General features: G+C 52.9%; 340 protein-coding genes, 3 tRNA genes, 3 pseudogenes and 1 riboswitch. Of the genes and pseudogenes, 177 read left to right on the forward strand and 169 right to left on the reverse strand.

Annotation, left to right across the window (positions count from 1 at the left end; all coding sequences use genetic code 11):
• The first annotated feature begins 241 nt into the window (after positions 1-241).
• The 11 genes from HNR65_RS08230 to HNR65_RS08280 all read left to right on the forward strand — a co-directional run bounded on the left by HNR65_RS08230 (position 242) and on the right by HNR65_RS08280 (position 9,077).
• Positions 242-724 carry an Rv1443c family protein gene (locus tag HNR65_RS08230; RefSeq protein WP_181551020.1) on the forward strand — a complete coding sequence of 161 codons (483 nt, stop codon included), beginning with the start codon at positions 242-244 and terminating at the stop codon, positions 722-724.
• 18 nt (positions 725-742) lie between these two features.
• Positions 743-1,306 carry a D-glycero-alpha-D-manno-heptose-1,7-bisphosphate 7-phosphatase gene (locus HNR65_RS08235; protein WP_181551021.1) on the forward strand — a complete coding sequence of 188 codons (564 nt, stop codon included), beginning with the start codon at positions 743-745 and terminating at the stop codon, positions 1,304-1,306.
• Between the two features lie 134 nt (positions 1,307-1,440).
• Positions 1,441-2,064, forward strand: coding sequence for a DUF3786 domain-containing protein (locus HNR65_RS08240; protein ID WP_181551022.1), 624 nt, complete (start codon positions 1,441-1,443; stop codon positions 2,062-2,064).
• Between the two features lie 310 nt (positions 2,065-2,374).
• Positions 2,375-3,766, forward strand: coding sequence for an acetyl-CoA hydrolase/transferase family protein (locus HNR65_RS08245; RefSeq protein ID WP_181551023.1), 1,392 nt, complete (start codon positions 2,375-2,377; stop codon positions 3,764-3,766).
• A gap of 164 nt (positions 3,767-3,930) precedes the next feature.
• A complete protein-coding gene (locus tag HNR65_RS08250) occupies positions 3,931-4,377 on the forward strand; it encodes a CGGC domain-containing protein (protein WP_181551024.1) in 447 nt (148 codons plus the stop codon).
• Positions 4,378-4,497: 120 nt separating this feature from the next.
• On the forward strand, positions 4,498-4,974 hold the full coding sequence (locus HNR65_RS08255; protein WP_181551025.1) for a YqhA family protein: 477 nt from the start codon (positions 4,498-4,500) through the stop codon (positions 4,972-4,974).
• A gap of 154 nt (positions 4,975-5,128) precedes the next feature.
• Entirely contained in the window at positions 5,129-5,443 is a 315-nt protein-coding gene (locus HNR65_RS08260; RefSeq protein ID WP_181551026.1) for a carboxymuconolactone decarboxylase family protein, read from the forward strand.
• Between the two features lie 9 nt (positions 5,444-5,452).
• Positions 5,453-5,809: an Mth938-like domain-containing protein gene (locus HNR65_RS08265; protein ID WP_181551027.1), complete on the forward strand. Its 357-nt coding sequence runs from the start codon at positions 5,453-5,455 to the stop codon at positions 5,807-5,809.
• A gap of 44 nt (positions 5,810-5,853) precedes the next feature.
• Positions 5,854-6,408 (forward strand): hypothetical protein, encoded by a 555-nt coding sequence (locus tag HNR65_RS08270; RefSeq protein WP_220128328.1) that lies wholly within the window; start codon positions 5,854-5,856, stop codon positions 6,406-6,408.
• A 43-nt stretch (positions 6,409-6,451) separates the two neighbouring features.
• A complete protein-coding gene (gene pcaD / locus HNR65_RS08275; protein ID WP_181551028.1) occupies positions 6,452-7,240 on the forward strand; it encodes a 3-oxoadipate enol-lactonase in 789 nt (262 codons plus the stop codon).
• A gap of 190 nt (positions 7,241-7,430) precedes the next feature.
• On the forward strand, positions 7,431-9,077 hold the full coding sequence (locus HNR65_RS08280) for a SidJ-related pseudokinase (protein ID WP_181551029.1): 1,647 nt from the start codon (positions 7,431-7,433) through the stop codon (positions 9,075-9,077).
• Positions 9,078-9,151: 74 nt separating this feature from the next.
• Here HNR65_RS08280 and HNR65_RS08285 read toward each other — a convergent pair whose 3' ends face one another.
• The 9 genes from HNR65_RS08285 to HNR65_RS08325 form a co-directional block, all read right to left on the reverse strand.
• Positions 9,152-10,858 (reverse strand): FAD-dependent oxidoreductase, encoded by a 1,707-nt coding sequence (locus HNR65_RS08285; protein WP_181551030.1) that lies wholly within the window; start codon positions 10,856-10,858, stop codon positions 9,152-9,154.
• A gap of 301 nt (positions 10,859-11,159) precedes the next feature.
• Complete coding sequence (locus HNR65_RS08290; protein ID WP_181551031.1) at positions 11,160-11,723, reverse strand: protein-tyrosine phosphatase family protein; 564 nt, start codon at positions 11,721-11,723, stop codon at positions 11,160-11,162.
• Positions 11,720-12,262: an acyl-CoA thioesterase gene (locus HNR65_RS08295; protein WP_181551032.1), complete on the reverse strand. Its 543-nt coding sequence runs from the start codon at positions 12,260-12,262 to the stop codon at positions 11,720-11,722. The genes HNR65_RS08290 and HNR65_RS08295 overlap by 4 nt, the downstream gene beginning before the upstream one ends.
• Positions 12,263-12,304: 42 nt before the next feature.
• The gene (locus tag HNR65_RS08300; RefSeq protein ID WP_181551033.1) at positions 12,305-12,634 is read right to left on the reverse strand and encodes a ferredoxin-thioredoxin reductase catalytic domain-containing protein; all 330 of its coding nucleotides are present in this window, start codon (positions 12,632-12,634) and stop codon (positions 12,305-12,307) included.
• On the reverse strand, positions 12,631-12,891 hold the full coding sequence (locus HNR65_RS08305; protein ID WP_181551034.1) for a glutaredoxin family protein: 261 nt from the start codon (positions 12,889-12,891) through the stop codon (positions 12,631-12,633). Before HNR65_RS08305 ends, HNR65_RS08300 begins: the two co-directional genes overlap by 4 nt.
• Before the next feature lie 89 nt (positions 12,892-12,980).
• Positions 12,981-13,613 (reverse strand): nitroreductase family protein, encoded by a 633-nt coding sequence (locus tag HNR65_RS08310; RefSeq protein WP_181551035.1) that lies wholly within the window; start codon positions 13,611-13,613, stop codon positions 12,981-12,983.
• Positions 13,614-13,634: 21 nt separating this feature from the next.
• Positions 13,635-13,838, reverse strand: a complete 204-nt coding sequence (locus HNR65_RS08315) for a hypothetical protein (RefSeq protein ID WP_181551036.1) — start codon at positions 13,836-13,838, stop codon at positions 13,635-13,637.
• 52 nt (positions 13,839-13,890) lie between these two features.
• Positions 13,891-15,846, reverse strand: coding sequence for a thioredoxin domain-containing protein (locus HNR65_RS08320; protein WP_181551037.1), 1,956 nt, complete (start codon positions 15,844-15,846; stop codon positions 13,891-13,893).
• Positions 15,847-15,999: 153 nt separating this feature from the next.
• Positions 16,000-16,362: a DVU0772 family protein gene (locus HNR65_RS08325; protein WP_232364713.1), complete on the reverse strand. Its 363-nt coding sequence runs from the start codon at positions 16,360-16,362 to the stop codon at positions 16,000-16,002.
• A 295-nt stretch (positions 16,363-16,657) separates the two neighbouring features.
• On the opposite strand from HNR65_RS08325, the gene cooS reads away from it, so the two are divergent.
• The 7 genes from cooS to HNR65_RS08360 all read left to right on the forward strand — a co-directional run bounded on the left by cooS (position 16,658) and on the right by HNR65_RS08360 (position 25,692).
• Positions 16,658-18,622, forward strand: coding sequence for an anaerobic carbon-monoxide dehydrogenase catalytic subunit (cooS, locus tag HNR65_RS08330; protein WP_181551038.1), 1,965 nt, complete (start codon positions 16,658-16,660; stop codon positions 18,620-18,622).
• Positions 18,623-18,757: 135 nt separating this feature from the next.
• Positions 18,758-19,942, forward strand: a complete 1,185-nt coding sequence (metX, locus tag HNR65_RS08335) for a homoserine O-acetyltransferase MetX (RefSeq protein WP_181551039.1) — start codon at positions 18,758-18,760, stop codon at positions 19,940-19,942.
• Positions 19,911-20,558: a methionine biosynthesis protein MetW gene (metW, locus tag HNR65_RS08340; RefSeq protein ID WP_181551040.1), complete on the forward strand. Its 648-nt coding sequence runs from the start codon at positions 19,911-19,913 to the stop codon at positions 20,556-20,558. The genes metX and metW overlap by 32 nt, the downstream gene beginning before the upstream one ends.
• Positions 20,540-21,094, forward strand: coding sequence for a type I restriction enzyme HsdR N-terminal domain-containing protein (locus HNR65_RS08345; RefSeq protein WP_181551041.1), 555 nt, complete (start codon positions 20,540-20,542; stop codon positions 21,092-21,094). The genes metW and HNR65_RS08345 overlap by 19 nt, the downstream gene beginning before the upstream one ends.
• Before the next feature lie 9 nt (positions 21,095-21,103).
• Positions 21,104-21,952, forward strand: coding sequence for a formate dehydrogenase accessory sulfurtransferase FdhD (fdhD, locus tag HNR65_RS08350; RefSeq protein ID WP_232364714.1), 849 nt, complete (start codon positions 21,104-21,106; stop codon positions 21,950-21,952).
• Positions 21,953-22,231: 279 nt separating this feature from the next.
• Complete coding sequence (locus HNR65_RS08355) at positions 22,232-24,541, forward strand: tetratricopeptide repeat protein (protein WP_181551042.1); 2,310 nt, start codon at positions 22,232-22,234, stop codon at positions 24,539-24,541.
• Positions 24,538-25,692 (forward strand): hypothetical protein, encoded by a 1,155-nt coding sequence (locus HNR65_RS08360; RefSeq protein WP_181551043.1) that lies wholly within the window; start codon positions 24,538-24,540, stop codon positions 25,690-25,692. Before HNR65_RS08355 ends, HNR65_RS08360 begins: the two co-directional genes overlap by 4 nt.
• 6 nt (positions 25,693-25,698) lie before the next feature.
• On the opposite strand, the gene topA is transcribed toward HNR65_RS08360, so the two are convergent.
• The 6 genes from topA to HNR65_RS08390 form a co-directional block, all read right to left on the reverse strand.
• Positions 25,699-27,972 carry a type I DNA topoisomerase gene (topA, locus tag HNR65_RS08365; RefSeq protein WP_181551044.1) on the reverse strand — a complete coding sequence of 758 codons (2,274 nt, stop codon included), beginning with the start codon at positions 27,970-27,972 and terminating at the stop codon, positions 25,699-25,701.
• The gene (gene dprA / locus HNR65_RS08370; RefSeq protein ID WP_181551045.1) at positions 27,969-29,108 is read right to left on the reverse strand and encodes a DNA-processing protein DprA; all 1,140 of its coding nucleotides are present in this window, start codon (positions 29,106-29,108) and stop codon (positions 27,969-27,971) included. The genes topA and dprA overlap by 4 nt, the downstream gene beginning before the upstream one ends.
• A gap of 38 nt (positions 29,109-29,146) precedes the next feature.
• Entirely contained in the window at positions 29,147-30,214 is a 1,068-nt protein-coding gene (secF, locus tag HNR65_RS08375) for a protein translocase subunit SecF (protein WP_181551046.1), read from the reverse strand.
• Between the two features lie 10 nt (positions 30,215-30,224).
• Complete coding sequence (gene secD / locus HNR65_RS08380; RefSeq protein ID WP_181551047.1) at positions 30,225-31,793, reverse strand: protein translocase subunit SecD; 1,569 nt, start codon at positions 31,791-31,793, stop codon at positions 30,225-30,227.
• 74 nt (positions 31,794-31,867) lie between these two features.
• Positions 31,868-32,191, reverse strand: coding sequence for a preprotein translocase subunit YajC (gene yajC / locus HNR65_RS08385; RefSeq protein ID WP_181551048.1), 324 nt, complete (start codon positions 32,189-32,191; stop codon positions 31,868-31,870).
• 197 nt (positions 32,192-32,388) lie between these two features.
• On the reverse strand, positions 32,389-33,849 hold the full coding sequence (locus tag HNR65_RS08390; RefSeq protein ID WP_181551049.1) for an Rne/Rng family ribonuclease: 1,461 nt from the start codon (positions 33,847-33,849) through the stop codon (positions 32,389-32,391).
• 284 nt (positions 33,850-34,133) lie between these two features.
• Here HNR65_RS08390 and leuS point away from each other — a divergent pair, with 284 nt between their 5' ends.
• Together leuS and lptE are read left to right on the forward strand one after the other, a co-directional pair.
• A complete protein-coding gene (leuS, locus tag HNR65_RS08395) occupies positions 34,134-36,740 on the forward strand; it encodes a leucine--tRNA ligase (RefSeq protein ID WP_181551050.1) in 2,607 nt (868 codons plus the stop codon).
• 70 nt (positions 36,741-36,810) lie between these two features.
• The gene (gene lptE, locus HNR65_RS08400; protein ID WP_232364730.1) at positions 36,811-37,281 is read left to right on the forward strand and encodes an LPS assembly lipoprotein LptE; all 471 of its coding nucleotides are present in this window, start codon (positions 36,811-36,813) and stop codon (positions 37,279-37,281) included.
• Between the two features lie 96 nt (positions 37,282-37,377).
• Here the strand turns inward: lptE and rpsT are convergent, their stop codons facing one another.
• The 4 genes from rpsT to HNR65_RS08420 form a co-directional block, all read right to left on the reverse strand.
• Complete coding sequence (gene rpsT, locus HNR65_RS08405; protein ID WP_181551052.1) at positions 37,378-37,638, reverse strand: 30S ribosomal protein S20; 261 nt, start codon at positions 37,636-37,638, stop codon at positions 37,378-37,380.
• Between the two features lie 170 nt (positions 37,639-37,808).
• Positions 37,809-38,714 (reverse strand): HAMP domain-containing protein, encoded by a 906-nt coding sequence (locus tag HNR65_RS08410; RefSeq protein ID WP_220128329.1) that lies wholly within the window; start codon positions 38,712-38,714, stop codon positions 37,809-37,811.
• A 281-nt stretch (positions 38,715-38,995) separates the two neighbouring features.
• Complete coding sequence (locus HNR65_RS08415; RefSeq protein ID WP_181551053.1) at positions 38,996-39,595, reverse strand: chemotaxis protein; 600 nt, start codon at positions 39,593-39,595, stop codon at positions 38,996-38,998.
• Between the two features lie 102 nt (positions 39,596-39,697).
• Entirely contained in the window at positions 39,698-40,150 is a 453-nt protein-coding gene (locus tag HNR65_RS08420; RefSeq protein ID WP_181551054.1) for a DUF8082 domain-containing protein, read from the reverse strand.
• 770 nt (positions 40,151-40,920) lie between these two features.
• Here HNR65_RS08420 and murJ point away from each other — a divergent pair.
• The 8 genes from murJ to miaA all read left to right on the forward strand — a co-directional run bounded on the left by murJ (position 40,921) and on the right by miaA (position 47,057).
• Positions 40,921-42,471, forward strand: a complete 1,551-nt coding sequence (murJ, locus tag HNR65_RS08425; RefSeq protein WP_181551055.1) for a murein biosynthesis integral membrane protein MurJ — start codon at positions 40,921-40,923, stop codon at positions 42,469-42,471.
• Positions 42,468-42,800, forward strand: a complete 333-nt coding sequence (locus HNR65_RS08430; protein WP_181551056.1) for an FtsB family cell division protein — start codon at positions 42,468-42,470, stop codon at positions 42,798-42,800. Before murJ ends, HNR65_RS08430 begins: the two co-directional genes overlap by 4 nt.
• The gene (locus HNR65_RS08435; RefSeq protein ID WP_181551057.1) at positions 42,797-43,063 is read left to right on the forward strand and encodes a hypothetical protein; all 267 of its coding nucleotides are present in this window, start codon (positions 42,797-42,799) and stop codon (positions 43,061-43,063) included. Before HNR65_RS08430 ends, HNR65_RS08435 begins: the two co-directional genes overlap by 4 nt.
• A gap of 150 nt (positions 43,064-43,213) precedes the next feature.
• The gene (gene htpX, locus HNR65_RS08440) at positions 43,214-44,143 is read left to right on the forward strand and encodes a zinc metalloprotease HtpX (protein ID WP_220128330.1); all 930 of its coding nucleotides are present in this window, start codon (positions 43,214-43,216) and stop codon (positions 44,141-44,143) included.
• Positions 44,140-44,604 (forward strand): PaaI family thioesterase, encoded by a 465-nt coding sequence (locus HNR65_RS08445; RefSeq protein WP_181551058.1) that lies wholly within the window; start codon positions 44,140-44,142, stop codon positions 44,602-44,604. The genes htpX and HNR65_RS08445 overlap by 4 nt, the downstream gene beginning before the upstream one ends.
• An 82-nt stretch (positions 44,605-44,686) precedes the next feature.
• Complete coding sequence (locus HNR65_RS08450; protein WP_181551059.1) at positions 44,687-45,337, forward strand: LuxR C-terminal-related transcriptional regulator; 651 nt, start codon at positions 44,687-44,689, stop codon at positions 45,335-45,337.
• A 78-nt stretch (positions 45,338-45,415) separates the two neighbouring features.
• The gene (locus HNR65_RS08455) at positions 45,416-46,093 is read left to right on the forward strand and encodes a response regulator (protein WP_181551060.1); all 678 of its coding nucleotides are present in this window, start codon (positions 45,416-45,418) and stop codon (positions 46,091-46,093) included.
• 22 nt (positions 46,094-46,115) lie between these two features.
• A complete protein-coding gene (gene miaA, locus HNR65_RS08460; RefSeq protein WP_232364715.1) occupies positions 46,116-47,057 on the forward strand; it encodes a tRNA (adenosine(37)-N6)-dimethylallyltransferase MiaA in 942 nt (313 codons plus the stop codon).
• Between the two features lie 67 nt (positions 47,058-47,124).
• On the opposite strand, the gene HNR65_RS08465 is transcribed toward miaA, so the two are convergent.
• The 3 genes from HNR65_RS08465 to HNR65_RS08475 all read right to left on the reverse strand — a co-directional run bounded on the left by HNR65_RS08465 (position 47,125) and on the right by HNR65_RS08475 (position 52,170).
• Positions 47,125-48,807 (reverse strand): response regulator, encoded by a 1,683-nt coding sequence (locus HNR65_RS08465; protein WP_181551061.1) that lies wholly within the window; start codon positions 48,805-48,807, stop codon positions 47,125-47,127.
• Between the two features lie 514 nt (positions 48,808-49,321).
• Positions 49,322-50,740, reverse strand: a complete 1,419-nt coding sequence (locus HNR65_RS08470) for a sigma-54-dependent transcriptional regulator (RefSeq protein ID WP_181551062.1) — start codon at positions 50,738-50,740, stop codon at positions 49,322-49,324.
• A complete protein-coding gene (locus HNR65_RS08475; protein WP_181551063.1) occupies positions 50,737-52,170 on the reverse strand; it encodes an ATP-binding protein in 1,434 nt (477 codons plus the stop codon). The genes HNR65_RS08470 and HNR65_RS08475 overlap by 4 nt, the downstream gene beginning before the upstream one ends.
• A gap of 437 nt (positions 52,171-52,607) precedes the next feature.
• Here HNR65_RS08475 and HNR65_RS08480 point away from each other — a divergent pair.
• From HNR65_RS08480 to HNR65_RS08535, 11 genes and pseudogenes are all read left to right on the forward strand, one after another.
• Positions 52,608-52,973, forward strand: a pseudogene (locus HNR65_RS08480) (FAD-dependent oxidoreductase); the annotation flags it as partial.
• Between the two features lie 71 nt (positions 52,974-53,044).
• Complete coding sequence (locus tag HNR65_RS08485) at positions 53,045-53,527, forward strand: NADH-quinone oxidoreductase subunit NuoE family protein (protein WP_181551065.1); 483 nt, start codon at positions 53,045-53,047, stop codon at positions 53,525-53,527.
• Between the two features lie 30 nt (positions 53,528-53,557).
• Entirely contained in the window at positions 53,558-55,411 is a 1,854-nt protein-coding gene (locus HNR65_RS08490) for an NADH-quinone oxidoreductase subunit NuoF (protein WP_181551066.1), read from the forward strand.
• Between the two features lie 24 nt (positions 55,412-55,435).
• Complete coding sequence (locus HNR65_RS08495) at positions 55,436-58,690, forward strand: FAD-dependent oxidoreductase (RefSeq protein WP_181551067.1); 3,255 nt, start codon at positions 55,436-55,438, stop codon at positions 58,688-58,690.
• Positions 58,691-58,757: 67 nt separating this feature from the next.
• Complete coding sequence (locus HNR65_RS17810) at positions 58,758-59,192, forward strand: hydrogenase iron-sulfur subunit (protein WP_220128331.1); 435 nt, start codon at positions 58,758-58,760, stop codon at positions 59,190-59,192.
• Positions 59,193-59,194: 2 nt separating this feature from the next.
• Complete coding sequence (locus tag HNR65_RS08510) at positions 59,195-60,154, forward strand: LutB family protein (protein WP_181551069.1); 960 nt, start codon at positions 59,195-59,197, stop codon at positions 60,152-60,154.
• A gap of 42 nt (positions 60,155-60,196) precedes the next feature.
• On the forward strand, positions 60,197-61,276 hold the full coding sequence (locus HNR65_RS08515) for a 4Fe-4S dicluster domain-containing protein (RefSeq protein WP_181551070.1): 1,080 nt from the start codon (positions 60,197-60,199) through the stop codon (positions 61,274-61,276).
• A gap of 15 nt (positions 61,277-61,291) precedes the next feature.
• On the forward strand, positions 61,292-62,137 hold the full coding sequence (locus tag HNR65_RS08520; protein ID WP_181551071.1) for an FAD/NAD(P)-binding protein: 846 nt from the start codon (positions 61,292-61,294) through the stop codon (positions 62,135-62,137).
• A 145-nt stretch (positions 62,138-62,282) separates the two neighbouring features.
• Positions 62,283-62,600, forward strand: coding sequence for a TusE/DsrC/DsvC family sulfur relay protein (locus HNR65_RS08525; RefSeq protein ID WP_181551072.1), 318 nt, complete (start codon positions 62,283-62,285; stop codon positions 62,598-62,600).
• A 130-nt stretch (positions 62,601-62,730) separates the two neighbouring features.
• On the forward strand, positions 62,731-63,192 hold the full coding sequence (gene ahbA / locus HNR65_RS08530; protein ID WP_181551073.1) for a siroheme decarboxylase subunit alpha: 462 nt from the start codon (positions 62,731-62,733) through the stop codon (positions 63,190-63,192).
• A gap of 12 nt (positions 63,193-63,204) precedes the next feature.
• A complete protein-coding gene (locus tag HNR65_RS08535) occupies positions 63,205-64,044 on the forward strand; it encodes a nitrilase-related carbon-nitrogen hydrolase (RefSeq protein ID WP_181551074.1) in 840 nt (279 codons plus the stop codon).
• A gap of 7 nt (positions 64,045-64,051) precedes the next feature.
• Here the strand turns inward: HNR65_RS08535 and HNR65_RS08540 are convergent, their stop codons facing one another.
• From HNR65_RS08540 to rsmA, 3 genes are all read right to left on the reverse strand, one after another.
• Entirely contained in the window at positions 64,052-64,681 is a 630-nt protein-coding gene (locus HNR65_RS08540; RefSeq protein ID WP_181551075.1) for a YkgJ family cysteine cluster protein, read from the reverse strand.
• A 127-nt stretch (positions 64,682-64,808) separates the two neighbouring features.
• The gene (gene nifJ / locus HNR65_RS08545) at positions 64,809-68,372 is read right to left on the reverse strand and encodes a pyruvate:ferredoxin (flavodoxin) oxidoreductase (RefSeq protein ID WP_181551076.1); all 3,564 of its coding nucleotides are present in this window, start codon (positions 68,370-68,372) and stop codon (positions 64,809-64,811) included.
• 181 nt (positions 68,373-68,553) lie between these two features.
• Entirely contained in the window at positions 68,554-69,393 is an 840-nt protein-coding gene (gene rsmA, locus HNR65_RS08550; RefSeq protein WP_181551077.1) for a 16S rRNA (adenine(1518)-N(6)/adenine(1519)-N(6))-dimethyltransferase RsmA, read from the reverse strand.
• Between the two features lie 249 nt (positions 69,394-69,642).
• On the opposite strand from rsmA, the gene can reads away from it, so the two are divergent.
• Positions 69,643-70,266, forward strand: a complete 624-nt coding sequence (gene can / locus HNR65_RS08555; protein WP_181551078.1) for a carbonate dehydratase — start codon at positions 69,643-69,645, stop codon at positions 70,264-70,266.
• A gap of 115 nt (positions 70,267-70,381) precedes the next feature.
• Positions 70,382-71,146 carry an imidazole glycerol phosphate synthase subunit HisF gene (gene hisF, locus HNR65_RS08560; protein ID WP_181551079.1) on the forward strand — a complete coding sequence of 255 codons (765 nt, stop codon included), beginning with the start codon at positions 70,382-70,384 and terminating at the stop codon, positions 71,144-71,146.
• Positions 71,147-71,185: 39 nt separating this feature from the next.
• Here the strand turns inward: hisF and HNR65_RS08565 are convergent, their stop codons facing one another.
• The 3 genes from HNR65_RS08565 to HNR65_RS08575 are packed head-to-tail and all read right to left on the reverse strand — an operon-like array spanning position 71,186 to position 73,938.
• Complete coding sequence (locus tag HNR65_RS08565) at positions 71,186-71,653, reverse strand: hypothetical protein (RefSeq protein WP_181551080.1); 468 nt, start codon at positions 71,651-71,653, stop codon at positions 71,186-71,188.
• A gap of 33 nt (positions 71,654-71,686) precedes the next feature.
• Positions 71,687-73,420: a TIGR03545 family protein gene (locus HNR65_RS08570; RefSeq protein ID WP_181551081.1), complete on the reverse strand. Its 1,734-nt coding sequence runs from the start codon at positions 73,418-73,420 to the stop codon at positions 71,687-71,689.
• On the reverse strand, positions 73,417-73,938 hold the full coding sequence (locus HNR65_RS08575) for a TIGR03546 family protein (protein ID WP_181551082.1): 522 nt from the start codon (positions 73,936-73,938) through the stop codon (positions 73,417-73,419). The genes HNR65_RS08570 and HNR65_RS08575 overlap by 4 nt, the downstream gene beginning before the upstream one ends.
• Positions 73,939-74,144: 206 nt before the next feature.
• On the opposite strand from HNR65_RS08575, the gene arfB reads away from it, so the two are divergent.
• Positions 74,145-74,570 (forward strand): alternative ribosome rescue aminoacyl-tRNA hydrolase ArfB, encoded by a 426-nt coding sequence (gene arfB / locus HNR65_RS08580; protein WP_181551083.1) that lies wholly within the window; start codon positions 74,145-74,147, stop codon positions 74,568-74,570.
• Positions 74,571-74,752: 182 nt separating this feature from the next.
• Here arfB and HNR65_RS08585 read toward each other — a convergent pair whose 3' ends face one another.
• Together HNR65_RS08585 and HNR65_RS18250 are read right to left on the reverse strand one after the other, a co-directional pair.
• A complete protein-coding gene (locus HNR65_RS08585; protein WP_181551084.1) occupies positions 74,753-75,277 on the reverse strand; it encodes a DUF2937 family protein in 525 nt (174 codons plus the stop codon).
• A 31-nt stretch (positions 75,278-75,308) separates the two neighbouring features.
• Positions 75,309-75,422 carry a dual CXXC motif small (seleno)protein gene (locus tag HNR65_RS18250; RefSeq protein WP_353740029.1) on the reverse strand — a complete coding sequence of 38 codons (114 nt, stop codon included), beginning with the start codon at positions 75,420-75,422 and terminating at the stop codon, positions 75,309-75,311.
• 281 nt (positions 75,423-75,703) lie between these two features.
• On the opposite strand from HNR65_RS18250, the gene HNR65_RS08590 reads away from it, so the two are divergent.
• The 3 genes from HNR65_RS08590 (at position 75,704) to HNR65_RS08600 (ending at position 80,014) form a co-directional block, all read left to right on the forward strand.
• A complete protein-coding gene (locus HNR65_RS08590) occupies positions 75,704-76,138 on the forward strand; it encodes a PaaI family thioesterase (RefSeq protein WP_181551085.1) in 435 nt (144 codons plus the stop codon).
• Positions 76,139-76,302: 164 nt separating this feature from the next.
• The gene (locus HNR65_RS08595; RefSeq protein WP_181551086.1) at positions 76,303-76,656 is read left to right on the forward strand and encodes a hypothetical protein; all 354 of its coding nucleotides are present in this window, start codon (positions 76,303-76,305) and stop codon (positions 76,654-76,656) included.
• A 373-nt stretch (positions 76,657-77,029) separates the two neighbouring features.
• On the forward strand, positions 77,030-80,014 hold the full coding sequence (locus HNR65_RS08600; protein ID WP_181551087.1) for an insulinase family protein: 2,985 nt from the start codon (positions 77,030-77,032) through the stop codon (positions 80,012-80,014).
• 33 nt (positions 80,015-80,047) lie between these two features.
• Here HNR65_RS08600 and HNR65_RS08605 read toward each other — a convergent pair whose 3' ends face one another.
• From HNR65_RS08605 to ffh, 11 genes are all read right to left on the reverse strand, one after another.
• Positions 80,048-80,938: a Rossmann-like and DUF2520 domain-containing protein gene (locus tag HNR65_RS08605; protein ID WP_181551088.1), complete on the reverse strand. Its 891-nt coding sequence runs from the start codon at positions 80,936-80,938 to the stop codon at positions 80,048-80,050.
• Between the two features lie 168 nt (positions 80,939-81,106).
• Positions 81,107-81,979, reverse strand: coding sequence for a 16S rRNA (cytidine(1402)-2'-O)-methyltransferase (gene rsmI / locus HNR65_RS08610; protein ID WP_181551089.1), 873 nt, complete (start codon positions 81,977-81,979; stop codon positions 81,107-81,109).
• Between the two features lie 6 nt (positions 81,980-81,985).
• Positions 81,986-82,357 (reverse strand): YraN family protein, encoded by a 372-nt coding sequence (locus HNR65_RS08615; RefSeq protein WP_181551090.1) that lies wholly within the window; start codon positions 82,355-82,357, stop codon positions 81,986-81,988.
• Positions 82,347-83,030 carry a ribonuclease HII gene (gene rnhB / locus HNR65_RS08620; RefSeq protein ID WP_181551091.1) on the reverse strand — a complete coding sequence of 228 codons (684 nt, stop codon included), beginning with the start codon at positions 83,028-83,030 and terminating at the stop codon, positions 82,347-82,349. Before rnhB ends, HNR65_RS08615 begins: the two co-directional genes overlap by 11 nt.
• 20 nt (positions 83,031-83,050) lie before the next feature.
• Entirely contained in the window at positions 83,051-83,395 is a 345-nt protein-coding gene (gene rplS / locus HNR65_RS08625) for a 50S ribosomal protein L19 (protein WP_181551092.1), read from the reverse strand.
• Positions 83,396-83,620: 225 nt separating this feature from the next.
• Positions 83,621-84,199 carry an RNA methyltransferase gene (locus HNR65_RS08630; protein WP_232364716.1) on the reverse strand — a complete coding sequence of 193 codons (579 nt, stop codon included), beginning with the start codon at positions 84,197-84,199 and terminating at the stop codon, positions 83,621-83,623.
• Positions 84,177-84,947, reverse strand: a complete 771-nt coding sequence (gene trmD, locus HNR65_RS08635; RefSeq protein ID WP_332309021.1) for a tRNA (guanosine(37)-N1)-methyltransferase TrmD — start codon at positions 84,945-84,947, stop codon at positions 84,177-84,179. The genes HNR65_RS08630 and trmD overlap by 23 nt, the downstream gene beginning before the upstream one ends.
• Positions 84,948-84,983: 36 nt before the next feature.
• Positions 84,984-85,493 carry a ribosome maturation factor RimM gene (gene rimM, locus HNR65_RS08640; RefSeq protein ID WP_181551093.1) on the reverse strand — a complete coding sequence of 170 codons (510 nt, stop codon included), beginning with the start codon at positions 85,491-85,493 and terminating at the stop codon, positions 84,984-84,986.
• 16 nt (positions 85,494-85,509) lie between these two features.
• The gene (locus tag HNR65_RS08645) at positions 85,510-85,743 is read right to left on the reverse strand and encodes a KH domain-containing protein (RefSeq protein WP_181551094.1); all 234 of its coding nucleotides are present in this window, start codon (positions 85,741-85,743) and stop codon (positions 85,510-85,512) included.
• A gap of 61 nt (positions 85,744-85,804) precedes the next feature.
• Positions 85,805-86,065, reverse strand: a complete 261-nt coding sequence (gene rpsP, locus HNR65_RS08650; protein WP_181551095.1) for a 30S ribosomal protein S16 — start codon at positions 86,063-86,065, stop codon at positions 85,805-85,807.
• A 16-nt stretch (positions 86,066-86,081) separates the two neighbouring features.
• Positions 86,082-87,413, reverse strand: coding sequence for a signal recognition particle protein (ffh, locus tag HNR65_RS08655; protein ID WP_181551096.1), 1,332 nt, complete (start codon positions 87,411-87,413; stop codon positions 86,082-86,084).
• A 139-nt stretch (positions 87,414-87,552) separates the two neighbouring features.
• Between ffh and rlmN the strand changes: the two genes are divergently transcribed.
• Complete coding sequence (gene rlmN, locus HNR65_RS08660) at positions 87,553-88,614, forward strand: dual-specificity RNA methyltransferase RlmN (RefSeq protein ID WP_181551097.1); 1,062 nt, start codon at positions 87,553-87,555, stop codon at positions 88,612-88,614.
• A 465-nt stretch (positions 88,615-89,079) separates the two neighbouring features.
• Positions 89,080-89,277 carry a cold-shock protein gene (locus HNR65_RS08665; protein WP_181551098.1) on the forward strand — a complete coding sequence of 66 codons (198 nt, stop codon included), beginning with the start codon at positions 89,080-89,082 and terminating at the stop codon, positions 89,275-89,277.
• Between the two features lie 79 nt (positions 89,278-89,356).
• Here HNR65_RS08665 and HNR65_RS08670 read toward each other — a convergent pair whose 3' ends face one another.
• Positions 89,357-90,892, reverse strand: a complete 1,536-nt coding sequence (locus HNR65_RS08670) for a S1 RNA-binding domain-containing protein (RefSeq protein ID WP_181551099.1) — start codon at positions 90,890-90,892, stop codon at positions 89,357-89,359.
• Positions 90,893-91,237: 345 nt separating this feature from the next.
• On the opposite strand from HNR65_RS08670, the gene HNR65_RS08675 reads away from it, so the two are divergent.
• Complete coding sequence (locus HNR65_RS08675) at positions 91,238-92,908, forward strand: long-chain-fatty-acid--CoA ligase (RefSeq protein WP_181551100.1); 1,671 nt, start codon at positions 91,238-91,240, stop codon at positions 92,906-92,908.
• Positions 92,909-93,081: 173 nt separating this feature from the next.
• Here HNR65_RS08675 and HNR65_RS08680 read toward each other — a convergent pair whose 3' ends face one another.
• Entirely contained in the window at positions 93,082-93,492 is a 411-nt protein-coding gene (locus tag HNR65_RS08680; RefSeq protein WP_181551101.1) for a pyridoxamine 5'-phosphate oxidase family protein, read from the reverse strand.
• Positions 93,493-93,724: 232 nt separating this feature from the next.
• Between HNR65_RS08680 and HNR65_RS08685 the strand changes: the two genes are divergently transcribed.
• The 10 genes from HNR65_RS08685 to HNR65_RS08725 all read left to right on the forward strand — a co-directional run bounded on the left by HNR65_RS08685 (position 93,725) and on the right by HNR65_RS08725 (position 106,293).
• Positions 93,725-94,060, forward strand: coding sequence for a DciA family protein (locus HNR65_RS08685; RefSeq protein ID WP_181551102.1), 336 nt, complete (start codon positions 93,725-93,727; stop codon positions 94,058-94,060).
• On the forward strand, positions 94,057-94,791 hold the full coding sequence (locus HNR65_RS08690; protein ID WP_181551103.1) for a tRNA1(Val) (adenine(37)-N6)-methyltransferase: 735 nt from the start codon (positions 94,057-94,059) through the stop codon (positions 94,789-94,791). Before HNR65_RS08685 ends, HNR65_RS08690 begins: the two co-directional genes overlap by 4 nt.
• A 119-nt stretch (positions 94,792-94,910) precedes the next feature.
• Positions 94,911-95,002, forward strand: a tRNA-Ser gene (locus HNR65_RS08695).
• Between the two features lie 501 nt (positions 95,003-95,503).
• Positions 95,504-95,779 carry a hypothetical protein gene (locus tag HNR65_RS08700; RefSeq protein ID WP_181551104.1) on the forward strand — a complete coding sequence of 92 codons (276 nt, stop codon included), beginning with the start codon at positions 95,504-95,506 and terminating at the stop codon, positions 95,777-95,779.
• Between the two features lie 54 nt (positions 95,780-95,833).
• Positions 95,834-98,260, forward strand: a complete 2,427-nt coding sequence (locus HNR65_RS08705) for a fused MFS/spermidine synthase (RefSeq protein WP_181551105.1) — start codon at positions 95,834-95,836, stop codon at positions 98,258-98,260.
• A gap of 193 nt (positions 98,261-98,453) precedes the next feature.
• Complete coding sequence (locus HNR65_RS08710) at positions 98,454-100,769, forward strand: PAS domain S-box protein (RefSeq protein WP_181551106.1); 2,316 nt, start codon at positions 98,454-98,456, stop codon at positions 100,767-100,769.
• Positions 100,770-100,825: 56 nt separating this feature from the next.
• Positions 100,826-101,626, forward strand: a complete 801-nt coding sequence (locus tag HNR65_RS17980) for an ATP-binding protein (protein ID WP_232364732.1) — start codon at positions 100,826-100,828, stop codon at positions 101,624-101,626.
• Between the two features lie 352 nt (positions 101,627-101,978).
• Positions 101,979-103,109: an ABC transporter substrate-binding protein gene (locus HNR65_RS08715; RefSeq protein WP_181551107.1), complete on the forward strand. Its 1,131-nt coding sequence runs from the start codon at positions 101,979-101,981 to the stop codon at positions 103,107-103,109.
• 7 nt (positions 103,110-103,116) lie between these two features.
• The gene (locus tag HNR65_RS08720; RefSeq protein WP_181551108.1) at positions 103,117-105,123 is read left to right on the forward strand and encodes a sensor histidine kinase; all 2,007 of its coding nucleotides are present in this window, start codon (positions 103,117-103,119) and stop codon (positions 105,121-105,123) included.
• Between the two features lie 33 nt (positions 105,124-105,156).
• Positions 105,157-106,293, forward strand: coding sequence for a PAS domain-containing sensor histidine kinase (locus HNR65_RS08725; protein WP_181551109.1), 1,137 nt, complete (start codon positions 105,157-105,159; stop codon positions 106,291-106,293).
• On the opposite strand, the gene HNR65_RS08730 is transcribed toward HNR65_RS08725, so the two are convergent.
• The 6 genes from HNR65_RS08730 to HNR65_RS08755 all read right to left on the reverse strand — a co-directional run bounded on the left by HNR65_RS08730 (position 106,239) and on the right by HNR65_RS08755 (position 114,058).
• Positions 106,239-107,690 carry a sigma-54-dependent transcriptional regulator gene (locus HNR65_RS08730; protein ID WP_181551110.1) on the reverse strand — a complete coding sequence of 484 codons (1,452 nt, stop codon included), beginning with the start codon at positions 107,688-107,690 and terminating at the stop codon, positions 106,239-106,241. The genes HNR65_RS08725 and HNR65_RS08730 overlap by 55 nt on opposite strands.
• 135 nt (positions 107,691-107,825) lie before the next feature.
• Positions 107,826-110,096, reverse strand: a complete 2,271-nt coding sequence (locus HNR65_RS08735; protein ID WP_181551111.1) for a GumC family protein — start codon at positions 110,094-110,096, stop codon at positions 107,826-107,828.
• 75 nt (positions 110,097-110,171) lie between these two features.
• Entirely contained in the window at positions 110,172-111,224 is a 1,053-nt protein-coding gene (locus HNR65_RS08740) for a polysaccharide biosynthesis/export family protein (protein WP_181551112.1), read from the reverse strand.
• A 44-nt stretch (positions 111,225-111,268) separates the two neighbouring features.
• Positions 111,269-112,510, reverse strand: a complete 1,242-nt coding sequence (locus tag HNR65_RS08745; RefSeq protein ID WP_181551113.1) for an outer membrane beta-barrel protein — start codon at positions 112,508-112,510, stop codon at positions 111,269-111,271.
• Positions 112,511-112,526: 16 nt separating this feature from the next.
• A complete protein-coding gene (locus HNR65_RS08750) occupies positions 112,527-113,252 on the reverse strand; it encodes a hypothetical protein (protein WP_181551114.1) in 726 nt (241 codons plus the stop codon).
• Between the two features lie 50 nt (positions 113,253-113,302).
• Positions 113,303-114,058 (reverse strand): hypothetical protein, encoded by a 756-nt coding sequence (locus HNR65_RS08755; RefSeq protein WP_181551115.1) that lies wholly within the window; start codon positions 114,056-114,058, stop codon positions 113,303-113,305.
• Between the two features lie 71 nt (positions 114,059-114,129).
• Between HNR65_RS08755 and HNR65_RS08760 the strand changes: the two genes are divergently transcribed.
• On the forward strand, positions 114,130-114,525 hold the full coding sequence (locus HNR65_RS08760; protein WP_181551116.1) for a BTB/POZ domain-containing protein: 396 nt from the start codon (positions 114,130-114,132) through the stop codon (positions 114,523-114,525).
• Here HNR65_RS08760 and HNR65_RS08765 read toward each other — a convergent pair.
• From HNR65_RS08765 to HNR65_RS08775, 3 genes are all read right to left on the reverse strand, one after another.
• On the reverse strand, positions 114,507-116,024 hold the full coding sequence (locus tag HNR65_RS08765; RefSeq protein ID WP_181551117.1) for an O-antigen ligase family protein: 1,518 nt from the start codon (positions 116,022-116,024) through the stop codon (positions 114,507-114,509). The two genes, HNR65_RS08760 and HNR65_RS08765, sit on opposite strands and share 19 nt — an antisense overlap.
• A 299-nt stretch (positions 116,025-116,323) precedes the next feature.
• On the reverse strand, positions 116,324-117,196 hold the full coding sequence (locus tag HNR65_RS08770) for a patatin-like phospholipase family protein (protein WP_181551118.1): 873 nt from the start codon (positions 117,194-117,196) through the stop codon (positions 116,324-116,326).
• Positions 117,174-118,634, reverse strand: coding sequence for an MraY family glycosyltransferase (locus tag HNR65_RS08775; RefSeq protein ID WP_181551119.1), 1,461 nt, complete (start codon positions 118,632-118,634; stop codon positions 117,174-117,176). Before HNR65_RS08775 ends, HNR65_RS08770 begins: the two co-directional genes overlap by 23 nt.
• A 451-nt stretch (positions 118,635-119,085) precedes the next feature.
• Here HNR65_RS08775 and relB point away from each other — a divergent pair, with 451 nt between their 5' ends.
• Both relB and HNR65_RS08785 read left to right on the forward strand, forming a co-directional pair.
• On the forward strand, positions 119,086-119,298 hold the full coding sequence (relB, locus tag HNR65_RS08780; protein WP_181551120.1) for a type II toxin-antitoxin system RelB family antitoxin: 213 nt from the start codon (positions 119,086-119,088) through the stop codon (positions 119,296-119,298).
• Positions 119,282-119,524 (forward strand): type II toxin-antitoxin system RelE family toxin, encoded by a 243-nt coding sequence (locus HNR65_RS08785; RefSeq protein WP_181551121.1) that lies wholly within the window; start codon positions 119,282-119,284, stop codon positions 119,522-119,524. Before relB ends, HNR65_RS08785 begins: the two co-directional genes overlap by 17 nt.
• 228 nt (positions 119,525-119,752) lie before the next feature.
• Here the strand turns inward: HNR65_RS08785 and HNR65_RS08790 are convergent, their stop codons facing one another.
• From HNR65_RS08790 to HNR65_RS08800, 3 genes are all read right to left on the reverse strand, one after another.
• Positions 119,753-119,941, reverse strand: coding sequence for a hypothetical protein (locus HNR65_RS08790; protein WP_181551122.1), 189 nt, complete (start codon positions 119,939-119,941; stop codon positions 119,753-119,755).
• Positions 119,895-121,271, reverse strand: coding sequence for a hypothetical protein (locus tag HNR65_RS08795; protein WP_181551123.1), 1,377 nt, complete (start codon positions 121,269-121,271; stop codon positions 119,895-119,897). Before HNR65_RS08795 ends, HNR65_RS08790 begins: the two co-directional genes overlap by 47 nt.
• Positions 121,272-121,450: 179 nt before the next feature.
• A complete protein-coding gene (locus HNR65_RS08800) occupies positions 121,451-121,780 on the reverse strand; it encodes a glycosyltransferase family protein (RefSeq protein ID WP_181551124.1) in 330 nt (109 codons plus the stop codon).
• A gap of 124 nt (positions 121,781-121,904) precedes the next feature.
• Between HNR65_RS08800 and HNR65_RS08805 the strand changes: the two genes are divergently transcribed.
• Complete coding sequence (locus HNR65_RS08805; RefSeq protein ID WP_181551125.1) at positions 121,905-122,126, forward strand: hypothetical protein; 222 nt, start codon at positions 121,905-121,907, stop codon at positions 122,124-122,126.
• A 10-nt stretch (positions 122,127-122,136) separates the two neighbouring features.
• On the opposite strand, the gene wecB is transcribed toward HNR65_RS08805, so the two are convergent.
• From wecB to HNR65_RS08905, 20 genes are all read right to left on the reverse strand, one after another.
• The gene (wecB, locus tag HNR65_RS08810) at positions 122,137-123,267 is read right to left on the reverse strand and encodes a non-hydrolyzing UDP-N-acetylglucosamine 2-epimerase (protein ID WP_181551126.1); all 1,131 of its coding nucleotides are present in this window, start codon (positions 123,265-123,267) and stop codon (positions 122,137-122,139) included.
• 19 nt (positions 123,268-123,286) lie between these two features.
• Positions 123,287-124,057: a WecB/TagA/CpsF family glycosyltransferase gene (locus HNR65_RS08815; RefSeq protein WP_492207455.1), complete on the reverse strand. Its 771-nt coding sequence runs from the start codon at positions 124,055-124,057 to the stop codon at positions 123,287-123,289.
• Positions 124,032-125,198 carry a delta-aminolevulinic acid dehydratase gene (locus HNR65_RS08820; protein WP_181551128.1) on the reverse strand — a complete coding sequence of 389 codons (1,167 nt, stop codon included), beginning with the start codon at positions 125,196-125,198 and terminating at the stop codon, positions 124,032-124,034. The genes HNR65_RS08815 and HNR65_RS08820 overlap by 26 nt, the downstream gene beginning before the upstream one ends.
• Positions 125,199-125,301: 103 nt before the next feature.
• Entirely contained in the window at positions 125,302-127,446 is a 2,145-nt protein-coding gene (locus HNR65_RS08825; RefSeq protein WP_232364717.1) for a bi-domain-containing oxidoreductase, read from the reverse strand.
• A gap of 91 nt (positions 127,447-127,537) precedes the next feature.
• Positions 127,538-128,023 carry a sulfotransferase family protein gene (locus HNR65_RS18255; protein ID WP_181551335.1) on the reverse strand — a complete coding sequence of 162 codons (486 nt, stop codon included), beginning with the start codon at positions 128,021-128,023 and terminating at the stop codon, positions 127,538-127,540.
• Positions 127,933-128,439 carry a hypothetical protein gene (locus HNR65_RS08835; protein ID WP_181551130.1) on the reverse strand — a complete coding sequence of 169 codons (507 nt, stop codon included), beginning with the start codon at positions 128,437-128,439 and terminating at the stop codon, positions 127,933-127,935. The genes HNR65_RS18255 and HNR65_RS08835 overlap by 91 nt, the downstream gene beginning before the upstream one ends.
• 71 nt (positions 128,440-128,510) lie before the next feature.
• The gene (locus HNR65_RS08840) at positions 128,511-129,725 is read right to left on the reverse strand and encodes a glycosyltransferase (protein ID WP_181551131.1); all 1,215 of its coding nucleotides are present in this window, start codon (positions 129,723-129,725) and stop codon (positions 128,511-128,513) included.
• Positions 129,726-129,762: 37 nt separating this feature from the next.
• Positions 129,763-130,584, reverse strand: coding sequence for a sulfotransferase family 2 domain-containing protein (locus HNR65_RS08845; RefSeq protein WP_181551132.1), 822 nt, complete (start codon positions 130,582-130,584; stop codon positions 129,763-129,765).
• A 33-nt stretch (positions 130,585-130,617) separates the two neighbouring features.
• A complete protein-coding gene (locus HNR65_RS08850) occupies positions 130,618-131,520 on the reverse strand; it encodes a polysaccharide deacetylase family protein (RefSeq protein WP_181551133.1) in 903 nt (300 codons plus the stop codon).
• A 1-nt stretch (position 131,521) separates the two neighbouring features.
• Positions 131,522-132,190, reverse strand: a complete 669-nt coding sequence (locus HNR65_RS08855; protein WP_181551134.1) for a GNAT family N-acetyltransferase — start codon at positions 132,188-132,190, stop codon at positions 131,522-131,524.
• 22 nt (positions 132,191-132,212) lie between these two features.
• Positions 132,213-133,358, reverse strand: a complete 1,146-nt coding sequence (locus tag HNR65_RS08860) for a GNAT family N-acetyltransferase (RefSeq protein ID WP_181551135.1) — start codon at positions 133,356-133,358, stop codon at positions 132,213-132,215.
• 1 nt (position 133,359) lies between these two features.
• Positions 133,360-134,574, reverse strand: a complete 1,215-nt coding sequence (locus HNR65_RS08865; protein WP_181551136.1) for a hypothetical protein — start codon at positions 134,572-134,574, stop codon at positions 133,360-133,362.
• 141 nt (positions 134,575-134,715) lie between these two features.
• Complete coding sequence (locus tag HNR65_RS08870; RefSeq protein ID WP_181551137.1) at positions 134,716-135,849, reverse strand: glycosyltransferase family 4 protein; 1,134 nt, start codon at positions 135,847-135,849, stop codon at positions 134,716-134,718.
• Positions 135,850-135,888: 39 nt separating this feature from the next.
• On the reverse strand, positions 135,889-137,157 hold the full coding sequence (locus HNR65_RS08875; protein ID WP_181551138.1) for a TolB-like translocation protein: 1,269 nt from the start codon (positions 137,155-137,157) through the stop codon (positions 135,889-135,891).
• Positions 137,135-138,307, reverse strand: a complete 1,173-nt coding sequence (locus tag HNR65_RS08880) for a glycosyltransferase (RefSeq protein WP_181551139.1) — start codon at positions 138,305-138,307, stop codon at positions 137,135-137,137. The genes HNR65_RS08875 and HNR65_RS08880 overlap by 23 nt, the downstream gene beginning before the upstream one ends.
• Before the next feature lie 23 nt (positions 138,308-138,330).
• The gene (locus tag HNR65_RS08885) at positions 138,331-139,395 is read right to left on the reverse strand and encodes a polysaccharide pyruvyl transferase family protein (protein ID WP_181551140.1); all 1,065 of its coding nucleotides are present in this window, start codon (positions 139,393-139,395) and stop codon (positions 138,331-138,333) included.
• Positions 139,396-139,405: 10 nt separating this feature from the next.
• Positions 139,406-141,142, reverse strand: a complete 1,737-nt coding sequence (locus tag HNR65_RS08890) for a thiamine pyrophosphate-binding protein (protein WP_181551141.1) — start codon at positions 141,140-141,142, stop codon at positions 139,406-139,408.
• Complete coding sequence (locus HNR65_RS08895; RefSeq protein ID WP_220128332.1) at positions 141,139-142,290, reverse strand: NAD-dependent epimerase/dehydratase family protein; 1,152 nt, start codon at positions 142,288-142,290, stop codon at positions 141,139-141,141. Before HNR65_RS08895 ends, HNR65_RS08890 begins: the two co-directional genes overlap by 4 nt.
• The gene (locus HNR65_RS08900) at positions 142,287-143,735 is read right to left on the reverse strand and encodes a lipopolysaccharide biosynthesis protein (RefSeq protein WP_181551142.1); all 1,449 of its coding nucleotides are present in this window, start codon (positions 143,733-143,735) and stop codon (positions 142,287-142,289) included. Before HNR65_RS08900 ends, HNR65_RS08895 begins: the two co-directional genes overlap by 4 nt.
• Before the next feature lie 346 nt (positions 143,736-144,081).
• Positions 144,082-145,386, reverse strand: coding sequence for a nucleotide sugar dehydrogenase (locus HNR65_RS08905; RefSeq protein ID WP_181551143.1), 1,305 nt, complete (start codon positions 145,384-145,386; stop codon positions 144,082-144,084).
• Between the two features lie 23 nt (positions 145,387-145,409).
• Here HNR65_RS08905 and HNR65_RS08910 point away from each other — a divergent pair, with 23 nt between their 5' ends.
• Both HNR65_RS08910 and HNR65_RS08915 read left to right on the forward strand, forming a co-directional pair.
• Complete coding sequence (locus tag HNR65_RS08910; protein ID WP_181551144.1) at positions 145,410-145,757, forward strand: hypothetical protein; 348 nt, start codon at positions 145,410-145,412, stop codon at positions 145,755-145,757.
• A 239-nt stretch (positions 145,758-145,996) separates the two neighbouring features.
• A complete protein-coding gene (locus HNR65_RS08915) occupies positions 145,997-146,371 on the forward strand; it encodes a hypothetical protein (protein WP_181551145.1) in 375 nt (124 codons plus the stop codon).
• Here the strand turns inward: HNR65_RS08915 and rfbA are convergent.
• The 5 genes and pseudogenes from rfbA to HNR65_RS08935 all read right to left on the reverse strand — a co-directional run bounded on the left by rfbA (position 146,351) and on the right by HNR65_RS08935 (position 150,077).
• Positions 146,351-147,220, reverse strand: coding sequence for a glucose-1-phosphate thymidylyltransferase RfbA (rfbA, locus tag HNR65_RS08920; RefSeq protein WP_181551146.1), 870 nt, complete (start codon positions 147,218-147,220; stop codon positions 146,351-146,353). The genes HNR65_RS08915 and rfbA overlap by 21 nt on opposite strands.
• Before the next feature lie 43 nt (positions 147,221-147,263).
• Complete coding sequence (gene rfbD, locus HNR65_RS08925; protein WP_220128333.1) at positions 147,264-148,040, reverse strand: dTDP-4-dehydrorhamnose reductase; 777 nt, start codon at positions 148,038-148,040, stop codon at positions 147,264-147,266.
• Positions 148,041-148,075: 35 nt separating this feature from the next.
• A complete protein-coding gene (locus HNR65_RS17985; RefSeq protein WP_232364718.1) occupies positions 148,076-148,717 on the reverse strand; it encodes a polysaccharide biosynthesis protein in 642 nt (213 codons plus the stop codon).
• A 97-nt stretch (positions 148,718-148,814) separates the two neighbouring features.
• Positions 148,815-149,699 (reverse strand): annotated as a pseudogene (locus HNR65_RS17990) (polysaccharide biosynthesis protein); the annotation flags it as partial.
• A gap of 60 nt (positions 149,700-149,759) precedes the next feature.
• Entirely contained in the window at positions 149,760-150,077 is a 318-nt protein-coding gene (locus HNR65_RS08935) for a transcription termination/antitermination NusG family protein (RefSeq protein ID WP_435051288.1), read from the reverse strand.
• Here HNR65_RS08935 and HNR65_RS08940 point away from each other — a divergent pair.
• Positions 149,962-150,198, forward strand: a pseudogene (locus HNR65_RS08940) (ISH6 family transposase); the annotation flags it as partial. The gene HNR65_RS08935 and the pseudogene HNR65_RS08940 overlap by 116 nt on opposite strands.
• A gap of 56 nt (positions 150,199-150,254) precedes the next feature.
• Here the strand turns inward: HNR65_RS08940 and HNR65_RS08945 are convergent.
• The 4 genes from HNR65_RS08945 to HNR65_RS08960 form a co-directional block, all read right to left on the reverse strand.
• Entirely contained in the window at positions 150,255-151,523 is a 1,269-nt protein-coding gene (locus tag HNR65_RS08945) for a PAS domain S-box protein (RefSeq protein ID WP_332309023.1), read from the reverse strand.
• A complete protein-coding gene (locus tag HNR65_RS08950) occupies positions 151,520-151,873 on the reverse strand; it encodes a PAS domain-containing protein (protein WP_181551150.1) in 354 nt (117 codons plus the stop codon). Before HNR65_RS08950 ends, HNR65_RS08945 begins: the two co-directional genes overlap by 4 nt.
• Before the next feature lie 77 nt (positions 151,874-151,950).
• Positions 151,951-152,298: a J domain-containing protein gene (locus tag HNR65_RS08955; protein WP_181551151.1), complete on the reverse strand. Its 348-nt coding sequence runs from the start codon at positions 152,296-152,298 to the stop codon at positions 151,951-151,953.
• A 223-nt stretch (positions 152,299-152,521) separates the two neighbouring features.
• On the reverse strand, positions 152,522-153,931 hold the full coding sequence (locus tag HNR65_RS08960; protein WP_220128334.1) for a sigma-54-dependent transcriptional regulator: 1,410 nt from the start codon (positions 153,929-153,931) through the stop codon (positions 152,522-152,524).
• A gap of 635 nt (positions 153,932-154,566) precedes the next feature.
• On the opposite strand from HNR65_RS08960, the gene HNR65_RS08965 reads away from it, so the two are divergent.
• The 9 genes from HNR65_RS08965 (at position 154,567) to istB (ending at position 160,643) form a co-directional block, all read left to right on the forward strand.
• Positions 154,567-155,331 carry an HD-GYP domain-containing protein gene (locus HNR65_RS08965; RefSeq protein WP_181551152.1) on the forward strand — a complete coding sequence of 255 codons (765 nt, stop codon included), beginning with the start codon at positions 154,567-154,569 and terminating at the stop codon, positions 155,329-155,331.
• A 194-nt stretch (positions 155,332-155,525) separates the two neighbouring features.
• Complete coding sequence (locus tag HNR65_RS08970) at positions 155,526-156,233, forward strand: HAMP domain-containing histidine kinase (protein WP_181551153.1); 708 nt, start codon at positions 155,526-155,528, stop codon at positions 156,231-156,233.
• A gap of 32 nt (positions 156,234-156,265) precedes the next feature.
• Positions 156,266-156,637: a response regulator transcription factor gene (locus HNR65_RS08975; protein WP_181551154.1), complete on the forward strand. Its 372-nt coding sequence runs from the start codon at positions 156,266-156,268 to the stop codon at positions 156,635-156,637.
• Positions 156,638-156,915: 278 nt separating this feature from the next.
• Complete coding sequence (locus HNR65_RS08980; protein ID WP_181551155.1) at positions 156,916-157,479, forward strand: Wzz/FepE/Etk N-terminal domain-containing protein; 564 nt, start codon at positions 156,916-156,918, stop codon at positions 157,477-157,479.
• Between the two features lie 139 nt (positions 157,480-157,618).
• Entirely contained in the window at positions 157,619-158,200 is a 582-nt protein-coding gene (locus HNR65_RS08985) for a hypothetical protein (protein ID WP_181551356.1), read from the forward strand.
• Positions 158,166-158,495, forward strand: coding sequence for a hypothetical protein (locus HNR65_RS08990; protein ID WP_220128335.1), 330 nt, complete (start codon positions 158,166-158,168; stop codon positions 158,493-158,495). Before HNR65_RS08985 ends, HNR65_RS08990 begins: the two co-directional genes overlap by 35 nt.
• Positions 158,492-159,358: an IS21 family transposase gene (istA, locus tag HNR65_RS17995; protein ID WP_232364720.1), complete on the forward strand. Its 867-nt coding sequence runs from the start codon at positions 158,492-158,494 to the stop codon at positions 159,356-159,358. The genes HNR65_RS08990 and istA overlap by 4 nt, the downstream gene beginning before the upstream one ends.
• Positions 159,359-159,402: 44 nt before the next feature.
• Positions 159,403-159,885: a Mu transposase domain-containing protein gene (locus tag HNR65_RS18000; protein WP_232364721.1), complete on the forward strand. Its 483-nt coding sequence runs from the start codon at positions 159,403-159,405 to the stop codon at positions 159,883-159,885.
• A complete protein-coding gene (istB, locus tag HNR65_RS09000; protein ID WP_181551157.1) occupies positions 159,882-160,643 on the forward strand; it encodes an IS21-like element helper ATPase IstB in 762 nt (253 codons plus the stop codon). Before HNR65_RS18000 ends, istB begins: the two co-directional genes overlap by 4 nt.
• A gap of 1,065 nt (positions 160,644-161,708) precedes the next feature.
• On the opposite strand, the gene HNR65_RS18340 is transcribed toward istB, so the two are convergent.
• Genes HNR65_RS18340 through HNR65_RS09010 form a run of 3 tightly spaced genes read right to left on the reverse strand, consistent with a single transcriptional unit; the run spans position 161,709 to position 162,791 of the window.
• A complete protein-coding gene (locus HNR65_RS18340) occupies positions 161,709-161,987 on the reverse strand; it encodes an AcrVA2 family anti-CRISPR protein (protein WP_492207456.1) in 279 nt (92 codons plus the stop codon).
• Entirely contained in the window at positions 161,933-162,127 is a 195-nt protein-coding gene (locus tag HNR65_RS09005; RefSeq protein ID WP_181551158.1) for a hypothetical protein, read from the reverse strand. Before HNR65_RS09005 ends, HNR65_RS18340 begins: the two co-directional genes overlap by 55 nt.
• A gap of 52 nt (positions 162,128-162,179) precedes the next feature.
• Positions 162,180-162,791, reverse strand: coding sequence for a hypothetical protein (locus tag HNR65_RS09010; RefSeq protein WP_181551159.1), 612 nt, complete (start codon positions 162,789-162,791; stop codon positions 162,180-162,182).
• Positions 162,792-164,534: 1,743 nt separating this feature from the next.
• Between HNR65_RS09010 and HNR65_RS09015 the strand changes: the two genes are divergently transcribed.
• The 4 genes from HNR65_RS09015 to HNR65_RS09030 all read left to right on the forward strand — a co-directional run bounded on the left by HNR65_RS09015 (position 164,535) and on the right by HNR65_RS09030 (position 168,585).
• Positions 164,535-164,885 carry a tyrosine-type recombinase/integrase gene (locus HNR65_RS09015; RefSeq protein WP_181551160.1) on the forward strand — a complete coding sequence of 117 codons (351 nt, stop codon included), beginning with the start codon at positions 164,535-164,537 and terminating at the stop codon, positions 164,883-164,885.
• An 85-nt stretch (positions 164,886-164,970) separates the two neighbouring features.
• Complete coding sequence (locus HNR65_RS09020) at positions 164,971-165,654, forward strand: tyrosine-type recombinase/integrase (protein WP_181551161.1); 684 nt, start codon at positions 164,971-164,973, stop codon at positions 165,652-165,654.
• Positions 165,655-166,065: 411 nt separating this feature from the next.
• Positions 166,066-167,661, forward strand: a complete 1,596-nt coding sequence (locus tag HNR65_RS09025; RefSeq protein WP_181551162.1) for a class I adenylate-forming enzyme family protein — start codon at positions 166,066-166,068, stop codon at positions 167,659-167,661.
• Positions 167,662-167,676: 15 nt separating this feature from the next.
• Positions 167,677-168,585: a MaoC/PaaZ C-terminal domain-containing protein gene (locus HNR65_RS09030; RefSeq protein WP_181551163.1), complete on the forward strand. Its 909-nt coding sequence runs from the start codon at positions 167,677-167,679 to the stop codon at positions 168,583-168,585.
• An 11-nt stretch (positions 168,586-168,596) separates the two neighbouring features.
• Here the strand turns inward: HNR65_RS09030 and lipB are convergent, their stop codons facing one another.
• From lipB to HNR65_RS09045, 3 genes are all read right to left on the reverse strand, one after another.
• Complete coding sequence (gene lipB, locus HNR65_RS09035; RefSeq protein WP_181551164.1) at positions 168,597-169,322, reverse strand: lipoyl(octanoyl) transferase LipB; 726 nt, start codon at positions 169,320-169,322, stop codon at positions 168,597-168,599.
• Between the two features lie 33 nt (positions 169,323-169,355).
• Positions 169,356-170,150 (reverse strand): sugar phosphate isomerase/epimerase family protein, encoded by a 795-nt coding sequence (locus HNR65_RS09040; protein ID WP_181551165.1) that lies wholly within the window; start codon positions 170,148-170,150, stop codon positions 169,356-169,358.
• A gap of 92 nt (positions 170,151-170,242) precedes the next feature.
• Entirely contained in the window at positions 170,243-171,193 is a 951-nt protein-coding gene (locus tag HNR65_RS09045; RefSeq protein ID WP_181551166.1) for a YbgA family protein, read from the reverse strand.
• A gap of 99 nt (positions 171,194-171,292) precedes the next feature.
• Here HNR65_RS09045 and HNR65_RS09050 point away from each other — a divergent pair, with 99 nt between their 5' ends.
• A complete protein-coding gene (locus tag HNR65_RS09050) occupies positions 171,293-171,712 on the forward strand; it encodes a pyridoxamine 5'-phosphate oxidase family protein (RefSeq protein ID WP_181551167.1) in 420 nt (139 codons plus the stop codon).
• A gap of 153 nt (positions 171,713-171,865) precedes the next feature.
• Positions 171,866-172,462: a peroxiredoxin-like family protein gene (locus HNR65_RS09055; RefSeq protein ID WP_272502275.1), complete on the forward strand. Its 597-nt coding sequence runs from the start codon at positions 171,866-171,868 to the stop codon at positions 172,460-172,462.
• A 32-nt stretch (positions 172,463-172,494) separates the two neighbouring features.
• Here HNR65_RS09055 and HNR65_RS09060 read toward each other — a convergent pair whose 3' ends face one another.
• Both HNR65_RS09060 and HNR65_RS09065 read right to left on the reverse strand, forming a co-directional pair.
• A complete protein-coding gene (locus tag HNR65_RS09060; protein WP_181551168.1) occupies positions 172,495-172,803 on the reverse strand; it encodes a hypothetical protein in 309 nt (102 codons plus the stop codon).
• 137 nt (positions 172,804-172,940) lie between these two features.
• The gene (locus tag HNR65_RS09065) at positions 172,941-173,381 is read right to left on the reverse strand and encodes a DUF2177 family protein (RefSeq protein ID WP_181551169.1); all 441 of its coding nucleotides are present in this window, start codon (positions 173,379-173,381) and stop codon (positions 172,941-172,943) included.
• A gap of 119 nt (positions 173,382-173,500) precedes the next feature.
• Between HNR65_RS09065 and HNR65_RS09070 the strand changes: the two genes are divergently transcribed.
• The 5 genes from HNR65_RS09070 to HNR65_RS09090 are packed head-to-tail and all read left to right on the forward strand — an operon-like array spanning position 173,501 to position 178,346.
• Positions 173,501-174,073, forward strand: a complete 573-nt coding sequence (locus HNR65_RS09070; protein ID WP_181551170.1) for a chalcone isomerase family protein — start codon at positions 173,501-173,503, stop codon at positions 174,071-174,073.
• The gene (locus HNR65_RS09075) at positions 174,070-175,482 is read left to right on the forward strand and encodes an MFS transporter (RefSeq protein WP_181551171.1); all 1,413 of its coding nucleotides are present in this window, start codon (positions 174,070-174,072) and stop codon (positions 175,480-175,482) included. Before HNR65_RS09070 ends, HNR65_RS09075 begins: the two co-directional genes overlap by 4 nt.
• Before the next feature lie 26 nt (positions 175,483-175,508).
• The gene (locus HNR65_RS09080) at positions 175,509-176,321 is read left to right on the forward strand and encodes a DUF1295 domain-containing protein (RefSeq protein WP_181551172.1); all 813 of its coding nucleotides are present in this window, start codon (positions 175,509-175,511) and stop codon (positions 176,319-176,321) included.
• Positions 176,311-177,573 carry an NAD(P)/FAD-dependent oxidoreductase gene (locus HNR65_RS09085; protein WP_181551173.1) on the forward strand — a complete coding sequence of 421 codons (1,263 nt, stop codon included), beginning with the start codon at positions 176,311-176,313 and terminating at the stop codon, positions 177,571-177,573. The genes HNR65_RS09080 and HNR65_RS09085 overlap by 11 nt, the downstream gene beginning before the upstream one ends.
• Entirely contained in the window at positions 177,570-178,346 is a 777-nt protein-coding gene (locus HNR65_RS09090; protein ID WP_181551174.1) for a DUF1365 domain-containing protein, read from the forward strand. Before HNR65_RS09085 ends, HNR65_RS09090 begins: the two co-directional genes overlap by 4 nt.
• 21 nt (positions 178,347-178,367) lie before the next feature.
• Here HNR65_RS09090 and HNR65_RS09095 read toward each other — a convergent pair whose 3' ends face one another.
• Positions 178,368-179,597: an SAM-dependent methyltransferase gene (locus HNR65_RS09095; protein ID WP_181551175.1), complete on the reverse strand. Its 1,230-nt coding sequence runs from the start codon at positions 179,595-179,597 to the stop codon at positions 178,368-178,370.
• Positions 179,598-179,879: 282 nt separating this feature from the next.
• On the opposite strand from HNR65_RS09095, the gene siaA reads away from it, so the two are divergent.
• The 11 genes from siaA (at position 179,880) to murI (ending at position 190,347) form a co-directional block, all read left to right on the forward strand.
• Entirely contained in the window at positions 179,880-181,928 is a 2,049-nt protein-coding gene (siaA, locus tag HNR65_RS09100) for a biofilm regulation protein phosphatase SiaA (protein WP_181551176.1), read from the forward strand.
• Positions 181,929-181,989: 61 nt separating this feature from the next.
• Complete coding sequence (locus HNR65_RS09105; RefSeq protein WP_181551177.1) at positions 181,990-182,754, forward strand: diguanylate cyclase; 765 nt, start codon at positions 181,990-181,992, stop codon at positions 182,752-182,754.
• Positions 182,738-183,283, forward strand: coding sequence for a SiaB family protein kinase (locus HNR65_RS09110; RefSeq protein WP_181551178.1), 546 nt, complete (start codon positions 182,738-182,740; stop codon positions 183,281-183,283). Before HNR65_RS09105 ends, HNR65_RS09110 begins: the two co-directional genes overlap by 17 nt.
• A 43-nt stretch (positions 183,284-183,326) precedes the next feature.
• Positions 183,327-183,707, forward strand: coding sequence for a DUF1987 domain-containing protein (locus tag HNR65_RS09115; RefSeq protein WP_181551179.1), 381 nt, complete (start codon positions 183,327-183,329; stop codon positions 183,705-183,707).
• A 25-nt stretch (positions 183,708-183,732) separates the two neighbouring features.
• The gene (locus tag HNR65_RS09120; RefSeq protein WP_181551180.1) at positions 183,733-185,982 is read left to right on the forward strand and encodes a response regulator; all 2,250 of its coding nucleotides are present in this window, start codon (positions 183,733-183,735) and stop codon (positions 185,980-185,982) included.
• A gap of 180 nt (positions 185,983-186,162) precedes the next feature.
• A tRNA-Ser gene (locus HNR65_RS09125) sits at positions 186,163-186,252 on the forward strand.
• A 150-nt stretch (positions 186,253-186,402) separates the two neighbouring features.
• On the forward strand, positions 186,403-188,184 hold the full coding sequence (gene dnaX / locus HNR65_RS09130) for a DNA polymerase III subunit gamma/tau (protein WP_181551181.1): 1,782 nt from the start codon (positions 186,403-186,405) through the stop codon (positions 188,182-188,184).
• Positions 188,181-188,492 carry a YbaB/EbfC family nucleoid-associated protein gene (locus tag HNR65_RS09135; RefSeq protein ID WP_181551182.1) on the forward strand — a complete coding sequence of 104 codons (312 nt, stop codon included), beginning with the start codon at positions 188,181-188,183 and terminating at the stop codon, positions 188,490-188,492. The genes dnaX and HNR65_RS09135 overlap by 4 nt, the downstream gene beginning before the upstream one ends.
• Positions 188,493-188,520: 28 nt before the next feature.
• Entirely contained in the window at positions 188,521-189,120 is a 600-nt protein-coding gene (gene recR / locus HNR65_RS09140; protein ID WP_181551183.1) for a recombination mediator RecR, read from the forward strand.
• Complete coding sequence (locus tag HNR65_RS09145; protein WP_181551184.1) at positions 189,110-189,559, forward strand: YkgJ family cysteine cluster protein; 450 nt, start codon at positions 189,110-189,112, stop codon at positions 189,557-189,559. The genes recR and HNR65_RS09145 overlap by 11 nt, the downstream gene beginning before the upstream one ends.
• Complete coding sequence (gene murI / locus HNR65_RS09150) at positions 189,556-190,347, forward strand: glutamate racemase (protein ID WP_181551185.1); 792 nt, start codon at positions 189,556-189,558, stop codon at positions 190,345-190,347. Before HNR65_RS09145 ends, murI begins: the two co-directional genes overlap by 4 nt.
• 38 nt (positions 190,348-190,385) lie before the next feature.
• Here the strand turns inward: murI and HNR65_RS09155 are convergent, their stop codons facing one another.
• The 5 genes from HNR65_RS09155 to HNR65_RS09175 all read right to left on the reverse strand — a co-directional run bounded on the left by HNR65_RS09155 (position 190,386) and on the right by HNR65_RS09175 (position 195,717).
• Positions 190,386-191,216, reverse strand: a complete 831-nt coding sequence (locus tag HNR65_RS09155; RefSeq protein WP_181551186.1) for a universal stress protein — start codon at positions 191,214-191,216, stop codon at positions 190,386-190,388.
• A 62-nt stretch (positions 191,217-191,278) separates the two neighbouring features.
• Positions 191,279-192,952 (reverse strand): chloride channel protein, encoded by a 1,674-nt coding sequence (locus HNR65_RS09160; protein ID WP_181551187.1) that lies wholly within the window; start codon positions 192,950-192,952, stop codon positions 191,279-191,281.
• A 106-nt stretch (positions 192,953-193,058) separates the two neighbouring features.
• Complete coding sequence (locus tag HNR65_RS09165) at positions 193,059-193,745, reverse strand: PTS sugar transporter subunit IIA (RefSeq protein ID WP_181551188.1); 687 nt, start codon at positions 193,743-193,745, stop codon at positions 193,059-193,061.
• A 154-nt stretch (positions 193,746-193,899) separates the two neighbouring features.
• Positions 193,900-194,451, reverse strand: a complete 552-nt coding sequence (locus tag HNR65_RS09170) for an HD domain-containing protein (RefSeq protein WP_181551189.1) — start codon at positions 194,449-194,451, stop codon at positions 193,900-193,902.
• A 396-nt stretch (positions 194,452-194,847) separates the two neighbouring features.
• Positions 194,848-195,717, reverse strand: coding sequence for a rhomboid family intramembrane serine protease (locus HNR65_RS09175; protein WP_181551190.1), 870 nt, complete (start codon positions 195,715-195,717; stop codon positions 194,848-194,850).
• 151 nt (positions 195,718-195,868) lie between these two features.
• Here HNR65_RS09175 and htpG point away from each other — a divergent pair, with 151 nt between their 5' ends.
• On the forward strand, positions 195,869-197,794 hold the full coding sequence (gene htpG, locus HNR65_RS09180) for a molecular chaperone HtpG (RefSeq protein WP_181551191.1): 1,926 nt from the start codon (positions 195,869-195,871) through the stop codon (positions 197,792-197,794).
• A gap of 47 nt (positions 197,795-197,841) precedes the next feature.
• Here the strand turns inward: htpG and HNR65_RS09185 are convergent, their stop codons facing one another.
• The 3 genes from HNR65_RS09185 to HNR65_RS09195 form a co-directional block, all read right to left on the reverse strand.
• Positions 197,842-198,522 carry a hypothetical protein gene (locus tag HNR65_RS09185; protein ID WP_181551192.1) on the reverse strand — a complete coding sequence of 227 codons (681 nt, stop codon included), beginning with the start codon at positions 198,520-198,522 and terminating at the stop codon, positions 197,842-197,844.
• Complete coding sequence (locus HNR65_RS09190) at positions 198,519-199,886, reverse strand: HD domain-containing phosphohydrolase (RefSeq protein WP_181551193.1); 1,368 nt, start codon at positions 199,884-199,886, stop codon at positions 198,519-198,521. Before HNR65_RS09190 ends, HNR65_RS09185 begins: the two co-directional genes overlap by 4 nt.
• Before the next feature lie 100 nt (positions 199,887-199,986).
• Entirely contained in the window at positions 199,987-200,763 is a 777-nt protein-coding gene (locus HNR65_RS09195; protein ID WP_181551194.1) for an amidohydrolase family protein, read from the reverse strand.
• A 546-nt stretch (positions 200,764-201,309) separates the two neighbouring features.
• Between HNR65_RS09195 and HNR65_RS09200 the strand changes: the two genes are divergently transcribed.
• From HNR65_RS09200 to HNR65_RS09295, 20 genes are all read left to right on the forward strand, one after another.
• Positions 201,310-203,154: a PAS domain-containing sensor histidine kinase gene (locus HNR65_RS09200; RefSeq protein ID WP_181551195.1), complete on the forward strand. Its 1,845-nt coding sequence runs from the start codon at positions 201,310-201,312 to the stop codon at positions 203,152-203,154.
• Between the two features lie 30 nt (positions 203,155-203,184).
• Positions 203,185-203,375: riboswitch (cobalamin riboswitch) on the forward strand.
• Positions 203,359-203,502 (forward strand): hypothetical protein, encoded by a 144-nt coding sequence (locus HNR65_RS09205; protein ID WP_181551196.1) that lies wholly within the window; start codon positions 203,359-203,361, stop codon positions 203,500-203,502. (Overlaps the previous riboswitch by 17 nt.)
• A gap of 1 nt (position 203,503) precedes the next feature.
• Positions 203,504-204,382 carry a sirohydrochlorin cobaltochelatase gene (locus HNR65_RS09210; protein WP_181551197.1) on the forward strand — a complete coding sequence of 293 codons (879 nt, stop codon included), beginning with the start codon at positions 203,504-203,506 and terminating at the stop codon, positions 204,380-204,382.
• Positions 204,383-204,478: 96 nt separating this feature from the next.
• Positions 204,479-205,519, forward strand: coding sequence for a FecCD family ABC transporter permease (locus HNR65_RS09215; protein ID WP_181551198.1), 1,041 nt, complete (start codon positions 204,479-204,481; stop codon positions 205,517-205,519).
• On the forward strand, positions 205,509-206,282 hold the full coding sequence (locus HNR65_RS09220; protein ID WP_181551199.1) for an ABC transporter ATP-binding protein: 774 nt from the start codon (positions 205,509-205,511) through the stop codon (positions 206,280-206,282). Before HNR65_RS09215 ends, HNR65_RS09220 begins: the two co-directional genes overlap by 11 nt.
• Entirely contained in the window at positions 206,275-207,282 is a 1,008-nt protein-coding gene (locus HNR65_RS09225) for an ABC transporter substrate-binding protein (protein WP_232364722.1), read from the forward strand. Before HNR65_RS09220 ends, HNR65_RS09225 begins: the two co-directional genes overlap by 8 nt.
• A gap of 457 nt (positions 207,283-207,739) precedes the next feature.
• Positions 207,740-209,149 (forward strand): cobyrinic acid a,c-diamide synthase CobB, encoded by a 1,410-nt coding sequence (locus HNR65_RS09230; RefSeq protein ID WP_220128336.1) that lies wholly within the window; start codon positions 207,740-207,742, stop codon positions 209,147-209,149.
• Positions 209,136-209,756, forward strand: a complete 621-nt coding sequence (locus HNR65_RS09235; RefSeq protein WP_181551200.1) for a precorrin-8X methylmutase — start codon at positions 209,136-209,138, stop codon at positions 209,754-209,756. The genes HNR65_RS09230 and HNR65_RS09235 overlap by 14 nt, the downstream gene beginning before the upstream one ends.
• The gene (gene cobI / locus HNR65_RS09240; protein ID WP_332309022.1) at positions 209,756-210,484 is read left to right on the forward strand and encodes a precorrin-2 C(20)-methyltransferase; all 729 of its coding nucleotides are present in this window, start codon (positions 209,756-209,758) and stop codon (positions 210,482-210,484) included. The genes HNR65_RS09235 and cobI overlap by 1 nt, the downstream gene beginning before the upstream one ends.
• Positions 210,477-211,526 (forward strand): nucleoside recognition protein, encoded by a 1,050-nt coding sequence (locus tag HNR65_RS09245; RefSeq protein ID WP_181551201.1) that lies wholly within the window; start codon positions 210,477-210,479, stop codon positions 211,524-211,526. The genes cobI and HNR65_RS09245 overlap by 8 nt, the downstream gene beginning before the upstream one ends.
• A gap of 32 nt (positions 211,527-211,558) precedes the next feature.
• A complete protein-coding gene (cbiD, locus tag HNR65_RS09250) occupies positions 211,559-212,668 on the forward strand; it encodes a cobalt-precorrin-5B (C(1))-methyltransferase CbiD (protein WP_181551202.1) in 1,110 nt (369 codons plus the stop codon).
• The gene (gene cbiE, locus HNR65_RS09255) at positions 212,665-213,882 is read left to right on the forward strand and encodes a precorrin-6y C5,15-methyltransferase (decarboxylating) subunit CbiE (protein ID WP_181551203.1); all 1,218 of its coding nucleotides are present in this window, start codon (positions 212,665-212,667) and stop codon (positions 213,880-213,882) included. Before cbiD ends, cbiE begins: the two co-directional genes overlap by 4 nt.
• Before the next feature lie 248 nt (positions 213,883-214,130).
• Positions 214,131-214,913: a precorrin-4 C(11)-methyltransferase gene (cobM, locus tag HNR65_RS09260; protein WP_181551204.1), complete on the forward strand. Its 783-nt coding sequence runs from the start codon at positions 214,131-214,133 to the stop codon at positions 214,911-214,913.
• Positions 214,900-215,949, forward strand: a complete 1,050-nt coding sequence (locus HNR65_RS09265) for a cobalt-precorrin 5A hydrolase (RefSeq protein WP_181551205.1) — start codon at positions 214,900-214,902, stop codon at positions 215,947-215,949. The genes cobM and HNR65_RS09265 overlap by 14 nt, the downstream gene beginning before the upstream one ends.
• 26 nt (positions 215,950-215,975) lie before the next feature.
• Positions 215,976-216,710 (forward strand): precorrin-3B C(17)-methyltransferase, encoded by a 735-nt coding sequence (gene cobJ / locus HNR65_RS09270; protein WP_232364723.1) that lies wholly within the window; start codon positions 215,976-215,978, stop codon positions 216,708-216,710.
• A 2-nt stretch (positions 216,711-216,712) separates the two neighbouring features.
• A complete protein-coding gene (locus tag HNR65_RS09275) occupies positions 216,713-218,233 on the forward strand; it encodes a cobyric acid synthase (RefSeq protein WP_181551207.1) in 1,521 nt (506 codons plus the stop codon).
• Positions 218,230-219,339, forward strand: a complete 1,110-nt coding sequence (locus HNR65_RS09280) for an aminotransferase class I/II-fold pyridoxal phosphate-dependent enzyme (RefSeq protein WP_181551208.1) — start codon at positions 218,230-218,232, stop codon at positions 219,337-219,339. Before HNR65_RS09275 ends, HNR65_RS09280 begins: the two co-directional genes overlap by 4 nt.
• The gene (cbiB, locus tag HNR65_RS09285; protein ID WP_181551209.1) at positions 219,339-220,292 is read left to right on the forward strand and encodes an adenosylcobinamide-phosphate synthase CbiB; all 954 of its coding nucleotides are present in this window, start codon (positions 219,339-219,341) and stop codon (positions 220,290-220,292) included. Before HNR65_RS09280 ends, cbiB begins: the two co-directional genes overlap by 1 nt.
• Before the next feature lie 140 nt (positions 220,293-220,432).
• The gene (locus tag HNR65_RS09290) at positions 220,433-220,618 is read left to right on the forward strand and encodes a hypothetical protein (protein ID WP_181551210.1); all 186 of its coding nucleotides are present in this window, start codon (positions 220,433-220,435) and stop codon (positions 220,616-220,618) included.
• 12 nt (positions 220,619-220,630) lie between these two features.
• Positions 220,631-221,545, forward strand: coding sequence for an ADP-ribosylglycohydrolase family protein (locus HNR65_RS09295; protein ID WP_181551211.1), 915 nt, complete (start codon positions 220,631-220,633; stop codon positions 221,543-221,545).
• On the opposite strand, the gene HNR65_RS09300 is transcribed toward HNR65_RS09295, so the two are convergent.
• The 19 genes from HNR65_RS09300 to HNR65_RS09390 form a co-directional block, all read right to left on the reverse strand.
• Positions 221,540-221,641 carry a MetS family NSS transporter small subunit gene (locus HNR65_RS09300; protein ID WP_181551212.1) on the reverse strand — a complete coding sequence of 34 codons (102 nt, stop codon included), beginning with the start codon at positions 221,639-221,641 and terminating at the stop codon, positions 221,540-221,542. The genes HNR65_RS09295 and HNR65_RS09300 overlap by 6 nt on opposite strands.
• Positions 221,642-221,667: 26 nt before the next feature.
• Complete coding sequence (locus tag HNR65_RS09305; protein ID WP_181551213.1) at positions 221,668-223,149, reverse strand: sodium-dependent transporter; 1,482 nt, start codon at positions 223,147-223,149, stop codon at positions 221,668-221,670.
• A 199-nt stretch (positions 223,150-223,348) separates the two neighbouring features.
• On the reverse strand, positions 223,349-223,987 hold the full coding sequence (locus HNR65_RS09310) for an MBL fold metallo-hydrolase (protein ID WP_220128337.1): 639 nt from the start codon (positions 223,985-223,987) through the stop codon (positions 223,349-223,351).
• Positions 223,988-224,001: 14 nt separating this feature from the next.
• Positions 224,002-224,232 carry a hypothetical protein gene (locus tag HNR65_RS09315; RefSeq protein ID WP_181551214.1) on the reverse strand — a complete coding sequence of 77 codons (231 nt, stop codon included), beginning with the start codon at positions 224,230-224,232 and terminating at the stop codon, positions 224,002-224,004.
• Positions 224,233-224,623: 391 nt separating this feature from the next.
• On the reverse strand, positions 224,624-227,656 hold the full coding sequence (locus HNR65_RS09320; protein ID WP_181551215.1) for an FAD-dependent oxidoreductase: 3,033 nt from the start codon (positions 227,654-227,656) through the stop codon (positions 224,624-224,626).
• Between the two features lie 3 nt (positions 227,657-227,659).
• Positions 227,660-228,544 carry a CoB--CoM heterodisulfide reductase iron-sulfur subunit B family protein gene (locus HNR65_RS09325; protein ID WP_232364724.1) on the reverse strand — a complete coding sequence of 295 codons (885 nt, stop codon included), beginning with the start codon at positions 228,542-228,544 and terminating at the stop codon, positions 227,660-227,662.
• 2 nt (positions 228,545-228,546) lie between these two features.
• Positions 228,547-230,172, reverse strand: coding sequence for a 4Fe-4S dicluster domain-containing protein (locus HNR65_RS09330; RefSeq protein ID WP_181551216.1), 1,626 nt, complete (start codon positions 230,170-230,172; stop codon positions 228,547-228,549).
• A gap of 380 nt (positions 230,173-230,552) precedes the next feature.
• Positions 230,553-230,906: a DVU0259 family response regulator domain-containing protein gene (divK, locus tag HNR65_RS09335; protein ID WP_181551217.1), complete on the reverse strand. Its 354-nt coding sequence runs from the start codon at positions 230,904-230,906 to the stop codon at positions 230,553-230,555.
• A gap of 44 nt (positions 230,907-230,950) precedes the next feature.
• Positions 230,951-232,477 (reverse strand): ATP-binding response regulator, encoded by a 1,527-nt coding sequence (locus tag HNR65_RS09340; RefSeq protein WP_181551218.1) that lies wholly within the window; start codon positions 232,475-232,477, stop codon positions 230,951-230,953.
• Positions 232,478-232,563: 86 nt separating this feature from the next.
• Positions 232,564-234,267, reverse strand: coding sequence for a sigma 54-interacting transcriptional regulator (locus HNR65_RS09345; RefSeq protein ID WP_181551219.1), 1,704 nt, complete (start codon positions 234,265-234,267; stop codon positions 232,564-232,566).
• Positions 234,251-235,996, reverse strand: a complete 1,746-nt coding sequence (locus HNR65_RS09350; protein WP_181551220.1) for a PAS domain-containing sensor histidine kinase — start codon at positions 235,994-235,996, stop codon at positions 234,251-234,253. Before HNR65_RS09350 ends, HNR65_RS09345 begins: the two co-directional genes overlap by 17 nt.
• Before the next feature lie 22 nt (positions 235,997-236,018).
• Positions 236,019-236,876, reverse strand: a complete 858-nt coding sequence (locus tag HNR65_RS09355) for a CoB--CoM heterodisulfide reductase iron-sulfur subunit B family protein (RefSeq protein WP_181551221.1) — start codon at positions 236,874-236,876, stop codon at positions 236,019-236,021.
• Positions 236,873-237,451 (reverse strand): 4Fe-4S dicluster domain-containing protein, encoded by a 579-nt coding sequence (locus tag HNR65_RS09360; RefSeq protein ID WP_181551222.1) that lies wholly within the window; start codon positions 237,449-237,451, stop codon positions 236,873-236,875. Before HNR65_RS09360 ends, HNR65_RS09355 begins: the two co-directional genes overlap by 4 nt.
• Positions 237,452-237,481: 30 nt before the next feature.
• Positions 237,482-240,940 carry an FAD-dependent oxidoreductase gene (locus tag HNR65_RS09365; RefSeq protein WP_181551223.1) on the reverse strand — a complete coding sequence of 1,153 codons (3,459 nt, stop codon included), beginning with the start codon at positions 240,938-240,940 and terminating at the stop codon, positions 237,482-237,484.
• A complete protein-coding gene (locus HNR65_RS09370) occupies positions 240,930-242,081 on the reverse strand; it encodes a Coenzyme F420 hydrogenase/dehydrogenase, beta subunit C-terminal domain (protein WP_181551224.1) in 1,152 nt (383 codons plus the stop codon). Before HNR65_RS09370 ends, HNR65_RS09365 begins: the two co-directional genes overlap by 11 nt.
• Positions 242,082-242,096: 15 nt before the next feature.
• Complete coding sequence (locus tag HNR65_RS09375) at positions 242,097-242,522, reverse strand: hydrogenase iron-sulfur subunit (protein ID WP_181551225.1); 426 nt, start codon at positions 242,520-242,522, stop codon at positions 242,097-242,099.
• Between the two features lie 110 nt (positions 242,523-242,632).
• On the reverse strand, positions 242,633-246,073 hold the full coding sequence (locus tag HNR65_RS09380; protein WP_181551226.1) for an FAD-dependent oxidoreductase: 3,441 nt from the start codon (positions 246,071-246,073) through the stop codon (positions 242,633-242,635).
• A gap of 23 nt (positions 246,074-246,096) precedes the next feature.
• Complete coding sequence (locus tag HNR65_RS09385) at positions 246,097-246,525, reverse strand: response regulator (RefSeq protein WP_181551227.1); 429 nt, start codon at positions 246,523-246,525, stop codon at positions 246,097-246,099.
• Between the two features lie 284 nt (positions 246,526-246,809).
• A complete protein-coding gene (locus HNR65_RS09390; protein WP_181551228.1) occupies positions 246,810-248,357 on the reverse strand; it encodes an ATP-binding response regulator in 1,548 nt (515 codons plus the stop codon).
• A gap of 451 nt (positions 248,358-248,808) precedes the next feature.
• Between HNR65_RS09390 and HNR65_RS09395 the strand changes: the two genes are divergently transcribed.
• Positions 248,809-249,279: a cyclic nucleotide-binding domain-containing protein gene (locus HNR65_RS09395; RefSeq protein ID WP_181551229.1), complete on the forward strand. Its 471-nt coding sequence runs from the start codon at positions 248,809-248,811 to the stop codon at positions 249,277-249,279.
• 34 nt (positions 249,280-249,313) lie between these two features.
• Here HNR65_RS09395 and HNR65_RS09400 read toward each other — a convergent pair whose 3' ends face one another.
• A complete protein-coding gene (locus tag HNR65_RS09400) occupies positions 249,314-249,811 on the reverse strand; it encodes a Slp family lipoprotein (protein ID WP_181551230.1) in 498 nt (165 codons plus the stop codon).
• Positions 249,812-249,978: 167 nt separating this feature from the next.
• Between HNR65_RS09400 and HNR65_RS09405 the strand changes: the two genes are divergently transcribed.
• Entirely contained in the window at positions 249,979-250,557 is a 579-nt protein-coding gene (locus tag HNR65_RS09405; RefSeq protein ID WP_181551231.1) for a Slp family lipoprotein, read from the forward strand.
• An 8-nt stretch (positions 250,558-250,565) separates the two neighbouring features.
• Here HNR65_RS09405 and HNR65_RS09410 read toward each other — a convergent pair whose 3' ends face one another.
• The gene (locus tag HNR65_RS09410) at positions 250,566-250,895 is read right to left on the reverse strand and encodes a cupin domain-containing protein (protein WP_181551232.1); all 330 of its coding nucleotides are present in this window, start codon (positions 250,893-250,895) and stop codon (positions 250,566-250,568) included.
• Positions 250,896-251,099: 204 nt separating this feature from the next.
• On the opposite strand from HNR65_RS09410, the gene HNR65_RS09415 reads away from it, so the two are divergent.
• Positions 251,100-251,894: a thioesterase family protein gene (locus HNR65_RS09415; RefSeq protein WP_181551233.1), complete on the forward strand. Its 795-nt coding sequence runs from the start codon at positions 251,100-251,102 to the stop codon at positions 251,892-251,894.
• A gap of 212 nt (positions 251,895-252,106) precedes the next feature.
• On the opposite strand, the gene HNR65_RS18210 is transcribed toward HNR65_RS09415, so the two are convergent.
• Positions 252,107-253,495, reverse strand: a complete 1,389-nt coding sequence (locus HNR65_RS18210) for a dihydrolipoyl dehydrogenase family protein (protein WP_181551234.1) — start codon at positions 253,493-253,495, stop codon at positions 252,107-252,109.
• 366 nt (positions 253,496-253,861) lie between these two features.
• Here HNR65_RS18210 and HNR65_RS09425 point away from each other — a divergent pair, with 366 nt between their 5' ends.
• The 7 genes from HNR65_RS09425 to HNR65_RS09455 all read left to right on the forward strand — a co-directional run bounded on the left by HNR65_RS09425 (position 253,862) and on the right by HNR65_RS09455 (position 263,360).
• Complete coding sequence (locus HNR65_RS09425) at positions 253,862-254,434, forward strand: response regulator (protein WP_181551235.1); 573 nt, start codon at positions 253,862-253,864, stop codon at positions 254,432-254,434.
• Positions 254,435-254,479: 45 nt separating this feature from the next.
• A complete protein-coding gene (locus HNR65_RS09430) occupies positions 254,480-255,355 on the forward strand; it encodes a methylenetetrahydrofolate reductase (protein WP_181551236.1) in 876 nt (291 codons plus the stop codon).
• Positions 255,356-255,436: 81 nt separating this feature from the next.
• Positions 255,437-258,097: a molybdopterin-dependent oxidoreductase gene (locus HNR65_RS09435; RefSeq protein WP_181551237.1), complete on the forward strand. Its 2,661-nt coding sequence runs from the start codon at positions 255,437-255,439 to the stop codon at positions 258,095-258,097.
• Positions 258,098-258,117: 20 nt separating this feature from the next.
• Complete coding sequence (gene nuoE, locus HNR65_RS09440; protein WP_181551238.1) at positions 258,118-258,603, forward strand: NADH-quinone oxidoreductase subunit NuoE; 486 nt, start codon at positions 258,118-258,120, stop codon at positions 258,601-258,603.
• Between the two features lie 5 nt (positions 258,604-258,608).
• Positions 258,609-261,734, forward strand: a complete 3,126-nt coding sequence (locus HNR65_RS09445; RefSeq protein ID WP_181551239.1) for an FAD-dependent oxidoreductase — start codon at positions 258,609-258,611, stop codon at positions 261,732-261,734.
• 5 nt (positions 261,735-261,739) lie between these two features.
• Positions 261,740-262,393: a methylenetetrahydrofolate reductase C-terminal domain-containing protein gene (locus HNR65_RS09450; RefSeq protein WP_181551240.1), complete on the forward strand. Its 654-nt coding sequence runs from the start codon at positions 261,740-261,742 to the stop codon at positions 262,391-262,393.
• Positions 262,394-262,472: 79 nt separating this feature from the next.
• Entirely contained in the window at positions 262,473-263,360 is an 888-nt protein-coding gene (locus tag HNR65_RS09455) for a methylenetetrahydrofolate reductase (RefSeq protein ID WP_181551241.1), read from the forward strand.
• A gap of 3 nt (positions 263,361-263,363) precedes the next feature.
• Here HNR65_RS09455 and HNR65_RS09460 read toward each other — a convergent pair whose 3' ends face one another.
• Positions 263,364-264,377 (reverse strand): alpha-hydroxy-acid oxidizing protein, encoded by a 1,014-nt coding sequence (locus HNR65_RS09460; protein WP_181551242.1) that lies wholly within the window; start codon positions 264,375-264,377, stop codon positions 263,364-263,366.
• 400 nt (positions 264,378-264,777) lie between these two features.
• On the opposite strand from HNR65_RS09460, the gene HNR65_RS09465 reads away from it, so the two are divergent.
• Positions 264,778-265,422, forward strand: coding sequence for a potassium transporter (locus tag HNR65_RS09465; RefSeq protein WP_181551243.1), 645 nt, complete (start codon positions 264,778-264,780; stop codon positions 265,420-265,422).
• 16 nt (positions 265,423-265,438) lie between these two features.
• Here HNR65_RS09465 and HNR65_RS09470 read toward each other — a convergent pair whose 3' ends face one another.
• The 6 genes from HNR65_RS09470 to HNR65_RS09495 form a co-directional block, all read right to left on the reverse strand.
• On the reverse strand, positions 265,439-266,035 hold the full coding sequence (locus tag HNR65_RS09470; RefSeq protein ID WP_181551244.1) for an NUDIX hydrolase: 597 nt from the start codon (positions 266,033-266,035) through the stop codon (positions 265,439-265,441).
• A gap of 135 nt (positions 266,036-266,170) precedes the next feature.
• The gene (locus HNR65_RS09475) at positions 266,171-266,590 is read right to left on the reverse strand and encodes a PilZ domain-containing protein (protein ID WP_181551245.1); all 420 of its coding nucleotides are present in this window, start codon (positions 266,588-266,590) and stop codon (positions 266,171-266,173) included.
• 137 nt (positions 266,591-266,727) lie between these two features.
• The gene (locus tag HNR65_RS09480) at positions 266,728-267,285 is read right to left on the reverse strand and encodes a 2-oxoacid:acceptor oxidoreductase family protein (RefSeq protein WP_232364726.1); all 558 of its coding nucleotides are present in this window, start codon (positions 267,283-267,285) and stop codon (positions 266,728-266,730) included.
• Positions 267,286-267,293: 8 nt separating this feature from the next.
• Positions 267,294-268,100 carry a 2-oxoacid:ferredoxin oxidoreductase subunit beta gene (locus HNR65_RS09485; RefSeq protein WP_181551246.1) on the reverse strand — a complete coding sequence of 269 codons (807 nt, stop codon included), beginning with the start codon at positions 268,098-268,100 and terminating at the stop codon, positions 267,294-267,296.
• 15 nt (positions 268,101-268,115) lie between these two features.
• Positions 268,116-269,264 carry a 2-oxoacid:acceptor oxidoreductase subunit alpha gene (locus tag HNR65_RS09490; protein ID WP_181551247.1) on the reverse strand — a complete coding sequence of 383 codons (1,149 nt, stop codon included), beginning with the start codon at positions 269,262-269,264 and terminating at the stop codon, positions 268,116-268,118.
• Between the two features lie 4 nt (positions 269,265-269,268).
• Positions 269,269-269,478 (reverse strand): 4Fe-4S dicluster domain-containing protein, encoded by a 210-nt coding sequence (locus tag HNR65_RS09495; protein WP_181551248.1) that lies wholly within the window; start codon positions 269,476-269,478, stop codon positions 269,269-269,271.
• A 252-nt stretch (positions 269,479-269,730) separates the two neighbouring features.
• Between HNR65_RS09495 and HNR65_RS09500 the strand changes: the two genes are divergently transcribed.
• Together HNR65_RS09500 and HNR65_RS09505 are read left to right on the forward strand one after the other, a co-directional pair.
• Positions 269,731-270,198: a MarR family winged helix-turn-helix transcriptional regulator gene (locus HNR65_RS09500; RefSeq protein WP_181551249.1), complete on the forward strand. Its 468-nt coding sequence runs from the start codon at positions 269,731-269,733 to the stop codon at positions 270,196-270,198.
• A gap of 50 nt (positions 270,199-270,248) precedes the next feature.
• Positions 270,249-270,686 carry a hypothetical protein gene (locus HNR65_RS09505; RefSeq protein ID WP_181551250.1) on the forward strand — a complete coding sequence of 146 codons (438 nt, stop codon included), beginning with the start codon at positions 270,249-270,251 and terminating at the stop codon, positions 270,684-270,686.
• Here HNR65_RS09505 and HNR65_RS09510 read toward each other — a convergent pair.
• The gene (locus HNR65_RS09510) at positions 270,580-272,136 is read right to left on the reverse strand and encodes a sigma 54-interacting transcriptional regulator (RefSeq protein ID WP_181551251.1); all 1,557 of its coding nucleotides are present in this window, start codon (positions 272,134-272,136) and stop codon (positions 270,580-270,582) included. The genes HNR65_RS09505 and HNR65_RS09510 overlap by 107 nt on opposite strands.
• A gap of 233 nt (positions 272,137-272,369) precedes the next feature.
• On the opposite strand from HNR65_RS09510, the gene HNR65_RS09515 reads away from it, so the two are divergent.
• Together HNR65_RS09515 and HNR65_RS09520 are read left to right on the forward strand one after the other, a co-directional pair.
• On the forward strand, positions 272,370-273,005 hold the full coding sequence (locus tag HNR65_RS09515) for a hypothetical protein (protein WP_181551252.1): 636 nt from the start codon (positions 272,370-272,372) through the stop codon (positions 273,003-273,005).
• Between the two features lie 170 nt (positions 273,006-273,175).
• Complete coding sequence (locus HNR65_RS09520; protein WP_220128338.1) at positions 273,176-273,952, forward strand: DUF1847 domain-containing protein; 777 nt, start codon at positions 273,176-273,178, stop codon at positions 273,950-273,952.
• Positions 273,953-273,998: 46 nt separating this feature from the next.
• Here HNR65_RS09520 and polX read toward each other — a convergent pair whose 3' ends face one another.
• The gene (polX, locus tag HNR65_RS09525) at positions 273,999-275,729 is read right to left on the reverse strand and encodes a DNA polymerase/3'-5' exonuclease PolX (RefSeq protein WP_181551253.1); all 1,731 of its coding nucleotides are present in this window, start codon (positions 275,727-275,729) and stop codon (positions 273,999-274,001) included.
• Between the two features lie 253 nt (positions 275,730-275,982).
• Between polX and HNR65_RS09530 the strand changes: the two genes are divergently transcribed.
• Genes HNR65_RS09530 through HNR65_RS09580 form a run of 11 tightly spaced genes read left to right on the forward strand, consistent with a single transcriptional unit; the run spans position 275,983 to position 283,940 of the window.
• On the forward strand, positions 275,983-276,156 hold the full coding sequence (locus tag HNR65_RS09530) for a Trm112 family protein (protein WP_181551254.1): 174 nt from the start codon (positions 275,983-275,985) through the stop codon (positions 276,154-276,156).
• A 45-nt stretch (positions 276,157-276,201) separates the two neighbouring features.
• On the forward strand, positions 276,202-276,747 hold the full coding sequence (locus tag HNR65_RS09535; RefSeq protein ID WP_181551255.1) for a DUF4416 family protein: 546 nt from the start codon (positions 276,202-276,204) through the stop codon (positions 276,745-276,747).
• On the forward strand, positions 276,740-277,621 hold the full coding sequence (locus HNR65_RS09540) for a YicC/YloC family endoribonuclease (protein WP_181551256.1): 882 nt from the start codon (positions 276,740-276,742) through the stop codon (positions 277,619-277,621). Before HNR65_RS09535 ends, HNR65_RS09540 begins: the two co-directional genes overlap by 8 nt.
• Positions 277,622-277,657: 36 nt before the next feature.
• On the forward strand, positions 277,658-277,936 hold the full coding sequence (locus HNR65_RS09545; protein ID WP_181551257.1) for a DUF370 domain-containing protein: 279 nt from the start codon (positions 277,658-277,660) through the stop codon (positions 277,934-277,936).
• A 7-nt stretch (positions 277,937-277,943) separates the two neighbouring features.
• Positions 277,944-278,579 (forward strand): guanylate kinase, encoded by a 636-nt coding sequence (gene gmk / locus HNR65_RS09550; protein ID WP_181551258.1) that lies wholly within the window; start codon positions 277,944-277,946, stop codon positions 278,577-278,579.
• Entirely contained in the window at positions 278,576-279,367 is a 792-nt protein-coding gene (rlmB, locus tag HNR65_RS09555) for a 23S rRNA (guanosine(2251)-2'-O)-methyltransferase RlmB (RefSeq protein WP_181551259.1), read from the forward strand. The genes gmk and rlmB overlap by 4 nt, the downstream gene beginning before the upstream one ends.
• Before the next feature lie 34 nt (positions 279,368-279,401).
• Positions 279,402-280,643: an isocitrate dehydrogenase (NADP(+)) gene (gene icd / locus HNR65_RS09560; protein WP_181551260.1), complete on the forward strand. Its 1,242-nt coding sequence runs from the start codon at positions 279,402-279,404 to the stop codon at positions 280,641-280,643.
• Positions 280,606-281,466 (forward strand): ComFC family protein, encoded by an 861-nt coding sequence (locus HNR65_RS09565; RefSeq protein WP_181551261.1) that lies wholly within the window; start codon positions 280,606-280,608, stop codon positions 281,464-281,466. Before icd ends, HNR65_RS09565 begins: the two co-directional genes overlap by 38 nt.
• A 49-nt stretch (positions 281,467-281,515) precedes the next feature.
• The gene (locus HNR65_RS09570; RefSeq protein WP_181551262.1) at positions 281,516-282,331 is read left to right on the forward strand and encodes a carbon-nitrogen family hydrolase; all 816 of its coding nucleotides are present in this window, start codon (positions 281,516-281,518) and stop codon (positions 282,329-282,331) included.
• A gap of 18 nt (positions 282,332-282,349) precedes the next feature.
• Positions 282,350-283,129 carry a peptidoglycan editing factor PgeF gene (gene pgeF, locus HNR65_RS09575; RefSeq protein ID WP_181551263.1) on the forward strand — a complete coding sequence of 260 codons (780 nt, stop codon included), beginning with the start codon at positions 282,350-282,352 and terminating at the stop codon, positions 283,127-283,129.
• The gene (locus HNR65_RS09580) at positions 283,122-283,940 is read left to right on the forward strand and encodes a dihydroorotate dehydrogenase electron transfer subunit (RefSeq protein ID WP_181551264.1); all 819 of its coding nucleotides are present in this window, start codon (positions 283,122-283,124) and stop codon (positions 283,938-283,940) included. The genes pgeF and HNR65_RS09580 overlap by 8 nt, the downstream gene beginning before the upstream one ends.
• Here the strand turns inward: HNR65_RS09580 and HNR65_RS09585 are convergent.
• Together HNR65_RS09585 and HNR65_RS09590 are read right to left on the reverse strand one after the other, a co-directional pair.
• The gene (locus HNR65_RS09585; protein WP_220128339.1) at positions 283,937-284,305 is read right to left on the reverse strand and encodes a DUF1330 domain-containing protein; all 369 of its coding nucleotides are present in this window, start codon (positions 284,303-284,305) and stop codon (positions 283,937-283,939) included. The genes HNR65_RS09580 and HNR65_RS09585 overlap by 4 nt on opposite strands.
• A 162-nt stretch (positions 284,306-284,467) precedes the next feature.
• On the reverse strand, positions 284,468-285,922 hold the full coding sequence (locus tag HNR65_RS09590) for a catalase (RefSeq protein ID WP_181551265.1): 1,455 nt from the start codon (positions 285,920-285,922) through the stop codon (positions 284,468-284,470).
• A gap of 447 nt (positions 285,923-286,369) precedes the next feature.
• On the opposite strand from HNR65_RS09590, the gene zupT reads away from it, so the two are divergent.
• The 5 genes from zupT to HNR65_RS09615 all read left to right on the forward strand — a co-directional run bounded on the left by zupT (position 286,370) and on the right by HNR65_RS09615 (position 292,033).
• Entirely contained in the window at positions 286,370-287,182 is an 813-nt protein-coding gene (zupT, locus tag HNR65_RS09595) for a zinc transporter ZupT (RefSeq protein ID WP_181551266.1), read from the forward strand.
• Positions 287,183-287,328: 146 nt separating this feature from the next.
• On the forward strand, positions 287,329-288,984 hold the full coding sequence (locus HNR65_RS09600; RefSeq protein ID WP_220128340.1) for an AMP-binding protein: 1,656 nt from the start codon (positions 287,329-287,331) through the stop codon (positions 288,982-288,984).
• 56 nt (positions 288,985-289,040) lie between these two features.
• Positions 289,041-290,687, forward strand: a complete 1,647-nt coding sequence (locus HNR65_RS09605) for an acyl-CoA synthetase (RefSeq protein WP_181551267.1) — start codon at positions 289,041-289,043, stop codon at positions 290,685-290,687.
• Positions 290,668-291,576, forward strand: a complete 909-nt coding sequence (locus HNR65_RS09610; RefSeq protein WP_181551268.1) for a hydroxymethylglutaryl-CoA lyase — start codon at positions 290,668-290,670, stop codon at positions 291,574-291,576. The genes HNR65_RS09605 and HNR65_RS09610 overlap by 20 nt, the downstream gene beginning before the upstream one ends.
• Positions 291,577-291,769: 193 nt before the next feature.
• Positions 291,770-292,033, forward strand: coding sequence for a hypothetical protein (locus HNR65_RS09615; protein ID WP_181551269.1), 264 nt, complete (start codon positions 291,770-291,772; stop codon positions 292,031-292,033).
• A gap of 14 nt (positions 292,034-292,047) precedes the next feature.
• Here the strand turns inward: HNR65_RS09615 and HNR65_RS09620 are convergent, their stop codons facing one another.
• Positions 292,048-292,302, reverse strand: coding sequence for a hypothetical protein (locus tag HNR65_RS09620; protein ID WP_181551270.1), 255 nt, complete (start codon positions 292,300-292,302; stop codon positions 292,048-292,050).
• Between the two features lie 130 nt (positions 292,303-292,432).
• Between HNR65_RS09620 and HNR65_RS09625 the strand changes: the two genes are divergently transcribed.
• The 6 genes from HNR65_RS09625 to atpE all read left to right on the forward strand — a co-directional run bounded on the left by HNR65_RS09625 (position 292,433) and on the right by atpE (position 296,352).
• Positions 292,433-292,750: a YhbY family RNA-binding protein gene (locus HNR65_RS09625; protein WP_220128341.1), complete on the forward strand. Its 318-nt coding sequence runs from the start codon at positions 292,433-292,435 to the stop codon at positions 292,748-292,750.
• A gap of 108 nt (positions 292,751-292,858) precedes the next feature.
• Entirely contained in the window at positions 292,859-294,547 is a 1,689-nt protein-coding gene (gene ettA / locus HNR65_RS09630; RefSeq protein WP_181551272.1) for an energy-dependent translational throttle protein EttA, read from the forward strand.
• A 127-nt stretch (positions 294,548-294,674) separates the two neighbouring features.
• Positions 294,675-294,893, forward strand: coding sequence for an AtpZ/AtpI family protein (locus HNR65_RS09635; RefSeq protein ID WP_181551273.1), 219 nt, complete (start codon positions 294,675-294,677; stop codon positions 294,891-294,893).
• An 8-nt stretch (positions 294,894-294,901) separates the two neighbouring features.
• Positions 294,902-295,288, forward strand: a complete 387-nt coding sequence (locus tag HNR65_RS09640; RefSeq protein ID WP_181551274.1) for an ATP synthase subunit I — start codon at positions 294,902-294,904, stop codon at positions 295,286-295,288.
• Position 295,289: 1 nt separating this feature from the next.
• Positions 295,290-295,979 carry a F0F1 ATP synthase subunit A gene (gene atpB / locus HNR65_RS09645; protein WP_181551275.1) on the forward strand — a complete coding sequence of 230 codons (690 nt, stop codon included), beginning with the start codon at positions 295,290-295,292 and terminating at the stop codon, positions 295,977-295,979.
• A gap of 91 nt (positions 295,980-296,070) precedes the next feature.
• Entirely contained in the window at positions 296,071-296,352 is a 282-nt protein-coding gene (gene atpE / locus HNR65_RS09650) for an ATP synthase F0 subunit C (RefSeq protein ID WP_181551276.1), read from the forward strand.
• Positions 296,353-296,417: 65 nt separating this feature from the next.
• Here atpE and uvrA read toward each other — a convergent pair whose 3' ends face one another.
• The 5 genes from uvrA to HNR65_RS09675 all read right to left on the reverse strand — a co-directional run bounded on the left by uvrA (position 296,418) and on the right by HNR65_RS09675 (position 304,800).
• The gene (uvrA, locus tag HNR65_RS09655; protein ID WP_181551349.1) at positions 296,418-299,276 is read right to left on the reverse strand and encodes an excinuclease ABC subunit UvrA; all 2,859 of its coding nucleotides are present in this window, start codon (positions 299,274-299,276) and stop codon (positions 296,418-296,420) included.
• A 22-nt stretch (positions 299,277-299,298) separates the two neighbouring features.
• Positions 299,299-300,315, reverse strand: coding sequence for a 4-hydroxythreonine-4-phosphate dehydrogenase PdxA (gene pdxA / locus HNR65_RS09660; protein ID WP_181551277.1), 1,017 nt, complete (start codon positions 300,313-300,315; stop codon positions 299,299-299,301).
• Between the two features lie 105 nt (positions 300,316-300,420).
• The gene (locus HNR65_RS09665) at positions 300,421-301,920 is read right to left on the reverse strand and encodes a radical SAM/SPASM domain-containing protein (RefSeq protein WP_181551278.1); all 1,500 of its coding nucleotides are present in this window, start codon (positions 301,918-301,920) and stop codon (positions 300,421-300,423) included.
• 317 nt (positions 301,921-302,237) lie between these two features.
• Positions 302,238-303,479: a NupC/NupG family nucleoside CNT transporter gene (locus HNR65_RS09670; RefSeq protein ID WP_181551279.1), complete on the reverse strand. Its 1,242-nt coding sequence runs from the start codon at positions 303,477-303,479 to the stop codon at positions 302,238-302,240.
• 19 nt (positions 303,480-303,498) lie between these two features.
• Positions 303,499-304,800, reverse strand: coding sequence for an MFS transporter (locus tag HNR65_RS09675; protein WP_181551280.1), 1,302 nt, complete (start codon positions 304,798-304,800; stop codon positions 303,499-303,501).
• A gap of 114 nt (positions 304,801-304,914) precedes the next feature.
• Between HNR65_RS09675 and HNR65_RS09680 the strand changes: the two genes are divergently transcribed.
• Positions 304,915-305,106, forward strand: coding sequence for a hypothetical protein (locus tag HNR65_RS09680; protein WP_181551281.1), 192 nt, complete (start codon positions 304,915-304,917; stop codon positions 305,104-305,106).
• Between the two features lie 55 nt (positions 305,107-305,161).
• On the opposite strand, the gene HNR65_RS09685 is transcribed toward HNR65_RS09680, so the two are convergent.
• The 4 genes from HNR65_RS09685 to asnB form a co-directional block, all read right to left on the reverse strand.
• Entirely contained in the window at positions 305,162-305,515 is a 354-nt protein-coding gene (locus HNR65_RS09685) for a PilZ domain-containing protein (protein ID WP_181551282.1), read from the reverse strand.
• Between the two features lie 99 nt (positions 305,516-305,614).
• On the reverse strand, positions 305,615-305,872 hold the full coding sequence (gene grxC, locus HNR65_RS09690) for a glutaredoxin 3 (RefSeq protein ID WP_181551283.1): 258 nt from the start codon (positions 305,870-305,872) through the stop codon (positions 305,615-305,617).
• A gap of 27 nt (positions 305,873-305,899) precedes the next feature.
• A complete protein-coding gene (locus HNR65_RS09695; RefSeq protein WP_181551284.1) occupies positions 305,900-306,832 on the reverse strand; it encodes a glutamate-cysteine ligase family protein in 933 nt (310 codons plus the stop codon).
• Positions 306,829-308,748, reverse strand: a complete 1,920-nt coding sequence (asnB, locus tag HNR65_RS09700; RefSeq protein ID WP_181551285.1) for an asparagine synthase (glutamine-hydrolyzing) — start codon at positions 308,746-308,748, stop codon at positions 306,829-306,831. The genes HNR65_RS09695 and asnB overlap by 4 nt, the downstream gene beginning before the upstream one ends.
• 172 nt (positions 308,749-308,920) lie before the next feature.
• Between asnB and HNR65_RS09705 the strand changes: the two genes are divergently transcribed.
• The 6 genes from HNR65_RS09705 to HNR65_RS09730 all read left to right on the forward strand — a co-directional run bounded on the left by HNR65_RS09705 (position 308,921) and on the right by HNR65_RS09730 (position 315,256).
• Positions 308,921-309,382: a cereblon family protein gene (locus HNR65_RS09705; RefSeq protein WP_220128344.1), complete on the forward strand. Its 462-nt coding sequence runs from the start codon at positions 308,921-308,923 to the stop codon at positions 309,380-309,382.
• 104 nt (positions 309,383-309,486) lie between these two features.
• Entirely contained in the window at positions 309,487-311,574 is a 2,088-nt protein-coding gene (gene fusA, locus HNR65_RS09710) for an elongation factor G (RefSeq protein ID WP_181551286.1), read from the forward strand.
• 93 nt (positions 311,575-311,667) lie between these two features.
• Positions 311,668-312,384, forward strand: a complete 717-nt coding sequence (locus tag HNR65_RS09715; RefSeq protein ID WP_181551287.1) for an AAA family ATPase — start codon at positions 311,668-311,670, stop codon at positions 312,382-312,384.
• Positions 312,384-313,463, forward strand: coding sequence for a tRNA 2-thiouridine(34) synthase MnmA (gene mnmA / locus HNR65_RS09720; RefSeq protein ID WP_181551288.1), 1,080 nt, complete (start codon positions 312,384-312,386; stop codon positions 313,461-313,463). Before HNR65_RS09715 ends, mnmA begins: the two co-directional genes overlap by 1 nt.
• 6 nt (positions 313,464-313,469) lie before the next feature.
• Entirely contained in the window at positions 313,470-314,843 is a 1,374-nt protein-coding gene (mtaB, locus tag HNR65_RS09725; protein ID WP_181551289.1) for a tRNA (N(6)-L-threonylcarbamoyladenosine(37)-C(2))-methylthiotransferase MtaB, read from the forward strand.
• Entirely contained in the window at positions 314,840-315,256 is a 417-nt protein-coding gene (locus tag HNR65_RS09730; protein WP_220128345.1) for a MerR family transcriptional regulator, read from the forward strand. The genes mtaB and HNR65_RS09730 overlap by 4 nt, the downstream gene beginning before the upstream one ends.
• Positions 315,257-315,265: 9 nt before the next feature.
• On the opposite strand, the gene HNR65_RS09735 is transcribed toward HNR65_RS09730, so the two are convergent.
• The 3 genes from HNR65_RS09735 to HNR65_RS09745 all read right to left on the reverse strand — a co-directional run bounded on the left by HNR65_RS09735 (position 315,266) and on the right by HNR65_RS09745 (position 317,853).
• Complete coding sequence (locus HNR65_RS09735) at positions 315,266-315,883, reverse strand: TetR/AcrR family transcriptional regulator (RefSeq protein WP_232364727.1); 618 nt, start codon at positions 315,881-315,883, stop codon at positions 315,266-315,268.
• 116 nt (positions 315,884-315,999) lie between these two features.
• Complete coding sequence (locus tag HNR65_RS09740) at positions 316,000-317,154, reverse strand: CaiB/BaiF CoA transferase family protein (protein WP_181551290.1); 1,155 nt, start codon at positions 317,152-317,154, stop codon at positions 316,000-316,002.
• 159 nt (positions 317,155-317,313) lie between these two features.
• Positions 317,314-317,853, reverse strand: a complete 540-nt coding sequence (locus HNR65_RS09745; RefSeq protein WP_181551291.1) for a hydrolase — start codon at positions 317,851-317,853, stop codon at positions 317,314-317,316.
• A gap of 33 nt (positions 317,854-317,886) precedes the next feature.
• Between HNR65_RS09745 and HNR65_RS09750 the strand changes: the two genes are divergently transcribed.
• On the forward strand, positions 317,887-318,993 hold the full coding sequence (locus HNR65_RS09750) for a GGDEF domain-containing protein (RefSeq protein ID WP_181551292.1): 1,107 nt from the start codon (positions 317,887-317,889) through the stop codon (positions 318,991-318,993).
• A gap of 26 nt (positions 318,994-319,019) precedes the next feature.
• On the opposite strand, the gene ldhH is transcribed toward HNR65_RS09750, so the two are convergent.
• The 5 genes from ldhH to HNR65_RS09775 all read right to left on the reverse strand — a co-directional run bounded on the left by ldhH (position 319,020) and on the right by HNR65_RS09775 (position 326,430).
• Entirely contained in the window at positions 319,020-321,179 is a 2,160-nt protein-coding gene (ldhH, locus tag HNR65_RS09755) for an L-lactate dehydrogenase (quinone) large subunit LdhH (RefSeq protein ID WP_181551293.1), read from the reverse strand.
• An 11-nt stretch (positions 321,180-321,190) separates the two neighbouring features.
• Positions 321,191-321,826: a LutC/YkgG family protein gene (locus HNR65_RS09760; RefSeq protein ID WP_181551294.1), complete on the reverse strand. Its 636-nt coding sequence runs from the start codon at positions 321,824-321,826 to the stop codon at positions 321,191-321,193.
• A gap of 27 nt (positions 321,827-321,853) precedes the next feature.
• Complete coding sequence (locus tag HNR65_RS09765; protein ID WP_181551295.1) at positions 321,854-323,191, reverse strand: (Fe-S)-binding protein; 1,338 nt, start codon at positions 323,189-323,191, stop codon at positions 321,854-321,856.
• Positions 323,192-323,194: 3 nt separating this feature from the next.
• A complete protein-coding gene (locus HNR65_RS09770) occupies positions 323,195-324,580 on the reverse strand; it encodes an FAD-binding oxidoreductase (RefSeq protein ID WP_181551296.1) in 1,386 nt (461 codons plus the stop codon).
• A 149-nt stretch (positions 324,581-324,729) separates the two neighbouring features.
• On the reverse strand, positions 324,730-326,430 hold the full coding sequence (locus HNR65_RS09775; RefSeq protein WP_181551297.1) for an L-lactate permease: 1,701 nt from the start codon (positions 326,428-326,430) through the stop codon (positions 324,730-324,732).
• A 362-nt stretch (positions 326,431-326,792) separates the two neighbouring features.
• Between HNR65_RS09775 and HNR65_RS09780 the strand changes: the two genes are divergently transcribed.
• The 3 genes from HNR65_RS09780 to HNR65_RS09790 all read left to right on the forward strand — a co-directional run bounded on the left by HNR65_RS09780 (position 326,793) and on the right by HNR65_RS09790 (position 332,640).
• Positions 326,793-328,907 (forward strand): SDR family oxidoreductase, encoded by a 2,115-nt coding sequence (locus tag HNR65_RS09780; protein ID WP_181551298.1) that lies wholly within the window; start codon positions 326,793-326,795, stop codon positions 328,905-328,907.
• A 51-nt stretch (positions 328,908-328,958) separates the two neighbouring features.
• Positions 328,959-331,346, forward strand: a complete 2,388-nt coding sequence (locus HNR65_RS09785) for an SDR family NAD(P)-dependent oxidoreductase (protein ID WP_181551299.1) — start codon at positions 328,959-328,961, stop codon at positions 331,344-331,346.
• 85 nt (positions 331,347-331,431) lie between these two features.
• Positions 331,432-332,640, forward strand: a complete 1,209-nt coding sequence (locus HNR65_RS09790) for an acetyl-CoA acetyltransferase (protein ID WP_181551300.1) — start codon at positions 331,432-331,434, stop codon at positions 332,638-332,640.
• Positions 332,641-332,705: 65 nt separating this feature from the next.
• Here HNR65_RS09790 and HNR65_RS09795 read toward each other — a convergent pair whose 3' ends face one another.
• Positions 332,706-332,957: a hypothetical protein gene (locus tag HNR65_RS09795; protein ID WP_181551301.1), complete on the reverse strand. Its 252-nt coding sequence runs from the start codon at positions 332,955-332,957 to the stop codon at positions 332,706-332,708.
• A 116-nt stretch (positions 332,958-333,073) separates the two neighbouring features.
• Here HNR65_RS09795 and HNR65_RS09800 point away from each other — a divergent pair, with 116 nt between their 5' ends.
• The 5 genes from HNR65_RS09800 to HNR65_RS09820 all read left to right on the forward strand — a co-directional run bounded on the left by HNR65_RS09800 (position 333,074) and on the right by HNR65_RS09820 (position 337,264).
• Entirely contained in the window at positions 333,074-333,406 is a 333-nt protein-coding gene (locus HNR65_RS09800) for a DUF4404 family protein (protein ID WP_181551302.1), read from the forward strand.
• 65 nt (positions 333,407-333,471) lie between these two features.
• Positions 333,472-334,329 (forward strand): alpha/beta hydrolase, encoded by an 858-nt coding sequence (locus HNR65_RS09805; protein ID WP_181551303.1) that lies wholly within the window; start codon positions 333,472-333,474, stop codon positions 334,327-334,329.
• Between the two features lie 10 nt (positions 334,330-334,339).
• The gene (locus tag HNR65_RS09810; protein WP_181551304.1) at positions 334,340-335,404 is read left to right on the forward strand and encodes an AI-2E family transporter; all 1,065 of its coding nucleotides are present in this window, start codon (positions 334,340-334,342) and stop codon (positions 335,402-335,404) included.
• Positions 335,405-335,434: 30 nt separating this feature from the next.
• On the forward strand, positions 335,435-336,238 hold the full coding sequence (gene thyX, locus HNR65_RS09815) for an FAD-dependent thymidylate synthase (RefSeq protein WP_181551305.1): 804 nt from the start codon (positions 335,435-335,437) through the stop codon (positions 336,236-336,238).
• Between the two features lie 12 nt (positions 336,239-336,250).
• Positions 336,251-337,264 carry an MDR/zinc-dependent alcohol dehydrogenase-like family protein gene (locus HNR65_RS09820; protein ID WP_220128346.1) on the forward strand — a complete coding sequence of 338 codons (1,014 nt, stop codon included), beginning with the start codon at positions 336,251-336,253 and terminating at the stop codon, positions 337,262-337,264.
• Here HNR65_RS09820 and HNR65_RS09825 read toward each other — a convergent pair.
• Positions 337,258-339,120 (reverse strand): AsmA family protein, encoded by a 1,863-nt coding sequence (locus tag HNR65_RS09825; RefSeq protein WP_181551306.1) that lies wholly within the window; start codon positions 339,118-339,120, stop codon positions 337,258-337,260. The genes HNR65_RS09820 and HNR65_RS09825 overlap by 7 nt on opposite strands.
• A 104-nt stretch (positions 339,121-339,224) precedes the next feature.
• On the reverse strand, positions 339,225-339,830 hold the full coding sequence (locus tag HNR65_RS09830) for a hypothetical protein (protein WP_181551307.1): 606 nt from the start codon (positions 339,828-339,830) through the stop codon (positions 339,225-339,227).
• A gap of 148 nt (positions 339,831-339,978) precedes the next feature.
• Between HNR65_RS09830 and HNR65_RS09835 the strand changes: the two genes are divergently transcribed.
• On the forward strand, positions 339,979-341,535 hold the full coding sequence (locus tag HNR65_RS09835; RefSeq protein WP_181551308.1) for a glycerol-3-phosphate dehydrogenase/oxidase: 1,557 nt from the start codon (positions 339,979-339,981) through the stop codon (positions 341,533-341,535).
• Here the strand turns inward: HNR65_RS09835 and HNR65_RS09840 are convergent.
• Complete coding sequence (locus tag HNR65_RS09840) at positions 341,523-342,479, reverse strand: bile acid:sodium symporter (protein WP_232364728.1); 957 nt, start codon at positions 342,477-342,479, stop codon at positions 341,523-341,525. The genes HNR65_RS09835 and HNR65_RS09840 overlap by 13 nt on opposite strands.
• 242 nt (positions 342,480-342,721) lie before the next feature.
• On the opposite strand from HNR65_RS09840, the gene smc reads away from it, so the two are divergent.
• The 3 genes from smc to HNR65_RS09855 all read left to right on the forward strand — a co-directional run bounded on the left by smc (position 342,722) and on the right by HNR65_RS09855 (position 348,143).
• On the forward strand, positions 342,722-346,393 hold the full coding sequence (gene smc / locus HNR65_RS09845; RefSeq protein WP_181551309.1) for a chromosome segregation protein SMC: 3,672 nt from the start codon (positions 342,722-342,724) through the stop codon (positions 346,391-346,393).
• Positions 346,374-347,600, forward strand: a complete 1,227-nt coding sequence (gene ftsY / locus HNR65_RS09850) for a signal recognition particle-docking protein FtsY (protein ID WP_181551310.1) — start codon at positions 346,374-346,376, stop codon at positions 347,598-347,600. The genes smc and ftsY overlap by 20 nt, the downstream gene beginning before the upstream one ends.
• A 270-nt stretch (positions 347,601-347,870) precedes the next feature.
• The gene (locus tag HNR65_RS09855; RefSeq protein ID WP_181551311.1) at positions 347,871-348,143 is read left to right on the forward strand and encodes an HU family DNA-binding protein; all 273 of its coding nucleotides are present in this window, start codon (positions 347,871-347,873) and stop codon (positions 348,141-348,143) included.
• An 84-nt stretch (positions 348,144-348,227) separates the two neighbouring features.
• Here the strand turns inward: HNR65_RS09855 and HNR65_RS09860 are convergent, their stop codons facing one another.
• The 11 genes from HNR65_RS09860 to mfd all read right to left on the reverse strand — a co-directional run bounded on the left by HNR65_RS09860 (position 348,228) and on the right by mfd (position 363,009).
• On the reverse strand, positions 348,228-348,515 hold the full coding sequence (locus HNR65_RS09860) for an acylphosphatase (RefSeq protein WP_181551312.1): 288 nt from the start codon (positions 348,513-348,515) through the stop codon (positions 348,228-348,230).
• A 272-nt stretch (positions 348,516-348,787) separates the two neighbouring features.
• Positions 348,788-350,827 carry an NAD-dependent DNA ligase LigA gene (ligA, locus tag HNR65_RS09865; RefSeq protein WP_181551313.1) on the reverse strand — a complete coding sequence of 680 codons (2,040 nt, stop codon included), beginning with the start codon at positions 350,825-350,827 and terminating at the stop codon, positions 348,788-348,790.
• Between the two features lie 24 nt (positions 350,828-350,851).
• The gene (locus tag HNR65_RS09870) at positions 350,852-351,112 is read right to left on the reverse strand and encodes a hypothetical protein (protein WP_181551314.1); all 261 of its coding nucleotides are present in this window, start codon (positions 351,110-351,112) and stop codon (positions 350,852-350,854) included.
• Between the two features lie 241 nt (positions 351,113-351,353).
• Complete coding sequence (gene glyS, locus HNR65_RS09875; RefSeq protein WP_181551315.1) at positions 351,354-353,435, reverse strand: glycine--tRNA ligase subunit beta; 2,082 nt, start codon at positions 353,433-353,435, stop codon at positions 351,354-351,356.
• A 17-nt stretch (positions 353,436-353,452) separates the two neighbouring features.
• Complete coding sequence (gene glyQ / locus HNR65_RS09880) at positions 353,453-354,328, reverse strand: glycine--tRNA ligase subunit alpha (RefSeq protein ID WP_181551316.1); 876 nt, start codon at positions 354,326-354,328, stop codon at positions 353,453-353,455.
• A gap of 63 nt (positions 354,329-354,391) precedes the next feature.
• Positions 354,392-355,450, reverse strand: a complete 1,059-nt coding sequence (locus HNR65_RS09885) for a GHMP family kinase ATP-binding protein (protein ID WP_181551317.1) — start codon at positions 355,448-355,450, stop codon at positions 354,392-354,394.
• Between the two features lie 28 nt (positions 355,451-355,478).
• Positions 355,479-356,249, reverse strand: a complete 771-nt coding sequence (recO, locus tag HNR65_RS09890; protein WP_181551318.1) for a DNA repair protein RecO — start codon at positions 356,247-356,249, stop codon at positions 355,479-355,481.
• 3 nt (positions 356,250-356,252) lie between these two features.
• Positions 356,253-357,608 carry a magnesium transporter gene (gene mgtE, locus HNR65_RS09895; RefSeq protein WP_181551319.1) on the reverse strand — a complete coding sequence of 452 codons (1,356 nt, stop codon included), beginning with the start codon at positions 357,606-357,608 and terminating at the stop codon, positions 356,253-356,255.
• Positions 357,608-358,408, reverse strand: a complete 801-nt coding sequence (locus HNR65_RS09900; RefSeq protein ID WP_181551320.1) for a helix-turn-helix domain-containing protein — start codon at positions 358,406-358,408, stop codon at positions 357,608-357,610. Before HNR65_RS09900 ends, mgtE begins: the two co-directional genes overlap by 1 nt.
• Positions 358,409-358,458: 50 nt before the next feature.
• Positions 358,459-359,430, reverse strand: coding sequence for a SurA N-terminal domain-containing protein (locus tag HNR65_RS09905; protein ID WP_181551321.1), 972 nt, complete (start codon positions 359,428-359,430; stop codon positions 358,459-358,461).
• Between the two features lie 33 nt (positions 359,431-359,463).
• Positions 359,464-363,009, reverse strand: coding sequence for a transcription-repair coupling factor (gene mfd, locus HNR65_RS09910; RefSeq protein ID WP_181551322.1), 3,546 nt, complete (start codon positions 363,007-363,009; stop codon positions 359,464-359,466).
• A 148-nt stretch (positions 363,010-363,157) separates the two neighbouring features.
• Here mfd and HNR65_RS09915 point away from each other — a divergent pair.
• The 3 genes from HNR65_RS09915 to HNR65_RS09925 all read left to right on the forward strand — a co-directional run bounded on the left by HNR65_RS09915 (position 363,158) and on the right by HNR65_RS09925 (position 364,119).
• Positions 363,158-363,233 (forward strand) — tRNA-Thr (locus HNR65_RS09915).
• 383 nt (positions 363,234-363,616) lie between these two features.
• On the forward strand, positions 363,617-363,835 hold the full coding sequence (locus tag HNR65_RS09920; RefSeq protein WP_181551323.1) for a hypothetical protein: 219 nt from the start codon (positions 363,617-363,619) through the stop codon (positions 363,833-363,835).
• Complete coding sequence (locus tag HNR65_RS09925; protein WP_181551324.1) at positions 363,835-364,119, forward strand: integration host factor subunit alpha; 285 nt, start codon at positions 363,835-363,837, stop codon at positions 364,117-364,119. The genes HNR65_RS09920 and HNR65_RS09925 overlap by 1 nt, the downstream gene beginning before the upstream one ends.
• Before the next feature lie 116 nt (positions 364,120-364,235).
• On the opposite strand, the gene HNR65_RS09930 is transcribed toward HNR65_RS09925, so the two are convergent.
• Together HNR65_RS09930 and HNR65_RS18215 are read right to left on the reverse strand one after the other, a co-directional pair.
• Complete coding sequence (locus tag HNR65_RS09930; protein WP_232364729.1) at positions 364,236-365,639, reverse strand: sigma-54-dependent transcriptional regulator; 1,404 nt, start codon at positions 365,637-365,639, stop codon at positions 364,236-364,238.
• Positions 365,627-367,216, reverse strand: a complete 1,590-nt coding sequence (locus HNR65_RS18215; RefSeq protein WP_181551325.1) for a sensor histidine kinase — start codon at positions 367,214-367,216, stop codon at positions 365,627-365,629. Before HNR65_RS18215 ends, HNR65_RS09930 begins: the two co-directional genes overlap by 13 nt.
• Positions 367,217-367,389: the final 173 nt, after the last annotated feature.

Below are 367,389 nucleotides of genomic sequence, written 5' to 3' on the forward strand. Positions count from 1 at the left end.
CCATTCTCGGGCCGCCGCCGGTCCGACCGATGTGCTTGAGTCTTCGATCAACTATCTGGGAATTTCAGTCTATCCCGGCATCTACCGGATGACCCAAAAAAATTATATATATTTTTATTTTTCAAGGATGGATTGATTTGGATGACGCCGGAAAAGGATTCTTCGGCGAACCTGTCGCGCCAGCCGACTTCGTAAACCCGGCAGCTGAACTTTTTGTTGGCCCATAAAGGAAAGCAAGAAAATGATCGCCCGGATTTCGACACATTTTATTTGTACGGAGAAAGATCTTTGGCAGAAAATCATTGAGCCGAAAGCCCTTCAGTTTGTGGCCTGGCCAATTCTCAGTTTTATCCCCGATGAAGCGGGCGCGCTGGATGGAGAGTGGATCGTTGGGAAAAAGTATAATCTGAGGCTTTTCTTTTTAAAGTGCATTCCTCTCGGTCGCCATATCATTCAATTGGTGAAAATTGATAAAACCGCAAATACCATTTCCAGTCAGGAAAAAGGAAAGCTTACACGGGTATGGAACCACGACATCACTTTCCATGAAGTATATCCCGGGAAGGTGCATTACATTGATAAGATCGAAATCAGCGCTGGCTTACGCTCACCGGTGATTTGGCTTTTTGCGCATATTTTTTACCGGCATCGTCAGCGACGCTGGAAATTATTGCTTGAAAGGCAAAGGGGCTTAGGGAAAGAATCGTCCGGAGATAAGGGTTAAAACAAGGCGTCTGACTCCATGGTCATTGAAAACAACATAAAGCGGCCCGCGGTTTTTCTGGACCGGGACGGTACCATTATCGAGGACCGGGGCCACCTCTCCCGCCCCTCGCAGGTGATATTTTTTACAGAAACCGTTTCTGCCCTGCGCCGATTAAACGAACTCTTTGATCTGTTTATCGTTACCAATCAGTCCGGCGTTGCCAAGGGATTGCTGACGATGGACGATGTCGGGTGCGTCAACGGACATGTGGTGTCTTACCTGGCCGAATGCGGAATCCGGATCACCGACATCTACGTCTGCCCCCATGATTCTTCGGACAACTGCGAATGCATCAAACCCAAACCGTATTTTCTCAAAAAGGCGGAAAAGGAGCACGGAATCGATCTTTCCCGGTCATTTGCGATAGGGGATCATCCCCATGATGTGGCGTTTGCGGAAAACGCCGGTGCACACGGTATTTACGTTTTGACCGGCCACGGAATGAAGCACCGGCATGAACTTTCGAAAGAGGCCCTGATCGCGGCCGGGATAGAGGCAGCCGCCGATATCATTTGCAGAAGTGCAGCAGCCGGCCGATAAGCGAAACCTTCGACTCCGCATAACAATCAACAGGGACTTTACCTCAATATGAATTTATATTTCATCAAAAAGGAATTGCTGCCCTGGGTCGGAAGAAGTCAAAGCGGCTATTAACCCATAGAGGTATAACTCAAATGGCGTCATCTCAAAAAGGATTGTTCCGGCGGGCGGACCAAATACCAGCGGCATCATGGATCGATCTGTGCAATCGTTCATCTCAACAGGCAGCGGAGGCTGTGGGTGCGGTATGGGATGGCCAATTCTTCAAAGTGCCGCTGTTGGGTGTCCAATATATCATTGATCCCGCTAATCAGCGAATCAATGTGGAAGGCAATGCCGATTATCCGGTCAGTTATCAAGCCGGCATTGTACTGCTAACCACCTTATCTATTTCCAAGGGAGTGCCGCCCAGTGGACGGATGACTGTGCCACAAGAACTTCCCGGTGGACGAATGTTTTTTACCGGAGCGCATGCTCTTGCATCCGGACCATTGGCTCAACAATTCGAAAAGGCTTCGGATCATTTGCTCCATCGTGCCCTTGAAATCGGCGGTGAATTGCTTGAGGGAGCCGACATTGCGATTCGATTGCCCGGGTTGCCATACGTACCCCTATACATTTTATATTGGCGAGGAGATCAGGAGATTGCTGCCAGAGCAATGATCGGAATAGATGACAGAGCCTATTTTCATCTTGACTTAGCTGGTGTCTTTGCTTTGACCAACATACTTGTATTCAACTTTTGCCGAGTTGACTGAAATGGAAGAAATGGAAACATAATGAACCTGTTAAACTTTTTTCTCATCTGAGACATCTGTTCATTTTACCGGTCAACCCTACCCTCCCAAAACGTACTTCAATTTTCAGATAGTTATTCATTTTCTCCAATTCAGCAAAGCCGCTTCCTGCAAAGACGGAAAAATGCCGGCTCAAGCCGCCCATAAATGGATTTTGCTTGCATAAGCAAATTCATTTCTTTTATAAGCGGTTTCTTTTGAGTCGTAACATGTTGTTCCCGGTATTTGACTGAAACTGTTTGAGGGTATTATAAAGCAAAGGAAAGACAAAATGAGTGAAAAGGACGCGTATCAGAGAAAACGGGTTTCTGCCGATGCGGCCGTGGGCTGTGTTGAATCCGGTGACGTGGTTGATTACGGTTTTTTTAACGGAAAGCCCGTGGCCTGCGATCAGGCGCTGGCCAGAAGAGCCGAAGAACTCCGGGATGTATGCATTTATTCAGCTGTCAACCTGCCGCCCGTGCCCGCGGTGACAAATTTTCCGGAAAGCTTCATTTATATTGACTGGCACTGGAGCAAGCTGACCCGGATCCTGCACCAGGAGGTCAATCCCATCTACTATTGCCCCATTCAGTATCACCGGGGGCCTTTCTACTACCGGCACCTGACCGACAGCCGCAAATACCGGACCGTGGATCACAACCGGGAGACAGACAGGCAGCACAAATGGATTTCCATCTGTCAGGCCACTCCCATGGATGAGCACGGGTTTTTCAATCTTGGACCGCAAAACTCCAGCGCCTCGGCCTGCATCGAGGCCGCAGACGTCGTTATCATCGAAGTCAACCGGAAACAGCCCGTGGCCCTGGGCGGCAGCGAGGAGTCGGTCCATATCTCCCGGGTGGACTACATCGTGGAGCAGGCTCCCGAGGATCAGGACCTCTATGATGCACCGCTGGCTGAACCGTCCGAGACCGACAGGCAAATTGCGGCCAACCTCATGCCGTTTATCCATGACGGCGCCTGCATCCAATTGGGCATCGGCGCCATGCCCAATGCCGTGGGCCGGATGATTGCGGATTCGGATCTCAAAAACCTGGGCGGTCACACGGAAATGCTGGTGGATGCTTACGTGGACATGATCGAGTCGGGCCGGATGACCGGCGCCTGTAAAAACATCGACCGCTACCGCTGCGTCTATACCTTTGCCATCGGTACAAAGCGCCTCTACGACTTTATTGACAACAATCCGGCCCTTGCCTCCTGTAACGTGGATTATACCAACGATCCGCGGGTGATCTCGCAAAACGATAACATGGTCAGCATCAACAATGCCGTTCAGGTGGATCTGTTCTCCCAGGTCAATGCGGAGAGCTCGGGCGGCAAACAAATTTCCGGAAACGGCGGCATGTGGGACTTTGTCCTGGGCGCATCCTGGTCCAAAAACGGCCGGAGCTTCATTTGCCTGGCTTCGACCTATACGGACGCCGGCGGCAATCTCCAGTCCCGCATCATCCCGGCGCTTGCCCAGGGCAGCATTACCACGATCCCCAGGCAGATGGTGGATACCATTGTTACCGAATACGGCAGTGCCCGGATGACGGCCTGCCCGACCTGGATGCGCGCGGAAAAGCTCATCAGCATCGCCCACCCCGACTTCCGCGAAGAGTTGATCCAGGAGGCTGAAAAATGGGGAATCTGGCGTCAGTCCAACAAAAAATAAGGGATTTGGGAATCAAAGAAAACAAGGCAATATTTGTTTGAAAAATTCGGCGTTTCGGTTAAACTCTTCAGTGAGCGGGTCCTATTGGGGCAACCTGTTGGCGTCAGGTCGGGCTGGTGAAGATACACAGGCGATCAATCCATCAAAAATTGAAAGGAAGGGAAATGGATTCAAAGATAAAGATTGGCATCATTATCTGTGATCGTTACCGCCGCTGTGCGGGTGGAAAGTGTTTCCGGGCCATGAGAAACAAGGAGGGGGCTTTTGATATATACCAGGACAGAGAAGTTGAGCTGGTGGGTTTTACAACCTGTGATGGCTGTCCCGGGGGCAATATCGAGTATGCGGGCGAAGAGATGGTGAAAAATGGCGCAGAAGTCATTCACCTGGCCACAGGCCTGGTGGTTGGCTATCCTCCCTGTCCCTACATTGAAACATTTAAGGCTTTTCTTGAAAAACGCTATGCGGTCAAAGTCGTTGTCGGCACTCACCCGATCCCGAAAAAGTATCTGGAAATGCATATACATCTCAAAACATGGGATGACCCTGCGTGGAAGCCGCTTATCGACCCGACCATGGGTGATGAAACCATCCGTGAAAGTTACAATTAAACGCCATTGACCGAATTGCCGCCGGCATGCATGATGGACAGCCCGGATTTTGGTTCAGCCCGATAAAACCGGCGCTTACTCGTTTTGGCACGCCTTTTGTTGACCTCAAGGGATAGCCAGATGATCGAAAAAATTTTCCAGAGCAGTCGTTATCTTGTGTTGATCGCGATTGGAGCCGCCTCGGTATCGGCGATTGTATTGTACTTTGGAAGTTTGAGTGTTTTGATCCATTTGCTAATGGACCTGCTCCAGGAAGTTCCCACGACTACCGAGAGCGGTAAAATGCTTGCTGTTAAGCTGTTAAAAATATTAGACCTGCTGCTTATCGCCATTACATTGCAAACGATTTCCGTAAGTCTCTATCGGCTTTTCATTACGCCATTGCGGGTGGAAAACAGCACTTTTCTCAATGTCTTGAATATCAAAAGCTTTCACGATCTGAAAATTACAATTATTCAGGTTTCAATCGTGATCATGGTGATCCTTTTCCTTGAGCAGTCAGTGGAGCTTGGCGCCAGGTTGGAACTATTATACTTTGGTTCTGCCGTGGCACTGGTCATATTGGCATCGGTTTATGCATCGCGGCACATGAGGTAAAGGGCAGCGCCTGAAAGAACTTTATACCCAAAAAAACCGGCTGATTTTGTTTGACACATCTCAATGACAAGGCATATTGGCAGTAGAAACCATTAAAAGGCGGGCCGGGATTGCCGGCACAACATTGTCCAAATTTTAAAAGGGAGCAGAAAAAATGGCTGAAAAAAAACTGCCCAAAAATTATCAGGTCATGGAATCTGAACATCCCAGGCTGATGAAGGCCGTCTCCGAGCTCGGCCAGGCCGCGCGCGAGGAAGGCCCCCTGGATGCAAAAACCGTTGAGCTTATTCAGATGGCCGCAGCCGCCGCCCTCAGGCTGGAAGGAGCCGTGCACAGCCATACCCGCCGGGCCCTGAAGGAGGGCGCCAGCAGGGAGGAAATCCACCACGCCCTTGTCGTGCTCACCTCCACCATGGGTTTTCCCTCTGTGGCCGCAGCCATGAGCTGGGCCCGGGATATTACCGACTGAAGGATTGTTATGACCTATCCCAGAATCGATCATTGTGCTTTTGGACAAATGACGATTAACGGAAAAACCTTTTCCTCTGACCTGATCATTGATACAAACGGAAACGTTCGGGACAATTGGCGCCGCCGCCAGGGCCACAACCTTGTGCCCGAAGACCTGGGGGCAATAATTGACGGCACCCCTGAAAAACTCATCATCGGCACAGGGGTCAGCGGACGCATGTCAGTGGCCGAATCGGTCAGGGAGGAATGCCGGGCCCTGGGCATTTCAATCGAGGCATACCCCACTGCTGAGGCGGCCCAAAAATTCAATGAAGCGGCTGAAACAGGCGCTCTGGTGGCTGCAGGCTTTCACCTGACCTGCTGAAAAACCAATTCACATCAATTTTAATAAAAAAGGAAGCACGCATCATGGACAAGCAAGACTGCATACTGTTTAGCGGCGGCACCAAAGGCGCCGAGGCGGAATTCGGGGCCAATGCCGAGCGATTTGGGATAGAGGAAGTCAATTTCTCATTTGAGGGCCATGCCATTGTCCGCAGCCGCGGAATGCGGGTGCTGACCCAGGAAGAGCTGAAAAACGGGGATGTGAGCCTGGAATATATCTCAAGGCTGATGAACCGGCGCTATGCCAAAACCCCGATGATCCGCAAGGTTCTGCAGAGCATCTGGTATCAGATCAACAGCGGAAGGGAAATCTACGTTGTCGGCGAGATCCTGGATGACAAGACGGTAAAGGGCGGCACCGGCTGGGGTGCTGAATTTGCAAAACTCTGCAACAAGCCGTTATATGTCTTTGATCAAAAACAAAACGCGTGGTTTGAATGGGACAAGACAGACTGGATCGAGTGCGAAAAAAACCCGCCGGTGATCACCCAGCCCCGTTTCACGGGAACCGGGACACGCTATCTGGCGGAAAACGGCAAAAAAGCCATAGCCGCACTGTTTGACAGAACCTTTGGATAACCGGTCAGCCTTAAACCCAGGGGCAGAAAACAAGGAGAGTGGCATGCAGGCAGAAGCAAACGGCATAAACATCCATTACCAACTCACGGGACCGGCGTCCGCACCGGTTGTCATGCTAAGCCATTGCCTGGCCGGGACCATGGGCATCTGGGACGATCAGATCAAAACCCTTGAACAGCAATACCAGGTGCTGCGCTATGACCTGCGGGGCCACGGGGCCACGTCGGCACCGGACAATGACTACAGCATGGAAATGCTGGCATCCGATGCCGCAGCCCTGCTCGATGCCCTGGAAATCCCAGGCGCGCACTTCATGGGCATCAGCCTGGGCGGCATGCTCGGCCAGAACATGGCCCTGCTGTACCCGGAAAAAGTCTCTTCCCTGATTCTTTGCGACACCGCCTGCAAAATTCCTCAAGAAACCCATCAGGACTGGGAGGAGCGCATTGCCGCGGCCCGGCGGCACGGCATGGCCGCCCTGGCAGACGGCACCATGCAGCGATGGCTCAGCCCGGAGTTTCAAAAAGCGCATCCGGATATTGCGGAAAAAATCAGAAACATGATTCTGGCCACGCCTGTGGCCGGGTTTGCCGGATGCTGCCGGGCGATCCGGAATTTTGACATCAAAAACAAAATCGGCCGGATTTCCGTACCGGTGCTAATCCTGGTAGGTGAAAACGATCCGGGAACCCCTGTTGAAATGTCACAGGAAATCCGGGATGCTATCTCCGGGGCTGAAATGGTGACCCTGCCCCAAGCCTTTCACCTCAGCAACATCGAGGCGGCAGAGCCGTTTAACCAGACCATTACCGGTTTTCTGGCAAAACAATAAAGATGGCTCCGCAAAAAGTCCAATATCTGCGTTACGCGCAATTTCTCAGAATTTCACGTACAGATAAGTACGCTGCATTCTTCGAAATTACGCAAGCCTTGATCTTGAACTTTTTTCGGCACCATCTAAAATCAGACTTTTTACGGTGCCATCAATAAGGGACTCCGGGAACAAAACATGGCAAAACCACTTGACCAATCCGGAGCGTGGCGGTAAAAAGCCGGCAGCCATGTACTCCTGGAACCTACAAAACGAACGCATTGACGCCGAAAACTATCTGGCCGGCCGCCGGAGCGATTTTACGGCCACTTACATGCAGGTGGCCAATCTCCAGTACATCATCGAAACCCAGCCCGAAATTGTCACCGCCGGCACAATCCATGCCCTTTGCTGCGTGCTTGAAGGAAACGAGCACGACAGCCAGCGCCAGGTCTTTTTTCTGTTTAAAAAAGCAGCCGACGCCATTGCAGACATCATCTGCCGGGCGCCGGAAAAAGAAATGGCCCGAACGGCGGGAAAAACCCTCTCCCGCCTGCTGGCCGCACACAACGGCCATCGGTTCAGGGCTGTGGCAGAAGCCATGGGCGCCCTTCCCGCGGCGGAAAACAGGCCAGAGCAAACCCGTTTACAACTCCCGGAGCCTGCAGTCCAACCAGTGTGCGATATTTCAGCCATAGCTGGCAGGCGGTCGGTGGATCTGCTGCACTGGATGGGAAGAAGCGCCATTGTCAAAGACCCGGAAAGGCCCGAAAGCATTCTGGTGCTCAAATTTGCCCGCACCGGCCAGAGACTCTCGGAACTGGCCGCAGAAACGTTTTGGATGCAGCAATTGTCCCGGCTGGAACTGCCTGCACCCTTTGCCTTTGACATTCCCCGGCCGGCCGCGGTCCAACACGCGTCAGTGATATTTCGTATCGAGGACAAAACCCTTGCGATCCCCGAGGGCGCAGACATTGACAAGGGCCGCCACGCCATTGCATTTCAGACCGGACCGGACTATTTTGCCTATCCCAATCACCCGGACAACGGAAAAATGCCCGGCAAGGAAGAATGCCGAACCATTCTGGAAAGAAATGCCGGCATTTTCGGGCACCTGGCATCCATTGGCATCGTCCACACCGCCCCGATCCCCCTTTTTCACAACCGAGTACAGCGACAGCGCAGAAACGATGCAGGGCTTTATCAATGGCGGCGCGCCGGCCGCCTGGACCAGTGGCTGGCATCATGCCGGTTTCCCAACATCAGCAAAAGCGGCATCCGGGACTTTGAACACTTCATCGCCTTTGACGGCCCCACCCGCCAGCTCTACGACCACATCGGCACCCATGTACTGAGCCTGGTTCTCGTGGCCGGCAGCTATTGCAGAAACCATGATGAGGCCAGAATCGGCGTGGATGATCAGGGGTGTCCGGTGGACGCCCGGGATCTGTTTGACCGGCAATGGTTCAGCCATGTACTCATTGATATTTTCAAATCCTATTACCAGGGCTTTACCCAAACGGCCTTTTGCGCGGACCTGCCTTTTGACCCGCAAAACCTGAGCCGCCGCCTGATCGAGGAGATGGGCGTTGACCGCCACATGGAAGAAATCCTGCGCGTTGCCGAGCAGGAGGCCATGAATGATGAGCAGTTCAGGCGGTTTCTGGAAAGCCGGGGTTTTAAACGACATTCCATTGAGGGCCTGAAAAAGGGCAGCCAGGACATCCATATCCTTACCGGCCCGCATTTGGGCGGGTTTAACCAGGCCATTTCCGTTCCGGAGCTTATCGAATACACGGCCGCCCTTTCGGCCCTGTGCATCATGGACCGATACTGCCGGCAGCGGTTTGCCGCTTAAGGGGAAATGAAAACAGCCGCCTGCAGATCAGCGATCCACGGGCGGCTGTCAGAAAAATCACCAGAAAATTAAAATTAAAAACGAATCCCGCACTCCTTCATGCCGGCCACGCCCGTGGCCGTATTTAAGGTATCGGTAATGCCGCAGGACGCCAGGTTAATCTGGGCCTCAAAGGAGCGCACGCCGGTATTGCATACCAGCACCAGGGTTTTATCCTTGGGCACCTCGTTGATCCGGGCCTGGAGCTGGTCATGGGGGATGCTTTTCCAGATATCCGGATATTTTTCCTCAAAAGGCTTGGCATCGGCTTCGGCCCGGCAGTCCAGGAAGAAATATTTGCCGCAGTCCCGGTTGTTCCAGCACTCTGCAAAGGCCTCTGCATCAACGGGCTTGTACCGGCCTTCCAAATAATTTTCCGCAGCATTGCCCACTGCATTGACAATGTCCATGGCAGAGGCAAAGGGCGGCGAATAGGCCAGCTCCAGGTTGCTCACATCCTCGACCGTTGGCTGGTACTGCAGGATGGCGGCCACGGCGTTGATTCGGGCATACATCCCGCTGGACTCCCCGCCGAAACCCTGGATGCCCAGCACCCGCCGGGTCTTTCGATCCACCACCAGCTCAAGGAAAATGATTTCCTTTTCCGGGTAAAAATGGGCCCGATCAAACTGGCTCACCTGGATGCCCACTGCGTCAAAGCCTTCGCTGCAGGCCCGCTCCGGGGTCAGGCCGGCACCGGCCAGTGCGCCGTCAAACAGCTTGACCACAAAAGATCCCACCGCTCCCTTGAAACAGGCGTCTCCGCCGGCCATGTTGGTTCCGATCACCCTGCCCTGGCGGTTGGCAATGGAGCCCAAAGGATAAAATCCCGGCTTTCCGGTAATCAGATTGGTGACCTGCACGCAGTCGCCGCCGGCGTATATATCCGGATCAGAGGTCTGCATCCGGTCGTTGACCACAATAAAGCCGCCGGGGGCCACCTCCAGGCCCGCCTCTTTGGCCAGTTCCCCGTTTGGCGCAATGCCTACGGCGGAAATCACAAGGTCAGCCTCCAGGGTACGGCTGCCGGTTTTCACCGCTGAAACCCGGCCGTCAGTGCCCTCGATGGCCTCAACCGATTCATTGAGGTAAAAGGTGACCCCGTTTTCCTCCATCCGGCGCTGGGCCATCTGCGAAAGGTTCCGGCTGACAAAGCCGGGCATGATCTGGCTGCAGTATTCCACCACCGAGGTCTCGATTTCCCACATGTCGGCCAGGGACTCGGCCATTTCCAGGCCAATGAACCCGGCACCGATAATCACGGCCTTTTCCACCTGACCGCCGGTGACCAGTTCCTTGATGGCCATGGCCTGGTGCAGACTGCCCACGCTGTAAACGTTTTCAAGATCCATTCCGGAAATGGGCAGATTCTTGGCCCGGGTACCGGTTGCCAGCATCAGCTTGTCATAGGAAAGATCGGTTTCCCGGCCGTCTGACTTGCGGACCCGGACGGTCTTGTTTTGCCTGTCAATGGACAGTGCCCGGGTGCCGGTCATGGCCTCGACCCCTTTATCGTTTTTGAAAAACGCCTCGTCGCGGACCATATGAAAGCTGGTGGAGCGCAGTTCCTTTTCATCGGTGACATCGCCGGAAACATAATACGGAATGCCGCAGCCGCCGTAAGAAATATAGGTATCCGCGTCAACAAGGATCACCTCTGCATCCTGACGAAGACGCTTAAACCGGCAAGCTGCCTTGGAACCTGCTGCCACCGCACCGATCACCACTACACGCTCTGTCATAACAACCCCCTTTTATTCGTGCGCTATGTTTGATGGCACCGTAAAAAGTCCAATATCTGCGTTACATGCAATTTTTCAGAATTTCCGGTGTAGATAAGCACCCTGCATTCTTCGAAATTGCGCAAGCCTTGATCTTGAACTTTTTACGGCACCATCTGAAATCAGACTGTTTACGATGCCATCATGTTTTGTCAGTCAGAAACAAATTTGAGCATAAGACTGAAACTAAATACTATAGGGAATTTCCGCCGGGCAATGCAAGGGGATTTTCCGCAAAAACATCTGAAACAGGCGAAAATGGCTATTCCCCGTAACTCCAGGAAAGAATCAGTTCCCGCTGCATAACGCTTTGAGGCGAGGCCATGGAAGCGGTGGCCGTATGGCGGCGAAGATCATCAATGGTATCAAGCAGGCTGGGATCGGCCGGATGGCCGTGCCTGACAAGGTAGGCGCCCACAACCGTGCCGGTGCGGCCGATGCCGGCCCAGCAGTGAACGTAGACCGGCTTTCCATGGGCTATGGAGACATCGATTTCATCAAGGATCTCCATAAGCTTTTTCCGGTCCGGAATATCAAAATCCCGGACCGGCATGGCGGTATAAGCCGCTTCAATTCCCTTTTGACGGGCCACAAGGCGGACCACTTCCGCATAGGGGGGATGATGCAGGCTCAAACGTCCGATTTCCTGGGGTTCGGTCAGGTCCACTATTTTGCGGATGTCTGCGGAAAAAAGCGCCTCCAGCCGCTTTCCGGATTGCTCCGGGGTGTAGGACAGCGGATATTCACCGGCCATCAGCCGGTTTTTTTCCACCCAGTAGGCATTGCGAAACGGTATCTCCCGGGGTTCTTCCTGAATATCGGTCATTTGGCGTTTTCTTGGAAAAATTTTTCTTCGGATTCTTTCTCGGAGGTTTTTTCGGCCAGCCGGGCCTTGCGCCGGGCCATGGCCTCTTTGTTGCGGCGCTTTTCTTCCGGGGTACGGACAATGACCGGGGCAATGGGCCGGGGCTTCATCTGCGCATCTAAGCCCACATAGGTAATGTAGGCCGAAGCAATGTGGCGGCGCTGGCCGGTCAGCAGGGTTTCGGCCTCCACGCGCACGCCGATTTCCATGGAAGTGCGGCCGGTCAGATTCAGGCTGGCCGAAAGGATCAAAAGATCTCCGACAAATGCGGGGTGATGAAAATCCAGGCGGTCCACGGACGCGGTGACCGCGTTGCCCCGGGAATGGCGGATGGCCACTACCCCGGCGGAATTGTCAATGAGCTTCATGATGGTGCCCCCATGCACGTTTCCGGCCGGGTTGGCATCTGCCGGCTGCATGACCTGGGAGACGATCACCATGCTGTCTTTGACCGGCTTGCCCCCGGCTTCCGGTTCAGGGCACGCGGATGTATCTGTCATGAAACATGTACTCCTTAAAAGTGAGCATTACAGTAGCCGGCATTAAAACATCTTTTCTACAGGCCGCCGCTCCGGGACAACAACATGCGGGATGGTTTCATTGTTCCAGGCCTCGCTGACATACAGGTGGCAATAGCAGCTGCCGTATTCCCGGACATCCGGCTCCCGGTAAACACACGGGCAGATAATATCTTTGTCCTTTTCAAGGTCACCGGAAGCCAGCCGGCAAGGACAGCTCATGTGGCCATAGCGTTCCTTGTTGGCCAGCAGCCCCTCGAGCAGCTCAAAAACCAGCTCGCGGTCCTTGTTGAAGTAATAACCCTTGGGCTCCTGCACCTTTTTGAGCTTTTCATACAGTTCTTGGGCATTCATGAGATTCCCAGCGCCTCCTTGATTTCATCTTCCTTGTAACCGACAATGACTTTTTCACCGATTCGGATGGTTGGAAACGAGCAGCGGGGATTTAACGCCTTGACATCCTCGAGCACTGCCTGACGCTCTTCGCTGTCGAGCAGATCCACCTCCACGGAATCATAGCTGACATTGCATTCATTGAGCAGTTCCTTTGCCCTTTTGCAGTGTCCGCAAGTACTTAATGCATATACCTTAATGTCTTGTTCATCTGTCATGTTCACAACTCCTTGGGGCATCGGCTGAACCTGGATTTTCAACAAGCGGCCTGTCAATCACACCCGGGTTGATCAATATACCGGGGTCTTCACTCAAACCGCACAACCATTTCCTCGTAAGATTTGCGCCATTTTGCCGGCAGAAGGGTTTTGTCTGACCTGAAATACCCTACGGACAAAAGCAGCGGAATCCAGTAATTTGCCGGAATATGAAATTCCCTGCGCACGCCCTCGATGTCAAAGCCATCCATGAGATGGGTATCCACTCCAAGATCCTTGGCCGCAAGCATCAAAGACATGGCGAAAAAACCGGTATTTTTGCAGGCAAAGGCCGCCTGCCGCTCAGTACTTGCACCATACAGGTTCTTGCAGGCATCATGGAACCACTCCCGCTGGGATTCTGACATCATACCGATTTTCACCAGGGAGTCAAAATTTTTCTCCACAAAGGGGTGACCGGCCTGCCAGGCATCCATATCCGCCAGCACAATCAGGGTCACCGGTGCTTCGCTGACCTTGGGCTGATCCCATGCGTGCTTCTGCAGGCGCAGTTTCTCCTCATGATCCCGCAGGACCATCAGGCTCCAGGGCTGCAGGTTGAAGCTTGACGGGGCCTTGGCCGCGGTTTCAATGATCTGGCGCAGCACATCATCGGCCACGTCCTGTTGCGGATCAAAAAAATTCACCGCCCTGCGGTTGTCCATGACCTGTTTGAAGTCCATCGCAGTTCCTTTTCCGGCCTTCTATTTCATGGCCTGGCATTCCTTGTCCCACTCCGGACAAGCGTCTTTCATGGCCACTTCGTATTTTTCCATGCACTGGGAGCATTCCAGCTTCGCATTGGGCACATTGCCGAATTTTTTCTCAATTTCCTCAGGGGTCAGATGCATCACGGCACTGCACCCGCACTGGGGACATTTTGCTTTTAAGCGGTATTGTTTGGCCATAACGAAACCTCCTTTGCTGTCATCAATCAATTACAATTGTTATCCGGGTTCATCAGGACGGGGCGTCCACTGAGTCCCCCTGTATTTCCAGAAACCGTCCAAGGGCGGAAAGCAGCCGGGGCGCAGTTTGGGGATTTTGCCGGAGCCGCTTTTCCGACGCCTGAAACGTTTTTTGGGCCGCCTCGTAAAAACGCTGTTCATCGGTGATCCGAAAAAGCCGGACACAGTTTTGGGCAGCCACGGAGTTGGCCGCGGGGATCACATTGTCTGTCAAATCCCTGGGCCGCATGATCAAATGTTTGTCCTGCTCTGCCGCTGTCATGAAAAACCCGCCCTGTTTGTCATCAAAAAACAAATCCAGCATGACAGCCCCCATCTGCCGGGCCTCCCGGAGGTATACCGGATCAAGGTTATGTTCATAAAGATCAAGCAGTGCCTGCACCAGCATGGCATAATCGCCGGCCATGGCAAAAACCGCCCGCTGCCCGTCAGCCCATCTCCGGTAGAGTCGTCCGTCTTGTGAAACCATGCGGGTTAGGATAAAGTCAACCGCCTTCCGGGCCCTGTCCAGATAAGCCTCATCCCCGAGAATCCGGGATGCCTTGACCAGGGCCGATATCATCAGCGCGTTCCATTCAACAAGAATTTTTTCATCCCGAAACGGCCGCGGGCGGCGGTTTCGGGCCGTGCGCAGCTTTTCTGCGGCCTGTCGGACAATGGATTCAACCGCTTTTTCCTCCATGCCGGTCTCCCGGGCAACCGCGTCGATGCTGCGCGCTTCATACAAGATGTTTTTGCCGGAAAACTCACCGGACGGATCGGCCTTGACATTGCCGTTTTGCCCCACGCCGTAATACCGGCAGAAAATCCCGGATTCGTCTTTGTCCAGAATGGAATCAATTTCTGATTTTTCCCAGACATAAAACGCGCCTTCGGTCTTATGGCCGCCAGGTGCCGGTGAGTCCGAGGCCGAAAGATCCAGGGGATAGCTGTCAGCATCTTCTGCAGAATAAAATCCGCCCAGCTCATGGGTCATGTCCCGGTGGATGTAGTCCAGGGTTTGCCCGGCAATGCGGGCAAAACGGATATCACCTGTGATCTCGTAAGCCTCAAGCAGCACCGGGATCATCTGAGCGTTGTCATAAAGCATTTTTTCAAAATGGGGCACGTGCCAGGCATTGTCTGTGGCATACCGGTGAAATCCACCCCCGAGATGATCGTAAACCCCGCCGCGGCTGATTTGTGAAAGGGTGTGGACAGCCATGTCCAGGAATTTTTGACCATTTTGCGCCCGATCATTGTCAAACCGCAGAAGGCGGTAATAAAACAGCAAAAACCGCAGAACCGCAGGCATTGGAAATTTGGGCGCCCGGCTGAAGCCGCCGGCTTCCGGATCATAATTTTCGGCAAACCCGGCTGCAGCCGCATCCATCAGGGTCTTGTCCGGGCGGTTTTGCCCGGCGCCGGCTTCCATCTCCTGGAGATGGGCCTTTACCGCAGCTGTGATGTTTTCCGCAGAGGTCAGCAGTTTCTGCCGCTGTTCAGGGTCCTGCCAGGCCCGGCCAACGGATTCCACCACCTGTTTCCAGGAGGCCATGCCGAAGCGCTGACGGGTCGGAAAATACGTGCCCCCGAAAAAAGGTTTGGCCTCCGGGGTTAAGAACACGTTCAAAGGCCAGCCCGCCGACCCGGTCAGCGCTGAGACGGCCGTGATATAGATCTGATCCAGATCCGGCCGCTCTTCTCTGTCGATTTTGATATTGACCAGATTTTCGTTCATGATCCGGGCGGTTTCCGGGTCGGAAAAGGATTCATCTGCCATCACGTGACACCAGTGGCAGGTGGCATACCCGATGGAAACCAGCACCGGCTTGTTTTCTGTTTTTGCCTTTTCAAAGGCCGCATCTCCCCACGCAAACCAATCCACTGGATTGTCTGCATGCTGGAGCAGATAAGGGCTTTTTTCATGTTTCAGCCGGTTTGCATTTGCGCTTTGCGATACTGTCATATTTCATCCTTATTCTTCCAAACATAATATGCTGAAAAAAATTTGCCACCCGATTTCCTTCAGTAAGCCGGCCGGCCAAGGGCATTAACTGTATCCTGACACAAAAATGTATCACGTTCTTATACCCGTGAAACAAACAATGCTGTCATCTGCTCAAATCCCGGCCAGTTGTCCTTCCAGCCACTGGCGCACCTCTCCCTCAATGGCATAAACCCCCTTTTGGTAACCTGTATCATGGCGAAAACGCCGGACCAGCCAGTCCGGCATGGCAATTTTGGCCAGTTCCTCTGCCTGCTCGGAATTGCGTCGAATCAGGTAAATCACCGGCGGTTCATCCCATGCGTAAACCACGAAATAATGGGAAACATCGGACTTGGAGCGAATCACGTACTTTCCGTAAACCCAGTTGTTGCCCCATTCCAGATAGAGGCGCACGGCTTCTTCCGGGGTCATCTCCCAATCAATTTCATTGATAATTTCAGGCTGTCGGCGCAGCTGCTCAATGTCTGTCATCATTGGTTTTTCTCCTTTTTTCGGTAAAAACAGAACTTCAAAATCCAATCCTGGCATTTTTCCTGCTCTTATTTAGATGCACGAACCATGCCTTTTCCCTCTTTTTTGCTGAAATCATTATCAAAACGCCCCTGTCATCAAAATATGGTCTTTTCCGCGCAATCGACAAAAATTCATGGCATGTTTCTTGAAATATGTTTCTCAAGGATTATTATTTGAAACATACACGCTCAAAGCGCCGGACGAACCGGCGGCAACAGGCTTATTGAAAAGCCCAATCCATTTAAACGGAGGTTGTATGGATACGAAAAAAACCAAGGAAAAAACCCTTCCTGACATCCAAGACATCACCATTTGCGACTCAACCGGCCAAATGATTGAAAAGGCCCGAAAAGACGGAGTGGAGCTTTGCTTTGACCGGTCCGCGACCATGAAGGCCTGCCCCATCGGCGCGGATTCGGCATGCTGCAAGCACTGCGCCATGGGTCCCTGCCGGTTAAATGCCAAGGATCCCTACGCAAAAGTTGGGGTTTGCGGGGCCACCATTGACACCATCCAGGCAAGAAACTTCGGCCGGATGATCGCAGCCGGAGCAGCGGCCCACACCGACCACGGCATGGCCATGCTGGATCTGTTCCGGGAAGTGGTCAACGGCAAAATCACGGACTACACCATCAAGGACCCCATCAAGCTCAATGAAGTCGCCGCGTCCATCGGCATTGAAACAGAGGAGAAAACCACCGAGGAAGTGGCCCACGCACTCTACGAGGAACTGGAAAGAACCTATACCCAGGTGGAAGGCGAAGTTCCCTTTGCCAAGCGGGTTCCGCCCAAGACCCTGGAAACCTGGCGAAAGCTGGACATCGTGCCCCGGGGCGCCATGCGCGAAATCATGGAAATGATGCACCGCACCCACATGGGCGTGGATCAGCATTATGAAAACATCATGAAACAGGGGAACCGAACGGCTCTGTCCGACGGCTGGGGCGGCTCCATGGTGGCAACAGAGATCTCTGATATCCTGTTCGGCACCCCTGTACCGGTGGCCGCGGAAGTCAATATGGGCGTTCTCAAGGAAAACCAGGTCAATATCATCATCCACGGACATGAACCCAACCTGTTTGAGTCCATGATGGCCTCTGTCAATTCCCCGGCCCTGACCCAGGCGGCAAAGGACGCCGGCGCCGAAGGCCTGAATCTGGTGGGCATGTGCTGTTCCGGTGCAGAAATGCTGTCGCGCCACGGCATTCCACACGCCGGCAACTTCACCTCCACAGAAGCGATCATGGTCACCGGTGCAGTCGATGCCATGGCCGTGGACGTCCAATGCATCCAGCAGGGCCTGTCCAAGGTTGCGGACTGCTACGGCACCTATCTGTTTACCACCAACCCCAGGTGCCATATCGAAAACACAGAACACATCGAATTCCACGAAGACGACCCGTCCTCGTGCACAGATGAAGTGGTCATTAAGGCCATTTCCCGGTTCAAGTCCCGCAAATACCCGGTGCAGATTCCCAATATCCGAAACACCGGTATTCACGGGTTTTCCTACGAGTACATCAACTACATGCTCGGCGGAACCTTCCGGGGCTCCTATACACCGCTGAACGACAATATTATCAACGGCCGGATTCGCGGTGTGGCCGGAGTTGTGGGATGTACCAACCCCCGGGTCAAGCAGGACTGGGTGCACGTGGAACTGGTCAAGGAACTGATCCGAAACGACGTGCTGGTGCTTCAGACCGGATGTTCCCAGATCGCCCTGGCCAAGGAAGGCCTGTGCTCGCCTGAGGCGGCATACCTGGCCGGCCCGGGCTTAAGCGAGGTCTGCGAGGCCGTGGGCATGCCTCCGGTGCTGGGCATGGGCTCATGCGTGGACAACAGCCGGATCCTGATCGCCGCAAGCGAGATGGTCAAGGTGGGCGGCCTGGGCGAAAGCATTGCCGAACTGCCCGTGGCCGGAGCAGCCCCGGAATGGATGAGTGAAAAAGCCATTTCCATCGGCCAGTACTTTGTGGCTTCAGGGGTGTACACGGTATTCGGGGTCACCTTCCCGGTCACTCAAAACACCCGGTTTCACGATCTGCTCTTTAATGGGCTGGAAAAACAGGGCCTGGGCAAATGGGGATTTACACCCGATCCCTATGAAATGGCGCAGAAAATGATCGCCCATATCGATGCCAAGAGAAAGGCCCTGGGCATTCACAAGACCCGGGAGCGCAAACTCGTGGACATGGCCGAGCGCCGGGAACTGGCATAAACCATAAACCGCATGTTTTGTTTGAATCCGCAGGGATTCTGTAGTATCAGATAAGCACATGGCAAACCAAGGGGGGATCGCTCATTAATGAGGTCCCCCCTTGATGTATCATAAAACAATCAGAAAACCGCTGAAATGAGTGAATACATCACCCATGACCAATCCGGCCGGTCCGTGGGCATTGTGGAAAAGCAATTTTTCACCTTTGCTCACCCGCCAAACGAAATGCCCCTTGACAGCGGGGCCAGGCTCGGGCCCATTACCCTGGCCTATGAGACCTACGGCACCCTGAATCCGGACTGCAGCAACGTGGTGCTGGTCCTCCACGCCCTGACCGGAGACAGCCATGCAGCGGGCTATTATTCAAAAGATGATGACAAGCCGGGCTGGTGGGAAAACATGATCGGCCCTGGCAAAGGAATAGACACGGACCATTATTTTGTTGTCTGCTCCAACGTGCTGGGCGGATGCATGGGATCAACCGGGCCCTGTGCTGTCAACCCGCAAACCGGCATGCCCTACGGCATGGATTTTCCCTTTGTCACCATCGGAGACATGGTCCGGGCCCAGAAGGCCCTGATGGAACACCTGGGCATTGACAGGATCCTGTGTTTGATCGGCGGTTCCATGGGCGGCATGCAGGTGCTGCAATGGTGCGTGCAATATCCGGAAAACGTCTGCTCGGCCATTGCCCTGGCCACCACCATGCGCCATTCCGCCCTGTCCATTGCCTTCAACGAGGTGGCCCGCCAAGCCATTGCAGCAGATCCCAACTGGAACCAGGGCGATTATTACGGCAAAAAGCAGCCGGATGTGGGACTTTCCGTGGCGCGGATGATCGGGCACATCACTTACCTGTCAGACGAGGCCATGCGCCGGAAATTCGGACGGCGCCTGCAGGACAAGGAGGATTTTTCCTACCAGTTTGACGTGGACTTTCAGGTGGAAAGCTATCTGCGCCACCAGGGGGCCAAGTTTGTGGAGCGTTTTGATGCCAACTCATTTCTCTATATCACAAAAGCGGCTGATTATTTCGACCTGACCCGCTTTAGACGGGCGGATTCCCCGGTAACCGTCTTTTCCGCAAGCCGGGCAAAATTCATGGTTGTCTCTTTTACCTCTGACTGGCTCTATCCCACCTACCAGTCCAGGGAAATGGTCCAGGCCATGAAAAAAAGCGGGCGGGATGTGAGTTTTTGTGAAATCGAGGCGGAATGGGGCCATGATGCTTTTTTGCTGCCCAATCAACGACTGACCAATCTGGTCAGAGGGTTTATCGACAGTGTCTATGAAGATACCGGAAAACAAGCTGCGCTTTGATCTGCAGGTCATCGCCGCCTGGATCACCCCCGGCTCCCGGGTTATCGGCCTTGGCTGCGGCGAGGGCGAACTGCTGGCCTACCTCAAAAACCGCAAACAGGTCCGGGAAACCGGCATTGAACTGGTGGAGGAAAAAGTCGTCAGGTGCATTGAAAAGGGACTGAGCGTCATCCAGGGTGATATCAACCAGGAAGTCCATGATTATCCCGCAGGCGCCTTTGACTACGTGATCTTAAGCCAGACCCTGCAGCAAGTCTATGATCCGCTGACCCTGATTCATTCCATGCTGCGCATCGGCAAGCAGGCCATTGTGAGTTTTCCCAATTTCGGTCACTGGCATGTGCGCCTGCAGGGACTTTTTACCGGCCACGCCCCGGTAACCCCGCAGCTGCCCTATCAATGGTATGACACCCCCAATATCCGTATTCTGTCCATAAGGGATTTCCGGGCATTTGCCAGGGAAATGGGGTTTACGATTCAAAAAGAAGTGGCCATTAACACGGACAAACAGGACAAAAGCGGCCGGATTGTGGCGGCCCTTCCCAACCTGCGGGCCACTTATGGTATTTTTCTCATCAGCAGGAAAAAGGACCGGTTATGGGAACCCACCACCTGATTTTGGGAAAAACCACGGACTTTCTCACGGGCCAAAGCCTTTTTGATACCCATGATGAAAGACGGCGGCAGCAGCTTGCCCGGTTTCTGGTCGAAGAAAAAGGCTATGCCAAAAACGAAATACAGGCCCGGCAGCAGATGCAACTGCAACTCGACAAAAAGACCGGGCAGGTGTTTGTGGATTTTGTCGTGCATGCCGGTGACAACCCCCTGATGCTGATTTTATACCGGCCGGGCTCTATTGTATCACGCAGGCGTACAGCCGTGGCTGCAGCCCGCATTTTTTACGACAAAGCCATTGCCCGGGCAGTGGTGACCAACGCAGAGGATGCTGAGATTATTGACACGGCCACGGGGCGGGTGACCGGCACCGGCCTGGAAGCCGTTATTTCCAGAAGCGATGCGGCCCGGGTGCTGGAAAGTCAACAGCCATTGGTGCTGTCAGCGCAGCGCCGGCAAAAAGAAAAACAAATCCTTTTTGCCATGGAAGTGCTCACCCAAAAGGAGTGCGACGAATATACCTGTCAAAACATATAAGTGGACACAATGAATGAAATTGCCCAACCAACCCATGTCATGGCGACCTATGCCGAATATGCAGAAAACCGGCGCAAGGAGCGCAGCCAGGCTTTGATCACAGAAGAGCCCCTGTCCATACGCGTGGCCGGCAGTCCCTACTCGGTTGTCATGCGCACACCCGGTGATGAAAACGCCCATGTGGCCGGATTCTGCCTTGCCGAGGGGCTTGTGGATCACCCGGAGGACATTGTCACCATCAGCTTTTGTACAGAGGACCAGACCAACGTGGCCACCCTGACCCTCACAGAAGAGCGGCGCATTCAGGCGGCCGGGCTGCTGGAACGCAAGGGATTCGTCAGCCAGACCAGCTGCGGAATCTGCGGCAAAGAAGTCATAGAAGACATTGCCCGGGTTCTTGTCCCGGTCAAGGCAGCCACTGTTTTTCCCGTCAGCCGGATTATGGCCGGCGTGGAGCAGCTGCCCGACTATCAGCCCCTGTATCGCAAAAGCCGCAGCTCCCATGCGGCTGTGATTTTCAATCATTCCATGGAACCCATGGCTGCTGCCGAAGACGTGGGAAGACACAATGCCCTTGACAAGGCCATTGGCAAAGTGTTTATGCTAAACCAGATGAAAAACGCATGTCTGGCCATCATGTCTTCCAGACTCAGCTACGAACTGGTGCAAAAGGCCGGACGAGCCGGCCTTGAAATGCTTGTGGGCATATCCCGTCCCACGGCCCTGGCAGTGGACCTGGCCCGGTCGGTGAACATGACCCTTGCCTGTGCAAAAGACGGCCGGCTGATGGTGTTTTGCGGGGATCACAGAATCGGGCACGCCGAAAGCCTGGAGTTTCCGGCAGAAAACCCCAAATAAGGAATTTTATCATGCCCTTTGTCAACGTCCCCGGTTTGAAAGGCAAAGTTTACGTTCCGGACCCGGATACTGATACGCCCAAAAAAAATCCCTGCCCGGACTGCTTTTCCTGCCAGATGTGCGCCGACAACCGATGCCACGTTTGTTTACGGCAGAAAGGGCATAAACATGCATGCGCATGCAGCACTCCGGAAAAACCGCAATCATCCTGCCATCCCCTGTTGGAACAGCAAGATAAAACGACTGAGAATCATTGATTTGTCAAAGGATACGCCAATCATGTCAAAGACACGATTGCTGTTTGTCATCCTGGTTGCTTTGTGCTTTTGCCTTGCATGCCAGGATCCTGAAGAACGGCGCAAACAGACGCATTATGACCAGGCCCGCAAATGTTTTGACAACCAGGATTATGTCTGCGCCCGTGATGCCCTTCAAAAGGTAATCGAGATTGATCCCGGGTTTGCCCCGGCCTATTCCAGTCTAGGGGAAACCTATCTTCGTCTCGGCAATATGGGAAAAGCCTTTTCTATTTTTAAAAAGGCCGGTGAACTCAATCCGGGCAACAGCGATATCCAGCTCCGTCTGGCAACCCTTTATCTTCTGCAAAAGGATTTTTCCCGGGCCAAGCAATTGCTGCAGCGCGTGCTGAAGCAGGAGGAAAACAATCTGTCCGCCCTGTTTCTCATGGCCGGTATCAATACCCAGGAACATGATCTGGGAAAAGCGGTGGATATCTACGAACGGATCATCGATATTGATCCGTCAAGGGAGCGGGCCTACACATCCCTGGCCAGCATCGCCATCCAGCGACAGGATCCGCTGCGGGCCATTGAAATTCTCAAAAACGGCATAGACGAAAACCCCAAGTCCCTGCCCCTGCGCCTGGGGCTCTATGAAATCCATGCCCGGTCCAACAACATGGACCGCGCCGAAGCGATCATTAAAGAGGCCCTGGCTGTCCGCCCGGATGAACCCAAGCTGTATTTGATCCTGGCCAATCACTTTGCCAGCCGGTCCAGGTGGGAGGATGCCGAAGAAACCTTTCAAAAAGCCATTGCCGCCAATCCGGCCAATATCCGCTCCTATCTGGCAGCCGCCTCATTTTATACAAAACAGGACCGCCGGGAAAAGGCATTGGCCCTGTACCAAAAGGCCCTGTCTTTGCAGCCGGAAAACATCGGTTTGATGCTGGCTTTATCGGATTTCTACATCAGCTGCAACGAACTGGAAAAGGCCAGGCACCATATTAACAGGGCCCTGGGAAAAAAGCCGGATTATCTGCCGGCCCACCTGCTCAAAGGCCGCGTGCTAATGGCCGAACGGCAGTACAATGACGCCATTGCCCTGTATGCCGATCTGCGGAAGAATTTTGCCGAACCCGATAAAATCAACTATCTCCAGGCCATGGCCCATTTGCAGGCCGACGAGGTAAACGCCGCCAAGACAAGCCTGGCCAAAATCGGACCCAACAGTCCGGAATACCCGTCCGCCCGGCTGATGATGGCACGAATCTACTACTCGGAGCGCAACCTGGCCCAGGCCATGGAAGCCTGCAAGCAGGCCCTTGCGGTATCTCCGCAGAACCTGCAGGCCCTGGCCATGCTCGGCGACATCCATGCCAGCAAGCAGGATTACAAAACCGCTGAGGCTTTGTTCAAACGCATGATTACCATTGCCCCGGCCAATCCGGCCGGCTATTACAACCTGGGTCTCATCTACCGGCTACACAAGAACCATCAAAAAGCGGCTTCCGCATTTGAAGCCGCAGTGGCCCGGGACCCGAAACACTTGCAGGCATTTGTCAATCTCGTGGAAATGCTGATTGCCGATGACAAGGTTGACCAGGCCATTGCCCGCTGTGATCACCGCATTGAAGAATTTGCCGGAAAACCCCAAAGCCTGGCCCCGCTCCTTTATTTAAAAGGCCGGCTCATGCTGCTGCAAAACCGGCCTGCAAAAGCGGAATCCCTGTTCAAACAGTCCATTCTCCAGGATGACAATCATCTGCCGGCCTACTATTCCTTGGCCGAACTCTACATCCAGACCGGAGAAGACAGCCGGGCCGTTGAAAATTTCAAAAAAGCCGCCGGGCAAAACCCTGACCAGGTAATGCTGCCCATGATGCTTGGCATTTTACATTATATGCGCCAGGACGATGAAAAAGCCATGGCCGCCTACAGGCGCGCCCTGGAGATCAATCCGGATTTTGCCCCTGCTGCCAACAATCTGGCCTACCTGCTGGCGGAAAGGCAGGAGGATTTAAGCCATGCCCTGGACCTGGCCAAACGGGCCAGGACAAGTATGCCCGATGATCCCAGGGTGGCCGATACCCTCGGCTGGGTTTATTTTAAAATGGGCCTTTATGATGCGGCCGTACGGGAATTTTCCGCAAGCCTGGAAAAGCTGCCGGCCAATCCCACAATCCTTTATCACCTGGCCATGACCTATCACAAAAAGGGCGACTTCAGACGGGCGCAATCCACCCTGGAAAAAGCCCTGAGGTTTGAGGAGCACTTTAAGGAAGCCGAGGAAGCGCGCAGCCTGCTGGCCAATCTGAAAAGACAGAAACAGAATACCGGGGTCCAATGAAGCACCTGCCGTTTAAAATGATCATCCTGTGCATTCTGCTGCCGCCGCTTTTGTACATGGCCACGGTATCCGCACTGGAACGCTATTTTACCGGCCATTACGAGAAAGCCGTCAGCAACATCTATCTCTCTGAGATGAATGCCGTGCTGGCCGGCTCCGTGCATCTGTCTGATGCGATCAATGATTCGGTTTCATCTTACATTGACAACAACCGCCTGATCCGCATGGGTGTCAAAGTCGATGTCACGGTGGCCACAAAGCGTGGCACAATTCTGTATCCACCCGTTTTTCAGAATGAAATAGACGAATCCATGGGCGCAGATCCCACAAAGATCGCGCAGCAGAATTTTCAAATGCTGGACAAGGGACTTTCCCTGGAGGTGGAAGCCACCATTGAGCCGCTTTCCATTTTTTCCGGAGTCGTGCTCATGATTTATATCCTGCTGTTTGGCAGCGGCCTGTACCTAAATTACCGGATGGCCGCGGCCAGAATCCGGCGGGAAGACCGGGAAAAGGCCGATGAACTCGAACGCCTGCACAACCTGGAAACCGAGTATGCCCGGCAGGTGGACAAGCTCGACGCTGAACGCCGGAACCTGATGAACGAATACACGGAACTGAAACAATCCCTGGATGCCCAGCGCCGGGAAGCCGAGCAAAATGAAGAAGACATGTTCGAGGAAATCGAGGATCTGGAAAACCGGCTTTCCCAAAACCTTTCAGAGCAGCAGCAGCAGCAGGATGAAATTTTACGGCTCCAGCAGCAACTCCAAGATCTGGAAAAACTCCGGGAAAACGTGGACCGTCAAAAGGAAAAGGAAGCTGAACGGCTGGGCAAGCGCTTTAAAGCCCTTTACAAGCAGGTGGAAATGTATGACCGGGCTTTGCGCGGCATGACCGAACTCACCGAAGACATGGCCCTGAAGGCCGAAGAGGTCATCCACCAGTTAAACAATGATTCCGCCATAGTGACGGTCAAGCGCAAGGTGTTTAACAAAAAGGGCAAAGCCACGGTTTTTGAAGTGGTTTTTGCCTATAATGGCCGGCTTTATTTCAGCAAAAACGAAGCCAACCATATCCATGTGCTGGCAGTGGGCACGAAAAACACCCAGAACCGCGATCTGGCATACGTGGACCGCATGGCATCCTGAAAAACACTATCCCTTTTCCTTGTACCCGCAGCCTTTCTGTGCGCATTTGATGACCAAGCCCTCCTTTTTGGTCTCCTTTTCAACAAGATAGGGCGCACCGCATTCGGGACACTGGCGATCCACCGGCTTGTCCCACAGCGCAAAGGTGCAGTCCGGATACCGGCTGCAGCCGTAAAAAATCTTGCCCCGACGGGATTTGCGCTCCATAATCTCGCCGTTACAGCCTTCCTCCGGGCATGTCACGCCGGTGGAAGTTGCCGGGCCGCCGGAATGAAGGGATCTGGTATGCTTGCATTCCGGATAGCCGCTGCAGGCAAGAAACTCCCCGTACCGGCCCTGCTTGACCACCATGGGCCGGCTGCACTTTTCACAAACCTCGCCGTCGCTTTCGATCTCAGCAGGCTCCACCGGCTCGATGGCGCCTTTTTCCGTGCGCGTGTAATTGCGTGACCAAGTACAGTCCGGATATCCCTCGCAAGCCAGAAACGGGCCGTTTTTGCCCACCTTGATGCGCGCTTCCTTGCCGCATTCCGGACACTTAAATCCAGTGGGCAGTCCCAGGCCCTTGACGCTGAGCATATTTTCCGCAGCCGAAAGCAACCGCTGCTCAAACAACTCGTAGAACTGCCGCAAAAGGTCTCCGGCTTCCTGTTCGTCGGATTCCACCTTGTCCAGATCATTTTCCAGCTTGGCCGTGAAATCCACATTCAGAATATCCGGAAAATTTTCCACCAGCAGGTCCGTGATGATAAAGCCCAGCTCTGTGGGGTGAAAATAGCCCTTTAACAACTCCACATATCCCTTTTCCCGGATGGTACTTAAAATCGCGGCATAAGTGCTGGGCCGGCCGATGCCGTTTTCCTCAAGCTCCTTGACCAGGGTGGCCTCTGAAAACCGTGGCGGCGGCGCGGTAAAGTGCTGTTTGGGCTCAAGCTTCTGCAGGGCCAGAGTTTCTTTTTCCGTCATCTCAGGCAGCTGGCCTTTTTCCTTGTTGCTTTCAGCGGCCAAAGTGTCATCTGCGGACTGGTAAAGGGCCAGAAAACCCGGAAACTTCACAGTGGAGCCCGATGCAGTGAGCTGGTAGCCGGCCGCGGCAATGGCAATGCTTTTCTGGTCAATCAGGGCTTCGGCCATCTGGGAGGCCACAAAGCGCTGCCAGATCAACTGGTACAGGGCCATCTGATCTTTGGACAAAAACTTTGAGATCTTTTCCGGGGTGTTGAACACCGATGTGGGCCGGATGGCCTCATGGGCATCCTGGGTCCAGTTTTTGTTGGCAAAAAAGCGCGGCTTGGACAGGGCATAATCCTTGCCGTGGCGCTGTAAGATCAAATCCTTTGCCTCGCCTGCGGCTTCTGCCGATATCCGGGTGGAATCGGTTCGCATGTAAGTGATCAGCCCCACGGTCTCACCGCCCAGGTCCACGCCCTCGTAGAGCTGCTGGGCCACGGTCATGGCTTTTTTGGCGGAGAATCGCAGTTTTCGGATGGCCTCCTGCTGAAGCTTGCTGGTGGTAAACGGCGGATACGGCCGGCGGCGGACGGTCTTTTTGGTGATCTTGTCCACCACGAAATCGGCATCCGCCAGTGCATCCCGGATCTGCATGGCCGTGATTTCATCCGGAATGGTAATTTTTTTGCCCTTGTGTTTGGCCAGTTTGGCTTCAAACTCCGGAGGACTGCCGGCCTTTAGCCGGGCGGTGATCGACCAGTATTCCTCTGGCTCAAAGGCATGGATGGCCCGTTCACGCTCACATATCATGCGAACGGCCACGGACTGGACCCGGCCGGCGCTTAAGCCGTATTTGACCTTTTTCCACAAGATCGGCGAAATCTGATATCCCACCAGCCGATCCAGTATCCGGCGGGTCTGCTGGGCTTTATAGCGGTTCTCATTTAAAGCCTCGGGCCTGGAAAGCGCCTGCTTCACCGCGTTTTGGGTCAGCTCGTGGAACAACACCCGGTGAAACTGCCGCCCCTTTTTCTTGAGCACTTCGGCTGCATGCCAGGCAATGGCCTCGCCCTCCCGGTCCGGGTCAGGGGCAAGATAGATGTCCGTGGCATCTCCGGCTGCAGTTTTCAGCGCCTTGATCACCTTCTGTTTTCCGGGAATGGTTACGTATTTTGGGTTAAAGCCCTGCTCCACTTCAATGCCCAGTTCCTTTGCAGGCAGGTCCTTGATGTGGCCCACAGTGGAGGCCACATTATACTGATCACCAAGATATTTCTTTATGGTTTTCACCTTGGTCGGGGATTCGACAATCACCAGCGGTTTGCTCACGTTTCAACTCCACGGATACAATAATATTTTCCGGGCATCTGTGTGACCATGCCCTTTAATTCAAGGTTTAACAAAACAGAAAGCAATGCGCCGGCATCCATGGACAACTCCCTGGCCAGTTCATCAATATGGGCCGGATACGGATCGAGCGCATGGTATACCCGGGCTTGCTCGGCTGTCAAGTCCGCGGCCTGGATTTGGTTCTCCGGATGGCGGAGGTTCGCACCCTCGCTGTTTTTGGCCGATAGCAGCAACGGGGCGATTTCCTCTATCACATCCTGGGCCCGCTCCACGAGCTTGGCTCCCTGTTTGAGCAGATTATGGGCCCCGGAACTCTTATATGAATTGATATTTCCCGGTACAGCAAACACTTCCCTGTTCTGCTCTGCAGCCAGTCGCGCAGTGATCAGCGATCCGCTCTTTTTGGCCGCCTCCACCACCACCGTGCCCAGGCACATTCCGGAAATAATCCGGTTGCGGGCCGGGAAGTTGTAACTGTTTGGCGGATCATCCACAGGCCGTTCAGATACAATAGTGCCTTGCCTGGAAATGTCAAAATAGAGTTTCCGGTTTTCCGGCGGGTAAATAACGGAAAGGCCGCTTCCGAGCACTGCAACGGTGCTTCCCCCGGCATCCAGGGCGCCCTTGTGGGCGGCCGTATCAATGCCCCGGGCCATTCCGCTGACAATGGTCAGTCCCATGTCCGCAAGATCCGCGCTCAGCCGGCGGGCCATGGAAAAGCCGTAGCGGGTTGGATTGCGCGTGCCCACAACGGCAATGGCGGGTTCCGGATCAAGGGGGCGGCCGAAGGCGTATAAATAGGGCGGCGGATCAGTGATCCGGGCAAGGCGCCAGGGATACCGGGGGTGATCGACTGCAATGATCTCGTATCCCCGTTTTTGACAGCGGACAAACTCCTTCTGCGCCTGCTGCCGGCTGCCGCCCTGCAACACCGCCCGGGCACTTTTTGTGCCCATTCCCTCTACCTCCAGCAGGCGGGATTCGTCTGCGCAAAAAACGTTTTCCGGAGATCCAAAGCGCTCAACCAGACGCTTACAGGTCAGTGGCCCGACGCCCGGCGCCTGTCGCAGCGCGATCCATGCACAAACACGATCCTGATTGCCCCCGCCTTCCATACGTATCCAGAAATCTTTTCCCGACGCTGCCCGGGCGGCTAGGCCGCTTCCGATGCCGCCGTCCTTTGTGGCGGTGCGGCGCCGCCCGCCATAAACAGCAGCATCGGGCTGGCCACAAAAACAGAAGAATACGTGCCGATCACCACCCCGATGATCATGGCCAGGGCAAAGTCGTGGATAATATCTCCGCCCAGGAAAAACAGGCAGAGCAAAACCATCAGGGTGGTTGCGGAGGTCAGGATGGTCCGGCTCAGGGTCTCATTGATGCTGCGGTTGATATTGCCCTCCAGGCTGCTGCGGTTGTGGCGCCGGAGATTTTCACGAATCCGGTCAAACACGATAATGGTGTCATTGAGCGAATAGCCGATAATGGTCAAAAGGGCCGCCACAATAGGCAGGGAAAACTCCTTGCCCAGCAGGGTAAACACCCCCACAGTAATGGTCACGTCGTGAATAAGGGCCACGGTGGCGCCCATGGCAAAGCGCAGATGAAGCTGATAAAACAAAACCAGGCTGACAATCAGGGCCACCAGGATCAGAAACGGAATGCTGACGTTAAAAAGGGAGAACAGATACACTGCCCCGATTAAGGCCCCGGCCGTGGCCGCACTGAGCATCCACTTCATTTCAAAACGGCCGGAAATATAAATGGTAATAAACAACAGCGCATAAAAAAGGGCAAACAGGGCCTTTTCCCGCAGGGTTTCACCCACCTGCGGGCCCACCATTTCCACACGGCGGATTTCAGGAGCCGCATCAGTGGATGCGGAAAGAGCACTGCTTATATGTTCCGAAAAATCGTCTCCAGTGGACAAGGGATCATTGGTCCGGATCAAAAATTCATTATGCTCAGCCGCGCCAAACCGCTGCACCGCAGAGCCGCCCAGACCGATCTGATCCAGCCCGGTTTTGACATCGGCGATTTTCACTTTCCGGTCAAACTGTACCTGCACAATGGTGCCGCCCACAAAATCAATGCCGAAATTGGGCCCGGCATTGATCACCAGGGTGAGCAGACTTGCAATCAGCAACAGCGCCGAAATGCCGTATCCCAGGTATCGCCGGCCGATAAAATCGAAATTGATCCCGGGTTTGATGATTTCCATACAAAGATCCTTATATGCTGAGAGTTTTCATGCGCCGAACGCTGTAGAAATAATCAAATATCAGCCGGCAGGCAAACAGGGCCGTAAACAGGCTGGCCAGCACGCCCAGGCTCAGGGTCACAGCAAACCCCCTGACCGGTCCGGTACCGAACTGATAGAGCACCAAAGCTGCAATCAGGGTGGTGACATTGGCATCCAGCACAGCTACTGCCGCCCGGTCAAAACCGGCTGCCACAGCCGATGCCGGGGTTTTGCCCAGCCGCTGTTCCTCCCGGATGCGCTCGAAAATAATCACGTTGGCATCCACGGCCATGCCGATGGTCAGGATAATGCCGGCAATTCCCGGCAGGGTCAGTGTGGCGCCAAAGGCCGCAAGGCCTGCGGCAATAAACAGGATATTGACCACCAGGGCCGTGTTGGCGATCAGGCCGGCCAATTGATAATAAACCGCCATGAAAAGCAGAACCAGAATACCGCCAACAGCCATTGAGATCAGGCCCATACGAATGGAATCATGGCCCAGAGACGGACCCACTGTGCGCTCCTCGATGATTTCCACGGGTGCGGGAAGGGCGCCGGCGCGCAGGACAATGGCCAGATCATGAGCTTCCTGCATGGAGAAGTTGCCGGTTATGCGGGCGGTTCCGCCGCCTATTTTCTCCTGGATCACCGGGGCGGAATAAACATTATTATCCAGGACAATGGCCAGATGCTTTTTGACATTTTCAGCCGTGATCCGCTCAAAAATCCGCGCCCCCCTGCGGTCAAAATCAATTGTCACGTAAGGCTCGTTATACTGGGAATCAATCTTTACCCGGGCGTCCTCCAGGTATGCTCCGGTCAGCAGGGTGTCTTTTTTCACCAGGTAAGGCCGGCGGCCCTCCTGGGCCGTATCGCCGCTCTGGTAAAGAATTTCACTGCCCGGCGGCACCTGCCCCTCCAGAGCCCGCTGCAGGGAGTTGTCCTCGTCAAGAAGCTTGAATTCCAGCTGGGCGGTTCTGCCGATCAACTCCTTTGCCCTGTCCGTATCCGTAACCCCTGGCAGCTGGATTAAAATCCGGCGTTCACCCTGAACCCGGATATCGGGCTCACTGACACCGAACTGGTCGATGCGGTTACGTATGGTCTCAAGCGCCTGCTCAACAGCCTGGTCCCGGATCTGTCCGGCCCGCTCACCGATGATGGCAATTTTCACTTTCACATCGTTTTGGGTACGGGAACTGGAACGGACAGAGACCTCTTCGAATTCATTTTCAATGAGATCCTCGACTTTTTCCACATCATCGGCGTCCATGAGCCCAATGACTAGGCCGTTGTCCCCGGAAGTCTCCATACGGCTGTGCCGGATGCGCTCTTCGCGCAGCAGGGAGCGAAGCTCCCCCTGGATACGGTCCAGCGTACCGTCCACTGCTTTTTGTGTTTCCACTTCCAGGGCCAGATGCATGCCGCCCTGCAAATCCAGTCCCAGGTTAATCTGTTTGTGCGGCCAGATCCCGGGCTTGAATGTAGGCACCACATACACCACGGCAGCCAAAAGAACGCCCAGTACCACCACCACGCGCCACGTATAGCCTTTCAATACCAATACCCTTTCGTTTCTGTGTCCATCCCTGTTGCTTTTTTTTTCCGATCCTTGGTATTGTTATTCGGAAATTATTCGGACTGGGCGGACTGGCTCAGGGCGGCAATGCTGCCCCGGGTTACCTTGACGCGGACCTTGTCGGCGATCTCAACGGTTGCCGTTGACTCGTCCAGGGAAGTGATGCTGCCGTGGATGCCGCCGCTTGTAATCACACGGTCGCCTTTTTTCAGATTATTGATCATTTCCTGGTGGGCCTTGGCCTTTTTCTGCTGGGGCCGGATGAGCAGGAAATAAAAAATCACAAACATCAGGATGATGGGCAGAAACGCGGCCAACCCGCCTCCCTGGGCAGCGCCCTCGCCTGTCTGGCCCATGGCATGAGCTATTTCAATCAAAATTCAACCTCCTTTTTAAACTGTTTTCTATGTCTGGTGAGCCTGTAAAAAATCTTTTTTACAGGCCGTGTTAAGTTTTAAGTGATTAAGTGTTAAGTAAAATCAAAGAGTTTTTTTATTGTTAGCGATCCTATCAGTTTAGGACTTTTTACGATTCCACCATGTCGGATTTCATGGTTTTTTACCGATTTTTTTGGTTATTCGCACTCGATTCTGCTGTCGCCGGGCAGCATGTTGTTGTCTGTCTCAATGGAGACGGTGATTTTCCGGCGCATCTCCAGATCCAGAATTTCCCGCTTTTTGCGATTGAGCAGGTAAGTGGCCACCTCTGAAGGCAAATATCCCTTGACTGTGGTGACCCCGCTTTTAATTGTCTCCAGGCGCAGACGCCGTAAAAATCCCAGCGCCAGGGATTCCACCGACTGGATCACACCCTTTCCCTGACAATACCGGCAGGTTTCAAAGTTCAGCGACCGGATCGATGGGCGGATACGCTGGCGCGACATTTCCAGAAGGCCGAAGGCCGATATCCGGCCCACCTTGGTGCGCGCCTTGTCGGGCTTGAGTTCGTTTTTCAGGGTCTGCTCCACCCGGGCTTTGTGCTTGCGGTCCCGCATATCAATAAAATCGATGACAATCAACCCCCCGAAGTCCCGCAGGCGCAATTGACGGGCCACCTCTTCAGCGGCCTCAAGGTTGGTCTGCAGGGCTGTGGCTTCAATTGAGGCCTTCTGGGTGGCCTTGCCGGAATTAACGTCAATGGAAACCAGGGCTTCGGTCTGTTCAATCACAATAGAGCCGCCGGACTTGAGCTTGACCCGGTTGTCAAAAATCGAGGCGATCTGCTCTTCGAGCTGGTGTTTGGTAAATATCGGCTTGTCCGCGGAATAGCGCTTGACAACTTTTTTGTGCTGGGGCGAAACAATCTGGATGAACTCTCTGACCTGCTGATAAACCGTGTCATCATCAATGAGGATTTCCTTGACATCCGTGGTAAACGAATCCCTGATGGCCCGGACTGCAACGGTCTGCTCCTTATAGAGAAGCATCGGGGCCTTTTCCTCTACGGCCTTTTGCTGAATGTTTTTCCACAGCCGCATGAGATAGCGCACATCCTTGGAAATAATGGTCTTGTTGCTGCCCTGGCCGGCCGTGCGCACGATAAGGCCGTAATCTTCGGGCAACTCCAGGTTCTCGGTGATATCCTTTAAGCGCTTGCGCTCCTTCTCATCGGTAATCTTGCGCGAAACCCCGCGGTTTTTTGTACCGGGCATCAGCACGGTGTTTCGGCCCGGAAGGGATATATAGGTGGTGAGCATAGCCCCTTTTTCCATGATGGGATCATTGGTCACCTGAACAATGAGCTCCTGGCCACGCTTGACGACGTTTTTCAGGGACTGATTGCCGGAGGGATCGTCATGGAAATAATCCGGATGAATTTCCTGCTTTTGCAAAAAACCGTTTTTTTCCGCCCCGTAGTCCACAAAGACCGCCTGCAGGCTCGGCTCCACCCTGGAGACAACCGCCTTGTAAATGTTTCCCTGGGTAATTTCCCGGGCGCTGGTTTCAATGTGAAACTCTTCCAGCCGGTTGTCCGTAACCGTGGCGATACGGCATTCCTCCGGATCCACGGCGTTAATGAGAATCTTGCTTGTCATATGCGGCTTTTTCCAGAATACTTCTTTGATTTTTTGCATCCAATGCGTCTGCATCAGGCCGATCGTGACGTGAGGTGCATGTGAATGTTGTTGAATTGTTGCAGATTTCCGATTTTTCGTCGGCAACCTATCCACAATAGCCGATTCAGAAGATAAATAGGAAATTGGCGCAGACAAGTCAAACGATTTCTGGCATATTGATGGCCCGGACTTGATATTTCATTTATCCTGTGGCATGAAAGTGGGAATTATCAACAACCACAAAAAAAGGGCAGCAACCGAAAATGGATCAACGATACGACCCGCAAACCATTGAACCCAAATGGCAGCAGGTCTGGGAAAAAACCCGGGCCTTTTGCGCGGATGCCGACGCCTCCCGGGAAAAATATTATCTGCTGGAAATGTTTCCCTACCCCTCGGGGCGGATTCATATCGGACACGTTCGCAACTATACCATCGGCGACGTGGTGGCGCGGTACAAGCGGATGTGCGGCTACAACGTACTGCATCCCATGGGATGGGACGCATTCGGGATGCCCGCGGAAAACGCGGCCATTGCCAATAAAACCCACCCGGCCCAATGGACCTGGGAAAATATCGCAGCCATGCGAAAACAATTAAAACGCCTGGGCTTAAGCTACGACTGGGAAAGGGAGCTGGCCACCTGCGATCCGAAATATTACAAATGGGAGCAGTGGCTGTTTATCCGCATGTATGAAAAGGGCATGGTGTACCGCAAGGAATCGCTTGTCAACTGGTGCGAGACCTGCAGCACCGTGCTGGCCAATGAACAGGTGGAAAACGGCGAGTGCTGGCGATGTGGCCGGCCCGTTAAGCAGAAGAAGCTCTGGGGATGGTTTTTTAAAATCACCGACTATGCCGATGATCTGCTGGAGCACTGCGAAAAACTGCCCGGCTGGCCAGAAAAAGTGCTGACCATGCAGAAAAACTGGATCGGCAAAAGCACAGGCGCACAAATCCGCTTTCCTGTCAGCGGCACACATGAGGTCATCCATGTGTTTACCACCCGGCCGGATACCATCTACGGGGCCACATACATGGTGCTGGCCCCGGAGCACCCCCTGGTCCGGACGCTTTCCCGGGATACCGGGCAGCAGGAGACAGTGGATGCGTTTGTCGATCGCATGGCGGCGGAAAGCCGCACTGACCGGATGCTGGAGACAAAGGAAAAAGAAGGCGTGTTTCTGGGCGCCTGGTGCACCAACCCGGTCACCGGCACGCAAATCCCGGTTTATACCGCCAATTTCGCCCTGATGGAATACGGCACCGGCGCGGTCATGTCCGTGCCCGCCCATGACCAGCGGGATTACGAATTTGCCAAAAAATACGGCATTGACATCATCGTGGTGATCAAACCGGAGGACCTCTCTGTTGAAGAAACCGCAGCAACGCAGGCCTATACCGGCGACGGGGTCATGGTCAATTCCGGCCCCTTTGACGGCATGCACAACCGTAAAGCCTATGAAGACCTGATTGCCTATTTTGAAAAAAACGGCCTGGGCAAACGCAGCATCAGCTACCGCATCCGGGACTGGGGCATTTCCCGTCAGCGGTACTGGGGGGCGCCGGTGCCCATGATCCATTGCGACACCTGCGGCATCGTGCCGGTAAAAGACACGGATCTTCCGGTGGTGCTGCCGGAAAACGTTGATCTGCTCGAAGGCGGCGGCTCACCGCTTTCCTCTCATGAGGCCTTTGTCAATGTCGCCTGTCCGCAATGCGGGGCCGCGGCCAGGCGGGAAACCGATACCATGGATACATTTGTGGAATCGTCGTGGTATTTTGAGCGCTACTGCAGCCCGCACTGCGATACGGCCATGTTTGACAAAAAGGAAGTTGCGTACTGGATGCCCGTGGACCAGTACATCGGCGGCGTTGAACATGCGGTCATGCACCTGCTCTACTCCCGGTATTTTACCCGGGTATTAAAGGACATGGGTCTGGTGGATTTCAAGGAGCCTTTCACCCGGCTGCTCACCCAGGGAATGGTGTGCAAGGAGACCCAGCACTGCCCGGAACACGGTTTTTTATATCCCGAGGAAGCCGGGGCTCGCGGCGAGTCGGTTTTCTGCAAAAAATGCGGCCAGCCCGTGGAAGTGGGACGGGTGGAAAAGATGTCAAAGTCCAAGAAAAACATCATTGATCCCAATGAACTGGTGGCCCGCTACGGTGCCGACACGGTCCGGCTGTTCTGCCTGTTTGCCGCCCCGCCGGAGCGGGACCTGGAATGGAGTGAACAGGGGGTTGAAGGCGGTTTCCGTTTTTTAAACCGCATCTGGCGGCTGGCCTCGGCATGGATGGTCCGATTCAGACAGACCCGGGCTTTCACCAATGCTCCCGATCACCTGGATGAAAACCTCCGGCCCCTTTACATCAAAACCCATCAGACCATCAAAAAGGTCACAGACGACATCGAAGCCCGGTTCCATTTTAACACGGCCATCAGTGCAGTCATGGAACTGGTCAATGCCATGTATCAGGCCGAAACCCGGGACATCTCCCCGGAAACCGCCGATGATCAAACTGCGGCTGTAATGCGAGGGGCCATGGAAACCGCCCTGATGCTGCTGGCTCCGGTGGTCCCCCATTTTACAGAGGAACTCTGGGCCGCCATGGGATATGAGCCCGGCAGCCTGGCAAATCAATCCTGGCCCGCCTGGCGAACAGATGCACTATCCGCAGACACCCGCCTGATCGTAGTACAGGTAAACGGCAAGCTCAGGGGCAAATTTGAAATTGATGCGGATGCAGATGACGAGGCATTAAAGACCCGGGCCCTGGAGGATGAAAACGTGGCGCGCTTTATCGAAGACAGGCCGGTAAAAAAGGTGATCACGGTAAAACACAAGTTGGTGAATATCGTTGTATAATACCCAAAAGCAAACCTGCAGATGCAAATGGCGGCTGTTTTCTGTATTCGCAGTTCTCGCCGCCGTGGCGATGCTTGCCGCCGGCTGCGGGTACCGACTGGCCGGCGGCGGCAGCCTCCCCGGGGATGTGCGGCGGATCGCAGTGGAAACATTTACCAACCGCACCGGTGAAATCGGCATCGAAGCCGTGATTACCAATGACATCCTCTACGAGATCACGCGCACGGACAAAGCCACAATAAGCGACAAAAACAGGGCAGACGCGGTGCTTACCGGGATGATCCGTTCTGCACGCAGCAGCAGCATTTCCCACAGTGCAGCCCATGAAACCTCAGAAGAACGGGTAACCGTGGTGGTGGATGTCAGGCTTGTCAGCACAGGCGGCGAGACCCTGTGGTCTGCAAACGGGATTTCAGCCTCGGAGGAATACGCGGTGGCCAGCGACAACATGGGCACTGAGCAGAATAAAAAATCCGCTGTGGCCAAGCTCTCCGGCCGGCTGGCACAGCGGATTTATTATCGGATGACCGATGATTTTTGATGAGCCTGTAAAACATGTTTTTTACAGGCAGTATTAAATTTTAAGTGATTAAGCGTTAAGTAAAATCAAACGGCGCCAAAATCCGCTTTTAAAAAATCAGGAAGCAGAACGGTTGGCCCTGCGGTTGAGCCGGGAAATTCTGCGGGCGGCGGTTTTTTTGTGAATTACGCCTTTGCGGGCTGCCTTGTCGATGACAGACTGGGCTTTTTGAAGCTCTGAGCTGACATCTCCCTGACCCTTTGCCGCTGTGAGCACATTTTTGACCGAGGTCTTGACCTGAGTTTTGACCATTCGATTGCGCATGCGGCGCATGGTGTTCTGCTTGATTCGCTTCAGCGCGGACTTGTGATTTGCCAATGCTCCAATCTCCTTGTATCTTTTTTATACGTTGGCTTTTGTTTTTTGGTTGCGATTTATTTGAAAATAAAATAGCGTAATTTGTTTTTATACCCCCCAAAAAAACTTGTGTCAAGCCAAAACAGGAACGCAAAAGCACCCCCGGAAAAAAAACCGGCTCTGTTCTAACGTTATTTTCCCTTTTTCCGCTTCAGCGCTATTAATATACTCAACCTCAGTCGATTCAGGGCATCCTGAAGCTCCCCGATTTCATCCTTGCGGGTAACCGGAATTTCACTTTCCAATTCATTTCCTTTTGCAATGTTTCTGGCCACAACCGTCATTTTCCGCAATGGTGCCATGGCTTTGGTAACATAAAGAAATGTAAACAATAAGGATACAACAAGAATAAGGATCATGATCAAGCCCATTGCTTTCACCAGCTGTGTTTGCGCGGCACTGATTGAACTGAGTTCAACCCCTACACGAAACCCGCCCCAATGCTTTCCCTTGACAGTGATGGGGGAAGCAACATCCCATGCGACTTCCCCGGTGTCCCGATGATATATCTGCTGAAATCCCTCTTCTTTATTTTCAGCTGCCTTGATTCCAACCGGGTCGTTGAAGATCCCCTTTGTCCGGTTCCGGACCCGGTCCTTTTCCGGATCACCGGTGATGGACTGCTGATAACGGGTATTGTGGGTTGGTACATATCCATTGCGATCCGCTGCCACCGCGTAAATCAAATTGTCATCCTTAAGGAACTTGTCCTGTATGGAAAGAATGGCCCGGTCCAGGTATGAATCATAGGAAGTATGATATTTTGGCGGATCAAAATTGCCAAATATTTGATAATCCGTGTCAAATGCTTCGTTAACGGAAAAAACGCCGTTGTCGATTGCTTCTTCTATAATTGTGGCGACTGTTTCCGCCCCCAGAACAGACTGAATTTTGGCACGGTATAAAAGTTCATCCTCAAGCCTGCTGGTTTGCTGGCTTACCAAAAAAAAGGTACCTGCGGAAAACACAATGATGATAATTACACTGATGAACAAAGAAATTTTTACACTCATTTTTCCGGTAATAAATGAAAGCATGATCTGATCCTTTGTTTTTGGTTACAATATTAGGTTTAACGGCTTCGTAAAAGGCCGATATCTTCGTTACGCACGATTTTTCAGAATTTCACGTACAGCTAAGTATGCTGCATTCTTCAAAATCGCGCAAGCCTTGATCTTGAACTTTTTACAAAGCCGTCTAAAAACCGACTTTTACGAGTGCATCAGGTTTCACCAATATTAAAAAACGTCACAAAAGGACAACCCATTTGTTTTCTTCAGGCAAATCCATAACCAGTGGATATTAGCGGGCATTGTCGCTATTTCTCATAGCCCACACGAATTCCGCCCCAGTGTTTGCCCCGGATATAAATCGGAACAGACAAATCTGCAATCGTGTTTCCCGTATCCCGTTCGTATTGCTGAAGCAAATACGAATCGGTATTGCGTGCTGCGGCCAGGCCAGTGCGGTCATTGGCAATACGCTTTGTCCGATTATGTTTCAGGTTGTAATCCGGATCATCTGTCAATGCCTTGGAATATTTCGAGTTATGGGTAGGCACATAACCGTTTCGATCCACAGCCACAACATACAAAAACCAGGACTGCTGTCCGAGATACTTATCCAGAATAATACGTATGACCTTATCCATATGACGATCGTATTGAGTATGATATTTTGGCGGATCCGTGTCCGGAACAGGAATATAAAAAGTATCAAACAAATCAGCGAATGATACCACATTTGATTCCACGAGTTTTTCCATCTCCTGTATGACTTCATCCCGACAACTCAGAGCGGCTTGTTTAGCGATAAGGTCTCTTCCTGTCAGGTTATCGTCCTCGGCCATGGCCGGGATGAAGCCTGAAAAGAATATGAAAATCACGATGCCTGAAAACAAAAAAATGTTTTTCTGCAATGTTTTTCTCCTTATGTAACGATGTAGCGCATTGATTGAAAATTTTTCTCAATACAATGAAAATTGGTTGCGCTTTACTTGGTGCATAAAGGTTCCATGCAGTTAAAATCCTTTCATTTTATTATGCATCTTATTTTTAAAGGCTGTTTTTTCCTTATTGCCCGGAATCATTTCAGCCACACGCTCAATAAAATCCCACGCACCTGTTGTTGGAATTCCATTTAGGGAAAAACCCATCTCACTTGCTGCATCTTCGATCAGCGTCTCTCCGAGAGGCCCTAGCAAATCGACCAAATCTGATTTGACATCATTAATAAAAGCCTGATTTAAGCAAGATATATTCGCCTCCGCTTTTTCAACCAGGCGAAGATTATAAAGCCTCGAAAACGCCTGCTTGAAATCCGCAAAGGTCATATCCGCGTCAGTCATCACCTGCCGTAGTGTTTTTCGCCCATCCAATGCCGCAAGAAGCCTGAGCATGTCCCTGTCAAGAGTGATCTCATTGCTTGTATCCGCTCTGGTTCTTTTGAAATGAAAATCAAGCAAATTGGCCATTTCCTCCCCCCTTCTATGGTGGAAAAAATTATTTTCCACATGGCTGTTTACAGCAGCTACTACCCGCCAATGACACGCTGCACAAACCCATACCCTTGCCGGCCATGAATAAAATTCTCACCGCGGACTTATCCGAAAGTTTCTTCCCGAAATGCATTTATTCCGGCTTGGCAGGTGTTTAAAAACTTCGCAAAGTTCACTTTCCGTAAAGGTGAAAAGGTGAAAAAATAAAAAAATGCCTTTTCGATGACAACAAGCGAAAAAAGAAAAATTCGGGCAGCACGGAATATTACTCAAAATACCAAGAACTTTTTCCAAAGAAAGCCAATATATTCCATCCCCATTCATGCTGAAAATTATAAATTATTGCAACTTTTTACAGATATTGTGGGCCTGAACTCCGGCTTCAGTTAGAAGAAAAAGGCTAAATATTACGATGCCAATAATTCGGCTCAATAAGGTTAACTCTTTGAATTATTTTCAATAAACTTGTTATTTATATGAACGCAAAAAACATGTCAAGAAAATAAAACCTTATCTCAGTTATTCATACAACTATCATTAACTTTACATTCTTTTATTTAAATAAACAGTGTTTTTTATTTATCTGCATTCTACAATGTCACTTAAAAAAGCTATATTTTGCAGCAGTGAACGCTGATGCGCCCGTAAAAAGTCTGCCTCTCAAACAAATACAAAAGCCCGCGCAATCAAAGCATTGCCTTTTATCATTTGATCTTGCCCTACGGGTATTGTAAAAGTCCTGCATTATGGATGAGAAACAAAAAGTAACCCGGGCTGCCGGCGTAATCGGTCTGGCCACCCTACTGAGCCGGATTCTGGGCTTTATCCGGGATATGATCATTGCCTGGTTTTTCGGGGCAGGCAGGCTTTCAGACGCCTTTTTCGTGGCCTTCCGGATTCCCAACCTGCTGCGGCGCCTGTTTGCCGAAGGCACCCTGAGCATGGCATTTGTGCCGGTCTTTACCCGATACCTGACCGACTCCGGCCGGGCCGAAGCCTTTGCACTTGCCAGATCGGCCATACGCCTGCTGGCGGCAATCCTTGTGCTGGTCACCATTGCGGGCATTCTCACGGCCCCCTGGATTGTCAAGGGGGTGGCTCCAGGTTTTTCCGGCGACAAGTTTGAGCTGACAGTCACCCTCACACGGATCATGTTTCCCTACATTGTCTGTATCTGCCTTGTGGCCCTGTGCATGGGGATTTTAAACGCGCTTGGCCATTTTGCGGCCCCGGCCCTGGCACCGGTTTTTTTAAACCTTGCCATGATCGGCGCAGTGCTGTTTATTGCCCCCCTCATGCAGGAGCCTGTCATGGGACTGGCCATCGGCGTGTTAATCGGCGGAGGTCTCCAGCTGGCACTCCAGCTCCCGTTTCTGCTGCAAAAAGGAATCCGGGTCTGGGAAAAAGCCCCGCTACTCCATCCGGGTCTGGCCCGGGTCGCCAGACTCATGGGACCTGCTGTTTTCGGCGCAGCGGTTTACCAGGTCAACATTCTCATCGGCACCCTTCTGGCCTCCCTGCTGGCCGAAGGCAGCGTTTCTTACCTGTACTATGCCGACCGCGTGGTGCAGTTTCCCCTTGGTATATTCGCCATTTCCATGTCCGTGGCCCTGCTGCCGAGTCTTTCGCGCCAGGCGGCAGCAGAAGACTTCACCGCCCTGGCCGACACTTTTGCCTATGCCATGAACATGGTTTTTTTTATTACCATTCCGGCCATGGTGGGCCTGATTGTTTTGCGCGAACCCATTGTGGGGCTGCTTTTTCACCGGGGGGCATTTGAGATTGAAAGTCTGCAGGCCACAGGGTTTGCACTGTTTCATTACAGCGTCGGACTGTGGGCTTTTTCCGCAGTGCGTATTGTTGTCTCCACCTTTTACGCCCTCCAGGACACCAAAACGCCGGTTAAGATGGCCACCTATTCCATTATCGCCAACATCGGCCTGGGCGTGATCCTCATGGGTCCCCTATCCCACGGCGGACTGGCGCTGGCCACATCCCTTGCCTCCATGATCAATTTTGTACTGCTCACCGGCGTGCTCCATTACCGCCTGGGGGGGCTGCACTGGAAAAAGATCATTGTTTCCACAGGCAAAACTGTGATAATTGCCAGTGCAATGGGTGTTGTCCTGCTGGGATGGTTGGCTTTTCTGCCCCTGGATGCCGCAGGTCCCGCGCAAGTTCTGTTTGTGGAGCTGGCAGCGGCAATTTTCGCCGGTGTTCTGGTCTACGGCGCCTGCGCATGGCTGCTGCACCGCAGCGCTCTTTATGCTTTGATTTCCATGGTGAAACGCAGTTGAAATCCGTATCCGAGAACTCCGGTCTTGTGCGTTGGGGGCTCTGGGCCACCGCCCTTTTGCTCGGCGTTTACCTGCTGGCCATCATCTTTGGCGATCACGGCCTGACGGGCATGAAAGCCATGCGAAAGGAGCTGAAGCAAATCCGGCAGGAAAACGCCCGGCTTGAAAAAGAAAACATGGACCTGTACCGCACCATCAACCGGCTGAAAAACGATCCGGCCTATATCGAGCAGGTGGCAAGGGAGGAACTCAACATGGTCCGGCCCGATGAAATCGTGTTCCGTTTTGACGACGCTGCCGGTAAAAACCAACAAAAACAGAATCAATGAAAAATCACCCCTTATACGCAAGCCAGACCCTGGCCCGTTTATATGCGGCACAGGGACACACCCGACAGGCCGAAATCATCTTCGCCCACCTCCGGGAAACCGCAAAGCCAGGAGAAACCCGAATAGCAGACCTCATGACGAACTCCGGAAGGCCTGCGGCCGATAAAACCACTGTCTCTGAACTCGCCGTCCGCATGGCCCGGTGGCTTGACCTGGTGACCAGATACCGGTTTTACAAAAAAAACCGCAATCCGAAAATTTAAATCCTTCCTGGTTTTATCCTTGATTTGCGCAAAACCGGTTTTATATTTGTGGTAATCAGCTACTGAAAATAGACAAATCCGCAATAAACAGTAAATCAGGAAATCTCTGGTTGATCCGGAGAATTCACATATTAGAAGGAGAACAACCCCATGATCGGCAATCATTTCCGCACTGCATTGCTGCTGACGGTTTTAACGCTGATAATCATGTTCATCGGGCAGATGGTCGGGGGCACAGGCGGCATGCTCATCGCACTGATATTTGCCGGTGGTATGAATTTTTTTTCCTACTGGCATTCCGATAAAATCGTATTAAAAATGTACAAAGCCCGTGAAGCCGATTCCCAAAGCGCGCCCGAGCTTTACGGAATTGTCGGAGAACTGGCCCAAAAGGCCGGGTTGCCCATGCCGCGGGTCTACATTATTCCTCAACAGGCGCCAAACGCCTTTGCAACTGGCCGAAATCCCGATCATGCCGTGGTCGCTGTCACCGAAGGGCTCCTGCGCTACATGAACAACCGGGAAATCGCGGGCGTGATTGCCCATGAACTGGGGCATGTAAAAAACCGTGACATCCTCATCGGATCCATTGCCGCCACCATGGCCGGAGCCATCATGATGATCGCCAATTTCGCAAGATTTGCGGCCATCTTCGGGGGGATTTCCAGAGACGAAGGGGAAGGCGGCGGCTTTTTCGGCCTGATTGCCATGTCCATTATCGCCCCGGTGGCCGCCATGCTGGTTCAGATGGCCATATCCCGTTCCCGGGAATATATGGCTGACGCCACCTCCGCCGATATCACCCGGGACCCGGACGGGCTTGCCTCGGCTCTTGAAAAGCTTGGTTCATACGGCAAAAAAATTCCCATGGAGGCCGAACCCGCCACAGCGCACATGTTTATCGCCAATCCGCTTGGCGGACGGCGCGGATTGACCCATTTGTTTTCCACGCATCCCCCCATTGAGCAGCGTATTGCCCGGCTGCGGGGCCAAAACCCGTCGCCGGAAAACCTTTCCCGGCCCCGGTCCCCGAGCGCCGAGGGGCAGGCAAAACAATTGTGGGACCGTTTGAGCGGATGAGCAGTGCATCGCAAAACAACCAGAACTCTGACCCACCCCCTCTTGACCCCGAAATCCGGGATGCCATTTACAGGGCCGTGGCCAGTGAACCGCTGGCCTGTGAGTTGAACATGAAGCTTTTGGAACTGGAAAGGGGTTGTTCATGCGTGGAAATGCGCTATGACCCGGAAACCATGGCCAATATTTACAACCGTGCCCACGGGGGCGCTATTTTTTCCCTGATTGACGAAGCCTTTGAAACCGCCAGCCAGACAGGAGGCAAAATTGCCGTTGCCTTAAACGTCAATGTCACTTACGTGCAGAGCCCGGCCGAACCCATGCGCCTTTTGGCCCGGGCCAGTGAAACCAGCCGGACCCGGAAAACCGCCAGTTACGATATCCGGGTGACGGATGAAAACCAGCAGCTGATTGCCACCTGCCAGGCTCTGGCCTATTGCACCGGCAAACCGCTGCCGTTTTAAACTATTGCAAGAAGGTTTGGAAGCCGCTGCGGAAAAAGCCGCAGGCAAACACCTGTACATATCAACCACGAGGGAAAATGCCATGAAAATGAAACTGATGCTTGTAGACAACCAGTTGGTGGTACGGCAGGGCCTCAAAGCGCTACTGGCAAAAGAGCCGGACATGGAAGTAGTGGCCGAAGCCGCAGACACCGCAGAAAGCCTGGATTTGATCAAAAAGCACCGGCCCGACGTGGTTGTTGCTGAAACCGCTGCCGCCCGCTCCGGCAGCACGGATACCGTTCGCATGATTCAGGAATCCGGTGTGGACTGCCAGATTCTGATCCTGACAAACCAGAGCAGCAAAAGTCTGGTACGGGAAGCCCTTCAGGCAGGCGCCCGCGGCTATGTTCTGAAAACAGCATCTTATTCGGAAGTTCTGACCGCCATCCGGTCCGTACAGCAGCAGTCCTACTACCTGAGCCCTGAAATCAGCGCTGAAATCATCCATACTTTTGTCAAAAAAAAACAAAAAAATATGCAGGCAGAGCCATATGAACAGCTTTCCAAGAGGGAACGCCAGGTATTCAAGCTCATTGCCGAGGGCAAAACCACAGATGAAATCGCTGACATGCTCACCATCAGCCCCAAAACCGTGGCCAAGCACCGGATGAACATCATGGAAAAACTCCGGCTCAAAAACACGGCCACCCTGGTGCGGTATGCAGCCCGGATCGGTATTCTCGATATTTGAACCGTCGAAAACACATAATCATCCGTTTCCCCCGGCAATACCGGCCCGGGGTTGGCAAACAGCAGAAAGAGAGAAATCATGGCCAAAATCAAACTCATGCTTGCAGATCATCAGCCGATTGTCCGGGAAGGCATCAGAGCACTGCTCGAAAAGGAATCCGACATCAAGGTCTCGGCCGAGGCCGGCGAGGGAGCCCTTTGCTTCAAACGTCTCAGGGAGACCAAACCTGACGTACTGCTCATGGATATTTCCATGCCAGGGATTGACGGCATTAACAGTATCCGGGAACTCAAAAAAGCATCTGAGAAAACCGGCATTGTCATCCTGACCATGCATCAGAAGCGTTCCCATGTCCGGGAAGCGCTCCATGCAGGGGTTATGGGTTATTTGCTCAAAACCAGTCCATATGAGGAAGTGCTTGGGGCCATCCGTGCGGCTGCAGAGCAGAAATATTATCTGAGCACGGAAATCAATGCAGATATCATTGACAATTATCTGAAAAGGGAAACCACCGAACCCTTTGCGAGCAAATATGATCTGCTCACAAAACGCGAACACATGATCCTGCGATTTATGGCCGAAGGCTACACAACCAATGAGATTGCAATGATGCTGTCTGTAAGCCCCAAAACCGTGGCCAAGCACCGCACCAATCTCATGGAAAAACTCGAGATGAAAAACATGGCCACGCTGGTGCGTTATGCCATCAAAATCGGTGTGGTGGACGTGGATAGTGATTACGGTGCCGGATCATGAAAAAGACGGAAACCCTGGCGCCATGAATAGTTCTTCCATGCCCAAGCCCCGGGTTGTTGTTGTCTGCGGCCCCACGGGCATCGGAAAAACCCGGCTGTCGATGGCACTGGCAAACCGATTTAACGGCGGCATTGTCAGTGCCGATTCCATGCAGATATACCGGCACATGAACATTGGCACGGCAAAACCGGATGCAGCCAAGCAGGCCGCAGCCCCCCATTACATGATTGATGTGGCCGACCCGGACGAGGCCTATGATGCGGCCCGCTACGCCAGAGAAGCGCAAGAAGCGGTTGCAAACCTGAAACAACAGGGCCGGCTGCCCCTGATCATTGGCGGAACCGGATTGTATATCAAGGCGCTTCTCTACGGGTTGTTTGATGCAGCCCCGTCTTCCCCCCGGCTCAGGGAAAAGCTGCGCAATGAGGCCGCCCAAAAAGGAACCCGTATTCTCCATGAACGGCTGGCGGCCTGTGACGCGAAAGCCGCCGGACGGATCCATCCCAATGACGCCCACCGCATCATCCGGGCCCTTGAAGTCCACGCCCTCACCGGGCGCCCAATCTCCGAATACCAGCATGACCATGGATTTGCCAATGCCCATTACTGTTTTTTGAAAATTGGTCTGTACATGGACCGGCAGGCGCTGTATGCGCAGATCAACCAGCGGGTGGAACAAATGGTGGCAGAGGGCCTGCTCCGGGAAGTCCGGAGCCTTCAGGAAATGGGCTATGACCCTGAACTCAAATCCATGCAATCACTGGGATATCGCCACATGACAGCCTATCTGCAGGGATGTTTGGACTGGAACGAGGCCATAGACCAGATGAAAAAAGACACGCGCCGTTATGCCAAGCGCCAGTTGGTTTGGTTCAGAAAGGACCCGGATGTGTTCTGGATGGGGCCTGACAGCGTGGAAGAGGCCTGCAGACGGGTCCGGGCATTTTTGAAACAACCGGAATAACACCGGAAACAAAAAACCCCGGTATCCGGTTTCATGCCGGGATACCGGGGATGGCTTGATTCGTTTATCAGGCAGCCAGGCTGATGGCGGCTTCTGCGGTTTTGCGAAGCTCCTCGGGTGTAAAGGGCTTGTGCAGGTAATCGTAAATGCCCAGGCGCGCACTTTCCTTTGCGCTTTCAATGCTGGCATAGCCTGTGATAATGATCACCTTGGCCTGCGGCTGCTTTTGCCTGACGGATTCCAGCAGCTCCAGTCCCTTGACCCCGGGAATTTTCAGGTCAAGCAGCACCAGGTCATAGGCACCGGCCTCAAGCTGATCCAGGGCTTCATCCCGGGTGACAGCCTGTTTTACGGCATAGCCCTTTTTTGCCAGTATTTTCCTGACATTTTTGGAAATATAGGGTTCATCATCAATGACCAGGACATTTTCCCCGGCTGCCTGCCCGGGAAACGCAATCACATCAGCATCGGATGGGGCCTGGTTTTCTTTCACCATGGCCCGGACCCGCGCCTTTAACTCCTCATAAGGCGGCACTGCATACCCGTTGCGGTCCACGTTAGCGGCATATTCAGCTCCGGTCAGGGCAGCGACTTCCTCATAGTCAAAGGGCATGTCCACGCCGATCAGGGTTTTGGTTGCCGGGCTCCTGGACTTCTTTGCGGCCTTGCCCTTTTTCCCCTTCTTCTGGGGACATTCCTGGGTTTTCATGCCGGCCTTGCAGGTCTTGCCCAGCTTTTTGAAGATATCGCATGCCATCTGCCCCATTTCGCAGTAATTTTCCGACTTTTTGACTTCCACCACCGGCATATCCGAGCTGCCCAGGGTTTTGGTGTATTCTTCGCCGGTATATTTGGAAACCTCATCCATGTCAAAGGGCTGCTCCGATCCGGTCCTGGCTTCCTTGCGGGCGGTCCTGGCTTCCTTGCGGCCGGTGGTTCCAGCCATCTGCGCCTTTAACTGCTCATAGGGCATAAAGGCAATTTCACCGGTCTGCAGATTGCTGACATACTCCGGACCGGTCAGGGCCATGACCTCATCGTAGTTAAAGGGCATGTCAATGCCCACGAGCTTTTTCACGGACGGGGCATTGCCGGTTTTAGCGGATTTTGCCTTTTTCGCCCTTTTCTGGGGACATTCCTGGGTTTTCATGCCGGCCTTGCAGGTCTTGCCCAGCTTTTTGAAGATATCGCATACCATCTGCCCCATTTCGCAGTAACTTTCAGGCTTTTTGACTTCCACCACCGGTCTGTCCGAACGGCTCAGGGTATTGACATAGTCCTCTCCGGTATACTTGGCCACCTCTTCTGCGTCAAAGGGCATATCCAGGTCAATTACATTGATCTGTTGCTTTACCTCCTCGGGAGTCGGGGCTTCGGCAAGTCTTTCAGAAGCCGCCAGGTTGATTGTTTCCCGCAGCTCATCCGGGGTAAACGGCTTGGAGATGTAGTCCAGGGCCCCGAGCTGAATAGCCTTTACAGCCGTGTCCGTGGACCCGTATGCGGTCATGATCAGGGCCTTGGTCAGTGGCCATTCAGTTTTGACCTGTTTTAACAGCTCCAGGCCGTTCATTCCGGGCATGACCATGTCAGAGAGCATCAGTGCAAACGGTTCTCTGGACAGTTTCTCCAGAGCCTCCTGACCGCTCTGGGCCAGTTCCACTTCATAATTGTTTTTGGCGAGGATTTTTTTCACATTGTCGCAAATGTGTTTTTCATCGTCCACCACAAGGACTTTTTGCTTTTCGGTCATGGCAGCCTCCTTTTGCGCCGGTTTGCCGGCGGGTTATAAAGAATCAAACTCAATGCGTTATTTGTTTTCAAAATTTTGATTACAAATATGCAGGTTGCATGCCAAAAACCTAAATTCATTTTAACATACTGAATTATAAGTTAAATTTTTAAAAGCCAAATTTTTTTTCAGGAGAAGTGAAGCTGCTGTGCATACACGTAAAATCCGGCCTGATAAGCCTGTAAAAAGTCTTTCTTACAGGCAATGTTAAGTTTTAAGTTATTAAGTGTTGAGTAAAATCAGAAAGTTATTTTTTTATTGTTTAGCGGCTATAGCCGTTTTATGACTTTTTACGGTGCCATCCGGTCTGAAAAAAGAAAACAAAAAGGCGGAATACAGGTAAAGCCTTCATTGGTAAGCCTTAGCACGCGGCAAACGGCAACCGGATGCTGAAGCAAATGCGCACAAAACAAAATGTATAAAAAAATTATGCAGGTGTATAATGGCCAGCAGCAACCCGGATACCGGACAAAAGCTATCCGGAAGAAGGCCTGATGCCGTATTTCTTCATCAGATTCTGGAAATTGGGCCGTTGCATTCCCGTCTGGCGGGCTGCCCGGGAAATGTTCCAGTCATTTTGCTCCAGGGCATTGAGCAGAAAATTTTTCTCCACCTTGGCCACGGCCTTCTGGCGGATTTCCTTTTTGATCCGGATCAGTTCCGCATTGGTCTCAGGCACGCATTCCATGAGGCGCTCAATGTCATCGATATCACTGAGATGGGGCAGATCCTGAATGGTAATGGTATCGGTTTCACATAAAATCACCGCACGTTCAATGACATTGCGCAGCTGCCGGACATTTCCGGGCCAGTGGTAGTTTAAAAGGCGGCTGGCGGCTTCCGGGTCAAATCCGGAAATGGATTTTCCCCGCTGATTGTTGAGCTGACCCAGAAAATGATAAGCAATGGGCAGAATATCGCTTTTGCGCTCCCGCAATGGGGGCAGGTAAATGGGATAAACATAAATCCGGTAATAAAAATCCTCGCGAAACGATTTCTCCGCCACCATCTGGTTTAACTCCCGGTTGGTAGCAAAAATCAGCCGCACATCCACCCGGCGATGGGCGGTATCGCCCAGGGGCAGAAACTCCCGGGTATCTAAAAACCGAAGCAGCTTGCCCTGGATATCCGGTGTGGTGTTGCTGATTTCATCAAGAAACACAGTGCCGCCGTCAGCCAGCTCAAAGATGCCGGATTTGTCTTTTTGCGCGTCTGTAAAAGCGCCCTTGCGGTATCCGAAAAGTTCGCTTTCCAGAAGACTGCCGCTTAGGGTACCGCAGTCCACTCCGAAAAAAACCTTGTCATGCCGGCTGCTGTTGGCATGGATGGCCCGTGCCACAAGCTCCTTTCCAGTGCCGCTTTCCCCCGAGAGCAAAACCGTGGCATCGGTATCGGCCACCTTCTGAATCATACTGATAACCTTGCGGATCTGCGGGCTGCTGCCGATGAGCTGGTGAGAGAGCCTGGGCATGTGTTGATAGGGTTCCTGCATCAGCCGGCGGTTCTGCCGGACAATCTTTTGCTGCTCCACGGCGTCTGCCACCACCTGCCGCAGTTCATCCGGGGTAAAGGGCTTGGGCAGGTAGTCAAAAGCACCGGTTTTCATCAGTTCCACCGCTGAAGAAACGCTGGCATAACCGGTGATCACAATGACCATGGTTTCCGGATGGTTTTCCCGAAGCCACTTTAACACCTCCGTGCCTCCGATGCGGCCCATTTTCACGTCCGTGATCACCACATCATAGCTTTTCTCAGCCAGCTTTTCCAGGGCACTGCGCCCGTCTAGAACGTACTCGGTCTCATATGCCTGCTTTGACAGAATTTTCCGGCAGTTCCGGCAAATATGCACCTCATCGTCAACAATGAGTATCCGGGCCGCTTTTTGCTCGCTCATTCTTCGGAAACCCCTTTCACCGGCAGCGTGACGGTAAAGCGGGTGCCGCTGCCGGACCTGCTGGAAACCTCGATATTGCCGCCGTGCTGCTCCACAATGCTATGAGCGATGGAAAGGCCCAGTCCGGTACCAATTTCACGGGTGGTGAAAAACGGATCAAATATTTTTTCCAGATCCTGTTTTTCAATCCCCTTGCCGGTATCCGTGACATGAATGGCAATTGTATCTGCAGCCGGATCATAGCCTGTGGTAAACATGATGCGTCCCCCGGCCCCGGTTGCCTCCACCGCATTGAGCGTCAGGTTGATCAGCAACTGCTGGATCTGTTCCTTGTCCACATAAATCCGGGGCAAATCATCGGGGAGATCCGACTCAATGGTGATATCATTGAATTCCGCCTGTTTTTTGGTCAGATAGATGCTTTCCCGGATAATGGCATTGATGTCCTGGATCTTCTGCATGGGTTTGGTCTGGCGGGCGAAATCCAGCAGGCTTTGCACGATCTTCCGGCATCGCTGGGCTTCGCTGGAAATGATCCGGAGTTCTTCATGCATTTCACTCTCCGAATCCAGATCTTCCTGGAGCATCATGGCCGAAGTCATGATGGTGGTCAGCGGATTGTTGATTTCATGGGCAATACCGGCTGACAGCCGGCCGATGGACATCAGCTTTTCCTGCTGCATCTGGGCCTTCTGAACCTTGATCTCCGGGGTGATGTCGCGCAGGATTTCAATAACACCGATGATTTCCTCATCATTGTTTAAGGGATAACAGGAAATGGCATAATAGATCTCGTTGTTGTCCTGATCCAGGTGAACATGGGTGGTCATGCAGGGTTCATTTTTCTTATACACCTCTGCCAGGGGACAAGGATGATTTTTGCCGCTGCAGGGCTGATCCAGGTGATGGCCCACCTGATAGCAGAACCGGCCGATTACGTCCTGGCTGGTTCTGCCCAGCTTTTTCATCATGGCCTCATTCATGTCCACGACCCGGTAATCCTTGTCAATGACCATGGCCTCTTCCTGAATGAACTGGTTCATCAGGACTTCATAGACATTCTGTTTGTGGCCGGTCAGCAAGTCCGCCCCATTTACCTTTTTGCAGGCATCGTCGATTTCCCAGAACAGCAGTGCCGTGGTATGGGCCAGGGCGTGCACGTGCTTTTTCTTCTTACGCAAAATATCGTTATAAATCTCAAGATCGCCGGTGAGTTCAATGATCAGATCAATATCGTTGCGCTCAAAAATAGTGTTGTAATCGGCTGTTACATACAGGCCCCTTTCAGCGGCACGCAGCAGTCCCGGGGCATTTTCGTTGATATCCGCCACGGCCACGACATTGAGATCAATCATCTGAAAAGAATTTTCTTCCAGAAAATTCAGCAGATATAAACCACGAGTGCCGCCTCCCACAATGGCTACGTTCATTTTACAACTCCTTGGGAAATAGGGGTGAAAGCCAAAAGCACTGACAATCCATTGCTGATGCTCTATACATAACAGGTTTTATTGAAATTTCAAACCACACACAAAACAGATCAAGCACCTGCAGGCCGATCCGGCGGACAGGCTCTGTGATACAAAGAAAAGCCCTTGCTGATTGATCTTTTCTGAAAAAACAACAAAACCGAAATCAGCATATGTGCAAAATCCCGGGGTTTGAAAAAATGCCGAAACAGGCTTTCTGCAAGGCTGAAAAGCTGTTATTGACAGGAATCATTGCACAAAATTTCATTGACAAGATTCCAAATTACAGATATCAGAAGGACTTGATTTGCAATTTTATTTCGGAGATCGTTAAAAGATACCGGAAAATTTTTCTGTTTTTGATTCTTATCCAAACCTTATGTTTGCTGGAGAAGATTATGACACAAGAAACAATCGGATCCGTACTGGTGGTCGGCGGCGGCATCTCGGGGATGCAGACCGCCCTGGACCTGGCTGATTCCGGATATTACGTCTACCTTCTGGAAAAAAGCCCCTCCATCGGAGGGGTTATGTCCCAACTCGACAAGACCTTTCCCACAAACGACTGTGCAATGTGAATTATCTCGCCCAAACTGGTCGAGGTCGGCCGGCACCTGAATATCGAGCTAATCACATATGCAGATCTGGAAGCCGTTGAAGGCAAACCCGGAAATTTCAAAGTCAAGGTCAAAAAGCGGGCCCGGAGCATTAACCCGGATCTGTGCACCGGATGCGGCGCGTGTGTTGAAAACTGCCCGGTTTCCCAGACCATCGCTGCAAACTAAAGTTCCTGCAACCGCTCTACCATTAAACGGCAAAAAAGGATTTCCCTGCCATGGCATACAACAACGACATCGATTGGGAAAAAATAGACGACATCATTGATGAATACAGCAGCGACAAAGAATCGCTGCTCATGATTTTGCAGGACATAAACGAACTGTATAACTTTGTTCCCCCGGAAACCATACCGGTACTGGCACAAAAGCTCAATGTGCCAAAAAGCCTGATCTACAGTGTGGCCACCTTTTATAAGACCATCAGTCTTGAACCCCGGGGTAAATATATCGTCAATGTCTGTACCGGGACGGCCTGCCACGTCCGGGGAGCGGAAAAAATCATTGATGCCGTGCAGGACAATCTCCAAATCGATACCGGACAGACAACCCAGGACGGCCTGTTCACCCTGGAAACCGTTCGCTGCCTGGGCTGCTGTGCCGCCGGACCGGTTTTTACGGTAAACAAGAACATGCACGGCGGCCTGGATCGATCAAGTGCGATAAACATAATTGATGACTATAAGAAAAATGCCTCTTAACGGCATTGGTCACGGAGGTTGAACTCAGCCATGGTTAAATTTGATAATAAAGAGGCACTGGAATCCTATATTCAAGAGCTCCAGGCAAAAGCCCAGAGCCCTGACAAGGGCCTGATCTCCCTGTGCTCCGGGCCCGGATGCATCATCCACAACAGTGATAAAATCCGTGACACCCTCACGGAAGAAATGGAAAAACACGGGATTGCCGATAAATATGAAATCCGGCTGACCGGGTGCCACGGATATTGCGAGCAGGGACCCATCATGGTCATTGATCCTGGCGGCATTTTCTATCCCAAGGTGGAACTGGAAAACATCCCGCAGATTGTTGAAAACACCCTGGTCAACAATGAGCCGGCTGAAAAACTGCTTTTCAAGGACCCGGCAACCAAAAAACGGGTTGCCCGGGAAGAAGACGTTCCGTTTTACAAGCTGCAGACCCGTTCGATTTTTGGAAAGAACCGCCTGATTGATCCCAACAGCATTGACAGCTACCTGGCTGTGGGCGGCTACCAGAGCCTGGCAAAAGCCCTGTTTGAAATGAAGCCCAAGGAGATCATCGCAGAAATCAAAAGCGCCAATCTTCGGGGACGCGGCGGCGGCGGTTTTCCGGCGGCCATCAAATGGGACTCCTGCAGCAGGCATAAAGGGCCCAAATACGTGATCTGCAATGCAGATGAAGGCGATCCCGGCGCATACATGGATCGCGGGCTGCTTGAAGGAAATCCGCATCTGATCATTGAGGGAATGCTCATCGGCGCCTTTGCCATGGGTTCACATGAAGGATACGTCTATGTCCGCCACGAGTACCCCCTGGCCGTGGCCAACCTTGCCAAAGCCATTGACCATGCAAAGCAATACGGGCTGCTTGGCGAAGACATCCTGGGATCCGGATTTGATTTTGACCTTCACATCAGCAAGGGCGGGGGCGCTTTTGTCTGCGGCGAATCCACTGCTCTGATGGCATCTCTGGAAGGCAAGCCCGGACGTCCCCGGGCCAAATATATTCACACGTCCGAGAAGGGTTTCCGCGACAGTCCCTCGAACCTAAACAACGTGGAAACCTGGGCCAATGTGCCCTTAATCATTGACAAAGGCGCCCAGTGGTATGCCGCCATGGGGACAGACTACAGCAAGGGGACCAAGATTTTCTCCCTGGTGGGCAAGGTGGTCAACACCGGACTTGTGGAAGTACCCATGGGCACAACCCTGCGCGAAATCATTTTTGACATCGGCGGCGGCATTCCCAAAAAGAAACAATTCAAGGCCGTGCAGACAGGCGGTCCGTCCGGCGGCTGCATTCCGGAGCAATTTCTTGACACCCCGGTGGATTTTGATGAACTGACAAAGCTCGGCTCTATCATGGGTTCCGGCGGCATGATCGTCATGGACCAGGACACCTGCATGGTGGACGTGGCCCGCTACTTCATCGAATTTCTCATTGACGAATCCTGCGGCCAGTGCAACCCCTGCAGGGAGGGCCTCAAGCAGATGATGGCGGTATTGACCCGCATTTGCGAAGGAAACGGAAAACAGGGCGATATCGAGCTGCTTGAGGAACTCGGGACCATGATGCAAAAATTTTCCCTCTGCGGCCTGGGCACATCCGCCCCCAACCCTGTCTTGACAACGATTTTATATTTCCGGGATGAATATGAAGCCCATATTTATGACAAAAAGTGCCCGGCCGGGGTCTGCAAGCCCTTGTTTCACTATGAAATCGATGAAGAAGCCTGTACCGGATGCACCTTGTGCGCCAAAAAGTGTCCGCAGGAGGCCATTTCCGGGGAAAAAAAAGAACCCCACGAAATCGACCAGGAAAAATGCATTAAGTGCGGCATTTGCTACGACATTTGCAAATTTGACGCCGTTGCCATTCGATAACTTATGACAAGGATTTAACCAGATATGATTACTTTCAAGCTGAACGGGCAGACGGTTCAAGGCGAGGAAGGCCAATATATTATCCAGGTAGCCGAGAACCACGGGGTCTACATTCCCACGCTCTGCGCCCACAAAGCCCTTGAGCCTGCGGGCATGTGCCGGCTCTGTACGGTGGAACTCTTTGACGGCCGCAGGACCAAATTTGTTACAGCCTGCAACTATCCCATCTGGGAGGGCATGGAGGTCCAGACAGACACGGAGACCGTGCATGAAGGGCGCAAGCTTATTGTTGAAATGCTCATGGCAAGGTGCGCCGACGTCCCGGTGATCCGGGAACTGGCTGAGAAATACGGCATTGATAAGCCCAGATTCGAGCAGGAGCACGAAACCTGCATTCTTTGCGGGCTGTGTACCCGGATCTGTGAAAGAATGGGCAACAACGCTATTACCCTTACGGACAGAGGTCTGGACCTAAAGGTTGACACCCCGTTTCACGTGCAAACCGATATCTGCCAGGCATGCGGTGCCTGCGCATTTATGTGCCCCACCGGCCATATCACCCTGGATAAAATCAATGAGCTGATCACGGCAAACAAGCCGCAAATCATCAAATCCGAATATGATGTGGGACTCAGGGGCCGCAAACCCATCTACGTGCCCTATCCCCAGGCTGTGCCCAATACCCCGGTCATTGACCGGGATGTGTGCATGCATTTTAAGACCGGCGGCTGCCAGATTTGCTCGGACATCTGTCCGGTCAACGCTATTGACCATTCCATGGAGGACGAAACCATTGAGCTTGAAGTGGGCTCTGTTATACTGGCGCCCGGGTTTGAGCCGTTTGATCCGTCCACCCTGGATTTTTACAATTACGATCACCCCAACGTGATCACCTCCATGGAAATGGAGCGGATGCTGTCTGCATCCGGACCCACGGGCGGGCACCTGATCCGCCTGTCCGACCACCAGGAACCCAAAAAAATCGCCTGGCTTCAGTGCGTCGGATCCAGGGACATGAACCGCTGCAACAATGCCTATTGTTCATCGGTTTGCTGCATGTATGCCATTAAAGAAGCGGTTATCGCCAAGGAACATGCCGGCGACGCCCTGGACTGTTCGATTTTCTACATGGACATGCGCACCCCTGGAAAGGACTTTGAAAAGTTCTATGAGAGCGCCAAAAACAACAGCGGGGTCAATTTCGTGCGCAGCCGGGTGCATACCATTAATCCGGTTGCCGATTCAGACGAACTTGAACTGCGATATGTCTCGGATAACGGCGAGATCCTGACTGACCAATTTGACCTGGTGGTACTTTCCATTGGCCTGCAGATTCCGCCCGAACTCGTGGAAATGTCCAGAGACCTGGGAATCGAACTTTCGCCTGGCAATTTCTGTGAAACCAATACCTTCACCCCGGTGGCCACCTCCAGGGAGGGCATATTTGCCTGCGGCGCCTTCCAGGGACCCAAGGACATTCCCCAGTCGGTCATTGATTCCAGCGCCGCAGCCTCTGCAGCCGCTGAAATCCTGTCCGATTCCCGCAATACGCGGACCAAAGAAAAAGAAATTGTCCCGGAGCGCAACGTGGGCGGGGAACGGCCCAGAATCGGCGTGTTTGTCTGCCGGTGCGGCATCAATATCGCCGGGGTTGTGGATGTCCCGGCAGTTGTGGAATACGCCAGTACCCTGCCCTTTGTGGAATATGTGGATGACAACCTGTTTTCCTGCTCCCAGGACACCCAGGAAAACATGGCCGCGATTATCGAGGAAAAAGGGCTAAACCGAATTGTGGTGGCCGCCTGCACCCCCAAGACGCACGAGCCCCTGTTCCAGGAAACACTGACCGATGCCGGGCTCAATAAATACCTTTTTGAAATGACCAATATCCGCAACCAGGATTCCTGGGTGCACAAAAACAACCCGGCCCTGGCCACGGAAAAGGCCCGGGACCTGGTGCGCATGGCCGTGGCCAAGGTCGCCCGGATGGAGCCGTTAAAGGAATCCGAGCTATCGGTCAATCCGGCCGCAATGGTTGTGGGCGGCGGCATTTCCGGCATGGCAGCCGCCAAAAGCCTGGCTGATCAGGGAATTGAAACCCATCTGGTGGAACAGACCGACCATCTCGGGGGCCAGGCGGTAAACCTCTATCACACGGCCAAGGGAGAATCCGTTGCCGAAAACCTGGAAAACCTCATTTCCCAGGTCAAGGGCCATGACAAGATCAAACTTCACTTAAATACCCGGATTCAGAACGTGGATGGTTTTGTGGGCAATTTCAAAACCATCATGCTTGAAAACGACCAGGAAGTGGAACTCGAGCACGGGGCTGCTGTTCTTGCCACGGGTGCAGCTCCCTATGAGCCCACGGAATACGCATATGGTCAGGATCAAAGGATTCTTACCAGCCTGGAACTGGACAGAAAGTTTCAAAAAGAGGATCCGGGCCTTGAAAAAATCAACAGCGCTGCTTTTATCCAATGCGTTGGATCAAGGGAGCCGGGCCGCATGTACTGCTCCCGGGTCTGCTGCACCCATTCCATTGAAAACGCCATAGAGCTCAAAAAGCGCAACCCGGAAATGAACGTCTATATCCTGTACCGGGATATCCGCACCTACGGGGAAAAGGAATACCTCTACAAGCAGGCGCGCCAGCTGGGCGTGATTTTCATCCGCTTTTCCCTGGAGGACAAGCCGTCTGTCGAGGTCAAAGATGACAGCATTGCCATTACCGTCACTGACCACATCTTAAACCGGCCGGTTGAGCTCAACGTGGACCTGCTGACCCTGGCAACGGCCATTATCCCGTGCAAGGATGAAGAACTGGCCAACTTTTTTAAGGTGCCCATGAATGAAGACGGATTTTTCATTGAGCGCCACGCCAAGCTGGGCCCGGCAGAATTTGCCACAGACGGCGTGTTTCTCTGCGGTATGGCCCATTATCCCAAGCCGATTGACGAATCCATCGCCCAGGCAAAGGCAGCCGTGGCCAGGGCCATCACACTGCTGTCCCGGCAATACATTTACAGCAGCGGTACCATTGCCGAAGTGGATCCTGTCAATTGTGCGGCATGCGGCGTTTGCGTAGCTGTCTGCCCGTATTCAGCCCCGTCTTTTGCCGAGGAAGGCCGGTTTGCCGGCAAGGCGCAAATCAATCCGGCACTTTGCAAGGGCTGCGGGCTCTGCGTGGCATCATGCCGCTCAGGTGCCATTCATCTCAAGGGATTTGACACGGACCAAATCATGTACCAGATCTTTGAAATGGACGAAGCAATATAAATATAGTTGATATCAACCCCTCCGGCGGCCAGCGGGCCGCTGGTGCGCAATCAGGAGATCAATGCATATGGCTGACAAGGAACCGAAAATCTTAAGTTTTCTATGCAACTGGTGCAGCTATGGCGCAGCCGATCTGGCGGGCGTCAGCCGGATGGAATATCCGAGCAATATACGCGTAATCCGTATCCCCTGCACCGGCCGCATGAGTCCAAAATTCATTTTGGCCGCTCTGCGCCAGGGCGCTGATGCGGTCTGGGTATCCGGGTGACATCCGGGTGAATGCCATTACCTGGAAGGTAATTACTACGCTCGAAGAAAATTCGCCCTTATGAAAAACCTGCTGGAGCACATGGGTGTTGAGCCCGAACGGCTGCATTTTTCCTGGATTTCCTCAGCCGAATCCACCAAATTCGTGGATGTGGCCACCAAGGTCACAGAATCGGTCAAATCCCTGGAAAACAAGGAAAAGAAATTTGTTAAAACCAAACCGAAGGTTGCATAGCAATGAAATCGTATACAGATAAAATCAAAGAGATCGCAAAACGCCTTCTCAAGGAAGACAAGGTCGACATGGTCATCGGCTATCGAAAGGGCACTGTCCCCCTGATGCATCAGCCCTTTTTTGCCACCAGCGAAGGCGAAGTCGACAGCTTTGTATGGGACAGCAATTGTGGACTCAACCTGGCCAACTATATTACAGACCGCAAAGAGCGCATCGGCATTGTGGCCACCGGCTGCAACTCCCGAAACATCGCTGTCCATGTCGTTGAAGGCAAAATCCAGCGCGATCAGCTCTATATCATCGGGGTTCCCTGCCAGGGCATGGTGGATCGCCACAAACTGGCCGCCATGGCAGAAGGAAATATCGCTTCCGTGGAAGAAGATGAAGACAAGGGCACCATTACGATTTCCGGCCAGGGATTTTCAAAAAGTGTAGACAAAGCAGAGGTGCTCCAGGAAAACTGCTCCATCTGCGTGCACAGAAACCCTGTGCTCTACGATGAACTGGTGGCCGATGAAGTCACTGAGCAAACCCGGGAACAGGCCGACCCCTATGCCCGGGTCCGGGAAATCGAGGCCATGAGCCCGGACGATAAATGGGCTTATTTTGATGACCTGCTTTCAGACTGCATCCGCTGCTACGCATGCCGCAATGCATGCCCCCTGTGTTACTGCCCCCAGTGCTTTGTGGATGAGTCCAACCCCCAGTGGGTGGGCAAAAGCGTGGATCCCACCGACATTCGCACATTTCACCTTCTGCGGGCTTATCATTGTGCAGGCCGTTGCACGGATTGCGGCGCATGCGTGCGCTCCTGTCCGGTGGGTATCAATGTCCGGGATTTTACCAAAAAACTGGAAAAAGACTGTCTGGAACTCTATGGATGGGAAGCCGGGCTCAATACTGAGCAGCGGCCGCCCCTGGATACCTACAAACCCGAGGATCCCGAAGATTTCATCAAGTAAGTGCCGGACAACCAATCATAAACGTTGACAAGGGCGATTATCATGAAAGTCATCAAGATTGACAAAAACGAATGGGCAAGCGGACTGGAAAAACTCCGCAGCGCCTACGAGCTGATCGGGCCGGTCAAGGAAAAGTTTTATCATGCATTCCAGTCCCTGGAATCCGGCCAACAGCCTGATATGGATTATATCAACACACGGGTTTCTCCGAAATACGTTATATATCCACAGTCCGAACTGATCCTCGAGTGTTCCTTAAACGAAAACGACGAGGATTACAAAATCTATAAGGAACCGGAAAAAGAGTATACGCCAAAAGCCATCCTCGGCATCCGGCCCTGTGACGCGGATTCTTTCTCCCTGGTCCGACGCAATTTTGACACGGAAGAATACAAGGACCCCTACTGGCTGCGGGCCTATGCGTCCACCACCTTTGTCGGGCTTGCATGTGACCAGCCATGTCCCACCTGCTTTTGCAGCAGCGCCGGTTCAGGTCCTTACAGCGATAACAACCTTGATATTCTTTTGGCGGACAACGGGGATCACTACCTGGCCCGGGTGCTGACGGAAAAGGGCAAAAAACTGGCTTCAGCTGCCGGATGGAGCCAGGAGGCCGGAGATGAGGCGGATCAGCAGATTGAGCAAAAGAAACAGGAAGCTGAATCAGCCATCCAGTCCAGTGTGAAGACCGACAAACTGGCTTCTCAGTCCCTGCTGGATCTCTACGATGCCACGAATGCCATCTGGGAAAAAGAGGCCTTCTCGTGCATCAACTGCGGCACCTGCACCTTTGTCTGTCCCACCTGCTGGTGCTTTGATGTCCAGGACGAGGTTGCCGGGAAAAAGGGCTATCGCATCCGCAACTGGGATTCTTGCATGTATCCGCTCTTTACCATGCACGCATCCGGTCATAATCCGCGGGGCACTAAAGTGGACCGGCTTCGCCAGCGATTTATGCACAAGCTGAAATATTACGTGGACAAGTATGAAAACGGGATCCAGTGTACCGGCTGCGGCCGTTGCGTGCAGCTGTGCCCGGTCAATATTGATATACGCAGGATCTGCAACATGTTAAACAGCTATGATCCCGAATCCTGCACCTGCGAAGTAACGGCGTCTTAGCAAAGGGGGGTAGAAGTGGTCAATCCATATATTCCATACCCGGTTCGCATTGATGAAATCAAGACCGAAACCGAGGATAAAAGTTTAAAAACATTTAAATTCGTTTTTCTCAATCCCGAAGACGAGGAAAAATTCGCCTACCGGGCCGGCCAGTTTGCCGAACTCAGCATTCCCGGCCTTGGCGAAATTCCCATCGGCATTGCCTCCTCTCCGGTTGAAAAAGGATTTGTAAAATTCACAATTTTTAAAACCGGCAAGGTCACATCCTACCTCCATTCCATGAAGGAAGGCGATATCATGGGCATCCGGGGTCCTTTGGGCAACTGGTATCCCTGGGACTTACTAGAGGGCAAAAACGTGGTGATCATCGGCGGAGGATTTGCCTTTACCACCCTTCGCTCATCCATCATTTACATGCTGGATCCGGAAAACCGAAAAAAATTCAAGGATATCCATGTAATTTACGGCGCCCGCTCCCCGGGGATGCTGCTTTATAAGGAAGAACTCGAGCAATGGGCCGCCCGGGATGACCTGAACATGCACATTACCGTAGACGGCACCGATGACCCGGAATGGAAGCACCACACGGGGTTTGTGCCCACAATCACCGAACAGGAGGCCCCTGCGGGAACCGAGGACACCTATGCCATTGTCTGCGGGCCGCCTGTAATGATCAAATTCACCCAGCCGGTTCTTGACAAGCTGGGATATACAGACGACCGGATCATCATGTCTCTTGAAAACCGTATGAAATGCGGTATTGGCATGTGCGGGCGGTGCAACATCGGCAAGGAATTTGTATGTAAGGACGGCCCGGTATTTACCCTGCGACAGTTAAACCAGACGCCCAAGGAATATTGATCGGGCCTGCGCCTGGCAAAGACGTGTTTATATTTTCATATTGACAACCTGATTCATATCGCATATATTTTGGTTTTTTAATATTATGAAGAGAAGAACCGGCTAGAAATCTTTAGAATACAAACAATTAAAGGAGGGATATTACATGCCGACAGTTGAATTTGAAGGTCACAGCTTTAACGTAGATGAAGACGGGTTCATTGACAGCTTTGAAAGCTGGAACGAAACTTGGGTCAAATACGTCAAGCAGCAGGAAGGCATTGACGAGTTAAACGAGGAGCACTGGAAAGTCATCAACGTGCTGCAGGACTATTACAAGAAAAATGGTATCGCCCCCATGGTGCGCGTGCTGTCCAAGCTGACCGGCTTCAAGCTCAAGCACATCTACGAGCTGTTTCCGTCCGGCCCGGGCAAGGGCGCATGTAAGATGGCAGGCCTGCCGAAACCCACCGGCTGCGTATAAACGCAGACGTATCACGACTGCACAAGACAACGCCTTTCCCTGTTTTGTGGCGCATTTTTTTCACAAAAGCCCTGCTCCTGACGGTGCAGGGCTTTTGTTTTCGTTTGGCTGATTCTCATCAAACCAAGTCATGGACGCATCATTGGACTCTGTCGACAAGACCCTGCTAAACCGTATTCAATCGGATTTTCCCATTGATGCCCGGCCCTTTGCCCGGATTGCCGAAGAACTAGGCCTCAGCGAAGAGCAAGTCCTCAACCGGGTTCAGCGGCTTCGGCAAAATGATGTAATCCGGCGTATCGGCGGCAATTTTTCCCCTGAAAAGCTCGGATATGTCAGCACCTTGTGCGCATGCCGGGTACCGGAAAAGGATCTGGATCACTTCACGTCCATTGTCAACAGTTATCCCGGAGTCACCCACAACTATCTGCGTGACAATGCATTTAATGTCTGGTTTACCTTTATCGCGCCTTCGCGGGAAGATATTGAAGAAAATCTTGCGGAAATTTCAGAAAAAACCGGCATTTCCGAAATCCTTAACCTGCCGGCCACCCGGGTGTATAAGATCCGCGCCCATTTCAACATCAAGTAATTTCAAGATGCCATGGACCGTGATGTCCGAATAGCCCTTGTTTCCTGCAGGTCGGTAATCGGCGATACAACCGGCAATCTCTGCCGCATGGAGCAATGGATTATTGCCGCCCGAAACCAGGAAACCCATCTGGTATGTTTTCCGGAACTGAGCATCACCGGCTACCATGTTCGCCCGCCCATTGACACGGTGGCCGAATCCATAGACGGTCCCTGTTCAGCCCGCCTGGCCGATCTGGCCAAAAAATACAATATTTCGATTCTGGCGGGCATGGCTGAAAAATCCGGCAACCGGTTATATGCTGCACACCTGCTTGCACAACCGGATTCAGGACAGTGCCGTGTTTATCGCAAACTTCACCTGGGGCCCCCGGAAAAAGAGTTCTTTTCCCCGGCATCCAAAATCCCGCCATTGTTTGAAGCCTGCGGCCTGCGCATTGGCGTTCAGCTTTGCTATGATGCCCATTTCCCGCAACTTTCCACGCACATGGCGATCAACGGCGCAGATCTGCTGATCATCGCCCATGCCTCCCCCGGCAGGTCTTCCGAGGAAAAACTGGCCTCCTGGATGCGCCATCTGCCGGCTCGGGCTTTTGACAACGGGGTTTATGTGGCGGCTGTCAATGCAGCCGGAGACAATGGATTCGGGCTCAGTTTTCCGCCCGTGTGCGTGCTTATCAGCCCTGAGGGAAAACTTCTGGCGTCATATGCAGATGCGGATGAATACATGCTGATGGCCGACCTGTCTGCGCAAAAGCTACGGGCCGTGCGTGACCATCCAATGAAATACTTTCTGCCCAACCGCCGGCCGGAAATTTACCGGGCGAAACAGAAGGCCGGAAGCACGGATTAAATCCGGCTCAGCGAAGCTTGATACCGAACTGGGCAGGGATGGTTGTCTCCAGGCAGCGGCCGAAGATCAGATCCATCATCTGAGCACTCATTGCTGTTTTCTCTTCCACCACGTTTCGCATTTCAAGATCGTAACGCACGGCTTCCAAAATCGCCTGCCCGGCCTTTTTGTTGTCCCCGGTCTGGCGCTTGCGGCAAAGCTCATCCAGGTATGCATACCCGCATTTTTCCTCATGGGATTGGATTAACTCCATAATCCAGTCAACCTGTCCGAAAACAGCGGCGCGGTCGAGTCTGTCCACGTCATAAACCGCCTCTGCGGGCTGCGTGTCCCGGCAGTTCATTGCCCGGCATTCCAGGGGGCGAAAATCGTAGATGGTGCAGGCCTTTTGTTCGGGGTCATAATACATGCAGGCCGGCGCCCCATTTACGGACTTGACTTTGATGATTTCCTGGTCAGTGATCATCAGGCCGCCGTTTACATTGTCATGCACCAACTCTCCCCTGCGTAGGGTAAACAGGTTTTCCGGGGCAATCTGCTTTTGCAGCACCAGTTCCAGATCTGCTCCATGAAGTGCGGGCCCGCCCTTTTCACAGCAGGTACCGCAGCGCATGCATTGGGTTTGCGAAGTATTCATAACCTATTCAAATTTTATCCTGAAACGAAATTAAAAAAGCGCAAAGAGCACAAAGATTGCACCGTCTTGCAAAAAAAACAGTGCAATGCTTCGTGCTCCTGCGAAATGCTTAAAAAGGGGGCAGCCCTTATTGGTTTTTGCCTTCGTCCTTTTGCTCTTTGCTGCCTTCGGCATCATCACAGATGGATTTTGGATCTGCAATCAGCCTGAGAATTTCATACTTGCGGTTGGCCTCCTGTTCAATCTGCTGGCGAAGCTTCTTGGATTCCTCTGGAAAAGTTTTTTCCAGGGAAGCAAACCGGGTCTCACCCCCAAGAAATTCCTGCAGCGTGCCGTCTGGCGCCTTGGATTCAAGAACAAAGGGATTTTTGCCCTCTTTTTCCAGTTCCGGGTTAAAACGGTACAACGGCCAGTAACCGCTTTCCACAGCCCGCTTCATTTCCTCCTGGCTCTTGCCCATGCCCACGCGGATGCCCTGGTTAATACAGGGTGCATAACAGATGATCACCGAAGGGCCGTCATACTCATCTGCCTCCTTAAAGGCCCGCATCAACTGCTGCTTATTGGCGCCCATGGCCACCGAAGCCACATAAACATAGCCATAGGTCATGGCCATGCGGCCCAGGTCTTTTTTGCTCAGCTTTTTTCCGGATGCGGCAAACTTGGCCACAGCCCCGGTGGGCGTGCCCTTGGAGGACTGCCCCCCGGTGTTGGAGTAAACCTCGGTGTCCATGATCAGAAGATTAATATTTTCGCCCGAGGCAATCACATGGTCGAGTCCGCCGTAGCCGATATCATAGGCCCAGCCGTCGCCGCCAAAGGCCCAGATGGATTTTTTGGTAAACACGTCGGCAAAATCATAAATGGATTGCAGCATGGGGCTTCTGTCCATGCCGGCAAGCAATTGTTTCATCTGATCGCCATACTTGCGGGAGCCTTCAGCGTTGTTCATGTTTTCCAGCCACCCGCGCATGGCTTCTTTGAGTTCATCGGAGATGTCTGCCGCAAGGGCCTCGTTGATCATGTCGGCCAGCCATTTGCGCCGCTGGTTGACGGCCAGGCCCATGCCATAGCCGAATTCCGCTGCATCCTCAAACAGAGAGTTGCCCCAGGTGGGACCGAATCCGTCCTTGTTGGTGCAATAAGGAACAGAGGGAGCCGATGCCCCCCAGATGGAACTGCAGCCTGTGGCATTGGCAATGATCATGCGCTCGCCAAACATCTGGGTCAGCACCTTGACATACGGGGTTTCACCGCAGCCGGCGCATGCGCCAGAGAACTCCAGCAGGGGCTGGCTGAACTGGCTGCCTTTTACGGTGGTGCGGCGGGTGAGATCATCGCGGACGGGAAGCGTTTCAAAATACTGCTCAAGGGGCACCTGCTTGGTGCTCTGGGTGTGAATTGGCTTCATGACGAGAGCCTTGGTCTTGGCCGGGCAGATATCGGCGCAGTTGCCGCAGCCCTGACAATCCAGAGGATAAACCTGGATCCGAAACTTGTAGCCCTTGACATCCTTGCCCACCGCATCAATGGTCTCAAATCCCTTGGGGGCATCCTTGAGTTCCTCGTCGGTGAAAAGCCCGGGACGAATGGCGGCATGGGGACAGACAAAGGCACACTGGTTGCATTGGATACAGTTTTCTGCAATCCATTCCGGCACATTGATGGCAACGCCGCGTTTTTCGTATTTGGTTGTGCCCACCGGAAAGATTCCGTCGGGTTCAAATACTGAAACCGGCAGTTTGTCGCCCTGCTGAATGGTCATGGGGCGCATGACATTTCTGATAAAATCCGGCTCGCTGCTGGCCGCAACCGACGGCAGTCCGGCATCCTTCCAGGAATCTGGATAATCGATCTGCTCGAGATTGGCAACAGACTGGTCAACAGCATCAATGTTCATCTGAACGACCTTTTCGCCCTTTTTGCCATAGGTCTTGTGAATATCTTTCTTGAGAAAATCCACGGCTTCTTCAAAGGGCAAAACATTGGCCACCTTGAAAAAGGCCGTCTGCATAATCATGTTGATCCGGCCGCCAAGTCCGACTTTTTCGGCAATGGCAATGGCGTCAATGTTGTAGAACTTCAGCTTCTTTTCAGCAATGGTGCGCTTCATTGAAGCCGGCAGCTGCTCTTCCATTTCCTCTTTGGACCAGGGGGAGTTGAGCAGAAAGGTGCCACCGGGCTTGATGCCCTCCAGCACGTCATAAATCTGCACGTAATTGGCCTTGTGGCAGGCCACAAAGTCCGCGGAATGGACCTGGTAGGTGGATTGAATGGGCTGGGGGGCAAAGCGCAGGTGAGATACTGTCACACCGCCGGACTTCTTGGCGTCATAGGCAAAATAGCCCTGGGCAAACTTGTCGGTGTGATCGCCGATAATCTTGATGGCGCTCTTGTTTGCCCCCACGGTGCCGTCTGAGCCAAACCCCCAGAACTTGCACTGGATGGTGCCCTCGGGTGCGGTGTCAAACTGTTCCTCCACCGCAAGAGAGCTGTAGGTCACATCGTCTTTGATGCCCACGGTGAAATGATGCTTGGGCGCCAGGGCCTTCATGTTGTCAAACACCGCCTTGGCCATGCCCGGGGTAAACTCCTTGGAACCGAGCCCGTATCGGCCGGCATGAATCTCGGGGGATTCACCGTATTCCATAAATGCCGTGCACACATCCAGATAAAGGGGATCGCCGATGGCGCCGGGTTCCTTGGTGCGGTCGAGGACCGTGATCTGCTCCACGGATCCGGGGAGCGCGGCCAGAAAATGCTCAATGGAAAACGGACGGTACAGGCGCACCTTGAGCAGCCCGACCCGTTCTCCCTGATTGTTTAAATGATTGGTGACTTCCTCCAGGGTCTCGGTGCCCGATCCCATGGCCACCACAACCCGTTCGGCCTCGGGATGGCCCACATAGTCAAACAGGTGATAACTCCGCCCGGTTGCCTGGCTAACCTTTTCCATGGTGTCCATGACGATGGTGGGAATGGCCAGGTAATAGGGATTGCAGGCCTCCCGGTTTTGGAAGAAAATGTCCGGATTCTGGGCCGTGCCCCGGATGTGGGGGTGTTCCGGGTTCATGGAGCGGGCCCGGAACTCGCGTATGGCCTGGTAATTGACCAGATCCGCCATTTCCTCGTAATCAATCACCTCGATTTTCTGGATCTCGCTGGAAGTACGGAACCCATCAAAAAAGTGCAGAACCGGCACGCTGGCCTCAAGGGCGGCCAGATGCGATATCAAAGCCATGTCCATGACTTCCTGGACCGATCCGGAAGCCAGCATGGCAAACCCAGCCTGACGCACGGCCATCACGTCGCTGTGATCGCCAAAGATCGACAGGGCATGGCCGGCCACGGCCCGGGCTGTGACATGAAACACGCCCGGCAGCAGTTCCCCGGAAATCTTGTACATATTGGGGATCATCAAAAGCAGCCCCTGGGATGCGGTAAAAGTTGTGGTCAGCGATCCGGCTGCCAGGGCACCGTGGACTGCACCGGCCGCACCGGCTTCAGACTGCATTTCCCTCACATGGAGAGGCTGTCCGAAAATATTTTTTCTGCCTGCAGCCGCCCATTCATCAGCTGTTTCCCCCATTGATGTCGAGGGCGTGATCGGATAGATCGCCGCCACCTCGCTTAAGGCATAGGCCACATGCACGGCGGCCGTGTTTCCGTCGATGGTTTGCATTTTCGCCATGATTTACTTGCTCCTTGGATAAGTTGAATAAATTGAAAGGCTGGTTAAAACCATTGCTGAAAACCTGCAAAAACAGCAACGATCCTTTAAAATAATTCGAGGTTCGTCTTAAAATAACAAAATTAGTCCAAATTGCCAGAGGTGTAAAGGAAAAACTGGAAAAAAGCCGGCCAAATCGATTCTATGAATTGGCCCCCACGGCATTGGACAGCGCCACAAATTCCTCCACGGACAATGTTTCAGCCCGCCTTGCCCCGTCAATGCCTGCGGCCTGCAAAATCGGCAAAAGCCCCGGGCCGGATATCCCCAGTCCACCGCCGCTTAAAGCGTTTTTCAGGGTTTTGCGCCGCTGGCCGAAAGCCGCCTTTACCACCGCAGACAGCCCGGCCTCGTTTCTGGCCGGAAACCGCGGGGAGTGAAAGGCCATCTCAACAACCTCGGAATCCACCCGCGGCCGGGGATAAAACTGGTTGGCCCTGACCCGGGCCAGGCGGCTGACATCAGCGCAGTACTGGGTCATGACCGAAAGCCGGCCGTATTCCCGGGTGCCCGCCACTGCATACAGACGTTGGGCCATTTCCGCCTGGAGCATCAAAACCGCCCGGGAAACGATGCTGCGCTGAAATATCAGGGAGATGATCACCTGAGAGGAAATATTGTAGGGCAGATTGCCGATCACCACCAGCGGTTCCTGCTCTGTTCGAAAAATGGCGTCCAGGTCCACGTCAAAAATATTGTCATGGCGCACATCCACATTTCCAACCCCGGCCTGATCCGTGACCGACCGCAGAATGTCAATGATTTCCCGGTCCTTTTCCACGGCATAAACACACTTTGCCGCCCGGGCGGCAAACAGGGTCAGCGCCCCTACCCCGGCTCCGATTTCCACCACAACCGCGTTGTCAAGCCGGGCCCGGCGCACGATCATCTCTGCAGTGGATGGATCAGCCAGAAAATTCTGGCCCATGTGTTTTTTGGGCAAAAGCCCGCTGGCGGCCAATAAACGATGCGGTCCGGTCATGAATTTTCTCTGTCTGAATCAATTACAACCTGCCGGCAATACCAGAAAGCGGCAGGCATGGGTGCAAGGCGGCAGTTTTGAATATAACACAATTGCCGGCCGGGTCAATTGCCGCCTTTGACTTATGGTGCCGGCAAACCTGTTTTTCTGTTAAAGGCGGCCCAGGCCCACGCACTCTTTTCTTTTGCTGCCGGACATGTTATAAAAATCCGCCAAATAACCAAATTTCACGCATAAAGGGCCGGGCCTATGAAAAATTTTGACACCTTGTTTGAAAACAACCGGAAATGGGCTGAAACAATCACCTCCCGGGACCCGGATTTTTTCACCCGCCTCAGCCGGCAGCAAAAACCCGGGTACTTGTGGATCGGATGTTCAGACAGCCGGGTTCCGGCCAGCCGTATAACGGACATGATGCCCGGCGAAATTTTTGTTCACCGAAACATTGCCAACCTGGTGGTGCACTCGGATCTCAGCTGCCTTTCGGTAATCCAGTACGCCGTGGAGGCACTGGAAATCGGCCATATCATTGTCTGCGGCCATTATGGATGCGGAGGCGTTCAGGCCGCTCTGGAAAACAAAGACCACGGATTGATTGACAACTGGCTGGGCCATATCCGGGACGTGTACCGCAGACACAAAGCCGAAATTGATACGATTTCCGATCCAAAGGCAAAAGTCAACCGGCTCTGCGAATTCAATGTCCGGGCCCAGGTCATCAATGTCTGCGAAACCACCATTGTACAAAACGCCTGGAAATCCGGTCGGGAGCTTGCCATCCACGGCCTGATCTACAGCCTTGAAGACGGTCTGCTAAAGGATCTCAATCCTGGCATTTCAGGGCTGGATCAGTACCGGGCGCTTTTGCCATAAAGACTTTGGGATTTATTTTGCAGCCGTCAATTGCGCTATGCTATAAACAGGCCCTGTTTGCGGACAATTGAAAAAAACGCTGATTTACTCACCCAATACATACGGAGAAATACAAATGGATGAAACCATTTCCATCATGCCCTGCCTGGACATGCAAAACGGGCGGGTCGTCAAGGGGGTTCATTTCGTGGATATCCGGGACGCCGGCGATCCGGTGGAGTGTGCCCGTGCCTACTGCCGGGCCGGCGCAGATGAACTGGCCCTGCTCGATATCACCGCCACAGTGGAGGGCCGGGCCACCATGCTCGACGTGGTCCGCGGGGTTGCCGAAGTCACCACAGTTCCTTTTACAGTGGGCGGCGGGGTCTCTGATGTAAAATCCGCGGAACAGATCCTCAATGCCGGGGCCGACAAGGTTTCCACCAGCAGTGCAGCGTTTCGCAAACCCGAATTGATCCCGGAAATGGTCCGTGCTTTCGGGGCGGACAAGGTCACCGTGGCCATTGACGTGGACCAAAACCCGGCCATGACCTCGGGATATGAAGTGTATGTGGACGGCGGCCGTACGGCCACAGGGGCAGACGCCGTTGAGTGGGCCAGGTGCGTGGAGGGATACGGTGTGCCCGTGATCCTGCCCACCAGCAAGGCCGGTGACGGGTCCCGTACCGGATATGACCTGCCGGTGATCCGGGCCATGAAGCAGGCCGTGTCAGCAAAAATCGTGGCCTCGGGCGGAGCCGGAGAAATGCGGCATTTCCATGATGCCGTCAAAGCCGGAGCAACCGTACTGCTGGCCGCCTCGGTGTTTCATTTCGGTATCATTGACATCAGGGAGTTAAAAACCTGGCTGCAAAAGCAGGGCGTGGCCGTGCAGTTGTAAAGAAAACCGGCCCGGGTTTGGATTTCAAAAAAACACGTCCTAGAAATTGCCCTCGCCTGCCCGGTGCGGACAAAAGACAATCACCTGCTGTTTTTGCGCATCTATTTGGATGGCGGCGTTTGGATACATGGAGTACCAGATCCCGATGGAATTGCCCTCTGGATCCAAAATCCGGGCGCCGCGGCCGGAATCAAACCGGTCCCAGACCCTGGGCTCCCAGATAAAATCCACCCTATGGGCGAAATCCCTGTTGTTGGGGGTCACCTCCTGCCAGAGATGCAGGTCAAATGTGTAGGCCGGATCAAGGCCCACAATGGCATAGGGCATGTTGGGCCGGCCGCAGACATAATAGCGAAAATCCTTTGGAACGCGATTGTCCTCAAACATCTGCGTGACCCCGGTATCGGTCTCCAGGCGCCCCCACTGGCCGGCAGCGCATCCGCAGACCAGGACTGCGGACAGGACAACAGCCGCGGCAAGTTTGGCGCCGGGGCATAACCACTGCATCAGATCATCTCCCCTGTGAATGTCTGCTTGTTTTTACAGTATAGAGGCCCCCAGGTTCAAGCGTTTTTTGAGTTCCTGTTCAATGGCATCCAATGCGGAAAAACCGGATTCGGTTTCATCAATGGCGCCCCCTGTCTTTTCTGAAATGGCCTGCTTTAAGTGCTGCTGCATCTGCGCCCTGTGTTTTTCAAGGTCCCGGGACAGGGAGGCTTTTAAAACATCGCCAAGGCCTGAATCAATGCTCATCTCGGGCTGTGTCAGGGTTCCGCCAAGGCTTGCAGCCACATCAAAGGACCGGATATCGCCAAGTGCAGATGCCAGGGCCCGGACCAGGAAATGCTCTTTTCCCCCTGGATTTACGTCAAACCGGGCGTCACTGAGGTCAGCGGCAATCTCTGCATCCAGTTCTGCACCGGCAACCCGGATGCTGCCATCAACAGCATCGAGCCGGGCTTTGCTCAAAACCACCGACATACTGTCCTGATCCAGCAGCTGCAGGCTGCTGAGTGTATGCTCCCGGATTTGGAAATCCGCCCTGTCTGCGGGATGTTCCGGATTGGTGCGGTCCAGGCGGCCGTTGATTTTTACACTGCCTGCATTGTCAGCCCCGACACCGGCAAAATCAAACACCAGGGGGCGGCCCAGCACCCGGGGATCTGAGGCAATATCGCTGATCTGTCCGGAAACATCCATGCCGCCCATATCCGCAGATACCCGTGCGGTTTTGATCCAGTACTCGGGCACCGGCCGGCGAGAGGCAAATCTGAGGTCAATGCCTTCTCCCCTCCGGCGTTTTTCGGTTTCCCGGGATTTTTCCATCATGGCCGACACATGAGGGGAAAGCCGCAGATACCAGCTCAGACTGTTTTCCACCCACCCGGCATATTTGGGGCCAAGAATAAGGGCTGACATGTTGCCGATGCCCTTTGGGGAAAGGGCGTATTTATCCGTAAGCCGCCGGGCATCCCGGCCAGGGGCGGCCCGCAGATCCGCAAGCCCGGTTTGCAGTTTCTCCCGGGTGTCAGCCAGATCCTGCCGGGTTTCACGCAGGGCCCGAAGATCGGCCTGAATGTCTTTTCTTATCTCCCCGGCCTGCCCTGCCCGGCCCAGGGTCCCGAGCAGGCCGCCGGACTCGCCGGAGCCGCCCTTGAGGTCATTGATGCGCTTTTTGTAGCCGGCAAAAGTCTCCTGATCCGGCAGGTTTTCCAGCCTTTTGGAAAAGCGGTCTCTGGCATCGGCAATTTCCTGCTGCAGGGTTTGGGCCTGTTTCAGCGTTTCGAGCTGCTCGTTTGCAATGATCTGTCTGGCGCTCTCTGCGGTGGCAGAAGGCAGGCGGCCGAGCTTTTCGCGCATCTTTTCCGCCACTGAAATTTCTGATGCCCCGGAAGGTTTCTCCTTTTTGGCAATGGCGCCGGAGGTTTTTCTGGGCTTGTCAAAGCCTACGCCCGTGGCGGACAAGTCCTCCACCACCTTGTTGCCCTTGATGATCTCGCCGGTGTGAAAGTTCATCCGGATCTTTTCAACCACGACAGCATTGCGCATGGGCGAATTCGGATGGGTCACCTGCAGGCCGGTAATTTCCAGGCCCAGGGGGAAAAGGCTCAAATCCGCATCCGCTACCTCCACCCGGGCGCCCACGGCTTTTGTCCCGGTTTTCTCGATCACGTGCCGGACCGCGTAATCCACCATAAGCAGCCAGACAGAAGCCCCGAGCGCCACGATGACAAAAAACGCGGCCAGTCCGGGCCATCGGATAAAACGACTCATACGGAACTCCTCCATCCGGAAACGGTTTGATAGGCAGCAAAGATCCGCGATCCCTTGACCATCTGGGCCAGGCGGGTCTTTTGAATCCAGGCCAGAAAATACTGCCTGTAGCGGCGGATCAGAAAATTAAACAGGAAATACAGGGGAACGGCCAGCACCAGGGCGATCACAAACCCGCCCATGACAATGGTATTGTTAAACCCGGTCAAGCGCCAGAAACCCGAATCATAAAGCGTGCTCCAGAGACCCTCCAGGGCCCCGGCGGATAAAACCGCCATGCCAACAGCGTGCAGCATGGGATCAATGATAAAGGCCACTGCTGAAAAAACCATCCAGCCCAGAATAAACCCGGTGATATTGACCCGCAAAACCAGCACCAAAAAAATCAGAATCAGATGCTGCAGGGTCATCAAGGGCATGAAGGCAAAAAACATGGCCAGACACAAAGCCGCACTGATCTGGCCGGGATCGGTCTCGGCATTTAAGACTTTGAGCAGCTTTGCCAGCAGAGTTATCATAACCGGGCTCCCTCTTAAAAAAAATGTTATCATCAGGTTCAAGGCCGGGCATAAAACAAAATACCGGAAGCCAAAGAGTAAATCCGTTCAATTCCATGCCGCTGTTCCGCCTTGAAATAAACAGACTGTATGGTATTTTTAAAGGATAATGATACGTTTTTCCGCCATTGTTCAAAATCCAAAAACAGATAAACAGGCAAAGCTGAATGATCACCGTCACAGAAGAACTTGCCATTCCGGAAAATGAACTCTGGTTTACCGCCTCCGGCAGCGGTGGGCCGGGGGGACAGCATGTCAACAAGACAAGCTCCAGAATCACCCTCTGGTTTGATGTGGCCGGTTCCCCCAGCCTGGATTTGGAACAAAAAGAACGCATCCAACAGCGGTTGCCCACGCGCATCAATAAAAACGGCCTGCTCCACATCTCGGCCCAGCGTCACCGCAGCCAGACAGCCAACCGGGAACAGACCATTGAACGCTTTGCACAGCTTATCGCCGAGGCCCTTAAAGAAACGCCGGCGCGCAAAAAGACCGGAATTCCGCGAGGCGCAAAAAAACGGCGCCTGGAAAACAAAAAACACCAAGGCCGCAAAAAACAGCTGCGCACAAAAATCCCCTCTGATGAACAATGACCGGTCAATCCATTGATGGCGCCGTAAAGGTCCAATATCTGCGTTACGCGCGATTCCTCAGAATTTCACGTACGGATAAATACGCTGCATTCTTCGGCAATCGCGCAAGCCTTGATCTTGAACTTTTTCCGGCGCCATCTGAAAACTTACTTTTTACGAAACCATCAATCCATCGGAAACCTTCAAATGCAGAGAGATCCGGACCGCCTTGGTTTTACCGCAAGCCAAAATCCTCTAAAGACCCCGAGCACAATGAGTTCAAGCAGCAGGGAAACAAAAAATGCCGCGCCCAGTCCCCATGCAATGGCACGAGGGCTCAACGGGACGGTGTAGGAATACTGATCAAATGTTTCGGCCAAAATCTCATCATTGTGAAAAAACAACAGGTGAAAACCCGCCCGGTACCACGGCCCGGACATGGCCGCTTGCTGGGCCGATAGCATTTGGCAGCGCCGGTAAAGCTGTTCCACGCTTTGGGCATCCCGGGCAAAAACCGGGTCCGGGCTTTTTTTGTAATGGGAAATCAAGGCTTGGAGGCTGCCATCAAAATACCGGTCTGCTGTCTGCTGAAACCCGCTGAGGTTTATGCTGATTTCGCGGAAATGGGCATCCACCCGTTTCCGATACTGATCCATCATCGCCGGAAACTGCACCCCCACCATAAGTGTACAGGCAAATACCAGTATCCGGAAATACCCCCTTGCCACAAAACTCTCCCTGCTTTATCCTGCGATCCGCCTAAAACCGGTCACAAGGCATATTGGCCAGAATCCGCTCGACCTCCTCGTCAATGGATTCAACAATGTCCTGTAGGGCAATTTTTACGCCGCAGCCCCTGCAGCGGAAAAAAATCTGGTCTCAGGTACCGGTCAGCCGCAGCGTGGAATGGGTACACGCCGGGCACGGCAGCCTCAAAGAATTAAAAAAGCCCTGCATACTGATTTCCCCGAAAATCCGAAAGTGTAAAGTTCCCTGAAATCATTTTCTGATAAAAACCGTTGACCTGAAGCGCCCGCCCTGACAATAAAAACATAAAGTTTTTCTTGAATATATCAGTAAATGTTCAGTGGCGCAATCATCTTCGGTATCTGACGTGCCTTGTTTTTCAACCCAAAAGAAAAGGGAAACCATCCATGGCCCGGTTTGAAGAACTGGATCCGGAATTTCGGCAGGCCGTGTTTGAACGGCTTCAAAAACAGGTGCCTTACTGGAATCTGCTGGGGATGGAACTGACGGACCTGAAAAAAGGATGGGCCCGGCTCAGGCTGCCGTTTTCCGAAAAACTGGGCAATGCAGGCGGGATCGCCCACGGGGGTGCGATTTTTTCACTTGCCGATGCCGCTGTGGGAACCGCCCTGACCGGCATTGCCCGAAAAAATGCATCCATCAGCACCATTGAAATGAAAATCAATTACATCAGGCCCTTTTCCTCGGGATGCATTTATGCGGAAGCCGTGATTCTCCACAACGGGCGCAACACCGCCCTGGGAGAGGTAACCGTCACCGACGGGGCAGAAAACCTTGTGGCCAGGGCCATGGCCACTTATTCGGTAATCCGGAAAGACTGACCCGGAAAGCAGCGTTTTTCAGGAATCGGTGAAAAAAATAAGTCATTTGCCGATAACCTGTTTAAACACTTGACTTATATAACTGAATTGTCTATGCAGAAGAAAGTCAAATAATCAAAATTGTTTCAAACAAATCGCAATTGAAGAAAAACAAGGAGCGATCAATGACACAAAAAAAACGCAATCCCAGTTTTGATGCCATGATCAAATTCTTTCTCAGGCAATACAACATCGCCACAAAAACCGAGATCAACCGGCTGACCGCAAAAATCGAAGAACTTGAAAAAACCATTCGCAAACTCGCCGGCCCCCAAAGCCCCAAGACCCGCCGCAGCAGCGGCAAGACCGCATCCGACCAGGTGCTAAATGTCATCAGCGATATGCCGGACGGCGCCCGTCTGACCGATATCAAGTCCAGAACGGATTTTGACGAAAAAAAGCTCAGAAACATCATTTACCGGCTGGGCAAGCAGGGCAAAATCAAGCGCAAACGCCGCGGAATTTATGTGGCCACATAACCGGCTGGTTGCCCGGATCCGGTCCGTTTCCTCCCGGCATCCCCTTGATGCACCCGTAAAAAGGCAGATTCCAGATGGCGCCGTAAAAAGTTCAAGATCAAGGCTTGCGCAATTTCGAAGAATGGAGGGGACTTATCCCTACGTGAAATTCTGAGAAATCGCGCGCAACGCAGATATCAGACTTTTTACGGTGCCACTATCCCCTTAACCGATAGAATATCTGCACACAGTATCTTTACGCCGGCGCCGCAGATATGCTATCGGTTTTTTTCGTGCCTGAACAATTGATAAGCCTGTAAAAAGTCTTTTTTAGAGGCAGTGTTAAAGTTTGAAGTGATTCAGTGTTATTAAAATCAACCGGAGAAACATATCCATGGAACTTACAGAAGATCCCCGAAACCCGGATCTGAAGCCCGGAGATCAAAAGGGTGGCTTTCGCATTGAAAAGGTGATGGAACTGCCCGAGATCAACGGATTTTACTACGAGCTCAAGCATCTGCCCACGGGTGCGGCCCACATTCATATCAGCCGGGAAGACCCGGAAAACGCCTTTTCCGTGGTTTTTAAAACTGTGCCCGCCGATTCCACTGGCGTGGCCCACATCCTGGAGCACACTGTGCTTTGCGGCTCACGCAATTATCCGGTGCGCGATCCGTTTTTCTCCATGATGAAGCGAAGCTTAAGCACCTTCATGAACGCGCTGACCGCTTCCGACTGGACCATGTACCCCTTTGCCACCCAGAATGAAAAAGACTTCTACAATCTCATGTCCGTTTATCTGGATGCCGCCTTTTTTCCACGAATTGACGAACTGAGCTTCAAGCAGGAAGGCCACCGGCTTGAATTTGAAACCGATCCGGCAGACGGCCGGCAGCACCTGGTTTACAAGGGAGTGGTTTTCAACGAGATGAAAGGGGCCATGTCCTCTCCCGACCAGGTAATGGGCCGGTCCCTGTTAAACGCCCTGTACCCGGATACCACTTACAGTAACAATTCCGGCGGTGATCCGGAACAGATCCCCCAGCTGACCCATGAGCAGTTAAAGGCGTTTCACGCGCGGCATTATCATCCGAGCAACGCCTATTTCTACACCTACGGCAATCTACCCCTGGCCCGGCACCTGGAATTTATCGAAGACACCGTGCTTTGTCAGTTCTCTCCCATTGATCCGGCAACCGGGGTGCCGTCCCAGCCCCGGTGGACCGATCCGAAAACCGCCGTGTATTACTACCCAATGGACCCGGAGGAAACCACGGAAAAAAAGGCCCAGGCATGCGTGGCCTGGCTGACCGCAGACATCCGGGAGGCTTACGAGGTGCTGGTGCTCTCGGTGCTCGAACAGGTGCTGCTTGGAAATCCGGGCGCTCCCCTGCGAAAGGCGCTCATGGATTCCCAGCTGGGTTCGACATTGAGCGACGGCAGCGGCCTGGATGCCGACAACAAGGACACCCTGTTTGCCTGCGGACTCAAGGATGTCAATGCTGAAGATGCAGAGAAAATCGAAAAAATCATCTTTGAGGTGTTCTCTGATCTGGCTGAAAACGGAGTCGAGCGGCGGCTGGTGGAATCGGCCATCCACCAGATCGAATTTCACCGAAAAGAGGTCACCAACACACCGTTTCCCTACGGTCTCAAACTGCTTCTTCGCTTCTGCGGCGACTGGCTCCACCAGGGACAGCCGGATGTGGCGCTCCAGTTTGACAGCCTGGTCAGGCGGTTTTTCCAGGAACTGGAAACCACGGATCTTCTGGAAAACCGGATCCGGAAATATTTTATCAACAACCCACACCGGGTGCACATGACCCTGGAACCTGACCCGGAGCTTTATGAAAAAAGACGGGCCCGGGAAGAACAACGTCTGGCAGCCATTGAAAAAGACCTCACAGAAGACGACCGCGAAAAGATCCAACAGGATGCGCAAAAGCTGGTGCAGCTCCAGGAAAGCCTGGAGGATCTGTCATGTCTGCCCATGCTTTCCAAAACCGATATTGCCCCGGATATCCGGGTCGTGCATCCCTCCGGGGTGGTTGAGAACCCTCCGGTGGAACTCTATGAACAGCCCAGTTCCGGGATACTGTACTGCAAGTCCGTATTCGGCATCCAGAACCTGGAGCCGGATTTGATTGACCTTCTGCCGCTTTTCTGCCACGCCATGACCCAGACCGGCACAGCGGACTACGACTATGTGGAGCTTGCGCGCAGAATTGACCAATACACCGGCGGGCTGGGTTTTTCCGTGAGCGCCTCTCGCATGTTTTCCCAAAGCAGTGCAGTCTGCCTGCCTGTGCTCCATTTTTCAGGCAAATGCCTGTCAAGAAACATTTCCAGCATGTTTGACCTGATCCGGGACCTGGTGAGCCGATACGCCTTTTCTGACACCGACCGGCTCCGGGATCTGCTTCTGGAAGTTCGCGCGGAAATGGAATCCAGCGTGGTGCATAACGGCCACCGGCTGGCCATGTCCCTTGCCGCAAGAAATTTTTCCACAGCCAGTGCCTTAAATGAAACCTGGCACGGGATCCATCAGATCAAAACCATCAAAAACCTCACAGCCGATCTGAACCCGGAGAAGTTAAAAACCCTGGCCGCCAACCTGGAGCGGATGGCCGGGACGGTTTTTCATGAAAACAACATGCGCACGGCCTTAATCGGTGAGCCCGCAGACCTTGAAACCGCACTCCCCCTGGCAAAAGACATCTGCCAAAAAATGCCGACGGCAGCCGGATGCGGTTTTGAGCCCCCGGATTTTACCGCAGATCCGGAAATTCCCCGGGAGGGCTGGGCCACGGCCACGGCCGTGTCCTTTGTGGCCAAGGTGATTGAAACCCGTCCCATGGATCACCCGGATGCGCCGGTGCTGGCGGTGATCAGCAAACTGCTCAAATCCATGTTCCTGCACCGGGAGATTCGTGAAAAAGGGGGGGCCTACGGCGGCTTTAGCCTCTACCAAATGGAAAACGGGCAGTTTTACTTCGGCTCCTACCGGGATCCCCACATTGTCCGGACCCTGGAGGTCTATGACGCAGCCCTGGAATTTATCACCTCAGGCGACTATGACCGGGAAAACATCGAGGAGGCTGTGCTGCAGGTCTGTGCCGATCTGGACCGGCCCGACCCCCCGGGCCCGGCAGCGTTTAAAGCTTTTTACCGAAGGCTCATCGGCCTGTCAGATGAGTTGCGCAGAAAGTTCAAGCAGGGGGTGCTCGAAGTGGACCTGGAGCAGGTCAGAAATGCCGCAGACAAGTATTTCAGCACGTCCGGGACCAATGCTGCAGTGGCGGTGATCTCGAGCCAGGATCTTATCGAGGAGGCAAACCGGCAGCTGGGGGACCGGGCCCTGATCCCTTACCGGATATAGGCGGCCCATACAAAAGATGCGACCGCCTGCGGCTCAGTCAGTGCTGCCGGTGGGGGCAAGGATTTCTTTTAACCGTTCTGCGGCCTGCTCTGATAACCCCCCGCCGGCCTGGGCGATTTCAATGGTGTGACGGCCCAACAGCCGGTAAAGCTCCAGCCGTGTGGGGGCTTTTTGTCCGATTTCGGCCAGATGCCCTTCCACGGTTTCCATATCGCCACGGGCAATGGGTCCGGTCAGCGCCCTGGGAATGCCGTTTTTTTCAATGTTGCCCAAAGTCCCGGTCACAAGGGGTTTTAACACTTTCCAGGAATCCGCAGGGGCCACCCCGGAAACCATGATCAGCTGCAGGGAAAGATTCATAAGGGTGACCAGGTAATTGGAAGCGGCCACAGCAGATGCGTGATAAAGGCGTTTGCAGTCGGTCCGGATTTCAAACGGGGCAGCGCCAAGGCTTTCGGCAATCTGCCGGGCTGCGGCAACAGCCTGTTCCTGGCCCTCAACAGCCATCATGATCCCGGCAAAGGGGTTTTGCTCGATGTTTTCATCAGCAAAGCTTTGGAGCGGATGCATGCTGCCGATTTTTGCACCGCAGTCGGCAAGCGCGGCCAGTTCCGTCGACGGCAGGGCCCCGCTGCAGTGAAGCACCACTGTGTCCTTGCCAACGCCCTTGTATTCTGCGATTTTTACCGCTGTTTCCCGTATGGCGCCATCAGGAGTCGTGATCAGGACGATATCCGCCCCGGGTGTGACATCCCAGGGCTGAACCGAAGCCGGCGCACTGGATCCGGCGGCTTCGGAAGCCCGTTTTGCTGAAGAAAGGCTGCGACTGGCAAATCCAGCAGGCTGGTAGCCTGCTGTTGCGAGATACCGGGCCATGGCGCCTCCAACCCTTCCGCAGCCCACCGTGGTAAAACTTTTTTTCATATCCCGGCCTCTCCTTTTATCAGGGTTTCTGTTGAACCGTGAACCCAATAAAAATCAAAATATTCATTCTCAAGTGCATTTCAAACCACTTTCAAAATTGATGGTACCGTAAAAAGTCTGATTTCAGATGGTGCCGTAAAAATTGCGGGCCGGCAGCGCAACAGCAACCTATCGGTTCTTTTGAATCTCCACGATCATTTTATAAACCCGGCCTTTTGGCAGGCGGTATTTGCGGGCAAGCTCTGCTGCAAGCTGTGAGGGAGAAACCGTTTGCGCGGCCAGGACGGTTTCAATTTCATATTGGATCTCCCGGTCCACTTGCCCGGTATCCCGGCTGTCCTCAGTAAAACCGGAAACCAGCACGGTGATCTCGCCCTTGATGGATTCGCGCTGGTTGATCTCATCGCGCAATTCGGAAAGGCTGCCGCGTAAAAACTCCTCGTAGCGCTTGGTGATCTCCCGTGCCACCACTGCCGGGCGGTTTCCCAGATAATCGAACAAATCCTGCAAAAGCGCCTCCACCCGCCTCGGAGATTCATAGAAAATCAGAGTCTGCCGGGCACCGGCCAGACGAGTGAGCAGTTCCTGTCGCTGCTTTTTCTTTTTGGGAACAAACCCGGCAAAGCAGAAGCTGTCCACGGCCAACCCGGATACGGACAGGGCGGCAACTGCGGCACACGCCCCGGGAATGGGCACCACTTTGATGCCCGCCTCCAGGGCCGCGGCCACAAGCCGGTAGCCGGGATCCGAAACCATGGGTGTGCCGGCATCCGATACCAGGGCAAGCTGGCGGCCGGATTCCAGTTTTTGCAGCAAAAGCGGAATTCTTTGGGATTCGTTGTGTTCGTGACAGGAAATCAGGGGGGTTTCAACGGCGTAACGGGCAAGCAGCCTTGCGGTGTTACGGGTGTCTTCGGCGGCGATCAAATCCGCATTTTGCAGCACATCCACAGCCCGGTAAGTGATATCGCCCATGTTGCCGATGGGTGTGGCCACCACGTAAAGTATGCCGCCTGCCGGGTTTGGCCGGGTTGGATTCATGAAGACCTATCCATAGGCCAGGGCAAAGGCATTGACAATGATTTCAACCTGGCAGTGTTTTTGCCCGGCATCCACACACACCACGTCAAAACGCGCCTTTTGGCCGGCCTGGCGCTTTTGCTTGAGATAGCCCAGGGCCACCCTGGAAATCTTCTGCTGCTTTATCCGGTCCACAGCCGCCTTGGAAGGCCCGAAGCGATCCGAGGATCGGGACTTTACCTCCACAAATACGATGGTCTCACCCTGACGGGCAATCACGTCGATTTCGCCAAAGCAGTTGCGGTAGTTTCGGTCCAGAATCTGATACCCGTTTTTTTTCAAATGGGCAATGGCCAGGGATTCGCCCAGACGCCCGAACTTTTGAGATTCAGTTGTCATCGCAGGCGTTTCCTGAAAAACCGGTAAAGCAGGCGGTTTTTTTTGGATTGGGACGGAAATACCGGTGATTGTGACAGCTCACCCCTTTAAAGCTGCGGCGGTGAATGGGGCACCACCCGTGCTCTTCCAGTGCCAGGGCATGGGCCCGGGTGGGATAGCCCTTGTGGCCGGAAAACCCATACTCCGGATAATCTTCGCTGTATCTTTCCATGATCCGGTCACGGGTGACCTTGGCCACAATCGAGGCCGCGGAAACGGAAATGCTGCGCAGGTCCCCCTTGACAATGGTCTGCTGGTAAATTTCTGCGCCAATGGGCCACTGGCCGTCGATCAGCAGGCAATCCGGTTCAGGCCGGAGATTGTCCACGGCCATGGACATGGCCTGAAGCGAGGCCTGCAAAATGTTGATCCGGTCGATTTCAACAGGGTCCACAATGCCGATGCCAACGGCCCTTGCATTTGCGTAAATCTCGTCGTGAAGCCGCAGCCGGACCCTGGGAGAAAGCCGCTTGGAATCGGTAATGCCGGTAACCGCAAAATCGTCTGAAAGCATCACCGCTGCCGCAACCACCGGGCCGGCCAGGGGGCCGCGGCCCACCTCGTCGATTCCGGCAATACGACAATATCCCTGACGTTGCGCCTGGTGCTCGAATTGCCGGATGGATTCGGCCATGGACAGTTTCCTGGAAGTATTTACTTGCGGCGCAGCTTCATTCGTGCCGCCTTTTCCTTCAGCCCCCGCAGGTAATAAATCTTGGATCGGCGCACCCGTCCTTTTTCCACCACTTCCACCCGCTCAAGGGCCGGGGAATGCAAGGGAAAAATGCGTTCCACGCCAATGCCGTAAGACACTTTTCGTACCGTGAAACTCGCGTTGGTCGTACCCTTTTTCATGGCAATGACCACGCCCTGGAAGACCTGGATCCGCTCTTTTTCCCCTTCCCGGATCCGCACGTGCACCTTTACCGTATCCCCGGGCTCAAACCCGGTGATATCCATTCTGAGCTGTTCTCTTTCAATCTGTTTGATCGCGTCCATAATCGCCTCACAAATAGGGTTTATCAGGCCAGCCCAAAAAAGGCCGGGACCTGAAACGGTTAAATTCTGATATTTAACACACTCGTAAAAAGTCGGTTTTCAGATGGCGCCGTAAAAAGTTCAAGATCAAGGCTTGCGCGATTTCGAAGAATGCAGCGTACTTAGCCGTACGTGAAATTCTGAGAAATCGCGCATAACGCAGATATTGAACTTTTTACGGCGCCATCAAAATTCGCGGCCCAGAAGCCGGTCAAGCATTATGGCGGCTGCCGAACGCACCGAAAGATGATTATACCCCGATCCGGTTGAAATCGGCGCCAGCCGGAAATCCGCCTCATCCATGAATTCAGCCGTCAGCCCCCAGGCCGTACCCAGGGCCAGGACCCAGACGGCATCTTGTTTTGCCAGGGCCTGGCTGAGTTCCGGATATCCGGTCTGGTTCGGGCTGTCTGCTGCACTGGTGGCCACCACCCTTACGGGTAGATCCTCCTGCCGGCCGATCTCTGTTGTCACCTGGTTTAAACTTTCCCGGATCCGGATCAAAGCCAGGGCCCGGCTGCGATCCGGGTTGTACACGGCACCAGCGCCGTCTGTCCAGTGGCCGATAATCTTTTGGGCAAAAGCCTGCTGATCCGCCAGGGGGGTGACCACGTAAAATCCGCTCACCCCGTATGTTCGGGCGGCCCTGGCGATGTCATGGAGATCAATGCTGGTAATCGCCGAGGCAATGGTGCTGCCGTCCTTGCTCCTGACCGGATGATGCAGCAGGGCCAGGTAAAGCTTAATCCCATGCAAGGGTTTCAAGTCTGCGGCACCATTTTTGAACAATCTTTTTTTCCGGCTCTGTCAGCCCTGTCTGCTCCAGTAAATCCGGACGCCTTAAAATCGTTCGCAGCAGCGCCGATTCCCTGCGCCAGTCCTCTATGGCCCGGTGATTGCCCGAAAGCAAAACCCCGGGCACCTGCTTTTGCTCAAAAACCCCGGGCCTGGTGTAATGGGCGTGCTCCAGACGGCCGGCCGAGAAGGAATCGCACTCTGCGGCATCCGCTGCTCCCAGCACGCCGGGGATATGCCGGATCACCGCATCCATGACCACCATTGCCGGCAGTTCCCCGCCTGTTAATACATAATCGCCAATGGAGATCTCGTCATCGACATATCCCTCGCAAATCCGTTCATCCAGTCCTTCATACCGGCCGCAGATAAAAATCATCTCTTTGCAGGCCGCATACTGCCGGGCCGTGTCCTGATCAAAGCGCCGCCCCTGGGGGGTGAGCAAAACCACCGGCGCCTCGGGCAATTCGGTTTTGGCTGTTTCAATGGCGGCAGCCAGGGGTTCGGGCTTCATGACCATGCCTGAACCACCGCCATAGGGCCGGTCGTCTGTTACCCTGTGCCGTCCTTCTGCAAAATCACGGATATTGACGGGTTCCAGGCGGATTTTACCGCTTTCCACTGCCCTGCGCATGATCCCGTGGCCGGCAAATGCATCAAACATTTCGGGAAAGATCGTCAATACGCAAAACCTCATCTTTCCCGCAATCCTTTCCATCACTATCTTCGGCACCACGGATTTTGCGCTTCCCGGTTAAAGCCCCTCGGGAAGATCCACGATCATTTTGCCGTGTTCCAGGTCAATTTCCCGCACTACTTGTTCAATGGCCGGAATCAGCCGCTCGTTTTCCCCTTGCCTGACCACGAAAACATCATTGCTGCCGGTTTCAATCATGGATTCCACCCGGCCCAGAAATCCGCCGTTGGTTTCGTAAACCGCCAGTCCGATCAGATCACACCAGTACCATGTATCCGGCTCTGCAGGCGGCAGGGCGGATCGGGGCATAAAAAGGGATGCGCCGGAAACGGCCTCTGCGCTGCTTCGATCGCCAACCTCTGTAAATCCAATGAGCAGGCCGTTTTTATGGGAACGGGCCGTCTCTATGCGGTATTCAACAGGCTGCCGATCCGGGGCGTCAACAATTACCCGGGAGCCGGGCTGCAGATGGAGTTGCTGGTCCACATATGCAGAAACCCGGACCTCCCCGCGAATACCGTGAGGTCGGGTAATTTTTCCGATCAAAAGAAGCTTGTCCGGGTCCATGTGCAGACGGCTTTGATTATTCCTCGATAATCTCAAGAACAGTACGCTTCTTGACCTTTGCCGAAGCGGCATTCAATATTGTCCGCATGGCCCGGGCAGTCCGCCCCTGCTTTCCGATCACTTTTCCCAGATCCTCCTTGGCCACTTTGAGCTCGAGGACCGCTGTCTGGCCGCCTTCCACCTCGGTCACGGTCACTTCATCAGGATTGTCCACAAGCGCCTTTGCGATGTACGTGATCAGCTCTTTCATTTGGCCCCTCTCCTTCATAGAATGGCTGCTGGAATGTTGGGATTCGCGGACAAGCTATCTTTTATGCTGATTTTACTACTTCATAAAAACCCTTTTGCTTTAAAAGGCTGTTGACGGTGTCGGTGGGGATGGCACCGTTATCCATCCAATGGGCAATTCTGTCGTTGTTCAGCGTTACTTCGTGGGGATCCACCATGGGGTTGTAGGTGCCCACAGTTTCCAGAAACCGGCCATCTCTGGGATAACGGCCGTCTGCCACGACAATGCGGTAAAACGGTTTCTTTTTCGCACCATGCCTGGACAATCTGATTTTTACTGACATTTTTCTGCCTTCCTTGTTAAAACGGCATCATGTTCCGGGTCATTGCCCGCATGCCGCCCTTGTTGAATTTCTTCATCATCTTGAGCACCTGGGAGTAATTTTTCAGGAGCTTGTTGACATCCTGAACCTTCGTCCCGCTTCCCTTGGCAATCCGTTTTCTTCTGCTTCCGTTGACAATATTGTGGTTGCGCCGCTCGGCCGGTGTCATGGAGTTGATGATCGCCTCGATGCGCACCAGTTCCCGTTCGTCAACGTCTAACTTGTTTAACTGCTTGCTCTTGTTTGCACCCGGGATCATCTTGATCAGGTCATTGAGCGAGCCCATCTTTCTGACCTGGGTCATCTGGTCCCGGAAATCTTCCAGGGTGAACTGGTTTTTCCGGAGTTTCTTTTCCAGGTCAGCGGCTTTTTTCTCATCCACCGCATCCTGGGCCTTTTCAATAAAAGAGAGCATATCGCCCATGCCCAGAATCCGCGATGCCATCCGGTCAGGGTGAAACTCTTCCAATGCATTGGTTTTCTCCCCGACACCGATAAACTTCACCGGCTTGCCGGTAACCGCCTTAATGGACAAGGCCGCCCCGCCCCTGGCGTCGCCGTCCATCTTGGTGAGCACAATGCCGCCGAGATCCAGGGCCTGGTCAAATGACTCGGCCATGTTGACCGCATCCTGGCCGGTCATGGCATCGGCAATCAGCAGGACATCCGAGGGCTCGATGGCTTTCTGGATCCGGGAAAGCTCGTTCATCAATTCCGAATCCACGTGCAGCCGGCCCGCGGTGTCCAGGACCAGCGTATCACAGCCTTCAGACGGCGCCTTTTGCCGGGCTTTCTGCGCGATTTCCACCGGATCCATTTCCGGGCTGGAGTCAAATACCGGCACTGACAGCTGTTCGCCGAGCTTTTTGAGCTGATCAATGGCCGCCGGGCGATAGACGTCCAAAGGCACCAGATACGGTTTTTTGCCGTTTTTGCGCAGGTGAACCGCAAGCTTTCCGGCCGTGGTGGTCTTGCCCGAGCCCTGGAGCCCGACGAGCATCACGGCCTGGGGCATGGCCCCGGAAAGATTGAGCGCCTCTTTTTCCGATCCCATCAGGGCGGTCAATTCTTCATTGACGATCTTGATGACCTGCTGGGCCGGAGTCAGACTTTCAAGCACTTCCTGGCCGATGGCCCGCGCCCGGATATCTGCGATCAACTGCTTGACCACCCGGTAATGCGCATCCGCCTCCAGCAAAGCCATGCGCACTTCCCGCAGGCCCTCGTCAATGTTTTTCTCCGAGAGCTTGCCGTGACCTTTGAGTTTTTTAAAAACCGAATTGAGCTTGTCGCTTAAATTGTCAAACATAGAGCTGATTCTCGTATCGCCGCAAAAATGAATCCGTTGAAATTAATATTTACATCCTGGAATGTCAAGTATAATAATATGTTTTCCAATGCCCGGAAAAACCGGATTTCTTTTAATTCATAATACATCCGAACCCGTTATGATTCAACCCCGAAAACCCGATAAAAAACCCGATATCCGCAATATCTCCCGAAACGAGCTGATTGCATTTTTTGCCGGCCACGGCATGCGCAGCTTTCGGGCGGACCAGGCCCTGCAGTGGCTTTATGCCCGGCGGGTGCATAGTTTTGAGGAGATGACCAACCTGGCAAAAGAGGCCCGGGGCCTTCTGGCGGATCATTTCACCATATCCCGCCCCGAGGTGCGCGAGGTGCAGGTTGCCGAAGACGGCACATGCAAATTCCTGTTTGGCCTGGATGACGGCCATTGCGTGGAATCTGTGCTGATTCCGGAAAAAGACCATTACACCCTCTGCATTTCCACCCAGGTGGGATGCGCCATGGGTTGCGCCTTTTGCATGACCGGAAAAACCGGTTTGATCCGAAACCTGAGCCGGTCCGAGATTATCGGCCAGGTTATTTCATGCCAGGACGAAGCCGCGGCCCGGGGGGGTATGCGTCTGTCCAACCTCGTGCTCATGGGCATGGGAGAGCCCCTGGCCAATTATGACAATGTTATTGCGGCCCTGGGCGTCATCACCGACGGCAATTGGGGCCTGAAATTTTCCACCCGGCGGGTGACCCTGTCCACGGCCGGCCTGGCAGAGCGGTTTGATGACCTTGCCGGAGATACCCGGGTGCGGCTGGCCGTGTCTTTGAACGCGGCAGACAATACCACCCGGGACCGGCTGATGCCGATTAACAAAAAGATTCCTATAGAACGGCTCATTGCGGCCTGCACCCGATACCCCCTGCCCCCGCGGGACAAAATCACGTTTGAATATATCCTGATAAAAGGCATCAATGACTCGGAAAAACACGCAAAGCAGCTTGCAAAACTGCTCCGGCCCGTTCGGGCCAAAGTCAATCTCATCCCTTTTAACCCGCATCCGGGCACAACGTTTCAGCGCCCGGAAAATGCGGCCATAGAGGCCTTTCAGTCCGTTCTCATAAAAAACAACTACACCGCCATTATCCGCTGGAGCAAGGGGTCAGACATTGACGCGGCCTGCGGTCAGCTCCGGGGAGCCCGCGACACATAAAAAGGAAAAATTGCCCCGCTCAAATGTTGATAAGCCTGTAAAAAGCTGTTTACCGCGTCCGATATTTGTCAGGAAAAAAGCCCTGCGCCCGGGACCGAACACTGCAGACAACTTTTTGCCGCATGCTTAAAAGCGCTAAAGTTTCCGGATTTTTAGATGGCGCCGCAAAAAATTCAAGATCAAGGCTTGCGCGCTTGCCGAAGAATGCAGCGTACTTATCCGTACGTGAAATTCTGAGGAATCGCGCGTAACGCAAATATTTGACTTTTTATGGTGCTATATAATGTTTTTATTGACAAACGCGTTTTTGGCATTTAATTTAACATAACATATTCGATTTGTATTCGAATATGGTACAAAGTTGGGTCCAGCAATTCGGGGTACGCGATTTCGTTTAAGCAAAGCCTTCCGAAGCAGCGCCTGAAAGTTTGTACGGATAAATCATGAAAGGAGGTGGCTAGTTTAATGGAAGGTCGAGTAAAGTGGTTTAACGAAAAAAAAGGCTATGGCTTTATTGAAACCGACGAACACGGCGATGTATTTGTGCATTATTCAAATATCGACGGTACCGGTTTCCGCACTCTGAATGAACTGGATCGCGTAACCCTGGAAGTACAGGACTCCCCCAAAGGGCCTCAGGCGATTAATGTAAAGCGCATCTAAGCAGCTTCACATAAATCAATAGCCCGAAAATTTGATTTTTCAAGCCGGGACCGGCAATGGTCCCGGCTTTTTTTTTTGCTTATTTGGAATCCGGATCCGGATCCGTATGGGCCTGATCCTCGAAACGCTGCTTGAGAAGGCGGCCCAGATCTGTTTCGGAAGACTCTGTGCCGGTCTGGGTGTTTTTTTTACCCTCCCTGCCCGCATGCGATTTTTTTTCATCCCGCAATGTCAGCCGGATTTTGCGATCCGACGGCAACACTTCAATGACTCTGGCCTCCACATCCTGACCCGCCCGGAAGCTCTCCAGGGGATTTTCCCCCTGACCGTGGGGCAGCTCCGAGAGATGGACAAGACCCTGGATGCCTTCCTCGATTTCCACAAAAAGTCCGAATTCGGCGATATTGACAACTTTTCCGCTCACGTGTGTGCCGGGTGCGTATTTTTGGGGAAGCTCCTGCCACGGATCCGGGGTCAGCTGCTTGATCCCGAGGTTGACGCGCTGATTAGCCCGGTCAATGCCGAGGATCTTGGCCTGCACGGTCTGACCCTTGCGAAAATGCTCGGCCGGCTTGACCGGCTGGGTCCATGAAATATCCGAGGCATGGACCAGGCCGTTGATGCCTTCCACGATCCCTACAAACAAGCCAAAATCCGTAACTTTTTTAATCCTGCCTTCTATCACCGTGCCAATGGGATAATTCTGCTCCAGGGTATCCCATGGATTGGGGCTCAGCTGCTTGACCCCGAGCGAAACTTTTCGGCCCTCGGCATCCACATCCAGCACTTTCACCGTAATGGCGTCGCCTGTTTCATATAGCTTTGACGGATGCTGGCGAACAGGGGTCCAGGACAAATTGCTTACGTGGACAAGCCCGGTGATGCCGCCGAGATCCACAAACAAACCGTAATCGGTGATATTGGTGATGGTTCCCGCCACCACGTCGCCGATATGGAGTCGCTGTATGGCCTCTTCCTGATCTTTGCGGCGCTGGGCCTCCACCAGTACCCTCCGGGAAATCACAACATTTCTCTCCGACTTGTCAAACTGAAGGATCTTAAACTCGTGGTCCGTACCGATCCATTCATCCGGATTTTTGGCCGGCTTGATGTCAAGCTGAGATGCCGGCAGAAAAGCCCGAATGCCGATATCCACAAAAAATCCGCCTTTGACCCGGGATATAATGCGTCCCTTCACGGTTCCGTCTGCTTCAAAAATTGCGCCCAGTTGCTCAAGGAGCTTTTCAGTGCGCACTTCCTCCCGGGACAGGATGGGATATCCGTCTTCATCCTTGCCGGCAAAATACACTTCCACCCGGTCGCCCACCTGCAAGTGGACTTTGCCGTCTGCATCGGCAAATTCCCTGGCCGCAACCTCGCCCTCATACTTGTAGCCGATATCCAGCAGAACCTTGTCGCGCTCCAGACCAACGACCTCGCCTTCCACAACCTGGCCGCTTTCCACCGGCCTGAAACTCTCCTCGTACATGGCCATCATTTCGGCCATGCCCGGACCTTCTTCATCCGATGTTTCGGAAGTATTGTCAGTATTCATATCTTTATCTTCATGGTTGAAATCTTCAATGTCATGATCATCCATTTTTTTGCCCGCCATGGATATATCCACCTCCAGAAAAAAATAATCCGATAAGCCCGGCCAATACCGGACCATGCCTTCAGACAATGTCCGCCCTGCTTAAAGCAGAAAATACAGCAGACACAACGGATAATAATTTTAAAGTAAACATGGGGTGTAAAAATGCAAGGCAATCCGCAAAGCTCTTTTGGATGCCCTTCAAAGTGTTCGAAATAACCAAACGGTATTCGGAGTTGATTTTCTTTTTAAAATATTATACGAAATATACGTACATAAAATCGGATGCCGCCATTGGTTAAAACGGCCTGGACAGCGTTTAACCCCGAATCAACATGGACAAAAACAGGAGGCAATGGAAGCGCAATGGAAACAAAGTTCTGGCACAAAAATTATGACTACAACGTTCCGACCTCGGTCCGGTATCCCCAGATTCCGGTTCATGAACTGGTCCATCTTGCCGCAAGCATCGTTCCCGACAAGCCAGCCACAAACCTCTACGGCTCGGAAATCACCTTTAGCGAACTGCGAAAGCAGATTGTGCGCATGGCCAATGCCCTTGCCGGGCTTGGGGTCAAAAAGGGCGACCGGGTCGGCGTCCATCTGCCAAACTGTCCCCAGTACATCATTGCTTATTATGGGGCCATGTCTCTTGGCGCAATCGTTGTCAACCTCAATCCCATGTATACGGCGGAAGAACTCAAGGGGCTTTCGGAAAATACCGGCCTGAAAACCCTGTTCACCTTTGACATGGTGCTGCCCAATATCCGGGCCCTTTGTCAGTCCGTGGAAATAGACAACATTATTGTCACCCGCGTCACCGATTATATTGACGGTTTTGGGGTGAGCACACCCCGGGAACTGGAACTGGAACAAGGCTGGTATCACTTTTCCCAACTGCTTGACAGCTGCACCAATACCGTGCCGCCGCGGATATCGGTCACCCCTCAGGATCCGGCGCTGATCCAGTTCACCGGCGGCACCACGGGGCTTCCCAAGGGCGCGGTGCTTACCCATCGAAACATTCTGGCCGCAACCATGTGCGCCAATCTGTGGGGTGCCCACCTGAATGACAACACCCCGGTGGAAAAGCGCAATGTACTGGCCTTGCTTCCGTTTTTCCACGTATACGGCGATATTGTGGTGTTAAACTGGGCCATGTTTGCCTGCGCCACCATGATCCTTGTGCCGCGCTTTGATATCGAGGAAATCATGGGAATGCTCGAAAACATTCCCAGAATCCAGTTTTTCCCTGCCGTCCCCACCATGATCGGCGCGATTTTAAATCACCCCAAAGCCGAGTCCATGGAACTGGACAGGAAATTCAGCCTGTTAAACAGCGGCGGCGCCCCCTGCCCGGTCAGCCTCATTGAGCGGGCCAGGGATTTAAACATTTCTTTCAGCGAAGGCTGGGGCATGAGCGAGACCAGCGCAATGGGCGTTGCCAATCCCAACCTTGGACTGAAAAAACCCGGCAGCATCGGCATTCCCATCCCGGACAATGATATCAAACTCGTGGATCCCGCCGACGGGGTCACCGAGGTCAGGCCGAGTGAACGGGGAGAACTGCTGATCAAAGGCCCCCAGGTCATGTCCGGCTACTGGAACAACCCGGAGGAAACCGCCAACCAGCTGAAAGACGGCTGGCTGTATACAGGCGATGTGGCCATCCAGGATGAAGACGGCTATATCTTCCTTGTGGACCGGACAAAAGACATGATCATTGCCAGCGGCTACAACATTTATCCAAGGGAAATCGACGAGGTGCTCTACCGGCATCCCAAAGTGGCCGAGGCGGCGGCCGTGGGCGTACCCGACGAATACCGCGGCGAGACCATCAAAGCATTTATCAGCCTGAAATCCGGAGAGACGGCAACTGAAGAGGAAATCATGGAATTCTGCAAAGACAAGCTTGCGGCCTACAAGCGGCCCAGAATGGTAGAATTTCGTGACAGCATCCCCAAGTCCGCCGTGGGCAAGGTCCTGCGCAAAAACCTGCGGGCGGAAGAAGAAGCCAAGGCCGGCAAGAAAAAATAATATCCCGCATCTGAGACAAAAAATGACTTTCAAAGCTGTTTGCTGAATTCAACAGAACAAGACGGAAACAGATCCCGATCCCTTTTCTGTTCCAAACAAAATTGCGCCTCCTGCCGAACTTGCCGCAGGGGGCGCAATTGATCTTTTTGCAGAAAAATTTACTCCGGGAAAATTTACGCCAGTTTCTTGCCCGCACCCGGACCCGGGGCCAGGGCGTAAATCTCATCAATTTGGATGATCACCGCGCCCTTGGATTTCAGCGGCGAACCCACCTTGTTGCCCAGTTCCTCGATCCATTTGGCGGTTTCTTCGAAGCGCTGGCCGGAGGTTTCAATGGTCGCCGATCCCTTGATCTGGTAGCCCTCATGACCTTCCCAGAAAGACACAGCCACCTTTGGATTGGCCTTGAGATTGGCCAGGGTCTTGTTGAAAAACTGGTCAGAGATCAAAATGGTTTCATCATCAATGATTTTTTTGGCCCCTACGGGTACGGCATTGGGAGCGCCGTCTGCGGTAGCGGTTGCCAGTACAGCGGTAGGCACCTTGTTAAACAATTCCTGCATCCGCTCTGTCATTTTTGCCATGATTGGTTTCCTCCTTTTTCTGGTTTCCTGTGACCCTCGTGATTGCGATACCCCATGAAAAAAATAAAAAGCATTTACTCAAAATAATATGGTCAATGATCCGGGATCTGTCAAGGTATGGATTGCGTTGCAATCCGAATTTAACCGTGATACAGGCAAAATCATACAGTAAGTCAAAAAAAATGCAGCCCGCGTTCCGCCAGGGCGCCCATATGAGGTACAGACAAACACCATGAGCCGGCCCAGATACCGAAATGAGCAATTCAGCCATATCAGCGATGTGCTCTCCGCACTGGTCGGACAGCTCCGCCGGGAATCGCATTCGGATTTGTCCCGGATTCAGCAGATCTGGCAAAGCATACTCGATCCCGTCCTCGCGGAAAACAGCCGCCCGGCCGCCCTGAAAAACGATGTTTTGCTGGTGCATGTGGCCAGCTCTACTGTCACCCAGCAGATGCGCTTTCTTACTCCCGGGGTCATCGAACAGATCAACCGGGTCATGGGGGAAGGCCGCATCCGCCGGATCCATTATAAAATCGGCACTGTGTCATCTTCGGCCGACTCATGAACCAGCCCGCTGATCTCACATCTGACACATTTTTCAACGGATCCATCTCGGTAAAACAGCCGCCCGACGGATACCGGTTTTCCATTGACGCGGTGATCCTGGGCAACCTGGCGGCAGTACAGGCAGACGACCGTGTCCTGGACCTGGGCTGCGGGTGCGGGGTCATCCCCTTGATCCTGGGCTACAGGAATCCCGGCATCGGGGAGGTGTTCGGCGTTGAAATCCAGGCGGAGCTGGCCGGCATCGCCCGATTAAATGCATCAGAGAATCACATGGAGAACCAAATCCACATCCTGCATAAGGACATGAAAGCCGTTGTTCCTGAAGACACCGGCGGCACGATGGATGCGGTTGTCTGCAATCCACCCCATTTTGCAAGGCATTCAGGCCGCATCAACCCGGATTCCCAGCGCGCCATGGCCAGGCACGAAATCGCGGTCGCCCTGGCTGACGTCACTGCCGCCGCCGCCCGGATGCTGGCCCCTGCAGGCCTGTTTACGGTGATATACCCTTGTGAACGCCTGGTGGATCTGGTTTCCGCCATGCGCGCTGCGGGCATTGAACCCAAGCGCCTGCGCATGATCCATCCCAGGCCCGGAATTGAGGCCAAGCGTGTTCTGGCAGTGGGCATCAAGGGCAAATATCCGGGCCTGAAAATTGATCCGCCGCTTTTTATCCGAAACGACGCGGATCATTATTCCCCGGAACTCCAAACCATGTTCGGGCCCTGAGCCGGTTTGCCAAAACCCCGCCAACTTTCCATTTGACAAAATAAGCAAATCCGGATAGTTTTCCGCATTAATCATTCCAGCGGCTTTTCCTGTCAAAGCCGTTATGCACAGCAGTTCGCGGAGAGGTGGCCGAGTGGCTGAAGGCGTCGGTCTCGAAAACCGGTGTCCCGTTTGCGCGGGACCGTGGGTTCGAATCCCACCCTCTCCGCCAAATATCCTACCGAAATTATTACATAAAACCATATCAACTGTAAATCCGGAACAATTTAAAATAATATATTGATATTTCAATAAATTTATACAAAGAATTTGTGCAAACGATTTGCAAACAAGCATGCAAACAAATATAGATGCCCGCAGAGGGGCTGTTTCCGACCTATAACCGTTGAATCTCTCTGAAATCATTTATAAAATTAAGAAAATGGATACTGGATGGATCCAAGTGTGAAGTGCCGGGACTGCGAATGGAACGACAAGGTCAAGCTTTGCAGCGCGGAGCATGGCTTATAGCAGGCGGCAGGGTATAACAAGGACAAGCCCTTCAACAAATTTGCGATTCAAATGGTTTTGTGGCAAAAACCTTAACTTTTGCTTCCGTCCTTATTCAATGTTAGTCCGCTACAAAACAGAGGAAAATCAAGAGTTGACCGAAACCATCTACCGACTCAGACAACCGGGCTTAAAATAGCAGGAAATTGCCAACCAGACCGGCGTGACCTATCAGATCGCCCGCCAGATCTACCAGCGGGAGTGCATCCACAGAGAGCAGGCTTTTTATTATCCCTTTATCGAATACCTCTCAACCCGCACTGAAAATGCTATCCGTAAAAGCTTGGGAGAAGACCTGCTGGCCGCCCCGGAAGGTTTCTCCCAGCCTGAAAATCTCAAAAAAATGATCTGCTGGCCCGGTGTGGGTTCCGTCGTCCTCCAAAACCTTGCCGACGGCCTTGACCAAGCCGGGTATGAATCATTTGACCCCAAAAAATAAAGAAACCCTGTTCAGAAAGCGTATCTGTCAGATGTAATCGGATTCAGTACTCAATTGCTGGGCGCTTCAAGCTATGCCGTAACCATTATTCTCTCCACTTTCATGGCCGGGCTCGGCCTCGGGGCGTGGCTGATCGGCAAAAAAGCGGATCAGTTCGCTGCAAAAAAACTGATACGTGCCTACATTGTTCTCGAAGTGGGCATCGGCGTTTATTCAATGCTGCTTCCTGTCCTTCTGGAATGGTCTGAATCGATTTACGTGGCATTCCAGCAATCTTATGAGCCCAGCCTGCTTGTTTTCAACGGATTCAAGCTGATGCTGGCCGCATTACTGCTGATTGTACCCACAACCTTGATTGGCGCTACGCTACCGGTCATCAGTCGTTATATCATTCGCCGTCAAGATCATATTTCCATTCCCGTAGCCCGCCTTTATGCCATGAATACACTGGGAGGCTTTCTGGGAACCGTATTGGCCGGTTATTATCTTCTGCCGGCCTTGGGAATTGTTCAAACGACCGGCATTGCAATCTCTATTAACTTTGCGGTTGCGGCAGCGTTTTGGCTTGTGAACATATTGATGCATCCTGATTCTTCCGCTCCTGCAGTACAGGGCGATTTGTCCGCGGCCCAGCCCGAAACCTGCATAAGTTCTCTGCAAAAAGCTGTACTTGGAGGCTTCTTTTTGTCCGGAATGGCCGCCATGTTCTATGAAGTTGCCTGGACACGCACCCTATCAATGATTCTCGGGACCACTACGTTTGCCTTTACCACCATGCTGGCGACTTTTCTGGTGGGCATTGCACTGGGCAGTTCGCTCTACGGTATCATCAAGCATTTTCTGTCAGGAATAAAACTCGTTGTCGCCCTTCAGTTTATTGTAGCCTGCTCGGTTTTGTTGTCAATTCCTCTGTTCGAATCACTTCCATTGATCTTTGTCATTCTTCATGACCGTTTTGTACAGGGATGGACAGAGATGCAGATGGTGCGTTTTTTTCTGGCCGGTTCCGTGATGCTGATTCCCACCGTTGCAATGGGTCTGCTTTTCCCGGCTGTCAGCGCGGTTTTTATTGACAATACCGGCCACCTGGGTCGCCGGCTGGGCCAGTCCTATGGCCTGAACACGCTTGGAAACGTTCTTGGCAGTGTGTTGTGCGGGCTTATTCTAATCCCGGCAATCGGGATGCAGAAAGCTATTATAGCGGGGGCTGTGCTGAACCTGGTTGCCGGCTGTATGATCCAGATGTCCCGGAAAGACATTTCGATCCCGAGACGGATGCCGGCCATGGCAGCGGCTGGGATAATCCTGTTTCTGGCTTTCTCGATGGTCAAACCCTGGTCTCCGTGGATTATGAACAGCGGGGTCTATGTGTATGCCCCCAGGTACGAAAAAATGCTCGAAAACTATCAGCGGTTGGCAAAAAGAAATGATAAGCTCCCCGAAGCTTCTGCTTGGGAAATTCTCAAATCATCCATGCATCAATACGAACTGCTGCATTACGATACAGGCCCCGCTGCCACGGTAGCTGTTATGGAAGACCGGGAGGGTACACGGTTTCTCAGTGTGGACGGCAAAACAGACGCGAGTACCGGGCAGAAGAGCGACATGGAAACCCAGGTGATGATTGGACAACTCCCTTTGCTATTTCATGAAAATCCCGACAAAGTCCTTGTGGTGGGTCTGGGCAGCGGGGTCACCGTGGGTTCGGCCTTGACCCACGATGTCCGTGTGGTTGATTGTGCTGAAATTTCGACTGCTGTTGCCGGGGCGGCTGAGCTGTTCTCACAGGCCAATCACAATGCCCTGGAAGATCCGCGCCTGAGGATTGTTCCCCGGGATGCCAGAAACATGCTCTTAACCTCGGAAGAACGCTATGATGTAATAATCTCCCAGCCGTCCAATCCCTGGATCAGCGGGCAGTCAAATCTGTTTTCTTTGGAGTTTTACCAGCTCGTGAGCAAGCATCTTAAGCCGGGCGGCCTGTTTTTACAGTGGACGCCGTCGTATCTCACTTCCTCGCGGTCTCTGAAGATCATCGTGCACACGATGCGAAGCGTGTTTCCCCATTTGACAGCCTGGACCAGCGGCTCTGCGGGAGATATGATCTTTATGGCCAGAAAAGGAGAGAAACTCCAGATTGATTACTCGGAATTTGTGAGCCGGGTCAGCCGCAAACCGGTAAAACAGGATATTGAGAGAGTCGGACTCAATCCGGAACTGCTGCCTTTTGAATTATTTGTTATGAATGAAGATGAGCTTCCCGTTTACATTTACGCAGACCTTCAGGCCCCGCTGCCACAAAATACCGACGATCGCCTGATTACCGAATTTTCAGCGCCCAGGCAGCTGCTCACGCGCAACCGGATTTCCAGGTTCGTGCAGCCCGATCGCCTGCACGGGAATCTTTCTTCACTGCTCCAAATACTGAAAAACGTACAGATCGAAGAGGTTAAAAGCGACATACTTTCAGAAAATACATAAATTCAGGTTTCCACATTCAATATAACGCAATAGCAAAGCATATTAGTCAAGCAAGCGGGGTAATTTCTTCCTGCCTGATGTCCTTTAGCGGGATCTCTCGGAAAACGTTTGAGGCGTTATAAAAAAATAAGTATTATAATATCCTGATTGTCGGCATTCCATTGAAAAAAATCACAGGAAGGATGTCTTTTGTATGGATCTTTCGGGCATCATTGGTATTGTGAACAATGCGGCACTTTTGCTTGCTCTGGCCCTCCTCTATGACACGCTCAGCCTAAGCCCACGGTACGATAAATCTCCACTTCGGCAGATAGCCGCTGGCATTGTGCTGGGTGCCGTTGGTATCGCAATCATGCTCAATCCATGGAATTTTGGCCATGGGATCATGTTTGATACCCGCTCGGTTTTGCTTTGTATTGCCGGTTTCTTCTTTGGAACCGTCCCCGTAGCTCTGGCAGCTTTGATGACCGCTGCGATGCGCATTTTTATTGGAGGAGCCGGGGTATGGACCGGCGTTGCCATTATTGTAGGTTCCGGCGCCATTGGTCTGGCATGGCGGCATTTGCGCCGCGATCGGCAAAAAGACCCTTCGATAGTCGAACTGTATCTGCTTGGCCTTGTCGTCCATGTTGTCATGCTCGTTTGCATGCTGTCTCTGCCCTGGGAGATCGCTGATGAAGTGCTCTGGCAAATCACCCTGCCGGTTATGCTGATTTATCCCTTAACCACGGCTGTGCTGGGTAATCTGATGGTGCACCGGGGCAGGCGAAATCAGATGGAGGCGGCTTTAAGAAAGAGCGAAGAGAAATTCAGGAACCTTTTTCAGCATCATGCTGCGGCCAAATTGCTCATTGATGCCGAGACAGGAAAAATCGCGGAGGCCAATTACGCCGTGGAAAAATTTTACGGATGGTCCGCTAAGGAGTTAAGAAAACGAAAGATTCACGATATCAACACGCTTCCACCAGATCGGATCGCTTCAGAAATGGACAGTGCCCGAACGCAGAAGCGGACCCACTTTGAGTTCCGTCATCGCATAGCTGACGGTTCGATAAAAAATGTTGATGTCTACAGCAGCAGTATTGACATAGACGGAAAAGAATATCTTCATTCCATCATCAACGACGCGACCGACCGCAAACAGGCAGAGGACACCCTTCGGGAGCGGGAAAAATTTCTCCAGTCAATCTTAGAAACCACGCCGGATGGATTTTGGGCTGTGGATCGCAAAGGGGTGCTAACAGAGGTGAATGATGCCTATTGCATCATGTCTGGCTACGGCAGGGACGAAATTGTCGGGATGAGCATTAGTGAACTGGATGCCTTGGAGTCGCCTGAGGAGACCGCAGACCATCTCCAGCAAATCATGTCCAATGGCTCGGAGGTTTTTGAAACCAGACACCGCCGCAAGGACGGCAGCATCTTTCCCGTGGAAATATCCGCCACCTACTTGGATGAACACGGGGGTAAATTTGTCTGCTTTAGCCGGGATCTCACGCTGCGCAAACAGCAGGAGGAACAGGTTGTCCTGCTGGGCCACATGTTGGATGCGGCGCCGGCGGCGATCATGATCCATGATCTGAAAGGCCATCTGTTTTATGCAAACGAAGTTGCGTTTGCGCTCCACGGCTATGAGAGCAAGGCGGAATTTTTGGCGCTGAACCTCTATGAGTTGATTTTCTCCGAAAGTGAAAAGCCGGTTGCCGCGTATTTCGACGGCGTTGCAAAGAAGGGTGAGAACAGGTTGGAAACGTTTCATTACCGCAAGGACGGTTCGACCTTCCCCTTAGAAATCATGGCAAAATCCATCGAATGGGATGGAAAGCCTGCGATCCTAAACATCGGCAGTGACATTACAGAGCGCAAAAAAGCGCAGGAAGCAATTGCGCATTCTTATGACCTGATGCAATATATCATTGAGCATGCCAACAGTGCGGTTGCTGTGCATGACAGGGACTTGAAATATATTTACGTAAGCAAGCGCTACCTGGATGAATACAAGCTCAAGGAAAGAGATATTATTGGGAAACACCACTACGAAGTGTTCCCTGACCTGCCCCAGAAATGGCGGGATGTCCATCAGAAAGCATTAAAAGGAGAGATTTTAAGGGCAGAGCGCGATCCCTACCCCCGGGAAGACGGCACAGTGGAATGGACCCGTTGGGAATGCCGGCCTTGGCATGAGTCCGACGGATCGATTGGCGGATTTATTGTTTATACAGAAGTCATCACGGATCGGGTTCTGACCGAAGAGGCCCTTCGGGAGAGCGAGGAATACCAGCGGGCCATTATCGAGGCCTCGCCTGTAGCGATCATCAGCCTTACACCCGATGGTTTTGTTCGAAGCTGGAATACTGCTGCAGAGCAGAGGAGGTTTTGTCAGCAGATAGACGATCCACAGAGATCACCCGCCAGTTGCTGGCATTTTCCCGCCAGCAGACGATCGTCCCCGAGTCACTGGATGTCAACGAAACCGTTGAGAGCATGCTCAAGATGCTGCGCCGCCTGATCGGAGAAGACATTGATCTTTCCTGGCAGCCGCGGGCGCGCAAATGGAAAGTATACATGGACCCGAGCCAAATCGATCAGATTCTGGTCAATTTGTGTGTAAATGCCCGGCATGCTATTGCCGATGTGGGCAGAATAATAATTGAAACCGAAACAAGGACTTTTGATGAAGACTATTGCGCCACAAACATCGGCTTTACTCCGGGGGATTTCGTTATGCTCTCCGTGAATGACAACGGCTGCGGTATGGACAAGAAAACCCAAAACCGGATTTTTGAGCCGTTTTTCACCACAAAAAAAACAGGGGAAGGCACGGGTCTGGGATTGGCTACGGTTTACGGCATCGTCAAGCAAAATGAAGGCTTTATCAATGTTTACAGTGAGCCTGGAAACGGGACCACATTCAAAATCTATCTCCCAAAGCATGAGACAATGCCAGAAGAGACAAAAAGTCAAGCCGCTCTTGAGCCTGAAATTAAGGGAACTGAAACAGTCCTATTGGTGGAGGACGAACAGCAGATCCTGCACATGACAACAATGATGCTCGAAAAGCTTGGCTATACCGTGCTGGCCGCCCAAACGCCCGCAGAAGCAATGGATACGGTCAAGGCGCATACAAGCAAAATTGACCTGCTTATGACCGATGCTGTCATGCCGGAGATGAACGGCCGGGAGCTTTCAGAGAATATCAAATCCCTCCATCAGGGTCTTAAGGTCATGTTTATGTCAGGCTATACCGCCGACCTGATTGCACACCGCGGAGTGCTGGACGAAGGTGTTAATTTTATTCAAAAACCTTTTCCAAGAAGGGATCTTGCTCTCAAGCTAAGAGAAATCCTGGATGAAGCAGACCAGTGAATAGGTATTTCAGCATAGCGCTATCACTTCCGATTTTTTCATATTTTTGTGCAAAAATCACAATATTTTTTTAGCATTTTCCTGTTAGCCGCTTTTATTACTTTGGCAGCCCCCCGTTTAAATCCGCATGTACAGGCTTTTTCCTGAAACATGGAAACGCATATGCCTCTCTGTTTTTTTTGGCACTAAAATTGCATTATACTGCCAATAAAAGTGGGCATGGCATTTTGAATACAGCTTTTAAATCACAGGGAGGCTGCAGGATTATATTCGTATGAAAATATCGTTTAAAATTTGCTTGTTATTTTTTTGGTTCTTCTTTCAGGCCGGGAATGCAGGGGCTTATGAATCCTTGCGTCTGTATCTGGACGCGGACATGTCCATCAACCACAAAGCCGGGGCTTCCATTGAAATGGGCATTCGCACGGCTTTAGACAAGCTGGGCTGGAAACTGGGAGGATATCCGGTAAGCCTTGAAGTGCTCGACAACCGCGGCAACTCTTTGAGAAGCCGCGAGCATCTGCATCAGTTTCTGGAAGATAAGGCTGCGCTGGCTGTCTTTTGTGGATTGCATTCACCGCCGGTGCTTGAAAACCAGAACCTCATCAACGAACACCACATTCTCATGCTCAATCCCTGGGCTGCCGCCGGACCGATCACCCGGCCCGAATCAACGGAAAACTGGATTTTCAGGCTGTCGATAGACGATTCAAAAGCAGGCGAGATCATCATCGATCACCTGCACCGCGTGCATGGACTCAAAAAACCGGTCCTGCTCCTGGAAGCCACCGGTTGGGGTGCAAGCAACGAAAAAACCATGAGACAGGCCCTGAAAAAAAGAAACCTCCGGGCAACCGGGGTGTTCCGATTCCCCTGGGGCACTACGCCTTACACCGCAACCGAAATTTTGCAGGAGGCGATGGCCGGTGATCCCGACAGCATCGTCCTGGTGGCCAATACGCCCGAGGGAAAAAGTTTTGCCAAAGCAATGAGCGATATCCGACCTGAATCCAGGCTCCCGGTGTTCAGTCACTGGGGCATTACCGGCGGTAATTTTTTCGAGGCTTTAAGCCCGGACATACAATGGGAATTTATTCAAACCGGCTTTCCGTTTGTGACACGGAATGGCGACCTGATTGTGAAGGAAACCGGCCTTCTATCAAAAAAATTGTTTTCTGACCTGGAGACCATGGCTGATCTTGGTGCGCCAGCCGGGTTTGTGCATGGATTTGATATCACACTGATTCTGGGTGCCGCAGCCGATCAGGCCGGGCTTACCGGCGATATCCAGGCCGATCGCCTGGCCGTGCACCAGGCCCTGGAAAATCTGGCAAAACCGGTTCCAGGCCTTTTAAAAACGTACAACCGGCCCTTTTCGGCCTACAATCGCCAAACCCCGGATGCCCATGAAGCCCTCGGCCCTGAGGATTACAAAATGGGCAGGTTCAACAGCCGTGGGCATATCGTACCCTTCAAATGGTAAAAGATACATGCCAACGAACAAAACATACAGTTCCGTAGGGAAATCCTTTATCAGTTTGGCCCTGGCCTTGTTTTCCGCTTTCTGCTTGCTGGCCTCATGGGTCTTTCTTGGCCCCCTGCAGTCCAATATAGAGCAAAACGTCAGTAAAAGCGTGGAAAAATACGTGCATACGCTTAGGTTATACGGGCACAACAACCTGCAGTCATTGGTGAACGTCATTGAAGATCACGCCCGGCTGCCCCATATTGTCCACAGCGTCATGCGCACCCACGTCCCGATGTGGAAACTGCAGCACCAGTTGCTCACCATGAAACTCATGGGCCGGGATGTCAATTACACTCTGCTGGACTACCAGGGCAACCCGATTGCATCGGAAACTGATACCTCCGCTGATTTTTCCGGCCAGACTCCCTGGGTACGTTCCATACTCGATGGCCGGCGGACCACCTGGATCGATGCCGGTTATCACGATACGCAGCCTTTCTGGCGTATTGCCGTTCCGATCCGCTACAATCAATACGTGGAGGGGGTGCTTGTCGCCGAATGCCCCGTGGAATCGCTCCTGGATATCATTATATCCGATGATGTGCTCCATCCCCACGTGGGCATCGAGCTTGTGCGCGGAACCACGGTGCTGGAGGAAAAAGGCGTGATTCCAAGTGACTACACAATGTTCCAAAGCTCATTATCCCACTCCGGCATTCAATGGAACCTGCTATGGGACCACGACGCTATCCGGAAAAAAATGACCATGATCTATATTCGCTGGCTGTTTTTTTTCTGTTTGACAGCTCTTGTCATCGTCTTTTTTTTCTATCTATACGGGAGTAAAAAAATTGTATATCCCCAGGAAGCGTTAAACAGGATCAATCAGCAGCTGTTTGCCCAAAAAAAAGAAATTGAAGGGCAATATCAGCAATTAAAAGCCGCCCAGCTCGACCTTGAAAAAAAAAACCGGGAACTGGCCGCGGAAAAAAACCAAATGGAAGCCATTATTCATTCGGTTCAGGACGGCATTATCACAACCGACGCCCATGGCACCATCCAGACAATCAATCCGGCGGCCCGAAAGCTTTACGGCCTTGCTGAATCAAAGCTGCTTGGCAAAACACTGGCCATCAATGCGGGGTTTTCTGAATTAAAAGATGCCTTGGAAAAAATGATTCTGGAAAAAACGGCTTACCGAAATCTGGAATTTTTCCTGAAAAATAAAAAAACAGACAGACAGCATTATCTCCGAGCCTCCCTTGCCCGTGTATCGACAGGGGCAATGGCTGAGAAAGAGGAGTATTTAGAATTTGTTGTGGTATTAATTGATCTGACCCGTGAAAAAGAACTGGAACACATGAAAACCGCCTTTATTAATACTGCCGCCCATGAGCTTAGAACTCCTCTGACCTCGATCCAGGGTTTTTCGGAATTGCTGGTAATACGCAAAACAGTGCCTCCTGAAAAAATTCATTTCTATGCCAAAAAGATTCATTCTCAAACCAAGGTGTTAAGCGCCATTGTGTCCCGGCTGGAAGATGTCAGCACCATAGAATCCGGGCGCACCATCAGCATTTTCCCGACCCTCCGGGATCTTCCGGATTTGATCCGGAAAACCATCGATCTGGCCGGTACCAGCTATGGTTCAGAAAGGCTGGAAATGCAGTGCCAGCCATGCGACCCGTTTTATTTTGACATCAACCGGATCCGCCAGGTCATCTGGGACCTGATCGCAAACGCCCTGATTTATTCCTCCACCAACGCCCGGGTCCGGGTCGAGGGCTGGATGGACATTGCCAGATATTTCGTGGTAATCCGGGACGAAGGTATGGGCATAGACACAGCTTTTGCCGCCCGCGTATTTGACGGTTTTCTGCGCGCTGACACCTCCAGCAGGGCACCGGGCGGCTTCGGGCTGAGCATTTACCTGGCAAAACACATCATCGATGCCCACCATGGCCAAATATTTATGGAAAGCGAACCCGGCAGGGGTACTGAATTTACAATCTGCCTTCCCAGAAATTGATATGAAATCCAATCAAAAAAAAGGTGTTTAAAAATGTGTGACGATTTTAATCAATCCCGATCAACTTCTAAATACCCGGCGGATTCAGGTCATTTAAAAAAGACCCAGCTACCCCCCCATGTATTGCTGGACTGTATACAGACCCAGATCTGGTTTTTAACAGACGAGGTGCATTATGGATTTGTAAACAAGGCGCATTCCCGATTTATCGGGCTTGAAAAGTCCAGGATTGAAGGCAGGAGTCTTTATAATTTTTTTTCACCAGAGGAAGCCGAGACCTGCATAAAAAGCAACAGGGTTGTTTTCGAAAACCAGAGCTTCGTTATTTCAGAAGAATGGATGAAAGACCGCACCGGCCAGAACCGGCTGCTAAAGATCTGCAAAACTCCGGTGCATGACCCGGAAACCGGAAAAACCTGTGTGGTCTGCTCTGCGGAAGACATCACCGAGCAGCGGCAGCTCGATGAGATGAGAGGCGAATTTCTCTCCACAGCGGCGCATGAACTGCGCAGCCCACTGACATCGATCATGGGGTTTGCCGAACTGGTCATGGCCCGTCCCGATTTGTCCGGTGAAAAACGAAACCGCTATAATGCCCACATTCTGGCCCAGTCCAAAATCCTTGAATCCATTATTGCCAACTATTTAAATGTCAGCCAGATCGAATCCGGGCGGGACCTGCCGTTTAACCCAGGGCCGGTTTGCATCAAAACCCTGATCACGGAAGTGGTCCAGCAATTCACAGACCAGAAAACAGACAGGGAGTTTGTCTGCAGCATCGGCAATGCACCGGAACTTCAACTGGATCGGGTAAAAATGATTCAGGTGATGTACAATCTGCTGTCCAATGCAGTCAAATATTCAAAACAAGGCTCAAGAGTAATGGTACATGGGCAGTGCCAAAAAAGCGGCCAGTATCATATCACCGTATCGGACAACGGCTGCGGAATGACAAAGCAGGAACAGGAACATGTGTTTAACAAATATTTCAGGGGCACCCGGGCCCGACATCAGTGCAAGGGCTTAGGCCTTGGCATGGCTGTTGTCAAATACATGGTTGACCTGCATCAGGGCCAAACCTGGCTGGAGTCCGAGCCCGGCAAAGGAACCACTGTTCATGTGCTTCTGCCATGTGGCAACTCAAGCTCATGCTTCCTGAGCAGCGCATAAAAATGAGACACGGAAACGCCGGCCTTTTCGCACAAATCCTTGACGGTTTTTTCTTTGGATGAAAAAATAAGCTGCTTTAAATAGATTTTCTCGGCAGCCCTGGAGCCTTCCGCCCTTGCTTCTTTGAGCGTTCCAGCTGGTTTTCCAAATGCGCACGGCGTCTGATTTTCAGATATGACCTTGTCTTCAGAACAGGTGGAAACAGGGCGCCTTTGGTGCTCCAGCTCACCGGCAGCTATCTTAACCCGCAGGTAATTGGGCAGTTGCTGGGGGTATAAAATAGGCTCGGGATCTGCAGAAACAACGGAGTGCTCCAGGCAATGGCGCAGCTCCCGGATATTACCCGGCCAATCATAACTTCTGAGTGTGGGCAGAAAGTCAGAAGAAATGCCCTTGACAGGCAGGTTATACTGTTGGCAGATGTTTTGCAGAAAAAAAGCCGTAAGGTGATCCAGATCTTCAAGCCGATCGCGCAGCGGCGGCACAAAAATTTCCTGCCCCATGATCCGGTACAGCAAGTCCTGGCGGAAGGCGTTTTTCTCAACCATGGCCGCCAGGTTTCGATGGGTTGCGGAAATCAGGCGAAAATTGCTTCTTTTTTCCTCCAGCGCCCCAACCGGCCGGAAAGTTTGTTCCTGGAGCACCCGAAGAAGGTTTTTCTGGACATCCATGGGCAGCTCCCCGATTTCATCAAGAAACAAGATTCCCTTGTCAGCGCTTTGAATCAGGCCGACTTTATCTGCATGAGCGCCGGTAAAGGCGCCTTTCCTATGACCGAACAAAATACTGTCAACCAGGCTTTCAGACAAGGCCGCACAGTCAACCACCACAAAGGGTCCGCCGGATCTGGGGCTGTTTGCATGAATAATCCGGGCGATTAACTCCTTGCCAACTCCGGTCTCCCCCCGAATCAGGCATGGCGCACCTGATGTTGACGCCTGGGCTGCCTGCTGCAGGCAACGGTGCAGGGTTGGACTTCCGCCAATTAGTCCCTGCCGGTTAAGGGCAACCACCTTTTCTTTTCCGGATTTGTCCTTTCGGTAGCGCAGGGCCTGGCGAACAAGGTGGGTCATGGAGCGGATGGAAAAGGGTTTTTGAACAAAATCCCAGGCGCCGCGGTAAATGGCCGTTTCAATACTTTGTTCTGAACCACCAGCGGTAATTACAATTACTTCCGGATTGGAGGGAATTTCAAGGAATGCTTCCAGCCATTCCAGGCCGTTTCCATCCGGCAGGGAAAGATCCAGAAAAACAATATCCGGCAGGACCTGCCGGGCGACATCAAAGCCCTGGCCCAGCATCTGAGCGGTATGAAACTCATGATCCTCCCGGTCCAGTGCTTCGCAAATCAACCGGTTGATTGTCGGATCATCGTCGATGACAACAAACAAAGCCATATAATCAGAAACATTTCATTTAAAATCAACCTTTTATTAAAATTCATATTATAGTCCTTATTCTCCACCCCGTCAAGAAGCAATTGCTGAGAGCCTATCGTGCCAATTTGCAAGAACACACGGCCTGAAACCAGGTTAAACTGATCTTGTTGTTTTTTTTCTGTTCCCGCCTTCATGATACTGATAATAATACTGGTAATAATAACGTGAGTCCCGGGTGCGCTTTACGGCATTTAGTACTGCGCCCAGAATTTTCTGGTGGACCGGTGTTAAAATTTCAAGGGTGTTTTTAACTTCATGCCGCCCGGTCTGCCCTTCCCTTAGCACGACCACGATGCCACCGCTAAGCCGGGCCAGAAGCAAGGGATCTGTTACCGCGGTAACAGGCGGTGAGTCCATTATGATAAAATCATAATGATCTGAAAGACTGTCAATGAGTTTCACCATGCGCGTGGAACTTAACAGAACCCAAGGATTCGAGGGAACAGGGCCGGCTGTGGCCAGATCCAGTTGCGGAATATGGGTTTCTCTTATGACTTTTGACAACTCAGCCTTATGGGCAAGAAAACCGCTCAGGCCGGGCTCACTTTCAGCATTGAACATCTTGTGAAGATTGGGGTTGCGAAGATCACAGTCGAGCAGCAATGTTTTTGATCCGTGCTGGGCCAGGGTAACAGCCAGGTTGACGCAGGTGATGCTTTTGCCTTCGGCAGGCCCCGGGCTGGTGACAAGAAGCGTTTTTGCCTCCCTGACCTTTTGGGAAAACATCACCGAAGTTCGAAGAGACCGGTAGGCCTCGCTGTAAAACGACATGGGCGAATACACTGTCACCAGTTCTTTTGGTTCGCCCTCAGGCGCGTAAATTCCGGAAAAATCATGGATGCCGGTCAAAAAGGGTATACCAAGATGCTTGACATCATCCGGGGTTTTAATCGCATTGTCCAGATGTTCCAGTAAAAAAGCCAGGCCAAGCCCTGCCATAAGGCCCAGGGAAAGCCCGAAAATCAAATTCCTTTTCGGCCTGGGCCGAACCGGACTGTCCGGTATCTCAGCGCCTTCCACCAGCCGAATATTTCCGCTTTCAATGTCTTTTCCAAGGGATGCCTTCTCGTAACGCTGCAGCAGTGTTTTATACATATTGCGGGCGCTTTGGGCCTTGCGCTTGAGCACGCTGTATTCCACGGCCTCGCGGTTTATGGACTGGGCGCCCTCCTTGATCTGATTTAAAGACATTTCAAGGGAGCGCTCTCCGGCAAGGGCCACCCGGTATTCACTTTCCAGAGAGCTGACAATGCGTTTCATTTCAGCCTCTTTTGCTTTGTTCAGTTCATCGAGCTGGGATTGGATGCCGACCATCTTTGGATGGTTGGCCCCATAAGTATGGGCAAGCTCGACCATTCTGCATTGAAGCAGCACCTCTTCCTGGTGGATCCGGGAAACGGTGTCGTTGCTGGCAAGTTCCGTGACACTGCTCATATCCGAAGTGTTGTCCAGCAGAGTTCTGGCCTGCTTGTACCGTGCTTCTGCTCCCACACGACGGGCTTTTGCCTGGGTCAGCTGCTGATTTAACTCGGAAAGGGTCTGTGCTGTAAGCTTTTCGCTCTCCTCGGAAAAAGTGGTTACAATGCCATGCTTCTCCTTGAACTGTTGGAGTTGCCGTTCGGCTTTCTCCACACTTACCTGGGCTTCATCAAGGCGTTTTTGAAGCCATTGGGCCGCATCCTGGGCTGCTTCGATCCGATTTTCCAGGTTAAATTCAATGTAGTTGGTCACAACAGAATCCGCTGCCTGCCGGGCCAGCACAGGATCTCTGGCATGAAAGCTGACCTGCACCAGGCGGGAATCGGAAACCGGCTCCACATCAACCCGTCCCAAAAAGGCGCTGGTCAGTTTTTTCATCCTACGTTGCTCTTCGGTTTCCGCTTGGACCCGGCCGGTTTCGATCGCCTCTGCTTCACGATCACTGCCGGTATCTAAAAGGGATACAACGGATTTAACCCACCCACTGAAAGTGGTTGAAATCGCATGCCGGACTTGCGTGATAAATCCATCCGGAGCTTTGGGAAAAAACTCCCGGCTGTCGAGTAAATCCAGCTTCCGAATCACTTTTTCGGCAACCTGACGACTTTTTATTATCTGGTACTGGCTGTTATAGTACTCCCTGCTGGAATTGTCAGTTGCCAGCATTTCCTCGATGGAATAAATTTTGGGCGCTTTAGGCTCAATCATCAATGTGGCGGTGCTTTTGTACACCGATGTCTCGGTAAGGGCCAGCAGGAACGAAGAAACTCCTGCCAGCAGCACACAGGCCAGAATTGTCCAGCCGTGACGCTTCATAACAATCCAGTAATGGCGGAGATCAACAATGTCCCCGGAAGCCTGCGAATCTTCCCAATTTCTATCCATGACACTCCTCTGAAAATAATGCATCCGTCAAAACACGCATTTAGACGGTGCAGATATTGGACTTTTACGGCAACATCAAAAATAGCTTTCCGGTACAACAATTAAATCATTTGGTTGCACGGTCACATCTAAATGATCTGGTCCATCATTAATCATCTTTTTCACGTTGACCCGGATGACCTTTTTTTGGTTTTGGGCCATTCGGGTGATATGGACCCGGTTTGGCGCGGCAATGGAGGTAAAACCCCCAGCCATACTGATGGCTTCAGCAACACTGGTGCTATTTTTAAGGATGTATCCGCCGGGCTTCTGGACCTGCCCTATCACGAAAAATTTCGATGCGCTGGGAATATACACGGTGTCATCGGCCTGCACCCTAAGGTTGGCCGGCTGATCCGTGCTGCCAAGAAGGTCTGAAAGCGGTATCTGAACCGCTATTTTCGGCTTTCCCTCCAGCTCATCTTCCTGGCGGATGAGAATAAGGTGCTGGCCGGCCTCCTGCTCCCGGATTCCGCCGGCGTTTGACAACATGCCCAGAAGCGTTTCCTCTTTTTTCAGCGCGTAGCTGCCCGGGCGATGCACAGCACCCAGAAGAACGACCTGTTGGCTGTTGTAATCAGTAATCTTAACGCTGACATGAGGGTTGACCAGAAAATCCATTTCCTTTAATTTTCCGGAGATCATATTTTGAATTTCGGAAACGGTTTTTCCGGCAACCTCCAGGGTGCCGAGAAGCGGATACTGAATAACGCCTTCGGCGCTGATCCGGGCACTGTCGAGACTTAAAGCCTTGTCCTCGTAGACAGTTATCCGCAATACATCGCCAGGGCCTGTCCTGTATTCTCCCGGGCTGTTTTTTTCCTCAAGCAGCTCCAGATACTCCTGGACGCTCATGCGTTTTGCTTTCCCAACCGTTTCTTTAAACCGGGTATCGACTTTATCCCCGAATTCCGTTTTCGCCGGATCTTCCACCTTTCTGAGCAGTTCCTGCTCAGAAAGCATCCCGGAACGGCTCTCCTGGTTGTCCATATAGACCATTTTCTGGCCTGAAGCGCATCCCGGCCCTCCTGCCAAAAGCAGGACCATAAAAACAACATAGATCAGCATCCTGTCCCTGAAATTTCCCATTGGCTCCACTGCCTTAAAATAAATTGATTTCTCAGATCCCATACCTAGAACCGAAGCTCTGCGGACACACCCAATCTGTTGTTTGAAAAGCTGTTATCGTCTATATTGCTGTCTTCTTCCACGTAGAGATAAGAAGCATTTACAAAGCACCATTGTTTCACAGCCAGCTGCAGCCTCAGGCCTGCACCGTATTCCTTGTCCTTGCGGTCCTGCTCATAATCGTCGTGTTCGTAATAAAGATTGCCGAAAAATTTCAGGCGGCGGGTAATTCCCTGTTCAACTCCGAGCCCTACCCTTGTGCGGGTATATGCTGTGGTCTCCATATCTGCTGAATCCATATCCCCCCGCATCAGGGAAAAAGACCATTTTGTACGGGCAAGCATCTGGTAATACAAAAATGTTTCGGCAATCCAGGTGCTGGAATCATCATAAGAAAGAGGGTTTCCTGAAGCGTCCGTGCGAAAGCTTAAATCATTTTCAAAATCCCTGCGCCCCCAGCCGATTTTCATCTCACCGTTTACCTTGGCGCTCGGATCAAAATTAAGGCCGATAAAAAACCTGTGATAATCAAAATCCTGGCTGCTGCGCCGGTCTGCCCCATAGGAGTTGTCAGAGGCCCTTTGCTGTTCGTCATAGCTCCTGGTCTCCCACCTGTATTCAAATAAAGCCGAGGTCTTGGGCAAAATCCGGTAAAATATTTTCAGGCCCGGCTCATGGACGGTATAGTTCTGCCAGTGGTCAATGAACCGGTCGTAATCCTGGATATAGTTTCTGTAGTGCAGTTCCGCGCTGAGCTTGTTTGGAAAATTATAGCCAAAAATTCCAACAGCCGTGTTATGCCAGCGCTTCGTCTGGGGCACTCCCCGTTTGTACTCATTTAATGAACCATAGGGATCGCTTGTATCAACAAACTTATCCGATCCTTTAACATAAAAACCTGTCGGGGATGCGTATTCAAACTCGAGATCGGCCTGGTGGGTTTCATAATCAATCGGACTGTAACTGTCATAGCGGACAATATCTGCCTGATATCCCAGCCGGACCGAGTTGTTAGTGTCCTTGCGCCAGTCAAGGGTCAGGGACGGAGACAGGGTGTGGATATAGTCGTCCTGCTTATTTTTGTCTTCAAGAAAAATATTATCGTTTTTTTCCAGTTTATATGAGATTTCTGGAAGCACCCGCATGCTGCCCACCCGAATGTTTCCCTGGCCCAGCGCCGTGCCTGAAATAAAGCAGAAAATGGCCAGCATCAGAAACGCCATTGATTTATAGTGCCGAATGAACATGACTGCTCCTGTTGATTTATTGGCTCGGGCTTGTCTGGCGCTCTCTTCTGTAATCCTCTCCCGGCCTTGTATCGATGCCCTGCTCTGTGTAGACGCTGTCTCTGGTATCTGCCTTTTCAACAACAACTTTATCTTTCCTTTCACCAATGGCATCATTTATTCCGTCATCAGCTGCAAGCTGGATAACTGCAAGATCCTGGCCCGTATTCAGGCCGCATTTGCTTACCCCTTCTTTTACTCCTGCAATGGCGGCCTGGTTGATTTCATCGGAATCAACCTCGTTTCCGGCTTTTATCAGAAAATCTTCAACTCCCGCCAAAAGCCCCCCGCTGGTTTCACGCACAAGGCTGCTTAATCCCTCTGTTCCCATCAGAAGCGATGATGCAGCAAGAACCGATCCGCACGATGCCCCCCTGCCAGCTACCAGGGCCAGGTTTTTAAGCTCCCCGGAATCAAGGCCCCGGCCTGCACCTGCGGCCAGGATGGAATGGATAAGCCCCCTTGACATGGCCCTGGCATAGGCCGGCATATCCTCATCTGATTTGGATGCTTGCACCAGTGCAACATGGGTTACACTGCAGGTGAGGTCTTCGGCGTTTTCGGGTTTGGCAAAAATTTGTTTTATAAGGGCTTCTATTTTGATGCTGTTGTCCTCATTTAGATAGGCGGCTCCGTCTTCTTCGGTCAGGCCGGGGGCTGCACCCGGCAAAATCAGAAGTACCGCAAGGCCTATCAATAACATCGCCAATATCTTTGCAGACGTTTTAACCGGCATTTGAAATGTTTTAAGACTCATTTGCTTCCCCCTTTTTTTTTGATCTTCAACCATCTTTGCAACGCCTTTTTTATTCCTGGATCACCCTCCGCAGCAAGCTCTGAAACCGCTTCCGGGCTGGGATCATGATACCATAGAAGCTCTGCAGCCCGGTGCAGAAAGCCCCGGTCCAGCAAAACAGCTTTTCTCAGTAAGCCAAGTCCCTTTTCACGGGCCCCTGGAATCGAGCCCGGAATTTTGGATCGCCATAGCCAATAGCCGCCCAGGCTGTAAAGCAGCCCGGGCCCATAAGGCTTAAGATCATATGCAGCCGCCATTGCGTGGTCGGCCTGCTGGAGCCGCTTCTGGTAGGACCATTTTTTTTCCCACGTGACAAACATCCCGTATTGGTACCAGTATTGGGCATTGACCGGGTTGGACAGCAAGGCTTTCTGCCATCCCAGCCGGATTTTTTTGTGTTCAGCCGCATTGTCACCGCTTCCTGGCCCCTGGGTTTTGAGGTTTATCAGTTCCATCATCACGCTTTGGGACAATTTTGCGTGATACGCCCCGTTTGCCGGATCCAAAAATATAGCCCCCTGGATGTTGCGGATCGGCGGCTGAACATTTCGCCGCAGGGTTGCATTCACCCGGGTGGCGCAGGCGGCTTCGGCCAGAAAATGCCGCACGGTTGCACAGCCCGCCCAAAACAAAATAACCAGGCACACCAAGGCGGCCCCCGCAGATACATAGCTTCCGGGACAAAGCCGTTGCAGGCTACTAAACTTTTTCACAGTTCCTCCGAAAAGAAGACCAAACCCGAAGCCAAAATATGAAACCTGAACATTATGCCGGAGGCCCTGCAATGCGCCTGTATCCTGTAGAAAAAAACCTTTTTAAACGATCGGCCATGCTTATTGTTATGCTATCTGCGCTCTGCGCATTTGCCGGTTGTGCCTCGGATCTGGCCCTTAGCCCCTCATGCCGGCACAAGGCCGTTTATTGCGCCATCACCGCACGGGAATATATGCCCGTGCGCATTGCCCGGGGCACCTTCAAAGATGTGCCCCATGCCCAGGCCCAGGGGTATTTCAACGACCAATGGCAGAACATGGAAATTGCAGGTGACTGGATTGTCTTTATTGAATTGCCCGGATTTAAAGCCAGTAAATTCAATACCATCACTGATTACCTGCACTATCTTTATACCATTGACCATCCGAGCAAACGCATGCGAATGGCTCAAAAGGATTTATCCTGACAAAGAGCGTTCCACCCCACTGCGGCAACGGTGACAAGGGTTAAGGCATTTGCCGGCATGCGCAGGGCAAACTCCCCGAATGAATGAAGGCCTATGGCCAGCATGCCGGCAATGGCGCCTCCGCCCAGGCCTATGGAAAAATGGTTTCCCCGGCCCATCCAGGCCCGGATATATTGAAAAATCAACGTGACAAACCCGATTGCTGCCGCCCCTAGCCCAATCAGGCCGGTTTCCACGCCAAGTTCCATCCAGTCGTTGTGAAGATGTATCAACGCCATGCCGCCGGCATGGTGGGCCACGGGATAGGAATGGTAAGCCTCCCCAAAAGTGCCCATGCCCGTGCCAGAAACGGGATAATCCCGGATCATAGAAGCAGCCGAAAGGGTATAATCCAGCCGGCTGCTGTGCAGGCCCGTCTTCTGAAATTTCTCCAGGGCGGGTTTAATGCCAATAAAGCAGCTGCAAGCCAGAATGACCAGCAGCAAAATAAAGGCAACTTGTCCAAACCCGCGAAAACGCGGCCGGGCCATAAACATAGAAATCATAAACAGAGACCCTGCTGCAAAAGCCACAATTCCTCCCCTGGAACCTGTCGAAATCAGACCAAATCCAAGCAATGCTGCAAGGCCCGCAAAACATATCCGGAGATTTCTGTTTATCCCTGTCACCAGCCATTTTTTGATCACGTCCGGCTTAAATGGCCGTATCTTCGGCAATCCAGGGCGCCCGGGCCAATAAGCAAAAACCATACCCACGCACAACGGGCAGACCATTGCCAGGAAACCGGCCAGATGATTGAAGTTAATATATGTCCCATTTATCAGTGAGGAGTGTTTTGACACCGCATACCACCAGATCCGATGTGTGTGGCTATAGGCCTGGGCCGCACCGTAAATCACCTGAAAAACGCCCATGCCTGCAAGGACCCCGATAGCCTGCAGCATCTGTGCCCTGTGCCTGGTCAGCCAGGCCATTAGAGCAAACATGCAGAAATAGCTTAAAATACGAATAAGAGCCAGGCGTGTTTCAAACGGAATCAGGCTCAGCTGCATCCAGCCGGGCGGATCAGCCCCTGTTGCCTTGGCTGCTGCAATTTTAAGATCAAATGCCCTTGGGGAAATCAATTCCACCAACCAGAATGGCATGGGAAGAATTTGTAATCCGGTGATCAATAAAAAAAGCCCAAGCCACAACAGGGCCGGATTCAGTAACCGGATGTCAAATGCCTTTGTATCCCCGGGCCAGTTCACGCCCCGGGCCAACCAGAGCAAAACCGCTACACCAGAAAGAGTGAAAACCAATAGTTCCATCAGACAATAGGCCCAGGCATGGACCCCGCCAAAAGCCAGCTGGGTAAAAACCAAAACCCCCATTAGGGCCCGGAAAATAAATTTTTCACCTCCATTTTCCCCGGCCAGATCTGTCCGGTCCCCTGCCCCGGACAAAAACAATCCCCTGTCCCGATAATGCTGACCTGTATTGTGTGGAGCCAGTTCCATGGAGCCGATGCCTTATATATGGAATGTTTTCCATGTTATTTTAATCATCAGCCAGACTTACACTGCCTGGCACTGCCGAGCTTTACCCCCTTGCAGCAACCTGCTGACAAACGGCCTTCTGCCCCACTGCCAACCCGGGACACAGACCTTATTTTGCAACAGCCATGCCGAATTCCGTGAATTTTGAATTCCGGGGACTGAATTCCGGGGACACAATACCTTTGAGTTCCGGGTAGAGTAGAGGGCAGGATAGCCTGTCCTCTACTCTACCCGGAATCCCGGAATCCGCGCAATCCGCATCAATGATAATGCGGTTGCAGGGCCTTCAGATCAGAATCGCTGTTTAAGCCGCCTGAATCAAGCCACTCCGACACTTTCTGTTCGGCCCGGGAAATCAGCTCCGCTGTCCTTGAAAAGTTGAACATGGAGGCGTCGAGGGGGCAAAGCGTCGGCAACGAACGGATCTCCACTTCCTGCCTGAATTTTTCAATATCCATGGCCAAACGATGGGAAATGGCAATGCTCATGGCCTGTAGAATCATTTCCACAAGGCCCTTGGGCGGAGCCTTGCGGGCACAACAGATACCGGTGGGGAAAACAAAGATGCGGCTTGCCCCGTTCATGATAGCAGTGGAAATCGGCGTATTGTTGGTTACGCTGCCGTCTATCAGATAAAGCTCTTCAAACTTTACCTGTGGTAAAATGCCCGGAATGGCAGTCGAAGCCAAAAGGGCATCAAGCACGCTGCCCTTTGTGAGCGTTACCTCGTGGCCGTGGAACAGGCTAGTGGCAATCACCATGCAGGGCAGTGCGCAATCCTCCAGGTACTCACCAGGAAGGCTTGTCCGGATCAGTTGAGTCAAGGGCTTGGGGCTGCAGATGTGCTTTTGGGATTGGACCAGTCCGAAAAATTTCCGGATTGGCGGCAGGGGGAAAACATCTTTTCGCTTTATTCCGAGCCAGATTTTTTCAAGCCGGGAAACGCCATCCGGTGTGGGGTCAAAGGCGAAAAAAACAGCATTTAACGCCCCCACCAAAGCGCCCACAAGAAAATCAGGGATTATGCCGGTGCGGATAATGGCCTTGAGCATGCCAACCTGGATGGCACCCAGGCTGCCGCCACCGGCAAAAACAAATGCTGTTTTTCCATTATTTATTTTTTCCGTTTTCATTCCATAACTCCTCACAATTCTGCAATTCGTATAATTCGGGGGACAATAATTCGGGGGACACAATACTTAATTCGCATGAATTAAGTATTGTGTCCCCCGAATTGAGGAGAACTTTCTGGTGGGCATCTAAGTCCGCCAGTTTGTTTGTTACCGTCCATCTGAGCTGCTCCAGGCGGCGGAGCAGAAATAGCGGCATTTCACGTTTTCCGGCATTTTGCAGAATCTTTAAATAGCCGTATCTGTCTCCGTTATTAGCCAGGGGCAGCCGCAGATGTATGACCAAGCTGTTGTCTTCAAAACTCTTGCCGGTCCCGGGGTTTTCATACCGGCGCACCGGCGGCCAGGGCTGATTTTGTGCTGGTGTGGTAAACCTTAGCTCCAGAAAATCAATGCCCAGAAATTCGGCCGCATCTGTAAGCCTGTGCCACATTTCGTTAATATCACCGGCGCGGGAAATCTCAATCTGATGATCAAAAAACCGCCTTCGCTCAAGGCTGATTCCGGATTCATCACCCAGACAACGAAGCCAGGTCCTGAATCTCTCACTGCTGAGGTATTCAAAATAGCCCAGTCTTCTGACCATGAAAATGGCACCTGCAGCTATCGCTATAATTATAAGCCCTGCCCTTATATCGCGCAAATTTACTGTTATCAGAGCCGCAGCACACAAAAACACAGTGATGCCATATAAGGTTGAAACTGCCCGAACCGTGGAAAAGCCCATATTTTTCAACCGGTGATGAATATGGCTGCTGTCGGGCTGAAAAATTCTCCTTCCCCGCACGAACCTGCGAACCGGTGACAAGATGGTATCAAAAATAGGAACTCCCATGGCCAACAGAGGAATCAGCAAAGCCGGGGCTACATGGCTTTTCACTGATCCGATGATGCTGATGCCCGCAATGGCATAACCCAGAAAATAGCTCCCCGAGTCGCCCATAAATATGGTGGCCGGGTTGAAATTATAGCGCAAAAATCCCAGAACACTGCCTGCAAGCGCTGTAAACAAAACAGCAGTAAACATATCGTTGTTTAAATAAGACAAAATCACCATGGTAATGCCTGCAGACGAAACAATGCCCCCTGCCAGCCCGTCGAGCCCGTCAACAAGGTTGACTGCATTCATAAACAAAACAAACCAGAAAATGGTAACCGGCGCTGTGAGGAGACCAAATTCAATGATAAATCCGCCCATCTCAAACTGGGAAATTTCAATGCCCCCTAAAAACGCCAGCAGCCCGCCGGCAACCTGAAAAAGCAGTTTCACCATTGCCCTGGAGCCTTTCAGATCATCAAAAAGCCCGATACCAAAACACACCACCCCACCGGCCAGAAAAAAAACAAGGCTTTTATCCAGAGCCATCACTTCTGATTCATGGATCACCGGCAGCAGCCGGCTGATGGCCAGTACCGCCAAAAACGCGGTAAAGATTGCCACCCCGCCGGCCCTTGGGATCGGATGCCTGTGAACCTTCCGTTGATCCGGCACATCAACAATGCCCCACCTGAGGCAAAGCCTCCGGATCAATGGCGTCAGCACCAAGGACAGGCCCATGGAGCAGGCAAAAATGAAAATCAGTGTTTTAATGGCTTATCTCCGCAAAAGGTTTATCAGCTATGATTAGGATATGGACATAAGCAAAAAACAAGCCAAGTCCCTAATTCCAGGGAGGCATTCCCGGGGCCCCTCAATTCCGGGGACCAATTCCGGGGACATGAACCTTAATTCGATAGAATTAAGTTCGTGTCCCCGGAATTACGGAATTACGGAATTAATACCCGGGAAGCAATCCCGTGGTCAATTCGTGTCTCCCGAATTGAATTTGACAAACCAAATAAAACGCAATACAATGTCATACACTCAAAAAAGCTTAAAAGGATATCAAGCCGTGATTACTGTCCGTTTAAATAAAACCATTGAAGAACAGCTCAAACACCTTGCTAAAATCCGTGGCAGCAACAAAAGTGAATTGATCCGCGAGGCAATTGTCCGGTTCCTTGAGGATAATGAGGACCTTGAACTCGCACAAGAAGCAAAGGCGCAAATGCAAAGCAGTAAACCGCTTAAGGAGTTAAAAAAAGAACTTGGCCTGGATAGTTGAAATCAGTGATGTTGCAGAACGCCAACTTAAAAAACTTGATCGGCCGGTTCAAAAAAGGATTCTTGGCTGGCTGTCGGATCGCATAGATGGATGCAAGAACCCAAGACATTTCGGGGAGCCATTAAAGGGCAGCCATTCCGGATTCTGGCGATACCGGGTCGGCAGTTACCGGATAATCTGTGAAATCAAGGATGATACGCGTCAATTCCGGGGACATGAACCTTAATTCGATAGAATTAAGGTTCATGTCCCCGGAATTAGATTACGGAATTAAACTGATGATTTTGATGCCTGAAATATTAAAAGGATTTGCAACAAGCAAAAGGAGGGACCCGGAGGCAAGCCTGCATCTTAAATCTTCGGGCATGAAATGGTTAGACGGTTTAAAACTTAAGAAGCAAGCATAGTAAGTGTAAGGCGGATAAGCGCCGGCTCATCCGCCAAAAATTCTGTTTCAGCCGAGGAAATACTGCCTGCTGATTTCAAGGGTTCTCTGTTCCCGCAAACGGTCCTTCTCAACGTTTTCCTGAATGTTTTCTTTCAGCTTGCGATCGATGCGATCGAGCTTTGCTTGAACACCTTGATCCTTTTTCATTTCAAGACTTCTGTTGCTGGCTTCCATCATTTTCTTCATCCATTCCATGATAGGCCTCCGCTAAATTGTGCCTGTAAATTGGATCCCGCACATCATCAAGCTCCACCGACTCTCCTTCGCAAATGAACAAGCTGCCAATTCTGGCCGAAATCATCATGTCAATCCCAGCATATTCCATTGCCGTAGCATCGAAGATAAATCTTGACTGTACATAATCAGGGTATTCCGATTCGGCAATATATTCGGCAACCCATATAAATTTGGGCATTTGCTGCAAAAGCAAATGATATTTATAATAATCATCGACAGCATTGTCAAATATAAATTGTTTAAACGATTTGGATGAGGCCATGAAAACCCGGCGGTACATGTTTTGCTGTGGCAGAAAAGAATCTTCTATTTCAGGTAGTATCCGGCTCAGGAGGGTTAACACATCAAGATACATCTTCTCATATAAAGGAACAATGATTGAGTCAATGTCGCAAACTGAATGCATGCCACCGTTTCCGACCACAGAATATGGCAGACAATTGTCATCGACGGAAAAATAACCTTCTATGAGATCTGAAATCGGAGTTATTCCGCTTTTAACATCATTTTCAGGCTCTATTTTCAAATGCCCTATTATGGCGATGGCATGCCTTTTACCTCTTAATCCTGCCACAAAAGGAATTCCGGATTCAACAAATATATATATGATTTCATTAAAAATTTTTCTGTTATTAACAATTTCACTGAAATAAATTTCCGGGTAGAACCCAATCAGGCTGAAAATGCTTGATATGTTTTCTATTGTCAGCCCTTTTGATGGGATCTTGCGAGTGTGCGAAGACGCCAGATCAAATATTTGTTGAATTGTATACTCTGAGTAAATACTATATTTTTCACTGTAATATCTGGTAATAGCCCAAATCGAAACCTGTGCGCAACGGGAAATGTTTGCATCCTGCTGCATCCACGGAAAAGCCTTAACAGTGAGCGTTTTACCTAAAAAATGGCATTCAAACCCGGCAAGCAGCAAATGGCCTTTCTGCCTGGCAAAGGCATCTGGGGCGATATAGGCCCGCCCCAGATTAAATGGGGCAGTGTTTCTTAACGTAAAAAACCCAAAGTACTCTTCTTTGCCGAACAAATGAACTCGATACGAATTCCGGTCAATTTTTTTATGTCTTTTGGAGAAGTCACTATAGTAGGTACTCCTGAAATCTTTGTCCACATAGGGATACTCCAGAAGCATATACTGAACATTGTCAGACAGGCTTTGCTCCAGCAAACACAGCGAATGATCGGACAAATAGCTGTTGCCGACTTTTTCACGAAGTTCGGATAAGTCTGTACATACTGAAATCGCTATTTGATTTTTCTCTGCTTCACACATGATCTATTTTGTACATCAAAAATCATATTTTTCAAGTTGTTTCTTTCTTGTCTTTCTGTCGTATATCTTCATCCATGCCATTATCCGGCTATACCAATATACCACCCCGTAGGGCGCGCAATTCCGGGGACATGAATCTTAATTCGATAGAATTAAGTTCGTGTCCCCGGAATTGGGAATTACGTGTCCCCGGAATTGGGAATTACGGCCTTACTATCTGCCAGCTTCACCATAGCATCGCTTAAATCTTTTATTCGCCCTGCCCGGGCAGCCAGCCCGAATGGTCTGGAAAATTTCCCGGTGACTTCTGTATTTGCAACAATCACCGGTTTGCCCCAGGCCATGTCTTTGATAATTGCCAGCTGTATTTCTGAAGGCATCATCGCAAAAGTCTTCACAAAGGCAAAACAGTGGCTTAAAAAGGCATTCAATGTTGTTTCATCCACCAGTTCCAGCACCGGCCAGACTCTTTTTTGATGTTTCATCCTGTCAATTTTTTTTACGATCAAATCATTATCAAGACGGCTGTCAGGACGAAACAGGCAAACCAGGCAAATATCCGGATGCTTTTCAGCCGCCCGGTCAAATGCATCAAGTATTTCAAGCACCCCCCGGATCATGGACGGCGGCCCCATGAACAAAAAACACGGCCGGTCCTGGAGCCATGGGTCAAAAGTTTCCGGCAGTCCGTTGTTTTCAAAACAATCTTTATTGTTTTTACCCGGCTGGCTAAAATGCACCCTCGCTTTTTTACAGCCGGCGGGCAGCGCCCGCCGGCCTGCAACATCTGTCATGGCAATAATACCGGAAAATTCTGCTATTTTAATTTTGGCAATTCCGGGGACACGAACTTAATTCTATCGAATTAAGTTCGTGTCCCCGGAATTGCGGAATTGAAATGGTCAAACAGCACTTGAACAATCCGTTCTGCGGCTTTACCATCCCATTTTTCAGGGATACGTCCCTTTTTCACGTGCCCTGCCAGAATTTTTCCGGCTGCATCTATAATTTGAGCCTTCTGGTTTCCCACCAGCACATTTGTGCCTTGGGTGCAGGTAATGGGCCGTTCGGTATTATTTCGCAAGGTCAGGCAGGGAACCCCCAGCACTGTGGTTTCTTCCTGAAGCCCGCCGCTGTCTGTAATCACCATTTTGGCAAACATGGTCAGGTGTAAAAATTCCAGATACCCCAAGGGATTGACTGCAAAAATACCGTTTTTCCCTGGCTCTTTGCTTAAAAAACAATCCAGGCCAAACCGGGAGATCATTTTTTTGGTCCTGGGATGAACCGGAAATATAATGGGTGTGTTTGAAGCTATTTCTGACAACGCCTCCAGGATCTGTTTAAGGGTCTGCCGGTCATCCACGTTTGAAGGCCTGTGCAGGGTCAATGCAGCATAGCGTCCTGGCAAAATCCCCAACCTGCTGACCAGATCAATTCTTTTTGCTATGCTCCTGTGCTTTAAAAGGGTGTCGATCATCACATTTCCCACAAAAAAAATTTTTCCCGGGTCCCTGCCTTCTTTTTCCAGATTTCTGTTTGCCAGAAGGTCTGTAGTAAACAGAAAATCGCAGAGCACATCTGTGCACAAACGATTGATTTCTTCCGGCATTGACATATCACCGGAGCGCAGACCGGCTTCCACATGAGCTACCTTGATACCAAGCTTTTTGGCAGTAATTGTACACGCCATGGTGGAGTTCACATCCCCTACCACGATCACCAGTTCCGGCGCCTCTTCCAGACAGATTTTTTCAAACGCCATCATGACGTTACCGGTTTGTTCGGCATGACTGCCGCTGCCGATACCCAGGTCAATATCGGGTTTCGGCAGGCCCAAATCGTCAAAAAAAGACTTGCTCATGTGCGCATCATAGTGCTGTCCGGTATGGATCAGCAAATGATTGATCTGCTCCGGGTAATTATCCATGGCTTTTATAATCGGCGCCATTTTCATAAAGTTCGGTCGGGCGCCGACAACATTTAAAATCTTCATCCTTTAAACAAGCCTGCGTTTATAATGTTTTATGAAAAACCGGCTTTTGGCATGGCCTGCCATTTAACAAGATTTTTAACATAAAAACCGGAAGGGCGGCTTGCCGGCGAGCACGTCTGGGCTCGGCAACAAGCCGGTAAAACCATTCAAGCCCAAGCCTCTGAAACAAAGCCGGGGCCCTTTTCATCTCACCGGTTATGGTATCCAGAGTCCCGCCAATGCCCTGGCAGATTTTAACATTAAGGTTTTCTATATGCGTGTCTATCCATTGCTCCTGCCTGGGACTGCCAAGCGCAACAAATAAAATATCGGCCCCGGAGTCATTGATTGCCTTAACAAGATTTCCCATCTCATCTTCCCCGAGATAGCCATGGCTGCGGCCAACAATCTGAATACCAGTATAACGCGATTTTAAAATCTCCACGGCTTTTTTGTTAACCTCTTCCTTAGAGCCGTATATATAAATCTTATAGCTCTTTTCAGCAGCAACGTGGCATATCTGCTGCATCAAATCTGCACCGGCCACCCGCTGCGACCAAACACCATAAACCTTTCGAACCCCCAGCACCACGCCAATGCCGTCGGGTATCAGCAGGCCTGCGTGTTCGAACATATTTTTTAAAAAAGGTGCTTTTTGTGCCGCCATAATTTTTTCCGGATTTACAGCCATGATATAACTGCCGCACCTTGTGCTTCTTATCCGCTCATCGATATATTCCAGCGCGGATTTCATTGTTATGCAATCCACCGGAATACCCAAAAGCCTAACCCGCTTCATTTTTATCCTCATTTTCTGTGTTGATCCTGTATTCTGTTAATGCATGCATCGCCCATGCCTGGCCCCAGCGCATATACGGGATACGATTGGTCATCCAGCGACTTTTCCGGAAATTGAAATACCCTTTGGGGTTGCACAAATGATTGCTCATCCAGCCCAGCACCTTGTCAGTCAGCGCCTTATATTTTTTCCCTTCACCGGAAAAAAAATACACTGCCTGTGCCGGGCAATGGATGTCTATAGGATAGGTCTGGTTATGATAATATTTGGGCATACCGTCTGGGCCGAAAAAGTTTTCCGCGTAGAACCGCACGCCTTTTTCATATTGCGCCCGGTATTCTTCGGCCACACCGGCCTTTAAAAAACAGCGTATGGCCTGAAGGTTAAATCCCGTGTGAAAAGAATCAATCCAGCCTTGAAAACCGGTTTCCGCATATTTCCAGGATCCGTCTTCATGCTGGTGATCCATGGAATATTTCAGGCTTAAAAGCGCCAATGCCTTAAGATCTTCCTGGCAGGTGCGTTCATAGATCCGGATTAAAAGAGACGCCCCCAGCAAATTGGCATTGTGGACAAAATTAAAATCCTCTGGTGTATAACTGAAACAGATACCACCGTTTTTCTTTTTTTGATTCAGGTCCCGGCATATAAAATTTCCAATGGGAACAGCAAGCTGCAGAGCATCCTGATTGCCTGTGATATCAGCAGCATCCAGCAGGGAATGTCCTATAAAGGCGGAATTGACAACCGTGGGCGTATAAGCCGGCACAAAAGCAGCCCGGGACTGCCAGTCAAAATCATAGCCCCAGCACGGCCCGGCATACCCGCCACTCATGTTCTGCCTGAGCAGATCCAGCAAACGGTCAATTTTTTGTAAATATTCTTCACGATTTTCCAGGGCGTACAGCCGGGCATAACTCCCCAGAAAAAGCCCAAGCGCCTTGGGATTGTGCCCCTTGGGCACGCCCAAAAGCGGCCGAAGATTGATGGGCAAATGGCGAAACGCCTGGGTCCAGGCAATGCGGCCGTATTTTGCCCCAAATGTCAATCCCCGTACAACCGGGCTTTTCAAGGCGTCATAGGGGTCGTAGCCGGCAAAATCGCAGACTTCCACATATTTTCGCAATGCATCAATATATGTTGCAGCATTCATAGAAGGAAAACTTACGAATTTCGGGGACACAATACCTAATTAATTTAATTAGGTATTGTGTCCCCGAAATTACGGAGGTATTGTGTCCCCGGAATTACGGAATTCAGGAATTCACAATTGTCTGACCGGTTCGAATGGATTCAAGGATTGAAAAACAGACACGGGAAGCGCTGAAAATCTGGTGAATGGGAATCGGCGAGGGTTTGCCGTTTTTTACAGCATCAATAAATTGGCTCACCTCCGCCTTCTGCCCCTTGTCCTGGGAGAGGTATTTTTTCGTCTTTTTTTTGCCGCCCGCATAAATGTCCAGGCGTTTAAAATCATCTAAAACCGCCGTACACCCATTGGCAAAGACTTCCACCCGTTCTTTGCAAAGGGCCTTATCGCCGTTTGCAAAATAGCAAATTGTGCCGATGGAGCCGTTTTCATATTTCAGGGAAACAACCAAAACGTCATTTAAATGATTGACATCCTCCATTGCCTGGGCACTTACGGAAACCGGCAGGGAACCGTTTAAAAAGGTTAAAAAATCCACAAAATGGCAGACTTCGCCGATTATGCGCCCCCCGCCGATCTCTATATCCTGTATCCAGGAGTCTTTGGGAATATGGCCGGCATTTACCCGATACACCATGGCCAAAGGGCCGCCAGGAAAATTATTTTTTATCTCGCGGCCAAGGGGAGAAAACCTGCGGTTATAGCCCACCATCAAAAGCGGTGTTTGCCCGCCGGCGGCCTTGTCAGCTTGCTTTTTTGACAATGCTTTATACAAATTTTCAATTTCATTTAGCTCACCTTCATGGAGGCACAAAGGCTTTTCCACAAAAACATTTTTGCCTGCCTTCAGGCTTTTTTGCACAAAATCGGCATGCGTATTATGCCGCGTGGCAATAAAAACCGTGTTAATGGCATCGTTTTCAATGATTTCACTTTCAAGATCAGTGCAAAAATCAAACCCAAAGCGTTCAGCCACTGATCGCGCACCTGTTCCGGTGGCGGTTAAAATCCCCTTTAGTGAAACGCCGGCGTTTTTGGGGATATTGGGAAGCAGTTGGCTCTGGGCATAGCTGCCGGCCCCGATAAATCCGATATTAACAGATGAAACCGGTCCGCGGTCATGCCCTTTAATTTCAATCCTGCCTCTTTTAATGGTTTTACCAATATCATAGGCAATAAGGATGCCCATAAATGGCTCAGAGCGTTCCATCATCATGTCATAGGCCCTGGGCGCATCCGCAAACTTGAAAACATGGGTGGTCAAATAACTTAAATCAATCCTGCCCCCGGCGATCAAATCCTGGAACGCCTCCATATTCCGGTTCTCGGTCCAGCGCACATAGGCCGGCGGATAATCAAGCCCATGTTCTTCATACAGGGGATCGTAACGGCCCGGCCCGTATGAGCAGGACATGCGCAAATCAAGCTCTTTTTTGTAATAATGGGGCTCCCGGTCAAACCCTGTGGGCACATCTCCCACGATCACGACTTTCCCTTTTTTCCGCGCAACCGCACCGGCCAGGTTAATTGGATCATGGCTTGACGAGGCTGCGGTTATAATCACCGCGTCAACGCCCATGCCCCGGGTAAGCCGGTGTATTTCTTCCTCTACGGCATGCCCGGTTCTTAGAAATGCCGCATCACAACAATGCTTTCTTGCCGTTTCTGCCGCTGCACGGTCAATATCTATCCCGAAAACCCTTACCCCGCTTGCCTTCAGCATAAGGCAAGCCAACTGCCCGATGAGCCCCAGGCCGATAACCGCACAAGTTTCTCCCAGCCGCAGATCAGCCTGCCGGATCCCCTGCAGTGCAATTGCCCCCAATGTGTTGTAACAGGCAAGTTGTAAATCTGAATCCTGGCGCAATCTCACACACAGGTTTTCCGGCACGGAAATAATTTCCGCATGATTGGCATAACCCGCGCCGGCACAGGCGACTTTATCCCCCACGGAAATATTTTTTACGCCTTTTCCGACATCAATGACAACACCGGCGCTGCTGTATCCCAGCGGTGAATAGGCGTCCAGCTTTTTCATCACCGCCCGGTAGGTTTGGGCCGGCCCCTGCTGTTTTAAAACGTCAAAAACCTGCTTGACCTGCTGAGGTCTTTCCCTGGCCTTGCCAATTAAGCCTTTTCGGGCAGCCTTGACCGTTGAGCCCTCTGTGCCGGCACTGATAAGGGAATAGTGGTTTTGTACAAGCACCGTGCCGGCAGAAACAGCCGGCAGCGGCACTTCCTGAATCGTCATTTCACCGGTTTTTAATTTTTGAGTTAGTTGTTTCATATTTTCAAGTATTTGTTAACAGTCCTTAATTATTAAGGTTGAGGAACTAATTGGTTTACCCGTAGCCTAATAGCCGCATTTCACGCCCCAAGAGCTTTCTTATGATTCGATCGGTGTAAGGTGAAATGACATTGCGCCATCTTTCTAATGTACACACATCAAAACCATAAGTTATTTCCCGTTTACGAAAAGATGAATCTTCCATCCGTGGCAGTAGCATCCTTTTATCGAAGGGTACTGCAAGGAAATTACAAAGCTTCTTCATCTGATCCTCTGGTGCTTGGATCGTGTCCTCGAAGCGAAACAAGTGATACTTTTCGTTATGAGCCATCATGGCATGGACACGAGCGGCCCAATGGTATTGATGGACAAGATATGTCAAGCGTTTTGCCGCCAAAACGCACTGCCGCCATCTTGGCAAACTTTCACAAGTTCGAATATCCATTAATTTCATAGATGCATAAATGGCTCTGGGATCTCTCGTAATATGAATATAGCGTGAGTCAGGAAACCATTGATGGAATTTCGGAGTGCATGCAATGTTGACTGGAAATTTTGCCCCCCCCTTCTTTTTTTCTTAATTTCAGCATGCATGCATAACAAAGTCTCAAGAATTGTTTTGAAGGCAAAATTCGTCTCACCCAGTCGACTTGCAAGCACATCACGATCTAATTCTTGGATGGAATTCTCATTGCCCTCAATCTCATCCAGACTCATCTGCCAAAATGTCCCATTAAATTGTTTCTGAAACATTAAATTGATCAAAGCCTCAAGGTGCTCTCCACGAAGAGGTTTTCCAATAGTCTTTGAAACCGACATGCAAAAGTCTTTTCGTAACCAGCGTGGCGATAGATAATGCATTTCATTTAGAATATCTATATCCGTATAGCTGTTTATGCTATTCTTGTATATCTTCGACCCGGTTCTGGCTACTCCAATAATAAAAACAAATTCCACAGTCAGGCATTCCCTTTAATATACCCGGCAACAGGACTTTAAAATCCGTTTTTCCGTTTCCAGACGGCTGTTCAGTCGGAGAAAACTGGCCACACAGCACGGAGATCCTGGGCCAGGGTTGCTAACGAATATTTTTCTGCAATCTGAAGGCTATAGGTTGCAGCATCCTTTATATTCAGTGCGCTGTTGATTGCTTTGGCAAACACCTCAGGATTGCGTGTATCCACCACATAACCGTTAAATCCATTACAGATCAAGTCCCTGGCTCCGCTGACATTGGTTGAAACTATTGGCAGGCCGCATGAGATGGCTTCAACCATTGCGACGGACCAACCTTCCTGAAACGAACCAACAACGAGCGCATCAGCTGCATTCATGTACAACGCTACCTCTCCAGATGGCACTATACCTGCAAATATGATATCTTCAATAATACCAAGATGGTAAGCCATGTTTTTTAATTTTTCCCGATCTTCGCCATCACCTACCAATACTAATTGCAAATGGAGTCTTTCGGTTTTAAGTCTTTTAAAAGACTCTAAAATAAGCTGCCAGCCTTTAATGTACATAAGTTTGCCGCAAAATAGCAGGATTTTTGCCTCTTGATTTAATCCCAAAGAGGCACGTGCTGTTTTCCTATCCTTCGGATAAAACACTCTGGTATCCGCACGTGTAGGACACGGGACAATTCTTGACCGGTTCACCATACCATTGCTTCTTTCCACCATGGCTTCAATTGCTGTCGTGTCTGCTGCGGCCAGAATCAGGTTTGCTCTTCTTAAGGCTTTGAACAGTATCCGCTCATACGGACGCTTTAATAAACGTGCCCAGCCATAGCGCGAGTGTTCAACTTCATTTTTTACGCTTGGGAAGCAATAGCAGATGCTGTTCCAGTCGTACTGATGTATCGCCAGCATAACCTGAGCACACTGGGTAAATACATTGCTGACCCCTAAACTTCTAATTTCTTGCATATACTTTCGCACGGCAAGATAATGGCGGATACGCAAAGGAATAAGCGGCCGGCCTGTTTTAGTCTTATCCACTCTGCGCACCCCAAAAAAATGATATGTTGTACCGTCTATTTTACGAGTAACCCAACGGCCTACAGGGGTTTCATCCGTGGAAACACCGACTAAAGCGAAACGATTGCCGAAACTCTGGAGAAGCTGCCGAGCAAACGCAAGCTGGCCCCCGGCAGGATGACTTTCAAAATCGCATCCTTCGATCAACAATACATCAGGTATCGTTATTTGGCATTCTTCCTTGTACTTTAACCTTTTCATCTGCTGTCTTTTTTTCAGATAATTTGATTCCCTGCAATCAGCCAAAAAATTTTAAAAAAGGCCGATAAAACAAATATTTTCCAACCCGAAAAGCAATATTATTTAATGTAGAAAAACGGTAAGTCTGACATGCCTTATCCAGACTTTCTGCTTCATTTAACAAACGGCTGGTGCCGTATTGCGCCCTGTGCCTGTTAAAAATTTCCTGTTCAGCAAAGTGGTAAAGCTGAATATCAATCTGATTTGCCTGCCGCACTGCAGCGTCATCTTTTTCAGACAAGCTCAAGGTTTTTGCTGCTGAATCCGGTTTTACATTTTTGGGCTGGTAGCGTATCTCAAAATTCGGCAGGCCAAGTGCATGGCGCATTAATAAAAGGCTTTCATTAAAGCGTTCAACTACACCGACAAATTGAAATTCTGTTTGCAGTATTTTTTTTGCCCTTTCAAGCTCTGCCGCCCCTGCGGCAAAACTTCTTTCCTCAAGTGACTTGCATCCCAGAAGAAATTTGGTCTGATAATCGTGTTCGCCCACTATGGAGCAGCGCTTTTCAAGGCTATCATCATGGCTGCCTGCTTTTAGCCCATGGTTATAATGGGAGATAAACCTGGCAACAGGATTTCTGATAAATGTCAAAAAGAAGATATCATTGGCAACTGCCCGCAGCCCATCATCAGGCCTTAGCCCGTGGCCCCCTATTGCCTTGACCCCCCCCCCCCCCCCCGCAAATTTCAAAACACGCAAATCCCGTTGATTAAAAGATGGTTTGTTGATTTCAGCATAGCCAAAACCATAATTGTTCCGGAATATATAATGCAGGGTTGTGCCTGCGGTTTTAATCATATGGCAAAAACAAATCATGTCGCTCCCCCAAGTCTTGCCGGATGCAAAAAATCAATTTTGGTCAACGGCCGCTGGCTTCTTCCTGAATACTTTTTTCAGCATCTCCCATAAGCCGCATGCCTGAATGGCGGCCTTGTGCGGGCCGGCCTTGTCATCTATGCCGAAATTGGGAAGTGAAAACGGGTCACTTGCCTGCGTCACCCAGCCCGGCGCAATGGTCCGGCAGGTCCGGTAGCCGGCTTGTTTTACCCATTGCCGGCAGACCCGGGCGCCCCTGCCACCTGGCAGGGCAAAATGCTCCACAGGGATTTCCAGAATTTTTTCCAGGCGCTTTCTGGCTTCAACGCATTCCCGCTTTCCGGTTTTTTCATCGCATTTATCCAGCATGGGATGAAATAAGGTATGCGAGCCAATGTTTGCACCGGCGTCCGCCAATTGTTTTAATTCATCAATTGACAGGCAGTGACGTATCTCATACTCCCTGGTGTCTGTATGGCCCGTTTTCTTTTGGAGCAGCGCCCGCCGTTTTTGATCCGGCACCTGCTTGAGTCTTTCGAGCAGTGCGGGATCATTTCGTACCATTTCAAACCAAAAAACCCTTTTGGTGCCTGCAGTGCCGGCAACTATATAAAACATGGCCGGCACATGGTATTTTCTTATCGCACCGACAAGATGGGCGTTTCCGGCATATCCATCGTCAAAGGTGATCAGCATGGGCTTTGGGGGCAGGTCTGAAAAATCCTGCCAGTCTAATGCCCGGGCAACTGCATGAGCAGACACAAACGAATAGTGACGGGAAAAGTATTTTAAATGTTGCAAAAAAATATCCGGAGACGGGTTGTGGTAGTTGATGATGGTAATTTTACGCCTTGCATAAACTTCGCGCAGATACCAGGGAATCCCGGTAAACCGGAGTGCCAGACAGAAAAATTCCTCAAATCGGCCGCCGGCCATATCACAAAGCTCCGGGATGATGCAGCAGGGCTTTTCTAACAGGTTCTGCTGCAAAACTATCAGAAAAAGAGGCGACCCGCACCCGCCAGGGCTGCCCGGCCCACTGCCACTGCTTTAAAAAAAGCATTTTTTGAAAACCAAGTCTTTCCCAGTTTCGGATGGCATATCGGTTCTCCGGGAGGATAAAAACAGCCGGAATAAGGCCGGCCGGAATGATGGAAAGGCGTGCCAGGTTTAATTGCTGCCCGATTTTTTGCCCCCTGAAAGCAGGCCGCACGTAAAGGTTTTTCACAACAGCATATTCTGGCGGAATCGGCATTCTGACATGCGGGCCCACCTGATATATCCCCGCATACTGCACCCAGGCATATCCGGCAACCCGGCCCTTGATTTCAGCAAAAATCCCCCTGCTGCCTTCAGTCAGAAATTCCTGAAATAGAGAGTTTTCTGCACGGGTTAACTCACCGGCTTTTGTCAAATGGCTGATCCGCTCCTTTGTCAGTTCTTTGATGCATGGATTGTCATATTGGCACCCGCAAAACACCGGCATTAAAAAAAGGATGTCATGCTGGACCCGGTAGATTTTGCGGACTGCTGCCCGCATGGCCTGCAGGATTGAAGCCTTAAACCCGTATTGTTTTAAACGTTCTGAAATTTTTTGGCCCGGCATATGGAAAAATCTTATTGAAATGCTATGAGTGATTGGAAATCTTTCGCCAGACCAGAATCGCGTTTCGCGAAACGGTCCGCAATGCCTTATATTCCATGGCCTGGTGATAATAGTTTTTTATTTTGTCCCGGATCTTATGGTGATAGGCATTTAGAATAGTGGATGCGATGCCCCGGGACGGGGATGTAAACATATAATTGTCTGTTTTTCGCTTATCCCATGACCAGTCATACTTCCAGTTGTAATCTCCGGCCATAAAATTGATGGTATGGATGCCCGTAGCCATAAAATGACGAATCATATAGGCTAAAATCATAATGCCCGGATAGTACCTTTTAAAAGCCGGGTTAAAACTGGTGTGCCAGGCATAATAAACCCCCTGATGCACAAACCCCAGGCGGTATGCGGCCGGTTTGCCATCAAACAAAAGCTGATAATAGACAATTTTTCCCTTATTAAACTGCTCTTTTATGGCCTCCTGCCAGCAGGCCAGTTCCTGATCGCTTTTGGCAGGCGATCGATCGTCCTGCCAGCGCGCCCGGTATATGCTGACCATCTCAGTGAATTTTTTTTCATAATCCGCCCATTGATTTGTAGCCCTCAACGCTGCATCATGGTCTGAAGCAATTTTTTTCATGCGTCTTCGGATTTCTGCCCGAAAATTTTTTTTCAGTTTTGCTAAATAGCCATCCCAGTCCAAACCCGAAAAATCAGCTATCACACAAGCCGTCATATGCTTGGCAAGAAAAGCGTGTTCAGCAAAAACCCGTGCCAAGACACTGTTTTCAGGCACCTGTTCCAGGCGTGCCCATCTCCATTGCTGATTTGACCGGATATATGTAATTATCGCTTCAATGACCGGTTTCTCATGCGCCCCGTTTTCCAGGATAAACGTATAAAAATCCCCGAAATGAACAGGAAATGATCTTAACACACTGACGCCTAAATGGCGTTCAATGCACAGGGGCGCTATCCCCAGGGCTTTGCCCTCCTCTCCCAGCACCATCACCACATGCAGTTTTCTGTGGCCGGCCAGGTGTTTCCACCATGTGGCGCACCAGTGATAGGTGCTCTGGGGAAAAACATCGGCCGCCTGCTCCAGGCGCTCCCATTCGGATTTAAGAAAAGGATCATCTATATTTTGAAATATGCGGATGTTAAAATGCATTTTATGTTTGCGCTTTTTCGTTCTTTGCATGCAAAAACCCCAGGGCCAGGATAAAGTAGACCAGAAATGTGCCCAAATCCCCCATAACCAGGCCTGCATTATAAAAACCGGAGATAAACAAAACCACCATCATATGGCAGGCAACCCCTAGACTGATCGCCTGCCAGAACGGATCATTTTGCAAGGCGGCTGCCCTCTTGAAGGTTCTGAACATGAAAAATAAAAATGTAAACCACAGAAGGGTACCGGGATAACCGACCTGCAAAAGAAGCCATGCAAAGCCGGTCATTCCATACACTATACCGGTGCGCGGATCCACACCTCTCCAGGCGTGTCGCCCACTCTGTTTCCTTTCCATCCCAACCCCGAATCTGGATTTCATCATGGAACCCGGGCCAAACCCGAAAAGAGCCTTGTGAAATGTTTCTGAAGACAGGCTTAAGGCCCGGATGGTGGTAGACATCCGCCCTGTTGTTGCCCCCTCCTGGCTTTGGCCGAAACTGTATTCAAAAGCATGGTCTGCGGCATAGCTGATATCAACCCTGCCTTGAACCCGGTTTTCCGGGTTAAGGCTTGGCAAAAATTTCATTGCTGTAAAAGATATAAGCCCGAGAATCACAAGGGCGAAAATCTTGTTGCGCACGGAACCGGTTTCAATACTGCCGATGCTGTGTACAACATATAATGCAAAAACGCCGGCCAGCGGGACCGTTAAAAAAGTGGCCCGTTTGCCCCCGATAATGCCGAATGCGGCAAAGGCCACAATGCCGATAAGATATGGCAGCCATCTGCGATAGGCGGTATAAAACACCAGCAGATAACCGGTCATGAACATGGGAATGGCCGTTGACAGGCCGCCGCCCCCATAGGTGTAGGTCCCCACTGCCTGTTCACCCTGGCCCTCCCAGATCATCCGCACGGCTGCCACCGGCACCTGAAGAAACAGGAGAGCCGCCAGCACGGCAATCCATATTTTTATTTCCCGATCGCTCATTTCAAGGTTAATAATGGCCAGAAACAGCACATAGAAACGCAAAACAACCCGTAAAAAAAGAACAACCGTAATTGTTGACTGGCCCGTGGCTATTCCGGCCAAAACAGTCCAGCCAATAAAGAGCACTATAAGGCGGAACCCGGCCACCCTTATTGTGCCCGGCTCCCGGTCCGGCCGCAGAAGTGCGCAGCTGAAAAGAAATAAGATCAATATTTCAGGCACAAAATTGACCGCATCCGGCAAAAGTCCGTAATGAATCAGCAGGCCTGAAAAAAAGAAAATAAAAACCAAAACAGCAATTGTGAAATGAACCAGCTTCATGTGATGTTAGATTGGACTTGCCTTTGACCGGTTATTTGAAATTCAAAGATAAGATCGTAAAAAATTGGAAAGCCTGACTGCCTGGCTGTTCCAGGTATGTTCTTCAAGCACCTGGGCCCTTGCTTGATTCCCCAGCTCTTCAAACCGTTTTTTTTGGGAATACGCCTGCCGGATTGCCGCGGCAAGGGCCTGGGGGGAGGCGTCTTTGGCAAAAAAAGCAAAGGGCTTGCCGTTTAAAACATTTCTGTGCGCAGGAATTTGAGTTGCGATCACCGGCAGGCCGCAGGCCATGTATTCAAACAATTTGATGGGAGAGCTTGTATTCCACATGTCACAGTCCGGAAACGGCAGAATGCCCGCATGATGGGCCTGAATCTGTGCGGGGATCTGGGCATGGGGGATCGTATCCACCAAAGTGACCCGGTCCTGGAGTTTTAACCGCTCAATCCAGCAGATGGCTTCCGGCTCCCGCAGGGAACTGATCAATGTCAGGTGAATATCAAGGTCCTTTACATAATCCATGGCCTGGATCAACCGGTCCAGGCCCCGGGCGGCGGAAATAATGCCCCCATGATAGATCAGGCGAAAAGGCGTGTCTGCAGGCTTTAAATCAGCCGGCCTGAACGTGTCCGCATCAACCCCGGAGGTCCAGACCGCACTTTTGTGATCCGGCAGACCAAAGCGCTTTATACAGTATCTGCGCATTTCTTCCGTAATGTAGGTCACCCCGGAAAAGTGCCGGCTGGCAAACAAAAGCCGGCTGCTGAAAAGTTTGAAAGACCTGGAATTATTTTTCGGCCCTGGAAGGGTCCGGACGTCAAACACCACTTTTGCACCATATTTCCGGGCATTTTTTAAAATAAACCGCAGCATCCGGTTTGAAGGCCCATGGGTGACAAATATGATTGCCGGTGGCTCGCTGCGGATCAACCGCTTAATGACGCTTGGTTGACTGATATATGCCCTGAGCCACTTAAGGGGGATGCGGCCATGTCTGTCATAGTATTCCACAGGGCGGCCGCCTGCTTGTAATTCAAGCGCTTCCTTGCTGTAACCGGCGATCAGGCGGACATCAAAATGTTGATTCAAGCGTTCAATCATCTGAAGAAGAACGACCCGGTTTTCTGATTTGTCGATGAGCTTGAAGGCTATCCAGAGAAGACGCGGTTTTTGCATATTAATATCTATCCGTTACAAAAATGTGAGTCTGCAAAATCAAGATTTGATAAAATATAAGAGACGGTTCTTGGCTTTTTGGTTTATTGTACTTAATTCATATAGTTTTCTGTTACTATTATGAGCTGATTCAAAAAAAACAGATTTGCCATTTTTTGACCATTTCGGGTGGAGGTCAACTCTCATTAATTTTTTGTATTTAAGAGGCTGATAAAATCTTCCAAGGTGTATAATATCATCAGTAAACATATTATAGAGATATAAATGCGACATTCTGCTCTTGTCCGGGTAGGTATCTGTCACAAGCCACTGGCCATTCGGAGAAACAGAAGGGTGCCCGTCAGTCTTTGGCATTTTGGCAGACAAAAACCTGACCGCCTTTGATTTATCATTAAATTTGAAATATCCTCTCTTTTCATTGTATTGGCAAAACGCTATAATTTCATTATTATCAGCCCAGCAGCAATGTGACGTCATTTTATCACCATTGAGGATACAAAGATTGCTGCCATCCGGATCAGCGGTAACCAGCCGCATAAAGCGCCCCTGTGGCCCGACCCATCGATGAAGGAACATAAAACGGGTGCCGTCCGGATTGATATCAATGTGATTGACCTTGTGGCCCGCTCCATCCATTGTTGGGACGTAAGCCAGGTTTTTCAGTGACTCCAGGGAAAGTATCAGCTTGTAAGCGCCGGTTTTCAGATCCAGATACCAGATGCCGTCCTGATCATCCGGCGGCAATGTCTGATCTTTTTTATTGAAATACCCGTAATCAGGCCTCATTTTTGCCAGGCGGTCGTAATTAAGACTTAAAGCAAAATTTCCGCACTTGCTGACGTTGTTTACCGGGATATCGTAGCGGGCTACAGGGTTCCCGAATTTATCAATCACTTTGGCGATGTATCGGTCTGTTTCAGGATCATAATCATTGAACAAAATTCGTCCGTCAGCGCCGGGGGCCCATTGAAGCATGCACCCCTGCTGCCAGTTCCAGGCTTTTGTTTCTGAAATTTTAGAGGTGCTTCCGTCTGGATTTTTCAACATGATGCTTGCTGATTCAAAAAGGCTGCCCCTGGTTTCTTCCTGATTAACTTTCAAATACAGAATCTCACCTTTCTTGTTTTCAGGTAACATATTGTAATATCCGAAGAAATTTATTCCTGGATCAACAGGTTTTAAGTCAAATCCTTTTGCTAATTTATCTGAGGTTAAAACCCTTTTGATGGCGTATCGGTTAGCCCAATATCTCAGATAAACCAAAAGAGGGAATAAGGTGCTGTTTTTAAGTCTGTTTTTTATGCTCATTGATTGCGTCTTTTATTTTTTCTACCATATTTCCGTAAACCAAATTGATATCGTATTTTGAAGCTTCTTTAAAAGCGTTATTGCACATTGTTTGGTGCATTTTCTCATTGTCTTTTAATAGCTTAATGGATTTACTCGCCTGGAGGGGGTCCATGTCTAACAAAAACCCTGTTTTGCCATCTTCAACAAACATGCTGTGGGTCTGTACTTTATTGCAAATAACAGGTTTGCCGGCAGCAAAATATTCAAATAGTTTTTGGGGTGGAGACACCTGAAAAGCCGGTACATCTGAATCCAATAAACTTAGACAAACATCAGAATAGTATAAAATACCCGGAATTAAAGCGGAATCAATAACTCCGTAATTAATAATATTATCCTCGAGGTTATTGTTTTTCTGAAAGTCAGCAATGCATTGACTAAATTTCGCATCGGCACCGGCTATTACTAGGACAATCTTATCATCTTGGATTGCGGCTTTTTTGATTGAGTCCATCATTAATTGATAACCCCGATTTTCGGTTACCCAACCGGTATAACTGACAATAAAATATCCTTCGTCCTTTAATTCCTTCAGTTTTTGATGCTCTTTTTTAAACAGAGGCTTTTGAAACTTGTCAATATCCATAGCATGGGGTGTATATGCCATATTGGTTAGCCCCTCTTGTTTGAAGAGGTCGATTAAAAAGGTGGACACAACAAAATTAATTCTGGATTTTTTTAATCCCCTAAGTGTTTGGCGGTGATTTACTTTTGAAATGATTTTTTTGATATATTCTTTCGGAGATCTAGTTTTATTATTTCCTCTGTTACCATATTGGTGAATGTATTGGAATACAGGTGATTCAATCCAAATAGCAGCCGGTGAGTCTTCATGAAACAAAAAAACCCCATCGCTTGAAATCTTATTAATCTTCCTTGCCAATTTCTTTTGATATTTATAATGTTTTACTATTGAAAGCTTGCTTTTTTCATTGGAATTAAAGGGTATCACCAATTCATTTGGAAATCTGTTTTTAATAAATTCCGGTTGGTTTGTAATAATGGTTACTTCAAAATATTTAGTTAAAAATTCAACCATATCCAGGCGGCAGGCATTGCCGAGTGTATCAGCATGGTTTGTTGTAAATATTATTGTAAGTTTTTTCATTTGCTGTATATATTTCCTACTGACTAAAGTAAAGCGTTAGTTAAAAAATTGAACGACTCTTTTCTTAAAAGGTTAAGATTTGAATAAACCTCACTATAATTAATTGGGCTATTTAAGTAGAATTTAATATCAAAATTTTCAGATTCACAAAACCTATCTTCCAGCCTGAGCATTTGCAATAAATTCTCAATCCGTGAGACTCCACCTCTTTGATTCGGAATACAGACAAACTGCTTTTTGAAAATTATTGAAAATATAACACAATGAAAAGAATCTGTAATTATTAAGGAAGCGTTTTGAATTCCATCTAACCAGGTGCCAATTGAGTTATATTTTAAAAAAGAGTGGCCTAATATTTTTTTGTTTTGTCCAAACAAATTGATGACTTTCTTTTTTGTTTGCTGAAATACCATTGACGGAATTGCACCTTTTGCAGGCCTGTCTTGTATAATATGATATGCAATATAGTTTTGTAGGTTAAACTTTTCATTTTTTTGAATAATTTTTTGATAATCACCCTCGTCAAGTAGTAAGGTGGGATCTAATACTTTTACAGCATTAACATTAAAAACATTTTTACATATATCAACCCCATCCTGTTCTCTTACACCAATAGCCGAAAATCTCTTGATTAACGGGGTTACTTGTTTTGTTTTTTCAGTATCGCCTTCCCACGATGAGATGCCAAAACTGGCAGCATAGGCTATTTTTAATTTTTCATTATCTGCAAAATCAAGAAAATAGTGGATAAGTCTTTCTTTTGACATGGATGCACGCCAAACTTGGTCGCTGCCAACGTAATAGGCATAAAAAATGGTATCCAGCTCATGCAAATTATCATCAGAATAATAAGGGGCGCTTAACTTTATATGTTTCTTTTTAAATCTTTCAAATTCGATTTTGTTGTATAAGAATAATTTTAATTTAGCTTTTAAATTCTTTTTAAAGCTTAGTTTTTTACCGGGTAACAGATTAATCACTTCCGGAGTGTGTCCGAGCTTTTTTAATACTCGATATGAGGCATAAGTTTGCAGGACAGCACCAAAATTTTGGGTTGAGAATTGATATGTAAGAATACCGATTTTCATAAACATAGTTTTAGGATCTGATTACTTTTTTTAAGGCACTTATGCCTTTAGGTCCTAAGACTTTTTTGGTCCATTTTTTTGCATCTTCTTTTAAGTCTTTTTCAATATTCAAAATTTTTTTCAAGGCTCCGCTTTCCCTTTCACTGTCTGTGAAAACCTCAAATAATATTGGTTGGTTTGTAACTTCAGGGGTCAGGAAGTGCATATACACCTTTTTAAATTCTTCTTTGTTTGAGGCACTTAAATATTCAAACCCAAGATCCTGGGCATAATTCTTCACCAGTGTCTGGGATTTGTTGCCAAAATGACCAGCAGCTGCAATGAACTCATCGACTTTGTCACCATGTTGATATGCTTTGTGATTGAAGTGCCTGAATTCAGTTCCTTTGCCATTGTTGACCAGCAGAAGGCGGATGTTTTTCCCAATGTCCCGATTCCCCAAAACATTCATGTCGTAGAAAAACGCCAGATCACCTACTACGCCATAGTAAAGTTTGTCTCTATTATAAAAAGAGGCACCGATTAGGGCCGAAACGCCCCCATCTATTCCAAACCCACCTACATTCGCTGAGGAAGTAACTGAATCCGGCAATTCAAAAAAGTTCCATGAGCGAAGGCTGTTCAAAATACCGAAGTGAATGGTTGATCCATCGGGGATTAGATGTGCTATTTGGGAAGCCAGCCAAACATTTGAAAAAGGGAGATCAGATATTTTTTTTTTAAGTTCATTTAAGAGTTTTTTGCAGTCATCTAAATATTCTGTTTTTTCTGGATCCTTGTTTGTATAATGTTCAAAAAACTGCTGTTCGGTCATTTCAAATACATAACTAAGTTTTCTGAATGTATCTCGAATTTCTCCATCTTCGCTGACACGCCAAACCTGTTTGTTTGCCATTTTAATGCTATAGTAATCTCCGGTAATTTCACCGATATGGATAAGTAAATCCGGGAGGGTGGCGGTATCTAACACTGGTTGCCCTGCGGCAAGTGCATATTGCACCCGGTACCTTCCCTTGTAGCCACTTGTATGATCGCAAAACACAACAGCATTATTTGATGCGCAAAACTTGTTAAGAACATCAGTTTGTTCTTTTGACATTGGTGCATGAGCGCCTACAAATACAGCAATTTTACCTTTTGGCAGTTCAGGGAAATCATTTAACGAAGTTATTCGTTTGATGACACGGGTCTTGGGAAGTTCTTTTGTGTCAAAGTTTCTGCTGTATGTTGTTGGAAGATTGATGTGAACTGGTCCTCCACCATGTCGTTTTAATTCAAGAATGGCTTTGTTTGCTTTAATTTCACAGTCCCATAAATCATCATCGTCTTTTACAATCGGAATTGAAACGGTTAGTTTAACAGCATCATTTGGGAAAACACTTCTATCTGTAACTTGGGCAATATGGTGGCCAACCTTCATTACCGGCTGCGTAGAAGTAATTGCAAGTATAGGTAACTTCCTGTAATAAGCTTCAATAAGTCCCGAAAAATAATTTTGAGAAGCAGTTGCACCAGTGCAGCTTAAAACTACAGGTTCGCCACTTTCGCTTGATAAACCACAAGCCAAGTATGCAGCAGATCTTTCATCGACGGAAGAGTACATCTCAAAATATGGATCATTATGCACGCTGGCAACAAAGGCTACATTTGTAGTTCCTGGAGATGCTATTATTTTTTTAATGCCATGCTCTTTTAATAGTGACAGGATAACCTGGACATTCTTTTCATCGGAGTAGTATTTTGTCATGTTTTTAACTTTTTAAGTATTTTAATGTGTTTTGCGGATAAATGTCTGTAAATAAGGTATATTGCTTTTTGTCTTAAGCCTGAAATTTCTTTTAAAGGGGTTGTTTCTTTGGCTTGCTTGTCCTGTAATGCTTCTGTTACCCAGTTGATTCTCCTAAAATCCGGCTTTTTAATAAAAGCCGTTAAACTTTTTTCTATTCCATTTTCCATTTGGGTAAAGCTTTCCACATCTATAAATTCACCAATTTTTGAATTATCAAATTGTCTATTATATAATCTGTCATATTTAATTTGATATTTTGCCGGGTGCAATTCAAATACTTGATTTATGCTTTGCAACAAGACCTTTGGTTTGAAGTCTAATTGGTTATCAATAATTGTCAGGTAGTGGGCCATGATCTCTGCCCAGGTACGCGTTTCGTTTGTTGTAATATTGTAAATGTTTCCATATGCCCTTGGGTCACCAATCAGCGATGAAATACTTTTTGACACGTCGCGGCCGTAAGTCATTGCTGTTCTTTTCGAAGCAATGTCTTTTGAAAAAACAATTGTTCTTCCTTTAAGAGCACGATAAAGCCATTGTTCTTTTTCTAAATTCCCAAGCTGTAGGCGGTTTTCACTGTATGTGATGTATGGTCGAACAATTGTCCAGTTTTTCCGGCCGGAATTTATCAGCATATCTTCCTGTCGTGCTTTTGAGAGGGCATACTCATCAGTTAAAAGATATTCTTTGTCTTCTGAAACATCCAGCAAACGAGCTGAGTCTTCTGTTAAGTGTTGTAGAGAATTGGCGTAGACTCTAGCCGAACTTATAAAAAAATATTGAACTGTTGCATCCAGAATCAGATTTATCCGCTTTTTGAAATCTTCTGTGGAATACACCATAAAATCAACAATAATATCCCATTTCGCACCAACAAGCTCTTTGAAAAAAACAAAATCTTTGGCATTACCTTGCAGATAGCTAACACTACTTTTTGATTTTTGTGGACTTCTGGAGGTCACAAATAATTCTGACCCATTTTGGGAGAGGATATCTACTAAGTGGGCTCCCATTGCACCAGTTCCACCTAATACTAATATTCTCATAATTACTTGAAAATCAGATAAAAAAATTTTGTTTTGAACTGGAACACAAATCTGGATCATTTCCTAATATATTGTTTTATTCCCATTTGTAATATCTCCCTGTACTCTCTCTTGCTTAAATACATTGCGCCAAAGGTCAGCCCGGATATAACTACTTTCAAGGCTAAGCCAAGAAACATATTCTCGCTCACATATTTTGAATATATCCAAAGAGGGACTATCATTATTAAACTAATAAACAGCGGAAATAATAGTGTTTTTATAAACTGCAAGAAAGATTTACCTAGTGCTACGTGTATAAGCATATAATACACAATAAAAAAACTGATCGTAAATGCAATAGCAATACCACATCCGACAGCCAAAATGCTTTTTCCCAGAAATATTCCTAAAGAAATACCACTCAATAAGATACATGCACTTATTAAACCGTAATAGAAAAGCAATTCTGTTCGATTGATTGCTAGAAAAACAGAACCAGCGCTTGAATAAATCATTTGTACACCAATTATTAAAGCAAGAATTTTAAACACGGGTATGGTTTGATCCCATTGTGGTCCATAAATAATTGTAACAATTTCGTTTGCTGAAAAAAATAGGAAAACTGATAATGGGAACCCAATTGTAGCCAAGACCTTGACTACCTTTAAATACGTATTAAAAATTACATTATAATCATTTTGGTATTTTGAAAGAACTGGCATCATCACAGGTGTAATAACATGCGTTAAATTTTGCACAGGCAACATCATAAGTCTATAAGCTTTATTGTAAAAACCTAATGAAGATGGACCTAAAAACTTTCCTACTAGCAAATTATCACCATTCCTGGAGAAGTAATTAATGATATTAAACATAAAGTTAAAAACGGAAAATCTAATTATTTTATTAATAGCATTTGGGTCTATTCTAAAAACAATTTTTATAGGTGAAATCAAATAAAAAAAAGAGAAAAGCAAAAAACCGGTTAATATGGCCCTGATTACAAGCGCATAATAACTGAAGCCCTTATAAGCTAATATTATCGCAAAGATCCCCATACTTAGTTGGGTACTAACAGTTATTATTCCAATTTTCTTAAATTCTAAATTTTTTTCAAGCAGAGCTCTGGGGATACCCTGTAAGGCATGGAATAATACAGCAAGCGCCAATAATCTGGATATTTTAATAAGCTCAGGTTCATCATAAAACCTGGAAATCAAAGGTGCAGCGAGGAAAAATAAAGCACCTAAAGCAAGGGCAAATAATATTGAAAATACAAATATGGACTGTATGTCATTTTTTGTTAAATTTTGGTTTTGAACAACTGCTTTACTTATTCCAAAATCACCTAATAAATTGAAGAATGTTACAAATACTGTAACCAAGGCAACAATCCCAAAATCTTCAGGAGTTAGGAGTCTCGCTAATATAGCTCCAATTAAAATTGAAAAGAACACATTGCTGTATTTCGCAAATGCAGTGTAGAAGACTCCTGAAATAAGTGACTTACGAATAGATGGCATGAATGTGTCTCGTTACTCCTGCAGCACTTCAAAACTGACAGATTTGTTCAGATTAAACTGTCTTTAATCCGTTTCACATGCCCTCTTCCCAGGCCTTTTACTTTAAGTTTTAAGTTTTAAGGGTTAAGGGATTAAGGACTCCTTTTTTTATGATTTACACCAGTTCTGGGGACACAATACTTAATTCCTGGGGACACGATCCTTATTTCTAACGAATTAAGGTCATGTCCCCAGGGCGCTGTGCCTTTCCTAATTCCGGGGACACGATACTTAATTCTTGCGAATTAAGGTCATGTCCCCGGAATTGGCGCTGTGCCTTGGTTGTAATTCCGGGGGCACAAAGCAACTATCCCCTGTAAATAACCCCGGAAATATCGTCAAAAAATCCCCGGGTGTCGAGAATTGGGGTGTTCAGGGCTTCCGGCTTGATCGAATCATACTGGCTGTGGCCGGTGCACAACACGATAAGATCATATTCTTCTGTGATTTGAGCCGATTTTCGGCCGGCGTAATGCGGATACTCGCGGGTTGGCCTGATTTCCGGGATATACGGATCATTGTAAGATACAACGGCGCCTTTTTGCTCGAGAAGCTCCATTATTCTGTAGGTGGGCGATTCCCGGTCGTCATCTACGTCTGCTTTGTAACTCAGGCCCAGCAGAAGCACTTTTGCGTCTTTAAGGGGCTTTGCATGCTGGTTTAATACGTCTGCCGCGCGGCTGACCACAAAATACGGCATGGATGTGTTGATTTCACCGGCAAGTTCGATAAATCTTGTGGCCACTTCATACTCCCTGGCCTTCCAGGTGAGGTAAAAAGGGTCTATGGGAATACAATGCCCGCCAAGGCCGGGACCTGGGTAAAACGGCATATATCCGAAGGGTTTTGTGGCAGCAGCCTTTATCACTTCAAATATGTCAATATCCATTTTCATAAAAGCGGTTTTAAGCTCGTTTACCAGGGCGATGTTTACGCTGCGGAATATGTTTTCCATCAGTTTTACAGCTTCGGCGGTTTTTGTGGAAGAAACAGGAACCACCTGGTCGATCACCTGACCGTAAAGGGCCAGCCCGGCTTCCCTGCAGGCAGGGGTTGTGCCGCCGCAGACCTTTGGAATACGCCGGGTGGAGTAGTTGTTGTTGCCCGGGTCTTCTCTTTCCGGTGAGTAGACCAGAAAAATATCCCGGCCAACCGTGAATCCCGCCTTTTGAATGCGAATTTTAAGCTCTTCTTCTGTGGTGCCAGGGTAAGTTGTGGATTCAAGGGAAACCACCTGGCCGGGGCGTAAATGGCCTGTTATCTTGTCCACAGAGTCAATTATATATGAAAGGTCCGGCTCACGGTGCTTGTCAAGGGGGGTGGGCACGCACAAAATTAGAGCGTCGGCCTGCGCTGCTTTTGAAAAATCCGTTGTTGCGTCAAATTTTTCTCTTTTAATGCTTTCTGCAAAGTCATCTGCGGCAATGTGCCTTATATAGCTTTTGCCGGCTTTGAGCTGATCGACCTTTTTGGGGTCGATGTCAAAGCCCAGAACCGTGTATCCGATCTGAAGATATCGGCGTGCCAGGGGCAGGCCCACATAGCCCAGACCTATGATGCCGATGACGGCTGTAAGGTTTTCGAGTTTTTGAATTAAACTGGATTCTATCATCACTAGGACCGGGCATTGTTTTTATGGCAAAATCACCGGGTTTTTTAAAATTTGGGCGAACTCCGTCCCTTTCGGGGGCAAGTCGTTTTTTCCGATGGGTGAAAAGTGCAGATAAATTTTTATATGATTGGGGGGCCATGACCTTAATTCTTCAATTCTATCCAATTAAGGTCCGCCAAATCACCCCAGCGATGAGGCTGCTCCCGCATGTATGTGCCGGAATCCGGCGCGGGATTTGTGTTCCTCCCTTTAATGCAGATGGTGTGCCAAAAGTTATAAAAGGCTCTATTTATGTAATTTCGGGCTTTTTTCAGGCTGGGGGGGTTGTGCTGCAGGGGGTATATCCGGATTTCATGGAAACAATTCCATAGGGTATGGAATCGGCTCCATGGAATTTGTCCCATAGGTAATTCCGAAAGTAATTCCGGGGACATGCCCTTAATTCTTCGAATTAATAATTCCAGATCTCACAGAATACCACGCGCCAGCAATACTGCGACAAAGCCGAGTGCAAAAAAACATCCAGGGCAGTCAGCCAGCGCCGGTGACAAAACAAACCAGAAAACGCCGACTACTTCCGCGGCCCAGAAAACGTACAACGGGCACAGCAGTGGCGCAGGCAAAATCCCGGCTACTGCAAAAACAGAACCCGGCCATAAATGCGTTACAAAATGACATCGCATCGACCATCGGTGGCATGCAACAATTCCCGGTGCTGGCCGGTAACGCAGATGTTGGGTGTCAGGTCCGGATGGTTTTGCATGACCAGTATCAGGGGCGCCATTTTGATGGCTTCGGGCCGGGTGCCGAATATAAAAGATATTTTTTTCAAGTAGGGCGGTGGAAGCGGTTTAATGCGGTTCGTTTAAGTTGGTGGTGGTGGTGGTGGTGGATGCGATGGCACTTATCTGTCCTTCTTCGGGCTGCAGGTGAGCCAATTGGCTTGGCGGCTGGGCGCTTCTTATCAATCCACCAGCCCCATTAAATACTGACCGTATCCGCTCTTTTTCAGTGGCGCGGCAACACGGCATACTTGTTGTGCATCGATAAAGCCCATGCGAAAGGCGATTTCTTCAGAGCATGCAATTTTAAGGCCCTGGCGTTCTTCTATGGTCCGGATAAAGCTTCCGGCATCCAAAAGCGAGGCATGGGTTCCGGTGTCGAGCCAGGCCGTACCCCGCCCGAGCAATTCAACCTTGAGGTCGCCGCGTTGAAGATAAGCCTTGTTGACGTCTGTAATTTCAAGTTCGCCGCGCCGGGAGGGCTTTATCTGGCTTGCAATCTTTACCACGTCATTGTCGTAAAAATACAGTCCGGTCACAGCATAGTTGGATTTTGGATGTTGCGGCTTTTCTTCAAGACTGACGGCCGTACCGGTGGTATCAAATTCGACAACACCGTAACGACTTGGATTTTTTACATAATAACCGAAAACCGCTGCGCCTCTTTCCTCTTTCGCCCAATGCTGCAGTCGTTTGGCCAGTCCCTGAGCGTAAAAGATATTGTCTCCCAGCACAAGAGTTACCGCGTCATTGCCGACAAACTTTTCGCCGATGATAAACGCCTGGGCCAGGCCGCCCGGTTCCGGTTGGACGGCATAGTTTAGATTTATACCCCACTGATTGCCGCTGCCCAGAAGCTGTTCAAAGCGGGGAGTATCCTCTGGCGTGGAGATCACGAGTATGTCTTGAATACCTGCCAGCATAAGCACGGACAAGGGGTAATAGATCATGGGCTTATCATAGATCGGCAGAAGCTGTTTGGATACGGAGTGGGTAAGCGGATAAAGTCGTGTGCCGCTGCCCCCGGCTAAAATAATGCCTTTTCTTGCCACGCTTTTCGTCCTTTGTGTTTTCCGGGGCTCTTGTTTTTAAGTTTCAAAAATTCCAGGATGTTTCTCCTGCAGCGGTAAGGTGATATGTGCCTGAAAGTTTTTTATCGTAATATGCGGTACGGATCACATGGGCGCCGACATCCGCGATGAGTTCTGCACCTGTGGGTGCGCCGATCTGGTCGTCTATGACCCGGAGGCGGTCTCGTTTGGCAGCCAGCCGTAGCATGGTGTGGATAAAATTTTTACAGGCGGCGGAATAGACCCAGCTTGTTCTAAAAATCAGGTGGCGGCAGCCGCTTTCGCGGATTGCTTCTTCGCCTTCCAGTTTGGTTTTGCCGTAGACGTTTATAGGGCCCTTGAGGGCACTTTCTTTCCAGGGGGTGGTGCCGGTGCCATCGAAGACGTAGTCTGTGGAGAAGTGAATCAGCCATGCGTCTGCCTCCTTTGCCATGCGGGCAAGATGGACCGGCGCTTCGGCATTAATGCGCCGGGACTGTTCAGGCTTGGACTCCGCCTGGTCTACTGCCGTATAGGCAGCAGCGTTGACGATGATATCCGGGGATACGGATTTTATGGTCGCAGAAAGGGCTTTCGGGTCAGACAAGTCACCCGAAAGGCCGTTTTCCTCCTGCCGGGCTATAGCGGTTACCAAACCTATGGGAGACAGGGATCGGTGCAGTTCCCAGCCTACCTGGCCTTTACAGCATAGAAGAAGAATTTTCAAAAACGTCCCCTGTTCTGCTTCCGCCGGCCCATAACCGTTATACGGCGGCATATACCCCTGATGGTGTTGACTTGCCGCCTGTTTTTCTTCATCCATTTGAAAACCCCGGATCTTTTTTTATAAATTGGTGTTTACTGCTGCATTGTCTGTGGTTTTTCTGCTTCGGCCGAGAACATGGACGCATGGCCGGGGCAGCTGTACTCGGGCAGAATGGATTTCAGGTATTGGCGGATGGCGGTCTGGTTTCTCTGTCTGGCCGCCTGCTTTAACATGGCAAAATGCGGGTCCAGGATTTCCACATCCACACTGGCGCAGTTTAAAACCATGATCTTGGCGTGATCGGTTGCCACCACATTTTCATGATCGGTCATGAGCTCTTCGTAGAGCTTTTCGCCCGGCCTTAAGCCCACATATTCGATCTTGATGTCCACATCCGGTTCAAACCCGGAAAACCGGATCAAATCCCTCGCCATTTCGGCAATTTTGACAGGCGCGCCCATTTCCAGGATAAAAATCTCACCGCCCTTGCCCATGGCCCCGGCCTGGAGAATCAACTGGCAGGCCTCGGGGATGAGCATGAAATAGCGCACCACCTCCGGATGGGTCACAGTGACCGGACCGCCGTTTTTGATCTGTTTTTTAAACAAGGGAATCACGCTGCCGGCGCTGCCGATCACGTTGCCGAACCGCACCGTGACAAACCGGGTGGCCGAATTTCCGGCCATGCTTTTGTGCTGCACGATCATCTCCGAGACCCGCTTGCTGGCCCCCATGATATTGGCCGGGTTCACGGCCTTGTCCGTGGAGACGAAAACAAATTTTTCGCATCCATAAAAGAATGATCTTTGACGGCGCAAACCGGCAGATCTGCCGGCACAACCCCCTGCCGATGGAACCCCCGGCTCCGGAGACAAAAACGGTCTTGCCCTTTAAAAACGCCCCGATTTGTTCCTGATCCAGTTCCACGGGCTTTCTGCCGAGCAAATCCCGGAACTCCACATCCCGGATGGCATTGACCGTGACCCGGCCGTCGATGAGCTCGCCCATGCCCGGCACGGTTTTGAACTTGATACTGCAGTACTTGCACAGCTCCACAATGGAGCGGATTCTTGCCGCGTCCGCCGAGGGAATGGCAATGACCACATCAGAAACCCCCAGCCGGTCAACAACCCTGGGTAGCCGGGAAATCTTGTCCAAAACCGGCACCCCGTGAATTTTTCTTCCCTTTTTAACCCGATCATCATCAAGAAAACCCACCACCTGATATCGGATGGATGCGTTGTCCTTGATCTCCCTGAGGATTTTTCCCCGCAGTCGCCCGCACCAATGATCAGGATTCTGTGCGGCGCACTTTTTTTCTCTCAAGACCCTGACCAGATTTTGAAACAGCGCCTTTGTCCCGGCCCGGCGTGCCGACTGCTCAAAAAGCACCCGGGCGGCCACGCGAACCCCGGCAATGGCAATCAAAGTAAAGCAGTAATCAATCAAAAAAATCGACCTGGAAAAGCCTTCAAAGCGGTATCTGGCCAGCACAAACAAGATCAGGGCAACACTGGCGGCAGTGGAGGCCTTGATGACGTTGAAAAGATCATTTAAGCTGGTATATCGCCACATACCGCTGTAAAGATCAAAATAGTAAAACGCGGCGATCTTTATGAGCAGTACATAGGGCAGAAGAGTGAGAAAGGGCGCAAACTCCCGGCTTGAAACACTGAAGTCAAAACGCACAAGGTAGGCGCCATAATGGGCGGCCATCAGCAATAAGATATCAAGGCAGAGAATGATAAAGAAGTTTTTGGAAACCCGGATTTTCAATTACACGGTCCAGTTGGCAAATTTGTCTTGAAGTGGGTCCAAAACCCGGTACCGGCCGGGATCATCTGCCTTAAAAAACAAATAACCCGAAAACAATGGCAACAGGCTGTAGCGTTCCCGTTTGGCCGAAGACTGCCGGCGCCGGACCATGGGAAGAAAATAGCCGATGCCGCGATCGGCCAGGTAGCCGGCCAGGGCTTTTTCCCTGCGGATTTTCACCAATGTTGAGCTATGGTTGAAAACCGAAGTGATCGCCCCCAAAACGACCTCGTTTTTGGAACGCATCTTCCGGGAAATCGGGCGCCGTATCAAGCGCATTGCTTGGGGATGGTCCGATGATACCGTCTCCAAGCTTTCTAAAATGATCGTTGTGAAAAAATATTCCAAAGAAAAATGGGAACAATACTGGAAACAAAAACTGGGCATTGAAGTGACTTAGTTCAGACCTGATCTGACAATTCTATTGAAACTTGCCCATGCCAAAACTTTTGAACGTTACACCCCGTTTAGAGGGGTTCTGATTTCATGGCTCATGGCAGCAAGAAATTCAGATTTAGCCCTGCTGGCAGCATTTGCCCCTTCTTTTGCTCTGACAAGCTCTTTTTCGGCTGCTTTACGATCCGTGATGTCTTCCATCAGGGTATACAGGCTGACAACACCGCCGTCTTGGTTTTTCAAAGGGATGAGGCAGGAGGAAAACCACCCAGGCCTGCCCCATCTGCTGGTATAGGGTTTCTCCAGCTGCCTGATCTCACCGGATTGAGCGCAATCAGTAAACATGTCGGCATACCCGTTTTCCACAAATGGAGGGTGAGTCAACAGGTTAATCTGTTTTGTAGCCTCCAATGACGGAGAGCCCAGCATTTCGATCAGCGTGGAGTTGGCATCAAGAATTTCACCCTCCGGGTTGGCAATGTAGATGCCCATAGGCGAGTTCTCAAAAAGCATCCGGAATTTTGCTTCGCTTTCCCTGCGCGCCTGCTCGGCTTTTTTACGCTCGGTAATGTCGTGCATTATTCCGGCTGCATGCCATCTATTGTTGATATGAACCGGCGAAGCAGAGAGTTCAATGGGAAACTCATTGCCGTCTTTATGTTTTCCATATAATTCCATAGTGTTATACAGGGCACTGCCCTGCCCGGTTTTCTGGAAACGGTCAAATGCATCAAAATGGGTTTTGTGGTAGCGCTCCGGGGCAACCAGCAGGTGTAGGTTCTGCCCCTGGGTTTTCCACGCAGTGTAGCCGAACATGCGCTCAGCAGCAGGATTCCAGTAAAGAATTGCTCCCTCGTGATCTATAAGAACAATTGCGTCAATGGCCGATTCTGTGATGACCCGCATCCGCTCCCTGGCGTTTTCAAGTTCCTGCTCCATCTGATGCTTTTGAGTGAGATCTTCAAAGACCGTTAAAATATATTTTTGTCTGTTAACTTGAATGAAGCGGGCAAACATCCGGGCGGTAAACACCAAACCGTCCATATCCGTAAATTTCATGAGAAACCCGTCAACCAAGCCCTTTTCGGTTAGTTCGGAAATAAAAACGGCGCGGTCCTTACTGGTGTAAAACCCCAATTCAGTTGGGCTCCACCCAATGAGATGCTCTCGTGAAGCCCTAATTTTGGTACATAAAATATCGTTTACCTCAACGATTTTTCCTGTGTCCAGCCGGGTCAGTGCCATGGGCAGGGGGGAATGCTTGAAAATCGTAATAAACTGATTGTACCTTTCGTCAAGCAGTTGATCGGCCTTTTTCTTTTCGCTTATGTCAAAAAAAAGGTTACGAAATCATATGGCGCGGGCGAGTAGGCGTACACTTTGTACCAGCGCCCGAGCTTTTGAGAATACTGCTCAAAACTCTCCTCACAATTTTTAAGAGCCACGTTGCCATAAAACCCAATCCAGTCAAATTCATCTTCGGTGATGCCTGGAATAACCTCGGTTACCAGACTGCCGGCAACCGCCTGGCCGTCCAGACCCGTAAGCTTGGCAAACCGGTCATTGATTTCTATAAACTGGTAGTCCACTGGTATCCCTTGCTCATCGATTATGATCCGATGATGAGCATATCCGAAAGGGGCCCTTTTTAATAATTTTCTGTAACCGGCTGCATCCATATTAAAACCTAAACTGGGCTTTTCAAATGTTGACGGCTTAGTTGGTTGATCAAATTCCTGGCTTCCAGAATAGGCTGTTATAATTTGAGGGCAATGGAAAAAAGAATAAAGGCTAATGCACTGATGACGATTCGGTTTAAAACAGTGGAATTTAAAACGCCGCTGTTTAATCCATTGGATTTTCCGGGAACTCGTTTTTCACCAAACACCCTGGTTTCAGCGTGAATGGCCAAATCATAGGCTTTTCGTTTCCCTGGGTCAGACAAAACCTCAAACGCCTGCTGTACTGCCAGAAAGCGTTCTTTCTCTCCCTTTGCCACATCCGGGTGTACCTTCAGGACCCGACGCCGGTAAGCTGCTTTTATATCAAAGTGTTCTGCGGCTTTGGAAATGCCCAGTATCTGATAATAATCAGGCGATGCCATGATCATGCTCCTGATATGGAATCTGTTCCATGGAAACGACACCTCAATTTATGGAAATTGCGCCCCGTCCCCCGAAGATCCGAAACCGAAAAGACAGCACAATTACACGCTTTTGTTCTTATCGACAGGACAACGGGTCCACGTCGCCGTCGACCTTGAATTGCAATGGGCATGCCGGAAATAAAAAAAGGATAGCCAAATAAAATTAGGGGGAAATAAAGGGTTAAACACCCAGCTTCTTAATCTTGGTGAGCATGGTCTTATAATCGATCTGAAGCATTCGGGCGGCCTCTGCTTTGTTGCCGCGGGTATCCTGAAGGGTTTTTTTGAGCACTTGCCGTTCAACAGCAGCCGTGCTCTTGCTGACAATATCCTTAAGAGACAAACGGGAAATACAGCTTTCCGGGATCTCCGGCGCTGCTGGAATGACGTCGTCAGCAGAGCAGCTATTAAAGCGCCGCTTTATATCCAGATGATCCTGGGTGATTGCATCATCGGCCAGAAGAACTGCACGGCGCACTGTGGAACGCAGTTCACGAACGTTGCCGGGCCAGTTGTAATTCATCAACATTTCAAGGGATTGCTCGGAGAATCCCTTAACATCCTTATCCAACTCCATGCATGTAATATCAAGGAAACGCTTTGCCAAATACAGGATATCGTCTCTTCGCTCCCGCAGAGGTGGGATGTTAATGGTAAATTCCTTTAACCGGAAAAACAAATCGCTCCGGAAAGTTCCATCCTGCACAAGTTTGTACAGGTTTTCATTGGCTGCGGTCAGCAACCGGACATCGATCTTTTCACCACGGGTCCCGCCCACTGGAACGACATATTTTTCCTGTACAACGCGAAGAAGCTTGGCTTGTGAGGACAGGGGCAGGTTATGGATTTCATCGAGCAGAAGAGTACCCCCACTGGCTGAAACAAACTTGCCCGGGGCCTTGTTTACCGCACCGGTAAATGCGCCCTTTTCATGGCCAAATAGTTCGCTTTCCAGAAGGCTTTCCGGAATGGCCCCGCAATCAAGCGAGATAAAGGGCTTTTTGGCCCGCCGGCTGTTGTTGTGGATTGCCTGTGCCACCACTTCCTTTCCGGAACCGGTCTCTCCCTGAATCACAACAGTAAAATTGCTTTTTGCCACCTGCCCTATAGCGGAAATAACGCTTCCCACAGCATCGCTTGGACCCATAAGTTCCCTGAGTGGATTGTCTTTGCGCAACTGAATTGACAGAGTTTTCAGCTTGCGCTTCAGGGCACTTTCTGAAAGGGCCTTGTAGACCACCCGAATCACATCTTCCTGGTTAAACGGTTTTGTGAGATAATCATAGGCACCGGCCTTGATGGCCTCCACTGCGCCCTGGATCTCTCCGAAAGCGGTTATGATCACAACCGGCAGTTCCGGTGTTGTCTGTTTTAAACGGTTTAGGACATCCGAGCCGCCCATGTGGGGCATCTGCAGGTCCAACAAAACCAAATCCGGCATTTGTCCCCTGACTGCTTCAAGGGCCGCCTGGCCATCGGTGGCAGTTGCCAGCGTAAACCCTTCATATTCCATGAGTTCAAAAAGAAGCTCTCGGACCGATGGGTCATCATCTACGATAAGAATCCGGGAATTGAGACGTTCCATTTCCATTCCTTATTCACCTCTTTGGGTATGGAAGCGATGCTATGGCTTTAAACCCTCTGATTATGGCATCGCTTCCACAGGCAGCAAAAGTTATCTAAAGTTTAGCAAATACCGTGCCTTTGAGATAAAAAAATTTTAAAAGCTGGAGCAAATAGCCTCAGGATGAAACTACTGACTGTTATAATTGAGAATCCAAACATTCAATGAGATTGTCAGGCATCGGGCAGGTCAACTGGACAACCAAGCATGTTGTGTGATTTTTTCAAAATCATTTATGAAATCACAAAAACAGACAAAGCTCCCGCCGGTTTAATCAAACCGGGAAAAAATAACAACTTGATTCCACAGTAAATTTCAATATCTTGATTACACGCAGTTTCTAAGAATTCTACCCCCAAATCAGTACCAGCATTCTTTGAAATTTAGAAAGCCATTATCATGAACCTTTTGCGTCGCCATTTACACCTGATTTTTTACGACTATTTGCAAACTACCATTTCAAATCTTTTCTTAAAACTTGTTGTGGCACTAAAGTTGCATATTTTCGATTAAAACATGAACCAAAGCTCGAGGCAATTTAATTTCGATCAACTGAGCACTGATTTCTCCTGGCGGACAGGGAATAATTCAAGGATAAACATATGCCGGAAATCAAAAAAATACAAAACAAAGAAAATTTTAATCCGGTCGCACACAACAAGGAAAGAATGCATAGCCAGCTCATGATGATTGCAAATGATTTCCGGAAAATAAACCGAAAATTAAAACAACGTATTTTTACAATAGAAAAAGTCAATACAGATTTTCTTCAACGGCTTATCAATGTATGCAACTACAGGGATGACGAAACCAGCCGGCACAACCAGAGGGTCGGAGCCATAAGTGGTTTTCTTGCAAAGAAAATGGGCTTTTCCAATGAAATGATGCACTTTATCGGCACTGCCGCGCCCATGCATGATATCGGCAAAATAGCGATTCCCGACTCCATCCTGTTCAAACCCGGCAAACTCACCCATGGGGAATATGAAATCATTAAACCGCACACTGTGATCGGCAGCAACATTTTCAGCAGTCCGATTTCTCCTGAAATGCAGTATGCCCGAAACATCGCCCTGCACCACCACGAGCGCTGGGATGGAAACGGTTACCCGACAGGCTTGGCTGGCGAAAACATCCCCCAGGAAGCGAGGATCGTTGCCGTAGCGGATGTGTTTGATGTGTTGCTTTCACAAAGGCCTTACAGACAACCCATTTCGCCTGAAAAAGCCGTCGGAATTCTGAGACAAAACAAAGGCACCCAGTTTGATCCGGAAATTGCGGGTATCCTGATCGCTCATTATGAAGAACTGCTGGAACTGAGAAACCGCATCAATAGCGAAATACCAACAGATATTGTAACAGTATGAAAAAACTTAGAACAGACCATCCAAATGCCATTTGCAAGGAGACACTCATGGAGCAGGCCATTACCAGTTCCGGCACACTGACTGAACCCTGGAGTTCCCAGGCTGTCTTTCTGGCCAGGGATCTGTGCGTTTTGCGAACAAAAATAAAACAACTCCAGCAGGAACAGGAACATGTAACTCAACAGAAACGGCTCATGGAACAGATGACGAGTTTGCTGGCTTCCATGCTTGATTACAACTCCAAGAGCCTCAACCAGATGGCCGCTCAAGTGCACACCTTTTTTGACACCCTTGGAGGGCATAGCGCATTCCTGAAAGCCGAACTGTCTGAAGAATTACTGCAATCGTTTCGGGCCTCTCTGCTGCTGCGTATCCGGCGCAGCCAATTCCAGATGCGTGAAATTCGTACAACTATTATAAATTTACCCCGCGCTGATGACGAACTGCCGCAGCCCACAGATGTCAATCAAATACTGAAAAAGATTTTAATCCGCCTGTGCAGCAATCATGACAGCAAAATAAAAGTCAGGCCCAGTCTGGATGAACGGATAACACCTCAAAAATATCCCCCTAAAGCTTGCCATGAAGCCTTTAAGGCTTTGCTGGCCTGGCGGCTTGAGCTGGCGGCCCGTCAGGGTGAAAGATCTCGTTTTCATGTTCGCACCAAGCAGTTGAGTCAATATATTGAAATCAGCCTCTGGGACAATGGCGGCTCCCTGACCGATGAACAAATTAAGAACCTTTATGATCCATTGTATAGCCTAAACAAAAAACCCCAAAGATTGGCATGGGCCGTTCATTGCCTGGAAATCATCATTGGCGGTCATGTTTTTTTTCATGACGAAGACAACTCCATGCACAACAGCCGCATGATTATCCTGCTGCCCTTGACCTGCCAATAACAATCCCATGGGAAAAAAACAGAGGACCTGATATGAGACAGATACTCGTAGTCGACGACCAGCCAGAAGTGATCGAATTGCTTTGTGAAATCCTGGACCCTGAAGAATATGCCATACAGACTGCATCCAATGGCCGCCAGTGCATTGAACGCATCCGGCGTCTGCCCCCGGACCTTATTGTTTTGGACTGGATGATGCCGGGGGATATTGATGGCATTGATGTTTTGAAAACCGTCAAATCCCACAATGGCCTGAAAAATATCCCTGTTCTGATGCTTTCGGCCAAGGCTCAGGAAACTGATATTTCAACAGGGCTGGAGGCGGGGGCTGACTTTTTTTTCACAAAACCCTTCAGCCCTATAGAACTCCTCGATGCTGTGGAAAACATACTTCAAGCACAATAGCAAATCTTTTGACCGGAAAAAGAACAGGAAGATTAAGTGAATCACGAGGTCGAGTTTAAGGATGCGGAGCCCCTGAACCGTTAAATCCCGTCCCGGGGCAGTGCCTCCGCTTTTCTTGCCAGGATGCTCACGCATAGGCGATCCATATTGGCTGTAGCTGAAAAGCAAGAGGGATTCTTTGTTGACGTTGGTGCCCACCGTATAAAAAAATATAGGTTTTTCTTGAATTAGAAGCGCTACACATAACATTTCTCGAACATTGAAGCCAGGCTATTTGGATGGATGAAAAAGAGATTTCTGTACAGCAACAAGAAAAAAACAAAAATCAGAACATGGCATCAGATTATCATGATGATGAAATAAGCCTTATTGACCTCATGATAGCTCTTAAGCGGCGCAAATGGCTCATAGCAGGGGTTACCATTGCGTGTCTTATTGCTGGCCTGGCGTTTTGGTCTACCCAATCCCGGCAGGAGTGCTATGTCACAAGCATTGAAATCGGCCGATACCTGAACGAAAATAATGAAACAGAACGCATTGAAGCACGAGAAGCAGTGGAGATCCGGCTTAGAAACGCCATCCTGCCTTCGCTTAGAAATGAATTAATTGACAATACTGAAAAAACGCTAAACGGCCTGCCGAAGGTAAATATTCGCGTACCGGAAGAAGAGGACACTGGCGATTTTGTTTTTTTGAAATCCATAACGAATCCAAATGACAAAGAGATTGTTGGTTCGCTTCACCAAGGAATACTAGACCGTCTTTCCGAGCACCATGAACGCCGATTTAACATTTATAAACAACAGTTCTCCTTTCTCACCGACGTTATAAAAATACTTTAAGACTGGCGATTTGAAAATGCCAGTTTTTTTCCATCTTCTTCCAACATATTCATTTTTAAATATTTTCTTCCTGTTTTCTTTCCTTTTTCTTCAGGTTTATCTTCTTCCGTCATAGAATGGGCCGGGAGGTGCCGGTCCAATGAGCCGTATAAAAAGACGCAAATACAAGCACTGCAAAGAATTGTTCCTGCCGGATTATCGCAATGCCACGCGCCAGAAATACTGCAACAAAGCCGAGTGCAAAAAAGCCTCCAGGGCAGTAAGCCAGCGCCGGTGGCAAAACAAACCAGAAAACGTTGATTACTTCCGCGGCCCAGAAAACGTCCAACGGGTACAGCAGTGGCGCAGGCAAAATCCCGGGTACTGGAAAAACAGAACCCGGCCACAAAATGCGTTACAAGATCCCTGCCGTGAAAATCCTTCAGAAAAACAAGGCGTTAATGCTGTTTTAACAAAAAGTGCGTTACAAGATCTCTGCATCGGACAACCTTCTGTTTTTATAGGCTTAATCGCACAGTTTACCGGTTCTGCGTTACAAGATGACATCGCATCGACCATCGGCCGCATGCAACAATTGGGCAACGATATCCTCTGTCAACCCAATTATGCAAAAGGAGGTCAACATGCGGCAAAAACATCCCCCTTGTCCCCATCGAATCCGCCGGGTAGCCAAACAGTTCGGCTGGGTGGATCATCGCCTGGTCCGTGGCCGCCACATTGAAGCCTGCAGCCATGCGGCTGCAGCCCTGTACCTGTTTTTGATCACCGTGGCCGATGCCAGAGGCCTGAGCTATTATGCGGATGCTTCCATTGAAAAAAGCATGAGCATGGATCATCACACCCTTTGCCAGGCCCGTGATCAGCTGATCAAAAACGCTCTTATTGCCTACAAAAGGCTTTTTTATCAGGTATTGCCCCTGGATCCGCCGCCTCCTCCGGTTCAAAAACGTCCGGCATGCGATCAGGCCCGCTCTTTTGGCCAGATTTTTAAAAAAATCATGGAGGAGGCCTCATGATCGACTACGAACAGTTCTGCAAAATCAAGCTGCTAAAAGAACAAAAGGGCCTGACATCGCCCCTGATCGCACGAGAGCTGGGCCTTGATGTGCGCACGGTGGCCAAGTGGATTGATGAAAAAACCTTCAAACCCCGGGCCCTGGCTTTGCGGCCCAGCAAGCTCGACGCCTTCAAAGATCAAATCGTCCGGATGATAGAAACGCATCCTTATACTGCCTCACCAATATTTTACCGCATCCGGGAGCAGGGTTTTGACGGCAGTTATGCCATTGTCAAGGAATATGTCCGCAAAATCCGGCCTGCCAGGGCGCCGGCCTATCTAAGCCTGGCTTTTGCCCCGGCAGAGTGCGCCCAGGTGGACTGGGGCTCCTGGGGCTCGGTCAACGTAGGCGGCACCCGGCGCAGGCTGAGTTTTTTTGTCATGGTCCTGTGCTACAGCCGGATGATGTATGTCGAGTTCACCGTGTCCCAGACCATGGAGCATTTTTTGGCCTGCCATGAGCATGCTTTTTCAATTTTTGGCGGGGTTACGGCCAAAGTCATGGTCGATAACCTCAAATCCGCGGTTTTGTCGCGTATTATCGGCCGGGATCCGGTCTTTAATCCCAGACACCTTGATTTTGCCAATCATTACGGCTTTACCATCGTGCCGTGCAATGTGGGCAAAGGAAATGAAAAAGGCCGTGGGGAAAATGCCGTGGGCTATGTCAAAAAAACTTTCTTTCCGGTCTGGATATCCCGCATTTTGATGCCCTGGGGCCTGCTGTACGGCATTGGACAGATGATATCGCCAATGTCCGGATCCACGGCACCACCCGGGAAAAACCCGTTGATCTGTTTGAAAAAGAAAGAGCGCATCTGAGTGCCCATCCGCCCCATGCCTTTGATATCGCCACTGTCAGCCAGGTGCGGGCCTCAAGCCAGTTCCGCATCACCCTTGATACCAACCGCTACTCGGTGCCGGCCGAATATGCCGGCTCCATGCTCACGCTTAAAACCTATCCGGACAGGCTCTGTATTTATCATCAGGACAAGCTTATTGCCCGACACATGCGCAGCTATGACCGGCATCAGGACTTTGAGGACCCGGATCATCCCCGGGCGCTTCTGGCACAGCGCCGCATGAACCCGCACCACCATGTACGCAAAATCGTGGCCTTAAGCGATATATACGGCGCCGGGGCCGTGGCTGCGGCAATGCAGGACGCCTTTGTCTATCAGGCCTTCTCCAGCGAATATATCGCCAATCTGCTTGAACAGCGAAAACGCATCCGTCCAGAGCCCTCTGCCTTACAGCTCACCCGCAGGCAGGACCTGCTGGATCTGGCAATAGAAAACCCGGATCTTGCCATCTATCAACCCGCAAAAAACAAGGACGATAAATCATGAACCATAAAGATACACCAAAGAACCCCTCGGACCTTGACGCCCATTTGCAGTATCTAAAGCTTGCCTATATCGCCCGGCATTACAATGATTTGGCCCGGCAGGCATCCAAGAAACAATGGGGCCACGTTGACTATCTGGCCCGGCTTATCGACGGAGAAACCGCTCTTCGCCATGACCGCTCCATCCAGCGGCGTATCCGTCTGGCCCGCTTCCCGGTAATCAAAACCCTTGACCAGTTCAACTGGATCTGGCCCAAGACGATTAACCGCCTGCAGGTCCAGAATCTGTTTGCCCTGCAGTTTATCAAAAACAAGTCCAACGTGATCTTTTTGGGCGGTGTGGGCCTGGGTAAAACCCATCTGGCAACCGCTCTGGGTTGTGCGGCCTGCCTTAAAGGCCACAGTGTCCTTTTTGCCACGGCAATTGACGTGATCAACACCCTGACAGCCGCCCAGTTGGCCGGACGTTTAAAACATGAGCTCAAAAAATACACCAAGCCGGAACTCCTGATCCTTGACGACCTCGGCTATCTTCCCATTGACAAGGCCGGAGCTGATCTCTTGTTCCAGGTCATAAGCCTTCGCTATGAACTGGGTGCCCTGGTCATCACCTCCAACCGGGCATTTAAAGACTGGCCTGAAAGCTTTAACAATGATGCCACTTTGACCTCTGCCATGCTTGACAGGCTGCTGCATCATGCAGAAACCATCGTCATCGAGGGCAAAAGCTATCGCATGAAAGACCAGATAGAATCATGACATCCAAGCTCCGGCCGGGACCGGCAAACTGCCGGTTCCGGCTGGAGATGAAAACCATAAATCGCTCATCACGGCAATGCATTTTTAAAACGCCATTTTTAATACATTTTCACGCCACCGCTGACAGTCTATCGGACACCATAACATTCACCCTGCGTGTTAATCTGGCGAATCAGGCATAGATAAAACGTCCACCGCACATACTGTAACAAAGGCCCATTACCCTGTCCTGAAACCAAGCGCTCAAGCGGCGTTTATGTTTCTTTAATGAGATCGTTTAAACGATTGTATTCCTGGTTAGCGTCAAATAAAATTTTGTCCAAACTCAAACCTCCTTTTTAACAATTTTGATTGAAAGCAAATCCTGAAAATCTTAAAAAACCTACCTGGTTTCATAGAGAAAAAATTTTTTTCGACAGGAGTTTTTGACAAACTCATTTCTATTAACCTGTAAATAGAGGAAGTTGCAAAGCATGAAAAATCAAAAACCTCCCTTTATAACTAAACAGGAAAAGGAAGAGGAAGTATACTCCTTCCTTTGTGGATATTTTTGAAATCGCGATTTTTTAATACGTTTTGTTTTTCGCTCACGCGAAAAACAAAACGTAAATTGCCAAAGGCAAAAACCCAAACGCATAGTCTGATACCGTCCCTGTGGAAACCATTTTCAGCGATACTCTTTTTGTAAACGGCGGAGCCAGAGGAATTCCCATCGGTGTAAACAGATCACAGCTAATATGTATCAAGGTCCCTGCGACAAACATGCAAATCGCAGAAAAATATCGGCGGGAATCCCGGCCCCGGCAAACAGCAGGAACCCCAAAACAAGCGGATATAATACCGGCCAATGGGAAACCGTCCTGTGAATCCCCTGCCAAACCTCCCGGCTCCTTCCGGCAATCAGGCCATCCATCACATCCGGAAAGCACGCTCCGGCAGTTATGGCCGCCCATTCCTGTCCACCCAACCCAAGCATCCCACCTACGCCTGCCGCAAATGCCATATGCGAAACGATTTTAATAACCAGCCTCCTCTGCTATTGCACTCAAGAAAGTCCAGCCTCGATCAAATCAGCTGTCCTGACACCCATTTTATAACCGGACCATTAACCCCATCTTCCCACTTAAACCCAACAGGTGTTGGCGGGATCCACCTGAGAACCGGCTTTTGAGACTCCGGCTGCTTTCTCAGCCCTGTCCAGTACAAGTGCCAATGCGCCCTGCGGATATGGGCCACAGGCGAACCACATTCCCTGCCGCCATAGTCCTTCCTGACTCCGACTCTGCCGCCTATCTTCCATTCAAAAAATCGCTTTTGATCGCCTTGGCAATCAACTGCTGCCAAGCTTCGAGATCCGAATGCTTTTTCCAGCGGGCCCGGACATGGTTGTGTCTGGCAGTACCCGGGTTGATGGCCATGAGCTTTGACATGGTGGAGCCATTCTCATCGACGGCTTGGTTCCAAAGTTCTTGGATTTTTTTCATGGGGGTTTTTTCGCTGCCGCTTTGCCCTTCTGCTGTTGCTGTTCTGTTCTGTTTAATATCTGTTCTGTTTAATATCTGTTCTGATGCGGGGTGAGTGTCCACAACGTGGGAGCACTGTGGGGGGCACCGTGTCCCTCACTCTGGGAACCACCCTGTATGACCCTATGGCCACTATCCTCTCCACTATCAGAACCGTCCGAGAGATCATCATGGGGCCACCGTGGGGAGACTGTGTTGTAATGTGGGATAGGCCATATTTTTCCGGCTCCAGGTATGAATTATCAGATTCCGGAATCTCTATCTCCAAAATCCGCCTTGCCGACACGATCTTCCCATCTTTCACCTTCATCAGCTTTTTGTCCTGACCGGACAATTGCTTTGCCGCATATTTTAAAGCCTCATCTATGGCCTGCTCAGTATTTGTCCCGGGCACCAGATGCACAAACACGGGGGAAACCGAATCCTCATCAGCGACAAACACCAGCTGCAGCTTTCGGTGGCCATCATTGGCGTTATGCTCCAGGGCCACAAAGACCCCATTAAACCACCTGGACTGCGACTCCAGACAAATCCCCCACTCCGGCAGACCATCCTGGCCCCTGGCCAGGGCAAAGTTTTCCAGTTGCTTCCAGCACCCCGGATACCACCTGCCAAATTCTGCCATGATTTTTTCCGGCTTTAACTTGGCTCCCCATCCTCCTGCCCTGAAATAACCACCGAGCCCTCACCGTGTTGACATCGTGGTAATACGGTGCCCTCATCATCTTTCCACTCTGCCATCACAATCCTGCCACCATCCGACCACAAACACATGACCAAACCACCACGGAGCAACCACGATCTTGAGAGCATGCCGCCACCATCCAGGCACCGTCCAAGACGGACTATGCGACTGGCGTATTTCGTTCAAGCTCCACCTCCTCGAAACGACAACCATCTTCTTCAGCGAAAAGAAACCCTGGTGTATTCACGGCCAATCAGCAGGACCAGGGCAATACCTATGGTGGAAACAGTGGAGATTGCAACAACCTCAATCTTTGTAAGCGGAGTCAGACCCAGAAATGTCTTTTAAAGACCGAAGGACCATTTTGGGGCCTTCTGAATTTGAACCCCGAATTTAATTTTTCTGCGAGTCCACCATAGAAGACAACGATACTGTCCACCCCGGCCTTGACAGCTTTTTTCAACTCTTTGCAGATCTTGACTACCTGGTTGTCAATCCAGAACCTCCAATCCAGCTATTGTTCCTCTAAAGCAACCGACCCGACAAGGAGCCATCCAAGCATCAATTACCCATCAACAAAGCCAGCAATCCAACCAGCAGACCTCCTCGTTGATCCACCCTGCACATAGAGCCCTGGTTTTGCAAAACGCCAAAACACAAAGCACCCGGCAATGTCCAAACAGGAAAAACGAAACCCTTTGTCCAGACAAGACAAAAAGGAACTCTTGTGTAGGGAGCTGCCAAATGGGAAATATCAAGCATTTTTCTGCCCAGTCGGAAAAAATGTTAGTTTTTTTGCACTTGAGTGCATTTTTCTAACACTATTTGCGCAACTCTTGATCTGGAAATACCTACCCCCCTTTGCGATCTCCTCCTGAGTGTATCCCAACCCTTACCATTCGCAGATTTTGGCGTCCCTGAACTTCTTGAAAACCGGGCCCCTTTTTTTAATGAATTTTGAAAATTTTTCGAATGAACTGCAAAATCTGAATAGGGGGTATTCAGATTGGTTATTTAGAACCTCTTTTACTTTTCTTAGTCACACTGTTTAATATGACATCCCTTCTTTACAATAGCTTCCATTACCCATTTCCAAGCTTTTTCCGTCGCCCAAAAGCTCAAATCCAATCCCCCCTATTTTCAATCATGTTTTGTCGTATCTGGACAAGCTGCTGCATAAGCAGGTTTCATTGAAGGCCTTGATAATAGGCTCTTTGGGCCAAAACGCTCCGTAGATATTACACAGTGCGTTTCACCTAAACGAATAATGGGCAACGAAAGGGCTGCCAGGGTGTTTGCAATCAGGGCGCCCCTCATCGCCGGAGTAACTGCCGATGTTGAGCATTCCAAGTTGATAAGTGCGGGAAAAAGAAGCACGAAATAGAACCAGCGAGAAGGGATCAAGGACTTACCCCCCGGATCTGTTCAGATTTTACAGATCCGTTTTTTATGTTTTTTGCCTAGCCATTTATCTATTTGTTTTTATTAAATATTACCCCTTATTAAGACTCATTTGCGTATAGAGGTCAGAAGAAAAAATCAACTCAAGGAGGCCCTATCGCAATGCAACGAAGAAAGAAAAAAACCAAAGCCATAGAGCATAACAGTAACTTTTTGTTGAATGATTTCTATGCATACCCTAATATCACTCCTACTGTTAATTCCATCCAGGGGGGTGTGTATATGTGGGGCAAGATCGGATTCAATAAGCAGCGCGGCCTATATTATGTTTCCGGCAAGTGGCAGGGTAAGCGGCAATATTACAGCCAGTGTCCGACCCACAACGGACTTATCCCCTGCGGAACCCGCCGCATAGCCGAACGGTTACAGGAATCCATAAGCATCGACATTGAAAACGGCCAATTCAGCCCGGAAAAATACAAGGCCAGCAAGCCGCTCCACCTGGAAAATTATATTGAGAAGTGGCTGGCCCTGAAAAAACCGGAACTGTCCGAGGCTACGGATTACGATTACAGCAACAGTCTAAACCGTCATGTTAAGCCTGTATTAGGCGATAATACCTACCGGACATAAATTACGACGATTTAAAGGAGTTGCTCCACAGCATCCAACGCAAACCAAAGGGCAAAAAAATGTCATGGACGTTCTTCAGCAGTTAATGAAAGATGCAAAGCGATCCGGTTATATTGACCAGGTGCCGGAGTTTCCGAAGCTGAAAGGCAAAAACAAGGTTGTTGCCCCACCGATCCGGTATATCTCCCCGGCAGATCAGATGCGGATCATTGAAAAAATCCCACAAAAACACCGGCCAATTTTTTTGTTTATGATGGCCACCGGGTGCCGACCGGCAGAAGCAAGGGCATTGAGGAAATCTGATATCCGGGGCGACGGCAAAATATGGTTTGAGGTGGCCTTTGGCCGCGGCGAAGAATTAAAAACAGTCAAGCAAGCAAAATCCGGGTATTTCCCAATCACCGAAGAAGTCCAGCAAATATTTGATCAGCAGCCGAGAAATCTAACGCAATGGATGTTTCCAAACCCGACCACGGGTAAGCCTTACACGAAAAACATCAACCGGATTTGGAATAAGGCATGTGACGATGCCGGGGTTAAAAGGATCAATCTTTACAATGCCACACGCCATAGTTTTGCCTGCCAAATGCTCAACAACGGCACAGACAAGGGACTTGTCTCCCGGTTGCTCAGGCATAGTGATCCGCGTATGATTGAACGCTATGCAGAATACGAAGAAGATCCGTTGCGGGCTGCCGTGGAAAAGGTCCGGCGGGTTGACTTTACAAACAAAATGCAAACAAACAATACGGGCGATAAAAATGAATAATAATTTCAGAAACTAAAATACGGTGGGTGTGGGTTCGAATCCCACCCTCTCCGCCATATATCCTTTTGAAATTATTAAATAAAATCATATCATGGGCAATTCCTGCAAAACCCAAAATAAATGTTTGGTATTGCTATTAATTTAAAAATAGAAGATAATAGAGAATTGGCAGAAACCTTTTTCTTTCTTCGGTGGCCAGGGCTTAGCTGTCAAGAGATCGTCCGGAAAAACCGGGCTGCCCCCCGGAATACAAGGCAAATGGAACACCGGGAGCGCACCTTCATTTGCGAAGCCTTCAAATACCCTCCCATCGAATACGTCGCCACCTGTGCTGATAAGGCCACAAGAAGGTGTCTTGGTAAAGAGATACTTTGGAAAACGCAGTTGTAACTTTTCACAAGGAGATGCAAAATGACTTGGCAGGATCTCTCTTTAACATGGCATTATGTTGAAAAGTGGGCACTGGAGACGCCTGCGGCAGAAGCGCTGGTTTTTGAAGAAAACCGTCTGACCTGGAGCAACTTCAAATCCGAAATGGACAAGGCGGCCCGGGCGTTTATCGATGCCGGCGTTAAAAAGGGAGATCGCGTGGCCTTGCTTTCCATGGCGCGGACCGAGTTCCCCGTGACCTACATGGCGGCCAACAAGGTCGGGGGAATCTGGCTGGGCATGAATCCGAAGTTCACCATCGATGAACTGCGCTATCAAATCGCTGACAGCAAGCCTGCAGTGTTGATTGCGGTCAGCGAATTTCAGGGAAACGATCTGTCTGCAAACATTCAAACCCTGGTAAAAGAATTCCCATTTTTGAAAAAGGTGCTTGTAATTGGCAACAGGGTTGCTGGTACTGAGGATTACCGGGAATTTCTGGAACAGGACCGAAGCGATGCGGAAATGGCACTGGAAGAAAGGCTCCGCCAGGTAACGCCGGGAGATGAGGCTCTTCTTATGTATACGTCTGGTTCCACAGGTAAACCCAAAGGCGTAGTGCATACACACAACAGCATTATTGAAAACATTAAGGTGGAGGCTGATAAATTCTACTTTCGCCAGGGCAGCCGCGCATTGCTGCATTTTCCGATCAATCATGTTGCAGCCGACGTGGAAATCGGTTTTGCAGGTATACTGGCCGGCGGTTGCCTGGTCTGCATGGACCGGTTTGATCCGGTTAAGTCCTTGAACGTCATTGAAAAGGAAAAAATCAACGTGGTGGGCCAGGTGCCGGTGATGTTTTTGCTCCAGATCCAGCAGCAAGCCTTCTGGGAAGTTGATTTGAACAATATCGAGCTTTTCGCCTGGGCCGGGTCAGCAGCGCCGGATTTGATGGTCAGGGTCCTTTCCGGCATTGCCCGGAATACCGGGGCAAAACTCATCACCGGTTATGGCAGCACAGAGACATGCGGATTTGTTACCTATACAGAAAAAGATGACGATACGGGAACCCTGCTGCACACCGTTGGTAAAATTGCACCGCCCTTTGAACTCAAAATCGTTGACAGCAACCGTGCTGAACTGCCCGATGGACAGATCGGCGAAATCGCCGTTCGGGGCCCTTTTATGTTTTCCCGATACTGGAACATGCCGGAAGAAACCGCCCGCGTACTTGACCCAGACGGATGGTATTACACCACTGACCTTGCCTACAGGGATCAACGGGGCTACATCCATATAACCGGCAGGATATCCGAGATGTTTAAAAGCGGAGGGGAAAACGTCTATCCGCGGGAAGTTGAAGAGATCATTGAACTCGATGAAGCCGTCTTGTTTGCTGCCGTAATTGCCGTACCAGATGAAATATTCCAGGAAGTGGGCTGGGCATGGATCATGCTGCAGCCGGGTAAGGAGACGACCGAATCAGCGGTGGAAAACCTCTGTCGGGCTAAGCTTGCAAACTACAAGGTGCCCAAGCGCTTCTTCATCCGTAAGAATCTGCCTCTGCTGGCCAATGGCAAAATAGACAAAGCCGCCCTGCGCGAGGAAGCAAAAAAGATCCTGGAAGAACAATAGCCCGGAGGCAGCCAAATGGAACTCAATACTCGATTTGTCGGCACTGCATTGCGAAGCCGCCAAACTATTGTCAAGTGGCGTGATACCATGAATTACGCCGCGGCAGTGGGTGACAACAACCCCGTGTATTTTGATGATACACGGGAAAATGGCATCATTGCACCTCCCATGTTCTGTGTAGCCCTTACCTGGCCCATATGCGAGCGCCTGGGTGAACACCTTGAATCCGAATCTTTTCCAAAAGAAGTCATTCCCACTCAGGTTCACTACACAGAACATATCCATATCCATCGCCCCATGAAGCCGGAGGACCGGCTAACAATAAGGGGAACAATAGCCGGGATTCAGCCTCATCGTGCTGGCACGCACGTTATTATTCGATTTGATGCCACAGATGATAATGGTGCCCCGGTTTTTACGGAACATCTTGGCGGCCTGATGCGTGGAGTTCGCTGCACCGGTGCTGCCGCAGCACAAGAAAATGTACCTGAAATCCCCCGCCATCAGGCAGACACAGGTGCTATGGATTGGGTTCAGCCCCTGGACATTAATCCGCTCTTGCCCTACATATACGACGGTTGCACCGGTATCTATTTCCCGATTCACACATCGATACAATTTGCCCGCAGCGTGGGGCTTCCAGGCATTATTTTGCAGGGGACAGCCACGCTGGCGCTGGCGGTACGAGAGATTACAAACGCCTTTTCCGGGTGCGATCCGACCAGAATCCGGAGCATTTCCTGTCGGTTTACAGACATGGTGGAACCCGGAACCCGGATAAGCATAAAAGCAACTCCCGTGGCTGAAAATAATGGTGATAACAGCATCTTTTTCGTAGTCACCAACAAGGATGGACGCAAGGCTGTGCGGGACGGTCAAGTGATACTTAAAAATGTTTTAGACAGGAAAGAGACTCTTCGCTAACTTTTGGGCGGCTACCTCCAGTAATCCGCCACGTAATCGGCCGGCACCGGCTCCAGTTCAACATTAAAAACACTTGAAAAATGGGCCCGGGCCGATCGGGCGATCTTGTTCATGGATACAGGGCCGCCTGTTTCCCTGGCAATGGAGGTCATCTGAATCCCGGACAGACCGCAGGGCGCAATCCAGTCAAAGGGGTCAAGATGCGGATCCACGTTTAAGGCCAGTCCGTGAAAACTGACTTTCCGGCTTACCCGCAGGCCAACGCTGCCGATTTTTTTACCCCGGACCCAGGCCCCGCGGCCCAGGGCGTGTCTTTGCGCTGCCACCCCCCACTGCCCGGCAATGGAAATCATTACGGATTCCAGGGCATGAACAAAGTCCACGACAAGCCAGCCATTTAAAGGCAAATCCACCACAGGATAGGCCACAAGCTGTCCCGGCCCGTGATAGGTGATGCTCCCACCCCGGTCGGTTTCAACCAGGGAAATGCCCCGGGCCTCTAGAAAATCCCCGGAAACGTGCAGGTGCTCTTCTCCGCCCCGGTTGCCCAGGGTAAAAACCGGGAAGTGCTGGAGAACAAGCACGATATCCCGGTTTAACGCCCGGCTGGCACGGGCGGAAACCAAATTCTGCTGCAGGCGCAGGGCCTGCCTGTAATCGGTTACCGGCAGCTCCAGGCAGGCCCAGACAGGCTTTGGGCAGCATTGTCCCTGATATTTGAAACCTGTATTGCTCATGGTTTTTCAGCCTGCCTGCGGCCGGGCCCTGGATCAATGCGCTGCAAACATCTCCCGAAGCTTGTCGCGGCTGATGCGCAGATAATCCCGGTCTTTGGCAAAGACCTCCAGGGTGATGGTTTCGTTGTATCCGATCTGCTTTAATGCCTTGACCACTTCGGCAAAATCAATGGTACCGGCCCCGATGGGAAGATGATCATCATCCCGGCCCCGGTTGTCGCTGGCATGGACATGGCCGATGCGCCCGGCAAAGCGATTGATGAAAGCAAGGATTCGCTCGGTTCCGCCCTGGATGTGGGCATGGCCCGTATCCAGTGTCAGCTGTGCATTGGGAAATGCATTGAAAACCGTGTCAAAATCCTCCGGCCGCGCAAGGGAAAGGGAGCGGGGGAACAGGTTTTCCACGCACACGGTCAGGCGCAGTTTTTCCGCCTCGCCAAGCAGCCGGCCCATGGCCTCCATGGCGCGTTTTCGGGCCAGATCCGGCATCATGGCGCCCAGGCCCTGAATAAAGCTCGGATGCAGCACCGCCTTGATGGCCCCGAGCTCGGCGGCCATGTGCATGGCATCCAGGGTTTCCCGGATGGAGGCTTCCCGGATCGTGTCGGTGAGATCCGCAGTGGAGACAAATGTGGGCAAATGGCAGGCCAGCTCCATGCCAAACCCTTCCAGGGCCCGGCAAAGATCGTCTTTTTGCGCTCTTATGACCGAATGGTGCGCATGGGGCGCATCCATTGTCACTTCCATATAATCAAATCCGAGTTTGCCAAGAATTTCCACTTCCTGCAAAAGCGGATTTACAGGAGAATTCATGACACCATAGCGCATTGACGCCGACCTCCTGTGTGACTGTTTTCAAAGCACATGTTTTTCGCCTTTTTAAAGCATCCCCATCGGCCCAGGACCCGGACCTCGCCGGATCAAACATAGGTTCGCAGCTTGAGTTCAATGGGGTGTGGATTTAAGTAGGTCTGCTGTTTAAGATACTTTTGATCATATTTGCGGATGTAGTGGTTTAAAAGCGTTATGGGAACCAGCAGGGGAAGATGGCCCGCCCTGAACCGGTCAAAAGTTTCAAGCAGTTCCTGCTTCTCATCAGCGGACAGCTGCTTTTTGAAATATCCCATGATGTGCTGAAGCACGTTGATGTGTTTTTTGGTCGTGGTCTTCAGTCGCATGGCGGCAATCAGCTGCGCCTCATATTCCCCGCGGAATGCATCCTGATCCATTTTTGCGGCTCCGGCCATCAGTTTTCCCATGCTGCGCGCGTACTCGGGGCTGTGGGCCATCAAAAGCAGTTTGTTTCTGGAATGAAAATCCACCATGCCCCCTGTGCCGGGATTTTTTAAAAGCGTGTCCCGCCATCTTTTCAAGGTAAAAATCTGCTCAATAAAATTCTCCCGAAGCTTTGGATCATGAAGCCGGCCCTCTTCTTCCACCGGAATCAGGGGAAAATGGTCCACAAACTCCCGGGCAAACAGGCCCACGCCTTTTTTTTCAGGCATGCCCTTTTCATTGTACACCTTTACCCGCATCAAGCCGCTGCTCGGCGAATCTTTTTTAAAGATATAGCCGCACAAATCCTCCTTTTCCAGTTCTTTTACCCGTTTTTGCGCCCACTGGCGCATCTGGTCGGTATGGTCGGTGCGGGATTTTGTCTTTACCAGCCTTGGAGCATCCACGTCTCCCACCAGCTGCATGGTCTCTCTCGGCACCCCGAAACCCGCCTCAACCTCCGGGCATACGGGTACATAATCCACATATTGGCCCAGGGTGTCACGAAGAAAGTGATCCAGCTTATGCCCGCCGTTGTAACGCACGTTTTCCCCCAACAGACAGGCACTGACGCCCAGCTTGATGCGATCTTCCATTTGAAATCCTTCCTGCTTGATATTTGTCTTAATTTGCAATAAATATATACCAGGAACAGGACAAACGCAAAATCAATCCATAACCCGGAAGAAAAGCCCATGCATGAGGAAATCCAATCACTGATCCGGGCCGGGCGCCATTGTGTCATGGCCACTGCCGCAGACAACAAGCCCTACTGCTCTTTAATGGCCTATGTTGTCAATGATGACTGCACCCGGATATTTGTGGGTACCCGACGCAATACCCGCAAGTATCAAAACCTCGCTGAAAATCCCCTTGTCAGCCTGCTCATGGATTCCCGGGATCAGCACCGGCCCCAGGCACTCACCATTGAAGGCGAGATTGAAGAAATTGAACAGGATACGGAAAAAGATCAAATCCGCGAAGCGCTGGTGGCCAGACATCCGGAACTCAAAAGCCTGCTGGACTCTCCGGATGCGGCCATTATCTGCGTCAGGGTCAAGTCGGTGGTTTTTTTAAACGGATTGACAGACGTGTTTCGCCAACAGATTGAATAAGAACCTCGCAAGGAAAGGCAAAAAAGGACATTCCCATATTCGCCCAGGATGCTTTTATTTCAAGCCCGTGGGCCATGGGGTGAAGCCTGCTTGCCGCCATTCAAACGACAACTGAATGCCGCATGCGCAAAAAACCAAATAAAGGAGCCTGCCTTGGATTACCAGGATTTAAAGCCCAGAATCACCGGCGTAAAGATTGAAAACCTGCAGCAAGAAATCGTGGAGCTTGTATCTGTCTGGAAAAACCGGACAGTTCTCCTGTCCTTTCTGCGTCATTTTGGATGAGTTTTTGCCCGGCAGCAGGTTGCTGCCCTGATAAAAATCAAGGATCAACTGGACCATGAAGGCATATGGCTTGCCGCCATCGGAAGCGGAAGCCCCGAGCAGGCCAAATCCTTTGCATTAACCCATGGGTTTGCCGGTGAAATGTATGTCAGCCGGGACCTTGCTGCATACAAGGCCTTTGAACTGATTCGCGGCTTTTGGCGCTCTGTCGGCCCCGCATCCCTTTACCGGGGCATTTATGCCATGAAAAAAGGATTCCGCCAGGGGTCCACAGCCGGGGACCCCTGGCAGCAAGGGGGTATTTTTCTGATCGGCCCGGGCGACAATCTTTTTTTCGGCCACCGGGACCGGTTTGCCGGTGATCTCGCTGATTTAAACCAGGTTCTGGCGGCCTTCAGGCAAAAGCATTCACCGGATCCGGGCACCAGCGGTCCAATCATCAATCCGGGCGGAAGAACCAATTGAAAAAAACACGGATGCCCTGGTATTCAATCCCTTTAAATCCATGCCGTGCTGTCCGGTACAGTTACCTGCAGCTTATCAGCAATTTCTTCCAGGGTTTCCGATAACCTGGCCATGTTATCGTCAAGCCTTTTTTTATTTGGGGCCCAATCCGCAGGACATTGATTCTTTAGCTCCTCCAGGCCTTCTTCGATACTGTCGACCAGAGATTTTAATTGTTTTGCACTCTCTGCATGCGTTGAATCCGAAACCTCTTCCGCCTTTACGATAACATCGTATAAGCCGGCCTTTAAACCGATCAGCCGCTTATAGGAATTGTCACAATAATCCTTTACATCATTCATGAAACTGCCTCCTTTTCTGCAATTACAATTTGATGGTGCCATCACAATTTGTATGAATAAATATAAGCACTTCTCATGCCCCTGCCAGCAAATCCTTCCGCTGATGAAAACCGGCCGGAAGGACGCCGGCAATGCAATCAAAAACCGGCACGAAAAAACCGGGTGAGGTAAAACACGTAAAACCCGGCAAAAAGGCCCTGGGCGGTTCCCCAGGCAATGTCGACCAGGGAAATAAACACAGGGTAGCCTTTAACAAATGACAGGTTGGTCAGATCATATGTGCAGTAAAGGGCAAACCCGGCAAACGCGCCGGTGCAAACGGCTGCAGCAAGGCGGTTTTCCACAATGATCGCCAGGGAGATAAATACCGCAAGCGCCAGGGCAATGATTGCCTGGGCCAGGATTCCCACCGGCAGGTTAAAGACGATGCGCCCGTTTTCAACCGATGCCAGATAGCCCATCTGCCTGAAATAAAGATGCCGTGCAACAACTGCGAGCCACAGCATATCGGCCAGGATAAAAATCACAATGGCAATGCCGGCAACCTTGAAAAACGCAGCGGAAAAAAAATAGTTCATGATCCGGGTTTCCTTTTAATAGATAATCGTTTGGCCATGATTATAATATATTAGTGATGAAACAGGAATTGTGCAAAGCAGATTTCTCTGATCAGTGGCCAACCCCGAAAGGACTGGAGTTGAAAACAAAACCGCATGTGTGCATTGGTGTCCTGCTGGCATGGCTTTTCATTGTGGGTTGCCCCGCCGAAGCACGGGAACCCGGCTATGCCAAACAAAAAAATATAGATGGCCATACCCTGACCCTTCGCGGCACGGGTGTGCTGCGCTACATGGTCTTTATCAAGGCCTACAAAGGCGCGTTTTATCTTCAGGAAGGCAAAACCGCAGACCAGGCCACAGACGGGAAGGCATCCCGCTGCCTGGTGCTTTACTATTTTCAGCCCATCAAGGCCGGCGATTTTGCCAGGGCCACCAGGGAAATGATCAAAAAAAACGTCTCTTCGGATCGATTTTCCTCCCTTTTGCCGAAAATCGAAAAATTTAACGAATTATACCGCGACATCAAGCCCGGTGACCGTTATACAGCCGCATACACCCCCGAAAGCGGAACCCGTCTGTGGCGCAATGACAAACTTCTGGGCGGGGTTGAAGGCGCATCCTTTGCTGCTGCGTTTTTTGCCATCTGGATCGGTGAAAACCCGATAGACGAAACTTTCCGGGACCGCATGCTTGGAAGGCGCCGGTCGTGAGAAAGCTTTCCGCCGCGGAAAAGGCAGCCTATTCTGCCCCGGCATTTGCACTGGCAGTGGTGGGTATTCCGGTGTATGTCTATATTCCAAAATTTTACACCGACGTGGTGGGGGTTCACATCTCGGCTCTGGGCGCCATTCTTCTGATTGTCCGGCTGTTTGACGCGTTTACCGACCCGGTTATCGGCATTTTCTCCGACAGGCTGCAGACACCCATGGGGCGGCGGCGGCCGCTTATCGCCGCTGGTGCCGTGCTCACGGTTTTTGCCATCGCGCTGTTGTTCAACCCGCCCCGGGAAATGGCCGCAGATGCGGCCAGCCTGTATTTCATGGCCATGATATTTGGCTTGTTTTTATTCTGGACCGTGGTCATTGTCCCGTATGAGTCCCTGGGCCCGGAGCTGACCTTTGACTATAATGAGCGCACCGCCCTGTTTTCCATGCGCGACGGCGCCTTGATTGCCGGTACGGTGATTGCGGCGGCCATGCCGGGTGCAGTCCGGTGGGCCGCCGGTACAGAAGCCGGCGCGGCCGGTGAACGCCAGACCTTTTTTATCCTGTCTCTGATCTATATCCCCCTGATTCTTGGGGCCTGCGCATGGTGCGTGACTGCTTTCCGGGAACGGCCCCGGCCGGCAGAACGATCAGAGCTCCGGATTGGCCAATGGATCCGTGCAAGCCTGGCCAACCGGCCCTTTCGGATCCTTTTGATCGCTTACACCATCAGCGCCATCGGCAACAACCTTCCGGCAACCCTGATTCTGTATTACGTGGAGTATGTGCTGGAATCTTCCAGAGCGGATTTGTTTCTTGCCCTGTATTTTGTCACAGGCATTGTCTTTCTGCCCATGTGGGTGTATTTGGCCCGCCGGACCGGCAAAAAGGCTGCCTGGATCGCTTCCATGGCCATTAATACCGGTGCGTTTTTCTGGGTATTTTTTCTGGGCCCGGGAGATGAGATGGTATACGGTATCCTGGTGTTTCTCTCCGGCATTGGTTTCGGGGCGACGCTGGCCATCCCTTCGGCCATCCAGGCCGACGTGATTGACTATGACGAACTAATTGCCGGCGACCGGCGGGAAGGGCTGTATATCAGCCTGTGGTCCATTGCCAAAAAACTGGCCGCAGCCGCGGGCGTGGGTGTAGGCCTGGCCCTGCTCGGGGTATCCGGTTACCAGCCCGGTGTCATTCAGTCCGATTCCGTGATTCTGACGCTGCGCGTGCTGTATGCGATGGTTCCCTGCCTGTGCAATGCCATCGCCATTGTCATTGCCCTGTACTACCCCATCAGCGGCGATATTCACCTGCGCATCCGGCAAGCCATAGAAGAGCGCGCCGCCGGACGGGCGGTAGAGGATCCCCTGGTTTCCGGACGCATGATTGGCAAGGCAGGGACAGAACAGGGATAAACGGCCAACAAAAAGAAAGTTATTTTATGGACACTGTTATTCTGTTTACCGTGAATCTGTCAGCCGTTGCCGTGTTTATGACGGCCGGCTGGGGGATCAGCCTGATGCGCAGAAATGCCGCCATTGCCGATGCCCTTTGGGGGCTGGGTTTCGTGCTGGTGGCCTGGCTGACCTTTTTCCAGGCAGACGGATTTTTCATGCGAAAGCTCCTGCTCGCCCTGATGGTGACCATCTGGGGCCTGCGTTTGTTTGTCCATATTGCCGGGCGAAGCCGGGGCAAGGGCGAAGATCCCAGGTATGCGGCCTGGCGGGCGCAATACGGGCAAAGCTTCTGGATAGTGAGCCTCTACAGGGTGTTTCTGGTGCAGGCGGTTTTTTTATGGGTCATTGCCATCGGTGTTCAGTACGGCCAGGTGGCTGCACACCCAGCCCGCCTGACATGGCTGGATGGGGCCGGCTTTTTGATCTGGCTTTCCGGGCTGGTGATTGAATCCGTGGCCGACTACCAGCTGCGGGACTTTCTGTCCGCCCCGGAAAACCGCGGCCGCGTAATGGACCAGGGCCTCTGGCGGTACAGCCGGCACCCCAACTATTTCGGTGAAACCCTGGTTTGGTGGGGCATCTTTGTTATGGTGCTGTCTGCACCCCTTGGATTTTTGACCATTGTCAGCCCGCTGGTGATCACATATACCCTGCTGCGGCTCACCGGCGTAACCCTCATGGAAGAAACCGAGTTTTCCGACAACCCTGAATATCAGGCCTACATCCGGCGGACCAGCGCATTTGTGCCCTGGTTTCCCGACAAAGGCCGGGAAAAAGGAGCCGATCATGACAAATGAATCCAGTCTGGATATTGCCGTGGCAGGCGGCGGGGTGGCCGGCATTGTTGCCGCATACCTGCTTGCCCGGCGCCATCGGGTGACCCTGTATGAAAAAAACAGCTACGTGGGCGGCCACACCCACACCATCGAAGTCGATGAAGGCAATGAATCTGCTGCATGCGTGGATACGGGATTCATTGTTTTCAACGACCGCACCTATCCCAATTTCATCCGGTTTATCAAACAACTCGGCGTATCCAGCCTGCAAAGCGCCATGTCATTTACATACTGGGACCCGGGCATGGGGTTTACCTACAACACCACACGCCCCTTTGCAGACAAAAAAAACCTGCTGCGGCCGTCGTTCTGGCGCCTGCTGTTTGAAATCGACCGGTTTAACAAAACAACACGGAGATGGCTTGCACAAAACCGCCTGGCGGACATGACCCTTGGTCAATACTTGCGGCAGGCCGGATTTTCCCCCGCTTTGGCAAAACATTACGTCACTCCCGTAAGTGCGGCCATATGGTCCACGGGCGAGCGGGATATACTGGATTTTCCGGCGCAAACCTTTGCCCGGTTCTTTGAAAACCACGGGCTGCTGTCTTTTTCCGGCCATCCGCAATGGTATACCATCCAGGGCGGCAGCCATGAATATGTCAAAGCGTTTTTAAAAACATTTCCAGGCACGGTGCACACCGGCTGTCCGGTGAAAAAAATCGCCCGGGAAAACGGGGGGGTGCGGCTATGGACCCATGAGGCAGAAGCCGTTCATGACAAGGTCGTGATCGCCGCCCATGCAAACGAGGCCCTGGCAATGCTGACAGATCCTTCTGATGCCGAGGCAAAACTGCTTTCGCTTTGGCAGTATGCTCAAAACCGGGTAATCCTGCACCGGGACACCAGTTGCCTCCCTCCCCTGCAGACAGCCTGGGGCTCCTGGAATTACAGGCAGGGGGCAAAAAAGGCCGTCCGCGGTCCCGCAACCCTGACCTATTATATGAACCAGCTCCAGCAGCTGGCCTGTCAACATCACTACTGCGTCACCCTGAATCCGGATTATCCCATAGAGCCGGGCCATATGATTGCGGATCTCAATTATGCCCACCCCATGTTTGACAAAGACGCTACGGCCACACAGGGGGATCTGCCAGGCTTAAACGGGGTCAACAACACTTGGTTTTGCGGCAGCTATTTCCGCTACGGCTTTCATGAAGACGCGGTGATGTCGGCTGCGGCCGTTGGCAAAGAGTTCGGGATTGAACTATGAATTCAAAAATTTATACAGGCTTTGTGGAACATACCCGTCATCTGCCGGTGTATCATCATTTTCAGTACCCGGTCTACATGTACGGCATTGACATCGATGAACTGGCCCTGCTGGACAAAAAACTGCCGTTTTTCGGCTACAACCGGCTGCGGCCAGCAACCATCAATGATGCCGATTACCTGGACAACAGACCGGGCTGCATAAAGGAAAAGCTTCTGGATCTGCTGCCCGAAGCCGACAGGGAACAGGTGGCAACTGTTATGCTGATCACCGCTGCGCGGTATTTTCATTATATTTTCAACCCGGTGTGCTTCTATTACTGCTTTGACCGACAGGGAGCAATGATTTGCCTGGCAGCCGAGGTGAGCAATACTTACGGAGAGCGGCACATGTATCTGCCCAAGCCCGCGGCACCGGACACCTCTGAACCGGGAATCCTGCAATATACCGCTGACAAGGCCTTTCACGTATCACCGTTTAACAACATGTCCGGCCGATACGATTTTTTCTGCACCGCCCCGGGCCAAACCATAGATGTTGCCATCCACCTGGTCCGGGAAGGGGAAAAAATCTTTGAGGCCCGTTTCCGGGCAAGGGGCCGGGAGTTGACCCGGGCGGCCCACCTCGGGCTATTGCTGCGCCATCCGGTCATGCCGCATCTCACCATGCCCAGAATTATTTTTGAAGCCATGCGCCTGTATTACCGAAAGCACATGCCCTGGCATGACAAACCGGCCCCGTCAGATCCCATGACCATCCGGCACAAGCGGTAAATCAATCTTTGCGGCCCATATCTATGAGTTATATATAAAACCCCTGTCCATTGGATAATCCGTGGTGTTTCCCTTGCAAAAAGTAATCTGGTAGAGCCGAAGCACCGAATTGGGAGTCCGGAAAAACGCGGCACAGGAATGAAGATAGGCCCGCCAGGTCCGGCGGAAGCGTTCGTCAAACAGCTTGGGATTGTAGCTGTTGATCATGGCCCAGTTTTCATCAAACCTTGCGGCCCACTGATCCAGGGTCAGGGCATAGTGGCGGCGGAGATTTTCAATATCGAGTATTTCAAGACCATGGACTGCCATTAAATCAATGGTTTCGGTCAGACCGGGCAGATATCCGCCGGGAAAAATATGTTTCCGGATAAAAAAGTCCGTGTCCATGGGACGATCATGGGCGATAAAATGCAGCAGGCCGATTCCCCCGGGCTTCAGGCATTGCGCCATGGACCGGATCCAGTCCTTAAGCTGGCCTTTTCCCGCATGTTCGTAAACCCCCAGGGATGCGTACTTGTCATATGTGCCCGACACCTGCCGGAAGTCACTTTCCTGGACGCGAATTTTATCGGCAATGCCTTCCTGCCGGGCCTTGTCTACCAGCCAGCGGTTCTGATCTGTAGTGGGACTTAAGTTGGTGCCAATCACCCCATAATTTTTTACCGCATGAAAAAGCAGCGAACCCCATCCGCCGCCCACGTCGATTAAGTGCTCGCCTTTTTTGAGCCGCAGTTTCCGGCAGACATGATCAAGCTTGTTTTCCTGTGCCTGACGCAGACTCCGGGTGCCCTCTTTCCAGTATGCGCAGGTGTAGGTCATGGTGGGATCCAGGTACTGCCAGAAAATATCGGATCCGCGGTTATAATGCGCCAGGGCGTTTTTTACCCCCTGGCTGCTTTTCCGGTTGCCAAACAGCATCTCGTGCCACAGGTTGCGCATCCGGATAAGGGGATGGAAAATACGAGTCTGCCGGGCGGTTTGGGCCAAAGACGGTTCATTGTCAGCGGTTGCCCGGATCAGGGCTTTTAAATCCCCTTCTATATCCACACCGCCGTTAATGTAGGATTCAATCAGTCCCCATCCAAAAAACAGCATGGAGTTGAACTGGGCTGTTTTTGTCTTATACCGGATCACAAAAGCCGGCGGCCCGGTGCCATGGGCATAACAGGTGCCGTCTGTAAAAACGATTTTAAAGGCAATCGGCGTTTTGCCCAGAAACCTGACATACATTGCTTTCAAAAAATCGACCATGTTTATTTCTCCCGGCTTTGGTGGCTGTTTGTCTGCAGCATACCATAAAAAGGCTAAAGAAATAAGGTTTCCCGCCCGATAGGTGAATAAGCCCGAAGCATTTTTATTGTGCACCGCGGCTTTTCATAAAACCCATTATCGCCACAGGCTTTTGCAGCAAATACAAATATTGCGCTTTTTCAATCAAATGCAAAAGAAATAGCCAAAATCAAACTATTTTCTGTTTCCGGCGGCAGCCTGAAACAGAAAACCTGAATTTTTTACCAAAAGGGTGACCGACTTATGGCGCTTTTCAATTCCCGTTTACGGATCAAGTCCATGCTGGCACTGATCCTGGCATGCATGGTGGTTCTGGGGCCGGTTGTGGTGATCGGATGGCAGGTGCTGGAAAAGGGGCGTGCGGAATTGGGCCAAGCCTATACCCTGAATCTAACCCGGCTCAGCGCTCAGAAAATCAAAGCCCCTGTCACCAGAGAACTTGCCCTGGCCTGCCGTTTTGCCGACTCCGTGCTGCTTCGCCAATGGCTGCTCAACGAGGATTCATCAAAGAAAAAAGCCCTGTTCTTCCGGGAGGCCAGCGGTTTCCGGCGGGACTTTGCCGACAACAACTACTTTATTGTCAACCGTGAAAACCTTGCCTACAGTTTAAACAATAGTGAAAAGCCCTACAGCCGGCAACCGCGATATCACCTGGATCCGGACAACCCCGATGACAATTGGTTTTTTCAAACCATGGCCGAATGCGAAAACTTCAACATCAATGTCAATCATGATGTACATCTTGGGGAAACCCGGGTCTGGATCAACGTGATTGTCCGCAACGGGGCTGAAAAAATCGGACTGGCCGGCACCGGCCTGAAACTTGATGCATTTCTGGATGAATTTATCCATACGGATGAACCTGGCGTAACCCCCATGATCATCAACAGCCAGGGACTTATCCAGGCCCATCCGGATCAGAGCCTGATCTCCTTTGGCTCGGGTGCCGATGCCGGCAAAGCGAAGTTTTCCCTCAGGGATCTGCTTGGCGGCGGCGCCGGTCACGAAAATCTGGGCAAAGCAATGGAAAAGGCCCGGAAGGCACCAGGCACGGTTGCCTCTCTTTGGGCTCAACTGGATGGAAAAAGGCAGATTCTGGCTCTGTCCTGGCTGCCGGAACTCAAATGGTACGTGGTCAATGCCGTGGATTTAAAGGCTGCACAGGTAATTGATGAAAATTGGATTACAACGGCCATTGCCGCCCTGGCCGTTATGTTCATCGTTTTGGTGGCGCTTTTCGGCTACGGCGTGGACAGGATGATCCTGCGCCCCTTAAACAGGCTCCATCATTCGGCCACGGCGCTTTCCCGGGGCCGGTATGATGCGCCCCTGCCCTCGGCCCAAAATGACGAGATCGGTGACCTGAGCAGGGCTTTTGCCGTGATGGTCGGCAAAATCAAAAATCATACCCGGCAGCTGGAAGACAAGGTCCGGCAGCGGACCCGGGAACTGGAAGAGCAGTCCCGCCTTCTGGAAAACGCCAAGGTTGCAGCCGAGGAGGCCAACAATGCCAAATCCGAAGTCCTTGACAATGTTATGGAAAGCATTCACTATGCGCAAACCATCCAACAGGCGATTTTAAGCACAGAGCTGCAGATAAAACAATTTGTCCCGGAATGTTTCACTCTGTGGCGGCCAAAGGATGTTATCAGCGGGGATATGATCTGGAGCAAAGATCAGGAGGACGGTTTTGCCATAGCGGTTATTGACTGTACAGGACACGGGGTTCCCGGCGGGATTATGACCATGGCGGCGGTTTCGGTATTGAATCGTGTGGTAAGCGAGTTCGGGCTGCAGCGTCCTCACCGGGTTTTGCAGGAAGTCAGCCGCATTGTCCAAAATATGCTCGGCAACCAGAAGACCTGCCGGTTTTCAGAAGACGGCCTGGACATGGCCCTTTGCACGTATCAGCGATCCGGGTCTACCCTATTTTTTGCCGGGGCGCGCCTGGGGCTGCTTTATGAGAACGACGGCAGGCTCCTGGAAATCAAGGGAGACAAGCAAAGCCTGGGATATCGCTCTTCAAATCCCGACTACCCGTTTCAAACCCACACAATTGCCGTGGACAAGCCATTGAGAGTTTATCTGGCCACTGACGGAACCTTTGACCAAATCGCTGAAAATACCGGCCTGCCAGTGGGGAAACGGCGCATCCGCGATTTTCTGACCCACATCTGCAAAGACCCCATGGACGCACAAAAACAAAGCCTTGCAAATATGATGGAAGAATTTCAGGGCAGCGAGGAACAACGCGATGATATCACATTTCTCGGTCTGCACCTCAAAGCCTGAACCGACGGATGGATCAGCGGGATAAGTATTATTAAGAGGGTTTAAACCAGGAGAGGACACATTGGACGAAGAATCCATATTTTTACGGGAAACAAAGGTGATAGATGAAGCCGAACACCTTCTGGTCACGGAAAACAGTGCCGGCAATCCCCTTGCCCGGCCTTATTCTGACCTGCTGACCGAATATAAAAAGCTTTTCCGCCAGACCCAGCGGCTGGTGAAAATGAGCGATCGCATGCAGAAAAATCTCAATGAGCTCAATGCTGAGCTCCAGTCTCACAAGGAAATCCTGTCGAAAATGTCTTATATCGACGGGCTGACTTCAATTGCAAACAGAAGGTGCTTTAACGAGCGCCTGGAAACGGAATGGAACCGGGCCCTGCGAACGGGCCGCCCGCTGGCACTGATTCTTCTGGATCTGGATTATTTCAAGCAGTTCAATGATCATTACGGCCATGCAGAAGGAGATGCCTGCCTCATTCAGGTGGCCGGCGCTCTGGGCCGGGCCGTGAAAAGACCCGGGGATCTGGCGGCCCGGTATGGAGGTGAAGAATTTGTTATTTTACTTCCGGAAACAACGTCAACCGGTGCCATAACGGTTGCATCCGATGTTCAAAGCCGTATTGGTGAACTGGCCATTGCGCACCAATGCTCCGATATTGCACCGGTTGTCACGGTCAGCATTGGCGTGGCAGTAATGTTTCCGGAAAAAATCGACAGGCACCAAGACCTTATCGAGGCCGCTGACAGGCAGCTTTATGCAGCCAAAAAAGCAGGCCGCAATCAGATCAAAGAAAAGGTGATGGGCAATGATGCATCAGATTGAACAATTCTACGAGCAACTCAGGCATGAAGGCATCATTTTCAGTTTCAGCGGTCCGGTATCCCAAAGCCTGCTGGAAGGTATCGGCGAGACCCTGCGACAGAAAATGAACCTGGAAGAAACAAGTACCAGCGTGACACAAAAAGTTTTTTCGATTTTTGTTGAACTCATGCAGAATGTGATCAATTATTCCGCGGAAAAAGGAATCATCGGCGGTGAAGAGCAGGATCTGAGCCTTGGGGTTTTAATCATCGGCAAACAGGAAAACCATTTTTATATCCAATGCGGCAACTACATTACTCAGGACCAGAAAGGCCCCCTTGCTGAAAAGCTCAACAAAATTCAGGCCATGGACAAGGACGAACTCAAGCGCTACTACAAGCAGCAGCGAAGAAAAGACCCGGCAGAGCAAAGCAAGGGAGCCGGGCTGGGTTTTATTGAAATGGCCCGCAAGGCCTCACAGCCGATCCAATTCAGCATCCTGCCCACCAGCACAGAAAAGGATTTTTTTGTGGTCACCGCGATTATCTGAATGATACCTCAATGCATTGGATATATTGTCTAAGGAGTCAGCAATGGAAGTTTTTTTTCGGGAAAAGACCAAATCAACCCCAAGAATTCACTTTGACCCTGAAAAACACCGCCTGGAAATCAGCGGGGAATCTTATCCGGAAAACTCCGCCAAATTCTACTCTCCCATGCTGCAATGGCTGGAAGCATACCTTCAGCAGTTAAGCAACGAAGATATTCATGTGGACATCGAACTGATTTATTTTAACAGCAGCAGTTCCAAGGTTTTTATGAATTTTTTTGATCTGCTCGAGGAGGCCGCCGGAAAAGGGGTGTCAGTGGAAATAAGATGGAAATACCACCCGGACAATGATATTGCACAGGAATGCGGAGAGGAATTCCAGGAAGATTTGCAGCAGGTTGCATTTCACCTGGTGGAATTGTAACGGCAAAAATCCAGGGAAACCAACATTGCGCAAAATATGGGGCCTGATCAAAACAATCGCCTTGCCCGGCATTGTCCGGGGTTCAGCCCCAAGCGATGAAATCCGCCTGATGCAGGAACGCTTCTTGCGGAGGCTGCTCTACATCAGTGCAATCGCCTCGGTGCCGGCCCTTTTTATCGCTTCAAAAGAAACCCGGGCCATCGGGGATAATGTTTCTCCATTGTTTTACCTGACCCTGTTTGTCATTATTGCCGCCATGACGCTATTGCAGAATCGCATGGCCTTTTTTTGGAAGACATCGCTTTTGCTGGCCGTCTTTTTTGCCTGTGGTTTCCACAATCTCATCCATTTCGGCTTCAGCGGTGCGGGCATTCACATTTTTCTGATTATTTCTGTCCTGATAACGGTGCTCCTTGGGCAAAGAGCCGGAATCCTGACCCTTATCGCCGGCCTGGCGACCATTGTCGGGGTGGGAGTGGCCATGAGCACCGGCGTTGTAAGTGTGGACGCAGACCTCAACTTTCTCTCAAAACAGATGATCTCCTGGCTCACCGCAGCCGGTGTTTTTGTCTTTTTCGCCGGTGCCGGCGTCCTTATACCGGGAAAACTGCAAAACGAAATGGTGCGGTCCCTTGAAGCACAAAAACTTCAATCCAATGAACTTTCCAGGGCCAACGCAGAACTGAAAAATGAGATCTTCAGGCGCAAACAGGCTGAAGATGCCTATCGGCTGCAGGCCCTGGTGCTGGATCAAATTCAGGACCGCGTAACAGTGACCGATCTGGACGGCAATATCACCTATGTCAACAAGGCCGAAGCCCAGGCCCCGGCTTTTTCACAAAAAGCACACAATCACGATGCTGCGGTGCTTTGCAGTCCGGATACGGATAAAACCGCTTCAATTGACCGGATTATGAAACAAACAAAGCAAAAAGGATACTGGCACGGAAAGATGTCCGGCAGCACGGCAACCGGAAATGAAGCTTTCATGGATTGCCGCACGCAATTGATCCATGACACAATCGGCAACCCTGTTGCAGTATGCTTCATTGCCACAGATACCACCGAGCAGGCGCGGCTGGAAAAGCAGCTGAATCAGGCCCAGAAGATGGAGTCCGTGGGACGCCTGGCAGGAGGTGTGGCCCATGATTTCAACAACATGCTGTCCATCATCAATGGGTATGCCGAGCTTTGCCTGGACCAGCTTGATCCTGCGGAGCCGATTTATAAAAATATCCGTGAAATATACAGCGCCGGAAACCGCTCAACCGCAATTGTCCGGCAGCTGCTGGCATTTGCCAGAAAACAGACAGCTTCCCCCCTGCCGGTTGATCTCAACGAAACGATTTCAAATATGGTCAAAATGCTGCAGCGCCTTATCGGCGAAAACATTCACCTTCAATGGTTCCCCGGAAACAACCTGTGGAAGATCAGAATCGATCCTTCACAAATCGATCAGATCATGGCCAACCTTGCCGTAAACGCCCGGGATGCCATATCCGATGTGGGCAGGCTGACCATAGAGACGAAAAATGTTGTTTTTGACGATTCAGACTGGCAATCCCTTGCAGGGCTTCCGCCGGGGCAATACGTCATGCTGGCTGTAAGCGATAACGGATGCGGCATGAATCCAAAAACCATGGACAGCATTTTTGAGCCGTTTTTCACCACCAAAACCGCAGGGGAGGGAACCGGTCTCGGCTTGTCCACGATCTACGGCATTGTCAAGCAAAACAGCGGATTTATCAACGCCTACAGTGAGCCGGGAAAAGGAACGAGCTTTAAAATATATCTTCCAAGGCACACAGAAGCACAATCCTCGTCCGTGCACGCACAAGAACCCGGACCGCAGCTGCCCACCGGCTCGGAAACCGTCCTGGTCGTCGAAGATGAAACCGCAATCCTGCAACTGACCGGCAGCATGCTTGAAAAGCTGGGGTATACGGTCATCAATGCTGAAAGTCCAAAAGCCGCACTGCATCTTGCAGAAACATATGGAGAAAAGATAGATCTGCTCATCACCGACGTTATCATGCCGGAGATGAACGGCCGGGAGCTTTTCCGGCAATTGTCCGCCTGCAATCCAGAAATCAGGGCGCTTTACATGTCGGGTTACACATCCAGGGTCATTGCCCAACACGGCGTTCTTGAAAAAGGCGTTCAATTTATTCAAAAACCATTTTCCATCCGGGAACTGGCCTTAAAAGTGAGGCAGGCGGTTGATCCGGCCTGGATGCCCTGCCAAAAAAAGGACAGCCCGGCAAAAAAGACCTGATGGACCGGAGCTGCAACTTTTTAAACCAGATTCCTTGACAACCACCCAAAGGCCGGGTATAACACCCACTGCATGACGGGGCCGGCCTGGTGATGTTTCCTGCCGGGACGAAAAGCCCCTTTGCTTTTTGGTATTTAAGAAAAAACAATTTTTAAGGGCTCCCATAAAAAACGTGCCTGCGGAGAGATGACCGAGAGGCTGAAGGTGCACGCCTGGAAAGCGTGTGTACCCGCAAGGGTACCGAGGGTTCGAATCCCTCTCTCTCCGCCACTTTTTATGCCGGGAAACAAGGCACTGATCGACAAGAACCCTTCCCCATCATCTCTGCTTTTGCTGTTACCGCCGGGATCCGCCGGCCTGTAGAGACAATCCACGGCAAATGCCGGTATTTCCGGAAGCGGTCAGTGACGGGGATGATGCATGCATCAACAAGCAGGGATTGAAGGCACCGCCGGCATGGCTTATCTGGTTTTTGCACGCAAATACCGTCCGCAGCAGTTTGACGATGTCATCGGTCAGGCCCATATCACCCGCAGCCTGGCCAATGCGGTCACCACCGGACGTCTGGCTCATGCCATTTTGTTTTCCGGCCCCAGGGGCACGGGCAAAACCACTGTTGCGCGAATCCTGGCAAAATGCGTCAATTGTCACAACGGTCCCACGGACAAACCCTGCAACCAATGTCCCTCCTGCCGGGAAATCACTACCAGCAGCGCTGCTGACGTGTTTGAAATCGACGGGGCCTCCAACAACAAGGTGGAAAACGTCCGGGAACTTCGGGAAACCGCCAAATACAAGCCCTCTTCCAGCCCGTATAAAATTTTTATCATCGATGAAGTCCACATGCTCAGTGATGCGGCATTCAACGCCCTGTTAAAAACCCTGGAAGAGCCACCGGCCCATGTGCTGTTTTTCTTTGCCACCACAGAGCCCAACAAAATCCCGGTCACCATCCTTTCCCGGTGCCAGCGCTACGACTTCAGGCGGGTGGCCATTGACGACATCACAGCCCACATGGCGGAAATCTGCAGGCAGGAGCAAATGCAGATCAGTCAAAACGCCCTGGCTGTTATTGCCCGGGAGGCAGACGGCAGCATTCGCGACGGGTTAAGCCTGCTCGACCAGATTGTGACCTGCAGTTCCGAACAGGTTTCAGATGAGCAGGTGGTGGAAATGCTCGGGGTCATTGACCGCCAGGTGCTTTTTGATGCCGCAGACGGCCTTTTTTCCGGCAATGCCGCCGCCCTTGTGGGCATCTGTGATGCCCTGTACCGCCAGGGCAGGCATTTGCTGCGGTTTTATTCCGAGCTGATCGTGCATTTCAGAAACCTGCTGCTGATCAAAATGGGCGGGGCGGAAAAAAGCCTTACAGACGTTCCCGAACATGAAAAAAAACAAATGGCCAAACAGGTGGAACATGTCAGCGAGCCCTATCTCAGCCAGATCGTCAACACCCTGTTTTCCGACGAGTGGCGGATCAGACAGTCTGTCTCACCCAGACATGCGCTGGAGATGACCTTTTTCAAGCTCCTGCAGATCCGGCCGGCCATGTCTATGGACACGCTCATTGAAAAACTCGACCAGCTCAGACAGGAAATGGGCGGAGCTCTTCCGGTAAATGCCGTGCCTGAGGCGCCATCCGAACCCCGGAACCCGGAGCCCGCGGCTTTACCAGAAAACCTGCATCCCGGCCCTGAGCCTGAGCCGGAGCCTGATCCGGAAACTGCACCTGAGCCAGCACCTGAGCCGGCGCCGGAACCCGACGGCCCGGAAACACCGTCAACACCCGAAGACCCGGCTGCCGGCTATGAAACCAACGAGGCATTGTGGGCGGCATTAAAAAACCATATTGCAGCCCAAAAACCGTCTCTGGCCGCATGCATGGGCGAAAGCCAACTCCGGGAGATAAACGGCAGCCGCCTGGTCATTGATATCAAGTCATCAGGCAGCAACATCGAACTCCTTGACCGGAAAAAAAGCATCACCCGAATGGAGCAGCTCTGCAGCGAATTTCTGAAAAAAAATGTCCGGGTGGAGCTCAATATTTCCAGAGAAGCCAACCACTCGGAAAAACGCAAACAGGAAGCCAAAACCCTCAGGGAAGAGGCATTAAACCACCCCCTGGTGGATGCGGCAGTCAAAACATTTAACGGCAAAATTGTAGATATCAAAATATTGCCCGCAGGAGGAAATGCACAATGAAGAATATGGGAAAACTCATGAAGCAGGCCCAGCAGATGCAGGAGAAAATGACCAAGCTGCAGGAGGAAATGGCCGACAAAACCATCGAAGCCACAGCCGGCGGAGGCATGGTCAAGGCCGTGGCCAACGGCAGGCAGCAGGTGGTCTCCATTCAGATCGAAAAGGAAGTGGTGGACCCCGAGGATGTGGAAATGCTCCAGGACCTTGTGCTCGCAGCGGTCAACGACGCCCTTGGCCGCGCCCAGGAAATGGTTTCCGAGGAAATGAACAAGCTCACCGGCGGCATGAATCTTCCGGGCATGATGTAAGGCGTTTGAAAAAAGGCAGCCCGTTTTCATGAAACACTATCCAGAAGCCATGTACCGCCTTATCCGGCAGTTCTGCAAACTGCCCGGAATCGGGCAGAAATCCGCGGAGCGCTTTGCCATGTACCTGCTGAGCGCACCGGATACTGAAGTCGCAGCCCTTTCCAAGAGCATCGGGGAGCTGAAAAAACAGGTCACGGTCTGCAAGACCTGTTTCTGCTTAAGCGATCAGGAAACCTGCGCCATTTGCCGGGATCCGGGCCGGGACAGCGGCCTTGTCTGCGTTGTGGAAAGCCCTGCGGACATGGCGGCAATTGAAAAATCCGGCGCATTTACCGGGGTCTACCATGTGCTTCAAGGGCTGATTTCTCCCATGGACGGTATCGGTCCGGAAGAAATCCGCATCCGGGAACTTGTTGCCCGGGTACGCGCAGGCACTGTCAAAGAAGTGGTGATTGCCACCAGCACCAGCGTGGAGGGCGAGGCCACGGCCGACTATATTGACAAGGCCTTAAAATCATTTGAGGTCAATGTCACCCGCATTGCTTCCGGGGTTCCCATGGGCGGGGAACTCAAGTATATCGACCAGGTGACCCTGAAAAAAGCCATGGAGGCCCGGCGTGCGGTCTGAAATTACCCCGGAAGACCTGTTTGAATGCCAACAGTGCGGCCAGTGCTGCCATGGTTACGGGGGCACCTATATTAGCCGCACCGACATTGAAAACATTGCCGCATACCTGGGCATTTCAGAAGCCGTTTTTCTCTGCCGGTACTGCACACCATCTGCCGGCGGCTATGTTCTGGCGCAAAAGGACGACGGATTCTGCGTGTTCTGGGATCAGCTCTGCACCATCCACCCGGTCAAACCCCGAATGTGCCGTGCCTGGCCGTTTATTGAAAACCTGTTGAAAAACCCCGCTGGCTGGGACGTGATGGCCGAAGCCTGCCCGGGCATGCGCACGGGATTTGACAAAAACGACATCCTGCGCTGCGTGCGGGAAAAACTCCACGAACGCGACGCCATGCGAAACCGGCAATCCGAATCGCCAGCTGACGGAAAAAGCTCATGATCGGCATATTTGACTCCGGCATCGGCGGGCTCACCGTGGTTCGTGCGGTCATGGATGCGCTCCCCGACCATGACATTGTTTATTTCGGGGATACGGCCCGGACGCCGTACGGCAACAAAAGCGGCCGCACAGTGGTGGAATATTCCATCCAGAACACGGAGTTTCTGATTGAAAAAGGGGCCAAAATCATTGTCATGGCCTGCAACACCGCCTCCAGCGTGGCCACCCAAACCCTCCAGGAGCGCTTTGACCTGCCCATTTATGAAGTCATCAGCCCGGCCGTGGACCTGGCCCTGGAACAGACGCGCAAAAACATCATCGGCGTGATCGGCACCCGGGCCACCATTGAAAGCGGCATCTACGAGGAAAAAATCCGCCGGCGCAGTGCTGAAGCAAAAGTTCACTCCACGGCCTGCCCCCTGTTGGTGCCCCTGGTGGAGGAAGGCTGGACAGACAAGCCTGAAACCCGTATGATTGTCAAAAAATACGTCCATCCCTTAAAGGTCAGACAGATTGACACCCTGATTCTCGGCTGCACCCATTATCCGGTCATCAAACCGATCATCGCCCGTAAAATCGGCAAAAAGGTACGCATCATCGACTCCTCTGTGGCCCTGGCCGGCCAGATCCGGCAGTTTTTAACAGACAACCCGGAAACAGATGCCAGGCTGGGCAAAAACGGCACAACCCGGTTTTACGTATCTGATATCACCCGCCAATTTCAGAAAACTGCAAAAAGTGTGATCCGGCGGCCCATTGAATTAAACCGGGTGGATCTCCAGCTCTGAATCTCACCGAAAGCAAGCCTTTGACTCGTTATCCGGCATCAGATGACTGCCCGGTAATTGGGGCCCACAATCAGCATACTGTTGGGCGTAACCGTCTGCACGATTTCCATGGTGGAGCCGAAAAGCAGCTCCTTGATTAAGCCGTGACCGTAGGCGCCCAGAACCAGCAGGGCATCGTGTGGGATTTCATAGAGGTTTTCCTGAAAGGGGCGGCTTTCAGAAATTCGCCATGTGCGCACGTAGTTGTCAAAATCGTCCTTTAGTCCCGCCTCCTGGATAATGTTTTCGTAATCCTTTTGGGAACGGTTTTCCGGATGGGAAAACACGTCCAACGGCAGACCGCACCGGCGGCTGAGGCGGATTCCCAGGCGCAATGCCTTGACCGCGTTGGAAGAGCCGCCAAACAGCACGGCAATGCTTGTCCATGGCTTGTAAACCGCGCTTGGGATCAGAACGGGAAACCGGGCGGATTTGACAATGCGCCGCACCCGGGGACCGATATATCCCAGGCCGATTTTCGAAGACAGATCCGAGATGCTTCTGGGACAGCACATGAAATCAAAATCCACGGGAAGATCCGGCAGGGTGGAGGCGGTAAAATGTTTGGGGGTAAAAAACCTGGGCTGCGGCAGGCCCATGCCCTGGATGATCTCGGAGGCATGCGCTTTTGCGCTGTCCGGGGCCTTTAAATAGGAGGCATCCAGATCCACCTGAACCACGTCGTTTTCAAAATACATCAAAAACTTGACATAATCGGGAATGTAGATCAGCGGCAGGATCTCCAGCTGTTTGCAAAAATAAGCCGATTGCAGCAGCATTTCCCTGCCCAGGGGGGTGTTTCGGAAAATGTGGAGCATCTGCATTTCCATGGCGCATCTCCTTTTATTGCGGCCCGCTCTCAGCCGGCGGCAAACCGGCCTGGCCCCATGGGTCAGTGAAGGGTCTGGACCATTAATTCGTTTCTATACTTATCCAGCAGGGTGGCCTTGGAAATCATACCGATAAACCGGTCGGCCGATACCACCGGCATGCTGAACAAGCCCTTTGCATCCATTCGGGCAAGCACCACTGAAAGCTCATCATGAATATCGACAGTCTCAACGTCTGTCTCCATGATCTGCTCCAGAAAAACCGTTTCATAGAGCAGCGGATCAAAAAGGTACGGACGGATATCGTCGAGATGGATCATGCCTTCAAACTGCCCGGTTTCCGGATCCACAACAGGGAAATAATTTCTGTGGGACTGCTGGATCACCCGGATGAACTCGCCGAGGCGCATGCTGCGGGGCACTGTTTTGCAGTCGGTTTCCACGAGTTCGGCAATGCTTAAATCCGCCAGCACCTTGGCATCGGTTCTGGGACGCAGGTATTGCCCCTTTTCCACCAGGTCCCGGAAATAAAAGGATGCCGGCTCCCAGGCATGGCAAATGGTTGTGGACAGGGCCGAGACAAGGATCAGCGGCAGAATGGTCTCATATCCGCCGGTAATCTCAACAATCAGAAAAATGCCGGTCAAAGGCGCCTGCAGAATCCCGCTGACCAGGCCGGCCATTCCCAGAAGCGCAAAACATCCCTCATTGACCAAAGACAACCCCGGCCAGAGCATTTCCAGAAACCGGTGATACATGAGCCCGGAAAAACTGCCGATGACAAGGCACGGGGCAAATATGCCCCCGGATCCGCCCCAGCCCAGGGTAAAAGACGTGGCCGCGATCTTGGCGGCCACCAGCAAAAACACCAGACCCAGGCCCGGCGCAAAGGAGCCCTCCACCATCTGGCGGATGGAATGGTACCCCTCGCCGAGCACTTCCGGCAGCACCAGCCCGATTGCCCCCACCACGCATCCGCCCAAAAAGGCCCGCACCCAGAAGGGCAGCGGAAGTTTTCCGGAAACATGGTGGGAGCCCCGCAAAGCCCGGGTCAGGGCAATGGAGACAAGGGCGGTGACAACAGCCAGGCCGATGGCGGCAAGCGTGGCCGTAATTCCCACCTCAAAGCGAAGGTGGGTAAATGCAATCTGGTTGCCCTGAAGCAGCCGGCTGACTTGGGCGCCGGCAACGGAAGCCACGGCAATGGGGACAATATTGCGGGCGGACCACTCGCCCACGATAATTTCAATGGTAAACACCAGCCCGGCGATGGGGGCGTTGAAAATGGCCGCCAGCGCCCCCGCAGAACCACAACCGACAAGAGCGATGCGCTGGCGCTCGTTTAAGGAAAAAAACTGGGCAACATTGGAGCCGATGGATGCCCCGCTCATGACCACGGGAGCTTCCGGGCCGGCCGAACCGCCGCTGCCGATGGTCAGGCACGAGGAAATCAGCCGGGAAAAAGCTGAACGCAGCCGCATCAGACCGCCGTGGCGCGATACACTGTAAACCACCTCGGGCACGCCGTGGCCGGCGCCTTCCCGGATCGCCTTTTCAAGAAACAGCGAGGACAGCATGGCCCCGATGCCCGGCAGCACAAACAGCCACCAGTGGGCGCGCAACCCGGACAAAGCCCCGGCCATGAAATGAAGTCCGGTATTCAGCGCCACTGCTGCCAGACCGCTGCACACGCCCACCAGGGCGCCGATGGCGATCAGCAGCAGGCGGTCGTCCATGCGGAACCACACCCACCTGGAAGGCGTTCGCCAAATTTTTGGTCCTAGAAACAAAGCCAATGTTTATTTGCCGGTATTTCAGTGAAATCGAAAAAACACCGCGAATTTATTCACCGTTGTTTAAACGCTGGTCAAATTCTGCCATTTTTTTTCTGAGGGTTTCAGGCTCAGGCCGCTGGGACAGAAGGGTCAGAAACGAATTGTCCCTTAGACAGAAAGACAGCCGGGAAAGAAGGTGCAGATGCTGCCGGGCCGTTGTGGCCACCAGCACAAAAAGCACGTGTACCGGCTTTTTGTCCACAGCCTTGAAATCAACCGGCTTTTCCAGAAAACAGGCTGCCATCTGGTCGGCAATGCCGCTGTTGCTAAGGGGTGTGCGGGGATGGGGTACGGCAACACCGTTGCCGATGCCCGTTGACATCATCTGCTCTCTTGCCACCAGACTTTCATAAAGCACTCGCCGGGCAGTCTCGGAGCCGACCTGCTGCATGGCTGATACCGCCGAATCAATGACCTGTTCCACGGTATCACCGGCAATGTCGTAATAGATGCCCCCGCGGCCAATGGCCTCTGAAAGGGTTTCCATCTTGGGATCCGGTTTTTCCTCCTGTTTTTCACCGGGAAGACAAAACGACAGGTTATGGGTCCGGGCCCATTTTTTCAGCGCGGTCTCGGAGAAAACACATGCGTCCCCGACTTTTTTCACCGGGATGCGTCCCTGGCGGATCCACCGTTCAATGGTGGTCACCGGCATCTGCAAACAGTGTGCAAACTCGTTTAACTTCAGCTCCATTGCAAAATGGTCCTTTTATCCATTCACCGGCGGGATATCAACCCTGAAGGTTAAACCGGATGACGGACCATCACGGCCCAAACCCGCCCGCCTGAATTTACAAATTTTTTTAAAGTACAACAAAAAGCCTTTTATTTCAAGGATTTTATCCGTACTACTCAGCATAGGTTTCCATCCACCATGCATCCCAGCTGCGCGTGGAGACGGCTTCGGCCAGATTTTTGCCAAGTTCGGTTTTCAGCCTTTTTCTTACCACCGGCAGCCATTTTTCCGGTGTTTTACCGCCCACATCGGAAATGGATTTCAAATCAAGAATAAAGGCCAACTGATCCGCATCATGGGCGAGCCGGGCCTCCCGGGTCTGCTGGCTGTTGAACTCGGCCAGCAGTTCGGCAATGTCATTGTCAAAGGGCAGATTTTCCACCACATCGGCAATGGCCCGATCCTCGTCTGCGGTGACGTATTTTTTTTGCACATAATTCAAGTCACCGATGCGGGCTTCGGGAAGATCATGGAGCAGACACATGGACACCAGGCGCTGGCCGTTGACTTCCGGCTCCATCCGGGACATGACAAATGCGATAAACGCGGCGGTAAAGGAGTGCTCCGCAACAGACTCCCGGCCTGCACCCAGAAACGCAAACCCGGTCCTGGGAATATTTTTCAGAATTTTGGCTTCAAACAGCAAATCCGCGATGGCTTTCATTGCAACTCCTGATAAACCTGTAAAAAATCATTTTTACAGGCAGTGTTAAGTTTTAAGTGATTAAGTGTTATGTAAAATCAATAAATTATTTTTTTCTTGTTTGGCGATGATATCTGTTTTAAGACTTTCAAGGAAGTCCAAGGCCGGGGTTTCAGTTTTTGAAGCGACATTGAGCGTTTACGGAAAAATTCAGCAAATGCCGGAGCGTAAAAATTTCAAACTGTTTGAGGCCGGCGGGCCGAGTTTTTGAAATTTTAGCGACGGCATTTGATGAATCCGTAAACGGTCAGGAGCGAAAAAACTGAAACCCCGGCCGCAGGGCTTCCTTCCTGCAACAACAGCGGACGCGGTAAAAAGTTTTTTACGGTGCCATCAACGCCTGACTGAACAAGCCTTTTAAAACAATTGTTTCCATGTGCCAACAGCCCAGGCGCCAGCCACAACGGCCGAACAAACGGCCATGCACAACCTCTGGCCCCGGGTGCTGATGGTTTTATGGACCCCGGCATATCCGATTCCGATAAATATGCCAACAAGAAATCCAAACAAGTGGGCAGCCAGATCCACGTGCTCACCTGCGCCCAGAAACCCCAGCAATGCCAGGCCGCAGGCCAGGGGCAGCCAGGCTCCCGCCTTTTTCCGGAATACAACACGCCGGCGCAGAAACTGGTAACCCGACAAAATGCCAATGGCGCCGAACACGGCTGTGGATGCGCCGATGGACACGTGACCGGATTCATACATCACGGCATTGACCATATTTCCCCCGGCGCCGGCGGCCAGGATCATGAGCATGCCCGCTCCCCATCCGGCCACGTGGCAGACAGCCGTGGCAAACACGGCCAATCCGGCCATATTGCCGAGCAGATGCACGGCATCGGCATGCAGCATCAGGGCGGTCACAGTACGGTAAAACTCGCCGTCCATAATTTTCCATGCAGAAGCCCCGAAATCGTTCCAAACCGCATGGATATCGGCTGTGCGGGAAACACCCGCATACACCGCCGCCATGAACGCTGCTGTCCAAATGCCCGCATATCCGTGATCCTGCTCCGGCAGCGGGTTTTGATCAATAACATCAGACGGCCGGTTTTCCCGGAAATAGCTGTCCACGGCACACCGCGCACGGGAAAAATCCCGGGCCGCAACCCATATACCCCACCCATTGCTGTCTTTGCGCACCCGAAAGGGAATCCCGGAGGCCTTCAAAATCAATCCGCACAAATCCGCACTGTCAGCGGACATGTTATCATAGAGTTCTATCATGGGTGGTTAAATCCGTTTTCCACGGGTTGACAAATCCAAAACAAGCATCATTATATGGACAAACCAAGCACGCGGCACAAAGCCTTCCTTTTGTGGAATCCGGTTTACAAGCCATTGGACAATAACACAACATAAAAACAGGAGTCGGACCATGACACCAAAAGCCGAAACCTATGAATTTCAAACCGAAGTCAAGCAACTGCTCAACATTATCATCAATTCCCTGTATTCCAACAAGGAGATTTTTCTCAGGGAACTGATTTCAAACGCATCAGACGCCATTGACAAGGCCAGCTTTCAGGCCCAGACCGATCCGGACATTCTCGGCGATGACACGGAATTTAAAATCAAGCTGGCCGCCGACAAGGAAAACAAAACCCTGACTGTTTCGGACAACGGCATCGGCATGACAAAAGACGAGGTCAAGGAAAACCTGGGAACAATCGCCAAAAGCGGCACTGCGGCGTTTTTGGAGGCTCTTGAAAAATCCAGGAAGGAAGACGCCCTGACCCCGGAACTCATCGGCCAGTTCGGCGTGGGTTTTTACAGCGCGTTTATCGCTGCCGACAAGGTCACGGTGGTCACCCGGGCGGCCGGCGAGCAAAGCGCAACCCGTTGGGAATCAGCCGGAGACGGATCCTATACCATCGAAGAAACCGACAAGCCGGGCCGCGGCACGGACGTGATCCTGCATCTTTCCCCAAAGGTCCTGGAAGACGAGGATTTCACGGAGGAATGGACAATCCGGCGCATTGTCAAGCGCCATTCGGATTTTGTGCGCTACCCCGTGGTCATGGACGTGGAGCGCGAGGAACCCGAAACCGACGCAGACGGCAATCCCGTTGAAGGCGGGGAGAAGAAAAAAGTTGTCCGGGAAGAAACCCTGAATTCCATGAAGGCCATCTGGGCCAAAAACAAAAACGAGATCACCGACGAGGAATACAACGACTTTTATTCCCATATCTGCCATGACTGGAACCCGCCTCTGGATCGGATGCACATCAAGCTCGAGGGAATGACCGAATACACCGCCCTGCTCTACATCCCGTCCCAGGCGCCCTTTGACCTGTTTTCCCCGGAGCGGCAGCACGGGGTTCAGCTTTACAGCCGGCGAGTTTTTATCATGGAAAACTGCCGGGAACTGCTCCCCGAATATCTGCGGTTTATCCGCGGAGTGGTGGATGCCCCGGACCTGAATTTAAACATCAGCCGGGAACTGCTCCAGCAGGATGCCCTGGTGCGCAACATCCGCAAGAACCTGGTCAAAAAGATTCTTGAAAAACTCGAAAACATGGATGGCGACACCTTTGAAAAATTCTACAATGAATTCGGTGCGGTGTTAAAAGAAGGGGTTTATTCGGACTTTGAAAACCGCGACCGGCTCACAAAGCTGATCCGTTACAAGACCACCAAGTCAGAAGACAAATGGCGCTCATTGACCGAGTATGTCAATGACATGAAATCCGACCAGAATCACATCTATTACATCACGGGCGACAACTTAAGCGCCATGCTAAACAGCCCGCATTTGGAAGCCCTCAAGGAAAAGGACTATGAAGTCCTGCTCATGACCGACCCGGTAGATGAATTCGTTGTGCAGACACTGACGGAATTTGAGGGCAAAACCCTGCAAAGCGCGGAAAAAGGCGATCTCGACATTGACGAAACAGATGAAAAACAATCCGAAACCTACGCGGATCTGTTTACCAAAATCCAGGGCTATCTGGATGAAACAGTCAAATCGGTAAAGCCCTCCTCGCACCTGAAAAACTCGGTTTCCTGTCTTTCCGGGGATGCATATGACATGAGCGCATACATGGAAAAGCTGCTCAAGGCTTCGGGCCAGACCGTACCTCAGTCCAAACGGATACTGGAGCTAAACACCAGCCATCCGGTCATGGAAAAAATCCGGCAGATCCATGAAAACAGCCCGGATGACGAGTCGCTGAAGGATTACAGCCACCTGCTCTATGACCTGGCGGTCATTGCCGAAGGCGGAAAGGTGGAAAACCCGTCGCGCTTTAACAAAATGGTGGGCGATCTCATGGCCGGGGCCATCGGGTCCAAAGCCGCATAAACCTATTTTTAAAATCTGAAACGCTCAATTTGGGTAAGATAAAAACCTTATCTGGATTCCTGCTCCGGGCCGGTGCCGATTTTTTTCAGGTTGGCCAGCTGCCTTTCAGCAGTCTCAATGGCGCTGCGGCCGGCCCGGTGCATGGGATCAAACACAAGGATTTTTTCCCATATTTCAATGGCATCCTCAAGGCGTTCCTGCCGGTAGGCTGAAATCCCTTCTTCCATGAGCTGCTGGGCGCATTGGGCAATGCCGGCATCCAGCTCGGCCGGGGTTAAACGGATCTTCGAGGCAAGGGCCGGATCTTGCGGGTAATGCTTTTGTGCCGCACGAAACAGCGGGCCCGCCTCTGCCGCCCGGCCCTGCTCCAGCCTGGATTTGGCCTCCCGAATGGCCTGATTGACCGCCCGGACATAGACGGATGACACATGCTGACCACAGCCCCCCTGCCGGACGTTTTCCCCCACGCCGTCAAGGGCGGCCAGCACATTGCCCTGCGCCAGGCCGCGCTCGATTCTGTTTTTCTGTTCCGCATCCTCATTCTGCCGGGAAGTGGTTTTTCCGGAACTGTCCCGGGACAGTCCGTCTTTTTCATTTGCGGACACTGGAGCTTCTTTCTGATCCGTGCCTGCGGGAAAATCCGGCCACTGCACCGGAATATAACTGCAGCCGCTGAAAAACAGCAACCCGGTTAACAATACATGGAATAAAAACTTTTTTATCTTCATATGGCCTCGCCGGCAAAAGGGATTTCCCCGACTTCGTCAAATTCATTTAAGGCTTCTAAAAATATATCGGCCAGATGCGGGCAAAATTGAATGCCTCTGTAATTTTTTATTTCCCTGGCCGCGTCTTTTCTGGACCGGCCCGTGCGATAGGGCCGGGAGGTGGTCATGGCATCAAAGCAGTCGGCAATGGCCACAATTCTGGCATGCAGATGAATTTGCTCGCCTTTAAGACCGTATGGATAGCCGTTGCCGTTATACCACTCGTGATGCTGGAGCACTGCGGGAAGATATTTGTGCAAAGATGCGGACAGCCGCAGGATATCCGCGCCATGCACCGGATGCTGCTGAATAATGGCATATTCTTCTTTGGTCAGGGGTTCGGTTTTGGCCAGAATCCTGTCCGGGATTTTGATTTTTCCGATATCATGGAGAAAACAAGCCATTTCCAGCTCTTTTAACGCCTCCCGGTCCAGTCCCAGTTTTTTGCCCATCTGCAAAGACAGCCAGGCCACCCTGGCCGAATGGCCGAGGGTATACTGGTCCCGGGCATCCAGGGCAGCGGCCAGTATGCGCACCATGGAGGTATAGGATTCCTCCAGGTTTTGGGCGTAGCTTTCCAGGCTCTGCTGCTGGGCCTGAAGCATTTTTGACATTTCATTGAAATTCCGGGTCAGCTCGCCGAGCTCATCGCGGGACGTGACCTTGATCTCCACGCCCCTTTTACCGGACTTGACCCGGGAAACCCCGGCGGCCAGCCGTTTGACCGGCGCGGTAAAAAACGAAGACAGCACCAGGGTTCCGGCCACGCCAAAACCCAGGGTCAGGATGGCAATCAGGCCGATCTTTCTGCGGGCGGCCTGTCTGGCAGACGCCAGGACATCGGCTTTCAAGCCGATAATCACATCCCCGACCCGGTTTTCGGCAAACCGAATCGGGGTTTTAAACTCGTAGCAAGCCACTCCGTCCCGCTTAATTTTCTTTGTCTGAAAATTATCCGTGCGCCTGACCATAGGACCTTTAATATCAGCAAAGGCCTCTCCCACGGCAGACAACCGGTTATGGGCCAATATGACGCCATTGTGGTCCACAATGCTCATATAGGCCACATCGCTCTGGGATTCTGTGATTTTGGACACCAGGTTGTCCAGGGCCAGTTGATTTTCGGACAAAATGCTGAATCCGGCAGGCGTAGCCGCGCTCAGGGCCACAGAAGACCCTCTTTTGATCAGGGAATCCAGCAGAAAATCATTCATTATGGAAGTCACCACCACGGCGGAACCAAATGTTGTGGCAGCGATAAGGATCAAAGTTACCAGGGTCATCTTCAAACCAATGCCCCAGGGGCGGTTCCAGAACCAGGTCATGCCGGGACGTTCTCCTTGATACATCACATCTGCAGCGCGCAAATCCCGCAGGAACAATTCCGCGCCCGCATTTTCGTGCAACCATCTCTAGCACAAAAAATCATTTTCGCCAATTCATAAGAGCGCCACCCTGCCCCTGCGCCATTAATTTTCGGAAATTGCCACCGGCAATGGCCTTTTGCAGATTTTCTGAAAGGGGCAGCTCCCGGATTTTGTTCAACTCACTCACAGGGTCGCCAAACGGGAAATCCGAGCCGAACATAATCCGGGTGCCGCCGTAGCATTCGATATAATTCAGGATTTCATCCCGGGAGGCGAGGCTGGTATCCGTGTGGACCCGGGGATTTTCCCAGAGTCCGCTTCTTGCAATAGCCCGGTATCCGCCGTTTAGCATGCCCAGATGCGGGATGATCACATTGACACCCCGGGCAATTTCATTGACAAACCGCAGGGTATTGGAAAGCTCTTCTTCAAACACCACAGGCACTCCCCGGCGCCGAATTTCGGCCACTGCCGCAACACAGGCCGGATCTTCATAGCGATATACCGGTTCATCCGCATGCCGATGCCATTTGATCCCGCAATGCCGGTCATCAAGCTGCTCCACGGCAAAATCGTTCCAGATGAAAAAGTACGGAAAAACCTGCAATTCGCGGTTTTCCAGGCTGAGCAAATAACGGTTGGAGGCCTTTCGCTGCTTTTGCCATGCTTTGTTATCAGCAAAATCCGGATCATTGCGGTCATAGATTTCCATAACCGGAGAAAACATGGCCGCGCCTTCAATGGAACTATTTTTAACCGCAGCCAGGTAATCTTCAAACGCCTGGGGCGGAAAGCGATCATAGATTCCGCAATGGGCATGAGCGTCAACAATCATTGCAGTTCTCCCTTTTCGTCGGTAAATGACAATTTGGTATTTTATAATATTTCCCGCCTTCCTGCAATCCCGTGCTGCCCGGTGTGCTTGCAGAAAGCAAGCCCTGCGGCCGGGGTCAGTTTTCAGATGGCGCTGTAAAAAGCTGCTTATCCAGCTGCGGCGATATTTCTGCAGAAAGGAAATCCATAACCGCCTTGGCTGATCGGCGGCACGAAAAAAGAGTTTCCTCGCTTCAGGAGCCTCCAGGAGCCTCAATTTCCGCTCGGGAACCCGCTTTTCCGCGCCGCTGTCAGGGTAAAGCAGTACAATTTCGGCATAGCCCAAAAAAGGAACTTCAAATGAAGTTCAAGATCAAAGTTTTCGCTATTTCTAAGAATTCAGGGTACTTATATATATGTGAAATTCTGAAAAATCGCGCGTAACGCAGCTATTGAACTTTTTACGGCGCCATCAACGGTTTGATTGTTGACTTTGCAGGCAATTCTCATATATTTGAAATACAAGCAGTTACACAGGACCCAAAAATTTTATCCAGGGGCAAAAACCATGGAAAGAGAAAAATGGATGCTCAAGGCCATCTTTGACACCATTGAAGACGGCATTTACGTGATTGATCAGAATTATACCATTGAATACATGAATCAGCGGATGATCGAAATTTTCGGAGACGGAACCGGAGAAAAATGTCACCACCTGATTAACAACAGCGACTCGCTTTGCCCATGGTGCCGGGCTCCCGAGGTCTTCGCGGGCAAAAGCCTCCACTGGGAGCTTTATATTCCCAAAGCTGAAAAGACCTTTGCCCTCACGGAACTGCCCCTGAAAAACCCGGATGAGTCGGTTTCCAAGCTGTGCATATCCCGCGACATCACCGAGCAAAAACAGCGCGAAGCCCTGCTGGCCGCATCTGAGGAACGATACCAAAACCTGTTTGAACATGTGGGCGTGGGGGTTTACATCAGCAGCAAGAAAGGCCGGTTTCTGGATGCCAACCAGGCCTTTATCAACATGATGGGTTATTCCAGCAAGGAAGAGATTTTAAACCTGGATATCACCCGTGATCTGTATGTTCGCCCCTCGGACCGGCCCAAGTTCCAGGAGATGATTGAACGCGAAGGCCGGGTGGTGCAGTATGAGGTGGATTTTAAGAAAAAGGATGGCACCCCGATCACGGTCTTGTTAACCAGCCACGTGCGTTACGACCACAACGGCAATATTCTCGGTTACGAGGGCATCACCGAGGATCAGACCGAGCGCTACATGATGGAAAAAAAACTGCGGGAAGCCCATGATTTCATGAACAAAATCATCCAAAGCTCGCCAAGCCCCATCATGGCCGCGGACCTGAAAGGCAATATCTTCATCTGGAACCGGGCAGCGGAAGAAACCCTGGGATATCCGGCCTCGGAAACCATCGGGAAGATGCACATCACCAAAATATACCCCGAAGGGCTGGCCTACAAAATCATGGAAATGATCCGAAGCCCCGAACACGGCGGCGTGGGTCTGCTGCGCGGCCATCCCATGCTTTACGTCCGGCGCGACGGCCAGGTCATCGACGGCTCACTTTCCGCTGCCATGATATACGATGATGACGGCAATGAGGTGGCCACAGTGGGCTCGTTTGTGGACATGACCGAGCGCATTGAAATGGAGCGCACCCTGCGCTCCACCCAGGAACAGCTGCTCCAGTCGGAAAAACTGGCCGCCATGGGCCGGCTGACCTCCCAGATCGCCCACGAGTTAAACAACCCCCTTTTCGGAATCATGAACACCCTGGAACTGCTGAAAACCGAAATCACACCGGAAAACAAACGGCGAAAGCTTCTGGATATGTCCCTTTCAGAAACCGTTCGTCTGGCGGAAATGCTGCGCAAGATGCTGTCATTTTCCAAGCCCGACCAGGAGGAAAAAGGCCCGGTCAATATCAACACCATTATTGATGAGCTGCTTATGCTTCATGAAAAACAGCTCCAGGAAAACAGCATCAAGATCAAAACCGAGCTTGCAGAAGCACTTCCGGAAATCAATGCGTCCAAAAACCAGATGCGGCAAGTGTTTTTAAACATGATCTCCAATGCCAAAGACGCCATGCCCGAAGGCGGAACCCTGACCTTCCGAAGCTGGCACAGAGACAAGGAGGTGTTTATCGAAATCACTGATACCGGCCAGGGCATCAAGGAAGAAGATATCAACCGGATCTTTGACTCGTTTTTCACCACAAAGGACACGGTCAAAGGCGTTGGTCTGGGCCTTTCGGTATGCTACGGGTTTATCAAGGAGCACGGCGGAGACATCAGGGTCAAAAGCAGTGCAGGAGAAGGCACGACCTTTACCATTTCACTGCCCGCCCATGCAGGCCAGCAGGCCGGCGGCGAAAAACAGACTTGACAAATTCACAAGCACTCCATAAGCTTATTAAAATCTATTTTCCAGCAGGGTATGCCTCAAACAAAGGCATAAAAAGGGAATCCCGTTTAAGTCGGGGGCGGACCCGCCGCTGTAACCGGGAACGAACGCCGCACATTGCCACTGCTTTGATAAGAAGCGGGAAGGCGCGGCCAGTAGGATGATCCGGAAGCCAGAAGACCTTCCTTGCTGAAATTTTCCACGGACACCGGCGCGGATATCACCGGCGTGGAAATCAAAGAAGGGGTCAAGAAAGACGGGTGCAGCCCCCCTGAGCCAAAAAGCTCAGGGGGGCTTTTTTATTCCGGAAAAATTTTAAAAGGAGGGTGAAATGAAAAAAGGCTTTTTCAAACCGGTTTTGATGCTACTGATCCTGATTTTTGCTGCAGTTGCAACGGTTCAGGCCGGCAGTCCGCAGCCGGAGGAGGGCAAAACAGCAATCCTTCTGGTTACCTTTGGCACAACGTTTTCAGAGGCGCAGGCAGCTTTTGACAATATTGAAGCAGAAATCAAAACCGCCTTTGCCGATACAACAATTCAATGGGCCTATACCTCAAAGATGATCCGCGAAAAAATGGCCCAACAGGGAAAAACGGCCCATTCCCCTTCACAGGCCCTGGAAGAAATGGCAAAACAAGGTTTTACCAAAATTTTTGTGCAGTCGCTGCACACCATTGCCGGATATGAATACCACGACCTTGTCAAAACCATACGCAAGTTTGAACATCAATCCGTTGGAGTTAAAAAAATCACCATCACCGGACCACTGCTGGCAGGACCGGAAGACATGGCCAAAACCGCCCGGGTCATACGCGAGACCATACCCGAAGATCGCACAAGCGATGAAGCGGTCGTGCTTCTGGGACACGGCACCCACCATCCGTCAAACGCCGCCTACCCGGCCCTGATGTGGCGGCTGCAGCGCGATGACAAAAACATCTTTATCGGAACGGTGGAAGGCTTTCCCGGCTCTGAGGAAATATTGGAACAGCTTGAAAAAAATAACATATCCACGGCATGGCTCATGCCTTTTATGTCCGTGGCCGGCGATCATGCCAGAAACGACATGGCCGGGGACAGCGATGATTCCTGGAAGTCGGTTTTCGAAGCCGCAGGCATTGAATGCAAACCTGTTTTAAAGGGTTTTGCGGAATATGATCCGTTTGTGGACATATGGGTGAGCCAGCTCCAAACGGCCATGGATCAATAAAGCTGATGGCGCCATCTAAAAACTTACTTTTTACGAAACCATCAAAGTTTAAAAGATAAAGCAATTCCCATGGGCCTGAAATCAGATAAATTGGGCATGCTTCGATTTTTTCCGCTTTGGCCGCAGCTTGTGGTGCTGACCGGGGTGCTGGTGGTTCTGGCTGCTGCGGCCGCGGGCATGGGGCATGTGCAGGTGGGTTTTTTCGATGTCTTGCGCATAACCGGGTCCGCGGTCTCCGGCATTGCCGAACTGGCCGCCGACATTGACCCCATTGCCCGGGCCGCGGTCATCGAAGTGCGTCTGCCGCGCATCCTTGTGGCCGCGCTGGTGGGCGGGGCCCTGGGGGTGTCGGGCGCGGTGTATCAGGGCATTTTGTTAAACCCCCTTGCAGATCCCTATACCCTGGGCGTTTCCGCGGGGGCGGCCTTCGGGGCCTCTGTTGCGATTCTGATCAATGTGAGCATGCTCGGGGGTTTTTCCGTGCCTTTGTTTGCCTTTGCCGGGGCCGTGGCAACGCTGATGATTGTCATGTATCTGGCCTCTTCAGCCGGGGGATATTCGTCGAGCAACCTGATCTTGTCCGGCATTATTGTAGCGGCCATCCTGTCTGCGGGCATCAGCTTTATCAAGTACATGGCAGATGAGCGGGTCTCAGTGATCATTTTCTGGCTCATGGGAAGCCTGGCCTCAAAAACCTGGGCAGATGCCGGGCTTCTGGCAGGGGTGACAGCGCTGGGCACGGGTGTGTGCCTGTTTTTTGCAAGGGATCTGAACCTGATGTCTCTTGGCACCCGCACGGCCGCATCCATGGGAACATCTGTTCAAAGACTTTCTCCGGCACTTCTGGTCTGCGTGAGTTTGATGGCCGCAATCTGCGTATCAGTTTCAGGTATTATCGGATTTGTGGGGCTTTTGGTGCCCCATCTGGTCAGAAGCATCTGCGGCCCGGACCACAGCCGGCTTATTCCGGTATCGCTGCTCATTGGTGCCATTTTGCTGCTGGCCGCAGACACGGTCACCCGGGCCCTGCTTCCCAGCGAACTGCCCATCGGCGTGCTCACAGCGTTGATCGGCGGACCGTTTTTCTGCTGGGTGTTTCGCAGGCGGCAAATGGGGGCAATGGGCCATGGGTTTTGATATCAGCGGAGTTTTTTATTCCTACGGCACCCGGCGCGCCATTGACGGAGTGAGCCTTTCGCTTGTACCCGGGCGCTTTTACGCGGTGATCGGCCCCAACGGGTCGGGCAAAACAACCCTGATGGACCTGATGTGCCGGCACAAAAATCCGGATTCCGGAAATATTTTTCTAAACGGCCGGGCCCTTGTGCAGTATTCCAGCCGGGCCCTGGCCAGACAGGTGGCCCTGGTACCCCAGGAATACCGGGTGAATTTTCCATACACTGCAGAAGAGGTGGTGGCCATGGCCCGATATCCCCATCTGCCCCGGTTTTCTTCTCCCACTGCCGAAGATATGGAAGTGGTCAGCTGCGCCATGGCCGAGTGCAAAGCCGAAGACCTGGCCGACCGGTTCATGACCGAGCTTTCCGGCGGCGAAAAACAGCGGATCGTATTTGCCCGGGCCCTGGCCCAGCAAACCGCGGTGCTGCTGCTCGATGAGCCCTGCGCCAATCTCGATATCCGCCACGGCCTCGGCCTGCTGGAGTCGGCGGCCAAACGGGTGAGATCCCAAAACATCACCGTGGCCGCGGTCATGCATGACATCAATCTTGCGCTCAGGTACGCAGATGATCTCATACTGATGAACCAGGGAAGAATTGTTTCAAACGGGCCGGTGGAAAACACTCTGGAGCGCGGGGTCTTAAAACAGATATTCGGCGTTGATGCCCGTATCCGGACAGATTCGGCCATAAACGCACCACAGGTGACCTTTGTTGGATAAACGTTTACAATTTTTCATACTTGTTTTTGCTGCCCTGCTTTTTGCGGCAACCCCGGTACGGGCTGAAAGCCGGACCATGGCCCTTGTGGGCAAACACGCGGTGCGCGACTGCGCAGGCAGACAAATCCGGGCGGAAAAACCCTTTTCCCGCATTATTTCCCTGTACGGGGCCCACACGGAAAACCTCTTTGCCTTGGGACTGGACAAAGAAATTATCGGCGTGGGCCGGCACCCGGATTATCCGGAAAAAGCCAGGAAAAAACCCGGGTTTTCCCCCCAGGACGGCCCGGAAAAATTTCTTGCAGCCCGGCCTGATCTGGTGCTCGTGCGCCCCATGCTCGACCGGGGCTATGAACCCCTGATGAACCAATTGGAAAAATTTGACATCCGGGTGGTCTCGCTTCAGCCCGGCAATGTAGAAGAGATGAAAACCTACTGGCGCATCCTGGGACGGCTTACCGGCCAGAAGGATGCTGCAGAGAAAATGATCGCCCATTTTGACAAAGGCGTCAAACAGGCCCGACTTCTGGCCCAACAGATCCCTGAGAAAAAAAGGGTTTATTTCGAAGCCATCCACGACCGGTTCAAGACCTTTACCCCGGATTCCATGCCGGTTTTTGCCCTGGAGTGCGCCGGGGGTATCAATGCCGCAGACGATGTCAGCCGGGTACGCAACACCAATATCGCAGAATTCGGCAGGGAACGGATCATGGCAAGAGGCGGGCAGATCGACGTGTACCTGGCCCAGAACGGGCCCATGAACAACGTTGATGTCAAAGACATTGAAAACGAGCCAGGCTACAAGGTAATCAAGGCGGTCAAACAAGGCGAAATTTATATCGTGGACGAACAGATCGTGGCCCGCCCCACCCTGCGGCTGCTCAAAGGCATATGGACAATCGGGGAGATCCTGTATCCGGGGGTTTATACGAAAGAGACGGTTGGCGAGATACTCGGGGCAGAGGTCAGAAGGCAGAGGTCAGTAGACAGTGGTCAGTAAGTTTTAGGTTTCAGTTATCAGTTACCAATGGGCACCGGTAAATTAGGCTTTTTGAGCGGTTTGGGGATTGGAAGCAGTTTTTCTTGTGTTGTTCCGGTTCTGACGGGGGTCGGGCAAGGGGCGGCGGGGTGGTTTGTCAAGCTGCATTGAGCGTTTTCGCCAAAAGATCCGGCCGGGGCCGGAGCCATTGGAATTTCAAACTGTCTGAGGGCGGCAGCCCGAGTTTTTGAAATTCCGGCGGAGGCACCGGCCGGATCGGCGAAAACGGTCAGCAGCGAACAAACCGCCCCGCTGCCCCGCACAACAACGTGGCAAGCATGTTTTTTTTGCAGAGCGGGCGGTTACTTGACAGCCCCGCAAAGCTTTTACACGGCTTGAAGCCTGTCAGGAAGGAAGCCCGGGAAAAAACGATAATGGCAATATTTTTTCAAGCTACTTACATGTACGGAAAAACCGGATGGATGCAAAAAAAATCAAAGGTATAGTGGTGGCTGCGCCGGCTAGCGGCAGCGGCAAGACCACCATCACCCTGGGCCTGCTGGCCGCCCTGACAAGAAAGGGCATTGATACGGCGGCCTTCAAGATCGGCCCGGACTTCATTGACCCGGGCCTGCACGGGGAGATCACCGGACAACCCGGGCGCAACCTGGACGGCTGGATGCTGGATCATGATACCAACATAGACATCTTTGCCCGGGGGGCGGAGGGTTCAGACATGGCCGTGGTTGAAGGGGTCATGGGATTGTATGACGGTTTTTCCGGGGCATCCGAGGCCGGATCCACCGCCCAGATGTCCAAATGGCTGGACCTGCCGGTGCTTTTGGTGGTGGATGCCGGCCGGATGGCCAGAAGCTTTGCCGCCCTGGTCAAGGGCTTTGCGGCATTTGATCCAAAAGTGCGCTTTTGCGGAGTTGTGGCCAACAACGCCGGCAGCCCGGCACACATCCGGTATCTGGAAGAGGCCATGGCTGATGTCCCTGAAATTGCCCTTCTGGGAGCGATTCCAAAGGATGCCGCCGCCGGTATCCCGGAGCGGCACCTGGGGCTTTTTACCGCAGAAGACAAGGTGGTCTGCCAGCAAAAAACCCATGCCCTGGCCAATCTGGTCTCAAATCACATAGATCTCGACGGATTGATCAGCGGACTTGATGCAATCGCCCTAAAACAGACTGCTGACCGGCTCCGGCCTGAACCTGCCGTGCGGGTGGCCGTGGCAAGGGATTCGGCCTTTTGCTTTTATTACCAAGACAACCTGGACGTGCTCGAAGAACACGGCTGCGAAATCGTATTTTTCTCTCCTGTCAATGATGCTGACCTGCCGGAAAACATCCACGGCATCTATCTCGGCGGGGGATACCCGGAATTGTACGCCAAAGCCCTGTCTGAAAATGTGTCCATGCGCCATGCCCTTCTGGCTGCGGCCCGGGCAAACATGCCGGTATACGCTGAATGCGGAGGCTTTATGTATTTGTGCAAAAGCCTGGAAGACCAAAACGGCGGGGTTTTTGAAATGGCCGGGGTATTTGCATTTCAGACAGTCATGGCAAAACAGCTCTGCGCCCTTGGCTACCGGCAGATCCGGTTTCTGGAAAATACTCCCCTGGGCCCTTCAGGCACGGTTGTGCGCGGCCATGAGTTCCATTACTCTTTTATCCGGAATCCAAAGTCGGAGCAAGCAGGCCGGGACGTCTATGAAACCGCTGATCGGGCGGGCAAGACCCGCACCGCACCGGGCTGGCTGGCCAACCAGTGCCTGGGCAGTTACGTGCACCTGCATTTCCGGAGCCAACCCCAAACCGGCCGCAACTTTGCAACCGCATGTGCAGCATTTCAAAACAAAAGGAAAAATATTCATGAAACCCCATGAAATTGAAGAATTAAGCTTTTCCATCATCGAACAGGAAGCCGCGCCCCACGGGTTTGAACCCTCGCAATGGCGGATTGTCTCGCGCATGATCCACACCAGCGCGGATTTTGAATACCTGCAGAGTGTGCGCTTCCACCCCGAGGCCATATCCGCCGGAATCCGGGCCATACAAAACGGGCAGACCATTTTCACGGACACCAACATGGCCAAAGCCGGCATCCGCAAAACCGATGCAGCCAAATTCGGCTGCCGGGTGGAGTGCTTAATGGAGGCCCCGGAGGTGAAAAAACAGGCCGACGCAAATGGCAGCACCCGGGCTGCCGCAGCAGTGGATGCGGCAGCAAATCAGGTCAAAGACGGCATTTTCGTGGTGGGAAACGCGCCCACGGCCCTTATGCGCATTATTGAACAAATTAAGGCCGGCCGCACTGCACCTGCCCTGGTGGTGGGCCTGCCGGTGGGGTTTGTCAACGCGGCTGAATCCAAACAGATGCTGAACCGGGCGGATGTTCCTCATATCACCAATGTCGGCAGAAAAGGCGGGTCAGCCGTGGCTGCGGCTGTGATCAACGCCCTGCTGAAACTGACGGCTGAAAAAGGAGAGTAATGATGGAAAACTCATACGGAACACTTTACGGCATCGGTGTGGGCCCGGGAGACCCTGAGCTGATCACCCTCAAGGCGATCCGGATCCTGGCACAGGTGGAAGTGGTCTACACGGCCAGTTCCACCAAAAACGATTACAGCCTGGCGGTTTCCATTGCCCGGCCCCATATCCCGGACAGCGCGGAAATCCAAAACCTGGGTTTTCCCATGAGCAAGGACAAAGAGATATTGAAACAAGCCTGGGAGAAAAACGCGCAAATCGTGGCCGACACCCTGGAACAGGGGAAAAATGCCGCTTTTCTCACCCTTGGCGACTGCCTGACCTATTCCACCTACTCTTACCTGGCCAGGCATCTCCAGCGGATCGCACCTGATACACCAACGGTTGCAATACCGGGCATAACATCCTATCATGCCGCAGCCGCCCGCCTGCAGCGGCCTCTGGCTGAAGGAGAGCAGTCCCTGCTGATCGTATCGGGCTGTCACGGCGGGGACAAGCTGCGGCAAATGGGTAATTATGCAGACAACGTGATTTTTTTAAAGGCATACAAAAATGCCGCAGACATCACCCGTGCCATTGATGAGCGGGGATGGCGGGAAAACTCGGTAGGCATTGTTTCCTGCAGCCTGCCCGAAGAGCGGGTCATCGAAAATATCAACGAGTTTGAAACCGCGCGCCCGGACTACTGGACCCTGATTTTCTCCGGGAAAAAAAACGGACATGAATAAAAAGGCAGCACAGCCCAAATACCGTCGGCTTTTGATATCCCTGGGGATATCAGCGACCATGGCAGCCGCCGGCATGATCACAATCGAGGCCATCACCCCGGCCGTTGCCGCAGACAAGCTGGCAATTCCCCTGGCCCGGCTCTGTATGTTTATCGGCATGGGCCTGGCCGTGGCCCAGGTGATTGAATCCAGGGGCTGGACCCGGCGGCTGGGTGCGGTGGCAGCACCCCTGTTTTCCTATGCCCACCTGGGCACGCGCTGCAGTGCGGCTTTTTCCACGGCCTTTTTTTCAGGGGTGGCGGCCAATTCCATGCTGGTGGATTTCTACAATGACAACAAAATCACCCGGCAGCAGATGTTTCTCACCAATTTTATCAACCAGCTGCCGGCCTATTTCCTGCATCTGCCCACGACCTTTTTCATCGTAGTACCCCTGACAAAAACCGCCGGTTTAATCTATTTCGCACTGACCCTGGCCGCAACCCTTTTGCGCACAATGGTTTTTGTGATCTGGGGCCGGCTCTTTGTTGCCCCGACAGCCGGAAATGATGAGCAGGCAGGTGAATTCCGGCAGACCGAAGCGGAACAGAAAGGGGCCTGGGCGGTATTGAAAAAACGACTGCCCGGACGTTTTGCCGCAATTCTCACATACGTGGTGCCCATTTACACAGCCGTGTATTTTGCAGCCGGCCTGGGGACATTTGAAGTTCTTCGCACCTGGATGACCCGGGCCGTGACCCTCCAGGCCCTGCCCGTGGAGGCCTTTTCCGTGGTGATCTTAAGCTTTGTGGCGGAATTCACCTCCGGATTTGCTGCAGCCGGCGCCCTGCTTGACCAGGGGGTGATCAGTGTCAAGCAGACCGTGATCGCCCTGATTGCCGGAAACATCATTGCATTTCCGGTCCGGGCACTTCGCCATCAACTGCCGCGCTACATGGGCATTTTCCAGCCCAAAACCGGGGCCCAGCTGCTGCTGCTGGGCCAGTTTTTCCGGGTGGCAAGCCTGGTGGCGGTCACCGCAATTTATTATGTTTTGGGGTAAAAGCCGTTTCAGACTGCAAGCTGCGAGGTCAAGTGACAGGCAAAAAATCCAGACGCAAACTCAAAGCCGGTTTTACCACCGGAACCGCTGCTGCGGCAGCGGCAAAGGCGGCTGTGCTGGCGCTGATAGACAAACACCCACCCGCTGAAGTCAGGGTAGCCCTTCTGACCGGGGATTTCATCAAAATTGCCGTGCACGGGTGCACCGTGGAAAATGCCGCCACTGCCTCGGCCACGGTGATCAAGGATGCCGGCGATGACCCGGATGCCACGCACAGGGCTGAAATCGGGGCCCGGGTCACGCTTTTGGAGCCCGGAGAAGAACTTGTGATCACCGGCGGCCCGGGCGTTGGCCGCATTACCCGGCCGGGGCTGGAAAAGGCCCCGGGCAGCCCGGCCATCAATCCCGGGCCGGAAAAAATGATCCGGCAATCAGTCAAACAGGTTTTCGATGATTTCGCAGATGCGCGCGGGGCTGAGATTGAGATCTTTGTCCCGGAGGGAGAGAAAATCGCCAAACACACATTAAACGCCCGGCTCGGAATTATCGGCGGCATCTCCATTCTCGGCACCACCGGGGTGGTCAAACCCATGAGCCATGAAGCCTATATTGCCACCATTTCCTCTGGCATGTCCGTGGCAAGGGCCGCAGGAAGCGATCTTGTGGTGTGCACCACCGGCCGCAGAAGCGAGCGCTACGCACAGGCCCTGTTTTCCGATCTGCCGGAGCCGGCCTTTGTCCAGATCGGGGATTATTTTGAAAAATCCATGCAAATGGCCGGCGATTACGGTTTTACCCGGGCGGTGCTGGCCGTGTTTTTCGGCAAGGCCGTGAAAATAGCCCAGGGAGCGGCCCATACCCACGCGGCCAAATCCCGCATGGGACTGGAAACCCTGGCTGGATGGGTGCAAAAGCAATGCCCGCACAAAGCAGTGGCCCGGCAGGTGGCAAGTGCCAACACCGCCAGGGAGGCATTTTTCATGCTCCGGGAGCACTGCCCGCAAATATTTGCAGACACAGCCGTGCGCATGATTGCATCGGCTGACGGGTTTGCCGGCGGCCGTTTACAGATCCGTGCCATTATATTTGATTATGACGGCGGTGTGTGCGCAGACCACACAGAGACGAAAGGGGCATCATGAAAAACCGCATACACACTGTGGGCATGGGCATGGGCCGGGCCGACCTGTCCCAAAGGCACATGGAAGTCATTGAAAATGCGGACTTTCTGGTGGGAACGGAACGCCATCTCAACTGGTTTGCCCATCACCGGGCAAAAAAGCGCAAAATCGATTCACCCATGTCCGGGGTGCTGGCAGATATTGAAACTTTTGTGCAATCCGGGACAGTGGCTGTACTGGCAAGCGGAGATCCGCTTTTCTACGGCATCGGCACCACCCTGATCCGGCATTTCGGAGGCGATGCAGTGACGGTTTATCCCAACATCTCGTCCATGGCTGCCGCGTTTGGCCGTATTAACCGCTCCTGGCAGGAGGCCGCAGCCGTGAGCATGCACGCAAGAGACGGCCGGCGCGTTCTTCTCCAAGCCCTGGCCGCGGCAAAACCGGTGTTTGTGCTCACCGACCCGGAAAACAGCCCGGACCGGGTAGCCCAAATGGTGCTGCAGGATTTTTCCGGAGATGTGGATATCTGGGTTGCCGAGCGCATGGGCCACCAGGACGAGTGCATCCACAACCCGGACATCAGCCAGGCAGCCGGACAGACATGGCGCACGCCCAATTGCGTGATACTGGTTCCAAAGCCGGCATCACGGCCCGGCCCGGCGCTTTTTCCGGGTCTGCCCGAGGATAGCTACGCGCACAAACAGGGCATGATCACCAAGGCCGAAATCCGGGCGGTGGTGTTTTCAAAGCTTTGCCCCCAGCCCGGGGACGTGTTCTGGGACCTGGGAGCGGCAAGCGGGTCCGTGGCAATTGAGGCGGCTTTTTTCATGAGCGTCGGCCGGATTTTTGCAGTGGAAAAAAATCCGGAACGGGCCGCAAACATCCGCACAAATGCGGAAAAATTCGCACCGAACCGGGTGGCGGTGGTCGAAGATGACATTTCCGAGGCAATCAAAAACCTGCCTGATCCGGACCGGATATTTGTGGGCGGGGGCGGAAAAGATCTCGAAGCAATCCTTTTGGAGGCCTGCCCCCGGCTGGCATCAAAGGGCAGGATTGTGATCAATGTCGTGGTCCTGGAAAATCTGGGCACATGCCTGGCTGTTTTAAAAAATCTCGGGCTTGCCGCAGAAGTGGTCCAGGTCCAGATCAGCCGGTCTTCGCAAATGGCTGCGGGCATGCGCATGGCCGCACACAATCCGGTTTTTGTTGTAACCGGTGAAAAACCTTGATGGTTTCGTAAAACGCTTTTTATGCCGCCTGGCATCTTTGCACACAGTCGGCCATGATGCCGGCCCGGGGGTGGTTTGCGAGTCGCATTGAGCGCGTAAGCGGTCAGCAGGGAGCAAACCACCACCGGGCCGGCATCATGCGAAAATTATAGAACCAAGCACTAACAGCAACTTTGTTGATGTTACTTGGAAGTTTTCAGATGGCGCCGTAATCATTGGATAAAGCTACAAAAAAAGGAATTGAAACAATGACCCAGTACCCAGTGCAGTTTGTGGGAGCCGGTCCGGGTGATCCCGAACTGATCACCGTCAAGGGAAAGCATGCCCTGGAAACAGCCGATTTGGTGGTTTATGCCGGATCACTTGTCCCGGATGCAGTGCTTACATGGGCCGGCAAGGATGCGCGCCTGGAAAACAGCGCAGAAATGGACCTGGAAGCAATCGTGGATATAATGGCGCAAACGCATTTCAACAGCGGCCGGGTGGTGCGGCTGCACTCTGGTGATCCGTCCCTGTACGGGGCCATTGCCGAACAACTGCGAATTCTGGAACAAAAGGGCGTTGCCTGCCGTATCATTCCCGGGGTCACGGCGGCCTTTGCCGCTGCAGCCGCCCTGAAAGTCGAATACACCCTGCCGGAAGTCAGCCAGAGCCTGATTTTAACGCGCATGCAGGGCCGCACCCCGGTGCCGGAAAAGGAAAACCTGGCTTCCCTGGCCGCCCACCAGACCAGCATGGCCGTCTACCTGTCTGCCGGTCTTGCAGACAAGCTCCAGGAAGTGCTTGCAGCCAATTACGGCCCGGATGCCCCTGTTGCCGTTGTCTGCAGGGCCTCACACAAGGATGAAAAAGTCCTTTGGACAACGGCGGCAGACCTGGAAGAAACCATGAAAGCGGCTCAAATTTCCCGCCAGGCCCTGGTCATTGCCGGCCCGGCCTTAGAGGCTCAGAAAAACCGGGATTTTTCCGCTTCCAAGCTTTATGACAAAACCTTTACCCACGGATACCGAAAGGGCCATGGATCAAAATAACCAGAAACCCGCTGTGGCGGTTTGGGTTGTCACCCCCAAAGGCGCAGGGATTGCGCAGCGCATTGCCGGCAGCCTTGAAAACGTCACTGTCCATGCCGGCAAAAGTGCAGGCGGCCCTGAAGACGCGCTTTTTTTTGACAGCATGGCCAGGGCGGTGGAAAAACACTTCCGGTCCTATGACGCCCACGTGTTTGTCATGGCCACGGGCATTGCCGTTCGCATGATCGGCCCCCTGCTGGATTCCAAGCATGTTGATCCGGCCGTTGTAGCGGTTGACGAGTCAGCCGCTTTTGCCGTCAGTCTTGTTTCCGGGCATCTGGGCGGGGCAAACGCCTGGGCGGAAAAAATTGCGGCCATCACCGGGGCGTGCCCGGTGATCACCACCGCCACAGACCGCGCCGGGGTGCCGGCAATCGATCTGCTGGCCAAACAACACGGCCTGACACCCAATAACCCGGAGGCCGTAAAGGCGGTAAGCATGGCCCTGATTTCCGGCAAAACCGTGCTGCGCTATGATCCCTACCAGGTGCTGGGCCCGGAGCTCGGCCAATGGACGCAAGATATCAGCACCCCGGATTTTGGCAGCCGGCCGGGCATATACGTCTGTCATCATTGCCCTGATTTGCCGGAAAACGTGCTCGTGCTGCGCCCGGCCTCTCTTGCCGTGGGCGTGGGGCTAAACAGCGGCACTGACGCCACGCAGTTGTGTGAAGCCGTGTACTCGGCATTTAAACGCCACCGGCTTTCGGTGAAAAGCATCCGGGAATTTGCCACCATTTGCGAAAAAACGCATGAACCCGGGCTCCGGGAAATGGCCCGGCATTTTGCCAGCCCGCTGACAGGTTACAGCCGGGCCGAACTAGCTGAAATCAGGGACGTGCCCACACCGTCTGAAACAGTTGAAAAACACATGGGAGTCAAGAGCGTATGCGAAGCAGCAGCCATCAAAGCCGCCCGATCCGGGCAGATTCTGGTGCCCAAACAGAAGACCAAAAACACCACAGTGGCAGTGGCGGCACTGGACTTTTTATTGTAGGCATCGGGCCCGGCGGCCCGGAGCACATGTCTTTGCGGGCAAAACAGGTCATTGAAAGCGTGCAGGTGTTGTGCGGATACACCACTTACATGGAACTGGTAAAGCCCCTGATCACAGACCAGCAGGTCATTTCCACGGGCATGACCCGGGAGGTCGACCGGGTGCAGCAGGCTGTGGAGACCGTACAGGCCGGCCGTAGCTGCGCGCTGATCTGCAGCGGGGATCCGGGCATATACGCCATGGCCGGCCTGGTCTTTGAAGTCTGCATCCAAAACCGGGTGTCGGCGGGCACTGGCCCCGGACAGGTGTCCATAGAAGTGGTGCCGGGCATTCCCGCACTGAGCGCGGGTGCGGCCCTTTTGGGGTCGCCGTTGATGCATGATTTCTGCGCCATTAGTTTAAGCGATCTGCTCACCCCGTGGGAGCTGATTGAAAAGCGCCTGCATGCCGCAGGCGCGGCCGACTTTGTCACCGTTCTCTACAATCCCAGGAGCAAAAAACGCAACTGGCAGCTCGATTGCGCCAGGCAGATCCTTTTGCAGCACCGCAGGGGAAACACGCCTGTGGGCCTTGTCACCTCGGCCATGCGGGAGGAGCAAAACATCGCCCTGACCACCCTGGCAGACCTGGACTGCGCGCAAGCGGGTATGCAGACAACGGTTTTTGTGGGAAACAGCCACACCTTTGTATCCGGGCCGCATATGATCACGCCCAGAGGGTATGGGGCAAAATACCAACTCCAATTTGATTCAGCAGGATAAAAATGACAAAGGAAACAAAACCCGCACCGTGTCTTGCCTTTCTGGGCACCGGCTCTGAGGTGGGAAAAAGCGTACTTGCCGCGGCCATGTGCCGGGTCCTGGCAAACCGGGGTTTCCGGGTGATGCCCTTTAAGGCCCAGAACATGTCCAACAATTCCGGGGTCACCCCGGAAGGCCTGGAAATGGGCCGGGCCCAAATCGTGCAGGCAGAGGCGGCCAAAACCGCCCCTCATGTGGACATGAACCCGGTGCTGTTAAAGCCCGCAGGCGACAACGGCTCCCAGGTAGTGGTCATGGGAAAGGCCACAGGCCACCAGCAGGCGGCACAGTATTACAGGGAAAAAAATGCGCTTTTCAAAACAGCGGCCGCAGCCCTTGACCGGCTGCGAACCGGGTGCGATGTTGTGATCATGGAGGGCGCCGGCTCATGTGCCGAGGTCAACCTCATGGACCGGGACTTTGTGAATCTGCCCATGGCCGCATACGCGGATGCACCCGTGGTGCTGGTGGCAGACATTGACAAGGGCGGGGTGTTTGCCCAGATCACCGGCACACTCCAGTGCCTGCCCCGCCATTTTTCCGACCGGATTGCCGGATTTGTGATCAACCGGTTCCGGGGAGATCCGGACCTGTTTACAGACGGTCTGACATGGCTTGAGCAAAAAACCCAGAAACCCGGCTTTGGGGTGATCCCGTGGTTTGACCATATCCGGATTGAGGCCGAAGATGCGGTATCCATTGAAAAAGCCGCTGCTGCTGCCGGGGCACCGGTCACCGGCCCGGCCGCGGCAGTGGTCCGGCTGCCCAGAATTTCGAATTTCACCGACTTTGATCCCCTGGATGCCGCAGACGGCCTGTCTGTGCATTTTATGGAGCAACCTGTGGATCTGTCGCCTTTTTGCGCAGTTATTCTGCCCGGCACCAAAAACACCCGGGCGGATCTGCAATGGCTGCACAAAAGCGGCTGGGCGCAAGCCATCCGGTCCTATCACCAAAACGGGGGGCATGTGCTGGGCATCTGCGGGGGATACCAGATGCTGGGAAAAAACGTCAGCGACCCCGAAGGGCTGGAAGGCGTACCCGGCACCACCCCGGGTCTGGGTCTTCTGCCTGTTGAAACCTTTCTGGCCGCCCCCAAAACCACCACCCTGGCCCGTTTTTTCTGGGATGAAACCGAGGGCAAGGGCTATGAGATCCATATGGGACAAACAAAACCTGTCCCGGCATCAGAATACGGAACGCCCTTATTTCGCGTAACAGCGCAAAACAGCCGGGCCTGCGATTTGGCCGACGGGTGCGTGAGCGCAGACAACCGGGTAATGGGCACATACATGCACGGCCTTTTTGACCGGCCGCAGATCCTTGAAAAATGGCTGGCCCATATGGGCGTTCACGGGGTCCGGGTCCCGGACCTGCAGGGGCCTGCAGCCAGGGACCATCAGTACGATCTGCTGGCACAACATTTTGAGGCCCACGCAGACATTGCCGCAATCATGGCCTGTCTTGGCATAAAGGAGGAATGATGATCCACGGACACGGCGGCAACATATTTGCCGCAGCGACGGCCCTGGGGTGCGCGCCCGAAGACATCACGGACATGAGCGCCAATATCAACCCCCTGGGCCCCATGCCCGGCCTGCTCCATCATCTGGCCGAAAACATCCATGGCGTATGCCGGCTTCCGGAAGTGGATGCCGGCCAGGCAGCGGCCGCCTTTGCAGATTTTGAGGATATGGACCGATCCGGGGTCATTGCCGGGGCCGGCACCACGGAATTTCTCTACCTGCTGCCCCGGGCCGCGAACATCAGTGCCGCAGTGGTGGTTGGGCCCACGTATGCGGACTATGCAGACGCCCTGGCCATCAACGGCGTGAAGCATGAATTTTTCATGCGTCATGACAGCCAGGGCTTTTCGATAGACCCGGACCGGCTCAAAACGGCTGCAAAAGGCGCGGATGCGGTTTTTTTGTGCAACCCCAACAATCCCACTGGCGGATACACGGACACCGATCTTTTGACAGACCTGGCCCGGGCCCTGCCCGACACCGTTTTTGTCATGGACGAATCCTACCTGCCCTTTGTTTCCGGGCACGGGGAAAAAAGCCTGGCCCATGCGGACCTGCCCAATGTGGTGGTGCTCAGGTCGCTTTCCAAAATGTACTGCATCCCGGGCCTGCGGGTGGGATTCTGCGCAGCCCCCAAAGGCCTTGCCCAAACAATCCGAAACCACTGCCCGCCCTGGAGTGTTAATGCCCAGGCCCAGCAGGCGGTGATCTTTATTGCCCAAAATCAGGACACGGCCGGAAAACATGAAGAAAAAACCCGGCAGTATCTCAAAGACCAGCGCGCCGTAATCCACCGGCGGCTTGCCGGCGTACCCGGCCTTCGGGTCCATGATTCGGATGCCACGTTTATTCTTTTGCAGGCCCGACATTTCACGGCAGCCGATGTGGCCGGCCGCATGCTCGAACACCGCCTCCTGATCCGGAACTGTGAAAATTTCAAGGGACTTGACAGCCGTTTTTTCCGGATATCCATCAAGGACCCGGACACAAATGTCAAAGCAGCAGACCTGATTGCCGGTTATGCCCGGGAACGCGCGCAGACGGCCGGCCGGGAGAACGCGTGATGGCCGGGCTGTCCTCCGCCTGGATCATCGCCGCCGCCCTGGTCCTGGATCTGCTCATGGGCGATCCGGCCCGTTTGCCTCACCCGGTGCGCCTGATGGGCACGGCCGCAGCCCGGCTGGAAAAACCTTTCCGAGCGCTTCTGTCCAATGAATTCACAGCCGGCCTGGGCTTTGCCGCAGTTCTGGTATCGGGGATTTACGTTATCACCCTGGCCGGGGTGGTGCTTGCCCATCTGGCGCATCCCGCGGCAGGAACGGTTTTGGAAATCCTGCTGGTCTATGCCTGCATCTGCCCGCGGTGTCTTTATGACGAGGCCGGAAAGGTGCATCAGGCCATAGCGGCCGGCCGCCTTGATCAGGCCCGGGCCCTGATAGCCATGCTGATTAGCCGGGATACGGCAAGCATGGATGAATCTGCCATCAGCCGGGCAGCCATTGAAACGGTTGCGGAAAATTTTGTTGACGGCGTGCTCACCCCCCTGTGTTTTGCCGCCATCCTGGGCGCGCCCGGAGCCATGGCCTTTAAAATGATCTCCACCTTAGACTCCATGGTGGGATATCGCACGTTAAAATATGAACAATTCGGAAAGCCTGCAGCCCGACTCGATGACGCAGCCAACTGGATTCCGGCAAGGCTTTGTGTGCCCGTCATCTCCCTGGCAGCCGCCCTGGTTTGCAAAACCGGCCGCAGGGCCTTTAAAACAGCCGTATCCGAAGGCGGCAATCACAAAAGCCCCAATGCCGGACGCCCGGAGGCCGCATTTGCCGGCGCTCTTGGCGTACGCCTGATCGGTCCGGGCATCTACCACGGCAGCCTTGTGGAAAAACCCTGGATCGGAACCGGTTTTCCCCTGCCCGGCCCGGATCACATACCCGCGGCCTGCCGCCTGATGATGGCCGCCACCCTGATTGCCGGAACGCTCATGATCGGCTTTCGGCTGATAATCGGATAGCATTCCTTATGGCCCGGTAACTGGTGGGGCTCTTGCCGGGCGCACACCCGGACCGGGATATCTGCGTTGCATTCCGGCCAATAATGATAATTATTTTGTTAGTGAAAACGTGGAGATGAATTCAACAAGGAAAATAAAACATGGAATACTTGATTATTATCATCCTGATAGCTGTTGCGCTGGGATTTTTCCTTTTCAGGAAAAACAGACCCGCAGATCCCGCTGTCACCCCGGCCGTTGAGGCCACATATATCTGTGATCAGTGCGGGGAGCATGAATGCATCTGCCGCAAAGATGAAAACGAACAAGACAAGGCATCAAAATAAGGAGTACCTGTCATGAGCGATAACGCCAAAGCCGCTGTGCTGGCCGCATTTGCCGCAGACAGCCTGGCCCTGGGCGCCCACTGGATCTATGACCCGGAAAAAATCCAGGCAGATTTCGGCAGAATCGAATCTCCGGTGTCACCGGGCCCGGATTCCTTTCACAAGACCAAAGACAAGGGGAATTTCACCCATTACGGGGATCAAATGCTGGTGCTGCTCCGGTCCATTGCGGAACAAAAGGCATTTGTGCCGGCTGATTTTTCCGAAAAATGGCGGGCTCTGTTTGACAACTACGACGGCTATATCGACAATGCCACCCGCAAGACCCTGGCCAATTATGAAAAAGGTGCTGGCCCGGAAAATGCGGGCTCATCGTCCAATGATCTGGCCGGGGCCGCCCGGATCGCACCGCTGATCCGCCTTTATCCCGGGGACCCGGAAAAGCTGGTGCAAGCCGCCCGCACCCAGACGGCCATGACCCATAACAATGAAGCTGTAATTGATGCAGCGGCATTTTTTGCCCGGGTGCTCCATGCGGTGCTCCATGGTTCGGCTCCTGCCGCAGCCATTGAAAACCTGGCAGAGGACGACGAATTTGCCATGTCCCCCATTTCCATGTATATCGGCCCGGGACTCAAATCCGCAAGCGAGCAGAGTGCTGATGCCATCGCCCGGTTCGGCCCGGCCTGTGAAATCGACCAGGCCCTGCCCGGCACCATTCATCTCATTGCCCGGTATGAAGACAATCTCAAAGAAGCACTGGTCCAGTCGGTGATGGCCGGCGGCGACAGCGCGGCCAGGGGAACTATCGCGGGGATGATCCTTGGCGCACATCTTGGCATGAAGCCGGTTTCCGGAGAATGGATCGAAAATGTCAACCGGATCGGAGAAATCCGCACGCTTCTGGATCAAATCACCGGTTTATAAGTGTCTTTTCTTCAGGGCGTTAAAAATGCACACAGCCGCACCGCCCCAGGTGACGGCCAGGCCGATGATCATCATGGCAATGGATCCGCTGCTCATTTCCGGTGATCCTCTATCCTATGCGATTATTTTGTTTTCTGGGCCCAGGCACTTTTCATGGATTGCAGCACAAAGCTCAAAAGCACAATGCCCGCCACCACGCACCAGCCGAACATGACCAGGGCGCTGCCGTCATAGCCCTCATAATTTTTCCGGATGTCGCCCACAAGGTTGGCCACGGCCATGTAGCCCAAGACAACCGGGGTGATCACTTTCAGGCAGAAATTCCACCAGGTGCCAATGGCAAAATCAGACAATGAATTGGCATACTGGCGAACGGTATCGAGTTTAAAAAACCAGGACAGCAAAATCACCTCCACCAGACCGGCAAACACGATTCCGAAGTTATTGATGAAATGATCCGTGATATCTAATATAAACAAACCGCCCCGGGTCATGAAAATCAGGCTCAGCATGAACCCAACCAGGCAAAACAGGCTGGTGGTAGGCTTTCTGTCCCAGCCGAACTTGTCAATCAGCGATGAGCAGCAGGCCTCGGAAATGGATATCATGGAACTGAGCCCGGCAAATACCAGGGACAGAAAAAACAAAAACCCGAAAAATTCCGGGGCCGGCAGCAGATTAACAGCCTCGGGGATGGTCACAAAGGCCATGCCCACACCCTGGGTGACAATCTCATGAAGTGCCACATCCTGTGTGGCCGCCATGTGCCCGAGCACCCCAAACACCATGATTCCGGCCAGCAGGCTGAATCCGCAATTGATAAACGCAGTCATCATGCCATTGTTGTTGATATCCGATTTTGCGGGCAAATAGCTTGAATAGGTGATCATGATGGCAAAGCAGACGCTCAGGGTAAAAAAGATCTGGCCGTAGGCTGCGGTCCAGACCCGGTAGTCGGCAATGGCGCTGAAATCCGGCCGAAACAGCCAGTCAATACCCTGGGCCGCCCCCTCCAGGGTCACGGCGCGCACCAGCATGATCAAAAGCAGCAGAAAAAGAAGCGGCATGAAAATCTTGTTGGCCAGTTCGATGCCCTTTTTCACGCCGCTGAACAAAATGATCCAGGTTACCGCCCACATGGCAATGGCAGCGGCAAATACCGGCCAGACAATGCCGCCCAGATCCATGGGCCCGTTGCTTAATTGCAAAAACTCATCAAAGAAAAACCTTTCCGGACTTGTGCCCCAGCCCAGGTCCAGGGCCAAAAAGGCGTAATTCAGGGCCCAGGAAATGACCACCACGTAATAGACACTGATGACAAAGGCCACCAGGGCCTGCCACCAGCCCAGCCACTCCCATTTTCCAAAGATGTTGAAAAAGGTCAGGGGTGCAGAACCGCGGTATTTGTGCCCCACCCCGAACTCAAGAATGATGATGGGAATGCCTGCGGTGAGCAGGGCAAAAAAATAGGGAATCAAAAAAGCGCCCCCGCCGTTGTCATAGGCCATGTAGGGAAACCGCCAGATGTTTCCCAGGCCGATGGCCGAGCCCACCGCAGCCAGAATAAATCCGCTTCTTGTACCCCATTGTTCCCGTTTTGCCATGTGATTCAAGCCTCCTGCAAAAAAATTGGCCTGTGCAGCCCAAAAGCGCCTGTATACAATAAGCTCTTTTCATACCCAAACTGAGATCCATAGTAAAGTTCAAATTTGGCGTCAAGTAAGAATTCCGGGAAGTTACAGACACACCCCATCGGCGCGGGGCAACCAGCGGACAACACCGCGGTTTTGGCAGAATCGCCGTCTATATTTCAATGACCCGGCCGGCCCCGCCGGCAAGGCTTTTGTGCCCGAGCCTGGACTGGATCTGCTGTTTGTACTGGGTGCAGTGGGTGGCACACACCCAATCCAGCTGATCAATGACCGGAAAATCACAAAATCCGTGAAGCCCGCCGATAAGCGCAACAGGCGGGCCGATTGGTGCTGCGGCCGCAAGGATGGTTTCCACACCCGGATGAGAGCATCCCGCAATCACCACCACCTTTTGGCCTTCTTTGATGCACATGGACTGCTCAATATTTTTCAGCGTGCCCGTGGAATAAATGTTTTCGTGAATTTCAATGGGATGTCTGATGGAAACGGTTTCCGGGGCGTGGTCCACACTGGAAATGGTATCCGGCACATAGACCCGTACGGGATTGAGTTCCAGGATGCCCGGCAATCCACCAGTGTGGTCCCAGTGATCATGGGAAATGAAAATCTCCTGGATACAGTCAGGACTTATTCCCAGGCGGTGCATGTTTTCTGTCAGGATCTGTCCGCTTGCGCCGGTGTCAAACAAAATGGTCCGGCCGAAGGCCTCAATTAAGGCTGCAAAACCCCAGTCCGGGGACAGTCGTTTGTCAAATGCATCATTGTCGTATAGAATCGTAATCTTCATCATCAGCCTCCTTGTTTTTACACGCTTGCATCCGGGAAATTGTTGATGTCCTGCACATAGCCTTCAAAATCATTTTGGGCAAGAAAACGGGAAATCATCTCCCCGACCATGGCGGCTGTGTCCACACGGTATTTTCCTGAGGCATCAGCGCCGGTGATCTGTTTTGCGTTTTCCACAATGGCGGTAAGCGCGGAGGCCGGTATATTCACATTCACGTGCACTTCAAGCAAGTCTTTTGAATCTGCCATTTCTCCCCCTTTCCTTTCAGGTCAATTCTCTGCATTACAAATGCCGAAAAAATGCAAACCAAGTAAGTTTGATGGAATCGTAAAAAGTCCTAAAACTGATATAATCGCCAACAATAAAAAAAGTAACCTCATGATTTTACTTAACACTTAATCACTTAAAACTTAACACTGCCTGTGAAAAAGACTTTTTACAGGCTTATCAAGTTTCAAGCATATGCCAAAAACTTACTATAAAATCCATCTCATAATATTTCAAGGGCAAACAGACAGGAGAGCAACGCAAGGGGTCTTTACGGGAAAACCTCGGCACAAATGAAAAAAACACATCTTCCCGGCGAAAATAAAAATGCCCGGGGAAGCCGCAGCCTTCCCGGGCACAAATGCAGTTGGATCAGTTGGCCATGGAGGCATCGATCATGGACATGATCTGGCCGTTTCCAAACCCTTTCAGCTCTATGGCACCTGAGCGGCATGAAGCCACGCACAATCCACACCCCTTGCACAGGGCGGACTGGATTTCCGCCTTATCGGTTTTTTCGCTGATCCGGGGGGCGGAATACGGGCACACGGATACGCATACCCCGCAGCTGGCGCACAAGGACGGGGTCACCTGGGCCACGGTGCCGCTGACCGAGATATTTTTGGCCGAAAGCAGGGTCACAGCCCTGGCCGCTGCTGCCTGGGCCTGGGCAATGGATTCATCCAGGGGCTTGGGTCCGTGGGCCAGGCCGCACAAAAATACCCCGTCGGTTGCAAAATCCACCGGCCTGAGCTTTAAGTGCGCTTCCACGAAAAACCCGTCATCGTTCTGGGTGACCTTGAAAAACCGGGCCAGGGGATCGTTTTTCTCGCGCACCACGGCTGATGCCAGCACCACGAGATCCGGGGAAAGCGACATGCTCCGCCGCAGGGCCAAATCCCTGAAACCAATCTTCAGGGTATTGTCTTCCGCCTCCACTGCCAGCCCTTTGTCAAAATCATACCGGACAAACTTAATGCCGCCGGCCCTGGCCTCCCTATAGAGATCCTCTCTTAGGCCGTAGGGCCGCATATCCCTGTAAAGGACAAACACGTCCATCTCCGGTTTTCGTTTCTTGAGCTCAAGGGCGCTTTTTATGGACTGGGTACAGCAAAGCTTTGAGCAATAAGGCCTTTCGGCAATCCTGGAGCCCACGCACTGAATAAATACGGCACAATTGGCCCGGCCTATGGACGGATCATTGTCCACCAGCCGTTTTTGCAGTTCCTGGCCGGTGATCACGCGTTGGTCTTTGCCGTAGAGGTACTGATCAACAGGCTTGTATTCAGACGCGCCCGAGGCAATCACCGCCACGCCGTGCTCAAGTGTGCTTTGCTGGCCGTGACTTTCAATGGTGGTTTTAAAATCACCCACAAACCCGTCCACATTTTTGATAGTGGAATTTAAATGCACGGCAATATTGGCATTGCTTTCAATCCGCCCGGCCAGGCCGGAAATAAATTCCTGTACATCCTCGCCCCGCCAGGTTTCGGGCAGATTCCGGGCGTTTCCGCCCAAAACCGTGTCGCGCTCCACCAGGTCGACCCCGTAGCCCTGCAGGGCCATATTTTCAGCCGCTGTCATTCCGGCCACGCCCCCGCCGATAACCATGGCCCGCTGATTAATCTCCAAAACCGGCTCTTTTAAGGGCTCGATTCTGGCGGCCTTTGCCACGGACATGCCCACCAGGTCCCTGGCCTTTTGGGTGGCGGCCTCTGGATTGTTTTTGTGCACCCAGGAATCCTGGTTCCGAATATTGACCATTTCAAACAGGTACTTATTGATCCCTGCGTTCTGGAGTGTTTCCTGGAAAAGCGGCTCATGGGTCTTGGGCGTGCAGGCGGCCACCACAATGCGGTTTAGGCCTTGGTCTTGGATGACCTGGGCCATCTTGTCCTGGGAATCCTGGGAACAGCTGAACATGTTCTGCTCGGCATACACCACCCCGGGCAGGGTTTTGGCATATTCCACCACATTGGGCACATCCACCACGCCCGCAATATTGGTTCCGCAGCAGCAGACAAAAACACCGATGCGCGGAGGATCTCCGATAACGTTTTTCTCCTTTGGCATTTCCTTTGCCCGGGTCCGGGTCCACCTGGCATTTGAAAGCCTGGAGCCCACCACCCCGGCTGCCGCACTGGAGTCGATCACCGAGGAGGGAATATCCTTGGGCCCCTGGAAGGCCCCGCAGACATAAATGCCGGCAACAGAGCTGGAAACCGGGGCAAAGCTGGAAGAAGCCGCAAAGTTATAGTGGTTGAGTTCAATTCCCAGTTTTCTGCCCAGTTCCGCGCCCCGGGCCGTGGCACCCAGGCCCACGGACAGCACCACCATGTCAAATTCTTCTTCGCACCTCTTTCCGGATTCATCAATGTAGCGGATCAGGTGCTTTCCGGTGCCGTCCACCGGAGGGGCGCCGGTTACTTTGCTTTTGACAAACCGCACCCCCATCTCGTCTTTTGCCCGGTTGTAATACTTTTCAAAATCCTTGCCGTTTGTGCGGATATCAATATAGAAAATGGCCGTATCCAAATCATGCTTGCAGTGCTCCTTTGCCAGCATGGCCTCCTTGACCGCGTAAGTGCAGCAGACCGCCGAGCAATACCCCCTGGCGCCCATGTGCTCATCCCTGGAGCCGATGCACTGCAGCCAGGCGATTTTTTCCGGTTCCTGCTTGTCAGAGGGCCGGACCAGGTGGCCGCCGTAAGGCCCGGAAGCCGACAGGATCCTTTCAAACTCCAGGCTGGTGACAATATTGGGATACTTTTTATACCCGAATGTGTCGTGAACAGCCGGATCAAAGGTTTCGCTGCCCTGGGACAGCACCACAGCGCCCACATTCAGGGAGATTTCCTTTTTGGTATCCTCGTAATTGATGGCGCCCGTGGGACATTTTTTCTCACAGATTCCGCATTTGCCCTTGTTGAGTTTAATGCAGTGCTCCGGATCAATGGCATACTTCAGGGGCACGGCCTGGGCATACTGCACGTAAATGGCCTTGCGGTTGGCCAGGCTGCCGTCATATTCATTGGGGACCTTTTTGGGACATTTTTCCGCACAAAGCCCGCATGCAATACACTTGTCCACATCCACATACCGGGGATGGCTGGTGATGCTGACCTCAAAATCGCCTTCCTCGCCGGAGATGCTGTTGACTTCTGAAAGGGTGAGCAATTCTATGTTGATGTGCCGGCCGACCTCGACCAGTTTGGGCGAGATAATTCACATGGCACAATCATTGGTCGGAAATGTTTTGTCCAGCTGGGACATCATCCCGCCGATGGAACTGGACCTTTCCACCAGGTAGACATAGTAGCCTGAATCAGCGAGATCCAGCGATGCCTGCATTCCGGTGATGCCTCCTCCCACAACCAGCACAGCGCCATTGTTTTCACGCGGCATTATCTACTCCTTGTCCTTGCTTAAATAGGATTCTATTTTGCTTATATCGAGCTTGTTGGCCCCAAGACCCAGGGTTTGGGGATCAATGTTCATTGAAAGTCCCAGCAGCTGGGGAAAAAGAATGGAAGGCAGGGCCTTTTGGCCGGCACTGTCCTCAACAAGCATCTGCTGCACGGTATCAAACTGAATCTGGCAATACGGGCAGGATGTGCAGAAAAAATCAGCCTCTGCCTTTATTGCAGCTTCCCGCTTTCTTGAAAACAGATCCGCTGACAGTGCATCATTGGTCCCCATCAGCGGCGCCCCGCAGCATTCCAGCTTGTTTGTCCAGTCCACGCTTTTGGCTCCGGTTGCAGCCACCAGTTCATCAAACAGGGACGGGGCCACCGGGTCATCAAACTGCGTGACACTGCTGGGCCGCAGGGCGTGGCATCCATACTGCACGGCAATGTTTAATTCTTTATAGGTTTTGTGCACCTGCTTTTTGATCGCAGCAATGCCCGTGTCATGATACAGCACGGACAAATAATGGCGGATCCGGGTTTTTCCCTGGTAATTCAGGCCCATTTCCCGGATTTTGCCCAGCACTTCATCCTGCAGGGGGCCCTTTTCAGCCATGATGTGCTCGGCATTTTTCAGCGCCCCGAAACAGCAGTTGCACAACACCAGCATATCCAGCCCCTGATTTTCGGAAAGGGCCAGGTTTTTGACTGAAGAAAGAAGAAACGCCTTTTTGTCCACATTGCGCATGGGATAGCCGCAGCAGTTAAACTGCCTGATATCTGCCAGTTCCACTCCGAAGTTTTTTAAAACAGCCCTGGCGGCTGTTTCATACTGGGGAACCCGTGAAGGAATCTGACAGCCGATAAAAAAACTGTAGCGCATCATAATTATCTTAAACCTCCGGCCTGATCATGATTTTGCCTTCCCTCATCCACACCGGCCACTGCCATGTATTTCAGCTCATAGAGGATGTCGGTGACGTTCACATTTTGCGGGCAATGTTCCTGGCACTGGTAGCATGTCAGGCAATCCCATATCATTTTTGCGCCCATGGCTGTTTCGGTCAGCCCCAGCCCGAGACTGCACATGATCTGATGGGGCAGCAGTCCGAGCTGCTCCTGGGGATCTTCGTAATTGCCCACCACCGGGCATACGGTTGAGCAATTCTGACACCCGAAACAATAGGAAAATGTATTTTCAAAACCACTGGTCGGCTGCTGGCCTCCCGCAGGAGGGGTCAGGTCAATGGAGCGGTCCGGATCCAGCAGGGGCCGGTATTTTGCAGAAACCGCATTGTCGGCTTTTTCCAGCGGCAGGGGATAAATGTCAGCCGGGGTCTTTTTGCGGTTCAGCCCCCTGACAAATGAAAGCTGGGAAAGGACCAGCGGTTCTGCAGGGCCCTGCTGCAAGAGTCTTTCCCTGGCATTGAGCCACAGCTGCCGCAGGTTGATGCCCGAGGGGCAAACCACGGTGCACCTGTCGCAGTTGGTGCACAGATAAATCCCTTCCACAATGGCCCGGGTTTCGGCTTCGTTCAGGTCTCTGCCGGCTGCCAGGGCCTTTAGGGGCGCAATTTTCTCCGATGGGAGAATATAAGTGTTCTGCCTTGCTTCATAACCCATCATGGCAGAGCAGTAAAGGCTGCAGGTGCAGCAGTGGGTGCAGGCGTCCAGTTCTATGATCTGCCGGGTGGCCACATTTTCCGGTTTGGATTTTTTTTCATCCATCACGGCATTGGCCATAATGGTGATGGGCGTTGAAAAAATATGCAGCATTTTGCTGAAAGGCAGGTATGCCAGCCCGATAAAACAGGAGAGGAAATGAATATACCACAATATGCCCACAAAACCGGCCCGGTCCATGGCACCGGCGGCCGGACTGAGGATCTTTCCGGTGGAATAGCTTGCAAAGGCCGATTTCGCCGGGGCATGGCAGTAAGCACAATAACTTTCATGGGCCTGTTTGCCCTGATCCAGCACATCGGCTGCAAACGGGCGGGTCACATCCGAAGACACAAGACCCTGGTCACTTACCCAGTAGCTTTCCAGTGCACGGAGTTCTTCCTGGCTGAGCCAGCCGGCGTACTCTTCCGCCATATCGGAAAATTCAGTTTTGGAAGTAATCTTTACCCCCGACAGCAAAAACCCCGACAGGATAATCACCGCCAGTATGCCGATGGCATACTTGTCCATGCTGCTTGTCATCAGCCTCGGTATCTTGAGGAAAAAACGCCGGATCACGGCAACAACGACCCCGGCAAGAACCATGAGGCCAAACAGGTCCCGGAGAAAGAAATAGGGATTCAGGGTGGGTTCATAATTGCTGAAAAGCGCATCTGTGACAATGCGGCCCAGGGCGTGCATGAACAAAAGCAGGATAAACCCCCAGAAGATGAGCATGTGCATGGCCCAGCGGAGAACGCTTTCCTTTAAGATCTTTCGCTGCAGCAGCACATCAAGGACAAACGCCTGAAGCAGCCGGACAATCTTTGCGCTGAAGATAACTGCGAGCATTGACTTCAGCGCTGAAAAAAATCTTTCCGAAGCGCTCATCTTCTGCCCGTAAAACCCGGCCTCCCGTTGAAACCAGGTGCCGCCCCTGTATATAAGCCCCAAAAAAAATATGATTAAAGAGGCATATAGGGATACCGTGAAAACCATACCAGAACCTCCGCAATGACATGTTAATCAAAAATTTGTATTCAGACCGGCTAACCTATATCGATTATTAAAACGAGTCAAGCAAAAGCTCAAAACGAATTGAGCCCTGCTGAAAGACCAGCGGCCAGAGAACGGGAAAAATCGCATGCTGGCAGTGCAGGCCAAATGGAGAGCGCAGCGGATGGCGCCGGCACAACGGTCCGGTCGTCCGGCGGCGACAGGGGGAAAGAAAATTATGTATTTTGATTTATAATATCAATTACCTCGTCAGGGTCAAACGGCTTTGACAGGTATCCCACAACATCGCGCACCGACAGATGCCGCGAGGGCATGGCACTGATGATCAGCACCGGCGTGTCCCTGAGTTCGCCGCCCTGCTTGCGCAATTTCCGGTAAAAGCGGGTTCCCCATTCCTCAGGCATTTCCAGGTCCAGGGTGATCAAATCCGGCTTTTCCCGCTGCAGCACCGCCATGGCTTCCACTCCGTCATAAGCCTCGCAGGTTTCAAACCCGTTGTTTTTCAGTACGCTGACGAGGTACTTGACCGTGGTAGGGTCATCGTCGATTACGAGGATTTTTTTGGCCATCGTTGCCCCCTTGCTTGATATTTAAAAATCCGAACGCGGTGTTTTCAAACGGCGCCCTGTTGTCCGTATGGAATCCGAATGCGAAATCGCGTGCCCCGGCCCGGGGTGGATTCCACCTCGATGGTGCCGTTGTGCTGGGTGACGATTTTCCGGGTGATAAACAGCCCGATGCCGGTACCCCTGGATCGTTTTGAAGAATAAAACAGCTTGAAGATATTTTCCCGGGTTTCCGCGTCCATGCCCGGACCGGTATCGCTGATGTCAAAGCAAACCCCACCGTTTTCGGAAAAAGCCCTGAAGTCGATGCAGTGGGACGCTTTTCCCCGGTCCTCGGCGCAGGCGTCCAGGGCGTTTTCCAGGATATTGACAATGGCGACCCGAAGCTGCTCAGCATCAATGGTGATTCGGCTGTTCTCCAGAGATTTATCCACCTCCCGGATAAGCTCAACCCCGGATTCCCTGGCGCGGGCAGCCACCACCTTTGCGGTTTCACGCACAAATGCAGCGATGTCGGCCGGCTGTTTATCCATCTCCATCTCGCGGGCATAATACAAAATATCAAGCACCATGTTCTTGATCCGGTCAGACATGGTCTTAACAGTCTTGAGCCCCTCGGAGATTTCCTCCGGATCGTCGCGGGAAAATCCGGAGTTTAGCATGTAGACCCCGCCGTCAAGCCCGGTTAAAAGCCCCTTGATGCCGTGGGAGACCGACCCCACCATCAGACCCAGAGAGGCAAGGTGATCCTTTAAATCCAGAAGCGGGGAGATGTCGGTCATCATGATCATGACCCGGGAGACCTCTCCGGTTTCGTCCTGCAGGGGTGTGGTCCAGGCAAACATGTGGCAGGTCCGGCCCCCGCCGTCCGGGGTGAATTTCAATTCCTCCTGACAGGGGCCTCCCTCTGCAAAGCTCCTGGTCACCGGGCAGCTGTCGCAGGGTTCATCCAAGCCCCTGAACAATTCATAACAGGCAATCCCCCCGGGGTCATCGATGCCAAAATCGCATTTAAGCGCCTTGTTGACTTCGGTGATACGGTAGTCGCCGCCAATGACGGCCACATAACCGGGCAGTTCTTCAAAAAGACGTCGAAAACGCCCGTTTTCAGTATTTTCATCCCCTTCTGCCGCGGCATTGATCCGATCGGTCTTCCGGCGGACCATGTCCTCGAGATTTTCTGTATAACTGCGCCACTGCTGGCGCAGCTTGATGCGTTGTCTGGCTTTTTCCAGGGCGCTTTCCAGTTCCCGGTCCTCGATGGGCTTGGTAATGAAATCCGTGGCTTCGTATTTCAGACTTTTGATGGCCAGGTCCATGTCCCCGTGACCGGTAATCAGAATAACCTCGGTGTCCGGGTTCTCGGCCTTGAGTTTGCGCAGAAGATCAATGCCGTCCATTCCGGGCATTTTGATATCCGCCAGCACAATCTGCGGCCGCTGATCATGAAATACCCGAAGGGCGGTTTCCCCGTTTTCCGCGGTATGCACCTCATATCCCATATCAGACAGGGAAATGCCCAGTACACTGCGGATGCCCTCTTCATCGTCGACAAGAAGTATTTTTCCCGCCATGTTCACAGACCCCGTAAAGATAGGTGCCTGACGTTGGCCCCTGCCTTGTCAGGCAGGATTGCTTGATTTCAAGGCGTTATGGGTTTCTATGATGCGATTTGAAACTTTTTCATTTTTCGCCAAAGCGTGGAGCGGTCAATATTTAAAACTTTTGCCGCCCGGGTCTTGTTCCAGCGGCACTGGTCCAGCGCATCCATGATTTTCATCCGCTCGCTGTAATCCCCGGAGTCCGCCGGACCCGGAGATTTTGCGGGTGCTTCAGATTCAATCAGGGCCCGGGGAAAATGATCCGTTTCAATGGTGTCACCCCGGCAGATAATCACCGCGTGCTCCAGGATGTTTTCCAGTTCCCGCACATTTCCGGGATAGTCGTAATTGAGCAGGATATGCATAGCCGGCCTGGATATTTTCTTAACCGGCACATCCATGGCCGTGCAAAGTTTTTTCAGTATGTGGTGAATGAGCAGGGGCAGGTCGCTTTTGCGGTCCTTTAGCGGCGGCAGGGCAATGCGCATGACATTAAGCCGGTAAAACAGGTCCTGCCGGAAGCGTCTTTCCTTGACCAGTAGATGCAGATCCTGGTTGGTGGCCGAGATGATGCGCACATCCACTCCCGTGGTTTTCCGTGATCCCAGAGGGTAAAACTCCCGGTCCTCGATAACCCGCAGCAGCTTTGCCTGCAGCGGCAGCGGCAGATCCCCGATTTCATCGAGAAATATTGTGCCGCCTTCTGCCTCCTGGAAGCGGCCGGGCTTGTCACGATCTGCACCTGTAAACGCCCCCCGCACATAACCAAACATTTCCGATTCCAGCAGGGTGTCGGGCAGGGAGGCGCAGTTGACCTTGACCAGCTTGCGCCCGGCCCTGGGGCTGGCGTTATGAATAATCTTTGCCAGCAGGTCCTTTCCCGTGCCCGTGGGCCCCTCAATCAGGGTGGTGGTGTCTGTGGCCGCCACCATGGGGATCATATCAAAGATTTTCTGCATGTCCGGATGCCGGCCGATCATGTCGTAAAAAGTATAACGATCCTTGATGGCACTATAAAAATGGTATTTCAGCGACAGGTCGGTAATGGTGATCAATCCGCCCACGATCATATCAGATCCGTTTTTCAGGGGCAGGTAAGTCACCCGGGCCGGCAACAGGTGACCCTGCTCGGTCATCAGCCGGGTCTCGGTTGAAAGTTGTTCACCAACGCCGTTGGGGTAACCGCATTGATCGAGTACGTCCCGGCAGAACCGGGGACCGAAAAACGACTTACAGGATTTGCCCAGCAGCTCGGTGCGGGAAAAGCCGGTAATCTGCTCGGCATTGGTGTTGACAAACGTGACATGGTTGCCCCGGTCCAGGGTCAGTATCCCGATATCCAGGCTGTCTAAAATCAGCTTGAGCCGAAGGTCGTCGAAACGGATGCGCTTGATGAGCTCCCGGAATGCGCTGTGATCCTGAAAAACCTCCATGCAGCCGATCATCTGACCGTCCTGCCCGTAAACCGGCGACTCGATCTTGGTAATGGAGGTGGCTTTATTCTGTTGGTCCTTGACCTCAATATCCGAAACCAGGGTCTGAGTGATTTCATCCCTGGATTCGAGAAATTTGCACCGGCCCCCGCAAAGGTAATCAAGAAATACATGGTAGCAGTACCGCCCCACGGTCCCGGATGCCGTAAATCCGGTCAACTGCTGGGCGGATCGGTTAATGGAGAGAATCTTTCGATCCCTGGACAAAATGATCACACCCAGGGAAAGGCAGTCAAAAATTTCACCGATCTGTTCATACTCCAGCAGCATTGTTGATCATCCCCCCTTCAGGCGGCGGAGCGTCTTGCTTTGAAACCGGAAAGCGGATGATAAACCGCGCGCCCTGGCTGCGGCCCGGTTCGGCGTAAATGGCCGCCCCCCATTCCCTGATGATGCTGTAGGAAATCGAAAGCCCCAGGCCGGTGCCTTTTCCGGCATTTTTGGTGGTGAAGAAAGGCTCAAAAATCTTGTCCACCAGATCAGGGGCAACCCCGCTTCCCGTATCCTCGACCTCGATTATAACAAAACGGCCATCTGAATGCGAGCGCAGAAAAATTTTCTTTTCCCTGGTGTCCATGCCCGGGGATCTCCGGCCCCAGCGATCCTCGATGGCATCCCGGGCATTGACCAGCAGGTTGACAATGACCTGTTCAAGCTTGCTCTCATCTGCCCGGACACTGGGCAAATGCGGAGATAGTTCCCAGACCACGTCAATGCCCCGCAGCTTGAGCTGCTGGGCAAAAATGTCAAAAGCCTTTTCAACCACCGGGTTGACACTTACCTTTTCGGATGTGATGCCGGATTTGCGGCCGAATTCGCGCATATGACGGATAATCCGGGTGGCCCGGTTGATGTGGGTATCGATCTCTTCGGCCATGGTACAGAGATTTTCATTTTTAATGGGGGTGTTGCTCTTGATTTTTTTCATCAAATAACTGCTTGCTGTCTTGATCACCGACAGGGGCTGGTTGAGCTCGTGGGCTACACCAGTGGCCATTTCCCCGAGGGTCGCCATCTTGCTTGCCTGAATGAGCTGCTGTTCGGCCTCCAGGCGCTGGGTGATGTCGCTGGTGGTAACGAGATACACGAATTTCCCCTCGTATTCCGACGGAGAAATGCGAATGTTGACAAACAGGGTTTTTTCACTTTTCCGCAAATGCCTGGCCCGGTGGATTTCATTCCGCATTTTGATTAACTGCCCGAAATATTTCCGGTCGTCGGCAACAAACAAGTCGATGAACCGGGTGCCGCAAATCTCGGATTGACTGTAGCCATAAACCCCCTGGACACTTTTGTTGCAGTCAAGAATCGTGAAATCTTCCCGATCGATGACAAAGATTGGGTTGGCAATGTTGTTGAATATATCCTTATACTTTTTTTCTGATTTTTTCAGTTTGTCTTCAAGCAGCTTCAAATCCGTGAGATCAAGGGTCATTTCCAATGCAGCCGCAATTTCTCCGGTATCGTCGTCCTTCTGGGGAGAGGTAACCACCAGCCAGTGGGCGGTTGTGCCGTCTTTCGCATATCCGGTTTCCTCGCTGAAATGGGGCAGCCCGTCTTCAAAGGTTTTTTCCACCGGGCAGGGCTCGCATTTCTGCTCGCGGCCCTTGTAAGCGCGAAAGCAGTATTCGCCGATTTTCGGATTAAATTTTTCAGCAAACCTGTGATTGAAGTGAATCAGCCGGAAATCCTTATCCAGTATGGCAATTTCGCAGGGCACCAGTTCAAAAAGATTGCGGTATTTCTGTTTCTGCTTGTTGAGTGCAGCCTGTTTGCGCGCAATTTGTTCGCCCATGAATAAAATCAGCATCGCGGCCCCGGCAAAGGTGAACATGGCCAGCAGCAGGACGGCTTTTACGAGCGGAGAGATTTGCCGGTCCGTGTCCATGCCCGACCATGCCCAAAAGGTAATGCAAACCAGCAGGGCGGTTCCCGCGATCAGGAAGAAAAGCAGCCCAAAGGCCGTGCGGGTTCGCATATACGAAAAAAATTTCAGCATTCCCGAACCCCCGGATCAATAACTAATCTGACAAAGCGGCTGTACGGGCCGATTTGGCATTCAGGCCCAGGTCCCGGGCCGGAATGCCCATGGCCAGGCCCAGAAGCTGGGGCAGGTAATATACCGGAATCCGCACATCTTCGCCGTAGCAGGACGATATCCATCCCTGGTGTCCTTCCAGGTTCATCTGGCACATGGGACAGACCGTAGCGATTGCATCCGCGCCCCTGGCGGACTTTAAAATGCGAAAAACCAGTTCCTTGCTGACATCTGGGTTTGTGGTCATATGCGAGGCGCTGCAGCACCTGGCGGCCATGGACCAGGGATGCAGGTTTGCCCCGGCGGCTGCCAGCAAGGCGTCCATTGAGGTGGGCGCCTCAGGGTCATCAAATACCCGGTACGGCCGGAGACATTGGCAGCCGTAATAGGGAGCCACACGCAAACCGGAAAGGCTGTGGGTGATCTGCTGCAAAATTCCGGTTGGACCAATATCTTTTGCAAGAATGTCGAGTATATGGCGCGGACGGACCTTTCCCGAATAGTGCAGGGATTCCGCGGCAAGAATTTCGTTGATTTCCGCCAGGGTCCGGGGGTCGGCGGCCGCGATCTGATACACCTGCTTGAGGTTAAGGTAACAGGCGCTGCACGGCACCAGGATGTCGGCGGCCGAATCCACGGTCTCGGCCAGGGCCAGGCTGACCGCTGGCATGGCCAGGGCCAGACGCCGGTCAACGGCCTTGGCCGCAGTGGCCCCGCAGCACGTCCAACCGGGAATTTCAATGAGTTCCACGCTTAGTGCATGCATCATTGCCCGGGTTGCCATATCGTATTCCCGGGCCGTGGATTCCAGTGAACAGCCTGGATAGTAAAGATATTTCATTGCCCGTCTTTCATGGATTCGATTCTGGCAAAAATGCCTTTCAGGCTGCGGCCGGCCGGCGGCCGGCGCAGGCTGATTTTTCCCTTTTTGATCATCTGCATCCCCAGCCCGGAAAACCGAAATGGCATCAGCGGCCGGCGGGGGGTCATGACCGCCAGGTATCTTGCCATCAGCCGGGTTTCCTGGACTCTTCCGTAGCGCCGGGCGGATTGCAGAAATGCGCTGTAAAATGCCGTGCATGCCGCGTCCCCGCCATGTTTTCCGGCTGCGGCAATCTGTTTGAGATCGGCCATGGCGTCGGTGAGCGCAAGTCCCCGGGGACACCGCAGCGTGCAGCAGTAGCAGTCCGAGCAAAGGGCAAAGGTGCGGCTTTCAAAAATCTCCCGGCTCTGGCCCATGAGCACCAGACGCCAGAGTTTCCGAGGCGTGGCATCCATGGCAAAAGCATTGGGGCACGACCCTGTGCACGTGCCGCATTGAATGCAGGTTCGCACCTTTTCCCGAACCCGTTCCAGCGCCGTGTCCGGCTGTTCGGGACGAATCCAGGCCTGCGGTGTTTGTTGTTTTCTGTTCATCAGCTCAGGTCCTTTTTGCATTTTACCTTTTCAATTATCGATCGCCGCCGCCAGCATGGAAAGCATCCGGCCCGGGGCAAAGCCTTCCACGTATGCGGCAAAATTCGGGCAAGCAGATGCACAGGCACCGCATCCCCGGCATGCCTCCGGATCCACGATGATCATTTGCGCCTGCCGGTCATATGTCCGGGCACCGTATTCACAGGCCGCAATGCAATTCTGACACAAAGAACACAGGCTGTGCCGGACATGCGCGATATACCGGGGTGCGGGCAAGTGGTTGCGGCCAAGCCGGATCACCGCCTGCAGGGCGGCGGCCTCGGCCGAGGCCGCGGATTCGGCAAGGCCTGCAGGCCGAAGTCCGATTCCGCAGGCATACACCCCGGGAGCCAGAGATCCCATTGGCTGCCACTTGGGCTCGGCTTCCCGGAAGAAACCGTGCTCATCCGTGTCCGCGCCAAAGCTTCGGGCAAGCGCCCCGGATTCGGCCGGTTCAATTCCTGTGGCCAGCACCAGCAGGTCTGCCGATATTTCCACCTCACGCCGGAGTATCGGTTCCGTGGCTGTTATCCGCACCGCGTCTTGCCGGGCCGACACTTCCGGGCTGGTATCCGGGGTGTAGGCGATAAATATGACCCCGGCCTTTCTGGCCCGGGTAAACCAAGCCTCCAGAAATCCATAAGCCATCATATCCCGATATAAAACATACACTCCGGCTTCGGGATTTTTTTCCTTCACATGCAGGGCATGTTTCAGGGCGCTTGCGCAGCAGACCCGGCTGCAGTAGTTTTTCGGCGCCTGCCGGGTGCCTGCACACAGGATCATGCACATGCTGTTGATCTGCCCCGGATCCAGTTCCTTTTCCCGGATCCGGGATTCCAGTTCCTGCTGGGTGATAATCCGGGAGTCCGTGCCGCGCCCAAAGGCTTTGGTCTCGGCCTGCCGGCCGCCGGTGGCCAGGATCACCGCCCCGTGTTCCACGGAGAAAGCCTCTTCATCGCCGGTTTGCAGGGTGGTAGTAAATGCGCCCCCGGTTCCGCGGGCTTCGGTGACCTGCGCGTTGGTGTAAACCTGAATCAGAGGATGGTTTTCCACCCGCGACCGGGTCTGCCCGGCAAACTGGGCGATGTCCTCTCCCTCAATGGTCTGGTGCAGCCAGTTGAGATTACCGCCCAGGCGTTCGGATTTCTCCACCAGATATGCCCTGTAGCCGTGATCGGCAACCCCCAGGGCAGCGGTCATCCCGGCAATGCCGCCGCCAATTACCAGCACGGATTGGCCTGTTGAAATATCCGGTGCAAATGACGGATCCGCAAACTTTACCCGGGTTAGGGCCATTTCAAGCCGAATGTTCATGGTTGCGCGAGTGTGGGCTTTTTGCTGCTCCTGACTTTTTTCGGATGCGGCCGGTACCTGCGAGCGAAGATCCACGATTTCAACCAGGTCCGGCAAAAGGGAAACGGCCCGGGCCAGCGCCTTTTTCTTTTCGGGTGCGCAAAGGGGGCGGCATGCGCCGATAACCACCCGGTTGGCACGGGACTGGCGGATCTTTTCCGCCAGTTCGGCAAGCCCTTCTTCTGTGCACAGCCAATCCGCGGTTTCAACGCTGCACAGCGCGGGATCTCCATAGCATTTGCCGAAAAATGTTTCCGGACTAAAGATTTCGGACAAAGCGCTGTTGCAGCCGCATACCGCAGTAAACACCAGGGGTGGCGCGTGGAAAATATCAGCGGCGGTTTCAGGCAGCGCAGATTGTTCGCGCAGGCTGCCGCCGCCGGCATGCAGAAGGCGCGAGGCATGAAAGGCCGCGGAACTGCCGCATATGACCGCATCACTGATGTCTTTTCTCCCGGTGCATGATCCTGCAGCCAGCACGCCATTGCCCGACGTTTGGGTCAGGGAAAATTCCCGGGTATGGATAAAGCCCCAGGCGTTGAGCGCAATGCCGAGCATTTCCGCCAGCTCCGTGACTTTGGCCGAAGGTCGCTGGCCCGTGGCCAGAACAGCCAGGTCGTAGCGGTCCTCGCGAATCTGCCCGGAAGGGTCTGCCGCCCGGATGCACAGATCCCCGCTCGTCTCCTCGCCGACAATGGAATGCACCCGGCTGCGCCGGCACACTACGCCTTCGGCTTCCGCCGCGTCCCGGTACGGCTGGCCGGATTTACCGAAAGTCCGCATGTCCATGTAATAAAGCACCGTCTCAATTTCCGCGCCCTGCTCCCGGGCGGCTTTTTGCGCCAGCCGGGCCTGTTTCAGGCAATACATGCAGCATACCCCGGAGCAATAGTCCGCCTCTGCCTGGATATCCCTGGAGCCCACGCAAAGGATCCAGGCAATGCGCCGCAGGGGGCGCTGGTCGGAAAGGCGTTCCAGAAGGCCCTTGGTCGGGCCCACAGGGCTGAGCATCCTTTCAAACTCCGGACCGGTGACCACGTCTTCTATAATTTTATATCCAAAAGGGTTTTTGCCGGAAGCCGGGTCGTATTCGTCCGTGCCGCCGGCGAGCACAATGGCCCCGACCCGGATTTCCGGGCCGGGTGGAAGCGTGAGTTCGTGATACATCGCCACGATTTTCGGCAGCAAGTCATCCGGATCAAAGGGTTTGACCAGGTAGTCGGCCGCCCCCTGTTTCATGGCGGACACGGCAGTGTCCACGGTGGCATAGGCGGTAATCATCATGACCGGCATCTGCCTGCGAATTTCCAGAGCCTTTTCCAGCAAGGTGATGCCGTCCATGCCGGGCATTTTGATATCCGCCAGCATCAGGTCCACGGGTTGTTCTTCGATCCGTTCCAGGGCCTTTTCCCCGGACTCGGCGGTAATCACGGAAAATCCGCCTTCCTCGCCCAGCCATTCCGAAAGTGAATCACGAATGATCTTTTCATCATCCACCACCAGTATGGTGAAAGATTTGCGGTCTTCTGCGGGAAAGCCGATGGCATCCGTAGGGCAGATCTCCCGGCATTTGCCGCATTGGGTGCATGCCTCGGTATCGATCCGGTAAGGGCCGGCAGCCATGTGCGGCGTGGGCGGGCCTATGGCCTTGCAAAAGCCCTTTCCGGCATTAAACGGATCTGCCACATCCACGGGGCATACCGGGATACAAAGCCCGCATCCGACGCAGCGTTCCGGGTCCACCGGATTGGCGTGCTGCTGCAGGGTGACCGTGAAGTTGCCGGGTTCGCCGGACACGGACATCACCCGGGTTTGCAGATAAATGGTGATATTTTCGTGGGAAAGCCCCTTTCGCACGCACTGCTGTACCAGGTGCTGCGCATCGGCGTGGGGCAGCATTTTGCAGATGCCGCATCCGTCCGTGGGAAACTGGTGGTCCAGTTGGCTGACCACTCCGCCGATATGGGTTTTTTCCTCAATGAGGGTGACATGGTAGCCGGTTTCGGCCAGATCCAGGGCCGCACGCATCCCGCTGACGCCGGCGCCCACGACCATTGCCCTGCCCTGTTTTTCAGAAATGCTTTCAGCTTCCATTTTCGATCCCCACGACTTCCTGGAATTCATTCTCCTGGAACACTGCCAGGGGTGGTTGTTCGTCAAGATTTTTTCCGGCCTGATAACCGAATGCAGACTGGGTCTGTTCGGCAACCGATATGAACAGTTCGGCCAGGGGAATGCCGTTTGGACAGGCGTTTGCACACTGGCCGCAGCTCACGCACGCCGTGCTGATATGGGCCATGCGGGTGAGATGAAAAAACAGCGTATCCGTTGGCATTTTCACCGATCCCCGGCGGCCGGCCCATTTCATGTACTGTACCGGCTCGTGGTCAAAAACATCGGTGGCAAAAACACATTCCCGGCAATAACAGACAGGGCAGGCCGTACGGCAATTGTAGCAGTTGACACACCGGGAAAAATAGTCCGCCAGCTTTTTCATGTTGTCTGTGGCCGCGTGGGTCTGTGCGATCATTTCCTGCCGGGCCTTGCTGCGGCGGGCAATCAGGTCCTGGGCTGCGGTTTGACGTTTTTCATCCGCCTTCCCCTCTTCCAGGTCCAGCTTTTCGAACATGGCCTCTCCCCGCGGTGTCTGTGCGTATACCTGGATTTTCGGGCCCGGCTGCAGCCCGAACAGCCCGATGGCCAGGTCCGCGCCTTCCGGGGTGGGCTGGGTGCATGCGCGGCAGGCCGGTGCTATCTTAGGATCTTGGGCTGATGCCTGGCCATCGGAAAATGCAGTTTCCACGAAATGGGCTGCTGCGTTGTTTCCATGTTTTTCCGCAAGGTCGAAAAAATCCGCATTTTGCAGGGCGCCCGGGCAATCCGTGCCGATTATGATCAGGTTTTCGGTGCTGCCCTGGTTGAGCTTGACCAGTTCGACAAATGCCCGGATTTCGCAGGGCCGCAGAACTGCTGCAATGGTGCCGCCCGCGGATTGCCGGGTCAGCCGGGAAACCATGCGGGCGGCATTCAAGGCAAATGCCGGGGACACGGGCTCTGCGCCCTGCAGATGCGCCGGGTCGGTGATGAGCCTGGGTAAAATCATGTCTTTTTCCGCCGGGCAATGCGGTACCAGGACAGCAGCGACTTCGTCGCTTTCCAGCACTTTTTTCAAAAATTCACCGATTGCGCCGGCAATTTGGCTGTTTCCGATATTGATATCTGCGGTGCGGGACATATGCGGTCTCCCGGTTTAAATGATCTGCTGTGCGCGGGCCGGATTCGGCCCGAGTTCCCTGATCTGACCGACCAGCCGCTGCATTGTTTCGGCAAATTCAATGCCGTCGCTGGCCCCGATCCAGGTCAGCCGGAGACGATTTTCCTCGATGCCAAACTGCGGCAGGATGGTTTTCAACAATTTCATCCGGCGCCGGGCCTTGAAGTTGCCGTTGATGTAATGGCAGTCCCCGGGATGGCAGCCTGAGACCAGCACGCCGTCCACGCCCTCCAGAAAGGCCTTGATAATGTACTGGGTATCGACCATGCCGGTACACATCACCCGGATGAGCCGGATATTTTTGGGATATCCCAGCCGGGAGGTCCCGGCCAGGTCGGCTGCCGTGTAGGTGCACCAGTTGCAGACAAACGCAACAATTACGGGATCAAATTTCTCTTCCATGGTGTATGCTCGCTTTGCGTGTTTTGTGTCTTATGCATCATGCTTGCGTGCCGGTTATGGATATTTTCCTCATTGAATTCGAATTTCGGATTCTGGCATTCAAAAATTTTTTATACGCCGACTTCAGAAATGGCGTCCATCAGTCCGTCAAATTCAGCCAGGATCTGTTTTTTCTGGAAATGACGAACACGCGCGGCCCCGCTGGGACAAAAGCCCGAGCAGCTCCCGCATCCCTTGCATAGCGCTTCGTTAACAACGGACACGCCCCGGCGCGCGTCAAATTCAATGGCCCCGTAGGGGCACAAATCAATGCATGTCTGGCAGCCGATGCAGATGTCCGGGTCAATATGGGAGATCATCGATGAGATGGTCACCCGGCCGCGGGATGTCAGTGCAAGGGATTTGGCTGCCGCACCCGAAGCCTGAGCCACGGTGTCCGGAATATCTTTTGGCGACTGGCAGGCCCCGGCCACAAATACCCCGTCTGTGGGCGTCTCCATCGGCCCCAGCTTGGGATGCGATTCCAGGAAAAACCCGTCCGCCCCCTGGGAAATGCCGAAGATGCGTCCCACTTCAGCGGCCTCGGCCCGCGCCTCCATGGCCACGCACAGAACAGCCATATCTACCGGTACCCGGACCGGCCGGCCCAGCAGCGTGTCCTCGCCGATTGCCACGAGCTTGCCCTGCTCCTCCGGGCTTCGGGGTTCATCCGTGATTTCCGCCACTTTCCCCCGGATAAAAACCGTGCCCTCCTGCTGGCATCGCTTGTAAAACTCCTCGTAGTTTTTACCAAAGCAGCGCATGTCGATATAAAACTCATATACCTGCGCGTGATGCCCGATCTTTTCCTTAATCAGGTGGGAATATTTGAGCGCATACATGCAGCAGACCCGGCTGCAGTATTCGTGGTAATTGGCGTCCCGGCTGCCGATGCAGTGAAGCAGGGCAACGCTTTCGGGCGGTTTTGAAAATTGCCAGTTCTCGTCACGCATCATGATCCGGCCGCCCGTGGGGCCGGTGGCGTTGCTGAGGCGCTCGAATTCCAGGCTGGTAAAGACGTTGGGATAACGGCCATAGCCGTACTGGTGCATGGAAGAGGGATCCAGCAGATCATATCCGGTGGTCAGGATGATACTTCCCGCCCGGATTTCCTTTTCTTCGGGCATCATGGTATGATCAATGGCATTGGCCTCGCAGGCTTTTACGCATTCCATGCATTCGCAGCAACCCCCGCAGTTCAGGCATCGACGGGCTTCATATACTGCCTGCTCGGCGCTCAGGCCGGTGCAGACCTCGTCAAACCCGCTATCGCGGGTCTGCAGCGGCAATTCAGAGGTTTCGGCCCGGGCGCAGGGTTCAATTTTTTCAGGCAGGGGCGTCCAGTCACCGGGTTCCGGTTTTGCGGCTTCCGGGACGGTTTTCTCAGGGAAGAGGGATTCCGGGTCTTCAATGTATTGCCGGATGCTGTCTGCTGCCCGGTGTCCGGCGGCAATGGCTTCGACGGCGGTAGCCGGGCCGGTTACCGCGTCTCCGGCTGCAAATACTTGTGGGATACAGGTCTGCATGGTTTCCGGGTTAATGATGATTCGGCTTCCCGCGTCACATTCCAGAGAAATGCCGGCATCCTCCCAGTCCGGGAGCACCTGTTGGCCGATGGCGCTGATGACCGCATCGCAGGAAATGGAAAATCCGGAACCGGCAATCGGTTCGGGTCTCCGGCGGCCGCCTTCATCCGGCGGGCCGGGCCGGGTGCGGATGCATTCCAGGCCGGAGACCTTGCCGCCTTCGATGATAATCCCTTTGGGTGCGGCATGAACTTCCAGCCGGATCCCCTCTTTTTCGGCTTCCGTAATTTCTTCGGCAAAAGCCGGCATTTCCCCGCGGTCCCGGCGGTATACGATGGTAACGGAGTCCGCGCCCAGCCGCAGGGCGGTCCGGGCCGCGTCCACGGCCACGTTGCCCCCGCCGATAACCGCCACCTGTGAGCCGGGCGGGGTCGTGTCCCCGGCATTGACCCGGCGCAGAAAATACACTGCATCTGTAACCCCTTCAGCCCCCGGCCCGAAAATCCCCGGGGTTTTGCCCCCGCTTGCACCGATGCCGATAAAAACCGCAGAAAAGCCTTCGTCTTCCAGGAATTTCAAAGTAATTTCCCGGCCGAGGCGCTGACCGGTTTTTGCCGTAATTCCGCTTTTAAGCACGTATGCAATTTCCCGGTCCAGAACCCCGGGCGGCAGCCGGTAGTCAGGGATTCCATATCTGAGCATGCCGCCGAGCTGCTCCATGGCCTCGAAAATTGTCACCTGGTATCCGGCCCGGGCCAGGTCCCAGGCTGCGGTCAGGCCCGCGGGACCGGATCCGATAACCGCCACTTTTTCCTGTTTCGGTGTGATTTCCGGCAGGGGGAAGGAATCGAGATCCACGGCATCTGCAACAAAGCGTTTAAGCTCCCGGATGGATACCGATGCATCGATTTCCTGGCGGCGGCAGCGGGTTTCGCACGGATGCGGGCAGACCCGTCCCAGCACACCGGGCAGGGGAATTTTTTCCATGATCAACCGCAGGGCTTGTTCATACTTACCCTGGCCGATAAGCTGGACGTATCCCTGGACGTTAGCATGGGCCGGGCAGGCAGAAACGCATGGCGCCCGGTCCTTTTTGTCGATACAGAAGGTAATGGGCACAGACTGGGGGAAACTGCGGTAAATGGCCTTCCGGGTGCCGATGCCCGCATCCCAGCCGCTTGCCATGGTGACCGGGCAATTTTCAGCGCATTGCCCGCAGCCGGTGCAGGCGTCCTCCCTGACGTACCTGGGGTGCTTGCGCACGTCTACGGTGTAATTGCCGATATAGCCGGATACGGATTTAACCTCGCTGTAGGACAGCAGCTCGATGTTGGGATGCTGACCCACGTCCACCATTTTGGGCGTGCCGATGCAGGCCGCACAGTCAAGCGTGGGAAAGGTCTTGTCAAACTGAAGCATATGCCCGCCGATGGTGGTGTCCTTTTCCACCAAATAGACCTTTTTCCCGCCTGCGGCAATATCGAGAGCTGCCTGCATGCCTGCAATTCCGCCGCCCACAACCAGGGTGTCCGGGTGAACCCCGACTTCCCGGGTCTGCAGGGGGCGGTGAAACCGGACCCGGTTGACTGCGGCAGCTGCCAGTGTCTTGGCTTTTTGAGTGGCCTCGTCCTCATCTGCGGTCACCCAGGAGACCTGTTCGCGTACAGAGGCCATCTGAAAAAGATATGGGTTGATGCCTGCCTTGCTGCACACGCTCTGAAAGGTCTTCTCGTGCAGCCGGGGAGAACAGGAAGCCACCACTACCCGGTTTAATCCATAGTCCCGGATGTCGGTTTCGATCATTTCCTGTCCCGGATCCGAGCACATGAACTTGTAATCCCGGGATATGACGACATTTGCCTGGTTCGCCATCCAGGCCGCCACCTCCTGGACCCGGACCTTGTAGGCAATATTGATGCCGCAATGGCAAATGTAAAAGCCAATGCGGGGCGCGGCGGAAATTTGGGGAACAATGGCTTGGGTCATGGCGATGCCTTTTTTGCTGCCGGTTATTTTTCTTTCTCCGGATGCCTTGTGTGCTGCTGGCCGATAAGTTCACCCACCGCGTGCACCAGGCTTCCGGCTTCCGGCGGGGACTGCACATAAGCTTCCGGCCCGGCCACCGATCCGTGGCGCAGCACCCAGTGCTGACCGATGACTTCCCTGGACACCGGTGAGACCATTACAACCGGTATATGTTTTAAATCGATTTGGGTTCTTAAGATTTTGTAAAACGACATGCCGTCTTCGTCTCCCATGATGCAGTTTAAAATGATGCAATCGGGCTGTTCGGTGCGGGCCTTGTCCAGGCCGTGCTGACAGTCCTGTGCGCTAAGGGTCCGGTATCCGGAGCTTTTCATCAGACCGGAGACAAACAGGCGGATATCGCGGTCATCATCGACAATGAGAACGGTTTTGCGGTGTGCATCAGAAGTCATGACAGACTCCTTTTTGATGTCAGGAAAGGAAATATGCCTTTTGAAACGACATGTCGTTATGAACGACTAAGCATGAAACATGCCATGTTCTTGGGGAGAGTAACCAATTGTTATTGCTATTTTTACGAAAAGATCAACAGACCAGAGGAATCCAAAAATGCAACAGCTACTTTTGCAGGCGATGCAATTATTTATTTTATTAAAGGGTTAAAGCGTTGCAGCTTGTTATTGCATCATTGAAACAAAATGTCGCAAAAATACAACAACAATTATCCGTGCCTGCATCATCCGGCAGGCAGATGCAGATAGAACGTGGTCCCTTTGCCCGGGAGGGAGCGGACCTCAACGGTGCCGCTGTGGGCGGCCATAATGCCGTAAACCGTGGAAAGCCCGAGCCCCACCCCGTGGCCTTCCTGTTTGGTGGTGTAAAATGGTTCGTAGATACGGGGCAAATCAGCCTCGGAAATCCCTGTGCCGGTGTCTGCAACGGAAATGGTCACCCGGCGGTCTGCGGCATCATATCCAGCCTTGATCTCCAGGCGGCCGCCCTCGGGCATGGCATCAATCGCGTTGAAAATCAAGTTGATCAGGCATTGCTGCAGCTGATTGATATCGCCGTGTATCTGCGGTATGTTTTCTGCGGTTTGATAATCAAACTCGATATTGGAAAGGGTCAGTTTATGCTGACTGAGCAGAACGCAGCGGTCAATCAGGGCCTGCACGGAAACCGGGATGAACTCGGCCGGGGACTTTCTGGAAAAGGTCAGCAGATTGGATACGATGCGGCAGCACCGGTCGGTTTCACTTTCCACGATGGACAGGTAGGAAGAAAACCGCTGCCGGCTCTGGTCATCGAGTTGCTTTCTGGTCAAAACCCGGATCATCAGGCGCACGTAGTTGAGGATGCCAAAAAGCGGGTTGTTGATCTCGTGCACCACGCTGGCCGCCAGACGTCCCAAAGACATCATCTTGTCCTGGTGCAGGATTTTGGCCTGGTCCTCCATTTCGCGCTCCAGGCGCCGGATTTCCCGCAGATCCCGGAAAAACAGCACCAGCCCGGCCGGCCCGGCCTCAAGGAGAATGGTGGCAGCCGATACCTGGACCGGCAGTTGATTGCCGGATTTGGTGAGAAGCGTGGTCTCATAGACAAACAGCCCGTTTTCCCCGCCGAATCCATTGCCGGCCATGTCAGACTTAATCTGCTGGTAATGCTTTGGCCGAAAAAGTCCGGAAAGGGTTTTACTGCGGATCACCTCGCTTTTTGTGTAGCCGAGCATGGATTCCATGCTAGTATTGTAGGTGATGATGGTTTCTTTGGCATCACAGCCCACGATTCCGTCCATGGAACTTTCAATCAGACTTTTTTCAAAATGAAAGGCCTCCATGAGTTCCCGGGTTGTCTGGTTCCAGCCTTCCTCCAAAAAATGCGTGTAGTCGGCCAGCTGCTTTTTGTCGTTATATCGCCGGATGGCCCGCTGTATGGCAACGTGAAGGGCATCATCGTGGACCGGCTTGGTGATAAAATCCGAGGCATCAAGCTGAAGCGCCCGGATGGCCACGTCCATTTCCCCGTAGGCGGTGACCACGATGACCTCGGTTTCGGGAAATTCAGTTTTGACCGCTTCGAGCAAAGCGATGCCGTCCATTCCCGGCATCCGAATATCAGTGATGACAATGTGCGGGCTAAACTGCCGGCATGCAGCCAGCCCCATTTCTCCGTTCTCAGCGGTTTGAACCCGGTAGCCCGCATCCTCCAGGGCGATGCCCGTGACCCTGCGAATGCTGGGTTCATCGTCAATGAACAAAATTTTCCAGGGTTGGTTTTCCGGCATGGGCAGCACGTTTGTATGTTCATGTTGTTCAGACGATCTCACATCGTCTTTTTATAACCTGTGGCATCCAATTTCTCAATTCCTGCAGCAGATCCGCGGAAAACCAGAGGCTGGCAGCTGCTGTGAAACCCTGCGGCTTAAATTTGATGTACTCGTAAAAAGTCGGTTTTTAGACGGCTTTGTAAAAAGTTCAAGATCAAGGCTTGCGCGGTTTTGAAGAATGCAGCGGACTTAACCGTACGTGAAATTCTGAAAAATCGCGCGTAACGCAGATATTGGACTTTTCCGAAGCCGTCAAACTTGACACACCTGTTAATGACAGTAATATATAAAATTATGGGGAGCGCCTTTTAATTTTTCCAAACCGACAAAAAGCTTGCAGCGACGACTCACCTTTTTCCCGGCCGTAAATCCGGCGCAGGTCGGAGGACATCAAAACAAGGAGGTCAATATGATTGAGATGGAAGACCTGAAACGGATCAACCTGCTTAAGCCTCTGGATGATGAAAAACTCAAACGACTGCAGGATGTGACATCTTTGGAAAGCGTGCGTAAGGGAGAATTTTTTTACCACTCTGAAGATCCTGCAGATAAACTCTATGCCATATTGTCGGGCCGGGTGGGCCTGGCTGTTGCCAAAAGCGCAAAGGGCAAACAGTCCCATCAGCATACCTGGGTGGTTGAACTCGGCCCTGCCAACTCCTTCGGGGTTTCAGCGGCCATTTTTACCCCGGAAAGAACGCACATGACCTGTGCCAAGGCCTTAAGCGAAGTCAAAGCTTTGTCATGGAAAAGCAATGAGTTACAAAGTCTCTTTGAACAGGATTTTGAAATGGGCTATTGGTTTATGTCGGAACTCGCCCGGGCCATCAAAGACCGTCTCAAGGTGAAAAATATCCAATATCTGGATATTTACCGGTAACCCCGCAGCCCGGAAAAAACCTGACTGGCGCCGGCTAAAATGTTTTGCCGATTCCCAAGCCGAAGTGGAAACGCGGAAAACTGTTTTCCCGGGGCTCCCATACCCACAAATCCCCCTTGATAATTGGATGCGCGTATTCATAATCACCGATCAAACGCGTTTCAGCACCAATGAGACGACCTGCAGCCGTGACCCGTTTTCCCGGCGCATATATTTCCGGATCAAGAAAGGAATCCGATCGAATCAGAAACCGGCCGTTTGATTCCTTTGCCATCTGCGGGCGCTTTGAGGAATCCAGGGGAAACTGCAAAACAGTTATTTCAGAATTGTCCCGCTGGTTATCCGTACTGATAATTCTGCCGCCGAATATCACATATTCATCAATATATTGATCCGTGTCAACCTGAAGCGTTCTGAAATCACCCTCCCATGTAACCTTTTGCACAATATCCCTGGGAACCCTGGGCCCGCACCCCCAGGCACCCATCATGATCAACACACACAGTGAAATAAAAAAATATTTCAATCGCACGGATTCACCCTTCCCCTTTTTCGGCCGGTTCCTTGAAAATATCGGTGAGCATAACTATTGTTAATATAACACGGAATTTTTATTTGAAAAGAAAATCCGTTTGAAGCGGTTTCCCGGACACAGCCGGGACAACCTTTTTTGACAAACTTTTTATCGCCCGGGTCAAAATGAAAACAAATTCTCTGCATTTACGCAAAACCACATGGCTTTTGTGCTGCATCCTTCTGGCGGTGTTTTTTTCCGGGTGCTCGGTGATCTCCAGAGATGTTCGCACCAGTGCCGCAACCGGCGTAAACTTTGCGTCTCTGAAACAAAATCCGGGCGCACATATGGACAAAACCGTGATTCTGGGCGGCTATATCCTGGAAACCCGCAACCTGGCCGATCAAACCCGGCTCATCATACTTCAGGCGCCTCTGGATTTCGTTGATGAGCCCAAATCCAAAGACTTGTCCCGCGGCCGTTTTATACTCATTCATGAGGGCTTTCTGGATCCTGAAATTTATGAAAAGGACCGGAAGATCACCGTGGCCGGCCGGGTTGCAGGGTCAGAAAAAACCCGGATCAGCGAGCATGACTACACCCTGCCCGTGATCCGCGCGGTTGAGATTTATCTTTGGCAAAAATCCCGGCAGCGGCGGGATCTCTATTACCATGACCCGTTTTACGACCCGTTCTATGACCCGTTTTACCCCTGGTACGGCCCGCGGTTGCGTTACTGGCCTCATCCCTACTATTATCGGTAGGCTCGCGCTTACCCGTAGTGGACAGCTATCCAGATGGTTTCAACACCCGGATCCGTCCAGGTCACCTTATGCCGGGTGCGGGCTGAAATATTGACATAATCGCCCTTTTCAAGCCGGACTTCCTGCCCGCTTTCAAAAAAAATGGTTGCCCTGCCCGCCAGGACAATGACCCATTCATTGGTTTTTTGATCATACCATCCCGTTTCCGGGGAACAATGCCCCCTGGAAACAATCCGTTCAATAACCACATGATCATGGGCAACAATCGGCTCAACGGCTTCCTGGTCATTTTTTCGGGGAAGCAGTGAAAAAATGTTGTCCTTTTGGTGATTCTCCATAAAACCGTTATCCCCCTGTGGTTGGATTTTCAGCGTTTCCGACAGGATCAATTTTTCAACCCACCTTTTGGGTGAAAAGATCAATCCGGTCAACCCGCCGCATGCCGGGCTTATTCCGGGTTGCCAGATTTTGCGCTTTATGCTAAACACAGCCGAAACAGGTAACCGAAAAAAACCCCCAGAATATGACCATCAAATAACAAAATGCATCTTTTTGATACAGACATTTCAGTTGCCGCAAACCCGCAGGATGGTTTTCAGGCTAGGGTTTCAGATAACTGGTCAATCAACGGCAACCCCAACGGGGGATATCTGCTGGCCATCTTGACCAGTGCCATGACCGGCTCCAGTGACAAAGCGGCAACCCCGATCCTTACGGTCAACTATATGTCAAAAACGGTTCCGGGCCCGGCAGAAATTGCCGTTGAAACAATGAACCGCTCCAGGCAGTTTACCCGCATCCAGGCCCGGATCATCCAATCGGGAACCGAAACCGCCCGGGCCTTTGGCACTTTTGCCGTGACCCCGGACGAATGCGAAATCCGGCGATACGAGACCGGTCCACCGGAACCCGCCCCGCCGGAGCGCTGCATACAGATTCCCGCAATGCCCGGATACACTGTTTACGAGCACATGGAAGTCCGCCTGGATCCCTGCTGTGCCGGATGGATGGAAAACCGGCTTTCAGAACGCTCAGAGCAAAAGGGCTGGCTGCGATTTAAGGACACACGCCCGTTTGACATTTTTGCAGTCGCTCTGGCAGCAGACGCCTTTCCTCCGGCTGTGCTGGCCAGCCAGGGCATGGTGGCATGGGTGCCCACCCTTGAATTGAGTGTCAGCATCCGCAATACGGCCGAGACCCAATGGCTCAAATGCCGGTTTTCCACCCGGTTTATCAATTGCGGCCTGCTTGAGGAAGACGGCGAGATCTGGGATGAAAACAATGAACTCATCGCCGTATCCCGCCAGATCGCCCAGTTCAGAAACCTGTCCCCTTAGGACCGGTACTTGTTTTTCCGGGGTTTCTCATCACCATATCAAAACAGCCAATATTTTCCCTGCAAATTGCAATTCTGACAGATGCGGTTTTTCCTGCAAATAATCAGGAAACCGCCTACCGAATATAGGCTTTACCGGGCCAGACATGGAAGCCGCAAACGGATGGTGGCCCAAGGCGTGCAAAAAATAAACACCGGCTGCCGGCCGGCCCGTTATAGCCCGGCCAGGGGATCGTGCTTGACAAACGGTTTTAGCATGTAAGTGATATCACTTTCCCGTGTTGGATAAGGGGTCATGACATGCTCCCAGTAGAGCTGGCCGGCATCCTGGTGATGAATCATGGCCTGTTTGAAAATATTGATGAGGCCGGCGGCATTATCGGAAATAATATGCGCCCCGGCAATCCGGTTGTTGTGATCCACCAGCACCTTGTAAGCAGCATGCTTCATCCCGGTGCGCCGGTAGGTGGGCCAGGACAGGTTGGTGGCCATTGCCCTGGAATACCGGATGCCTTCTGACTGCAGGGCCTCTTCTGTGGCCCCCACCATGGCGTACTGGGGTAGGGTAAACAAAACCGAAGGCACGGCCCGATAATCCATAACCGCCTCCTGTCCGCCGCGGAGTTCGGCCAGGATATTCTTTGCGGCCACACAGGCCTCGTAGTCCGCCACCCGGGCCAGCTGAACCGTATCCGCGCAGTCACCCGCGGCAAAGACCCGGGCATTGGCGGTTCGCATTTTCTCATCCACGACAATGCCGTGGCGGCTAAAATCCACAGAGCCCTTTTCCAGCTCCAGGTTCGTGATGGCAGGCGCGCGCCCGGCGCCGTGCACCACCATGTCCGCGTAAAGGTCCTCTTTGCCCGGGGTTTTAACCACATAGCCCTGGTTGTTTTTCTCAATGCCGGTAATTTCCGTATCTATATGGATATCAATGCCCTCTGCCCGGGAAGCATCCATGAGATGGGCCGCCATTTCCCCGTCAAAAGGGCCAAGGGGGCGGGGACCGGCTTCAAGGATATGAATCTGCTGGGCCGGACCCAGTCGCGCAGCAAAATGGGCAAACTCAAAGGAGATAAACCCGCCGCCCACAAAGGCGATTCTGGGCGGAAGCCCGTCGAGTTCAAGGAACTGGCTGCTGCTGACCAGGTACTGGGCGCCTTCAAACGGCAAAGGGGCCGGACGGGCGCCGGTTGCCAGAACAATAAATTTTGATTTCAGCGGCTGTCCGTCCACCGTCAGGGTCTCAGGATCGCGGAATGCCGCAGTTCCTGGGATAAAATCAATGCCGGCAGCGTCAAGGCCTTTTCGGGTGGAATCCGGGACAGCGCCGGTAAAGGCCCGTTTTTGATCCCGAACCGTTTTCCAGTCCATCTCCGGAGGTGCAGTCACGCCTTTTCCAGACAGATCACGGGCCCGGGCCATTGTTTCTGCAGCTTCATAATACCATTTCTTGGCCTGGCAGCCGGCCAGGGCGCAAACTCCTCCGGGCGTGGAACTGTTTTCCACCACAGCAACAGAGACTCCGTATTGGCTCAGGTTATGGGCTGCGGTCTGCCCGCCGGTGCCCGAACCCACAACCACCACATCATATGATTTCACGCCGCACCTCCTTTGCCGGTTTTTGCTCCAGGATCATTATTATAGAGCCGTTTACGGTCATTATTACCATTTCCCGCAACAGTTGCAAATATCCACAGCAATCCAAACGGCAATCCAGCACAAAAGCAAGGCGCTTGAAAAATCCATAAAATCAGTTAAAATTTATAAATTATAATAACTATAATAAGTATAAAAACTAAAGACCAACTTTACAGTTTGATTCTTGATTAAAAATTTAAATTTATAAATTAAGTAGTTTAAAATTTTTTTACAAAAAATTTCATTTTTTTCTTGACACGCTTAAAAGCTATAATTAACATAAAACTTAAAAAGTCAACCTTTTTTCCGCAAGGGAGGAGGCCCGCCATGGACGAAGTTTTCACCGTATTTAAAGCCAGCAAACACTGCAACGTCTCTCCCAAAACCATTATCAACTGGATTGATGCCGGCCACATAAAAGCCTACAGAACCCCCGGCGGCCATCGCCGCATCAACCGCAGGGATCTCGAAGAGTTCATGCGCAAGCAGGGCATTCCCATCCCGGAAACCGTTGAGGAAGACGACCGCAGGCGGATACTGGTGGTCGATGATGATCCCATCATTGTTGAAAGCATTGTCCAGTCCCTTGAAGAAGACGAGCACGACTACGAGGTCATATCCGCGGCAGACGGCTTTGAAGCCGGCCTTCAGGTCAATCACTTCAAGCCCCACCTGCTGATTCTCGACATCATGATGCCGGATATCAAAGGATATGACGTCTGCCAGAAAATCAAAAGCAACAGGGAAACCAGCGACACCAAGATCGTTGTGCTGTCGGCTTACCTGGATGAGGAAAAATTCCAGCAAATGAAGGAATACGGTGCGGATGCCTGCTTTTCCAAGCCCCTTCCCCTCTCCCAGCTCAAGGAGGAAGTGGCGCGGCTGCTGGGCCCTGCATAAATCCGGCGCCCTGCCGCCGGAACCCCCAATTTCAAGGAGGCATTCATGAAATTAAAACAAGCCCTTGAAAAAAAGCAATTTGCGGTCACCACCGAAGTTCAGGCCCCCATTGAACAGGAATCCGAGGATCTGGTCAAAAGTTTAAACCTCATCCGGGGGCGGGTTGACGGGGTGTCGCTTTCTGAAGTGGAATTCCAGGGCATCGTGGGCGACACCATCAAAACCTGCCAGACCCTTAAGGAAAACCGCTTTGAATCCATCTACCAGACCACTACCCGGGACAAAAACCGGATCCAGCTCCAAAAGGACCTGATATCGGCCCATCACGCCGGCATTGAAAATCTGCTGGTGTTTACCGAGGATTACCGGATCACCGGCGACAGCCTCCAGGAAATGATGTTTTTCCACGTGGATGCCGGAAAACTCCAGTCCGTGCTCCAACATTTCAGAGACGGCCGCGGTATTGAGGGCCAGGAGATCGAAGTGCAGCCCAACTTCTGCCTTGGCTCCGGGGTGGAGGCCTCCTGGGGCAAAAATGTGCCCGACCTGGAGTTAAAGGAAATGGAGGAGATGACAAAAATGGGGGCGGGCTATTTTCTGACCACCCCGGTCTTTGATGTGGAGCGGTTTGACAAATTTATGTCGCGCACCAACACATTCGGCGTGCCTGTGATTGCAGAGGTGCTGATTTTGCGGACTGCGGGAATGGCCCGATTTTTAAACCGGCATCTCAAATCCGGCCTGGTGCCGGATTGGGCCATCCAGAAACTGGCCAAGGCCACGGACAAGGACAAAGCCAGCATCGAGCTGTTTGCCGATACCGTCAAGGGTCTCAAGGATCTGTGCGACGGCATCCATATCATCACCATCGGAGGCGAAGACAAACTCCGGCATTACCTGGATGCCGCCAAGCTCAGGTAAGGCGTTGCCAGCCTGCGCGTAAATACGGCAATGCTTTTTCAACGGCCCTTTCAAAACATCAGAAGCAAAAGGAGCCGCCCCGTGGAATCAATTGCCCTGACCATCAACGGAAAAAAGGTGACCTGCCGCACAGGCGACACCCTTCTTTCTGTTGCGGAAAAAAACAACATCTTTATCCCCACCCTGTGCCATCACCCGGAATTAAAGCCCTACGGCGCCTGCCGCATGTGCCTGGTGGAAGACGAAAAATCCGGCCGTCTCATGGCCGCCTGTGTCACCCCGGCGGCAAAGGACATGGCCGTACTCACTGACACCGGGCGAATCATTAATCACCGGAAAAACATCGTGCGCCTGATGATGGCCGAGCATCCGGAATCGTGCATTGTCTGCTCCAAGGGCAACCGGTGCGAGCTGCGGGCACTGGCCGCACGCCTTGGCATTGCCGAAACCCGTCTCTATCCCATGCCCAACTACAAGCCCTATGAGGAATTAAACCCCTTTATCGTGCGGGATCTGAGCAAGTGCATTTTATGCGGCAAATGCATCCGCGCCGACCACGAACTGGTGGCCACAGGAGCCATTGACTACAATGACCGGGGCTTTTCCTCCAGGCCGGCCACCCTCATGGAAAGGCCACTGGAAGACTCCACCTGTACTTTTTGCGGCACTTGCGTGTCCATGTGCCCCACAGGGGCCCTTTCTGCAAAGCATACGGGCTATGTCGGCACCCCGGAAAAGCAAAAGGACTCCATCTGCGGTTTCTGCGGGGCCGGCTGCAGTCTGGCCATGGGCACTTCCGGCGGTCGGGTGGTTGATGTCAATCCGTTAAAACTCAAGGGCAGCGTCAACGGTTCCACCCTTTGTGTGCGCGGCCATTTTGCACATGATTTTTTAAACAATGCCGGCCGCCTGCACCAGCCATTGATCCGTACCCGGGATGAAAACGGTGATAAAAAATTTGAACCTGCGGAATGGAACAAGGCGGTTTCCCGGGCAGCAGAATCCCTGGCGGAAATCAAACGCACCCACGGACCCGGCAGCATTGCATTTATCGGCTCGCCCAAGTGCAGTACAGAGGAGAATTATCTTTTCCAGAAAATCGCCCGGGTCATGTTCGGCACCAACAACCTCACCAGCACCGGCACGATCAACGGCCAGGCCCTGCTGCGCCGCATGGAGGAAAAAACCATGGGCGCAGCCCGCACCATGCCCTTGTCCGGACTGGAAAAGGCAGAGGCCATTGTAACTGTATGCTTTGACCCGGACAACACCGTGCCGGTTGCCGGCTATCACGTCAAGCGGGCCGCCCGGGCCGGCACGCCCCTGGTGACAATCGATGTCCGCAAAACCCGACTTGCCGGATTTGCCAAAGCACGGATCCGCCCGGAATCCGGTATGGAACCAAACGCCCGCATCCCGGCGCTCATATGCGCCCTTGCCGAAAAAATCGCTGATCCCGACGGAACCAGCACTGATTTTATCCAACAATACACCAGCGGCTGGGAGGAGTGCAAAGCCGCCATTGATTCACTTCTGTCCGACCAGCCCCTTTCACCCGCAGAGGAAAGGGAGATAAAACGGGCTGCTGAAATGCTTTCGGGCCGCAAAATCAGCCTTGTGATCGGCGCGGATGTAATGGAGCAGGCCCACGGCACTCAAATCGCTGATGCCGCCTTTGACCTGGTTCTTTCAGCGGGCAGCATCGGCGTCGCCAATGCCGGAATCTTTATCCCGGCCCCGGAAAGCAATACCGTCGGTGCCATGGACATGGGAATGGCACCGGACTTGCTGCCCGGCAGACATCCCCTTTCCGATCCGGATGCCAGAAAACACCTTGAGCGGCTCTGGAACACCAAGCTTTCCCCGGATCCCGGACTGGATCTTTGCGGCATTGTCGAGGCCGCGGAATCCGGGCACTTAAAGGGTCTCTACATCATGGCCGAAAACCTGGTGCGCACCCTGCCCGACCCGGAGCGGGTGGAAAACGCCTTGGAAAAACTTGATTTTATAGCAATCCAGGACATTTTTGAAAACCGCACAACCCGGCTTGCCCACGTGGTGCTGCCAGGTTCCGCCTTTGCCGAGAAAGCCGGATCCTTTACCAACATGGAAGGCCGAATCCAGTCCTTTTCCCAGGCGGCAGCCCCGCCGGGACAAGCCCTTGCCGACTGGCGCATTCTCGGCCTGCTGGCCCGGAACATGGGATATCCCGAACAATACACCACCATTGAAAAAATCCGCCAGGAAATCAGAAAAACCGTTCCCATGTATGCGGCCATCGGCAACCACCGCCAGGAATGGATCAAAAATGCGGATGCAGACACGCCTTTTTCCGGAAACGGCCACCGGTTCACATTTGCGGCCCTTGAATCGCTACCGCCGCAGACAAGCCAACAAAAAGGCTTTACAGCCGTACTCGGCCCCCTGCGCTGGCACCTGGCCGGCGGCACCCGCACCAGCAGGTCCGCCCGGATCAACGCCTGGAACCGTGACAATCCGGCCCGGCTGTCTGCCAGTGACATCGAATCCCTGGCCATACCAGAAGGCGGAAAAATCCGGATTGTATCGGATCACGGCGCCATTGAACGCAGCTTTGTGGCCGATCCGGCAATGTTGCCCGGACAAATGTTTGTTCCCACGGGATTTTCCGGAAACGAAGCCGCCGCCCTTGCCGGCATAGAGGCAATCCGGACGCCGGTACCGGCATGGCGAACCTGCAGGGTCAGCATTGAGAAAATTTAGACGCCAAGGAGCAAAAACCAATGGATCCCACGCAATTTGACCGAAGCCGACTCCATGAAATCATCGAGGATTCCCGGGACCGCAAATGGGCCTTAATCCCCCTGCTCCAGGAAATCCAGGAGGAATTCGGATTTATCCCCCCAGAATCCATCGAGCCTGTTGCCGAGGCCTTAAACATGTTTGCCTCACAGGTTCAGGGGGTGATCACGTTTTATTCCGGTTTTTCCTTAAAACCCAAAGGTCGCTGCGTGCTGCGGGTCTGCCGGGGAACGGCATGCCATGTCAAGGGAAGCCGGAGCATTCTACGGCTGGTCAAAAAGGAACTGGAACTCGAGGAAGGCGAGACCAGCTCCGACTACCAGTTCACACTGGAAACCGTGGCATGCCTGGGAGCCTGTTTTCTGGCGCCGACCATGATGGTCAACAAGGACTACTTCGGCAGGCTCAACCCCACCAAGGTGATCAGCGTGCTGGGCGAATACCGGAAAGACAAGGAGGATGATTGAGCGCCATGAAAAAACTCACATCCATCGGACAGATCGAATGGCTCAGAAACAAGATTCTTGCGGATTCTGGCAAAAAAAAGACCGAAGTCCATGTCTGCATGACCGGATGCCGGGCCTACGGAGCTGCAGCCGTTCGCGACGCCCTGGCTGACGCCGTCACCCGCCAGGGACTGGATAAGGAAGTGGAAATCCGTTCCACCGGATGCCACGGGTTCTGCGCCAAGGCCCCGGTGGTGGCAATCGAGCCGCTGGGCATCCAGTACCAGGAAGTGGATCCGGAAGATGCCACGGAAATCGTGGACAAAACCATCAAGAACCAGCAGTTCATCGAGCGCCTTGCCTACCAGGACCCAAGAACCGGCCGGTTTGTTTATTACAGAAACCAGATCCCCTTTTACCAGAAACAGGTGCGCCGGGTGCTGGCCAACTGCGGCCGGATCGACCCGACACAAATCGAGCACTACATTGCCGCGGGCGGTTACAGGGCGTTTGTCAAGGCTTTGTCCAAGATGACCCCTGAGACGGTCATTGAGGAAGTGGTTTCCGCAAAATTGCGGGGCCGTGGCGGCGCGGGCTTTCCCACTGGCATCAAGTGGCGGTTTGCCAGACAGTCGCCCACCACGCCCAAGTATGTGGTGTGCAACGCAGACGAGGGCGATCCCGGGGCTTTCATGGACCGGGCGCTTCTGGAAGGCGATCCCCATGCGGTGATCGAGGGCATGATGATCGGCGGCTATGCCATGGGCGCGGAATACGGCATCATTTACGTGCGAGAGGAATACCCCATTGCAGTGGAGCACCTGACCCTGGCCATTGAGCAGGGAAAACAACTGGGCCTTCTGGGCGAAAACATCCTGGGCACGGGCTTTAATTTTGATCTTTCCCTCAAAATGGGGGCCGGCGCTTTTGTCTGCGGCGAGGAAACCGCGCTGATGGCCTCCATTGAGGGCAAGCGCGGCATGCCCCGGCCAAGGCCCCCTTTTCCCGCCCAGGCCGGGATTGACCAAAAGCCCACAAACATCAACAACGTTGAAACCCTGGCCAACATTCCGCTGATCATCAAAAACGGTGCTGAGTGGTACGGCGAACTGGGAACCGATGCGTCCAAGGGAACCAAAATTTTTTCCCTGGCCGGCAAGGTCAACAACACCGGCCTGGTGGAAGTGCCCATCGGTACCACCATCCGGGAGGTGGTCTATGATATCGGCGGCGGCATTCCCAAGGGCAGGCAGTTTAAGGCCGTGCAGATGGGCGGTCCGGCGGGTGGATGCGTGCCGGCCAGATTTTTAAACCTGCCCATTGACTATGACACCATCCAGCGCATCGGCGCCATCATGGGCTCAGGCGGTCTTGTGGTCCTGGATGAAAACAACTGCATGGTGGAAATTGCCCGATTTTTTTTAAATTTCACCCAGTCCGAGTCCTGCGGCAAATGCGCCCCGTGCCGGCTGGGCACCACCCAGCTTTTGGAGACCTTAACGCGCATCACCCTGGGCCAGGGACATATCGAAGACATTGACACCATCAAATCCATCGGCCACACCATGGCCGAAGCCTCGTTGTGCGGCCTGGGACAGGCCAGCCCCAAGCCGGCCCTGTCCACCCTGCGCTATTTTGAGCAGGAATACCGCGACCACATCCACGAACATCGCTGCGCCGGTGCAGTGTGTGACTCCATGGTGATATCGGCCTGCCAGCACGCATGTCCGGCCGGTATTGACGTACCCAATTACGTGGCGGCCATCGGCAGCGGCAACTACGAGGCGGCAGTGGAGATCATCCGGGAGAGAAATCCGTTTCCGGCCGTATGCGGCCGGGTCTGCATCAATCCCTGCGAATACAAGTGCCGCAGAGGAGAGCTCGACGATCCCGTGGCCATCCGGACATTAAAACGATTTGCCTCGGACTACTACTATGACAAATACGGTGCCGAGCGCGAAGCCTTCCCGGTGACCCGGTCGGAAAAAGTGGCCATTGTGGGCGCCGGGCCCGCGGGCCTGACCTGTGCCTATTTCCTGGCCAAGCTCGGCTACGAGACAAAGGTGTTTGAAGCCCAGCCCGTTGGCGGCGGAATGTTAAACATCGCACTGCCCGAGTTCCGCCTGCCCAGGGATGTCATTGACATGGAAATCAAGTGGATCGAAAACGCCGGGGTGAAAATCGAGTACAATTCGCCCATTGACGCCAACCACACCTTAACGGATCTGAAAAAGGAAGGCTTTGATGCGGTGTTTTTGTCTGCCGGTGCCCAGGCCAGCAAGCGCATCGGACTTCCGGGGGAGGAAGAAGGGCTGGAGGGACTATACTACGGCTTAAACTTTTTGCGCGACGTGCGCCTGGGCCATGATATGAAACTTTCGGGTAAAACCGTTGTGATCGGCGGGGGCAATGTGGCCATGGATGTGGCCCGCACCGCGCTTCGCGCCGGTTCCGACGACGTTCAGGTCTTCTGTCTGGAAACCCGGGAAGAGATGCCGGCCTGGGACAAGGACGTGGAGGAAACCCAGGATGAAGGCGCCATTTTAAATCCGCAGTGGTCACCGGAAGAAATTTACCAGCAAAACGGCAAAGTCAAGGGCATCAGTTTTTCCCACTGCCTTGCGGTATTTGACCAGGAGGGCAATTTCCGGCCGGAATGCGACATGTCCGATACCGAGTACATCGAGGCCGACAATATCATTATCTCCATCGGCCAGGCACCGGACACGTCGTTTCTGCCCGAAGACAGCCAGCTGGAGCGAGCGTTGTGGGGTTCTCTGGCCGTGGATGAAAACACCCTGGCCACCAACGTGCCCGGCGTGTTTGCCGGCGGCGATTTCACCACCGGCCCCACTTTCGTGATCCGGGCCATTGCATCGGGCCGGCGGGCGGCTTTGGCCATTCACAAATACCTTTCAGGCGACCAGACCCCGATTTTCATGCCGGATGAAAAAACCCCCCTGGCCCAGGAAACCGGTCTGGCCCTGGAATCGGAAAGCACAGAAGATCAGCCGCGGGTTCAAATCGAAACCGAAAAACCCGAGGACCGCGTCTGCGACTTCAGGGAAGTTGAAAGGGGATTTACCGCCGAGCAGGCCCATTTTGAAGCCAGGCGGTGCCTCAGGTGCGATCTTGAAAAAGAGAGGAGCTAACCACCATGATTCGATCCATTACCCAGCAGAAACCAATGGAGGAAATCGAGCACCTGCTCGAAGGCATGGACAGAATATTTGTCATCGGATGCGGCACCTGCACCACCCTGACCCGGACAGGGGGTGTGGAACAGGTGGCGGCCATGGCCGAAGACCTGTCTGCCAGGGGCAAGGTGATCACCGGCACCACAGTGGTCCCCGTGGCCTGCGACAACCTCACATCCGATATCCTCTCAGAGTTTGGTGCGCGCATGAACCAGGCAGACGCTTTGCTGGTGATGTCCTGCGCCTATGGCGTGCAAACCCTGGCCAGTCAACTCGGCCAGATGGTGGTGCCGGCCCAGAACACCCTGTTTATCGGAAAGGAAAACGCCGCCGGCCAGTTCAACGAGATCTGCACCCAGTGCGGCACCTGCGTGATCGGCGAAACCGGTGGCATCTGCCCGGTGACCACCTGCCACAAGGGGCTTGTCAACGGCCCCTGCGGCGGCACCAACAACGGCAAATGCGAAATCGATTCCAACAAGGACTGCGCCTGGACCATGATCTACAACCGCCTAAAGGAGCTTGACCGGCTCGATTCCATGCGCACCTACAAAAAGCCGCGCAATCACCTGGGTGAACCCAGTCCCGGCAAATTCCTGATCCCGGAAAATTAACCGCAAAAAAAACACAAAGCGTTTAAACTTCATATTTCTTAACACTTAAAACTTAACACTATGAATAAGGACACTTCCCATGCCATCCGCATTTAAAAAAGCCCTTGATTCCGGAAAATTCGTGGTCACCTCCGAGGTCGCCCCCTCCAAGGGGACCAACCTGGAAAAAATGGCACACCACGTGGAATTGTTAAAAGACAAGGTGGATGCCATGAACGTCACCGATCACCAGAGCTCTGTGATGCGGTTTCCCTCCCTGGGCGGAGCGCTGCTGGTCAAAGAAAAGGGCGGCGAGCCGATCCTGCAGATGACCTGCCGGGACCGAAACCGCCTGGCCCTGCAGGCCGATCTCATGTTTGCCGCCAGCCGGGGGATCAACAATGTGTTGTGCTTGACCGGCGATTCGGTGATGCTCGGCGATCACAAGCAGGCCAAGGCCGTGTTTGATCTGGATTCCAGCCAGCTGGTGGCCGCGGTGCGCACCATGGAGCGGGGAAAAGACATGGCCGGAAACGATCTGGACGGAGGTGTCCGGTTCTGCGCCGGAGCCATTGTCACCCCCGAGGCCAACCCCATTGAGCCCCAGCTGATCAAGTTTGAGAAAAAAATCGAAGCCGGCGCCGAATTCATCCAAACCCAGGCGGTCTATGACATCGACAACTTCAAAAAATTCATGGATTACGCCCGGCAGTTTGACGTCAAGATCCTGGCCGGTGTGATCCTGCTGACCTCTGCGGGCATGGCCCGCTTTATGAACAAAAACGTGGCCGGCGTCATGGTACCCCAGAATCTCATCGATGAAATGGCGGCCGCCCCCAAGGGCGGTGCCCTGAAAAAGGGCATCGAGATCACCGGCCGCATGATCGCTCAGATCAAAGACGAAAAGATCTGCGACGGGGTCCACATCATGGCCATTGGCAAAGAGGAAGTGGTCCCGGACATCATGTCCGCAGCCGGGCTGCTGTAGGGATTATCCTGACCACAGAATGGAGCTGTCCACGGACCGCACCGAGGCTGTGCCGGTGAGCACCATGCTCTGAACCAGCTCCTGGCGGATTTGGGCCAGGTAGGCGCAAGCCCCGTCTTTGCCCCCGCCGAGCACGGCAACTGAAAACGGCCGGCCGATCATCACCGCATCCGCGCCCAGGGCCAGCATGCGAAGCACATCTGCCCCGGATCGCACCCCGCCGTCAGCCAAAACCGCGATCTGCCCCTGAACGGCTGCAGCCACATCGCGCAGTACCCGTGCGGTTCCGGGCACCCCGTCTAACACCCTTCCGCCATGATTGGACACCACGATCCCTGCAGCACCTGCATCCACACAGATTTTTGCCTCATCTGCGGTCATCACCCCCTTGACCACGAATCTGGCCGGTATTTGTTCAATGATTTCAGCAAGTCTTGCTGCCGGCTTGGGCGACACCGGCCGGCCCATCTTGCGCAGGGTCACCAGACCGGCTGCATCCACATCCATGCCGATTACCGTAGCACCGGCTTCCAGCGCCTTTTCCGCCTTGGAAAACAGCTCCTGGTCCTCCCACGGCTTGATAAACGGAATGCCCCGGCCATCGAGTTCTTTGACGGCGGCAAACCCGCTTTCATGGATGAAATCCGGCACGCCGTCGCCGGTGCATCCCAGGCAGCCCTCATCTGCGCATGCCGAAAGCTTGGCCAGGATATAGTCCTGCTCCTCCATGCCCCCGCCCATGTTAAACGACACCCCGCCAATAGGGGCGGCCAGCACCGGCATGGACAGGTCAAAGCCCAGCAGGGAAAGATCCGTGTCCGGCTCTGCGGCATCATGGAGACAGCGCATGTTAAACCGGATTTCAGAAAGCGCCCGCACATTGTCCTGAAAACCTGAACCGGTTCCGAGACCGCCCATTCCCGGCACCTGTCCGGCACAGGCCCGGCCGTCGCACACCGGGCAGACCCGGCAATATCCCTTCATCAGGGTGCGTGCTTTTTCGCGTATTTCCTCCATTGATTTGTTCCTTTCCCTTCTGATTCCCAAAAGGTGTTAAGTCAATTTTTGAGGGCACTGTAAAAAGTCTGATTTTAGATGGCGCCGTAAAAAGTTCAAGATCAAGGCTTGCGCAATTTCGAAGAATGCAGCGTAGTTATCCGTACGTGAAATTCTGAGAAATTGCGTGTAACGCAGATGTCGGACTTTTGACGGCGCCATCAATTTTTGGCTTTAAAAATTTGTAAGGCTCTGATTCGGTAATTTTAAAAAAAATGCCTTGTGCCTTTCGATCCGAGAAGGTTATTCTGAATAATATAATGGATTACCGGACAATGTTCAACCCTGCTGCCCGCTTGGCTCTTTTCAGCCAGCGGCAGGCGGTTCCCGAAATTGATAAAAAACCCGGCAGGGATAAAATATGGAAACCATATGGATCATCGGCTTCGGCCGGTTTGGCCGCATTGCACTGGAAAGGCTTGCTTCAGGCAAGCGCATAACCAGATTTGTGGTGGTGGAACCAGAGCCTGAACAATTTCCACAGTTCGGGGAAAATGTGGAAATTGTCCGTCAGGACGGGGTGGATTTTCTGAAGCAGCATCTGGCCGAACAAAACATTCCGGACTGGATCATCCCTGCCCTTCCCGTGCATTTGGCCGCGCTTTGGCTAATGGCCGGATCCGCACCGGTGGGGATCCGGCGCTGTGACCCGCCCGAAGGCCTGGAAAAAAGGCTGCCCAACCCCATGTTCGGCCATACCGGGGATATCTACACAAGCATGGCGGATTTCATGTGCCCGGACAACTGCCCTGAGCCGGCGGATTACTGCCCGTCCACTGGTAAAAAACGGACGCAGAACCTGTATGAATGGCTGGAAAACTTGGAAATCGCCGAATTTGAAACCCGGGTGATCCGAAGCCATCAGCTTGCCCCGGGCGTGGGCGGTTACAAACCCGAATCCCTGCTTGAACTCAAGCAAAAAATGTCCCAAAAACCCGGCAAACACCTGATTGCCACCGCATGCAGATGCCACGGTGTGATCACGCCGGTATTGACGCAGGCATAACAGGTCACAGATATTTTTATATCCCGCCTGTGGCGGCAAATTTGTCCATGACCAGCCAGGTTTTCACATCCACCTTGAGATCCGGAGCAACACACAGATCTGCGGCCTCCTGCCGGGACAAAAACACGGTTTCAATGTCTTCTGCGCTTCCGGTGTTTCCGTCGGACGGATGGCCCTCACAGTCGAGATACACCATGACAATGGATTCGTCTGTAAGGCCGGATGATACATATATGGGCGGGCTTGTGCGGCGAACGCCGGTGGTCTTCAGGCCGGTTTCCTCCCCGAGTTCCCGGATGGCACTTTGCTCCGGGCTTTCACCCGGATCCACCAGCCCGGCGGGAAATCCGTACTGGTAGTCGTTTAACGGCATCCGGAATTCCCGGATCACAACCAGCTTGCCGCTGGGCGCATGCCAGGGTACGATAATGACCGCATCCACAATGTCAAATCCGCCAGTTTCAATTTTGGGCGGATTCTGCCGGGAGACAAAGTCCCAGCGCCTTTCATTGCCTTTTTTATCGGAATACCGGATTTCAAACAAGTTGACAAACCTGCGGTCTGTCAAAGCGGTCTGGCCGAGAATCCGGATTTTTTGATCACCTGCACTCATGGTTGATCCTTGTTTGGGGTGACAGCAAAAACCGGCAACCGCGCGAAGTAAAGCCACTCCGGGATTTTTCGGCAAGGATGAAAACCAGACCCTGGACAGGAAATCCGGGTAAGCCCAAAAACACTACGCTGCTTTTCAGGAAACAGGTTGCTGGACTGAATACAGATTTTTATTTTGATGGCGTTGCCTGCGGTTATGATAGACTTTTACAAATGCAACAATGGCCTTTATCTGTTGTTCTTCAGAGCTTTTAAATTCAATCCCGGTTAAATGGCAGCCCGGCTTATCTGATTTCCGGGTATTTGCCACTCGGCCTTTGACTTTTACCTTTTTTCCGTTCAAATCCAGGGTGATCAGCATAATGCAGGAGCCATTTAATGGTTTTTCTGTTTCCAAAAGTATGCCGTTTTGACTCAGGTCCAGGGCTTTTGCCCTGCCTTGATCCGTTACTTCCCTGTTGGCATCGAAAAGAATGTAGCTGACATCGTTTTCAGTCTGTATTCTAGGGCTTTTTCGTCTGTCCACAATCGTTTTTGCGTTTTGCTGGCTATCCATTGAATGCACCTTTATACTGAATTCCAGGGACATAAAAATTTTTTTTCAGTTAAACTGTATATCATTTAATTTAGCTTTGTTCAAGCATTATGACTGTTTTTCTCAACGGCAGGCAGGTGTTGGCATCGGCTATTTTGTTAAACGCTGGCTGAAGATCTTTGGCTTCCAAGCGCTATTCCCATGTGCAGGGCCTTGAGGTTGGCTTCCCGGAATCTTTCATCAAACCGGCCGGCCACGGCTGATTCCAGGCTGGGGATGGAAACGATTTGGGTCAGGGCGGCCACGGCGCCAAGCACGCAGATATTCAAACCCCGGGCATTGCCCATCTCCTGTTTGATTTGATCCTGAAACGGCAGCCAGGCCAGGCGGGCTTCAGCGCTTTTGTCCACTTTTACCAGGGCGGTGTCGGTGATCAGCAGGCCGCCGGGGCGGATGGTGGGATGGTATTTGTTGTATGCGGTCTGGGTCAGGCAGACCAGGACATTGGGCTGGATCACCTTGGGGTAGTAAACGGGCTTGTCCCAAATGATCACATCACTTCTGGCAGCCCCGCCCCGGGCCTGGGCCCCGTAGCTCTGGGACTGGACTGCGTTTAACCCCTCGTGGAGAACAGCGGCTTCTGCCAGCAGAATAGCTGCGGTGATAATGCCCTGCCCCCCGGAACCCGAAAAAACCAGCCTGCACTTTTCCATCATGCCTTCTTTTACGTCTGCTTTTGTTGGTTTTTTTCGATGACTTTTTCGTATTCCCGGCAGTATTCCGGAAGCTCTTTTTTCACAAACACGCCCCGCTCGATCAGCTCCGGGTCCTGGTTCTTTTTTTCAGAACCCACAGCTACGGTGCGATTCTTGTAAGTCTCCATCATTTCCGGGGCATCCCCTGCCCGGTTGTAGCGTCCAAAATACGTGGGGCACTGGGTGAGCACCTCGAGCACGGAAAAACCCTCATGCAAAATGGCATCCCGGATCAGGCGGGAAAGTTCATGCACATGATAGGTTGTGGTCCGGGCCACGAATGTGGCCCCTGCCGCCTCGGAAAGTTTTGCAATGTCAAAGCCGTGATCAATGTTGCCATAGGGCGCAGTGGAGGCCGCGGCCGCATAACCCGAGAGCGGGGAGAATTGCCCGCCGGTCATCCCGTAAATCCGGTTGTTCATGACAATAGCCGTCATTTCGATATTGCGCCGGGCGGCATGCAGAAAATGATTTCCCCCAATGGCCAGGGCATCTCCGTCGCCCATGGGAACGATCACGTTTAGCTCCGGCCGGCTCATTTTGATGCCCGTTGCAAAAGCCAGGGCCCGGCCGTGGATGGTGTGCATGGAGTGGAAATCCACATAACCGGAAATCCGCGCCGAGCAGCCGATGCCCGAAACCATGACGATTTCATTTTTGCTCATGCCCAGCGATTCCACGGCCCGGATCATGGCGTTTAACACCACCCCGTGGCCGCAGCCCGGACACCACATGTGCGGAAAAAACCGTTCGCGGATATAGTCTTTAACAGACATCAAATCACCTTGAAATTATACGCCTTTGCCATGCAGCAGCCGCAGTATGTTCTGGATATCCGTGGGGGAAATCAACTGGCCGTCAATGCGGTTGGCCAGATACACCCGTTCGGGCCGGTCCACGGCCAGCTTTACTTCCCGGATCACCTGGCCGGTGTTTAATTCCACCACCACGATGTAATCAGCATTTTTGCAGACCTTGCGAACCACGTCGCCGGGAAACGGCCAAAGCGTCTGCAGTTCCAGCAGACCCAGCCTTTCGCCGCGCTTGCGGCGATTTTCCACCAGGTGCCGGGCCGAACGGGCAGCAGCACCGTAGGAAACCAGAACCGTGTGGGCATCTTCGATGTAATCCTGCCGAAAAAAGGTCATCTTCCCGGCATAATTCTGGATTTTATCCATGAGATGCCGAATCAGGCCGTAGACGATTTTGGGATCATCTGAAGGAAAGCCCCACATATCATGATACAACCCTGTGACATTGTAGCGGTGCACCCCGCCGAAATCCGACATGGGCAGCCGCCCGTCTTCCCGGGGCAGATAGGGGTGATAGTCAACCCCGCTTTCAACAGACGTCCTGAGCCGATCCACCAGGGCGATTTCGTCCTTTTCGGGAATCACCACCTTTTCGCGCATGTGGCCGGTGACCTCGTCAAACAGCAGAATCACCGGAGTGCGGAAAATCTCGGCAATATTGAAGGCCTCCACGGTGATGGCAAACATGTCCTGGTGATTGGAGGCGGTCAGGGCGACAATGGCATGATCACCGTGAGTGCCGTAACGGGCCTGGTTAAAATCGCCCTGCCCCACATGAGTGGGAAGCCCCGTTGACGGACCGCCGCGCTGCACATCCACGATCACGCAGGGGATCTCGGTCATCACGGCATAGCCAAGGGCTTCCTGCATCAGGGAAAAGCCGGGGCCACTGGTTGCGGTCATGACCTTGCGGCCGGTCAAAGACGCCCCGATAATAGCGCAGATGGAGGCAATCTCGTCTTCCATCTGCAAAAACCGGCCCCCGATCTGCGGCAGGCGGGCGGACATGGCCTCGGCAATCTCGGTGGAAGGCGTGATGGGATAGCCGGCAAAAAACTCCAGGCCCGCATAAAGGGCGGCCTCCACACAGACCTCGTTTCCCTGGATGAATTTCACAGTGCCCTGCATAGGCTCAAGTCTCCTGACATTCGACTTCAATGGCAAGGTCCGGGCACCTGTATTCGCACATGCGGCAGCAGATACAGGCTTCCGGATCGGCAGGATAGGCAATGTTGTGCTCATCGAGCGCCAGAACCTGCTTGGGACAGAAATGTACGCAAATTCCGCAACCCTTGCACCAGGTGCGTTCAATGTGATGGGCTTTTAATTTCTTTTTTGCCATGTTCAAAGCTCCGCGATTCATGAAACTGCATTGTGCCTCTGTACGCCCGAAAAATCAAGCCTGATTTCACCGCCTGTCATACCTGGACTCGGTCATCCCTCCCACGTTTCCCTTGTTTGACCGAATGCCGCGGATTTGGTTCAGCTATATCATTTTTACAAAGTATATCATTTTTGTGAAATATTTTTATTGACAAAACTATCTGGATATTATTAACTGGTTTCAAACATGCTTTCAGAAAAAGGCAGGGCAATGATTCAGGATCTATTTACAAACATCGCCAGATTAAGCATCAAGATGCGGATTTACCGGGCTATTGAGGCTGCGGGAAGCGAGGCCGGAGATCTCAGGGACCGGGAGATGCTGATTCTTGAAATCCTCAGCACCCAGGGGCCCATGAGCATGAGCGACCTGCTGCGCTTTTTTCCCGGAGTCAGGCAGAGCACCCTGTCCACGGATGTCAAACGGCTCAGATCAGAACTGGAAATGGTGGACATGAAAGTGGACCGAAACGACATGCGGGTGCATTTAATTGAGCTGTCACAGAAAGGTCGTGAAAAGGTTGCAGAGATCAAGGCCCGTCAGGCCAGAAGCTATAAGCCCCTGGCCGCCGCCATTGGCGATGAGCCGGATGAAATTGCCGTATTGCAGCGTGTGGTGGACCAGGCCATTGAACTGGTGGACCGGGAAATCACCCGGCACGCGGAATCCCGGGATTAACCGGCACCTTATCCCGGGTAAACTGAAAGCACAAAAAAAGGAGGCAAAAAATGAAAAAAATATTGACTGTGCTTCTCATTGCGGTCTGCCTGGTGGCTTTTGCCGGCACATCCGCATCTGCCGGGGACAAACAGCGCCACCGGTGGGAAGGCGTTGCCATCGGGGTGGGCGCGGCCATAGTCGGCCATGCCATTATCAACAGCTACTACAACAGCGGCCCGGACCCTGTCACCGTGATCCACAAAAACGGCTATCACCGGCCATGTCCGCCGCCGCGCTACAGCCGGAGTCACTCAAGGGCCCGGGGCCACTGGAAAGCCCGGAGCCACATCCGGTACGAGAAAAAACGCCCGGTTTATTACGAGGAAAGACACGTAAAAATCATCCGGAAAGGTTTCGGTCAACAGAGATCCCGAGCTTCCGCATACGGTGCCGCAGGGTACTGTAATGAAGGCCCAAAATCTCGGCGGCACCACCGGGTCCGCTGATCTTGCCGTTTGTGAGCTTCAGCACCCGGCGGATATGTTCGGCCATCACCTCATCTAAAGTCGGCATCGGGCCGGATTCCCGCAGTTCGTCCGTATCCTGCAAAAGCGACGAATTTTTCCGGAAAAATCCGGAAAAGGAAATCCGGCCCCCCTGGTATTGAATCAGGGCCCGTTCCACGAGATTTTCCAGTTCCCGGACATTGCCGGGCCAGTCATGGGCCAGCAACTGACGCAACGCCCCGCTCTGCAGTTCAGGAGGCTGCTTGATTTTCAACTCTTGTGCCTTTTTTTGCATGAAAAAATTCACCAGCCCGGGAATATCTTCCTTTCGCTCACGCAGGGGCGGGATGGAAACGGGGAACACATTGAGCCGGAACCACAAATCCTGCCGGAAGCGTCCGTCTGCCACCATGTCCTGAAGGTTGCGATGGGTGGCGGATAAAATCCGGACATTGACGGCAATCTCCCTGGACCCGCCCACTCTTTCAATGACTTTTTCCTGCAGCACCCGCAGCAGCCGAACCTGTGCCTGGGGGGAAAGCTCTCCGATTTCATCCAGAAAAATGGTGCCCCGGTCAGCCCTTTCAAACCGTCCTTTTTTTCTTTCAACAGCACCGGTGAACGCCCCTTTTTCATGCCCGAACAATTCACTGTCCATGAGGCTTTCGGCAATGGCCCCGCAGTTGACCTTGATTAACGGTCCGTTTCGCCTGTGGGAATGGTTATGAATAAAATTGGCGATCACTTCCTTGCCCACTCCGGTTTCGCCCAGGATCAAAACCGGGCTGTCCAGGCCGGCCACCTGCCGGGCCATTTCCGTAACCTGATGCAATCCCTGGTCTGCACCAATAATTTCAGTCTCTGTCTTTTCATGCAGCCGCGCGTGAAGATGGCGGATATCATCTGTGAGCTGCCGGTTTAACTCAAGCACCTCCCGGTGCTGCAGCACATTGGACATGGCAATGGCCACGGGCTCATGGATAATCTGCAGCAGTTCCGCCTGCTCTTTGGTGTATTGGTTACGACCGGCCGTCGACACCCAGAGCCCCCCAATACGGTTTCCCTCCAGTTCCAGCCGAATCATGATAAAAGAAATATCGGCATCCAGGCCCAGCCGGGTGAACAAGTCCAGCAGGTCCGGATCCTGCTCCAGGTTATTGACCACCATATAGGCTTCCAGGCCCACTTGTTTTTGGATCCACCTGGCCCGCATCTCCCGGGTGTCGGGCAGCGAGACTTCCCGGCCGTATTTTTCCGCGGTTTTTGAAATTTTTCCCGCGATATTGCGGATCACGTTTTTCTGCGGGTCAAACAGCACCAAGGATATGAAACCGGCGGGCAAATACTGATGAACATACTGCTGCATCCGTTTCAGGGCCACTTCAATATCCAAGCTGCTGCAAATCCGGACAGTGGCCTGCCGGAAAAATTCATTGCCATCCACCTGCATAATATCTCCCGGATATTTAGTCACATATAACTAATTTGTCATATTTAACTAACCCATTTTATTCATATATGACAAATACAACGCTTTCTATTTTATAAATAATTGAAATAATATAATTTATTTTTTTGGCACAGATCTGGCAATATCACTAACAAAAGCTTTTTACGATTCTGTCGAATATGAAAAATGGCACGAATTATAATAACATTCAATAGAGGAAAGGAGAGATGACAATGAAACAATTGAAAACGGGTATGTACATGATTCTGATGGGAGTCCTGATCTGCTCTTTGACTGCCTGTGCAGCTACGGGCAGCCGCATGGCCGCATCAACTGCCGGCGACTGCGGAATGAAACCGGGCTCAAAAATGATGATCACCGGCGTCTCTGACAATGATCAAGCAAGAAAACAATTTGAAGACGCCTTGTGTCATGAGCTCAAAAATCAGGGAGTGGAGGCGGTTGCAAGCTATTCGGCAATCCCGGAGGCTTCCGGACTCGACCGGGAAACACTTCTGAAACAAGCCGGTAACCGGGGAATCGATTTCGTATTTCTGGCCCGGATAGCCGGCATGGAGGAAACATATGCGTTCTCCTCCTATGATCCGGTGTTGTTCTACCTGGGTCCGGGCGATACCGGGGGGAACTGGTCCGCGCATCAGCAGCAGTATATCCGTCAAAACGCCACGGCATGGAAACATGTGATGGTTGAAACCCGGATCTATGAGACCAAAACCGGAAACGCCTTGTGGTCCGACACCCTGGATATCGCCAGGCCGGCAAAAAACCTTTCCGCACAAAAGGTCATCAACAAAGCGGTCAAACAGATTCCAAGGGCCATTTCCAGGCACTGCCCGACCAACAGCTAGGTTCGGACCGGATTTGGGCACCATCGATAAAAAGCTGCAGGCAGGGGTGATATCATACCCCTCCTGCAGCCTGTCGGGCAGAATCTCCTTTTGACAATTTCCAAACCAGGGTTGTTTCCCCAACCCCGGCTCTGCTATAGAAGAGGAAATATGAAAAGGAGTCCTTGCCAATGAATGATAAAATCCTTTATACACAATGCGCCTATTGCGATGGGGGAACCTGTTATCCGGCTGCAAACCTCAACGACCCCCTGCCCTCCATTGAAAAAGCGCCCACAGCGTGCCCCATGCGTCAGTATGAGCAGGTCGTCCGCGAGGGGATCACCCACTATCACCGAAGCAATATTCAGGAATTCGCCCGCCGGGCCTCAATCCAGGAAGCCCAGTGTTATGAATTCGACGGTCAGAACTTAAGAACCCGGATTCCGCGAATTGAAGAGATCATGCAGTTTGCCGCAAAGTGCAATTACACCTCCCTGGGTTTGGCCTTTTGCATCGGCCTGCGCAGAGAAGCCCGCGAGGTTTCAAAAATTTTCGAAGCCGGCGGATTTGATGTGGCCTCGGTCTGCTGCAAGGTGGGCCGAACGCCAAAGGAATCCATTGGTCTGACAGGGGAAGAAAAAATACGGGGGCCGGATGCCATGGAATCCATGTGCAATCCCATTGTTCAAGCCGAACTGTTAAACCGCCAGGAGGTGGACCTGGCCGTCATGCTGGGCCTGTGCGTGGGGCATGACACACTGTTTCTAAAATACTGCAAAGTGCCTTGCACGGTACTGGCCGTCAAGGACCGGGTGCTGGGCCACAATCCCCTGGCGGCCATTTATTTGTCTTCAACCCCATATTACGGACGCCTCAAAAATCCGGCAAGGCTTTCCGGGGCAAAAGACAAATGGAAAAAAATCGACATCATGACAGAGGAGACACCCGGAAAGGACGGGAGTTAAGACCACCAGGGCGATTTTGACCCCGGCCTGTGACCGCAGGGGCGGTTTATGGACGCCGCAAAAGGCGCAGCAATTCTGAAAGGGACCGGGTGTTGACCACATCATTGCGGGTCAGCCATCCCCGGCGCGCCGCAGCAATACCGTTTTCCATCAATTCGAGATTTTCCACGCTGTGGGCATCCGTGGAAACCGCTATGCGCACCCCGGATTCTGCAGCCATCTTGCAGTAGGAACTGGGCAAATCCAGCCGATCCGGCTGGGCGTTTAACTCCAGGATCACGCCCCGGTCTTTTGCCGCCAGGATGATCTTTTCCAGGTCAATTTCCATTGGATCCCGCGTATTGATGAGCCGGGCTGTGGGATGGCCCAGGATATGACAATAGGGATTGTCCATGGCCCGGATGATCCGTTCGGTCTGTTTTTTTTCATCCATGCGCTGCTGGTAGTGCACCGAACAAACCACCAGATCCAGTTGGGCCAGCACGGAATCGGCCAGGTCCAGGCGTCCGTCGGCCAGAATATCAACTTCCATTCCCTTTAGCAGCCGGAAGCCGGAAAATTTTTCATTAATGGCATCGATTTTCTTCATGTACTGGAGGACCTGCTTTTCATTAAGCCCACCGGCCATGGCCACCTTCTGGGAATGCTCGGTAACGGCCAGGTATTGATATCCCATGGCAATGGCCCCATGGGCCATTTCCTCAAGGCTTCCGTGGCCGTCTGTGCGGCGGGTGTGGCAGTGCAGGTCTCCCCGGATGTCGCTTCTTTTGAGAAGGGCAGGCAGGCGGTTGTCTGCAGCGGCTTGAATTTCACCCATATTTTCCCGAAGTTCCGGCGGGATATAAGTCAAACCCACTGAGGCATAAACTTCTTTTTCAGTTTTTCCGGCAACCCGCTTTTCTCCCTGGTACACCCCGTATTCGTTGATCTTGTAGCCCTTGTCCTGGGCCAGTTTGCGAACGGCGATATTATGGGCCCTGGAACCGGTAAAATAATGCAGGGCCGCCCCGTAGCTGACCTGGGCCACGATGCGCAAATCAACCTGAAGTCCCGGACGCAGGATCACGCTGCTTTTGGTTTTGCCGTGAGACAAAATGTTTTTCACCCCTTCAAAGGAAACAAAGGCTTCCATGACATCCTTTTCCCGATCCCGGCCACAGGTGACCAGAACATCGAGATCTCCCACGGTTTCCTCTCCCCTGCGGAAGCTGCCGGCCACCCTGACCCGGCGCACACCTTCGATATCCATGAGATACTCTTCCAGAGCCCGGGCATGGACGGCCGCATCGCTCCAGAGCAGACGTTTTTCACCGGATTTTTTCACCCGGCCCAGGGATTCAATAATGTGCTGCTGGCTTTTTTCCCCGAAACCGCTTAAATCAGCAATCTGTCCGCGCCGGGCGGCCCGTTCCAGATCTTCGAGACTGGCCACGCCCAGGTGCTTGTAAAGCTGGGCGGTTTTTTTGGGTCCGAGAGAAGGCACCTGCATCAAGTCCAGCAGGGACACGGGCAGTTCCTGGCGAAGCCGGCGCAGCTGCTCAAGCCCCCCGGTTTCAACTATTTCCCGGATCTTTGCAGCCAGATCCCGGCCGATGCCACGGTACTGGCTCAGATCTTTGTTGGCCTTGACCAGGGAGGCCACAGGCTCGGTCATCTGCTCGATGACCCGGGCCGCTTCCCTGTAGGCCCGCACCCGGAACGGATTGTCGTCCCGGATCTCCAGCAGATCCGCCACCTGATTGAGAAGATCCCGGATTTCATTGTTTTGCAGAAACATTGCACTTCTCCCCCCGGGCATGATCAGCGCCCGTTTGCCAATTCCTGTTATACCGCCTGCCGGTCGCATGGCTTAAAACCCTAAGTATCGATGCTTGAAACGGTCGTCAAGGATTTTTAACATTACAAATTCACTGCCGATTCAACTGAAGCAAATGATATGCACGGAATTTCCTTTTGCATCACCCGGGCGCCTCTGGTATAGAAAAATGGTTTATACGCAAACAGCCCAAAACACACAGGAGACCATACCCATGGCCATCAGCCAGGAATTGCTGGAAATTCTGGTATGCCCCCAATGCAAGGGGGCCATCTATCTCAACAACCGCGGCGATGCCCTGATCTGTGACAGCTGCAGGCTTGAATTTGAAATCCGGGACGATATTCCGGTGATGCTCATTGACGAGGCCCGGTTAATTGACGATTAATCGCCTGAATCCGAATACAAACCACGGCAGCAGGCAGTATTTTCCATGAGCCAGCCATCTGCGCCCGCACCCGCAAAGCTTGTCATCGGTGCCTTTATGGCGGACAAAGAATTGATCATACCCGTTGCCTTGCGGCTTTCTGAGGCCTTCGGGCCTGCGGACATGATCAGCCGGTGGCTCGCCTTTGACTACACCCGGTATTACGAACGGGAAATGGGAAGCGGGCTGTTTCGGCGTATGCTTGCATTTCAAAACATGATAAGCCAGGATGCGCTGTCGCAAATCAAACATACCACCAATGCGATTGAAGCCGAATTTGCAGATAATGACAAGCGCCGGGTCAATATTGACCCGGGATATCTGCTGCGGGAACGCTTCGTACTGGCCACCGGAAAAAATTTTTCCCACCGGATTTATATCGGCGAAGGCATTTATGCGGATTTGACCCTGATTTACCAAAAGGGCGATTTCCAAACCCTGCCCTGGACCTATCCGGATTACGCAGCCGGGGAAATGACGGAATTTCTCCACCAGGTGCGCCGCAAGTATGTTTTTGACATAAAGGAGGCAGCAGCGCAGGCCGATGATTAAAAGCATGACCGCATTTGCCGGCATCGAACACAGCCGGGACAACATCACCGTCACCCTGGAAATGCGCGGCTACAACAGCCGTTACCTGGATTTGGCCGTGAAGCTGCCCTCTTCCTACGGCTGGCTTGAAGATATGGTCAGGCAGGCGGTTGGCCGTTGCATCAGCCGGGGCCGTATTGAAATCCGCATTCAAATCCGGACCGATGAACAGACCTGCTGGAATTTCGCGGTCAACCCGCAACTGTCAGACGCCTATTACGCGGCTTTAAATGAGCTCAAAAAACGCTTTGGCATCACAGAGCCCATTGGCATCTCCCACTTGGCGGGGGTCTCCGGCATTATTGAAACCGTGGAAAATCAGGCGGATGCAGAAACCCTGTCCCGGACCATGGAGCAGGCCGTGCAAAAGGCCCTGGAAGCCTTTGAGGCCATGCGCACAGATGAGGGACAGGCCACGGCCCGGGACCTGGAAGCGCGCCTTGCATTTATCAAAAACAGCATTGAGCGCATTGACAATCTGCGCCAGGGCTTGGTAGAAGCCAGCCACCAGAGAATTCAGGCCCGTGTCCGGGAACTGACCGGAGACCAGGTGGAAATCGACCCCACGCGCATTGCCCAGGAAGCCGCTATTCTGGCGGACAAAAGCGATATTTCCGAGGAATTGACCCGCGCGGCAAGCCATATCCGGCAGTTTTGGCAAATCATGGAAGCGGATGCACCTGCTGGAAAACCGCTGAATTTTTTATTGCAGGAGTTGAACCGGGAAGTCAACACCATGGGGGTGAAAGCCGGCAGCGCGGATATTTCCCATATTGTTGTTTCCGTGAAAACCGAACTGGAAAAGCTCCGGGAGCAGGTCCAGAACATCGAATAATATTGACTTTTAACCCAACCCGTCCCAGGAGAGCCCATGGACTACAATTTGCTAAACATCGGCTTCGGCGGATCCATTGTCGCCGAAGAAGTCATTGCCATCCTGTCCCCCAACTCCGCGCCCATGAAACGGCTCAGAGATGATGCCAGGGAGCAGAACCGCTTAATTGACGCAACACACGGACGGCGTACCCGTTCGATCATCATTACCAAAACCAACCATATCATTCTTTCAGCCATGCAGGCGGAAACCATTTCCCAGCGGTTTGCAATGCTGAAGGAAAAACAGCGGGACAAGCAGGCCGGCAAGGGTTAACCGAAAAATGACCGATATGGACAAAAATACATCCGGCCGCCATAGAACCGGACGTCTCTTTGTCTTATCCGCCCCCTCGGGTACCGGCAAAACCACCCTGTGCCGCCGCATCCTGCCGCAGCTGGAAAGGATTGTCTTCTCCGTCTCCTACACCACCCGCCCGCCCAGGGCTGGGGAAACCGATGGTAAGGACTACCATTTCATCTCCGCAGCATCATTCGAGCAGATGATCAGGGAAAATCGGTGGGCGGAATGGGCCAGGGTCCATGACAATTATTACGGTACCAGCGCAGACGATCTGGACCGGGACCTGGGTGCCGGCTATGATGTTTTGTTAGACATTGATGTCAGGGGCGCGCGCCAGATCGTTGAACGATTTACCGGAAGTGTTACCATTTTTATCATGCCCCCGTCTTTGGACGATTTGCGAAAGCGCCTGGAAAAAAGGGGCAGCGATGATGAGCAGACCATTGAAAAACGATTGCGAGCAGCCGCTGAGGAAATGGCATGCCGCCATGAATACCATTATATTATTGTCAATGACCGGATCGAGCGGGCTGCACAGGAACTGCTGACCGTTATTGAAAACAACCGTCAGCCCGTTGGCTGCCATTTCAACCCTGACTCCGGACCCGAATTGTGAAACCCGATCATAGGACAAAAGACGAAATCATCTATGGAATTCACCCGGTGACAGAGGCTTTAAAAGCCGGCCGGAGAAAGGTCTCGCGGGTCTACATCAGCCGGGAAAATCCCGGTAAGCGGGTCAACAAGCTTGCGGAAAAAATCCGGAAAACCGACATTTACGTGGAGGCGGTCAGCCGGGACCAGCTAAACAAACTCAGCCGGAGTGATTATCACCAGGATATTGCCGCCCGGGTCAGCTTGCTTCCCACAACGGCCGGATCACGGCTACTGGAACCAGAATCCGGAATCGGGCCTGATACCTTTTTGCTGGTGATCGACAGTGTGGTGGACCCGCAGAACTTCGGCGCCCTGGTCCGCACGGCCGTTTGCATGGGCGCAGATGCTGTCATCATCTCCCGGGACCGCTCTGCCGGCCCCGGGCCTGCTGCATCCCGGGCTTCTGCCGGCGCCATGGAGCATGCCCGTATCTGCGTGGTCACCAACCTGGCCAATTACATGAAAGACTTGAAAAAAAACGGATTCTGGATTATCGGTTTGGATCATATGGCGCACCAATCCATTGCCGAAACCGATATGACCGGAAAATGCGCCCTTATCATCGGCGGGGAAGACACGGGCATCCGCCCCCTGGTTAAGCGCCGGTGCGATTTTCTGTGCGCCATTGCCCAATCCGGGCCGGTCAATTCACTCAATGCGTCCGTGGCCGGCGGCATGGCCGTCTACGAGGCAATGCGCCAGCGTCGCACGGCCGCCTTGAAAAAAAATAATGCAAAAACCCGTTGATTTCTTTTTTTTTACAGGAAAGGATCCGCATACCATGAGTACAGCAGAGTCCATCACCATTGATAAAAACGGAAAGCTTTCCGTTCCCGGCCATGTCATCATCCCCTTTATCGAAGGCGACGGAATCGGACCCGACATCTGGCGCGCCACTCAACCTGTCCTTGATGCAGCTGTTGAATACGCATACAAGGGAGATCGCAAAATCGAGTGGAAGGAGATCAACGCCGGTGAAAAAGGATATCAGAAGACCGGCCAATGGCTTCCGGAACAATCCCTGGAAGCCATCCGTCAGCACGTGGTGGCCATAAAGGGCCCTTTGACCACACCTGTGGGAAAAGGCATGCGCAGCTTAAACGTGACCATCCGCCAGGTGCTGGACCTGTATGCCTGCGTGCGGCCGGTCAAATACGTCCCCGGGGTGCCCAGCCCCATGAAACATCCGGAGAACATCAATATGGTGGTGTTTCGGGAAAACACCGAGGACCTGTATGCCGGCGTGGAATTTCAGGCCGGGAGCCCGGAGGCGGAAAAACTCATCTCGTTTTTAAAAGACGAGATGAATGCAACCATTGCCGCGGGCGCCGGCATCGGAATCAAGCCCATGAGTGCAAAAAACACCAAGCGCCTGATGGCCAGCGCCATTGTCTATGCAAGAGACAACGGGTATCCGAGCGTGACATTGATGCACAAGGGCAATATCATGAAGTACACAGAAGGCGCCTTTGCCACTTGGGGCTATGAAGCCGCCCGGGAACAATTCGGGGATATCACCGTCACCGAAGATGAGGTGTACGAAAAATACAACGGCACCGCACCGGAAGGCAAAATCGTGATCAAGGACCGAATCGCGGACATGCTGTTTCAGCAGGTGCTTCTGCGCCCCGAAGAATTCGGGGTCATTGCCACGCCCAACTTAAACGGCGATTATATCTCCGACGCCCTGGCCGCACAGGTGGGCGGACTGGGCATGGCACCCGGGGCCAATATCGGAGACCAGTGCGCAGTATTTGAAGCCACCCACGGCACCGCCCCCAAGTATGCCGGCCGCAACAAGGTCAATCCCAGCTCATTGATTTTATCCGGGGCCATGATGCTCGATCACATGGGATGGACAGAAGCTGCCGACCGCATCCGCAGCTGCCTGGCTGAAACCGTTAAAAACGGAAAAGTCACCTATGACCTGGCCCGTCAGATTAAAGGCAGCTGCAAGCTCTGCTGCTCAGAGTTTGGAGAGGCCATTGTGGAAAACATCTGCAGCTACCCGGAAAAATGCTGACCTTCGGGCCCGCATTGGCCGGGCCCTGATCAACGCGGTTTTCCCGGAAATCTGCCACGGTTGCGGCCGATTTATGCCGGAGCGCCCCATACAAACGGGAAGCGGGCGGGATCCGACGGTACAGGCCGACAAGCGCGACTTTGCCCGCCGGGTGCTGGAACCGGTCCTGTGCCCCGATTGCCTGGCCGATATCCCCATTGTGGACTCCCCCATATGCCCCTGCTGCGGCCGGCCGCTAAAAAGCCGGCAGGATGGGGATCACATGTGCGGCCGGTGCATCACAGAAAAGCGCAGTTTTTCAAAGGCCCGCTCGGCACTGGTTTATGACGGCGCCGTACTTGCACTGATTCATTCCTATAAGTACAACAGCCGCACTTGCCTGGCAAAGCCATTGGGCCGGCTGCTTTATGAAGAATTTATCCGGCATTTTGATCCAGAGGAAATCGACGCGGTCATGGCCGTGCCCCTGCACGCCAGGCGCATGCGGCAGCGAGGCTACAACCAGGCGCTTCTGATGATCCGGCACTGGCCCGAAATGGCTGCAGAACTGGGCCATTTGCAAAACTGGAAAATTATTTGCCATGACCGGGCCCTCTGCCGCAAAGCCCACACCCGTCCCCAGACCGGCCTGGACCGAAAGGCAAGGAAAAAAAACATCCAAGGCGCTTTTGATGTCTCTGAGCCCGGGTTTTGCAAGGGCCGCCGCCTGCTTTTGATCGATGACGTGATGACCACCGGCGCAACCATAGACGAATGCGCAAAAGCCCTGTACCGGGCCGGAGCGGCCGGGGTCAGCGTGATTACCCTGGCCCGGGCCCTGTAAACATTTCAACCCAAAGCCTAAACTGAGCGCAATACAGGGAAAAACAGCCATGATCCATTACCCTGCAAGCCCATCCGGAGCGCGGCTGAAAGCTGCGGTATGCCAGTTTGAGATTGCTGTGGGCGATGTGGACAAAAACGTTTCAACCGGCCTGGCCGCCGCTGAAAACGCCTGCAAAAGCGGGGCACAGCTGGTGGTGCTGCCCGAGCTGTGGTCCTGCGGCTATGACGGGGAAAAAATAGCGGCGCATGCCCGAAAAACCCCGGAGATTACCGGATTTCTTTCCGGTCTGGCAAAGGCGTATGACGCGGTCATTGCGGGCTCCCTTCCGGAGGAAGCAAACGGCCGTGTATACAATACCATGTTTGTCATCAACACCACCGGGCCGGTTGCTGGAGCCTACCGCAAAATCCATTTGTTCCCCCTGCTGAACGAGGACAAATGGTTTGCCCCGGGCCGGCAAAGCGTGATATTGAATTGCCATGGAATACCGGCTGGATGCATGATCTGCTATGATCTGCGGTTTGCGGAAATGGGCGTGCACCTGGCCGCAGGCGGGGCGCGCATGATCGTGGTCTGCGCCCAGTGGCCGGCCGTGCGCATTGATCACTGGGATGCCCTGCTCATGGCCCGGGCCATTGAAAACCAAATATTTGTGGTGGCCGCCAACAGGTGCGGAGCGGATGCAGACTCCGGGTTCAACGGCCATTCCCGGATCATCGCTCCGGACGGTGCCATTCTGGCCGACGCCGGACAAATTCCGGCACATGTTTGCGCTGAACTGGATTTTTCCATAATTGACAACCTGCGCACCCGGTTCTGCCCGGTTGCCCAACGCGTGCCGGCTGCATATCCGCCGGCTTAAACAAAAAAAGAAAACCCCATGTTTTTCACGCGGCACCAGGGCCTGACATATGGCTGTTTTTCAAATCTTTCCGCCTGTCCGGGGGTGTTTCACGCATTTTTTACACGCCTGGACCACCGGTCACAGACAGTTCCGGCAGAAACGGATTTCAGCACAGAAGACAGCACCCGTCAAAACCGTACCCGGGCCGCCCGGTGTACGGGGGCCGATGATCTGGTTTTTCTCAGCCAGATCCACGGCACAACAGTATCGGTTATTTCTTCCCCGGCAGATTTCCATGAAGCCGTGGCAACCCCCCCGAAAGCCGATGCAATCATCTCCGGCCTGGCCGGGGCCGGTCTGAGCGTTCGCACAGCAGACTGCCAGGCCGTTTTGCTCCATGATCCGGTTCGCCGCGCGGCAGCCGCCATTCATTCGGGCTGGCGCGGAAGCGTTGCCGATATTATCGGCCAGTGCATCCAAACCATGAAGCAAAGGTTCGGCACAGACCCCGCAGATCTGGTCGCCGGCATCGGCCCGTCGCTGGGTCCGTGCTGCGCGGAATTTGTCCACTATGAAACCGAAATTCCGGAAAAATTCTGGAAATACAAGGATGATCAGCACCGATTTGATTTCTGGCAGATCAGCACGGATCAGCTCCGTGCCGCGGGGGTCCGGGAATCACAAATTGAGCTTTCCCATATCTGCACCCGATGCAATCCCCGCCTGTTTTTCTCTTTTCGGGGGGAAAAAGCAACCAGGCGCATGGCTGCGGTCATTGGTCTGAAAAAAGAAGAAAACAGGACGCAATATGAGTGAAAATACCGGCGGACGGGTGGCGCAGGAAACCATTGAACTAACGGAGAACAAAAGGATTTCAGATGGCTATTTCCGGCTGCGGGCCAGATGCGGTGCCCATTACGCCAGTGCCGGAGCCGGACAGTTTGTCACCCTCAGACTTTTGGACCAAACAGAGCCGCTTTTGCGGCGGCCCTTTTCCATCCATCAGGTCAGCATCGGCTCAAACGGGATCCCGGAAATCGAGATTCTTTACCGGGTGGTGGGAGGATTTACGTCAAAACTGAGCCGGCAGCCCGCTGGCAGCCGCCTGGATCTTCTGGGTCCGCTCGGCCATGGGTTTACCGTGTCTGCTCACACCAGGCCCGCAGCTGTTGTGGGCGGCGGCATCGGTGTGGCCCCGCTCGTTTTTCTGGTATGGCAATTAAAACTGGCAGGAATGGATCCGGATCTGATCACCGTGTTTTTGGGCGGACAAAGCAAAAGCGATATTTTGTGCAAAGACCGGTTTGAACACATGGGGGTGTGGACAAAAACCGCCACGGAGGACGGCAGCCTGGATTTCCACGGGCTGGTCACCACACCCCTGGAAACCTGGCTCAAAACCGCCGCTCCGGCCATGATCTATGCATGCGGGCCCCACGGAATGCTTATGGCTGTTGGAAAAATCGCCCGGTCGGCCAACATCGCCTGCGAGCTTTCCATTGAAACCCTTATGGCCTGCGGCCTGGGGGTTTGCATGGGCTGTGCAATCCAAACCAGCGAAAACAGTGAAGGCTACCAGCATGTATGCAAGCACGGCCCTGTTTTTGAAGCTGCGGCCCTGACCTAACCCATCCAGCGCGGCCGGGTCACGTAAAGCCGGGAGTCGATCAGTCCCTCGGTTCTGTACTTGGTCGCCTCCAGGTATTCCGGGTCCGTGACCATCTGGACGAATGCCGAGCGCGACGGATACTGCACCAGCAGCACCGCATCCCAGTAATCATCACCGATAAAAGTCATCACACCGGTGCCGTAATACAGTACCCGGCCCCCGACTTTTGTAAGAATCGGGTAAATGAGTTGGGAATATTTGTCATACTGCGCTTCTCCCCCCTCGGGTTTGAAGCGCAGCATGTTGACCATCACCAGTTCCCCGTCATCAGAGACAGCGCTGATATTTTCAAACTGTTCGGCAGTCGGCAGGATCGTTGGCACGTAAAGACCTCCTGTAATGAATTTTGACGGACACGCTTGGGCTGTCCTGCCTTTTTAAACACAGCTACCGCACGAAAGTCAAAACAAAACCGCTCCGATTGCCTCTGATGCATTGCGAAACCGGGGTTTGGGTTATTCTTTTCTTTTCCCTGCCAGGGCCGGTTATCCCTGTTTTACGCCTTTGGCAATGCGCTCGCCAATGTCTTTGTCAATATTTCTCCAGTAATCCAGGGCCCGCTCCAATACCGGCTCTGAAACGCCTTTTTTGAGGTGTCCCACCACATTGGACACCAGGCGGTCACGCTGGGCATCGTCCATGACCTCGCGCACCAGGGTGCCGGGCTGGATGAAGTCGTCATCATCCTTGCGAAGAGTGTAGGCCGCGCGGATAAAATCACCGCTTGCGCTCCACACAGCATCCTCGGGGTAACGTTTGGGATCGGCCTGGGGGCCGCCCTTGGAGTTGGGCGCATATACCGGATCAGAGACATTTTCAAAGCGCATTCTGCCGCCCTTGCTGTAGCTGTTGACCTGGCTTTTGGGCCGGTTGACCGGAATCTGCTTGTAATTGACGCCCAGGCGCGCCCGATGGGCGTCCGAATAGGAAGTCAGACGGGCCAGCAGCATTTTGTCCGGACTCGGTCCGATGCCGGGGACAAAGCTGTTGGGTTCAAATGCCGCCTGCTCGATTTCTGTGTGAAAATCAGACGGGTTCCGGTTCAGTGTCAGGCGCCCCACCTCCTGGAGAGGATAATCGCTGTGCGGCCAGATCTTGGTCAAATCAAACGGGTTGAACCGGTAGTTCTCCGCATCCTTAAACGGCATGATCTGCACCTTGAGGGTCCAGCTCGGATGATCGCCACGCTTGATGGCCTCATGCAAATCGCGCCGGTGAAGATCCGGGTCGGTTCCGGCCATGCGGTCGGCCTCCTCATCTGTGAGAAATTCAATCCCCTGATCGGTTTTAAAATGGTATTTCACCCAGAAACGCTCGCCTTTGGCGTTGACCCACATGTAGGTGTGGCTCGTGTAGCCGTTCATGTGCCGGTAAGTTTTGGGCACCCCGCGGTCGCTCATCAGGATGGTGACCTGGTGGGCGGTTTCAGGCGACAGGGTCCAGAAATCCCACTGCATGTCATGATCGCGCAGTCCGGAATCCGCCCGGCGCTTCTGCGAGTGAATGAAATGCTGGAATTTCATCGGGTCGCGCACAAAAAAAACCGGGGTGTTGTTGCCCACCATGTCGTAGTTGCCCTCTTCGGTATAAAACTTCAGGGCAAAACCGCGCACATCCCGCCAGGTGTCAGGACTGCCCGCCTCGCCGGCCACAGTTGAAAACCGGGCCAGCACGTCGGTTTTTGCGCCTGGTTGAAACAACTTCGCCCTGGTGTAGGCGCTGACGTCCCGGGTGACCTCAAAGTGCCCGAAAGCTCCTGAGCCCTTGGCATGGGGCTGACGGTCCGGAATCATCTCCCGGTTGAAGTTGGCCATCTGCTCCATGAGATAATGGTCCTGGTGCAGAATCGGCCCGTCCGGGCCGACAGTCAGGGAAAACTCGTCGCTGGCTACTGGGTTGCCGGCATCGTTTGTCGTGGGTTTGGGATCATTTTTTGCCATTTTTGCAATACCTCCTTTGCATCATTTGTGCCAATTACCGGATAATATACGGAAATCGCTTTTTTTAAAAAAATGCATATTTACGGCCTGTTCCAACACAGGGCAATATGTTCTATTGCAAAAATAATATTGGCATACACCCAAATGTCAAACCGATTTCCGGATTTTTGCATAGGATGAGACCAGCCGGTATTTCATTTTTGCATCATGACCGCACCCGGGTTATGTTTTCCAAAACCGTAACTTTGAAGGCACCGTAAAAAGTCTGATTTCAGATGGTGCCGTAAACAGTTCAAGATCAAGCCTTGCACAATTTCGAAGAATGCAGTGTACTTATCCGTACGTGAAATTCTGAAAAATTGTGCGTAACGCGGATATTGGACTTTTACGGCGCCATCAACTTTACATCCCGCAGCCAACCGACAAGCGCTGAAAGGAAAAAGCTTCATGCCTGCAGATCCCGTCTTGTTCGCATTCGGACTGACCCTGCTGGCCGGACTGGCCACGGGCGTGGGCAGTGCCCTGGCCTTTTTTACCAAACAGACCAACACCCGGTTTCTGTCCGTGGCTTTAGGATTTTCCGCCGGGGTGATGATCTATGTCTCCATGATTGAAATCTTTTTCAAGGCCCGGGGATCGCTGGCCGAAATTCTGGGCCAGACAGCCGGCTACCGGATGACCACCCTGGCTTTTTTTGCCGGCATTGTGCTCATTGCCGTGATCGATAAACTGGTTCCCTCATTTGAAAACCCCCATGAAATCAGAAACGTGGAGGATCTCGAGGAAGTGGCGGCCGTGGCCGAAAAAAACGCCCTGCTGCGCATGGGCATGCTTTCGGCCGTGGCCATCGGGATACACAACTTCCCGGAGGGCCTGGCCACGTTCACCACAGCCCTTCGCGATCCCACCCTGGGGGTGAGCATTGCCGTTGCCATTGCCATCCATAACATCCCCGAGGGCATTGCCGTTTCCGTGCCAGTCTATTATGCAACAGGAAGCAAGAAAAAGGCTTTTACCCTGTCGTTTCTTTCAGGTTTATCCGAGCCCCTGGGCGCCCTGGTGGGATATCTGATCCTGCTGCCGTTTTTCAATGACTTGGTCTATGGAATGCTTTTCGCCTCTGTGGCCGGAATCATGGTGTTTATCTCCATTGACGAACTGCTGCCATCAGCGGAAAAATACGGGGAGCACCACCTGTCAATCTACGGCCTTATTGTCGGCATGGCGGTGATGGCGGCAAGCCTGATCCTTTTTGCATGACCGTGGGGACTGCTGCATTTTAACGTAAACGTTAATTTACCCTTTATTTTTCTTAAAACATTGTTTATATTTTTATCCATTGCCTGAAACGCAAACCGGTCATCCGAATTGCCACCTTCAATGCCCATCCAGGAGGTCGACGACTTATGTCATCCATGGAATTTCCCGCTTCCCTGAGCCGCATCGGAGACATCGTAGACGCCAATGCCAAACACCGCAAAAACCAGACCGCCCTTGCCTACTATGAGTATGGATTTAAAAACAGTTTTTCCGAATTCAGAGACATTTGCCGGCAAGTGGCCAAGGGCCTGATGGCACTTGGGGTCAAACGCGGCGATCATATCGCCGTGTGGGCCAACAATTTGCCAGAGTGGGTCTACACCCAGTTTGGCAGCGCCATGGCCGGAGCGGTGCTGGTCACGGTCAACACAAACTTCCGGGCTTATGAACTTGAATATCTTTTGGAGCAATCCGACAGCACCACCCTGATTCTCTCCCATGGGGTGCGCGAGCCGGATGAATACCTGCGGATCCTGCGCCGGGTCTGCCCTGAGGTGGACCATTGCCAGCCCGGCAGGCTTGAAACCCAAAAACTGCCCTTTCTCAAAAATATCGTGCACCTGGGCAAGAATCAAATCTCCGGCATGTTTACCTGGTCCCGGATGATAGAGCTGGGCAGCCGCATCCCGGATGCCGAACTCGACCAGCGGGCCCAAAGCCTGGAACCTGATGAAGTCATCATGATGCAGTACACTTCCGGCACCACCGGTTATCCCAAGGGCGTTATGCTTACCCACCGCAACCTGATCGGCAACGCCCGGAGCATGGCCGAAATCATGGCCCTGGGTCCCGATGACACCCTGTGCATTCCCGTTCCCTTTTTCCACTGCTTCGGCTGTGTCATCGGCACCATGTGCTGCACGGTTTCCGGGGCCGCCATGGCACCTGTGACAGGCTTTGATCCAAAACTGGTACTCGAAACCATTGAAGCTTTGAAATGCACGGCATTACACGGTGTTCCCACCATGTTTATCGCTGAACTCGAAGCCATGGAAAACAGGGAATATGACACGGCTCAGCTGCGCACCGGTGTCATGGCCGGCTCCACCTGCCCGGTGGAGGTAATGAAAGGGGTGATGGAAAAAATGGGGGCAAAGGAACTGACCATTGTCTACGGCCAGACCGAAAGCTCGCCGGGCATCACCCAGACCCGGCGCGATGATTCCCTGAAAGTCTGCACAGAGACCGTCGGCCGGGCCCTGCCCAACGTGGAGGTCAAAATCGCGGACACGGTCACCGGCCAGACCCTGCCGCCAGGAGAAACCGGGGAACTTTGCAGCAGGGGCTATCACATTATGAAGGGCTATTACAAAATGCCGGATAAAACCAAAGAAGCCATTGACCCGGACGGATGGCTGCACACCGGAGACCTGGCCAGCATGGACGAACATGGCAACTGCACGATTCAAGGCCGCTTAAAAGACATGATCATCCGCGGCGGGGAAAACATTTATCCCCGGGAAATCGAGGAATTTCTCTACACCCATCCGGGGGTCCAGGATGTCCAGGTCGTTGGCATCACGGATAAAAAATACGGCGAGGAAGTCGCCGCCTTTATCCGGCAGAAAAACGGCAACAGCCTTTCGGCCGAAGAAATCCGAAACTTTTGCAAAGACCGAATCTCCTTTCACAAAATCCCGCGCTATATCTATTTTGTTGATGAATTTCCCACCACCGCCTCAGGCAAAATCCAGAAGTACAAACTCAGGGAGATGGCCCTGAATCAATCTGCTGATGCGTGAACCGCAAATAACCGCACCGCTGCCCGTCTTATAAAAAATCAACAAGGAGTCCTTGAATGCAGACAGACCCAAAAGACGAAAAAACCCGATTTGAATCATTAACCCGTAATAACGTGGAATTTCTGTTAAACCGGTACAACCGCGTCAACCGCTGGGTCATTGCCGACATGACCCGCAGAAGCGCCTATCATCATCCGGACAAAACCGCCCTGATTTTCCAGGACCGGGAAATGACCTATACGGAACTGGAGGCGGCCTGCAACCAGACCGCCAATGCCCTTCTGGACCTGGGTGTGAAAAAATACGACCGGGTGGCGATCCTGGCCCACAACACCTTGCATCACGTGCTGACATGGCTGGGCTGCTGCAAGGCCGGGGCCGTGTATCTGGCCGTCAACTACCTGCTGCGCGGCCCGGATATCCAGTATTGCATCAACCACAGCGAAAGCACGGTTTTTATCGTAGAAGACAGCCTTTATGAACTGGTCAAAGACGTGCTCGCGGAAATGCCCACGGTCAAAACCCTGATCTGGTCCAACCAGGGCGCAGGACAGAACCCGCCGGATGAAAAATTTCTGGAGTTTGACAACTGGTATCAAAAATACCCGGACACCGAACCCGACGCCATCCTGCGCATCGAGGATCCCTGTCAGATGACCTATACCAGCGGCACCGAATCCCGGCCCAAGGGCGTGATCATTAACCATCAGGCCCTGCTTTCCCAGTACATGGGATGCATTTTTGACGGCGGCTACGAAAGCGCCGACATCAACATCAACGCCCTGCCCATCTACCACTGCGCCCAGCGCGACGTGTTTTTAAATCCCATATTTTACATCGGCGGCACAAACATCCTGATGGGCCCGGATATCGGCCAGATCCTCAAAAACGTGGAGAAATACAGGGCCACCATGCTCTTTGCCCCGCCAACGGTCTGGATCGGCATCCTTCGCCACCCGGAGTTTGACAGCCATGACCTGTCAAGTCTGAAAAAACTCTATTACGGCGCCTCCATCATGCCGGTGGAAGTACTCCGGGAGCTGCTCGAACGCCTGCCCGGAACAAAAATCTACAACTATTACGGCCAGACCGAACTGGCACCGTATCATACCATTTTAAAAGCCGAGGACGCCTGGGACAAACTGGGGTCGGCCGGCCGGGCCGGGCTCAACATGGAAACCCGGCTTGAAGCCGACAACGGAGAAATTGTCCATGCACCCGGCCGGCCCGGCGAAATCTGCGGCAAAGGTCCCCATGCCATGATGATGTATTTCAAGGACATGGAAAAAACCGATGACGTGATGCGCGGCGGATGGTTTCACTCCGGTGATCTGGGAGTACTTGATGAAGACGGCTATATTACCGTGGTGGACCGCAAAAAGGACATGGTCAAAACCGGCGGTGAAAACGTGGCCTCCAGGGAAGTGGAGGAAGCCGTTTACACAGACAGCCGGGTGGAAGAAGTTGCGGTCATCGGCGTGCCCCATCCCAAGTGGGTGGAAGCTGTCGCGGCCGTAGTGGTTCCCAGACAGGGAGAAAGCATCAGTGAAGAGGAAATTCTGGAAATCTGCCGCCAAAAGCTTGCACCGTTTAAGGTACCCAAAAAAATCATTTTTGTGGACCAGCTGCCCAAAACACCTACGGGAAAACTATTGAAACGGGGTATGCGGGAAACATACAAAAATGCATTCGGCGCAGACTGACAAGCCGGATGTGATCATCCGGGAAGTGGCCTTAAGAGACGGGCTCCAGTCAGAGCCCGGCTTTGTGGCCACCGGAGACAAGCTCCGCCTGATACGGGCCCTGGCCGCGGCCGGGGTGGTTTTTCTGGAAACCACCTCCTTTGTCAGCCCCAGGGCCATCCCCCAGCTCAAGGACGCCCGGGAATTAATGGCCCGGGTGCCGCGGGATCTGCTTTGCCACGAAGTCATGGTGCCCAACATCAGGGGTGCCCGGGCAGCCGCAGATGCCGGTGCTGACCGGCTTATTGTGTTTGTTTCCGCATCCGAGACCCACAACCGGAAAAACGTGGGCTGCAGCATTGAGCAGTCCATGGCGGATCTCGGGGCCATATCCGGGCTGGCCGCAGGCGGCAACATGGCCGTGGCCGCAGCCATTGCCACAGCTTTTGGCTGCCCGTATGAAGGCCGGGTGGACAAATCCGCAGTGCTGGCCATTGCCCGGCGCTTTGTCCATGAGGGAGCAGACCGGATCACCCTGGCCGACACAACCGGCATGGCCAATCCCAAGCAGATCACCGAAACAGTGGCCTTTTTCAAAGACCACCTGCCCCACACCCAAATCTGCCTGCATCTGCACAACAACCGGGGCCTTGCCGCTGCCAATCTCTATGCCGGATATCTTGCCGGCATAGAGATGTTTGACACTTCCCTGGGCGGCATCGGCGGATGTCCCAATGTTCCCATGGCAGCGGGCAACCTGGCCACCGAAGACGTGGCCAACATGTTTGAAGCCATGGGTGTACGCACGGGCATGGACATTAACGGGCTCATCAGGGCCGCCGGCCTCCTGGAAAACATCCTCGGCCGCGCCCTGCCCGGCCAGGTCATGAAAAGCGGCACCTCCGCGTAGCCGCCGGGCTGTTGCCTTTCCGCAAATATCCTGCTAAGGTGATTGCTTACGAATCCTTGCATTGTTGTGTTGATATCCGCGGCCATTGCAAAAGACCGATGATGCCTGCAAACAATTGCAAAGGAATATAAAATGGATGCTGTCGTAAAAAGTCTGATTTCAGATGGTGCCATCAAAATTGCAGGAAAACCAGATGCACATCACCCTGTCAACAGGCCGCATAATTGACACTCAGCATGATCTGACCGCCGAGGAGCGCCATATTGTCCAGAAACTTTATGCCTGGGCCGATGCAGTGGGCACTGTCGAGGCGTTTAAAAACAAAAGAAAACAAGCTTTACAAGCCGGCTGGAACGGTTCCGGACAAGTGATTGAACGCAGTGTGCTGCGCCAGATCATAGATGACCTGGAAAAAAAAGTAAGAACAAAACTCCGGCAAAAACCTGGCGTCGGATAAATGCAAAACCCGTATTACCGGCCTCCCGGACCCAGGATCCATTTCTTCAGCCCTGTGGTAATCCATTTTGCCGGTGCCCCGGATACGGCGTAGCCGATGACCGCAAGCATCACAAACATAATGGCCCGGCCGGCGGTATCCATATCCGGTTCTATCAGATGCGGGCCCAGCAAAGCGCCCAGGCCGATGCCCATGAGAATGCGCCATGAATCGGGCAGAAACAGAATATAAAAAATCACATATGCGGGGGTAACCGGGTGTTTGGGCAAAACCTGTTTTCCTTTGCAGTTTGTACATTGCGGTTGATCCGAAACACAAAATTCGGCTATAGATATGCCGAAACCGATATCATTAAATATTGCAAACCGCAAGTTTGCGATGCGGCCAAAAGGAGGCAAATTGCAGGCACTCAAGGGATTTCAGAAAACCTGGCTCAGGGGGCGGGCCCATGACATCAAGCCGGTAGTGTTCATCGGGCAGAAAGGTCTGTCTCCGTCGGTAATCGAGGCGGTTGCCGATGCCATCGAGACCCATGAGCTCATTAAGGTCAAATTTCTGGATTTCAAGGATAAACAACAAAAGCAGACCATTGCCCAAACCATCAGCGAACAGACCGGATCGGAACTGGTGGGGATGATCGGGCACATGGCCATCTTTTTCCGTCAGCACCCGGAGCCGGAGAAGCAAAAGGTCCGGCTGCCGGATCGCGCCAAATAATGGAAAACAAAACCCCCGGCGGTTTCCTGCACCGGGCCTGCCAAACGTCATTTTACGGGCAACAAACCCATCATCATTTATATTCCGGGCAACAGAAAGGATTTTTTCATGAGCCGGCAGCAGCCAGACAAAATTATCTGCTCAATGAACCGCGTGAGCAAGTATCACCATAAAAAACCCATTATCGAAGACATTTCCCTGTCGTATTTCTACGGAGCCAAAATCGGGGTGCTTGGATTAAACGGAGCGGGCAAAAGCACCCTGCTTCGCATCATGGCCGGAGCAGACACCCAGTACAACGGCGAAATGGCCATGAGCCCGGGATACACCGTGGGCTTTCTGGAACAGGAACCCGTTCTGGATGACGAAAAAACCGTGCGCCAGGTTGTGGAGGAAGCGGTTGCCGCCACCATGGAACTGATGGCCGAATACAACCGAATCAATGAACAATTTGCCGAGCCCATGAGCGATGAAGCAATGGACAAGCTGATCGGCCGCCAGGCAGATGTTCAGGAGAAACTCGATGCCGCCGATGCCTGGGACATTGACGCGCGTCTGGAGATGGCCATGGACGCCCTGCGCTGCCCTGAAGGCGACACACCGGTAAAAGTCCTTTCCGGAGGAGAACGCCGCAGGGTGGCCCTGTGCCGGATTCTGCTGGAAAAACCCGATATCCTGCTGCTCGACGAACCCACCAACCATCTGGATGCCGAAACCGTGGCCTGGCTGGAACGGCATCTGCAGCAATACGAAGGCACCATTATCGCAGTCACCCATGACCGGTATTTTCTCGACAACGTGGCCGGCTGGATCCTGGAGCTGGACCGGGGCCGGGGCATTCCCTGGAAGGGCAACTACACCTCATGGCTGGAGCAGAAGCAGGAACGGCTCCGCCAGGAGGAAAAGGCCGAATCCCAGCGTCAGAAAACGCTGGAGCGGGAACTGGATTGGATCCGCATGTCTCCAAAGGCCCGGCAGAGCAAGTCCAAGGCACGTATCAACGCCTACGAACAGCTGTTAAACGAGCAGTCTGCAGACCGGGCAAAAGAAATGCAGATCTACATCCCGCCGGGTCCGCGCCTGGGAAAGGTGGTGGTGGCGGCAGACAGCGTGTCCAAGGGCTACGGCGACCGGATTTTGTTTGAAAACATGTGCTTCCACCTGCCGCCAGGCGGCATTGTTGGCGTTGTGGGCCCAAACGGGGCGGGCAAGACCACCCTGTTTCAAATGATCACCGGCAAAGAGCAGCCGGATACCGGCTCCCTGCGCATCGGTGATACCGTGCGCCTGGCCTATGTGGAGCAAAGCCGCGCCAGCCTGGATTCGGAAAAAACCGTATGGGAGGCCGTATCCGACGGCGAGGACATCATCCGGCTCGGCAGCGTGGAGGTCAAGTCCAGGGCCTATGTATCCAAATTCAATTTTTCCGGCGCTGACCAGCAGAAAAAAGTCGGGATGCTTTCCGGCGGTGAGCGCAACCGGGTGCACATGGCCCGTATGCTCAAGCAGGGAGCAAACGTCATTTTGCTTGACGAGCCCACCAACGACCTTGATGTCAACACCATGCGCGCCCTGGAAACAGCACTGGAAAACTTTGCCGGATGCGCGGTGGTCATCAGTCATGACCGGTGGTTTCTCGACCGGATCGCCACCCATATTCTTGCCTTTGAGGGCGACAGTCAGGTGATCTGGGTGGAGGGCAATTACGCCGACTACGAACAGGACCGCAAAAAGCGTCTGGGCGAGGAGGCAGAAAGGCCCCACCGAATCAAGTACCGGCGCCTGAGCCGGCAGTAGAAATGTTTGGACACGGCCTGGCTGCAAAATTGAATTCGTGTTTTTTATTGACTGGTATTGTCAGCTGTGTTAAAAAAATTATCTTTATCAGGCTGGTAAGTGGCCGGCCCGTTGATGGCAAAACAACATGAAGAAACAGAAACAAAGTGCTTTCAGGGACCTTGCTTACTATAGCGGCCTTGGATTTTCCGTTGCACTTGCAATATTTATCGGCTTATTTATCGGCCTGGGGATAGACAGGTTGTTTGACACCACGCCGATATTTATGTTTATTTTCCTTTTTTTCGGCATCATTGCCGGTTTCAACAATATTTACAAGGTGATCAAACGCAGCAGCAAAAACTGAGGATTTAGATGGTTATACAACAGCGTCTGCTCAAATTCATCATGCGGACGAACTGGTGCCTGCTTGCAGCCGCCAGTATAGTCGGATTTGCCGCTACCCAGCTGCATTTTGCCATGGGTATCGCTGCCGGCGGCCTGATTGTGACACTCAATTTTCATCTGCTGTACAGAAACCTGAAACGCTCTCTTACCCCGCCGCATATTGCCTCCCACAATGTGGTTCTTGCCAAGTACTATATCCGGTTTATCATGACCTGCTTTATCATCTTTGTGCTGATTGCGGGCGGATATGTAGAACCATTGGGATTGCTTATCGGCCTGTCGATTGTCGTGGCGAGCATCATGCTCGGTACCATCCGGGAATTTATCAAACTCATACACAGGGAGGCGGTCTGAAGTGGAACATCCGTTTCTTATCTTCGTAAAATTGTTTGAAGTCATCGGCCTGGGTCATTTCGCCCATGAATACCCGCAGGTCATCTACAGCTGGGTCGTCATGGCGGTGCTGATCATTTTGGGCGCTTTTGGGGCCAAGCACATCACCCTGATCCCCAACAAGGTCCAGAACGTATTTGAAATGATCATCTCCAGTCTTGAGGAATTTACTGTGGATACCGCAGGCGAGGAAAGCCGCTGGTTTTTTCCTTTTCTGGCCACCATTTTTCTCTATATCTTCCTTGGGAATCTGGCGGGTCTGGTTCCGGGATTTTTCTCCCCCACGGCGGATCTCAATACAACCCTGTCGTGTGCGATTCCGGTATTTTTCTTTACCCACTACATCGGGGTCAAGGCGCACGGGTTAAAGTACCTGAAACACTTCATGGGTCCCTTCTGGTGGCTGGCACCCATTTTTATCCCCATTGAAATCATCAGCCATCTGTCCAGGGTGCTTTCCCTGTCCTTTCGTCTTTTCGGCAACATCATGGGCAAGGAACTGGTTCTGGCAATTCTGTTCATGCTGGCTGGCGCGTTTTTCGCACCGCTGCCCATCATGGCCCTGGGCGTGTTTGTATCCTTTGTTCAGGCCTTTATTTTCTACCTGCTGTCAACCATGTACTTTGCCCTGGCCATGGAGGATGATCACTAAACAGCCATCATGGGAAATACAACCAAGGTTTTACCCACGGTTTTTGGAAGAAGCCGTTAAACTTAAACTTTTTGTCAAGGGAGGTTTGTAAATGGAAATTGAAGCACTAAAATTCTTTACCGCTTGTGTTACCATTGCCGGCATTGCCATTGCCATCGCAGCTGTTGGTTGTGCCTACGGCATGGGTATCAGCCTGAGATCCGCAGTTGAAGGCATTGCCCGCAACCCGGAATCATCCGGTAAGGTTACGGTCACCATGCTTATCGGTCTGGCGCTGATCGAGTCCCTGTGTATTTACGCCCTGGTTATCTCGCTGATTATCATCTATGCGACACCCATGGCAGGTACGGTCACCAAGATGATCGGCATGTAGCACAAGCGCCAAAGACCCTCAAAAAAAAGGCCCATGTCTGCTGCTACGGCAGATATGGGCCTTTTTTATTTTTCAGAAAAAAATTTTGCCGGCTGTTTTGCCGCCAGCTGCTGTTGCAGAAACGCACCTGTGGCGGAATTTTCACAGCCGGCCACATCCTCGGGCGTACCCTCTGCGATCACAAATCCCCCTGCATCTCCGCCCTCGGGCCCCAGGTCAATGATGTGATCGGCATACCGGATCACATCCAGATTGTGCTCGATGACCACAACCGTGTTGCCCGCCTCCACCAGCTGATTTAACACGCCCAGCAGCTTTTTGATATCCTCCATGTGAAGCCCGGTGGTGGGCTCGTCGAGAATGTAGAAGGTACGACCGGTATCCCGGCGGGCCAGTTCCCGGGAAAGTTTCACACGCTGGGCCTCCCCGCCGGAAAGAGTTGTGGCCGGCTGGCCCAGGCGGATATAGCCCAGGCCCACATCCACAAGGGTCTGGAGTCTGGATCGGATATGACCGATACTGGAGAAAAAGGCCATGGCCTGATTGACCGTCATGTCCAGCACTTCTGCAATATTGAGTCCCTTGTACTTGACTTCCAGGGTCTCGCGGTTGTAACGCCGGCCATGGCATACATCACAGGGCACAAAAATATCGGGCAGAAAATGCATCTCGATCTTTATGATGCCGTCTCCGCTGCAGGCCTCACACCGGCCGCCCTTGATGTTAAAGGAAAACCGTCCGGCCTTATAGCCCCGCATCCGGGCTTCGGGGGTCTTGGCAAACAGCTCCCGGATAAAGGTAAACACTCCGGTATACGTCCCCGGGTTGGACCGGGGCGTGCGGCCAATGGGCGACTGATTGATGTTGATGACCTTATCAATGTGCTCAAAGCCCTCGGCAGAGGCATGCTTGCCCGGAGGAATGCCCGAGCGGTGGAGGCGCCGGGCCAGGATCCGGTACAGGGTTTCGAGGACCAGGGTGGATTTGCCGGATCCTGAAACACCGGTCACACACACAAAACAGCCCAGGGGAAATCGCGCATCAATATTTTTGAGATTGTTCTGCGCCGCCCCGCGGATCACAAAGCCGGCATCCGTGGCCGGGCGCCTGGATTCGGGGGTTTTAATTTGCCTTTTGCCGGCCAGATACTGGCCGGTCAGGGAAGTTTCCGAGGCCTCCAGCTGATCCGGGGGGCCGGCAAACACCAGGTGCCCGCCTTTCACACCGGCCTCCGGACCCATGTCCACCACGAAATCCGCTGACCGGATGGTTTCCTCGTCATGCTCCACCACCAGGACGGTATTGCCCAAATCCCGCATCTGCTTCAAGGTGGCCAGCAGCCGGAGATTATCGCGCTGGTGTAAACCAATACTGGGCTCATCAAGGACGTAAAGCACGCCGGTGAGCTTGGAGCCGATCTGGGTGGCCAGACGGATACGCTGGGCCTCCCCACCGGACAGGGTCGCCGCGGCCCGGTCCAGGGTCAGGTAGGACAAGCCGACGTTTTGCAGAAAAGCCAGCCGGTCGGTGATTTCCCGGATAATCCGGTCTGCGATTTTCGCATTCTTGCCTTCAAGCTTCAGGTCCCGGAAAAATTTGTATGCCTGCTCAACCGAAAAGCCTGAAATTTCAGGAAGGGTCACCTGGGCCACGCGCACGGACCGGCTCACCGGGTTTAAGCGCGTGCCCCCGCATTCCGGGCACGGCCTAAAATTCATGTACTGCTTGATCTCTTCTCTGGCGGCGCTGGAATCGGTCTCCACATACCGGCGCTGCAAATTGGGAATCACCCCTTCAAAGGGCCGGGTAAAATCCATCCTGCGATTTCCCCGGCTCATGGAAAAGGGAATCTCCTCATCACCTGACCCGTAGAGGAGCACATGCCTGAACAGCTCCGGCAGTTCGCGATAGGGCCGGTAAATGTCTGCACCGTAATGGCGGGTCAGGGCTTCAATGAATTCGGCAAAATGCACGGAGCTGCGATTGGCCCAGGGCCGGATGGCCCCTTCGCGGATGGACAATTCCGGATCCGCCACAATCAGATCCGGGTCAAACTCCATGGTGGTACCCAGCCCGTCACATTTGGTACACGCGCCCTGGGGGGAATTAAAAGAAAAGCTCGCCGGGGTCAGCTCGGGATAACTTATGCCGCATTGCATACAGGCCGCGGTCTCCGAAAACACAATGGGTCCGGCGTCCTTGTCATCCACCGCATCCACCGCAGCGGTGCCCTCGGAGTGGGACAAAGCCAGCTCCAGGGAATCGGCCAGGCGGTTTTTCATGTTGTCCTTGACCACCAGACGGTCCACCACCACCTCAATGGTATGTTTTCGTTTCTGATCCAGTTTGGCCAACCCGTCGAGTTCCCGGACCTGCCCGTCAACACGCACCCGGGCAAAGCCTTCCCGCCTGAGCCAGGCCAGCAGTTTTTCATGGGTACCTTTCTGACCGGCGACCAGGGGGGCCAAAATCAGAATCCGGGTGCCATTGGCCATAGCCATGACCCGGTCGACCATCTCATCAATGGTTTGAAAGGAAATGGGCCGGCCGCATTTGTGGCAGTGAGGGGTGCCCGCCCTGGCAAACAGCAGCCTGAGGTAATCATATATCTCAGTAACCGTACCCACAGTGGAGCGGGGGTTATGGCCGCCGCTTTTCTGCTCGATTGCAATGGCCGGCGAAAGCCCTTCGATATGGTCCACATCCGGCTTTTCCATCCGCTCCAGAAACTGCCTGGCGTAAGTGGACAAAGATTCCACGTACCTGCGCTGGCCCTCGGCATACAGGGTGTCAAAAGCCAGGGTGGATTTGCCCGAGCCAGACAGCCCGGTAATCACCACAAGGCGGTTTCTGGGCAAATCCAGATCAATGTCTTTAAGATTGTGCTGTCGGGCACCCCGAATAATGATGTAATCAGATGAGATAGGCATGGCTGGCAAGCTGAGATCAGACCGGATGCTTGGTTCTGCGGGCATGATCGGCGGCCATTTCAATGGCTGCCATGAGGCTGCCCGGATCGGCAATGCCTTTTCCGGCGATATCATAGGCAGTGCCGTGATCCACGGAGGTCCGGATAATGGGCAACCCCAGGGTGGTATTGACCCCGTCGTGAAAATGCACCATTTTAAAGGGAATCAGGCCCTGGTCATGATACATGCATACAACAGCGTCATATGCGCCGTTTACAGCATAATAAAACACCGTATCCGCCGGATGCGGTCCCGTGGCCAAAATCCCCTGCGAAACAGCGCCGGCAATGGCCGGCCGGATCAGGCGGGCTTCTTCATGGCCAAACATTTCCTCTTCACCGGCATGGGGATTTAAGCCGCATACGGCAATCCTGGGCCGGGCAATACCGAACCGGGATTTCAGGGCCTGGTGGGTCAGCCGGATAACGGTTGCAATCCGGTTTTCATCCAGTGCAGCCGACACATCGCGCAGGGCCTTATGAATGGTGGCCAGCACCACCCGAAGACGACTGCCGGCCATCATCATAGCATATTCCCGGGTGGTGGTTCGCTGCGCCAACATCTCGGTATGACCGGGATATATCCCTCCGGCCAGCTTCATGGCCGCCTTATTGATGGGACATGTGACCAGCGCATCGATCTGACCGCTTTTGGCCATATCAATGCCGGCTTCAATATAGCTGATCATGGACCGGCCGGTTTCCGCAGAAGGATGGCCCCATTTGTGCGCATCTCGGCAAAGCCGGGACGCCGAAATCAGATTGACGATTCCGGGCTCGTAAACAGCGGTTTGCAAATCATTCACAGCCCGGATTTTGGGTCCGGTGCGGGCAATGCCTGCGGCCATGTGCATGATCTCAGGATCGCCGATCACCACCGGACGCGCAAAATCATATATTTCCGTGTAATCCAGGGCCATGCAAAGAATTTCCGGTCCCACGCCCACTGGATCACCCATGGTGATACCGATCAAGGGTCGCTGATCGCCTGCCATCCAGACCTCCGGGATTTTTGAATTGTTTCAGAAATCGAACAGAAAAAAGCAATATAACAAAAACCCCGGAGCATCACAACAGGCAAAGCCATGGAACCGCTGCGGCTAGTTTGACCGGGCCCTTGCACGGACGATTTCCGTTTCATCGGCCCGCTGGCGGTTTTGCTCAAATTCCCTGCGGCGGCGCTCAATGTTTTCGGGCGCCAGGCCGCAATGCTGCATCCACTTGGCAGCCCAGTCTTTATAGCCTTCCTCATGCCAGGCCCGGTCCATTACCTGCTGCACACCCCTGGCATATCGGGTCATTTCCGGGGCCAGGCGGGTAAACATGACCTCCGCGCCTTTGTGGGTGGGCTTTGCATTGTTTTCCCGTATGATCCGCCACATGGTCTGGGGATGATCGATCATGGGACAGGGACGCAGGGTGTTGTAGCAAAAGGGCTGCTCTGAACGAATGGAACGAAAAAATGAGGAATTGAGCGCCTCTTTGAGACTTTTTTCATGGATATTATCTGTTGCAAAATGACAGAAAATGCACGGCTCCACATCACCGCGGTGGTTGACATGGAAATAGAGCCGTCCGCCGGCAATACATCCGCCCGACAGTACACCGTCATTCCAGAAATCCACCAGCAGCACCGGCTTGTTGTCCCGGACATACTGCTGAAACATCCGCATCTGGTTTCGCTGTTCAGGCGTGGGCATCAGGCTCATATCCGGATCATTTCCCACGGGCATAAACAAAAACATCCACCCGTAAAGGGCCCCTTTTTCTACCAGAAAATCGATCCAATGATCCGAGCAGATGATATCCATGTTCCGGCGGGTCACCAGCGAGGAAAACCCGAATGCGCACCCGGCCTCCTGAAGCAGATCCATGGCCCGGACGCACTTGTCAAAGGAACCCTTTCCCCGGACCGCATCAGTGACTTCAGCCGGACCATTAATACTGATCTGGGGGGCCACGTTGCCCAGGTCCACAAGCTTGTCCGCTGTTTTTTCATCAATCAGCGAGGCATTGGTATAAACCTGGTAAAAAGACTTGTCATGTTTTTCTATGACTTCGAGCAAATGGGGATAGATAAAGGGTTCTCCGCCAAGGATGGTAAAAAAGTTAATGCCCATCTCCTCTGCTTCGCTCAAGACCCTGTCAAAGGTTTCCGGGCTCATGTCATCTTTTCGCTCATAGCTGCCGGCATAGCATCCCTGGCAGCGGTAATTGCAGCGCATGGTCGGAGATATGAGCATGGTGGGCGGCGGCTGAATGCCGAATTGTTTCCGGGCACGCCGGGGTGCTTCGGGATCACGAAAAAACATGCTGGCCACCATTCGGGCCACATACCGCTGACGCACCCGGGGATGGGTGTTTTCCACCACCCGTTTCAAAAATTGCCGGCCCGGGCCGTTTTCCCGCATCCAGTGATGAAACCACTGGCGGACCATTTCCTGTTTTTCACCGCTTGCAATGTGATCCACCGCCTTTAACACATACCCGGCGTTTTTATCCGGATCATCGCCCAGGTATTTCAGTGCCTGGCCCAGTGCTTTTTCCGCCAGGGTCCGGCGGGGCATCATATCGCGCCATCCTTTCAGATGCATAGCCATGGTTACCTCCCGTTATTGAAGTTACAAATTCAATATTGACGATTTTGTCAATATTGACGCATCCACAAACGGATAAATAACCGCAAACCGGACATGAAGGTGCTGTGTACAAAATCTGGTTGTACTCCGAAGGAAGAGCTGTGCCGCTTGAAAACATCTGATCGGGAAGAACCGCGCTGGCAAGAATTACTTTTCGAGACTTACTTTTGCTGAATGATCAACTGGTTATTTAACTTCAAAATAACCAGTCTGCAGGATTTGTCAATTTCTTCTGCTCTCTGCTAAACTCGGGCTACCCGGCGGCCATGCCGTTTGGTTTACACCAGAAATCCGGCCACTGTGCCGGTCATGCAGGTGGCCAAGGTTCCGGCAATAATGGAGCGCAGACCCAGGGAAGCAATTTCATGGCGGCGCTCCGGGGCAATGCCGCCGAGCCCGCCGATCATAATACCCAGGCTGCCGGGATTGGCAAACCCGCACAGGGCATAAGACATGATCAAAATGCTTTTGGGGCTCAAAACTTCCGGAGCCATCCGGGTCATGTCCACATAGGCGATCATCTCATTGAGCACGCTCTTGGTTCCAAGCAGGGCGCCCGCCGCCTGAACTTCAGCCCATGGAATGCCCATCATCCAGACCAGGGGGGAGAGCAGCCAGCCGAAAATCCGCTGCAGGGTCAGGGGCTGGCCCGCCACGCCGGGAAACAGGCCCAGAACCGTGTTGATCAGGCTGACCACGGCTACCAGAACTATGATCATAGCAATAATATTTAACAGCAGTTCCATGCCCTGCAGGGTCCCGCGGCTTAACGCATCCATGGCGCCGCAGGCTTCGGTTGGCTGTGTGAGACCGGCCCCGGTGATTTCAGCGGTTTCCGGCACCATGATTTTTGCAATCACAATGGCCGCAGGCGCGCTGATGATGGAAGCCGTCAGGATGTGACCCATAACATTGGGTACCAGGTCAGAAAGAATGCTGGCATATACCACCATCATGGTCCCGGCGATGGTGGCCATGCCCGAAACCATCACAGCAAAGAGCTCGCTTCGGGTCAATTTGGCCACGTATGGCCGTATCAAAAGCGGCGATTCCACCATGCCAACGAAAATATTGGCCGAAACCCCCAGGCTTTCAGCACCCCCAAGCTGCATTGTTTTTTCAAAAATACGGGAAAATACCCGGACAATTGCCTGAAGAATGCCCCAGTAAAAAAGCAGAGAAGACAGGGCGCTGATCACCAGCACCAGGGGCAGGGCCTGGAAGGCCAGGATAAAGGTGGCCTGCGGGTCTGTCACCGCAAAGGGGGGTTTTTCGCCGGCAAGGTATCCGAAAACAAATCCGGCACCGTCAATGGTTGCTTCCTGCAAGGCCAGCACAGCCCGGTTTAACCAGGCAAAAATCCGGGCACAATACGGAAACTTCAGCAGGGCCACGGCCAGAAAAACCTGCAGCCCCAGACCGGCGGCCACAGTGCGCACGGGAAAGCGCCGCCGATTTTCACTCAGCAGCCAGGCAATGCCCACAAACAAAAAAAATCCCCCGATGCTTCGTAAAATCATGCGCGTCCTTTCGCCGTGATCAGAGCACGGCTTTGCGGATGCCGGCCCTGGGCATCAACACGAATACCAGCATCAGCTGGATGCCGAGCCCGGCCCCGGTCATGATCAAGGCCGACAGATACGCGGCCCTGTAGGCCATCACCGATGCAAACCCCATAAACTCCATGATATCCACCACCGGTCCGGCAATCAGGGTGCCGGCCACCCCCCAGGACAGAAACAGGGTGGCATTAAAATATCCAAACCACCGCCCCCGTTGCTCCGGCGGGATTAAAATGGAGGCCATGGCATAGGAAGCCGCCAGGATGATCACCTCCCCTGCCCCCCGCAGGAAACTGGCGGCAAAAATAAGCCACAGCTGATCGGCAAATGCAAAAATCAACAGATATGCAATGGCAGCCAGGGCCCCGGCGCACACCGCCCGCCCGTTTCCGATCCGCCTGCCGATGTGGCCGGAAAAAACACCCAGCAGCACAATGGCCGCAGACTCGGTATTGACAATATGGCTGAGCATTTCACTGGAAACAGCAAAGCCGGATTCCAGGAAAAGATACTGGGACTGAATGATGGTCACGCAGTTGCGGCCGAAATTGATCAGGGTCATGGCAATGAGAAAAATGATGTACAGGCGCAAAGAATCGGCCGCACATCTTGGACCGCAGTCCGAATCCGCAGGCGGATGCCGGCTTGTCCCCCCTTCGGGCAGAAACAAAACCGGCACCATGGCAATTAACATTATGCCTGCGGCCACGAAAAAAAGCAGTCCGGATTCAAAGCCCCAGCCTTCGTACATGGCGCCCAGACCGTCATAGAGCTGGCCGCCGATCCAGATTCCCAGCAGCCGGCCCAGACCGCCCACACTGGCCAGTCTGCCCTGAACCTCGTTTCGCTTCTGTTCCGGGTACAAATCCGAAATCAGTGCGCTCCAGCCGATATTGCTCATGGACCAAAACATCTCCACCACGGTCAGACCCAGAATAATCACGTAGCCGGCCTGATAAGGCGATGCAGCCATCACGTGGGCGGCCCAAATCAGCACGGTGCCCACGGCGCCTGAAAATTCCCCCCATAAAATCAGGGTGCGCCTGAGCTGAAGCCGGTCTGAAAGCCGGCCCCAAAAAAAAGTCTGGGCAATGATATTGGCCAGCATGGGAAGGGTTGCAAAAAGAGTGGTCTCTGTAACGGAAAGATCAAGATAATAACGAAGGTAAATCGACAGATAGGCATAAAAAAGGCCCCTGCGGAACATGGCCAGGGCCTGAAAAGAGCCGATACCCCAGAATATTGAAAAAGCCGGCCGAATCCGCATTTCCTGCATCATTGGGCGGTTACGTGAAATACACGTTCAATGGATCCGGCTGCGCCGGACAGATCCGCTTCCAAGGTGTCCACTTCAGACTGGACATGGGGATATTAACCTGTTTATAATTAATTTATGCCAACAAACAAATCCAAAATAAAACAATTGCGCACAGCCCTGTATTTTTATCTGATCCGCCTGCCTGCGGTATTTTTGCTGGCCCCTTTGGGATTTCTCCTTGAATTTGCAATGACCTTTCCCTGGAAACTGGTGGTCGCCCTGGACAGCCGACGGCCCGGGCAGGAGAAAAAAATTAACCGTACGTGAATTTCTGAAAAATTGCGCGTATCGCAAATATTGGGCCTTTACTATGCCATCAAGCTTATCGGTTCATCCGTGCAAGGATGCACCGCTGCAGGTCGGACATGTCAATGGCGGTAAACCGAAGGCCCACCCCCCGGGAAGTTCTTCTCACGATCTCGCCCCGGGCGGTCAGCACAAGTTCGGGGCTGTTGCCGGAATCAAAATCAATGATGATATCCGCCTTTGCCGGCACCGGTACGCTTTCATCTGTGAGCAGAAACATCCCCGCACCTCCCAAATCATTGACCCGTCCCTGGATGGTCAGCGCCTTTCTTTTATCACTGTAGGGATCAATAATTTTCAGGGTGGCCCTGATATCGGGCCAAACAGTAGTACGCGTATTTTTACGAAAACGGCGGGCCTCGAAATTCATAGAAATATCCAATAGCTCCGGAGTTCAATGGTTGTACAGCCGCCCAGGCAATGCCCATGCATGAAAGCCATCCGGAAAGCGCTCCGGGAATCGGCAAACTTAACTGCCAAGCAGGGGATCCAGACCACCTTTGCGGTCCAGGGCATTTAATTCATCATAGCCCCCCACATGCTGATCATCAATAAAAATCTGCGGAACCGTCTGCCGGCCGCCGCTTCGCTCCACTGCCTCGGTCATGCGCGACGGATCGGCATCCACAAGAATTTCAGAGTATTCAGCGCCTTTTTGATCCAGCAGGGATTTGGCCATCCGGCAAAACGGACAGGCCTTTGTGCTGTAGATTTCTATGACGGGCATTGGCTTTTTCTCCTTGTTTGTTATTATTTAACACGATTGTGAAACCTGCGCGGTTTTGGAAACAAATTGCAGCCAGCGCTGCCTGAAGGCATCCATGGGCATGCTGTCCAAAGTGCGCAGTTCCAGGGTGGTGCCTTTTAAATTAAACCGCACATCCGTAAAAATCGTGGTCATATGATATAAAAACGCTTCAAAGGAAGTATCGGCTGTTTTGAAAAACGGCACCTCCTCTCCCAGTGCCACGGCATGCAGCCCAAAGCGGATCAGGCGGTCAATGAGTTCTTCGGGTGCTGTCAGGGACTCTGCGCAGCAGGGCGGCATGCCGCACCGGGTGGGATCGGTGTTATCCCAGATCTCGCGCCTTTGTGCTGACATCTGAAACAGCGGCTCCCGGGCCAGACGGCACAGCCGGAAAAACAGGGGCAGAAGCTCTTCAATGCTGCATATGGCCACGTGCAAATGAATAGAGGCCGTGGCTTTCATCATCTCATGGCCCCGGGTGCCGCTTGCAGCCAGGCGCCGGTGCAGGCTCACATAACGCTCGGATGTCAGGCACAAAGGGGCATCCCTGCGGCCCGGCACATACCCCCGGGGCAGGTAGGAAATACCAAGATGCGAGCGGATCTCTGCATTGATCTGCTCCATAAAAGCGATAAAGCTGTCCAACCGCTTTTCGTCACCGGCAACAAGCGGCGGACTGCAGTACTCGAGCTGCCCGCCGGGCTCAAAGGCAATGCACAGTCCGTTTTCAAAAAAAACCGCGCCATTGGCGCATTTGCCCCGGCGGCTCAAAAGCGCTTCCACATCCGCCACATCCTCAATATTCAGGACACGATCCGGCAGAAACTCAAATTCAAATCCGTATGTCCTTTCGGTCTTGGGCAGCTGGCCCTTTAAAACCGCCATATAGCGGCGGGTGAAATCGGCTGCCAGCCCGGCGATATCAAAATGCCCGTTCAATTGTCCTCCCGGGTCCGGAAATTCTGGTAATCCCGCATGAAATGCTGGTACCAGAGGGTGAACACGATCACTGAAAAAAGCCGGTCCGCCTGGGAAACCAGAGTCTGCGGGCCCACACCGGCTGTCGTGACATTTTCGGACAACCGCCGGACAAACCCGGGATCCAGCACATTGTGCTGCTGCACCAGATCGCCCAGCACCACTTCCCGGATGGGCTCGGGCAAGGTGCGGGGTTCGGACAGCCAGTCCGCCATGGGAAAGGTAAAAGGCTGCTTTTTGCGAAACGCGGTTTTGGCGTCCAAAAGCCCGTGCCTGACAAATGAATAGGCGCAGATCAATTTTTCCCGGTTCAAACCCAGGTTCACCTTCATGGATACAGGCAGGCGGGCGGCAAATTCGGCCAGACGATAGTCCAGAAAGGGTGTGCGGGTCTCCAGGCCGTGGCGCATGGACAGTTTGTCAAGGCGCAGAATCACGTAATCCGGAAGCCGGCACCGGCTCTCAAAGGCTATGGCCGCGTTTACGGGATGTTCCCTGCCGGTGAGTGCCGGCGCCGCCTCTGCGGGAAACACCGGCTGGTCCGGGGCGCGGCCCAGAAGCTGCTCAAGTTCGGCAGCATCAAACAGGGCCTCTGCCTGGATATAGCGCCGGGCCGGATCATGGCTCCGTGTTGCCAGGTACTTTTCCACCTCGGGATAGTGCCGGTTTACCCGCGCCTGATCGGTTGCGGTCATGCGGCTGTATTGCGCTGCCGCCATTTCAATCATGAATTTTTTGTATCCGGCAAAAAGTTCATCTGCGCCCTCGCCTGTGAGCACCGCCTTTACATCGACGGCCGCGGCCCGGCAAACACAGTCCGTGGGCAAAATGGTACCCAGGGAAATGGGTTCTTCAACCGCGGCGATAATATCGGATAGCCCTTCAAGGCTGTCCCTGCCGCAAACTGCCGGCTGCAGACGGGTTTGGGCGAACCAGCGGCTGCGGGTTTGCAAAAACCGCCTGACTTCAGGCAGTTCATCATAGGCCGGCTCATCAAAAGATGCCGTATACAGGCGCATGTCCGGATGCGTTCCCACGGCGGCAGCCGCCACGGCAGATGAATCAATGCCGCCGCTGATAAAGCTGCCCAGTTCAACATCCGAACGAAGCCGGATTCGCACAGCATCCCGGAAAATATCGAAAAAGCCGTCTGCGGCGCTTTGCAGGTCCAGGTCCGTATCCTGCTGCCCGGTAATGTAATTCCAGTATTGATGAATGGCAAATCCGCGGGCATTTAAGTCATATTCCAGATAAGCACCGGGCGGAAGCCGGTAAATCCCGTCAAACATTGTCTGCTCACCGGGAACATAGCGATAGACAAAATAACTGGCCATCCGGTCCGTGTTAAGCTGCGGGGCGATTTCCAGGCCTGCCAGAAGCGGTTTGATCTCCGAGGCAAAGGCGAATGCACCGTTTGCCTCGGTATAATACAGAGGCTTGATGCCGAAGCGGTCCCGGAACAAAAACAGCTTTGCCTTTTTTGGATCAAGGATGGCCCCGGCATACATGCCGTTGAGCTGGTGGAGAAATTCAATGCCATGGCGCCGGTACAGATGCAGGGCCACCTCCACGTCCCCACTGGAAACAAAGGGCTGATCTGCCACCTGCGGTTGCAGTTCAATATAATTGTAGATCTGGCCGTTGCAGACAATGGCGGTATCATCTGTTGGACAGCAGATGGGCTGCATACCGGTTGCCAGATCCAGAATGGCCAGGCGCACAAAACCCAGAGCGATATTTAAGCCGCAAACCCCGGCGGAATGAAAATCCCTGCCGTCAGGGCCCCTGTGTTTCTGCGTGCATCCCATCTCCTGCACCTGACGACTCAGGTGGGCCATGGAATGGCGCGCGGATATGATACCTGCAATGCCGCACATAATTTCAGCTCTTTTTGTCAAATAATCAAAGACCGGGCAGTTCCGGGCTGCCCGGAAGTGGGTGTTATCTTCCAGACTCTGCCCCAGCCCTGGTGGCCGTGTCAAGTGTTTGCGAATATGTTTTTGTATTTACAACCTTTTTAAATGAACTTATGATTTTAATATGATATATATGGAATCGGTCATAACGAATTTTCGACCGCCGGGACAAGAAACCGGAATCGCATGCAAATCCGGGCTTGACAGAAAACCCGACGGGCATGTAAAGCAGAAAAGCTCTCCGGAAGCGACTCCGAACCAACCGCCGGCCCTGCTTTGCCGGCAGTGCCTGGCGTTTATCACCCGGCCCGGAGAACGGATTGCTGTCAACGGCGCCCATCACCATACCTTTGCCAATCCTCACGGCATTGTGTTTGAAATCGGGTGTTTTCAGCAGGCCCCGGGTTGTGCCGCAGCCGGAACACCCACGGATGAATTTACCTGGTTTGCGGGATACAATTGGCGAATTGCCATCTGCGCAAACTGTCTGACGCACATGGGCTGGCTTTTTACAGCAGCCGGGGGCGGCAGCCGTTTCTACGGCCTGATTCTTGACAATCTCGTGGAATCTGCAGCCGGATTTGAAAAAAAATAAAGAAATACAAAAAAACAGATTGACAAATACGGTCAAATTCGAATAACAGAGAAAGTTTTTAGCCACAGACAGATGATCTCTTTTTATGAAGGTGAACGCAAAACATGAGCCAAGACATTAAACACGTAAGAAACATCGGTATCAGCGCGCATATCGACTCCGGCAAGACCACGCTGACTGAACGAATCCTGTATCTGACCAAGCGGATTCATAAAATCCACGAAGTGCGGGGCAAAGACGGAGTGGGCGCCACCATGGATTCCATGGCCCTGGAAAAAGAACGGGGGATTACCATTGCCTCGGCAGCCACGTACTGCACCTGGGGGGGCCATGAGATCAACATCATTGACACCCCCGGGCACGTGGATTTCACCATGGAAGTCGAGCGCTCTCTCCGGGTGCTCGACGGGGCCATCCTGGTGCTCTGCGCCGTGGGCGGAGTCCAGTCCCAGTCCATAACTGTGGACCTGCAGATGAAGCGCTATAACATCCCGAGTATCGCATTTATCAATAAGTGTGACCGAAGCGGCGCCAACCCGTTCCGGGTCATTGATCAGCTGAGAGAAAAACTCGGCCACAATGCCGTGGCCCTGCAGCTGCCCATGGGACTGGAATCCTATCATAGCGGCGTGGTGGACTTGATTTCCATGAAAGCCATGTATTTTGAAGGCGATCAGGGCCAGCATGTCAAAACAGACGAAATCCCCGAAGATCTTGTTGACACGGCCATGGAGAAACGCGAGGAGCTATTGGATGCGGCTTCCATGTTTTCCGATGAACTCACCGAGGCGATTCTCGATGAGGCTGAGGTTTCCGAAACCATGCTCCGGAAGGCCATCCGAAAAGGAGCGCTCAGGCGCGAACTGACTCCTGTGCTTATGGGCTCGGCCTATAAAAACAAAGGGGTCCATCCCCTGCTCAATGCCGTATGTGATTACCTGCCCTCGCCCGATGACGTAGAGACCCAGGCACTGGATATCACCAAGGGAGAAGAACCGGTCCGCCTGACCGCCGACAACAAGGCGTCACTGGTGGCCCTTGCTTTCAAGCTCGAAGATACCCCTTATGGCCAGCTCACCTATATCCGAACTTACCAGGGGGCCCTTGACAAGGGAGATACCATTTATAACGTGCGCACCGGCAAAAAAATCAAGGTAGGCCGGATTGTTCGCATGCATGCAGATAAAATGGAGGACGTGGAAACCATCCCGGCGGGGTTTATCGCTGCGCTTTTCGGCATTGACTGCGCTTCCGGCGACACCTTTACCGAACCGGGGATGAACCTGTCCATGTCCTCGATGTATATCCCGGAACCCGTGATCACCCTGGCGGTCAAACCCGCGGATTACAAGTCTGAAACCAACATGTCCAAGGCGCTTAACCGGTTTACCAAAGAAGATCCCACGTTTCAGACCCATTTTAATTCCGAAACCGGTGAAACCCTGATTTCCGGCATGGGCGAACTCCACCTGGAAATTTACCTGGAGCGCATGAAACGGGAATACAACGCCTCCATCATTGCCGGCGAACCCCAGGTGGCTTACCGGGAGACCATCACCCAGCAGGCCAATTTCGACTACACTCACAAAAAACAAACCGGCGGTGCAGGCCAGTTCGGCCGGGTCATGGGATACATGGAACCTGTGGAGGATGAATTTGAATTTCAAAGCAAAATCACCGGCGGCGCTATCCCCACCCATTTTATCCCGGCCTGTGAAAAGGGATTTGCCGAATGCATGAAAAAGGGCCCCTGGATGAAATATCCGGTGACAGGGGTCAAACTGGTGCTTACAGACGGCGGGTTTCACAGCGTGGACTCCTCGGAAATGGCATTTCAGGCAGCTGCCCGGGGGGCATTCCAGCAGGCCTACCCCAAGGCCAAGCCCGTTTTGCTCGAACCTGTGATGAAGGTGGTTGTGGAAACCCCTGACGAATTTCAGGGAAATGTCATGGGGTCCCTGAACCAGCGCCGCGGTATTATTATCGGCGCCCATGACGAAGGGATTTCAACCGTGATCGAGGCCCATGTTCCCCTGGCGGAGATGTTTGGCTATTCCACTGTGCTCAGATCCCTGACCCAGGGCAAAGCCCAGTTTACCATGGAATTTGAGGCCTATAAGGAAGTGCCCAAATCCGTGCTCGAAGAAATCGCCAAAAAAAATGAACAGGCGTCAAAAGGCGGCAAGTCGTAAAACACCGGCCGCATTCATTCAGATTTGGAACCATTTACCGTGTAAGCAGCGGTTATTGAATTGATATTAAACTGCCATAAGGAATCCATGCCAATGCAGAATCATACGCTCATGCTACGCGACCCTTTGAAGATGATCGGCGGCAGTGCTGCCGAAAGCCTTGAAAATGGCGGCTTTGCCGCCATTCTTGCCCGGGCCGGAGTGGGCAAAACCGCCCTGCTCGTCCAGCTGGCCCTCCATGCCATGGCCGGGGGGAAAAATGTCCTGCACATCAGCACCGAAGACCCGGTGGACAAGGTCAACCTTTGGTACCAGGAAGTCTTTCACCGGCTGACCCAATCCGACAACGCATCCCAGGGCGAAAAAATCTGGGATCAGCTTCTGTACAACCGCTTTATCATGACGTTTGAAACCGAAACTTTTAACCTGGACAAGGTGCAGAAGCGCATTTCCGAGCTTATGGCAAACGGAATCTTCCAGCCCCGCCTTATCATGATCGATGGGTTTGCCTTTGATGAAACAAGCCGTCCCCAGTTAAACGGCCTCAAGGACCTGGCGGCCACAAGTGAGATGACCTTCTGGTTTACCGCTCGCACCCACAGAGACGAGCCCGTGGATTCCTCCGGAATAGCAGCTTCCTTTGCGCCGTTTGCCGGCTTGTTTGACCTGATGCTACAACTTTATCCGGAAAAGGACCGCGTCTATCTCAAACGTCTGGCACTTGCCGCCCAACAAGAGCGGCAAGACAAGGCCGAATTGTACCTGGATCCAGCCACTCTGCTGGTTAGCGACAGCCCAGTTGGCGCGTAATGACGATTGCCGTTGCCGTAAGCGGCGGCATCGATTCCCTGGTGGCCGCCCATCTGGTGAAAAAAGAGCACGGATCGGTTTTCGGCATTCATTTCCAGACCGGATATGAAGAAAAACAACATCTGCACACCGACAATTCTCCTGCCTCCGGAAGCCGGGGGCGGGAGAATTACGCCAGCCGTCTGCAAGCCCTTATGGGCAGCCTGGATATCCCGCTGAAAATCATCGACTGCCGCCGGGAATTTGAAAACCGCATCGTGGATTATTTTCTCCGTTCCTATGCGTCCGGCCGCACCCCCAATCCCTGTGTGCGATGCAACCGGGACATCAAGTTCGGCATTGCCTTAAAAACGGCAGCTCGAATGGGCGCAACCCATCTGGCCACGGGTCACTATGCCCGCATCCGGAACACCAGTGACCAATGCAAGCTTTTACAGGGCCGGGACCGGCAAAAAGACCAGTCCTATTTCCTTTCCATGCTGCGGCCGCATCAACTATCCTGCGCCCTGTTTCCCCTGGGAGAAATGAATAAGGATCAGGTCCGTGAAATTGCCCGTCAAAACGGTTTACAGCCCCTTTCCGGCCGGGAAAGCCAGGATATCTGCTTTGTCCGGAACCGTCATTATGCAGATTTTCTTGAATCCAAAAAAGGACGGATTTTTCCCCCCGGGCCGATCGTGGATACCCAGAATAAGCGCATCGGCACCCATAAGGGACTGCATCGCTACACCATCGGCCAGCGCCGGGGCATTGACTGCCCGGCTCAATCCCCCTATTATGTCATTGATATCGATCCTGCAGCCAATCGACTGGTTGTGGGATATAAAAATTCATTGTATAAGGAAACATGCTTTATCCAACAGGTCAACTGGCTGGTCAGCAAGCCCCATGGCCCGATAGAAGTCAGGGCCCGGATCCGGTACCGCCATGCCGGGGCGGAAGCAGAACTCTACCCGTTGGAAAACAACCGGGCGGAAATGCGGTTTCAAAACCCCCAGAAAGCCATCACCCCCGGTCAGGCGGCCGTATGCTACCGGAATGAAAGGGTTGTGGCCGCCGGCTGGATTGAGGGCAAATAAAAAACCATGAATAAGCTTCTTAAAATCATCACCCTCGGCTGCAAAGTCAACCAGGCCGAGACCGAATCCCTGGCAGCGGGATTTGTACGCCAAAAAAACTGGAAGCTTGCCGGCCCGCAGGAAGATGCGGACCTTTGCATAATCAACACATGCGCGGTCACCCAAAAAGCCGCCATGCAGTCCAGGCAGGCCATCCGCAAAGCCGTCCGCGGCCATTCCAATGCTGTGATTGTTGTCACCGGCTGCTATGCCCAGAATGACCCCAAAGCGCTTGGCGATATCAAAGGCGTGGATTATGTCATCGGTCAGGGCGAAAAGCACCGGATCATTGAAATCGGAAGCGCTCTTAAACATTTGGGCACCCCAAAACCGGCGCTTACTTGTTTTAACAGCCCGATAATCCGGCACAGCGATATTTCCGGGCCGCGCCGTTTTGCGCCCATGCCCGCTCCGGCCGCAGGGGTGTTCCGGACCCGGCCTTTTTTAAAAATCCAGGACGGCTGCAATTCCTTTTGCACCTATTGCATTGTCCCCTATACAAGGGGCCGAAGCAGAAGCCTGCCGGCAGATGCTGTGATTTCCGAATTCCGTGCCCTGGCTGATGCCAATTCACCTGAAATTGTCCTAACCGGCGTGCACATCGGCAAATACGGCCAAGACCTCACCCCGCAAATGGATCTCGCCGGCCTGCTTGTTCTTCTGGATTCCGTTAACGGCGGCCACCGCATCCGCCTGTCGTCTGTTGAGCCCGCGGAAATCACCGATACCCTGCTTCAAACAATTTATGAATCAGAAAGAATCTGCCCTCATTTTCACATACCCTTGCAAAGCGGGGATGCATCGATTCTGCAAAAAATGAAAAGGCCCTATACCCCGCAAGTCTTTGCAGAACGCATTGAAACCATCCATGGCCTTTTTCCGGATGCCGCAATCGGCGTTGACGTTATCGTGGGATTTCCCGGGGAAGACGATTCCGCCTTTACCCGCACGTTTGAACTCATTGAAGCCCTGCCGGTGACATATCTGCACGTATTCCCGTTCTCTCCCAGGCCCGGAACCCGGGCGGCCGGGTTTGACAATCCGGTTCCCGCAGCCGTGATCAAACAACGCTGCCAGATGCTGCGGCGGCTGGGGGAGAAAAAGAAACAGCAATTTTATGAAAAAATGACCGGAAAAACCCTGGATGTGGTCATTGAAATCGAAAATACAGGGCAATCCGGATTGTCCAGGGGCATCACAGACAACTACATCCCCGTTTACGTGGAAAATGCATGCGGCCTGCAGGGCACCCGCGTGGCCTGTCAAATCAACGGATCCGCTTCAGACGAGGCCCTGTGCGGCAAAGCGGTTACCGCCATTCTATCGGAGCAAGCATCATGACCCGGATGAAAACCCAGAAAGAAATCACATACTCTATTTCCGAACTGGCAGAAGAACTGGATATCAGCACGCGGGCCATTCGTTTCTACGAGGAAAAGGGCCTGATCACCCCGGAGCGCACCAAGGGCAACCACCGCATTTACGACCGCCGGGACCGGGCAAGGCTGAAACTGATTCTGCGCGGCAAACGGCTGGGCTACTCCCTGGATGAAATCGCGGAAATGATCGGCATGGGCAATTTTGACACAGACGAGGAACAGCAGTTAAAAAAAGCCTATTCCTACGGCAGAAGAAAGCTCAAGGAAATTGAAAGCCGCATGGAGGAACTCGAAATTCTCAAACAGGATCTGCTGCGGGTGCAGGAAAAAATCCTAAACCGCTTAAAGCAGCTCAACCTAAAGCCCCCGCGATAAAACCAGCTTTTATGTAAAGGCGGCCAGATTGAAAAACTGAAGGGTATCTTTGGCATGCTGGATGTATTGCCGCCGCTCCATACCCAGCATGGGACGGAAAAAATTTTCCCCGGACACAAAATTGTGAATGGCATTCATGATATAAAGCACTTTCATGCGGGCTTCCACCGGCACATCCTTGCGGTCCGGGGCAAGCCCCATGGAATAGGCAATATCTGAGAGATACTCCGGCACCCGGAAATCCAGAATACTTCCATGGCGTGTTTTCATGAAATACCGGTGAAGGGTCAGGTTGGATATTTCCGGATTTTCAAACAAATAATCCACCATCTGCTCAATGGCGATATCCAAACGCTGCGCCAGGGGTTTTCCTTTGATGATCGTTTCCACCTCGATAAGCTTGTTTCCCAGCCCGTCATTGATATCCCGGATCACGGCTTCGTATAAATCCCCCTTTTCCCCCCAGTGATAATAGAGGGTGGAGATATCAATATCCACGGCCTTTGCGATCATGCGTGTGGTTGTGCCATGAAACCCGTATTCGCCGAAAATTTTCCGGGCTGCCTCAAGAATGCGGGCCTTCATGGACTCGGGATTCTGTTTTGCCTTTTCAAGTGATGTTGCCATTATAGCCTTCGCCTGTATCATTGAACAATTGGTGGCACCATTTACAATCCGACTTTTTACGTATGCATCAACAATTCAATATTTTTCAAATACCAACAATAGCCGCCCGCCCCCGGTCAGATCACGCCCCGGCCGGCCAGGTCATCGATTACTGCATCCTTGTAACCAAGCTCTGCAAGCACCTGTCTGGTGTTTTCGCCAAATTCGGGCGGAAACTGGGAAACACGGGCCGGGGTTTGAGACAACTTGGCCACCGCACCCAGGGCCGTCAGCCGCCGGCCCTGTTGGCTGACCAGTTCCAGCACCATATCCCTCTGGGAAAATACCGGATCTGCAAGGGCCTCGGAAAGATCTTTTACCGGCGCCCAGCAAATCTCGGCGCTTTCAAAGGCCTTCTGCCAGTGCAAAAGGGTTTGGGAGCGAAATTGTTGTTCGAAAAAATCAAGAATTTCCTTCCGGCGTGCGTCATCATACTGCAGCGGGATGTATTCGGGAACCTGGAAAAAATCGCACAAATTTTTCCAAAACCGGTTTTCCACCGCACCAATGGAAAGATACCGGCCGTCTGCGGTTTCATAGGTATTGTAGCAGGCATACCTGTGGGACAGAAACCAGTTGCCGCGTTCCACGGCCTGACCTGCGGTCTGCTGGATGTTTAGGGCAAGCGAGAGCAGGCTCAGGCACCCGTCTGTCATGGAAATGTCAATGTACTGGCCGCTGCCGGTTTTTTCACGGGAAAACAGGGCCATCATGATCCCGATCACCGCATTCATCCCCCCGCCGGCCATGTCCGCGATCTGGATGCCCGGAATCACCGGCCGGCCATCTGCCTCGCCGATTAAGCCCAGCACGCCGGCCACGCTGAGATAATTGGAATCATGGCCCACAATGCCGGCATAATCCCCGCTCTGGCCGTAACCGGTAATGGAGCAGTAAACAATAGCCGGGTTGACCGCCCTGACCGATTCATAATCCACTCCCAAACGGGCTGTCACACCGGGGCGGAAGCCTTCGAGCACCACGTCGGCATCCCGGACCAGTTCAAAAAAAATCTTTTTCCCAGCCTCTGACTTTAAATTCAGGCAAATATGCTCCTTGCCCCGATTGACCGCATTGTCCGGGAAAAATTCACCTGCAAAGCGTTTGTCTTCAACGACAATAACCCGGGCACCATGATCGGCGAGAATCATGGACGCATAAGGCCCAGGCAGCAGACGGGACAGATCAATAACGGTAATGCCCTTTAAAGCACCGGTTTTGGCATCTGGCATGGTTTTTCCTCCAAAAGAAAGCTTGCCGGACGGATAAAAAATCAATATAATAAAAAAACAGTTTCAATCCAGCGTTTGATTCCATCACTTGATGTATAATTCAGCAAACCCTTTACTGTCAATCACAAATAAATATCTTGAAAATATAGAAACTAAAAACTATTTAACAATCCGGGCAAACTCCCGGAACCGGTCATCATTGGCATCCTGCATCAATTCAAAAAGGGCCATCTCGGTTGTGGAAATCACCGCACCCCGGGCGCGCATTCGCTCAATGGCCATATTGCGGTTCCAGGCGGTCCGGGAGGATATGGCATCAGAGGCCACATGCACCTGAAAACCCCGGCCCAGCAGCCCGTATACGGTCTGGTGCACGCATATATGGGCTTCAAGACCGCAGATCAGGATTTTGCGGCGGCCGGCCTGCTCCATGACCTGGACAAAATAAGGGGTCATGCAGGCATTAAACGTCATTTTTTCCACCATGGAAACATTGGTGAAAAGCGGCTGCAGCGCTTCAATGGTGGGACCGAGACCCACGGGATGCTGCTCGGTGACAATAACCGGCAGCTCAAAAAGATTGGCACCGCGAATCAGTTTTTCGACATTGCTCACCACCTTTTGGGAATCCGATACGGTCCGGGCCAGTTTTCCCTGGACATCAATGACCACCAGGGCCGTTTGTTGGGCATCGAGCATAACACGCCTCCTTAAATTGTATATGGTTCAGCCATGATTGACAACCATACAAAACAAAAACAAACCCTGCGCATGCGGCGCCACGCCATGGCCTTTGCCACCTACCTGGTACCCATGAGCCTGGTGGTGCTGTGCTGGTCCCAGGGCCTGCTGCCGGAAAAAGTGATCTATCATTTTGCCGCATTCGTGTTTGTCATCAATTTCACCATCCTGTTTCTGATCCGGAAAAACATCAACCTGAAATTCCGGGACCCCAGCCTCACTGCCCTGCATATCACGGTGTCCTGCCTTCCCGCCCTGTATGTGATGTATTTTCTGGAACACGGCCATGCCCGGGCCATATTCATGCTGGTTTTGCTGCTGGCAATAATATACGGAATACTGGAACTCGATACCCGGGGATTTCTCATGGCATGTCTCTGGATCCTGTCTCTTTATGTCCTTCTGATTTTCGTCCTTTGGACAAAAAAGCCCGAAGCGCTGAATGCCTCCCTGGAATGGATACAGATCATCGCCTTTGCACTGGTTTTGTTTTCCATGTCGGTTATCGGCGGATATATCAGCAGCCTCCGGGAAAAACTGCGCCTGCGCAACCAGGAACTGAGCAGTGCAATCGAAAAAATCGACAAGCTGGTCAATATTGATCCCTTAACAGAAGTCAGCAACCGCCGCCGATTATTCGAGGTGCTCACCCAGGAAACAAACCGCTGCAGCCGGGGGGCAACACCCTTTTCCATATGCCTGCTCGACATTGATCATTTCAAGCAGGTCAATGATATTTACGGGCATATGGCAGGAGATGAAATCCTTTGTCACATCGCCTGCAGCATATCCCGGGACATCCGCAATATCGACGCATTCGGCCGCTACGGCGGGGAGGAGTTTTTGCTGGTGCTGCCCCGGACGCCCATTGCCGGAGCGGCTGTCAAAGCGGAAAAAATGCGTTCCCAGGTTGCCGGCCTCCGGTTTCCCGACATTTCCGGGGAGCTCGGCGTCACCATATCCATTGGCGTGGCCCTGTACCGGCCAACAGAAGATATCGACACCACACTGCTCCGGGCGGACCGGGCCCTGTACGCGGCCAAGGCAAACGGACGCAACCGTGTGGAAACCGAAAAAAATCATACAGCAGTAGCATAAAACCCCGGACTTGCAACCCTGAACCGCTATTTGACTTTCCCGCCGGTGATGGCCTCGGCCATATGCAGCACTGCAAAGGGCCGTTTCTGCTTTTTTGCCCCGCCCCGCAGTTGCATCACGCATCCCGGACAATCGGTGACCAGAATGTCGGCCCCGGTTTCGGAGACCGCAGCCAATTTTTTGTCCAGAATCGTGGCTGAAATTTCCGGAAACTTGAAGGAATACGTCCCCCCCAGCCCGCAGCAGGTCTCTTCCTCGCCATGGGCCGCATATTCATACCCTGCCCTTTCCAGAAGCCCCCGGGGCGGCTGGCGCACGCCCATGCCCCGGCACAGGTGGCAGGGGGCGTGATAGGCAGCCCTGGTTTTTTCCGCCCGGGCCTCTTGCCCTTGGTCCTCTCCCAGGCCCATGCGCATGACAAAGGAGCTGAAATCAATTACTTTTTCCGCAAACTGCCGGGCCCTGACCCCGACGCCGGAATGTTTGGCCAAAAGATGCGGGTAGTTCTCCTTCATGTGGGATCCGCACGAGGCACAGAAAGTCAAAATATAGTCGTAGTCGCCGGGATCCATATTTCCGATGTTCCAGGCAGCCAGGTCTGCGGCGGCCTCATGTTCGCCCAGCATATACAGGGGCAGACCGCAGCAGCCCTGCTGACGGACAAAAACCACCTCGATTCTGCCGCCTGCCAGCAGCTCCAGGCCTGACAAAAGCTGCTCAGGGTATACAAAGTCCTGCAGACATCCGGAAAACAGGGCCACCCGGTATTGCGGCCGGGCCGGTGAAAAAGGGACCGGATCCCACTGATCCCGGAAGGGTTTTTTGGCCAGGGCCGGCAGGGCCTTAAATTCGTGATCGCGAAAAAAAATCCCGGGCAGATGCCGCATGTAAGGGGTGTTTCCGGTAACCGGCTTTTGGGCGTATCGGCCGCTTCGCAAAAGCGCGTGAAACAAGGGCCGTCTTTTGAGCACAAACCCGGCCAGGGAACTGAGCACCGGCTTTTTTCCCCCTTGCTCCACCATGGTGTGCACTTCCCGGATCAGGCGGGGCAGATCAATGCCGGCAACGCACACCTGTTTGCAGGCCTGGCAGTTTAAGCAGTTTTCAATCAGGTTCTTGTCCTTGTCCCGGCCGTGGAAAAAATAGGTCAGAATCAATCCGATGGCACCGATATAGATGTGCCCATATGCATGCCCGCCCACCAGGCGGTAGATGGGGCAGACATTGGCGCACGCCCCGCACCGCACGCAGCGAAGGGCCTGGGAGAAAACCGGGTCCTTTGCCAGAGCGCTTCGTCCGTTGTCCAGAAACACGATATGCATGATTTTTCTGCCAGAACCCGAGGCTGCAGACGGATTGGCACCGGTAATCCAGGTCACATATGAGGTGATGGCCTGGCCGGTGGCATTTCTGGGCAGACCCTTTAACACCTGAAGGGCTTCAAAGACCGTTGGAATCAGCTTGTCAATACCCACCAGGGCCACGTGCACCCGGGGCATGGTGGTCACCAGGCGCACGTTTCCCTCGTTGGATACAATGCCCAGGGTACCGGTTTCAGCAATGGCGAAATTGGCGCCCGAAACCCCCATGTCCGCGCTGACAAAACGCTGGCGCAGCTCCCTGCGGGCCACCTTGACCAGTTTTTCAATGTCTGTGTCCTGCTGCTTTCCGGTCACTTCCGAAAACAGACGGGAAACCTCGTTTCTGGAAAGATGAATGGCGGGCATGACCATGTGAGAGGGCCCCTCGCCGCGCAGCTGAATGATCCACTCGCCCAGGTCGGTTTCAATGACCTCGTAGCCCCGGTTTTCCAGAAAATGGTTCAGCAGGGTTTCCTCTGCGGTCATGGACTTGGATTTAACAATCCGGGAGCAGTTGTTCTCTGCTGCAATCTGCGAAATGATCTCATTGGCCTCCACATCAGAGCCGGCAAAATGCACCTTTGCCCCGGCGGCCTCGGCCTTTTGGCAAAACTGCCGAAAGAGTTCATCGAGCCGGGACATGGCTGCATCCTTTGCCGTGCCGATATTTTCTATCAGTCCGTCGCGGTCAATGCCGGCGAAATTGGCATCCCGGCCGTCGCGGTAGGCCACGGCAAAATTGTCCAGGGCCTTTCGCTGAAATGTATTTCCCAGGGCCTCTGCCAACTGCTTGCGGTATTGCCCCAGATTGTCTGCTGTCTGCATGAAAATCTCCCTTACGAAGAGGATTGCCCGTCAATGATCAAAACGTGCAGGTCCAGGGGGCCGTGCACGCCAAGGGTAAGGACCCGCTCGATATCGGCTGTGCGGCTGGCGCCGGTGATAAATGCGGTATAATCGGATTTGGCGAAAAACCCGGATAGCTTGTCAGCGATATCATAAGAATCCGCGTAAATATCGCCGGCATTGAGCACGGCCACATGCACTTCACTGATCATGGTGGCCAGACGCAGGTCCTCATCCGGACAGTTGATCACCAGGGTACCAGTCTCGGAAATAGCAAAATCGGCAAGGGTTAACCCCACATCAATGCCGCCGGCATAGGCGGCCAGTCCCCTTTGGATCAGGCCGATGCCGGCCGGCCGGCACAACGATTTCAGAGATTGGGCGTCCCGGTCTTCAAGATTCGGGGCGGCAATAAGTTTTTCCCACTGCTTTAAACCGCACAACTCCTCGGCCGGGTCAGAAAGCGCGTGCTCGCAGCCCGAAGCCAGAATGGCGCAGGCCTGTTTTTGCGCACACACGTCCACGGCATGGGCCAGGGCATCGTCCATTGTGGACACGGTTTTCACGGTGGCCGAAACCGCCCGGGCCTTTTGTGTAAACTGTGCTGTAACTTCGGATCTGTTCATGACGGTTTGTCCTTTAGTGAATCAGGGTCATTTTTGATTCTCAGCCCTGGCCGGGCCGGCGGTTTGCCTGAGGCTTTGGGCGTATAACTCAATGGGATGGCACACCCGGATGCTGCTTTGCGCATGGGAGAGCAGGTCAATGATCTGCAGCATGCAGGCCGGACACCCCGTGGCCACAGTATCCGCGCCCGTGGCCAAAATGGCATCGCGCTTTTTGGCGCCAATTTTTTTGGACAATTCATAATGCGCCAGGTTAAAACTGCCGCCCATCCCGCAGCACCGGTCTGCATCAGACATCTCCGAAAGCTGCAGCGAGCCGGCCGCCGCCAGTATGGTTCTGGGTTGTTTGGCAATCCCCAAAGACTTTTTCAAATGACAGGGGTCATGGTAAGTCACGGTTCCAGAATCGGCCGGTTGCTTTGCCTGCACACCCATCACATCCACGAAAAACGCATTGATATCCCGGGTTTTTTCAACAATGCCGGGAATCTGATCCCGGATTTTCCCGGAATCGCCGGTGATATAGGTTTCCATGGCGGGCCAGAGCTTGGCGATGGTGGAAGTGCACGTCGCGCAGGGGGTGACCAGATAGTCAAAATCCAGGTCTTGCCAAATCCGGATGTTTTTTCCCACCAAATGGGAAAACGTCTGCACATCCCCGGCGGATAAAGCCGGAATCCCGCAGCAGGGCACCTGGGCGGCCACATAAACATCCACCCCATGGAAGGCAAACACCTCCATGGCCGCTTCTGCAACACGCGGCAGGACCTTGTCCACCAGACAGCCGGGGTAGAAAACCACCCGGGTCCGACCGCTTTGCCTGGGCTCTGAAAAGTCCCGATGGGCCTTTTTGTGCCAAGCCTCGGCGGCAATGGGCATAAAATGGCGATCACCGATAACCGGGGACATGAAACGGGCGCAGGAGGAACCGAGGGTTTTGTTCACACTCCGGGTAAAGGGCCCCTGCAGGCGGCCCATCCATTGCATCAGGCTGTCAAACCGATCCGGATTGGACAAAAACCCCCGGAAAATGGCTTTTTTGAATGGTGACAGGCCCAAATAACCGGTGATAATGGCCCGGGCCTTTAAAAACACGTCCAGCACCGGCACCCCGCCCGGGCATGCCGCCGCACAGGACCCGCACAACAGGCACCTGTCCAGGCGCTCTTTGACCGCTTCCGGGTCATCCAGAATTTCCTGGCTCAAATTTTCCACAAGAACCAGTTTTCCCCGTGCCACATCGGTTTCCCGTCCGGTCTCACCGTATAAGGGGCATACGGCCTGGCACATGCCGCAGCGGGTGCAGGAAACAAGATCGTCTTCCAACTCCTTTAGGAGCCGAACCAGTTCAGCGATATCTGCCATGGGCTATTCTCCGATCATCTTGCCCGGATTCAGGATGTTTTTGGGGTCAAAGGTCTGTTTGAGCATCCGGGAATACAGGATCGTGCCCCGGCTGGTCTCTGTTTCCATATATTTTTGCTTGGCCAGACCAATGCCGTGCTCCCCTGAAAGGGTGCCCCCCATGGCCAGGGCAGCCTCAAAGATATCGTCAATGGCCTTTTCCACCCGGGCATACTCTTCATGATTCCTTTTGTCTGTCAAAATGGTGGGATGCAGGTTGCCGTCACCAGCGTGGCCGAAGGTGCCGATATCCAGGTTATAGGTTTGGCTGATTTCCTTGATCTTTTTGACCATTTCCGGTATGCGGCTTCGGGGCACGGTTGCGTCCTCGAGCACGGTTGTGGGCTTCAGACGTGCAAGTGCGGGCAGCGCATCGCGCCTGGCCTGCCAGATCAAATCCTTTTCCTCTGCGTTGGCCGCCGCCTGGACGCTGACAGCACCCTTTTTCCGGCAAATTTTCTGAATTTTTTCCGAATCCTCCTGTACTTCGGCCGGATGACCGTCCACCTCGATTAACAAAAGAGCTTCGGCATCCACCGGCAGGCCCGCATGCCGGAAGTCCTCCACGGTCCGGATGGTGAAGTTGTCGAGAAATTCCAGGGTGCACGGCACAATCCGGTCTGCAATAATGGCGGACACGGTCTCGGAGGCCTTTTCCACGGAATCAAACACCGCGGTCATGGCCTGGGAAGCCTTGGGCGGGGGAATGAGTTTTAGGACAATGCGGGCAAATACCCCCAAAAGCCCCTCTGATCCCACCATGAGATCGGAAAGGTTAAAACCCGTGGCGCACTTCACGGTTCTGGATCCGGATTTGACCAATTCGCCGTTGACATCAAAAAACTCCACGCCCATGACGTAATCCTTGGTCACGCCGTATTTTAATCCCCGCAGGCCGCCTGCATTTTCCGCCACATTGCCGCCCAGGGTAGACACGGCCTGACTGCCGGGATCCGGGGGATAAAAAAGTCCTTTTTCCGCAACAGCAGCTGCAAATTTAGCGGTGATCACCCCGGGCTCCACCACTGCATAAAGATCTTCGGTGTTGATTTCCAAAATCCGGGCCAACCCGTTTGTGACCACCACCACGGACCGGGTACTGCTGGGTATGGTACCGCCGCTCAAATTGGTGCCCGAGCCGCGCACGGTCAGCGGCAGCCCGTTTTCATTGCACAGGGCCACCACCTGCCCGAGCTGCTCCATGGTTTCGGGCCGGACCACCAGCGCCGGCACCACCGAATCGAGCACGGCCGCATCATAGGCATAGGCCTGCCGATCAGCCTCTGCGGCCATGACATTTCCGGCCCCCACGATTTGTTCAAAGCGGCGGACCACTTGTTTATCCGTCATTGTTTATGCCTTTCTGCATTGCTTTAACATATCCCATGTATAAATGAATGGCACCGTAGAAGGTCTTTTTTACAGTTAGTGTTAAATAAAAAAGGAAACTCCTTTTTCACCTCCCCCTGTCAGCCAAGGTGATTGCCGATTTGAGATTCTTAAAACACCCCCGGAAAAATAATGTAGGCAAAAACCATTCCCATTATGCCCACCACGACCCCGTAGAGAAGCAGGGGAATCACATTTCGCTTTAAAATCACGCCTTCCATGCCCACCAGGCCCACTGTGGCCGATGCGGCAACAATATTGTGGATGCAGACCATGTTGCCCATGGCGCCCCCCACTGCCTGCAGGGCCACGATAATCTGGCGGGGCAGTTCAAGGGCTGTTGCAATATCATACTGGAATTCGGCAAACAGCAGGTCTGATACCGTGTTGCTGCCGGTGATAAACGAGCCCAGCGCACCGATAAATGATGCAAACAAGGGCCAGGACCCGCCGGTGACCGCGGCCACGGCCTGTGCCATAGACAGGGGCATGGAGGCATATTCCATGGGATTCATGCTGGAATTTTTAAAAATCTGCACCAGGGCCACGGCAAAAAGCAGGGCGATGGTGGGGTTTTTCATGCGCTTAAACGCCTGGCCCCAGGCCTTTTTGACTTTTCCAGCGGACATGCCGTGGAGAAACACCGTCAGCACCGCCACCAGGATAAACGGTACAACTCCCGGATTATACAGGGGCTGGAGGGCATAGTCGATGCCGGACTGACCCAGGATCCCCGAAGCCCCGATGCTCCAGGCCTTGACCCAGTCCACCAGAGGCAGAAACTGGACCCTTGTGAGCACCAGTATCAGACCGATGAGCACATAGGGCATCCAGGCGCGCACCTGGCTCATTTGCGGTTTAAACGAAATATCTGTTTCCGTGGCAATCTCTCCGGTCCATTCCGCCTCCCACTCAGACTGAGGACCGAAATCCCAGGCCTGCTCCGGCAGAAACCAGCTGTTTTTCGCGGCATACAAAACAATGGGCAGACCAACGAGCCCGCCGATTAAGGCCGGAAATTCCTCGCCGATAAAAAAGGCCGAACCCAGATAGGGAATCACAAAGGCCGCTGACGCAAACAGGGAGAACTTCCATACTGCAAGGCCTTCTTTCCAGGACCGGTTCTGGCCAAACAGGCGGGTCATGAAACAAACCACAAAAATGGGCAAGATAAAGGCCATGACCGAATGAAACACCGATGCCCACTTGCCGATAAACATGTAGAATCCGTCCATGTCAGAAAACCCGATGCCCGCCGGGCCGGCCTGGGCGATGGCGCCCTCCACCTTGTGGGACAGGTTTTTGAGACCAAACCAAATAGGCGTGCCCACAGCTCCGAAGGTAACCGGTACGGAGTTTAAAATCAGGGCCACCAGAACCGCGGCCAGTGCCGGAAAGCCCAGGCTCATCAAAAGCGGGCCGGCAATGGCCGCAGGCGTGCCGAATCCGGCCGCGCCTTCGAGAAATGCCTCAAATATAAAGGCAATAATGATGACCTGGACCCGGCGGTCCCTGGAAATGCCGTGGAAACCGTGATTAATGGTCTCCATGCCCCCGCTTTCAGACAAGGTGTATAAGATCATCAGGGCGCCGAAAACAATCAGCAAAACAGTGACGGCAGAGGCAAATCCCTGAAGTGTTGAGGCGGCCACGACCACAACGTCCATTTTCCAGACAAACACACCGGCTGCGGCAGCCACCAGCCAGGCCAGCGGCATGGCCCGGGTGGCCGGCCATCGAAAGCCAACCATGAGCACAAGTGCAACCAGAATGGGCAGAAAAGCAAATGCTGCAAGCAGTCCGATAGGCATAATCCATATCCTTTCCATTGGGGTAAAAAATCAACCAATCGATAGCAAAACGCTGTTTATCTTATCATAATAAACCCGATTCAGAAAAGATCAAAAATTTGCCCGCCCCCCGGCACCGGGCCGGCAATGTCATTGACCGAAAGCAGATTTTTTCCATGTGTGCCGGCATGGATGCAAGCTTTTGAAAAATCCTTTGACATACGATGAAAAAACATTTTATGATTCTCCCCATCATTTGCTGGAATAAATCGCTCTAAAGCTTTAACTTATCGAACTTATATAAAATAACACTTATTCCAACTACACCGATCTGTTAGGGATTCCAAAACATTGCCAACCCATCAAATCAAGGAGGAAGGCCCATGGCCCTGAACCTGGATGCCGTCGGGAAAAAAATCGGCCCTGTCACCACGCCGTATACCTGGAAAGATGCGGCCCTGTACGCCCTGGGCGTGGGGGCGGGTTTCGAGGAACTCAACTACGTCTATGAAAAGGATCTCAAAGTGATTCCCAGTTTCGGGGTTGCAGCGGTGTTTGACTTTCTGATGCATTTCGGAATCAAGGCCGAAGTCAACCTTGCCGGAATCCTGCACGGCGAACAGCAGCTGATCTTTCACAATCCCATCCCCGCCGAAGGCGAGCTGATCACCGAGGGTGAAATCACGGATATCTATGACATGGGAGGCGACAAGGGTGCGATCATCGAAGGCAAAAGCATCACACGTCACTCCAGTGGAAAGCGCCTGTTTACAAGCATTATCAAAATCTTTTCCCGGCTCGACGGCGGGTTCGGCGGAAAACCCGCCCCAAAGGTACAAACCCCCATCCCGGACCGGGCCCCTGACTTTGAGACAAAGGATCATCCGTCCCCGGATCAGCCCCTTTTATACCGGCTTTCCGGAGACGTGTTCCAGCTTCACGTGGATCCGGAATTTGCCAAAATGGCCGGGTTTGAAAAACCCATCATGCACGGCCTGTGCACGCACGGTTTTGCATGCCGGGCCCTGATTGCCAAACTGATTCCGGGCGAACCCGAACGCATGCACAGATTGGACTGCCGGTTTTCAAAGGCCCTTTATCCGGGAGATCCTATCAAGACCCGCATCTGGGAACTTGAACCCGGCCGGGCTGCCTGGGAGGTGGTCAATGAAAAAACCGGCGATACAGTGATCACAAACGGCATATTTGAATACGGCGAAGTACCCAAGGACCAAATTCGTTTTGACGGACAAGTGGCCATTGTCACCGGCGCAGGCGGGGGCCTGGGCAGAACTTACGCCCTGGACCTGGCCCGCAGGGGGGCAAAGGTGGTGGTCAACGACCTGGGCGGTGCCAGAGACGGCACAGGCCAGGGATCTGCAACCCCGGCCCAGAAGGTGGTGGATGAAATCACTGCCAAAGGCGGAGAAGCTGTTGCCAGCTACGACAGCGTGGCCACGGCAGAAGGCGGGCAAAACATCGTGCAGACCGCCCTGGAAAACTACGGCACCGTGGACATCCTGATTAACAACGCCGGGATTCTGCAGGACAAAAGCTTTGTGAAAATGACTCCCGACACCTGGCAGGCCGTGCTCGACGTGCACTTAAACGGGGCCTGCAACGTCACCCGGCCGGCATTTTCCGTTATGCGCGAAAAGGGCTACGGCCGGATCATCATGACCACTTCAGCCGCCGGGCTTTACGGCAATTTCGGCCAGGCCAACTATTCAGCCGCCAAAATGGGTCTGGTGGGATTGATGAACACCCTCAAGCTCGAAGGCCGCAACCACAACATTTTTGTCAATACCGTCGCCCCCCTGGCCGCCTCCCGGCTCACCGAGGACGTAATGCCCGCCGAATTTCTCGACAAGCTCCGCCCTGAATTTGTCTCACCACTGGTGATATTTCTCTGCTCTGAGAGATGTCCGGTTTCCGGCCATATTTACAACGCCGGCATGGGCAGCTTTAACCGCGCCGCAGTCATCACCGGCCCGGGCGCCGTGGCAGGAGATCCGGAATCGATTCCCACGGCCGAACAGGTGAAAGGCACACTCAATCAGATCCAGTCCCTGAAAGACGGCAAAGAATACAGGGAATTAAACGAGCAGGTGGCAGACGTGATCAACGCGTTTTCCCGGCCGGCCAGAGATAATGGAGAATCCGCGGATTCGAAAAAATTCACCGATCCGGCCGCCGTGTTTGAAGCCATGCCCCGGGCCTTTAACCCGGATGCGGCCAGGGGCGTGGACGTGGTCTTTCAGTATCATATCTCCGGGGATACGGGCGGTGACTGGTATTGTGCTGTATCAGAGGGAGCCTGCACGGTGTCGCCGGGAACCCATGAAAACCCCACCTGCACACTGAAAATGGCAGATCATGATTTTCTTGCCATGATCAACGGCGAACTGCCGGCCATGCAGGCCTTTACCGCGGGCAAACTCAAAATCAGCGGAGACGTGATGAAATCCCAGCTCATTGAGAAACTCTTTGCCCTATAAATTGTCTGAACCGCTGCCAACACTTTAAAAATAAAAAAAAGGAGTGAAAACATGATCGGCATCACTTCATACGGCGCATACATACCCCGGCTTCGGCTTTCGCGTTCAGCCATCTACCAGGCCATGGGCTGGTTTGCCCCGGCCATTGTCATGGTGGCCCAGGGCGAGCGCTCCATGTGCAACTGGGACGAAGACGCACTGACCATGTCCGTGGAAGCTTCCAGAAACGCCCTGCAGAAAGCGGACAAAGAAACTGTTGACGGGATTTATCTGGCATCCACCTCGTTTCCCTTTGCAGACCGGCAAAACGCCGGCATTGTATCCACCGCCTTAAATCTTCGCGAGGACATCACGTCTGCGGATTTCACCGCCGCCCAGAAGGCCGGGACCACGGCCCTGGCCACCGCTCTGGACGCGGCTGCGGGAAAAACGGACAAAACCCTGCTGATCACGGCCGCAGACTGCCGCCAGACCAAGCCCGGGGGTTTTTACGAGATGTGGTACGGAGACGGGGCGGCCTCCTTTGTGGTGGGCAGCAAAAACGTGATTGCCCAGTACCAGGGAAGTTATTGCGTATCCTGCGATTTTGTGGACCATTACCGGGGAGCACAGAACCGGTTCGATTATACCTGGGAGGAGCGCTGGGTAAGAGATGAGGGCTATTCAAAGATTATTCCCCAGGCTGTCAACGGGCTTTTAGAAAAGCTGAATCTGGGTATCGATGAAATCGACCGACTGGTCTATCCTTGCTATTTCAAGGCCGAGCACAAAAAAATCGCCCGAAAACTGGGGGCAGACCCGGAAAAGGTCATGGACAACATGCACGAAGTCTGCGGGGATACCGGTTCTGCCCACGCACTTTTGATGCTGGCCGCAGCCCTGGATGCCGCAGAGCCCGGTGAAAACATCGTGGTGGCCGGATTCGGCCAGGGAAGTGATGCCCTGTGCTTTACAGTCACAGAAGAAATCGCCCGGTTCAAACAAACGCCCAGGGTTCAAAGCGTTTTGGACAACCGGGAATCTGTTGACAACTACCCCAAGTGGCTGGTGTTCCGGGATCTTCTGGAGCCGGAGATGGGCATCCGGGCAGAAGCCCCCACCCAGACGGCCATGACCACCCTGTGGCGCAAACGCAAAATGATCCTTGGGCTGGTGGGCGGCAAATGCAGCAACTGCGAAACGCCCCAGTTTCCCAAAACCGAAGTGTGCGTCAATCCCGGATGCACAGCCCGCCACACCCAGCAGGATTACGAGTTTGCCGGCCAGCCCGCACGGGTCAAGACGTTTACCGGTGATATGCTGGCGGTATCCTATGACCCGCCCCACATCTACGGCATGATTCAGTTTGACAACGGCGGCCGGTTCATGGCCGATTTCACCGACTGCAAGCTATCTGAAGTCAAGGTGGGACTGCCCATGCAGATGGTGTTTCGCAAACGCACCCAGGACAAGGAGCGCGGTTTTGTCAACTACTTCTGGAAGGCCCGGCCCGTTGCCGGAGCAGTCGAAGAAATGGCGAAAATCCGTTTTGACGGCCAGGTGGCGGTGATCACCGGGGCCGGCGGAGGCCTGGGAAGGGCCTATGCCCTGGAACTGGCATCCCGGGGCGCCAGTGTGGTGGTCAATGATCTGGGCGGTGCAAGAGACGGCACAGGCCGGGGCTCTGCTGCACCGGCCCAGCAGGTGGTGGATGAAATCACTGCGGCCGGCGGCCGGGCAGTTGCCAATTATGATAACGTGGCCACCGCCGAAAGCGGACAAAACATCATTGACTGCGCCCTTAAACATTACGGCCGGGTGGATATCGTGATCAACAACGCCGGAATCCTTCGGGACAAAAGCTTTACCAAGATGGAACCCGAAAACTGGAACGCAGTGCTGGCGGTTCACTTAAACGGCGCTTTCAACGTGAGCCGCCCGGCATTCGAGGTCATGCGCACCCAGGGCTACGGCCGGGTGATTATGACCACTTCGGCGGCCGGACTATACGGCAACTTCGGCCAGGCCAATTATTCGGCCGCCAAAATGGCCCTGGTGGGCATGATGAACACCCTGAAACTGGAAGGGGCCAAATACGACATTTGCGTCAACACCATCGCCCCCCTGGCCGCATCCCGACTGACCGAAGACATTATGCCCCGGGAAATGCTCGACCGGATGAAGCCCGAACTGGTCACGCCCATGGTGGTCTATCTGGCAAGCGATCAGTGCCGGGAATCGGGTCGTATCTACAATGCCGGCATGGGCTATTTCAACCGGGCCGCCATTCTCACCGGCAAAGGCGCCAGGCTGGGCAGCGGCGAAAACCCGCCCACCCCCGAAGAGGTGGCTGAAAACTTTGAACAAATCATGGACATGACCGGAGCAGAGCCCATTGATGACGCCAATGCCGCTTTGTTTGCATTGATGTCACCACAGGAAGCCAAAACAGCACCCTGAAAAACGATCCGTTTCGATTTGATCAATCCGAAAACCCGCAACAAAGAATTTTCGGAACAGCATAGGATAAATGAGGAGGCAGAATATGGCAACAGGCATAAGGGATAAAGTGGCAATCATCGGCATGGGATGCACCCGTTTCGGGGAAAGATGGGATGTGGGCGCAGAAGAACTCATGCTTGAAGCCTTTGAAGAGGGACTGACCGATGCCGGCATTGCACCGGCAGATATCCAGGCCGCATGGTTTGGCACGTGCATGGATGAAGTCAACGTGGGCAAAACCGCCATGCCCCTGGCCACCACTCTCAGGCTGCCCATGATTCCGGTCACCCGGGTGGAAAATTACTGCGCCACCGGCACCGAGGCTTTCAGGGGGGCTTGTTATGCAGTGGCATCCGGGGCATATGACATCTGCCTGGCCCTGGGTGTGGAAAAACTCAAGGATACCGGCTACGGCGGACTGCCTGCAGGCGGCTCCAACACCGGCTCGCTCATGTGGCAATGGTGGCCGAATTTGACCGCCCCGGGCTCTTTTGCCCAGCTGGCCAGCGCCTATGCCGCCAAGTACCGGATCCCGGACGCGGATCTGAAACGGGCCATGGCCCACGTATCGGCCAAAAGCCATGAAAACGGGGCTCTGAACCCCAAGGCGCATCTGCAAAAAAAAGTCTCCGAGGACCAGGTCATGGCCGCCCCGATTGTGGCTCATCCCCTGGGTTTGTTTGACTGCTGCGGGGTCAGCGACGGGTCGGCCTGCGCCATTGTCACGACCCCGGAAATCGCACAAAAGATGGGGAAAAAGGATTTTGTATCTGTCAAAGCCCTGCAGCTGGCCCTGAGCAGCGGCGAGGAAATCGGTTTTAACGACTGGGACGGGGATCATTTCATGACCACTGCAAAGTGCAGCACTGAGGCCTACAAGGAGGCCGGCATTGACAACCCCAGAGAGGAAATCAGCATGATGGAACTCCATGACTGCTTTTCCATCACAGAGCTGGTCACCTACGAGGATCTGCACATCTCCCAGCGCGGAAGGGCTGTCCACGACATCATGGACGGATTCTACGACCGCGGCGGCCAGGTGCCCTGCCAGATCGACGGGGGACTGAAATGCTTCGGCCATCCCATAGGTGCATCCGGGCTGCGGATGCTCTACGAGATGTATCTCCAGTTCCATGGACGGGCCGGGGAACGTCAGATCCAAAACCCGCAGCTGGGAATGACCCACAACCTGGGCGGTTTTCCGTTCCAGAACATCTGCAGCATCGCCATTGTGGGAAAATACAAGGGATAGGTGCAGAAGACGGAGGTTGGAATACAGAGGGCAGAGGGCGGAAGGCAGAAGACAGAGGACAGATATCAGGACGTCGGGACCGGGAAAATATCGGCCATGAATGTGAAGGTGTCAAACCCATCGCAGAAAAATGCCCGGCAGGCTTGAGGCCGCCGGCTGTAGACCGTGCACCTGCCTGAAGCCTCCAGGCACGGGCAGGCCAGAACCGTCCGTTTTTCACCAATCTGCAGGGGCATCCGGAATCCGGTTTCCGGGTGCCGGCCGCAGCAGACATACACCTTTTCCTCCATGTCGCAGGCTTCACAGGGATTTGTCATTGCCCGCCACAGCCGCCGGAAGCGTTTGTATCCACCCACATAAAAAGAAAAACAATCTTGTCATAAAACCCAGATTACGTTAGGATTGCAAAAAAACCTGACAACAAGGATGGCCTATGCTCAAGCACACACTGTCAAAACTTGAGGAGAAAATCAAGACTTCCGGAAACATCCCGGAAAACAAAAAACAGGAATACTACGAACTGCTCAGCCGCTTAAACGAAGAGATCACAGACCTGGCTGAAACCGACCTGCAGCGGGCCGAAAGCATCAAAAAATTCACCAAGGCCTCGGCCCACGAAGCCACCCGCGAAGAGCTGGACCCCAATCTGCTGGAGACCTCCATCCAGGGACTGCGCCAATCAGTCCGGGATTTTCGCACATCCCATCCCAGGCTTGTGGACACGGTAAACGATATCTGTATTTTTCTGTCCAAGCTCGGCATTTAAACAATGCCGTCTTTGAGGCTGTCATTTATTGCAATGCGAACAACCCTCAAAAAAAGGACGCAGTCATGTCAGCTTCCCCTTCACAATCAACCGAAACGATGATTGCCAAAGACGGCACCCCGTTGTTTATCCGGCACTTTCCGGCCGGCTCTGACCCGCGCGCATACATGGTCATCGTCCACGGTCTGTGCGAACATTCGGGCCGGTATGAACAAATGGCGAAATTTTTGAACGAAAGAGGCATCCGGGTTGTTGCCCATGACCAGCGGGGACACGGGCAAAGCGGCGGGTCGCGGGGTCATGTGAGGGACTTTGATCTCCTGACAGACGACCTGATGCAGGTGATCCAAAAATGCCGGCAGCAGATGGATGAAAATCTGCCCATGCTGATTCTGGGCCACAGCATGGGCGGCCTTGTGGTGCTGCGCTTTGCACAGCGTTTTGGCGACACTGTCAGCGGGGTGATCGCATCATCTCCCGCCCTGGCCCCGGCGATTTCCATTCCCCCGGTAAAAGCCGCCCTTGGCCGGCTTATGTCGCGCATCCGGCCGCAGCTCACCTTTGACAACCAGCTGACGCCCGAACATATCAGCCACGACGATTCGGTGGTCCAGGCCTATATCAGCGACCCTCTGGTCCTTGACCGGGTCAGCGCCCGTTTGTTTATGGAAATCACCAAAACAATGGAGCGGACAAATCAGGATGCGCCCCTGCTGAGCGTCCCCCTGCTGCTGCAGGCCGCAGGCGATGACCGCCTGGTGGATCCCGGCGCTTCCCGCAAATTTTTCGAACATATCGGAGCTTCGGACAAAACCCTGCATGTATATCCAGGCCTGTTTCATGAAATCTACAATGAAGAGCCGTCCCGGCGGCAGCAGGTTTTAACGGATCTTGAAGCCTGGCTTGAAAGCCATGTCCGTTGAGAGGCCTTCAATGATCCGGAGTATGCGGGACTGGCTTCACCGGAAATTTTCCGATCCCCAGGTGGTGATCCTCTGGGCAATGCTGCTGGGCGGATTTCTGCTGGTGATTCTGTTGGGCCGGATGCTGCAGCCGGTGTTTGTGGGCCTGATCATCGCCTACCTGCTCGAAGGCATCGTATCCCGGCTCGAAACCTGCCGCATTCCCAGGGCCATTGCCGTTACCCTGGCTTTTGCCCTTTTTATGATCTGTTTTCTTGCCCTGATCATTGGGCTGCTGCCCCTGCTTTCCAGGCAGATCGCTCAATTGATCCAGGAACTGCCCGCCCTGATCACAAACGGCCAACAACAGCTCATGCAGCTTCCGGAACGCTACCCTGAACTGGTCTCGGAAGATCAGATCAAACAGGTGATCAATTTTTTAAAAACCGAGCTCACGCGCCTGGGCCAGAGTGCGGTGGTTTTTTCAGTGGCCTCAGTGCGAAACCTGATCACCATTCTGGTCTATCTTGTGCTCGTTCCCCTGCTGGTCCTGTTTTTCCTCAAGGACAAGGACAGAATCATTTCCTGGTTTCAAAAGTTTCTGCCCAAAAACAAGGACCTGGCCACAGAAGTATGGCAGGAGGTCAACGATCAGGTGGCCAATTTTGTCCGGGGCAAAATCTGGGAAATCATTATCGTCTGGACGGTGAGCTATGCCACCTTTACCCTCCTGGAGCTCAATTTTGCCATGCTGGTGTCTTTGTTTATCGGCCTGTCCGTGCTGATCCCCTATATCGGGGCCACGGTGATGACCATCCCGGTGGTGCTGCTGGCCTTTTTCCAGTGGGGCATCAGCCCGGAATTTACCTACACCGTAATCGCATACGGCATCATCCAGCTCATTGACGGCAACATCCTGGTGCCGCTGCTGCTGTCCGGGGTGGTCAACCTCCATCCGGTGGCCATTATCGTGGCCATTCTGGTTTTCGGGGGATTGTGGGGCTTCTGGGGACTGTTTCTGGCCATCCCCCTGGCCACACTGGTCCATGCGGTCATCAAAACCTGGTTTTCAAAAAAATCGGAAAAAACCGGATAAATTCTTTACCAAGCAACACAGGAGGCTATCATGCGGGAAATTGACATACCCAGGGTCTACCTGGTGGCCAAAACCACCCTGGTATCTGAAGGGTTAAACGCGTATCTAAAAGATATCGGCAGCCCGGACTGGCAAACCGACGACAATGCCGCAGACGGGGAAAACCTGATCGAGGCTGCCGGCCGGATGTGCTATCGCTCCTGGCAGCCCTGGGACCCGGCCAAGCCCGAGGCCTCCAACCCAAATGTCGGCCGGGTGCGCCGGGGCAATGACCGGTATCTGGCCAACGTGCTCAAAAGCGGCCATGGATCCGTTCTGGAACACGTGAACGCCACATTTATCTGCAAAGACGTCTCGCGGGTATTTACCCATGAACTGGTCCGCCACCGCGCCGGCATGGCCTATTCCCAGGAAAGCCTCAGATACGTACGTTTGGATGATCTTCCGGTGTGGATCCCCGATTCTGCCAAATCCAAGCCGGAGGCAGAAAAAAAATTCCGGGAGGTGGTGGATTTTCTGGAAAACACCCAAAAGGAGCTGGCCGATATCTTCGGCATTGCCGACATGGACGATTTTACCTCCAAAAAAATGCTCACCTCCATGTTCCGCCGCCTTGCACCCATCGGCATCGGCACCACCATTATGGTTACCGGCAACCTGCGGGCCTGGCGCCACATCATTTCCATGCGAACGTCCGCGCATGCAGAAGAGGAAATCCGGCTGGTGGGCGATCAGATTGCCAGGATCTGCAAAAAGGAATTTCCCAACGTGTTCCAGGACATGTTTCAGGACGAGCAAACCGGGGCCTGGGGATTTGATCACACCAAGGTATAGCCGGATGTGCCGATGAAAACCATGAAAGCCATCCGGTTTAAAAACCGGCAGGTGATCACCGAAGAAGCCCCCCTGCCGGAAATCAGTGAAAACGAGGCCCTGGTGAAGGTTTCCATGGCCGGCATCTGCGGCACGGACACGGAAATATTTGAGGGCTATGCCCGATTTTCCGGAATTGCCGGCCACGAGATGGCCGGGGTGGTATGCCGGGCCCCGGGGCAACCGGGGCTGGAAGGCAAGGCAGTGACCGCGGATATCAACTGCGGCTGCGGCGTATGTCCATGGTGTACCGCCGGCGATCCCCGCCATTGCCAAAACCGGGAGGTCATTGGAATCCGGGGCAGAAACGGCGCCTTTGCCGAATACTGTGCCGTGCCCGCAAAAAACCTGCACGAGATCCCTCAGGGGCTGGGCACGGAGCAGGCCGTATTTGCCGAGCCACTGGCTGCGGCACTGGAAATCACCCAGCAGGTCCATGTTGTCAACACGGACAAAATCGCAATTCTGGGCGACGGCAAAATGGGCCTGCTTTCAGCAATGGCCCTTGTCCATGCAAGCCGGCGGGTCACGCTCATCGGCCGCCATGCCCGGAAACTCGCCATTGCAGAGTCCGCCGGCATTGCCACGGTGCAGACCGCCGCAGAAGAGCCGGCCCAGGCGCTCAGAAGCCGGATGGGGCTGTTTGATCTGGTGGTGGATGCCACGGGCGCTGCTGAAGGCATCCAAACCGCTCTTTGCCTGGTGCGGCCAGAAGGCACGGTTGTTGTGAAAACCACGTCCCGCAATCCTTCCCGGATTGACCTTTCCACGGTCGTGGTCGATGAAATCCGCATCCTGGGCTCAAGATGCGGAGACATTGCTCTGGCCCTGCGCTGTCTGGAGCGCGGCTGGGTTGATGTCAGCGCCCTGGTTGAAAAAATCTATCCGTTTTACCGGTTTGAACAGGCCTTTGCCCATGCCCGGCAAAAGGGCAGTCTCAAAATCCTGGTGGATTTTGAGAAAAAAACCGGCCAGGGCGGTTACTGAAACAATTTCTGCAGCCCCTTTTCAATGACTTTCCGGGTTCCCTCCTCGGTCAACTGCTTTTGCAGGCGCGCCCTGTCCAAAACAAAACGGGGTTTTCCCAAAGAGCCGCCCAGGGCAACGGGCATGCTGGTCCATCCCTGCTCATCAGAAAGCAATTGGCCCACAAGGCTGTCTGATGACAGGCGGCTGGAAAATCCCGGGGCCAGGGCCAGGTTCAGGTTCATGTCCAGGGCGCCGTTTAGGCCGATGGTGCCGGTGGGCTTCATTTTCACATCCTTTCCGGCAAAATCGGAAACCAGCCGGACTTTTCCGTCCTCAATTTCAAAATCGCCCTCAAATGATTTGAAATCAATGGATTTCAAATCCCCTGCGCCCAGGGTCCGGGCCAGGCCGCCGGCAAAATCATTGCCGGCAATCTTTCCCTCGGAAATCCGAACTTGCCCCTGCCCGCTTAAGGCATCGCGCATCTGCTCCCAGGCAGTGCCCTTTCCGGAAACATTGATCGCAGCCGATGTCCGCCCCAGCAGCGTTCCCGCAGCCTTTGGGTAAAGTCCGGACATCAGGGCGTCAGCGCTGATCTCCTGCACGGAAAAATCAGAATCATAGGAAAGCCCGGCAACACCCAGATCCACCCGGGCGTTTCCGGAAATCGCGCCTTCGGCCAGCCTCGCTTCCAGGGTTTCCACGGTAAGCACGTTTTTAATCAGGTTATAGCGAAGCTTCAGGTCAGTCATGGCAAGGCCTTTGTAAACCGCCTTATCCACATCGACCTGCCCGTTTACTGCAACCGGCAGATCAAACGGGCCCAGGGGGCCATCTTGGCCAGCAGGAGCCGGTTTTGAAGAATCAGACGAACCCGGCTCTGCCCTGCCCTCTTTTTCTTTTTGCCGGGGCTGGGGAGTTTGAAGCGCGGCCATGAGTTTGTCGATATTTAAATTGTCGGCATGGATGCGGTTTTCAATTTTCAAAGGCTTGGAAAAAAAATCCGTTACCGTCAGATCCACGGAAACCACATCATCGCCAAGGGTGATCTTAAGTCCCTGTGTATGGATTTTTTGAGATGAGAGATCAATGGTGCCCGAGACAACCGGCCGGAGTCCTTCAATGGCGGCCCGGGCCTGGTTTTCCAAATAAGGGGCAAAATCAGCGATATTAAAACCATCGAGTTTCACATTGGCCTGAATTTGAGCATCTGCGGCATTGACCGTGCCTTTGGCAGAAAACGGCGCCTGGCCGAGCCGGGCGTCCATTTCAAAGGGAAAGGACTGATCCGGGGAAATGTCTTTGGCAGAGGCGTTAAACCCGCTGATCTCATAGTCAAACCCATCTGTTCCAGCCCCGTGGTCGGTAAAAAACACTGTGCCGTCTTTGACCTGAAGCCGGCTGACCAGCAGATTGATACCATTGCCCTGTTTGCCTTCGGATGCCGGAGCCGCGGATTTTTCTTTTGGCTCAGCCGAAGGCGGCCCTGTGAGCAGATCGCTGAAATTAAACGTGCCGTCTTTATTCCGGACAACGCGGATCTGCGGTTTTTCCAGACGGATTTCATCGACCACCACCTGTTTTTTCAGCAAGGGCCACAATTGATAGCGAAGCACCATTTCATCTGCGGCCACAAAGTCCTGATCGGCATTTTGCATGCCAACGCGCACATCCCGGATCACCACCCCGGAAAACAGGCTGATATCAATGTCGCCAATGGCCACGCTCCGGTTGAGGTTTTTTTCGGCAATGGGGATCACCGTTTGTCTTACCCGCTCCGGGGTGATCAGAAATTTGGCCGCCACCACCAGCACAATGATCACTACAACCAAAATCCCCACAGCAATACCCAAAATTTTTCCCGCCTTTTTCATTGTTCCACCCCTTATGGTTATTTGCGCGCTGCATTTCACCGCCGGCCGCAATCAGCCGTCACCTTTTCCGATCATACGGATTGTCTTCTATTATCAGATCTTTTTTAATTCTTGTCAAACACCGCAGGGAGACGTGACAACGACGGCATCGGCACAACCAGGGCATAATCAGCTTGTGACGGTTTTCGCACGTGGCGGGTCGTGTGTGGTTTGTTTGCCTGCGGCGTGCTTTCGGCAATTGGCCGAAACCGCGCCAATGCAGTCAAACAAACCACCCCCGCCCCGCCACATGGCCAACTCTCTGGAAACAAGCGGAGACAATTGTTTTTTACCAAGAGTTCCTTTGAATTTAAATGCCGATCTAGAGTTAACCAGCCTGGAAGGGTGTTTCCAACGTGTTTTACAGGCTTATCGAACTTGGGAATGGTTTCCAAGGAAGCCCGGAGGGCGGGGCTGGTTTTTGAAACGACATTGAGGATTTTTGCGAAAAGATTCAGCCAATGCCGGAGCCGGAAAATTTCAAACTGTCTGAGGCCGACAGGCCGAGTTTGTAAATTTCGGGCGAAGGCATTGGATGAATCCGCAAAAAGGCTCAGGAGAAAAAAAACCGGCCCCGGCCGCAGGGCTTTCTTCCTCCAGGCCGCCGCCTTCATTGCAGGAAACGTGACAATGACGGCATCAGCATAACCAGCTTGTGCCGGTTTTCGCATGTGTTTTACAACGTTATCGAATTTGGATATGGCCCCAAGGAAGTCCGAAGGGCGGGGGCGGGTTTCGGATTCTGGTTGCCAATCCGTGCCATGGAAGATAACATTACAGAATATACGGCAACAATTTATCTTTATCCGGGAGGGGCACATGAACCGAGACGAGATGGTTTCACGAATCAAAAACACCGTGGAACCCTGGGATTTTGTGATTATCGGCGGCGGGGCAACCGGTCTTGGATGCGCTATTGAAGCCGCATCCAGGGGATATCAAACCCTTTTGCTGGAACGCGACGATTTCTCCAAGGGCACTTCCAGCCGCAGCACCAAGCTCATCCACGGGGGTGTGCGCTACCTGCAGCAGGGAAATGTTTCCCTGGTGCTCGAAGCCCTCAGAGAACGCGGCCGCCTGCGCAGAAACGCCCCGCACCTGGTGCACAACCTGCCGTTTGTGGTGCCCAGCTACGACTGGTGGGAAGGCCCGTTTTACGGCATCGGCCTGAAACTCTACGATATGCTCGCCGGCAAGCACGGCTTTGGCCATTCCCGGTTTCTTTCCCGGGAGACCACCCGCCAATACCTGCCCACGGTTGAAACCGAAGGCCTGCGCGGCGGGGTGATTTATTACGACGGCCAGTTTGACGACTCGCGCCTGGCCATCAACATGGCCCAGACCGCGGCAGACCAGTCCGCCACCCTTGTCAACTACATGAAAGTCACCGGCCTGATCCGGGAAAACCAGATGACCGCCGGGGTGAGGGCAAAAGACATTGAAACCGGCGCAGAATACGAAATCCGGGCCAAAAGCGTTATCAATGCAACAGGGGTATTCACCGACCAGGTACTGCGCATGGACGACCCCGGGTCAAGGCAGATCATTGTTCCCAGCCAGGGCGTGCACCTGGTGTTAGACGCCTCATTTCTTCCCGGAGACAAAGCCATCATGGTGCCCCACACCGCAGACGGCCGGGTGCTGTTTGCCACCCCCTGGCACGACAAAGTGATCGTGGGCACCACAGACACCATGGTGGATGAAATCCTGGACGAACCCCGGCCCCTTGAAAATGAAATCGAATTTCTGATCTCCCACGCAGCGCAATACCTCACCAAGGATCCGGATGCATCTGATGTGCTCAGCATTTTTGCCGGGCTGCGCCCGCTTGTAAACCAGGGAGATGGGGATAGCACCGCAGCCCTTTCCCGGGATCACACCATTTATATTTCCCGCTCCGGGCTGGTGACCATCACCGGGGGCAAATGGACCACCTACCGAAAAATGGCCGAGGAAACCATTGACCAGGCCGCAATGGTGGCCCACCTGGACGAACGGCCCTGTGTGAGCCATGATCTGCATATCCACGGCTATCATAACCATGCGGAAAAATTCGGGGACCTGGCGGTCTATGGCGCGGATGCCGCAGGCATCCGGGATCTTTGCTACCAGCGCCCGGAACTCAAAAAACAGATTCATACGGCATTTCCCACCATTGCCGCAGAAGCCGTGTGGGCGGTGAAACACGAAATGGCCCGCACTGTGGAGGATTTCCTGGCCCGCCGGACCCGTGCCCTGCTGCTGGATGCCAGGGCCAGCATGGAGGCTGCAGAAGAAACGGCCCGGCTCATGGCAGGGGAACTGGGACAGGATGAAAACTGGATCCGCCGGGAAATTGAATCCTATCAAAGCCTGGCCAGGGGCTATTTCCTGTAAGACAGCCGGCCCACCAGAAACCCGTCTATGAGCAGGGAAACCAGGTGGTGGAGCACGCAGACCATCAACGCCAGGGCAAACTGGCCAAAAAGGGTCACCTGCAGAATAATGGACAACGGCAGGGTTTTCTGGCTGCCCATGAACAACACTGCCTCCATTCGTCCCCGGGGCACGGAAAACACCCGCACCATCAGATACGCGCACCCCAACAGCACACAGTGAAAAGCAGCCACAACCCCGGCCATGGAAACCATGCCCCCAAGATTCCCGGAAAGCACCGGCCGGGCCTGGGCCACGCCCATCCAGACAATGCACAGGATCAAACACTGGTTGATGAGCTGAAACCGGCCTGCGGCTGCGGCAAGGCGGGAAAACGCCCGGGCCTTGACGGCCAGGCCCATGCACAGGGGAACCAGCACGTATAAGCCGATCTTGATCATCACCCCTGTGCGGTCAAAATCCACCTGAGTGGAAATATCCGTGAGACCGAGCAAAAGCGGCAGCGTGAAAGGGATGGTAAACATGCACAGCAAATTGGCCACGATGGTGATAAACAGGGCGTGGGCCGGGTTTCCGCCGGAAGCCCCGCTCATGACCACTCCGCTGCTCAGGGTGGTGGGCATGACCGAGACCAGAAAAAGCCCGATGATCACGCCTGTCTGCAGCGGGGCCAGGGACACCAGGGCGGCTATGGCCGGGGCAAACCCGAAAATCAGGGCCAGGGCCATTGCCGTGCCGGACACATCCCGCAGACCGGCCCGGATCTGTCCGGGATCCAGGACAATCCCGGAGAAAAAAAATACAAGAAAAATAACTACATCCGGGCCGTGATGGCGCTTGACCGCCTGGCCGGCATCTGCCAGCAGCCCTGTGGGATCGGCCATGGTTGCGGCAAACACCGTTGCCAGCCCGATTAAAAACCAATATTTTTTGACGACTTTCAATACCGCCGGCCTCCTTATCTCCTTATTATCCGCACAATTGCCGGATTTTTTTATTGCATGCAGGGCCTTATTCTGATTAGATAAACAAATTTTGGAACATAGCAGATTCTGTAATTCAATGCCAGATCATAAAATCCGGCAAGCCATTGTTGATGGCATCGTAAGTCTGATTTCAGATGGCGCCGCAAAAAGTTCAAGATCGCTGTCCCGCCATTGTTTTACAATCGATAAAGGCCTTTTCCATGCAGCTCAAACGCATTGACATCTATGGGTTCAAGTCATTTGCCGAAAGATGCACCATTGTCTTTCCACCCGGCATATCCGCGGTGGTGGGCCCCAACGGCTGCGGCAAAAGCAACATCATTGATGCCATTAAATGGGTCATGGGCGAGCAAAGTGTGAAGCAGCTGCGGGGCAAATCCATGGGAGACGTGATTTTCTCCGGCACGGACAAAAAAGCAGCCGTGAACATGGCAGAAGTGTCGCTGACGCTCAGCGGCATTTCAGAACAGGCCCCGGCTTCTGTCAGCGCCTATGAAGAGATCATGGTCACCCGCCGGCTTTACCGTTCAGGCGAAAGCCGGTACATGATCAACAAACAGCCCTGCCGGTTAAAAGACATCAGTGATATTTTTCTTCGTTCCGGCATGGGGGCCCGGTCATGCGCCATTATCCAGCAGGGAAACATCGGGGCCATAACAGATGCCACAGCAGAGGAGCGGCGGACCTTTATCGAGGAAGCCGCCGGGGTCATGCGCTACAAAACCCGGCGCCAAGAGGCCCTGGTCCGGGTCAAATCCACACGCCAGAATCTGGACCGGATCAACGACATTCTCGACGAAATCGGAAAACAGCTTGAAGTCCTTGAGCAGGAAGCAGAAACAGCCCGGCAGTACAATGCGCGCATGGATCGGCTCAAGTACGCGGACATGCTCATATCGGTGTATTATTATGAACAATACGAGCGCCGGATCAACGAAAACCGGCAGCTGCTCCAACGCCTTAAGGAAAAGGACGAACTCAACACCGAAAGCCTTGAACAGCTAAATACCGCCCTGCAGGAAATCGAAGCCCGGCGCACACACGAAGAAAAAGCCCTTTCCGGGCTGCGCAACCAAAAAACAGACCTGCAACGCAGCATTGATCAGACAGAAAGCCGGCTGCAGCACCTTGAGGACGAACAATCCCGGCTGACCCGGGAGTTGTCTCAATTGCAGGAGTCCCTGGAAAAAACCCGCCAGAAGAATCAACAGATCGAAACCGAAATCCGACAGGCCGAAGAAAAAGCACAGTCACTGGAATCAGAAATTCAAGAACTGCAATCCAGCCTGGCCCAACAGGAATCCGCATCTGACCATGACAAACAGCGGCTTGCAGAGTTAAAACAGCAACTGGAAACCCATAAAAAAAACCAGTCCCGGCTGTCGGCCCGGCAGGCAAAATACAACAATGTTTACAGCACCGCGCTTTCCAACAAGGAACAGATCAAACGTCGCCTCAAGCAGGCGGAAAAGGAAAAAAACGAAACCGCCGATCAGATTGCCGAACTTGAGGAAACCGAAGCCGATCAGCAGCAGCGCCAGGATGCGCTCAATCAGGAAAAAACCCGGTTGGAAAGCGAAATCAGCTCCTGCCGCGAATTGTTAAAAGAGCAAAGCCAACAGCTCCACGCCCAGATCAAAACCGTCAATGAGCTGCAGCAGAGCCGGGCGCAAATCAAATCCCAGCTCGGGGTGCTCAAGCGGATGGAATCCAACTTTGAATGGTACAAGGACGGGGTTCGGGCGATCATGCAGGTCCGGCAAACCCAGGCCGGTCAAAGCGGGTTTGACCCAACGGACTGCCTGGATATCGTGGGCAACCTCATTGAACCGGATCCCGGATATGAACTGGCTGCAGAAGCCGCCCTTGGTGAAGCCCTGCAATACATCGTGGTTAAGGCCGCGGAATCCGGTATCCGGGCCATTGATTACCTGAAACACCAAAACGCCGGTAGAAGCGGTTTTATTTTCATGGAGTCCGGGGGGCAGAATTCTGAAAATCCGGGAAAAAACCCGGATACAACCCTACACGAGCACCCAAAGGCCACCCGCCTTCAGGACCATATCCGCACACGCCCTGGATTTGAGCCTGTTGTCCATTCTCTGCTTTCCGGCGTGGGCGTCTGTGACGACCTGCAAACCGCCCGTTCATTGCTGGATCCGGAAAACGGGTTTCGCATTCTGGTCACAAAGGAAGGGGATCTGGCGGGTGCCCCGGGCTTGATGATCGGCGGCAGCAAGGACCGGCTTGCCGGGATACTGGAAAAGAAGCAGGAAATCCGGCAATTGGAACAGAACCTGGCCGTTACAAACCAGCAGCTGGAGTCCGCCAAAGGGGTTCAGGAAAACCTGGAAAAATCCGTCCGGGGCCATGAAAATCAGCTGGCCGGGCTCACAGAGTCCAGTCACAAGTGCCAGGCAAAGCTGGTGGAGGTGGACAAGGCCCTTTACAAAACCGGTGAATCCCTTCGCCAGGCCCGCCGACGGCTGGAGGTGGCCACCCTGGAGCAGCAGCGGCTGGAAGGCGAAAAGCAAGACATCGGCCAGGAACTGGCCGAGCACGACAACATTCTTGCGGAAATCGACCAGCAGATGGGCGATCTGGAATCCGGGATCCGGGATACAGAGGCGCAAATCCGGGAGTTGGAGGAACAAATCCGGGTTCAGCAAAACGCCCGGATGGATATCAAGCTTAACGTCACCCGGCGTTCTGCCGAGTTGGAAAACGCTCAAAGCACGGTGGCCCGGCTCAAAAGCTTCAGGGAGGAAAGCACCAACCGGATTTCTGAAATTCAGCAGGAAATGGATCACAAGCAGCAACAGGCCGACAAGGCTGGCCGTCAGATCGAAGAGCGGCAAAAACAGCTCAAAAACCACAAACAGGAAATGGCAGGCCTACAGGAAGACCTCCGGAGCCGGCAGTCCGACTACCAGTCCCTGGTGGGCCGGCAGAAAAAAACCGATGCCACCATCTCCGGTACCCAGAGTGAATTGGAAGAGATCCGCAAAAAAATCCATCAGATCGAACTCGACCTGTCAGGACTCCACATCAACCAGGAAAACCTGGTCAACCGGTTTCTGGAAAAATACGCAGACTCCTTTGAGCAGGTGCGCACCGTATACCGGGATCAGGTTCTGGCCGCGGATTTTTCCATTGAAAAAGCCGAAAAAACCCGGACCGACACAAGAGAGAAAATCAACGCCATGGGCGAGGTCAACCTCGGTGCCATCGAGGCTTATGAATCCCGGAAACAGCGCTATGATTTTCTGGCCGGACACCGAGATGACCTCATGGAGGCCCTGGGAGATCTGGAAAACGTGATCCGAAAAATCAACCGGATCACCAGAAAGCTTTTTCTGGAAACCTTTGAAGCGATCAACCGGCAGTTTTCCGGTCTGTTTCCCAGGCTGTTTAACGGCGGGGCGGCCTGGCTGGAACTCACCGAGCCGGACAAGCCAATGGAAACCGGCGTTGAGCTGATGATCCACCCGCCCGGCAAAAAGGTTACCCGCCTGAGCCTGCTTTCCGGCGGAGAAAAGGCCCTGTCTGCCATTGCCTTTATTTTTTCCATATTTTTTCTGAATCCCGCAGCCTTCTGCCTGCTCGATGAAATCGACGCCCCGCTCGATGACGTCAATGTGGAACGTTTCAACGAGCTGCTGAAAATCATCGGTGAAAACACCCAGATCATCATGATATCGCACAACAAAAAGACAATGGAATTCTCGGACATTCTTTTCGGGGTGACCATGGCCGGCAGCGGGGTGTCCCGGGTCATATCGGTAAACGTAGAGCAGGCCCTGCAAATCAGCAAACAAAACACCCACGGCAACCACAACAAAGGAAGCGATCATGCTGCAGCACTTAACTGATTTCTGCCGGCGCTTTTATCAATCCCTGCAGGCCACGGGCTGGTATAAGGAAATCATCGGCGCCGGGCTTGCCCTTCTGCTTTTGATCCTGCTCATTGACATCATCCGGCGGCGAAAAAAAGCGGAAAAATGGCCAGCCGCAGAAACCCGGGCGGACCCGGCCCAAACCGAAGAGACCAGCTCCGGTCAACCGGCGGACTTCCACGAAATACCCGGACCCGAGCCCGAACAGGAAATTGAACAACCCGGTCCGGCCGGAGCCGAAACACACCCCTCACCGGCCGCCGAACCCGTCGCCCCGGAGCCGGCAAGCCTGATGGACCGGCTTAAAACCGGCCTCGGCAAAACCCGAAAATCCCTTGCCGGCCGGCTGGAACAGGCCTTTGCCGATAAAAACGTTCTTGACCGGCAAAACATGGAGGAAATCGAAGAAGCCCTGATTACCGCAGATGTGGGCATGGACACAACGATGAAACTCATCGGCCGAATCGAGGCCAATGCCGCCCAAATTTCCGGCCCTGAGCAGCTTCGGACCTTTTTAAAGCAGGAAATGCGAAAAGTCTTTGAAAACGTGGCACAGCCGGCACCAGTGGCAGAAACGCCCCATGTGGTTATGGTGGTGGGTGTCAACGGCGTGGGCAAAACCACCACCATCGGCAAACTGGCCTTTCAATACCGATGCCAGGGAGCCGGCGTGCTGATCGGCGCGGCAGACACCTTTCGGGCCGCGGCTGTGGAACAGCTCACCATCTGGGCCCAACGGGCAGATGCGGCCATTGTGGCCCACAGGGAAAACACAGACCCGGCAGCCGTGGCCTTTGACACGGTGGAAGCCGGCATTTCCAGGAGCATTGACCGGGTGATCATTGACACTGCCGGCCGGCTGCACACCAAGGTCAACCTCATGGAGCAATTAAAAAAGATCAAGCGCAGCATTGGCAAAAAACTGCCCGGCGCCCCCCATGAAGTGCTGCTGGTCCTGGATGCCACCACCGGGCAAAACGCACTGGCCCAGGCCAAAATGTTTCATGAAGGCATCGGAGTTACAGGTTTGATTCTCACAAAACTCGACGGCACTGCCAGGGGCGGCATCGTGGTGGGCATCTGTGATGCCATGAAGCTTCCGATTCACTACATCGGGGTGGGAGAAGCCATGGAAGATCTGCAGCCTTTTGACCATGAAGCCTTTATTGATGCCCTTTTCTAGCAGTATAAATTGCTTTTCCCGTATTGCTCATTATCAGGGCGCGCGCGTGGTGCGCAGATACATTTCCGGCAGGGGATACACAGGGATGAAACATGAATCCGGACTTTGATGGCTTTCCAAATACACTACAGATAAGGCCTGCCGGATAATTTTTTTTGAAAAAATTTATGAAAACCGCGTTTTATGTGTTGACAAGTAAAAAAACCTCTTTTAAGTTATCATAAAATCAGGGCTTTTTGATAAACTTTAACAAAAGAGGGAGGGAAAGTCATGACAAAAGCGGAACTGGTTGAAAAGATGGCAAAGGATGCGGGCATCTCCAAGGTTGCCGCCACTGCAGCACTCAATTCCTTCATGGACGGCGTGTCCAAGTCATTGAAGAAAAAAGACGGAAAAGTCACTTTGGTGGGATTTGGCACATTCCAGAAAGTCCGGCGCAAAGCCAGAACCGGCAGAAATCCCCAGACCGGTGCGCCCATCAAGATCAAGGCCCGCAACGTGGTCAAGTTCAAACCTGGCAAGCAGCTGCGGGAAACGGTTTAATTTACGCAGCCACAGATTTTTTTTCAATTTCCGGTCTTAAAAGGGCGGTATCCCGGTTTATGGGAACCGCCTTTTTATATCGCCCTAATGGGTATAACGGATGGTAAAATCCGAATACTCGCCGGTATAGGATTTTTCCTCCACTTCCACATCTGTCACCGAGGCCCCGGGCGGGCCCTGGCGGCACCAGTTGAGCATGTTGTCCACATTTTTGGCCTCGCCTTCCAACACGGCCTCCACCGTACCGTCAGCCCGGTTTCTCACCCAGCCGTTGACCTTGTGCTCCTCTGCAGCCCTGGCGGTTTCCATCCTGTAGCAAACCCCCTGAACCTTGCCCTTTATCACCGCACGCACAGCCTTTTTTTCTGTCATATACGCAATCACTCCTTTCCCGAAACAATATTGATGGCGCCGTAAAAAGTCCAATATCTGCGTTACGCGCAATTTCTCAGAATTTCACGTACGGCCAAGCACGTTGCATTCTTCGAAATTGCACAAGCCTTGATCTTAAACTTTTTACAGCGCCATCTGAAATCAAACTTTTTACTGTGCCATCAATATTTCTTTTGTTAAAAATAATGCATTGTCATAAATGGTTCAACCCCGGATGCGGTGCCATACCCTGCCGAAATTGATCCGTCAATTTATCCGCCGTCCCGGATCAATGCCTGGAATCCCGACTCGTCAACAACGGTGACACCCAGCTGCCGGGCTTTTTCCAGCTTGGAGCCGGAAGCCTCGCCGGCCACCACAAAATCGGTTTTGCTGCTCACCGAACCCGATACCCGGCCGCCGGCCGATTCGATTCTTTCCCTGGCCTGATTGCGGGTCATGGATGACAAGGTGCCGGTGAGCACAACGGTTTTGCCTTCCAGAGGACGGTCTGCGGTTTTGCCGGCATCCTGCTTTTCAGACACAATCTCCACGCCCAGGTCCTGAAGCGTCCGGATGATCTCAAGATTTTCCGCACGGCTGAAAAACTCGGTGATGCTGGCAGCCGCCACCGGCCCGAGCCCATCAATGGCCTCAAGCTCCCGGGAGTCCGCAAAGGCGAGCTCTTCGATTGTTTCATACCGGGCCGCCAGCAGCCTGGCCCCGTGTTCGCCCACGTGCCGGATACCCAGGGCATAGACAAAACGCGAAAAAACAATCTGCCGGCTTTGGGCGATGGCATCCACCAGATTTTGGGCGGACTTGGGTCCCATACGATCAAGGGCCTCCAGGGTCTTGACATCCAGACGGAAAATATCGGCAATGGATGCAATCAACTGTCGGTCCACAAGCTGGTCAATGAGCTTTTTGCCCAGCCCGTCGATATCAAAGGCGCCCTTGGCGGCAAAATGCCGGATATTGCCCTTGAGCTGGGCCGGGCAGTTGCGGTTGATACACCGGGTGGCCGCCTCGTCTTCGAGCCGGACGGCCCTTGCCCCGCATACCGGACAGGACTCCGGCATTTCAAATGATTTTTCCTCCCCTGTACGCCACGAATCAATCACCTTGACGATTTCCGGAATGACATCACCTGCGCGCTGCACCAGGACGCGATCGCCGATGCGCACGTCCTTTTTGGCCACCTCGTCTTCGTTGTGAAGGGTGGCCCGGCTCACGGTCACCCCGCCGATGCTTACCGGGTCAAGCACGGCCACCGGTGTCAGGGCCCCGGTGCGGCCCACCTGGACGATGATATCAACTACCCGGGTCTGTTCCTGCAGGGCGGCAAATTTGATGGCCACAGCCCACCTCGGGCTCCGGGAGGTGGTGCCCAGCTGCTGCTGGAGTGCATAGGAATCCACTTTGACAACCAAACCATCGATCTCATAGGACAAATCCGCGCGCATGGCGTCAAGCTCGTGAAAAAACCCAACAGCCTGGTCTGCGTCAAGGCCGCATCGCACCAGTGGATTGACAGAAAAACCCAGTTTTTCAAGAAACTCCAGGGCCTGGCAGTGGCCGGTCAATTCCGGGCCCTGCACCCGGCCGATGCCGTAGACAAAAATCTTCAGGGGCCGCTTAGCGGTCACCTTTGAATCCAGCTGCCGCAAAGATCCGGCAGAGGCATTTCGCGGATTGGCAAACAGGGAAAGATCATTTTCCAGGCGCCACTGGTTAAGGGCTTTGAAATCAGCGGTTTCCATGTAGACCTCCCCGCGGACTTCCAGCAGGGAAGGCGCGGAAACCCCGTTTTTTTCCTCCAGGCGCAGGGGAACCTGCGCGATTGTGCGCACATTGGGGGTGATGAGCTCGCCGGTATAGCCGTCACCGCGGGTGGAAGCGGTTTGCAGAACCCCGCTGCGGTAGACCAGTTCCACAGCCACTCCGTCCACCTTGGGCTCCACTGTGTAGCGCACCGGTGCATCGGTTTTCAGGGCCCTGCGGACACGCTGATCAAAGGCCGGGATATCATCTGCGGAAAAGCCCTTGTCCAGACTGAGCATGGCAACGGAATGGGCAATGGTCTCAAATTTTTCCAGGGGTGCGGAGCCCACCCGAACAGTGGGAGAATCCGGGGCGGCCAACTCCGGCCAGTTGGATTCGATCTCCAGGAGTTCCTGCATGAGCCGATCGTAGCGGGCATCTGAAATCTCGGGATCATCGAGCACAAAATACCGGTAATTGTGATGCCGGAGCTGTTCGCGCAGCTGCCGTGCGCGCTTGCGTACGGTATCATCAGGTGTGGGGCCCATCAAATGCCTCGTTTCGGCGTCGTATCAGTCCAGGGGGTTGACGTGTTCGGTGAGTTCGTCTTTGAGCTCGTCAATGATGTCGTAGAGCCACATGAGATCCTCCATGCTCAGGCGGCCGGCCTTGGCCGGGGCCCGGTCGGTGCCGTCCTTTTTTTTCAGTATGCGCGGACCGATTTGCACCTTGGGCTCGCCTTCGCCGTACTGGTTGATGGAAACAATAAGCCCGGTTTCTTCGTTTTGCCATTTCTTGAGCACTTTGTCCTTTTCCGGATCATATCCTGCCATGCAAATGCCTCCTTACACGTATTGCCGCTGCCGGTGAATCAAGCACACCTGCGGTTTTTTTGTTTAAGTGAAACGCTCACAATTGATTGTTTCGTAAAAAGTAAGTTTTTAGATGGCGCCGTAAAAAGTTCAAGATCAAGGCTTGCGCAATTTCGAAGAATGCAGCGTACTTATCCGTACGTGAAATTCTGAGAAATTGCGCGTAACGCAGATATTGAACTTTTTACGGTGCCATCACAATTCAGGTGGAAATTTTTGAGAAATCCGCCAGCCGGGCAAACAAATCTGAAATCCGCTGCAGCAGGGCCAGGCGGTTTTTGCGCACTTCCGGATTTTCGTCCATGACCAGAACCGTATCAAAAAACGCATCCACCCGGGGCTTTAATCCTGCGATCTGACCAAAGGCGGCGTCCATGTCCTTTTGGGCCAAAAGCCGGGACACGGTTTTTTCCGCTTCCAGCAAATCCTCATGCAGGGCGGTTTCAGCCGGGTCGGCAAACATCTGCTCCCGGATCTCCGAGCTGGCTGTATCCGCAGAATCGGCCTTGCGGATGATGTTGACCACCCGTTTAAATGCAACGGCCAGGGATTGGAAATCCGGTTCGGATTTTAGACGCTGCAGGGCTGCTGCCCGCTGCCACACATCCGTGACCCGGTCTGCGGACACCGATACCACGGCTGCTGCCAGATCCCGGGCAATATGAGCGTCTTCGAGCAGAAAGGCCATACGGTTTTCCATGAAACGGCAGACGTCCGCTGTTTTGGTTTCCAGTTGTCCCCCGGCGACCCCGAGCATTTCCAGGGCGTGGCCAACGGCTTCAGACAGGCTGAAATCCAGATCCTGGTCCATGGCGGTCTGGATAATACCGATGGCCTGGCGGCGCAGGGCATAGGGATCCGAGGCACCTGTGGGCACCAGCCCCAGGTAAAAGCAGCCGCAAATGGTGTCCATCTTGTCTGCGATGGAAAGCACCGCACCCGTCATGGCAGAGGGCAGCACGCCGCCGGAATATGTGGGCCGGTAATGCTGCTCAATGGCTTCTGCCACCGGCTCTGCCTCCCCTGCCCGCCTGGCGTAGATGCGCCCCATAACCCCCTGGAGTTTTGGAAACTCATTGACCACGTGGCTGACCAGATCCGCCTTGCACAAAAATGCCGCCCGGTCCACGTGGGCCAGGCCCTTTGCATCCAGGCCCAGGCGGCTGCCAAGAAGATTGGCAAGTTTGCGGATGCGCGTGGTCTTGTCATAGACAGAACCCAGCTCAGCCTGGAATATCACGGATTTTAACCGCTCCACCATGTTTTCCGGAGAAGCTTTTAAATCTGCGTGGAAAAAGAACCGGGCATCTTCCAGACGGGCCCGGAGCACCCGTTCATGGCCTGCGGCCAGCACCTGCATATCCCGGGCCACGTTGTTGTTGACCGCAATAAAATGCGGCATGATTTCATCATTTTCATTGACCACGGCAAAATAGCGCTGGTGCTCCCGCATGGCGGTTACCAGCACCTGTCTGGGAAGTTCCAGAAATTTTTCATCAAAATGGCCCAGCACCACTTCCGGATATTCCACCAAATGGGTGTTTTCCTCAACCAGTTCCATATCTTCAACGATCCGGCCGCCTGCGGGCTTTACCGCCCGGGCCATGCGCGTTTGCATTTCTGCGCGCCGCTGATCCATATCCGCCATCACCCAGGCCCCGGCCAGGGCATCGACGTACTGTTCAGGGGATTGAAGGCGGATCTTACCGGGTTTTAAAAACCGGTGGCCAAAAGTGTGCCGACCGCTTTTCACACCGGCAAAGGACACCGACACGGCGCGTTCACCATAGAGAACCACCAGGCTGTGCACGGGCCGGGCAAAGGCCACGCGCAGATCCGCCCAGCGCATGGTCTTGGGAAACGGTATAGCCATGATGATTTCGGGCAGTATCTCTTTTAGCACCGCCGGGGTGGGCCGTCCGCGCTCGGTTTTGCGCGTGCAGAGGTAGCGGCCTTTTCCGGTTTCCCTGATCTCCAGTTTGTCAACAGACACACCGTTCTTTTCAGCAAACTTTTCAGCAGCCACCGTGGGTTTGCCGTTTTCATCAAAAGCCACGCGCTCGGGCGGGCCGGTCAATTCTGACACCACTGTCTGCTGGCGATCGGCAACATCGCAGACGTAAACCGCAAGCCGCCTCGGGGTGCCGTAAATCCGGGCCTGGCCGCATTCAATCCGCAGATCCGTTAACCGGTCCACAAGCCGCCGGCAAAAGGCGTTTAGGGCAGGTACGATATAGCCGGCCGGAATTTCTTCGGTTCCGATTTCAATGAGCAAAGGTTTCATTTTCACACCTGTATGTTTCACTTGCTGACTTTGAGCATGGGATATCCAAGGGCTTCGCGCTGTTTTAAATAAACCTCGGCGCACTTGCGGGCCAGGTTGCGGATTCGGGCGATATAGCCGGTTCGTTCCGTAACACTGATGGCCCCCCGGGCTTCGAGCAAATTAAATGTGTGGGAGCATTTCAGGCAGTATTCATAAGCCGGCAAAACCAGATCCTGGGCGGCGGTGCGCCTGGATTCGGCCTCAAACCGGGCAAAGCATTTCTGCAGCATCTCCACATCCGCAATCTCAAAATTATAGATGGACTGCTCGACCTCCTGCTGATGGTCAATATCGCCATAGGTCAGGGAATCGTTCCACCGCAGGTCATAAACATTATCCACACCCTGCAGAAACATGCAGATGCGCTCCACTCCGTAAGTGATCTCCACTGAAACCGGGTGCACTTCGATGCTGCCGGCCATCTGGAAATAGGTGAACTGGGTGATTTCCATGCCGTCAAGCCACACCTCCCAGCCCAGGCCAGAGGCCCCCAGGGTGGGCGATTCCCAGTCATCCTCCACAAACCGGATGTCATGGTCCATGGCATCGATGCCCAGGGCTTTTAAGCTCTGTAGAAACATGTCCTGAACATTGGCCGGCGAGGGCTTGAGAAGGACCTGGAACTGGTAATAATGCTGGAGCCGATAAGGATTGTCCCCGTAGCGTCCGTCAGTTGGCCGGCGCGACGGCTGGGCATAGGCTACGTTCCAGGGCTCCGGTCCCAGGGCGCGAAGAAGGGTGGCCGGATGAAAGGTGCCCGCGCCCACCTCCATGTCATAGGGCTGGACCAGCACGCAGCCCTTGCGGGCCCAGAAGCGCTGCAATGTCAGTATCACATCTTGAAAATTCATCTTTGATTTCCCGCTTGCCTGTGATTTGTTTCAAGCGTCAATATTGATGGCGCCGTAAAAACTTCAAGATTCCACCCGGAGGCCTTCTGCAGCCACACAAGCACCAAGTATGTCCCCGTCCGGGCGGCCGGACACGATTGCCTCCCATTGGGGCCGAAGCGAGGCAATGGCACCTGCCGGACCCAGCGCCCACAGACATCCCCCGCCGCCGGCGCCGGCAAACCGGGCCCCGCAGTTTTGTTCTTTCGCAGCCTCAATTAGCGCTGCGCCCACCTCATCGACCACATGAGGAGTGATCCTGCGCCGCAGTTCGGTCTCGCGGTTCATCCATCCGGCTGCAGCCGCCATATCCCCATGGGCAAAGGCTTCTACAAACTCGCTGGTGGCCGCTACGATCTGCTGCCACTGCGGCCGGTCGTGTCCGTCAAGAAACCGACGAATCCAGGTGCCGTTGATATCTTTGGATTCATGGGGCACCCCGCAGTAGGCCACCAAAAGATTGGCATTGATTTCCCCGGCGTTTTCAGGCGGTATCAATACCTGCTGCCGCCACCCCGGCCGTCCCTTGTCAAGGGTCCAGTACCAGGCATTGACCCCGCCGTATGCGGCAGCCAGTTGATCCTGCATGCCGCAGGGCACCCCGGCCAGTCCCTGCTCGATGCCGTGGGCCAGCAGGACCGCGGCTGAGCGGTCCGGAGCAGGCCTTTTCGTGCCAGCCTGAAGTTGGGACAATGCCGCCACCAGCGCCACAGCCGCAACAGAAGAGCCGCCAAGGGCACTTCTGGGCGGAGAGGCCGAGTCAATATCAATATGAATCCCGTCCATGCGAAACAATGCGGCAATGGCAAAAACAAGCCCCAGTGGATGAGAGAAAGGCGCCTGGTCCATGGAAAATTCCGCTGTTTCAAAGCCCCTTGAGCTCACCCGGATGCGGCCGGGCTCGGCAGCGCTAACCTGCACCCTTGTGCGCAGGTCCAGCGCAATGTTGAAGGTGCACGGTTGCAAGTGTGCCAATGGATAATACAGGCTGCTGATATCCAGGGTGCCCCCCAGGTCCACGCGGCATGGCGCCGATACCGTCACCAGGGCTGATTTGCAATTTCCGGATAAATTTGTTGTCATGTATCTGTGCTGTTTTGACTGGTATGCGTCACTGCCTGCGCATCTGCTGCAGCACCCGTAAACTGCGCGGAACCCGCCCAAGATGATAGGGCACAAAAGCCTCCATTGCCAAAAGCCCTTCTTTGACCGCAGACCCGGTCAGCCGCAGGCGCTGGACCGTTCGGATTTCGTTTTCCTGGATCCATGCCAACTGCTTGACCGTTCCCGGAGAGATCCGAATCCGGCTCCGGCCACTGTCTGCCGCACATCCATTGCATACAATGCCGCCCTTTTCAAGATCAAAAAAAAATGCCAAAGACCCCATCCGGTCCAAAGGGGTTTGGCAGGCGACGCACCCGTCCATTCGGGGGGCCAGGCCGGCTAAGGTCAGAAATCGTACCTGAAAAATAATGCTCATTTCCGCCGGAGCTGCCAGGTTTCTGTCCAGGCCCCGCAAGGCGTAATACAGCAAGCGGTAAATTTTTGCCTGGGGCCGGTATTCTTCCAGCCATCCGCACAGCAACTCCGCCCAGTAGCTTGCATACAGGGTTTTGACCACATCGTCGCGGATTTCGGCAAACGGGGTCTGCATGGCCGCTTCCTGCAAAACCGGCATGCCTCCGCGCCTGGGGCTGCGACAAACCAGTTCCAGCACGGTAAAGGGCTCCAGAAGCCCGGAAAAGCGCTTTCTGCTCTTTTTGGCGTTTTTGGCAATAACCGGAATCCGGCCTTTTTCCCGGGAAAAAAACGTGATGATCAGGTCGTGGTCGCCGTGATCAATGCGCCGCAGCAGAATCGCCGGAGTGGAAAATCCGGACATGTTTCATATTCCGAGCAGAAACGTGGCCAGCTGAAAATAAAAAAACACGCTGACAATATCAATGGCAGAGGTCACAAAGGGGCCCGTGGCCACGGCCGGATCCACGTTGATTCTGGCAAAAAGCATGGGCAGAAGCGAGCCGATCAGTGCGGCAACCGTCATAGAAGACAAAACCCCCATGGACACCGCCAGGCTAAAGCCGGCCACACTGTATTGGAACTGAGCAAGGCCCGCCAGCAGACATCCGTAAACCACCCCCAGAATCAGGCCCACGGCCAGTTCCTTGGACACCACCCGCCACAAGTCCTGGATATGAATCCGACCGGTGGCAAGGCCCCGCACCACGATGGTGGAGGACTGAATGCCGACGTTTCCGCCCATTCCCATGATCACCGGGATAAATGCGGCCAGATAGGAGATCTGCTGGAGGCTGGCCTCGAAATGCCCGATCACGAAAATGGCAATCACTCCGCCCACGCAGCTGGCAAACAGCCAGGGCAGCCGGATGCGGGTGCTGCGGAACACGGACTTGGTTTCAACAAATTCCTCGCCCACACCAGCCATTTTTAAGATATCCTCCGTGGCCTCCTCCCGAAAAATATCAATGACGTCATCCACGGTCACCAGGCCCACCATGCGGTGCTCCTCGTCGACCACCGGCACAGCCAGAAAATTGTACCGGGCAACGATCTTGGCCACTTCCTCCTGGTCCATGTCCGTGGTTACGGAAATCACATCCGTGGACATGAAGTTTTTCAAAGGGGTGTCAGGCCGGACAAGCACCAGCTGGCGCAGGGAACACACTCCTGAGAGATGCTGATCCTCATCGATGACATAGATGTAAAAGGGCATCTCAATGTCTTTGTATTCCTTGCTCTGGAGGGTGGAGACCACCTCGCCGGCGGTCATGTCCTCGGGCAGGGCGATGAAATCCGGAATCATGATCCCGCCGGCGGTATCATCGGGATACATCAGCAGGTTTTCAACGTCTTCATCGCCCTTTTTGCGGATATGGGCCAGGACATCATCAGCCTGCTCCCTGGGCAGCAGCTTAATAAATGCGGCCGCGTCATCTGAGGGCATCTGATCGAGGATTTCAATAATATCGGAAACACTGACACCCTCGATCACCGACAATACAATATCTTCGTCAAGCTCGCTTAAAATCTTTCCCTGCTGCTGGCGATCCTCGATCAGAGAAAACAGCTGCCGCTGATGGGAGGCGGACAAAGAAGAGAATACCATGGACAGGTCTGCTGCATGGATCCGGCTGATGATCTTTTTTAACCGCGCATGGGCTCCCCGGCGCAGCAACCGCTTGACGGTTTCAATCAATATGTAGTTTCGCTCACTGGCCATTATCTTTTTCCGTTGGATTGCGGCAGACGGATGTTAACGGATCGGCCTGGTTCGGAGTTGAAATTCACAATCCGGCCGTTAAAACGCAGCCGGACGCCTGCGGCGTTGCTGATCAGCAGCTGAAAACCGCTCCTGGCGGCCAGTTCCACGTGATCATTGGGATCCAGCCGGTATTTGGTATAAGGTTGATCATCAATGCGAACATTTAATGTGACTTCGTCAACCGCATCAATATCCAGCCGCTGGAGCCCTGAACGATTTTTTTCAAGACCGGCGCTGTTTTCTGTCATGCCGGCTTTGTCGTCTGCCAGCCCTGACGGCTGCCGTGGGTTTTGTTCCCCAGGTGCCGGCAGGCTCTTCTGCTGCCGGGCCGGAGATAACCCCATCCCGGATTCCATCCGCGAAAAAGCATACAAAGACAGCACCATAATCACCCCCAGTACGGCCAGGGCGATCATGCTCCGGGAAAAGGCCTTGTTCCCGGCTGCCAGGACCTCGCTTTCCCTGCGGAGGGCCTCCTCATAGGCCTGGCGGTGAAGCTTGTAGCGCTCTATAATGTCTTCGGCGTCCACGCCGATTTCCCGGGCGTAAACCCGCAACATACCCTTTGTATAAACTTCTCCGGGCAGACGTTGATGATCCTCAGCCTCGATGTAACGAAGCTGGCGGACAGACACGCAAATGGCGTCAGCCACGACTTCCGGGGCAATGCCCTGTTTTTCCCGGATGGTTTTTAAGTATCGGCCAAAGGATACAGCTTCGGTCCCCGACCTGTTTTCCATGTATGCACGGGTTGCCAAAGTATTTTATCCACAGGGATCCTCAGGTTGACAAATACGGGCCCCCTGGATTACCGAAAGATACGGATATGGGCATTTTCCCGCAACGACTCCAGCCAGGCCCTGTATTTTTTATTTACCTGCTCGTTGTAAAGCTTTTCTTCAATTTCAGCGGCAACCGACGCCAGGGGTTCAGACGGGGCTTCAATAATTTTTTCCACATAAAAAATCTGAATTCCCTGTCGGGTTTCCACCCCGTCGGAAACCTCTCCCTCGTTTAAATCACCGATCACCGGCCGAAGATCCCGGGCCAGATCATGGACTGCAAATTCACCAAGCTCCCCGCCCTCATCAGCATTGGGCCCTTGAGAATATTTTTCCGCCAGTGTTCCGAAAGAAACGCCTTCATCGAGTTGCTCCCGAATTTTCTTGATGCGCCGGCGAATTTCAGGATCATCGCTGTCCTTGTCCGTACCGGCCAACAGGATATTGCGAATTTTGTATCGGGGCTTGCCGCCGTATTTTTCCGGGTTTTCTTTATAATAGCGATCAATGTCCTCGTCGGTGATGACAATGCTGGATTTGACCTTACGATTGACCAGGCGGCTTCGAAGAATCTGGCGACGGAGTTCGCCGCGATACTGCTCCATGCTCATTCCCTGCATTTCCAATGCCTGTCGCAGCTGCTCATCGGTATAATAATTTCGCTGCTTTACCTGCTCAATAGCGGCATCTACCTCGGCTTTTCCCACCTGGATTCCAGCCTGCTCGATCTGCTGATCCGCCAGGGTCTCATTGATCAGTTCATCAATTAACTGCATCCGCGCCTCATAGAGCTGCTCGCGCATCTGCTCTTCAGACAGATTTCTGGAAGCCAGCTGCTGCCGGACCGGCTCCAGCTGGCGTTCAACTTCCCTGAGCCGGATGATATCATCGTTGACCACGGCGACAATGCGGTCCACCACCTCGGACCGGGCGCCCGCAAAAGGCACAAACGTCAGCAAAACAGCCGCAACCGCAAAAAGCGCCCAAAAACATTTCATCCGCAACAACCCCCTTTTGATACAAGAAAATTTTTAATTATTAACATATGTTGCAATTTCCATCAAGATTTTTTTGGCCTGATTCATCAGGCTGTTGATCCGGGTTTTGCCCATGGGCACGCACAGGACATGGTCCGGGGTGAATCGGTAGCGCCCTGGATCGGACTGGATGAGATCCATCAGCCCGTGCGGATTTTTCTGATGCATCCCGGAAAAGCTCAATGACATGGTTTCCCAGGTCAGATCCAGGCGCCTGACACCGGCCCGGACAGCCAGGATCCGCAGCATGATTTTAAGCAACAGGTGAAGCGCCTCTGCAGGCGGTTTGCCATAGCGGTCCGTTAGCTCCTCCCGGAAATCAGCCACATCTTTTAAATCAGTCATCCGGGCCAGGCGTCGGTAAGCGGCCAGCCGCTGATCGATATCAGCAATATAGGATTCCGGGATAAACACAGATACCGGAATATTGATTTCCGGCTCCAGGGGCTCGGTGACCGCCTCGCCCTTGAGCCGGCCCACGGCCTCTTCCATGAGCTTTAAAAACATGTCATAGCCCACCGCGGCAATGTGACCGGACTGGGAAACCCCCAGGGCCGCGCCTCCGCCCCGGATCTTTAGATCGTTTAGTGCGATCTGGAACCCGGCTCCCAGATCACTGTGCTCCATGACCACCTTAAGCCGCTTTTGGGCATCCCGGGACAAAGCTGCCTCCCTGGGCACGATCATGTAGGCATAAGCCTGGGTGTCGGCCCGCCCTACCCGGCCCCGCAACTGGTAGAGCTGGGCCAGGCCCATTCGGTCGGCCCGGTTGATGATCATCGTATTGGCGTTGGGAATGTCCAAGCCCGATTCCACGATGGTGGTGGAAACCAGCATATCAATGTCTTTGTTGATAAACCCATACATGACCCGTTCAAGCGCATCTTCGCCAAGCCGCCCGTGGGCAACGCCCATACGGACCTCGGGCACCATTTCCGAAAGCCGCCGGGCCATGTTGTCAATGGTGCTGATGTTGTTGTGCACGAAAAATATCTGCCCGCCCCTGGCGAGTTCACTGCGGATGGCTTCAGCAATGACCGCGGCGTCAAATTCGCTGATATAAGAAATGATGGGATGGCGCAGCTCCGGCGGAGTGGTAATCACGCTGATATCCCGGACCCCGAGCATGGACATGTGCAGCGTACGCGGAATGGGGGTTGCGGTCATGGACAGCACGTCAACGGAAGTACGCATCTTTTTGAGCTTTTCCTTGTGGCGCACCCCAAAACGCTGCTCTTCGTCAATGATAATCAGGCCCAGGTCCTTGAAAGCCATGTCTTTTTGCAAAAGCCGGTGGGTGCCGATAACAACATCGACCCGCCCCTGTTTAAGTCCCTCGATGATCTGTGTCTGCTGTTTTCGGGTACGGAACCGGTTTAAGCTTTCCACTGAAACCGGATAGCGCTCAAAGCGCTCGGAAAAGGTCCTGAAATGCTGTTCCGCCAACAAAGTTGTAGGCACCAGCACGGCCACCTGCTTTCCGTCATTGACCGCCTTGAATGCCGCCCGCAGGGCCACCTCGGTCTTGCCGTAGCCCACGTCTCCACAAATCAGCCGGTCCATGGGAACATCGGATTCCATATCACTGATCACATCCGAGATGGCCTTTAACTGATCCTCGGTTTCCTCATAGGGAAAGCCCGCTTCAAAGTCCTTATAATAAGAATCCGCCACCCCAAAGGCATATCCCTGCTGGACCTTTCGCCTGGCGTAAAGATCCAGCAGGTCCCCGGCAATTTTTTCCACGGATTTTTTGGCCTTGCTTTTCACCCTGGCCCAGGATGTGCCCCCGAGTTTGTCCACAACAGGCGCAACATCGTCAACGCCCATGTATTTCTGAACAATATCCATGCGGTCAACCGGTACAAACAGCTTGTCGCCCCCCCGGTATTCCAGCACCAGAAAATCATTGGTCACCCCCTCCAGGGTGATTTTCTCCAGGCCCTGATACCGGCCGATACCGTGATCCATGTGCACCACCAGATCCCCGGCGTTGAGATCGGCAAAATCCAAAAATGCCGACTGCACAGTCTGCCGGGCGTCTTTTCGGCTTCGGGGCCGGACCCGGGTGCCAAAAATCTGCCGGTCCGTGACCAGGGCAAGTTGCTGATCATGCCAGACAAATCCCGAGGAAAGCCGGCCGATGCAGATGCCCGGCTTAGAGGAAAAAGCCGGCATTTCGGAAAAATCCGATATGATCTGCGGCTGGATCTCATAGGCCTCGATCAAATCGAGCAGGCGGCGTGCCTGGGATTTGCTGCGGCAGACCATCACAGTGGTATAGCCGGAGTTGCAGTGCTGATTAATCCAGCCGGCCAGGGGCTTTAGGATCTGCTCATCCCGGCGGTGCCCGCCAAGAGAGGCCTCCAAATCGGAAAGATCGTCCACGGACAGGTCAATGCGATCGGCATCCGGGGTGCGGGCTTTGGCCGGAGAGTAAATATCAATTTCCCGGAACAAAATCTGCTGGTGCTTTTCCAGGCATGCCTTTGCCTCATCCCAGTCCTGATAAATCTGCTCCGGTGACACGCACATCCGCTGATCCTGGCATGCGGAATCATAATTGCGAACGGCCAGATCCTGCTTGTCAACCGCTGCTTTTTCAATAGCGCCGGTGTCTGCGGCAATCACCAGGGCATTGGTGGGCATATAATCAAACACCGTGTCCAGTTCCCCGTAAATCAGGGGCAGCAGGCTCTCCACCCCGGCAAAAATGCCTTCCTCCCGGATCCGCTCGACAAATTCGGTTTCCGCAGATTTGGGCAAACCGGCGGCCTGGCGCTGGCTGCGGGTGCGTTCAATGATATGATGAAGCTGATGCTTGTGCAGCACCGCTTCCCTGGCCGGCAGGATGACAGCCTCGGACAGGGATTGAAGCTTTCGCTGACTCGATGCGGAAAACAGACGGATGGACTCCACCGTATCGCCGAACAACTCAACGCGAAGGGGATTTTCATACATGGGCGAGAAAACATCCACGATATCGCCGCGGACACTGTAGTCGCCAGGCTCCTCCACCATGGCGGCATGGTTATACCCCCCCGAAGTGAGCTTTTCCACCAGGCCGTCTCGGTCGATTTCCTCGTTGACCATGAGCAGATCCGCGTAATCGGCCAGTTCCTGCCGGGGAATAATCTGCTGGAGAAGGGTTTCCACCGGTGCCACAACAAGCCCCGCATCCCTGTGTCCCGTGGCCAGTTGATACAGGATGCGAATTCTGCGGGCGGCAATTTCATTGTGATAGGACACCCGTTTAAAAGGCAGGATATTATACGGCGAAAAAACACAGGGCTCAGGGCTGTCGGGCCCTGCAAAAAAATTCAGATCCTGGGCAAAATTTTCCGCCTCCCCCATGCTGGCCGTCACCACAAACACAGGCCGCATGGTATGCCTTGCCAAACGCGAAACCAGATATGCCCCCTGCCCCCCGGAGGCGCCGGTGCAGATAAGGGTCCTGGTTCCGGATGCCAGACGCTGGCCGATATCTTCAATAATGCTGGTTTGCTGCGCCCGCAGGGCACTGATGGTTGTTTTTGGCATTTTTTCCATTTACAAATAAAGGTTGATCCTAAATTGAACGAAATTTTTTAAAATTATATTGAAACCAAAACTTTATAAATTTGAAAAGCTCAATTCAGGTTCATGCTTGACTGAATTTATAAGTCCGTGGTAATAAAAAATTTGTTTTGCCGACGTAGCTCAGCAGGTAGAGCAGCGCACTCGTAATGCGCAGGCCAGCGGTTCGACTCCGCTCGTCGGCTCCACATCAGACAGGGTTTCAGTTGTTTTCTGCTGAAACCTTTTTTATTTGCCGTGAACTGACTTTGGATAACTAACATCACAAGCAGCTGCCGGGCAAACCGAATCTTGTAATATAAAAACTTGTTGGAAAAAAATCAATTCCAACCACAGAGTTTTACCCGGCTCAGGGCATTTGGCCTTCCCCGCATGAGCCCGTAAAATGGATAAAAACCGACGACAGTAAAGCAAAAATCGCTATAACCGCTTGACATATTATTCATATCGGTTTATTTAGAATAAAAACATGATCATTTCATGCTTGAAATTCATTTGAGAATCATTTATCAACAGCCAATTGTCCAAGTAACCCGCAGCATGCGGAATCATACAGAAAAACAGGCTGGTTATGGACTGCCCGAATTTAAAACCAGATGATGCAAAATCAGATGACCTGGAATTAAAAGAGGAGATTCAAGCCATTTCCGGCCGGATCAACCGTATTTTAAAAGAGGTAAAACAACATTATTGCCTTGCCGAATCCGATGCACAACCCGAGACAACCGATCCGGCAGCCGCTGAAACAACCGTTTGTCACCCCAATCCAACGCCAGACCAGGAGGCATAATGGCACTGACCAAAAATAAAATTGTCGAGCGGGTCAATGACCTGGGCTTTACCAAGAAAAAGTCCGTGGATATTGTGGAATCTTTGCTTGAAATCATTAAACGGAGCCTGGAAAATGATGAAGATGTACTGGTATCAGGCTTCGGAAAATTCTGCATCAAGCAAAAGGAAAGACGCCGGGGCCGCAATCCGGCAACCGGCAAGGATCTTTTGCTCAATCCCCGGAAGGTCGTGACCTTTAAGTGCTCGGGAAAGCTTCGGGAGAGAATTAATAAGGGACGATAGCCCCGCAGTTCAGCCAGCCGTCCATTTTCTCGTCAGCCTCGCTTTTTCCGGCCAGGGCCCTGATGATCCCATCAGGGCCCTGGCTTGTTATTTGCCGCATAAATCTCAGGCCCGCATTAACCGATCCCATAAGTCTTCATTTTACTAAGCAGAGACGGATGACTGATTTCCAGCAATCGCGCGGCTCGTGTTCGGTTTCCGCCTGTTTCAGCAAGGGCTTTTTGAATCAGTACCTGCTCCAACGCCTGCCGACCGGATTTCAGGGAAAATCCGGCTGCAATGGCATCCAGGCCGCTGTTTTTGTTTTCCGGCCGGCCAAGCCCGGCAAACAGATCCTCGTCGAGTTCCGGTTCTTCGGCCAGGACAACGGCACGCTCGATCACATTTTCAAGCTCGCGGACATTGCCGGGCCAGGAATGCTGCATCAGCAATGACATGGCCCTGGCTGAGATACCGGTGATTTTTTTTTCAAACCTGGCCTGGTAGCGCTCAATGAAAAACTGCACCAGCGATGCGATGTCTTCGCTGCGTTCCACCAAGGGCGGCAAGTGGATGGGCATTACATTGAGACGGTAAAACAGATCCTCCCGAAAATTGCCCTGCTCTGCCTGTGCTGCCAGATCCTTGGAAGTGGCGGCAACAATCCGGGTATCAACGGTTTTTGAACGGGTAGTGCCCACGGGGCGGATCTGGCTGTCCTGCAGCACCCGAAGCAGTTTCACCTGCAGGGACATGGGAAGATCCCCGATTTCATCAAGAAACAAAGTTCCCCCGGAAGCCGCCTCGAACAAGCCCTTGTAATCCCGGTCAGCTCCTGTAAAAGCGCCCTTTTTATGTCCAAACAACTCGCTTTCAAGCAGGTTTTCCGGAATTCCGGCACAATTGACCGGAATAAAGGGTTGGCCGCCCCGCTTGCCGGCTGTATGAATCCCTCTTGCCATCAGTTCCTTGCCGGTTCCGCTTTGGCCGGTGATCAACACCGTGATGTCATACTGGGCCACCCGCTTGCCAAGCTCAAACACGGCCTGCATGCTCCGGCTTTCGGCAATCATCTCTCCAAACTGCCGGGGCTGCGCAATGCGTTCAAGGCGAAATTTCAGTGCGCGATTTTCCCTTTTCAGGCTTTCCCGCTCCTCAGCTTTTTTAAGGGCCAGCAGAATTTCATCGGGCTTAAACGGCTTTGAGATATAATCATAAGCCCCTTTTTTCATGGCTTCGACAGCCGTATCAATGGTGCCATAGGCTGACATCATGATCACGCTGGTTTCAGCAAGTCGGGAGCCGGCCGCCTCCAGAAAGGCCATACCGTCCATGCTCGGCATCCGGATATCACAGAAAATGTAATCATATGTGCCGGTTTCCAGAAGCTCAAGTGCAGCCCGCCCGTCTGCGGACGTATCCACGCAGTATCCGGCATCACCGAGCAATGCGCTTAACATGTGGCGCATGTTGGCTTCGTCATCCACGACAAGGATTTTTGTGTGATTATCATTTCCATGGACAGAGTTCATTGCTGCCATCCATTTTCACCTTTGTCTTTATTTTCCCCACGGCTTTGGCTTTTTTGACCTGCGCCCGCAGCCAGCGGAAGCCGCAGCACCATTTCAGTTGCCCCGGGTTTGGGGCTTGCCACAGTTATGTCGCCGCCCGTCTGCTGGATGATCATATAACTCACCGACAAACCGAGCCCGGTGCCCTTGCCAGGCGCCTTGGTGGTAAAAAATGGATCAAAGACCTGCTCAATATGCTGCGGATCAATGCCTGCGCCGTTGTCCCGGATCTTTAATGCAATAAACCCGGCAGGCGGATCATGGGCCCTTCGAAGCCGGGCATCAAAAATGCAGCGGGTACTCAGGCAGATCTCCCCGGCCCGGGCATTGCCTGACTGCCGGATGGAATCAGCCGCATTGATCATGAGATTGACCAGCACCTGGTGCACCTGGTCGGCATCCGCATATATCCGGCAGTTTTGCGCATTCAGACGGTACTGAAAATCAATGTTTGAAAACAGGGGCTGACAGGCAAGCATCTCCCCGACCTCACGGATCAGATCGTGAAAATCAAGTAAATCCGGTTTATTCCCGCATTTTCTGGAAAAATCCAGAAGTTGCCCGATAATGGTATGAACACGCTGTATTTCCGATTCGGCCCGATGAATATAATCCATGCCGGTTTGATCCTCCGGTGCAACACAGCGGGACTTGAGCAACCCCAGATATCCGAGCACAATACCGATGGGATTGCCGATTTCATGGGCCAGGCCCGCGGAAAGACGGCCAATGGAAGCCAGTTTTTCCGCGCGAACAATATCATTTTTGGCATCTTTTAATTGCTGGTTGGCCTGCTCCAGGGAGGCCAAAGACTGCTTGAGCCGCCTGCGGTCGGCTTCGATACGTGAAAGCATCTGGTTGAGTGCACCCGACAACCGACCGAACTCGTCTTTCTGCTTCTCGGAAAACCATTCCAGGGGTTCAGAGGCCTGGTAGGCGTCTGTATTTCGGATCAACCGATCAATGGGCCGGGTTACCATGCGCGAAATCCGCCAGGCGCCAAAGGATACCAGCAGAACAATATTGAAAAGCAGATAGCCGAATGCCATTTTCTGGGTTGCACGCATGGCGCCATAAACCGAAAAAAGCGGCACAACGCCGGTAACGACCCGGCCTGTCTCCGGCACAGGCCGGGAGATCAGTGCATATTGGCTTTTGGGACCGAGAACCCCCCAGATTCTGCCGCAAAAAACAATCTGCGGCTTTTGCCTGGAAACCGCCTGTTTGTGGGTGGCACGAATGGTTTCTGAAAGCGGCTCCGAAAAGGTGCCAAAAATTTGAGTTTCAGAATTCCCGGCGCTTACAAGCATTGCTGAAATCCCCCCGGATTCCGGACCAGCTATGTTCCAGCCGGCAGTTGCCCGAATGTTTTCTATCACCCCGGTTCCGGCCAGTTGTTTGATCCACGCACGCGCCGAAGCCACATGATGGTGAACCATTTTCTGCTCGGCAATCTGGAGAAACACAAAATCCGTAAGGCCCACGGCAAGAAGCACCACAAAGGCCACATTGACGGTTATACCGGTTTTCAGGCTTTTTAAGCGCACTGTATATATCCGGTTTTGTATTTCATGAAATAAGAGGAATCCGGCGAATCTGCCGAAAATGAGTCTCGTAAGGTTCCGTTCACCCGATAATGTCACAAAAAAGCCCCGATGTCCAGTATTGGGGCATCGGGGCTTTTATGAAAAAAAATCCGGCGGCGTCCTACTCTCCCACA

The sequence above is a fragment of the Desulfosalsimonas propionicica genome, from assembly GCF_013761005.1.
GTDB classification, from domain to species: domain Bacteria; phylum Desulfobacterota; class Desulfobacteria; order Desulfobacterales; family Desulfosalsimonadaceae; genus Desulfosalsimonas; species Desulfosalsimonas propionicica.

Bases quoted from the DNA above. Each gene is read 5' to 3' on its own strand.
- HNR65_RS09715 (WP_181551287.1), top strand. From the start codon at position 311,668: ATGCAGAATCATACGCTCATGCTACGCGACCCTTTGAAGATGATCGGC.
- mfd (WP_181551322.1), bottom strand. From the start codon at position 363,009: ATGCCAAAAACAACCATCAGTGCCCTGCGGGCGCAGCAAACCAGCATT.
- pcaD (WP_181551028.1), top strand. From the start codon at position 6,452: ATGCAGGCAGAAGCAAACGGCATAAACATCCATTACCAACTCACGGGA.
- HNR65_RS08265 (WP_181551027.1), top strand. From the start codon at position 5,453: ATGACCTATCCCAGAATCGATCATTGTGCTTTTGGACAAATGACGATT.
- zupT (WP_181551266.1), top strand. From the start codon at position 286,370: ATGCCTGCAGATCCCGTCTTGTTCGCATTCGGACTGACCCTGCTGGCC.
- HNR65_RS08750 (WP_181551114.1), bottom strand. From the start codon at position 113,252: ATGTTATTGATAGGCCTTGCGGTACTTCTGATTTTGCCGGGTGCAGCC.
- HNR65_RS09295 (WP_181551211.1), top strand. From the start codon at position 220,631: ATGAGCGATAACGCCAAAGCCGCTGTGCTGGCCGCATTTGCCGCAGAC.
- pdxA (WP_181551277.1), bottom strand. From the start codon at position 300,315: ATGGCAGGCGATCAGCGACCCTTGATCGGTATCACCATGGGTGATCCA.
- HNR65_RS09215 (WP_181551198.1), top strand. From the start codon at position 204,479: ATGCTTCGATTTTTTCCGCTTTGGCCGCAGCTTGTGGTGCTGACCGGG.
- HNR65_RS08730 (WP_181551110.1), bottom strand. From the start codon at position 107,690: ATGGCTTTGTTTGTTGTCATCGACGATGATCCGACAATCAACCGGTTG.
- HNR65_RS08765 (WP_181551117.1), bottom strand. From the start codon at position 116,024: ATGGAACTGGCTCCACACAATACAGGTCAGCATTATCGGGACAGGGGA.
- HNR65_RS09490 (WP_181551247.1), bottom strand. From the start codon at position 269,264: ATGCAGGGCACTGTGAAATTCATCCAGGGAAACGAGGTCTGTGTGGAG.
- HNR65_RS09810 (WP_181551304.1), top strand. From the start codon at position 334,340: ATGATCCGGAGTATGCGGGACTGGCTTCACCGGAAATTTTCCGATCCC.
- HNR65_RS08515 (WP_181551070.1), top strand. From the start codon at position 60,197: ATGAAAGTCATCAAGATTGACAAAAACGAATGGGCAAGCGGACTGGAA.
- HNR65_RS09165 (WP_181551188.1), bottom strand. From the start codon at position 193,745: ATGGAGCTGAAGTTAAACGAGTTTGCACACTGTTTGCAGATGCCGGTG.
- HNR65_RS08645 (WP_181551094.1), bottom strand. From the start codon at position 85,743: ATGAAAGAGCTGATCACGTACATCGCAAAGGCGCTTGTGGACAATCCT.
- HNR65_RS08355 (WP_181551042.1), top strand. From the start codon at position 22,232: ATGTCAAAGACACGATTGCTGTTTGTCATCCTGGTTGCTTTGTGCTTT.
- HNR65_RS09905 (WP_181551321.1), bottom strand. From the start codon at position 359,430: ATGAAATGTTTTTGGGCGCTTTTTGCGGTTGCGGCTGTTTTGCTGACG.
- HNR65_RS08270 (WP_220128328.1), top strand. From the start codon at position 5,854: ATGGACAAGCAAGACTGCATACTGTTTAGCGGCGGCACCAAAGGCGCC.
- HNR65_RS08845 (WP_181551132.1), bottom strand. From the start codon at position 130,584: ATGATTTGTTTTTGCCATATGATTAAAACCGCAGGCACAACCCTGCAT.
- recO (WP_181551318.1), bottom strand. From the start codon at position 356,249: ATGTCCGGATTTTCCACTCCGGCGATTCTGCTGCGGCGCATTGATCAC.
- HNR65_RS09050 (WP_181551167.1), top strand. From the start codon at position 171,293: ATGCATGAGGAAATCCAATCACTGATCCGGGCCGGGCGCCATTGTGTC.
- HNR65_RS09505 (WP_181551250.1), top strand. From the start codon at position 270,249: ATGAAAAAAATATTGACTGTGCTTCTCATTGCGGTCTGCCTGGTGGCT.
- HNR65_RS09345 (WP_181551219.1), bottom strand. From the start codon at position 234,267: ATGCTGCTGGAGTATGAACAGATCGGTGAAATTTTTGACTGCCTTTCC.
- murJ (WP_181551055.1), top strand. From the start codon at position 40,921: ATGGATGAGAAACAAAAAGTAACCCGGGCTGCCGGCGTAATCGGTCTG.
- HNR65_RS17985 (WP_232364718.1), bottom strand. From the start codon at position 148,717: ATGGGGGCCAGCAAGCGGGTCTCGGAGATGATCGTGCAGCACAAAAGC.
- HNR65_RS08870 (WP_181551137.1), bottom strand. From the start codon at position 135,849: ATGCAAAAACCGCGTCTTCTCTGGATAGCCTTCAAGCTCATCGACAAA.
- ettA (WP_181551272.1), top strand. From the start codon at position 292,859: ATGAGCCGGCAGCAGCCAGACAAAATTATCTGCTCAATGAACCGCGTG.
- HNR65_RS08255 (WP_181551025.1), top strand. From the start codon at position 4,498: ATGATCGAAAAAATTTTCCAGAGCAGTCGTTATCTTGTGTTGATCGCG.
- cobM (WP_181551204.1), top strand. From the start codon at position 214,131: ATGACCCAGTACCCAGTGCAGTTTGTGGGAGCCGGTCCGGGTGATCCC.
- HNR65_RS09380 (WP_181551226.1), bottom strand. From the start codon at position 246,073: ATGACCCAAGCCATTGTTCCCCAAATTTCCGCCGCGCCCCGCATTGGC.
- HNR65_RS08495 (WP_181551067.1), top strand. From the start codon at position 55,436: ATGATTACTTTCAAGCTGAACGGGCAGACGGTTCAAGGCGAGGAAGGC.
- cbiB (WP_181551209.1), top strand. From the start codon at position 219,339: ATGGCCGGGCTGTCCTCCGCCTGGATCATCGCCGCCGCCCTGGTCCTG.
- HNR65_RS08305 (WP_181551034.1), bottom strand. From the start codon at position 12,891: ATGACAGATGAACAAGACATTAAGGTATATGCATTAAGTACTTGCGGA.
- rfbD (WP_220128333.1), bottom strand. From the start codon at position 148,040: ATGGATGAAGAAAAACAGGCGGCAAGTCAACACCATCAGGGGTATATG.
- HNR65_RS09760 (WP_181551294.1), bottom strand. From the start codon at position 321,826: ATGAACAGATCCGAAGTTACAGCACAGTTTACACAAAAGGCCCGGGCG.
- HNR65_RS08885 (WP_181551140.1), bottom strand. From the start codon at position 139,395: ATGAAAATCGGTATTCTTACATATCAATTCTCAACCCAAAATTTTGGT.
- HNR65_RS09450 (WP_181551240.1), top strand. From the start codon at position 261,740: ATGATTCGATCCATTACCCAGCAGAAACCAATGGAGGAAATCGAGCAC.
- HNR65_RS09030 (WP_181551163.1), top strand. From the start codon at position 167,677: ATGGAACTCAATACTCGATTTGTCGGCACTGCATTGCGAAGCCGCCAA.
- HNR65_RS09615 (WP_181551269.1), top strand. From the start codon at position 291,770: ATGCACATCACCCTGTCAACAGGCCGCATAATTGACACTCAGCATGAT.
- HNR65_RS09855 (WP_181551311.1), top strand. From the start codon at position 347,871: ATGACAAAAGCGGAACTGGTTGAAAAGATGGCAAAGGATGCGGGCATC.
- HNR65_RS09280 (WP_181551208.1), top strand. From the start codon at position 218,230: ATGATGATCCACGGACACGGCGGCAACATATTTGCCGCAGCGACGGCC.
- HNR65_RS09010 (WP_181551159.1), bottom strand. From the start codon at position 162,791: ATGGCAGAATTTGGCAGGTGGTATCCGGGGTGCTGGAAGCAACTGGAA.
- HNR65_RS09640 (WP_181551274.1), top strand. From the start codon at position 294,902: ATGGTTATACAACAGCGTCTGCTCAAATTCATCATGCGGACGAACTGG.
- lipB (WP_181551164.1), bottom strand. From the start codon at position 169,322: ATGAGCAATACAGGTTTCAAATATCAGGGACAATGCTGCCCAAAGCCT.
- HNR65_RS08320 (WP_181551037.1), bottom strand. From the start codon at position 15,846: ATGACAGTATCGCAAAGCGCAAATGCAAACCGGCTGAAACATGAAAAA.
- dnaX (WP_181551181.1), top strand. From the start codon at position 186,403: ATGCATCAACAAGCAGGGATTGAAGGCACCGCCGGCATGGCTTATCTG.
- HNR65_RS08880 (WP_181551139.1), bottom strand. From the start codon at position 138,307: ATGAAAAAACTTACAATAATATTTACAACAAACCATGCTGATACACTC.
- HNR65_RS08820 (WP_181551128.1), bottom strand. From the start codon at position 125,198: ATGAATGCTGCAACATATATTGATGCATTGCGAAAATATGTGGAAGTC.
- HNR65_RS08295 (WP_181551032.1), bottom strand. From the start codon at position 12,262: ATGACAGATACATCCGCGTGCCCTGAACCGGAAGCCGGGGGCAAGCCG.
- HNR65_RS08240 (WP_181551022.1), top strand. From the start codon at position 1,441: ATGGCGTCATCTCAAAAAGGATTGTTCCGGCGGGCGGACCAAATACCA.
- HNR65_RS08855 (WP_181551134.1), bottom strand. From the start codon at position 132,190: ATGCCGGGCCAAAAAATTTCAGAACGTTTAAAACAATACGGGTTTAAG.
- mgtE (WP_181551319.1), bottom strand. From the start codon at position 357,608: ATGGCCAGTGAGCGAAACTACATATTGATTGAAACCGTCAAGCGGTTG.
- HNR65_RS08720 (WP_181551108.1), top strand. From the start codon at position 103,117: ATGCCAACGAACAAAACATACAGTTCCGTAGGGAAATCCTTTATCAGT.
- HNR65_RS09795 (WP_181551301.1), bottom strand. From the start codon at position 332,957: ATGACAAATCCCTGTGAAGCCTGCGACATGGAGGAAAAGGTGTATGTC.
- ldhH (WP_181551293.1), bottom strand. From the start codon at position 321,179: ATGCAGACAGCAGACAATCTGGGGCAATACCGCAAGCAGTTGGCAGAG.
- HNR65_RS09445 (WP_181551239.1), top strand. From the start codon at position 258,609: ATGAAAAAACTCACATCCATCGGACAGATCGAATGGCTCAGAAACAAG.
- HNR65_RS08840 (WP_181551131.1), bottom strand. From the start codon at position 129,725: ATGAAAAGGTTAAAGTACAAGGAAGAATGCCAAATAACGATACCTGAT.
- rpsP (WP_181551095.1), bottom strand. From the start codon at position 86,065: ATGTCAGTAAAAATCAGATTGTCCAGGCATGGTGCGAAAAAGAAACCG.
- HNR65_RS09190 (WP_181551193.1), bottom strand. From the start codon at position 199,886: ATGACCTGGTTCTGGAACCGCCCCTGGGGCATTGGTTTGAAGATGACC.
- HNR65_RS08285 (WP_181551030.1), bottom strand. From the start codon at position 10,858: ATGACAGAGCGTGTAGTGGTGATCGGTGCGGTGGCAGCAGGTTCCAAG.
- HNR65_RS08260 (WP_181551026.1), top strand. From the start codon at position 5,129: ATGGCTGAAAAAAAACTGCCCAAAAATTATCAGGTCATGGAATCTGAA.
- ahbA (WP_181551073.1), top strand. From the start codon at position 62,731: ATGGACGCATCATTGGACTCTGTCGACAAGACCCTGCTAAACCGTATT.
- siaA (WP_181551176.1), top strand. From the start codon at position 179,880: ATGGCGCTTTTCAATTCCCGTTTACGGATCAAGTCCATGCTGGCACTG.
- HNR65_RS08815 (WP_492207455.1), bottom strand. From the start codon at position 124,057: ATGAGGATAAAAATGAAGCGGGTTAGGCTTTTGGGTATTCCGGTGGAT.
- HNR65_RS08250 (WP_181551024.1), top strand. From the start codon at position 3,931: ATGGATTCAAAGATAAAGATTGGCATCATTATCTGTGATCGTTACCGC.
- HNR65_RS08735 (WP_181551111.1), bottom strand. From the start codon at position 110,096: ATGGATAGAAATTGGGAAGATTCGCAGGCTTCCGGGGACATTGTTGAT.
- HNR65_RS09860 (WP_181551312.1), bottom strand. From the start codon at position 348,515: ATGACAGAAAAAAAGGCTGTGCGTGCGGTGATAAAGGGCAAGGTTCAG.
- HNR65_RS09475 (WP_181551245.1), bottom strand. From the start codon at position 266,590: ATGGATAGCCAGCAAAACGCAAAAACGATTGTGGACAGACGAAAAAGC.
- HNR65_RS09305 (WP_181551213.1), bottom strand. From the start codon at position 223,149: ATGGCAAAACGGGAACAATGGGGTACAAGAAGCGGATTTATTCTGGCT.
- HNR65_RS08470 (WP_181551062.1), bottom strand. From the start codon at position 50,740: ATGAGCGAGCAAAAAGCGGCCCGGATACTCATTGTTGACGATGAGGTG.
- HNR65_RS09805 (WP_181551303.1), top strand. From the start codon at position 333,472: ATGTCAGCTTCCCCTTCACAATCAACCGAAACGATGATTGCCAAAGAC.
- HNR65_RS08510 (WP_181551069.1), top strand. From the start codon at position 59,195: ATGAAATCGTATACAGATAAAATCAAAGAGATCGCAAAACGCCTTCTC.
- HNR65_RS09040 (WP_181551165.1), bottom strand. From the start codon at position 170,150: ATGCGCTATGGTGTCATGAATTCTCCTGTAAATCCGCTTTTGCAGGAA.
- HNR65_RS08490 (WP_181551066.1), top strand. From the start codon at position 53,558: ATGGTTAAATTTGATAATAAAGAGGCACTGGAATCCTATATTCAAGAG.
- HNR65_RS09045 (WP_181551166.1), bottom strand. From the start codon at position 171,193: ATGGAAGATCGCATCAAGCTGGGCGTCAGTGCCTGTCTGTTGGGGGAA.
- HNR65_RS08310 (WP_181551035.1), bottom strand. From the start codon at position 13,613: ATGGACTTCAAACAGGTCATGGACAACCGCAGGGCGGTGAATTTTTTT.
- HNR65_RS09545 (WP_181551257.1), top strand. From the start codon at position 277,658: ATGGACTACAATTTGCTAAACATCGGCTTCGGCGGATCCATTGTCGCC.
- HNR65_RS08985 (WP_181551356.1), top strand. From the start codon at position 157,619: ATGAGCCGTATAAAAAGACGCAAATACAAGCACTGCAAAGAATTGTTC.
- HNR65_RS08450 (WP_181551059.1), top strand. From the start codon at position 44,687: ATGAAAATGAAACTGATGCTTGTAGACAACCAGTTGGTGGTACGGCAG.
- HNR65_RS09110 (WP_181551178.1), top strand. From the start codon at position 182,738: ATGATGCATCAGATTGAACAATTCTACGAGCAACTCAGGCATGAAGGC.
- HNR65_RS08535 (WP_181551074.1), top strand. From the start codon at position 63,205: ATGGACCGTGATGTCCGAATAGCCCTTGTTTCCTGCAGGTCGGTAATC.
- HNR65_RS08465 (WP_181551061.1), bottom strand. From the start codon at position 48,807: ATGACCGAAAAGCAAAAAGTCCTTGTGGTGGACGATGAAAAACACATT.
- HNR65_RS09510 (WP_181551251.1), bottom strand. From the start codon at position 272,136: ATGCAGGTGGATGGCAATGAATTTTTCCGGCAGGCCACTGTCCGGATT.
- HNR65_RS08860 (WP_181551135.1), bottom strand. From the start codon at position 133,358: ATGCATTTTAACATCCGCATATTTCAAAATATAGATGATCCTTTTCTT.
- HNR65_RS08615 (WP_181551090.1), bottom strand. From the start codon at position 82,357: ATGACAACTGAATCTCAAAAGTTCGGGCGTCTGGGCGAATCCCTGGCC.
- HNR65_RS08795 (WP_181551123.1), bottom strand. From the start codon at position 121,271: ATGTGTGAAGCAGAGAAAAATCAAATAGCGATTTCAGTATGTACAGAC.
- thyX (WP_181551305.1), top strand. From the start codon at position 335,435: ATGCGGGAAATTGACATACCCAGGGTCTACCTGGTGGCCAAAACCACC.
- HNR65_RS09195 (WP_181551194.1), bottom strand. From the start codon at position 200,763: ATGATTGTTGACGCTCATGCCCATTGCGGAATCTATGATCGCTTTCCG.
- HNR65_RS08975 (WP_181551154.1), top strand. From the start codon at position 156,266: ATGAGACAGATACTCGTAGTCGACGACCAGCCAGAAGTGATCGAATTG.
- cooS (WP_181551038.1), top strand. From the start codon at position 16,658: ATGGATACGAAAAAAACCAAGGAAAAAACCCTTCCTGACATCCAAGAC.
- HNR65_RS08670 (WP_181551099.1), bottom strand. From the start codon at position 90,892: ATGGCGGGCAAAAAAATGGATGATCATGACATTGAAGATTTCAACCAT.
- grxC (WP_181551283.1), bottom strand. From the start codon at position 305,872: ATGCCCGTCATAGAAATCTACAGCACAAAGGCCTGTCCGTTTTGCCGG.
- metX (WP_181551039.1), top strand. From the start codon at position 18,758: ATGAGTGAATACATCACCCATGACCAATCCGGCCGGTCCGTGGGCATT.
- HNR65_RS09500 (WP_181551249.1), top strand. From the start codon at position 269,731: ATGATTCAGGATCTATTTACAAACATCGCCAGATTAAGCATCAAGATG.
- HNR65_RS09765 (WP_181551295.1), bottom strand. From the start codon at position 323,191: ATGGCAGATATCGCTGAACTGGTTCGGCTCCTAAAGGAGTTGGAAGAC.
- HNR65_RS09220 (WP_181551199.1), top strand. From the start codon at position 205,509: ATGGGTTTTGATATCAGCGGAGTTTTTTATTCCTACGGCACCCGGCGC.
- HNR65_RS08360 (WP_181551043.1), top strand. From the start codon at position 24,538: ATGAAGCACCTGCCGTTTAAAATGATCATCCTGTGCATTCTGCTGCCG.
- rimM (WP_181551093.1), bottom strand. From the start codon at position 85,493: ATGGACCCGGACAAGCTTCTTTTGATCGGAAAAATTACCCGACCTCAC.
- HNR65_RS09790 (WP_181551300.1), top strand. From the start codon at position 331,432: ATGGCAACAGGCATAAGGGATAAAGTGGCAATCATCGGCATGGGATGC.
- HNR65_RS08910 (WP_181551144.1), top strand. From the start codon at position 145,410: ATGGCAAAATCACCGGGTTTTTTAAAATTTGGGCGAACTCCGTCCCTT.
- HNR65_RS09675 (WP_181551280.1), bottom strand. From the start codon at position 304,800: ATGATGCAGGAAATGCGGATTCGGCCGGCTTTTTCAATATTCTGGGGT.
- HNR65_RS08315 (WP_181551036.1), bottom strand. From the start codon at position 13,838: ATGGCCAAACAATACCGCTTAAAAGCAAAATGTCCCCAGTGCGGGTGC.
- HNR65_RS09455 (WP_181551241.1), top strand. From the start codon at position 262,473: ATGCCATCCGCATTTAAAAAAGCCCTTGATTCCGGAAAATTCGTGGTC.
- HNR65_RS09750 (WP_181551292.1), top strand. From the start codon at position 317,887: ATGATTGACAACCATACAAAACAAAAACAAACCCTGCGCATGCGGCGC.
- HNR65_RS08570 (WP_181551081.1), bottom strand. From the start codon at position 73,420: ATGAGTCGTTTTATCCGATGGCCCGGACTGGCCGCGTTTTTTGTCATC.
- trmD (WP_332309021.1), bottom strand. From the start codon at position 84,947: ATGGAAAGGATTGCGGGAAAGATGAGGTTTTGCGTATTGACGATCTTT.
- mnmA (WP_181551288.1), top strand. From the start codon at position 312,384: ATGACGATTGCCGTTGCCGTAAGCGGCGGCATCGATTCCCTGGTGGCC.
- HNR65_RS09775 (WP_181551297.1), bottom strand. From the start codon at position 326,430: ATGCCTATCGGACTGCTTGCAGCATTTGCTTTTCTGCCCATTCTGGTT.
- HNR65_RS09005 (WP_181551158.1), bottom strand. From the start codon at position 162,127: ATGAAAAAAATCCAAGAACTTTGGAACCAAGCCGTCGATGAGAATGGC.
- gmk (WP_181551258.1), top strand. From the start codon at position 277,944: ATGACCGATATGGACAAAAATACATCCGGCCGCCATAGAACCGGACGT.
- HNR65_RS09540 (WP_181551256.1), top strand. From the start codon at position 276,740: ATGATTAAAAGCATGACCGCATTTGCCGGCATCGAACACAGCCGGGAC.
- htpG (WP_181551191.1), top strand. From the start codon at position 195,869: ATGACACCAAAAGCCGAAACCTATGAATTTCAAACCGAAGTCAAGCAA.
- miaA (WP_232364715.1), top strand. From the start codon at position 46,116: ATGAATAGTTCTTCCATGCCCAAGCCCCGGGTTGTTGTTGTCTGCGGC.
- HNR65_RS08760 (WP_181551116.1), top strand. From the start codon at position 114,130: ATGCGCCTGTATCCTGTAGAAAAAAACCTTTTTAAACGATCGGCCATG.
- HNR65_RS08965 (WP_181551152.1), top strand. From the start codon at position 154,567: ATGCCGGAAATCAAAAAAATACAAAACAAAGAAAATTTTAATCCGGTC.
- HNR65_RS09610 (WP_181551268.1), top strand. From the start codon at position 290,668: ATGCATTCGGCGCAGACTGACAAGCCGGATGTGATCATCCGGGAAGTG.
- HNR65_RS09520 (WP_220128338.1), top strand. From the start codon at position 273,176: ATGAATGATAAAATCCTTTATACACAATGCGCCTATTGCGATGGGGGA.
- glyQ (WP_181551316.1), bottom strand. From the start codon at position 354,328: ATGAATTTTCAAGATGTGATACTGACATTGCAGCGCTTCTGGGCCCGC.
- HNR65_RS08235 (WP_181551021.1), top strand. From the start codon at position 743: ATGGTCATTGAAAACAACATAAAGCGGCCCGCGGTTTTTCTGGACCGG.
- wecB (WP_181551126.1), bottom strand. From the start codon at position 123,267: ATGAAGATTTTAAATGTTGTCGGCGCCCGACCGAACTTTATGAAAATG.
- HNR65_RS08875 (WP_181551138.1), bottom strand. From the start codon at position 137,157: ATGAGCATAAAAAACAGACTTAAAAACAGCACCTTATTCCCTCTTTTG.
- HNR65_RS08955 (WP_181551151.1), bottom strand. From the start codon at position 152,298: ATGGCATCGCCTGATTATTATCAGATACTGGGCATTTCCAAAGCCGCA.
- HNR65_RS09155 (WP_181551186.1), bottom strand. From the start codon at position 191,216: ATGGAAATGCAGATGCTCCACATTTTCCGAAACACCCCCCTGGGCAGG.
- HNR65_RS08690 (WP_181551103.1), top strand. From the start codon at position 94,057: ATGAACCAGCCCGCTGATCTCACATCTGACACATTTTTCAACGGATCC.
- HNR65_RS09175 (WP_181551190.1), bottom strand. From the start codon at position 195,717: ATGATAGAACTCTATGATAACATGTCCGCTGACAGTGCGGATTTGTGC.
- lptE (WP_232364730.1), top strand. From the start codon at position 36,811: ATGCTTGCCGCCGGCTGCGGGTACCGACTGGCCGGCGGCGGCAGCCTC.
- HNR65_RS08600 (WP_181551087.1), top strand. From the start codon at position 77,030: ATGGAACTTACAGAAGATCCCCGAAACCCGGATCTGAAGCCCGGAGAT.
- HNR65_RS08575 (WP_181551082.1), bottom strand. From the start codon at position 73,938: ATGATAACTCTGCTGGCAAAGCTGCTCAAAGTCTTAAATGCCGAGACC.
- smc (WP_181551309.1), top strand. From the start codon at position 342,722: ATGCAGCTCAAACGCATTGACATCTATGGGTTCAAGTCATTTGCCGAA.
- HNR65_RS09325 (WP_232364724.1), bottom strand. From the start codon at position 228,544: ATGATGCGCTACAGTTTTTTTATCGGCTGTCAGATTCCTTCACGGGTT.
- HNR65_RS09515 (WP_181551252.1), top strand. From the start codon at position 272,370: ATGAAACAATTGAAAACGGGTATGTACATGATTCTGATGGGAGTCCTG.
- HNR65_RS09375 (WP_181551225.1), bottom strand. From the start codon at position 242,522: ATGGAAGAGAAATTTGATCCCGTAATTGTTGCGTTTGTCTGCAACTGG.
- HNR65_RS08935 (WP_435051288.1), bottom strand. From the start codon at position 150,077: ATGCGCTTGATACGGCGCCCGATTTCCCGGAAGATGCGTTCCAAAAAC.
- HNR65_RS09415 (WP_181551233.1), top strand. From the start codon at position 251,100: ATGCATCTTTTTGATACAGACATTTCAGTTGCCGCAAACCCGCAGGAT.
- HNR65_RS08445 (WP_181551058.1), top strand. From the start codon at position 44,140: ATGAGCAGTGCATCGCAAAACAACCAGAACTCTGACCCACCCCCTCTT.
- HNR65_RS08475 (WP_181551063.1), bottom strand. From the start codon at position 52,170: ATGAACGTAGCCATTGTGGGAGGCGGCACTCGTGGTTTATATCTGCTG.
- fusA (WP_181551286.1), top strand. From the start codon at position 309,487: ATGAGCCAAGACATTAAACACGTAAGAAACATCGGTATCAGCGCGCAT.
- HNR65_RS09680 (WP_181551281.1), top strand. From the start codon at position 304,915: ATGCCAACAAACAAATCCAAAATAAAACAATTGCGCACAGCCCTGTAT.
- HNR65_RS09665 (WP_181551278.1), bottom strand. From the start codon at position 301,920: ATGGCTATGCATCTGAAAGGATGGCGCGATATGATGCCCCGCCGGACC.
- rsmI (WP_181551089.1), bottom strand. From the start codon at position 81,979: ATGAATCCAACCCGGCCAAACCCGGCAGGCGGCATACTTTACGTGGTG.
- polX (WP_181551253.1), bottom strand. From the start codon at position 275,729: ATGTTTCTGCAAAACAATGAAATCCGGGATCTTCTCAATCAGGTGGCG.
- HNR65_RS09800 (WP_181551302.1), top strand. From the start codon at position 333,074: ATGCTCAAGCACACACTGTCAAAACTTGAGGAGAAAATCAAGACTTCC.
- HNR65_RS09885 (WP_181551317.1), bottom strand. From the start codon at position 355,450: ATGACAACAAATTTATCCGGAAATTGCAAATCAGCCCTGGTGACGGTA.
- HNR65_RS09360 (WP_181551222.1), bottom strand. From the start codon at position 237,451: ATGAACAGAAAACAACAAACACCGCAGGCCTGGATTCGTCCCGAACAG.
- HNR65_RS09590 (WP_181551265.1), bottom strand. From the start codon at position 285,922: ATGGCAAAAAATGATCCCAAACCCACGACAAACGATGCCGGCAACCCA.
- istA (WP_232364720.1), top strand. From the start codon at position 158,492: ATGATCGACTACGAACAGTTCTGCAAAATCAAGCTGCTAAAAGAACAA.
- HNR65_RS09745 (WP_181551291.1), bottom strand. From the start codon at position 317,853: ATGCTCGATGCCCAACAAACGGCCCTGGTGGTCATTGATGTCCAGGGA.
- HNR65_RS09245 (WP_181551201.1), top strand. From the start codon at position 210,477: ATGAATAAAAAGGCAGCACAGCCCAAATACCGTCGGCTTTTGATATCC.
- HNR65_RS09015 (WP_181551160.1), top strand. From the start codon at position 164,535: ATGTGGGGCAAGATCGGATTCAATAAGCAGCGCGGCCTATATTATGTT.
- HNR65_RS08540 (WP_181551075.1), bottom strand. From the start codon at position 64,681: ATGAATACTTCGCAAACCCAATGCATGCGCTGCGGTACCTGCTGTGAA.
- HNR65_RS08230 (WP_181551020.1), top strand. From the start codon at position 242: ATGATCGCCCGGATTTCGACACATTTTATTTGTACGGAGAAAGATCTT.
- leuS (WP_181551050.1), top strand. From the start codon at position 34,134: ATGGATCAACGATACGACCCGCAAACCATTGAACCCAAATGGCAGCAG.
- can (WP_181551078.1), top strand. From the start codon at position 69,643: ATGAAAAATTTTGACACCTTGTTTGAAAACAACCGGAAATGGGCTGAA.
- HNR65_RS08680 (WP_181551101.1), bottom strand. From the start codon at position 93,492: ATGGCAAAAATGACAGAGCGGATGCAGGAATTGTTTAACAAGGTGCCT.
- HNR65_RS09170 (WP_181551189.1), bottom strand. From the start codon at position 194,451: ATGAAAGCCATCGCGGATTTGCTGTTTGAAGCCAAAATTCTGAAAAAT.
- cobI (WP_332309022.1), top strand. From the start codon at position 209,756: ATGATGGAAAACTCATACGGAACACTTTACGGCATCGGTGTGGGCCCG.
- HNR65_RS09385 (WP_181551227.1), bottom strand. From the start codon at position 246,525: ATGACTTCTGATGCACACCGCAAAACCGTTCTCATTGTCGATGATGAC.
- HNR65_RS08595 (WP_181551086.1), top strand. From the start codon at position 76,303: ATGACACAAAAAAAACGCAATCCCAGTTTTGATGCCATGATCAAATTC.
- HNR65_RS09495 (WP_181551248.1), bottom strand. From the start codon at position 269,478: ATGGCAAAAAAGAAATTAAAAGCCCATCACATTGAACGCACCTGGTGC.
- HNR65_RS08900 (WP_181551142.1), bottom strand. From the start codon at position 143,735: ATGCCATCTATTCGTAAGTCACTTATTTCAGGAGTCTTCTACACTGCA.
- HNR65_RS09870 (WP_181551314.1), bottom strand. From the start codon at position 351,112: ATGGCAGGATATGATCCGGAAAAGGACAAAGTGCTCAAGAAATGGCAA.
- htpX (WP_220128330.1), top strand. From the start codon at position 43,214: ATGATCGGCAATCATTTCCGCACTGCATTGCTGCTGACGGTTTTAACG.
- HNR65_RS08790 (WP_181551122.1), bottom strand. From the start codon at position 119,941: ATGGAATGGATGAAGAAAATGATGGAAGCCAGCAACAGAAGTCTTGAA.
- HNR65_RS08345 (WP_181551041.1), top strand. From the start codon at position 20,540: ATGGGAACCCACCACCTGATTTTGGGAAAAACCACGGACTTTCTCACG.
- HNR65_RS08740 (WP_181551112.1), bottom strand. From the start codon at position 111,224: ATGGGAAATTTCAGGGACAGGATGCTGATCTATGTTGTTTTTATGGTC.
- HNR65_RS09830 (WP_181551307.1), bottom strand. From the start codon at position 339,830: ATGCGAAAACCGGCACAAGCTGGTTATGCTGATGCCGTCATTGTCACG.
- HNR65_RS08390 (WP_181551049.1), bottom strand. From the start codon at position 33,849: ATGACAAGCAAGATTCTCATTAACGCCGTGGATCCGGAGGAATGCCGT.
- HNR65_RS09275 (WP_181551207.1), top strand. From the start codon at position 216,713: ATGACAAAGGAAACAAAACCCGCACCGTGTCTTGCCTTTCTGGGCACC.
- glyS (WP_181551315.1), bottom strand. From the start codon at position 353,435: ATGAAACCTTTGCTCATTGAAATCGGAACCGAAGAAATTCCGGCCGGC.
- HNR65_RS08805 (WP_181551125.1), top strand. From the start codon at position 121,905: ATGAACAAAAAACACGGCCGGTCCTGGAGCCATGGGTCAAAAGTTTCC.
- HNR65_RS09835 (WP_181551308.1), top strand. From the start codon at position 339,979: ATGAACCGAGACGAGATGGTTTCACGAATCAAAAACACCGTGGAACCC.
- HNR65_RS09780 (WP_181551298.1), top strand. From the start codon at position 326,793: ATGGCCCTGAACCTGGATGCCGTCGGGAAAAAAATCGGCCCTGTCACC.
- HNR65_RS09135 (WP_181551182.1), top strand. From the start codon at position 188,181: ATGAAGAATATGGGAAAACTCATGAAGCAGGCCCAGCAGATGCAGGAG.
- HNR65_RS08710 (WP_181551106.1), top strand. From the start codon at position 98,454: ATGGATCTTTCGGGCATCATTGGTATTGTGAACAATGCGGCACTTTTG.
- HNR65_RS08825 (WP_232364717.1), bottom strand. From the start codon at position 127,446: ATGACGATTCAGGAAGTGCCGCTGCCGGCTGTTTCTGCCGGCACGGTG.
- HNR65_RS08895 (WP_220128332.1), bottom strand. From the start codon at position 142,290: ATGATCCAGATTTGTGTTCCAGTTCAAAACAAAATTTTTTTATCTGAT.
- HNR65_RS09085 (WP_181551173.1), top strand. From the start codon at position 176,311: ATGACAAATGAATCCAGTCTGGATATTGCCGTGGCAGGCGGCGGGGTG.
- atpE (WP_181551276.1), top strand. From the start codon at position 296,071: ATGGAAATTGAAGCACTAAAATTCTTTACCGCTTGTGTTACCATTGCC.
- HNR65_RS08665 (WP_181551098.1), top strand. From the start codon at position 89,080: ATGGAAGGTCGAGTAAAGTGGTTTAACGAAAAAAAAGGCTATGGCTTT.
- HNR65_RS09370 (WP_181551224.1), bottom strand. From the start codon at position 242,081: ATGTCCCGCACCGCAGATATCAATATCGGAAACAGCCAAATTGCCGGC.
- HNR65_RS09535 (WP_181551255.1), top strand. From the start codon at position 276,202: ATGAGCCAGCCATCTGCGCCCGCACCCGCAAAGCTTGTCATCGGTGCC.
- metW (WP_181551040.1), top strand. From the start codon at position 19,911: ATGAAGATACCGGAAAACAAGCTGCGCTTTGATCTGCAGGTCATCGCC.
- HNR65_RS09410 (WP_181551232.1), bottom strand. From the start codon at position 250,895: ATGGAGAATCACCAAAAGGACAACATTTTTTCACTGCTTCCCCGAAAA.
- HNR65_RS17980 (WP_232364732.1), top strand. From the start codon at position 100,826: ATGGACCCGAGCCAAATCGATCAGATTCTGGTCAATTTGTGTGTAAAT.
- HNR65_RS08435 (WP_181551057.1), top strand. From the start codon at position 42,797: ATGAAAAATCACCCCTTATACGCAAGCCAGACCCTGGCCCGTTTATAT.
- HNR65_RS09480 (WP_232364726.1), bottom strand. From the start codon at position 267,285: ATGATGGAAAAGTGCAGGCTGGTTTTTTCGGGTTCCGGGGGGCAGGGC.
- HNR65_RS09785 (WP_181551299.1), top strand. From the start codon at position 328,959: ATGATCGGCATCACTTCATACGGCGCATACATACCCCGGCTTCGGCTT.
- HNR65_RS08420 (WP_181551054.1), bottom strand. From the start codon at position 40,150: ATGGCCAATTTGCTTGATTTTCATTTCAAAAGAACCAGAGCGGATACA.
- HNR65_RS08605 (WP_181551088.1), bottom strand. From the start codon at position 80,938: ATGAAAAAAAGTTTTACCACGGTGGGCTGCGGAAGGGTTGGAGGCGCC.
- HNR65_RS09930 (WP_232364729.1), bottom strand. From the start codon at position 365,639: ATGGCAGCAATGAACTCTGTCCATGGAAATGATAATCACACAAAAATC.
- recR (WP_181551183.1), top strand. From the start codon at position 188,521: ATGAAACACTATCCAGAAGCCATGTACCGCCTTATCCGGCAGTTCTGC.
- HNR65_RS09925 (WP_181551324.1), top strand. From the start codon at position 363,835: ATGGCACTGACCAAAAATAAAATTGTCGAGCGGGTCAATGACCTGGGC.
- HNR65_RS09160 (WP_181551187.1), bottom strand. From the start codon at position 192,952: ATGGACGACCGCCTGCTGCTGATCGCCATCGGCGCCCTGGTGGGCGTG.
- HNR65_RS08590 (WP_181551085.1), top strand. From the start codon at position 75,704: ATGGCCCGGTTTGAAGAACTGGATCCGGAATTTCGGCAGGCCGTGTTT.
- HNR65_RS09200 (WP_181551195.1), top strand. From the start codon at position 201,310: ATGGAAAGAGAAAAATGGATGCTCAAGGCCATCTTTGACACCATTGAA.
- HNR65_RS09740 (WP_181551290.1), bottom strand. From the start codon at position 317,154: ATGCCAGATGCCAAAACCGGTGCTTTAAAGGGCATTACCGTTATTGAT.
- HNR65_RS09530 (WP_181551254.1), top strand. From the start codon at position 275,983: ATGGCCATCAGCCAGGAATTGCTGGAAATTCTGGTATGCCCCCAATGC.
- HNR65_RS08300 (WP_181551033.1), bottom strand. From the start codon at position 12,634: ATGAATGCCCAAGAACTGTATGAAAAGCTCAAAAAGGTGCAGGAGCCC.
- HNR65_RS09600 (WP_220128340.1), top strand. From the start codon at position 287,329: ATGTCATCCATGGAATTTCCCGCTTCCCTGAGCCGCATCGGAGACATC.
- HNR65_RS09580 (WP_181551264.1), top strand. From the start codon at position 283,122: ATGAGTGAAAATACCGGCGGACGGGTGGCGCAGGAAACCATTGAACTA.
- HNR65_RS08980 (WP_181551155.1), top strand. From the start codon at position 156,916: ATGGATGAAAAAGAGATTTCTGTACAGCAACAAGAAAAAAACAAAAAT.
- HNR65_RS09080 (WP_181551172.1), top strand. From the start codon at position 175,509: ATGGACACTGTTATTCTGTTTACCGTGAATCTGTCAGCCGTTGCCGTG.
- HNR65_RS09730 (WP_220128345.1), top strand. From the start codon at position 314,840: ATGACCCGGATGAAAACCCAGAAAGAAATCACATACTCTATTTCCGAA.
- arfB (WP_181551083.1), top strand. From the start codon at position 74,145: ATGATCACCGTCACAGAAGAACTTGCCATTCCGGAAAATGAACTCTGG.
- HNR65_RS09395 (WP_181551229.1), top strand. From the start codon at position 248,809: ATGATTGAGATGGAAGACCTGAAACGGATCAACCTGCTTAAGCCTCTG.
- rnhB (WP_181551091.1), bottom strand. From the start codon at position 83,030: ATGGCCGAATCCATCCGGCAATTCGAGCACCAGGCGCAACGTCAGGGA.
- HNR65_RS09310 (WP_220128337.1), bottom strand. From the start codon at position 223,987: ATGATGAAGATTACGATTCTATACGACAATGATGCATTTGACAAACGA.
- HNR65_RS09425 (WP_181551235.1), top strand. From the start codon at position 253,862: ATGGACGAAGTTTTCACCGTATTTAAAGCCAGCAAACACTGCAACGTC.
- pgeF (WP_181551263.1), top strand. From the start codon at position 282,350: ATGTTTTTCACGCGGCACCAGGGCCTGACATATGGCTGTTTTTCAAAT.
- HNR65_RS09115 (WP_181551179.1), top strand. From the start codon at position 183,327: ATGGAAGTTTTTTTTCGGGAAAAGACCAAATCAACCCCAAGAATTCAC.
- HNR65_RS09390 (WP_181551228.1), bottom strand. From the start codon at position 248,357: ATGCCGGAAAACCAACCCTGGAAAATTTTGTTCATTGACGATGAACCC.
- HNR65_RS09770 (WP_181551296.1), bottom strand. From the start codon at position 324,580: ATGACGGATAAACAAGTGGTCCGCCGCTTTGAACAAATCGTGGGGGCC.
- HNR65_RS09705 (WP_220128344.1), top strand. From the start codon at position 308,921: ATGGAATCGGTCATAACGAATTTTCGACCGCCGGGACAAGAAACCGGA.
- HNR65_RS08960 (WP_220128334.1), bottom strand. From the start codon at position 153,931: ATGGAAATGGAACGTCTCAATTCCCGGATTCTTATCGTAGATGATGAC.
- HNR65_RS09060 (WP_181551168.1), bottom strand. From the start codon at position 172,803: ATGAATGATGTAAAGGATTATTGTGACAATTCCTATAAGCGGCTGATC.
- nifJ (WP_181551076.1), bottom strand. From the start codon at position 68,372: ATGGCGAAAATGCAAACCATCGACGGAAACACGGCCGCCGTGCATGTG.
- HNR65_RS08770 (WP_181551118.1), bottom strand. From the start codon at position 117,196: ATGAAAACGGAAAAAATAAATAATGGAAAAACAGCATTTGTTTTTGCC.
- HNR65_RS09735 (WP_232364727.1), bottom strand. From the start codon at position 315,883: ATGGCAACATCACTTGAAAAGGCAAAACAGAATCCCGAGTCCATGAAG.
- HNR65_RS09350 (WP_181551220.1), bottom strand. From the start codon at position 235,996: ATGCTGAAATTTTTTTCGTATATGCGAACCCGCACGGCCTTTGGGCTG.
- HNR65_RS08725 (WP_181551109.1), top strand. From the start codon at position 105,157: ATGTGTGACGATTTTAATCAATCCCGATCAACTTCTAAATACCCGGCG.
- HNR65_RS08745 (WP_181551113.1), bottom strand. From the start codon at position 112,510: ATGTTCATTCGGCACTATAAATCAATGGCGTTTCTGATGCTGGCCATT.
- HNR65_RS09235 (WP_181551200.1), top strand. From the start codon at position 209,136: ATGAAACCCCATGAAATTGAAGAATTAAGCTTTTCCATCATCGAACAG.
- HNR65_RS08685 (WP_181551102.1), top strand. From the start codon at position 93,725: ATGAGCCGGCCCAGATACCGAAATGAGCAATTCAGCCATATCAGCGAT.
- HNR65_RS09095 (WP_181551175.1), bottom strand. From the start codon at position 179,597: ATGGTCGATTTTTTGAAAGCAATGTATGTCAGGTTTCTGGGCAAAACG.
- HNR65_RS09635 (WP_181551273.1), top strand. From the start codon at position 294,675: ATGAAGAAACAGAAACAAAGTGCTTTCAGGGACCTTGCTTACTATAGC.
- HNR65_RS09065 (WP_181551169.1), bottom strand. From the start codon at position 173,381: ATGAACTATTTTTTTTCCGCTGCGTTTTTCAAGGTTGCCGGCATTGCC.
- HNR65_RS09820 (WP_220128346.1), top strand. From the start codon at position 336,251: ATGAAAACCATGAAAGCCATCCGGTTTAAAAACCGGCAGGTGATCACC.
- HNR65_RS09020 (WP_181551161.1), top strand. From the start codon at position 164,971: ATGAAAGATGCAAAGCGATCCGGTTATATTGACCAGGTGCCGGAGTTT.
- HNR65_RS08905 (WP_181551143.1), bottom strand. From the start codon at position 145,386: ATGATAGAATCCAGTTTAATTCAAAAACTCGAAAACCTTACAGCCGTC.
- HNR65_RS08525 (WP_181551072.1), top strand. From the start codon at position 62,283: ATGCCGACAGTTGAATTTGAAGGTCACAGCTTTAACGTAGATGAAGAC.
- murI (WP_181551185.1), top strand. From the start codon at position 189,556: ATGATCGGCATATTTGACTCCGGCATCGGCGGGCTCACCGTGGTTCGT.
- HNR65_RS09485 (WP_181551246.1), bottom strand. From the start codon at position 268,100: ATGTCTGTTAAAGACTATATCCGCGAACGGTTTTTTCCGCACATGTGG.
- secF (WP_181551046.1), bottom strand. From the start codon at position 30,214: ATGGAAATCATCAAACCCGGGATCAATTTCGATTTTATCGGCCGGCGA.
- HNR65_RS09825 (WP_181551306.1), bottom strand. From the start codon at position 339,120: ATGAAAAAGGCGGGAAAAATTTTGGGTATTGCTGTGGGGATTTTGGTT.
- cobJ (WP_232364723.1), top strand. From the start codon at position 215,976: ATGTCTTTGCGGGCAAAACAGGTCATTGAAAGCGTGCAGGTGTTGTGC.
- mtaB (WP_181551289.1), top strand. From the start codon at position 313,470: ATGAATAAGCTTCTTAAAATCATCACCCTCGGCTGCAAAGTCAACCAG.
- HNR65_RS09685 (WP_181551282.1), bottom strand. From the start codon at position 305,515: ATGAATTTCGAGGCCCGCCGTTTTCGTAAAAATACGCGTACTACTGTT.
- rplS (WP_181551092.1), bottom strand. From the start codon at position 83,395: ATGGACGCGATCAAACAGATTGAAAGAGAACAGCTCAGAATGGATATC.
- HNR65_RS09605 (WP_181551267.1), top strand. From the start codon at position 289,041: ATGCAGACAGACCCAAAAGACGAAAAAACCCGATTTGAATCATTAACC.
- ftsY (WP_181551310.1), top strand. From the start codon at position 346,374: ATGCTGCAGCACTTAACTGATTTCTGCCGGCGCTTTTATCAATCCCTG.
- HNR65_RS09920 (WP_181551323.1), top strand. From the start codon at position 363,617: ATGGACTGCCCGAATTTAAAACCAGATGATGCAAAATCAGATGACCTG.
- nuoE (WP_181551238.1), top strand. From the start codon at position 258,118: ATGGATCCCACGCAATTTGACCGAAGCCGACTCCATGAAATCATCGAG.
- ffh (WP_181551096.1), bottom strand. From the start codon at position 87,413: ATGTTTGACAATTTAAGCGACAAGCTCAATTCGGTTTTTAAAAAACTC.
- HNR65_RS09470 (WP_181551244.1), bottom strand. From the start codon at position 266,035: ATGAGTGCAGGTGATCAAAAAATCCGGATTCTCGGCCAGACCGCTTTG.
- HNR65_RS09340 (WP_181551218.1), bottom strand. From the start codon at position 232,477: ATGGCGGGAAAAATACTTCTTGTCGACGATGAAGAGGGCATCCGCAGT.
- HNR65_RS08850 (WP_181551133.1), bottom strand. From the start codon at position 131,520: ATGGCCGGCGGCCGATTTGAGGAATTTTTCTGTCTGGCACTCCGGTTT.
- HNR65_RS09365 (WP_181551223.1), bottom strand. From the start codon at position 240,940: ATGGAAGCTGAAAGCATTTCTGAAAAACAGGGCAGGGCAATGGTCGTG.
- rlmN (WP_181551097.1), top strand. From the start codon at position 87,553: ATGATTCAACCCCGAAAACCCGATAAAAAACCCGATATCCGCAATATC.
- HNR65_RS08455 (WP_181551060.1), top strand. From the start codon at position 45,416: ATGGCCAAAATCAAACTCATGCTTGCAGATCATCAGCCGATTGTCCGG.
- fdhD (WP_232364714.1), top strand. From the start codon at position 21,104: ATGAATGAAATTGCCCAACCAACCCATGTCATGGCGACCTATGCCGAA.
- HNR65_RS09570 (WP_181551262.1), top strand. From the start codon at position 281,516: ATGATCCATTACCCTGCAAGCCCATCCGGAGCGCGGCTGAAAGCTGCG.
- HNR65_RS09355 (WP_181551221.1), bottom strand. From the start codon at position 236,876: ATGAAATATCTTTACTATCCAGGCTGTTCACTGGAATCCACGGCCCGG.
- HNR65_RS09460 (WP_181551242.1), bottom strand. From the start codon at position 264,377: ATGGAGGAAATACGCGAAAAAGCACGCACCCTGATGAAGGGATATTGC.
- HNR65_RS09300 (WP_181551212.1), bottom strand. From the start codon at position 221,641: ATGAGCAGCGGATCCATTGCCATGATGATCATCGGCCTGGCCGTCACC.
- rsmA (WP_181551077.1), bottom strand. From the start codon at position 69,393: ATGACCGGACCGCATCGTTTATTGGCCGCCAGCGGGCTTTTGCCCAAA.
- HNR65_RS08890 (WP_181551141.1), bottom strand. From the start codon at position 141,142: ATGACAAAATACTACTCCGATGAAAAGAATGTCCAGGTTATCCTGTCA.
- HNR65_RS09465 (WP_181551243.1), top strand. From the start codon at position 264,778: ATGGAAACCATATGGATCATCGGCTTCGGCCGGTTTGGCCGCATTGCA.
- HNR65_RS08970 (WP_181551153.1), top strand. From the start codon at position 155,526: ATGGAACAGATGACGAGTTTGCTGGCTTCCATGCTTGATTACAACTCC.
- asnB (WP_181551285.1), bottom strand. From the start codon at position 308,748: ATGTGCGGCATTGCAGGTATCATATCCGCGCGCCATTCCATGGCCCAC.
- HNR65_RS09210 (WP_181551197.1), top strand. From the start codon at position 203,504: ATGAAAAAAGGCTTTTTCAAACCGGTTTTGATGCTACTGATCCTGATT.
- HNR65_RS09330 (WP_181551216.1), bottom strand. From the start codon at position 230,172: ATGCTCGCAGTTATCTTCAGCGCAAAGATTGTCCGGCTGCTTCAGGCG.
- cbiE (WP_181551203.1), top strand. From the start codon at position 212,665: ATGAAAAACCGCATACACACTGTGGGCATGGGCATGGGCCGGGCCGAC.
- icd (WP_181551260.1), top strand. From the start codon at position 279,402: ATGAGTACAGCAGAGTCCATCACCATTGATAAAAACGGAAAGCTTTCC.
- HNR65_RS08290 (WP_181551031.1), bottom strand. From the start codon at position 11,723: ATGACCGATATTCAGGAAGAACCCCGGGAGATACCGTTTCGCAATGCC.
- HNR65_RS09090 (WP_181551174.1), top strand. From the start codon at position 177,570: ATGAATTCAAAAATTTATACAGGCTTTGTGGAACATACCCGTCATCTG.
- divK (WP_181551217.1), bottom strand. From the start codon at position 230,906: ATGGCCAAAAAAATCCTCGTAATCGACGATGACCCTACCACGGTCAAG.
- HNR65_RS09185 (WP_181551192.1), bottom strand. From the start codon at position 198,522: ATGAAGATAAAAAAGTTTTTATTCCATGTATTGTTAACCGGGTTGCTG.
- HNR65_RS08325 (WP_232364713.1), bottom strand. From the start codon at position 16,362: ATGATGACAGACATTGAGCAGCTGCGCCGACAGCCTGAAATTATCAAT.
- HNR65_RS09670 (WP_181551279.1), bottom strand. From the start codon at position 303,479: ATGATTTTACGAAGCATCGGGGGATTTTTTTTGTTTGTGGGCATTGCC.
- ligA (WP_181551313.1), bottom strand. From the start codon at position 350,827: ATGGGCCCCACACCTGATGATACCGTACGCAAGCGCGCACGGCAGCTG.
- HNR65_RS08950 (WP_181551150.1), bottom strand. From the start codon at position 151,873: ATGGATGCAGCCGGTTACAGAAAATTATTAAAAAGGGCCCCTTTCGGA.
- HNR65_RS09430 (WP_181551236.1), top strand. From the start codon at position 254,480: ATGAAATTAAAACAAGCCCTTGAAAAAAAGCAATTTGCGGTCACCACC.
- HNR65_RS08245 (WP_181551023.1), top strand. From the start codon at position 2,375: ATGAGTGAAAAGGACGCGTATCAGAGAAAACGGGTTTCTGCCGATGCG.
- istB (WP_181551157.1), top strand. From the start codon at position 159,882: ATGAACCATAAAGATACACCAAAGAACCCCTCGGACCTTGACGCCCAT.
- dprA (WP_181551045.1), bottom strand. From the start codon at position 29,108: ATGGAAGGCGGGGGCAATCAGGATCGTGTTTGTGCATGGATCGCGCTG.
- HNR65_RS09025 (WP_181551162.1), top strand. From the start codon at position 166,066: ATGACTTGGCAGGATCTCTCTTTAACATGGCATTATGTTGAAAAGTGG.
- HNR65_RS09290 (WP_181551210.1), top strand. From the start codon at position 220,433: ATGGAATACTTGATTATTATCATCCTGATAGCTGTTGCGCTGGGATTT.
- HNR65_RS09265 (WP_181551205.1), top strand. From the start codon at position 214,900: ATGGATCAAAATAACCAGAAACCCGCTGTGGCGGTTTGGGTTGTCACC.
- HNR65_RS08410 (WP_220128329.1), bottom strand. From the start codon at position 38,714: ATGCTTTCATTTATTACCGGAAAAATGAGTGTAAAAATTTCTTTGTTC.
- HNR65_RS09315 (WP_181551214.1), bottom strand. From the start codon at position 224,232: ATGGCAGATTCAAAAGACTTGCTTGAAGTGCACGTGAATGTGAATATA.
- HNR65_RS08565 (WP_181551080.1), bottom strand. From the start codon at position 71,653: ATGCAGTGGTTATGCCCCGGCGCCAAACTTGCCGCGGCTGTTGTCCTG.
- HNR65_RS09230 (WP_220128336.1), top strand. From the start codon at position 207,740: ATGGATGCAAAAAAAATCAAAGGTATAGTGGTGGCTGCGCCGGCTAGC.
- HNR65_RS08675 (WP_181551100.1), top strand. From the start codon at position 91,238: ATGGAAACAAAGTTCTGGCACAAAAATTATGACTACAACGTTCCGACC.
- HNR65_RS09405 (WP_181551231.1), top strand. From the start codon at position 249,979: ATGAAAACAAATTCTCTGCATTTACGCAAAACCACATGGCTTTTGTGC.
- hisF (WP_181551079.1), top strand. From the start codon at position 70,382: ATGGATGAAACCATTTCCATCATGCCCTGCCTGGACATGCAAAACGGG.
- HNR65_RS08485 (WP_181551065.1), top strand. From the start codon at position 53,045: ATGGCATACAACAACGACATCGATTGGGAAAAAATAGACGACATCATT.